Consider the following 362,562-nt stretch of genomic DNA (forward strand, 5'->3'; position numbering starts at 1 on the left):
AGGCGGCCGCCGCGGCGCCGCCGCCCGCCGCGCCCGCGCGCGACGAACAGGCCTGGCCGCGCGCCTCCGGCATCCTGCCTTTCCAGATGGGGCTGCCGGCGCTGGACGCGTTCCCGCGCAAGCTCTGGGCGCGGCTCGGGGCCCGGCAGTTGCGCGGCCTGCAGGCGCCAGAGCTTGCCTATCCGCCCAGCGGTGGCCTGCCGGCCCTGCGCAGCGCGACGGCCGCTTATCTGCAAGTGGCGCGCGGCATCCATTGCCAGCCTTCGCAGGTGTTCATCACCTCCGGCTACAACCACACCCTGCGCCTGATTCTGCAGGCCCTGTTCGAGCCGGGCGACCGCGTCTGGATGGAAGACCCGGGTTATCCGCCCACGCGGCTGCTGCTGGAACAGGCGCGTTTGCAGGCGGTGCCCGTGCCCGTGGACCACGACGGCCTCGTCGTCGGCGCGGGCATCGAACGGGCGCCGCGGGCCCGTGGCGCGGTGGTGACGCCGGCCCACCAAAGCCCCTTGTGCATGTCGCTCTCGCTGCCGCGGCGGCAGGCGCTGCTGGATTGGGCCGAACGCAGCGGCGCCTGGATCGTGGAAGACGATTACGACGGCGAATACCGCTACGTCAGCCGGCCCTTGCCGGCCTTGAAGAGCCTGGACACGCAGGGGCGGGTGCTTTACGCGGGCACGTTCAGCAAGGTGCTGTTTCCCGGCTTGCGCCTGGCCTATCTGGTGGTGCCCGAAGCGCAGGCCGCCCGCTTCGAGCAGTTCTGCTGGCTGGCCGGCGGCGCGCCGGCGCTGACCCAGGCGATCCTGGGCGCCTTCATGGCGGAAGGACACTTCGGCCGCCACATCCAGCGCATGCGCCGGCTTTACGGAGAACGGCGCGACTCGGCCGCGGCGGGGCTGGCCGCCGCGCTCGGGACGCGCATGCGGATAGAGCCGCAGCCGGGCGGCATGCACCTGGTGGCGCGGATGGAAGGAAACCAGGCCGACCGGCCGCTGGCGCGGCGGATGCTGGAGCAGGGGCTGTACGCGGAAGCGCTGTCGCGCTGGTTCGCGGCGCCGGACGGGCAGTCCGGGCTGCTGCTCAGCTTCACCAACATCGCGTCCGAAGCGCAGGCGCGGGAACTGGGCCTGCGCATCCGGGCATTGATGTAGCGGCGGCCGGGGCGCGGCCTATTGCAGGCCGGCCTTGTCCAGGCCGTACGCCGCGTCGGCCGAGCCCGGCACGGTCCTGAAGGTCACGCCCAGGCGGTTCCAGCCGTTGATGCAGACGATCAGCCAGGTGAGGTCGGAGATCTCCGTCTCGGAAAAATGTTCCCGCGCCGCGCTGTAGGCCTCGTCGGACACGCCATGGGCGGGCAGGGCGGTCACGATTTCAGTCCACGCCAGGGCGGCCCGTTCGCGCGGCGAGAACAGTGTGGACTCGCGCCAGACGGCGACGTGGTGCAGCCGCAGTTCGCGTTCGCCCGCGATCCTGGCCTGCTTGACGTGCATGTCCACGCAAAAGCCGCAGCCATTGATCTGCGAAGCGCGGAGGTCGACCAGATGGCCGAACTCCCGGGCCATCGGGGATTTCTTGAGCGCGGTGCTGAAGTCCAGGTACTTCCTGGACAATTCCGCCGAGATGTCGAAGTAATTCAATCGTTGGGTCATGTTCCTGCCTGTCTGTGTTGCCGAGAGGAATCTCGAGCCGCCAGGATGCGGCGGATTGGCCTAGCCCGGAAGTGCCATGAATGGTGTTTCCGGCTGGGCCATGTTCGATGCCCCGGCGGTTGAATCCACGGCGCCGCCCGGCTATAAGCTTGAAGCGGGGGCCGATACTTGCGCCCCGCCTGTCGACGAAGCCCAGTCCCATGCCGCTGCCTCCTCCCCATGACGAACATGTCGCCAGCCAATCCGCGGCGTCCGCCCGCGTGCAAGCCGGGCCGGGGTCCTGTCTGGAAGTGTTCCTGGCCTTCCTGCGCCTGGGGCTGACGTCCTTCGGCGGGCCGGTGGCGCACCTGGCCTACTTCCGCGCCGAATTCGTGGACCGGCGGCGCTGGCTGGACGATTACGCGTATTCCGACCTGGTGGCGCTGTGCCAGTTCCTGCCCGGACCAGCCAGCAGCCAGGTCGGCATGGCCATCGGCCTGAAGCGCGCGGGCTGGACGGGCATGCTGGCCGCGTGGGCGGCGTTCACGCTGCCCACCGCCATCGCGCTCGCGCTCTTCGCGCTGGGGCTCGGGCATTTCGGCTGGCTGTCCGGATCCGCCGCCATCCATGGCCTGAAGATCGCCGCGGTGGCCATCGTCGCGCAGGCGGTCTGGGGCATGGGCCGCTCGCTCTGCCCCGACCGGCCGCGCGCCGGGCTGGCGGTGGCTTGCGCGCTCATCACCGTGGCGCTGCCGACCGCGCTGGGGCAACTGGCCGCCATCCTGCTGGGCGCCGTCGTCGGCGCCGCCGCGCTCAAGGTGCCGGCGCGCCCCTCGCTGGCCTCCGAGGCGACGGGCGTATCCCGCCGCGCGGGCTACGCGGCCCTGGCGCTGTTCGTGCTGCTGCTGGCCGCGTTGCCGGCCTGGGCCGCGATCAGCGATGAGCCGCTGGCGGCGCAACTGGCCGGCTTCTACCGGGCGGGCGCCCTGGTATTCGGCGGCGGCCACGTGGTGCTGCCCCTGCTGGAATCCGCGTCGGTCGCCGGCGGCATGGTGTCCAACGCCGATTTCCTGGCGGGCTACGGCGCGGCGCAGGCCATGCCCGGTCCGCTGTTCGCCTTCGCCGCCTTCCTGGGCGCGATGTCGTCCGGCCCGCTGTCGGGCTGGGCCGGCGGGCTGGCGCTCTTGATCGCCATCTTCCTGCCGGGCGCGCTCCTGGTAGCGGCCGCGCTGCCGTTCTGGGACAGCCTGCGGCTGCGGCCCGGCGTGCGCAACATGATCGCGGGCGTGAACGCCAGCGTGGTGGGCATCCTGCTGTCGGCCCTGTACGACCCGGTCTGGATCGGCGGCATCCTGGGCCGCGCCGACTTCGCGCTGGCCCTGCTGCTGTTCGCGCTGCTGGTCTATGCCCGGTGGTCGCCCGTCTGGGTGGTGCTGGCGGCCGCGGCGGGCGGATGGGCGCTGGGCTGGCTGGGCTAGGCCGGCCCGGGCCTCAGGCCTGCCAGCGCGGCTGGCGCTTCTGCAGGAAGGCGTCGATGCCTTCGCGGGCGTCCGCCTCCATCATGTTGCGGGCCATCACGTCGCCGGCGTAGTCGTACGCGTCGGCCAGCGCCATTTGCCGCTGCTTGTAGAACATGCGCTTGCCGTAGCGGATGGCGGCCGGGCTCTTCGCCAGGATGTCGCCGGCCAGCGCCCGCACGCGCCCGTCGAGTTCGGCGTCCGGCACGGCGTCGTTGATCAGGCCCCAGTCCCTGGCCTGGGCCGCGTCGATGAACCGCGCCGTCACCAGCATTTCGAATGCGCGCTTGGCCGACACGTTGCGGCTCAGGGCCACCGCGGGCGTCGAGCAGAACAGCCCCACGTTGATGCCCGACACCGCGAAGCTCGCCGTGTCGGCCGCGATTGCAAGGTCGCAACTGGCCACCAGTTGGCAGCCCGCCGCGGTGGCGATGCCGCGCACCTTGGCGATGACGGGCACGGGCAGCGCCTGCAGGCCCTGCATGACGCTGCCGCATTTCCTGAACAGTTCGCGGTAGTAGTCCAGCGAAGGCTGGCTGCGCATTTCGCGCAGATCGTGGCCGGCGCAGAACGCGCGGCCCGTGGATTCCAGCACGACGCAGCGCACATCGCCGTCGCGGGCCAGGGCGTCTATCTCCGCCTGCAGGGCGGCCAGCATGGCCTCGGAAAGCGCGTTGAATTGGCCGGGCCGGTTCAGGCGCAGCGTCACCACGCCGCCCTCGGCCGCGCGCGCCAGGATCGGCTGTTCCGCCGTGTCGTCGATGCTCATGTCGCCTCCAGGTTGGGGTATCCCTGGATACTACGGCCTGTTCCCGCCAAAAGGAACCAGCCTTCGCGACATGCCCGCGGACAGGCACAGCAGCGGCGCCACGACGGCCGCGCCGACCAGGGCCATCGCCGCCTGCGGCGGCATGCCGCTGTCGAGCAGCGCCGTGGCGATGAGCGCCGATCCGCTCATCTGGAACAGCCCGTACACCGCGGCGGCGGTGCCGGCGCGTTCGGCGAAGGGCTCCAGCGCCAGGCTCAGGCCGGAACCCAGCGCCAGCGAAAAGCCCACGGTCAGCACGGCCACCGGCAGCATGAAGACCCAGGCGGACAGGGGCATCCACAGCCACGCCGCGAGGTGCATGGCGGAAGCCAGCAGCAGGGCGGCCATGCCCACGCGCACCATGGTGTGCCGGCCGTAGCGGGCGATGAAGGCGGGCGCGAGGAAGAAGGCGCCGATGTTGATGGCCGCGTTGCCGCCGAACCAGGCGGAGAATCCCAGTTCGGAATAACCCAGTTGCTGCACCAGCACCACCGGCGCCGCGGCCACGAACACCAGGATCATCGCCATGCCGGCCATGCCGAAGGCGGCGAAATACAGAAAGCGTCCGCTTGCGACGATGGGCGCGTAGCGGCGCGGGCTGTACAGCGCGCCCCCCGGCCGGGCGGCCGTCGCGCGGGTTTCTTCGAAGCGGACCGCGAGCAGGGCGGCCAGGGCCAGCGCGAACAGCACCATGAAGACGAAGGCGCTGCGCCAGCCCGCGTGCACCGCCAGCGCGCCGCCCACCATCGGCGCCAGCGCGGGCACGGTGCACAGCGCGCCGTTCAGATAGCTGTAGACGCGCGCGCCCACGGCCGGGCTGAAGCAGTCGCGCACCGCGGCGAAGGCCACCAGCGAAGCCGAGCAGGCGCCGATACCCTGGATCACGCGCGCGGCATAGAAGACCTCCAGCGACCCGGCGGCCGCCCCGAGCGCCGAGCCCAGCAGGTAGGCCAGCGCGCCGCCCAGCGCGACGGGCCGCCGGCCATAGCGGTCGGCCAGCGGCCCGATCAGCATCTGCCCCACGCCCACCGCGAAGATGAACAGTGTGATGCTGGTTTGCAGCGCGGTGACGGGCCGGCCGAAATCCTCGGCCATGGCGGGCAGCGACGGAAGATAGATGTCTATGCCCATCGGCGTGAGCGTGACCAGCCCCATCAGGAGGCCGATCAGCCAGCGTTGGCCCCGGGGAGATAATGCAGACTTCATGGCAGGCTCGGGGTTCATCGCGAACCCGGGAAAACCCGATATTATCCACGAACGGAGGTAGAATCTTCCGCATGAACGCGCCCGCCCTCCGACCCCGCATCGTCATCCTATATTGCACCCAGTGCCAGTGGTTGCTGCGCGCCGCCTGGATGGCCCAGGAGCTGCTGTCCACCTTTTCCACCGATCTGGGCGAAGTGGTGCTGCAACCGGGCACCGGGGGCATCTTCCAGATCACCTACAACGGCGATCTGATCTGGGACCGCAAGAGCGACGGCGGTTTTCCCGAAGCCAAGGTGCTGAAGCAGCGCGTGCGCGACCGGCTCGATCCGGGCCGGCCGCTGGGCCATATCGACGGCCACCCGGCCGGCCCCGCGCTCACGCCCGGCGCCTGATCACGCGGCCGGCTCCGACCCCAGCGCCTCGCGCTCCCTGCGCTGCCGGAACGCCGATGCCGCCAGCAAGGCGATCAGCCCGGCGCACGCCACCACGAAACCCAGGCTGATGGGCCGCGACACGAAGATCGACAGGTCGCCGCGCGACAGCAGCAGGGCGCGGCGGAAGTTCTCTTCGACCATGGGCCCGAGCACGAATCCCAGCAGCAACGGCGCCGGCTCGAAGCGCAGGCGGATCAGCGCATAGCCGGCCGCGCCGAACACCGTCACCATCGCCACGTCGAACAGGTTGTTGTTCGTGCTGTAGACCCCCACGCAGACGAAGAACAGCGCGGCGGGGAACAGGTAGCGGAACGGCACGGTCAGCAGGCGCACCCACATGCCGATCAGCGGCAGGTTCAAGAGCAGCAGCAGCACGTTGCCCACCCAGAAGCTGGCGATCAGCCCCCAGAACATATCCGCGTGCTCCACCATCATCTGCGGCCCCGGCTGGATGCCGTGGATGATCAGCGCGCCCAGCATCAGGGCCATCACCGGATCGCCTGGAATGCCCAGGCTCATGGTCGGGATGAAGCTGGTCTGCGTCGAGGCGCTGGTGGCCGCCTCCGGACCGGCGATGCCTTCGATGGCGCCGCGCCCGAATCGGCGCGGGTCGCGCGCCACTTTCTTTTCGGTGGCGTACGAAATGAAAGAGGCGATGGTCGGCCCGGTGCCGGGCAGGATGCCGAACGCGGCGCCGATCGCCGTGCCACGCACGAGCGCGCCCCGCGACTGCCGGATGTCGCCCGCTTCCGGCCGCATCGACTTCATGCTGATCTTCGCGGCGGTGACCTTGCCGCCGCCGCCGATGCGGTTGATGTTCTTCAGGAAGTCCGCCACGCCGAACAGGCCCATGGCCAGCGCCACGATCTGCAGTCCGTCGGACAGCTCCAGGATGCCGAAATGGAAGCGCATCGTTCCCGTGTTGACGTCGGTGCCGACCACCCCCAGCAGCAGGCCCACCACCACCATGGCCACGCCCTTGATCGCCGAACCCTTGGCCAGCGTCGCGCCCGCCAGCAGGCCCAGCATCATCATCGAGAAGTATTCGGCGGGGCCGAACTTGAAGGCCACGTCCACCAGCAGCGGCGAGAACAGGATCATGGCCAGAATGCCCACCGACGCCCCGCAGAACGACGAGAACATCAACATGAACAGCGCCGAGCCCGCCTTGCCGTTGCGCGCCAGCGGATTGCCGTCCAGGCACGCCACCGCGTGCGACGCGGTGCCGGGCAGGTTCAGCATGATCGAGGTGATGCCGCCGCCGTACTGCGAGCCGTAGTAGATGCCGGACAGCATCACCAGCGCCGCCGTGGGCGTCATGGTGTAGGTGAGCGGCAGCAGGATGGAGATCGCCGCCAGCACGCCCATGCCGGGCAGCACGCCGATCAGGTTGCCCATGAACACGCCGAAGACGGCCCACATGAGATTGTCCAGCGCGAAGGCGACGGAAAACCCGTGCATCAGATTGTTGAGTATGTCCATCGCTCAGCCCCAGCGGAACAGGGGAAACTGCAATTGCAGCGCCCACGAAAAAACGGCCACGCCCAGCACCGTCACGCCCGCCGCGAGCAGGGCCGCGCTGCGCAGCGTGTGCTGGCGGTCGCCCAGCGCCGAGATGAACACCAGCGCGAAGGTGGCGGGCACCAGGCCGCCGTACTTGCCGGCCACGATGAAGGTCAGCAGGCCGCCGATAATGCAGCCCCAGCCGCGCCATTCCGGCGGCGGCAGGTCTTCGGCATCGTCCTCGGCGGCGGGCGCCGCGGCCATCCGGGCGATGATCAGGCCCAGCATCACCAGCAGCGCGCCCAGGATCGCGGGGAACATCCCCGGTCCCATGCGCGCCAGGGTGCCCAGGCTGTACGTGGCCGCCTGCGCGATGGCGCCCAGGCCCAGCACGATCATCGTGCCCGCGGCCCACGCCTCGCGCCGCAGGGCGCTGCGTTTGGATTGCATTGTCTCGTCCTCCCCTTGTTGTGCCTTCGTCTGACATATGTCTGAACAAAAACTGACTGTGTAATGAATGGGGGAGTCTAGAAATCCAAACTTCCGTTCAGCTTTCAGACAGTTCGGGAAGCGCCTGGAACTACCTTGTTTCCGCGAAAAATGGGGGAAATCCCTAGGAACATGCCGGGGTCCGGCGCGCGCCGGGCGGGCGGTTTCGGGCCTTCGACGGCGCGACGCCGGCGGGAACGACGGGCAGGCGAGGGCGGCCAAATGGCCGGGCAGGCATCATCCGCTGGCTATTTCATTCAAAATCGTGCTAAAATACGACAATTAGCAGCAAAAACAATAATTATGCTGCCACACAGCAGCCGGGCCGGGAGGTCCGGCCGCGTCTTTGCCAGCGTGGCCTGCGTGGTTGTTCCCCCGCGTCCAGCAATGGATCCGCATCCACGGCACGCTCGAATCCGCGTATCGCGCTTGTGCGGGGGAAGCCATGCGCCCTGAATAGGAGAACGCTCATGTCTCATCAACTGGTCGGCAAGAAATGGCGCTTCGAGATTCCTCCCCTGGACTGGAAGGCGCCCGAGGCCAAGAAAGACACTGACATCAATGCCGTTCCCGCGGATGCCGAATCCACCGAGGACACCGAAGCCCTGCGTTCCTCCGCGTAAGGCCTGACTCCGCCGCGCCCCGCCGCGGCGCTTGCGCTCGAACGCCCCGGACGGCGCGCCGTCCGGGGCGATCTTCTCTTTCCCGCGCTTTTTCCATCCGCAGTTTCCGCCCGGGCCCCGCGCCCGGCGGCGGCATGCGCCTGGGCGCCGGGCGCCGCCCGGCATCGCCCTCCCTGACAGCGAGTATCTGGAATGCCTGAAAGCACATCGAGCCATCAACCGGTTAGGCCTTTCATCTATGCCACGACCACGTCGCGGTCCCTGATGTTCTCGCGCGGCGAGATCCAGAGCCGCATGTGGACCAAGGACCCCTATGCGCTGAACCTGGAGTACACGCGCATCATGATGGGGTTCCTGCTGCTGAACCCCGAACCTCGCCGGATCGCCATGATCGGGCTGGGAGGCGGCTCCCTCGCGAAGTTCTGCCATCGCTACCTGCCGTCGGCCCGGATCGACGTCTTCGAGATCAATCCGCACGTCATCGCCTTGCGCGATTCGTTCCTGGTGCCCGAGGACGACGCGCGCTTCGCCGTGCTGCAAGGCGACGGCGCCGAACTCATCCACCGATACCGCGACGAGTACGACGCGGTGCTGGTGGACGGCTACGACATCAACGGCATACCGGCGCAGCTCACCAGCGATGCGTTCTACGACGGGTGCTTCCACGCCTTGGCCGCCAACGGGCTGATGGTGGGCAACTTCCATGCGTCGAATTTCAACTACCGGCGCTATCTGGGCCGCATCAGGCAGCGCTTCGCCGGATCCGTCATCGAGGTCAGCGACACCTCGCTGGCCCACAGCATCGTGTTCGCCTGCAAGGGCGACCTGCTCAAGCGCCGCACGGGCCTGCCCGGCCGCAAGCCCGAGGCCATGAGCGCCGACCTGTGGTCGCGCATCGCGCCGGGGCTCTGGCCGCTGCTGGACTGAACCGGCGCGTGCCGGGCGCGCCGCCGCGCTACGGCGCGTGCGTCACCACCCGGTTGCGTCCTTGCTGCTTCGCGGCATAGAGCGCCGCGTCCGCCGCCTGGAACGCCGCGCCCACTTCGGCGCCGGCCGACGGCCATTGCGCCACCCCGGCCGACAGCGTGATGCCCGACGTGCCATGCAGGCTGCGCGTCTCCATGCTTTTGCGCAGCCGCTCGGCCACGTTGGCCGCTTCCTTCGCGCCGGCGCCGGGCAGCAGGATCAGGAATTCCTCGCCGCCGTTGCGACAGAGCACGTCCGACGGGCGCGAACATTCGCGCATGAGCTGCGCCAATCCGCGGATCACTTCGTCGCCCACCGTGTGGCCGTAAGTGTCGTTGACCCGCTTGAAGTGGTCGATGTCCAGCGCGATCACGCCGAATGGCGCGCGCGCGGCCTGCAGCCGTTCCACCGCCGCCTGCAGGCCGCGCCGGTTGTGCAGGCCGGTCAGCGGATCGGTGATGCTGGCCTGGTTCAGTTTGCCGATTTCATCCTGCAGGCTCGTGAAGCTGCGGATCACGGCGCGCTTCAGGCGCTGGGCTTCGAAGTACCAGGCCTTCACGGACTGGACCCGCTGCATCGCGATGGCCACCTCCTCGTGCTCGACGTTGGTGGCCAGTTGCGACAGCGGCTGCGAGATCTTGCGCGCGCACCACCAGATGGCCAGCAGGAAGGCGATGGCGAACGGCGCCGCATAGCCGATCAACGCCCAGATCAGTTTGTCCAGCGGCTCCAGCGTCGCCTGGGCGGGCCGCTGCGCGATCACGCCCCAGCCGCTCAAGGGGACGCCCGCGTAGCCGGCCAGCATGTCCACGCCCCGCGTATTGACCAGGCGCTGCGCGCCGGCCTGGCCGCGCACTACCGCCGCCACCGCCGGGTTGGCGGTGATGCTCTCCCCGACGCGGGCGGTGTCCTCGTGATAGATCAGCCGGCCCTCGTTGTCGACCACATACAGATAGGAGCCGTCCTGGTAATGGTGCTTGCCCAGCAGCGTATGCAAGGCGCCTTCCTGGCTCAGGTAGATGGTGCCCGCGACATAGCCCAGGTAGCGGCCGTCATCCGAACGGATAGGGTGCGAGACGTTGATCAGTTGTTTGCCGGTCAGGGAAACATAGAGCTTGCTGACCAGCGGCTTGCGCGCCTGCAGCGCCGCGAGGCTGCCGGCGCTGTCGACACGGGTGCCCACGAATCCGCGCAAGCTGTTCGAGGCGGCGAGGAGAATGCCGTCGGCCCGCACGATGGCGACGGTGTTGAAGCTGTCGGACTGTTCCTGCAGGCGCGAAGCTTCGGCGGCCAGCAGTTCGGGAACGTCGAGGCGGACCGACAGGTGGCGGGCGCTGTATTCCAACTGCCGCAGGGCCGACTTGAGAAAGGCGCCCGCGCTCTCCGCCAGCTTGGCGGCATAGACGCGGTTGGATTCCAGCGTGTTCGAGATGAGCTGTTCGCGCTGCACGCGATAGCTGGCGTAGAGCGTATTCGCGGTGGCGACGAGGGCGCTGAATATGGTGAGCGCAAGCACAAGCCCGCGCAGGTGGATTCGCATGGAGAGAGACCGGTCGGGCAGGGATGCTGGCCGCGATTTTACCGTGGACCGGAATCCGGTTCGTCCAGCAGCCGGGCCGCCGGGGAGAGGGCCGCCGATCCCGCGCGGAAGTAGCCCATGACGGTGGCCACGCTGGCGTGCCCGGTCAAGGCCATGGTGTCGCCCAGCGGCACGTTCTGGCGGCCCGCTTCGGTCACGAAGCCGGAACGCAGGCTGTGCGCCGAAAAATCGCCTTCCAGGCCGGCCAGCCGGCAGCGCTCCTGCACGATGTCGCGCAGGGCCGCGGCGGCCAGCGGTTCGCCCACCACGTCCCCGCGGCGCACACGGCGAAACAGCGGGCCTTGCGTAATCCCGCTGGCGCGCAGCCAGGCGTCCAGTGCCTGCGCCGCCATGCCGACGATGGGCTTCTGGTCGTTCGCGCGGTTTGCGCCGGCCTGGTTGGTCTTGGAATGCGCCAGCGAATACAGGAAACCGTCGGCGGTGCGCGCGGTGTTCTCGACCGTGGCGCGCACCACTTCGGAACGCCGCCTGCCGCCGCTGGCCCAGGCGAACAGCAGCAGGGCGCGGTCGCGCACGCCGCGCAGGGAATCGTCGCAGGTGGCCAGCAGGGCCTGCAGCGGTTCGCGCGTCAGGGCGACCTTCTTGGCGGGGGCCGCGCCGCGGCGGGCGTAGGCGCGGCGTGTTTTGGCCAGCAGTTCGCGCACCCGGGCGTCGCGGCAGGGATTGGGGTGCCCGCGCAATTCATGAGCCTTGGACAGCACGGACAGGCGCTGCAACAGCGTATTCAGGCTGGGCGCGCCCAGTTTGCCCTTGGCCTTCAGGCGGACCAGTTCGCGGTCCAGCGCCGGCGGCAGTTCCCATTGCAGCCCTTGCCCGGTCGACCGCTGCGCGTGGTCGACCACGAACTGGACGACCGCGGTTGGCGGAAGGGGCAGGGCGAAGGGCTGGCCGTAGCGCAGTTCGAACCAGGCCGTCCAGTAGCGGATCGCGGCGCGGTAGCTGGCGGCGGTATTGGCCGAACTGCCTTCGCGCATCAGGTCGCGCACGGCGGCATCGGCCTGGGCGTCCAGCGCGCGCGGGTCCAGGACGGGCAGCGGGGCTTGCAGGGTCAGGGTCATCGGATTCCGGCGTCAGGGATTCGGGCGTTACAGCGCGGGCGCGCCGGAGACTTTCCGGCCAATCCTGCATATTATAAATATACATACATATACTGTATGATATCTAACATAGATATAGAATTACTCCCGATAAGGTTCCATTATCGTGGGTAATTATCCGGAACGTGCCAAAAATTTGACGGAGTCCGCCCATGGCCACGGGAATCACCGAAACAGACGTGTGGAGCGCCGCCGACGCCTTGCTGCTGGAAGGCGCCCGCCCCACGATCGAGCGCGTGCGCCAGAAGATCGGCCGCGGCTCCCCGAATACCGTCAGCCCCTATCTGGAAACCTGGTTCCGGTCGCTGGGCGCGCGCATCAAGGATCCCGGCGCGTTCGCCGCGTCGCCGGCCATTCCGGACCCCATCGCCCGGGCCGCGGCCCATTTCTGGGAAGCGGCCCTGTCCGAAGCCCGGGCGGAGCAGGCCCGGACGTACCGCGAACGCTGGGAAGAACTGGCGCGGGAAGGCGAGAGGCTGGCGGCCGACGCGGAACAACTGCAACGGCGCGAAGCCGGGCTCGCGCAGCGCGAACGGGACCTTCAGGAAACGCTCAAGGTGGCCGCCTCGCAATTGGCGGCCGCCGAAGACCGCCTGCAAGCGGCCGAACTGCAATTGCGGCAGCGCGACGCGCAGCTTGAACAACATGGGGTGCAGCTCGCGGATGCCCGCGCCGCCGCGCAGGCCTTGCTGGCGGACGCGGAAAAAGCGCGCGGCCGGCAGGCGCAGGCCCTGGAGGCGCTGGAGGCCCGCCATGCGGCCCATGAACGCCGCTGGCTGAACGAACTGGACGGCGAGCGCGGCGCCGTCAAGCGCCTGCAGGCCCGCCTGGACGAAGCGCAGGCCGCCGGCCAGCAGCAACTGGCCCAGGCCCGCAAGGCCCTGGCCGAAGAACAGGAACTGCGGCGCCAGGCGGAGCAGGGCGCGCAAGCATTGCGCGCCGAGGCCCAGGAAAACCGGATACGCCACGAATCCGACTTGGCCGCCGCCCAGGGCGGCGCGGCGGCCGCCCGGGAACGCGAACACGCCCTGGAAACAAGGTTGGCCGCCGCCGAAGCCCGGGCGGCCGATTTCCTCGAGCAACTGAAATCGAAGGACGGACAACTGGGCGAAATGGCCCGGCACCTGATGGCGCTGGCCGCGGGCGACGCGGCCAAGGGCGCGCAGGCGGATACCGCCCAGCCCTGACGCCCGCAAGGCTGGGATCATCGTGGCGTGCGCGCCAGGGCGCCGAGATCGCGGCCCCGGGCGGGCCGCGCTAATGCCCCGGATGGACGCCCTGGAAGGGTTCGTTGTTGGGCTCGCCGAAGTTCGAGGAATGGTAGTTGGCCGGATCCGCGGACGTGGCGCCGCCCGAGTGAGGCGAACTGGAACCGTAGGAACCGGCCCCGGAGCAGCCGGCCAGCAAAAGGGCCAGCAACACGCTGGCGGTGGTCAGAGTCCTCATGGCGAATCTCCTGGAGATGCCTGCCGGAAACGGGGCAGGGAACCCATCCCCGGCAAGTGGCGTGCCCGGCGCCGGGGCGCGCGGCCTTCCGTCCCCAAGGGAAATCTTCAGTACCAAGAACGATTCTTGGTATCATTCCCATCGAAATTCGCCTGGCCCTGCGCGCATGTCCAATCCCCTGCAAATCCTTTGTGAAGACCACTATGACTGGCTCTGCCAATGGTGGCGGCGGCGTCTCGACCATGGCGACGAGGCGGCGGATCTGGCGCACGACACCATTCTGCGCATATTGCGCAAGCCCGATGAGGTCTCCGGACTGAGGCAGCCGCGCGCTTATCTGACGACCATCGCGCGGGGGCTGCTCAATGACCATTGGCGCCGCCGCTCGCTCGAGCGCGCGTGGCTCGAAGCGGTCGCCGCGCTGCCTTTCGAAGTGGACGCCTCGCCCGAGAGCCTGCTGGCGGTGCAACAGGCGCTCCAGCAACTGGACCGCCTGCTGTCGGGCCTGGCGCCGCAGGCGCGCGAGGTATTCGTGCTGTCGCAACTGGAAGGCCTGTCCTACGCGCAGATTGCCGCCAGGACCGGGCTGAGCGACCGCACCGTGAAGCGCTACATGGCCCAGGGCTTCGAAATCTGCCTGACCTTGATGGAGCAATGACCGGCCGTGGCTACCCAGGGATCCGCGCCGCTCGACACCGCCGTCATCCGCGAGGCCGCGCGCTGGCTGGTGCGGCTGCATTCCGGCGAGGCAGGGCCCGAAGACCATGCCGCCTTCGAGCGCTGGCGCCGCACTAGCCCCGAGCGCGAGCTTGCATGGCAGCGCGCGCAGCGCCTGAGCCAGCAGTTCGGCGCCGTTCCGCCCACGCTGGGCGTGCCCTTGCTCACCCGCCAGAGGCGGGTCAACCGGCGCGCCGCGATCCGGACGCTGGCCCTGCTTGGCGTCGCGCTGCCCGCCGCGTGGCTGGGCTACCGCCAGGTGGCGCGGCCGGGCGGGGCCGAAGACTACCGCACGGCGGTGGGGGAAAACCGCGATCTGGTGCTGGCCGATGGCAGCCAGGTGCTCCTCAATACGGACACCGGCGTCGATGTCGTCTATTCAGAGGCCTCCCGGCTGCTGTACCTGCGCGGCGGCGAAATCTACGTCCGGACGGCGGCCGACCGCCAGGGCAGGGCCAGGCCTTTCCTCATCGAAACGCCGCAGGGCCGGCTGCGGGCGCTGGGCACCCGGTTCGTGGTACGCCAATGGAATGACGGCGAAGCGATGACCTCGCTGTCCGTCCTGGAACACAGCGTCGAGGTCAGCCTGCGTGCCGGCGGCGCGCCGCGCCTCGTCAACGCCGGGGAGTCCCTGCGTTTTACCGCCAGCGCGTTCCAGTCCCGCCGGCCCGCCAGCCAGGACGCTCCCGGCTGGACCCGCGGCGTCATCGAGGCCAGCAACCAGCGCCTGGACGCCTTCCTGGACGATCTGTCGCGCTACCGGCCGGGCGTGATCCGCTGCGACCCCGCGGTGGCCGGCTTGCGCGTATCGGGCGTGTTCCGCCTGGACGATACCGATGCCGTGCTGGCCATCGTGGCCGAGACGCTGGGCGTGCGCGTGGTGTCGCGGACCCGCTATTGGGTCACGGTGACCGCCCGGGCGTCCTGAACCGCCGGGCGGGCAGCCAGCCATGGGCGGCAAGTTGCATTTGCTTTCAATTAAACCTGTCCTTGCCTGTCCCTTTTGCCCGGGTCCATCCGGCATACCGCGCATCGATGATCCGAAAGGGATGTGTAACGTGGGACCGCAATATCAACTCCGACTGCGCGGCGCCGCCGCCGCGCCGCGCCTGCTGGCCCTGACCCTGGCGCTGGCCGCCGCCTTCGCCGCCGCGCCGCCCGTGCTGGCGCAGACCGCCCAACAGGCTGCCGCGCGCGCCTATCGCATTCCGGCGGGGCCGCTGGAACCGGCGCTGGCCGACTTTGCCAAGGCCGCCGGCATTACCGTGTCGTTCCGGCCCGAGGACGCGGCGGGGCTCAGCACCCAGGGGCTGCAAGGCAGCTACGAGGCGGGCGCCGGACTGGATCGGCTGCTGAGCGGCACCGGCCTGACGGCCGTGCCGCAGCCCGGGCAGGGCTACGTGCTGCGCGGCGCCGCGGCGGCGCGCCCGGCCACCGCCGCCGGGTCCGGCACCCTGGAGGCGATCCAGGTCAGCGGCGACTGGCTGGGCACGGGCCTGGAGAACAGCGTGCAGACTTTCGGCGGCGCGCGCACGCTGCTGCGGCGGGAAGACATCGCCAACAGCGGCGCGACCAGCATCGCCGACGTGCTGCGCCGCGTTCCCGGTGTGCAGATCAGCGGCAGCACCAGCGCCACCGGCAGCTCGGTCGGCCTGCACGTGGGCATCCGCGGCCTGAATCCGCGCAATTCCTTCCGCACCACGATGCTGCTCGACGGCATTCCGATGGCCATGGCGCCTTACGGCCAGCCCAATCTGGTGATGTCCCCGACCAGCCTGGGCAACATCGAATCGATCGACGTGGTGCGCGGCGGCGGCGCGGTGCGCTACGGCCCGCAGAACGTCGGGGGCGTGATCAATTTCAAGACGCGCCCGATCCCGAACACCGGCGATCTGACGGCCGACGCCTCGGCCCGCTACAACGTCTTCAGCCAGGGCGGCACCAACACGCAGTACACGGCCTTCCTGGGCACGCAGTTCGAAAACAGCCTGGGCGTGGCCCTGATGTACTCGGGCATGAACGGCGAGCAGTGGCGCGACGGCAGCCACGACCGCTACAACGACGTGGCGCTGAAATGGCGCTACGAACTCACGCCGACCTCCGAAATCTACGGCAAGTTCTCTCATTACGACGTCAAATCCATGACGCCCGGCGGCCTGTCGGTGGCCCAGTACCAGGACGACCCGTTCCAGAACACCCATCCCACCGACTACTGGAAAGGGCAGCGCGACCAGGTCGACGTCGGCTATCTGAACTCGATTTCGGATACGCAGGAGTTCGAGGCGCGCGTCTACCACTACGACAGCTCCCGCAAAAGCTCGCTCATCAACACCGCCACCGGACGCAACGATTACCAGCCGCGCAACAACCAGGTCCTGGGCATCGAGCCGCGCTACACGCAGCGCGTCGAGTGGGGGCCGACCACGCACGACGTGACCGTGGGCTACCGCTACATCCACGAGACCGGGCAGGACAAGCGCTACTCCGAATCGCTTCTGACCGGCCTGCGGACCGGCGCCGCCCAGACCTTCGACAACGAGACCGAGGCGCACTCCATCTATCTGGACGACCGCATCGCCTACGGCAACTGGCGCGTGACGCCGGGCATACGCTATGAACGCATACGCAGCGACCGCCAGCCCAACGGCACGGCCGACGACTCCGCGTTCCACGTGCGCAACAGCCGGGGCCTGCCGTCGCTGAACATCGCCTACCTGGTCAACGACGCGCTGACGCTCTACACCAACTACAGCACCTCGTTCGGCGCCGTGCAGTACACCCAGTTGAACTCTATGTCGGCGTCCAATCCGCTGAGTCCGGAAGTGGCCAAGACCCTGGAGGCCGGCGTGCGCTATTCGGGCGAGCAGGTGCATACCGAATTCACCGCGTTCAACCTGAAGTTCGACAACCAGATCCTGTCCGTCCCGGGCACCAATCCGGCGGTCTTCCGGAACCTGGGCGCGACCACCCACAACGGCGTCGAATTCGCGATCGACTACGACTTCGACAAGTCCGGCCCGCTGGCCGGCCTGAACGTCTACGCCAACTACACCTACGTGCGCGCCATCCAGAAATCCGGCGAATTCGAGGGCAACGACGTGCCGTTCTACTCGCGCCAGACCGGCACGCTGGGCGGGCGCTACACCCTGCGCAACTGGGCCTTCAATCTGTACACCACGGCGCAAAGCGGCCAGTATTCCGACACGGCCAATACCGAGCGCGAGTCCGCCGACGCCGGCAATGGCCGCGTGCCGGGCTTCAGCGTCTGGAACGCCCAGCTCAGCTACCGGCTGCCCGAGTGGAAGGGCAGCGAACTGGCCCTGGGCGTCAACAACCTGTTCGACCGCCGCTACTACACCCGCAACGTCGACACCAACGGCGGACGGATGGTCGGCGCGCCGCGCATGATCTACGTGCAGGCCCGCCTGGCGTACTGACCGGACGATCATGCCGCGCCGTCTGTGGTTGTTCTGCCATCGCTGGATCGCGCTGGGCCTGGGCGGGATCCTGATCCTGTCCGGCCTGACCGGCGCGCTGCTGGCGGTCGCGCGGCCCCTGGACCAATGGCTGCACCCGGCGTACTTCGTGGCGCGCCACGCGCCGGCGCAGGGCGCCGCGCCGCTGGAATCGCTGCGCAGCCGCCTGGCCGCGGAGTTCGGGGCGGACGCCGCGATCACCTTCCGGCCGCCGCGAAAGGCGGGCGAGACCCTGCAGGCGAGGGTGCGCGGCGCCTGGAGCGGCATCGTCTTCCTGGATCCGGCGACGGGCGAGGAACAGGGCCGCCGCGGCGACGACGAAGGTTTCGTCGCCGCGCTCTTCAGCCTGCACAGCGCCCTGATGCTCGACAAGGCCGGCAAGGCGGTGCTGGCCTGGGCGGCGCTGGCGTATGCCGGCTTGTGCGTGTCGGGCCTGGTCGTCTGGTGGCCCCGCAAGTGGCCGCCTTCGCTGCGCATGGCGTTCGGCAAAGGCGCCTTGCGCGCGCTGTTCGACGTGCACCGCAATGGGGGCGCCGTCCTCGCGCTGGCGCTTGCCGTCAGCATCGCCACCGGCGCCTACCTGGCGTGGCGTCCGATCGGCGACTGGATCACCTACGCGCTGGGCCATACGCGCGTGGTCGCGCCGGCGCTGCCGCCGGGCGGCGGGCCGATCCGGCCGCTGGACGAACTCGCGGCCGCGGCGCTGGCGGCGCAGCCCGGCGCCACGATCGGGTACTTGCTCTATACCCCGCGCACCGACCGTCCGATGGCCGTGCGCCTGCGCGTGCCCGGCGATCCGCATCCCAACGGACGCACCACCGTCTGGCTGGACCCCCGCAGCGCCGCCGTGATCGCCGTCCATCGCTGGGACGAGCTCGACCCCGGCGCCAGGGTGAACTCCGTCCTCTATCCGCTGCACACGGGCGAATTGGGCGGCGCCGTGGGCGAGGCGATCGTTGCGCTGCTGGGGCTGGCGCTGGGCGCGCTGGGCATCAGCGGGATATGGCTGTGGTGGCGCAGGCGGCCGGTCCGGCGGATCGCCGATCGCGGCGCCGGCCGGCGGGCGCGCTGAATCCAGCGCCGGCGCTCGAGGCGCTGGCGTTCGGAACCCGATTTCGGATAAATTCGTCGGGAACGCATGGGCGCGCATCGCCCCGGGCTGCCATGCGCCACCATCCAGGGCGGAAAGCCCTGTCAGGAGCAGTGGGTGAATCCACGCCAATCAGCCGATATTGCCCGCATTCTGCTCATCATCGTCATCCTTGCGGGGCTGATGATAGGCAGTCTCTACATCCTGCGGCCGTTCCTGCCCGGCCTGATCTGGGCAAGCACCATCGTCGTCGCCACCTGGCCGGTGCTGCTGGCGATACAGCGCCGTTGCGGCGGACGCCGCTGGATCGCCACCATCGCCATGCTGTTCCTCCTGCTGTTCGTCATCGTGCTGCCTCTGTACCAGGCCATCGCCACGCTGGCGCTGCACAGCGGGGCGATCATGGACACCATCAAAAGCCTGCCCGACTACACGCTGCTGGCGCCGCCCGGCTGGATCCGCAGCATCCCGCTGGTGGGTCCGCGGATCGCAACCGAATGGCAGACGCTGTCGGACGCCGGGGCGGGCGGGCTGCTGGCGCGGCTGGAACCCTATATCACCGGCGCCGCGCGCTGGCTGCTGGGCCATGCCGCCATCGTCGGCGTGTTCGTCATGCACATGCTGATCACCGTCATCATCGCCGGCATCCTCTACTTCAAGGGAGACGTGGCCGCCGACTTCGTGCTGCGCTTCTTCAACCGGCTGGCCGGGCAGCGCGGCATGTCCGCGGTCCGGCTGGCGGGGATGGCGATCCGCGCCGTGGCGCTGGGCATCGTGGTCACGGCGGTCGTGCAGTCCGCGCTGGGCGGCATCGGCCTGTGGATCGCCGGCGTGCCGGCGGCCGGCATCCTGACCGCGCTGATGGTCATGCTGTGCCTGGCGCAACTGGGCCCGCTCCTGCCCATGCTGGGCGGCGTGGCCTGGCTGTTCCAGAACGACATGAAACTGGCGGCCGCGGTGCTGCTGGTCTGGGCGCTGGTGGTCGGGACCCTGGACAACCTGCTGCGGCCGATGCTGATCAAGCGCGGCGTGAACCTGTCGCTGCTGCTGATCCTGGCAGGCGTGCTGGGCGGCATGTTCGCCTTCGGCATCGTGGGGCTCTTCATCGGCCCGGTGATCCTGGCCGTGACCCAGACGCTGCTCAAGGCCTGGATCGACGAGGCGCCCGCGCCGGTTCCCGTGGAAGCGGAGACGCCGGACCAAGGCCCATGAATTATGATGCGTTACTTTCAGGCAACACCCCCCGGCAACACCCCATGACGCTGCACCCGTTCGTTTGCGCTCTTTCCTATCCACACCGGCCCGCGGGGCCCTCGCCCAAGGCGGCGCGGCGATGAGCGAAAGCGTGCGCCTGGCCAAGCGCGTGGCCGCGGACCTGTCCTGCTCGCGGGGCGACGCCGAACGCTATATAGAGGGCGGCTGGATCGCCGTGGACGGCGCAAAGGTGGAAGAGCCCGGATACCGGGTCGCGCCGGGCCAGGCCGTCAGCCTCCTGCCGGGCGCGCGCCTGGAAGAGGCGCGCCCCGTCACCATTCTGGTGCACAAGCCCGCCGGCTTGTACGCCAATGACGAACCGGGTTCCGCCCGCGACCTGATCGTGCCCGGGAACCTGATGCCAGGCGACAGGTCCGGCCAGCGCTACCTGAAGCGCATGTTCAACGGCCTGCGGCTGGCGACTCCCCTGGAGCGCGCCGCCAGCGGGCTGCTGGTCTATACGCAGGAATATCCCGTGGCCCGCAAGCTGGTGGAAGAGGGCCGCCACGTCGAACAGGAATACGTCGCCCAGGTCTCGGGCCGCCTGGAAGAGGGCGATCTGGCGCGCCTGCAGCGCGGCCTGGCCTACGAGGGCCGCGCCGCCGTTCCCATGAAGGTCAGTTGGCAGAACGAAACCCATCTGCGCTTCGCCTTGAAGACGCCGGCGCCGGGATTCATCGAATACGTGTGCGAGACCGCCGGCCTGCGCTTGCAGGCGCTGCGGCGCATCCGCATCGGGCGCCTGCCCATGGCGGGCCTGGCGGCGGGGCAATGGCGCTACCGCCTGCCCTACGAACGGTTCTGAGAGGCGGGAATGACGATGTCGGACTCGCGCGGTGGCCTGGACCGGAACCTGGACGGCGGACGCAGGGGCTTCCTCATCGGCGCGGGCCTGCTGGGGCTGTCCTCCGCCGTGCTGGGCGGATGCGCCAGCCGCGCGCCGGTTGCCCCGCGGCAGCCGGCGGCGCCGGTCCGGCCCGCGCCCCCGGTTTCCCACGCCGGCGCCGCCGCGTCGGCGGTGCCCGCGCTGAAGCCGGGCGCCCGCGTCGCCATCGTGGCGCCGGCATCCGCCGCGCCGGACGCCAGCGATCTCGCCGCCGAATGGCTGGAAGCGCGCGGTTTCGCGGCGCAGGTCATGCCCGCCTCGCGCGCGCGGCTGGACGCCCCCTACGATTACCTGGCGGGCACCGACGCCGAACGGCTCGACGACCTGCACGCGGCCTTCGCCTCGCCGGACATCGGTGCGGTGTGGTGCCTGCAAGGCGGTTTCGGCTCGTGGCGCCTGCTGGACAGGCTCGACTTCAGCCTGTTGCGCCGCCACCCCAAGCCCTTCATCGGCTACAGCGACATCACCGCGCTGCACCTGGCCATGCAGCGGCACGCCGGCTTCGTCACCTTCCACGGCCCAATGCTGGCGCAGGACCTGCTGGCCGGCAAACGCGAGCCCACCGAATCGCACTTGCTGGCCATGGTCGGCGGCCAAGTGGGGCAGGGGGCGTGGATCGACCCGCCGCCGGACGCCAGCGCCACCGAACTCGTGCCGGGAACCGCGACCGGGCGGCTGATCGGCGGCAACCTGGCGCTGATCGCCGCGCTGATCGGCTCACCCAACGAAATCGACACCCGCGACGCCATCCTCTTCATCGAAGACGTCAACGAAGCGCTGCCCCGGGTCGACCGGCTGCTGAGCCAACTGGCCGCCGCGGGCAAATTCGACGGCCTGAAGGGCGTGCTGGTCGGCAACTTCACGCGCATCCTTGGCGTGCAAATGGATGACGCGCAGGCCCAGGGCATGCTGTACCCGCTGATCCTGGACCAATTCCGGGCGCGCGGGATCCCGGTGCTGGCCGGCTGGCCCAGCGGCCACGGCAATCCGAACCTGACCCTGCCGCTGGGCGCCCGCGTCACCCTGGATACGGGGCGCGGCGCACTGCGCCTGGAACAGGCGGTGACGGTGTAAGGCAAAATCCCTAAAATGCTCCATTAATGGCGCAAAATATATGGATGTGACTCATTAATGAGTCATGCCTAGAACAGCCCTTGACTCATTTATCGTGCAATTTCTGCTGTAAAGCACTATTATTGAGTCATGAAAAAGAAGCTCGAACCCAGTTTCGACGCCGCTGAAGCGCTCGCGCGGATCGGCGCCAACATCCGCACCGCCCGGCTGCGCCGCGCCGAGACGGAGTCCACGCTGGCCAGCCGCATGGGCGTGTCCCGCGCCACCATCGCCCGCCTGGAACGCGGCGACGGCGGCGTGTCGCTGACGCTCGCCCTGGAAGCCTTGCTCCAGTACGGGTTCGCGGACCAGGTCTTCGCGCTGGGCGACCCCGACCAGGACGGCGTCGGCAAGCGGCTCGACGCGGTGCGCCGGCCCAGCCGCGGCAGCGCCGGCGCGCTGCATTCGCATCGCGCCGATCCTTCCCGGCTATAGCCGCCGGCCCCGGACATGGCGCCCACCAGAAAGCGCAAATCGGTCGAGAGCGAACTGTTCGTCTACATCGACATCCGCGGCGAGGCGGTGCTGGCCGGCGTCCTGACGCTGGACGACTCGGACGAGAACCATTTTTTCGCTGAATTCACCTACGTGCAGTCCTACGCGGACGATCCGCGCGCCTTCGCGCTGGATCCGCTGAACCTGCCGCTGGTCGACGCCAGGACCACCTTCCGCACCGAGAGCCGCTACGAAACGCTGGGCGCGATCTTCGATGCGGCGCCCGACGCCTGGGGGCGCAACGTCATGCGCGTCGACAACGCCGGCGCCCGCATCACCGAAGACGAAGTCCTTCTCAAGGGCAGGGGCATGGGCGTGGGCGCGCTGTTCTTCAGCGCGCGGCAGCTCACGCCGAACATGCGCAAGACCTACCGCCTGCCCGAAATCGGCCAGTTGGAGTCGCTGGCCGACCTGCTGACCGACATCGACCAGGGCGTCAAGCCCAAGGGCCTGTACCGCGACATCCTGGGCAGTTCCTGGGACATCGGCGGAGCGCGCCCCAAGACCATCGTGCGCGACGACCAGGGCGAAATGTGGATCGCCAAGTTTCCGCGCAAGGGCGATTCCTATGACCGCCAGCGAGTCGAATACGCCAACCTGCAAATGGCCAAGGCCATCGGCCTGACCGTGCCGGACATCCGCCTGGCCGAAACGCACCTGGGGGCGGTCCTGCTGACGCACCGCTTCGACCGCGAACGGCTGCCCGCGGGGCAGGGCGCGGAGCCCGTCGTCGCGCGGCGCCATTTCCTGAGCGGGGCCGCGCTCATCAGCCCGTCCGTGCAGATCGGCAAGCGCGAACTGGACGGGCCGCGCGGCAAGGCCACGTATTCCTACGCCCGGCTGGCCGACGTCGCCCGCCGCGTGTCGTCGAACCCGGTGCAGGACCTGAAGGAACTGTACGCGCGCATGATCCTGAACGTCGCCGTCCACAATACCGACGACCACCTGAAGAACGTCGGCTTCCTGAAGGACGAGCGCGCGCATAGCTACCGGCTGTCTCCCTTGTTCGACGTGGTGACGCAGGAAGGCTCCGCCAGGCACTACCTGCATATCGGCGCGGCCGGCCGGGAAAGCTCGTTCCAGAACTGCCTGAGCGAGTACCGGCGCTTCGGCCTACGCTCCGAAGCCGCGGCCAGGGAAATACTCGAACACGTGCGCGCGGTGGTGGCGGAACGCCGGCGGTTCTACGACATGGCCGGCATGACGGCCGAAGAAATCGCCCACGTGGAAGCCTCGCTGATGGCGTGGCGCCACCACTAAAGCGCCCGCCAGCCCGCTACGCGCGCTTGGCCGACCAGTTGCCCTGGCCGGCGGCCTGGCCGCTCATCGTCCTGCCGTTTACGTGCCCCTGGTAGCGCACGCCGTTCACCGTGAACGCGATTTCGGTGCCGTTCAGCCGCGCGTCCGAGATCGGGACCGAACCCAGCCTGCCCGACAGTTTCTGGTAATGCTGGTCCAGTTGCAGCGTCTGCCCGCCCACGTCCCATTTGCCCTGCACTTTGGCGGGGACGATCCAGAGCAGCGCGGTGCAATAGGTGCTGCAATCCTGCGTGACGGTTTCCTCGGCGTCCGGCTCCCAGTCTCCCATGCGGAACGTGTTCGAGACCACGCGCGTGCCGGGCGCCAGCTCCAGCAGCCTGGGCCGCAGTTTTTCGTTGATCGTCGACAGCAGGAACATGGTGATGACGTCCGCCTTCGACAGGTCGGTGGCGAACAGGTCCGCCGTCACGAACGTGGCGCGGTCGCCGACGCCCGCGCGTTCCGCATTGCGGCGCGACAGTTCGACCAGGTCCGGGTTGTATTCAATGCCCTGGGCCCGCAGGCCGCGCTGCGCGGCCGTGATGACGGTGCGGCCGTCGCCCGAGCCCAGGTCCATCAGCCTGTCCTTGGGCGTGACCTTGGCCATGTCCAGCATTTTGTCCACCAGGGTCTGCGGGGTGGGCACCCAGATGACGTCCTTGCCGTCCTGGCCCACGTCGGGCACATATTCCTTCTTCTGTTCGGCGGTCTGCGCCGCCTTCGGCGCGGGCTGGGCGCTGGCGCCGAAGGCGCAGGCCAGGGCCAGCGCCATCGCCGAGGCCAGCATCGCCTGGCGGAACCGAAGCGCGCCTGTCCGGGCGCGGGCCGATGGGGAGGGGATCGCGATCTGCATGATGTAGGCTCCTTGCGTAGGGGGACTCGGAAGGCCGGCCGCCCGGAGACGCCGCGGCTACCGCCGCGCCGGGTCCGGCTTGAGCAGGCGCAGCATGGGCAGGCCCGCCGCCAGGACGGCCAGCCCGATCAGGGCGCCGGCTCCCGCGTAGACGGCGCTGGAATACACCAGGCCGGCGCACGCCAGCGCCAGCAGCGCGGGGGGAAGCGGGTAGAGGGGAACGCGGAAGGGCCGCGGGCGGTCGGGATCCAGGCGCCTCAGCCGCCACACCGATCCCGCGACCAGCAGCATGAATATCCAGAACACCGGCGCCGTATAGGCCACCATGGTCTGCACGCTGTTCTGGCTGAACGCGCCCAGCGCGACCAGGGCCAGGGTGATCGCGCCCTGGGCCAGCAGCGCGACGGCCGGCGTGTCGTTGCGCGCGCTCCAGGCCGCCAGCGGGCGCAGACGCGGAACGTCCCGGCCCAGCGCGCAATACACGCGGGCGCCGGTGATGATGGTTCCGTTGATGGTGCTGAGCGCCGTGGCGCAGATCGTCAAACTGAGCAGGGCGGCGGCGTAGGGGCCGGCCGCCAGTTGCATGACGTCCGCGCCCAGCGCGGGCGTATCGCGCAGCCCTTGCAGGCCGAAGATCTGGAGCAGCGCCAGGTTGATCAAGACATAGGCGCCCGTGACGATCGCGGTGCCGATCAGCAGCACCCGGCTCATGTTGCGCGCCGGCTCCCGCAATTCGCCGCTCAGGTAGGCCGCCTCGTTCCAGCCGCCGTAGGTCAGCAGCACGAACACCATGCCCATCCCCATCAGGCCGGCCGGATTGCCCGTCAGCGGCGTGGGCTCGCCGCCTCGCAGCGGGCTGCTTCCCGTGGCGGACAGGCTGGCGATCAGCACCGCCGCCAGCGCGGCCAGCGTCAGCATGGTGAACGTCCATTGCAGGCGCTTCGAATAGCGGGTGCCGGCCACGTTCAGCGCGGTCAGCGCCGCCACGGAGATCGCGGCGTGCAGGGCGGGGCCGTGCGTGCCCAACGGCGCCAGGCGCTGCGCATAATCGCCGTAGATAAAAGCGACCACCGCAATCGCGCCCGTCTGGATCACGGTGCAGCGCGCCCAGGCGAACATCAATCCCACGCGCTGGCCCCAGGCGCGCGTCAGATACAGGTATTCGCCGCCGGCGCCGGGATAGGCCGAGCCCAGTTCCCCGTAGCACAGCGCGCCGATCAGCATCACGAAGCCGCCCGCGCACCACAGCGCGATGTACGCCGCCTCGGATCCGGCGTGCTGCGCCACCAGGGGCGGAAAGCCGAAAATGCCGATGCCGATCACCACCCCGACCAGCACCATCGTCGCATCCATCACCGACAGGCCAGCCGGCGCCCGCCCCATCGCCGCGTCCGATGCGCCGTTCATCGTCCCGGGCTCCGCGCGCGCCGGGAAGCGCCGCCGGCCGGATGAGGCGCCCGCCGCGCCAGGAGCAAACGGATGGAACTCGCGGACGAACGCGCAGGAAACGGTGTCATCGGGGCTCCCGAGTAGGCGGCGGGGACGGGCGAGGGCGCCGCTCGGCCACGGCGCCTGACGCTCTCCTGAACATTTAAGCGACCGGCGCGACTCGGGAAAAGTTTCTTCGGGTTTTCCCGAAAAAATGCAGGAAGCCCCTGGCCCGGGTAAAGCTTCCTGCGTGAAACGACATTAAAAATACTCTATAACTTATTGATTTTAATAATTTTATTATCAATCTTAAAGTAAATTATTTAAAGTAATTTCTCAAAATAAAATCGGCCAAACAATTGGCTTATCGCAGGTGCCGGGCCACGCACGCCTCCCAGTCCGCGGGCAGGGAAATATCCCGAGGCGCGGCGCAAGCCGGTTTGCAGAGGTAGATGGCGCAGGCTACATAGCTGACGCTGGACAGCGCGAGGGTGATCATCGGCCGCGCCAAGGGCTGCGGGAATCCCCCCAGGAACCGCAGGGCGAAGTCCGGCTGCCCGGCGAGTCCCGCGGCCACCGAGTCGCGCAGCAGCCGCAATGTCACGCCATACAGCCAGGACGAGAATTTCGCACGGCCAAGCTCGCGATAGCTTTGCGCATGCCGCCCGAAGGCCTGCGCGAAGCCGGGATCGATGCGTTGCACGTGCGCTTCCAGCAGCCGTTCCAGTTCGCTGGAGTGCCGGTACACCAGATCGCGCAGCGGCACGTCGGTATCCGCTTGCGGCGTTGCGGATGAGGCGGGCGGGGCGGCACAATGGTTCGTCGGCGTCAGCATTTCCCGTCAGATTGCAGAATCTTCATCACCGGGGATTAGATCGTGCGGACGGGTACTTGTGAATCACTGAAACTGGGTATTTGCCTGCCGGGCCGGCGCCGGGCGCGGGGAAGGGAGCCCACCTCAACTCAGGAGCATCGACATGAAGCGTTTCCTACGCATGCATTTGGCGGGCCTGGCGCTGTCCGGGCTGGCGGCCGCGCCGATGGCGGCCATGGCGCATCACGGCTGGTCGTGGGCCGAGTCCGAGCAGATGACCTTGCAGGGCACGGTGCAGCAGGTCCAGATCGCGCCGCCTCATCCCTGGCTGGACGTCCGGACCGATGACGGGGTCTGGCGCGTCGAGCTGGGCAATCCCAACCAGACGAAAGAAGCGGGGTTCGTCGAAGGCTCCGCCAAGCCCGGCGATACGGTCACCGCCATCGGCAACCGGGACCGGGACTCGGCCAACAAGCACATGAAGGCCGTGCAGATCAAGGTGGGCGGCAAGACCTACGATATCTATCCCAGCCGCATCCAGAAGCCCTGAACCGCGGACCGCGACGATGCCCGACCTGCTGCGGCTCGCCCTGGAACAGCTCGAAGCCATGCCGCCCTCGATCTGGCTGCGGCGGTCGGGCACGCTGTACCTGCTGGTGAACGCCGCGCACATCGGGTCCATCGGCCTGCTGATCGGATCCATCGTGCCCCTGGACCTGCGCCTGCTGGGCCTGCTCAGGCCCGGCCCCCTGGCCGTGCTCGCGCCCGTGCTGGCGCGCACCGCCGCGGCCGGCCTGGCGCTGGCGGTGCTGACCGGCGCAATGCTGTTTGGCGTCCGCCCGCTGGAATACCTCCAGAACCCCGCGTTTCTCGTCAAGATGGGCCTGCTGGGCGCGGGCGCGCTCAACGCCTGGGCCGTGCGCCGCGGCCGGGCCTGGGCCCGGGTGCTGGACCAGGGCAGGGCCAGCGGCGCCATGCGCGCGCAGGCCGGCGCATCGCTGCTGCTGTGGCTGGGCTGCCTGGTGGCGGGGCGCTGGATCGGGTTCTTGTAAGGCCGGGACAGGCGGGGCGCCTCAAGCGGCGTCTTCGAGCGCCGCCTCGACCAGCGGCTTGGCCCAATCTGGCGTCCCCAGCGCATCCTGCAGCGAGGCGGGGAAAAGCACGCCGCAGTCCCGCAGATGAAGCACCAGCCGGGGCTCCGGTATCGCTTCGCCCAGCGCCGCTTCCAGGCTGTTGTCGTAGACGCGCAATTCGGCCAGGCGCGGCATCAGCGCCAGCAGGTTGCGCGCCGACGTCAGGCAGCGCTGGCGTATGCGGGGTTCGGGGATGTCATGGCCGCCTTGCGCAACGCGCTGGCGCACCCGGGCGATATGCTGCTCGGCGTCGCGCAATCCGCAGAACCAGATCAGGATGTCGTGGGAGGCCGATGCCGCAAGCAGCCGTTTCGTGATCGTATCGCCGCCCAAGGTGGTTTCGAACGCAAAAGACCTGCCTTTGTCTATCGCTTCGTCCAGGCGGCGCACCCCTTCGCCCCAGGCGGCGGCGTTTGCGTCCTCTTGTTGGTAGCCGAATTCCTGGACCAGCGCCCGCGCGAACGAATCCGGATTGAACCAGGTCGCGCCCTGCTGGGAGAGCAGGTAACCGCCGACCGAACTCTTGCCGGCGCCGTTGACGCCGGCCAGCACATAAATGACCGGCCGGGCCATCAGAACGTGGAACCCGCCTTGACCCGGCCGCCAAGCTGGCCAGGAGAGCGCATCGCCGAGCGCAGCGCGTCGCCCGCGGCGTCCTCGGCAAGCACGGCCAGCCGTTCATCGAAGCGGCGGCGCAATTCCACGAGAGGATCCGGCGATGCGTTCCTGGCCGCCTGCGCCGCTTCGACCAGGCGCGTGTATTCCGCCGTGGAAAGAATTACGGCCTCGGGCTGGTTGTGATTCGTGATGAGCAATTTGCCCTCGGCGGCAAGCGCGCGCATCATGCCGCGCCATCCGTCCTTTTTGACGGACGAAGCCGCCGCGACCGGTAGGGAAGCCAAGGGATAGGCGATATGGGCAGTCATGGCGATGCTCCAGGAAACAGTCGGGCCATTTTACCCAAATTTCCCACTTTGGCCAATTTCAGGGAATCAACTCGCCTCGGCCCGCGCGCGCTGCACGGCCGGCCGCGAGCCGACGCGCGCCAGATAGGCCGTCAGCTTGGGAAACTGCGCCATGTCGACGCCGTCGCCCTCCAGCCAGCTACCGACGGTGTACAGATAGCTGTCGGCCACGCTGTAGCGGTCGCCGGCCACCCACGGGCCGGCGATCTGCGATTCAAGGTAGGCGGCGCAGGCGGTCATGGCCTGCGGCACCTTCGCGCGCATGGCCTCGTGCGCGGCCGGGTCGTCCGCCCAGCGCGCGCCGCGCCGCTTGTGCGCATGCGCCACGTGGGCGGTGGAAGCCAGGTAGCTCGTCAGTTCCTGCATGCGGGCGAACGCAAAGGGGTCGTCCAGGGGCGCCAGGCCGGCCTCCGGGAAACGCTGCGCCACGAACGCGAGCAGCGCCGGGGTCTCGGTCAGCACGCCAAGCTCGGTCGCCAGCGCCGGCACGCGGCCCTTGGGATTGATGCGCAGGTATTCGGCGCTTTGCTGCTGCCCGGCGCTGAAGTCCAGCTTGACGAGGTCGAATTCGGCGCCTGCTTCGTGCAGCGCGATATGGGTGGCAAGCGCGCAGGTACCAGGGGCGGAGTAAAAGGTCCAACGGGACATCGGCATCCTCTTTCGGCATGGGGGTAGGGCAGCCATTATCCCCCGCCCTCGACGCGCCGGGCAATGAGCGCCGCGGCGATCCCGCGGCCGCGCAAGGCTATGATTGGGCCCTCGTTACTCAGCCCCGTCCCCCCGACATGCCGCGACAGCGCGTAAGAGACTTCCTGGAGCAGCGGCAGGTTGCCGTCTATTTTGGCGCGGTGGCGGCCGCGGCGGTCCTGGCCTGGCGCGTCCCGGCATCGGCGGCGCTGGCACCCGCCATCGACCCGCTGCTCGGCTTCATGCTGTTCGTGACCTTCCTGCAAGTGCCGCTGACCGAGCTTCGCCGGGCCATGGCCAACCTCCGGTTCCTGGCCGCGCTGCTGGTCTCGAACTTCATCGCCGTTCCGCTGCTGGTCGCATGCCTGCTGCCCTGGCTGCCCGGCGCGCCGCTGGCCAGGGCAGGCGTGCTGCTCGTGCTGCTGACGCCGTGCATCGACTACGTGGTGACGTTCGCACACCTTGGCCGGGCCGATGCGCGCCCGCTGCTCGCCGCGACCCCGATCCTGCTGGCCGCGCAGATGCTCCTGCTGCCTGTGTATCTGGGCGTCTTCCTCGGCGAGGAGGCCGCCGGCCTGGTCCACTGGGGCCCCTTCCTCCACGCGTTCATATGGCTCATCGCGGTGCCGTTGGCACTGGCGGCCATAGTCCAGGCCGCCGCCGCCCGAAGCAGGGCCATGGACACGGCGGCAAGCCTGCTCGGCCTCTTGCCCGTGCCCGCGACCGCGCTCGTGCTGTTCGTCGTCGTCGCGGCCGTCGGCCCCCGGCTTGGCCCGGCGTTCGAGGAGGTCAGGGCGGTCGCTCCGGTCTACCTCGCATTCGCGGTGCTTGCGCCGGCCATCGGCTGGGGAATCGGCCGCCTCTGGCGCCTGCCGGCGGACCAGGCAAGGGCCGTGGCGTTCAGCACGGCCACGCGGAACTCCCTGGTCGTCCTTCCGCTCGGCCTGGCGATCCCGGGCGCCGTGCCGCTGCTGCCGGCCGTCATCGTCGCGCAGACCCTGGTGGAACTGCTGAGCGAACTGATATACATACGCGTGCTGCCGAAGCTTGGCGGGCCGCGGCGGGCGGCGAATACGCGCGAATAGACAAGGCCGGAACCGCCCGCCGGGTTTATCCGGAAACCGGCCCGGTCCGGCGCTTGCGCGCGGTCAGCAGGAACCCGAGCAATCCAACCACCGGACCAGGAACGAGAATCCACACGGCGTCCAGGCCGACGCGCTCGAGCAATGCGGCCGTCAAGGCGATCGACACCACGGTGATCGCAAAGCCGATGGAGTTCTGGATGGCCAGGGCCGAGCCGACCAGATCCGGTGGGCAACTGCGGGCGGACAGGGCGGAGAACTGCGGCGAATCGGCAACCACCGCGGCCCCCCAGACCAGCATCAGCGCCAAGGTCGCGGCGGGGGGCAGTACCTGCCAGAACAGGGCGAAAATGCCGCCCGCCAGGCCGGAAATGAATAAGGCTCCCAGGGCCACCGCCGCGCTGTCGTAGCGCCGGGTCAGCATGCCGCCGGCTACGCACCCCAGCGCTCCGGCGGCAATGATGGCAAAGGAGATCCCCGGGACGCCCAAAGCCGGAAAAAGCACCGAGAGCCCGGTACGCGCCACCAGGACCGGCACCACGGTCCAGAATGCGTAAAGCTCCCACATATGGCCGAAGTAGCCCCAGGCGGCCGCGCGGAAGCCTCTGACCTTGAAGGCCGCCAGGACGCCCGATCCCGCGGCGGACGGCCGCTTCCCGTAATCGCGGCGCCTATCGCGTCCGGGCAGGAAAGGGCCGTCGCCAAGCGTATAGATGAGGATGCTGCCGATTACCGCGAGCGCGGAAGACGCAAGCACAATGGATTGCCAGGGCAGGTCGGCGCCCAGCTCGCGCAGAAGATGCGGCAGGGCGGTGCCGAGGGTGAGCATGGCGACCAGATGGGCGAGCGCCACGCCGGTCCGGCTTGGCTCCCAGCTTACGATCAGCTTCATGCCCAGCGGGTAAATGCCCGCCAGGGAAAGGCCGACAAAGAAACGGTATACCAGGGCCTCCGGCAACCCCTGGGCGATGAGCGCGAAACCAGCATTGAAAAGAGCGCCGACGACGGCGCTCAGCGCGAAGATCCGGCTGGCCGCATATCGGTCGGCCAGGCCGAAGAGCGCCATGATCAGGGTTCCGGTAATGAATCCGGCCTGAACGGCGCTTGTCAGCCAGCCGATGTCGGCCGCGGTGACATTCCACGCTTTTGCGAGATCCGCCGCCGCGCTATTCGCGCTGAACCATAGGGACGTCCCCAAAAGCTGGGCGATGGCGATGATGGTAGAAGGCCGCAACCAGCGGTCCGGCTCGCGGCGCGGTGCTCCTTGCGCCCGGGTGCCGGCATTGCCATTGTCGATATCGGTCATGCGGCGCCCGCCGGTTCTTTGTTGGCATCGTTCGGCGGAAGGTCGGTTTCGAATCGACGCAGCGCGCCCAGCATTCCCTCGCACGCATCCGCAACCTCCTGGCCTTTGTGCTTGAGGTGATCGGAGAAGAAGTTCTCGTGGTCGGAATGCGAGTGAAAGTGATGAGGGGTAAGAGACATCGAGAATACAGGAACATTCGTGTCGAGCTGAACCCGCATCAAGCCATCGACTACCGCTTGCGCCACGAATTCGTGGCGGTAAATGCCGCCATCGACGACCAGCGCGGCTCCGACGATAGCATCGTACCGGCCGGAAAGCGCCGCCCGCTTGGCCATAAGCGGAATCTCGAAAGCGCCGGGGACGTCGTAGGTGTCGATTCTGTTCAGCGGCCATCCATAGTGCGACATCCGCTCGTAGAAGGCCAGCCTCGCATGCGCCAGCAAGTCGGAATGCCAGCTCGACTGGATATAGGCGATGCGTCTTATCTGTGTCTTATTCCGCATAAGCGTAAATCCGCGGCGCCGCTCGTATCGATCGGCGCCGCGTTCCCAAGAGTCAAGAAGTTAGGAGGAAGCGTTGGCAGGCACGCGGCCAGCGGTGGAGAAGCCTCGCGTCATGGCGCTCACGGCGATCAGCACGATCAGGTTGAACACCAGCGCAACGATGCCGACGTTCATGTCCTTCAGCGCCGCCGGAAGAAAGGGAAACATGCTGGCGACCGTCTGCTTGGTCAGGGACACGTAGGCGACCGTCGAAACGCCGACAGTGATTCCGGCGAATGCCGCCGGCTTGGTGACGGGATTGGACGGCAACAGGCTGGCCAGGAAGACCGGGAAAAGCTGCGTGACGAATGCGTAGGCCATGAGCAGAAGCGCGACAATCGTGTCTCCTCCTCCCAGCGTGAACCAGACCGCGACCGCCATGATGACGGGCGCAAGGCATTTCGCGACCCGGGCGATGTGGGCGTCTTCCACGCCGGGACGCATCGGCCGGTAGACGTTGTTGGCAAGAAGCGTCGCCGACGTCATCAGGATCATGGAGCCCGGAACCAGCGCGGTCAGGATGCCCGCCGCGCCAATGACGCCGACAAACCAGGGGTCGAACGTCTGCAGGGCGATCTTGAACAGCGCCAGATCGATATCGCCGCCTTTCAGGCCTGGCACCTGGAGCACGGCGGAGAAGCCGACGAACAGGATGAACAGCAGCATCAATTGGTAGATCGGCAGGATGAATGCGTTCTTGCGCAGCACGCCTTCACCCTTGGCGGTGTACACGGCCATGAACATATGAGGCCACATGTAGAAGCCGAGCGTGGACAGGACGACAGTCGAAACCATCCACGTGGGGCTCTGGCCCACGTCCCGGAGGGCGAGGAAACCCGGCTTGGCCGTTTCGATTGCGGCGAACATGTTTTCAATACCGCCATAGTAGTGATATGGCAGGTACAGCCCCATGAAAACGGCCACCAGCATGACCAGCGCATCTTTGATGACCGACGTCCAGGCCGAGCCGTGGACGCCCGAGAGCGCCACATATAAGGCAACGACGATTGCGCCGATGATCACGCCCTGTTGCGACGAAATCGCCGAATAGGACGAGATGCTTACGATGATGCCCAGGCCCTTGAGCTGAAGGACCAGGTAGGGGATGAGCGCGATGAAGCCGACAACGGCGACCAGGACGCCAATGGCGTTGCTCTTGTATTTTGCGGCGAAGAAGTCCGGCTGGGAGAGCAGCCGGCGTTCCTTCGCATACCTCCAGACGGCGGGAAGGATGAAATAGGAAAGCACGAACGGCAGGCTTCCATACCCCAGGAGGTAGTACGCCCCCGCGCCAGTGCCGTAGGCGAATCCGCTGCCGCCCAGAAACACGAACGTCGTATAGATTTCGCCGGCCATCAGCAGGAAGACGATCGCGGCGCCGAACCCCCGGCCGCCGACCGTCCACTGTTCCAGGCTCATGTCCTTGCCCCGCCTTGCCCGTATCCCCAGGTACAGGGCAACCCCGACAGCCAATGCAATAAAGATCAGTGCGCTGTTCATTTTGTGTGATCGTCCTTGTCGGTGGAATCCGCTGCTTGGTCGGAGTAGTAGATGATCGCCATCACAATCGAAGTCAGAACGAGGGATAGCGTGAGCCAGGAAAGCAGGAACGGCATTCCCAGCAGGAACGGGGTAACGCGATTCAGGAAGAACGGCCCTACAAGGACCATAAGAACTGGCGCAAACGCCAATGTGTGGACGGCTCGCATGGATAGAACTCCAAGTTTTCCCTTGTGATTGGACGCGCGCCGGCCTCAAGGCGATACCTATCGCCTCGACAGTCCCTGCGCGCGGTTGTTACGGTGAACGTGGCCGACGCTCACCGCTTATCGACGATGGGGGGCCTAGCCCCAATCCATCAAATGCGAGATGCTCTTGACCTGCGTATAGCACTCAAGGCCTTCTATTCCGCCTTCCCGGCCGTAGCCGCTCTCTTTGACTCCGCCGAACGGCGTCTCGGACACGGCAGACACGAGGTGGTTGATCGCCAGGTTTCCAACTTCCAGCCCGTCGCTCAACTTGTAGGCGTTGGCGGCCGACCTGGTGAACGCGTAGCCCGCCAATCCGTAGGGCAGGGCGTTGGCGCGCTCGATCGCCTCGTCGACGCTGTCCACGCGCGTGATCAGACACAGGGGGCCGAAAGGCTCTTCGTTCATGGCCCGGGCGTCGTCCGGCACATCGCTGAGCACGGTGAAAGGGTAGACGTGGCCCGGGCCGGGCGAAGGATCGCCGCCGCATACGACATGGGCGCCACGCTCCACCGCGTCCCGCACCAGGCCCTGAATGGCGTCGAATCGGCGCTGGTTCACTACCGGACCGATGTCGCTGGCGGGATCCAGGGCATGGCCCGCCTTGATGGCGGACGAGTGGCGGCGCATGGCGTCGACGAAAAGCTGATAAACGTCAGCATGGACGAAGAATCGGGTTGGAGCGACGCATACCTGCCCGGCGTTGTTCAACTTCCCCTTGACGCAGGCCAGAGCCGCTTTGTCGGGGTCCGCGTCTTCGCAGATCACCACCGGGGCATGCCCGCCCAGTTCCAGGATCGCCGGCTTCATATATTGCGCGGCCAGGCCCGCCAGGTGCTTGCCCACGGGAGTCGAACCGGTAAAAGTAATTCCCCGGACGGCGGGACTGGCGATCAGATGCGCCGAGATCATCGCCGGATCGCCGAAGACGACATTCAGCACCCCAGCGGGCAAGCCGGCATCCATGAAGGCCTTTGCCAGAAGCACCGCGCCCGCGGGCGTCTCCTCCGCGGCCTTGAGAATGATGGAGCATCCCGCCGCCAGCGCGCCGCCCACCTTTCTGGCGGGAGAGCTCATGGGGAAGTTCCACGGCGTGAAGGCCGCAATGACGCCGAGCGGCTCGCGAACCACCGTATGCCGCATGCCCGGCTCGGCCGGGACGACGCGGCCATAGAGCCGCTTCCCCTCGTTTGCGTCCCAGGTCATCAGATCGCAACCGCGCAGCACCTCCGCGTTGGCCTGGGCCAGCGTCTTCCCTTGTTCGAGGGATATGGCGTGGGCGATCTCCGGCGCGCGCTCGCGCAGCAGCGCTATGGCGCCGAGCATGATTTGGGCGCGTGCCGCGGGAGCCGTTTTCCTCCAGATTTCGAAGCCTCGCGCGGCAGCCTGGACGGCATCGTCCAGGTCTTGCGCGCCTGCCTTCGGAACCCAGCCTATGACTGTGCCGTCCGAAGGGTTTGTGATCGGATCCCCGGGAACCCGGCGCCACGCGCCGGCAATGAGCATTTGAATCTCTGGGTAGGAGTGCATTCTGATATCCGAATTGGACCGTGGCGACGCTTCCGCGCACCATCGGTCAGTCACGTTGGGGTTGTCCGGAAAAGACCGCGGTGTCAGGCCGACGCTATGCGGGGACAGTCTGCGCGGCCGGCGGCAGGCGGTGGAAATCCCGTCCGAAATACATCAATCCCTCTCGGCCGGCCATATTGAGGATGGCCTTGATTTCGCAATAAAAGACGGTGTGCGTGCCGACTTCGTTGGTCGACATTACCTGGCAGTCGAGCGCGGCCACTCCGCCCACCAGGGCGGGCGCTCCGGTCTCCAGGCGTTCCCAGGTGGCGCTCGCGAAACGCGATTCCATGGAAACGCTCTTGGATGCGAACTGCATGGCGATATGGCTTTGGTCGCCGGCCAGTACATTCACGCAAAGGTTGCCGTTTTCGCGGATCACGGAATTATTCTTGCTCGCGCGGTTGATGCACACGAGGAGCGTGGGCGGATCGTCCGTCACGGAGCAGACGGCCGAGACGGTGCAGCCCGCCAGGCCGGCCTTGCCTTCGCTCGTAATCACGCTGACTGCCGCGCCCAGCCCGGCCATGGCGTCTCGATAGGTCGATTTGTCGATCATGGCGTCGCTATTCGCCCTGGTTGCGGTAGCTCGCCGCCGGATGAGACGCCGGAAGGCGCGCCTGGCCAAAAAGCTTTTCCCGGTAGCAGCCTTCTTGATAGCCGGTCTTGTAGACGCTGCGTTCCTGCAGCCGGGGAATCAATAGCTGGATGACGTCGTCGAAGCACTCGGGCACCACGGTGCGCGACAGGTTGAATCCGTCGACGTCGGCCTCTTCGCTCCAACTGATCAACTGCGAGGCGATCTGGTCCGCCGACCCGATCCAGGGCGTCTGCCTGCTGCCCAGGACCATCTGCTCCAAGAGCTTGCGACGGGTCCATTGAGGGCCGCTGGCGCGTGTCATGGCTTCGACGTTCGAGACAATGGCCTGGCTCTTGCCCGTATCGATGGGTTCGTCGATGTCGTACTTCGCGAAATCGATCCCCAGCGAGGCCGCCGCGTGAGCGAGCGCGCCTTCGGTGCTGACATACTTGCGATACTCTTCGAACTTCTCCTGCGCCTCGGCCTCGGTCCGCCCGATGATCAGGGTGGCTCCCATGAACACCTTCACATCATCCGCGCGCCGGCCGAGCTGGACGGCCTGTGCCCGGATATCGCGCACGATTTCCTTGACGCCTTCCTTCTTTTGGCCGTTCACGAATACACATTCGGCATGGGTCGCCGCGAACTTGCGGCCGCGGGTGGACGAACCCGCCTGGTAGAGCACAGGCGTCCGTTGAGGGGAGGGCGCGGACAAATGCATGGCATCGACCTTGTACTGAGGCCCGGAATGGTGGATCACCCGGACCTTGGCCGGGTCCGCGTAGATCCCCCGAGTCCGGTCGGCCAGCACCGCCCCGTCGTCCCAACTGCCTTCCCACAGCTTGTACACCAGCGACATATATTCGTCGGCGAGGTCATAGCGGTCATCGTGGGCAATCTGGCCGTCGATGCCGATCGCGCGCGCGGCGCTATCGAGATAGCCGGTCACGATGTTCCAGCCCACCCGGCCCCCCGTCAGGTGGTCCAGCGTGGACATGCGGCGGGCGAAAAGAAACGGCTGTTCGTAGGTCAGGTTCGACGTGACGCCGAACCCCAAGTGCTTCGTCACCGCCGCCATGGCGGGGATGAGCAGCGTGGGATCGTTGACCGGCACCTGGGCCGCGCTGCGCAGCGCGGCATCGGCGTTGCCGCCGAAGACGTCGTAGACACCCACCACGTCGGCGAAGAAAATGCCGTCGAAGAGCCCGGCCTCCAGTCTTTTCGCGTACTCTACCCAGTATTGAAGCTCCCCGTGGCGTATCGACTGGTCGCGCGGGTGGGTCCACAAGCCTTGTTGGATGTGGCCCACGCAGTTCATATCGAAGGCATTGAAGCGAATTTCACGTGACATATCTGATTTCCAAAGCTGCGCTAAGTGACTGAGGCCCGCGATACCGGGCTCGCCTATCTGGCATAGGTGTTAATTATAGTGGACGTTTGATTACTATCAAAGACACTGATGCTAGGTATAAACCCGCGCCAGCGATTTGTGCTAGGCAGGGCGAGCGGCAGATGGATTCGAGTCCCGCCGATACAATCGCAGGTTGGAATCGAAATTTTTAGACATGAATAATGAATAGCCCGCTTCCCGATCCTTCCATTGCCATTGCCAGCCGGCTGCGCATAGAGCGCGAAGCCAGGGGATGGTCTCTGGGAGACCTGGCCGAGAAGTCAGGCGTGTCCAAGGCGATGATCAGCAAGATCGAGCGGTGCGAGGCCAGCCCCACCGCGACGATCCTGGGCCGGCTTTCCGGGGCTTTCGGACTGCAACTGTCCATGCTGCTGGCCCTGGCCGAACGCACGGGAGAACGCCTCAGCAGGGCGCAGACCCAATCCGTCTGGGTAGATCCCGAAACGGGTTACGAGCGCAGGGTGATCTCGCCCCGTAACGGGACGATGCTTGAGTTGGTCCAGGTGACCCTGCCGGCGGGCGTGCGGGTGGAGTACCCCGCCAGCGCGTTTGCCTTCCAGCACCAGCAGATCTGGGTCCTGGACGGCACCCTGACGTTCGAGGAAGGAGAGGCCACGCACGTCCTCGCGCAGGGCGACTGCCTGCAACTGGGGCTGCCAACGGCTTGTGCGTTCCACAATAAAGAAGACACGGCCTGTGTCTATGTCGTTGCGCTCATCCGCCGCTAGATGGCCGCCTGCTCGTAGAAGGCCGGGGAAGTATCCCCCGGCCTGGTGCCGACTGCCGATACGTTACTTCGCCGAAATATTCGCCGCTTTTATGATCCGCGCGAAGCTGTCCACATCGCCCCGGTAGAACTTCTCGAATTCCGCCTGGTTCCGGTATTCGACGCGCGACCCTGTGCTTTCAAGCATCTGGATCAACTTGGCATCGGCCATGACACGCCCGATCGAATCGGAGAGTTTCTTGACGATGGGCGCGGGCGTGCCGGCGGGCGCAAACACGGCAATCCACGAGCTCATCACAAAGTCGGGATGCCCCAGTTCGGCAAGCGTCGGCAAGTCCGGAAACGCCGACAGCCTTTTCGATCCGGTCACGAACAGGGCCTTGACTTGCCCGGCCTTCACCGCCTGGTCCACCGACGGCATGGCCACGAAGGACGCCGGCACCGATCCGCCCAGCGTATCGGCGAACGCCATCGAGTCGCCGCGGTAGGGCACTACCTGCATATCGATGCCCAGCTCCTGCTTCAGGCGCTCTCCGGCAACGTGCGTAATCGAACCGTGGCCCGAAACCCCATAGCTGTAGCTGCCTTTCTGGGATTTGACCAGTTGTACAAAACTGGCCAGGTCGTGAGCGGGCGATTTGTTGTTCACGATCATGACCAGATCGTTCGCGACTATCTGCGCGACGGGCACGAAATCGGTCAACGGGTCATAGGGCAGCTTTTGAAAGTTCTGCGGAATGGCCATGGCGCCAGACGTAGCCACCATCAGCGTATAGCCATCGGGCGGTTGCGACTTCAACGCCGTGGCCGCCAGCACGCCCGAGGCGCCCTGGCGGTTTTCAACGATAAACGACTGGCCCAATTGTTTCTGCAGGCCTTCGGCCAACAGGCGCGCCTGCAGATCGGTGGCGCCGCCGGGCGAATAGCCGACCAACACGCGCACGGATCGGGTGGGGTAGGGGTCGTCCGCACAGGCGGCGGTGAACGTACAGGCGCCAATCAACGCGATCAGCAAGCGGGTTATCAGTTTTTTCATGTGTGTCTCCTGCGTCCCTCTGGTTTCGGTCGGTGCTGCGTCATACCTCGAACAGGCCTAGTCCGGCGCGCGGCCAATCGATTTCGACCAGCCGTCCGGCGTACGACTGCGTGACATAGGCTTTGCGCATTTCCTTGCCGCCAAAGCAAAGATTGGTGATGTGGGTGTCGCCGTCCACCTTGGTGAATTCGGCCGAGCCATCCGGCCGTACCGCGGTGATTCCGCCGCGGTCCAGGGTTCCGATGGCGACCGAGCCGTCGGCTTCGACCGCCAGCGAATCGAAGCGTTGATACTGGCTGCTGGCGTACATCAGGCGGCTGCCGTGGGGGGAGTCGGGGCCCGCCTCGGTGGGATGCTTCATTTGGCCAGGCGCCGCCAGGTCCCACGCCCATAGCCGCGCGGTTTCGGTTTCCGCGACATACAGCGTATTTCCGTCCGGCGACAAACCGATGCCATTGGGTTTATGGATGGGAAACACCTTTTCTTCGATGTAGGAGCCGTCCAGCTTTGCATAGCAGATGCTGCCGCGATCCCAATCGCGGTGCCGCGTCTTGCCCGGATCGGTGAACCAGATCCCCCCGTGGCTGTCGATCACCAGGTCGTTGGGGCCGCGGATATTGCGCCCGTCGACCTTGTCGTACAGGACTTCGACTTTGCCGGTCTCGATATTCACCCGTTCGATTCGGCCCGTACGGTAGTCCTCGGGCGTTCCGCTGGTTACCCATCGGCCGTCGGCGCGCTGCCTGAACGCAAAGCCCCCATTGTTGGCGACATAGCAATGGCCGTCCGGCCCCATGGCGGCGCCGTTCGGACCGCCGCCCAGTTCCGCCACGACATGCTTGCGGCCGTCCGGGAAAATCCGGGTAAGTGTCTTACGGCGAATTTCTACGACGAGCAGGCTGCCGTCGCCCACCCAAACCGGGCCTTCCGGAAACCAAAGATCTTCTGCAATCACACGCATGCTTTTTCCTCTGTTAGAAACTGCCAGCTTCGCCAATAGCAGCGGTCAGTCCGCGGCCGCCGTGGGCAAGGGCAGCGCGCGCAGCATCTCCGCCCGCCGGGTCGCCTCGCTCAACATGAACGCCCATTCATTTCCTCCGGTCAGGAAACGGACCCCCAACGCCAACATGGACTGCATGACTTCGGGGTTGTTTCCCAAGCCGCCGCATCCCACGAATTTTCCGGTGCCGGCACATGCTTCCACGACCTGCGACAGGCTGTCGGTGATGCGGGGATGGGAGAACTGTCCGGGAATGCCCAGCGCATCGCACAGGTCCGATGTTCCAACGTGGATGATGTCGACGCCGGGAACCTGGGCGATTTCGCGGGCTTTCGCGATGGCGTTGGGCGACTCCAGCATCACGATCACCGTCGTCGCGTCATCCAGCATTTGCCGCGCAACGGCTGCCGGAAGCTTTCTATACCCAAGCTGCGGCCAGTTGCTGGCGACGGAGCGTTCTCCGCGAGGCGCAAATCGCGCCGCCTTGGCGATTTTCTCGGCTTCCCGCGCCGACTCGACGTGCGGCGCCACGATACCCAGCGCGCCCGCATCCAGGATGCGGTTGATGTAATGCGCATCATGGGTGGGCACGCGCACCAGCGGAGTGACGCCCACCCGCTGGGCCAACAGGCAGATCTGCGCCGCGGCCGATTCCGGAATCACGGAATGTTCCAGGTCGATGTTTATCGCGTCGTAGCCCGCCGTGGCGGCGGCGATGGCGATGTCGGCGGTCTGCACCTGCTTCACGATCATCGACAGGCCCAGCTTTCCAGCGCGCAGCGTGTCCATCAAGGGGTTGGAAAGCGTCAGCGACGCGTCGGACGAAATAGCTGCCGTCATATCGGTCTCCGGGTTCCCGCGTTGATCACGTCCTGCTGGGCAATAGGCTGGCCCGCCATGAAACACTTCAGGTTGCGCAGCACGTGCGCGGCAACAGGCACCACGTTGTCGAACACGCCGCCGCCGGCGTGCGGCGTGACGATGACTTGATCCAGCTTCAACAGCGGGCTGTCCAGATCCGGAGGCTCCGGGTCGAATGCGTCCAGTCCGGCGCCCAGCAGGTGGCCGCGTGCCAACGCATCGGCCAAGGCGGCCTCGTCCACCAGTTCGCCGCGGGCCGTGTTTATCAACACCGAGCCCTTCTTCATGCGGCCGATGCTGGCGCGGCCGATCAGATGGCGCGTTTCGTTGGTATAGGGCGCATGCAGGCTGACGATGTCGCTACTGGCCAGAAGTTCATGAAATTCGACCCTGCGGGCGCCCAGCGATTGCTCGATTTCCGGTGGAGCAGGGGACTGGTCGCAGTACAGGATCCGCTGCGGCTCGAACCCGGACAGCCGGCGCGCGACTTTTCGCCCTATGTTCCCGAAACCCACCAAGCCCACGGTTTTCCCGTGGATCTGAAAGCAGCTTTCCCGCATTTCGGACTTGGGCCATTTCCCTGCGCGCATTTCCCGGTTCACGTAGTAAATCCGGCGATACACCGCCAACATCAAGGCGATGGCCAATTCCGATACCGGACCGGCATTGGAACCCGCCGTAATGACGACAGGGATACCTAGCCGTTTCGCTGCCGCGACATCGATGCGGTCCACCCCTATGCCCCATTTGTGGACCGCTTTGACGCGCGTGGCCGCTTCCAGCATTTCCGCCGTAAGCTGCGCCCAGCCGGGGACCAGGAAGTCCGCGGACCGGCACAGGTCGAGTTGATGGGCTGGGTCGTAGTTCATTGCGAACTGCACGACGAACGGCGGCTCGAAGACGGACGCGATCGCCCGCTGCACCGCGGGCGCCAGCACGTCCATGAACACTATCGAGTAACTGGATTTTCCGGTCATTGGACACCTGGCAATTCGATGGTCATCATCAAGCTGGACAGCGATTTCCCGTGCGCGTCCTGGGCCAGCGAGCGCGTCACGCCGCCGCCCAGCGCCCCGTGGATCACAAAGTTCAGGGCTTTCAGGCGGGGAAGCTCATAACGGATGACCGGCCCGGTGGCAAAGTGCGAAAACGCCTGCTGGACCACCGCCTCGGTCAAGTGTTCACGCAGGATCGCCCAGCCGTCATCGTCGTAGGCAATGACCGAGATATTGGACGTATTGCCCTTGTCGCCAGCCCGGCCGTGCGCCAGATCATTTACGCATGTCATGAACGGAACTCCTCGATGGTGACCCGCGGATCGACCTGGGTACGCGGGATCAGTACCGACTGCACCGCCAATACCTCTTTCACCAGGGGGTCGGAGCCGCCCGCGCCGCCGGCGGGTCCGTTCACATGGAGCGCGCGGGTCTCGAAGCCGACGGCCTCTGCCGATTTCCGGTCGGCCGTGCGCGCCGCGATACGCAATCGGACTTCGTAAGGGTCCGCGTCCAGCGCGCGTTTGGAGTGCAGGCTATTGATGCCGATCAGATCCACGCGCAACTCGCTATACCGGTGGCCCGTGTCAGCCAGGCGCTGCCTGATGACGCTGGCCGCGAGTTCCGCCCTGGCTACCGCGTCAATCCCCGCATAGGAAATCTGGCCTTCGCCAATGAAGCCATCGGTATATCCGACCGTTACTTTGTAGGTGTCCGTGCGGGGCCGCGCCCGGGCGCCCGTGATATGCACCCGGTTCGGTCCGGCCTGCCGCATTTCCAGTTCGGTAATGTCCAGCACGCAGTCCGGCGTTATATACGCCACCGGATCGTGCAATTCATAGATCAACTGCTCTTTACACGTGGCCAGATCGACCCGTCCGCCGGCGTGCTCCATTTTGCTGACGATGAAGTCCCCGTCCGGCTGCATATCGACAAAGGGGAATCCCAGCCTGGCCAAGTCGGGCACATCCTTGCGGCCCGGGCTGGCAAAGCATCCGCCGCTGACCTGTGCGCAGCACTCAAGCAGATGCCCGGCCGCCGTTCCCGCCGCCATGCGCGCCCAATCATCGTAGGCCCAGCCGTAATGGTGCATGGCGGCCGCCAAATAAAGCGACGGGTCCGCGACGCGTCCGGTCACCACCAGTTGGGCGCCCGTGCGCAACGCGCGGACGATGACGTCCGCGCCCAGGTAGGCATTGGCGGACACCATGCGCGGCAACAGTTCTTCCAGCGGACTTCCCGACTCCATCAGGCGAAGTCCCGGCTGATCGCGCAGAAGGTCGGTGATATCGTCGCCCAGCACCGCGGCCGAATGCAAAGGCCCCACGCCTTCCCTCTGTGCAAATTCATGCACCAGCTCGGTGGCCGCGATGGGATTGGCGGCCCCCATATTCGTAATTATCTTCACCCCGTTTTTCAGCGCGGCCGGCAGCACCTGGCTCATGCGGTCCATCAGCCTGGGGGTGTAGCCCAGCTTGGGGTTCTTCAGCCTCGACAGGTTCTCGCGGGCCACGGTACGCTCGGCCAGGCACTCGAATGCCAGGTAATCGAGCCCGCCGCGTTCGGCGAGATCGACGGCCGGCGCAATCCGGTCGTCGGCAAAACTGGCCCCGGCGCCGATGCGCAATGGGCGTGATGGCGTCTGGCTCATTGCCACCCCTTCAAGGCATCGCCCTTGAGCATCAGCCGATAAAGGTAGCGATATTCCGCGGGATCGAAATCGGCATTGGCCTGGTGCATCACACTGCGGTTATCCCACAGCACGAAATCGCCTGCTTGCCACCGATGCCGATATTCATAGCGCGGTTGCGTGGCGCGTTCATACAGATAATTTATCAGTGCGTAGCCTTCCTCCTCGGACATGCCTTCTATGCCCTCCATGCGCCCCGTATTCAAATACAGCGCGGGACGATGGTTCGTCGGGTGCTGGATCACCAAGGGCTGGCTGGAGGAGGCCGTCGCCGCGCGTTGTTCCGGCGTCAGTTCCGCCATCTTGCGGGGACTGCGGCTGCTTTCGTAGACATGGGTGGAACGCAGCCCGGCTATCCGCGCCTTCAAGTCCTCGGGCAAATCGTCGTACGCCGCGCGCACGTCCACGAACTGCGTATCGCCGCCGTAAGAGGGCAGTTCGATCGCATGCAGCATGGTGCCGATCGGCGGCTCCAGGAAGTTCGAATGATCGGTGTGATAGTTTTCGCCGCGCACGTGCACCTTGCCGTCCACGACAGGCAGATCGCGGCTGGAGATAGTGCCTATCAGCGGATATTCGGGCAGCGAAAACTTGCTGAGCTGCTGGGGCAGGATTTCCCCAAAAATCCCGGCGGCGCGCAGGAACGCGGGCGGGTCCAACTGCTGGTCGCGGACCACCAGCACGGCGTGCTCGCTCCACAGCGCCCGCAAGGTTTCGATCACCGAATCCGGCAAATCGCCGCCCAGATGGACGCCTCGCACTTCGACCCCCAGGCCATGGCCGGTCAAGGGGCGCGACATCAGATGATCTTCTTTCAGCGTTTCCATTCCATTCCTCCCTAGTGGTGAAGCCTGGAAAGAAGTATGAGCTTGCAGAACATTTGCTGATAATGATTGTTATTGGGTACTCTATTCATTCTATGAATGGGTTTGAGAGGCCCGTCTGTGAACCTGCGCCATATCGAAGTCTTTTACGCGATCATGCAGTCCGGGTCCGTGACGGCGGCCGCCCACCTGTTGAACGTGACCCAGCCCTCGGTCAGCAACGTGCTTCGCCATGCGGAGCAACAGCTAGGCCTGAAGCTCTTCGAACGGATAGGAGGGCGCCTGCAGCCCACGCCCGAAGCCTACGATCTGTTTCCCGACGTGCAGGAGATCTTTGGCCGCATCGGGACGCTGAACCGGATGGTCGAGGAAATGCAGGGCGGCAGGACCGGCCGCCTGGCCGTCGCCGCGGCGCCCACTTTGGTGAACGCGTATATACCCAAGGCCATTTCCAAGCTGAAGACGTTCGGGTCCCAGGTCACCATACAGTCGCTGCCGACGACACTGGTGACCGAACGCGTTGCCCGGCGGGAAGTCGATATCGGCTTTGTCTACGGGCCTGTCCTGGATCCAGGGGTCTTGATGGAGGCACTGTCGGAATCCAAACTGGTGTGTGCCGTGCACCGCCAGTCGCCGTTGGCCAGGCACAAGATCCTGGAGCCCAAGCATCTGGAAACGACCACCGTAATATCGACAGGGCCCACCACGCGCATCGGCGCGGGAATCCGTGAAGCGTGCGAAGCGGGCGGGTTTCCTGTCCCGCGAGTGGCTGTCGAAGTCAATTCTTCGCTTGCGGCATGCCTGATGGCGGCGGAAGGCGTGGGCGTAGGGCTGGTGGACCTGGCAACGGTGAACCAATATGCGCTGCCCGGTGTGGTGCTGCGCCCGTTCCGGCCGCAGGTGGCGTTGCAGCTTTGTTTGATCTTTCCGAAGGACCGCCCGCAGTCGCGGGCGACTATGCGATTCGCGCAGGCGTTGCGGGAGTTGGTGGCGGGTGCAGATTGAACACAGACATCGAGACACTCTCCCGGCTGCTGCGGCTGAACGTCGATCCCGAGAAAAAAGGTTCTTTTTCGGGGGGACGCTCGTCCATTTCCATTTGCCCACGAAATTTCTTGGACAGAATTAATACATTCAGAAAAACGCCAAACGGTTAAACACAATTCATAGCTGGGGAGCGTCACTCCTGTTCACACCAAAAGCCAAAAGGTACAAAGAACTTTCCTTGTGTTTTCGCTTTTCGGATAGCGCGGTCCCGAATTCGGAATTATTTTTGATCTAGCGCAATATAGCGGCGTTTCTATTTTTGCGAGGCGCCTTGTTCTCAGCTTGACTCGCGTCACGGAGAGAGCTCGTGAAACATCAGCTTAAGATCGGATTGACCGTAGCGGCTATTTTCGCGGCAACAGGGGCGATTGGCGCATATGTGGCGGGGTCTGGCGCCGCTCCTGACGTTCCCACCGTCAAACTAGGCGATGGCAAAAGCGGGCCCGCCGGCATGGCCTGGATCCCAGGAACCGAATTCCTGATGGGCAACGACCATCAGATGTCGCAGCCCAATGAGCGGCCTGCGCACAAGGTGCGGGTCAGCGGATTCTGGATGGACGTGCATGACGTGACCAATGCGGAATTCCGCCGCTTCGTCGACGCCACCGGATACGTCACCACCGCGGAAAAGAAACCGCGCTGGGAAGATCTGCAGCCCCAGTTGCCACCGGGCACGCTTCCTCCCGACGATAGCGCGTTGGTGCCCGGCGCCATGGTGTTCGTCGGAACGGAGACCGAGGTTTCCCTGCGCGACTATTCGCGCTGGTGGCGTTTCGTGCCGGGCGCCAACTGGCGGCATCCGCAAGGGCCGGCCAGCAATATCGCCGGCAAGGACGATCATCCCGTGGTGCAGGTGTCGTTCGAGGATGCCCAGGCGTATGCGAAATGGGCCGGCAAACGGCTGCCCACCGAGGCCGAATGGGAATTCGCCGCGCGCGGCGGCCTGGAACAGGCTACCTATAGCTGGGGCAACGAACTCCTGCCGCAGGGCAAGCCCATGGCCAATATCTGGGACGTCCAGCAGCAGCAACCGTTTCCGGTCGTCAAGGACGAAAAGGTGCAGGTCGGCACGACGCCGGTAGGCAGCTTCGCGTCCAACGGCTACGGCCTCTATGACATGGCGGGGAACGTCTGGCAATGGACCGCCGACTGGTACCGCGCGGACGCTTTCCGGACCCAGGCCCAATTCCGCCAACCCCCGGCGGATCCCGCCGGCCCGGCCGACAGTTTCGATCCAGACGATGGCAATGTGCCTGTCTCGGCGCCCAAACGCGTGACGCGCGGCGGCTCCTTTCTGTGCAGCGACACTTATTGCATCAGTTACCGCGCCAGCGCTCGGCGCGGCACCGATCCGCTCAATCCCATGTCGCATCTCGGTTTCCGGACCGTCATGACGCCAGAACAATGGAAGCTGGCCAAGGCACGGCAGGGCAGCATCGCCAGTCGTTGAGTATCCGCTCTTCATGAGCAGCTTATCGATGGGGGAAGAGGCATGGCGAACCGGGATGGCATTCTGGCGCTTGAATTGGCGGTGTCCCGATTGGTGCTCGGCCAGGAGCAGGTGATCCGGAAGATCATCGTAGCGCTGCTGGCAGATGGGCACGTGTTGCTGGAAAGCCTGCCCGGCCTGGCCAAGACGCGTTCCGTCAAGGCATTGGCCGCGCACCTGGCGGCCGAGATGCGCCGTATCCAGTTCACGCCGGATTTGCTGCCCTCGGACATCACGGGCGCCGACGTATTGCAGCAGGATGCCGAAGGACGCCACCAGGTCGCATTCCAGCCGGGTCCGCTGTTCGGCAATCTCATCCTGGCGGACGAAGTGAACCGGGCGCCGGCGAAGGTCCAGTCGGCCCTGCTGGAAGCGATGGAAGAGCGCCAGATAACCGTGGGCGGCACGACCCGGCCCATGCCCCCGCTGTTCATGGTGTTGGCCACGCAGAATCCGATCGAGCAGGAGGGCACCTATCCCTTGCCGGAAGCGCAGATGGACCGCTTCCTGATGAAGATCTGCTTCGATTATCCGGAAGCCGGCGACGAGGTGGCGATGCTGGCGCTGTTGCGCCAGGCGCCCGAGAGGCAGGAGGCTGCCATGCGCCTGTCGCAGGATGACCTGTTCGCATGCCGGGCCGAGGTCGCGGCGGTTCACGTCGCGCCGGCGGTCGACCGGTACATCGTCGACCTGGTGAACGCCACCCGCGGCCCGGGCGACGCCGAGCTGGCGCGCTGGATACAGGTGGGCGCCAGTCCGCGCGGCGCCATTGCGCTGGACCGGGCGGCGCGCGCGCATGCCTGGCTGTCGGGCGCCGATTTCAGCTCGCCGGACGACGTGCGCGAAGTCGCCCACGCCGTGCTGCGCCACCGCCTGCACCTGTCTTACGACGCCGTGGGCGACGGGGTGACGCCCGACGCGGTGATCGACCGCCTGCTGGACACGGTCGCGGTGCCGGCATAGGGCTGCCCCATGCAATCGCATCCCGTCCATCCGTCGCTTGCCGAGCTCACTGCGCTGGAAAACGCCGTGGCGGGGCTGTCGTTTCATGCGCGGCAACCGCTGGGCAGCGTGTTGGCGGGACTGCATGCTTCGCGGCTCAGGGGCCGCGGGCTGGACTTCGCCGAGCTGCGGCGCTATGTGGCCGGCGACGATTTGCGGCAGTTGGATCTGCGGGCGTCGCTGCGCTACGGAAAACCCTATGTGCGCGCCTACACGGAAGAGCGCGACCGCCCGACGCTGGTGCTGGCGGACCAGCGCATGCACATGTATTTCGGGTCGGTCCGGGCTTTCAAGTGCGCGGTCGCCGCAAGGCTGGCCGCGGCCGCCGCCTGGATGGCTTACCGCGCCGGGGACCGGGTCGGCGGCCTAGTATTCGACGACGACGGCCAGCGCAGCTTCAAGCCGCTGCGAAGCCGCGACCGGGTGCGGGCCTTTCTTGTGGAGCTTGTCCGGGCCAACCAGGCCCTGTCTGCGCAGTGTCCGGACCGGCCGAGGCCGGACGGCTTGAACGCGGCGCTGCGCGCCGCCCTGGCGCAAGCGCCTCACGATTGCCTGGTATGCGTCGTCAGCGATTTTTCGGGCGCCGACGACGACACGCTGCGCAGCCTGCGCTTACTGGCCGCGCACAACGACGTCATTGCGGTGCTGGTGTTCGATCCCATGGCGCAGAACATCCCCAGCCGGGGACGCCTGGTGGCGACGCAGGGCGAACTGCATCTGGAGATCGCCGTGGGACGGCGGCGCGAACGCCAGCCGCTGGCCGATTTCTTCAGCGGCCGGCTGCGCGAGGTGGCCGAACTGCTGCGCCGCAGCCGCGTGCCGTTGCTGAGCATAGACACGGCGCAGGACGAGCTGGCGCAACTGCGCCGGGAACTGGGCCGGCAGGCATCGGGAGGACGGCCATGAGCGCCGAACTGCCGGGCCTGGACCAGTTGCGGGAACTGCCGTTGCCCGAGCCGGTTTCCTACTGGCCGCAGACCTGGGCATGGGCCGTGCTCGGGCTGCTGTCGATGGCAACGGCGGTTTGGCTGGCCGCACGCGCCTGGCGCCGGTGGCGCGGGAACCGCTACCGCCGCGAAGCGCTGTCCGAATTGCAGCGGATCGAGGCCGATGCCGCGGCCGACCCCCTGGCAGCGCGGGACCTGCCCGCATTGCTCAAACGCACCGCGCTGGCGGCGCAACCCTCCGGCGCGGCCGCGCCGCTGGCGGGCGAGGCCTGGACGGCCTGGCTGGCCCGTTGCGGACCGCCGTTGCCCGAGGATGGCGCCCGGCTGCTGGCGACGCTGGCCTATGCCCCGGACGCGGCGGTGCGCGCGCTGGACCCGGCGGATCTGCATGGTCTGCTCGCCGCCAGCCGTCACTGGATGGAGCGGCACCATGTGGCGGCTTGAATACCCCTGGCTGCTGGCCGCGGCGCCGTTGGCCTGGGCCGCCTATCGGTGGCTGCCTCCCTATGTGCAGGCGCGCAGCGCGTTGCGCATGCCGTTTTTCGGCACCATGGCCAAGCTGACGGGCAAGTCGCCATCGCTTCCCGGCGTGCAGGCCAGCCGCGGGCAATTGTGGCTGAATGGGGCGGTGTGGCTGCTGTTGCTGCTGGCGCTGGCCCGGCCGCAGTGGGTCGAACCGCCGCTGACCCATACCGAACCGGTGCGCGACATCCTGCTGGCGGTGGACATCTCGCAGTCCATGGACAGCACCGATTTCCGCGATGCCCAGGGCCGGCCCGCGACACGCTGGCAAGCGGTCAAGGCAGTGGTGGCGGACTTCATCGCCAAGCGCGGCGACGACCGGCTGGGACTGATCGTGTTCGGCACCGGCGCGTATCCGCAGGCTCCGCTGACCCGGGATCACGCGACGCTGAACCTGCTGCTGGACCAGACCGCGGTAGGCATGGCCGGACCGAATACCGCCATCGGGGACGCCATAGGGCTGGGCATCCGCATGCTGGACGCGGCCAAAGAGCATGACAAGGTGATGATCCTGCTGACGGACGGAAACGATACCGGCAGCGCGGTACCGCCGGCGCGGGCGGCCCGGCTCGCGTCCGAGCACCGCATCGTCGTGCACACGATCGGCATCGGCGATCCCCGGGCCGGCGGCGAAGAGCGCGTGGATTTTGGCGCGCTGCAATCCATTGCAAGCGCCACCGGCGGGCGATTCTTCCGCGCCGGCGACCTGGCCGCGCTGCAAGCGGTCTACAGCACCCTGGACCGCCTGACGCCGCAGGAAGTGAAGACCTTCAGGCACCAGCCCAAGCGCGAGTATTTCTGGGTTCCGCTGGCCGCGGCCCTGGCCTTGCTGGGATTCTGGCACGCCGTGGCGGCGCTGCGGGCGCGGCTCGGAACGGGAGAGGGCAGGGAGGGCGCATCGTGGACCTGAGCGCTTTCCACTTCCTGCGGCCATGGTGCCTGTTGGGCGTTGCGCTGGCCATCGCCTTGTGGGTGGCCGGACGCGCGCAGCGCGGCGCGGCGGGCCGGGACAGCGGCATCGCCCCCGAACTGCTGCCTTATCTGACCCTGCATACGGCGGGCTCGCGCGGCCCCCGGCCGCTGGACCTGGCGGCGCTGCTGCTTGCGCTGGGCTCGGTGGCCGCGGCGGGGCCTGCCTGGCAGCGGGACGAGCCCGATTTCCTGGACAACGTGGCGCCGCTGGTCGTTGCCGTGGACCTGTCGCGCACGATGGAAGCCACCGATGTGCCGCCGTCGCGCCTGGAAGCGGCCAAACGCACGGTGCGCGATCTGGCCGCGCGCCGCGCCGGCGCGAAGACGGGCCTGATCGTCTACGCGGGCGGCAGCCATCTCGTGCTGCCGCCCACCGATGACCAGGATCTGCTGGATCTATTCGTCCAGGCCCTGTCCACGGACCTCATCGACCGCGACGGCCGCGACGTGGCCGGCGCCATCGATCTGGCCGCGCAGGTGCTGGCGGCCGAACGCACCGGCGGCACGCTGCTGCTCATGACCGACGGCGCGCCCGCGCCGGACCCTGTGCGCGAGCGGGCCCAGGCCGCGCGCAATCTGCAGATTCTCATCATGGCGGTGGGTGGCGGCGAGGCGCAGGGAGGCATGGACGTACCGGCCCTGCGCGAACTCGCGCGGGCGGCGGATGCGCCCCTGGGAAGCCTGACCGCCGCCCCCGACGACCTGGATTGGATCACCCTGCACGCGCAACAGCACTTCGAGTCCGTGCAGGACGCCGCGGCCGGGCCGCCGCGTTGGAAGGACGCGGGCTACTGGCTGTGCTGGCCCCTGGCCTTGCTGGCGCTGCTTGCGCTGCGGCGCGGTTGGCGGGTGACGTGGCAGGCGTGCCTGGTGGCGGGCGTGTTCGCCTTCGCAGCCCCGCAGGAGGTCCGCGCCGGCCGCCTGGCGGACGCCTTTCTCACACCCGACCAGCAAGGACGGCTGGCTTTCGAGCGCGGCGACTTCAGCGCGGCGGCCGGCCATTTTCACGATCCGTACTGGAAGGGCCGGGCCGCTTACGCGGCCGGCGACTACGCCGCCGCGTTGGCGGCCTTTTCCAGGCTGGCCAGCCCCGAGGCGTATTTCTACATCGGCAATACGCAAGTCCGGCAGCATCGCTACGACGCGGCGCTCGCGGCCTACGACCGGGCCCTGGCCCTCAAGCCAGGATGGCAGCCGGCGGTCGTGAACCGCGGAATCGTGACGCGCCTGCTGGCGGCGATGAGCCAGGAACAGCAGGTCGATCAGTCCGAACCGCCGGACCGGACCGTCGCCGACAAGACCGCCCAGGCCGGCCAGCTTGCGCAGGTGCAAGTGCAGCAGGCGGCGTCGGAGGACATCTGGCTGCGCAATCTGAGCCTGTCGCCCGCCCGCTTTCTGCGCGGCAAGTTCGCGGTGCAGGATGCAGGGGAGCGGCCATGATGCGCCTGGTCCGCCGCTGGAGCCTGTTGCTGGCCATGGCGCTGGCCGTTCCGCTGCAGGCGCAGGAGGCGCCCGTACTGCGCGTGACCGCCAAGGCGGCGGCGCAGGGGCAGACCGGCGCCACGGTCCAGTTGCAACTGGAAGTGATGACGTCCACCTGGTTCACGCAACCGCCCCGGCTGCCCAAGCTGGACCTGCCCGGCGTACTGGTGACTCCGCCTTCGGGCGAAGCCGAGCTGGTGCGCGCCAACCAGGACGGCCAGGCCTTGAGCGGCCTGCGCTACACCTATCTGCTGAGCGCGCAGTCGGCCGGCACGATCCAGATCCCGGCCTTGAGCGTGACCGCGCAGTTGGGTCCGGGCGGCGCGCCGGTCACGGCCGAAAGCGCGCCCTTGTCCATCGTGTTCGGCGGCGATGCCCAGCCGGGGAAGGTCGTGGGCGCACTGACCGTGACGCAGGCGTTCGCGCTGGCGCCCGACCCGATGGTGCAGGGCGGCCGCGTCACGCGCAGCGTCACCCAGCGGGCCGATGGGGTGCAGGCGATGCTCCTGCCGCCGGCCCCGCTTGCGGACGTGCCGCATTTCAAGCGCTATCCGCGCGAACCCGAGGTCGTCACGCTGACGGATGGGCGCGGCGGCTTCGTGGGCGGGCAGCGGATAGACCGGGCCGACTACGTCGCGCAGGAAGCCGGCAGTTTCGCGCTGCCGCCCCTCACCCTGAACTGGGCCGACGAGCACAGCGGCGCGCCGCAGAGCAAGACACTGCCCGGTCGCCAGATCGAAGTCGCCGCCGCGCCGCAGGCGGCGCCGCCGTTCTCGCTGGCCGACGACCTCGCCCGGCTGCGCCATGGCCTGCGCTGGGCCTTGCCGGCATGGGCCATGCCGGCGCTCATCGGCTTGGCCGCGGCGGGACTGGCGCTGTGGCTGGGATGGACGTGGTGGAGACGGCTGGCACGCGCCCTGATTGCCGCGGCCGGGGCTGGCCGGACACGCTGGCGGACCAGCGAAACCCGCTATTGGCTCGCCTGGCGCCGCGAAGCGCGCGGTACGCAGCCGGTGCTGAGCGATTGCTATCGATGGATACGGCGCAGCAGCGGGGCGGTGGCCTTGCGCGCGGCGCTGGCGCCCATGGCAGAAGGGGACCGCCAGCTTGCGGAAAACACACTGCGGCAAGTCTACGGCGCGGGCGGAGGACATGCGGATTGGCGGGCTCGGCTGGCGGCCCGCAGCCGCGCGTGGCGCAAAGCCTGGCGTAGGCGCCGGCCGGCCCGCGCCGCCTTGCCGGCCGGGCTGAATCCTGTGGACCAAGGGCGCAATGCGCGCATGGGGAGAAGCTGATGCGGCGTTTCAATGAACTCGAACCGATGCGGCGCTGGCTCGCATGGATGTGGCTGTGCGCATTGTGCCTGCTGGCGGGCTGCGCGGCGCCGCAATCCCAGACGCGCGCCGATCTGCCGTCCTGGGCGGACGGGCCATCGCGCAGCGCCATCGTCGATTTCGTGGATTCGGTGACGCGGCCGGGAAGCCCGGATTTCGTGGCGCCGGATGCCCGCATCGCGGTTTTTGACAACGACGGCACGCTCTGGAGCGAGCAGCCCATGTATTTCGAGCTGCTGTTCGCGCTGGACGAGGTCCGCGCCCAGGCGCCGTCCCATCCCGAATGGAACCGCCAGCAACCGTTCAAGGCCGTGTTGGAAGGAGATCAGGCCGCGCTCGCCAAGTCGGGCGAACGCGGCATGATGGAAATCGTCGCCGCCACCCACACCGGCATGACCGTGGACCAGTTCACGCAGCGCGTCGGCAACTGGCTGCGCGCCGCGCGCCACCCGCGCACCGGCGAGCCCTACACCAGCATGACTTATGCGCCCATGCGGGAGCTGCTGGACTACCTGCGCGCCCGCGGCTTCAAGACCTACATCGTCTCCGGCGGCGAAGTCGAATTCATGCGCCCGTGGACGCAGGCGGCTTACGGCATTCCGCCGGAACAGGTCATCGGCACCGGTTTCACCACCGAGTTCCAGGCCGAGGGCGGCGCATTCCAGCTCATGCGCCAGCCCAAGCTGGAATTCAACGACGACGGTCCGGGCAAGCCGGTGGCGATTCAACGCTATATCGGACGCCGCCCGATCCTGGCGTTCGGGAATTCCGACGGCGACCTGCAAATGCTGCAGTGGACCGCGGCCGGACCCGGCAGGCGCTTCGCCGGCCTGGTGCATCACACCGACGCCAGGCGCGAGTGGGCCTACGACCGGAATTCGAGCTTCGGCCGCCTGGACAAGGCCTTGGACGAGGCGCGCGGCAAGGGATGGACGATCGTCGATATGGAGAAGGAGTGGAAGCGGATCTACGTGTTTGAAAAGCCTTGATTGTTTCTGTCGACCAGGGGCCCTACGCGGGCAAGGAGAGCAGGATGAAAGCAAGACGATGGATAGGAGCGGCGCTGATGGCCGCCAGCGGCTTGGCGCTGATGGGCGGAGCACATGCCCAGAGCGCGCCGGCCAAGGGCCAGGATGCTGGCAAGAAGCCGAACATACTCATCATTTTCGGCGATGATATCGGCCAGGCGAACATCAGTGCTTACACCCGGGGCGTGGTCGGCTACACCACGCCGAATATCGACCGTATCGCCAAGGAAGGGATGATCTTCACGGACTACTACGCCGAGAATAGCTGCACGGCGGGGCGGTCCACCTTCATCACCGGCCAGGTGCCGCGCCGCACCGGCCTCTCCAAGGTCGGCATGCCTGGCGCGCCCGTCGGCCTGCAGGACCGCGATATCACGATCGCGCAGGCGCTGAAGTCCCATGGCTACGTCACGGCGCAGTTCGGCAAGAACCACCTTGGGGACCGCGACGAATACCTGCCGACCAAGCACGGCTTCGACGAGTTCTTCGGCAACCTTTACCACCTGAATGCCGAAGAAGAGCCGGAACGCCCGTACTGGCCCAAGGACTCCAAGGACCCCATCTTCAAAAGCTACCAACCGCGCGGCGTCATCAAAGCCAGCGCCGACGGCAAGATCGAGGACACCGGCGCCTTGACCTCCAAGCGCATGGAAACGATCGACGACGAAACGGTGGGAGCGGCGCTCGACTATCTGGACAAGCACGGCAAGGGCGACAAGCCGTTCTTCCTGTGGATGAACACGACCCGCATGCACGTGTACACCCATATTCGTCCGGAGCACCGGGGCAAGAGCGGCATGCCGGGCAATGAATATGCCGACGGCATGTGGGAGCATGACCAGGACGTGGGCAAGCTGTTGAAGAAGCTGGACGACCTGGGCATAGCCGACAACACCATCGTCGTCTACACGACCGACAACGGCCCCAACCAGTTCAGTTGGCCGGATGCCGCGACGACGCCGTTCCGCAACGAGAAGAATTCAAACTGGGAAGGCGCATATCGCGTGCCGGCGATGGTCCGCTGGCCGGGCCACGTTCCCGCCGGCGAGGTCAAGACCGGCATCGTTTCCGGCCTGGACTGGTTCCCCACGCTGCTCGCCGCGGTGGGCGATACGGACGTCAAGGAGCGTTTGCTGAAGGGATGGACGCCGAACGGCGCAGGCAAGAGCTATAAGGTCCATCTCGACGGCTACAACCAGCTCGACTACCTGACGGGCAAGAGTCCGGACAGCGCGCGGAACGACTTCTATTACTTCAACGACGACGGCCTGCTGGTGGCGATGCGGTACCAGAACTGGAAGGCCGTGTTCTGCGAACAACAGGCGCCCGGCGGTTTCGCTGTCTGGAAAGATCCGTTCGTGTGCTTGCGCGTGCCGAAGCTGTACAACCTGCGGATGGATCCTTACGAGCGTGCGGACGTAGTCTCCAACCAGTATTACGACTGGCTCGTCAAGAACGACTATCTGGTTCTCATGGCGTCGATGAAGGCGGCGGATTTCCTGCAGACGTTCATCGAGTATCCGCCCAGCCAGCGCCCGGCCTCGTTCAGCGTGGACCAGGTCCAGGCCGAGGTGGACCGCGCGATCGAAAAGCAGTTCGAAGAAGCGTCGAAAAAGCAGGGCAAATAGGGAAGGGAGCGGCGGGTGTTACACCCGCCGCCGCGCTTCGCCAACGTTGGAGAGCGGCAACTTATGAGTTCATCGCTGCGGAACATGCCGGCTCAAGCCTCGGCCGGCACGCGGGCGCGGCCCGCCGTCGGCCTGTGGGCCCCGGCGGGCCTGTTGGTTTTTTCCGGCGCGGCCGCATTGATCTTCCAGATTCTATGGATCAAGCAGCTATCGCTGATCGTCGGCGTGGAGGTCCACGCCATCGCCGTCGCCGTCAGCGCGTTCTTCTTCGGCCTCGCCTTGGGCAGCGCCTGGCTGGGACGCCTGGCCGACCGCAGCGCGCGGCCTTTGCGCCTGTACGCGGGCATCGAACTCGGCGTGGCCTTGCTTGCCCTGGGGGTGACCTGGGCGCTGGCGCATGGCGGGCCGCTGTTCGCGCGCGCCGAACAGGCATGGTCCTGGCTTGCCTGGCTGGCGATGCTGGCGGTGGTGGCGATCCCGCCGATATTGATGGGCGGAACCTTGCCGGTATTGTTGCGGGCCTGCGGCGCCGGCCAGGTCGGCCGGGCCGGCGGAGTCCTGTACGCCGCCAATACGGCCGGCGCCATCGCCGGCGCCTTGCTGCCCGCCTTCGTGCTGATCCCGGCTTATGGCGTATTCGGCACGGCTTGCGTGGCGGCGGGCTTGAATCTCGCCGCCGCGGCCGGCGCCTGGGCGCTACAGCGGCAGGCGCCGGCCGCGGCTCGCGAGGCGTCCGCCGACGTCCAAGCCCTGTCGAGCGAGGCCTGGCTGGCCATCGGGCTGTATAGCGCGGCGGGCGCGATCGCGATGGGCTATGAGGTATTGTGGTCGCAGATGGTGGTTCCTTTCATGAGCACGCGGACTTTCGCCTTCTCCGTTGTGCTGGCCGTCTACCTCGCCGGGCTGGCGCTGGGCGCGGCGCTTTATGCGCGCTGGGAACGGCGTTTCCGCGACCCCTGGCGCATCTTCGCGCTGCTGATCGCCGGGGCCGGCGTGGCGGCGCTGCTGGAAGTGGCGCTGCTGGGCCCGTGGCTGATCGACGCCCAGTCGCTGGCCGAGGCCGCGGTCCGGCGCTGGAGCGACAGCGGCCTGGCCGGCATGAGCGCGCGCTTCGCGGTCGTCGCGGCCGTGGTGGTGCTGGTGCCGACCTTGCTGCTCGGCGCGGCGTTCCCGGCCGTGCTGCGCATCGCGGTGCCTCCGGCCAGGCGAGGGCAGGGCGCGGGGCTGGTCCTGGCGGGAAACACACTGGGCGGAATCGCCGGAACCCTGGTCGTGGCCTTCGTGCTGTTGCCGCGCCTCGGTACGGTCCGAAGCCTCGTCCTCCTGGCCGCGGCCGCGTGCGCCATCGGCATCGCGGCGGCCTGGCGCTCCCCAGCGCCGATGGCGCGGGCGGTGTCGGTCGCGCTCCTGGGTTCCGTGCTGATCCTGGGCTGGGCGCTGCCGTCCGATCACCTGGCGCGGCTGCTGCCGGGCGCCAAGGACGGCAAACTGGTGTTCTACGAGGAAAGCCAGGGCGGCACCGTCGCCGTGGTCGAACGCGGCGCAGGGGAGCGGCGCTTCCGGCGGCTCTACATCCAAGGGGTTTCCAACTCTGGCGACGCCATGCCGTCCCTGCGCTATATGCGGCTGCAGGCGCTGCTGCCGCTGATCGTCCACGCCGGCGAACCGCGTTCGGCCCTGGTGATCGGTTACGGAACCGGCATTACGGCGGGCGCCTTGTCGCGATATCCCGGCCTGGACCGCCGTGTGGTGGCGGAACTGCTGCCTGGCGTTCTGCGCGCAGGGGCTTTGTTCCAGGGAAGCTTCGGCGCGGCCGACGATCCGGGCCTGGACCGCCGTTTGCGTGACGGACGGCGCGAATTGCTGGCCAGCCAGGAACGCTATGACCTGATCACCCTGGAACCGCCGCCGCCTTCGGCCGCGGGCGTGGTCAATCTCTATTCCCGCGATTTTTACCAACTGGCGGCCGCGCGCCTGAATCCTCAGGGCGTCGTCGCGCAGTGGCTGCCGCTACCCACGCAGAACCTGGACGACACGCGCGCCTTGGTGGCCAGCTTCATCGCGGTGTTTCCCCACGCCACGCTGTGGACCACCGAATTGCACGAGATGCTGTTGATCGGATCCTTGCAGCCCATGCCCCTGGACGCGGGGCGAATAACCGGGCGCATGGCCCAGCCGCGGTTGCGGCAAGCGCTGGCGGACGTGGGCGTCGGTTCTCCGGCGGCGCTGCTGGCGACGTGGGTGACGGACAGGGAAGGGCTGGCGCGCTTCGCGGGAGACGCGCCGCCCGTGACGGACGACCGGCCCGCCATCGAGTACGCCGCCTGGGTCAGGCCGCGCGAGATCGTGCGCACGCTGCCGGCCCTGTTGGCGCTGCGCGGCGAACCTCCGCTGGGCGCGGACGGCCCGGCCTTGAGCGCGGAAGTCGAAAACGAACGCGGCGCCCTGGACCTCTTCTATCGCAGCGCGCTGGCGGCCTACCGGGGGAACAGGGAAGAGTGGGCCGGGAACGCGGGCGCGTTGGCGCAACTGGCGCAGGCGAATCCCTATCTGCGCTGGTTCATGGCGGGCACCGACTCGAGATGATGCGGACGGCCATGGTCACGCTGCCAAGCGGCCTGTTGGCGCATGGCGCTGCGCACGGCGAGCCGCTCTCGTTCACCGACGACCGATGCCGGACTCGACAGAAGACTCCACACGGCCGGCGTTTCCCATGGACAATGACGATGCCTGGGGTGCCCAAATGAATTACTCCCTTCTTCTTGCGGGATTGGCTGTCGTGTTCTTCGCGCTATTGCTGATTGCCATGCGGATCGGAAAATGGCTGGGGCGCGGCGCCGACGAGAAAGGCGCTCCGGGAACCGCCGTCGTCATGACGGCGGCCCTCTACATCATCATCGACTTCGAGTTCCCGCGGATCGGGACCATACGCATCGACCAGAGCGATGCCTTGCTGGTGTCGCAGCGGCAATCCATGGTCGATCCCGTTGGCCGCGCCAACTAAGGGGTTTCCATGGAAACGCGAATCGTGCGACCGGCGAAGGGGACAGCCGCGCGCCTGGGCGCATGCATGCTGGCCGCGGCCTGCGGCGCGCCGGCGGTGGCGTGGGGCCAGCAGGGCCTGCGGCTGAACAAGGACGACCTGCAGAAACGCGCCAACGGCGTGCTGGCGGTGATGTCGTTTTCCATTGTTCCCGATATCACGACGAGTTCGCTCAACATAGGCAGCGGCGGCGGCTCGACCTCGGGTTCGAACGAGTTCTTCATGACGCAGTTGGGCGGCGGCGACACGATTTCCGACTCCGTCCCGATCTACCTGGAGGGAGTCCTGGCGGCCAGCCGCTACGATCCGACCTTCATCGCCACGCAGGGCGCGGAAGCGCGCCGCATCCCGACCAAATGGAACAGCGTTTCCGCCACAGGAGGCATAGGCTGGGATTTCAAGCTGACCGACGAACTCAAGCTGCGTCCCATCTTCAACTTCGCGCTGGGCAATGTAACGAGCGATCTGCGCGCGGCAAGCTGGTACGTGGGGCAACGCACCGGAAAGGACATCGACTTCCTGGACCGGGGCTCTCTCAATGCATACGGGCTGGGCGGTTCGATCATGCTGGACTATGAGCACTACCGTCCGGGCTACGAAGTGGACGTGGAACTTCGCTATTCCGACATCCGCCTGCAGAGTTTCGACAGCTCGGCCGCGGTCAGCGGCAATGCCGTCGCCCAGTCCGCCAATCTGTGGGCCCGCTATCGCGCACCCACAGGCATCGTCATGCTGCAGCGGCCGCTGCGCTACGTACTGGAACTGACGCACTCCGAATTCCTGGGCGACCAGAAGGGAATCCTCGGCTTCGACCGCCTGACTTCGGTGGGCGCGGGGCTGGAACTGGATTCAAGCGCCTACGACGTGTTCATCACCCGCACCCGACTGGTGGGGCGCTATGTGTTCGGCAACAATGTATCGGGCTTTTCGGTGGGGCTGGCGGTGAGCTTCTGACATCAGGGCCGCGCTCCCGAGCGAGCCAATGTGTCCCTCGGCAATTCGCCGAATGTTCTCCGATAGTATTCGGCGAATCGCGACATATGACGAAAGCCCCATTTCATCGCAATATCGGATATGGTCGCGTCGATACTGCAAGTCAAAAAATCCCGTAGGGCGCCATTCAATCTTGCGTTCATGAACCAGCGTCCCGGCGTCATGCCCACGCTGCGACGGAAGATGATCTCCAGGGAACGCAGGGTATAGCCGCTGCGCCTTGCCACTTCGCTCAGCGCAATATCCGCCGCCTCGCCGGAGAGAACCAAGCGTTCGCATGCGGCAATAAGGCGACGGTGGCGCTCTTCCACGGGCAGATTGTCGGTCCGGAGAAGGGGAGAGGCCGAAAACAGCGCATCGACATAACCCGCGAGCAAGGAGTCGCACACGCTCTCAGCCAGCGCGGGCGTCATGCCGCCGTCGCCCGAAAGGCGCCGGGCGATTCCCATGGCGTCGTTCGTCAAGGTTCCCAGCGCCTGCCGGCCGCCGGAATGCAGGCGCACGGAATAGGCCGCGCGCTTTCTTATTTGCAGGGGCCGTCCCGTCCGCGTGAGGGCCACATTCTGAAGGCGCTCTTCCGGCACGGTGAAATTCACCCAGCGGGAGAGTCCGGTGGCGTGATACAGAAGCTCCACGCCTGGAGGATAGACCTGTATTTCCTCCGCTCCGATGACGGCGGTGTTGTACCGCGTCACCTCGCTTCCTTCGGCCATGAACGCAATACACAGTCCATCCCTGGGCATGCTCCCTTGGGCGATTACGGGAAATTCGTAACGACCCATTTCCAGCCGGACCTCGCCGAGAACAAGCCGCTGGTGTTCCATCCTGGCCAAGTCCGATGAGACCAGGCGGTGCTCGAAAGTACTGCCGTACACCACGTCAAACGCCTGCAGAGGCTCGAGACCCGCATAGACGTGTTGCATATAGGCCGGTTGAATCGGCATGGCAAACACTCCCGAGAGATTTCGCTTTTTGGATAGTGCCCGAATCGGCTTGAGTCTAGTCATTTCCTCAAGAAACGTGTATTCCCCTGGGTGATCATCGGAACGGCGGCTGTCGCCTGGACGGCCGCGTTCCTGGTTTCACCGAATCCGGACGAGGTGCGGTGGGCGGGGCCCGGAGCCGAAGGCATGGCGTTCGGCTCGCGACGCAATGGCCATTGAAGAGCACGCTTTCCAAACTTCTCTTTACGCTTTTATAGGGAGGGAAAGGGATGCCCGATCAAACGCCTTCCGCAGCCCCGGCCTGGGGCAACCCGAGCCACCCATGGACTCCCACGTAAATGCCGACCGCAATGATCAGCAGACTCGATAGGTAGGGGGCCCGTTGGGCGATCGCGCTGAACCACGGAGCGCGCTGGGTAACCTGCCGCACGCTGAGCGCCGCGACTGCCCCGACCGTGACCAACGTGATCGCCAGCCCGATCGAGAAGCACAACACCAGCACGGCTCCCAAAGTGAACTCCTTCAACTGCAAGCACAGGAGCAACACGGTGATGGCCGCAGGGCAGGGGATAAGGCCGCCCGTAAGACCGAACAGGGCGATCTGCCAGTTGGTCACATTCCGGTTCGCGAATCGCCGGCGGATCTCATTGGCGTGCGCCAACTGGTGAGCGTCCTGATAACCTTCACCGGCGACATCCAGTCCATGCAACGCTTCGTGAATGTGGTCGTGCTGGCGGCTATCCGGCTCCAGAAAGGCGACGTCATAGCCGTGGGCGTGGCCGCCGTGGGCCAATGTCAGGCGCACCATGAACTCGTGAGGTTCAGGTATCTCTTCCAAGGACTCGAGGTAGCCATCCTTCTGCACGAACCGGAACGTCTGCTGACGGCCATCGGTTCGTTCGGTGGTCACCGCGACATCCTCCGCCTGCCAGTTACTGCCTCGAAGGCGGGTCAGACGCCAACGGGGAGGTACGCCGTCCTCGAACACTTCAAGGGCGACGCGGCCATGCCCGGTGTCGATTTCGTGCCGCTCCAGGCCGTGGGTGTGCCCGCCGTGCTCATGATCGTCGTGAGAGTGGTCATGCGCCCCGGCATGCTGCTCCTGCCAGGTTCTCCAGAACATCCAGGCCGCGATCAGCACGATGATCACCCCGGAAGCCAACTGGAAGTAGGGCTCCAGCTCCTCTGCCGCCACGCCTCGCCACAGGTACATGCCGCCCAGGCCGATGCCCCACACGATCAGCGTGTGCGAGATGGTCGCGGTGACCCCCAACAACACGGCCTGCAATACCGTCCCTCTGATCGCGACGATGAAGGCCGCCATCATCGTCTTAGAGTGGCCTGGCTCGAGGCCGTGCAGGGCGCCCAGCAGGATGGCGCTAGGAACGAATAGCCAGGCGTGCGAAGCGCCCTGAGCAATCAGCTCGGAAAACGACAGCATGGGGAATAGCCCTTACAGGTACTTGGTGATCTCTTTGAATTCGTCGATGGTGCGCTGCTTATCCGCGTCCAGATCGCCTACGGCGTCTTGCAGGCAATGATCGATGTGGTCCTGGATCAGGACCTTCTTGGCCTGTGAAATCGCCTTCTCGACGGCGTGCAACTGCTGCGCAAGCTCAAGGCAGGAACGGTGGTCTTCCATCATTTGCAGAATGCTGCGCAGGTGGCCTTCCGCCCGCCTGAGACGCTTGGCGACGGCATCGTGATGGTGGTGGGGATCGGGTTTCGTCATGCTCGCATCATATCCCCCTGGGGGGGATATGTGCGGCAGATACCCTGCGAGCGACCTGGAATCTATTGAGTTGCTGAAGGAGGGCGAGAGGCCTGCGCCAGACCGGAAGTTCAGGCCATCGAGATTGGCGAGAGAGATGTTTCAGTAGTGTCGGACCGCACATCAGCATAGACGCGATTGACGCTGCGGTAGTAATGCGGATCAGGCCCAGCACATTGCGCGACGTGCCGCAGGCCTGTGATAAATGGCGATGGAACTCATGCAATACCTCTCCTAGCAAGACTTGGGGGGCTGGGCGCGCAGCAGCATCAGCGCGCCACCGGCGGCCAGACCGATGGCGCCGGACAGCCACAAAGCGTTGGCTCCCCAGGCGTCCAGCGCCAGCCCGAAAAGCAACGGGGCAAGCGCCTGGGCGATCCGCGCGGGCATCATCAGCCACCCCTGGCGCGCGCCATACCCTTGGGCGCCAAACAGCACCAGTGGCAAGGTGCCCTTCGCGATGGTGAGGATGCCGTTGCCAGCCCCATGGAGGATCGCAAATGCGGGGGCCATGACCGGCCCCGCCATCAACAGCAGGGTCACGCCAGCGGGGTGCGCGAATGCGGCCAAGCGTGCCGACAGCAGCGGGTGAACGCGCCGCAGGAACCCGAACTCGAGTACGCGGCCGGCCACTTGCGCTGGACCGATGAGGGCGCCTACCGCGACTGCGGCGGCGAGCGTGGCGCCGGTAGCCTCCAGCATCCGCGGCAAATGCGTGGCCATGGCCGTGCTGATGAACCAGGTCGCGGCGAAGACGAAGGCGAGGAGCGCGGTTGCGTACCCGTGGCGCCCGGCCGTCGGAGCAGGGGAAGGGGAGGAGGCGGCCTTCGTTGGATCCGCGACGGCGGACCTTTCATGTTTTGCCTGGCGGGGCAATTTCGGAAGCCAGGCATTGAGCGGCAAGCCGATCAGCAGATGCAAGCCCGCCCAGCCGAAGCACGCGTTGCGCCATCCGAACTGTGTTTCCATCCAGGCAGACAGTGGCCAGCCGACGGTGCTCGCAAAGCCGGCAATCAGGGTAATGCCCGTGATCGCGCCACGGGCGTGACGTCCATACAGGCGAACCAAGCTGGAAAAGGCCGCTTCATACAGGCCAGCCCCCATCGCCACGCCGATGATGAGCCAGGCGGCGACCATCGTCCACAGCCCCTCGGATAATCCAAGCATGGCCAATCCGAGCGCGAATATCAGGCTGGTGCCGACCAGGACGACACGGCCGCCGCGACGATCGATCGCTTGCCCGGCCCACGGACCGGCCAGGGCCGATACCACCATTGCGCCGGAAAAGGCCGCGTAGACCGTTGGCGTTGGAATGCCCAGGTCACTGGCCATCGGCGCCGCCAACATGGCCGGCAGGTAGTAGGACGAGGCCCAGGCCAGCGTTTGGGCGGTGCCCAGGCTACCGACGACCCGGACGGGTGCTCCTGCTGTCACCGGTTACCCCCGGTTGGCGCCCGCGTCGTACCAATCCTTGGACTGGTTCACGACGCGCACCACCAGCAACATCACCGGGACCTCGATCAGCACGCCCACCACCGTCGCCAAAGCGGCCCCGGACTGGAAACCGAACAGGCTGATCGCGGCCGCGACGGAAAGCTCGAAGAAGTTCGACGCGCCGATCAACGCTGACGGGCAAGCGATATTGTGCTTTTCGCCCACCCGGCGATTGAGCCAGTACGCCAGCCCGGAGTTAAAAAGCACCTGGATCAGGATCGGCACCGCCAGCATGGCGATCACCAGCGGCTGGCCAATGATGGCTTCGCCCTGGAACGCAAACAGCAGCACCAGCGTCAAGAGCAGCGCGGCCATGGAAAACGGTCCGATCCGGGCCAGGGCCGTTTCGAATGCTTCCTGCCCGCGGCGCAGCAGCGCGCGGCGCCAGAGCTGGGCGAGGACGACCGGGATCACGATGTAGAGCCCGACGGACACCAGCAACGTGTCCCACGGCACGGTGATGGCCGACAGGCCCAGCAGCAACCCGACAATGGGCGCGAAGGCAAACACCATGATGGTGTCGTTCAGCGCAACCTGGGACAGCGTGAACACCGGGTCACCGCCGGTCAACCGGCTCCAGACGAAAACCATGGCGGTACAAGGAGCGGCGGCCAGCAGGATCAGGCCCGCGATGTAACTATCCAACTGGTCGGTGGGCAGCCAGGGCGAAAAGACCTGCCGGATGAATAGCCACCCCAGGAAGGCCATGGAGAACGGCTTGACCGCCCAATTGATGAATAGCGTCACGCCTATGCCGCGCCAATGCTGCTTGACCTGACCGAGCGCGCCGAAATCGACCTTGAGCAGCATCGGAATGATCATTACCCAGATCAAAAGACCGACGGGCAGATTGACTTGCGCGACTTCGAGATACCCGATGGTTTGAAATAGGGCGGGCATGAGCTGCCCCAGGGCGACGCCGAGGACGATGCAGAGAAACACCCAGAGCGTCAGGTAACGCTCGAAGACGCTCATCCCACCGCTCGCCTGCGGCACCGGCGACGCCGCCTGTGTACTGGATGACATCGACTTACTCCCGGGTTTTTCCAATACCGCGCAACTCGGTCTGGAGCGACATGGCATCCAGGCGGTCAATGGGCAAAGACAGGAAAAGCTCGAGGCGGCGCTTGAGTACACGCGCGGCGTCCTGAAACGCCTTGCGACGCTCTTCCTCGGTTCCTTCATAGGCTGCGGGGTCGGGAATGCCCCAGTGTGCCGTCATTGGCTGCCCAGGCCAGACAGGGCAAACTTCGCCGGCGGCGTTATCGCAGACGGTAATGATGAAGTCCATTTTTGGAGCCGCCGGTGCGGCGAACTCGTCCCAGCTCTTGCTCCGATAGCCATCGATGGGCAATGAAAAAGCGCTCAGCGTGGCGAGCGCCAGCGGGTGAACCTCGCCGTTGGGGGTACTGCCAGCGGAGAATGCCTGGAAGCGCTCGCCACCCAGTCCTCTGAGCAGACCTTCAGCCAGAATGGAGCGTGCCGAATTGCCCGTACAGAGAAACAGCACGTTAAAAGGGGAGTGCGACATGGGAAGTCCTAGCAGCAGCGAGTGGAGGATTTGGTATTCGGGACACAGCAGTTGTCCTGCACCGTGGAGGACGCAGAAGGCGAACAGCAGGCGCCGGCCGAGCCGGTGGCAAGCGCGTCGTGCGACTCTCCATAGACAGGGATCGTCCCCAACGTATGGAAGTGCTCCCACGCCACGCCTTGCGGATCAGTGATCCAGTATTTCTCGCTGCGGGAGTAGCAGCATGACGTTTCTCCCTGGTCCTCCAGAGACAGGCTGGCTGATTCCGCTCGAGACTTCAGGGCAATCAACGCGTCGGCGTTCTCGGCTTGAATTCCAAAATGGTCGACTCCCGCGGCAGCGCCCCGGGTGGAAATGGCGAAATTCACAGGGGGATCATCCAGCATCCATTTCGCATAGTCGGACTCGACGCGGGCTGGATCCTGTGCAAACAGCCGCGAATAGAAGCCGATGTTCCTGGCCAAATCATCGACGTGTAAATGAACGTGAAAGCGTTTCATGGACAGCTCCTGATCAGCAGGTAGTGCAGGCTCCGGAGTCGGAGGCCTCGCAGGTGGAACCTTGGCAGCAGTGTTCGGTGAGGTAGCCGAGCAGCCCATTCATCTGCGGGAAGTCGGCGCGATAGATCAGATTTCGGCCTTGTTGCTCAATGGTGACCAGGCCAGCGTGCGACAACTCCTTCAGGTGGAAGGACAAGGTATTGCGTGCGACGCCGAGCTGATCGGCCAAGACGCTGGGCGTGAGACCGCCAGGGCCAGCGACCACGAGTGCGCGAAACACGCGAAGTCGTTGGGTGTGTGCCAGGGCACCGAGGGCGAAAACTGCTTGATCTTCATTCATGATTCAATCATACAATGATCATTGAACTATTGAATTGCAAGAATAACGGCTGATCGTCGCGTTGTGGGGGAGCGTTGGAGTCGCAGCGTGGCTTTGGTGCATGCCGCGCCCCTAAATCACGCCTATTTGTCACTTTACATAATACACATTATGCGTATTACGCTCAAAGGAAGCCGAATGGCGGTTCCCTCGGGCGATCTTTCCTGACCGAAGGATGCAGGAAGCTCCGAAGACTCACCCTCGAGGCTCCAGAATTGCACTTGGCGGTCATACCCGCCTCGCCACGCTGAACACCGACGCGGGCGGCAGGTTCAACGGCACGAATCCGACCCGCCGGGCCGACAGCCCGCAAGCCTCCAGCACGCCCGCTGAGATCGGACAACGGACGCCGTACGTGAACAGTTGCATGGAGCCGCCCGCCGACATGGCGTCGAACACGGCGGTCAGCAGCCGATGGTGATGCGCCCCGCTCATGTTCCGTAACGGCAAGCCGCAAATGGCCACGCCGATTCCGTCCATTTCCGGATGGCTGTGCCGGGACAGCTCCTGCGCCGAAACCTGGAGCACGGCAGCCTGGGGGAACTGCATCCGCAGGCTGGAACTCATCGCCTCGTCCTGCTCCACCAGGACGAGACGGGCCGGGTCGACGCCCTTGCGCAGCATTTCGCGCGTGAAGACGCCCGTGCCGCAGCCCAGTTCGAGGACTTTTCCGGCATCGGGCGGAATCGACGCAGTGATGGCCGCGGCCAGCGCCGGGCCGGACGGCGCCACGGCGCCGATGGCCGTGGGATTGGACAGGAGCGCCTTGACGAACTGCCGGCGCTCCTGCAGCCAGCTCATCGGCCGGCCGGATGGTGATTGATGCTGCGTTTCAGTGTTGCATGACGGCGAATAACGCATCGGTGTCTGTACCTCCAGTCGACTGGTTCCTCGCGGAATCCAGCCAGAAACTAGACCTTAGCTGGAGGGGGCTGTTCATCTCGGCAACCGTGCGTAAGCACTTTTTTCGCCAGGCCCCCTCCCTTTCGGCTCGCCCCACCCTGCTTCCTTGCCCTGCTTCTTCGCCTGATCCTCGAACCGACGGCCCCGAAAGGGGCCGTCCAAGGGGCTCGCGCGCCTTGCGGCCGACGCCGCAAGGCAAGCCCGCGCATCACTTCCCGGCAGGCTTCAGCGTCAGCGTGTCGGCCTTCTCGCTATCCACCTTGGCGCGGCTGAACGCCATGGGGAAGTATTCCCCGGTGGCCCAGCCCTTGAGCAGGTCCTGGTAGTGCGGGCTGCGGGGATCGGCGGACTGTCCCGGCACGTTCTGGACGCGCGAGTTGTCCCAGTCGGCCACGTCGATCACCTGGCGGTACGACGCGCCGCTGATCTGGCGGAAGTCGCTCTTGCGGAACGTGCCGCGATGCACCGTGTCGTTGTCGCCGCCGACGGGATAGCGCGGCGTGCCGTAGGCCTTGGCTGTCTCGGCGGGCAGCAGGCCGGCCAGGCTGTGCTCGAACTGGATGTGGTGCAGCTTGCCCCATTGCCACTGCGCCGGATCCGTGCCCAGCTTGGCGCGCAGCTTCTGCATGCCGTCGCCCAGCGCCTCCAGCAGCAGCGCGTCCCTGCCCTGCTCCGGCATCGGGCCGAAGGCAGCATCCGGCGCGGCCAGCTTTTCCAGCGTCTTGCGCGTGGACAGCTCGCCGAAGACGCCGCGGCCGGCGGGGGGGACGTACAGGTCGGACACGCGCTTGACGACCTCGGGCAGCCAGAACTCGTAGACCGTGGCGGCCCGGCTTTCCGTGACCGTCCGGTAGTCCCAGTCCTTCAGCAGGCCCAGCGCCTGGCCCAGCCCCGGGTCGGCCGAGTTCAGGGCCTTGGCGTAGCCCGCCAGGGTGCGCGCCGGAATCGACAGATTGTCGAACTGCAGCGCCTGCGAATTCTGCACCGTCAGGCCCTTGCCGTCCGCGATGACCTCCCGGATGCGCTGGACGCGATAAGGCTCGGCCCAGGTGCGCGCCGACATTTCCTTGTAGGGGAAGTCGGCCGGCAGGTTGTATTCGTTGGCGGTGGCGACGTAGCCTTCGGGCGGGTTGTAGGCCCGCGGCAGCGCGCTGCCGGCCAGGAAACCGCGCCATTCGAAATCGCCGTTGCCGGGCACGGGCAGCATGCCGGACCAGTCCGCGCGCGGACGTATCGGCGCGATGCTGCCGCCGAACCAGCCGATGTTGCCGTCCACGTCGGCGTAGACCATGTTCTCGCTCGGCGTGTAGTGCTTTTCCATGCCCGCGACGAACTCGTTCCAGTCTTGCGCCTGGTTCAGCCGCAGGCTGGCCAGATAGGCGGCCGTGCCGGGGAATTCCAGGTAGGCCGCACGCAGGGCATAGGCCTTGTGCCGCACCGGATCTTCATGGATGACCGGACCGTGGCGGGTGAACTTCAGTTGGCGCACCGCCGCCGCCTGGCCGCGCACCGGGATGGACTCGTCGACCTGGCGCATCTTTTCCCAGCCGCCCCGGTAGCGGTATTCGTTGGGATTGGCGGGATTGGTGTCGTAGACGTACAGGTCCTCCTCGTCGCCGAACGCGAAGATCGTCAGGCCGAAGGCGATGCGGTCGTTGTGCCCCATGGACACGCCGGGCAGCGCCGGCTCTCCGGCGCCGATCACGTTCCAGCCCGGCGCGTTCAGGTGCACCATGTAGCGCAGCGACGGCATGGTGATGGAACGGTGGGGGTCGCCCGCCAGGATGGGCTTGCCGGTGGCCGTATGCTGGCCGCTCATGGTCCAGTTGTTGCTTTCGTAGCGGGCCGCCATGGGATCGAACGCCGGGTCCAGGGACGCCAGCATGCCCGCCGACAGGCTGCGGGCGAGCGTCGCGCGCTGGTCCTCGGCCAGGGGGCTGCGCGGGAAATCGGCCGCGACGAACTTCTGGCCGTTGCGCGCCAGGTTGTAGCTGGCGAGCACGGTATTGTCGAACAGCTTCACGTCCAGGCCCGCCGGCACTTGCAGGGCCAGGGGCGGTTCGAAGGTGCTGAGCCCCTGGACGGCGTTCAAGCCCAGCGCGGCGACCCGCTGCGCCATCCTGACTTCCTCGGTGAGGTTGCGCGTCAGGCCGTAGATGCGGACGAGCGAGGTCTCCGGGCTCCAGTAGCCGGGTTCGGTGCCCGTCAGCTTGAACTCCGGGGGCATCTGGTCGGGATGCGCCTTGACCCAATCGACGTAGGCGTTGATGCCGGCGGCGAACGCGGTCAGGATCGCCTTGCCCTGCGGGTGGTAGCTGGCGAACTCGGCCTGCAGGTCGCCCCGGTAGAGGAACAGGCGCGCGGCGCGGTCCTGTTCGACGAAACGGGGGCCGAACTGCTCGGCCATCTTGCCTTCGCCCTGGCGGCGCCACAAGTCCAACTGCCACAGCCGGTCGCGCGCGGCGCTGAAACCCTGCGCGAAGAACAGGTCGTCCTGGTTCTGCGCATAGATATGCGACACCCCGTGGCGGTCGCGCACGATCTCCACGGGCTGGGACAGCCCCGCCATGTCGATCGTGTCTTTCTTGCTTCCCGGCGCGGCGCAACCCACCAGCAACGCCATCAATCCGCTCGCCAGCAATGCGGCGGCCCTGCGATTGAACGTACGCATGACTCCTCCTCCGATTTATTTGTCTTCTATCGCTGCCGGCCTTGAGGCGCCATGCTGCCGGACGCCGCCGTAAGCAATGTGTACAACTAAATCAGTTGCCCTGCGAATGTTGTTTTATTTGATGAAAGTTGGGAGTGTCTGTAACCCGCCGCCCGAGAGCCGCGAGCGCGGCTCACCCGGCGTTACAAAACTCCCCGATCCGCATTGCCGGCTACGGACGCTGGACGAAGGCCGGAGGCTCGTGCGCGCGCACGCGCGGCGCCGGGCCTGGGTAGCGCTCCACCTGCACCGCGGTCAACTGACCGGAGCAGCCTTGCGCCAGGGACGAGGTTCCCGCGTCGCGCGTCAGCACGTTGGGATTGCCGTGCACGCAAAGCGGATGCTCGGCCTCGGCGTCGTCCGGGTCGTACCAGGCGCCCGTAGGCAGTTGCACCACGCCCGGCCGGATGCCGTCGGTCAGGCGCGCGGCCGCGAGGCAGGCGCCGCGCGCGTTGAAGAGACGCACCACGTCGCCGTCGGCGATGCCGCGGGCGGCGGCGTCCTGCGGATGCAGGGAGCACACTTCCCTGCCCTCCTGCTTCTGCGACACGCTGTGCGCGCCGAAATCGAACTGGCTGTGCAGGCGGCTGGCCGGCTGGTTGGCGACCAGGAACAAGGGGTGCTCCGGCGTGGGCGCGTCTGCCGGCGGCAGCCAAGCCGGATGGCCCGGGCAGTCGGCATAGCCGAAGCCCGCCACCGCCGGCGAACTGATCTGCACCTTGCCGCTGGGCGTGGGCAGAGGTTTGCCTGCTGGATCGTCGCGGAAGGCGCGCAGAATGCCGCCGTCGTCGTCCTGCTGCGGCAGGACCAGCTCGCCCCGCGTCCAGAATTCGTCGAAATCCGGCGCGTCCAGGCCGCGTTCCCGCAGCGCCACGCGGGTCTTCTCGTACAGGTGGCGCAGCCATTCGCGGCTGTTGCGGCCTTCGGTGAAGGCCTCGCGCGTGCCCAGCCGGGCCGACAGGTCGGCAAAGATGTCGTAGTCGTCGCGCGCCAGCCCATTGGGCTCGGCCAGGCGGTGCATGGCCACCATCAGCGGGTCCGTGGGCGCGCCGCCGATGTCCTCGCGCTCCAGCGTCATCGTGCAAGGCAGCACGATGTCGGCGTGGCGGGCCGTGGCGGTCCAGCCGATCTCGTGCACCACGAAGGTGTCCAGGGTGGCGAAGGCGCGCCTCAGGCGCGCCAGGTCCTGATGGTGGTGAAAGGGATTGCCGCCCGCCCAATAGGCCAGGCGGATATGCGGATACGGCATGCGCTTGCCGTTGTAGTCGAAGGGTACGCCCGGGTGCAGCAGCATGTCCGAGATCCGTGCCACCGGAATGAACGCCTTCACGCCGTTCACGCCCTGCGGCAGCGAGGCCACCGGCACGGCGTTGCTGCGCTTGCCGTAGTGCGCCAACGTGCCCAGCGCGTAGGCATAGCCGCCGCCCGGCAGGCCCAGTTGCCCCAGCGCGGCCGCCAGCACCGCCCCCATCCAGACCGGCTGCTCCCCATGTTCGGCGCGCTGCAGCGAATGCGCCACGGTGACCAGCACCCGCTTGCCGGCCAGGCTGCGAGCCGTGCGAGCGATCCATTCGGCGGGCACGCCGCATAGCGGCGCCGCCCACGCCGGCGTCTTGGGCTGGCCGTCCCGGCGGCCCAGCAGATAGTCTTCGAAGGCGTCCCAGCCATCGCAGAATTCGTTCAGGAAGGCCCGGTCGTGCAGACCGTTGGCGACCAGCTCGTGGACCAGCGCCAGCATCATCGCTACGTCGGTCCCGGGCACGGCCTGCACCCATTCGGCCTGGGCGTCGTCCGGAAAGTCCGAGGCCAGCGGGCTGATGTTGATGAAGCGGCAGCCGCGCGCCGCCGCCTGGCGCATCGACTCGCGTTCGATATGCCGACTGATCCCGCCGCTGGCCACGCGCGAGTTTTTCAGCGCCATGCCGCCGAACGCCAGCACGACGTCTGTGTGGTCGACGATCTGCTCCCAGGTCACGTTGCGGCGCGCCACGTCGTCCATACTGCCCAGGATGTGCGGCAGGATCACGGCGGAGGCGCCGGCGCTGTAGCTGTTGACCGAACGCACGTAGCCGCCCAGGGCCGTGTTCAGGAACCGGTGCACCTGGCTTTGCGCATGGTGGAAGCGGCCCGCGCTGGACCAGCCGTAGGACCCGCCGAACACCGCCTCGGGCCCGTGCCGCGTCTTGACCCGCGCCAGCTCGCGCGCCAGCAGGTCCAGCACTTCGTCCCATTCCATGCGCACGTAGCCGTCGCTCCCCCGGCGCGCGTCCGGGCCCGGCCCTCGTTCGAGCCAGCCGCGCCGCACCATGGGCGCGGTGACCCGGACCGGATGGTCCAGCGCATTGGTGAAGTTGTCGATCAGCGGGTTCGGATCCGGATCGCCGGGATGCGGCCGGACGTCCAGCACGCCGTTTTTCCAGGCGGCGGAAAACACGCCCCAATGGGCGCTGTGGGGCTTGCGGCCGGTGTCCGGCCGCGGGGAAAAGGCGGTGTCGCGATTCATATTGCTAGGCGTCGGGACCCGTGGCGACCGGCGCGCCCGGCTGGGCGCTCCATTCGCTCCACGAGCCGGGATACAAGGCCGCGCCGGACAGGCCGGCGATCTCCATGGCGAGCAGATTGTGGCAGGCCGTGACGCCCGAGCCGCACTGGTTGACCACGGCCTCGGGCGCGCGGCCGTCCATCCGTTCGGTGAACGCCTGGCGCAGTTGCTCCGCCGGCAGGAAACGCCCGTCGGCGCCCAGGTTATCGCGGAAGAACCGGTTGCGCGCGCCCGGAATATGGCCGCCCACCTTGTCCAGCGTTTCGTTCTCGCCGCGGTAGCGGTCGGGCGCGCGGGCGTCCAGCACCACGCGGCCGCCAGACGCCAGGACTTCGCGCATTTCCGCGTGCGTCAGCGTGCGCTGGCGGCCGTCGCGCGCCGCAAGATCGCCGGGCGCGCGCAGCGCCAGCGGTTCCGTGGACAGCGGCTGGCCGGCCGCCTTCCACGCGCCGATGCCGCCGTCCAGTACAGCCACGGCATCGTGGCCGATCCAGCGCAGCAGCCACCACAGGCGCGCGGCGTACATGCCCGCGGCGTCGTCGTAGGCGACGATCTGCGTGTTGGCGCTGGCGCCCAGCGCCGCCAGCGCCGCCGCGAATTCCTGGCGGTCCGGCAGCGGATGGCGTCCGTTCATTCCGGTCTTGGCGCCGCTGAGCGTCTCGTCCAGGTGCACGTAGGCCGCGCCGGGAATGCGGCCCGCCTGGTAATGGCGCCGTCCCGCGCCCGGATCGGCCAGGTCGAAACCGCAGTCCAGGACCAGGACGCCGTCACGCCCCGGCCCCGCCAGCGCGCGGGCCAGGTGTTCCGCATCGATCAGGGTGGTGTACATGAGCGCCCTCCCCTCAAGCCTGGCCGGCCGACAGCGCGTCCATCGCGCGCAGCGAATAGACATAGGCCGCGCCCGCGTTCAGCGCGATGGCGGTCGCCAGCGCCTCGCTCAATTCGGCCTCGGTCACGCCGGCCTTGCGGGCGGCGTCGGCATGCGCCGCGATGCAGCCGTCGCAGCGCGTGGTGACGGCCACGGCCAGCGCAATCAGCTCGCGCGTCTTGGCGTCCAGCGTGCCGGTGGCGCCCTGCGCCTGGTTCAGCGCGCGGAACGCGGTCAGCAGTTGCGGGTTGTGCTTGCCCAGTTGCTCGCCGGCCTTGCGGTTGTTGGCGAGCGTCTCGGTCCAGTTCTGCAGCATGAGGAAATCTCCGGAAAAGTCAGGAAAAAGAACGACTTGCTATTGGCCGATCTGCTTCAGCAGGTCGGGCGTGGCGGCTTTGCGGTAGTTGGCGATGTCTTCCACAATGTACTGTCTGAACTGATCCAGCGGCAGGTCGCGCTCCATCGCGGCGTCCTTGCGGATGGTGTTCTGCACGGCCGGATCCTTCAGCGCGCGCGACAGGTTGTCGGACAGCACCTTCAATGCTTCGGGCGGCGTACCGGCCGGCGCGGCCAGCCCATACCACTGGGTCATCGTCATATCGATGCCCAGCTCCTTGAAGGTCGGCACGTCCGGCAGCACGGGGCTGCGCTGGCTGCCGGTCAGGGCCAGCACGCGCAACTGGCCTTGCTGCACCTGCGGCACCAACGGCGAGGCGGTAGCGAAGAACATGTCCACCTGCCCGCCTATCATGTCCGTGATGGCGGGACCGGACCCTTTGTAGGGCACGTGCAGCAGCTTCAGGTGCCCCAGCTCTTTGATGGTTTCCATGCCGATATGGGCCGCCGCCCCGGTGCCGGTCGACGCGAAGGTCATCTCCTTTTGGCGGGACGCGTCGATCACTTCCTGCGCCGTCTTGAAGCGCGACTGGCTCGCCACGAACAGGCCATGCGGCGCTTCCAGGATGAGCCCCACCGGCGCGAAGTCGTCCGGCACCTTGTACGGCAGGGTCTGGGGCTTGAGCGCGGGCGACACCGCCAGGTTGCCGCTCATGGCCAGCAGTACCGTATAGCCGTCGGGCGCGGCCTTGGCGACCAGGCCGGCCGCGATGTTGCCGCCGGCCCCCGGCCGGTTCTCGACGATGACGGTCTGGCCGATGGTCTTGCCCATGGCCGTCGCGATCAGCCGCCCGTACAGGTCGCCCCCGCCCCCGGGCGGAAAACCGACCACCAGCGTGATGGGACGCTCGGGATACGCGGCGCTGGCGGCGCCGCCGGCCAGGGCCGTCATGGACAGCGCCGCGGCCAGGGTGGCGCGCAGGGCGCGACGCCTGCCGCGAGGGTTGGAGGAAGAAATGCGCATGGTGTTTTGTCTCCTGTCGTTTTTCGTATGCCGGCCGTCGCCCTCAGGCGCCCAGCCAGGCGGCTCGCTGCGTTTGCACCACCCGGTCGACCGAGGCGGCGCACTGCCCCAGGTAGCCCGCCGGATCGGTCAGGCGCTGGATCTCGTCTTCGCCCAGCAGGCTGGCCAGGTCCTTGTGCTGCCGCAGCGCCTGGGCGAAATCGAGTTTGTTGGTGATGCCGTGCATGGACGCTTCGTAGATCCATTCGTGCGCGGTCTGCTTGCCCACGCGCTCCGACAGTTCCAGCATCACGTGTTCGGACAGCAGATAGCCGCGCATGCGGTCCAGGTTCAGCGCCATGGCCTCGCCGTCCACCCGCAGCCCGGCCAGCAGGTTCTTCGCCTGGAACAGCATGGCGCCGGCGATCAGGCAGCATTCGGGCAGCGCCTTCCATTCGATCTTCCAGGCGATGCCGTCGCGCTCGCCTTCCTGCACCATGCCTTCCAGCATCAGCGCGGCGCCGGCGCGCAGCGGCCGGCACAGACCCGCCAGGTTCTCGGCCGAAGTCGGGTTGCGCTTGTGCGGCATGGTCGAGGAACCCAGCTTGCCAGCCGAGAACGCCTCTTCCACTTCGGCGAATTCATTGCGCTGCATATTGAAGAGTTCGTTGCCGATCTTGGACAGGGTGGCGCCCAGCATCGCCAGCAGCAGCGCGTATTCCGTGAAGCGGTCGCGCGCGGGCGCCCAACTGATGGACGGCGCGGCCAGTCCGAGCCTGGCGAGCGTGCGGCGCTCCACCTCTTCGGCCTGCTCGCCCAGCGACGCCTGGCTGCCGACGGCGCCCACCACCATGCCCACCAGCACGCGCGGCTCGCACTCCTTCAGCCGCTCGTGATGGCGCGACAGTTCGTCCAGCCACACGGCGCACTTGTGGCCGAAGGTGATGGGCAAGGCCTGCACCCCGTGGGTGCGCCCCGCCATGGGCGTGTCCCGATGCGCCTGGGCCAGCCGCGCCAGCTCCTGCCCCACGGCCGCCATGTCGCGCAGGATCACTGCGTGCACCTCCTTGAGCTGCAGTGCGACGCCGGTGTCGACCACGTCCTGGGTCGTGGCGCCGTAGTGCAGCCATTCGCCGTGGTCTTCGCCGCAGCGCGCCTGCAATTGCTTGAGCGCCGGCACCAGCGAATGCTTGATACGGCGGATCTCCGCCGACATCTGGGCGATGTCGATGTTGCCGGCCTGCGCCTGGGCGCGGATCTCGCGGGCCGCCTCGGCGGGGATGATGCCCAGCTCGGCCTGCGCTTCGGCCAGCGCCGCCTCGAAATCCAGCCACTTCTGGATGCGGTTTTCCTCGGAGAAGATGGCGCGCAGCTCATCGGTGCTCCACAGGTGCTGGAGCGATTGCATATCGAAAACGGAAACGGACATGAGGCGGGATCCTGGGTGGTTAGGAAGGCTGGTGGGCGGGACGCGGCAACAGGCGGCCCGGGTTGAACGTGCCGCGGGGGTCCAGCGCATGCTTGATGCGCTGCATGACTTCCACGGATACGGCGGGTTTGAACTGCAGGAAGGCCTGCTGCTTGAGCCGGCCGATGCCGTGCTCGGCGGAGATCGATCCTCCCAGGCGCGCGGCCACGGCATGCACCACGTCGTGCACCGCGTCCTCGCGCGCCCGGAACGCGGCGTCGTCCATGCCGGCCGGCTTACTCTGGTTGTAATGAAGGTTGCCGTCGCCCACGTGTCCGAAGCACACGATCCGAATGCCGGGCATCAATGCCTCCAGCTCCGCGCCGGCCGCGGCGATGAATTCGGGAACGCGCGACACCGCGACGGAAATGTCGTGCTTGATGGACGGGCCGTCCAGCCGCTGGGCCTCCGGCACGTGCTCGCGCAGCGCCCACAGTTCGTGCGCCTGGCGGCCGGACGCCGCGATCACCGCATCGGTGACAGCGCCGGCCTCCATGGCGGCTTCCAGCACGGCATGCACCGCGGGCTCGGGATCCATCCGCGCCGAGGTTTCCGAGACGTCGAACAGCACCGACCACGGCGTATCCATGGTCAGCGGATTGCGCATGCCGTCGAGCGGATGCGCCAGCACCTGGACCAGCGTCTGGCGGCCGATGAGCTCGAAGGCGGTGACGCGCTCGCCCACGGCGCCGGTCAGGCGGGCCAGCAGGTCCACCGCCGCCTGCGGCGTGGGCACCGCGACCCAGGCGGTCACCACTTTGGCGGGCTGCGCGTACAGTTTGAACGACGCCGCCGTGACGACGCCCAGCGTTCCTTCCGCGCCGATGAATAACTGCTTGAGGTCGTAGCCGGTATTGTCCTTGCGCAGCGTGCCCAACTGGTCCAGCACGCTGCCGTCGGCCAGCACCACCTCCAGGCCCAGCGTCAGGTCGCGCGTATTGCCGTAGCGCAGCACCTGTTCGCCGCCCGCGTTCGTGGACACCACGCCGCCCACCGTGGCGCTGCCCTCGGACGCCAGGGACAAGGCGAACAGCCTGCCCACGCCGGCGGCCGCCTGCTGCGCCGCCAGGACGGTGCAGCCCGCCTCCAGCGTAATGCTGTTGTCCAGCGCGTCCACGCGCCGCACCGCCGCCATGCGGTCCAGGCTGAGCACCAATTCGCGGCCCGAGGCATCGGGCGTGGATCCGCCGACCAGCCCGGTATTGCCGCCCTGCGGCACCACCGCCACGCCATGGCGCGCGCACAGCGCCACCACGCGCGACACCTGCTCCGTGCAGGCAGGACGCGCCACGGCGAGCGCGGCGCCGGGGAAATTGCGGCGCCAGTCCGCCGTGTAGCGGGCGGTGTCCGCTACCCCGGTCAAGACATGGTCCTGGCCGACGATGGCGGCCAGCGCCGCCGGGAATGCATCGATCTGATTGGGCATAATGCTGTGGATCGCGCGGCCGGGCCCTGAACCCATCCTGCGCAATGCTGGCCTCCTGGTGAATGAAGGCGGAAGTCCCTGGTCCGGTAGCCGCTTTTCATTTCATTGATTAAAATATGTTTTATTGATCGAAACTATAAGGAAGCATAGGAAACCGTGTCAAGCGAGAAATCCCCTAAGCCGCCCGCCGGCGTGCTCGAACGCGGCATCTCCATCCTGGAGTGCTTCAGCGAGGACAGCCCGCGCCTGTCGCTGCGCGACCTGGCCGACCGCACCGGGCTGGACAAAGCCACCCTGCTGCGCCTGCTGGGCGTGTTCACCAAGGCGCGCATGATTCATCGCTACGACAGCAGCACCTACGCGCTGGGACCGGCGCTCCTGCACATGGGCATGCTGTATCGCGACACCTTCGACCTCGGTTCGCGCCTGCAGCCGGTGCTGCGCAACGTCATGGAGCAGACCGGCGAAACCGTGGCGGTCTACGTGCGCAGCGGCGACGACCGCATCTGCCTGTACCGCGAGAACACCTCCAAGGAAGTGCGCCACCATGTCGAAGTGGGCAAGCGGATCAGCCTGAAGGACGGCGGTTCGTCGGCGCACGTGCTGCGCGCCTACACCGGCGGTTCGACGCCGCTGGAACGCGACATCCATGAAAAAGGCTATGCCATGACCCGCTCGGAACGGGTGGCGGAGATGGCGTCGGTGGCCGTCCCGGTCTTCGACGGCGACGATACCTTCGTCGGCGCGCTGGTGGTGCTGGGCCTGGCCTCGCGCCACAACGAGGCCGCGCAGCGCAAGGCCGTGGAGATCGCCCGCCACGAACTCGCGCAGCAGGGATTCCGCACCACCCCGCCCGCGGCCTGGACGCCGAAGGCCTGTCCCTGAGGCCGCGGCCCGCCTTCTGCTACGGCCTTGCAGGGCCGAACAGCGCCGGCGGCGGCGCGCAGGCCTCGCCGTCCTGCCCGGTGTCGATGAAGCGTTCGCACCAGGCCACGATGGCCGCGGCCGAAGCGTCGTCCATCATGGGCGCGAAGGCGCGCATGCGCGCCTGCAGCGCGGTCCAGGTGTAGGGGTCTTCCGGATCGCCCCGGCGCAGCTTTCTCAGCGCCTCGAGCTTGCGGCCGTTCTTCAGCGTCAGCGTGACGCGGCTGGGGCGCAGCCGCGGAAATTCCCGTTGGAACTCCTCGCTGGTCCGCACCGTGATACGCCGCGCCATGGCCAGCAGCTCGTCCGCCTGCAGATCGGGCGCCTCCATGTCCTCGATGCCCAGCTTGCCCGACAGCAGCAGGCGCGCAGCCACGTAGCGCAGGCTGAAGCAGGTCTCGGCGGGCTTGGCGGGCCAGTCCACGCCCGCGATCTTGAGCGCGTGCGTGAAGATCTCCACGTCCACCGACTCGATTTCATCCGGCGCCGTGCCGTGGGCGTCCAGCAGGTCGCGGATCGCGTCCAGCGGCGTGAATAGCTGGGCGCAGCAAGGCCAGGCCTTGATGGTGGCGGTATTCAGCCGCTCCGGCGCGTCCAGGCCGCCGTCCAGCGCGTTTAGCGGGCCGTCTCCTCCCAGCAGCCGGTACAGCCCGCGCGCGCCCGTGACGTAGCGGCGCGCCCCGGGCAGGCCCGCGCGCGCCGCATAGGCCGCCGCCATCCCGTTGCGCACGGCAAAGGCCGGGTGCAGCGACTTGGACTCATGCGCGCCGTCGTCCACCAGTTGCCACAGGCCCGCGGCCTGCGTGGCGCCGATGCCCAGCGCGTGGTGCAGTTGCGCGGACGGCAGGCCCAGCGCCACGCCCGCGGCCGCCGCCGCGCCGGTGGCGCCCGCCGTCGCCGTGGCATGGAAGCCGGCCGCATGTCCGGCGCCCAAGGCCTCGCCCACCCGCAAGCACACTTCATAGCCCGCGATGATCCCATCCGCGACCTGGCGTCGGGTCAACGCACCGCCAGCCGCCAGGGCCAGCACCGGCGTGATCGACACCACGCCCGGATGCAGCATGGCGGCGCGATGCGCATCGTCGATCTCGCGGATATGCGCGATGGCGGCATTGGCGAACGCCGCGCCGTTCGCGTTCATTGCCGCATGGCCGAACACCGGCGCCGCCCCGTGGCCGGGGTGGCAGTCTTCGGCCACGCGGCGGTACCGGTCCGCCGCGGCGGCGTGGCCGGCGGACCAGCCCGCCGTGAACCAGTCCAGCAAGGCCTGGGCCAGCCGCTCGCGCGTGCTCGGGACGATGGCCTGCCGGCGCAGGCGGGAAAGGTGGGCGACGAGTCTGGCTTCAGGGGAATCGTTCATGGTCAGTTGTTTCATTTAATAAACTAGATTTTATTTAATGAAACTCTACACCAATCATTCCCGTTGGGTAAATCGCGCCCGCATATCGCTGCGGCGCACGCATTCCTCCCCTTGCGCGAGCCTGTTTTCAAGCCTAAATTTACCGATACCGCTTATCGCTCGCCCTCATGAGCGAACCGCGTGCATGGCGTCAGAAGGTTGTTTTTCTATCTCTGTTCCCTTGAGGAGCGATGCGATGAAAGTGAAACACCTGTTCGGTCCGGCAGCCCTGGTCCTCTCGCTGCTGGTCGCCACTCCCGGCACGGCGGCAACGCCCGAGGGAGCCCCCATCATCACCGGCAAGCAGTGGACGGAGTCCGACGCGAATCTGAAGAAAGCCTACCTCCTGGGCATGGCGAATCTTCTTCAAGTGGAGCAGGCCTACCAACGGCGCCACGCCCCCACCGACGCCCAGACGCTCATCCCGCGCTTTGCCAGGGGACTCCAGGAGCAGACCCTGGACTCCGTGCGCGAAAGCCTGGACAACTGGTATGCGGCGAATCCCGCGAAGCTGGACCGCCCGGTGGTTGAAACCCTCTGGTTCGAAATCGTCGTGCCCGGCACGAAACGCGCGCCCTAGGAGTCCGCCATGAAAATGATCAGATCGATAGTCATCGGCATTGCGATGGTTTCGTTTGCCGGCTGCACGAACATGAGCTCCAAGCAGCAGGGCACCCTGTCGGGCGCGGCCATCGGCGCCGCCGCCGGCGCGGGCATCGCCGCGATCGCGGGCGGCAGCGGATGGACGGGCGCCGCCATCGGCGGCGTCGCGGGCGGCATCGCGGGCAACATCTACGGCGGGCATTGACCCTGCCCGCCGCGGCCGGTCCCGGATCGGCCGCGGCGGGTGGCGGGCCGTGGATCCAGGCGCAGACATTGCCGGAACCCCGGCAATGTCTGGCGCTCTAAGTTATTGTCAGCAAACAGTTATTTGACCGTTGATGGCTGGGCGCCCTCTTCTTCTTGCGATGGCGCGCTCAGCGCGCCGCGTCGGCCAAGGCCTCGACGGTAATACGCAGCGCGACGTCGTCGCTGACGCCGGGCGCGTATGCGTCCACGCCGAAATCGCTGCGCTTGACCACCGTGGACGCATCGAAGCCGATCGCCGGCCGCTGGGCCCTCGGGTGCACGCCAGCCTTGTTCTGCCTGGCCTCCAGCACGACGGGCTTCTCCCGGTCCTTGATGCGCAGTTTGCCGTGGATCAGCAGCAGCCCGTTGCCCTTGTCCTCGACGGAAGTGCTTTCGAAGCCGATGGCGGGATACTTGCCGGCCTCGAAGAACTCCGGCCCCCGCAGCATTTCGTCCAGTTTGGGAATGTGCGAAGTGAAATTCGTCAGCGGCACGTCCAGCTTGACGGACGAGGCGGAAAGGTTGGCGGCGTCGTAGCGGACCACGCCCTGTATGCCTCCGGCATGCGCCGACGGCGTGGAGAAGCCCAGGTGGCTCCACGTCACCACCACTTCCGTGTGTTCCGGGTCGATGCGATAGTCCACGCCCGCGGCGAAGGCCTGTGCGGCGCCGCCGGCCAGCGCGGCCGCCAGCAGCAATCGGTTGATGCAGGTTTTCATGGGGATCCTGAGTGGTTGGAAAGCCGCCCGGGGCCAGGCTCCCGGACGGTGAACCGCGGGACGCGGATCAGCGCTGCGAATCCAGCACTTCGTTATTCTTCACCACTTCCTGGGCTTTGCCATAGCTTTCGATCAACAATTGGTACGACGGGAACACCTTGGTGTAGACCTCGGCCCATTGCAGCGCGTCCTCGCGGTTCCAGGTTTTCTGCAATTCGGACGCCACGGCGGCGGTGTCCATCGGCACCACGCCCGCCTGCACCACGCGCGCCAGCGTGATCTCCTGCGCCATCTTGCTGTAGGTGCCGGAGGCGTCGACCACCGCGAACACCTTGTAGCCCGCGGCGACGGCGCTGATGGCGGGAAACGCCATGCACACGCTGGTGATCGTGCCGGCGATGATGAGCGTCTTGCGGCCCGTGGCCTTGACGGCCTCGACGAACTCGGGATTGTCCCAGGCGTTGATCTCGCCCTTGCGAGCGACGTACCGCGCATGCGGCGCATTGGCATGGATTTCCGGGATCAGCGGGCCGTTAGGACCCTGCGGCACGGAGGCCGTGGTGATGACCGGCAGCTTGGCCAGGGTGGCCATGGAGGCCAGCGCGGCGGCCCGGGCGCGAAGCTCGGGCATGGGCATGTCGCCCACGGTCTGGAACAGGCCGCTCTGGTGGTCGATCAGCAGCATGACGGCGTCGTCGGGATCGATGACGGGACGCTGGCCGTTGAAGTTGGCGGGTGCAGACATGGAGTTCTCCTTTGAGAATCGACGGCGGTGTGCCGAACAGGAAAGCCGGATGGCTGCACGAATAATAAAAATGGAACAAACTTGGCGGTAGACCGATTTTTCGTTATCAGTGTTCTATTTTTGACACTAAAAGCACGCGTAGCGGATTGCCAGCCGGTCTTGATCGTGGAAGACCGGCTGGCCACCCGGAACCGGGCGGTGGCGGCATTGAATAGAACGAAGGCTAGGTCCGGCCGCTGCTGAATCCGCTCTCCCGCTGCTTGACCAGCCGCGTCAGCGTTTCGTTCACCGGCGCCGACAGGCCCGCCTTGCGCGCCTGGACCGGAATGGCGCCATTGATGTAGTCGATCTCGCTGACGCGTCCGTGTTCGTGATCCAGCAGCACCGAAGGCTTGGCGTCGCGGATGCGCTCGCCGAACGCGCGCACGTGCGCGACGGGATCGTCCACCTGTATCGGTATCCCCAGGGCGCGCGCGACGGCCCAGGCTTCGGCCGCGGCCGCCTGGCTGACGGCGCCGACGTCCGGGTCGTCCATCGCCGCGCCGACCGTCATGCCGGTGAGCGCGCACGGCGCGCTGTAGGCGACGTTGCAGATCAGCTTTTCCCATTGCATCGCGGGCAGGTTGTCGACCGCCTGCGCGTTGAAACCGGCATCGCTCCACACCGCGGCGATGTCCGCCAGCCGTTCCGCCGGCATGCCGGCATACGCGCCCATGCGCACCGCCGACATGCCGTTGTGGTGGACGTGGCCCGGCCCGGACAGCGATGCGCCGAAAGCGGCGGCGATGCCGACCGCCAGCCGGTCCGCGCCGATGGCTTGCGCCACGCTGTCGGCGCTGCCCAGGCCGTTCTGTATGGTCAGCACCGACGTGTCCGGCCCCAGCATGGCCCGCGCCTGGGCGGCCGCGCTGCCCGCCTGCGCCGCCTTGACCGCGATGATGATGAGGTCGACCGGCTCGGCGGGCGCCTCCCGATAGGCGCGCACCCGCGCGACGCGGTCTCCGCTGGCGCCTTCGACGCGCAAGCCCCGGGCAGCCATCGCCTCGACGTGTTCCGCCCAGTGGTCGATGGCCAGCACGTCGTGCCCGCCGGCCGCCAGCAGTCCGGCGTATACGGAGCCCATGGCTCCGCAACCCATAATCGCAATCTTCATGATGTCCGCTTCCTCAAGCACCGCCCGTTGCCAGCGCCGCGATGTATGGCGCCAGCTCCTGTTTCTGTTCCAGCCCGAATCCCGGAGCGTCCGTCGGACGCACCTGTCCCGCTCCCAGCGCGCACTGCGGGGGATAGCCGCCGAACGGCTGGAATACGCCCGGATAGGCTTCGCACCCGCCCAGGCCCAGGCCGGCCGCGATATGCAGATTGATCAGGTGGCCGCCGTGCGGATGCAGACTGCCGCGCGAAAATCCCGCCGCCTCCACGGCGGCCAGCATACGCAGGTATTCCGTCAGCCCGTATGCCAGCCCGGCGTCCATCTGCAGGACGTCGGTGGCGGGCCGCAAGCCGCCGAACTGCAGCAGGTTGTTCACGTCCTGCAGCGAGAACAGGTTCTCGCCCGTCGCGATCGGACCGGCATACGACTGGGCTATCCGGCTGTTCAGGGCGTAGTCGAGGGGATCCCCGATCTCTTCATACCAGCGCAGTCCGTAAGGTTCAAGGGCGCGCGCATAGGCAAGCGCGGTCTCCAGGTCGAAGCGCCCGTTGGCGTCGACGGCCAGGTTGGCGCCCTCGCCCGCCACGGCCAGCGCGGCGTCGATGCGCGCCAGGTCCTCGGACAGGGTCGCGCCGCCGATCTTCATCTTGAACTTGACGAACCCCTGGTCGCGATACGCCCGGAACTCGTCCTTCAGGCGGCGCACGGCGTCGCCGCTGTCGTAGTAATAGCCGCCGGCCGCATAGACCTGCGCCGCGCCGTCGCCGGCGGCGCGCCCGACGTGGCGCGCGATGCCGCGGTAGGCGGGTTCGTCCCGGAGTTTGGCGTTCAGGTCCCAGAATGCCAGTTCCAGCGCCCCGACAGCCGCGGCCCGGTCGCCATGGCCGCCGGGCTTTTCATTGCGCATCATCACGGCGCTGGCGCGCCCGGGGTCGAACGCCGTGCCGGCTTCATTCAGCAGCGCGTGCGGCGGCGCCGCCAGCAGGCGGGGAATGAAGCGTTCGCGCAACAGGCCCGGCTGCGCGTAGCGGCCGATGGAATCGAAGGCATAGCCGATGACCGGCCGGCCATTGCGCACGGTGTCGCTCACCAGCGCGACCAGCGACACCGTGTGTTCGGCGAAGTTGACCAGCGAATTCGATAGGTTGCCCTGCAAGGGAATGGCTGTTTCTCGTATGGCGGTGATGCGCATGGATAGACCGTCGGATGGGGGTTATTGGACAGTGATGCCGGCCGCCTTGATGATCTGGGACCAGCGCGCCGTGTCTTGCTTGATGAGTTCCGTGAACGCGGCCCGGCTGTCCACCACCGGCCAGGCGCCCAGTTCGACCATGCGCGCCTTCATGTCTTCCGTCTGCAAGGCGGCCGCCAGCGCGTCGTGGATCTTTTCCAGCACCGGGGCGGGCGTGCCCGCCGGCGCCAGCAGGCCGTACCAGCTTGGGGAATCGAAATCCTTCACGCCGCCTTCGGCGATCGTGGGAACCGCCGGCGCGCCGGGGAACCGCTGGCCCGAGGTCACCGCGATCGCCTTGAGCTTGCCGTTCTTGAGGAACGGATCGGCCACCGCCAGGCCGGTGATCAGCAGCGGAATCTGCCCCGACACCACGTCGGCGATCGCCTGCGCGCCGCTCTTGTAGGGGATATGCGTCATCTTCATCCTGGTCGCGCGGTTCAGCCGTTCGCCGACGAGATGCCCCATGCTGCCCGCGCCGGCGCTGCCGTAATCCAGCCGCGCATCGTTGCCGCGTCCCAGTTCGACCAGTTCGGGCAAGGTATCCGCCTTGACGCCGGGATTGGCGACCAGCACCAGCGGCACCACCGCGATGCGGGAAATCGGCGCGAAATCGCGTTCGGGCTGGAACGGCAACTGCCGGTACAAGGTGGGATTGATGACCAGCGTGGCGTCGGCCGCGAACAATAGCGTGTAGCCGTCGGGCGCGGCCTTGGCCACCGCGTCGCTGCCGATGTTGCCGTTGGCCCCCGGCCGGTTCTCCACGATCACCGTCTGCCCAAGCGCATCGCCGAGCTTCTGCCCCAGCACGCGGCCCAGGATGTCGGTGGTGCCGCCCGCGCCGAACGGCACGATCAGCCTGATGGCCTTCTCCGGGTAGGCCGGCGCCGCGGCCGCCTGCGCCGCGGCCGCGAACACGCCCAGCGCCGCCAGGATGGCGGCCGCTCTACTGCGAACCTGCTTGACGCACTTCATGGAAGTCTCCTCATTCTTTTTTTGGGAATCGACCTTCTGACAATGCACACGTTTGCACCAAGCGAACTATAATTATCCGTAAAACCTGCGTCAATACGTCTTAAGGTACTGGTTTACCCGCGTTTATTGGCAATCCTGAAATTGTCATACGTGTGCACCACGGAGGAGAAATGCCGCTATCTGCCGCAACCGAACCGGCGCCGGCCGCAGGCGCCCCGCAAACCCTGTTCGACAAACTGTGGGATGCGCATCGCGTCGCCGACCTGGCCGACGGCCGCAGTCTGATCCACATCGACCGGCACCTGCTGCACGACCTGTCCAGTCCGCAGGCTTTCGCGTCGCTGCGCGCCCAGGGCCGGGCCGTGCGCGACCCGCGCCGCAATGTCGCGATCGCCGACCACATCGTGTCGACCGCGCCCGGACGGCAGGCGGAACAGGTGCCGGGCAGCGAGGCCATGATCGCCGCGCTGGAGAGCAACGCCGCCCGGTTCGGCATCCGCCACTACGGTGTCGACGATCCCGACCAGGGCATCGTGCACGTCATCGCGCCTGAACTGGGCCTGGTGCTGCCGGGCATGACGGTCGCCTGCGGCGACAGCCATACCTCCACGCTGGGCGCGCTGGGCGCCTGGGCCTGGGGCATCGGCACGTCGGAGGCCGAGCATGTGCTGGCCACCCAGACGCTCGCCATGCTCAGGCCGCGCGCCCTGCGCCTCACCCTGGCCGGCGCCCTGCCCCCGGGCCTGAGCGCCAAGGACCTGACCTTGCACGTACTGCGCCGCATCGGCGTGCGCGGCGCCTCCGCCGGATTCCTCGAACTGGCCGGCGCGCCCGTGGCGGCCCTGTCCATGGAGGAACGCCTGACGCTTTGCAATATGGCGATCGAGGCCGGCGCGCGCGCCGCCGTGATCGCGCCCGACGACGTCACGCTGGCTTACCTGCGCCGGCACGCGCCCGCCGCCTGCGGCGACGCTGCCGCGCAGCAGGCATTCCGCGCCCTGCGCAGCGATCCCCTGGCCCGCTACGAGGCCGAGCTGGAGTTGACTCTGGCGCTGGACTCGCCGCAACTGACGTGGGGCACCAGTCCCGCGCAGGTGGCCGGCGTGCGCGAACGCCTGCCCGACCCCGAGGACGCGGCCAGCGCGGGCGAACGCGCATCGATGCAGCAGGCCTACCGCTACATGGGGCTGACGCCGGGCGCTCCGCTCGCGGACGTGCCGGTGCAATGGGTTTTCATCGGGTCCTGCACCAACGGGCGTCTCTCCGATCTGCAGGCGGCCGCCGCCATCGCGCAGGGCCGCCGCGTCGCGCCCGGCGTGCGCGCGCTGGTGGTGCCCGGATCGCAGCGGGTCAAGCGCGCCGCCGAACGGCTGGGCCTGGACCGCGTCTTCCGCGACGCCGGATTCGAATGGCGCGAACCCGGCTGTTCGATGTGCGTCGGCATGAACGCGGACAAAGTGCCGCCCGGCGAGCGCTGCGTGTCCACCTCGAACCGCAACTTCGAAGGACGCCAGGGTCCGGGCGCGCGCACCCATCTCGCCAGCCCCGCCAGCGCAGCCGCCGCGGCCGTCGCCGGCGCCATCGTCGATCATAGGGATCTGGTCTAATATGAAGCCCTTCATCCAAGCCCACGGCATCATCCTGCCCATGAATCAAGACCACGTGGACACCGACGCGATCGTGCCCCAGCGCTGGCTGGTGACCGTCGAACGCAGCGGCCTGGCCGAGGGTTTCATGGGGGCGTGGCGTTACGACGAACACGGCCGGCCGCGTCCGGACAGCCTCCTGAACCAGCCGGCGTACCGCGGCGCGGCGATCGTGCTGGCGCGTGAAAACTACGGCTGCGGATCCTCGCGCGAACATGCGGTCTGGGCCCACCAGGAATACGGCATCCGCGCCATCGTCGCGGCCAGCTACGGCCCGATCTTCCACGAAAACTGCCTCAAGAACGGACTGCTGCCGGTGACCCTGCCCGCGACGGCCATCGATACGCTGATGGACCAGGCCCTGGCTCTGCCGGGCTGCCGCGCCACCGTCGATCTCGCGGAGCAGCGCGTCACCGGGCCGGACGGCCAGGCCTATGGATTCGAGATCGACGCGGGGCGGCGTCGATTGCTGCTCGACGGCACCGACGATATCGACCTGGCGCTGGAACGCGCCGCCGACATCGACGCCTTCCAGCAGCGCCAGGAACGGACCACGCCATGGCTGGCATAGCGGCGCGCCCCAACGTCACGATCAAGGACATCGCGACCGCGCTGGACCTGTCGCACGCGACGGTCTCGCGCGCGCTCGCCGACCACCCCAAGATCAGCGCCGCGACCAAGGCCAGCGTGCGCGAAGCCGCCAACGCGATGGGGTACGTGCCCAATGGCACCGCCCAGAACATGCGCACCGCGCACAGCCCGGTCATCGGCCTGATCGTCCCGGACATCCAGAACGATTTCTATGCGTCGATCGCCAAGATCGTGGCCGATGCCGCCGTGGCCCGCGGCTTCCAGCTCGCCTTGAGCATCACCGAGGACAACCCCGAGCGCGAACTCAACGACCTGCGCGCGTTCGTCGTGTCGCGGGCGGCGGGCGTCATCATTACCCCCACCGTGGCGCCCAAGCCCGAGACCGTGGCCCTGCTCAAGGGCGTGCACGCCATCCAGCTAGTCCGCCAGCACGCCGCCATGGCGGCTGAAGCGGTGGTGATCGACGAACAGGCCGCCACGCGCGCCGCGGCCGAACACCTCATCCACTACGGCCACCGGCGCATCGCCTATGTCGGCACCACCACCGACCTGAGTTGCGGCGAGGACCGCCTGGCGGGGTTCTACGGGGCGATGCAGCGCGCCGGCCTGGACGCGGGCATGACCGCGGTGGGTCCGCCCCGGGTCGAGTTCGCCCATCGCGCGGTGCATGGCATGATGAGCGGCGCCGAGCCGCCCACCGCGCTGATCGTGGGCAGCTCGCGCCTGACGGTCGGCGCGCTCAAGGCGCTGCGCGGCCTGGGCCTGGCCTGCCCCGCGGACGTTTCGGTCGTGGGCTATGGCGATCCCGATTGGTTCGAACTCGTCGGAGACGGCCTGACGACGGTATCCCCGCCGGTCTATCCCATGGGCGCCTACGCCATCAATCTGCTGCTGGCGCGCATCCACGGCGAGAACGAGCCGCCTCCCGGCGGCGCGGCGCATCCTCCGCCCTCGCGCTTTCCCGCCACCCTGACCATCCGCGGTTCGACGCGGCCGCTCTCCGGCTGAATCTCCAGGTTGCCCGCTCCCGGCTGTTCCGGCTTGATGACTTCGGCGCCGAAGTCGGCCGGGATCGTGCCGCAAAACGGCGCGGCGACGCGCGCGATGCCGGTCCGCCGCAAGCGCGCGGCCGGGCGGCCGATCGGCATACACTGCCCAACCCGGCCCACGCCTTGCGGACATCCCCCCAATGACGTATCTCCTCTGGTCCCTGCCCGCCCTGACCGTCATCGGCGCCATCGCCAGCGGGCGGCTGAACACCACGGCCGCCGCCGTCCTGGGGCTGGCGGCCGCGGTGCCCGTCGCCCTCGGCGCGGCGCCCGCGCCGTTCGGCGGCAGCCAGCTCGGCCTGGCGCTGGCGCGCGGACTCTGGATCGGCGGGACCATCACGCCCTACATCCTGGGCGGACTGCTGTTCTGGCACATGGCCGCGCAGACCCGCTCGCCGGCCGGCAAGGCGGCCGGCCCCAGCGTGGTCGAACTGGCCGATGCGCTCGCGCGGCGCAGGCGGCTGTTCTTCGCCTGTTTCCTGGTCGGACCGTTCGCCGAATCGGCCACCGGCTTCGGCGTCGGCATGCTGGGCACGGTGCTGCTGATCCGGCCGCTCAACCTGCAACCGCGCGAGACCATGGTGTTCGCGCTCCTGAGCCAGACGCTGATTCCCTGGGGCGCCATGGGCAGCGGCACGCTGCTGGCCTCGGCCTACGCGCGCGTGCCGGCGCCGGAGCTCGCGCTCTACGGCATGGTGCCGGTGGTCTTGCTGATGGCGATATGGATGGCGCTGTACTGGCGCACCGCCGCGCGCGCGGGGCTGCGCGCCGCGGCCTCGGAGCACTGGCGCGAGGCGGGCTGGATGGCCGCGAGCCTGGCGGCGCTGGCCGCCGCCACCGCCCTGCTGGGCCCGGAAACCGCGCTGCTGTCGGCCTATGGCCCGCTGATCGTCCTGCGCTTCGTGCTCGACCGCCGCCCGGACCGCCCGCAACTGCTGGCCGCGGCGCGCAGCGCGCTGCCCTACATTCTGATGATCGCCTCGCTGGTCGCGACGCGGCTGGTTCCGGGCCCGAACCGCGGGCTCTCGGCGCTGGCCGCGTTCAGTCCGTTCGCGGACCTGCCCGTCTGGAAGCCGTTCCTGCATGCCGGCAGTTGGCTCATCGCGGGCGCGGTGGCGATGGCGGTCCTGCGCGGCCAGCCCCGGGTCCTCGCCGCGCAGGCGCGCGCCGCCTGGACCACCGGCCGCCACGCGGTGTATTCGGTGTTCCTGTTCGCCATGATGGCCGAAGTGCTCGCGGGCGCGGGCATTTCGCAGGCGTTCGCCGACGGCCTGTTCGCCAGCCTGCGGGACTGGACCGTCCTGATCACGCCGGTGCTGGCCGGCGCGTTCGGCATCCTGGCCAACAGCGGCAACGCGCCGAACAGCCTGTTCATGCCGTCCCAGCTTTCGCTGGCCGTGCAGGCCGGCCTGAGCGTGCCGGCCGCCGCGGCCCTGCTGCACGTCTCCGGCACCTCGCTGGGGATCTTCTCGCCGGTCCGCATGTCGATCGCCGCCGGGCTGGCTCACGGCCGGGGCCAGGAGCGCGGCGTCTACGTCGTGCTGCTGCCTTTCGCGCTGGCCGCGTTCGGCGTGCTGCTGTGCCTGGCGCTGCTCCTGGCGCTCTCGGGCCGCCCGGGCTGACGCCGCCCCGCGGAAGGCGCCGCGCGCTTTCCGCATATGCAAACTCGAAATCCGTCGTTCAAGCCGAAGCCGGGACTGCTTAGCATCAACGGTCTTGGCCCGTCTTCGCCTCGCGGGCCTCCACGACCTGATTCCAGTTGTCCCTTATGACTATCTCTTCTACCCCGGACGCGGCCGTGCGCGTCGCCGTCGACGTCGGCGGCACCTTCACCGACATCGTGCTCGAACGCGAACGGCGCCGCTGGTCGGCCAAGCTGCTCACCACGCCGGACACGCCCGAAACCGCCGTGCTGCAAGGCATCCAGGAACTGCTCGACCAGGCCGGCCTGGGCTGGCCGCAGATCGGCCTGCTGATCCTGGGCACCACGCTGGCCACCAACGCGCTCATCGAGCGCAAGGGCGCCCGCACCGCCCTGCTGACGACGGCGGGTTTCCGCGACCTGGTGGAGATCGGCCTGGAAGACCGGTTCGCGCAGTACGACATTTTCCTGGACAAGCCGGAACCGCTGGTGCCGCGGCCTTGGCGCCATGGCATCACCGAGCGCGTCGACGCCCAGGGCCGCGTGCTGACGCCCCTGGACGAGGCGCAGGTCATCGCGCTGGCGCGCGAATTGACCGAGGCGGGCATCGAGAGCGTGGCGGTCTGCCTGCTGCACAGCTATGCCCACCCGGACCACGAGCGGCGCATCCGCGAACTGCTGCGCGAGCATGCGCCGCAACTGTGGATTTCGCTGTCGTCCGACGTCTGCGCGGAAATCCGCGAATACCCCCGCCTGTCCACGGTCAGCGCCAACGCCTACGTGCAGCCGCAGGTATCGGGCTACCTGCGCCGCTTCAACGACGCCGCGCGCGAACGCGGCTTGCGCGAGGAGCCGTTCCTGATGACCTCGGGCGGCGCCATCGCCACCTTGCAGACCGGCGTCGAAGAGCCGGTGCGCCTGGTGGAGTCCGGCCCCGCCGGCGGCGCCATCCTGGCGCAGCACATCGCGCAGCAGACGGGCGCGGCGCGCGCGCTGTCCTTCGACATGGGCGGCACGACCGCCAAGATCTGCTACATCGACGATTACGAGCCCCAGGTCAGCCGCAGCTTCGAATTCGGACGCGTGCACCGCCATCTGAAGGGTTCGGGCCTGCCCATCCGCATTCCGGTGATCGAGATGGTGGAGATCGGCGCCGGCGGCGGTTCGATCGCGCGCATCAATCAACTCGGATCCATCCAGGTGGGCCCCGACAGCGCGGGCTCCTCGCCCGGCCCCGCCGCCTACGGCAATGGCGGCGAACTGCCCACCGTGACGGACGCGCACGCCCTGCTGGGCACCGTCACGCCCGAACGGTTCGCGGTGGGCAAGGTCGGCCTGCGCCCGGAACTGGCCTGGAACGCGATCCAGACGCACCTGGCCGCGCCCGCCGGACTGGAGGCGCCGCAGGCCGCCCAGGCCATCGTCGAGGTGGTCAGCGAAAACATGGCGAACGCGGCGCGCGTGCACGCCTCGGAACTGGGCAAATCGGCCGACGAACACGTGCTGATCGCCTTCGGCGGGGCCGCGCCCCTGCATGCCGCCGGGCTGGCGCGCAAGCTGGGCATCGCCCGGGTCATCATCCCGGAATCGGCCGGCGTGGGCTCGGCCGTCGGCTTTCTCTGGGCGCCGATCGCCTACCAGGCGGTCCGCAGCTTCCACCAGCGCCTGGCCGGCATCGACCATGCCGCGGTGCAGGCCCTGCTGGACGACTTGACCGCGGGCGTGGACGCCGTGGTGCGCCGCGCCGCGCCCGACGCTGCCCTCAGCCACAAGCGCGTGGTCTTCATGCGCTATAGCGGGCAAGGCCATGAAATCGCCGTGGACCTGCCCGAGGGGCCCTTCGACGCGTCCGCCAGCGCCCGGCTGGGCGAGGCGTTCGCGCAGCGCTACGCCCAGCTCTACGGACGCAATCTGCCCCACGTGGCCGCCGAGGCCGTGAGCTGGTCCGTCGCCGCCCAGGCCGGCGAGCGCCGCGTGCCCGAGGCCGACCGCATCGCCAGCGGCCCCGCCATCGCGGCCCGCCAGGCGGGCACGCGCAGGCTCTACGACTTCGAGCGCGACAACTGGACCGAAGTGCCCTGCTACGAGCGCGCCGCGCTGGACGCCGAACAGAAGCTGACCGGCCCGGCCCTGGTGGTGGAAGACGAGACCACCACTTTCGTGCCCGCCGGCTTCGAGGCCCGCCGCAGCCGCCTCGGTTCGCTGGTGCTGGACGACGTCGGCGCGGCCGCCGCGCGCCAGGCCCTCTCCACCGATAAGGAAATCGCATCATGAGCACGCCCTCCCAACCCGCCGCCCAGGAGCGCATCCGCTACCAACTGGCCTGGAACCGGCTGCTGTCCGTCGTGGAGGAACAGGCCCAGGTGCTGATCCGCTCGGCGTTCGGCACCGCCACGCGCGAAGCCGGCGACCTGTCGGCCGGCGTGTTCCTGCCCGACGGCCGGATGATCGCGCAGGCCGTCACCGGCACGCCGGGCCACGTGAACGCGATGGCCGAATCGGTCAAGCACTTCCTGAAGGTCTTTCCGCCGGAGTCGCTGCGCGATGGCGACGTGCTGCTCACCAACGACCCCTGGAAAGGCACCGGCCACCTCTTCGACATGACCATGGTGTCGCCGGTGTTCCACGACGGCGCGCTGGTCGCGCTCTTCGCCTCGACCCTGCACGTGATCGACATCGGGGGCATCGGCAGCAGCGCCGACGGCCTGGAGATCTATCACGAGGGGCTGTTCCTGCCCATCCTGCGCTTCTTCCACCAGCACGAGGTGGACCCCGGCGTGCTTGCCATCATCCGCGCCAACGTGCGCGAACCGGAACAGGTGGAAGGCGACCTGTACGCGCTGGTCGCCTGCAACGATATCGGCGGCCGCCGCCTGAAGTCGCTGCTGGCCGAGTTCCAGTTGGCCGACCTGGAAGCGCTGGGCGGCTACATCATCGAGCAATCGGCCCGCGCCATGCGCCAGGCCATCGCCGAATGGCCCCAGGGCACCTGGCGCAACACGCTGGTCATCGACGGGTACGACGCCCCCATCACGCTGCAGGCCAGCGTGACGGTCGAGGCCGACCGGATCCGAGTCGACTTCGACGGCAGCTCGCCCAGCGTGGCGCGCGGCATCAATGTGGTGAAGGCCTACACCGACGCCTATACGTCCTTCGGCATCCGCTGCCTGATCGGCGCCGACGTGCCGAACAACGCCGGCTCGCTGTCGCTGGTCGAAGTCTCCGCGCCGGAAGGCTCCATCCTCAACGCGCGCTTTCCCGCCGCGGTGACCGCCCGGCACATCATCGGGCAACTGCTGCCCGATGCCGTGTTCGGCGCCCTGCGCCAGGCGCGGCCGGACCAGGTGCCGGCGGAAGGCGCCTCGTCGCTGTGGAACCTGCATCTGGTGGGCGGCGAACCGCTGGCCGGCGCAACGCCGGCGGAACAGGCCGAACTGCTGGCCGGTCCGCGCTTCAACGCGACCAGTTTCTCCACCGGCGGCACCGGGGCGCGTCCCGGCAAGGACGGGCTGTCGGCCACGTCCTATCCCAGCGGCGTGCGCAACGTTTCGCTCGAAATCCTGGAAAGCGCCAATCCGCTGGTCTTCGAGCGCAAGGAATACCGCCAGGACTCGGGCGGCGCCGGCACGGTGCGCGGCGGCCTGGGACAGACCATCGAGGTGCGCCACGCGCATCCGGACGCGGCCATGATCATCGCCGCCGCCTTCGACCGCGTGCAGCATCCGGCACGCGGCGCCCTGGGCGGCCAGGCCGGCGCGGGCGGGCGACTGACGCTGTCCGGCGGCCGGACGCTGCAATCCAAGGGCCGCCAACTGGTGCCCGCCGGCGAGCGGCTGGTCGTACACACGCCGGGCGGCGGCGGACTGGGCGATCCGGCGGCGCGCGACGCGGCCCGCCTGGAGCGCGACGTGCGCCACGGGCTGGTCAGCGCCGGCCAGGCGCGAGAAGCCTACCGACAGGCGGACGTCCGGCCCTGAGCCCCGCCCCGCACCTGCCCGACCAGCCCCGGGCCGCGCCCGGGAATTCCTCTTTCATCGACATCCGCTGCCCATCATGACATTTCCCCGCCGTTCCTTTCTCCACCTGACCCTGGCCGGCGCGCTGCTGGCGCTTGCGCCCGCCGCCCATGCCGAACCCGTCCGCGGCGGCACCCTGACGCTGCTGCTGCCGTCCGAGCCCACCGCGCTGGTGACCGTGGGCAACGTGGCCACCCCGATCCTGAGCGTCAGCGCCAAGGTGACGGAAGGCCTGCTCAAGTACGACTACGATCTGAAGCCCGAGCCCCAATTGGCCACCGCCTGGCAGATCAGCCCGGACGGCACCGTGTACACCTTCACGCTGCGCCAGGGCGTGAAGTGGCATGACGGCAAGCCCTTCACCGCGGCCGACGTGGCGTACTCGATCGACCTGCTCAAGCGCATCCACCCCCGCGGCCGCAATACCTTCGCGAACGTGACCGCCATCGAGACCCCGGACGACCACACCGTCGTCCTGCGCCTGTCCAAGCCGGCGCCCTACCTGATCCGCGCGTTCGTCGCCACCGAAACGCCCATCGTGCCCAAGCACGTCTACGAGGGCACCGACCCGCTGACCAACCCCGCCACCTCCGCGCCCATCGGCACGGGCCCCTACAAGTTCAAGGAGTGGGTGCGCGGCAGCCATATCGTCTATGAGCGCAATCCGGACTACTGGGACAAGCCCAAGCCCTACATCGACCGCCTGATCGTGCGCATCGTGGCCGATCCGGCCGCCGCCGCCATCGCCTTCGAAACCGGCACCGCCGATCTCGGCTACCGCACGCCCGTGCCGCTGGCCGACCTGGCGCGGCTGAAGACCGTGCCGTCGCTGCGCTTCGAGACCAAGGGCAACAGCTATTCCTACAACGTCACGCGGCTGGAGTTCAACCTGGACGAACCGCACTTCAAGAACGAGAAGGTCCGGCAGGCGGTCGCGCATGCCGTGGACCGCAACGTCATCCTGAAGGTCGTGAACTACGGCGTGGGCCAGGTGGCCTATTCACCCATCGCCCCGGGCCTGAAGACCTACAACGACCCGGCGCCCTCGCCCTATGCCTACGACCTGAAGCGCGCCAACGCGCTGCTGGACGAAGCCGGCTATCCGAAGGGGGCCGACGGCGTGCGTTTCCGCGTGCCGCTGGACTACAACCCGATCGGCGCCGACGGCGCGCGCCTGGCCGACTACCTGCGCACCACGCTGGCCCGCGTCGGCATCGCGGTGGCCGTCCGGTCGCAGGACGCGTCCGCCTTCATCAAGCGCGTCTACACCGACCGCGATTTCGCCTTCACCACCAACGGCGCCAGCAACCTGTTCGATCCCACCGTGGGCGTCCAGCGGCTGTACTGGTCGAAGAACTTCATCAAGGGCGTGCCGTTCTCCAACGGCACGCATTACAGCAATCCCAAGGTGGACGAACTGCTGGAAGGCGCCGCGGTGGAGAACGACCCGGCGCGCCGCGTCGAGCTGTTCAAGGAGTTCCAGCGGATCGTGGCGCGGGAAGTGCCCGACCTCAATCTGTACCAGCCGGAATTCATCACCATCGCGAACCAGCGGGTCCACGACCACTCGCTGACGGCCGACGGGGTGGAGTCCAACCTGGCGGACGTCTACCTGCAATAAGCCGCCAACGGAACCGCCACCATGACATCGCTACGCGCCGCCCAGACGCTCGCGCGCTCCCTGCTGCAGGCGGTCCCCACCGTCATCGGCGTCATCCTGCTCAGCTTTTTCCTGCTGCAGGCCGTGCCGGGCGACGCCGCCGACGTGATCGCCGCCGAGTCGGGTTCCGCCACCGAGGCCAGCATGGCCGCCACGCGCAGCCACTTCGGCCTGGACCAGCCCGTGCTGCGGCAGCTACAGGCCTACGTGGGCAACCTGGCCCGTCTGAACCTGGGCGTTTCGCCGCGCTACAACCTGCCGGTGTCGGACCTGATCTTCAGCCGGCTGGGCAACACGGTCCTGCTGATGCTCAGCGCCCTGGGCTGCGCGCTGGCGGCCGGCATCGCGCTGGGCGCGGTCATGGCCAGCTTCGTGGGCCGCTGGCCCGACCGCGTGCTGTCCCTGGCGGCGCTGCTGCTGTATTCCACGCCCGGCTTCTGGCTGGGCCTGATGGCCATCATCCTGCTGTCGGTGCAACTGGGCTGGCTGCCGCCGGGCGGCGTGTCCACCATCGGCTCCGCCGCCACCGGCCTGGCGCACGCGCTGGACGTGGCGCGCCACCTGGCGCTGCCCACGCTGGCGCTGGCGGGTTTCTACGTCGCCATCTTCGCGCGCCTGACGCGGGCCTCCATGCTCGAAGTCAGCCGCCAGGACTTCGTGCGCACGGCGCGGGCCAAGGGCCTGGCCCCCTGGGCGGTGGCGCGCCGCCACATTCTGCGCAACGCGCTGATCCCGGTCACGACGGTGGCCGGCCTGAACTTCGGCACGCTGCTGGGCGGCGCCGTGGTGGTCGAGACCGTCTTCAGTTGGCCCGGGCTGGGCCGCCTGGCCTACGAGTCCGTGATGGCGCGCGACTACGTGGTGCTGCTGGGCATCCTGGTCCTGTCCTCGCTGCTCGTCATCCTCGCCAACCTGCTCGTGGACCTGCTGCACGCCCTGCTGGACCCCCGCATCCGCGTCCATTGACGCGCCCCTCCTTCCCGACACTCCATGCCCGCGAACTCCTCTTCCCTGCCCGCTCCCGCCGCCGGCCTGGCCCGGCCGCGCCCAGGCGCGCTGCGGCGCCTGCTGGCCAACCCCGGCGCCGTGGCGGGCGCCGTCCTGCTGCTGCTGATCCTGCTGGCCGCGGCCACGGCCCCGTGGGTCTTTCCCCACGATCCGCTGGACATGGTCGGCCCGCCCATCCTGTGGCCGGGCCAGGATCCGGCGTTCCCGCTGGGCACCGACACCATGGGACGCGACATCGCCGCCGGCCTGGCGCATGGCGCCCAGGTGTCGCTGACCGTCGGCGTGACCGCCGCGCTGCTGAGCCTGGCCATCGGCATCGCGGTGGGCGCGGCGGCCGGCTACGCGGGCGGCTGGACGGACGTGGCGCTGATGCGCGTGACCGAACTGCTGCAGACCATTCCCTCGTTCCTGCTGGTGGTCGTCATCGTCGCCATCGGCCGGCCTTCGGTGACGGTGATCGCGCTGTCCATCGGCGTGGCCTCGTGGCCCGTAGTCGCGCGGCTGGTGCGCGCCGAATTCCGCACCCTGCGCGAAGCGGAATTCGTGCAGGCGGCGCGCAGCAACGGGTTCAGCCATTTCCGCATCGCCTTCCTGGAAATCCTGCCCAACGCGCTGCCGCCCGTGATCGTCACGACCTCGGTGCTGGTCGCCAACGCCATCCTCATCGAATCGGCGCTGTCCTTCATGAACATGGGCGACCCCAACGCGGTGTCCTGGGGCAGCATGATCGGCGATGCGCGCGAGATGCTGCGCACCGCCTGGTACCTGGCCGCGCTGCCCGGCCTGTCCATCGTGCTGACCGTGCTGTCGCTCAACCTGCTGGGCGATGCGTTGAACGACGCCTTCAATCCCCGCCTCGCCGGCTAGGCGCCCTGGATCCCGCCGCCGCGGGATTACCCTGATCCCGCGCGCGCCCGCCGGAATCCGTTTTGCTTGTGGACGATACGGACGTATAACGTCATCACTTCCGCGCAAGTCCCGTTGCCGGCGGGACGTTCGCGGCTCCGGCGGCTTCCACCTACAGATCGAGGGCCCACAAGCATGAAGGCGTACTTCCACGACGATCAGAAACTGCATCACCCGCAGACCTATTTCTCCCGGGGCAAGATGCGCACCCCGCAGGAAGTGCCTTCCCGCCTGGACGCGCTGGCGCAGGCCGCCCGCAAGCTGGGTTTCGACGTTCAGCCGCCGCCCGACCAGGGCGCGGGCGCGATTTCGGCGGTCCACTCGCTGGACTACCTGCGCTTCCTGCAAGGCGCGCACGCCGACTGGAAGCAACTGCCCGAGGATTGGGGCGACGAGGTCGTGTCCAACGTGTTCGTGCGCGAACCGAACGCCCTGCGCGGCGTGCTCGCCCAGGCCGCCCGCTACCTCGCCGACGGCAGTTGCCCGGTCGGGGCCCGCACCTGGCAGTCGGCCTATTGGTCGGCGCAATGCGCCATCGCGGGCGCGGACGCGCTGCTGGCGGGCGACCGCCATGCCTACGCCATCTGCCGCCCGCCCGGCCACCACGCCCGCCGCGACGCCGCGGGCGGCTTCTGCTACCTGAACAACGCCGCGATCGCCGCCCAGCGGCTGACCGCGAGGTTTCGGCGAATCGCGATCCTGGATACGGACATGCACCACGGCCAGGGCATCCAGGAGATCTTCTACGAACGCAGCGACGTGCTCTACGTGTCGATCCACGGCGACCCGCGGAACTTCTATCCCGTCGTCGCCGGCTACGAGGACGAGCGCGGCGCGGGCGAAGGCTACGGCTACAACATCAACCTGCCCATGCCGCACGGTTCGCCCGAGTCCGTGTTCTTCGAAAAGCTCGCGCAGGCGCGGCGCGCCATCGAACTCTTCCAGCCGGACGCGCTGGTCCTGGCCCTGGGTTTCGACATCTTCGAAAAGGACCCGCAGGCCAAGGTCGCGGTCAGCGAGACGGGCTTCGAACGGCTGGGCCGGGAAGTCGGCGCCCTGAAGCTGCCCAGCCAGATCGTGCAGGAAGGCGGCTACTACATCGAAGGGCTGGAATCGAACGCCTCCCGCTTCTTCGCCGGGCTGGCCGCCGCCTGAACCGCGCCTGCGCCCGCCAGCCGGCGCTTCATGGCGGGGCGCCGGCCCGCCAGGACCCGCGCCCCTGACAGCCGCCCCGCTCAGGCGGTAGTGGTTTTCCCTAGAAATCGAAAAATTGCGGTCCTGGCCGGTTCACAAGCCAGGATGCCTCCGGTACATTTCGTCCAGTGGCCTGACCACTGGGCCACCAGATACCCAGACACTCTCGGGCAGGACAAGACCCCGCAGACCCATTACCCTCTACATCCCGATCAACCACCCCAACACCACGATGACCGCTCTCCAGGCCGTAGCCTCCACCCGCCTCTATCGCATGATTGCCGACCAGATCGCCACGCGCATCAAGGCGGGCGATTTCCCCGCGGGGGGCAGACTGCCCGCCGAACGCGAACTGGCCGAACAGCTACAGGTCAGCCGCGCGTCGGTGCGCGAGGCGCTGATCGCGCTGGAGATCGAAGGCTACGTGGAAGTGCGGGTCGGCACCGGGGTGTTCGTCAACGCCCTGCGCGAGGACGGCCAGTACCAGGCGCCGCCGCAGGCGCCCGCGCCCGCCGATGACGCCGAGGCCACCGACATCGGCCCCTTCGACCTGCTGGAGACCCGCCTGCTGATCGAACCGGAATGCGCGGCGCTGGCGGCGCAGAAGGCATCGCCGGCGCAGATCGCCGCGATCCGCGCGGCGCACGAAGGCATGTCCCTGACCGAATCGCCCAGCGTGCATGACCGCGCCTTCCACAGCGCGATCGGCGCGGCCTGCGGCAACGCGGCCCTGGCCGCCGCGATTTCCCACATCTGGCACCTGAGCACGCTCAGCCCCGTCTTCCACCGGCTGGAAGAGCATTTCGTGACCACCAAGGTGTGGAGCGAAGCCCAGCAGGAACACGAACGCATCCTCGCGGCCATCGTCGACCGCGATCCGATCCGCGCGCGCCACGCCATGCACGACCACCTGGTCGGCATCCTGGCGCGCCTGCGGGAAGACTTCGGCAACGTTGGGATCCGATGACTCGATGACCCGCTAACCCCCGCCGGGCGCCCTGGCGCCCGCCTCCTCCTACCGACCGTGCATGCACCGCCGGCGCCCTGGCGCCGCCTGCGGCAAGGGGAGCGGCTTGCCCGCCGATACGCAGTTCCGCAGCACCCGCAGTACCCGTAAGTCATATACCTAAAACATATCAAGGTGAAAACATGCAGCCGACCCGTACCGTGAAGCTAGTGAGCGCGGCGCTACTTGCGCTGGGCGCCCATGCCGTCCAGGCCAACAAGGCCGACAACTCCCTCAACATCGCCTTCGACGCGGCTCCGGCCACGCTGGATGCCTACAAAGAGTCCGACCGCCCGGGCCTGGCGCTGGCGCGCATGGTCTTTTCGGGCCTGCTGCAGAAAAACCAGGACACCGGGGAGTTCGGCCCCGCCATCGCCACGGGCTACAAATTCGTGGACGACACCACCATCGAGCTGCCCATCCGCAAGGACGTGAAGTTCCACGACGGCTCGCTGCTGACCATCGACGACGTGCTGTACACGCTGAACCTCGTGTCCTCCGAGGGCTACAAGGCGCGCTTCCAGAACCAGGTCGCGTGGATCGCCCGCGCCGAAAAGGCGTCGGACGACACGGTCCGCATCAAGATGAAGACGCCGTACCCGCTGGCCCTCGAAATGCTGTCGGAGAACCTGCCCATCTATCCGCGCAAGTACTACGAGGCCAATCAGTCCGACATGGGCGCCAAGCCCATCGGCACCGGCCCCTACCGCCTGGTGGAAAGCCAGCCCGGCAGCCGCTACGTGTACGAACGCTACGAGGACTACTTCGGCGCCAAGCCGGCCGTGCAGAAGCTGGTGGTGCGGGTGCTGCCCGACGCCAACACGCAGTACGCCGAACTGCTGTCCGGCGGCCTGGACTGGATCTGGCGCGTGCCGCCCGACGTGGCCAAGCGCATGGAGAAGCAGCCGTCCGTCACGGTCAAGAGCAGCAGCATCATGCGCATCAGCTATATCTCGCTGAATCCGCGCTTCGACGACGGCAAGTCGCCGCTGGCCAAGCAGGAAGTGCGCCAGGCCATCAACCACGCCATCGACCGCGAGGCCATCCGCAAGGCATTGGTGGGCGGCGCGTCCAAGGTGATCGACGCGGCTTGCAATCCGGCGCAGTTCGGCTGCGCGGCCGACGTGCAGTCCTACAAGTTCGACCCCGCTCGCGCCAAACAGTTGCTGGCCCAGGCCGGCTACCCCAACGGCGTCACGCTGGACCTGGTGATCTCCGCGCCGCCTCGCGCCATCCTGGACGCGGCCGCCGCGCAGATGGCGCAGGCCGGCATCAAGCTGAACCTGGTCGAACAGCAGTACGGCACCGCCATGACCAACTGGCGCGAAGGCAAGATCGCCATGCTGTCGTCGAACTGGGGTTCCTACGGCATCGCCGACGCGGCCCTGTCCACCAGCAACTTCTTCCGCGGCGGCCCGGACGACCAGGCCCGCAACCCCGAAGTCATCAAGTACCTGGAGACCGCCGACACCACGGTGGACCGCGAGCTGCGCGCCAGGAACTACGGCGCGGCGCAGAAGATCGTGGCGGAACAGGCCTACTGGGTGCCCCTGTGGAACCACTCGCTGAACGCCGTGCAGGCCAAGGACCTGAACTTCTCGGTCGACGGCGACGAGTTCCCGCGTTTCTACAAGGCCACCTGGAACTGATCCGGATTGCCGGCCGCGCCGGCGCGGTCTTCCTCCCTGGCGCCCGCGCGCCCGGGAGGCGCCCGCCGGCGCTCACCGACAAAGGTTGACCCATGATTGCATTCCTGTTCCGCCGCTTGCTAGTGTCCGCGCTGCTGGTGGTGTTCGTGTCGCTGATCAGCTTTTCGCTGGTGTTCGCCTCGGGCAATCCGGCCGCGCGCCTGGCGGGCGAAGGCAGCGCCGCCGACGCCACCCGCCTGTCGCAATTGCATGGCTTCGACGACCCGATCCTGCTGCAGTACGGCCGCTGGCTGGCCGGCGTCGCGCGCGGCGATTTCGGCGACAGCCTGTACTTCAGCCGCCCCGTGGCCGAATTGCTGGGCCAGCATTTCCCCGCCACCGCCAAGCTGGGCCTGGCCGCCATACTGTTCGCCCTGCTGCTGGCCATTCCGCTGGGCGTGCTGGCCGGCCTGCGCAAAGGCTCGCTGGCGGACCGCGCCACCATGCTGCTGTCGGCCTGCGCCCAGGCCATGCCGCCGTTCTGCCTGGCGTTCCTGCTGATCATCGTCTTCAGCGTCCGCAACCAATGGCTGCCGGCGTCGGGCTTCGACACCTGGAAGCACTACATCATGCCGGTGACCGCGCTGGGCCTGTTCGCCATGCCCGCGATGCTGCGCCTGATGAAATCGGAAATGGAAACGGTGCTGGCCACCGACTACATCCGCACCGCCCGCGCCATGGGCCTGGGCGGCCCCAGCGTGGTGCTCAAGTACGCGCTGCGCAACGCCTTGCGGCCGCTGGTGTCGCTGGCGGCGGCGCAGATGGGCACGCTGCTGGCCGGCTCGGTCGTCATCGAAACCGTGTTCGCCATCAACGGCGCGGGGCTGCTCGCCTGGACCTCGATCCTGCGCGGCGACTTCCCCACCATGCAGGCGCTGATCCTGATCTTCGCCCTCATCTATATCGTCCTGACCCTGGTCGCCGACCTGATCAACGGTTGGCTCGACCCCCGCGTGCGAGTGTCGCCATGACCAGTATCGCCTCTACCCTTCCCGCTCCCGGCCGCGGCGAACGCGCCGCCCGCCTGGGCCGCCGCTTCGGATTGGCCATGCTCGTGCTGCTGGTGCTGGCCGGCCTGATCGGCCCCTACCTGATTCCCCACGATCCGTATACGCAGGATCTGCTGGCCCGGCTCCAGGAGCCCGTGTGGGGCGAGGACGGCAACTGGAACCACATCCTGGGCACCGACCAGCTCGGCCGCGACGTGCTGGCGCGCGCGCTGTACGGCGTGCGCGTGTCGGCGCTGATCGGACTGTCCGTGGCGCTGATGGGCGGGCTGATCGGCACCACGCTGGGCGTGGTCGCCGGCTATTTCGGCGGCCCCGTGGACCGCGCCGTGTCCTTCCTCATCACCGCCCGCCTGGCGCTGCCCATCATCCTGGTGGCGCTGGCCGTGGTGTCGGTGGTGGGCGCCTCGCTCACCGTGGTGGTGCTGGTGCTGGGCCTGCTGCTGTGGGAACGGTACGCGCTGGTGGCCCGGACCATGGCGGCCGGCCTGCGCAACGCCGAATTCGTCACCGCGTCGCGCCTGCAGGGCTGCACTCATCTACAGATCATCTGGAGCGACATCCTGCCCAACCTGGTGGGCAACCTGCTCATCATCGGCACCGTGGACGCCGCCATGGCCATCACGCTGGAGGCCTCGCTGTCGTTCCTGGGCCTGGGCGTCCCGGCGCCGATGCCCTCGCTGGGCCTGATGATCGCCGAGGGCAAGGAGAACATGCTGTTCCAGCCCTCGCTGGTGGTGATCCCCAGCGTCGTGCTGTTCGTCCTGGTGCTGTGCGTGAACCGGGCGGGCGAATCGCTGCGCGCCGTGCAAATGAAAAAAGGGTGATCCGATGAACGCTCCCCTCCTGCGGGTCCAGGACCTGCACATCGACATCCACACGGCCACGCACGTCAAGCACGTGGTGCGCGCGGTGGACTTCAGCCTGGAACGCGGCAAGACGCTGTGCATCGTGGGCGAATCGGGCTGCGGCAAGTCGCTGACCGCCCTGGCGCTGCTGGACCTGCTGCCGGCCGCCGCGCGCCGCCGCGTGGCCGCGCTGGAATTCGCCGGCCAGGACCTGGCGTCGCTGACGCCCGCCGCGCTGGCGCAACTGCGCGGCGCGCGCATCGCCATGATCTTCCAGGATCCCATGACGTCGCTGAACCCGGTGTTCCCGATCGGCACCCAGTTGACCGACGTATTGCGCCGCCACAAGCGCGTCAGCCGCCGCGAGGCCGCCGAGCGCGCCGAATACCTGTTGCGCCGCGTCGGCATCGCCAACCCGCGGGAACGCATGCGGCAATACCCCTTCGAACTGTCGGGCGGCCTGCGCCAGCGCGTGATGATCGCCATGGCGCTGATGTGCGGGCCGGAACTGCTGATCGCCGACGAACCCACCACCGCCCTGGACGTGACCGTCCAGGCCGAACTGCTGGACCTGCTGCGCGACATCCAGGCCGAGTTCGGCCTGGGGATGGTATTCATCTCGCACGACATGGGCCTGGTGGCGCGCATCGCCGACCACGTCATCGTCATGTACGCGGGCGACATCGTCGAGGCGGGCAGCGTGCAGACCGTGCTGGAACGCCCCAGCCACCCCTACACCTCGATGCTGCTCAATTGCATTCCGCAGCCGGGACGCACCGCGCCGCGGGCCGAGCTGCCCACCATCGCCGGGGCCGTGCCCTCGCTGGACGCCGCCATCGTCGGCTGCGCGTTCCGCGAACGCTGCCCCGCGGCCGAACCGCGCTGCGCCCAGCCTTTCACGGCCCGGGTGCAGGGCGGCCACCGCTGCTACTGCGTGAAACCCGGCGCGCTGCGCCATGGAGTGCCGGCATGACGCTACCTTCTTCACTCGGCGCCAGCGTCAGCCTGGATGGCCTGTCGTTCCAGTACGGGCGCGCCGGCCTGTTCCCGCGCCGGCCCGCGCCCCGCATCCTGCACGACATCGACCTGCTGGTGCCGGCCGGCCGCACCGTCGGCCTGGTGGGCGAATCCGGCAGCGGCAAATCCACCATCGCCAAGCTGATGCTGGGCCTGCTGGCCCCCACCCAGGGCCGCGCCCTGCTGGACGGCCAGCCGCTGGCGGCCATGCCCGCCCGCGCCCGGGCCAGGCGCATCCAGATGGTGTTCCAGGATCCCTATTCCTCGCTCAACCCGCGCCGCACCATCAGCGAAATCCTGACCGCGCCGCTGCGGGTCCATGGCGTCGGCGACGCCGCGTCGCGCGCGGCGTCCGTGCGCCGGATGATGGACGCCGTGGGCCTGGTGCCCGCCTTCGCCGCGCGCTATCCGCGCGAACTGTCCGGCGGCCAGCGCCAGCGGGTGGCCATCGCCCGCGCGCTGATGCTGGAACCCCGACTGCTGATCTGCGACGAGCCCACCTCGGCGCTGGACGTCTCCGTGCAGGCGCAGATCCTCAACCTGCTGATGGAACTGCAGCGCGAACGCGGCCTGGGCTACCTCTTCATCAGCCACAACCTGGCCGTGGTGCAGCACATCGCCGACGAGATCGTGGTGCTGCAAGGCGGCCGCGTGGTCGAGCGCGGGCCGGCCGACCAGGTCTATTTCGCCCCGGCCCATCCCTACACGCAACAGCTCATCGGCGCCACGCTGGCGGTGCCCGAACCCCAGGAGATCGCCGCATGAACCGGACCGACGGCCCGCAACTGCTGCTCGTCGGGAACGACCGGAAGGTCGCCTGGGACGACGGCCGGATCCGCTTCCTCGCGCCGGGCAACGACAGCCTGTGCGTCTTCGACGCCGGCCCCAACCCGGCCGCGCCCGAACTGGTGGCCACCCTGCCCCTGCCCAATTCGCTGTTCGGCCCGCCCGTCAACCTGGCGGTCACGCCGGACCAGCGCCTGGGCCTCATTGCCGATTCGATGGCCTGGCCCGAACGCGCCGACGGCGCCGGCTGGCAGCCCGAACCCGGACGCGACCTGTACGTGATCGACCTGGCGGCCCGGCCGCCCGCCATCTCGCAGCGGCTGCGAACCGGCCTGCAGCCCTCGGGGCTGTCGATCAACCGCGCCGGCACGCTGGCGCTGGTGGCCAACAAGGCGGGCCGCTCCGTGACGGTGGTGCGCATCGCCGGCGGCCGCGCCGAGGTCTGCGCGGAAGTGGACGTCGGCACGCCCGTCGTGGCGGTTTCGTTCGCCGCCGACGGCCGCCGAGCGTTCGTGGTCAAGACGGACGCCCACCGCCTGGGCGTGCTGCGCATCGACGAGAGCGGCGGCCTTCCCCGTGTGACGCACGATCCCGCCGAGGACCTGACCACCGGCCTCGTCCCCTTCAACCTCGTCGTCTCGCCCGACGGCGCGCTGGCGCTGGTGGTGGACATGGGCAGCCCGACCGCCTCGGACGGCCACGCCGATTCCGTCAGCGTGGTGGATCTGAACGCAACGCCGCCCCGCGTGATCGACCGCATCATGGTGGAGGACGGCCCCGAGGGCATCGCCATCAGCCCGGACGGCCGTTACGCCGCCGTCGCCATCGTGCAGGGCTCGAACAACCCGTCCAGCGAGTGGTTCCACCACCCGCGCGGACAGATCGTGCTGCTGCGCATAGCCGGCCGGTCCGTGACCCGCGCCGGCGCCATCGAGGTCGGCGCGCTGCCCGAAGGCGTGGCCTTCAGCCCCGACAGCCGCTACCTGTATGTCGGCAATTTCCTGGATGCCGAGATGCAAGTCCTCGCCGTGGGCGACGAGGGCCTGGCCGACACCGGCACCCGCATCGCCCTGCCCGGAGGGCCCGCCTCGATGCGCGCCCAGTCCTACTGACCTTGCCGCCCCACCCTAATCAACCCTTCCCACCCTGCCGCTGGAGTTCCACCATGACCCTCTCTCCCCAAAAGAAACAGACCCTGCTTGCCGCCGCCCTGCTCGCCCTCGCGGGCTTCGCGCCCCTGTCGGCCCACGCCCTCGACATCAAGCTGGGGCACGTGCTGGCCCCCAGCCATAGCTGGAACAAAGCGGCCGAAGGCTTCGCCGCCGAAGTGAAGGAAAAGACCGCCGGCCGCGTCAACTTCGTGTTGTTCCCCAGCGGCCAGCTCGGCAACGAAAAGACCATGCTCGAAGGCCTGCAGATCGGCAGCCAGGGCGCGGCGATCATCGGCTCGGGTTCGCTGCAGCCGATCGAACCGAAGTTCGGCGTGGTGGAGCTGCCCTATACGTGGTCCAGCGCCGGGCAGGCATACAAGGCCTATGACGGCGAACTCGGCGCGGCGCTGGCCAAACTGGCCGACAAGAAGAACCTGGTCATCGTCTCGTGGTGGGAGAACGGATTCCGCCACGTCACGAACAACCGCGGCCCGGTCGCCAAGCCCGCCGACCTGGCCGGCCTGAAGACCCGCGTCACGCCCGACAAGATGCGCCTGGACACCTTCACCGCCCTGGGCGCCAACCCCGCGCCGCTGGCCTTCGGCGAGCTGTATTCCGCCCTGCAGCAGAAGGTGTTCGACGCCCAGGAAAACCCGCTGTCCATCATCTACACCTCGTCCTTCTTCGAAGTGCAGAAGTACCTGTCCCTGACCGGCCACGTCTGGGGCCCGGCCAACCTGATCGTCTCCAAGCCGATCTGGAACCGCCTCTCGGCCGAGGACAAGCAGGTGGTGCAGGCGGCCGCCGACAAGTGGCGCGACGCCCAGCGCAAGATGATCAGCGACGGCGACCAGCAGTTCATCGCCCAGCTCAAGGACAAGGGCATGCAGGTCAACGAAGTCGACAAGGCCGCCTTCGCCGCCGCCGTCGAACCCGTCTGGAAGACCTATTCGGCCGCCTACGGCCCCGAACTGATGGCGCTGGTCCAGAAGTACCGCGAGGCCAAGTAATGCTCAACCGACTGTCCGCGATCCTGTCGGGCATCAGCAAGGCCTTCGCCGCCCTGGCGGTGGCCTTGCTGGCGATCCTGATCTCCTACGTGGTGTTCGCCCGTTTCGTCACCCACACCACGCCGCACTGGGCCGAGGAACTGCCCCGCCTGGTGCTGGTGTGGTCGGCCTTCATCGGCGGCGTCACCTGCAGCTTCGAACGCTCGCACCTGATGGCGGGCCTGCTGCCCTTCATGGTGCGCAGCCCGCGCGTGCTGGCCGCGTTCGAACGCCTCAACCAGGTCCTCATCATCGTCGGCCTGGCTGCGCTGGGCTACGCCGGCTGGCAACTGGCCGACCTGACCATGGACCAGACGCTGCCGGCGCTCGACGTCTCGGCCGGCACGGTCTACCTGGCGCTGCCCTTCGCCTGCGCCATCACCGTGGTGGTGCACCTGGCGCAACTGTTCTCCCCGGCCCCCGCCGCAGCAGCAAAGGATTGACAAAATGTCTACGGGTGCTCTCTTCCTGATGGGCGTGTTCACGGTCACGGTGCTGATCGACATGCCCATCGCTTTCGGCCTGGTGCTGTCCTGCCTGGCCTACCTGGCCGTCTACGATTCCGCGCCCATGATGGTCGCGGCGCAGCAGTACGTGGTGGGGCTGGACAGCTTCACGCTGCTGGCCATTCCGCTCTTCATCCTGGCCGCCCAACTGATGAACGGCGCCGGCCTGACCCAGCGCATCGTGCGGCTGTGCGCGGCCATCGTGGGCGACATCAAGGGCGGCCTGGCCGTCGTCGCCGTGCTGGCCTGCCTGATGTTCGGCGCGCTGTCCGGCTCGGGCGTGGCCGACGTGGTCGCCATCGGCAGCCTGCTGCTGCCCGCCATGGCGCGCAGCGGCTACGACAAGGGGTTCTCCTGCGCGCTGGTCGGCAGCGCCGGCGCCACCTCCACCATCATCCCGCCCAGCATCGTGCTGATCGTGTACGGCACCATCACCGATACGTCGGTGGGCAAGCTGTTCATGGCCGGCATCATCCCCGGGATCCTGCTGGGGCTGTCGCTGATCGGCGTGGCCGTCTGGCAGTCGCGCAAGCACGGCTGGGCCGGCGGGCAGCCCTTCAGTTGGGCCGAGCTGCGCGCCGCCGCCATCGACGCGCTGCCCGCGCTGATGGTGCCGGTGCTGATCATCGGCGGAATCCGCTTCGGCATCTTCACCGCCACCGAGGCCGCCTCCAGCGCCATCGTCTACGCCTTGCTGATCGGCTTCTTCTGGTACCGCACGCTGAGCCTGAAGTCGCTGTGGGACAACCTCAAGTCCACCGGCGAAACCAGCGCGTCCATCCTGCTCATCATCGGCGCGTCGGGCCTGTTCGCCTGGGTGCTGGTGGCCGAACAGGTGCCGCAGGCCCTGTCCGCGCTGCTGGTCGAATGGACCGACAGCCGGATCGCGGTGCTGCTCGTGCTCACGGTGGTGCTGTTGCTGCTGGGCACGTTCATGGAGGCGATCCCGGTCATCATCATCGTCGCCCCCGTGGTCATGCCGGTGCTGGCGCACTACAACATCGATCCGGTGCACTTCGGCATCCTGCTGTCGATCAACATGGCCATCGGCGCCAACACGCCGCCGGTCGGGGTCGACCTGATGGCCGCCTGCAAGATCGGCGGCATCAACATGATGCAGACGCTGCGCCCGCTATCCTGGATGATGCTGGCCATGACCGCCGTCATGCTGCTGCTGACTTTCGTTCCCGAACTGGTGCTGTTCCTGCCGAGGCACGTGCAATGAACCCCGCTGAATCCCCCCTTCGCCCCGCGGCCCTGCGCCGTAGCTGGATGTTCGTGCCCGGCATGGACGCCGCCGCGCAAGCGGCCGCCCTGGCCAGCGGCGCCGACGCCCTGGTCGCCGACCTGGAAGAGTTCACCGCGCCGGCCGACCGGCCGGCCGCCCGCGGCCTGATCGCGGCGCTGTTCGCACGCTGCCGCGCGCAAGGCGTGGTGGCCGCCGTGCGCATCAACAAGCTGGAAGAGGACGGCCTGGCCGACCTGCGCGGCGTCATGGCCGGGGCGCCGGACGCCGTGTTCCTGCCGCATGCCGAAAGCGCCGCGCAGATCGTGGCGCTGGACCAGGCCATCGCCGCGCTGGAGACCGAGCTGGGGCTACCCGCCGGCCGCACCGAGATCGTGCCCACGCTGGAGTCGGCGCTGGGCGTGCACCGCGCCTACGACATCCTGGCCGCCAGCCCGCGCGTGTCGGCCTGCCTGCTGGCGGCCGAGGACCTGACCGCCAGCCTGGGCGCGGAGCGCGGCAAGGACGGCATCGAACTGCATCACCTGCGCGCCCGCTTCCTGGTGGACTGCACGGCCGCCGGGGTGCTGCCCATCGACTGCCCGTTCAACTACCGCGACATGCCGGCGCTGGAAGCCGACCTGCGCTGGGCGCGCCGGCTGGGCCTGAAATCCAAGTGCGCCACCGTCGCCGAACAGGTGCCGATGATCCACGCGGTGTTCACGCCCGCGCCCGATGAAGTCGCCGCGGCCCATGACTGCGTCTCCCGCTACGAGGCGCAGCGCGCCGGCCGCCGCGACGCCGAACGCATCGACCCGCCCACCTACAACACCGCGCGCCGTCTCTTGGCGCGCCACCACCAATTCGAACGTTGGGCCGCCGAGCGCCGCGCGCAGGCCGTCCCGCAACAAGGAGACTCCGAATGACGCCAGCCGCAATCCCCGAACGCAACGGCGGCCAGATCCTGATGCAGCAACTGCGCATCCATGGCGCGCGCCGCGTGTTCATGATTCCCGGCGAAAGCTACCTGCCCTGCATCGACGCGCTCAATGAGCACACTGGCGCCATCGAGCCCATCGTCTGCCGCCAGGAAAGCGGCGCGGCCTACATGGCCGAGGCCTACGGCAAGCTGACCGGCGAGCCCGGCATCTGCTTCGTGACGCGCGGCCCGGGCGCCACCAACGCCAGCATCGGCGTGCACACGGCCTTCCAGGACTCCACGCCGATGATCCTGTTCGTCGGCCAGGTGGGCAACGACTTCATGGAGCGCGAAGCCTTCCAGGAAATCGACTACCGCCGCATGTTCGGCCAGATGGCCAAGTGGGTGGCGCAGATCGACCGGGCCGACCGCATCCCCGAGTACATTTCGCGCGCGTTCGCGGTCGCCACCAGCGGCCGGCCCGGTCCCGTGGTGCTGGCGCTGCCGGAAGACACGCTGTGGGGCCGCGCCAGCGTGGCCGACCTGCCGCGCTACACCCGGGTGCACAGCCATCCGGGCGCCGCCGACCTGGCCCGCATGACCCAATTGCTGGACGCGGCCGAGCGCCCGTTCCTGCTGCTGGGCGGCAACGGCTGGCACCAGGCCGCGATCGACCAGATCGCCGGCTTCGCCGAGCGCTTCGAGCTGCCGGTGGGCACCGCCTGGCGCCGCCTGGAGTGCTTCGACCAGCGCCATCCCAACGCGGCGGGCCACGTGGGCTGGTCCATGACGCCCGCGCTGCGCCAGCGGCTGCTGGACGCCGACCTGGTGCTGGCGGTCGGCACCCGCCTGGGCGAGGCCACCACCGAAGGCTATACCGTCATCGAAAGCCCGCTGCCGCGCCAGAAGCTGGTCCACGTCTACCCCGACGCCGCCGAACTGGGCCGCGTGTTTTCGCCGACCCAGGCCATCGTGGCCGACGCGGCGAGCTTCGCCGCGGCCGCCGCCACGCTGACGCCCGGCCACGCCGCGCCGCGCGGGCAGGCCGTGCGCGCCGCCCACCAGGAACTCGTCGACAGCCTTGCGCCGCTGTCCTCGCCCGGCCCCATGAGCCTGGACGAGGCGGCCGCCTACGTCGACGCCCATGTCCCGGCCGACGCCTGCATCACGGTGGGCGCCGGCAACTACGCGCTGTATCCCCACCGCTACCGCCGCTACACCGGGCCGGGCACCAGCCTGACGCCGACGGTGGGGTCGATGGGCTACGGGCTGCCGGCGGCCATCTCCGCCAAGCTCGAAGACCGCAAGCGCACCGTGGTGTGCTACGCCGGCGACGGCTGCTTCCAGATGAACATGCAGGAACTGGGCGTGGCGCTGCAATACCGCCTGGGCGTGGTCGTGCTGGTGTTCAACAACGGAATCTGGGGCACGATCCGCGCCCACCAGGAACGCGAGTTCCCCGCGCGCGCCATCGCCCTGTCCTTCGAGAACCCGGATTTCACCCAGATCATCCGCGGCTACGGCGGCCATGGCGAGGCCGTGGAGCGCACCGCCGACTTCGGCCCGGCCTTCGAACGGGCTCTGGCCTTCGCCGAGCGCGAAAACCTTCCGGCGCTGCTGGAGATCCGCTATGACGCCGACGGCATCTCGCCCGGCGAAACGCTGACGGGCATCCGTGAGGCGGCGCTGGCCCGCGCCGCGCACTGACCTGCAAGGACTTTCGACATGACGACGACTATTTCTATCGACGGACAGCGGCTGTGGCGGTCGCTGATGGACCTGGCCCGCATCGGCGCCACGCCCAAGGGCGGCAACTGCCGGCTGGCGCTGACCGCGCTGGACGGCCAGGGCCGCGATCTCGTCACCGGCTGGATGCGCGAGGCCGGCATGACGCTGCGCGTGGACCAGGTGGGCAACATCTTCGCGCGCCGCGCCGGCCGCAATGACGATCTGCCGCCCGTCATGACCGGCAGCCATATCGACACCCAGCCCACCGGCGGCAAGTTCGACGGCTGCTACGGCGTGCTGGCGGGCCTGGAGGTCATGCGCACGCTGAACGACCATGGCATCGTGACCGAAGCCCCGCTGGAAGTGGCGATCTGGACCAACGAGGAAGGCTCGCGCTTCCTGCCCGTGATGATGGGCTCGGGCGTGTTCGCCGGCAAGTTCCCGCTGGAAGTGGCGCTGGCCGCGACCGACCACGACGGCAAGTCGGTGGCCGACGAATTGGCCGCCATCGGCTACGCCGGGGCGGACCCGGTGGGCGGCCGTCCGGTGGGCGCGTATTTCGAGGCGCACATCGAACAGGGCCCCATTCTGGAGCACGAGGAGAAGACGGTCGGCGTGGTGACGGGATCGCTGGGCGTGCGCTGGTACGACGCGGTCGTCACCGGCATGGAAATGCACGCCGGCCCGACGCCGATGCCGATCCGCCGCGACGCGCTGTACGCCGCCAGCTTCCTGCTGCAGGCCGTGGTGGACATCGCCAACGATCATCAGCCCCATGGCCGCGGCACCGTCGGAGAAATCCACGCGCACCCCGGATCGCGCAACGTCATTCCCGGGCAGGTGCGCCTGACCGTGGACCTGCGCCACGAGGACGCGGCCACGCTCGCGCGCATGGAGGAGCGCCTGCTGGCCGCCTGCGCCGACATCGCGCAACGCCACAACGTGGAGGTCGACATCAAGCAGGTGCAGTACTTCGCGCCCACGCCCTTCGATCCGGACCTCGTGGGCAAGGTGCGCGACGGCGCCGCCCGCCGGGGCCTGGCCGCCATGGACATCGTCACCGGCGCCGGGCACGACGCCGTCTACATGGCCGGCGTCACGCCCACCGCCATGATCTTCGTCCCGTGCAAGGACGGCATCAGCCACAACGAGATCGAGGACGCCAAGCCCGCCGATCTGGAAGCCGGTTGCAACGTGCTGCTCGACGCCATGGTGGCGCGCGCCAACGACAAGCAGGTATGACCATGACCCAGGACACCGCATACTGGCGCGCCAAGGCCGCCTCCCTCTCGTTCGACGGCCGCGCCTATATCGACGGCGCGTATTGCGGCGCCGCGGACGGCGCCACCTTCGCCGCCACCAGCCCCATCGACGGCCGCAAGCTGGCGGACGTGGCCGCCTGCGGCGCGGCCGACGTGGACCGCGCGGTCCGGGCCGCGCGCCGCGCCTTCGAGGCCGGCGCCTGGAGCGGCCTGGCCCCGCGCCAGCGCAAGGAACGCCTGCTGCGCCTGGCGGCGCTGATCGACCAGCACCGCGAGGAACTCGCCCTGCTCGAAACCCTGGACATGGGCAAGCCGATACGCGACGCCCTCGCCTTCGACGTGCCGGAGACCGCCCGCTGCTATGCGTGGTACGCCGAGGCCATCGACAAGATCTACGACGAGATCGCGCCGACCGGCCCCGACGCGCTGGCCACCATCACCCGCGAACCCCTGGGCGTGGTCGCGGCCGTGGTGCCGTGGAACTATCCGCTGATGATGGCCGCCTGGAAGGTCGCGCCCGCGCTGGCGGCCGGCAACAGCGTCATCCTCAAGCCGGCGGAGCAGGCCTCGCTGTCGGCCATCCGGCTCGCGGCGCTGGCCGAGGAAGCCGGCATCCCCGCCGGCGTCTTCAGCGTGGTGCCCGGCCTGGGCGCGCAGGCCGGCCAGGCGCTGGGCCTGCATCCGGACGTGGACTGCATCGCCTTCACCGGCTCCACCGCCACCGGCAAGCGCTTCATGGAGTACTCGGGCCAGTCGAACCTCAAGCGCGTCTGGCTGGAATGCGGCGGCAAGTCGCCCCACATCGTGTTCGAGGACTGCCCCGACCTGGACCGCGCGGCCCTGGCCGCGGCGCTGGGCATTTTCTCCAACCAGGGCGAGGTCTGCATCGCGGGGTCGCGCCTTTACGTGCAGGACGGCATCTACGACGCTTTCATGGAGAAAGTCGCCGCCCACGCGGCCGCGCTGCAGCCGGGCGATCCGCTGGACCCCGCCACCGCCATGGGCGCCATGGTCGACGAACGGCAGATGCGGGGCGTGCTCGCCCGTATCGAGGCCGGCGCCGCGGAAGGCGCCCGCCTGCGCCTGGGCGGCCGCCAGGCCCTCGGCGCCACCGGCGGCTACTACATCGAGCCGACCATCTTCGATTGCGCGGACCAGGGCAACAGCCTGGTGCGGGAAGAGATCTTCGGCCCCGTGCTGGCGGCCCAGCGCTTCGCCACCGAGGACGACGCCGTCCGGCTGGCCAACGATTCGGTCTACGGCCTGGGCGCGGGCCTCTGGACCGCGAACCTCTCGCGCGCCCACCGCCTCTCGCGCCGCCTGCGCGCCGGCCTGGTGTGGGTCAACTGCTACGCCGACGGCGACATCACCGTGCCTTTCGGCGGGGTCAAGCAGTCCGGTTTCGGCCGCGATAAATCGCTGCATGCGCTGGACAAGTACAGCGACCTGAAGACGACCTGGATCAGCCTGACGGCCTGATTCCTCCGGCGGACGCCCGCGAGGCGTCCGCCCTCTATGCCATTTCGCGCTATCTGCTTGGCCGCCCGCGCCATTGAAGGCGGCCGGCCCTTGTGCGACCGTGGTCTGCGACGGGCTGTCCGACAGAATCCCGTTGCGGGCAGGCGCAGGCGCTCTCCCGCCATCAGAACAATGACTGGAGACAACGATGCGCAATGCGATAACGCGAGGCGGAACGCCGTCCGCCCCCGGGACGGCCGGGCCATCATCATGGCGGCGCGCCGCGCTGGCGGCCCTGCTTGCCGCGGCGGCCTGGACGGCGGCGGGGCCGGCCCGCGCGCAGGCCCCCTATCCCGCCAGGCCGGTCACCATCCTGGTCGGTTTTCCTCCCGGCACCGCGACCGACACCGTCGCCCGGATGCTGGGCGACCGCCTGGCCCAGCGCCTGGGCCAGCAGTTCATCGTCGAGAACAAGCCCGGCGCGGGCGGCTCCATCGCCGCGGGCCTGGGCGCGCGCGCCAGGCCCGACGGCTATACGCTGATGATCGGCGCCTCCGCGCCGCAGGCCATCAACCCGCACGTCTATCCCAACCTCAACTACGATGCGCGCAAGGACTTCGCGCCCATCGGCCTGCTGACCTGGCTGCCCTACCTGTTCGTCGTCGGCCCGGACAACCCCGCCCGCAACCTGAACGAGTTCCTCGCGGCCGTGAAGGCGAAGCCGGACCAATACACCTACGCCACGACCGGCGTGGGCACGACCAGCCACCTGGTGACTTCCGTGCTGCTGTCCAAGGCCGGCGCCCGCATGATCCACGTGCCCTACAAGGGCAGCAGCCAGGCGCAGACCGACATCGTGGGCGGACGGACCTACGCCACGTTCGACACCATGGTGTCGTCGCTGGCGCTGGTGAAGGCCGGCCGGCTGAAGGCGCTGGCCGTCAGCACGCCGGAGCGCGTGGCGAGCCTGCCGGACGTCCCCACCGTCGCCGAACAGGGGTTCCCCGGATTCGACATGGGCGCGTGGCTGGGCCTGATCGCGCCCGCCGGGATCGCGCCCCCGATCCAGGAAAAGCTGGCCGCGGAAGTCAACGCGGTCCTGGCGGACCCGGCCGTGCGCGACAAACTGGCGGACCTGGGCGCGCAGGTCCGCACCACCGCCTCGCCCGCCGAATTCGGCGCGCTGATGAAAACGGAATACGAGTCGTGGGGCAAGGTGGTCCGCGACTTCAAGGTCAAGGCCACCGACTGAACAGGAGAAGACAAGCATGCGCACCGCTTCCGGCATGAGCCCCGAGGAATGGGAAACCCGCGTCCAACTGGCCGCCTGCTACCGGCTGGTCTCGCACTTCGGCATGAGCGACCTGATCTACAACCACATCACGGCCCGCATCCCCGGACCGGACGGCCATCTGCTGATCAACCCCTACGGCATGATGTACGACGAAATCACCGCGTCCAGCCTGGTCAGGATCGACCTGGACGGGCAGGTGCTGAGCAACCCCCAAGGCGAATACGGCATCAACGCCGCCGGCTATGTCATCCACAGCGCCGTGCACGGGGCGCGCCACGACGTGCAGTGCGTCATCCACACGCACACGCGGGCCGGCATGGCGGTGTCGGCGCTGAAATGCGGCCTGCTGCCACTGACCCAGACCGCGATGCGCTTCGCGAAGATTCCGTACCACGACTACGAAAGCGTCGCCATCGACCTGGACGAGCGCGGACGCCTGGTGGCGGACCTGGGCCGGTCCGAAGCGATGATCCTGCGCAACCACGGCCTGCTGGCCGTGGGGCCGAGCATCGCGCAGGCCTTCAACACGCTGTACTGGCTGGAGATGGCGTGCAAGGCGCAAGTGGACGCCCTGGCCGCCAACCGCGAACTCTGCCTGCCGCCGCCGGAAGTGATCGAGAAAACCTGGCACCTGTACCAGCCGGGGACGCGCCGGCCGTTCGGCGAACTGGAATGGCCCGCCATGCTGCGCCTGATGGACAGGAAAGACCCCGGCTACCGGGAATGAACCGGCGCCGGCCCGCCGCGCCCCAGCAGGTCGATGCCCGCCCGCGCGTCCGCGCCCGCGGGCAGGATCGCGGCCAGGCTGGTCTTGACCTCCAGGAAGTACGGAACGGTCGAGGCCAGCCCCCTGGCGACCGCGGCGGTCACCTGGTCGGGACGGGTGACGTGCTCGGTCTGCATGCCGAAGGCGCGCGCGATCATCGTGAAATCCGGGCTGGCAAGATCGGTGCCCACGTAGCGCCCGGGATAGGTGCGCGCCTGGTGCAGCCGGATGGACCCGTAGCAATTGTTGTTGGAAACGATGAACAGGATGGGCAGGCCGCGCTCGGCCGCGGCCATCATCTCGTTGCCGGTCATCATGAAGCCGCCGTCGCCCGCCAGGCACACGACCTTGCTCCGCGGGCGGCGCAATTGCGATGCGATCGCCGCCGGCGTGCCGTAGCCCATCGCGCCGGATTGCGACGCCATCAGCCGCTGTGGGTAGACAAAGGGAAAGTGGCGGTATACCGGCGCGGCGAACGTGCCCGCGTCCAGGCACACCATCACGTCCGCGGGCGCCTGGTCGGCCAGGGACCGCACCACCGACACGAACGGCACGCCGTCGTCCGCCGACGGACTGGGCCAGGCGGCGGCGCGTTCGCGGATGGCCCGCAGCGACGCCGCCCAGTCGCCGCGGGCCGCGCCGTTCCCCGCGGCCGGCAGCTCGCCCAGCGCCTGCGCCGTGGCCATCGGGTCCGCGACGATGCCCACGTCGGCCGTGAAATGCTGGTTCACGACGCCCGCGTCGGCATGGCAGTGCACCAGCGTCTGCGACGGCCTGGGATAGGCGGGGAATGTGTAGCCTTGCGTCGTGATGTCGCCCAGGCGCGTGCCCAGGGCCAGGATCAGGTCGCTGGAATCGAAGGCCTCCACCTGCGCGGCCTGCGTGGCCAGGTCCAGGTCCCCCGCGTACAGCGCGTGCGTGTTCGGGAAAATGTCATGCTGGCGGAACGATACCGCCACCGGTATTCCATGCCGTTCCGCCAGGCGGCGCAGCGCCTCGCGCCCGCCGGGCGCGTTGAAGGCGCCGCCGGCAATGATCAGGGGCCTGCTGGCGGCCGCCAGCAAGGCGCGCATCCGCTCCAGCGCGGCCGGCGCCGGCTGGGCGGGGCTGGCCGGCACCGCGACCCAGTCCGGCCGCGGCGCGGGCGACTGCTGCACGTCCTCCGGCACCACCAGCACCACCGGCCCGGGCGTGCCGGACGTCGCCACCCGCAGGGCCTTCAGCGCCGCCCAGGCCAGGTCCTCGGGCGCGGCCACCTCGTGGACCCACTTGGCGATGGACCCGAACATCTTCTGGTAGTCGATCTCCTGGAAGGCCTCTTTGCGCAGGTCCTTGCGAGGCACCTGCCCGATCAGCAGGATCATCGGCACGCCGTCCTGCTGCGCGGCATGCACGCCGATGGCCGCGTTGGCCGCGCCCGGCCCGCGCGACACCATGACCACGCCCGGCCGCCCCGTCAACCGGCCGTCGGCGCAGGCCATGAAGCTCGCGCCGCCTTCGTGCCGGCAGGTCACCACATCGATCCCCGGGGAATCCCGCAAGGCGTCGAGCACGCCCAGATAGCTTTCGCCGGGCACGAGAAAAACGCGGTCGATGCCGTTGCCGGCGAAGATCCCGAGCAAGGCGTGGGCGGACGTGTTCGTATCGGAAGTAAGCGTCATGAGCGGCTGGGCAAGGAAAGGCGCGGGCGCCGGGGTGGGATTCGTCGAAATTCTAGGGTGGCTGGCGGCAAGCCATGTAGGCATACTGTGCCTATCAGATATACGGAAAACGCACACAAGGAGCATCGGCCCCGCGCCCGCGCGCAGGCCGCCACACCCCGCGATGGACCTGCGCAAGATAGAGAACCTGATCCACGTCGCCGATTCCGGCAGCTTCTCCAAGGCCGCGTCGGTGCTGGGCATCGCCCAATCCGCATTGGGCCGGCAGGTCAGGAAGCTGGAGGAGGAATGCGGCTGCGCCCTGCTCTACCGCAATGGGCGCGGCGTATCGCTGACGCCGGAAGGCGAGAAACTGCTCGACCGCCTGCGCCCCCTGCTGGCGCAGATGACCCGCGTCGTCACTGAATTCCACGACGACCAGAAATCGCCCTCGGGCCAGGTCACGCTGGGGCTGACCCCGACGCTGTGCCATATGGTCGGCATGCCGCTGGTGGCGGAAGTCTGGAAGCGCCACCCGCGCATCCAGTTGAACGTCATCACCGGCTACAGCGGCTACGTGCACGAATGGCTGGCCAATGCCCGCGTGGACATCGCGGTGCTGCACGACGCCCGGCGTTCCCAGCACATCGCGGTCGATCCCCTGGCTGAGCTGGACCTGGCCCTGGTGTCGCCCGCGCAGAACCTGTCGCCCGCGGCGCGGGTCTTGGCCTGCATCGACTTCGAGCAATTGCGCGGCCTGCCCCTGGCGCTGCCGACCCGCAACCACGGGCTGCGCCGCACCCTGGAACACGCCGCGGCGCAGGCGGGCCTGCCGCTGGACGTGGCGTTCGAAATGGACGCGCTGGATCTGATGAAGGAAATCGTGCTGGAAGGAATGGCGCACACGGTGCTGGCCCTGCCGGCGGTGGTGCGCGAACTGGCCTCGGGCCAGCTCGTCGCCCGCCGGATCGTCAACCCGGGCCTGTCCACCCGCCTGATGCTGGCCACCGCCTCCAGCCGGCCGCTGACCCAGGCGGTGAAGATCGTGCAGGGCATCCTGCGCGAATTGCTGGCGGCCATGGCTTCGTCGGCGCCCTACCGGCCGTATATGCGGATGGCGGGTATGCGGGCGGACGAGGGCTGACCGGATGCGCCGATGCGCGCTATTCCTCCGTACCGTAAAGCGCGGGTAGCAGGATCGGCAGGGATTCAAGCGGAAACGCAAACCTGACCGGCGCATGGGACGTGTCGGAAGCGACCAGACCGCACTTCAATGCCGCCGACAACGCGGACCGCCCGGTACGCTCGCCCAGGCCGGTCATCTGAATGAACTCACCGCGGGTGGCCGGACCCGCCGCGAAAAGATGGTAAATGGGCAATGCTGCCTCGACCCGCAGCCGTCCCTTCGCCGTTTCTATCAGAACAAGTGCATTGATTTTTTCCTTCATGGAGTCCAGGGCCAACATGCCTCGCATATAAGCTACCTGGTCTTCGCATACATGTAGAAAGTAATCCACCCATTGGAGCAAGCCCTTCTGCGTAAGATTGCCCCGTCCGTCCAGATCGCCTTGGCGCGGCGAGTCCGCCGCGGCAAGGTACCCGTAGTAATCCCGCACGCCTCTGGCCAGACCTCGGTTGACCGACCATAGGCCTCTCGTAATCGGCAACATGGCGGCGTGGGTCTGCAAACGCGTGGCGCGGCCATTGCCGTCGGCGAATGGGTGCATCCACGCCATGCGGTGATGCGCACAAGCGATGGCAATAAGCCGGGAATCGCTCGTCCGCTGCCGGTCGTAATGCGCAGTGAACGTCTCCATGAAGCGCGGCAGAGACTGCCAGGCAGGCGGATGATGGCGGCCAACGGTAACATCGATTTCCCGCAGCTTTTCTGGCTCCACCACCAATCCGTCCTTGGTCGTCCGATCGGCGGGCGCGAGGCGACCGTAGAGGGCGCGATGAGCGATCTTGATGAACTCCGCATTCAGCGGGGGGACGTTCGCGGCCTGGGCTTCGACCTCTTTTTCCGCCTCGATGTGGGCAACGGCGATGCGTTGCAATTGCGCGATCTCAGGCCTGTCCGAATATTTGTCATGCAGGGCAGCTTCGATGTTCCTGGGAGTTGTACTTTGCCCTTCGATCCTATTGCTGTAGTAGGAATTCATGCTTCGAAGCAGTTCGTGCAGCGCGGCACGCGTGCTTGAATGCGCCAGCCCCCCGAGTTCGGCTGCCTGATCGACGACTGCGGATGCGCGCTCCAGATAGGGCCCAAGCGTATGCTCGGCCGGCAATAGAGGCAGGAATTGCTGTGGCGAGTCGTACATGTTTTCCGATATTTATGCCGTTTATACTTTCATCTATCTTGTTGTTATTTAAACATTAATTAGAAAATAAATTCAATTATATAGATAATTTTTTCCGCTTTTTTTGCCGCTTTATTGGGAAAACCCCGACGCTCACGGCAGCTCACCGGGGCAGCGGCGGCGGCGGCGTCAGCGGCCCGGTGGGCTGCCCCCGCGGCGCCGGCATCGGCGGCAGGCGGGACGGGGCCGGGCTGACCCATCCCGGCTGGCGGCTGGGGCCGCTGGAAGGCGGCGCGGGCGGTCCCGGCGGCCTGCCCGCGGTGGCGCAGCCCGTGCCCAGGCAGGGTTCCGCCGATGCGCCGGGATTGACCAGTCGCGGGCACGACGCGCCGACGCAGCTATCGGGAATGACCCGGGCCGAAGGCGGGGGCCGCGGCACGGCGGGCTCGCCGCCCTGGGCGGCCGCCTGCGCGCAGGCCGCCGCCAGCAATGCCGCCGCCCATGTGCTTTTCATGATTGCATGCTCCGCTTGGGATTGCCGGGATTCCACGCCTGGCCGGGGTCCGGGCGCGGGATGCATCCAGTGTGCGCCCGTCCTTCCCGGCCTGTCCAGGCAGGCGGGGCGGCCCGCCGTCAATCCAGCCGGATGTCGGTGCTTTGCACCACCGAGGCCCAGCGCGCGCGTTCGCTATTGAAGAACTGCGCCAGTTCCGCCGGATTGCGAGTGACGATTTCCGCGCCCTGCTCGTTCAACTGCGCCTTCACGTCGGGCTGGTTGACGATCCGCGCCATCAGTTCCGACAGGCGGTTGGCGACCGGATCGGTCGTGTTGGCCGGTGCCATGACGCCTTGCCAGGTGCCCGATTCGAATCCGGCCACGCCTTGCTCGGAAATCGTCGGGATGTCGGGCACGAGCTGCATGCGTTCCCGCTTGGAGATCGCGACCGGCCGCAGCTTGCCGGCCTTGATGTGGGGCAGCGTGGCCAGCAGCCCGTTCATGATGACCTGGGTCTGCCCGCCGATGGTGTCCGTCACCGCCTGCGAGCCGCCCTTGTACGGCACGTACTCCCATTGGGCGCCCGTGGCCTGCTGCACCGCCACGGCCGCCAGGTGCGGCGCGCTGCCGATGGCGGTGACCGCGAAATTCAGGCGCTGCTTTTTCGACAGCGCGACCAATTCGGGCACGGTCCGCGCGGGCACGTCCGGGTGCACGGCCAGCACGTGCGGCGAGTACGCCAGCATGCCGACCGCGCGGAGGTCCTTGGAGGGGTCGAAGGAAAGCTTGGTATAGACGGACGGGCTGATCGCCAGCGCGCCGACGTCGCACAGCAGCACCGTATGGCCTTCCTGCGCCGCCTGCACCACCAGGCCGGCGCCCAGGTTGCCGTTGGCCCCCGGCTTGTTCTCGACCACCACCGTCTGGTTCAGGGCGTCGCTCAGCCGGGGCGCCAGGAGGCGGGCGATGATGTCCGACGAGCCGCCGGGCGGATAAGGCACGATGATGCGGACCGGCCGCGTGGGCCAGCCGGACGACTGCGCCCGTGCCGGCACCCACGGCGACAGGCAAAGCGCCGCGGCGCCGCCCAGGAACTGTCTCTTGCTCGGGTTCATGGTGTCTCCTTCCGATTTTTTCGAGGGTCGCGAAGCCTGTTTCCACCACCAGGCCAGTTATCGTACAACCAATAAAATAACGCTGAACATAGCTCTCGATAAATTCCGGGTTTCCCCTCGATCATCAACTAGTTCATAGGAAAATTCAGCTTGAAGCACTGAATTCCATGTTGTACGATGACGTATCTCTTTAAGACACAAATGCCCAAGGATGAGCGCAACATGACGACCCCGCAGGAACTCAAGGACATCGTTTCGGAAGGCCTGCTGTCCTTTCCCGTGACGGACTTCGACGGGAACGGCGACTTCAATGCCCGGGCCTATGCGCAGCGCCTGGAATGGCTGGCGCCCTATGGCGCCACCGCCCTCTTCGCCGCCGGCGGCACGGGCGAATTCTTCTCGCTGGCGCCTCAGGAATACGCCGACGTGATCCGCACCGCGGTGCAGACCTGCGCCGGCAAGGTGCCCATCCTGGCCGGCGCGGGCGGCCCCACCCGCAGCGCGATCGCCTACGCGCAGGAGGCCGAGCGCCTGGGCGCCAAGGGCATCCTGCTGCTGCCCCACTACTTGACCGAGGCGTCGCAGCAAGGCATCGCCGCCCACGTCGAACAAGTGTGCAAGTCGGTCGGGATCGGCGTCATCGTCTACAACCGCGCGCAGTCCCGCCTGTCGGCCGACAGCCTGGCCCAGTTGGCCGAGCGCTGCCCCAACCTGGTCGGTTTCAAGGACGGCGTGGGGGACATCGAGGCCATGGTGCGGATCCGCCGCAAGCTGGGCGACCGTTTTTCCTACCTGGGCGGCCTGCCCACGGCCGAGGTCTACGCCGCCGCCTACCGGGCGCTGGGCGTGCCGGTCTATTCGTCCGCCGTCTTCAACTTCGTGCCGCGCACCGCCATGGCGTTCTACCGGGCCGTCGCCGCGGGCGACCACGACACCACCAACCGGCTGCTGGACGATTTCTTCCTGCCCTATCTGGAAATCCGCAACCGCGTTCCGGGCTACGCGGTCAGCATCGTCAAGGCCGGCGCCAAGCTGGTCGGCCGCGACGCCGGCCCGGTGCGCGCGCCGCTGACGGACCTGGACGGCGCGGAGCTGGACATGCTGGACGCCCTCATCAAGAAACTCGGGCCACAGTAAAGCCGCCTGGCCCCGATCGCCCGCCCCCCCCTGCGGGCGCGAAACTGCCCGAGGCGCGGCGAGCCCGCGCGATGCTCCCCCATCGCGCGGGTATGGCCATATACATATTCGACATCGGTATTTTCCAGTCGGGCCCGCGTCTTTTAGGATGCCAGCGTTGTCCGTCCTTCTTCCGCTGGAATTGCCTTGCCTCGCCTGACTCCCCTGGATCCCGCCAAACTGGATCCCGCCACCGCCTCCCTCTTCAACCAACTGCTGCAAGACTACGGCCCCTACGCCAACATGCTGAGCGCCTTCGCGCCCCGGCCGCCGGCGTTGAAGCATTTCTTTTCCTATCTGGTGCAGTCGCGCGAAGACGGCCTGATCTCGCCGCGCCATCTGGAGATCGCGCTGCTGACGGCATCCAAGGCGCATGCGTGCCACTACTGCGTCACGCTGCACACGCCCAAGCTGGCCGCGCAGGGCATTTCGCAGGAGGCCATCGACCGCCTGCTGGAGCCGGAGGTGCCCGGGCTGGACGAAAAGGATCTGGCCGTGCGCGATTACGCCGTGCTGGTCACCCTGACCCCCGCCCAGGTCAGCGACGCGTTCTACCGCAAGCTGCAGTCCTTCTTCAATGAAGAACAGATCGTCGAGCTGACCATTCGCATCGCGCTGTGCAGCTTCTTCAAGCGGTTCAACGAGGCGCTGGAAGTCCCGCACGAAGATGTGGTGGCCCTGGAGCTGGGGCACGGCGCCGCCTGAGGCGCGAGGCAGCCCCGCCATGATCTCCGCCCTTCCCCCCAAGCTGGAAATCCGCAACCTGAACAAGCGGTTCCAGACCGACGCCGGCCCGGTCCAGGTGCTCGACGACATCAGCCTGAACGCCGCCAGCGGCGAATTCGTCAGCATCATCGGACCGTCCGGCTGCGGCAAGTCCACCCTGTTCAATATCCTGACCGGCCTGCTGGAACACGATTCCGGCACGATCTCCCTGGACGGCCGGCCCCTGCCCAACCTGCGCGGCCGCGTCGGCTACATGCTGCAACGCGATCTGCTGATGCCCTGGCGCAGCGTGCTGGACAACGTGCTCGTCGGCCTCGAAATCCGCGGCACGCCGCGGGCCGAATCCGTGGAACTGGCCCGCGACTATCTGCATACCTTCGGCCTGCTGCCGTTCCAGGACAGCTATCCCAAGGCGCTGTCCGGCGGCATGCGCCAGCGCGTCGCGCTGGCCCGCACCCTGCTGCCGGACCCGGACGTGCTGCTGCTGGACGAACCGTTCTCGGCGCTGGACTACCAGACCCGCCTGTTCCTCGAATCCATGCTGGCCGACACCGTCGGCAAACAGGGCAAGACGGTCGTGCTGGTGACCCATGACATCGACGAAGCCATCGCCCTGTCCGAACGCATTTTCGTGCTGAGCGCGCGCCCCGGCCGCCTGAAAAGCGAACACAGGATCGAGCTGGGCACGCGCTCGCCTCTCCAGGCGCGCCACGACAGCCGCTTCCCCGCCTACTTCGACCTGCTCTGCCAGGAACTCGACATCCAGACCGCCCGCAAGGACGGCACCCACGCATGAGCCAGACCTCCGTATCCGCCGCCCCCGGCGCGCCCGCCAGCGGCCAGGCCGCCGCCCGCCCGGCGGGCTGGCGCATCCCCGTGCTGGCCACCCAGTTGCTGATTCTTGCCGTGCTGTTCGGCGCCTGGGAAGCCGGCGTGCGCGCCGGCGCCGTCTCGGGCTTTCTGTTCGGCTCGCCCGCGGGCGTGCTGCAGGCCGCCTGGAAGCTGATCCAGTCCGGCGAATTGTGGGAACACGCCAACTACACCTTGTGGGCGTCCGCCGCCGGCTTCGTGGTCGGTACCCTGCTGGGCACCGCGCCCGGGCTGGCGCTCTGGTATTCGCCCTATGGCGCCAAGGTGGTCGAGCCCTTCCTGGTGGCGATCAACAGCGTGCCCAAGATCGCGTTCGCGCCGCTGGTGATCCTGTGGTTCGGCACCGGCGTGATCTCGAAAGTGGCGCTGTCCATCTCGCTGACCTCCATCGTGGCGCTGCTGGCCGCCTTCCAGGCCGCCAAGGACACGGATCCCGACATCCAGAAGATGCTGGTGTCGCTGGGCGCGAGCAAGCGGCAGATCTTCACCAAGGTCGTGGTGCCCTCCGCCCTGCCCGCCATCATCAGCACCTTCCGCATCAATATCGGCTTCGCGCTGGTGGGCACGGTGGTGGGCGAATTCATTTCCTCCAAGTACGGCCTCGGGCATGTCATTTTCGTGGCCTCGTCGCTGTACGACCTGAACACCGTCTGGGTCGGGATCTTCTCGCTGATGCTGCTGGGCTTCGTCCTGTACGCGGGCGTGGACATCGCCGAGAAGCGCCTGCTGCGCTGGAAAGACCAGACCTACGCCACCCAATTCAAACTGTAAGCCGCGCCGCGCGGCCCCCTACTGCCATGAAAGCCAAGCTACCCCTGCGCCTCGCTACCGCCGCCATCGCCTCTTTGCTGTCCGCGACCGCCATGGCGAACGATAAGGCCGTCGTCTCGGCCGCCTTCAAATCGGTGTTCTACCTGCCCGTGTATTTCGCCGAGGAACACGGCTACTTCAAGGAGGCGGGGCTGGACGTGCGCATCGACGTCGCCTCGTCGTCGACCAATGCGCTGGCCGCCGTCATCTCCAAAAGCGCCGACTTCTCCCTGCACGGCCCCGAATGGACGGCGATCTCGTTCGGCCGCGGCGCGCCCGTGAAAGTGGTCGGCGGCACCTTGAACCGCCTGGGCGTATGGCTGACCTGCAAGCAGGACTTCGCCTTCGACGGCTTCAAGAGCCTGAAGGGCGCCACCATCGCCACCGGCGCCATGCCCACGACCAGTTCGTCCGCCTTCCTGAAACTGGTGAAGAACGCCGGGCTGGATCCCAAGCGCGACCTGAACCTGCTGGAAGTGCCGCTGGGCAATGAAATCGGCCCCCTGAGCTCCGGCCAGGCCGATTGCGCGGTGCTCTACGAGCCGGGCGCCTCGCAGGCGCAGGCCCAGGGCTACAAGGTGGTGTCCGCGTTCTCGCGCGAGATCGGCCCCTATACGTTCTCGGCCATTTCCACGCGCCAGGACATTCCGGCGCCGGTATCGCAGAAGTTCGTGTCCGGCATCGACCGCGCGCTGAAGGCCATCCACAAGGATCCGGAAGCGGCCGTGGCCAGCGGGCTCAAGCTGTTCCCGAACCTGGACCCCGCCGTGGTGCGCGCCTCGGTCCGTCGCCTGATCGACGACGGCGTATTCGCGGATTCGGTCGCCGTGCCGGACCAGGCGCTGAAAGACGCGCTGCAAACGCAGATCGACCTGGGCAACCTGGACCGCATCCCGCAGGACCCGAAGTGGCTGGACCTGGGATACGCCCAGCAGATTTCGGGCAAGGCGTACTAAGGCCTTTCCGGGGACTTCGCGCCGCGCCTTAACGGGATCTTGAGATCGCCCTCAATAGAATCCGCAACGATTCTCATTGAGGCACTCAAGATCCCATCATGGCGCTGCAAAAAACACACGTCCAGGGCCGTTTCGCCCTGAAGACCCTGAGCATGGCGCTGGGCGCCGCGGCCACCGGCCCGGCCCACGCCCAGGTCCGCCCCGCCGACGTCACGCCCTTGCTGGCGCCCGTCACCGTGCAGGCCGACGCCCCGCCCTACAAGGCGGAGCGCGTGCAGTCCGGCAAGTTCACTGAACCCTTGCTGGACACGCCGCAGAGCATCACCGTCGTGCCGCGCGCCGTGCTGGAGGAACAACAGGCCCAGAGCCTGCAGGACGTGCTGCGCAACGTGCCCGGCATCACCTTCAGTTCGGGCGAGGGCAACCTGGGCTGGGGCGACATGTTCACCATCCGCGGCTTCTCGGCCGAGCAGAGCATCACCGTGGACGGCATCCGCGATGCGGGCCTGTCGAGCCGCACGGATATCTTCAACCTGGAACAGGCCGAGGTATTCAAGGGCACCGGCTCCATCGAATCCGGCGTGTCGGCCGTGGGCGGCAGCGTCAACCTCGCCAGCAAGGAAGCGCGCCTGGGTTCCTTCTACAAACTGTCCGGCGGCCTGGGCACGGACCGCTACCGGCGCATCACCGCCGATCTCAACCAGGAACTGACCGACAGCTCGGCGCTGCGCATCAACCTGATGCGGCACCACAACGCCGTGGCCGAGCGCGACGTGACCGAGTTCGACCGGTCCGGCATGGCGGCATCGCTGGCCATGGGCCTGGGCACGCCCACCCGCGTCACCCTGAACTACCTGCACCAGGAGGACGACAATATTCCCGACGGCGGCGTGCCCATCCAGCGCGGCACCGGCGGCCGGCGCATGCCCCACGTGGCGCGCAACGCCTGGTATGGCGATCCCGGGCTCTACACCGAGCAGACCCGCACGGACCAGGCCACGCTGAAGGCCGAGCACGACTTCACGCAGGCCGCGCGCCTGTCCAATATCAGCCGCTGGCAGCAGACCGACCGCATCGGCGTGCTCGCCCCCGCGCGCTTCAACTCTACCGCGCGCACGTCCTACGGCTACGCCGGCACGGGGCCGCTGGTCGACAGCGCCGACGGCATCCCCTCCTACAGCGGCTACGCGCCGATCGGCGACCCCTCGCCCTACGCCCAATTGCGCGGCAATGATTTCGGCACGTCCAAGCGCTACACCATCCTGGCCAACCAGACCAACCTGAACCTGGACTTCCACACGGGCGGCATCAAGCACTCCGTGGCGACGGGGGCGGAGTTCTACAAAGAAACCTATGGCGACCACGCGCGCACCATACGCGCACCGTCGATCAATCCGGTGATCGACCTGCGCGATACCGGCGGCGTCGACATGGGCGGCGTCGACACCCTGAAGGGCGACTCCGGCAACCAGGCCGAGGTCTTCAACGCCGGCCTGTACGCAAGCGACACGCTCACCTTGAGCCCGCAGTGGATGCTGCAAGGCGCCCTGCGCTACGACCGCTACCGCGTCACCCAGACCACGGGCGCGGCCACCCGGCGGGTGACGGACGGCGCCTGGAGCGGCCGCCTCGGCGTGACCTACAAACCCGTGGACAGCGGCAGCATCTACGTCTCCTACAGCCAGGCCGCGCAGCCCTCGGCCCTGGGCGCATCGACCAACAACAACATCTACGGCGCCACCGGGCCGGAAACCTACGAGCCGGCCGTATCCAGGACCTGGGAACTGGGCACGAAGTGGGACCTGGCGGACGGCGACCTGTCGCTCACTGGCGCCGTCTTCCGCACCGAACTGAGCGATTCCTGGGAGTATGGCGACGACGCCACCGACGTGGTGCGCGCCCTGCCCCCCAAGCGCGTGGACGGCATCGAACTGGGTCTGTCGGGCAGCATCGCGCCGCGCTGGTCGGCCTTTGCCGGCGTCAGCGCCCTGAAAAGCCGCATCACGAAGGGCGCCAACCAGGGTGAAGAAGCCAGGAATGTGCCCGACCTGACGTTCAACCTGTGGACCACCTATGCCGCCACCGAAGACCTGTCGCTGAGCTACGGCGCGCAGTATGTGGGCAAGCGCCGCTACACCGACAACAAGTACGTGGGCGGCAAGAACAACAACAGCGCCACGGTGTCGGGTCCGTCCGGCACGCATCCGGTCTGGGTGCGCGACAACGAGAAGGCGCCGTCCTACTGGCTGCATTCGGTGGCCGCGCGCTACCGGGTCGACAAGAACGCGACCCTGGGCGTGAACGTCGACAACCTGTTCAACAAGTTCTACTACAGCCGAGTGGGCGCGTCGCTGGACGGTTTCCAGCTATACGGCGTGCCGGGCGCCGGCCGCACGTTCACCTTCACGGCCGACCTGTCGTTCTAGGCCGCCGCGCCCGCGGGCGCGGCCAGCTCCACCCGGAAGACGCTGCCCTGGCCCGGCAGCGACTGCAAGGACACGCGCCAGCCCTGGTGTTCGCAAATGCGCTGGACCAGCGACAGGCCCAGCCCCAGGTTGCCGGCATCGGGCTGCTCGCCCCGCACGAAGGGGCTGAAAATGGCCTCGTGCCGCTCGGCGGCGATGCCCGGCCCGTTGTCCGCCACCTGCATGAAATCGGGCCCCGCCGTGATGACGACCCGCGCTTGCGGGCCGGCATACTGGAGCGAGTTGCGGATCAGGTTGGACAGCACGGCGCGCAGCAGCGGCGCGGGAAACTGCAGGGCCGGCGCCGCGGCCCGCGCCTCTTCCAGGCTCAGATCCATGCCGCGGCGCTGCGCCACGGCCGCCCAGGCCGCCAGTTGTCCACGCGCCGTGTCCAGGGGGCTTTCGCGCGCGAAGCGCTCGGCCGGATCGCCCCCGCGGGCCAGCATCAGATAGGTGTCCAGGCGTTCGCCCATCTCGGCCGCCGCGGCCTCGACGCGAGCCAGCCTGGCCCGGCCGTCGGCGTCCAGCGCCTGCTCCTCGCGCAGCAGTTCGCATGAACTGGAGATCACCATCAAGGGAGTGCGCAGCTCGTGGCCCACGTCCGCGGTAAAGAGCCGCTCGCGCCGCAAAGCCTGTTCCAGTTGGTTGTAGGTGGCGTCGAACGCCGCCGCCAACTGGCCGATCTCATCGGGCGGATAGTCTTCGGCCAGTCGCGTCTGCGGCGGCTGCGCGCCGCGCGCATTGACCTGCGCCGCCAGCCGCGCGAGCGGCCGCAGCAGCCTGCGCGTGGCCAGGCTGCCCAGGACGAACGCCAGCGCCAGGCTGCCCGCCAGCCCGCTGACCGCGGCCCAGTGCGACGCCTCCTGGCTCTGCTCGTAATCGGTGTAGTCGCGCAGCAGCATGTAGCGCTGGCCGTCCAGGTCGTCGACCATCACGTGCCAGACCCGCCCCTCGCGCTCGATCTTGTGAAAGCCCGGCGACAGCCGCCGCAACCACGCCGGAAACGCATCGCTGCCCGGATCGCCGTGGAAAAAGCGGTTGGGCCGCCCGGGGTCCATGCCCGCCAGGAAATCGCCGCGCACCCGCTCCACCGCCATGCCCATGTCGATGCGCTGCAGATGCGCCTCCAGCTTGCCCACGCTCCAGACCGATAGCCAGGACAGCAGCCCGGCCACCAGCAGCGCCAGCGCCACGTAGGTCAGCACCAGATGGCGCGCCAGCCCGGGCCGCGCCGCCCGCCGGGCCCTAGGCATCGTCCTCGGCCCGCAACTGATAGCCGATGCCATGCACTGTGTGCAGCAGCGGCTTGCCATAGGGCTTGTCCACCACCTGCCGGATCTGGTGGATGTGCGTGCGCAGGCTGTCGCTGTCGGGCGGCGAATCGCGCCACAACGCCTCTTCCAGCCGCTGGCGGTGGACCACGGCGGGGCTGGCGCGCATCAATAGGGTCAGCAATTGCAGCGGCGACGGCGGCAGGCGCAGGGCCTGGCCGGCCCGCGCCAATTCCAGCGTGCCCGTGTCCAGGGTCAGGTCGCCCACGCGCAGCAGGCGCGCCACCCCGGCGCCGCTGGCGCGGTGCAGCAGCGCCTTGGCCCGCGCGGCCAATTCGGCCAGCGCGAAGGGCTTGACCAGGTAATCGTCGGCGCCCGCGTCAAAGCCGGCCAGCCGGTTGTCCAGCGTGTCGCGCGCGGTCACCATGATCACCGGCGTGTCGCAGGCGGCTTCCGCGCGCAGCCGGCGGCACAGCTCGTAGCCGTCCAGGCGCGGCAGCATCAGGTCCAGCACGATCAGGTCGAACTGGCCTTCGGCCGCCATGGCGTAGCCGCGCTGCCCATCCTCGGCGCAATCGACGATGTAGCCGCGCCGCTCCAGGTGGTGCGTGATGTTGGCCAGGATGTCGGGATCGTCTTCGATGACAAGAACGCGCATGGGGCAAGACAGAGAATGGAAATCAGTCTCATATTGTAGGGGCGGCTCAACCTTCCGCTCCCGATTGCGGCCCGGACGCCACACCCCCGAACGTCTTAACGCTTTCTTGAGACGGCTTGGCAGACACTGCGTGTCGATAGGAATGGTTCGCGTTAACCGCAAGCCCGCGGGCAACGGCGAAATCCAGGATTTCCGATGAGTACGATCAATCTCCTCCGCGCGGCGCTCGCCGCCGCCGCCCTGCTTTGCGCCTTGCCGGGCGTCCAGGCGCGCCAGGTCACCGACCTGGCCGGCCGGGTCGTCACGGTGCCCGACCACCCGCGGCGCGTGCTGCTGGGCGAAGGCCGCTACGTCTTCGCGATGGCGCTGCTGGACCGCCAGGATCCCGTGGGCCGCGTGGTCGGCTGGCAGGGCGAACTGAAGCAGCAGGACCCCTATTCCTGGTCCCAGTTGGTCCGGCGCTATCCCAAGGCGGCCGACGTGCCGCTGATCGGCAAGGCCTCGGAGGCCAGCGTCAGCCCCGAGAAGATCGTGTCGCTCCAGCCCGACGTCGCGGTGTTCGGCCTGGGCGGCCATGGCCCGGGACGCGGCAACCCCATGATCCCGGCGTTGCAGGAAGCCGGCATCCCCATCGTGTTCGTCGATTTCCGCCAGCACCCCGTACAGAACACCGTTCCCAGCATGCGCATCCTGGGGCAGGCCCTGGACCGGCAGGCGCAGGCCGAGGCCTATATCTCGTTCTACGAAGAACACCTGGCCCGCGTGCGCAGCATCGTGGAACCGGTGCCGCAATCGCAGCGCCCGCGCGTTTTCGTGGAGATGCTGGCGGGCGTATGGCCGGCCTGCTGCCACACCACCGGCAACGGCAGCTTCGGCGATCTGCTGGAAGCGGCCGGCGGCATCAACGCGGCCGCGCCCGTGCTGCCCGGCGCCATCGGCGACGTCAGCCTGGAGTTCCTGCTGGACGCCAGGCCCGATGTCTACATCGCCACCGGCAGCCGCTCCGAACCCGGCCGGCCCGGCCTGCTCGCCGGCCCCGGCGCCGCGCCCCAGGTGTCGGCCGACAGCCTGTCCACCCTGCTCGCGCGCGACGGTATCCGCGACCTGGATGCCGTCAGGCGGCATCGCGCCTACGGCATCTGGCACGCCTTCTACAACTCGCCCTACAACGTGGCCGCGATCGAGGCGATGGCGCAATGGTTCTATCCGGAACGCGCCGCGGAGCTCGATCCGCAGGCCACGCTGGACGCCTTGTACCGCCAGTTCCTGGACGTGGACAGCGCGGGCGCGTACTGGACCGCGCCGGCCGGCGGGAAGTAGGCCGCCATGCCAGCCATCGCCACGTCCGCCGCCCCCCGCGCGCCCGCCCACCCCGACGATCCCATCGCCGCCTACCGGCGCGCGGTCCGCAAGCGCCTGCTGCTGGGCGCCGCGCTGGCCCTGGCCATCGCCGCCAGCCTCCTGGCCGACATCGGCAGCGGCCCGGCCTCGCTGACGCCCGGCGAACTGCTGGGCACGCTGCTGCATCCCGACGCGGCCAGCCCCGGCGCGCGCGTCATCGTCTGGCAGTTCCGCCTGCCCTACGCGCTGATGGCGCTGCTGGTGGGCGTGGCGCTGGGCCTGGGCGGCGCCGAGATGCAGACCATGCTGGACAACCCGCTGGCCAGCCCCTATACGCTGGGCGTGTCGGCCGCGGCCGCCTTCGGCGCGTCGCTGGCGATCACGCTGGACTGGCACTTGCCCGCGCTGCCGCCGGGCATGGCGGTATCGCTGTCCGCCTTCGCCTGCACGCTGGTATCCGTGCTGGTCCTCGAGCGCGTGGCGCGCTGGCGCGGCGGCTCGACGCTGGGCGTGGTGCTGTTCGGCATCGCGCTGGTGTATTCCTTCCAGGCGCTGGTGATGCTGCTGCAGTTCATGGCCAGCGAGGAGGCCTTGCAGGGCATCGTGTTCTGGACAATGGGCAGCCTGGCCCGCGCCAACTGGACCACCGTGTCCGTCATGGCCGCGGCCGTCGCGCTGGCGCTTCCGTTTTCCTTGCGCGACGCCTGGAAGCTGACCGCCGTGCGCCTGGGCGAAGAGCGCGCCGCCAGCTTCGGCATCGACGTCAAGCGGTTGCGCCTGGTCAGCCTGCTGCGCGTCAGCGCGCTGGCGGCGCTGGCCGTGTCGTTCGTCGGCACCATCGGTTTCGTCGGGCTCGTCGCCCCCCACATCGCCCGCCTGTTGCTGGGCGAAGACCACCGCTACTACCTGCCGGGCAGCGCCCTGGCCGGCGCCCTGATTCTGTCGCTGGCCTCCGTCGCGTCCAAGACCGTGCTGCCCGGGGCGCTGATCCCCGTCGGCATCGTGACCTCGCTGGTCGGCATTCCCTTCTTCCTCACCATCGTCGTGCGCGCCCTCAAACGCGCATGACGCCCGCGCATTCCCCTAAAGGAGATTCCCCGATGCAATCCCGCCTGCCCCTGACGCTGGCCGCCCTGTTGATGGCCGGCGCCGCCCATGCCGCCCCCTGCTCGATCGACGTCGAAGGCCGTCCCGGCAAGCAGTTCGGCCCCGACCGCATCGTCGTGCCGTCCACCTGCAAGGACTTCACCGTGCGCCTGATCCACACGGGCAGGAACAGCAAGGAAAAGGCCGGGCACAACTGGGTGCTGACCCGGACCGAGGACATCGACCAGGTAATGGTCGACGGCATCAAGGCCGGCGCGGAGCACGAGTTCCTGGCCCCCGGCGACGCCCGCATCCTGGCCAGGACGCCCATGCTGGGCGGCGGCGAAACCGCCAGCGTGACCTTCCCGGTCGCGCGCCTGCGCGCCGGCCAGTCCTATACCTATTACTGCTCGTTCCCGGCCCACGCGCAGCACATGCGCGGCACGCTGGCGCTGCAACCCTGACGATGGCCCAACTGGACATACGCGGGCTTGCCGCCGGCTACGGCGCCACGCCGGTGCTGCGGAACCTCAGCGCCGGGCCGCTGGCCGAAGGCGCGGTCACCGCCATGCTCGGCCCCAACGGCAGCGGTAAATCCACTCTGCTCAAAACCCTGGCGGGCCTGAACCCGCCGACGCGCGGCGAACTACTGCTCGACGGCGAGGACCTCGCGCGCGCCACGCCCGCGCGCCGGGCCGAACGCGCCATGTACATGCCGCAGGCCCTGCCCAGGGGCGTGCACATGACGGTCTTCGAATCCGTGCTGGTGGCGGCGCGTTCGGGGCGCCGCGGCGCGGCGGGGAACGACATGCAGCAGGCAGCGCTGTCCGCCATCGCCGACCTGGGCATCGCCGCACTGGCCAGCCGTTATCTGGACGAACTGTCGGGCGGCCAGAAGCAACTGGCCTCGCTGGCCCAGGCGCTGGTGCGCCGCCCGCGCCTGCTGCTGCTGGACGAACCGCTGTCGGCGCTGGACCTGAACTACCAGTTCCACGTCATGGACGTGCTGCGCCGGCAGACGCGCCGGCATCGGCTGATCACGCTGGTGGTGCTGCACGACCTGAATATCGCGCTGCGCCACGCCGACCATGCGCTGCTGCTGCACGGCGGCGCCATCGAGGCCGAGGGCCTGCCCGCCCGCGTGGTGACGCCCGACACCCTGCGCCGCGTCTACGGCGTGCGGGCGCGGGTCGAGCGCTGCCCCCAGGGACAGGCGCAGGTGCACGTGGACGGACTGGCGGGTGCCTGAAGACGGTATATATTCACCGCTCGAGCCACCACTGGAAGTCAGCCGATGACGAGGAGCCGCAACCTGGCGTTCTTTCTCAGCCTGCTTGCCGCGCCCGCGTGCGCGTCCGTCATCTACGACAGCCAGGGCCTGGTGGTCGAGGTTGCCGCCGGCAGCCGCAACGACTGGAACACCGGTCAGCGGCAGGCCACCCGCAGCACTACGATCACCTACCGCGGCGCCACCCTGCTGCTGACGCAGGACTCCGGCCGCGCCGTCCTGCGCCTGCAGCCCGGGACGGCCTTGCCCCGCAAGCCGGGCTGCGCGCCCGGCTGAGCGCTCAGGCCAGGAACTGGCGGTACGCCTCGTTCGCGGTTTCCTCGAAATGCGCGTAGCCGAGCTCGCGCAGGAAGGCGTCCAGCGCCCCGCTGTCGGCCAACGGCGCCTGGATGCCGACCAGCGCCGAACTGAAGTCCGCGCCCTGGTTGCGGTAGTGGAACAGGCTGATATTCCAGTTGGGCGCCATTGCGGTCAGGAATTTCATCAGCGCGCCCGGCCGTTCGGGAAACTCGAAGCGGAACAGGCGCTCGCCGCCCGCCAGCGGAGAACGGCCGCCGACCATGTAGCGGATATGCTGCTTGGACAGCTCGTTGTTGGTCAGGTCCCCGACCGAGAACCCCTGTTCCTGCAAGGCCGCCATGATCTCCGCGGCGTCGCCGCGCCGGGCGATCTGCACGCTGACGAAGATGTGGGCGGTGCGCGCGTCGGCGATGCGGTAGTTGAATTCCGTCACGCTGCGCTGGCCGATCACACCGCAGAAGCGGCGGAAGCTGCCGCGCTCTTCGGGCACCGTCACCGCGAAGACCGCCTCGCGGGCCTCGCCGACCTCCGCGCGGTCCGCCACGAAGCGCAGGCGGTCGAAGTTCATGTTCGCGCCCGAGGTCACCGCCACCATGGGCAACCCTTGCACGCCGTCGCGCTGGACGTACTTCTTCAGTCCGGCCACCGCCAGCGCGCCCGCCGGCTCCAGCACGCTGCGGGTATCCAGGAATACGTCCTTGATCGCCGCGCAGACCGCGTCCGTATCGACCAGGATGATCTCGTCCAGATACTCCCGGCACAGGCGAAAGGTTTCCTCGCCCACCAGCTTGACGGCCGTGCCGTCCGAGAACAGGCCCACTTCGGGCAGATTGACGCGCTCTCCCACCTGCATGGACAGGGACATGGCGCTGGAATCCTCCGTCTGCACGCCGATGACCTTGACGCCCGGGTCCACCGCCTTGATGTAGGTGGCGATCCCCGCCGCCAGCCCGCCGCCGCCGATCGGCACGAACACGGCATGCAGGGGGCCGGCGTGCTGGCGCAGAATCTCCATGCCCACCGTGCCCTGCCCGGCGATCACATAGGGATCGTCGAAGGCGGGGATGAAGGTCAGGTCCTGCGCGCGCGCCAGATTCTGGGCGTGGGCGTAAGCGTCGCTATACGAATCGCCCGCCTGCACCACCGTGACGGTGGGGCCGCCATGCGCCTTCACGGCATCCACCTTGACCTGCGGCGTGGTCTGCGGCACCACGATGATGGCGCGCACGCCCATCCTGGCGGCCGAGATGGCCACGCCCTGCGCGTGGTTGCCGGCCGACGCGGTGATCACGCCCCGGTCCAGCGCCGCCCGCGGCGTATTGCGCATCTTGTTGTAGGCGCCCCGCACCTTGAATGAAAACACCGGCTGGTTGTCTTCGCGCTTGAAGAACACCGGGTTGCCCAGCCTGGCCGACAGGCCGCGGGCGGGATCCAGCTCGGTTTCGCGGGCGATGTCGTAGATCCGGGCGGTCAGGATCTGCCTCAGGTATTCCATCGGCGAGGCCTTGCCGTCCTGGAATGCGGCGGCCTGCGGTTGGGCTTGCGTGGAGTGCGGGGCTTGCGGGGTGTGGTGCATCTGGCTCTCTGCTTCGGTGTGCTTGCCCGGCAGAGGCGGCCACAAAAAACCCGCCTCTTGGGGCGGGTGGCTGTGACAATTGCGGTCGCGCGCTAACCCACCATTCCAGGAATGATGGTAATAATCAGCGAAATGCGGACGGCGCGGAAATGCATGGGGCGTAGCTTCCTCCAAGCGCCGCGCTTTGTCAAACGGCCCGCCTTGCCCGGCCGGAACTGTCCAAAATAATACGTCCCCGTTTATTTTGCCTCGGCATATGCTTATGCCGCGGCCAAATCGGCGGGTTTTGCCGCGCGCCACGCGTAGCACGGTATTACAATGGAAGGTTCGTGGCAGTCGCACTTCCCTACGGGCAGGCCAGCATCCGGCCGGCCAGACAAAAAAGGGCGGGCGCCGGCCATGCTGGGCAGACGGGCGCAGCCAGCGCGCCTGCCCGGACGAACCCACTCTCGACAACATCTACCGGCTTCGCGCCGCATAGCATGTTCGGGTTTGCGCCTAGCGCCTGCCGAACAGATTCAAGGATCATGTCTCTTACTCCGAAGATTATCTATACCCTCACCGACGAAGCGCCGGCGCTCGCAACCCGTTCGCTGCTGCCCATCGTCCAGGCCTTCGCCAAGCCCGCGGGCATCACGGTCGAGACCCGCGACATCTCGCTGGCGGGCCGCATCATCGCCCTGTTCCCGGATTACCTGGAAGACAGCCAGAAGCTGGGCGATGCCCTGACCGAACTCGGCGCCCTGGCCGTCCAGCCGGAAGCCAACATCATCAAGCTGCCCAACATCAGCGCCTCGATGCCCCAGTTGAAGGCCGCCATCAAGGAACTGCAGCAGCAGGGCTACAAGCTGCCCGACTACCCGGACGCCCCCGCCAACGACACCGAGCGCGACGTCAAGGCCCGCTACGACAAGGTCAAGGGCAGCGCCGTGAACCCGGTCCTGCGCGAAGGCAACTCCGACCGCCGCGCCCCGCTGTCCGTCAAGAACTACGCCCGCAAGCACCCGCACAAGATGGGCGCCTGGTCCGCCGACTCCAAGTCGCACGTGGCGCACATGAACGAAGGCGACTTCTACGGCACCGAGAAGTCGGCGCTGATCGCTGAAGCCGGCGACGTGAAGATCGAACTGGTCGCCGCCGACGGCGCCGCCACCGTCCTCAAGGACAAGACCCCGGTCAAGGCCGGCGAGATCATCGACGCCGCCGTCATGTCTGCCGCCAAGCTGAAGTCCTTCCTGCAAGCCCAGGTGGACGACGCTCGCGCCCAGGGCGTGCTGTTCTCGGTGCACCTGAAGGCCACCATGATGAAGGTCTCCGACCCCGTCATCTTCGGCCACGTGGTGTCCGTGTTCTACAAGGACGTGCTGGCCAAGCACGCCGACGCCCTGAAGCAGGCCGGTTTCGACCCCAACAACGGCATCGGCGACCTGTACGCCAAGATCCAGAGCCTGCCCGCCGAACAGCAGGCCGCCATCACCGCCGACATCGACGCCGCCTACAAGACGCTGCCCGCGCTGGCCATGGTCAACTCCGACCGCGGCATCACCAACCTGCACGTGCCCAGCGACGTGATCGTCGACGCCTCCATGCCCGCCATGATCCGCGACTCGGGCAAGATGTGGGACGCCGCCGGCAAACTACAGGACGCCAAGGCCGTCATCCCCGACCGCAGCTACGCCGGCGTCTACCAGGCCGTGATCGAGGACTGCAAGGCCAACGGCGCCTTCAATCCGGTCACCATGGGCAGCGTGCCCAACGTGGGCCTGATGGCCCAGGCCGCCGAGGAATACGGCTCGCACAACAAGACCTTCGTCATCCCGGCCGCCGGCACCGTGCGCGTGACCGACGCCTCGGGCAAGGTGCTGCTGGAGCAGGCCGTCGAGGCCGGCGACCTGTGGCGCATGTGCCAGACCAAGGACGCCGCCGTCCAGGACTGGGTCAAGCTGGCCGTCGCCCGCGCCCGCGCCTCCAAGACACCCGCCGTCTTCTGGCTGGACGAAAACCGCGCCCACGACGCCCAGGTCATCGCCAAGGTCAAGCAATACCTGAACGACCACGACACCAGCGGCCTGGACCTGCGCATCCTCAGCCCGGTCGAAGCCACCAAGTTCTCGCTCAAGCGCATCCGCGCCGGCCAGGACACCATCTCGGTGACCGGCAACGTGCTGCGCGACTACCTGACCGACCTGTTCCCCATCATGGAACTGGGCACCAGCGCCAAGATGCTGTCGATCGTGCCGCTGGTGGCCGGCGGCGGCCTGTTCGAAACCGGCGCGGGTGGCTCGGCCCCCAAGCACGTGCAGCAGTTCCTGGAAGAAGGCTTCCTGCGCTGGGATTCGCTGGGCGAGTTCATGGCGCTGGCCGCCTCGCTGGACCACCTCGGCAAGGCGTATGACAACGCCCGCGCGCAGGTCCTGGCCAAGACGCTGGACCTGGCCACCGCCAAGTTCCTGGACGAAAACAAGTCGCCCGAGCGCAAGGTCGGCGGCCTGGACAACCGCGGCAGCCACTACTACCTGGCCCTGTACTGGGCCCAGGCCCTGGCCGCGCAGACCGACGACCGCGAACTGGCTGCCCAGTTCGCCGCCGCCGCCCGCGCCCTGGCCGACGGCGAAGACGCCATCCTGGCCGAACTGAAGGCCGCGCAAGGCAAGCCCGTGGACATCGGCGGCTACTACCAGCCGGACGAAGCCCGCGCCAGCCAGGCCATGCGCCCCAGCGCCACGCTGAACCAGGCCCTCGCCGCCATCGCGTAAGCGGAGGCGTTGCGATGAAAAACCGGCAGCCTTTCGGGCTGCCGGTTTTTTTTGCTTGCGCGGTTTGGGGGGGGGCATTTTGTAGGATGGGTAAAGCGCGAGATCGTCGACCCAAGAACGCAATTGCCCAGCGCGCGCAACCCATGCGGCCGCAATAGACTGTTTTCCGGCCGATATCGAGCACTGTCTGCCCACGGCCGCATGGGTTGCGCGCGCTGGATACCTGAGTTCTTCCTTAAGAACTCTCGCGCTCCACCCATCCTACGGCATCAACTTGTCCAGGCGCAGGCGGCCGCGGTCGTCGGTGAGGCGGCGCATGGCGCCGTAGGCCGCGCCGATGGCCGCCATGCCGCTCGCGCCGCACAGCAGGAACATCAGCAGGATCTGGTACTTCGCGGCCTCTATCGGGTCCATGCCGGCGATGATCTGGCCGGTCATGATGCCGGGCAAGGTGATGATGCCGGCGGCCGACATCTGGTTGATGCTGGGCACGATGCCGCGCCGCACGGATTCGCGCAGCAGCGACGAGAACGCCTGGCGCGCGGGGGCGCCCAGCGCCAGCCGGGCCTCGATCGCCAGCCTCTCCCGCCGCACCCCGGACAGCATGCCGTCCAGCGCCAGGCTGGCCGCGTTGAGCACGCTGCCCAGCACGATGCCGATCAGCGCAATCGTATAGCGCGGGTCGTACCAGGGATCCGGGCGCAGCGCCGTATTCAGGATGAACAGCACGGTGATCACCGTGGTCGCCGCCACCGCCGTCGCCCCGACCCAGCCGTTGCCGCGGGCGGCCAGCCTGGCCTTGGGGCGCGAGGCCACTTCCCTGGCGGCCAGCGCCATCATCACCGCGACGACCAGCGCGGTCAGCCAGGGCGCCGCGTGCGCGAACACAATGCGCAGGATATGCCCCACCAGCAATAGCTGCACCACCGTGCGGACCGCCGCCCACAGGACCTGCCACTGCATGTTCAGGCGCAGCGCGAAGGAAATCCCCGCGCTCAGCAGCACCAGCAGCGACGCGACGGCCAGGTCCAGCGGCTGCAGCTCGATCACGTCCATAGCGGCTCCAGCCTGCCTTGTTCCATGCGCCAGGACCGGCGCGCCATCCGCCCGGCCTGTTCGGCGCTGTGCGTGACCATCAGGATCGCGGCGCCGCCTTCCAGGTAGCGCCGCAGTTCCGCTTCGACCCGCCCGGTCGCGGCCTGGTCCAGCGCGGCCGTCGGCTCGTCCAGCAGCAGCACGCGCGGATCGAGCGCCAGCGCGCGCACCAGCCCCAGGCGCTGGCGCTCCCCGGTGGACAGTTCGTTCACCAGCGCGTCCAGCTTGTCTTCGGCCAGCCCCAGCCGGCCCATGATGGCGGCCGCCTTGGCGCGGTCCGCGAAATGCGGCGCCACGTGGTCTTCCCACCAGCCCGCCTCGGCCTGGCAGTACATGACCTGGCGGCGCCATTCGAAACCGCGCATGCTGGAACGGCGCCGGCCGGCCAGTTCGGCCTCGCCGTGGCCCGGGTCCAGGTCGGCGACCTGGCGCAGCAACAGCGACTTGCCGGCGCCCGACGGCCCCATGACGGCCGCGCATTCGCCAGCGGCGAGATCCAGGCTGACGGGAGACAGGCGCGCGCTGTACAGCCCGTGCAGGCGGAGCAGCGGCGGGTGTTCGGACGGGGAGACCGGCATTGGCGGGGCGGCCCGGCTCAGAGCATGTGCGCCAGGAATTCCCGGCTGCGCGCCTGCCGCGGCTCGCGGAAGAAGTCGGCCGAAGGCGCTTCCTCGATGACTCTGCCCTCGTCCATGAAGATCACGCGATGCGCGACTTCGCGCGCGAATCCCATTTCGTGGGTGACCACCAGCATGGTCATGCTCTCGTCGGCCAATTGCTTCATGGTGCGCAGGACTTCGCCGGTCAGTTCCGGGTCCAGCGCGGACGTGGGTTCGTCGAACAGCATGATGTCGGGCTCCATCGCCAGCGCGCGGGCGATCGCCACGCGCTGCTTCTGGCCGCCGGACAGGCGCCCCGGATAGTTGTCGCGCTTGTTCAGCAGGCCGACCTTGCGCAGCAGCTCTTCCGCCTTGGGAACGATCTCGGCGCGGGCCATGCCCTTGACGGTGATGGGCGCCTCGATGACGTTCTGCAGCACGGTCATGTGCGGGAACAGGTTGAACGACTGGAACACCATGCCCATCTTGCGGCAGAGGCGGCGCACGTCGGCGTCGCCGGCGTACTGGCTGCGGCCGCCGGGAACCGCGCGGACCATGGCCTCGCCCTCGACCTCGATGCTGCCCTCGTCGATGGTTTCCAGGTGGTTCAGGCAGCGCAGAAAGGTGCTCTTGCCCGACCCGGACGGGCCGATCACCGCCACCACCTCGCCCTGCCCCAGGGTCAGCGACACGCGGTCCAGCACGCGGTGCGGACCGAAGGATTTGACGATGTCGCGCGCCGCGATCATGACGGGACGCCCGGACGGCGGCGGATTACTGGTCATATTTGGCATAGCGCTTTTCCATGTGCTGGAAGAACCAAGTCAGGACCAGCGTCATGAGGAGATAGAAGGCGGCGGCGACCAGGAACGGCGTGGTCGTGAAGTCGCGCTGGACGATGCCGCGCGCCGTGCGCAGGATGTCGTTGAGCGCCAGCACGTAGATGAGCGAAGTGTCCTTGACCAGCGTGATGGTCTCGTTGCTCATGGGCGGCAGCACGCGCTGCACCATCTGCGGCAGCACGATGCGACGCAGGGTCTGCAGGTAGGTCATGCCCAGCACCTTGCTGCCCTCGTACTGGCCGCGGTCCACCGACAGGATGCCGGCGCGGAAGATTTCCGCGAAATAGGCGGCGTAGTTCAGCGCGAAGGCCACCACGGCGGCCGGAAAGTCCGGCAGGCGCACGCCCACCACGGGCACGAACGGCAGCGCGAAATAGATGAACAGCATCTGCAGCATCAGCGGCGTGCCGCGCATGAGCCAGATGTAGCCGTTGACCAGGCGGCTGAGCAGCTTCCATTTGGATATCCGCACCAGCGCCAGCACCAGCCCCAGCGGGACCGCCAGCGCCAGCGTGATGAAAAACAGCGTCAAGGTGACTTTCGCGCCTTGCGCCAATGGCCCCAGGAGGGAGAGTACGTAGTCCATGCAGTGGGTTCGCGCCGCCAGGGCAACAGGGAATCATGAGCAGGCCCGCCTGGCGCGCGGTGGCGCCGCGGCGGGCCGCGAAAAACAGGGCCAGGCGCCCCGGCCTGCCGGCCGAGGGCGTCTCCTGCCGCTTACTTGATGATGTTGGCGCCGAACCACTGGGTGGCGATGCGGCCGGCCGTGCCGTCCTGCTTCATCGAATCCAGCGTCTTGTCCAGCTTGCCCAGCAGTTCGGTGTCGTCCTTGCGCACGCCGACGCCGTAGTCTTCCGTGCCGAAGTTCTCGTCCAGCACGCGGTATTCGCCGGCGCGCTTGCTGATCAGGTAACGGCCCACCACTTCGTCCACGACGATGGCGTCCAGCCGGCCGGCGGCCAGGTCCATCAGGGCCGTGACGTTATCGCCGAACTTCTTGACTTCCTTGATCTGCGCGGCCACCGGGTCCTTGGCGATGGCGTCCGTGGCGCTGCTGCCGTCCTGGGCGCCGATCACCTTGCCGGCCAGATCGGCCTTGAGCTTCACCGGCGAGGCGTTGCCCACGATGATGATCTGGTGGTTGGCCATGTACGGGGCCGTGAAGCTGATGTTCTTCTTGCGCTCTTCGGTGATGGTCAGGCCGTTCCACAGCACGTCCACGCGCTTGCCGTTCAGCTCGGCTTCCTTGGCGCTCCAGTCGATCGGCTTGAATTCGACTTCCAGGCCCAGGCGCTTGCTGGCTTCCTTGGCCATGTCGATGTCGAAACCGACGATCTGGTTGCTTGCATCCCGGAAGCCCATGGGCGGAAAGTTGTCGTCCAGGCCGACGACGACCTTCTTGGCGGCGGCGGGCGCCTGCGCGCCGGCGGTGGGCGCGTTGTCGCCGGGGCCGCAAGCCGTGAGCATCGCGGTTGCGGACACGAGAAGAAGTGCAGTCAGTTTTTTCATCGTTATGGGGGCGCTCGAGGCGCGGAATGAAGAAAGCCGGGAGGCCGGTAAAAGCCGCGAGCCGGTATTTTAGCCTCCTTGGAAAGGGGCACCGCCGCCCGGGCGCCGTGGCGGGCCGTCCCCTCCTCCGGCAACCCGGCGTCCGCATTCTTTCCCCAAGCGGCGGCAATCAGCCCATCGCCTCCAGCATCAGGTCCAGATTCTGCACCGCCGCGCCGGACGCGCCCTTGCCCAGGTTGTCGAACACGGCCGTCAGCAGCACCTGGCCGTGCTGCGCGTTGCCATAGACCGCCAGGCGCAGGTCGTTGGTGCCGTTCAAGGCCTGCGGATCCAGATGCGCGTGCCCGGCCGCGTCTTCGGGCGCAGCCACCTGCACGTGCGCCGCGCCGGCATAGTGGCGGTGCAGGCAATCGTGCAGCCGCCGGGCGTCCACGCCCGCGGGCAGCAGGCGCAGTTGCAGCGGCACCGTCAGCACGATGCCCTGGCGGAATGCGCCGTAGGCGGGCACGAAGACCGGGCGCTGCGTCAGGCCCGCGTGCTTTTCGATTTCCGGCGTGTGCTTGTGCGCCAGGCCCAGTCCATAGATCTGGAACGCCGGCCCTTGCGGCCCGTCCGGCCCTTCGTACGCGTCCACGCTGGCGCGGCCGCCGCCCGAGTAGCCGGACACGGCGTGCACCGTCACCGGGTAATCGGCCGGCACCAGGCCTGCCTGGACCAGCGGCCCCAGGAGGGCGATGGCGCCGGTGGGGTAGCAGCCCGGGTTGCTCACGCGCCGGGCCTGCGCGATCAGCCGGCCCTGCTGCGCGTTCATTTCGGGAAAGCCGTAGACCCAGCCCGCGTCCGTGCGATGCGCCGAACTGGCGTCGATCACGCGGACCGCCGGGTTGACGATGGAGGCCGCCGCCTGGCGCGCGGGCTCGTCGGGCAGGCACAGGATGGCGACGTCGCAGGCGTTGATCGCCTCGGCGCGGCGTTGCGGGTTCTTGCGCTCCGCCTCGGGCAGCGTCAGCAGCCGCAAGTCGGCCCGGCCGTGCAGGCGTTCATGGATTTGCAGGCCGGTGGTGCCTTGGTCGCCGTCGATGAAAACAAGGGGGTGGGTCATGGCGCGGTCTTCCTGGATCAGAGGGGTGCGATGAAAGCAGCCTCTATCTTCGGCCGCGCCGCCACATAGTAAAAGTCGAATATCATGACCGTTCAATTCAGCTTTCCTGAACGATCCAGAGGGAACCCATGCGCGAAATCAGCCTGGACCGGCTCCGCACCCTGGTCGCCATCGCCGACCTGGGCTCGTTCGCCGAGGCCGCCCGCGTCCTGCACCTGGCGCCGCCCACGGTCAGCCTGCACGTGGCGGGCCTGGAGGAACGCATCGGCGCGCCGCTGCTTACCCGCAAGCGCGGCCAGGTCCGGCCGACGGCCATCGGCGAGACGCTGCTGGAACGCGCGCGCCGCCTGCTGGCCGAAGCCGACCAGGCGCTCGACGACGTGCAGCGGCAGGTGCAGGGCCTGGCCGGGCGCGTGCGGCTGGGCGCCTCCACCGGCGCCATCGCCCACCTGCTGCCGCAGGCCCTGGAAACGCTGGGGCGCAATCATCCGGGGATCGACGTGCAGGTCGCCGTGCTGACCTCGCAGGAAACCCTGTTGCGCCTGGCCGACGGATCGCTGGACGTGGGGCTGGTGGCCCTGCCCCAGCCGCCGCTGGAAGGCCTGGTTCTGCGGCCTTGGCGGCGCGACCCGGTCATGGCCTTCCTGCCCGCCGGCTGGCGCGCGCCCGCGCGCGTCGCCCCCGCCTGGCTGGCCGAACGGCCGCTGATCCTGAACGATGCCAGCACCCGGCTGTCGCGCCAGACGGCGGAATGGTTCGCCGCCGCCGGCCTGAACCCGCGCCCGCGCATCCAGTTGAACTACAACGACGCAATCAAGAGCCTGGTGGCCGCGGGCTACGGTGCCACGCTGCTGCCGCACGAAGCCACGGCGCCGCAGCCCGATCCGCGGATCGCCATGCGTCCGCTGCGGCCCGCGCTATGGCGTCCGCTGGGCATCGCGCACCGGGCCGGCCAGGTGGAGCGGGCCACCCGGCACGTGCTGGACGTGCTGTGGGAACTGCGCGCCGACCGGCAGCCGGCGCCGGGCGGCCATCAGCCCTTGGAGGACGGCGCCCGCCGGAAATAGGCGGTGCGCTGGCTTTCTTCGCGCAGCCGGCGGGCGCGCGACCGGAACAGGTCCTTGCGGCCCACGATGCCCACCAGGCGGCCGCTCGCCCGGTCGAGGATGGGCACCCGGCCCGCGCCCGACAGCGCCATGCGGTCCGCGATCTGGCTGGCCAGTTCCTCCGGATAGCCGTAGACCAGTTCGCGCCCTTGCAGAGCCTCGCCCAGGGTCTGTCCGTGCTGGCCGCCGTCCAGCGCCCAGGCCAGGGTATCGGCGCGGGTGACCTCGCCCACCACCTGTCCCTCGCCGTCCAGCACCGGATAGCTGGTGTGGACCGGGTGCGCGGTCGTGAAATGTTCGATGGCCTGTCCCACGGTCCAGGCCTGCGGCAAGGTCTGCACCGGCACGGTCATCACGTCGCGGACCCGCAACAGGTCGAACGGGTCCACGCGGTACTCGCGGCTGATATGGTGGCCGCGCCGGGCGATCTTCTCCGTCAGGATGGAACGCTTGAGCAGCAGGACCGTGACACCATACGCGAACACGCAGGCCGCCAGCACCGGCAGCAGCGCGCCGACGTCGCCCGTCAGCTCCACCGCGAACAGGGTCGCGGTAAGCGGCGCGCGCATGGTGCCGCCCATCATCGCGGCCATGCCCAGCAGCGCCCAGAAGCCGGCGTCGGCCTGCGGCAGCAATGGGGTCGCCAGGGCTCCCAGCGCGCCGCCGAATATCAGCAGCGGCGCAAGCACGCCGCCCGAGGTGCCCGATCCCAGCGCGATCGACCAGATGAGGACCTTGACGACCAGCAGCAGCAACACGGCCTGGAACGCCAGGTCGCCCGCCAGCAGGTGGCGGATATTGTCGTAGCCCACGCCCAGCGCGGCGGGATCGATCAGGCCGCCGATGCCGATCGCCAGGCCGCCGAAAGCGGGCCACCACATCCAGTGCAGGGGCAGTTTTTCGAACAGATCCTCGGCCGCGTAGACCATGGACGTCAGCACGCCCGATCCCAGTCCCGCCAGCACGCCGACCGCGGCGCAGGCCAGCAGGTGCGCCGGCGTGAACGGCAGCGCGCCCGAATATGCGAAGATCGGCCCCGCATCCAGGACGTAGGCGCGCGCCGCCGCCGCCACCAGCGCGGCCATCGCCACCGGCAGGAAGCTGCGCGGCTTCCATTCGAACAGCAGCAGTTCCACCGCCAGCAGCACCGCCGCCAGGGGCGTGGAGAAAATCGCGGTCATGCCCGCGGCGGCGCCGGCCACCAGCAGCGTCTTGCGCTCGCCGTCGTCCAGGTGGATGGTCTGGGCCAGCAGCGAGCCGATCGCGCCGCCCGTCATGATGATGGGGCCTTCCGCGCCGAACGGGCCGCCCGTGCCGATGGATATGGCGGAAGACACCGGTTTCAGGATCGCGACCTTGGGCTGGATGCGGCTCTTGCCGATCAGGATGGCTTCCATGGCTTCCGGAATGCCGTGCCCGCGGATCTTCTCCGACCCGTAGCGGGCCATCAGGCCGATGATGAGGCAGCCGGCGACGGGAATGGCGACGGACGCCAGCCCCAGGTGCCCGGTCGCGATGGGCTGGTCGGCGAAGGAGAACTGGCCGTGATAGGCCAGGTTCGTGCATAGCGCGATCAGGCGCAGCAGGACCCAGGCGGCCACGACGCTGGCCAGGCCCACGGGCACGGCCAGGCCCATGAGCAGGACCACGCGCTTGTCGGTGGTGAAATCGCCCAGGCGCAGCGCGGCCCGGGCGGAAGAGGAAGTGGGAGGCATGTTCGAAAAAAAAGTGAGGAATCCGCAGGAATTTGCGGAACGTCAATATATCGTATAACGACATATATTAGAATCGAACGCGTGAAACAGCCTCCACAGAAGCCTCCTTCCCCTGCCCGCCTCTCCGCCGCGGACTACGAACTGCTGGCCGATTTCCGCTACGCGCTGCGCCGCTTCGCGGTCTTCAGCGAAGGCGCCGCGGCCAGCCTGGACCTGATGCCGCAACAGCACCAGGCCCTGCTGGCCATCAAGGGCTGCCGCCAGGGCGCGCCCGGGCGCCGCGGCCTGTACGTGGGTGAAATCGCCGAACGCCTCCTGATCCGCCCCCACACCGCCGCCGAACTGGTGGGCAGGTTGGCGCGCCTGGACCTGGTCAGCCGCGAAGCCGATCCCGCGGACGGGCGGCGCGTGGAGGTGGTGCTGACCGCGAAGGCCGAGCGCATGCTGGAAGACCTCTCGGCCTCGCACCTGGAAGAATTGCGCGCCATGCGCCCGCTGCTGACGCGCCTCCTGGCGCGGATCGGCGAGGAGCCCGGCGGATCCTGACCGTGGTTTTGCGGCATAAGCTTATGCTGCACCGCAACGGTTCACATGATAAATTATCGCCCCGCGACATAATTTCAGCTCGCGAGGAGATCGTTTTGGATGTAGCAATCAAGCGCTGGCTGGGTTCGTTCGCGCCAGCGCCGGTGGGCGTCAACGGGCGCGAAAAGCTGTATGGCGCGCTGGGCGCGCTGCTCGGGCTGTTCTGTACCGAATGGGTGGGCCGGCACGCGCTGGGCGATGCGAGCCCCTGGTTCATCGCCCCGATGGGCGCCTCGGCCGTGCTGCTGTTCGCCGCCCCCGCCAGCCCCCTGGCCCAGCCCTGGTCGCTCATGGCCGGCAACATCGTCTCCGCCCTGATCGGCGTCTTCTGCGCCCAGTTCATCCCGCTGCCCGGCGTGGCCGCGGCCGCCGCGGTCGCGCTCGCCATCGGCGCCATGTTCTCGCTGCGCTGCCTGCACCCGCCCAGCGGCGCGGTGGCGCTGACCGCCGTGCTGGGCGGACCGCCCGTCGCCAGCCTGGGCTACGGTTTCGCCCTGTGGCCGGTGGCCCTGAATTCCCTGATCCTGCTGTGCATCGCCGTGGTCTTCAACGGCGCGCTCAAGCGCAATTACCCTCGCCGCCACGCCGACACCGCCGCCGGCCACAGCACCCGCGACCCGGCCCCCAGCGCCCGGCTGGGCTTCAGCCTGGGCGACCTGGACGAGGCCCTGAACCAGCGCGGCGAACTGCTGGACATCAGCAAGGAAGACCTGGAGGAGATCGTGCTGGCGGCCGAACTGCGGGCCAGCGTGCGCCGCTTCGGCGACGTGCGCTGCGCGGACGTCATGTCGCGCGACGTGGTCTCCGTCCGCGCCCAGGATCCCCTGGACTACGCGGTGCGCCTGTTCGACAAACACCGCCTGCAGGCCCTGCCGGTGATGGATTCGGCGGGACGCTACGCCGGCATGATCGCCCAGGGCGACGTGCTGGCGCGCCGCAACCGCCTGGCCACGGTGGCCACGGACGCCACGGGCGTGCCGGACCTGCTGGTGGCCGACTGCATGCGCAGCGAGGTGCCCTTCGCCACGCCCGGGCTGCCCGTCATCGAACTGGCGCGCCCCATGTCCGACAGCCTGCATTGCGTGCCGGTGCTGGACGAATCGCGCGACCTGGTGGGGCTGGTGACGCAATCGGACCTGGTGGCCGCGCTGTACCAGATGGCGGTGTCGGCCAGTTCGCAGGCGGACGGCCCGGAACCCCGGAAGCTGGCCGCCTGACCCCCTGCCCTCCGTAGCCTTACGGATTCCTGCCGGCGCCGGCCGCAAGGCATAATTTCAGGCGTGAATCCCCTATCGCGCCCAGGCGCCCTTCTTTGCTGGCTGGTCCTGTTCTGTCTCGGCGCCGTCTGGATCGGCCGGCAGGAATACCTGGACCAGCACGAACGCTTCCTGCAGAACACCAGCGTGGCGCAGCGCATGCTCAGCCAGAAGACGGTGCAGCACGAAGCCGTGCTGGCCACGCTGGCGGCCTTGTCCCATCCCCCCTCGCCCGAACGCCTGTTCCCCAGCCTGCGGCCGGCCATGCCGCAGCTACTGGGCCTGGGCCACCTGCCGGGCGGCGCCTGGAGCGGCAGCGTGGCGGAGCCGCCGGGCCTGCCGGCCGCCATCGAACGCGCCCGCCAACTGGACCGCCCCGTGGTCCTGCCCGTCGACGACGCGCGCTACTGGCTGGTGGCGCCCTCGGGCTGGAGCCTGCTGCTGGACGCCCGGCAACTGGTCCCCGCGGCCGATTTCCCCCCGGGGCTCGCCAACCTGACGCTGTCCGTCGGGACCACCCCCTTGCGCCTGCTGGACAAGCAGTCCGGCACCGCCGCGCCGGGCTGGAGCCTCGCCTTGCAGAAGCCGCTGGGCGCGGCCAGCCAGCCGTTCCCGATGCGCAGCGAACTCAGGCTGACGCCCGGCGCCTGGCCCTGGGCGGCGTGGCTGGCCTGGGCGCTGGCCAGCGCCTTGCTGGTGGCCGGCGCGGCGGCCTGGCAGCGTTCGCTTGCGCAAGCCCGCCGGCAGCAGGAACAACTGCGGCTGGGCGCCATGGCACGGCTGGGCACCCTGGGCGAAATGGCGGCCGGCATCGCCCATGAACTCAACCAGCCTTTGACGGCGATCCTGGCCCAGACCCGCGCCGCCGAGCGGCTGCTGGACGACGAAGACGAACGCCCGGCCGTGCGCCACGCGCTCCTGGCCAGCGCCGAACAGGCCAAGCGCGCCGCCGACATCATCAACCGCATGCGGGCGCTGGCGCAGCCCAGTCCGCCCGCGCGGCGCGAAGCCCTGGACCCGGACGCGCTGGTGGCGTCCCTGCGCTTCCTGCGCGAACCCGAACTCGCCAGGCAGGGCATCCGGCTGGGCTGGCACAACGCCAGCCCGGGCGCCCGCCCGCGGGGCGACCGGGTGGCGCTGGAACAGATCCTGCACAACCTGGTGCAGAACGCCGCCGACGCGCTGGCCGGCGCCGCGGCGCCCCGCCAGATTTCGATCGAGGGCCGGGCCGACGGCGCGGACTACCTGTTCAGCGTCAGCGACACCGGCCCGGGCATCCCGGCGGAAGCGCTCCCGCGCCTGTTCGCGCCGTTCTACACCACCCGGCCCCAAGGCATGGGCCTGGGGCTGGCGCTGTGCGACACGCTGGCCGGCTCCATGGACGGCCGCATGTCGGCGCGCAACCTCAGCCCCTCGGGCGCCTGCTTCACGGTCAGCCTGCCCCTGTCGGGCGGCCCGCAAGCCGCCGCGGAAATCTCCCATGCTTGATGAACACTCCCCGCTGGTCTACCTGGTCGACGACGACGACGCCGTGCGCGACGGCCTCGCGCTGCTGTTGCGCAGCGTGGGCCTGCGCAGCGCGGGCTTCGGCGATCCGCTGGCGTTCCTGGCGCAATTGACGCCGCGGGCCATCGGCTGCGTGGTGCTGGACATCCGCATGCCCGGCATCAGCGGGCTGGACGTGCTGGGCCGGCTGGCGGAGCAGTCCGACCTGCCGGTGGTCATGCTGACCGGCCACGCCAACGTGGACCTGTGCCGCCGCGCCTTCAAGGGCGGCGCCATGGAGTTCCTGCAAAAGCCGGTGGACGACGACGTGTTCCTGGACGCGGTGCAGGCCGCCGTGCGCACCCACATCGCCAGCCGCGAAAAGCTCGCGGTGACGCAAGCGGCTTCGGCGCGGCTGGACAAGCTGTCCGGGCGCGAGCGCGAGGTGCTGGAGCGGATCGTGCAGGGGCTGAGCAACAAGGAGATCGCGCGCGAATTCGACCTGTCGCCCCGCACGGTCGAGACCTACCGGGCCAACGTCTTCGCCAAGCTCGAAGCGGAAACGCTGGCCGGCCTGATCCGGGAGTACGCCGGGCTGCTGGGCTAGCGCCCTTTCCTTCAGGACAGTTTCAGCAGGTGCGCGGCCAGGATGTTGCGCTGGATTTCGTTGCTGCCGCCGTAGATGGTCGCGGGGCGCGCGTGCAGGAATTGCACCGCCGAATGCAGGCCCAGGCCGTCGCCGACCGATTCCCGCGCGTTCAGCGCCCCCTGCTCGCCCGCCGTTTCGCGCAGCGCGTCGACGATGCGCTGCCAGGTTTCGGAACTGCGGATCTTCAACAGCGACACCTCCGCCCCCAGTTGCCTGCCGTTGCGCAGGGCATCCAGGTAGCGCACGTACAGCGCCTCCAGGTCCGCGACCTCGGCGGCCAGCCCGCGGTAGACGTGCAGGAACACCGGTTCTTCGGCCAATCCGCGGCTGGCTCCCACCTGGCGCAGCATGTGCAGGGCCGACTTCGCGAAGCGCGGGTGGCCGATCATGATGCGCTCCGATCCCAGCACCGATTTGGCCATGGTCCAGCCCTGGTTCAGCTCGCCCACGAGGTTTTCCCTGGGCACGCGGACGTTGTCGAGGAAAACGCTGCAGAAATCCTTCGCTCCCGTCAGGTTGACGATCGGGTTGACGGCGATGCCCGGCGTCTTCATGTCCACCAGCAGGAAACTGATGCCCTGCTGCTTCTTCGCCGCCGGGTCCGTCCTGGCCAGCAGGAACATCATGTCCGCCTCGTGCGCCAGCGACGTCCAGATCTTCTGGCCGTTGACGACGAATTCGTCGCCCTCCAGCACGGCGGAAGTGCGCAGGGAAGCCAGGTCGGAACCGGCTTCGGGCTCCGAGTATCCCTGGCACCAGTAAGTCTCGCCCGAGAGGATGCGCGGCAGGTATTTCCGCTGCTGCTCAGGCGTGCCATAACGCTGCAACAGCGGCCCCAGCATGGTCAGTCCCATGTTCTGGAACGTGTTGATGCCGAAGGTCTCGTAGACGTCGTGCAGTTGCACTTCTTCGTAGGGCGTAAGGCCCATGCCGCCGAACTCGCGGGGCCAGGCGGGCGCCACCCAGCCCTTGGCGTTCAGCTTCTGGTGCCACGCGTGCGTTTCGCGCCAGGACATGCGCCTGGCCGGGTAGCGGTATTCCCGCGGCAGGTTCTCATCGACCCAGGCCCGGATTTCCTCCAGCCAGCCGGGCAGCGCGGTGTGCGCGCCTTCGTCGCCGCCGCGCGCCGCCAGCGCGGCCGCGCGGTCGCGGTTGAAGCGCGCGTCGCCCAGCCAGGCCGCCAAGGCCATGGCGCGCTTCAGGTAGACGCCGACGTCGCATTCTTCCGTATAGGCGATGCCGCCGTGCAACTGCACGCAGGCGGTGATCACCTCGATCGCGCCGGCCGATGCGCTGGCCTTCGCGCGGCTGGCGGCGATGCGCCGGCGTACAGGGTCGGCGGTCTGGTCGAACACGCGCGCCGCCGCCTGCACGGCCGATCGCGTCGCCTCCACCTGCCCGGCCAGGTCCGCCGCCCGATGCTGCAGCGCCTGGAAGCCCGAGATGGCGCGGCCGAACTGCTTGCGCGTCCGCATATAGTCCAGCGTCAGGTGCAGCACCTCGGCCATGGCGCCCAGCAACTCCGCGCTCAGCGCAAGGCGCCCTTCGTCCAGCACCTCCTCCAGCGCCGCCGCGCCCTGTTCGGGCGGGATCACGGTATCGGCGGCCTCCGCCCGCACGTCCGCGAAGGCCAGTTCCGCGCACACGATTCCGTCGATCCGCTCCACCTCGGCGATCGTCAGGCCCGGCGCGTCCCGCCGGATCCGGTAAATGCCCAGCCCGCGCTCGCATCGCGCGGCGACGAGGAACAGTTCGGCGTCCGCCATCGGCACGAAATGCAGCGCCCCGCGCAGCACGACGCCGTCGCCCTGCCGCCGCGCCGTCACGCCTCGCGGTTCCGCGGCGCCCGCGCCGCGCGCCGGCGGCTGCCAGGCCACGGCGCAGCAACGTTCGCCCAGGACCAGCCGGCGCAGTTCTTCGACCGCGTGCGCCGGACTGGGGCTGCGCCCCAGCAATCCCGCCGCCAGCACCGCCGTCTGCAGCAACGGTTCCGGCGCGGCGGCTGCGCCGATCTCTTCGTGCAGCAGCACCCCGGCCTCGAAGCTCAGGGCGCAGCCCTGCGCGGCGGCGTCGGCGCGCCAGCCGGTCCAGCCCATCTCGATCATCTGCCGCCAGACGGGAGGACGATGGGACGGGAGCCGCCCCAGGCGCGCCCGGATGCTCTTGATGTCGGACGAAGCGAAGAACGCTCGCGCGCTCTCGCCCACCAGCAGGGCTTCTTCGCTGAAAGCGTCGATGTGGGGAGTCAGGTGATTCATGGAACGGCTATGCGAGTTGGTTGAGCTTCACGATGCTGTCGCCGAAAGGCGCATCCCGGTTCGCCAGGGCCGTCTTCAGGCCCGATTCGGCGATGTCCGACATGAAGGCAAGCTGCCTGGGACCGTGCGACGAATGGGCGCGGGAGTCGATCTCCGCCGCCAGGCGCGCCAGGGTCGCCGCCCCGCCCAGCTCCAGCGACAGGTTCACGCCGCGCTTGATCGCCGAGAGCACGCCCAGGTCGTTCAGGCTGATGCGGCGGGCCAGCTCGGCCACTTGCGCGTCGAGCTCGCCGGCCGGATACGCGTCCAGCACCAGGCCCACCTTCGCCGCGTCCGCGCCCGTGATGCAATCGCCCGTCAGCAGCAGGCGCTTGGCCCATTGCGGTCCGGCCAGGTAGGACCACATCATGTTGGGCGGGGTGCCCAGGGAACGGATGGCGGGAAACCCGATCCTGGCGTCTTCGGCCGCCAGCACGATGTCGCAGTACAGGGCCAGGTCGGATCCGCCCGCCAGGCAATTCCCATGGACCTTGGCGATCACCGGTTTGTGGATGTCGACGATGGTGCGCAGCAGTTCCTGGCCGCGCTCCAGGCGCCATGCGTCGCTGTCGATGTCGCCGCGCAGGCCGTCGCGATAGACCGATTGCCCGTCCACCGCCGTCTTCGCGGTGTTGGCGTAGGTGGTCGCCACGTCGTAGCCGCTGCAGAAATCCTTGCCCGCGCCTTCGATCACGATGACGGACACGTCGGTCCTGTCGTCCGACTCCAGCAGGGCCTGGCGCAGCTCTGCCAGCAATTCCTTCGACAGCGCGTTGCGCTTCTCCGGACGGTTCAAGGTAATGGTCGCGACCCGGTCGGCGATCCGGTAGTCCAGGAAGCGGGTGGTTTCAATCCAGCGGTACATGGCGGCTCCTTTTGATCTGAACAGGCCCTGGGCTCGCGCTCAAAGCTTGATGTCCTGCTCGCGGATGATCTTCTCGAATCCGGCGCGGTCCTCCGCGATGAACTGGTCGATCTCCGCCTGCGTCTTGTTCTTGAACACGACCAGGCCCTGGTCGGTCAGCGTCCGGGTCAGATCGGGGTCCAGCGCGGCCTTGTCGATGGCCCCCTTCAGGGCCTCCTGCACGTCCGCCGGCGTGCCCGCCCTGACGGCGAAGCCGTACCAGACCGACCCCCTGAACCCCGGCGAGGTCTCCGCCGCCGTCGGGATATCCGGCATGACCTCCAGCCGCTGCGAAGACGTCACGGCCAGCGCCCTGACCTTGCCCGCGCGCAGGGACGGCAGCGATCCGCTGAAGGCGTCGATGCCCACCTGGACCTCGCCGCCCATCACCGCCATCAGCGCCGGCGCGCCGCCCGAGTACGCGATCGGCTCCATGCCGAAATCCAGCGCCTTCTTCAGCTTTTCGACGGTGAGCGACAGCGGTCCGGTCGCGCTGGCCGAGGAATAGTTCAGCTTGCCAGGATGCTGCTGGCCGTACTGCTGCAGTTCGCGCAGCGTCTTGAACGGCATGTTGTTGTTGGCCAGCACCACCAGCGGCGCTTCCACGTTGATGCTGATGGTCTTCAGGTCCCGCTCGGCGTCATAGGGCAGCTTCTGGTAGATCAGCGGGTTGAGCACCACGTTGGTGTTGGTCACCATCAGCAGCTTGTAGCCGTCGGCCTTGTCCTTGACCACCAGGTCGGTGCCGATGACCGTGTTGCCACCCGGCTTGTTGACCACCACCACGGGCGTGCTCAGCGTCTCCGAGATGGATTTGGCGAAACGGCGCGCCATCTGGTCGGCGGCGCCGCCGCCGGCATACGGCACGATCAGTTGTATGGGCTGCTCCGGATAGGCGGCGTTCGCTGGGGCGGCCAGCGGCCCCAGCGGCAGCAAGGCCGCCAGGATGATTTTGCGCAAGGTCATGAGTTTGTCTCCTGTAGGGAATCGCGGGTGGATCCCGCGTCTTGTTTTTTGACGATCAGCGCATCGACGGCCACGACGCGCCCGGCCCCGCAGATTACGGGGTTGATGTCCAGCTCGGCCAGATCGGCCTGGTGGTCGGCGATGAACTGTGAAATGCGGCTGATGAGGTCGGCCAGGGCGTCGAGGTCGACGGCCGCGCCGCCCCGGTAGCCGTCGAACAGGGCGGCGCCCTTGAGCGACCGGACCATGTTCCCGGCCTGCTCGCGCGAGACCGGCGCCGGCGCGATGGCCGAATCCTTGATGATCTCGACCAGCACGCCGCCGTGGCCGACGACGATGAAGGGCCCGAACTCGGGGTCTATGCGCGCGCCGACGATCAGTTCCACGCCGGCGCCGACCATTTCCTGCACCAGCAGGCCGTTGATTCGCGGCGGCGGCGAGATGCTGGCGGCGTTGGCCAGGATGCCGTCGTAGGCCTGCCGCAGGGCGGCCTCGTCCTGGATGTCCAGGCGCACGACGCCGGCCTCGGTCTTGTGCAGCACGTCCGGCGATTCCAGCTTGAGCGCCAGCGGAAACCCGATGGCGCGCGCGCTGTCCAGGGCGGCCGTCCAGCCGTCCACCCGCGCTTCCCGGTTGATCGGCACGCCGTACTGCGCCAGCAGCGCCTTGGCTTCCCTCTCGGTCAGCACCGGCAGGCCTTCGCCGTTCCGCAATGCCTGCCTTACCCGCGCAACGGCGGCCGGATCCGCCCCGGCCTCCGCCGCTCCGGGGGCGCGGCGCAACTGCGCGCGCCGCTGCCATTGGGCCAGCGCGTAGAAACAGCGGTCCATCGAATGGAACACGGCGACGTGCGGCTCGCGCTCGAACTCGCGCGAGCCCGGCCCGTTCTGCCACGCGCTCAGCCACACCGCGCACACGGGCTTGCCGTGGCTCGCCTGGATGTCGCTGTAGAGCTTCAGGCGGGGCGTGAACGCCTCGCCCGCGACCGTCTGGGCCACGACCAGCGCGCCGTAGGCCGGGTCCCTGGCCATGGCCTGCAGGCAGGCTTCCAGGGATTGCGGATTGTTCACGACCTCGGCAGTCACGTCGCAGGGGTTGCTGGCCGAGCCGAAATCGGGAATGTTGGCCTTCAGGACCGCCCGCGTGCCGGGCGCGGGCGCGGGCAACGGCACGCCATGGCATTCCGCCTTGTCGACCGCCATGATGCCGGCCCCGCCCGAGGCGGCCACGATGGCCGCGCCGGACGCCAGCGGCTCGGGCGCCTTGGCAAAGAAGGCGGCCACTTCCAGCAGCGTCTCGAAATGATCCACGAACACCACGCCGTGGCGGCCCAGCGCGGCGCGGTACAGCGCGTCCGAGCCCGCCAGCGCCCCGGTATGCGACAGCGCCGCGCGCGCGCCCTGCTCGCCGGTGGCCAGTTTGCACAGAATCAGGGGTTTGTTGCGGCGGAAAGCCAGCTCCGCGGCCCTGGCCAGGCGGCCCGGATGCGCCATGCCTTCGAACACGCAGGCGATCGCGCGGCATTTTTCATCGCCGGAAAGGTACTCGATCATGTCCGCCACATCGACGTCCGCGCCATTGCCGAAGGTCAGGATGTGGCTGAACGAGACGCCGCGCTCCACCGCCTGGGACAGCGACAGCGCCAGGGCGCCCGACTGGCTGATCAGCCCGATGGAATGGCCGTTGGCCTCGCACGCGAGCGGGAATTGCTGGAAGGACTGCACCGCCCCGCTGCCGTAGTTCACCAGCCCCATGCAGTTGGGGCCGAGGATCCGCAGGCCCGTGGCGCGCGCGATCGCCGCCAGCCGCGCCTGGCTTTCGATGTCGGCCTGGCGGCCGGTTTCGGCGTAGCCCGACGCGTAGATCACCACGCCGCCCACGCCCAGCGCCGCGCACTCGGCCACCGCCGCCTCGACCAAGTGGTTCGGCAAGGCGACGATGACCGCGTCCGGCACGCCGGGCAGCGCGGACAGCGAGGGATGGCACGGACGGCCGCCGATCTCCGGATACTTGGCGTTGACCAGGTACAGCTCGCCGGCGTACCCCTGAAGATTGTCGACGGTCCTGGCGGCGAACGATCCCGCGCGGGGGGTCGCGCCCAGCAGCGCAATGCGTTTGGGGTTGAACACGCGGCCGAGGTTGGCGGCCTTGATCTGATCGAGTCTGGGCTGAGTCATTGCCGGGTGCTGCGCGCTCTTCATTGGGGAGCCCAGATTCTAGGAAGCGCACCTAAATATTTCTAATATAAAATTTATCTTCATTTATTTATGAAATGAATCGTGGACATCCGACACCTGCGCCACTTCCTCGCCCTGGCCGAGACCCTGCATTTCGGGCGGGCCGCGGAATTGCTGCACATCACGCAGCCGCCGCTGTCCATCTCCATCCGCAACCTCGAGGACGAACTGGGCGCACCGCTGTTCGCCCGCCACACCCGCAAGATCGAGCTGACCGAGCTGGGGAAAGCGCTGCTGGGCCCGGCCAGGCGCGCCGTCCAGGCGCTGGAGGAAGTCACCCATATCTCGCAGGCGGTCGCCATGGGCGAAACCGGCACGCTGACCGTCAGTTTTCCCAACGGCGCGGCGCATCGCCTGCTGCCGCGCGTGCTGCCGCGTTTCTGCGAACGCTATCCGCGCGTCGAAGTCCGGCTGCAGGAAGCCACGTCGGCCGAATCCATCAGCCTGCTCGACAGCCGGACCGTCGACGTCGGCATCGTCTACCACCCCCTGTCCAGCGAACGTCCCTACGTCCGCATCCCCTCGGAAGACGACGACCTGGTCGCGGTGCTCCCGCCCGGCCACGTCCTGGCCAGGAAAAGGACACTCAAACTGGAAGACCTGAAGGACCATGCCTTCATCGCGTTCACCCAGACCCGCACCCCCACGCTGCAGGCCGTCGTCGCCCTGGCCTGCCAGCGCGCCGGTTTCTCACCCCGGGTCATGCACCACGCGCAGCGCGTCGAGACCATCATCAGCCTGGTGCGCAGCGGCGCCGGGATCTCTCTGGTGCCGCGCGTGTGCGCCGCCACCTACGCGCACGTGATCGCCCTGCGGCCCATCTCGAACCACCAGGAAAGCCTGAAGATCGGGCTGGCCGTCATGATCCAGCCCGACGCGGGCAACAGCATCGTGTCCAATTTCCTGCACCTGCTGGATCTGGATACAGAGGCCTGAGCGGCCCCGCCTCCGTAGCCCTACGGAGCCCGCAGCGTAGCCGACCGAATACCGCCCGCCGGCCGCCGTCCTTAACCTGTCTGTTCCCGTTACCGATCCCATCAAGGACACAGACATGCCGACCAGATTCCTCCTTTCCGCCATCCTCTTCGCCTGCGCCGGCGCCGCCAACGCGGCCGTGCTGACCGAAAGCAATCTGTCCATGGCCGATGCGCAGAAGCTGGCCGCGGCCACGGTCGCCGCCTGCCAGGCCAAGGGCTACAACGTCAGCGCCGCGGTCGTGGACCGCGCCGGCCTGCTCAAGGCCTTCGCCCGTGCCGACAACGCCGGGCCGCACACCATCGAAGCCAGTCGCGCCAAGGCGTTCACCGCCGTGTCGGCCAAGACGCCCACGCTGGCCATGATGGAAAACGCCCAGAAGAACCCGGGCGCGGCCAACCTCACCGACATCCCCGGCTTCCTGCTGCTGGGCGGCGGCGTGCCGATCAAGGCGGGCGCCGGCGTGATCGGCGCCATCGGCGTGGCCGGCGCGCCGGGCGGCAACCTGGACGCCCAGTGCGCCGACGCCGTGCTGGAAGAGAACGCCGCGCTGTTCAAGTAGTAAGGCGCGGCGCGGCGGCCGGCGCGCGCACCACGCGCAGGCCCGCCCAGATTCCCGCGAGGCAGGCCGCGCCGAACACCCAGCCCGACAGCGCGCCCGCCATCACCCCCGACAGCAGCGTGCCCACGGTGCAGCCCAGCGCCGTCATGCCGCCCCAGCCCATCAGCACCCCGCCCGCGAAATTGCGGGCGATGTCCTTGCGCGAGGGCAGCCTGGGCCGGAACGCACCCGCGGCCAGGGCCGCCGCCCATGCGCCCGCCACCAGCGCCAGCACAAATGCGCCGTTGTTCGACAGCAGCACGCGCTTGACCGCGGTGGCGCATCCGGCATACGTATCCAGCCCTTCGAGCCGGCCCGGCAGCCAGCCGGCGGCGGAAGCCGCGGTGCGCGCCAGGCTGCCCAGTTCGGCGGTCACGCCCAGCGGCGCGATGCGCAGATAGGCGATGACGCCGATGCCGCCCACCAGGATCGCCCCGACAGCCGGCGGCCACCGATCGCGCAGCACCGCCTGCCACGGCGAGGCGGCGGCGCTGCCGCTGGCGGGCTGCGCGCCGCCGCGCCGGACCACCGCCCAAGTCAGCGCGAGCAGCGCCGCGCATTGCAGCAGCGCCGTCATGCCGTAGCCCAGCGTTTGCGGCAGCCACACCACCGGCGCCTCCTGGATCGAAGCCAGATAGAGCGTATTCCACGTGGCGAACCCCAGCACGAAGCCCGCGCCCGCGCCCAACAGCGCGAACGGAGACGCCAGCGCGCCCTCGCCCAGCCGGTAGAAGTGCGCGCTGATGCAGGAGCCCGATATCCGCATCCCCACGCCGAAGACGAACGCGCCCGCGACCAGCGCCAGGCTCACGGGCCCGATATGCGCGCCGGGCGGCAGGCGCTGCGGCGTCGGCACCGGCAGGAACGCGCCGAACACGGCGAGGTAGCCCAGCGTGCCCACGCCCAGCGCCAGCAGCACGGCCAGCATGCCGGCCGTCTCCCTGCGGTCGATGAAGTCGCGCGCGATGCAGTAGAAACAGAAGCGCGAACGCTGCAGCACGATGCCGAACGCCGCGCCCAGCAATACGGACAGCGACAGCTCGCGTCCGCCCTCGGGCAGCGGCGCCAGCAGCCACGCCGCAATGAAAACGGCCGCCAGCACCGCGGCGGCCGGGACATAGCGCGGGGCGCCCACTCAGGTCTTGCCCCACACGGTGCCGGAAGGATTGCTGATCGGCGACCCGACGCTGTTGCCGTATTCGGTCCACGACCCGTCATAGTTGCGCACGTCGTAGCCCAGCAGCTTGCGCAGCGCAAACCACGAATGGCTGGAACGCTCGCCGATGCGGCAATAGGTGATGATGGGCTTGCTGCCGTCCACCCCGGCGGCCTGGTAGATGGCCTTTAGCTCGTCGGCCGACTTGAACGTGCCGTCTTCCGCCACCAGCTTGCTCCACGTCACGTTGACGGCGCCCGGCACATGGCCCGCGCGCACGGCCAGTTCCGGCACGCCGTTGGGCGCGAAGATCTTGCCGTTGTATTCATCGGCCGAGCGGATATCCACCAGCACGCCCTGCCTGTCCTTGCGGGCCACGGCCAGCACGTCCTGCAAGTGCGCGCGCAGGGCGGCGTTGGCCGGCTTGACCTGCGCGTTGCCGGCCGGCTGGATCCTCGCGCTGTTGGACAGCGGCCGTCCTTCCGCCTCCCACTTCTTGCGCCCGCCGTCCAGGATCTTCACGTTCTCGATGCCGTAGATATCGAAGATCCACGCGCCCCAGGCGGCAAACCAGTTGTTGTTGTCGCCGTACAGAATGGTGGTCGTGTCGGCGTTGATGCCCGCGCGCGCCAGCACCGCCTGGAATTGCGCGGGCGGCGCGATGTCGCGGCTCACGGTGTCGACCAGGTCGGTGTGCCAGCTCACGTTGGACGCGCCGGGGATATGGCCGCGCTCGAACAGGCCGGGGTTCACGCTGACCTCGACCACTCTCAACCCGGGATCGTTCAGGTTCTTTTCCAGCCATTCGGTGGTGACCAGGTACTTGGCGTGTTGCGCCGCCGCCGGCACGGCGGCGAAGGCGGCCAGCGCGGCGAAAACGCCGGCGATCAGCTTGCTTGGGGACATCGGATTCTCCTGGAGGCGGCGACTGTCGCGCCGTTGAAACAGCAAGATATCGGCAAGCCCGCCGGGCGCGAACGACATTGTTTTCATATCCTGATTACTTATTCAGCAAGTTGTCAGGTCTTGGCGGCCGCCGTTGCCCTGCCCGCCGCATCGGGCTAGGCTTACGGCGCCATGCCCTGTCCCTCGATCCGCCCCTAGCCATGTTCCTGTCGCCGCCCTCTCCGCTGCTGCACGGTTTGCTGCGCGCCGTCGTCCGCCGCTACGGCGTGCCGGCGGCGCCGTGTGCCCGGGCCGGCCATCCGGCCTCGTCGGTCGCCGCCGCCCTGGAACAGGCGCGCGTGGCGCTGGCCGCCGGCGAACCGCCGCCCGCCGCGACAAAACAGGCCTTCATCGAAGCGCTGGCGCAGATGATCCAGGAGGCGATGCGCGCGGACTACGGCGACCCGGCGCTACAGGCGCTGGTGCTGCGCCACGGCGCCGCCCAGGTACGCGAGTACGCCTCGCTGTCGGCCGCCGCCGACCAGCACGTCCGCCAGGTCCTCGCGGCGGTCAACGCGGTCGCGCATCCGGCCAAGCGGCAGCGCATGCCGCCGGGCGCATGGCGCGACGATTTGGCGCAACTGCACGCCCTGGCGGCCGCCGCTTCCTGGTCCGCGCTGGCCGGCGTTGCGCGGCAACGCCGCGCGGCGGCGGAAGCCGCCGGCGAGCCCTCCATCGCCTCGGCCCTGGCCCGGCTGCTCGACGGCCCCGCCCTGGAACATTTGCAACGGCTGCAAGCGCTGGAGATGGATCCGCTGGTGCGGCAGTACCAGTCGCTGTGCGACCGGCAAGGCCCTCGTCCGGGCAGCGCCGCCGCCGTGGCGCAGGGCCTGGCCGCGCAGCGGCGCGGCGCGGAGGTGGAAGCGCTGGCCGCGCAAGCGCTGCGGACGTTTGCCGAGCGGCTCAACCAGGCCGCGCCGGCGGGCGGATCCTACCGCGTCGCGACGTCGATGCGCGTGCCGTCCTCGATTCCCGCCAGCGCGGACCGGGCCAAGAGCGAATGGGACGTCGTGCTGGTGCGCGAGGCCAGGTCCGCCGACGGCGCGGCCGCCTGGGACGTCTGCCTGCTGGTCGAGGCCAAGGCGTCCGTCGACGCCGCCACCACCGACCTTCCGCGCCTGCTGCGCGGCCTGCGCCTGCTGGCGCACGCCGAGCCGGGCGCCGTGTACGCCTTCAAGACCGATCAGGGCATGCTGCCGGTGCGCGGCGATTCGCTGCGCGCGCTGCCCGCGGACGGCCCCGCCGTGGCCGACGCGGTGCTTTACTGCTGCGATGCGCCCGCCGAACCCGCCCCGCGCCTGCTCAACGCCGCCGGAAGAATGCAGTTGCTGTCCGCCCCGGCCAGCCTGGAATACGCCTGGCGGCGGGCCGAGGGACAGCCGACCGATACCGGGAGCCTGGAGCCGGTCTGGCGCCAGGTAGTGAGCGCGCCGGAATGGGCGCCGGTGCTCAACCAGTATTCGACCCTGCGCCAGGTGCGCGGGCTGATGGCGCACACGGACGACCTGCGGCATGCGGTGCAGACCGCGGCGCCGCGGCGTCCCGCTTGATATCCGCCGCGGGCGCGCGCCCGCGAGCCGGCTCAGGCGGCATTGCCGGCAATCCCATCGAGCGCCCGCAGCTCGTCTTCGGGCAGGCGCAGCCCGCCGGCGGCCAGGTTCTCGCGCAGATGCGCCACCGAGGACGTGCCGGGTATGACCAGGATGTTGGGCGAGCGCTGAAGCAGCCAGGCGATCGCGACCTGCATGGGCGTGGCGCCGACGCGCTGCGCGACCTCGGTCAGCGTGGCCGATTGCAGCGGGCTGAAACCGCCCAGCGGAAAGTACGGCACGTAGGCGATTCCGTCGCGCGCCAGCGCGTCGATCAGCGCGTCGTCGTGGCGGTGCGCCAGGTTGTACTGGTTCTGCACGCACACGATATCGCACAGGCGCCGGCCTTCCTCGACCTGCGCCGGGGTGACGTTGCTCAGGCCGATATGGCGCACCAGGCCGCGCTGCTGCAGCTTGACGAGCGCGGACAGCGGTTGGGCGATGGATCCCTCCTGCGGCCCATGCACGCCGAGCATGACGCGCAGGTTCACGACATCCAGCGCGTCCAGGCCCAGATTGCGCAGATTGTCCAGGACGGCGCTCTCCAGTTCGGCATCGCTGTCCGCCCGGATCCACGAGGCGTCTTCGCCCCGCCGCGCGCCGACCTTGGTCACCAGCGTGAGGTCATCGGGATACGGCGAAAGCGCCTCCCGGATGAGCTGGTTGGTGATGTGCGGGCCGTAGAAGTCGCTGGTGTCGATATGGTCGACGCCGCTGGCCACCGCCTCGCGCAGGACGGCCAGCGCGCCATCGCGGTCTCGCGGCGGTCCGAACACGCCCGGACCGGCAAGCTGCATCGCGCCATAGCCCAGGCGTTTCACGCGCTTGGCGCCAAGCGCGCAGGTGTCTTCGTTCTGGATCGGCGGCATGTGCAATCTCCTGGATGAGAAAGACAGCTTATCGCGTTCGGCGGATTTGGATAAGCTGGCCAGGCCCCGATCCCGCAGAAAACCCGAGGCATCCGCGGCCTGGCGCCGCAAAGGCCTATCCCGCCGCGATCAGCCGGATGTCCGCGCTGCCGTCGCGTTCCAGTTGCTCGACCAGGCCCAGCTCCCAATCCAGATAGTCGCGGAATCCCCGGTCGCGCGCCGACAGGTCGTCGAACAGGTACGGACTGATGCTCTGGTCGTCGTCGCCGGTCAGCACGCCGGCCGCGCCGGTGCCGGCGGCCAGGCCCTGCGCCTTCCAGGCGCGGGTGCCGCCCAGCAGGTATCGCACCGGCCGCTTGGCGCGCCACGCCAGTTCGGCCGCCACAATGCTGGCCAGCACGCCATCGGAGGAAGTGAGCACGATGCCGCGCCGGTCGTCCTGCGGCAGGAATTCTTCCAGCCGGTCCGGGGCCGCGAAGCGCGCGCCGGCCACGTGGCCGCGCTCGTATTCCACGCGCGATTCCACATCGAACACGAGCGCCTCGTCCGCCTCGAGCGCGGCGCGCAGCGCTTGCGCGCGCACGGCCGGCGCGTCCGGCCGGTGACGCAGCACGCGGCGCGGCTCCGGGCCGCGCTGCACCGGCGCCAGCGCCGGCGGCCGGTAAAGGTAGACCTCGACCGCGCCCAATTGCGCCAGCCAGGCGCCGGTCGTCAGCGCGCGCACGCCGTCCCAGTCGGCCAGCACCACGCGCGCGCGGCGCGTCGCCAGGTATTCGTCGGTGGCCTGCACCAGTTGGCCGCCGGGCGCCCAGCGCCAGCCTTCCAGGTGGCCGGTCTCGTATTCCTCGCGGGTGCGCACGTCGAATTTGTAGAGCGTGCGCGTGTCCTGCTCGGCCTCGAACGCCCGCAGCGTCGCGGTATCGATGTGGCCGATGCCGGCGCGGCGCGCCACGTTGCCGGCCTGTTCGCGGGCCGCGGCCTGGGCGGCTTCGCCGGGCTCCGGCAACGCGGCATGGCGGCTGTATGCGAGTTCGCGGCCCGACAGCAGCCACTCCATCGTGCCGTTGCGCAGCGACGCCACGCGGTTCGGTATCCCCGCGTCGATCAGCGTCTGCGCGCCGACGATGCTGCGCGTGCGGCCCGCGCAATTGACGACCACGAAAGTCTTGGGGTCCGGCGCCAGTTCGCGGATGCGGTAGACCAGCTCGGCCCCCGGCAGGCTATGCGAAAAAGGCAGCGTGAAATTGTGGAATTCCTCGGGCGTGCGGCTGTCGACCACGACGATATCGTCGCCGCGCGCCACGCGCTCGTGCAGTTCGTCCACGTCGATCCAGGGGGTGTGCTTCTCGTGTTCGATGATTTCACCGAAGGCTTTGCTGGGCACGTTGGTGCCCGAGAACAGCTCCAGGCCCTCGCGTTCCCAGCCGTCGTTGCCGCCGGCCAGCACCGACACGTCCGTCCAGCCCAGCCGGGTCAGCTTGGCGGCGGCGTGGTGGGCCTGGCTTTCATCGTCATCGACCAGCACGATGCGCGTGCCGCGCCGCGGCACCAGATGGTCCGCCAACAGCTCCAGCCGCCACAGCGGCGCGGACGCGGCATGCAGCAGATGGCGGCGCGCATAGCGGCCCGCTTCGCGCACGTCCAGCACCGCGATCTCCGCGTCGCCGCGCAATTCGTCCTGCAATTCCCGCGCCGACACGCGCGCATGGTAGATCGCGGCGGGCGGCGAAAAGGTCCGGTAGGAACCGCCCTGCGCGCTTTCGAACACTACGCGGCCGTGCAGGCGGTCCAGCGCCAGTCCGTAGAAATGCAGGTGCGCGCCCGGCTCGTCGCCGACCAGTTCGATGGTGTGCACGTCGCCCGGCCCCAGCACGATGGAATCGCCGGGACCGACATCCACGCGCCGCACGTGGGCCAGCGTGTCGCGCAGCGGATCGGCGCTCTTGGCGCGCGCATAGACCTCGTTGCGCTCGTTGCCGCGCACCCCCGCGATGATGGCCCAGGTCGTATGGTCGTGCGGCGGCTGGGCCTTGCCGGGTTCGCCCAGCGACAGGTACAACGCATAGCCGCCGTCGATATCCTCGGCCAGCCGGTAGATCGAGGCCGGACGGCCGGGAACGACGGTGAACGCCTCCGGCGGAAACAGCTCGCGCCGCCGCCCCAGGTCTTCGAGCAGCGCCGCCACCTTGGACAGTTGCTCGGGCGTCGCGCGCGCCGCGTCGGGCGCCAGTTGACGGACCTGGGCGATAAAGGCGCGCACGGCTTGCGCGCGTTCGGTGTGCTTGCTGATGGCCGGCGCGGCCGCTTGGGCAGAGGTGCTCATAAGGGGGTCTGGACTTCCGGATGGACAAGCAGCCCAGGCTACCTGCCCGGCCAGGGCCGGACAACGTAGAAATGCGTCTATGGATATGCGCCGGGCGCTGCGTTCAGGCCTCGCCCTTGAGTTCGCGTTCGACGAGTTCGCGCGTCAGCGTCGGCACGAACAGCTCGATGAAATGAAACGCATAGCCGCGCAGCCACGCGCCGCGACGTATCGCCAGCCGCGTCAGGTTGATCTCGAACAGGTGGCGGGCGTCGATGGCGCGCAGGCGCGTGTCGCGCTCGGCGTCCCAGGCCACCGCGGCCACGATGCCCACGCCCAGCTCCAGTTCCACATAGGTCTTGATCACGTCCGCGTCCATCGCGGTCATGACGATGTCGGGCGTGATGCCGGCGCGCGCGAAGGCCTCGTCGATGTGCGCCCTTCCGGTGTAGCCGCGGCCGTAGGTAATGATGGGATAGCGCGACAACTGCGACAGGGTGACGCCGTCCTGCTGCCGCTCCAGCGCATGGCCGCGGGGCACGATGATGCTGTGGCTCCAGCGGTAGCACGGCAGGTTGACGAGCCCCGGATAGTCGGCCACGGCTTCCGTCGCCACGCCGATGTCGGCCTCTCCTTCAAGCAGCATCTCCGACACCTGCTTGGGCGACCCCTGGTGCAGGTGCAGCACGACGTCGGGATAGCGCTGGCGGAACTCCTTGATGACGGGCGGCAAGGCGTAGCGCGCCTGCGAGTGCGTGGCCGCGATCGACAGCACGCCTGTGCGGCTGTCCGCGTACTCCGCGCCCGCGTGGCGGATATTGTCGGCGCATTGCAGAATCTGCTCGACCAGCGGCAGGATCAGTTCGCCGGGCGGAGTCAGGCCGATCAGCCGCTTGCCCGAACGCACGAAAATATCCACGCCGACCTCTTCCTCGAGTTCGCGGATCTGGCGGCTGACGCCGGGCTGCGACGTGTGCAGGCTTTCGGAGACGTCGGTCAGGTTGAAATCCTGGCGCACGGCCTCGCGGACGGACCGCAGTTGCTGGAAATTCATCGCGCCTCAGCCCAGGAAGGCCAACTGGTTGCCGGACGGGTCTTTCACGTACATCACCCGGGGCGAGGCCTCGGGCAGCGAACAGACGGGATGGTGCCCGGCCCGCGTCAGGCGCGCCAGGATATCGTCGTAGGCGCGAGTCTTGATCGCCAGGTAGTCGGGCCTGACGGCCCGGCTGACCTCGTCCACGGGCGAGAGCGACAACGTCGCCTCGCCCAGCGCGAAGCGCAGGCGCTGGCCGTCGCCGCAGGCGACCTCGTCCAGGCCGATGACGCGGTGATAGAACTCGCGCACGGCGTCCAGCCGCTGCGCAAGGAAGGGAAGCTGTACCGATTCGATCGAAAGAGAAGACATGCCCTGCCGCCAACATGGAACAAGGCAAATTCTAGTGCCCGAAGGCACCGCCGGACAAAGAGGATGAAGTTGCTTCTACATAGCCGGAAGCCCTAAAGAAACGCGCTTATTTGCATATGCCTCAGGCGCTGCGGCGCAAGGCGTCGCGGGTTGCGCCGAAGGCGCGCTCAAGGTCCTCGATCAGGTCCAGCGGGCTTTCCAGGCCGATGTGCAGGCGCGCCACCGATTGCCGCTCCAGGCCGCTTTCCCGCCAGTTGCCGTGCTCGGCCAGCCGCTCGGGCGCCGCCTCCAGCGCCAGGCTTTCGTAGCCGCCCCAGGACGCGCCGATGGCGAAGTAGCGCAGCGCGTCGATGAAGCGGGCCGCGGCGGCCGGGTCGGTGTCCCTGAACGCGAACGACACCAGGCCGCTCGCGCCGCTGAAGTCCCGCCGCCACAGCGCGTGGCCGGGGTCCTGTTCCAGCGCCGGGTAGTACACGCGCGCCACGTCCGCCTGCCCCGCCAGGTAGCGGGCCACGGCCAGCGCGTTCTCGTGGTGGCGCGCCAGCCGCACGTCCAGCGTGCGCAGTCCGCGCAAGGTCAGGTAGGCGTCGTCCGCCCCGACCGCCAGGCCCAGCGCGTCGAACGTCGCGCCGATCTGCCTGGCGAGATCCGGGCCGTCCACCGTCACGACGCCCATCATCACGTCCGAATGGCCCGCCAGGTACTTGGTCGCGGCCTGGATGGAAATGTGCGCGCCCAGCGCCAGCGGCTGATAGTAGAGGCCGCCGCTCCAGGTGTTGTCGGCCGCCACCAGCACGCCATGGCGCCTCGCCACGGCGGCCAGCGCCGGCAGGTCCAGCACTTCGTACAGGAGCGAACCGGGCGACTCCAGGTACAGCAGCCGCGTGTTCGGGCGGATCAGGGGCTCCAGTTCGTCGCGCGCGGCCGAGAAATACTCCACTTCTATCCCATAGCGCTGCAGCAGCGCGCGGTCGACCTTGCGCACGGGCGAATAGACGCCGTCCGACACCAGCGCATGGTCGCCCGGCGCCAGCGTCGCCAGCAGCACCAGCACGATGGCCGACAGCCCGGAGGGCGCCAGCACGCTGCGGTAACCGCCTTCCAGCGACGCCACCGCCTCTTCCAGCGCCTGGTGCGTATCCAGGCCGTGGCGGCCATAGGTGGCCACGCGCTCGCCGGCCGCGCGCTGCCGGCCCAGGGCGGCTTGCGTGGCGGTATCGGCAAAGCGCACGGTGCTGGTGCGCACGACGGGCACGTTCACCGGACCGGCCCCCTGCTTCAGTTCGGGCGATCCGGCGTGCACCAGCCGGGTCTGGACGCGGGCTTGAGTGAGGCTCATGCGCGCACCTCCTGGCCCGGCTTCATCTGCGTGGCGTTGTAGTTCACGATCTCGCCCGTGGCGAGGTCGATGCCGATCCGGCCGGACAGCGTTTCCAGCGGCTGGCCGTAAAGATGGAAATGCAGCGTCGGCGTGTCGCCCGTGACGTGGATGCTGTGGATGTCATCCGACAGGAAAGAAACCGACTGCCCCGGCTGCACCACGACCTCGCGCAGTTGTTCCAGCGTGGCGCGGCCGGCCCGGGACCCGTCGTCGCTGCGGCGGTACACGCGGTTCAGTTCCTGCCCCGACAGCGCCACGATGCAGGCCCAGGTCGTGTGGTTGTGCGGCAAGGTGGTCTTGCCGGGGTTGATAGAGTTCAGGTACAGCGCGGGCGCGTCCGCGGCGTCGTCCGGATTCAGCCGGTAGCGCGTGGACGCGCCCACGCCCTGCCCCGCGGCCGGCGGCGGAAAGTCCGACACGGGAAACAGCTCGCGCCGCTGCGCCAGCCGCTCCAGCCGGGTCGTGACGGCGGCCAGGTGCTCGCGCGTCACGGCGCCGGCGGCCGGCAGCAGGGCCTGGATATCGGACAGGGCCGCCTGCACCTGCAGTCGGCGTTCGGCGGCGATCGGGGATTCTAGGGTCATGGACGGCTCCAGTAGCGGTCACACTGCGAGACGCAGCGGGTCGAAGGTCAAATAGGTTTCGATGGGATCGGGCGCGGCCTTGCGCGCCGCCGAAGCGCCGGACGAACGCTGCAAGAAGGCGCGCGTGCGCTCGCTCGCGGGCGCTCCGAACAGGCGCGCGGGCGGGCCGGACTCGACGATGCGCCCCGCCTCCGTGAAATACACGGTGTCGCTCACTTCTTCGGCGAAGCGCATTTCGTGCGTGACCAGCATGCAGGTCAGGCCGTCCTGCACCAGGTCGCGGATCACGGTCAGGACTTCCCCGACCATCTCGGGATCCAGCGCGGAGGTCACTTCGTCGAACAGGATCAGTTCGGGCCGCAGCGCCAGCGCGCGCGCGATCGCCACGCGCTGCTGCTGCCCTCCCGACAGCTCGCCCGGGTAGGCGCTTTCCTTGTGTTCCATGCGCACCTTGGCCAGCAGTTCGCGCGCCCGGGCCTCGGCCTGCGCGCGCGGCTCGCCGCCCACCTTGACCGGCGAGATCACCAGGTTCTGCAGCACGCTCAGGTGCGGAAACAGGTTGTATTGCTGGAAGACGAAGCCCACCCGCCGGCGCAGGCCGATCAGTTCGGCTTCCGTCTTCAGGCGGTCGACGCGCACGCCGCCGACCTCGATCGCGCCGCGCTGCGGACGCAGCAGGCCGGTGATGCAGCGCAGGATGGTCGACTTGCCCGACCCGGAGGGGCCGATGATCGACACCGCCTGGCCCTGCTTGACCTCGACGTCGATGCCCTTGAGCACTTCGGTCTCGCCGAAGGCCAGGTGCACGTCGCTCAGGCTGACCAGCGGCGCGGGCTCCGCCTCGAAATCAATGATGCTCATGGCGTCGTTCCAGATACCGCGTCCAACGCGCGATGGGATAGCAATAGGCGAAGAAAAGCGCCAATAGCGTGAAATAGACCAGGATGGTGAAGTCGGTGCGGGCCACGGTGTTGCTGGCCACGGTAGCCGTGTCGACCAGATCGTGCACTCCCACCAGCGAGGCCAGCGACGTGCTCATCGTGATGCTGGCGTACAGGTTCATCCACGAGGGCAGCATCCGGCGCACGCATTGCGGCAACACGATCATGCGGAAGATCTGGGCGCGGCGGAACGCCAGCGACTGGGCGGCTTCCCACTGCGCGCTGGGGATCGACTGGATCGCCCCGCGGAAGATCTCCGCCACGTTGGCGCTGGCCGGCAGGCCCAGGCCGATCACGACCTTGATCCAGTCCGGAAACGGCACGCTCCAGCGCCCGACGCCCAGTTCGAACGGGAACACGTAGGTCGTGAAATACACCAGCACCAGGATCGGCGCATTGCGGAACAGCAGCACGTAGGCCCGCGTCAGGCGCCGCAGCAGCCATGACGGCGACAGCGACAACGCGCCCACCGCCAGGCCGGCGATCGTCCCCAGCGCCATGGCCAACACGCTGATCTGGATGTTGACCCCCAGCCCGCGCAGCAGCGCGGGCGACCACTGCCACAGCGCCCGCACGGCGGCCGGCGCGGTGCCGGTGGCCGCCCAGGCGAGGCCCAGCGCCGCCAGCGCCAGCAGGAGGATCACCCACGGATCGCGCAGCAGCGCCAGGGTCCGCGCCCGCGGCGCCGCGCCGCCGTCCCTGTTCCAGGCCAGATCATTGGCCATAGCCGGGCATCCTCAATCGTTCTTCCAGCCAGCGCCCGCCCGCGCCGACCAGCCACGTCAGCAGGCCGAAGTACAGCAGGATCAGGAGCAGCAGCTCCAGCACATTGTCCCGGTACGACCAGATCATGATGGATTCGTAGGTCACGTCGCCCACGGCGATCGCCGAGGCGATCGCGGTCATCTTCACCAGGTCCACCAGGTTGTTGACCAGCGCCGGCAGCGCGAAGCGCAGCGCCAGCGGCAACTGCACCTGGACCAGGATCTGGCCGCGCGAAAACGCCAGCGACCGCGCCGCCTCCATCGTCACCCCCGGCACGGCCTGGATGCCGGCGCGCAGGGCCTCGGCATGGAACACGCCCTTGTGCAGCGCCACCACGATCACTACCCAGGCGAACGGCGTGACGGGATTGCCGCCGCCCAGCTTCTGCGTGATCAGCATGTTCAGGACCAGGAAGGCGCAGTACAACTGCACCAGCGTGGGCGTATTGCGGGTGACTTCCACGAAGGCCTGCAGCGGCCGCGCCAGCCAGGCCCGGCCGCTGGTCAGGCCGGCGGCGATCAGGACGCCGAACAGCAGGCTCGCCGGAATGGTCCAGGCGCACAACTGCAAGGTCACCAGCAGGCCATGGCCGAACGCGGCCAGCTCGCCGGGATCCAGCACGAAACTGTAGTTCAGGCCCAGGGGCTTGAAGAAAGCCACCCAGGCCCGCAACGCGGACTCGATCATGCCGCCGCCTCCCGCGCTCAACTGCCCTGCTTGTATTTCGCGTGCAGCTCTTCCAGCAGCGGCTGCGGCGGTTCGATGCCCAGGCGCTTCTCGGTGGCGATCAGCCAGCCGCTGCGATGCCAGTCCTGCACCACCTTGTCCACGGCGGCGATCGTGTCGGCCTCGCCCTTGCGGGTCCAGACGACGGAATTGGCGGGCAGCACTTCGGTGGCGATGGGCGCGTGGTAGTCCGCCCATTCGGGGTTGCTGCGCAGCAAGGGATGGATCAGGGTGGAATCGTGCACCGCCGCCACGCATTGCCCGCCGCGCAGCGCCAGCAGCGAATCCGACGAACTCTTGTAGCCCTTGACCTGCGCGCCGTAGTCGGCCGACAGCGGGCGCGCGAAGCTGCTGCCCTGCGACACGCACACCGGCTTGCCGCGCAGGTCTTCCCACTTGGCGATGCCGCTGGTCTTCAGCGTGGCGGCGGCCCCGCCGACCCGGAAGAACGGCGTGGGCGCGTACCCCAGGATCTCGGCGCGCTCCGGATTCAGCTCCATGGAGGCGATCAGCAGATCCACCTTGCCCGATATCAGGAACTGCGTGCGCGTCGCGGTCTGCACCTGCACCAGTTCGGCCTTCACGCCCAGGCCCTTGGCGAGTTCGCGCGCCAGTTCCGGGTTCCAGCCCACCAGTTGCTGCGTGGCGGGATCGAGCGAACCGAATACGCCGCCGTTGGCCAGCACGCCGATGGTGATCGTGCCGCGTTCCTTGACCTTGTCCAGGGTCGCGTCGGCGTGCGCCGCGCCGGCCGCGAGGGCCAGCGCCAGGAACAATGCGGTCCGGGCCGCGCCCGGTGTCTTGCGGATAGCCATATCGTTGTGTCGTGTGCAGTGAACGGACCTCCATGCTGCGTGCAGCCGGACGCCAAGGCAAAGAAGCGTTTCAGATATCAATATGAGTCCGGCGGCGCGGCTATTTCAGTTGCACGTCCGCCGAGACGATCACGCGCCGGTAGGTGGCGATGTCGTCGCGCACCGTCTGGTCCACGGCCTCGGGCGTGCTGGCGGCGATGGTGAAGCCCAGGTTCTCCAGCAGCGTGGACGTGTCCGGTTCGCGCAGCACCGCCACCACGTCGCGGTGGATGCGGTCCACGATGGCGCGCGGCGTGGAAGCCGGCACGGAAAAGCCCTGCCAGCTTTCGACCGTATAGTCCGCCAGCCCGGCTTCCTGGACGGTGGGCACGTCGGGCAGCGCCTTGGAGCGGTACGGCGTGGTGACGGCCAGCGCCACCAGCTTGCCGCTGCGCACGTTCTCGGTGGCCGCGGCCAGGGTGATCAGCATGGCGTCCACGTGGCCGCCCAGCACGTCCAGCGTGGCGGGCCCGCCGCCGGGATAAGGGATCTGGTTGGTCTTGGCGCCGATGCGCTCGTTCAGCAGTTCCACCGCCAGGTGCTGCAGGCTGCCGGCGCCGCCCGGCAAGGCCAACGAGATCTCGCCCGGCCGGCGCCGCACCAGTTCCACGAACTCCTGGAAGGTCCGCACGCCCAGGCCGGGGCGCACCACCAGCAACTGCGGGTTGACGACGGCCTTGGTCACGCCCCGCAGATCCCGCAGGGGATCGTAGGAAAGCTTGCCCGGCTGCAGGGCGTTGAGCGACAGCGCGTCGCCGGCCAGCAGCAAGGTATAGCCGTCGCCGCGCGCATGGGCCACGGCGGCGTTGCCGATGGCGCTGCTGCCCCCGGGCTGGTTCTCGACCACCACGCTCTGGTTCCACTTCTCGCCCAGCTTCTGCGCGACGGTGCGCGCCAGCTTGTCGGCGCTGCCGCCGGCCGACACCGGCACGATGATCTTGACCGGCCGGTTCGGGTAGCGGTTGGCGTCTTCGCCGGGCACGGGCGCCGAACCGGCGAAATTGCCGAGCAGGCCCACGCCCAGCACCACGGCGGCCAGCAGCCCCAGCCCTCCGCGGACAATGGATTTGCGCTCGATGCTCATGCGGCCGCTCCGGTGTCGATGCCGAAGGCGCTGAACGGCTTGCCCAGCACCGCATTGGAATGGCGGCCGTCGATGCCCGCCGGCACGTCGCCCTCCAGCGTGATGCGGTACAGCACCCGCTCCACGTCCAGGTAGGCGAAATCCCCCGGCCCCTGGTGCGCCGTGGCGCGGTTGTCCCAGAAAGCGATGCTGCCGGGCTGCCAGCGGAAACGCACCGTGTACTCCGGCCGCGTGATTTCGTCGAAGAACAGGTTCAGCAGGTGGCGGCTTTCCTCTTCGCTCACGTCCTTGATGCGCCGCGTGAAGCCCGGGTTGACGAACAGCACGCGTTCGCCCGTGTCGGGCAGCACCCGCACCACGGGGTGCTCGGACACCAGCGGGCTGGCCTGCACCCGCTGCGCGTACAGGCTCTGGTTGTCCAGGTCGCCGTTGTAGCCGCCGAACTGGTGCCGCGCCCACAGCCCGTCGGCCAGCGCGCGCACCGCGGGCGACAGGTGCCGGTACGCAACCTCGAGATTGGTGAACACAGTATCCCCGCCATATTCGGGCACTTGCCTGCCCGCGCGCAGGATGGAAGCCGCGGGCGGATTGACCACGCCCGTCACGTCGGTGTGCCAGCGCTCGCCGCGCCGGCCGACGGTGGACTTGGAGGAAATCGTGCGGATCTGCGGATAGCCTTCGGGCGGGTTGGCGTCGTAGGGATGCGCCGACGTCGGCCGCCCGAAATGCTGCGCGAAGGCCAGGTGCTGCGCATGGTCGATGTGCTGGTCGCGGAAGAACACGACCTTCCAGCGCCGCAGCGCAGCCTTGATCTGGTCGATCTCGTCCTGCGCCAATGGCTGCCTGAGGTCCACGCCGTGGATCTCGGCGCCGGTGAAGACGGAAAGCGGCCGGATATCCAGCCGCGTGCGTTCGAGTGTGGTCATGTGCCTGCCCCTATGGATATCGGTGAAAACAGGATAGGGGCGCGCAACATGCCCAACAAATACCGATACGCAATGTGAAAATGCCCGGCGATGCGCGCGATCGGGCCGCAAACCGGGCATGAGCAAAGAACCTCGCTATAATTGAGAACCATTGTCAATCGTATTTGGTACACCCTCACCGCGGGCCCGCCCCGCCGCGTCTTTCATGAATGTGCCTGCCGGCGATATCGCCACCCTCTACCAAGCCGAAGTCAGGCGCCTGCGCGCGTTCGTGCGCCGCATCGTCGGCAATCACGGCGCGGCCGAGGACGTGGTGCAGCAAGCCTTCGTGAACCTGTTGCGCAGGGGCGGCGACGGCGCCCAGGTGAACGCGGGCTACATCAAGCAGGCCGCGCACAACCTGGCGCTGAACCATCTGCGCGACGCCCGGCGCCGCGCGGACGTCGAACTGGCGGGGCTGGAGGTCGAACACATCGCCGACTCCCGGCCCACGCCCGAGACGATCGTGATGTACCGGCGCGAACTGCAACGGTTGCTCGAAGCGATCGCGGCCCTGCCCGAACGCCGCCGCCAGGCCTTCGTGCTCAAGCGCATCGAAGGCTTGTCCTATGACGAAATCGCCGAACGCATGGGCACCAGCCGCAACACCGTGATCTCGCAAGTCGTGGCCGCCATGGCACAGTTGGACGCCTTGCTGGATTCGCCGCCCGCCGCCGCCTGAGCCCATGTCCCATCCCGCCCAAGACCCGGTCTATCTCGCCGCGCTGGAATGGCTGGCGCGGCTGAACGACGAGGATGCCGCCGAGCAGGACCGCCGCGCGTTCGCGCGCTGGCTGGACGAAGACCCGGCCCATCCCGCCGCCTATGCGCGCGCGCAGGCGCTGTGGAACCGTTTCGAATTGGTGCGTCCCGCCGCCCGGCGCATGCAGCGCCGCCGCGCGGTGCTGGGCGCGCTGGCCGCGCTGGCGGCCGTGCCCGCCCTCTACGTCCTGTCGCGCCAGCACTTCCTGGCGGACTATCGCAGCGGCGTGGGCGAACGCCGCCGCATCGTGCTTGCCGACGGCAGCGCCGTCGAGCTGGGCAGCGACTCGGCGCTGTCGGTCAGTTTCGACGCCGGACGCCGCCACGTGACCCTGCATCGCGGCCAGGCCTATTTCCAGGTGGCGGCCGACGCCGCCCGCCGGTTTTCCGTGCAGGCGGGCGACGGCGTCACCACGGCGCTGGGCACCCAGTTCGACGTCAAGCTGCTGGACGGCATCGTCACCGTCTCCGTGACCGAACATGCCGTGGCCGTGCGGCCGCGCCCCGGCGCCGCGGCCGTCACCGTCGCCGCCGGCTGGCAGATGCAATACGGCGAATCCGGCGGCGCGGCGCCCGTCCGGTTCGACCAGGCCGCCACGCTGGCCTGGCGGCAGGACCGGCTGGTGTTCAACGACGTTCCGCTGGCGACCGTCCTGGCCGAACTGCAACGCTATCAGCGCGGCCCGATCTTCCTGATGGACGCGGGCGTGGGCGCCCTGCCCGTCACGGCGGCGTTCCATGTCTCGGATCCGCAGGAAGCCTTGCGCGGCCTGGCGGAGACCTTTCCCATCCGCCTGCGCGTCGTGGCCGGATACGCCACGCTGGTCTACGCCCGTTAGCTACGCCCGCCAGTCGACAAGTTACTTTTAGTTACCATCTTTCCGCCCCGTTCGATCATTGGTTCCGCGCCGCCGGGTGTTTGACAGAGAGAGGACGCGCCAGGCGCCCTCGCGACACCGAACCACGAACAAGGGCAACCGCACATGCCGGCCGCACACCAACCCTATCCTCTTCGCCATTCCGGCGCGCGCGCGCGCTTCGGCCGCCACCGCCCCAGCCTGCTGGCCGCGGCGCTCCTCGCCGTTACCGCATGGGGCGGCGCCCCGTCCGCCGCGCACGCCCAGGCCGCCGCCGCCAGCGCGGCCGCGGCGCGGCAGAGTTTCGATATTCCGAGCCAGCCGCTGGCCAGCGCCCTGCTTTCCTACACCGAGGCGACCGGCGTGCAGCTTGTGATGAGCGGCGACATCGCGCGCGGCAAGACCGCGCCCGCCCTGCGCGGCAGCTACACCCGCGACGAAGCCGTGGCGCGCCTGCTGGCGGGCTCCGGACTGGGCTACCGCCGCAGCGGCAACACGCTGATCGTGTCGCCGCTGCCCGCGGAGGCCTCCGGCGCCGCCACGCTGGACCCCATCAAGGTCCAGGGCGCGTTCGAAACCGCCGGCTACGTGGCCGAGGCGTCCGCCGCCGGCACCAAGACCGACGCCCTCCTGCTGGAAACGCCGCAATCCATTTCGGTGGTCACGCGCCGGCAGATGGACGACCAGGCCGCGCAGAACGTGCGGCAGGCCTTGCGCTATACCCCCGGGCTCACGGCGGAGTATCGCGGCGCGGGCGGTTCGCGCTACGACACCGTGATCTATCGCGGCTTCGGCGGCGGCATCAACTACGACTATTCGTACCAGGATGGCATGCGCCTGCTGGGCGCCAACTACGCCATCCCGCAGATCGACACCTACAACCTGGAACGCATCGAAGTGCTGCGCGGCCCCTCTTCGGTGCTGTACGGCCAGGGCACGCCCGGCGGCCTGGTCAACCTGGTCAGCAAGAAGCCGACGGCGGCGCCCCTGCACGAGATCGAGCTGCAGGCAGGGAGCCACGGCTTCGGCCAGGTCGGCTTCGACTTCGGCGGCCCCGTGGACGAGGCCGGCAAGGTGCTCTACCGCCTGACCGGCGTGGCCCACACGGGCAAGACGCAGATCGACTACCAGAAGGACGAGCGCGTGGCGATCGCGCCCGCCGTCACCTTCCGGCCCAATGCCGATACCTCGCTAACGATACTGGCGCAGTACCAGCACGATCCCTATGGCGGCTACTACGGCTTCCTGCCCGCCGTCGGCACGGTCGAGGACCTGCCCGGCGGCGGCCGCATCGGCCGCAGCTTCTTCGACGGCTCGCCCCGGTTCGACGAATTCAAGCGCACCCAGACCGCCGTCGGCTACCTGCTGGACCACCGGATCGACGACGTCTGGTCGGTGCAGTCCAACTTCCGCTATATGCAGACGGACGTGGACTACAAAAGCGTCTACACCACCGGCCTGAACGCCGCCGACCCGGCCAATCCGCTGCTGATGCGCCGCGCCATCGTCAACTACGCGAACATGGACGCCATCACGGCGGACAACCATGCGCAGGCCAAGTTCAACACGGGCGCGGTCGCGCACACGGCGCTCTTCGGCATCGACTACCAGCGCCTGAGCTACCGCGAAGAACAGGGCATGGGCGCCGCGCCGTCGCTGTCGATCAACCAGCCCGACTACTCGGCGCCGATCGACACGCCCGCCATCACGTCGCGCAGCAAGCAGACCCTGGACCAGATCGGCCTGTATGCGCAGGACCAATTGAAGATCGGCCAATGGACGGTGCTGGGCGGCATCCGCCAGGACTGGGCCGGCAACGACCGGCGCGAGCGCATCGGCGGCACGTCCACCGACCAGTCCGACCGCGCCTTCACGTGGCGCCTGGGCACGGTCTATGAATTCGAGAACGGCGTGGCGCCCTACCTGAGCTATTCGCGCTCGTTCCAGCCGGTCGCCGACGCCGACGCCGACGGCAATCCGTTCAAGCCGACCAAAGGCGAACAGTACGAAGCCGGCGTGAAATACCAGCCGCCCGGCCAGGACGCGTTCATCACGGCGGCGGTCTACCAGTTGACGCAGACCAACGTGCTGACCACGGATCCGGCCAACACCAACTACAGCATCCAGACGGGCGAAGTCCGTTCGCGCGGCCTGGAGCTCGAAGGCAAGGCCACGCTCACGCGCAACCTCGACCTGCTGGCGTCCTATACCTACATGGACAACGTCAACACCCGCAGCACCACCGCGCAGGACAAGCATCCGACGTACGTGCCGCGCCACACCGCCAACGCCTGGGCCAACTACACGTTCCGCGCCGGCGCGCTGGCCGGGCTCAGCCTGGGCGGCGGCGTGCGCTACGTGGGCGGCAGCTACGCCAACGCGGACAACACGATGAAGGTGTCGTCGTTCACCATCGTCGACGCCGCGCTGCGCTATGACCTGGGCCAGAGCATCCCGTCGCTCAAGGGGCTGACCGCCGCCATCAACGCCAGCAACCTGTTCGACCGGGAATACGTGTCCGCCTGCGCCACGGCGACCAAGTGCTTCTACGGCGCCGGCCGCACCGTGATCGGCACCCTGACCTACCGCTGGTAGCGCAACCCGTCCACCGTCCCCGCATGAACGACGATTCCACCGCGCGACTGCGCGCCTGGCGATGGATCCACACCTGGTCCAGCCTGGCGTGCACCCTCTTCCTGTTGATGCTGTGCATCACGGGGCTGCCGCTGATCTTCCACGACGAGATCGACGCCTGGCTCGATGCGCCCGCCGGCGCGGCGGTTTCCCGCCAGGACGCCCCCGCGCAGGACGTGGACGCCATGGCGGAACTCGTGCGCGGCCGGTATCCCGGGCGCGCGGTCCGCTTCATCGTCTGGCTGGACGAGCCCGACCAGTACCGCTTCGGCCTTTCGCCCGGCGCCCCCGGACAGAAGCCGTTCGCGCTGGTGGACGCGCGCGGCCCCGAGATCGCCGGCGAGGCCTGGAGCGAAAAGGACTGGCGCCACGGCGGGCCCATGGCCGTGCTGCTGCGCCTGCACACGGACATGCTGATGGGGCTGCCCGGCAGCCTGATCCTCGCCGGCATGGGCGCGCTCTTCCTGGCGTCGCTCGTGTCGGGGGTGGCGCTGTACGGCCGCTACATGCGCAAGATTCCCTTCGGCACCGTGCGCAGGCAGCGCTCGCGGCCGCTGCGCATGCTGGACCTGCACAATCTGGCGGGCATCGTGCTGCTGGCCTGGGCCGCCGTGGTCGGCCTGACCGGCGCCATCAACACGCTGGATTCCTTTGTCTTCGCCGCCTGGCGCGAACACGCGGCCGCCCGCCAATCGGCCGCGCCGCCCCCGGGCCCGCCCGCCGCGCGGCCGCTGCAGGCCGCGGTCGATCTGGCGCGGCGCACGCTGCCCGACCACGACGTCAGCTTTCTTGCGATGCCCGGCTCGCTGTTCTCGTCCGAGAGCGCCTACACCGTGTTCATGCAGGGCCGCACGGCGCTGACCCGGCATCTGCTGCATCCCGTCGTCGTTCGCATCCATGACGGCGCCCTCATCAGCGCCGCCCCTCCGCCCTGGTACATGTGGGCGCTGGAAGGTTCGCGGCCCCTGCATTTCGGCGACTATGCCGGGCTGCCGCTGAAGGTGATCTGGGCCCTGCTGGACCTGGCGATGATCGCCGTGCTGGTCACCGGACTGTACCTGTATCTGCCGAGGCGGCGGCGCCGGCCAGGCCCGGCGGGCAGCCCGCGCCCGGCGCCTTGAGGCCGGGGCCGCCCGGCCCCCCGCGCGCGGACGATTGGTGCCGCGCAGGCAACATGGTGATCCCCTCGCCGCGTCTACCGCGGGATTCCCTCGACGCCTACGATTTGTCCGTTGCCCGAACCCCCGCAACGTACTCTTCGGCCCGCCCCGCGGGCAGCGTCCACCCACCGAGGGAATCATCATGAGCCAACGCGTCAACGCCTTCACGCAATCCCCTGAGCTGTTCAAGAAGTTCGTCGAATTCGGCATGCTTCTGCAGTCGGGCTCCATCGAATCGCCGATCCTGCATCTCGTCGAGATCCGTGCATCCCAGATGAACGGCTGCGGCTTCTGCCTGGACATGCACGTCAAGCAGGCCAAGATCCACGGCGAACGCGAACTGCGCCTGCACCACATCGCCATCTGGCGCGAATCCACGCTGTTTTCGCCGCGCGAGCGCGCCGCCCTGGCCTGGACCGAAGTCCTGACCCAGTTGCCCGCGCAGGGCGTGCCCGACGAGATCTACGAACGCGTGCGCACGCAGTTCTCGGAACAGGAAATCTCGGACCTCAGCTTCGCGGTCATGGCCATCAATGGCTGGAACCGCCTGAACGTGGGCTTTCGCACCGTCCCGGGCTCGGCCGACAAGGCCTACGGCCTGGACAAGGCCAAGCTGGACTAAGGAGACCGCCATGAAAATCCTCGTCATCGGCGGAACCGGCCTGATCGGTTCCAAACTCGTCAAGATCCTGGCCCGGCGCGGCCACGACGCCATTGCCGCGTCGCCGGCCACGGGCGTGAACACCATCACGGGCGAAGGCCTGGCCGAAGCCCTGGACGGCGTGGACGTCGTGGTGGACGTCGCCAATTCGCCCTCTTTCGAGGACCGCGCCGTGCTCGAGTTCTTCGAGACCTCGGGCCGCAACCTGCTGGCGGCCGAAGCCGCGGCCGGCGTGCGCCATCACGTGGCGCTGTCGGTGGTGGGCACGCACCGCCTGGCCGAAAGCGGCTACTTCCGCGGCAAGATCGCTCAGGAGAAGCTGATCGAGGCCGCCGGCATCCCGTACACCATCGTCCACAGCACCCAGTTCTTCGAGTTCCTGGGCGGCATCGTGCAATCCGGCGCGGTGGGCCAAGAAGTGCGCCTGTCGCCCGCCTACGTGCAGCCCATCGCTTCCGACGACGTGGCCCTGGCCATGGCCGACGCCACGCTGGCTCCGCCGGTGAACGGCATCATCGAAATCGCCGGCCCCGAGCGGGTGCGGCTGGCGGCCCTCGTGCAGCGCTATCTGCTCAAGTCCGGCGACGGGCGCAAGGTCATGGCGGACGGGCAGGCGCGCTATTTCGGCGCCCTGCTGGAGGACGACACCCTGGTGCCCGGGCCTGGCCCGCGCCTCGGCGAGACCGGCTTCGAGACATGGTTCAGCCGTTCGAACGCAAGAACGTAAAGACGAACGGGACGAAAATGGCGGCTTCGGCGATCGCCGCCGCCACTTTCCCCGGAGCCGGCCCGACGGGACACTCATGAGCAAACTGCAACCTCCTCCCCTGACCCTGCTGGACAAGTACCGCGGGGAAGAATTCCAGCCCTTGTATACCGCCACCGTGACCGTGCAGGGAGGCGAAGCCGCGCATGGCCGGGCCTCGGGCATCGCGCGCTCCGACGACGGCGCGCTGCAGGTCGACCTGCGGCTGCCGCCCGAACTCGGCGGCCCCGGCGGCGGCAGCAACCCCGAACAGCTCTTCGCGGCCGGCTACGCCGCCTGCTTCCACGGCGCGCTTTGCCTTCTTGCGGCCAAGGCCGGCCTGGCGATTCCCGACGCCACGGTGAAGGCGGCCGTCACGTTCGGGCGCGACCCCGTGGACGGCCTGTACGCCCTGGCCGCGCACATCACGATCCGCCTGCCCGGGCTGGACCGGCCGGTGGCCGAGGAACTGGTGCGCAACACCGAGCGGCTGTGCCCCTATTCCAAGATGGCGCGGCAAGGCATACACAGCGTGGTCGTGCTGACGGTCTAGCGGTTCTTCAGCAACTGGCTGTCCAGGCTCTGCAGGTCCAGCGCGCGGATGCGCGCGGTCATGTAGTCGATGAACACGCGGATGCGCCCCGGCAGGTGCTGGCGGCTCAGATAGCAAAGGTAGTGGCCGCGGTCGTCGGGCGAATATTGCGGCAGGCAGGCCACCAGCGTGCCGGCGCGCAGGTGCTCGCTGATCTGGTAGCCGGCCATCTGCGCGATGCCCTCGCCGTCGAGCACCGCCTGCAGGACCAGGTCGGCATCGTTGAAGGCCAGCATGGCCGGCGGCGCGAACTTGCGCATGTGGCCGCCCACCTTGAACTCCCATTCGTACACGCGCCCCGACGCCAGCCGGAAATTCACGCAGCGGTGCCCGGCCAGGTCCTCGATTTCCCGCGGCAGCGGGTGGGCGGCGGCGTAGGCGGGCGATGCGCACAGCAGCATCTGCATGGGAATGAGCTGCTTGGCGATCACCTGGCTGTCCTCCATCCGGCCGTTGCGGAACGACACGTCGATCCGGTCCTTGGTGAAGTCGGTGGACGCGTCGTCCAGTATGAGTTCCACCGATATGTCCGGATAGGCGTCCCGGAATCCCTTCAGCAGCGGCGCGACGATCTTGCGCCCGAAGCCCACCGTCGAGCACACCCGCAGTTGGCCGGAAGGCGGCCCCTGGCGCAATTCGCGCATATCGTCCAGCGCCTGCACGATGCGTTCGACGCCCGGGAAGCAATTCTCATAGAAGCGTTCGCCCTCGCGCGTCAGCGACGTGCTGCGGGTGGTGCGCACGAAGAGCCGGATGCCCAGTTGGTCTTCCAGTTTCTGCACGCTGCGGCTGACGGCGGAACGGCCGATGCCCAGGCGATCGCCGGCCTTGGCGAAATTGCCTTCGGACGCGACGGCGATAAAGGCCACGACGCCGGCATAGCTCGTGGCGAAGCTGTCCGCCAGCGAATCGGCGCCCGTTCCCGGGGCGGCAAGAGGGTCGGCGGCAGTGTCGGCGGGGGATTTTTTGGTGTCCATATCCCTAAGACGCGCCAGCCGTCCGTTTTGTGACGCCGAGCGGGAAGTAGGATGGGTGGAGCGCGAGAGTTCTTAAGAAAGAACTCAAGTATCGAGCGCGCGAAACCCATGCTGCCGCAATCGATTGGACTGACGTCGGTAGATATCCCACCCGGCGTGCTTGCCCGGGTGTCTGACACCCGAGGAGACAAGGCTTCGGCTTGCACCGGCGTTTCAGGGGTGTCAGACACCTGCACCGTCACCCGAATCCTCCCCGGGTGTCTGACACCCGACGAGACAAGGCTTCGGCTTGCACCGGCGTTTCAGGGGTGTCAGACACCTGCATCGTCACCCAAATCCTCCCCGGGTGTCTGACACCCGAGGAGACAAAGCTTCGGCTTGCACCGACGTTTCAGGGGTGTCAGACACCTGCATCGTCACCCAAATCCTCCCCAGGTGTCTGACACCCGAGGAGACAACGCTTCAGCTTGCACCGGCGTTTCAGGGGTGTCAGACACCTGCACCGTCACCCGAATCCTCCCCGGGTGTCTGACACCCGAGGAGACAAGGCTTCGGCTTGCACCGGCGTTTCACGGGTGTCAGACACCTGCATTGTTTTCCGGCCGATGCCGGGCATTGTCTGCCCACGGCCGCATGGGTTTCGCGCGCTGGATACTTGAGTTCTTTCTTAAGAACTCTCGCGCTGCACCCATCCTACTGCGCTGGTAGCACCGCCGGAGCGCCCTGCTTCTTGATCAGCAGGACCAGGAACCTGGCCGGTTCGGTCTGGCTGGCGTTGCGTCCGACGGTATGGACGTCGTTCGGGCCTTCGTAGAAAGTCTGGCCGGGGTTGAGCGTCACTTCCTTGCCGCCCCGCAGTTGCATCACGATACTGCCTTGCAGGACGTAGATGAAACTGTCCGCATCATGCCGGTGGACCGGATCGGCCGCGCCCGGCGGGTAGTCCACCGTGATCATGAGCACGTCCTTCCCGGCGATGTCGGGCAGGTCCCGGGTCATCAGTTCGGTCACGATGGGGTCGGCCGGCTTGCCGGCATGCGCCGCCGCGTGCGGCGGCGCGGCAAACGCCAGCGGGCCCGCCAGCGCGCCGGCGGCGGCGAAGGGCAGCCCCTTTCCTATGATCTTCAACATGGCCTTTTCCTCGATGGTGAGTGGAAACAGGCCCATGGTAGGAAACCCGGCGGCGCCCCGGTAGATGCCCGCGCGGGATCACGATGTTGTCCGCGCAGCACCAATGCGCGGCCGCGGCTCAGCCTTCGAACCTGGCCGCCACGCGCGCCAGCTTGTCCGGGTTGCGCTGCACCAGCACGCGGACGATGCGTTCGCCGTCGGTTTCGTAGGATTGCACCGATTCCAGCTTGCCCTCGATGAAGCGCAGCAGCGTCCACTGCCCGTTCACCAGCGCCACCTCCACCCGCAGATCGTCCCCATACCGCCTCTTGCCCGCATAGAACAGTTGCGCCAGCCGCTTGCCGCCCACCAGGCTGGCGAAGCTGGGCACCTTGCCGCCGCCATCGCCGATCAGTTCGGCGTTGTCGTTGAGCAAGGCATGCAGGCCATGGAAGTCGCCCCGCCGCATCGCGTCGGCGAAGCCCTCCATCAGGCGATGGTGCGTTTCGCGCGGCACGGCATGGCGGGGAGTCTCCTGCCGCAACTGCTGCTTGGCGCGCCGCACCAACTGGCGACAGGCGGCCTCGGTCTTGCCGAGGGTGCGCGCGACGTCCTCGTAATCCTCGTCGAACACCTCGCGCATCAGGAACGCGGCGCGGGCCTCGGGCGACAGCCGCTCCAGCATGAACAGGAAGGCCACCGAAACGTCATCGGCGAATTCGCGGATTTCCTCGGGCGTGGCCGGCGCCGGCATCAGCACGGGTTCGGGCAGCCAGATGCCCACGTAGCTCTCCCGCTGCGCCTTGGCCGCGCGCAGGCGGTCGATGGACAGGCGCGTGGCCACCGTCACCAGCCAGGCTTCGGGATTGTCCAGCGCCGCGGGGTCCGCTTCGTGCCAGCGCAGCCACGTGTCCTGCACCACGTCTTCGGCCTCCGCGACGGCGCCCAGCATCCGGTAGGCGATCGCGTGCAGGCGCGCGCGATGGCGGTTGAACAGGCTGGTGGAGTCGGTCATGGGCGAACGCCCGCGCCAGGGCATGAAATGATCGGAGACGCGCGTTATTTTGCGGTCTCCCCCCGAAAACGGCAAGCGCCCCGGCCGGCCCGCGGCGATCGCGCCGCACACGGACACGGGGACGAGCGCCAGGCCGGTGGCCGCCCCCTCCCGCCGGTCATTCCACCGTCGCGCCCGACCGCTTCACGACTTCCGCCCAACGCGGGATTTCAGTCGCCATCAGGTCGCGCAGTTGATCCGGCGTGCTGCCGACCAGTTCCATTCCCATGGTCTTGCCCAGCTTCTCCTGCACGTCCGGCTCTTTCAGGATCAGCGCGATCTCCTGGGCCAGCCTGTCCAGGATGGGCTTGGGCGTGCCCTTGGGCGCGTACACCGCCTGCCAGGACGCCATCTGGAAACCCGGCACGCCGGCCTCCTGCATGGTCGGCACGTCGGGCGCCAGCGCGATGCGGTCCTTGGTGGTGACGGCCAGCAGTTTGAGCTTGCCCGTCTGCAGCAGCGGCAGCGCCGCCGTCATCTGGTCGAACATGAAGGTCACCGCGCCCGAGGACACGTCCACCATCGCGGGCGGCGTGCCCTTGTACGGCACGTGCGTGAGCGGCACGCCGATCATGCCGGAAAAGAGTTCGCCGGCCAGGTGCGTCGAGGTGCCGGCGCCCGAGGACGCGAAGGTGCGCTTGCTCGGGTCGCGCTTGAGCAGCGCGATGAGGTCTGCCACCGAATTCACGCCCAGGTTCGGGTCCACCAGCAGCACGTTGGGCAGGTAGGCGATCAGCGATACCGGCTCGAAGTCCTTGACCGGGTCGTACTTCAGGTTCTTGTACAGGCTGGCGTTGATGGCGTGCGTGCTGATAGTGCCGCCGAACAGCGTATAGCCGTCGGGCGGCGCCTTGGCGACATAGGTGGCGCCGATGCCGCCGGCCGCGCCGGGCTTGTTCTCCACGACCACGTTCTGGTGCAGGCGGTCGCCCAGCTTCTGGGCCAGCACCCGGCCCACCACGTCGGTCGAACCGCCGACGGTGAACGGCACCACATAGGAAATCGGTTTCTGCGTGGGCCAGTCGGCCGCGCGGGCGGGCAATGCCAGCATGCCCAGCATGGCGCCGGCCAGCAGCGCGGCCAGCGCGCCGCGTCGTTGCGTATTCATGATTGTCTCCTGCCTCTGGTTATCGGTCTGGGATGCCGGCGGCGCCGGCGGCAAGGCTCAGCGGCCCTGTTCTTTGCGCCATGCGGCGAATTTGTCCTTGGTGCCCGGATCGGTGGGCGGGTACAGGCCGAGGATGGACGCGCCCTGCCGCACCTGGTCGGTCACGAAATCCTCGAAGGCGGTCATTTCCACGGCCTCGGCCGCGATCTCGTCGGCCAGGTGCGCCGGGATCACCACTACGCCCTCGCGGTCGCCCACCACGATGTCCCCCGGGAACACGGCCACGTCGCCGCAACCGATGGGCGTATTGATGTCCAGCGCCTGGTGCAGGGTCAGGTTGGTCGGCGCCGACGGGCGCTGGTGGTAGGCGGCGAAGCCCAGCTCGGCGATCTCGGGCGAATCGCGAAAGCCCCCGTCCGTCACCACGCCGGCCGCGCCGCGCTTCATGAGGCGCGTCACCAGGATGGAGCCGGCCGACGCCGCCCGCGCGTCCTTGCGACTGTCCATGACCAGCACCGCGCCTTCCGGGCAGGTCTCGACCGCGACGCGCTGCGGATGCGAGCGGTCTTCGAATACCTTGATGGTGTTCAGGTCCTCGCGCGCGGGGATGTACCGCAGGGTGAAGGCCGGGCCCACCATGTTGGGCAGCGAGGCGTTCAGCGGACGCACGTCCTGGATGAACTGGTTGCGCAGGCCGCGCTTGAACAAGGCGGTGCACAGGGTGGCGGTGCTGACGCCGGCCAGCCTGGCGCGGGTTTCGGGATGCATTGGGGACACGATGGCTCCGGAGTGTGGGGGTTCAGAAAATCTCGGGTTCGGGCACGGGCGCGCCGAATCCGGTTTCCAGGAAGTCGAAATCGCAGCCGTCGTTGGCCTGGAGGATGTGCCGGGAATACATCCAGCCGTAGCCGCGCTCGTAGCGCCTGGGCGGCGGCGTCCAGGCGGCGCGCCGGGCCGCCAGTTCTTCGTCGCTGACATTCAGGTGGATGCTGCGGGCCGGCACGTCCACGGTGATCAGGTCGCCTGTCTTGACCAGCGCCAGCGGGCCGCCGATATAGGCCTCGGGCGCGGCGTGCAGGATGCAGGCGCCGTAGCTGGTGCCGCTCATGCGGGCGTCCGACAGGCGCAGCATGTCGCGCACGCCCTGCTTCACCAATTTGGTGGGAATGGGCAGCATGCCCCATTCGGGCATGCCCGGGCCGCCCTGCGGACCGGCGTTGCGCAGGATCATGATGTGGTCGGCGGTGACGTCCAGGTTCTCGTCGTCGACCGCCGCCTTCATGCTGGGATAGTCGTCGAACACCAGCGCGGGCCCGGTGTGCCGCAGGTATTGCGGCGCGCAGGCGCTGGGCTTGATGACGCAGCCGTCCGGCGCGATATTGCCGCGCAGCACGGCCAGCGCGCCTTCCTCGTAGATGGCGTTCTCCAGCGTGCGGATCACGTCGTCGTTGTAGACCTCGGCGCCGGCGATGTTCTCGCCCAGCGTCCTGCCGGTGACCGTCATGGCGGACGGATCCAGGTGGCCATGCAGGCGCGACATCAGCGCCGGCAGTCCGCCCGCATAGTAGAAGTCTTCCATCAGGTAGGTATCGCCGCTGGGCCGGATGTTGGCGATCACGGGCACCTTGCGGCTGGCGGCGTCGAAGTCGTCCAGGCCCACGGCGCAGCCCGCGCGCCGCGACATGGCGACCAGGTGCACGATGGCGTTGGTGGAGCACCCCATGGCCATGGCCACGTTGATGGCGTTCTTGAAGGACGCGAGGCTCAGGATGCGCTGCGGCGTCAGGTCTTCCCAGACCATCTCCACCGCGCGCCGCCCGCACTCGGCCGACATGCGCATGTGGTTGACGTCCGCCGCGGGGATCGAGGACGCGCCCGGCAGGGTCATGCCGATGGTCTCGGCGATGGCGGTCATGGTGCTGGCCGTGCCCATGGTCATGCAGGTGCCGTAGCTGCGCGCGATGCCGCCCTCCACTTCGGTCCATTGTTCCTGCGTGATCTTGCCGGCGCGCCGCTCGTCCCAGAGCTTCCAGGCGTCCGAGCCGGAACCCAGGATCCGGCCTTTCCAGTTGCCGCGCAGCATGGGGCCGGCGGGCACGTAGATACAGGGCAGCCCGGCGCTGATCGCGCCCATGATGAGTCCGGGCGTGGTCTTGTCGCAGCCGCCCATCAGGACCGCGCCGTCCACCGGGTGGCTGCGCAGCAGCTCCTCGGTCTCCATGGCGAGGAAATTGCGGTACAGCATGGTGGTCGGCTTGACGAAAGATTCCGACACCGAAATGGCGGGCAGCTCCACCGGGAAGCCGCCCGCCTGGAACACGCCGCGCTTGACGTCCTCCACTCGCTGCTTGAAATGGCTGTGGCAGGGATTCAGGTCGGACCAGGTATTGACGATGGCGATGATGGGCCGGCCCGCCCAATCGTCGGGGCCATAGCCCATTTGCATCATGCGGGAACGGTGGCCGAAGGAGCGCAGGTCGTCCTTGGCCATCCAGGCGGCGCTGCGCAGGCTTTCGTAGGAACGTTTCATAGGGGCAAGGCGGAAAACGGAATGGCGACGAAGCCATTTAAACACTAATATATTAGTGCGTCAGCTAGGTGAAAACCCGCTACACTTGGGCTTCCCCGTTTCCGTGACCCTGCCCTTCGCGCCCCCGATGCCCAGCCCAAAGCTCCGATTGGACCGCTCGCGCCACGCGGCGCCGCAGGTGTTCGAACACCTGCGCGAACAGATCGTCTCCCTGGAACTCGCCCCCGGCGCGCCGCTGTCGCGCGTGACGCTGGCCGACGCCTACGGCCTGAGCCAGACCCCCATCCGGGATGCCCTGATGCGGTTGGCGGAAGAAGCCCTGGTCGAGATCTATCCCCAGCACACGACCGTGGTCAGCCGCATCGACATCGCGGCGGCCCGCGAGGCGCATTTCCTGCGCCGTTCGCTCGAACTGGAAATCGTGCGGATGCTGGCGCAGCGGCCCGACCCGACGCTGTTCCAGCGGCTGCAGGCCAGCATCGACCTGCAACGCGCCAGCCACGCCGGCGGCCAGTACCAGCAGTTCATCGATGCCGACCAGGCATTCCACCGCGACATGCACGACGCCGCCGGCGTGACCCGCCTTTGGGAACTGGAACAGCGCTACAGCGGCCACCTGGACCGCCTGCGCCGGCTGCACCTGCCGGAAGCCGGCAAGGCCGAGCGCATCCTGGACGATCACCAGCGCCTGCTGGACGCCATCGTCGCCCAGGATGCCGCGCGGGCACAGCAAGTGCTGCGCGAACATCTTTCGGGCACGCTCAGCCAGGTGGCCGAGATCTGCAAGCGGTATCCTGAGTACGTACAGGCCGCGTAGGCCAAAAAGAGGCGCTCAAACGCGCCGCCCGCCGGTATGATCGAGGACACCCCGCGGCGGCGGGAGGGCCCGCCGGGCCATGGCCCGCCGCTTACCGAACGGAACGTTCCCCATGATCGCAAGGCATGCAAGATCCCGACTCGCCCTCGCCGCGCTGGTCGCGGCCGCATGGGGCTCCGCCGCCCCGGCCGCCCAGCCCGGCGCGTGCGAGACCATCACGGTGCGCGAGGGCGATCCGGTGCCGGCCAACGCCTGCGCGGTGAACGTGGTGCCGCGGGACCCGGGCCCGGCGGGCATGCTGTTCGGCGGCCCGGAATGGGTGCCGCTGGATCCCCAGGCCATGCCGGGCGTGTTCTATGACAGCGCCTCGATCAAGCCCCTGTCCGAACGCCCCGCCGTGGTGGCCGTGACCGTGGCCTGGTTCTATGCCCAGCCCCGGATCTCCGAGGCCAACGGGCAGTCCTACCGTTCCGTGACCCAGCCGGTCACGATGAACTGCTCGGCGAATACCTATACCGTTTACCGCACCCTGCACTACGCCGGGGAAAACGCCACCGGCTCGATCGTGGAATCCCCGCCCACGGCCGGCATCCACGACGCGCCGATCGCGCACGATCCCGTGCAGCGCAAACTGCGCGGCCTGGTCTGCCCCGCGGGCGGCAAAAGCACGCGCAAGTAAGGCCGGCCTACCCCCGCCAATAGCGGTACAGCGCGCGCGCCCCGGCATCCAGCAGGAAGCCCAGCACGCCTATCATCAGCACCATCGCCATCAGCTCCGAATACGCGAGGCGGTCGCGCGTATCCAGGATGAAATAACCCATGCCCGCCGACACGCCCAGCATCTCGCAGGGCACCAGCACGATCCACAGGATCCCGATCGCCAGGCGCACGCCCGTCAGGATATGGCCCAGCACCCCCGGCAGGATGACGCTGCGCAGCGTCTCCCAGCGGGTCGCGGCCACGCTTTGGGCCAACAGTAGCCAGCGCGGGTCCAGTTGCTGCACGCCCGCCGCCGTGTTCAGCACGATGGGCCAGACGGCCGCGAAGGCCAGCAGGAAGTAGACCGGGTCGTCGCCCACGCCAAAGACCATCACGGCTATCGGCATCCACGACAAAGGCGAAATCATCCGCAGGAACTGCATGGCCGGCGAGACCGCGGCCTCGAGCCGCCGGTAGCTGCCGATGGCCAGCCCCAGCGGCACGCCGATGGCCAGCGCGAAGCCCAGGCCCACGGCGACGCGCCGCAGGCTGACCAGGATGTGCGCGGGCAGGTCGGACCCCGTCAGCAGTTCGCCCAGGCTGACGAAGGTGGCGCCCGGGGAAAACCGCCGCGCCATGCCGCCCGCGGGCGACAGGACGTCCGTGCCCAGCCACCACAGCGCCAGCAGCGCGGCCAAGCCGCCGGCGCCCAGCGCGCAGCGCGCGGCCAGGCCCTGGCCGCCGCGCTTGCGGCCCTCCGCCGGGTCTTGCGCGGCGACCAATCCGGCCGGCGTACCGGCGGCGGACTCCCGGGCCGTCACGCCTGCACCAGCTCGGTCCGGGTGTACTGGTCGGGAAAGCCGAAACGGCTCAGGCCGCCCGCCGATTCGATGGCGCGCCTGACGTAGCGGTCGTCGACCAGTTCAGAGGCGGCGCGGGCCGGATCCAGGCCCGCCAGAAAGCCGCGGTCCGCCTCGATCAGCGTATCGCGCAGGCGGCGCACCAGTTCCTCGGTGTAGCTCGGGAAGGGATACGGCTGGAAGTCGATGCGGCGTTCGTCCCAGTCCGCATGCCGGATGGCACCGCTGGCCAGATATTGCTCGCGATCCGCGGGCGGCGGCGCCAGCACCTTGGACAGCGCGGGCAAGGCGTGCGGCGTGTAGCGGTTGATGCCTTCCTTGGACAGCAGCCGCGCCGTCTCGGCCCGGTTCTCGCGTATCCACAACTGGGCCTGCACGATGGCGTCCACCACCTTCTGCGACCATTGCGGACGCTGTTCCAGGTCGCGCTCGTGCATGAACACCACGCAGCAGGCGTGGTTGCGCCAGACATCGCCCGTGAAGCGCAGCACCTTGCCCACGCCCAGGGTCTCGGCCACCGCGTTGAACGGCTCGGCCACGATGTAGCCGGCGATGCGGTTCTGCGCCAGCGCGGGCGGCATGTCGGCCGGCGCCATGACGACCAGGTTCACCTCGCCCGCGCCCACCGTGCCGTCCTTGCGGGACACGGGCGCCAGGCCGTTTTCTCGCAGCAGGTATTGCAGCACGACGTTGTGGATGGAATACCAGAACGGAATCGCGACCGTCTTGCCGCCCAGGTCCTTGACGCTATTGATGGCCGGCGCCACGGTCAGGCCCGAGCCGCCCACGTGGTTCCAGGCCACCACCTTGGCCGGCACCTGACTGCCGAACCGCGCCCACACCGTCATGGGCGACAGCAGGTGCACCACGTTCACCTGCCCGGAGATGAAGGCTTCTATCACCTGCGCCCAACTGCGCAGCAGCGTGGGTTTTTCCGCCTTGACCCCGGCCTTCTCGAACAGGCCGTTGTTGTGCGCCACCAGCAGCGGCGCGGCATCGGTGATGGGCAGGTAGCCGATGCGCACCGGCGCGTCGGGTTCGCTCTGCGCGCGGGCGTTGAACGCCGACAGCAGGGAGGCGGCGCCGCCGGCCGTCAGCAGGGCCGAGAGTTTCAACCAGTCGCGACGCGACATGTGTTCAAGGCACATCGAAGAACTCCTTGTAGGGACTGCCCGCGGCGCGGGCCCCCGGGTCAGGCAAGCGCGGCTTCGCCGCGGACGGCCCGCAGCGCGGTGCGCAGGCGGGTAAGGATTTCCAGGCGCAGCGCGCCCATTTCCGGCAACAGGTCGGCGCGGGGCTGCGGCAGGTCCACCCGCCACACGCCCAGGATGCGGCCGGGCGCGCCGCCCAGCAGCACGATGCGGTCGGCCAGCACCAGCGCTTCGTCGATATCGTGCGTGATCAATACGGCGGCGGTATCGAAATCGGCCACCACCTTGCGCAGCAGCGCCTGCATCTCGCCGCGCGTCACCTCGTCCAGCGCGCCGAAAGGTTCGTCCAGCAGCAGCACGGAAGGCTGGCGCGCCAGGCAGCGGGCCAGGGCCGCGCGCTGCGCCATGCCGCCCGACAATTGCGCGGGACGCAGTTGCCGGGCGTGCGACAGGCCGACCTCGTCGATGGCCTGGTCCACCCGCGCGCGGCGCTGCGCCTCCGTCAGCGCCGGCTGGTGCTTGAAATCCAGGCCGAAAGCCACATTGCGTTCCAGCGACAGCCAGGGCAGCAGGCTCGGATCCTGGAAGGCCACGGCCACGCGGGGATGCACGCCCGTCAGCGGCGCGCCTTCCATCAGCAGGGTGCCGGCGCTGGCGGACTGCAAGCCGGCCAGCACGCGCAGCAGGCTGGACTTGCCGGCGCCGCTTGCGCCCAGCACGGCCACCACCTCGCCACGCGCCAGGTCCAGGTCCACGCCCTGGAACACCGCGCCGGCCGCCCCCGGGTAGCTGAGCGCCAGGCCCCGGGCCCGCAGCACCGGTTGCGGGGCCGTCGTCATGCGGCGGCCCCGGCCGCGAGCCTGGCCTTCCTTTTGGCCAGCTCGGTCTTCAACTGCACCAGGCTGGGCGTGACGATGGGCAGGAAGGCCGCCTCGCGCCAGCGCCGGGCAAAGCCCGCGCCGGCCGGCCGCAGGTAGGCCGCGCCGCCGCTGGCCTGCAATTCCAGTTGCACCGCCTGGTTGGCGGCGTCGGCCAAGGCGATGCGGATCTCGAACAGGGCCCAGGGTTCGGCCACGAAGCGCCCGTTGCGCACCCCCTCGATCAGGCTGTCGGACAGCGCGCCGACCTGCGCCCGCAAGGCTTCCAGTGGCGCGCCCAGGATCCCGCGCGACGCCTGGCCCTGCCCCGCCTGCGCCGCGGCCAGCAAGGCGCGGCGCGCCAGGCCGATGGACAGGCCGCATTGCAGGCCCGCGAAGGCCGGCCGTGCTTGCGGCAGGTACTCGCGGGCATCGGGATGGATCAGCCATTCCGGGCCGATGCGCACGCCGCGCACGTCCAGGGCCGCGGTGTTGCTCGACTGCAGCGCCAGCAAGGACAGGTCCGGGCTGCGCACCAGCCCGGCGATGTCGTGCGGCAGCGCGACCACGGCCGGCGTGCCGTCGGGCGCCGTGACCGCGGCGGCGACCAGGAAGCCCTGCACCCGCAGGTTCGTCACCCAGGGCATGCGGCCGTCCAGCACCCACTGGCCGTCCTCCGCTTCCCGCGCGCCGATCTGCAGGGACTCGATCCCGCTCAGGAACTTCATGGCGTTCGACAGCGCGGTCGCGCCCGCCTGTTCGCCGCCGAGCAAGGGCGCCAGCCAGGCATCGGCCAGCGCGGTATTCGGGCTGCGCAGCAGGTATTCGATGAAGACGCGCTGGCCCCAGGCCACGAACGCGCTGGCGACCGACAGTTCCGCCACCTGCGACACCGCTTCGATGGCGTCGCCGATGTCGGTGCCGGGCAGGCCGCCCCGCGCTTCGGGCACGCCCTGGCGGAACACGCCCGCCGCGGCCAGCCGGGGCAATACCGTGGCGGCGTCCAGCCTGCCGTCGTCCAGCGCGTCGGCGTGCTGCTCCAGCCACGCGCGCAGGTCTTGCGGCAGCAGGCCGCGCCCGGCTTCGACGCTTGCGGATTGCGGCGTCATTGCGCGCCGCTCCAGGCGTAGTCGCTCAATTGCTCGTTCAGCGGCGTCTGCGCCAGGTTGTTGCCGAAATTGCAGATGGTGGCCAGCCCCACGCCCACGATGACTTCGAGCGCGTTGCCGTCCGTGTAGCCCGCGCCGCGCAGGGCCTGGAGGGCCTCGTCGCTGACACGGCCGCGCGTCTGGATCACGGCTTCGGTGAAGGCGGCCAGGGCCTGCAGGCGTTCGTCCGGCAGCGCGCCTTGGGCGCGCAGCGCGTCCACCACTTCGGGCGACAGCCTGGCCTTGTTGCGCGCCAGCGCGGTGTGGCCCGCCACGCAGAAGGTGCAGCCGTGGCGCGTGCCGGCCACCAGTTGCACCACCTCGCGCTCCTGCAGGGTCAGCCCGGCGCGCGCGTTGATCTGCGACAGGGTCTGGTAGGCCTCCAGCGCCACCGGCGCGTTGGCCAGCACCCCCAGCAGGTTGGACAGGTACCCCGCGCCCTGCTCGGCGGCGGCCAGCGCCGCGCGCGTGGGTTCGGGAGCGCTTTGCGCGGTATGGACGGGCAAACGGGCCATGTGAGTCTCCTGACGGCTATCGTTGAAAGCCTCATTGTGCTTGCGCCGGGCCGCAAGCGACAATGCATGAAGATCGCAACTTGATGCTAGATCTTATCGACTTTCAGCTATGCGCTTATAACCAGATGCGTTCCGAAACCCTACCCTTGAACTGCTCCGGTCCATGGACCGTATCAGCCGCCGACCAGGCCGCGGTCGACGCCCTGCTGCTGTCCAGCCTGGAGGTGCAATCCAGCTTGTATCACCTTGGGCAGTATTGCGGCAATTGGTCGGCCAGCACCAGCGGGCGCGCGCGGTCCAGCTTCCATCTGATCCTGCACGGCGGCTGCCTGGTCGACGTGGGCGAAGGGCGCGAAACCCTGACGCTGGCCGCGGGCGACGGCATCTTCTTCCTGCGCGACATTCCCCATGCACTGACGCCGCTGGACCCGCCCGCCGCCGAAGGCGCGCAAGGCGCGCCGATGCAGCCTCTCCTGCCGCGCCAGGCCGACAGCACCGGCCTGGCCTGCGGCTTCTTCCAGTTCCGGCCCGGGCTCGCCGACCTGCTGGCCGACACGCTGCCCGATTACCTGGTGCTGCGCGCCAGCGACGAACGCTTCCGCACGGCGCGCGGCGTGTTCGAACTGATCCTGGGCGAGACCGCCCGCGATCCGGGCGCGTCCTCCGTCGTGCTGGAACGGCTGACCGACCTGCTTATCTTTTTCATGCTGCGCCATCTGGCCATCCACGACCGCCAGGCCTACGGCCTGTTCGTGCTGGCCCGCGATCCGGCCATGGCCGGCCTGCTGCAGGCCATCCTGGCCGAACCGGCCAGGCCCTGGAGCATGCAGGACATGGCCGACCGGGTGCACATGTCGAAGGCCACCTTTCATCGCCGCTTCACGCTGCACGGCGGGACCACGCCCGCGCAATTGCTGCAATTGCTGCGCATGCGCGTGGCGCGGCGCCACCTGAGCCAGGGCATGGGCATCCAGGACGCCGCCGAGCGCGTCGGCTACCGATCGCAGGCGGCGTTCAGCCGCGTGTTCCAGCGCACGGAAGGGGTGGCGCCTTCCGCGCTGCGCAGGCACCGCCCCGCCCTCGCGGGCGGCGGGTAGTCCTCGGGCTAGACCTGGGCCAGCGCCTGGTCCAGGTCGGCCAGCAGGTCGTCGATGTGCTCGATGCCGATGGACAGGCGCACCGTTTCCTCGCGCACGCCCGCCTTTTGCAGCTCTTCGGGATTGAGCTGGCGGTGGGTGGTGGACGCGGGGTGCGTGGCCAGCGACTTGGCATCGCCGATGTTGACCAGGCGGGTGAAGAGCTGCAGCGCGTCCTGGAAGCGCGCGCCAGCCTCGCGGCCGCCCTTCACGCCGAACGTGAACAGGCCCGGCGCCTTGCCGCCCAGGTACTTCTGCGCCAGCGCGTGGTCCGGATGGTCCGGCAGGCCTGCATAGTTGACCCACTCCACCTTCGGGTGTTCGCGCAGGTAGTTGGCGACCTTCACCGCGTTCTCGACGATGCGGTCCACGCGCAGCGCCAGGGTTTCGATGCCTTGCAGGATCTGGAACGAGTTGAACGGCGAGATGGCGGCGCCGGTATTGCGCAGCGGTACCACGCGGGCGCGGCCGATGTAGGCGGCCGGGCCGAAGGCCTCGGTGTAGACCACGCCGTGGTAGCTGACGTCCGGTTCGTTCAGGCGCTTGAAGCGGGCCTTGTGCTCGGCCCAGGGGAACTTGCCCGAGTCGATGATGGCGCCGCCCAGGCTGGTGCCGTGGCCGCCCAGGTACTTGGTCAGCGATTGCACCACGATGTCGGCGCCGTGCTCGATGGGGCGCAGCAGGTACGGCGACGGCACGGTGTTGTCGACGATCAGCGGCAGGCCGTGGCGGTGCGCCAGTTCGGCCAGGGCGGCGATGTCGGTGATGTTGCCCAGCGGGTTGCCGACGGATTCGGCGAAGATGGCCTTGGTGCGCTCGTCGATCTGCGCTTCGAAGGCGGCCAGGTCGGAGGGCTGGGCGAAGCGCGTGGCGATGCCGTACTGCGGCAGCGTGTGCGCGAACAGGTTGTAGGTGCCGCCGTACAGCGTGCTGGAGGACACGATGTTGTCGCCGGCCTCGGCGATGGTCAGGATGGCGTAGGTCACCGCGGCCTGGCCCGAGGCCAGCGCCAGCGCGGCGATGCCGCCTTCCAGGGCCGCGACGCGCTGCTCCAGCACGTCGGTGGTGGGGTTCATGATGCGGGTATAGATGTTGCCCGGCACCTTCAGGTCGAACAGGTCCGCGCCATGCTGCGTGTCGTCGAACGCATAGGCGACGGTCTGGTAGATCGGCACGGCCACGGCGCGCGTGGTGGGATCGGGACGGTAGCCGCCGTGCACGGCAATGGTTTCAAGCCGCCAGGGCTGCTTCGGGTCGGTCATGTGTCTCTCCAGGAGATGCGTTATCAAAAATTCCGGTCAGGCCGCGAACGCGCGCGCCGCGCGCAGGATGCGGTCGATATCGGCATGGTTGTTATAGGCGCCGACGGACAGGCGCACGTAACCATACTCCACAATGCTGGCCACCACGCCCTCCCGGGCCAGGTGGGCGAGCGCGAGCGCGGGGTCCGCCACCTTCAGCGCCGTCGTCGTGCTGCGCGACGCCGCGCCGGGCGGCGACACCACCTGCGCGCCGAGCGCGCGCAATCCCTCGCCCAGCGCCTGCGACAGCTCCAGCACCCAGGGTTCGATGCGTTCCGGGCCGGCCTCTTCGATCAGGTCCAGCGCGCCCGCCCAACCGGCGATGCCGGGATAATTCAGGTTGCCCGTCTCCAGCCGGCGCGCGTCGCCCGCGTCCGACACGCCAACCTGCCATTGCGGCCCGGACTTGTCCAGGGTGGTCACGCCCGACGGCCCCACGTACAGCGGGTCCAGCGCGTCCAGCAGCCCGGGCGACACGTGCAGCAGGCCCACGCCCAGCGGACCCAGCATGCCTTTGTGCGCGCCGCAGGCGAAGGCGTCCACGCGCCATTCGTCGACCCGGGCGCGCAGCAGGCCCGCGCCCTGGATGCCGTCGACGACCAGCCAGATGCCGCGCTCCGCGCAGCGGCGCCCGAGTTCCGCGATGTCGGTGCGGAAACCCGTGCCGTACTGCACCCAGGACACCGCGATCAGGCGCGTGCGGGCGTCCACGAGGCGCCAGAGGTCGTCCACTTCGTAGCGGTGCGCGTCGGCGCGCGCCACGCGAACCTCCACGCCGCGGCGGCGCAGGTTCAGCCAGGGCAAGGCATTGGTCGGATGTTCCTGGTCGTCCACGATCAGGTTGTCGCCTTCCCGCCAGGCCAGGCCCTGGGCAACCGTGTTGAGCCCTTCGGTGGTGTTCTTGGTGAAGGCGAGCCGGCGCGCGTCTCCGCCGATCAGCCGGGCCAGCCGCAGGCGCAGCGCGTCGGCGTCGCGCAGCCATTGCGGCTTGTCGCTGCGGGCGTGCGTAATGCCGTCGAAGAAATCCGCCACCGCCCCGGCCACCCTGGGCGACAGCGGGCTGGTGTAGGCGATGTTGGCGTAGGCCTTGTCGCGCGTGATGGGAAACCACTGCCTGAATTCATCCTGCCAGCTCATGCGCAACCTTCGACCTCGTTCATCGGACTGTATGGGGATGACGGCATTCTAGGTATATGACGGAAATCTGGATAAGGCTTAGTTCTTATATTGATATGACAATATAGTCGCTCGGAAAAGCGGGCCCGGCCCCTAGAATTCATGCCTTTCTTGCATACGAAAAATACGGGAACGGCATGCGTTTGACTCATCTACTCAAGGCCGCGGGCGCGGCCGCTGCGCTGGCCGCCGCCAGCGTCTCCCATGCGGGCACGGTGGACACGATCAAGAAGCGGGGCGAGCTGGTCTGCGGCGTCAGCCAGGGATCGGCGGGCCTGTCCATCGCCGACAAACAGGGCCGCTGGACCGGCCTGGACGCGGACCTGTGCCGCGCGCTGGCCGCCGCCGTGCTGGGCGACCCCGCCAAGACGCGCTTCGTTCCTCTCAGTTCGCAGCAGCGCTTCCCCGCGCTGCAATCCGGCGAGGTCGACGTGCTCAACCGCAACACCACGATCACGTCCGGCCGCGACGCGGGCCTGGGCATCGTGTCCGCGGGCATCGTGTTCTACGACGGCCAGGGCTTCCTGGTGCCGCGCAAGCTGGGCGTGAAGAGCGCCACCGAGCTGGACGGCGCGCAGGTCTGCGTGCAGCCCGGCACGGTCAACGAACAGAACCTGGTCGATTACTTCAAGAAGCACAAGCTCAACTACCGCCCGGTCGTCATCGAGAACCTGGTGGAACTGGAGCAGGCCTTCTACGCCGGTCGCTGCGACGTCTACCTGTCCGACGCGTCCACCCTGGCGGCCAGCCGCGCCGCGCGCGCGAGCCAGCCCGACGACTTCGTCATCCTGCCCGAGCGGATCAACAAGTCGCCGCTGGGCCCCTTCGTGCGGCAGGACGATCCCAACTGGACCGCCATCGTGCGCTGGACGGTGAACGCGCTGGTCGCCGCCGAAGAACTGGGCGTCACCGCCGCGAACGCCGACAGCCAGGCGCAGAGCACCGACGCCCAGGTGCGCCGCCTGCTGGGCGTGGATCCCGGCATCGGCAAGAGCTTCGGCCTGGACGAAGGCTGGGCCCGCAACGCCATCAAGGCGGTGGGCAACTACGGCGAAATCTGGGAGCGCAATCTGGGCGCCGCCACGCCGTTGAAACTGGAGCGCGGCCTGAACGCACAATGGAACCAGGGCGGCCTGCTGTATTCGCCGCCGTTCCAGTGACATGACGGCGGCGGCAGTCCCCTTCCCGGCGCCCGGCCCCTGGCGGCGCTGGCTGTCCACGGCGGCCTGGTGCCTGGCGCTGGGCGGCATGGCCGCCGTCCTGCTGCTGCACATCGAGTCCGTGCAGACGGCGCGCGGTATCCAGGGCGGATTCGGCTTCCTGTTCCAGCCCGCGGGCTTTCGCATTTCGGAAAGCCTGCTCGGCGTCACGCCCGACGATCCCTATTGGATGTCGATCGCCGCCGGCCTCGTCAACACCCTGACGGTGGCGCTGGCGGCGATTCCGCTGGCGACCGCGCTGGGACTGGGCCTGGGTCTGCTGGGCCTGTCGTCCCATCCGCTGGCCGCGCGCTGCGCGGCCCTCGTCATCGCGCCGCTGCGCAACACGCCTGTGCTGTTGCAGCTATTCGTCTGGTACGGCCTGCTGCTGCGCCTGCCGGACTTGCGGCAGGCCTGGTCGCCGCTGCCTTCCGTACTGCTCTCGAACCGCGGGCTGGCCCTGCCGGCCGTGCACGGCTGGCTGCCTTACGCGGCCGCGGCCCTGGCGGCGCTGGCGCTGGGCTGGCGCGCCCGGCGCCGCTGGGGCAACGCCGCGTGGTACGGCGCGCTGGCCGCGGCCCTCGCGGCCTGGGCCCTGCTGCCCGCCATGCAGGTGGACCTGCCCGCCCGGCGCGGCCTGGGACTCCAGGGCGGCTGGCAGCCCAGCATCGAATTCGCGGCCTTGACGATAGGCCTCGTGGTCTTCCACGCGGCCTACATCGCCGACATCGTGCGCGCCTCCGTGCGCGCCGTGCCGGTCGGCCTGGTCGAGGCCGGCCAGGCCCTGGGGCTGACGCCCCGCCGCGTGCTGCGGCTGGTGATCGCGCCCTACGCCGCCCGGGTCGCGCTGCCGCCCTACGCCAACCAGTGCCTGGCCCTGGTGAAGAACAGCACGCTGGCGATCGCCATCGGCTACCAGGAACTGATGGCCGTCATCAACACCGTCATCACGCAAACCGGGCTGGCGCTGGAGGGCATCGCGCTGGCGGTGGCGGTCTACCTGGCATTGGCGCTGGGCCTGGGCGGCGGCCTGTCCGCCTGGAACGCCCGCCACACTCGCCACGGCCCGGGCGACACGCACGGCGCGCGCCTGGGCGACCGCCCCTTGTCCGCGGCCGCCCCGGACGCGCGGCCATGGCGCCGGAGACTAGTCTCGGCCGTGCTCGCCATCGCGCTGGCCGCGGCGGGATGGGCCTTGCTGGACTGGGCCGTGCTGCGCGCGGTCTGGCTGGGCGATCCGGCCGCCTGCGCGGATGCCGCGGGCGCCTGCTGGGCCGCCGTAGGAGAGAATCTGCCGCTGCTGCTGTTCGGCACCATGGCCGAGGCGGACCGCGCGCCGGCGCTGGCCGCCTGCGCGGCGTTGCTGGCGGGCGTCGCCTTGACGCTGGGCGCCGGCCGCCTGCCCGCCCGCGCCCGCGCGGCGCTGCTGGTCGCCCTGCTCGCCGCCGTGGCCTGCGCGCTGTCGGGCTGGCCCTGGGGCGGCGCGGCGATCGGCCCGCAACGCTGGGGCGGGCTGCTGGTCACGCTGATACTGGCCATCGCCGCGCTGGGCGCCGCGGTGCCGCTCGCCTTCGCGCTGGCCTTGCTGCGGCGCTCCGGCAGCCGCGCCGGATCGCTGGCCGCGGCCGGACTGATCGAAGCCGCGCGCGGCGTGCCGCTGGTGACCCAGTTGCTGTTCGCGTCCTTCGTGCTGCCCATGCTGCTGGGTGGCGGCGTGTCGAAATTCAGCATGGCGCTGGCCGCGCTGACGCTGCACACTGCCTGCCTGCTCGCCGAGGTGCTGCGCGGCGCGCTGCAAGCCATCCCGCCCGGGCAGATGATGGCGGCGCGCGCGCTGGGCATGGGGCCGGCCGCGGCCCATGCCTACGTCATCTGGCCGCAGGCCCGCCGCATCGCCGCGCCGGCGGCGCTGGGCGTGTTCGTGGGCGCGGTCAAGGATACTTCCCTGGTCAGCATCATCGGCGTGTTCGACGTGCTGGGCGCGGCCAAGGCGGTCGTCGCCGGCACCGCCTGGCGGCCCTACCACGTGGAGGTCTACCTGGCGGTGGCCCTGCTGTACTTCGCGGCCAGCCTCGTCCTGTCGCGGGCCGCGCGCAGGATGGAACGGGTGGGCGCGTAGCGGCCGGGTCCGCTAGCGCCCTGCCCCGCCCAGCCTTTGCAGCCAGGCCGGCCGGGGCGATGCGTCCAGCCAGTTCTTGACGATCAGCCCCAGCTCCGTGTCGCCCGCGATGCGCAGGCGGCGCTGGAAGAACAAGGTATCGGCATCGGTTTCCGCGCGCATCAGCGCCAGGAAATCGGCCAGCTTCGCGCCCAGCTCCAGTTCCGCCGGCGCGCCGTCCCAGACCGTGCGGAACGCGCCTTGCTTCACCGCGAAGCAGTTGCGCAGTCCCAGGTCCTCGACGGTGATGGCGAAGCTGCGGCCTTCCAGTTCGGCCGGCGGCGACAGCCACTTCAGCCGGCGCGCCAGCTCCAGCCCAGCGACGAAGTGCAGCGACACCAGCGGCGTCGGCAGGCGCCGGCCGATCCGGGCAAAAACGGCGGGCATTGCGATGGACATGCTCATACGGCTTCCTCCAGCAGATCGATGCCGGGCCGTCCATGGAAGTAGCCGTTGCAGCGGTCGATGCCCGCGGGCGGCTCCACCGCGGCCGGCTTGCCGCCGCGGCGCGCCGTGTCCAGCGCGGCGATCGCTTCCAGCGTGCCGGCCGATTGCGGACTGACGCGCAGCACCTCCACGCCCAGCGACGCCAGCTCGGGCGCCCGCGCCAGCAAGTCCAGACAGGCGGCCGACTGCACCTGGATGCCGTTGATCGCCAGGAAGTCGCGCGATTCGCGGGTGCGCATGTCCAGGCCGTCGGGATGTTCGATGCAGCGGAATCCGCACTCGTCCTTCTTCAGGCGGAAGTGCCGCGCCGTGAAGCAGCGCGCCGAGAACGCCAGCGCCATGCGGCCCCAGACCATGACTTCGGCCTCCAGGCCCGCCGGCCGCTCCTCCAGCAGGCGCGCCAGCGTCTTGCCGTCCATTTCCAGCGGCGCGACGAAGCGCGTGGCGCCGCGTTGGGCCAGCCATTCCAGGGTGCCGCCGTGGTAGGCGTTCATGTGCGGGCCGGCCACGAAGGGACGGCCGGCCAGATGGCGCATCGCGCCCACTTCGCCGGCCTCGACCAGGAAGTCGTCCTGCTCGCACAGCTTTTTCAGGGCGCTGGCCTCCGCGCCGGTCTCGATCAGCGTGCGGCCGGACAGCACCACCGTCTTGCCGGCGGCGCGCAGGTCGCGCGCCAGCGCCATCCAGTCGTCGGCGCGCAGTTCGTGGCGGCGGCTGCACACGGTCTCGCCCACGTAGAGGATGTCGGCGGGGCTGTCGGCCAGTCCCGCGTAGAAATCCAGCGTGTCGCGGCGCGGCCAGTAGTACAGCAGGGGTCCGACAGAAATCCGGAATGCGTTGGGCTTCATTTCCATGGACGTTCGAATGCCCCCTGGGTGACTTGGGAACCCTCGGCATGGCGCGCCAGCATGGCGTTCCATTCGGGGCGCGGGGAAAAGCGGGCCGCGTCGGCGTGCACGCTGTCGAGCGCGGCGCGCAGCGTGGACACCACCTGCGTCACGTAGGCCGGGCTGCGCTGCCGCCCTTCGATCTTGATGGCGGACACTCCCATTTCCGCCAGGCGCGGCAGCAGGCCGACGGCGTTCAGGCTGGTGGGTTCCTCCAGCGCGTGGTCGGCCTGCCCGTCCACGTCGAAGCGGCCCTTGCACAGGGTTGGATACGCGGCGGGCTCGCCGGGCTCGTAGCGGTCGATGAGGATACCGTTCAGGCGCGCATCCATGCGGCCGTCGGTCTCTTCCCAGCGCACCGCGTGCGCGGGCGAACAGACGCCTTTGTTGTTGGGGGAATCGCCGGTGGCGTAGGACGACAGCAGGCAGCGCCCCTCGGCCATGACGCACAGGCTGCCGAAGCCGAACACTTCGACCTCGACGCTGACGTTGGCGCAGATGCGCGCGATCTCGGCCAGCGTCAGGACGCGCGGCAGGACCACGCGGCGGATGCCGAACTGCTCCTTCATCAGTTCGATGGCGTCGGTATGGGTGGCGGAGCCCTGCACCGACAGGTGCAGGCGCAGATCGGGATAACGGTCGCTGGCGTAGGCCAGCAGGCCCGCGTCCGCCATGATGACCGCGTCGGCGCCCAGGCCGTAGGCGGCATCCACGGCGGCGCGCCACTCCTGGGCCCGGCCCGCCTGCACGAAAGTGTTGATGGCGAACAGCACCTGGCGCTTGCGGCTGTGCGCCAGTTCGACGCCCGCGCGGATGTCGGCTTCGGTGAAATTGAGCCCGGCGAAATTGCGGGCGTTGGTGGCGTTCTTGAGGCCGAGATAGACCGTGTCGGCGCCCGCCTCGACCGCCGCCTTCAGCGCAGCCAGGCTGCCGGCGGGGGCCACGAGCTCCATGGGAGAGGTTCGATTTTCCATGACGGCCAGTCTAGGGGGTGGCCGTCACGGCCACCTTGTCGCAGATCAAGATCGCCCGGGTGTCGGAGGTCGTAGTCGATGCGGGGGGGGGGGGGTGTGGTGTCTCTGGGCCAGGTGTCTGACACCCGTACGAGATGCGCTCTCGTGTGGAAGCACGCCTCCCCGGGTGTCAGACACCAATGAGCTGGTTGGTGTCTGACACCCGGAGGCACCGTCGCGATTTCAACATCTTCTCGTACGGGTGTCAGACACCTGGCCTAGGCACCTGGCCCGTGCGGATGCCTGACACCGGGCCGTTCCGTCACTCCTCCGTGTACAGCCCGTGCTCCACCGCATACACCGCGACCTGCACGCGGCTGGTCAGGTTCAGTTTTTTCAGCACGTTCTGCACGTGGATCTTGACCGTGCTTTCGCTGACGTCGAGTTCCCGCGCGATGACCTTGTTGCTGGCGCCGCGCGCCAGCCATTGCACGATCTGCCGCTCGCGCGCGGTCAGGCGGTTGCGGTCGGAGTTGCCCGACGCCTGCGCGACCTGGCCGGCCTGGCCGCGGAATTGCTCCACGAGCTTGGCCGTCATGCTGTCCGCGATCACCGGTTCGCCGCCGGCCGCGCGGCGGATGGCGGCGGTCAGCGCGTCGGCGTCGATGTTCTTCACCAGGTAGCCCCGGGCTCCGTCGCGCAGCGCCTGGCCCAGCTCGTCCGCCTCTTCGGAGACCGTCAGGATGATGACGGCGCAGGACGGCAGGTCCTGCGTCAGCAGTTGCAGCGTTTCCAGGCCGGAGAGCCCGGGCAGGTTGAGGTCCAGCAAGACCACGTCGGGCTTGAGTTCCTTGGCGCGTTTCAGCCCCTCGACCCCGTCGCCCGCCTCGGCCACGACCTCGAAGTCGGGCTGGCGCTGCAGCAGCAGGCGCACGCCGGAGCGGAACAGGGTGTGGTCGTCGACGAGGAGAATACGGATGGGCATGGTGTGGGCTATGTCAGGCGGCCTGGCGCTCGCTGCCGGGCAGGGTCAGCGAAACGCGCGTGCCGGCGCCGGGCTGCGATTCGAGTTTTATCATGGCGCGCATCCGGGCGGCCCGCTCGCGCATGATGTGCAGCCCCACATGGGATTCGCCGCGCTCCGCCACCTCGCCGGGGTCGTAGCCCTGGCCGTTGTCGGCCACCAGCAGGCTGAAATCGCGGCCGTTGTCGACCGCCACCTCGACGTGGCTCGCCTCGGAGTGCTTGCGCACGTTCGACAAGGCTTCCTGCAGGATGAACAGTACCTGCAACTGCTGTTCCGGCGGCAGCGGCGCCCCCTGCCCCTGGTTGAACCGCAATTCGGTCTCGATGCCCGTCTGGCGGCGGAAACGGTCCACGGTGTCTTCGATCGCGGCCTGCAGGTCCCCCTGCGCCAGCTTGCTGCGGAAATTGGTCAGCAGTTCCCGCACGTCCTGGTAGCTTTCGTCCACGCCCGCGCGCAGCAGCGGCAGGATCTCTTCGATTTCCTCGGCGTCGCCCCGCTTGACCGCCGCGTCCAGCATCTGCAATTGCAGGTTCAGGAAATTCAGGCCCTGCGCCAGGCTGTCGTGCAGCCCCTGGGCCACCAGCCCGCGCTCCTGCACCACGGCCAATTGCCGCGCCTGGGCGCCCAGGCGCCGGTTGTCCAGCGCCACGCCCAGGTGCCGCCCCAGCGTTTCCAGCAACTGGGACTCGGCGGCCGTCAGGCGGCGCTGCTGGCGGAAATGCAGGGAATACGAACCCAGCACCTCGTCGCGTGTGACGATGCGGAACACGGCCACGCTGGCGAAGCCCTCGCGCTGGCAGTTCAGGTCCATGGCCGGCGGCGACCGGCGGAAGTCCTGGATGACGATGACGCCGTCCTGCCGCGTGGCGACGCCGCAATAGCAATCCTCCACCTTCATGCAGTGCTCGGATTCCACCAGTTCGTCGGACAGGCCCACCGACACCATCAGGTTCAGCTTTTCGTTGGTCGGGTCCAGCGCGCGGATGCTGCCGCCCTCGGCGTCGAATTGCAGCATCACGCGGCGCAGGAAACCGTCGCACAAGGCCTCGATCTCGTTGGGCTGGTTCAGGAAGGCCGCCATGTCGTACAGCGCGCCGATGTCCCGGTTCTGCGCGGCGAGCTGGGCGGTCTTTTCCTCCACCCGCCGCTCCAGCCCGGTGTACAGGTCCTGCAGTTCATCCGCCATGCGGTTGTAGCCGCGGGCCAGCACGCCGAATTCGTCCTGGCTCTCGACCGGCAGGCGCGTGCTGAATTCCCTTGCGGCCATGCGCTGCAGGCCGTCTCGCAGCCGCAGCACCGGATAAATGATCCATAGGTACAGCAGGTAGATCATCGCCAGCGTCCCGGCGCTGGCGATGGCGGCCAGCACGCCCTGGGACAGGCGCAGCGACGTGGTCTTGCCCGCGTTGTCCTGCTCGATCATGCGGACCAGGGTGTCCGCCCGGGAAACGAACTCCGGCAGCGTCTCCAGGTAGGTCGCGGCGTCCGGCTGCCCGAGGGCGCGGATGGCGGCCGGCTTCATGATGTCGTTCCAGTATGCCGCCACGTCGTGCCACTGGACCCGGATGGCCTCGTCGTTGGGAATGAAGAGCGGGCGCGCCGGATTGCCGCGCGCCAGGCGCGCGATCGTGTCCTCCATGGCCTGGATCTGCTCCTGGGTGCGGAACTCGCGGCCGGCCTGCGGCCGCATGAGTTCGACCGCGACCCGGTTGGCGCGCATGCGCAGGCTGCCGGTATCGTTGATCGCGGCGCCCGCGCCTTCCAGTTGCCAGGACAGCCACAGGGTCCAACTGACCATGGCCAGCACCACGATCAGCGCGACCAGCGAGCTGGCGATGATGCGCGTGGAAAGGCGGTGCCGGGGAGAAGGCAGGCCCTCGGACTCGGCGAAGGAATGGGTGGACTTCATGAAGGTGGCTGCTGTCTGCGCGCGCGGGGCGGATCGGCTACCAGTGTAGTCTCCTCTCGCCGCCCGCCTCCACTTCCCTGCGGCGCCGGCGCTCAATCCAGGCCCAGGGCGCGGCAAATGAACGCCGCGACGCGGTCGGGGTCGTTCAGCGGCAGGCAAGGCACGCCGGCCTCCAGCGGCGCGTCGGTCGCCACCGCCAGGAAACCGGCGTCCTCCGCGTGCAGCGGCGGCTTGCCCGCGGCGGGCCGGTACACCTCGATGCGGGGGATGGCCGCCTGCTTGAATCCTTCCACCAGCACCAGGTCGGCCGGCGCCAGGCGGGCCAGTTGCTCGGCCAGCGTGGGTTCGGGCGCGTCCCGCAGTTCATGGACGATGGCGTAGCGGAACGGCGACGCCACCATCACCTCCTGCGCGCCGGCCAGGCGGAAGCGCGCGCTGTCCTTGCCGGGCGGCTCCATCTGGAAATCGTGGTGGCTGTGCTTGATGACGTTGACCCGCAGGCCGCGCGCGACCAGCAAGGGCAGCATCGCTTCGATGAGGGTGGTCTTGCCGCTGCCGGAACGGCCGGCGATACCGAAAACTGGGGTCATGCAAGCTCCGAGAACGAGGGGCATACGATCGGCAGGAACGCGTCCGCACGCGCCGAGTATGCCAGCAAAGCGCCCGCCACCAGGTCGAAATACCAGCCGTGCAGCGTCAGCGCTCCCGTCTGGACCGCGCGCCTGACGAAAGGCAGGTCTTCCAGGTTGCGCAGCGAGATCAGGATGGACGCCTGTTCGCAGGCGCGCCGGCGCTCCGCGGCCGAGGCCGCGGGCATCTGTTGCAGCACCCGCCTGCGCGCCGGCTCGGCGATGTCCATCCAGCGTTTCAGGTAGTCGGTCTCGCCGTTGTCCTCGGCGCAGCCCAGGCCCCGGTCCATCAGCGTCCGGATGCCGCCGCAGTGCGCATGGCCCAGCACGATGACGCGGCTGACCTGCAATTGTTCCACCGCGAACTGGATCGCGGCCAGCACGCCCTGCAGGCCCCGGTCCGTGTTGGCCGGCGGCACCAGGTTGGCGACGTTGCGCACGGTGAAGATGTCGCCCGGGTCGCAGCCCAGCAGCATGGCCGGGTCCACCCGGGAATCGCAGCATCCGATCAGCAAGGTGCTGGGATGCTGGCCCTCGCGCAGGTTGCGGTAGAGGGAAGGCGCATTTTCGTAGTATTGCTGCTGGAAGCGCTGGAAACCGTCGACCAGGCGTTCGATGTCGCGCATCTCAGCCTCCCGTCTGCGCCATGAAGCGCACGATGCGTTCCGGGCGGCTGGTGAATTCGTGGCGCTCCGGCTTGGCGGCGATGCCAGCCAGGATGGCCCGGGTCAGTTCGGCGTCGCTGGCGCCGCCGCGCAGCAGCCGGCCCAGCGGCACCTGGTCTTCCTGCCCCAGGCACAGGTACAGCGTGCCGTCCACGCCCAGCCGGACGCGGTTGCAACTGGCGCAGAAATGCCGCGACATCGGCGTGATCACGCCCAGCACCGGCGCGCCGCGGCCGGTCGTCCAGTAGCGCGCGGGGCCGGCCCCGGCACCCGCCAGCGCGGGCATGAACCCCGCCTCGGCGGCCAGGCGCGCGCCCATCGCGTTCAGGTCGGTATGGGAAAAGCCCCGGCCGCACTCGCCCATGGGCATGGGCTCGATCAGGCGCAGCACGAAGCCCTGCGCCACCGCGTAGTCCAGCAGCCGCCGCACCTCCGCCTCGGGCGTGGCCGCGTGCACCACACTGTTGAGCTTGATGGGCGCGAAGCCCGCGCGCCGCGCGGCGGCCAGTCCGGCCAGCACCGACTCCAGGCAGTCCCGGCCGGTGATCCGGCTGAAAGCGGCCGCGTCCAGCGTGTCCAGGCTGACGTTCAGGCGGTCCACGCCGGCCGCGCGCAGGGACTGCGCGTGGCGGGCGAGCTGGGTGCCGTTGGTGGAGACCGACAGGTCCGCCAACCCGGGCATGGCGGCGATCGCGCCCGCCAGCCCGGCGATGCCGCGGCGCAATAGCGGCTCTCCGCCGGTCAGGCGGACCTTGCTGACGCCCAACGCCACGAACAGGCCGACGAGCCGCAGCATTTCCTCGTGGTCCAGCCAGTTCGACGGCGTTTCGAAGCCCTTGAAATCCTTGGGCAGGCAATAGCTGCAACGCAGATCGCAGCGGTCGGTGACCGAGACGCGCAGATAGTCGATGCGGCGTCCGTGGCCATCCTTGAGGGGTCCGGCAGGCGGCGTTTCCATCATGCGGCGCTTCCGCTGAAGACACGTTCCGGCTCGCCCTCCTCCAGGTCGATGCCCTGGATGTCGGCGCGGCCGATCAACAGCTTGACGTACTGCCGCCAGGCGATGTCGCGGCTCATGGCCGACAGCGCCGAGGCGATCTGCCCGGCCACGTGCTCGTATGGCAGCAGCCGCCCTTCGATGCGGTGCGTCACGCGCACGATGTGCAGGCCATGGCGGGTCTGCAGCAGTTGCGGCAGCAGGCCGCCGGCGGGCAGCGCGAACACCGCTCGCTCGAATTCCGGCACCGTGTCGCCGCGGCCCAGTTGGCCCAGGCTGCCGTCCACGGCGGCGGACGGGCAGTTGGACTGCTCGCGCGCCACGGCCGCGAAGCGCGACGGGTCTTCCAGCAGTTCGGCCAGCACCGCATTGGCGTGCGCCCGCAGCATGTCCAGGTTCACGCTGGGCGTGACCTGGAACAGGATGTGGTCGGCCTCGACCAGTTCGCCCACCATGAAGCGCTCGGGGTGCATCTGGTAGAAGCGGCGGCAGGCGGCCTCGTCGGCTTCGGGCGCGGTGGCCTCGCGGGCCAGCAGGCCGCCGATGGCGCCCTCCTCGTCCGCGGCGTCCAGCCCCTGCCGGGCGGCTTCGTCCAGCAGCACGCGGCGCAGCACCAGCGCCGTGACCGCCTCGCGCATGGGATTGCCGGCCTGCGCATGCAGCGGCAGCTCGCGTTCCAGGTCCGCGTCGCTCAGTTCGACGCCATTGACGATGACAGGCATGTTCGGCTCCTCGTGGCGGGTTTCAGCGCGGGCGGACCAGTTGCCAGGCGCGGCCCAGGTAGCCCACCGAGGCAAAGCCGCTCCAGACGTGGACCAGGCGGGTGAACGGGAAGATCACGAACAGCGTCAGGCCCATGAACAGGTGCGCCTTGAACAGGAGCGGCACGCCGTCGATATGGCTGGCGGCGTCGCCCTGGAACGTGACGATGTGCTGCGCCCAGGTCATCAGGCGCACCATCATTTCACCGTCCATGTGGCCGGCCGACAGCACGATGGTGGACAGGCCCAGCAGCAGCGTGACCAGGATCCACAGCAACAGCAGCTTGTCGCCGGGCCGCGTGGTGGCGCGGATGCGCGGGTCGCTCAGGCGGCGGTGGATCAGGATCAGCAGGCCGATCAGGCACATGCCGCCCATGACGCCGCCGGCGGCCATGGCCACGGTCTGCTTCAGCGTATGCGATACGCCCAGCGTGTCCCAGACCACCACCGGCGTCAGCAGGCCGGCCAGGTGGCCGAAGAACAGGCCCAGGATGCCGACGTGGAACAGGATGTTGCCCAGCCGCAACTGGCCGCGGTGCAGCAACTGCGAGCTGTCCGACTTCCAGGTGTATTGCTCCCGTTCGAAACGGACCAGGCTGCCCAGCAGGAAGACCGTCAGCGCGATGTAGGGATAGATGCCGAAGAAAAACTGATTCAGGGAGTTCATGTTGCGTCGTCCTGAAGATTAATGGGCCGCGCGGGGATAGAAGCGCACGGTTTGCGCGCCATCGCCCGAGAACGGCCGCAAGAGCGGTTCCACCCCGTCGGGACTGGAGCCGTACCGCTCCATCGCTTCGTCCATGTCGCGCACGGGCGCCTCGGTCTGTTCGCGCGGAACCACCCGCGACTGCGCGCGCAGCACCCCGAAGATGCAGGCGTAGGGGCTTTCGCTCCTGGCCAGGCGCGAACCGATGGCCGCCAGCACGTGGATGGCTTCGTCCAGCAGTTCCTGGGCCTTGCCGGGTTCGATGACGCCCAGGAACTCCAGGAACAGCGGCACGTGGTCGGGCAATTCGGACACGACCGGCTCGAACCCGTGCTCGCGGTAGGTGTCCAGCAGGTCCACCATGGCCTGGCCGCGGTCGCGGCTTTCGCCATGCACGTGCTCGAACAGGTGCAGCGAGTGCGAGCGGTTCCGGTCGAACGTGGCCACGTAGTTCTCCTGCAACGGAATCAGGTCGTGGGTGGCCAGGTACTCCATCAGGGGCTGTAGCGCTTCCTCGGCATCCGGATAGGCGGCCAGCGCGGCTTCCACCTCGCCCAGCGCGTCCAGCAGTTCGGCTTCGGGATAGCACAGCAAGGCGGAAAGCAGGCGGTACGGACTCATGGTTTTCTCCTTTCCTAGACCGAAGCGGCCTTCTTGCGGGATTTCGGCATCTCGATGAAGATCTCGCTGCCCTGGGGCTTGCGTCCGAACAGCGTGCCTTCCGACACCCCGCCGGAGCAGCCGTTGCCGAAGGTGAAGCCGCAGCTTCCCTTCTCGTTGAAGCTGTCCTCGACCACTTCCTTGTGGCTGCTGGGCACGACGAAGCGGTCCTCGTAGTCGGCGATGGCCATGATCTTGTACATGTCCTGCACCGTCGCCTCGGACAGCCCGACCTTGTCCAGCAGCGCCGTGTCGCGTTCGCCGTGCACCGATTCGGAACGCTTGTAGGCGCGCATGGCCAGCATCCGCTCCAGCGCCTGCACCACCGGGGCTTCCTTGCCCGCGGTCAGCAGGTTGGCCAGGTAGCGCACGGGGATGCGCAGGCTGGACACGTCCGGGATCATGGCGCTCTTGCCCACGGTGCGCTGCGGCATCTGGCCCGATTCGGCGGCCGACTGGATGGGCGACAGCGGCGGGATGTACCAGACCATGGGCAAGGTGCGGTATTCCGGGTGCAGCGGGAAGGCGACGCGCCATTGCACCGCCATCTTGTAGACCGGCGATTTACGGGCGGCTTCCAGCCAGGATTCGGGGATGCCCTGTTCGCGCGCGGCGGCGATCACCTCGGGCGAATTCGGATCCAGGAACAGGTCGAGCTGCGACTGGTACAGGTCCTGTTCATTGGCGGTGGACGCCGCGTGCTCGATCTGGTCGGCGTCGTACAGCATCACGCCAAGGTAGCGGATGCGGCCCACGCAGGTTTCCGAGCAGACGGTCGGCTGGCCGGCCTCGATGCGCGGATAGCAGAAGGTGCACTTCTCGGCCTTGCCGCTGTTCCAGTTGTAGTAGATCTTCTTGTACGGGCAGCCCGAGATGCACATGCGCCAGCCGCGGCACTTGTCCTGGTCGACCAGCACGATGCCGTCGTCCTCGCGCTTGTAGATCGAGCCCGACGGGCAACTGGCGACACAGGCCGGGTTCAGGCAGTGTTCGCACAGGCGCGGCAGGTACATCATGAAGGTGTTCTCGAAGGTCGAGTACATCTCCTTCTGCACGCCCTCGAACAGCGCGTCGCGGCTGCGCGAGCCGAATTCGCCGCCCAGGTCGTCTTCCCAGTTCGGGCCCCAATGGATCTTGTCCATTTTCTTGCCCGTCAGCACCGACACCGGCCGCGCCGTCGGCGGGGTCTGCGACAGCGGCGCGTTCTTGAGATGCTCGTAGTCGAAGGTGAACGGCTCGTAGTAGTCGTCGATCTGCGGCAGGTTCGGGTTGGCGAACAGGTTGGCCAGGATGCGCAGCTTGCCGCCCTGGGCCGGTTCCAGCTTGCCGGCGGCGGTGCGCTTCCAGCCGCCCTTCCACTTTTCCTGGTTTTCCCATTCCTTCGGATAGCCGATGCCGGGCTTGGTCTCCACGTTGTTGAACCAGGCGTATTCGACGCCGTCGCGGCTGGTCCAGACGTTCTTGCAGGTGACCGAGCAAGTGTGGCAGCCGATGCACTTGTCCAGGTTCAGCACCATGCCGATTTGGGCGCGTATCCTCATGATTGCTTCTCTTCTTGTTGCGGTTCTTCGACGAGCGGGCCTTCCAGCCAGTCCACCTTCTTCATCTTGCGCAGCACCACGAACTCGTCGCGGTTGGAGCCCACCGTGCCGTAGTAGTTGAAACCGTAGGCCTGCTGCGCATAGCCGCCGATCATGTGCGTGGGCTTGAGCACAGTGCGCGTCACCGAGTTGTGGATGCCGCCGCGCTTGCCGCTGGTTTCCGCGCCGGGCACGTTCACGATCTTTTCCTGCGCGTGGTACATCAGGCACATGCCCACCGGCACGCGCTGGCTGACCACCACCCGGGCGGTGAGCGTGCCGTTCACGTTGAACACTTCGACCCAGTCGTTGTCGACCAGCCCGGCCTGTTTGGCTTCGGCCTCCGACACCCAGACGTGGGGGCCGCCGCGGCTCAGGGTCAGCATGCGCAGGTTGTCCGAATACGTGCTGTGGATGCCCCACTTCTGGTGCGGCGTGATCCAGTTCAGGACCAGCTCTTTCTCGCCGTTCGGGTAGCGGCCCAGCATGGGCGCCACCGTCTTGGTGTCGATGGCCGGCTTGTACACGCAGAAGCCTTCGCCGAAATCCAGCATCCAGCGATGGTCCTGGTAGAACTGCTGGCGGCCGGTCAGCGTGCGCCATGGGATCAGCTCATGCACGTTGGTGTAGCCGGCGTTGTAGCTGACCTCCTCGCTTTCCAGGCCCGACCAGGTCGGCGCGGAAATGATCTTGCGCGGCTGCGCCTGGATGTCGCGGAAGCGGATCTTGTCGTGTTCGCGGCCCACGGCGAGGTGGGTATGGTCGCGGCCGGTGATCTTGCCCAGCGCCTCCCAGGCCTTGACGGACACGTGGCCGTTGGTCTCGGGCGCGAAGGTCAGGATCATTTCGGCCGCGTCGATCGCGGTGTCCAGGCGCGGACGGCCCTGGCTCACGCCCGGCTCGGCCACGCTCTCGTTGATGCCGGCCAGCTCGTGCACCTCGTGCTCGGTGTTCCAGTTGATGCCCTTGCCGCCGTTGCCCAGCTTGTCCAGCAAGGGGCCGACCGAGGTGAACTTGCGGTAGATGTCGTTGTAGTCGCGTTCGACCACGATCATGTTCGGCGCGGTCTTGCCCGGCACCAGGTCGCATTCGCCCAGTTTCCAGTCGCGCGGCTCGAACGCCTGGCCCAGTTCTCCCGGGGTGTCGTGCATCAGCGGCGCCAGCACCAGGTCGCGGCGCTTGCCCAGGTAGGGGCCGCCGATCTCGCTGAAACGCTTGGCCAGCAGCTTGTAGATCTCCCAGTCGGTCTTGCTTTCCCACAACGGCTGCACCGCTTCGCTCAGCGGGTGGATGAACGGATGCATGTCCGAGGTGTTGAGGTCGTCCTTCTCGTACCAGGTGGCCGTGGGCAGCACGATGTCGCCGTACAGGCAGGTCGTGCTCATGCGGAAGTCCAGCACCGTCAGCAGGTCGAGCTTGCCTTCGGCGGCGTCTTCCTCGAACGTGACTTCCGTCGGCTTGATCGCGGCCGCCTCGTCGCCGAACACGGCGTTCTGCGTGCCCAGCAGGTACTTCAGGAAGTATTCGTGGCCCTTGCCGCTGGAACCCAGGATATTGGAGCGCCACACGAACATGTTGCGCGGGAAGTTGGCCGGATCGTCCGGGTTCTCGCAAGCCATCTGCAATTCGCCCGACTTCAGCTTGTCGACGGCGTGGGCGACCGGATCCTTGCCGGCGGCGTCGGCCTCGGCGACCAGGTCCAGCGGATTGGTGCGCAGTTGCGGCGCGGACGGCAGCCAGCCCATGCGCTCGGCGCGGGCGTTCAGGTCGATCATGCTGAGGTCGCCGTACTTGCCGCGGTCGGCGGTGGGGCCCAGCACTTCCTGCACGTTCAGCTTTTCATGGCGCCACTGGCTGGTGTGGGCGTAGAAGAACGAGGTGCCGTTCATCTGCCGCGGCGGGCGCGCCCAGTCGGCGGCGAAGGCCAGCGGGGCCCAGCCGAACTGCGGGCGCAGCTTTTCCTGGCCCACGTAGTGGGCCCAGCCGCCGCCGCTCTTGCCCACGCAGCCGCACATCATCAGCATATTGATGATGCCGCGGTAGATCATGTCCATGTGGTACCAGTGGTTCAGGCCGGCGCCGACGATGACCATGGACTTGCCTTCGGTATCGTGGGCGTTCTGCGCGAACTCGCGCGCCACCTGGATCACCTGCGCGCGCGGCACGCCGGTGTGCTTTTCCTGCCAGGCGGGCGTATAGGGCACGTCCTCGTCATAGGAACTGGCGACATTGCCTCCGCCCAGGCCGCGGTCCAGGCCGTAGTTGGCCATTTGCAGGTCGTACACCGTGGCCACCAGGGCCTCGCTGCCGTCGGCCAGGCGCAAGCGGCGGGCCGGCACGTTGCGCACCTGGAGTTCGCCGTGCTCGCTGCCGAAGTACGGAAAGCCCACGCCGACCACGGCGTCGGACTTGCCCAGCAGCGTCAGCATGGGCTCGATCTCGCGGCCGCTGCCGCCGTCGCGGGATTCCAGGTTCCAGCGGCCCACCTTCTCGCCGCCGTTGACCGCGCCTTCGCCCCAGCGGAAGCCGATGCTGCCGTTGGGCGCCACCAGGTCGCCGCTCCCCGCGTCCAGCACCAGCGTCTTCCAGTCGGGGTTGTTCTGTTCGCCCAGGGCGCCGTCCAGGTGCGAGGCACGCAGGAAATGGTCGGGCGCGTAGAAGCCGTCGCGCTCTTTCAGCAGCACCAGCATGGGCATGTCGGTGTAGTGGCGCACGTACTGGCGGAAATAGGTCGACGCGCCCGACAGGTGGAATTCCTTCAGGATCACATGGCCCATGGCCATGGCCAGCGCGGCGTCGGTGCCCTGCTTGGGCGCCAGCCAGATGTCGCCGAACTTGACCATTTCGCCGAAGTCGCTGGACACGGCCACGGTCTTGGTGCCCTTGTAGCGGACTTCGGTATAGAAGTGCGCGTCGGGCGTGCGGGTCTGGGGCACGTTGGAGCCCCACACCATGAGGTAGGTCGAGTTGTACCAGTCGGCCGATTCCGGCACGTCGGTCTGTTCGCCCCAGACCTGCGGGCTGGCCGGCGGCAGGTCGCAATACCAGTCGTAGAAGCTCAGGCAGGCGCCGCCCAGCAGGCTCAGGTAGCGGGCCCCGGCGGCGTAGCTGACCATGGACATGGCCGGAATCGGGGAAAAGCCGATCAGGCGGTCGGGCCCGAACTTCTTGATCGTGAACGCGTTGGCGGCGGCGATGATTTCGGTCGCCGTATCCCAGTCGGCGCGCACGAAGCCGCCCAGGCCGCGCACGGCCTTGTAGCGCTTGGCGCGCACCGGATCCTGGCTGATCCATTCCCAGGCGGCGATGGGGTCCATCGTCTTGCGGGCCTCGCGCCACATTTCGATCAGGCGTCCGCGGATCATCGGGTACTTCACGCGCTGCGCCGAATACACGTACCAGCTATACGAGGCGCCCCGCGGACAGCCCCGCGGTTCGTGGTTGGGCAGGTCGGGCCGCGTGCGCGGATAGTCCGTCTGCTGCGTTTCCCAGGTGATCAGGCCGTTCTTGACGTACACCTTCCAGGAACACGAGCCCGTGCAGTTCACGCCATGGGTCGAACGCACGATCTTGTCGTGCTGCCAGCGGGCGCGGTAGGCGTTTTCCCACTTGCGGTCCTCGTTGACCGTCTCGCCGTGGCCGTCCGCGAAGGTGGACTTCACCCTCGACATAAACTTCAAGCGGTCCAGGAAATGACTCATTCTCTATTCTCCAAGAGCGCCGGCCCCGCCGGCGCGTACTGCGATCGTTGCTGTTGAAACCACTTTAGGCGCGGCGCGCTTCTAGGACTATTCCCCGGTGGCATAGGCCGGGCGCGGCAGAATGACTAGTCACCCGCGCCATCCCGGTATCCCTGGTGTCTGACACCCGTGGGAGATCGTCTTCAGCCTGAGCGGGCGTTTCGGGGGTGTCAGACACCTGGCCCGCCGATATCCCAGGTGTCTGACACCCGCGGGAGACCGCCTTCAGCCTGAGCGGGCGTTTCAGGGGTGTCAGACACCTGGCCCGCCGATATCCCCGGTGTCTGACACCCGTGGGAGATCGTCTTCAGCCTGGGCGGGCGTTTCAGGGGTGTCAGACACCTGGCCCGCCCATATCCCCGGTGTCTGACACCCGCGGGAGACCGTCTTCAGCCTGAGCGGGCGCTTCGGGGGTGTCAGACACCTGACCCGTACCTAGACCTGGCCATCTCAGCACGGCACCGGCGCGTTGCGGCGCCCGTAGTACCACCAGGTGATCACCAGGCAGGTGGCGTAGAAGCCGATGAAGCAATACAGCGCGGCCTGCACGCTGCCCGTCATCTCCAGCGAGGTGCCGAAGCTGCGCGGGATGAAGAAGCCGCCGTAGGCGCCGATGGCGCCGGAGAACCCCAGCACGGCCGCCGATTCCTTGGCGGCGTCCGCCAGGGCCTGCTTCTGCGCGGCGGCGTCCTTGCCCTGGGCGGCCTGCGTGCGTTCGCGCAGGAAGATCACCGGGATCATCCGGAACGTGGAGCCGTTGCCCAGGCCGGTCAGCGCGAACAGCACGATGAACATGATCAGGAAGCCGTTGAAATCTCCCGCGCGTCCGCCGGTCGGCAGGAAGGCCATCACGCCCAGCACGGCCGCGATCATGCCGGCGAACGTGAACAGCGTGACCCGCGCGCCGCCCAGCTTGTCCGACACCCAGCCGCCCACGGGACGCGTCAGCGAACCGACCAGCGGCCCCAGGAACGCGTAGGCCATGGGATCGACCTGCGGAAACAGCGTCTTGGTCAGCATGGCGAAGCCCGCCGAAAAGCCGATGAAGGAGCCGAACGTGCCCACGTACAGCCAGCACATCAGCCAGTTGTGCTTGCGCTTGAAAATGACCGCCTGGTCGGCGAAGGAAGCGCGGGCGTCGGCGATGTCGTTCATGCCGAACCAGGCGGCGATGGAGGCCAGCGCTATCGGGATCACCCAGATGAAGCCGGCGTTCTGCAGCCACAGGTTCTGCTGCGCGCCGTTCACGGTCACCGTCTGCGGAGCGCCGCCGACGGCGCCGAAGACCCCGATCGAAATCACGACGGGCACCACGAACTGCACCAGCGACACCCCCAGGTTGCCGATGCCGGCGTTCAGCCCGGTCGCCAGGCCCTTCTTCTCCTTCGGGAAGAAGAAGCTGATGTTGGCCATGCTGGAACTGAAGTTGCCGCCGCCCAGGCCGCAAAGCAACGCCAGGATCAGCAGGGTGGGAAACGTCGTGGTCGGATCGCGCAGGGCGAAGCCCATGCCCACCGCCGGGATCAGCAGCGAGGCCGTGGAGATGGCCGTCCACTTGCGTCCGCCGAAGACCGGCACCAGGAAGGAATAGAAGATGCGCAAGGTGGCGCCCGACAGCGCGGGCAGCGCCGTCAGCCAGAACATCTGGTTCTTGGACAGCATGAAGCCGGCGCGGTCCAGGTTGACCACCACCACGCTCCACAGCATCCAGATGCTGAACGCCAGCATCAGCGCCGGGATGGAGATCCAGAGATTGCGGTTGGCGACGCGCGCGCCGGTCTGTTTCCAGAAGCCGGGATTATCCGGCTCCCATCGCGCAAGGACTTGAGTGGACATAGGATTCTCTCAGGATGTTGGAGGGGATCAGGCGGCTTGCTGCCGGGCGATGGCCGCGCTTTCCGGCCGGAAACTGAAGTGCATGAAAATGAGGGAGACGCAGACGGTGCCGTACAGCAGCATGAAGGCGCTGGAGCGGATGCCCGTGAGGTCCAGCAGCACGCCGAACAGGATCGGCAGCACGAAACCGCCCAGGCCGCCGGCCAGGCCGACGATGCCGGACACCGCGCCGATGTTTTCGCCGAACTCGTCCGAGATGAACTTGAAGACCGAGGCCTTGCCGATGGCCATCGCGATGCCCACGATGAACAGCAGGACGGTGAAGCTGACCGGACCCAGGGCGATGTCGAAGCTGCGCGGGCCGCCGGCCGTCAGCACGGTGAAGTGCGTCTGCGGATAGCTGAGGATGAAGAACGCCACCCAGCACACCCACATCACCCACCAGGTCGTCTTGTAGGCGCCGTAGCGGTCCGAAATCCATCCGCCCATGGCACGCAGCACCCCGCCGGGCAGCGAGAAGCACGCCGCCAGCAGCGCCGCCAGCTTCATGTCGAAGCCGTATTCGCCGATGTAGTACTTGGTCATCCACAGCGCCAGCGCCACATAGCCGCCGAACACCACCGAGTAGTACTGGCAATAGCGCCAGACCCGCGGATCCTTCAGCATGGCCATCTGCGCCGACAGGCCGGCGCCAGTCGTCACGCGGTGCGCGGGATCGGACGCCGAGAACAGCCAGAACAGGACGGCCGTGACCAGCAGCGCCACCGCATAGACCTGCGGCACGATGACCCAGGCCCCGCCCGCGGCCGCGATCAGCGCCGGCGCGACGAACTTGGTGATGGCCGAGCCCGAGTTGCCGGCGCCGAACACGCCCATGGCCAGGCCCTGCTTCTTGCGCGGGAACCAGCGCGCCACGTAGGGCGTGCCGACCGAGAACGAGCCGCCGGTCAGCCCCACGAACAGCGCCAGCACCAGGAACTGCCAGTACTGCGTGGCGTACGACAGCAGCCAGATCGGCACGACCGCCAGCAGCATCAGGACGAAGAACACGGGACGGCCGCCGTAGCGGTCCGTCCAGATGCCCAGCGGCACCCGCACCAGCGAACCGCTCAGCACGGGCATGGCGGCCAACAGGCCGAACTGGGTTTCAGACAGGCCCAACTGCGTCTTGATGGGTATGCCCAGCACGGCGAAGATCATCCACACCGCGAAACAGATGGTGAAGGCGAATGTGCTGGATATCAGGACCCGCATCGGCGCGCCGGCCGAGGAATGACTTGCTGCCATGGTTACTCTCGCTTTGCTGACGAAGACATCTCACTTGCGGCTAGCGTAGGGACAGGACGCCGCGAGAACCATTCGCCGGCCGGGCAGAAGCCCGCGCCGTTATGACTAGTCACCCCGGTGTTGCGGGCTGGCTTGCGCTGGATCAAATCGCGGCGCTGGCGGGCGGCCGTCCGGCGTATTAATATGTATTTCAAATACACCTTTAAATCCGCAGGACCCCATGAGCACGCTGCTGTCTATCGAAGAACCCGCCCAGCCCCCGCGCCGCGCGCGCCCCCAATGGAGCGCCTTCACCGAAATGGGTTTCCGCCCGCTGTACCTGGCCGGCTGTTTCTGGGCGCTGGCGTCCGTGCTGCTATGGGTGCACGCCCCGTCCCTGCTGACGGGCGTGCTGGGCGGCATGCCCTGGCATGCGCATGAAATGCTGTGGGGGTTCGTCGCCACCATCGCGGTGGGCTTCCTGCTGACGGCGGGCGCCAACTGGACCGGCAAGAACCCCTTGCGCGGCAACGCCCTGGCCGCGCTGTGCGGGGTGTGGATCGTGGCGCGCGCGGGCTATCTGGTCCCGGGGCGGCCCGCTTTCGTCGTCGCCGCCGCGGCCGACCTGCTGTTCTTCCTGTGGGCCGCCGCCGCGCTGGGCCGCGCCGTCGCCGTCACGCGCAACCGGCGCAACTACGGCGTTCCCCTGCTGCTGCTGGCGCTGGGCGCCACCAATGCGCTCTATCTCTGGGCCACGGTGCAAGGCGACTACTTCGCGCTGATGCGCTACTTCAACGCCGGCCTGCTCAGCATGGCCGTGCTGACGCTGCTGATCGCCCGCCGCATCCTCCCATTCTTCGCCAAGCGCGCCGTGGCCGGGCTGGACATTCCGCCGCACACGCGCAGCGGCCATTGGCAATTGGGCACCGGGGTCGTCGCCATCGCCTGCCTGCTGGCCGACCGGCCCCAGGTGGCCGCCGCGGCGCTGGCCGCGACCGGCCTGATCGCGCTGGCGCAATGGATTTCCTGGAAGCCCTGGGCCGCACGCCGCGTGCCGCTGTTGTGGATCCTGTACGCGGGCTACGCCGGCCTGGGCATCGGCCTGCTGGTGGGCGCCGCGCAACTGGCCGGCTATGTGCTGCGGACCGCCTGGCCCGCGCACGTGATCGGCGTGGCCGGATTCTCGGTGCTGATCATCGGCATGGTGACGCGCACGGCCCTGGGCCACCTGGGACGGCCGCTGCAGACCGACCGCAGCATGGTCGCCAGCTACGCGCTGGTGATCCTGGCGGCCCTGCTGCGCCTGGCCGCCTTGCTGCCCACCACGGCCATGCTGGGCCTGCTGCATGCCTCGGCCACCGCCTGGGCGCTGGCCTTCGCCCTGTACCTGTGGCGCTTCTTCCCCATGATGATCCGGCCGCGGGCCGATGCCGCCAAGACCGCCGCGCCGGTGATGCGCGTGATGCCGGCGGCCCGGCGCCCGGCCGCCTGAGCGCGGGCGCCCGGCGCGCTCAGTTGCGCGCTTCGCGCCGGCGCGTCGCCGCCAACTGCCGTTTCATGGCCTTGAGCCAGGCCTTGACCTGCTGCATGTCCACGAACTGCTCCAGTTCGAACTCCAGTTCGCCGATGTACTCGCGCACGTCGGCGATCTCGGCGTCCAGGTCTTCCATCAGGTCGGCGGGATCGATGGACTGCTCGGGGTCGAACCGGTAGCGCGCCTTGAAGCCGCGTTCGGCGGCGGCGATTTCCCGGGCCACGCCCGCCAGCCGCGCCTCCAGGACGCGGTTGTATTCCGCGTAGCGGTCTTCGCCGGCCGCGTCCCGCTTGTCCGCCTCCATGGCCGCCAGGGCCCGGACTTCAGCCAGCAGGGCCGGCGCGGTATCGTCCGCCTCCGCTTGCGGGGCCGGCGGCTCTTCCGCCGGCGCCCCGGCCGCCTCCCGCTCCTCGGCGAAGTCGGCGTCGAAGTCGCCGCCGCCATGCTTGCGGTAAAGCGCCTTCAGGCGGTCCGTGTCGCATTCCGCCGGCGTGCCGTCCAGTTCCAGGGAGCACAGCGTTTCCTCCGCAAGCTGCGCCGCGATCTCGGAGGCGAGCTGGCGCTCGGCCTTGGTCAATTCCTTCTGCTTGCAGGCATGGTCGAAGCAGAAGACCAGCCTGGCCTTCAATTCGACTTCGACTGTCTCCAGCGGCGCCAGCACGTCCGCGTATTGCTTCTGGTAGTCCTGCTCGACCTTTCCCCAGAGAGCCAGCCTGGCGAGTTCGCCGTCCAGCGCCCGCGCCAGCGTTTCGAACCTGCCGCGCTGCGCCGAAGCGCCGGCCGCCGGCGGCGTGGCGGACGTTTTCTCTTGCATGGAAGAAGCCTTGTGTAGCGGCGCGGCCTGCCTGCGCCACCGAATGATGGGAAGCGCATTTTACGCGGTGCGCGCGCCCGCTTGAGCCAATTATTGTTATGTTATAACATCCCTTGTTTTATCGAAGCCCAAGATCGAAACGCGATGCCCCTCTCCTGTCGATTTTCCATTTCGCTCGAAAAGGAGCCTCCCCATGAAAGTCCTCTCTTCGCTTAAGGACGCCAAGACCCGCCACCGCGATTGCCAGGTCGTGCGGCGCCGCGGCCGCATCTACGTCATCTGCAAGTCCAACCCGCGTTTCAAGGCCCGCCAGGGCGGCGCAAAGAACAGGAACGCGTAATGCAGCGCCTGGACGCCGCCGTCGTGGGCGCCGGCGCCGCCGGCATCGGCATGGCGCTGGCGTTGCAGAAGGTGCCGGGACTGAAGTTCGGCGTGCTGGAGGCCGGGCGCGTGGGCGAGTCTTTCCGGCGCTGGCCGGCGCAGGCGCGCTTCATCACGCCGTCCTTTCACAGCAATCCCTTCGGCCTGGCCGACCTGAATGCCGTAAACGAACCCAGTTCGCCCGCGATCCACACCGGCGCCGAGCACCCCAGCGGCCCCCAATATGCCGAATACCTGAGCTTCATCGCCCGGGGGCATGAGCTGCCCGTAGCCACCGATTGCAAGGTCGCGGCGGTCGGGGCGGTGCCGGGAGGCGGCTTCATCCTGGACACGCCCAGGGGCAGGCTGCAAGCCGGGTTCCTGATCTGGGCCACGGGCGAGTTCCAGTTCCCCGACCTGGCGCCCTTCCCCGGCGCGCAATGGTGCCCGCACTACGCGCAGGTGGCCGACTGGACGCGTTTTCAGGCCAGCCGCTACACCGTGATCGGCGGCTACGAGAGCGGCGTGGACGCGGCGGTCAACCTGGCCGGGCTCGGGCGCGAAGTGCGGCTGCTCGCCCGCAAGTCGACCTGGGACCCGCAAGGGTCGCACGACCCGAGCCTGTCGCTCTCGCCCTACAGCCGCCAGCGGCTGTACCAGGCCATCGACACGGGCCGGCTGGAGATCGTGTTCGGCGTGGACGTGATCGGCCTGACCCGCGACGCGGCGGGCGGCTTCCGCATCCACGCGGGCGACGGCCGCTACTGGGACGAGAAAGCCGCCCCGATTCTGGGAACCGGATTTCTCAAGGGCGGCGGCGCGCGCCAGGTCGCCGAACTCTGGGATTGGGACGAGGACGGCCGCGTGGTGCTGTCCGACGCCGACGAGTCGACGATTACACCGGGACTGTTCCTGGCCGGTCCGCAGGTGCGCCAGGAACAGCGCATCTACTGCTTCATCTACAAGTTCCGCCAGCGCTACGCCCTGATCGCCCGCCGCATCGGCCTGTGCCTGGACCGGGACACGACCGCGCTGGAAACCGGCGCGGGCGCCTGGGGGCCGTTCGGCAACAGCGAATGCTGCGAGGGCTGCGAATGCTGACCGCGCTGGGGAACGCCGTCCGCGCGTCCGGGGTTTCCGTGCTGCTGACCGCCAGCATCGCCGCGGGCGCGGCCATCGGCCACCTGCGGCCCGCCGCGGGCGAACTGCTGGGCAGCCAGGTGGACGCCACCCTGCTGGCGCTGGTCACCCTGCTTTTCTTCGGCGTGCGCTTGGACGCCGTCGTGCGCGCCTGGGGCAATCTGCGCTTTCTGGCCCTGACGGCGCTGGCCACCTACGTTTTCGTTCCGGCCATCGGCTACGCCATCGCCTCGGCCATGCTGGCGGCGCACCCCCTGCTCATGGTGGGACTGACGATCTATTTCATGGCGCCCTGCACGGACTGGTTCCTGGGGTTCACCCGGCTGGCGCACGGCAACGTCGCCCTGGGCGCGGCCCTCATCCCGATCAACATGGCCGGGCAGCTCCTGCTCTATCCGGTCTATCTGCGCCTCTTCGCGCACGGACCCGTCGAAGTCCAGGCGGGGATCGTCGGCGATACGCTGTTGCACTGGTTTCTCGGGCCGATGGCCGTGGCCGTCCTGGCCCATTACGGCCTGCGCCGGCTGATGGGCGCCGAACGGTTCGGCCGGCTGCTGCGCCGCGCGGACCGGGCCGTTCCCTGGGCGATCGCGCTGCTGGTCATGGAGATCTTCGCCGCCAACATCGCCGTCATCCTCGAATACCGCGCCGCCTTCGCCTGGATCCTGCCCGCGGTCTTCATTTTCTTCGCGTGCACCTTCCTGCTTGGCGAAGGCATCAGCCGCCTGGGCCGGTTCGCCTATCCGGAACACGCCCTCTTCACGATGAGCATTGCCGCCCGCAACGCGCCCTTGATGCTGGCGGTGACCATGGCGGCGCTGCCCGGCGAACCGCTGATCTACGCGGCGCTGGTCATCGGCATGCTGGTGGAGTTCCCCCATCTGGCCGTGCTGCGGCGGGTGCTGGCCGGGCAGCGGCAACGCGCGAATCAGCGGGCAGCCCAGGCAGCGGGACACCGTCCTGGAAATAACCTTACAGTTTTCTGAGCGGAAAACGGTAATCATTATTATTCATATAGAATCCGAACTGTCCCCAATCCCCAAGCTTGGCAGTCCCGATGTCCCTGCCCCTCCCCGCGGGCCCTGGTTCCCCCCGTAAACGCCTGGTCCTGGCCGCCGCATTGGCGCTGGCCGCCCTCGCCGCCCTGGCGTTCTGGCTGGCCGGCCCCAAGGGTTCCCCCGGCGTCCGCCCGCCCGAATACGGGCAGATCCCCGTGGCCGTCAGCGTGGCCGCCGCGGCGATCGGCCCGCTGCAGCGCGACCTGCACGCGCTGGGCACCGTCACCCCGCTGGCGCAGGTCACCCTGCGCAGCCAGGTCGACGGCGAACTGCTGAAGCTGCATTTCACCGAGGGCCAGGCCGTGGCGCGGGGCCAGTTGCTGGCCGAGATCGACGCGCGCCCGTATGCCGCGGCGCTGGCCTCCGCCGAGGGCGAACTCGCGCGCACGCAGGCGCTGCTGGACAACGCCAAGGCGGACCTGCTGCGCTACCGCAAGCTGGCCCGCCAGGAAGCCGTGGCCGGCCAGCAACTGGACACCGCCGAAGCGCAAGTCCGCGCCTATTCGGCCCAGCGCATGAAGAACGAGGCGCAGGTCGCCGACGCGCGGCGGCTGCTCGGCCATACCCGCATCGTCGCGCCGCAGGACGGCCGCATCGGGCTGCGCCGCGTCGACGCCGGCAACCACGTCCGGGCGGACAACACCGACGGGCTGACCACGCTGGTGCAGACCCGGCCCATCTCGGTGCTGTTCAGCATCTCGGAAACTCGCCTGGACATCCTGCGGCAGGCGCAGGCTCGCGCGGCCGCGCCGCGCGTGCAGGCCTGGGACGCGGACGACCGCCGCCTCCTCGCCGAAGGCACGCTGGAAGCGCTGGACAACCGCATCCAGGCCGCCAGCGGCACCGTCCGGCTGCGCGCCCGCTTCGACAACGCCGACGAATCGCTGTTCCCCAACCAGTTCGTGAACGTCCGGCTGGCGGTGGTGCAGCAGGACGACGTCGTCACCATTCCGACGGCCGCGGTGCAGTACGGGTCCGAAGGCGCTTTCGTCTTCGTGATCGGAGAAGACCGGCGCGCCAGCCGCCGCGTGCTGCGCCTCGGGCCTTCCAACGCCGGGCGCATCGTCGTGGAATCGGGCCTGGCCCCGGCCGAGCGCGTCGTGGTGGAAGGCGTGGACCGCCTGCACGACGGCCGGGACGTGCACATCGTCGACCAGCAGAATCCATGAGCCTGTCACGCCCCTTCATCCTGCGCCCCGTCGCCACGTCCTTCCTGATGATCGCCCTGCTGCTGTCGGGCATCCTGGCCTGGCGCATGCTGCCGGTGGCGGCCCTGCCGCAGGTGGACTACCCCATCATCCAGGTGATCACGCAGTATCCCGGCGCCAGCCCGAACGTGACGGCCCGCGCCGTCACCGCCCCGCTGGAGCGGCGCTTCGGACAGATCCCGGGCCTGAAGCAGATGTCGTCCACCAGCGGCAGCGGCATTTCCGTGATCACGCTTCAGTTCTCGCTGGACGTGTCGCTGGGCGTGGCCGAACAGGAGGTCCAGGCCGCCATCAGCGCCAGCGGCTCGCTGCTGCCCGGCGACCTGCCCACCCCGCCCGTGTACCGCAAGGTCAACCCCGCCGACGTGCCCATCCTGACCCTGGCCGTCACCTCGGAATCCCTGCCCCTGCCCAAGGTCTACGACCTGGTCGACACACGCATGACGCAGCGCCTGTCGCAACTGTCCGGCGTGGGCATGGTGAGCCTGGCCGGCGGCCAGCGGCCCGCCGTGCGCGTGCAGGTCAACCCGATGGCGCTGGCCGCGCGCGGGCTGCGGCTGGCGGACGTGCAGGAAGCCATCGGCAAGGCGAATTCGAACCAGCCCAAGGGCAGCTTCGACGGCCCGGTGCGCTCGGTCATCATGGACGCCAACGACCAGTTGCAAAGCGCCGAGGAATACCGCGAGCTGATCGTGGCCTGGCGCAACGGCGCGCCGGTGCGGCTGGGACAGGTCGCCAGCGTGGAGGACGGCGCCGAGGACCGCTACCTGGCGGCCTGGGTCGACCGGCAACCCGCCGTGCTGGTGAACATCCAGCGCCAGCCGGGCGCCAACGTCATCGCCGTGGCCGACCAGGTCAAGGCGCTGCTGCCGCAACTGACGGCCAGCCTGCCCGCCGCCGTGCAAGTCCGCGTGCTGACCGACCGCACCGAGAGCATCCGCGCGTCCGTGCGGGGCGTGCAGTGGGAACTGGCGTTCGCCGTGGGGCTGGTCGTGCTGGTGACCTTCCTGTTCCTGCGCAACCTGCCCGCCACGCTGATCCCCAGCCTGGCCGTGCCGCTGTCCCTGATCGGCACCTTCGGCTTCATGCACCTGGCGGGCTTCTCCACCAACAACCTCACGCTGATGGCGCTGACCATCGGCGCGGGCTTCGTGGTGGACGACGCGATCGTCATGCTGGAGAACATCGCGCGCTACCGCGAACAGGGGCACAGCCCGATGTCCGCCGCGCTCAAGGGCGCCGGCCAGATCGGCTTCACGCTGGTCTCGCTGACCCTGTCGCTGATCGCCGTGCTGATCCCGCTGCTCTTCATGGAAGACGTGGTGGGCCGGCTGTTCCGCGAATTCGCCGTCACGCTGGCGGTCGCCATCCTCATTTCGCTGGCGGTGTCGCTCACCCTCACCCCCATGATGTGCGCGCGGCTGCTGCCGGCCCACGCCGAAACCCGCCCGGGGCTGCTGGACCGGATCCAGGCGCGCTACGCCGGCTGGCTGGACGCCACCCTGCGCCACCAGCGGCTGACCCTGGCGGCCATGCTGGCCACCGTGGCGCTCACCGGGCTGCTGTACCTGGCCGTGCCCAAGGGCTTCTTCCCGGTGCAGGACGGCGGCACCCTGCAAGGCGTGACCCAGTCGTCCCAGAGCACGTCGTTCGAGGCCATGGCGCGCCGCCAGCAGGCGGTGGCCGACAGCCTGCTGGCCGACCCCGACGTCGCCAGCCTGTCGTCCTTCATCGGCATCGACGGCATGAACACCACGCTGAACACCGGCCGGCTGCTGGTCAACCTGAAGCCCTGGGCCGAGCGCGGCGCGCCGCTGGCGGACATCATGGCCCGGCTGGACGCGCGCGCCCGCGAGGTCCAGGGCATTTCCCTGTTCCTGCAGCCCGTGCAGGAACTGAACATCGAGGACCGGGTCAGCCGCGGCCAGTACCAGTTCAGCCTGACCTCGCCGGACGCCGCGCTGCTGGCGCGCTGGAGCGGCCTGCTGACGCAGCGGCTGGCGCAGGCGCCCGAACTGGCCGATATCTCGTCCGACCTGCAGGGCGACGGCCGCCAGGCCTACCTGGAGGTCTCGCGCGACGCCGCCGCCCGGCTGGGCGTGACCATGGACGACGTGGCCCAGACCCTCTACAACGCCTTCGGCCAGCGCCAGGTCGCCACGCTGTTCACGCAGTCCAACCAGTACCGCGTGGTGCTGGAAGTGGACCGCAAGCTGGCGCTGAGCCCGGACGCGCTGGAGCGCGTCCACCTGCAGAGCGCGGACGGGCACGCCATTCCGCTGTCGGCGCTGGCCACCGTCAGCGAGCGCGCCGTGCCCCTGGCCGTCAACCACCTGTCGCAGTTCCCCGCCGTGAACCTGTCGTTCAACCTGCCGCGCGGCGGTTCGCTGGGCGAGGCCATCGCCGCCATCGAATCGGCGCGGCAGGAAATCGGCATGCCCGAAAGCGTGGAGCTGCGGCTGCAGGGCGCGGCGTCGGCGTTCCAGGCCTCGCTGTCGAATACGCTGTGGCTGATGCTGGCGGCGGTCGTCACCATGTACCTGGTGCTGGGCATGCTGTACGAAAGCGCCATCCATCCCGTCACCATCCTGTCCACGCTGCCCTCGGCCGCCGTCGGCGCGCTGCTCGCGCTGCTGCTCACCGGGCGTCCGCTGGACCTGATCGCCGTCATCGGCATCATCCTGCTGATCGGGCTGGTGAAGAAGAACGGCATCATGATGGTGGACTTCGCGCTGGAGGCCGAGCGCACGCGCGGCCTGGCGCCCCACGACGCGATCCGCGAAGCCGCGCTGCTGCGCCTGCGCCCCATCCTGATGACCACGCTGGCGGCGCTGTTCGGCGCGCTGCCGCTGATGCTGGCCACCGGCTCGGGCGCCGAACTGCGCCAGCCGCTGGGCTGGGTCATGGTGGGCGGGCTGCTGGTCAGCCAGGTCCTGACGCTGTTCACCACGCCCGCGGTCTACCTGTTCTTCCACCGACTGGGCCGGCGCGGCGTCTCCGCGGCCAGGCCGGGGGCTGAAGGCCCGGCGCCATGATCCGGGCCCTGCTGCATCGTCCGGTCGCCTGCATCTTCCTGGCGCTGGCGCTGACCCTGCTGGGCGCGGTGGCCTGGCGGCTGCTGCCGGTGGCGCCCCTGCCGCAGGTCGATTTCCCCACCATCGAAGTGCGGGCCGAACTGCCGGGCGCCAGCCCCGAAAGCATGGCCAGCACCGTGGCCGCGCCGCTGGAGCGCGCGCTGGGCAGCATCGCGGGCGTCAGCGCGATGACCTCCTCCAGCAACCAGGGCGCCACCCGCGTCCAGTTGCAGTTCGACCTGGACCGCGACATCAACGAGGCCGCCCGCGACGTGCAGGCCGCCCTCAACGCGGCCCGCGCGGACCTGCCCTCCGGCATGCCCGACAATCCCAGCTACCGCAAGATCAATCCCTCGCAGGCGCCCATCATGGCGCTGGCGCTCAGTTCCCCGACCCGCCCCGCCGGCCAGCTCTACGACCTGGGCTCGACCGTGCTGGCGCAGAAGATTTCGCAGATCAACGGCGTGGGCGAAGTGACGATGGGCGGCAGTTCGCTGCCCGCCGTGCGCGTGCAGGTCAACCCCAATGCGCTGTCCCACTACGGCGTGGCGCTGGACGACGTCCGCAAGGCGATCTCCAACGCGGCGCCCATGGGGCCGCAAGGCCAGTTGGATTCCGCCGCCCGGCGCTGGGAAGTCGGCACGCCCGAGCAGCCCCGCAGCGCGCGCGAATACGACAGCCTGATCGTGCGCTACCAGGACGGCGCCGTCATCCGCCTGTCGCAAGTGGCGCGGGTGAGCGATTCGGTGGAAAACCGCTACAGCAGCGGTTTCCACAACCGCAACCCGGCGGTCGTCCTGACCATCAGCCGCCAGCCCGGCTCGAACATCATCGAGACCATCCGGGCCATCAACCGGGCCCTGCCCGGCCTGCGCGCGCTGATGCCGGCCGACGTGGACCTGACCGTGGCGCTGGACCGTTCGCCCGGCATCGACGCGACCTTGCGCGAGGCCCACATCACGCTGGGGCTGGCCACCGCGCTGGTGATCCTGGTGGTCTGGGCCTTCCTGGGCAACGCCCGCGCGGCGGCCATCCCCAGCGTGGCGATCCCGGTGTGCCTGATCGCCACCTTCGCCGTCATGTACCTGTGGGGCTTTTCGCTGAACAACCTGTCGCTGATGGCGCTGATCGTCGCGGCCGGCCTGGTCGTGGACGACGCCATCGTCGTGCTGGAGAACATCTCGCGCCACCTCGAACGCGGCCTGTCGCCGCGCGCGGCGGCGCTGCGCGGCGTGCGCGAAGTGGGCTTCACCCTGGTCGCCATGACCGTGGCGCTGAGCGTGGTCTTCGTATCCATCCTGTTCATGGGCGGCCTGGTCGAACGGCTGTTCCGCGAATTCTCCATCACCCTGGTGGCGGCGACGGTCATCTCGCTGGTCGTATCGGTGGCCATCATTCCCAGCCTGTGCGCCCGCTGGCTCAGGCCCGCCGCCCGGCCGTCCCCCGGCGCCGGCGCGCCCGCGTCGCGGACACAGGCGGCCTATGCGCGCATCCACGCCTGGTACGGCCGCAGCCTGGCGCGCGTGCTGGGCCATGCCCGGCTGACCCTGTTGCTGCTGGCCGGCGTGGTGGGGTTGAACGTCTATCTATATGTGCAGGCGCCCAAGGGGTTCCTGCCCGTGCAGGACACCGGCCAGCTCATGGGCTTCGTGCGCGGCGACGACGGCTTCTCGTTCCAGGTCATGCAGCCCAAGATCGACGTCTACCGCCAACTGGTGCTCAAGCACCCCGCCGTGCAGGACGTCATCGGCTACAACGGCGGCGGCCTGGGCATCAGCAATTCGCTCTTCCTGATCCGCCTGAAACCCGCGTCCGAACGCAAGGAATCGTCGACGGAGGTCATCAACTGGCTGCGCGCGAACGCCCCGCCGGTGCCCGGCGGCATGTTCTTCCTGAACGTGGACCAGGACCTGCGCATGCCCGGCGGCTTCGGCAACTCGGGCGACCATGAACTCGCCATCATGGCCAGCGACGTCCCCGCCCTGCGTCAGTGGTCGCGCAAGATATCCAAGGCCATGCAGGAGATCCCCGAACTGCGCGACGTGGACGCCCAGGGCGACGGCGCCACGCAGCAGGTGGTGATCGACATCGACCGCAGCGCCGCCCAGCGGCTGGGCGTGGACATGGGCACCGTCAGCAGCATGCTCAGCAACTCCTTCAGCCAGCGGCAGGTCGCCACCCTGTACGACGCCATGAACCAGTACCGCGTGGTGCTGGAACTGGACCCGCGCTACACCGAGGATCCGGACGTGCTGGAACAGGTGCAGGTCGTGGCCGCGAACGGCGAGCGCGTGCCGCTGACGGCATTCGCCACCTACGAGTACGGGCTGGTCAACGACCGCGTCTACCATGACGGCCTGTTCGCCGCCGTGTGGGTCGGTTTTTCGCTCGCGGACGGCGTATCGCTGGAACAGGGCCTGGCCGCCATCGACGCCGCCATGGCCAAGCTGATGGTGCCGTCCTACATCCAGACCCGCCTGGGCGGCGACGCCCGCAACTTCCAGCAGAGCCTGCAGGACCAGCCCTGGCTGATCCTGGCCGTGCTGGTCGCCATCTACCTGGTGCTGGGCGTGCTGTACGAAAGCCCCCTGCATCCGCTCACGATCCTGTCCACCCTGCCCTCGGCCGGCGTGGGCGCGCTGCTGGCGCTGCGGCTGGCCGGCATGGAATTCACCCTGATCGCGCTGCTCGGGATCTTCCTGCTCGTGGGCATCGTCATGAAGAACGCCATCCTCATGATCGACTTCGCGCTCGGCCTCGAACGGCGCGAAGGGCTCACGCCGGAACAGGCCATCCACCGCGCCGCCATGCTGCGCCTGCGGCCCATCATGATGACCAACCTGGCGGGCCTGCTGGGCGCCCTGCCCCTGGTGCTGGGCATGGGCGAAGGCTCGGAACTGCGGCGGCCGCTAGGCATCGCCATCGTCGGCGGGCTGATGATCAGCCAGTTCCTGACGCTGTACACCACGCCGATCGTGTACCTGGCGCTGGAACGGCTGCGCCTGAGGTGGCGGGCCGCCGCGGTCAGATGAAGAGGCGGCGCGCGCGCCTTGTCAAGGCCGCCGCCTATACCGCTGGCGGGCTGGTCTCCCGTTCGGGATGGCGATGCCTGGCCAGGGCCTCGATGAACATGGGCGCGCTTTTGGCCGGCGCCCCGTCCACCAGCAGCAGGCCGCCGTCGGCCTCGTCCGGCTCGATGCCGGCCGCGGCGAACAACTGCTTGCCCTCGCCCATGCCCATCAGCGTCTTGCCGTGGCGGAAGGCATCGCGCAGGAATTCCAGCGCGCGCCCATCGGCCCGCAAGCGCTCGACGGCCGCCTCGCCGCCCGGCACCACCGCCCCGTCGAACAACGCCGACGGCTGATTGTCCAGGGACCCGTCGGCATCCAGCGCCTGGCCGCCCTCGGCCGCCAGCGGGCCGATGCGCTGGCCCACCAGCCGCACCGTGGCGCCGGCGCCGATGAGGGCGTCGGCCACGGCGGACACGGCCTTCACATCCACGCCCTCGGCCACCAGGATGGCGACCTTGCGCGTGGCGATGCCGCCATCCCCCGGCCTTGCGGTCAGCGACAGCGAGGGAGACACCTCGACCTCCGGCCGGGGCGGATCCTCGATGGCGCGCGGCAAGGGGTCCGGCAATTCCATGCCGAGCCCCTGCGCCACGGCCTGCGCCAGTTCGTCGGACACGTTGCGCAGGGACGCGACCATGCGCCGGCGGATGGCGGGCACCGTCACCTTGCTCAGTTCGAACGCGAAGGCGCTGGCGATGTGGCCGCGCTCCCAGCCGGCCTGGCTGGCGTAGAACAGGGCGGCCTGGTTGTAGTGTTCGGCGAACTTCTCCGGATGCCCGCGCAGCTCATCGCCCGCGGCCGGCTCGGGAAAGGACACGAAGCCCTCCATGCCCGCCTGGAACGGACAGCCGCCCGCCAGCGAGTTGGGCTCGTAGGCCACCCGGCCGCGGTGGATCGCCTGGCGGTGCATGCCGTCGCGCTGGTTGTTCTGCACGGGCGCCAGCGGCGCGTTGATCGGGATTTCGTGGAAATTGGGGCCGCCCAGCCGCGATATCTGCGTATCCACGTAGGAATGGATGCGCCCGGCCAACAGCGGATCGTTGGTGAAGTCCAGGCCCGGCACCACGTGCGCCGCGCAGAAGGCCACCTGCTCCGTCTCGGCGAAGAAGTTGTCGGGGTTGCGGTCCAGCACCAGGCGTCCCACCGGCACCACGGGCACCAGTTCCTCCGGCACGATCTTGGTGGCGTCCAGCACGTCGAAGCTGAACTGGTCCGCCTCTTCCTCGGTGAACACCTGGACGCCCAGCTCCCACTGCGGGCCGTTGCCCGCGTCGATGGCCTCCCAGAGGTCGCGGCGATGGAAGTCCGGATCGGCCCCGGAAACCTTGACCGCCTCGTCCCACACCTGGGAATGCGTCCCCAGCACCGGGTTCCAGTGGAACTTCACCAGCCGGGATTCGCCCTTGGCGTTGACGAAGCGGAAGGTGTGCACGCCGAAGCCCTGCATCATGCGGTAGCTGCGCGGAATGGCCCGGTCGGACATCAGCCACATCAGCATGTGCGTGGATTCCGGCATCAGCGACACGAAGTCCCAGAACGTGTCGTGCGCGGACGCGGCCTGCGGCATGCCATGATGCGGCTCGGGCTTGACCGCGTGCACCAGGTCCGGGAACTTCATCGCGTCCTGGATGAAGAACACTGGCATGTTGTTGCCGACCAGGTCCCAGTTGCCCTCGTCGGTATAGAACTTCACGGCGAAGCCGCGTACGTCGCGCGCGGTGTCCTTCGAACCGCGCTCTCCCGCCACGGTCGAGAACCGCACGAAGACCGGCGTGCGCTTGCCTTTCTCGGCGAACGGCGCCGCGGCGGTCAGGTCGGTCAACGCCCGCTGGCATTCGAAATAGCCGTGGGCCGCGGAGCCGCGCGCGTGCACGATGCGCTCCGGAATGCGCTCGTGGTCGAAATGGGTGACCTTCTCGCGCAGGACGAAATCCTTCAGCAGCGCGGGGCCGCGCAAGCCCGCCTTGAGCGAGTGCTGGTTGTCGCTGACCCGCACGCCCTGGTTGGTGGTCAGCGCCTGGCCGCTGGCGTCCGCGCGCACGCGCTCGAGCCGGCCGCCGGCGGCATTCACGCCCGGCTCGGCCGGGCCGTTCGTCTTCTCCGACGCCGCGCTTTCGGACAGCGAACTCGCCCCGGCGGACGGGTCCGCCGCCGGCACCGTGGCGCCGGTATAGGGACAGCGCGCAGCCTCTTCGCCGTACTCGGCCGCCTTGCCGGCGTTGTGGGGCATGGCCGCCGCCGCGGCGTCCACCGCCGCGGCGCGCTTCGAGGCGGGATGGCGCGCGGCGCGCGCCGGCGCGGAGGCGGGGCCGCTGTCGGTATTCAGGTAGGCGGTCTCCACCGCGGGGCCCGCGCCCGCCTTTCCTGCTGGTTTCTTGCTAGGCATGGCGGGTCTCCTAATTCAGCATCTTGCCGCGCGCCTGCTCGGCGCGGGATGCGCCGATCGCGGACTCGACCTGCTTGACCTCTTCGGGAGGCGGCAGCACGGCGGGAAATCCCAGGGCCTCGATCCACAGCTCGCGCGACCAGCCCATGGTGTGATAAAGGTGGTGCTCCTCGTCGGTGACGACCGCGTCGTAGGCCTGTTTGAGCACCTTGGCCTCGGTGCCGCCCTGCTGGTCGGCGACCGCGCCGATCAGCGCCCAGTTCGCGTGGTCCTTGGTCTCGGCCAGCACCACGCACTCCGTCGCGACCAACTGGGCGGCGTTCGCGTCTCCCGCGCTGATCGCCATCTTCATGGCCTTGACCAGCGCCTCGCCGATATGGCGCACCACCTCCCGGCCCGGCGGCTGGCGCTCGGGGTCCAGCCCCAGTTGCTCGAACACGGTCAGCAGCACGCGGCGGTGCGTGCGGGTTTCTTCCAGGTACTCCAGCCATTCCTTCTTCAGGTCTTCGTTGACCGCGCAGGACACGGCGGTCTCGTAAATGTTCAATCCTCCTATCTCGGTCTCCAGGGCCTGGTACAGCAATTCCTCTATCTGCGAGGCATTTCCGGCTTTGCGTTTCATTGGGCGCTCCTGTGTCGGGTCGTATCTCGATGCCGCGGCCGCGCGTCGGCGGCCTTGCGGTTGAGACGCGTGCCCAGCAAACCCCGTGCCCGCCGGCCCCCCTCGCCCTGGCGACCCTGGCCCCATTTCGCTTAGAATTGGAACCATTCTCAATAAAATCAGACCGTCCGGCTCGCGGCGGCATCACAATAAAGAGGCTCGTCCTGAAACCCGGTTTCCGCCTGTCCATGGCCTGGCTCCACACGTGGGCCGGCCTATGGTTCTCCTGGCTGCTGTTCGCTGTCTTCCTGACGGGCTCGCTGGCCGTTTTCTCCGAACCCATCACCCACTGGATGACGCCCGAGCACCACGAAGCGGAAGCCCTGGCGGCGCGGAAGGAAAGCGTCCCGGTGGACCGGGCGCGGCGCTTCGAACTGGCCGTGGACTACATGACGCGCAACCACGGCGGCGCCGGCATGTGGGAAATCTGGCCCGTCGACCGCTTCCACGACAACGGGCTGACGGCCTACTGGTTCGACAAGAACGGCATGTATGCCGACGCCGACCTGGATCCCGACACCGGCGCCGAACTGGACGACCACCATGAGGCCGCGGGCCGCGCCACCCTGGGCGGCTCGCATTTCGTCGACTTCCACTACACCCTGCACGACGCGAACCTGGGCCTGTGGATCGTCGCCTTCGCCAGCATGGCGATGCTGGTCGCGCTGATTTCCGGCGTGGTGACGCACAAGCGCATCTTCAAGGACTTTTTCACCTTCCGCGCCCGGAAGGGGCAGCGTTCGTGGCTGGACGCGCACAATGCGGTGGCGGTGCTGACCCTGCCGTTCCAGTTCATGATCGCCTACACCGGCATCGTGATCTCCAGCGCCGCGCTCATGCCCGCCCCCATCGCCGCGAACTACGGCGCGGGGCCGGACGCCGCCCGGCGGTACCTGGCCGAAATGGAGGGCGAGGAAACCCTCGTGCGCAGCGGCATCGCGCAGGCGGTGCCGGCCCTGGAACCCATCGTGGCGCATGGCGAACGATTGATCGGGCAGACGGCGCGCGCCATCGTGATCCGCAACCCGGAAGACAGCTCCATGCGCATCGGCGTATATGGCTGGAACGAAGACGCGGACACCTTCCGCAGCATCAGCGCCACCACCGGCATGGCGGAGTTTTCCGCAAGCGGCGAACTGCTGCGCCTGCGGCCGCCGGGCGGCGTGCTGGGCGGCGCGCCCTCGCTGGCGCGCCAGGTGATGGCCGACCTGCACATGGCGAAATTCGGCGGCCTGGCCATCAAGTGGCTGTATTTCGTCTGCGGCCTGGCCGGCGCCGCCATGATGGGCACCGGGGCGGTGCTGTTCATGGTCAAGCGCCGCGCCAGGCACGGCGACGAATTCGGCGGCGCCACGGCGCGGGTCTACCGCCTGATCGAAGGGCTGAACGTGGCCGCGCTGGCCGGGCTGGCCATCGCCTGCATCGGCTATTTCTGGGCCAACCGCCTGCTGCCCGCCGCGCTGGAAAACCGCGCGGCCTGGGAACTGCGCGGCTTCTTCCTGATCTGGGCGCTGACCCTGGTCCATGCCTGGCTGTGCAGTCCCCGCCGCGCCTGGATCGCGCAACTGGGCCTGTTGTCGGCGCTGTGCCTGCTGCTGCCGCTGCTGTCCTTCGCCACCCTGGGCGACCATCCCTATGCGCAGATCGCGCGCGGCGACTGGGAAAGCGCCGGCGTCGAACTGGGCGCCCTGGCTTTCGGCGTACTATCGGGCTGGGCGGCCCTCCATGTGTGGAAGCGGCCCGCATCGGCGCCCTCGCGGCGCAAATCCCGCGCGAACGAAGAGGCAGCGGCATGAACACCAACGATCTATACGCCGTTTCCATGGCCTTGCTGCTGACTTATTCCGGCATGGCCTGCCTGAGCCTGGCCATGCCGCGCCACTACGACCAGGTCTGGGGACGCGACCCGTCCGCCGGCCACACCCGGGCGTTGCGCGGAGCCGGCGTGCTGTTGCTGGCGCTGGCCCTGCTGCCCTGCGTCGGCCTGTGGGGCAATACGGTGGGCATGGTGGCCTGGCTGGGCTGGCTGTCGGCGGGCGCCCTGCTGTGGGTCGGGATGCTGTCCTGGGCGCCCCGCCCGGCGGCGCGCACCGCGGCGCTGGCCGTGGCGATATCGCTGGCCGGGGTCGGCATCGGGTTCTAGGGCCCCCGGTCGCGCAAACAAGGGCCCGATTGCGCGTTTGACGCGCATCAAGCCAGGCCGATATCCCGCGCTCGCGATGCGCCGCGCTCACCATATGTGGTGGTAGAGTTTTCATACCCTACTACATATGGTATCAGTCATGCATATCCAGCACATTCTCAAGCGCGACGGGCGGGTCGTGGCATTCGACCGCGACAAGATCGTCCAGGCCATCGCGGCGGCGGGCCAGAGCACCGGGGAACTGGACCTGGCTGGCGCGCAGGCGCTGACCGACGCCGTCATCGCCGCCCTGGCCGACAACCCGTGCCCCGGTGTGGAAACCATCCAGAACCGCGTCGAGGAAGCCCTGGTCCAGGCGGGCCACTGGCGCACCGCGCGCGCCTACATCGTCTACCGCGAACAGCACGCCCGCCTGCGCTCGCTGCGCCACACGCTGGTGGACGTGGAAAGCGCCATGGAGGAATACCTGGAGCAGCGCGACTGGCGCGTCAACGCCAACGCCAACCAGGGCTACAGCCTGGGCGGCCTGATCCTGAACGTGGCCGGCAAGGTCACCGCCAACTACTGGCTGTCCAACGTCTTCGCGCCCGAGGCCGGGCAGGCCCACCGCGAAGGCGACATCCACATCCACGACCTGGACATGCTCAGCGGCTATTGCGCGGGCTGGTCGCTGCGCCAGTTGCTGACCGAGGGGTTCAACGGCATCCCCGGCAAGGTCGAGGCCACGCCGCCGCGGCACATGTCGGCCGCCATCGGCCAGATCGTCAACTTCCTGGGCACGCTGCAGAACGAATGGGCCGGCGCGCAGGCCTTCAGTTCCTTCGATACCTACATGGCGCCCTTCATCCGCCGCGACGCCATGACGTACGGCGACGTGAAGCAGGCGATGCAGGAACTCATCTACAACCTGAACGTGCCCAGCCGCTGGGGCACGCAGACGCCCTTCACCAACCTGACCTTCGACTGGACCTGCCCGGCCGACCTGCGCGAACAGATCCCCTACGTGGGCGGCGAGGAAATGCCGTTCGCCTACGGCGACCTGCAAGCCGAAATGGACATGATCAACCGCGCCTACATCGAAGTCATGATGGCCGGCGACGCGAAGGGCCGCGTGTTCACCTTCCCCATTCCCACCTACAACATCACGCCCGACTTCGACTGGGACCATCCCAATACCGAACGCCTGTTCGAGATGACGGCGCGCTACGGACTGCCGTACTTCCAGAACTTCCTGAATTCGGACCTGGAGCCGCACATGGTGCGTTCCATGTGCTGCCGCCTGCAACTGGACCTGCGCGAATTGCTCAAGCGCGGCAACGGCCTGTTCGGATCGGCCGAGCAGACCGGGTCGGTGGGCGTGGTGACCGTGAACTGCGCGCGCCTGGGCTACACCTGCCGGGGCGACGAAGCCCGGCTGATGGCGCGCCTGGACCACCTGCTGGAACTGGGCCGCGACGTGCTGGAGACCAAGCGCAAGGTGGTGCAGCGCTACATCGACCAGGGACTCTATCCCTACACCCGCCGCTACCTGGGCACGCTGCGCAATCACTTCAGCACCCTGGGCGTGAACGGCATCAACGAAATGATCCGCAACTTCACGGACGACGCCGAAGACCTCACCACCGCGGCCGGCCACGCGATGGCGCTGCGGCTGCTGGACCGCGTGCGCGAGCGCATGACCGAATTCCAGGAACAGACGGGCCACCTGTACAACCTCGAAGCCACCCCCGCCGAAGGCACCACCTACCGCTTCGCCCGCGAAGACAGGAAGCGCTATCCCGGCATCCTGCAGGCCGGCAGCGAATCGCAGCCTTACTACACCAATTCCAGCCAGCTTCCGGTGGGCCACACCGACGATCCGTTCCATGCGCTGGAACTGCAGGAAGCGCTGCAAAGCAAGTACACCGGCGGCACCGTGCTGCACCTGTACATGAACGAAGCGGTCTCGTCCGCCGGCGCGTGCAAGCAACTGGTGCGCCGCGCGCTGTCGAACTTCCGGCTGCCCTACATCACGATCACGCCCACGTTCTCCATCTGCCCCAACCACGGCTATCTGACAGGGCACCACGAGTTCTGCCCCAAATGCGATGCCGAGCTGCTCGCCAAACAATCGGCATGCTGCGCCCCGGCCTAGGGCCCGCCGCTCCCGGCAGGCCCCGGACCGATCCGCCGGGCATCCGCCCGGCACCCTCTCAAAAGGAACCTCTATGCAAACCTTGACCGCCCCTGTAGTCACCGCCGCTTCCACCCCGAAGCTGGACGACAGCCAGCGCGTGCGCTGCGAGATCTGGACCCGCGTAATGGGCTACCACCGTCCGGTCGCGTCCTTCAACACCGGCAAGCAAGGCGAATTCAATGAACGCCGCTTCTTCGTCGAACGCCGCGCCTGAGGGGGCGCGATCCGGCCCGGCCTGCGGGCCGGGCGCCAGTCCGGCCACGCGCCGGCTGGCCGCCAGGCCGGCCTACCCGGCCCCGCCGCAGCCCGTCATCCAGCCCCTGCCGCGGCACGCCCAGGCGGTGGGCGGGCTGGTGCCCTTTTCCACCGTGGACTGGCCGGGCCAACTGGCCGCCGTCGTCTTCATCTCGGGCTGCCCCTGGCGCTGCCACTACTGCCACAACACCGAACTGCAGACCCGCGCCGCGCGCTATGACTGGCGTGAAATGCGCGCCTTCCTGGAAACCCGCAAGGGCCTGCTCGACGCCGTCGTGTTCTCGGGCGGCGAACCGCTGAGCGAGCCGCGCCTGCCGCAGATGATCCGCGACGTCCGGCGCATGGGCTACCGGGTCGGCCTGCACACCGCCGGCATCTATCCGCTGAGACTGGCCGACGTGCTGCGCCATCTGGACTGGGTCGGCCTGGACATCAAGGCCGATTCCCAGGGCTACGACGACATCACCGGCCGCCGCGATTCCGAGCGCCCCGCCCTGGCCTGCCTGAGCCAGTTGCTGTCGGCCGGCCGGGACTTCGAATGCCGCATCACTTGGCATCCCGACTGGCTCAACGAAACCCGGCTGCTGGCCCTGGCCCGGGAACTCGCCCGCCGCGGCGTGCGCCGCTTCGCCGTGCAGGGCGCGCGCCGTTCGCCCGACGCGCCGCCCTTGCGCAACCTGAGCTTGCAGGCGGAGGCCCTGATGAAGCAATGGTTCGAGGGATTCGACTACCGCTGAGCCAGGCGCTGCTTCAGCGTCGCATGGAACCGGGGCGATCCGATGGCGCCGACATTGCACCGGGACCAGGGCGACACCGCCGTCGGGTCCACGTTGAACACGCGCCCCGGCGCCATGATGACCTTCTCCGGCATCAGTTCGGCGGCCAGGGCAAGGGAATCGTCCACGCCCGGAAACGCCGACCACAGATAAAGGGAACTGGTCGGGCGGGCGAATACTTCGGCGCCCAGCGAATCGAGCACCTGCAAGGCGTTGCCGGTGGCGGCTTCCAGCCGCTGGCGCAGCCTGACCAGATGGCGCTCGTAATGGCCTTCCCGCAGCATCACGTCGACCATGCGCTCGCAGTACTCGGAACTGCTGACGTGCACCAGCGCCTTGAGGTCGGCCAGGTCGCTGGCCAGCGCCGCGTTGCACGCGATGAACCCCACGCGCAGCGCCGCCGAAAATGACTTGGAGAAGCTGCCGATATAAATAGTGCGTTCGAGCTGGTCCAGCGACGACAGGCGCACCGCCGAGGTGGGCTTGAAGTCGGCCAGCGGGTCGTTCTCGACCACCGTCAGGTTGTAGCGGTCCGCCAGTTGCAGGACCTTGTAGGCCTTGGCCGGCGAAATGTCGGAGCCGGTGGGATTGTGCGCCAGCGATTGCGTGAAGAACAGGCGCGGCTTTTCGCGTTGCAGCAGCGCTTCGAGCGCGGCGGTGTCGGGGCCGTCGGACAGGCGCGGCACGCCCAGCATGCGCGCCCCGGCCAGCTTCAGCTTGCCGAACAAGGGGTAATAGCCCGGGTTGTCGACCAGCACGGCCGCGCCCGGCGGCACGAAATAGCGGATCGCCAGGTCCATGGCCTCGTTGGCGCCGTGCGTCAGCACCAGTTGCGGCGGCGCCGCATTGATCCCGACGTCGCCCAGCTTGCGCACCAGGCTTTCGCGCAGCGGCGCATAGCCGAAGCGGCTGCCATAGCGGAACAGGGCCCCCAGGCCGGTGCGCACCACCTTCTGGTGATAGCGGTCCATGCGCATGTCGGCCAGCCACTCCACGGGCGGAAAGCCGTCGCCCACGGAGACCGCGTCGGGCTGGGTCTTGAGCTGCTCGCGCATCAGCCACACGATATCCATGGCGCGGCTCAACTGGCCGGGCTCCTCGTCGGCGGCCTTGCGCGCCCGGCCCGTCTCCAGCACGAAGAAGCCGGATCCCCGGCGCGGTTCCACCAGGCCCCGCGCGACCAGCATTTCGAACGCCACCACCACCGTGTTCTTCGCGTAGCGGTGCAACTGCGCCAGTTCGCGCAGGGACGGCAGCTTGTCGCCCGCGCGGTAGACACCGTCGGCGATCTGCTGGCCGATCAGCCTGGCCAGGCTTTCGGCTATCGGGGCGGCGCGTTGCGGCCTGCCCGGAAGGCTTGCTTCGTCCATGCTGGGATTCCCGCTGGGTATCGTCGAAATTGGTGCAGTGCAATGGTACTGTTTGCCCAAACTGTACCTCTCAATGCCGGTACAGTTTACCTAGAATCAGGCCACTTGATTCTGATATGGAGACACGCCATCGTGGCCGATTCACGCCTGCCCAATTTCCGCGCCCTGACCCCCGCCGAACGCCTGTCCGCCATCGCGGACGCCGCCGGGCTCACGCCCGAGGAACGCCAGTCGCTGGCCCATCCCGGCGCGCTCGGCCTGGCCCGCGCCGACGGCATGATCGAGAACGTCATCGGGTCGTTCGAATTGCCGCTGGGCGTGGCCGGCAACTTCCAGGTGAACGGCCGCGACGTGCTGGTGCCGATGGCGGTCGAGGAACCGTCCGTGGTCGCCGCGGCGTCCTATATGGCCAAGCTCGCGCGCGAATGCGGCGGCTTCGAAACGTCCAGCACCGCGCCGCTGATGCGCGCGCAGGTGCAGGTGCTGGGGCTGGCCGATCCGCACGGCGCGCGGCTGGCCCTGCTGCGCGAGCGCGAGCGCATTCTTGCGCTGGCCAACAGCCGCGACAAGGTGCTGATCGAACTGGGCGGCGGCTGCCGCGACATCGAAGTCCACGTCTTCCCCGACACGCCGCGCGGCCCCATGATCGTGCTGCACCTGATCGTGGACGTGCGCGACGCGATGGGCGCCAACACCGTCAACACCATGGCCGAGGCCGTGGCGCCGCTGGTCGAGGAGATTGCGGGCGGATCGGTGCGCCTGCGCATCCTGTCCAACCTGGCCGACCTGCGCCTGGCGCGCGCCCGGGTGCGCCTGACGCCGCAGGCGCTGGACACCAAGGAGCGCAGCGGCGCCGACATCATCGAAGGCGTGCTGGACGCCTATACCTTCGCCGCCATCGACCCCTACCGCGCCGCGACCCACAACAAGGGCATCATGAACGGCATCGACCCCGTCATCGTCGCCACGGGCAACGACTGGCGCGCGGTGGAAGCCGGCGCCCACGCCTATGCCTGCCGCGGGGGCCGCTACACCTCGCTCACCCATTGGGAAAAAGACAACTCGGGCGCGCTGGTGGGCTCCATCGAAATGCCCATGCCCGTGGGCCTGGTGGGCGGCGCCACCAAGACCCATCCGCTGGCCCGCCTGGCGCTGAAGATCATGGACGTGCGTTCCGCGCAGGAACTGGGCGAAGTGGCCGTGGCCGTGGGCCTGGCCCAGAACCTGGGCGCGCTGCGCGCGCTGGCCACCGAAGGCATCCAGCGCGGCCACATGGCGCTGCACGCCCGCAACATCGCGCTGGTGGCGGGCGCGGCGGGCGCGGAAATCGACACGATCGCCCGGCGCATGGCGGCGGAGCGGGACGTCCGCACCGACCGCGCGCTGGCCTTGCTGGAGGAGCTGCGCACCCCCCGATAGACCTGGCCGCCCCGGCCCCACAAGAACAGAGGCGGCGCCCGGATTCCCCCGGCGCCGCCCGACCACAGAGGAGAGAGACATGAATCCGAATACCCCGGCGCCTTCCACGCGCCTGGCGGAAGTCTGGAGCGACACGGTGGACCTGCGCCACCTCGCCTGGGCCATCGGCATCGGCATCGCCATCAGCGTGGCGGGCTTTTTCGCCGCCAGCCGCTGGCTGCGCGGCATCGTGGCGTCCGCCGAGCTGGCCCATGCCTACGCCATGCTGGCCGGCCTGGCGGGCTGCGTGCTGGCGGGCGTCGTCTGCGCCCGCCTGTTCCCGCCCAAGCGCGAAGTCATCGAGCACGGCTCCACGCAGGATCCCGCCTGGCGCGCCGAAGTGCTGGCCGAACTGGCCGAGCAGCCCGGCGGCCTGGGCACGCTTGCCGATCTGCCGGAACCGGTGGTGCGCGAACTGAAGGAACTGGACCTGTACGACCTGTTCGCCGAGCCCGCCGCCCAGCCGTCCCCGCCGTCCGCCCGCGCCCCGGCGCCCCAGGGTTCAGGCAAGGAGGCGCTGGCATGAGCGATCCCATCCTTCTCGAACAGATCATGGTGGCGGCCGCGATGGGCCTGCTGGGCGCGGTGGTGTTCGCGGCCATCGGCCTGGTGTCCGGCACCGACGAAACCACCACGCTCGCGCCGCTGACCCTGCTGGTAGTCCTGCTGGGCGTGCCGCCCGCGGGCGTCTTCACCTTTTTCCTGGCCGGCGCGGTCGCCAAGCACATGACGCACGCCGTGCCCACGGCCTTGCTGGGCATCCCCGGCGACACCCTGGCCACGCCGCTCCTGCAGGACGCGAACATGCTGCGCAAACTGGGCGTGCCGCACATCGCGCTGCGCAAGATGGTGTCGGGCGCCATCGTCGCCGCCTTCGTGGCGGTGCCGCTGGCGGTGCTGTTCGCCGTGCTGCTGGCGCCGTTCGGCGCGGCCATCACGAAGTCCGCACCCTGGATCTTCCTGGCCGCGGCGGTGCTGATCGCCTACTTCTCGGCCGGACGCTGGGCCGCGGTGGCGCTGCTGGTGCCGTTCGTCGTGGTCATCGTCGCGCTGCAAAGCCTGACCGCCAAGTACGGAGTGAAACTGAGCATCAGCTACTTCCTGGGCATCGCCATCGGACCGCTGATCGCGGACCTGTTCACAGTGGTTTCGCCGCAGGGTCGCTCGCGGATGATGCGCGACAAGGTGCGCACGTTCTCGCTGGCGCCCGACGTCAAGGGCTGGTCCGGGTATTTTCCCAATCCCCTGAAGGTCATGGACCGCACGCAGACGCGCTGGACGCTGGCCACCGCGGCGATCTCCAGCGCCACCTTCGTGTTCAGCCCGGTGGCCATGACCGTGGTGCTGGGCGAACTGGTCGGTTCGCGCATCAAGCATGCCTACCACCGCCTGACGACCGTGCTGAGCGCGCGCAACGGCGTCACCGAGGCCACCTACATCGCCGAGGCGCTGATTCCCCTGATCGCCTTCGGCCTGCCGCTGAGCCCCGTGGCCGCCGGCCCCGCCGCGCCGCTGTTCAATGCGCCGCCGCGGTTCACCGTGGACGCCGCCAGCGGCCAGACGCACAATCTGCACAACCTGCTCAGCCACTGGGAGTTCCTGGGCTACGGCATGCTGGCGGTGCTGCTGGCCGCGGTGGTGTCCTACCCGTTCGCCATGAACTTCGCGCGCCGCGCCGCGCTGTTCGTGTCGCGCAAGGTCAGCCATGAAGCCATCATCGCCACCTTCGTCGGCCTGATCATCGTGATCAGCGTCTGGGAAGGCCAGTTCCTGGGCCTGCTCGTGATCCTGACCATGGGCCTGTTTGGCGGGCTGCTGTCGCGCCTGTTCGGCTTCAATACCGGCGTCCAGTTCATGGGCTACTACACCGCCGTGCTCTCCGTGCCGGCGATCGTCAAGCTGCTGGGGTAAGCGGCTCAGGCCGGCAGCGGCGCTTCGAGGATCGCCCCGGTCGCGGATTCCGTCATCACGACGGAGCCGCCGCCGGGGCGAATCGCTACGTTGGTCACGGTGCTTCCGCCTATGGGGCTTTTCAGAAAATGCGTGACCTCGCCCCCCGCATTCAGCACGAAGACGCCCCCCAGGCTGGCGTGGGCCACCAGCAGCCGGCCGTCCGGCGTCGTGGCCAGGCCGTCCGGCCCGCTGGTGCCGAAGAAGGTCCGGAACGCCCCCATCTTGCTCACCGAACCGTCCGGCATCAGCGGCGCCCGCCAGACCTGGTTGGCCCGGGTGACCGCCACGAACAGCACTTTTTCCTCCGCGTCCAGCGCGATGCCGTTGGGGCTGGGCGCGTTCGCGAGCAGCAGGTCCAGGCGGCCGCCGTCGGCATCGTAACGGTAGACCCGCCCCTGCGGATCGTGCAGGCCGGTCTGTCCCTGGTCCGTGAAATAGAGGCGGTCCGCGCGGTCGAAAACCAGGTCGTTCACGCCTTTGAAGGCCTCGCTGTTGCGGTGCGCCAGCACGGTTTCCACCCGGCCGCTGCCTACGTCGCAGCGCAGGATGCCCAGGCGGTAGTCGGCCACCCACAGGCTGCCGTCGCGATGCAGGGCCAGGCCGTTGGGCCAGCCGCCGGTCTCGGCGACCGTATGCCAGTCGCGCATGCCGTCGACCCGCAAGATGCGCCCGTGCGGAATGTCCGTGACGTACAAGGCGCCCGAGGCATCGAACACCGGCCCTTCCAGGAAGCAATCGACAACCTGCCCCGCCTTGTTGGCGTCGGCCCAGGCGCTGCGCTGCCTGCGCCGCAGGCTCTCCGGCAGCGTGGCGATGACGCGCGCCTGAACGACGACCGGCGGCGTGAAGTCCAGATTCCACATGCTCGTCCCCTACTCCGGCTTGATGCCGACGCGTTCGCCCACGTCCGCCCACAGCACGATCTGCTCCCGGACATAGCCGCCGAATTCCCCGACGGTCATGGACCGGTGCCGGGCGCCCTGGCGCGCCATGTTCTCCCGCATCGCCGGGTCGCCCATCACCTGAGACACCAGGCGGTTCATCTTGTCGACGATGGCCGGCGGCGTGCCCTTGGGCGCGGCCAGCCCGAACCAGTTCAGCACCTGATAGGACGGAAGACCCGCCTGGGCGAACGTCGGCACGTCGGGCAGCGTCGCCAGGCGGGCGTCGCCGCTGACGGCAAGCGCCCGCACGCGGCCGCCCTGCACCGGCGGGATGGCGGTGGGCGCGGCCGTGATCAGCACGTCGATCTGGCCGGCCATCACGTCCGCCAACGCCGCGCCCGCCCCGCGGTACGGAATGTGCGTCAGCGAGATGCCCGCCGCGCTCTTGAACATTTCGGCCGCCAGGTGCGTCGAGCTGGCCTGGCCGCCCGAACCGTAGTTGAGCCTGCCGGGATGGGCCCGCGCATACGCGACAAGCTGCTCCATCGTGGTGAAAGGCGACTTTTCCGGCACCAGCAGCACCAGCGGTGTTTCGATGATCTCGCCGACGTGGATCAGGTCGTTCCGGTAGTCCCACGGCAGCTTTGCGAACTGCAGCGGCAGCATCGCATACGTGGTGTCGGTCACCAGAAAGGTGCTGCCGTCGGGCGCCGAACGCACCACTTCCTGCGTGGCGATCGTGCCGGACGCGCCGGTCTTGTTGTCGACGATGAATGTCTTGCCGGTCGCCTCGGACAGCTTCTGCGCGACCTGGCGCGCGGCGTAGTCCGTTGTTCCTCCCGGTGAATACGGCACCACCAGCCGCACGGGTTTGTCGGGCCAGTCGGCCACGCCACCGGCGGCCTGAGCCGGCAGGCAGGCCATGCCGATCGCGGCGGCGGCCAGGATGCGCGGCAAGGCGCCGCCGCAATTGAAAAACGATGTCATGAGAATGTCTCCTTCCGATTCCGGCCGGCCGCTTTAGGCAGCGGTCTGAATATTGGCCTCGCTGATGAGGCGGGCCCACTTTTTCTGTTCCTGCAGGATGTATTGCTGCGCCGACTCGGGCGCGCCGCCCATCGCGGTGCTGCCTTCGGCGGTGAACAGCGCCACCGTGGCAGGATCGGCCAGGACTTTCTCGACGACGCCATTGACCGCCAGGATCACGTCGCGGGGCGTTCCGGCGGGCGCCACCAGCGCCTTCCAATCCAGCGCCTCGAAGCCGTCGAAGCCGGACTCGGCCACGGTGGGGACATCGGGCAGGATGGGCAACCGCGCCCTTGCCGTGACGGCCAAGGGGCGCAGCACTTTGCCCTTCAGCATTTCCTGGGCGGCCTGCGGCGTGGCGAACATATAGTCGGTGTTTTCGCCCAACAGGTCATTCAACGCCGGCGCGGCGCCGCGGTACGGCACGTTCAGCACTTGGAACTTCGCCTGGTACGCCAGCAGTTCGCCCGCCAGGTGGCCCACGGTGCCCGACCCGGCCAGCGCCTGCTTGATGGAGCCGGGAGCCGCGCGGGCATCGCGGATCAGGTCCGCCAAGGTGTTCCAGCGGGCGTTGGCCTTCACCACCAGCACCACCGGCAGCGACGCGATCAGGGCGACCGCGGCAAAATCCTTGCCGGCATCGAAAGGCATCTTCGGCATCAAGGCGGGGTTGATCGCCAGATTGGAGGTCTGCCCCAGACCCAGCATGAGGCCGTCGGGCCTGGCCTTGGCGACATAGTCCAGGCCGATGTTGCCGCCTGCGCCCGGGCGGTTCTCGACCACGACGGACCAGCCGGCCTCGCCGGTGATCTTGGCCGCGATGGCGCGAGCCACGGAATCCGTGCCTCCGCCCGGCGTGTAGGGAACGATCAAGCGGATGGGACGGCTGTCGGGATAGCTTCCTGCGGTCTGCGCCCGCAGCGGCAACGCAGCCGCGCATAGGGCGGCGCCCAGGAACGAGCGGCGAGATAGAGCGATCATGAGGGTTTGTCTCCTTGTGTAATGTGCCTTGCCTTCAAGGCCGCGATTTCATCGTCGCGATAGCCGACGGCGCGCAGCAGCTCGTCGGTGTGTGCGCCCACGGCCGGCGGCTGCAGGCGGATGGGCGGCTGGACGCCGTCCAGTGTCAGCGGGGCCAATGGCACGCGCGTTTCCCGGCCATCCGGCAGCGTGACGGGCGCCAGCCCGCCCGTGGCCTTCAGGTGCGGATCGTCGAAGAGCTGTTCAGGGCGGGTGATGGGCGCGAACGGCAGGCCTTCTTGTTCGAAGCGCGCCGCCAACTCCGACGCGCGGTAGCCGGCCAGATGCGAACGCAGTTGCGGCATCAGCCAGTCGCGGGCCTGCACGCGGTCGTTATTGGTCTTCAGGCGCGGGTCCGTCAGCCACTCCGCCAGTCCGAACGCGCGGCAGAAAATGTCCCATTGCTTGTCGCTGACGACAGCCAGGAACACTTGTTCGCCGTCCTTCACGGTAAACACGTCGTACACGGCCCAGGCGGAAATGCGGCCGGGCATCGGCGCCGGCGCATTCCCCGTCATGGCGTGCTGCATCATGTGCTGGCCCACCAGGAAAACGTTGTTCTCGAACAATGAGGCCTGCACTTCCATGCCCTCGCCCGTATGTTCGCGCTGGGCCAGCGCCGCCATCGCGCCCAGCGCGCCGAACATGCCGCCCATGATGTCGTTGACGCTGGCGCCGGCGCGCAGCGGATCGCCGGCGCGGCCCGTCATGTAGGCCAGCCCGCCCATCATCTGCACGACTTCGTCCAGTGCGGTCCGGTTGTCGTACGGGCCCGGCAGGAATCCCTTGTGGCTGACATAGATCAGGCGGGGGTTGCGCGCCTTCAGCGCGCCGTACCCCAGGCCCAGCTTCTCCATCACGCCGGACTTGAAGTTCTCGCTGACCACGTCCGCCGAGTCGATCAGGCGCCGCGCGGCCTCGATACCCTCGGGCTGCTTCAGGTCCAGCGCGATGCTCTTCTTGTTGCGGTTGAACATGGGGAAGAAACCCGCGCCGGACCCCAGCAGCCTGCGCGTGGAATCGCCGCCTATCGGTTCGACTTTGATGACTTCGGCGCCCAGGTCCGCCAGCAGCATGCCGCAGGTAGGCCCCATCACCATGTGGGTGAATTCGACGACGCGGATGCCTTCGTACGGAAGGCGGAAAGGGAAACGGCTGGGCATGTGAAGCACCTTCAGGAACAAATGGCTCGACGCAGTGGAAGCGCGGCTCGGGCGGAACGCCGCCCTTGCCGCGTCGGCAAGCGGGCTAGCAAGTCGGCACGAAGCCCTTGGGCAGGCCGGCGTCCGGCGTCATGCCGTACAGCGGCTCGCCCGGCAGGCCTGCGGCCAGCGGCGCGCGCGCGGCGATGATTTTTTCGATCGAGATCCCCGTGCGCACACCCATCGCCTCGAACATGAACACCAGGTCTTCGGTGACCACGTTCCCCGAAGCGCCCGGCGCATAGGGGCAGCCGCCCAGGCCGCCCAGCGAACTGTCGAAGGTGCGCACGCCCTCGTCCCAGGCCGCCAGGCAATTGGCCAGGCCCAGCCCCCGCGTGTTGTGCATGTGGGCGGCGCCGGCCCTGGGCCCGAGTTCGCTGCGCAGGCGCCGGAACAACCGACGCACCTGGGCAGGGTTGGCATAGCCCACGGTGTCGGACAGGCCGGACTCGTCCGCGCCCGCTTCCACGCACATCGCGGCCAGGCGGATGACCTCGTCTTCGGGCACCCGGCCCTGCAAGGTGCAGCCGAAGGCCGTCGAAATGCCGGCCTCGAGCTTGACGCCAGGCGCCAGGCCATCGCGCAACTGCGCGATGGCGCGGACCTCTTCCACCATTTGCTCCGGCGTCTTGCGCACATTGGCCAGCGAATGGGCGCGGCTGGCGGAAACCGGCAAAGTCAGTTTGTGGACCCCGGCGCGCAGCGCGGCTTCGGCACCCCGCAGATTCGGAACCAGCGCCATCACGGTCACCCCCGGATGGCGGACCGCATGGGCGACCACCTCCGCCGCGTCGGCCATCTGCGGCAGCAGCCGGGCCGGCACGAACGAGGCCACTTCGATTTCGCGCACGCCCGCGGCGACCAGCGCATCGATCCACGCGAACTTGCCGGCGGTCGGCATGGTGGCCTTCACCGATTGCAGCCCGTCGCGCGGCCCGACTTCACTGATCAGGACGTCCGCCTGGATAGGGTCGTCATGCGCCATGGTTCTGTCTCCTGCTTGATTTCTTAAAATTCTATCTAATAGAACAATGTTCTTTCTAATAGAATTAAAATCGAACAGGAATGGGCTGTCAAGCAGGTTTTCCAGCAGGTCTATGCCTACAATGGCCGCCAATCGTTCTAAAGGATGGAATATGCAGACCGATCTGCGCCGTGCCGCCGGAGTTGGCCATGCCTCGTAAAGCCGTCACCAAGTCCGTTGCCGATGCCGATGCCGCCGAAGGCGGCGTAGCCGCGGTCGACCGGGCGATGAGCCTGATGGCGGTGTTCACCCCTGCCGACCGCACGCTGTCGCTGGGAGAACTGGCCGAACGCACGCGCCTGTATAAGAGCACCGTGCTGCGCCTGCTGGCGTCCCTGGAACACGCGCAATGGATCCGCCGGCTGGACGACGGGCGCTATGCGCTGGGCGCCGAAGTGGCCCGCCTGCACAGCATTTATTCGGCGTCGTTTTCGCTGGAACAAGTGGTCATGCCGGTCCTGCGGGACCTGGTGGCCGCCACTGGCGAAAGCGCGGCCTATCACGTGCGCCAGGGCGATGCCCGCCTGTGCCTGTACCGCGTGGACTCTCCGCATCCGGTGCGCGACCACATCCGCGCCGGCGACCTGCTGCCGCTGGACCGCGGCAGCGGCGGACGGGTGCTGATGGCGTTCGACGACATCCTGGGCCACGCGCCCGGTCCGGATCAGGCGCTGTACGCCCGGATCCGCCAGGACGGCTATTTCGCCGCAACGGGCGACCGGCTGAGCGAAGTGGCGGGCATCTCCGCGCCGGTCTTCCTCTTGTCCGGCGGCATCGCGGCCGCGGTAACGCTGACCGCGCCGGCCCATCGTTACAACCCGGACCACCTGGCTCCCGTGCTGCAGGCCGCGCGCAGGCTGACGGGCCGCGTCGGCTGACCGCCCGCCCCATTGCCTGCCCACTTGATCCAGCGCAAGGCGATACGCGGTCCCTTGCTCTAGCCTCTGTCCACTTGACCAGAGGAAAGACTTGACATGACGTGGTTCAAATCACTCACCCTCGCCGGACGCGAATTGCTGCCCATTATCCAGGGCGGCATGGGCGTCGGCGTATCCGCCCACCGTCTGGCCGGCGCCGTCGCCAGCCAGAACGCCGTGGGCACCATTGCCAGCGTCGATTTGCGCCATCACCATCCCGACCTGCTAGAAAAGACCGAGCGGTGCCATGACCGCGACCTGATAGACAGCGCCAACCTGGAAGCGCTGCACCGCGAAGTGCGCGCCGCCCTGGAGACGGCCCAGGGCCGCGGCCTGGTCGCCGTGAACGTCATGAAAGCCGTGCGCGACCATCCCGCCCTGGTGCGCCAGGCGTGCGAAAGCGGCGCCCAAGCCATCGTGATGGGCGCCGGCCTGCCGCTGGACCTGCCCGAAATGACCGCCGACTTCCCCAAAGTGGCGCTGGTTCCCATCCTGTCCGAAGCGCGCGGCGTGGCCGCGGTGCTTAAAAAATGGATGAAGAAGGGCCGGCTGGCCGACGCCGTCGTGATCGAGCACCCCGGCCATGCCGGCGGCCACCTGGGCGCCGCGCGCCTGGACGACCTCCACGACGAACGCTTCGACTTCAAGCGCGTGCTGGCCGATTGCCACAAGCTGTTCGCGGAACTGCAACTGGGCAAGGACACCCCCCGGCTCATCGTGGCCGGCGGCGTGGGCAGCCATGAACAAGTGCGCCACTGGCTGGGCCACGGCGCCGACGGCGTGCAGGTGGGCACCGCCTTCGCCGTCACCATCGAAGGCGACGCGCACGAAAACTTCAAGCGCGTGCTGATCGACGCCGACCCCGACCAACTGGCCGAATTCACCAGCGTGGCCGGCCTGCCCGCCCGCGCCGTGCCGACGCCCTGGCTGACGCGCTACCTGCGCCAGGAAAAAACGCTACAGGCCAATGCGCGCTGCGATGCGCGGCGCTGCAGCCAGCGCATGGACTGCCTGACGCAATGCGGGCTGCGCGACGGCATCTCGCGTTTCGGCCAATTCTGCATCGACCTGAAGCTCGCGGCCGCCATGCGCGGCGAAGTCAGCCGCGGCCTGTTCTTCCGCGGCGCGTCCAAGCTGCCGTTCGGCAACGCCATGCGCTCGGTGCGCGAACTGCTGGATTACCTGCTCCACGGCGAGATGCCCGCCGCGGCCTGACCCCGCACGAAGCGCCGGAGACGGGGCTGGACCGAAAATATTAGACGACGTACAATTTTGCTCATCGTCTAATATTTGCCGCCATGTCCCGTCCCGATCTTCCGATGCCCGCGGCCCCCGATGCCGGACGCCGCGAACGCAAGCGCCAGCAGACGCTGGACCATCTTGCCCAGACTGCCTATCGCCTCTTCGAAACGCTGGGCTACGACGCCGTCACGATGGAGCAGATCGCCGCCCAGGCGGACGTCTCCAAGGGCACGCTCTATAACCACTTTCCGGTCAAGGAAGCGTTGCTGGCGCATCGTTTCCATGGCGAACTCGCCGCCACCCTGGCGGCGCTCGGGCCCGCGCTGCGGAAACTGCCGTCGTTCGCGCAGCGCCTGACGCGCATCCTGCACGCCTCGGCGCACTGGTCGGAATCCCACCGTGCCTATCTGGGCCCCTATCTGCGCTACCGCCTGGCCACGCTGCAGCCCGGCGAAGACGGCGGCGGCCGCTATCCGCGCAGCGGCCTGCTGGACCTGTTCACGTCGCTGGTCGCCGATGCGCAAGCGGCGGGCCAGTTGCGCGCGGACCTGCCCGCGGCGCTGCTGGCCCACCAATTGCAGTTCCTGTACCTGGGCGCGATGCTGCGCTGGCTGGATCGGTCCGGCGCCGCGCTCAGGACCGAATTCGACGCCGCGATCAGCCTGTTCCTGCGCGGCGCCGCCGCCGCAGACGCGGCATGACGGCCCTGGTGCTGGACTGGGCGGCCGCGGCGCTGGCCGGCCCCGAAGCCGCGGGCGGCAAGGGCTGGCAGTTGGCCCGCATGGCGGGGCTGGGCGTGCCGGTGCCGGACGGCGTCGTGCTGTCGGCGCGGGCCAGCCTGGGCCGGCAGCCCGGCCAGGAAGTGCCGCCAGCGGTGGCGCAAGCCCTGCTGGAGGCGCTGCGCGAGCGCGGCTGGCTGGCGCGCCCGCTGGCCCTGCGTTCCTCCGCGCCGCAGGAGGATTCCGCGGCGGCCTCGTTCGCGGGCATCCACCTTTCCTGCCTGAACGTGCTGGGCGCGCAAGCCGCGGTGGATGCGGTCAGGCGGATCTGGGATTCGCAATGGACGCCGCAGGCCCGGGCCTACCGGCAGCGGCTGGGCCTGGACGCCGCCGGCGCCGGCATGGCGGTGGTCGTGATGCCGCTGATCGACGCCGTCTCGTCCGGCATCGCCTTCACCGTCGATCCCGTCTCCGGCCGCCACGACGACATGCTGATCCATGCCAATTGGGGCCTGGGCGAATCGCTGGTCGGCGGCCAGGCGGACGGCGACGAATACCGGCTGCGCGAAGACTACCTGCGCCAGGCCTGGCCGCTGGCGCAGCGGCGCGTGGGCGCCAAGCGCCAGGCCAGCCTGCCCGCCGCCGCCGGCCAGGGCACCAGCCTGGCCGGCACGCCCCCCGAACGCGCCGCGCAGGCCGTGCTGACGGACGCCCAGGCCGAAAAGCTGGGAGACATCGCGCGCGACGCGGCCCGCGCGCTGGATTACGCGGGCGGCGGCCACGATCTCGAATGGGCGTGGGACGGGCGGCAGTTCTGGATCCTGCAGGCTCGGCCCATCACCGCGACGGCGCGCCATACCTATCCGGCGCTGCGGTCGCAGCCCTCGTACTGGTCGCGCGGCAACACGCGCGAGGTCCTGCCGCAGGCCATGTCGGCGCTGGAATGGGACACCGGGCGGGTCATGGCCCAGCGCATGCTGACCCGCGGCTTCGAACTCAGCGGCTATGCGACGCTGCCGGGCGCTCGGCTGGCGGCGCTGTTCCAGGGCCGCGTGTACCTGGACGCCTCGGTCATCCAATGGGTCGGCTACGACGCGCTGGGCGTGCCGCCGCCGGCCATGAACGCGCTATTGGGCGGCCCCCAGCCCGCCATCGCGGTGCCGCCGGCCACGCCCGCGCAGCGCTTGCGGCACGGCCTGCGCATCCTGCGCTACCTCCGCCGCGCCGCCCCCTTGCGCCGGCGGGCCGCCGCCGACCTGCCGCGGCTGCTGGCGCGCGCGCAAGCCTGGCTGGAAGAACCCCTGCCCGATTCGGGCGCGGGGCTGGGCGCCCGCTTGCGCGAACAGTTCCTGACCGTCCTGGCCGCGGACGACCTGTTCTTCCTGCAGGGCTCGGGCGGCGGCGCGCTGTCCAAGCTGCTGGAGCTGGTCGAAAAGGCCTGCCCGGGCGAAGGCCACGCGCTAACGGCCGCGCTGATGGCGGGAGGCGAACCCAGCGTGACCGCCGAACAAGGCTATGCGCTGATGGCCCTGGCCGGGCTCGCCGCCACCGACGCCGAAGCGCAAGCCTGGCTGCGCGACCCGCGCCGCGACAGCGCCGCCTGGAACACGGCGCTGCCCGACGGCAGCCCGTTCAAGCGGGCGTTCGCGGACTTCCTGGCCCGCTACGGCCACCGCGCCGTCTACGAAACCTATCTGCGCAACCCGCGCTGGCGCGAGGCGCCCGCCTACCTGCTGGACAGCGTGCTGAACCTGATCGGCGCCGACTCCGCCACGCTGCGCGCCAGGCAGGAATCCGCCGCGCGCGGGGCCTGGCGGCGCGTGCGCGCCGCGCTGCCGTTCTGGCTACGCCCGCTGGCCGCCAGGCTGCTGGCCGCGTCCCGCCTCGAAGGCAGGCAGCGCGAAGCCGCCCGCAGCGTGCTGGTGGCCTACCTGGCCGCGGCGCGCCGCAGCGCGCTGGCCCTGGGCGAACGCTACGCCGGCCCGGAAGGATTGGGCGCTGCCGACGACGTCTTCCACCTGACCGCCGCGGAACTCTTCGCCCTGGCCGAAGGCCGGCTCGCTCCCGCGGCCGCCGCCCGCCGCGCGGCCCTGCGCCGCGCGCAGTTAGATGCATGGGCGGCGACGCCGGACCGGGACGTGATCGTCGAACATGCCCAGGACGACGGGCCCGCGCCGGCGGCCGCGCGCGCGGCGCGCATGGCCGGGGAAGACGCGCCCGGCACCTGGCGCGGCACGCCCGCGGCGGGCGGCCGGGCGCAAGGCGCCGCCTTCGTCGCCCGCACGCCGGACGAAGGCCTCGCCATGCCGGCCGGCGGCATTCTCGTGGCGCCTTCCACGGACCCGGCCTGGACGCCCCTGTTCCTGCGCGCCGGCGCCCTGGTGATGGAGGCCGGCGGCTACCTGTCCCACGGCGCCATCGTGGCGCGGGAGTTCGGCATTCCCGCCGTCGTCAATGTGCAGGGCATCCTGGAACACGTCGCCACCGGCGACATGCTGGACGTGGACGCCTCCCGCGGCACGGTCCGCCGCCAGCCGCCCGCCGGATAGGCGGGCGGGCGCCCCTAGGCCTGGCGGGCGGCCGCCAGGCCGAACTGGAACACCGCGCCCGATCCGGCCCGCTCCACCAGCCGGATCTCGCTGTGATGCAGTTGCAAAATGCGCTGCACGATCACCAGCCCCAGCCCGCCGCTCTCGCCCGGCCCCCGGTTCAGCGCGCTGGCCCGGGTGAACAGGCCGGCGCGCAGCGCCTCGGGAATGCCGGCGCCCGAATCGCTGACCTGCACCTGCACCCGATCCTGCGCGATGCCCAGCCGCAGCTCGATGCTTCCGCCTGGCGGGCTGTGGCGGATGGCGTTGTCCAGCAGGTTCGTCAGCACGCGCTCGATCAGCCCCAGGTCCGCGCGCACCGGCGGCAGTTCCCGCGGAATGTCGGTCGTCAGCCGCTGCTGGCGCGCCTCGGCCGCCAGCTCGAACTTCTGGATCACGTCCTGCACCAGTTCGGGCAGCGAAAAGGTCTCGGGCTCCAGCCGCACCAGCCCGGATTCCAGGCGCGCCAGCTCGAACAGTTCCTGCGCCAGGCGGCCCACCTTGCGGCTTTGCGCCAGCGCGATGTCCAGGTAGCGGCGGCGCTCGGCGGGGTCGAGCGTCGCGTCCTTCAGCCGCAGGGTTTCCAGATAGCCGTGCAGCGAAGTCAGCGGCGTGCGCAGATCGTGCGAAATATTGGCGACCAGGTCGCGCCGCTGCTGGTCCTGCCGCGTCAGTTCGCGCCACTGGTCGGAGATCCGCCCGCCCATCTGCACGAAGCTGCGCCGCAGCACCGCGATCTCGTCGCCGCGGTCGTCCAGCGCATCGCCCGGACGCTCCAGCGCGGCCAGGGCGATGCCATCGTCGCCGCCGAAGGCGCGCACCGCGCGGGTCAGGCCGCGCAAGGGGCGCGTGATCAGCGCGAATGCCGCCAGGCCCGCCGCCAGCCCCAGCAGCGCCACCAGCGCGATCGACCACAAAGTCGTGCGCAGCACCGAACTGCGCGACACCGCCATCGCCAGCGCATCGTGCGCCTGGCCCTGCAGCACCACGTAGACATAGCCCTTTTCCTGTCCGCCCACGCGCACCGGCGCGGCGCTGAATACCTTCTGCCCATCCCTGCTGCGCGGATCGTCGCCGGCGATGGGCAGCATCCCGCCGGCCAGCAGGCGCTTCACCGGGGCCAGGTCCACGCGGTCGCGCTTGATCTGGCCGTCGGGCGCGGCGTCGCCCACGATGCGGCCGTCGTTGGACAACAGGTACACCTCCACGGCGGGATTCACCGCCATCAGCATGTCGAACAGCGAGCGCACCGCCTGCGGCCGCCAGCCATCGGCGTCCATCAGTTCATTGGCGCCGGCGATGTGCTGCGCCAGGCCGCTGGACAGGCGCTGCACCACCTCCTGCTCGTAGCGGGAATTGGCGGCGATCTGCAGCCAGGCCGACGCCCCGCAGCATGCCAGCAGAAGCAGCGCGAACACGGCCGAAAGGCGTTGGGTCAGGGTAAACCGTTTCATGGCGCGCCTCCCGCGGCAGCCGGCGCCGCGGCGAATTTGTAGCCCCTGCCCCAGACGGTCAGGATGCGCCGCGGATTGGACGAGTCCGCCTCGATCTTGGCGCGCAGCCGGTTGATATGGGTATTGACGGTGTGTTCGTAGCCTTCGTGCCGGTAGCCCCACACCTGGTTCAGCAGGTCCAGCCGGGAGAACACCTTGTCCGGGTGGCGCGCGAAGAAGTGCAGCAGGTCGAACTCGCGGGGCGTCAGTTCCAGCCGGCGGCCGTCGACCTCGGCCGTCCGCGCGACCGGATCGATGGACAGGCCATGCAGGACCAGGCTGCCGGCGTCCAGGCGCGCGTTGCGCTCCAGGGCTTCGCTGCGTCGCAGCAGCGCCCGCACCCGCGCCACCAGTTCCAGCATCGAGAACGGCTTGGCCAGGTAATCGTCCGCGCCCAGTTCCAGGCCCAGGATGCGATGCACTTCGCTGGAACGCGCGCTGGTGATGATGATGGGGGTGTAGCGCGCCATGGCGCGGGCCCGCTTGCAGATCTCCAGGCCGTCGATGCCCGGCAGCATCAGGTCCAGCACCAGGGCGTCCCAATTGCCTTCCTCCAGCAGGCGCATGCCCACATTGCCGTCGGCGGCATGCTCGACCGCATAGCCCTCGTCCCGCAGATGCAGGCGCAGCAATTCCGCGATGTGGGCGTCGTCTTCGACTATCAATACGCGCCGGGGCGTGTCCATGGGCAGGAAACTCTAAAGAGGGCCGATACGCCTATTGTCGCCAATCCGGGCGGCCGAGTTATCACATTTAATTTAAGTTTGCGTGAGGACTTCGGTATCGGCGCGGGAGAAGAATGGCGCCAACGACAACGAGCACCGGAGTCCCGCCATGTTGGCCACCCCCGCAAGCCGCGACGCGCCGCCCGTCCCGCCGGCGGACGCCCCCATCCACCCGGGCTGGCTGCGCGCCCTGCATTGGCTCAATGCCCTGGCCGTGGTCGTCATGGCCATGAGCGGCTGGCGCATCTATAACGCCTCGCCCTTGTTCGACTTCGTCTTTCCCAATGAGATCACGCTGGGCGGCTGGCTGGGCGGGGCCCTGCAATGGCACTTCGCCGGCATGTGGCTGCTGTTTTTCAACGGCATCCTGTATTTGGCGATGAACCTCGCCACCGGCCGCCTGTGGCGCAAGTTCTTCCCCCTGAGCGCCCGCGGCCTGGCCGCCGACCTGGGCGCGGCGCTGCGCGGCAGGCTGTCGCACGCCGATCCGCGCCGCTACAACCAGGCGCAGCGCGCGGCCTACCTGTTCGTCATGGTCGATATCGCCGTGCTGGTGCTATCCGGATTGGTGCTGTGGAAGTCGGTGCAGTTCGATCTGCTGCGCGAACTGATGGGCGGATACGAGGCTGCGCGCCGGGTGCATTTCATCGCCATGGCCTTGCTGACGGCATTCGTGGCGGTCCATCTGGTGATGGCGGCCCTGGTGCCCCGCAGCCTGATCGCCATGATCCGCGGCAAATAAGGAGCCACTCGTGAGCAAGTACAAGCGCCCCCCTCTTCCCGGCCTGGACGGCCCGGCCATCCTCAAGGAAGCCGGAAAGATCCTGGAAAAACGGGTCGAACAGCCCTCGCGCCGCGCGTTCCTGCGCAGCAGCCTGACCCTCGGCGGGCTGGCCATGCTGTCGGGCTGCTCGTTATCGGACGATGAAAACGTGGAACAGGCGCTGGCCGCCGTCTCGCGCTTCAACGACCGGGTGCAGGGCTGGATCTTCGACCCCGCCAAACTGGCGCCGACCTATCCCGAATCCATGATCGCGCGGCCGTTCCCGTTCAACGCCTACTACGGCATCGACGAGGTGCGCCGCGTGGACGAGGAATCGTTCCGGCTGGAAGTGACCGGGCTGGTCGCCGATAAGCGCCGCTGGCGGCTCGACGAACTGCGCGCCATGGCGCAGATCGAGCAGGTGACGCGCCATATCTGCGTGGAAGGCTGGAGCGCCATCGGCAAATGGGGCGGCGTGCCGTTTTCGAGCTTCCTCAAGCGCGTGGGCGCGGACCTGGGCGCCAAGTACGTGGGCTTCAAGTGCGCCGACGACTACTACACCAGCATCGACATGCCCACGGCGCTGCACCCCCAGACCATCCTGGCGCTGACCTGGGACGGCCAGGCGCTGCCTCCGGAGTACGGCTTCCCCATGAAGCTGCGCATGCCTACCAAGCTTGGCTACAAGAACCCCAAGCACATACAGGCGATTTTCGTCACCAACACCTACCCGGGCGGTTACTGGGAGGACCAGGGCTACAACTGGTTCGGCGGAAGCTAGGTGCAATCACTCTTCCTGAAAGGAACACATCATGAAAACACTCACTGCCGCTACCCTGTCCCTATGCCTGGCTTTCGGCGCCGCGGCCGTCCACGCCGCCGACACCATGGGCAAGGACGCCATGGGCAAAAGCTCCATGTCCAAGGAGGGAATGGCGAAGGACGGCATGTCGAAAGGCGGGATGTCCAAGGACGCCATGCCGAAGAACAGCATGTCCAAAGACGCGATGGGCAAGGCTCCCACGCCCAAGGACGGCATGTCCAGGGACGCCATGGGCAAAGCCCCGATGTCCAAGGACGGCGCGAAGCAATGACCCTCCCACGCCCCTTCCTGTTCCGGAGCATTCCATGACACTCGACCGCAGGCATTTCCTGGGCCTGGGCGGCGCGGCGGCCATCGCCGCCGGCCTGGCCCCGGTCCTGGCCGCGCGCGGCGGCCCGGCGGCCGCCGCCCCGTCCTTCCCCTACACGCTGAGCGACGCGCAGTGGCGCGAACGGCTGAGCCCCGAACAATACGGCGTGCTGCGCCGCGAAGGGACCGAACGCCCCTATTCCAGCCCGCTCAACGACGAACACCGCAACGGCACCTATGCCTGCGCCGGCTGCGCCCGCCAGTTGTTCTCGTCGTCCGCCAAGTTCGACAGCGGCACCGGCTGGCCCAGCTTCTGGCAGCCCCTGGCCGGCGCCGTGGGCGAAACCAGCGACCGCAGCTTCGGCATGACCCGCGTCGCCGTGCACTGCGCCAACTGCGGCGGCCACCTGGGCCACGTCTTCGATGACGGCCCGCGGCCGACCGGGCTACGCTATTGCATGAACGGCGTGGCGATGACGTTCACTCCCCAGGGCTGACGCCGGCCCCCAACCCTCACAGGAACCGACGCCATGTCCCCGACCCTCCTGCCCCGCCGGCTTTGCGCCATGCTCGCCGCCGCCTGCTCCCTGCTGGGCGCCGCCGCGGCCTCCGCCGCCGAATCCGCCTTCATCATTCCCCCTCCCGCCCTGGATCAGCCGGCCGGCGGCGCCGCGCCCCAGAAGGCGGTCCTGGCCGGCGGCTGCTTCTGGGGCGTGCAGGCCGTGTTCCAGCACGTCAAAGGCGTGGCCGGCGCCGTCTCCGGCTATGCCGGCGGCGAAGCCGGCACCGCCAACTACGACGCCGTCAGCAGCGGCCGCAGCGGCCATGCCGAAGCGGTCGAAATCACCTACGACCCCGGCCAGGTCAGCTACGGCCAACTGCTGCAAATCTATTTCTCGGTGGCGCACGACCCCACCCAGCTCAACCGCCAGGGTCCGGACACGGGCCCCCAATACCGGTCCGCGGTCTTTCCCGCCGACGACGGCCAGCGCAAAGTGGCCGAGGCCTACATCGCCCAATTGAACAAGAGCGGCGCCTACCCCAAGGCGCTGGCCACCACCGTGGAACCGCTGCGGGCCTTCTACCCCGCCGAGGACTACCACCAGGACTACCTGGTGCGCCATCCCTACAGCATGTACATCATGGTGAACGACGTGCCCAAGGTCGAAAACCTGGCCAAGACCTTTCCCGGCCGCTACCGGGACAAGCCGGCGCTGGTGAAACCGTAGACCGCGGCCCGTCAGCGGCGCGCGCGAACCAGCCCGGCCGCCCCGCCCTCGAATCGCCTCAAGGCGGGACAGCCTCCCTCGGGGGGCAGCAAGCACGTGCAGCGTTGGGGGCCCGTCCGGGGGCCCACCATTCAGTGTCCCGTCGAATCCCCCTGGCGGCTGGCCTCGAACAGGAACCACGTGCGGCGTTCGGTTTCGTCGATCCAGTTCTCGATCAAACTGGAACTCGCGATGTCGCGATGCTCGTCGGTGATGTTGTGCGCCTCGCGCAGCGCCGCCGCCAGGACCTTGTTGTCTTCGCGCAGCTCGGCCAGCATGTCCAGCGGCTGCACGTAATCGGCGTCGTTGTCCGATATGCGCTGCGAACGCGCGATGTGCCCGATCGAGCGCAGCGTCATGCCGCCGATCTTGCGGATGCGCTCCGCGATGGGGTCCGTCATGGCGAACAACTGGTCGCCCTGCTCGTCCAGCAGCAGGTGATAGTCGCGGAAGTGCGGCCCGCTGACGTGCCAATGGAAGTTCTTGGTCTTCAGATACAGCGCGAACACGTCGGCCAGTATCTGGTTCAGCGCGGCGGAAATGTCGCGGGTGGCCGTCGCCGCCAGGTCGGTCGGCGTCGCCAGCGGACGCTTGCGCCGCTCTTTCAATGTCTTGGTGGTCTTCTCATCCAGTTTCTTGGCCATGACTAGCAACTCCTAGGAATGATCCGGAAAACGCACGCTCGGAAAACGCACTCGCGACGCGAGGTGCTTCGCGTTGCGATCCCCAAGGGTAAATCCGCTTGCCCGCTTTGCCAATGGTCCGAATCAAGACATCCGCAAGCTGAAATCCGGTTCGGCTAGGAGTATGCTACGCCGCGTCCAATCAGCCAGATTCCATCATCGCTATGCGCGGCAATCCCGACGCCAGACAAGGCGCCATCGCATTGCACGGGTTTTACTTCCTGTATTACGGCCTGCAAGGCGTCAGCATTCCCTTCCTGCCCTTGTGGTTCGCCAGCCGCGGCCTGGACCCCGCCCTCATCGGGCTGATCGTCGCCACGTCCTTCCTGCCCAAGATCCTGTCCACGCCGGTCGTGGCGCACGTGGCCGACCAGACCGGCCGCGCGCACGCCCTGATCGCCTCGGCCCTGGCCGCCTCGCTGGCGCTGTTCCTCTGCTATCCGTTCAGCGCGGCGCCCGCCTGGCTGCTCGCGGTCACCCTGCTGCTGAACGCCGTGTTCCCGGCGGTCCTGCCCCTGATGGACCGCATGGCCATCGCCAGCGGCCGCGGGCGCAGTTCCTACACCATCATGCGCGCCTGCGGGTCGCTGGGCTTCGCGGCGGTCACCGTGGCGGGCGGCTACCTGATCAAGACCTTCGACGCCGATTGGGTGATCTGGCTGTCCGTCCTGCTGATCGTCGCCTGCCTGGCCTGCGTCCGGCTGCTGCCCCGGGCCGCCCGCCCCGCGGCGGGGGAAGCGCCCGCGGAACGCGTACGCCTGCCCATGCGCGAAGTGCTGCGCGACCGCCCCCTGCTGCTGTGCATCGCCGGGGCATCGCTGGTCCAGGCCAGCAACGGCTTCCTCTACTCCTACTCCACGCTCTACTGGACCGGCGCCGGCCTGTCCACGGCCCTGATTTCCCTGCTCTGGGTGGTCGGCGTGGCCAGCGAAGTGCTGTTCTTCTTCCTGGCGCCCAAGGTCCTGGCGCGCACCGGCGCCCAGTGGCTCATCCTGGCATCCGCCGCCATGACCGCCCTGCGCTGGGCCGGCCTGGCCGCCACCACCGACCCCGCGCTCATGGGCACGCTGCAACTGCTGCAATGCTTCACCCTGGCCGGCAACAACGCCGCCATCATGTGGTACATCGCCCGCCACGTGCCCGCCGCCTGCAAAACCTCGGCCATCGCGCTTTACGCCCTGCTGTCGGGCGGCGTATTCATGTTCGGCAGCATCCAGTTGGGCGGCGCGCTGTACCGCAGCTATGCGCCCGGCGGCTTCCTGGTCATGACGCTGTGCGCGCTTTGCGCGATCCCGCTGATCGTGTATTCGGACAAGCTGCGGCGCACGGTCGGGACGGTATCCGGCGGCGGTGTCTGACACCCCCGGGACGCCCGCGCATGCCTGAAGCCCGTCTCCCCCGGGTGTCAGACACCAGAAAAATGGCAAGCCGCCCGGCTCGCCCCAAAAAGCAGAAGGCCTCGCTTGCGCGAGGCCCTTGCGTCAGCAGCAGCCGATGCGTTTTCTTCCGCCGTAGCGCGCGTCCTGGCGCTCGCGGAAGAATTCCTCGTAGCTCATCGGCTCCTGGTCGGGATGGGTGCGCCGCACGTGCTCGACATACGTCTCGTAGTCCGGCACGCCCACCATCAACCGGAGCGTCTGCCCCAGGTAGCGGCCGGCCGCGCCGGCCGCGGAACTCATATTACTGAACAACATGCGAGGCCTCCTGGGGGCGGTCAGTCCGCGCCGGCCGCGGCCGCTGCCGGCAGCGTTTCGTACGGCGTTTCGCGGGCCGTGGGCTTGTGCTCGTTGCGCGCGCGCTGCACCGAACGCAACCCGAACACCACGATGCTCACCACGACGAAGATGAAGATCCCGCACAGGCCGGCGTTGATGTAGTCGTTCAATACCACGCGCGACATTTCGGCCAGCGACTTGGCCGGAGCCAGGACCTTGCCGTCGGCGATCGCCGCGTTGTACTTGTCGGCGTGCGCCAGGAAGCTCACGCGGGGATCGGCATGGAACAGCTTCTGCCAGCCGGCCGTCAGCGTGCACGCCAGCAGCCACAGCGTCGGCAACACCGTCACCCAGGCGTAGCGGTCGCGCTTCATCTTGAACAGCACCACGGTGCCGAGCGTCAGCGCAATGGCGGCCAGCATCTGGTTGGCGATGCCGAACAGCGGCCACAGCGTATTGATGCCGCCCAGCGGATCCACCACGCCCTGGTACAGGAAGTAGCCCCAGGCCGCCACGCACAGCGCGGTGGCGATCAGGTTGGCGGGCAGCGAGTCCGTGCGCTTGAGCGACGGGGCAAAGGTGCCCAGCAGGTCTTGCAGCATGAAGCGGCCGGCGCGCGTGCCCGCGTCCACCGCCGTCAGGATGAACAGGGCTTCGAACAGGATGGCGAAGTGATACCAGAAGGCCATCATGCCCGGGCCGCCGATGGCCTGGTGCAGGATGTGCGCCATGCCGACGGCCAGCGTGGGCGCGCCGCCCGCGCGGGAGATGATGGTGCTTTCGCCCACGTCCTTGGCGGTCTGGACCAGGTCGGCCGGCGTCACCACGAAGCCCCAGCTCGACACCACCTGGGCCACCTGGTCGGGCGTCGTGCCGATCACGGCGGCCGGGCTGTTCATGGCGTAGTAGATGCCCGGCTCGATCACGCAAGCCGCCACCAGGGCCATGATGGCCACGAACGATTCCATCAGCATGCCGCCGTAGCCGATGTAGCGGGCCTGGGTTTCGTTCTCGATCAGCTTGGGCGTGGTGCCCGAGGAGATCAGGGCGTGGAAGCCCGACACCGCGCCGCAGGCGATGGTGATGAACAGGAAGGGGAACAGGTTGCCGGACCACACCGGGCCGGTGCCGTCGACGAACTGCGTCAGCGCGGGCATCTTCAGTTCGGGCGCCACCACCACGATGCCGATGGCCAGGCCCACGATGGTGCCGATCTTCAGGAAGGTCGACAGGTAGTCGCGCGGCGCCAGCAGCAGCCACACCGGCAGCACCGAGGCGATGAAGCCGTAGATGATCAGGATCCAGGTCAGGCCCTTGCCGTCGAAGTCGAACATGGGGCCGATCACCGGATGCGCGGCCACGTCCTGGCCGAAGGTGATGGCGGCCATCAGGCCCACGAAGCCGATGATGGACACTTCGCCGATCTTGCCCGGGCGGATGTAGCGCAGGTACACGCCCATGAACAGCGCGATGGGGATGGTGGCGGCCACCGTGAAGGTGCCCCAGGGCGAATGCGTCAGCGCCTTGACCACGATCAGCGCCAGCACGGCCAGGATGATGACCATGATCATGAACGCGCCGAACAGCGCGATCACGCCCGGGATCTTGCCCAGTTCGGACTTGACCAGGTCGCCCAGCGAACGGCCGTCGCGGCGGGTCGAGATGAAGAGGATCGTGAAGTCCTGCACGGCGCCAGCGAATACCACGCCGGCCAGGATCCACAGCATGCCGGGCAGATAGCCCATCTGCGCGGCCAGCACCGGGCCCACCAGGGGGCCGGCGCCGGCGATGGCGGCGAAGTGGTGGCCGAACAGCACGTGCTTGTTGGTGGGCACGTAGTCCAGGCCGTCGTTGTACTTCCAGGCCGGCGTCATGCGCGTGGGGTCCAACTGGAAGACCTTGTTGGCGATGAAGCGGCTGTAGTACCGATAGGCGATCAAGTAAACGCATACGGCGGCGATCACCACCCATAGCGCGTTGATGGTCTCCCCTCTGGCCAGCGCCACGGTGCCCAGCGCGAACGCGCCCAGTACCGCAACCGCCAGCCAGACCAGGTGCTGACCCAGTCCCTTACTGCTGGTTTGCATAAGTGCTCCTCTTGCCTCCCGCCATGCTTTTGGCGTGCGCCATCTTGCTGACGTGAAACGCTTTTATCGTCCCGCGGAAGGCAGACTCATTGTTGTGGGGTGGTGGGCGCGCGCGCCCACGCTGCGTCCTGTCGACGCGGACGCTAGTATTTCGTTTTGCCCCGGTGGCAACAAGCGCGAAACTACGCAAGCGGGCTACGTGTTACTACGCAATGCGCCGCAACATAAATTTCCGGAAACCGTAAAATCCGCGGTACATTCCCGCACCGGTCTCCTCGGGGATCCGCGAAATGATGCATCGCAACAAGCGCGCCCGCGCCGATACAAATCCCCTATGAAGCTGCGCCTGAAAATCCTGTTGCTGGCGGCGGTGCCCCTGCTGGTGGCGCTGGCCGCCATCACCGTGGCCGTCTATATGCAGGGCCTGCAACTGGCCCAGCGCGAAAAGCAGGTCGTGGAAAACGCCTGGCTGGCCAGCAAGGAAGGCGAACTGCGCCATTACGTCAGCCTCGCCTACAGCGCCATCGCGCCGCTGCAGGCCTCGGCCGACGACGACGCCACGCGCCAGCGCGCGCTGGACCTGCTGGCGCAGATGGAATTCGGGCACGACGGCTACTTTTTCGTCTATGACCTGCAAGGCAGGAATCTGATGCATCCCCGCCAGCCGGAGCTGGTGGGCCAGCAGCTCTGGGAGCTGCGCGACACCGAGGGCCAGCCCGTCATCCAGAACCTGCTGACGGCCGCCCGGCGCGGCGGCCAGCAAGGCGAGGCGGTGCACTACCTGTGGGAAAAGCCGTCCACCCACCAGACCGAGGAAAAGCTGGGCTACGTGGTGGTGCTGGAACGCTGGGGCTGGATGCTGGGCACCGGCATCTACCTGGACGACGTGGAGCAGGCGCTGGAACGCATCGACGCCGCCGCGCAGTCCAATATCCGCAACATGTTCGCCTGGGTCGCCGGCATCGCCGTCGTGTCCATCCTGGGCGTGGCCGCCTGCGGCCTGGCCCTGAACATCAGCGACCACCGCCAGTCCGACGCCAAGCTGCGCCTGATGGCCCGGCAACTGGTGCGCTCGCAGGAGGACGAACGCGCCCGCCTGTCGCGCGAATTGCACGACGGCATCAGCCAGGTGCTGGTTTCCAGCAAACTGTCCCTGGAGGCCGCCCGCGAACGGCTGCGGCAGTCCCTGCCCGCCGACCCGCGGGCGCTGGCCCATATCGACACCCCGCTGGGCGGCGCGCTGGACCGGCTCAACACCGCCGTGGGCGAGGTCCGGCGCATTTCGCACAACCTGCGCCCCACCCTGCTGGACGACCTGGGCCTGCCCGCGGCGCTGGAGCACCTGGGCCGGGAGTTCGCCATACCCAGCGCGGACGGCGCCCCGCCGCTGGCCGTGCGCCTGCACACCACCGGGCAGCCGGTGAAGCTGCCCGAGGCCTACGCCACCGCGCTGTTCCGCGTCACGCAGGAGGCCCTGACCAACGTCATCCGCCATGCCGGCGCCACCCGCGCCGACATGACCCTGGCCTACTCCGCGCGCGACCTCCGCCTGACCATCGCCGACGACGGCCGCGGCTTCGACTACGACGAGGTGCAGCAGGATCCCCGGCGCGGCATCGGCCTGCGCAACATGCGCGAACGCATGAACGCGCTATCGGGTAACCTGACCTTCCACTCCACCGCCCAAGGCACGATCCTGCAGGCTTGGTTGCCCCTGCCCGCAGCCGCGCCGCCCGCGAGCCAAGCATGACCGACAAGCCCGACGCCATCCGACTCCTGCTGATCGACGACCACCCGCTGGTGCGGGACGGCTTGCGCCTGCGCCTGGAGACCGTGCCCCAGTTGCGGGTGGTGGGCGAAGCCGGCAACGCCGCCGGCGCCCAGGCCTTCCTGGCCGGCTGCCTGGCCGAGGACCCGGCGGGCGGCACCCTGCCCCACCTGGCGCTGATGGACCTGAACATGCCCGGCGTGGGCGGGCTGGAGCTGACCGCCCTGCTGCACGAACGCTATCCACAGATCGCCGTGCTGGTGCTGTCCATGCACGACAACCCGGAATACATGGTCCAGGCCGTCAAGGCGGGCGCCCGCGGCTACCTGCTGAAGGACGAGCCGGCGCAGGAAATCGTCACCGCCATCGACGCCGTCATGGCCGGCCGCAGCTATTTCAGCGCGGCCGCGGCCTTGCGGCTGTCGCAGGCCAGCGCCCCGGCCACGCTGCTGACGCAGCGCGAGCGTGACGTGCTGCGCCATATCGCCAGCGGCCACGCCAACAAGCAGATCGCGCACACGCTGGGCCTGTCGGTGCGCACGGTCGAGACCCACCGCCTCAACATCAAGCGCAAGCTGGGCATAGATGGGCAGGCGGAACTGATTAAATACGCGGTGGAGAACCGCGGGGTCTGAAAGGGAAAGGCCCCCACGCCGCGCACGCTTCGCGCGCTTGCTGCCCCCCGAGGGGCTGTCCCACCTTGGGGCGGCCCGGCGGTGGGACGCCGTCCACGCCGCCCGCCTTGCCGCCTGCGGTAGACTTGGGTCACAACGCGACAGCAAATCACCGCCCCGAGCGCGCAGCCCCCAGGAGTCCCCGATGTCATTGGAAAAGCACTACACCGCCATTCTCGAACAATTGGGGGAGGATCCGTCCCGCGAAGGGCTGGCCGACACGCCGGCCCGCGCCGCCAAGGCCATGCGGCACCTGTGCCGCGGTTATGGGCAGAACCTGGACGAAATCGTCAACGGGGCGCTCTTCACCTCGGACACCCGTGAAATCGTCCTAGTTAAGAACATCGAGCTGTACTCGCTGTGCGAGCACCACATGCTGCCGTTCATCGGCAAGGCGCACGTGGCCTACCTGCCCAACGGCAAGGTGCTGGGCCTGTCCAAGGTGGCCCGCATCGTCGAAATGTACGCGCGCCGCCTGCAGATCCAGGAGAACCTCAGCCGCCAGGTGGCCGAGGCCGTCCAGTCCGTCACCGGCGCCGCCGGCGTGGCCGTCGTCATCGAGGCGCAGCACATGTGCATGATGATGCGCGGCGTCGAAAAGCAGAATTCGTCCATGGTCACCTCGGTCATGCTGGGCGAATTCCACGACAACCCCTCGACCCGGGCTGAATTCCTGAGCCTCATCCGCTAGCAGGATCCGGGTTCATCTTTCGATCTAGGCCGCGTGGCGTGTCGCTGAAAGGCGCTGGCGTTGCATGATGGGTGTCAGACATCCTTGCATGGTGGGTGTCAGACACCCTTGCCACACCCGCGCATACCGACATCCGTCTCGCCGGGGTGTCTGACACCTGGCAGAGATGGTGCGCAGCGTGGGGGTCCACACTTGGCTCCTACTGATCCGGGCATCTGGACCTAGCGTTCTCGGCGCATACGGGCAAACTGATCACCAGCATGCCGGTCGCGCCGGAGCGCGGCCGTTCCCTCCCGGAGATCACCATGAACGCGATATACCGCCTCATCCGCCGCTGCACCCTGGCCGGCCTGGCCGCCGCGCTGCTGGCCGCTCCCGCCTACGCCCAGACCAAGCTGGTGGTCGGCTACCAGCTCATCGTGGGGCCGTTCCTGTCCGCGATCGCGGACGGCAGTTTCGACGCCGCCCTGAAGGAAGCCGGCTACCAGGTGGACTGGCGCCAGTTCACCTCGGGTGGCGACATTTCCACCGCGCTGGCCTCGGGCAACGTGCCGGTCGGCGTGCTGGGTTCCACCGGCATCACGGCCGCGGCCACGCGCGGCGTGGACATGGAGCTGTTCTGGATCCTGGACAACATCGGCAAGTCGGAAGCGCTGGTGGCGCGCAACGGCTCCGGCATCAACGGAACGGCGGACTTGAAGGGCAAGCGCGTCGCCACCCCGTTCGTGTCCACGTCCCACTTCCACCTGCTGGTGGGGCTGGAGCAGGTCTGGAAGATCAATCCGCGCGACGTGCGCATCCTGAACATGCAGCCGCCGCAGATCGTCGCCGCCTGGCAGCGCGGCGACATCGACGCCGCCTACGTCTGGCCGCCCGCGCTGACCGAAATCGCCAAGACGGGCAAGATCATCGCCGACTCCGAACAGATCGGCGCGGCCAGCGTGCCCACCTTCGACGGCATCGTGGCCGACCGCGCCTGGGCCGCCAAGAATCCGAAGTTCATGGCCGCGTTCACCGGGGTGCTGGCCAAGTCCTACGCCGACTACCGGGCCAACGGCGCCAAGTGGACGGCCGATTCTCCGCAGGTCAAGGGCATGGTCAAGCTGATCGGCGGCAAGCCCGAGGACATGGTCGAGGCGCTGAAGCTCCTGGTCTTCCCGACCGCCCAGGAACAGGCGTCCAATGAATGGCTGGGCGGCGGCAAGGAATCGGGCGCGGCGCGGGCGTTCACGGCCAGCGCCAACTTCCTCAAGGACCAGAAGCAGATCGACCGCGCGCTGGGCGACTACAGCCCGCACGTCACGGACAAGTACGCCAAGGCGGCGGCGAAGTAAGCGGCGCCCCGGCCCGGCGGCCGTCCCGCGCCGCCGGGCCGGCCGCCGCCCCATCCAGGGGAGCCGGCATGACCATGCAGCATTCCACAAGCACCGCGCAGCGCCTGTGCGCGGAGAAAGTCAGCGTCACCTATCCCGGCATGCACGACAGCGGCCCGGTGATCGCCTTGCAGAACGTCAACCTGACCATCCAGCCCGGCGAATTCGTCGTCGCGCTGGGCGCCTCCGGCTGCGGCAAGACCACCCTGCTCAGCCTGCTGGCCGGGTTCCTGTCCCCCACCGAAGGCGAGATCACGCTCGGCGGCAAGCCCATCGTCGGCCCGGGCGCCGACCGCGGCGTGGTGTTCCAGAAGCATGCCCTGCTGCCCTGGCTGAACGTGCTGGAGAACACCGAATTCGGCCTGATGCTGCAAGGCGTGGACAAGGAGACCCGCCGCGCCCGCGCGCGCCGCAACCTGGAACTGGTGGGACTGCAGGACTTCCACCGCCACATGATCTACCAGTTGTCGGGCGGCATGCAGCAGCGCGTGGGCATCGCGCGCGCCCTGACCTGCGACCCCGCCATGCTGCTGATGGACGAGCCCATGGCGGCGCTGGACGCGCTGACCCGCGAGACTATCCAGGAGTTGCTGCTGGACATCTGGCGGCAGACCGACAAGATGTTCTTCTTCATCACGCACAGCGTGGAAGAAGCGCTGTTCCTGGGATCGCGGCTGATCGTCATGTCGCCCCGCCCGGGCCGGATCACGCACACCTTCACGCCAGACTTCAACCGGCGCTACCTGGAGACCCGCGATGGCCGCAGCATCAAATCCAGTCCCGACTTCATCGACATGCGCGAACAAGTCCTCGGCATCATCTATGGCGACGAACGCGCCTCCGCCTCCCCCCAGGGCGTCCATGTCTAGGAACCGATCCGGGCACAAGCCCGCGGTGCCGGGCACGGTGTACGGCGCGCCGGGCGCGGGCTACAGCGGGCACATCAGCCTCCTCACCAGCCTGGCGCTGATCGCGCTGTGGTTCCTCGTGACCGGCGCCGGCTGGGTGCGGCCGCTGTTCCTGCCATCCCCCTTCGCCGTCTACGACAAATTCGTCTTCGCGATGACGGAGGGCGTGGCAAACTCCACCCTGACCGAGCACGCGCTGGCCAGCCTGTCCCGCGTCTTCGGGGCCTTCTTCCTGGCCTGCCTGACCGCCATACCGGTGGGCATCCTGATGGGCGTGAACCGCTACGCGCGGGGCATCTTCGATCCGCCCATCGAGTTCTACCGCCCGCTGCCGCCGCTGGCCTACCTGCCGCTGATCATCATCTGGTTCGGCATCGGCGAATTCCCCAAGATCCTGCTGATCTACCTGGCGATCTTCGCGCCCATGGCGATCGCCGCGCGCGCCGGCGTGCGCTCGGTGTCCATCGAGCAGATCCACGCCGCCTACGCCATGGGCGGTTCGCGCAGGCAGATCGTCTGGCACGTCATCCTGAAGGCCGCCATGCCGGAGATCTTCACCGGCATGCGCATCGGCATCGGCGTGGGATGGACCACGCTGGTCGCGGCGGAAATGGTGGCCGCCGACCGGGGCCTGGGCTTCATGGTGCTCAATGCCGCCCAGTTCCTGGCCAGCGACACCGTGATCATGGGCATCATCGTGATCGGCGTGTTCGCCTTCGCGTTCGACCTGCTGGTCCGCTACGTGGAAAAGTTCGCGATTCCCTGGAAGGGACGGGTCTGACCGCCCGGGCAATCCCTCATTCCTTCCCCCATCCGGCTCCTCTATCCTGAGTGGCGGACCCCGGACGGAGGCGGCGCGCCGCGCGCCGTTTCCGCCCGCGCGGCCTTCACAAGGGGAGCCTTCATGTCCAGCCAGGCCTCGATGCTCAAGCCTGTGTTGTGGGAGCGCCTGTTCGAACGGGAAAGCGCGCCCAATCTCAGCCTGCAGGGCTGCGTGCGCCAGATGCTGGTGTCCGCCATCCTGAGCGGCCACCTGCCGCCCGGCACGCCGGTGCCGTCCAGCCGCCATCTTGCCGACCAGCTTCGCATCGCCCGCAACACAGTCGTCTTCGCGTACCAGCAACTGGTCAGCGAGGGCTACCTGGTGTCGCGGGAACGCAGCGGCCATTTCGTCAGCGACACGGTCATGCAGGGGCATTCGGGCCCGGCGGCCGACGCCGCCCATCCGGCCGACGGCGGCGCGCCCGCCGTGCGCTGGGAAGAACGGCTGCGCTTCCGGCCGTCCCGGCAACGCAACATCACCAAGCCGCGCGACTGGCAGAAACAGCCCTATCCCTTCGTCTACGCGCAGTTCGACCAGGACCTGTTCCCCACCGCCGAATGGCGCGAATGCTGCATCAAGGCGCTGTCCGTGCTGGACATCCGCAGTTGGGCGCCCGACCTCATCACCCACGACGATCCCGCGCTGATCGAACAGATCCGCACCCAGGTGCTGCCGCGCCGCGGCGTGTGGGCCGACGCCGAGGAAATCGTCATCACCGTGGGCGCGCAGCACGCGCTCTACCTGCTGGCCGACCTGCTGGTCAACGACGACACGGTGGTCGGCATGGAAGACCCGGGCTACCCGGACGCCCGCAACATCTTCGCCAGCCATACCCGCAACCTGCTGCCGATGCCGGTCGACGAACAGGGCCTGTGCACCGGCACCCACCTGCTGGGCTGCGACTATCTTTTCGTCACCCCCGGGCACCAGTGCCCCACCACCGTCACCCTCTCGATGGAACGCCGCCAGGGCCTGCTGGCGCTGGCCCGCCAGGCCGACAGCATGATCATCGAGGACGATTTCGAAAGCGAAAGCCGCTGGGGCGAAGGCGCCATCCCCGCGCTCAAGAGCCTGGACCGCGACGGCCGCGTGATCTACGTGGGCAGCCTGGCCAAGTCGTTCGCGCCGGGGCTGCGCATCGGCTACATCGTGGCGCCGCGCGAACTGACCGGCGAACTGCGCGCGCTGCGCCGCCTGATGCTGCGCCATCCGTCCGCCTATATCCAGCGCGCGTTCTCGCTCTTCATTTCGCTGGGCCACCACCACGCGCTGCTGCGCAGGCAGTCGCAGGCCTACCAGAAGCGCGGCAACGAACTGTCCCGCGCGCTGGCGCAGCACCTGCCCGACTTCAAGGCCATCCCCATCACGGGGTCGTCCTCGTGCTGGCTGCAAGGCCCGCCCTGGCTCGACGCGGCCGAACTGTCCGAGGCGGCCCTGGCCGAAGGCGTGGTCGTCGAACCCGGCGACGTGTTCTTCATGAACGGCGCCCACGCGCCCCGCAATTTCCTGCGGGTGGGCTTTACCTCGATCCGCCCGGAACACATCGAACCGGGCGTCGCCAGGCTGGCCAAGGTCGTCGCCCGCTACCGCGCCCGCGCCGAAGGGAAGCGGGCCGCGGAGGGCCCGGACCTCAACGCCCTAGAGCAATTCGTCTCGTAGGTAGTACCAGCGGTACAGCAGCCCCTGGCCCAGCCGGCGGAACGGCGCGAACGGATGCCCGGGCAAGGGCGAATCGTAGATGGGCAGGTTCCAGGCCACGCCGTCCTTGCCCATCATCCGCTGCGCCAGCCGCCTGCCCGCGTGGGCCGAGAACGCCACGCCGTTGCCGCCGTAGCCGAACGCGTAAAACACCGGCTGCGCCGGATCGGGCTGGGTCACGCGCGGCATCATGTCGTGGCTGACGTCCACCCAGCCCCACCAGGAATACGCCACTTCCACGCCCTTCAGGGCGGGGAACTTGCGCGCCAGCCCGTCGCGCAGCAGCGCCAGATGGCGGGGATGCTCCGCGTCGGCGCCCCGCAGGGCGCTGCGGCTGCCGATCTGCATGCTGCCGTCGGGCAGCAGCCGGTAATAGAAGCGCAGGGTTCGCGTATCGGTGATGAACACCGTGCTCTTCAAGCCGGCCGCCTCGCGCTCCGCCGGAGACAGCACGCGCGTCACCAGCGAATTCGACAGCACCGGCATGATGCGGTTGTCCAGCAGGCGGTTGACGCCCTGCGCGGTATAGCCGCCGGTGGCGAACGCGACGCGGCGCGCGCGCACCACGCCCCCCGGCGTTTCGAGCAGCACCTTGCCGTTTTCCATGCGCCAGCGCAGCACCGGACTGCCGGGATGCACGCGCACCCCCAGCTCGCGCGCCTGCCTCAGATAGCCATAGGCCAGCTTCAGCGGATGCACGCCCACGCCGTCGGGCTCGTGCATCGCGCCCACGGCCTCGCGGTCGTCCACGTAGCGCTCGCGCAGCGCTTCCCGGCTGAGCATCTTCGTGTCGTAGCCGAAGACCTCGCGCATGACGCGCGCCTCGTTCTCCAGGAACGCCATCTTCTTCCGGCGGTGCGCCGTATACAGGTGCCCGCCCGGCTGCGCGTCGCAATCCACCTGCGCGACCAGGCTCTTCCAGTACTCGAAGCCTTCGCGGATCTCCGCGTCCAGGCGCTTGGCGGTGTCCAGCCCCCAGCGCGCGATCCACTGCGAACGGTACAGCCGCCCCGACGCGTTCTGCCCCTGCCCGCCGTTGCGGCTGGTGCAGCCCCAGACCACGCGATTGGCCTCCAGCACCACCGCCTTCACGCCGAAGTCCCGCGCCAGGGTCAGGGCCGCGGACAGGCCGGTGAAGCCGGAGCCGACGATCACCACGTCGGCGTCGATGTCGCCATCGACCGGGCCGTCGTCCTCGGGCGGCGCGCCGGCGGTCGCGACCCAGTAGGTGGGCGCGTAGTCCTGCCCGCGGCCGGGCGGCGACACCAGCGGATCGTAGGCCGGGTTGTACGCGCTGATTGCTGCCCCGCCCGAACGGGCCGGGCCTTCAGGTTGGAAGGACATTTGGGTATCCATGCTGCGGTTCCGGTTGCTGAATGCGAAACGCCGGCCTCAGGACCGCGCCGGCAGGGCTGGCCGCTGCTTGCGGAATGCGTTCTTGACGCGGATCTTGCCGTCCTGGAACGTGAAGACGTCGACCATGTCGGCTTCGACCCTGGACCCGTCCGCCGCGGTGCCGGTGAAGGTGGATTCGGACACGCCCCGGTCTCCGGCGACCCAGTGCCGCCCGTTGCGCCATTGCGCGTCGGGAAAGGCGGCCCATGCCGCGGCGAAGGCCACGCGCACCGCGTCGCGCCCCGCGTGCCGCGTGCCCCATTGTTCGGGTCCGCCCACGGTTTCGAATACGCAATCGTCGCTCATGAAGGACATCAGGGCGTCGATATCGTGGCGGTTCCAGGCCGCCGCGAATTCGGCCAGCATGTCCGCGGTGACGGTCTTGTGCATTGCGTACCTCCGGTAGAAACCGGCGCGGATTGCGCCAGCGTTCACGATCCAAGGTAAGTGAGCCGCAAGGCAGGGTCTAGAACCAGAAAAGGGAAATCGCTTGCACCAGAACGGACGCCGGCGTCAGGCCGCCGCGGGCGCGAGCCACGCCGCCACCGCGTCCGGATCGACGGCGCCGCGCAGGCCGATCAGCACCAGCGCCGGCTCCGCCAGGCCGGCCGGCGGCGTGGCCCGCGTGTCGTAGCGCACCCGCCGTCCCGCCAGTTGCACCAGCACCAGGCCGTGCCGGTCCGTGCGCACCCAGCCCTTGGCGCGCAGCAGCGGCCGCGGCAACTGCCTCAGCCTCTCGGCCAGCCTGTCGGCGTCGAGCATGGCCGGCGCCCGCCACAGCCAGCTCTCGAACGGATGGCCCGGATCCCCGGCAGGCGGGCCGGCCCCGTGCGCGGGATGGCCGCAATCCTCCATGCCGCAACCGTGATGCGCGGGATGCCCCGCGGGTTCTCCGAGCAGATAGCGCAGGTCCACGCGCCCTTCCCTCGCCTCGATGACGGGCGCGCCGCCCGTCGCTTCGTCCAGCCAGGCCCGCAACGGCGCGCGCTCCCGCGGCGGCGCCAGGTCGGTCTTGTTCAGCACCAGCAAGTCGGCGGCCTTCAGTTGGCGCCCTATGGTGTCGGCCAGCAGCGGATCCGCGGCCAGCGCGCGCACGTTCGCGGCATCGGCCACGACCACCACGCCCTCCAGTTGCAGCATCGGATCGGACATGCCGACCTGCGCGATGCGGGCCGGATCGGAAACGCCGCTGGCCTCGATCACGATCCATTCGGGCAGGGGGTCCAGCGCCAGCACGCGCGCCAGCGCGTCGTCCAGCCCCCCTGCCATCGAGCAGCAGACGCAGCCGTTGGCCAGCCGGATCACTTCGTCGGCGCGCTGCGCGATCAGGCCCGCGTCGATATCGACCGGCCCGAAGTCGTTCACCAGCACCGCCGCTCGGCGGCGGCTGGCGGCCAGCACGTGGTTGAGCAGGGTCGTCTTGCCCGCGCCCAGGAAGCCGCCCACCACCGTCAGCGCGATGCGCGCGGGCGCCGCGCCTTGCGCCGCCATGTCAGCCCTCCCGCAAGGCCAGGGGCCTTCCGCCGATGACCGTGCCCGCCACCGGCACGTCCTTCAATCCTTCCGCCGGGACGGCCAGGGGATCGTCCTCCAGCACGCAGAAGTCCGCGTACTTGCCCACTTCGATCGAACCCACCAGGTGGTCCAGGTGCAGGGTGTAGGCCGCGCCCAGCGTGACGGCGTGCAGCGCGGCGTCCACGCCGATCCGCTCCGATTCTCCCAGCACCCGCCCCGAGGAGGTCCGCCGGTTCGCCGCGCACCACGCGGTGAACAGCGGCCCCAGCGGCGTGATCGGCGCGTCCGAGTGGATCGAGAACGGCACCCCCGCGCGCGCGGCCGTGGCGCAGGCGTCCATGCGGTTGGCGCGGTCCGGCCCCATGGTCAGCGCATAGTGCGCATCGCCCCAGTAGAAGATATGGTTGGCGAAGAGATTGGCGCACATGCCCAGGCTGGCCATGCGCCGGAACTGGGCCGCGTCGGCCATCTGGCAATGCTGCAATGTGTGGCGGTGGTCGCGCCGCGGGCTGCGGCGCAGGGCCCGGTCCACGGCCTCGATCGCCAACTGCGTGGCTTCGTCGCCGTTGGTGTGGATGTGCAGTTGCACGCCCGCGTCGTGGTACGCCTGGACCAGCGTGTCCAGCTCCGACGGCGCGATGACCCAGATGCCGTTGGGCGCGCCGTTGTAGTAGCCCGGCCAGCGCACCCTGGCCGTAAAACCCTGGATCGACCCGTCCACCACCAGCTTGACCATCCCGAAATGCAGCTTGCCGTGGTTCAGCCGCCGCGCCTCCTCCACCTTCGCCAGGCAGCGCGCCGGATCGCCGGCATACGTCAGGGCCGACGCGGCCGGCACGATGCGCACGGGGTAGTCCGGTTCGGCGGTGACGCGGGCCAGCGTCGCCAGCCCCTCGTCGCCCAGTTCGTTGACCAGGTCCGTGGCGGTGGTGACGCCCGCCCATTGCGCGACCTTGCCGAACATGCGCAGCCCGTCTTCCGACACGCCGACCGTGCGGAACGGGCTGCCGATCAGGCGCATGACCGGGAACATGGCCGCGAATTCGCAGAGTTCGCCGCTGGGCTCGCCGTTCTCCATCCGGGTCACGCCTTCGATATCGGTATCGCGGTCGATGCCCGCCCGCGCCAGCATCGGCGTATTGACGTTCATCAGGTGCATGCTGGCGTGCATGACCACGACCGGCCGCCGCGGGGACACCGCGTCCAGGTCCCGGACGTCCATCCGCCGCCCCTCGAAGAAGATCGGATCGAAGCCCCAGCCGATCAGCGTCGCGTCCGGCGCCAGGGCGCTTTCGGCCTCGCGCAGCCGGGCGGCGACAGCCTCGAGACTTTTCAGCCCCTCCCAGAGCCGGCCGTCGGGCCCGCGCCGGTCGTAGAAGCCGACATAGACGAACTTCCACATGCCGCCTTCGGGCAAATGGCAATGCCCTTCCACCAGGCCCGGCATCAGCACCTTGTCCGCATAGCGGTCGTCGAGCTCGGCGGGGCCCCAGCCGGCCAGCGATTCCTTGCTGCCCACTCCCAGGATGCGGCCGTCGCGCACGGCGACGTGCGTGGCCCGCGGCTGGGCCGGATTCATGGTCAGGATGCTGCGCGCGGCATAGATGGTCGTGGCAGGCTGGGTCATCTGGCTCTCCTCGGAGTCTCTTGGGTTCAACCCCGCAGCGGCGACTCCAGGACGCCTGCGCGGAATTCGACGAAATGGCAGGCCACGCGGTGGCCCGGCACGACTTCGCGCAACGCCGGCTCGCGCGCCGCGCACAGTTCCTGCGCGGCCGGACAGCGGCCGGCGAAGCGACAGCCCGGCGGCGGATCCACCGGGCTGGGCGGGTCGCCCGACAACCGCACCCGCCTGGCCGCGAGTTCGCGCCCGCCCTTGACCGTCGGCACCGCCGACATCAGCGCGACGCTATAGGGGTGCAGCGGACGCGAGAAGAAAGCCTCCCGCGAGGTCTGCTCGATGATCTTGCCCAGGTACATCACGGCGATGTCATCGCAGATGTGCTCGACCACCGCCATGTCGTGGGAAATGAACAGAAAGGACTGCCCCTGCTCGCGCTGGATCCGGCGCAGCAGGTTCAGGATCTGCGCCCGGATGGCGATGTCCAGCGCCGATACCGGTTCATCGCAGACGATCAGGTCGGGCGCGCTGGCCAGCGCCCGGGCCACGTTCAGGCGCTGCCGCTGCCCTCCGGAAAACTGGTGCGGAAACAGTTGGCGCTGCTCTGGACGCAGCCCGACCAGTTCGAACATCCGGGCCACGCGCGCCTCGCGCCCGCCAGGCGGATCGATGCCCATCAGGTCCAGCGGCGAACGCACGATGTCGCCGGCGCGCTGGCGCGGATTCAAGGACGAATACGGATCCTGGAACACCAGTTGCAGGCGCCGCCGCATGCGGCGCAGGTCCGCGCCGCGCAGTGCGGTCAGGTCGGTTCCGTCGAAGTGGATGGAGCCCGCGGTCGGGTCGGCCAGGCGCAGCACGGAAAGCGCCGTGGTGGTCTTGCCCGAACCGGACTCGCCCACGATCGCCAGGGTGCGTCCGCGCTCCAGGTCGAACGACACGCCGTCCACGGCCTTGACGACGACCGGCTTGCCGTCGCGTCCGCGGCCGCCGATGGGGAAATGCACGGCCAGGTCCCGCACCGACAGCAAGGCGGGGGCATGCGGCTGCGTCATGGCGCCGTCTCCGGGTAGAGCCAACAGGCCACTTCCTGCGCGCCGCCCACGCGGGTCAGCGGCGGGAAGGCGTCGCGGCAGCGGGGCATCGCCTGGCCGCAGCGCTCCAGGAACGGACAGCCCGCGCCGCGCTCCCAGACCGACGGCACCACGCCGGGAATCTCCGGCAGGTCCGGACGGATATCGCTGGGCTCGCGGTCCAGTTCGGGCAGGCAGGCGATCAGCCCGCGGGTATAGGGATGGCGCGGATGCGCCAGGATTTCACGGACGCCGCCCTGCTCCACCACCCGCCCTCCGTACATGACCACGACGCGGTCCGCCATTTCCGACACCGCGCCCATGTCGTGCGTGATCAGCAGCACCGCGGTGCCGCGCCGCGCCTGCTGTTCGCGCAGCAGGTCGAAGATCTGCGCCTGCACCGTCACGTCCAGCGCCGTGGTGGGCTCGTCGGCGATCAGCACGTCGGGGTCGCAGGCCAGCGCGATGGCGATCATCACCCGCTGGCGCATGCCGCCCGACATCTGGTGCGGATAGTCGTCCACGCGCCGCTCCGGCAAGGGGATCCCGACGGACTTCAGCATGTCGATGGCGCGTTCGCGCGCCTGGGCCTTGCCCAGCCCCTGGTGCAGCCGCAGCGGTTCCGCGATCTGGTCGCCCACCGTGTACACCGGGTTCAGCGCGGTCATGGGCTCCTGGAAGATCATGGAGATCTTGTTGCCTCGCACCCGGCGCATGGCCTCCTCGTCGTGGCCGGCCAGGTTGTCGCCGCGCAGGCGCACGCTGCCGGCGCCGATCCGGCCCAGCGGCGGAATCAGCCGCATGATGGCCAGCGCCGTCATGCTCTTGCCGCAGCCGGACTCGCCCACCAGGCAGAGCGTTTCGCCCGGACGCAGTTCGAAGCTGACCGCGCTCAGCACCTCGGCCACGCGCCCCCGCGCCCGGAACTCCAGGCTCAGGCTGTCCACCTCGAGCACGGGCGGCTGTTCCACCGCGTTCATGAGCGCCCCCGCGAGTTGGGATTCAGCGCGTCGTTCAGGCCGTCGCCGATCAGGCTGACCGCCAGCACCGTCAGGAAAATGGCCGCTCCCGGCAGGGTCACGGCCCACCAGGCGGTCAGGATGTAGGGCCGGTTGCTGCCTATCATGAGCCCCCAGCTCATGATGTTCGGGTCGCCCAGCCCCAGGAACGACAGGCCGGCCTCGAACAGGATCGCCATGCCGATGGCCAGCGTGGCGGACACGATCAGCGGCGCCAGCGCGTTGAGCAGGATCACCCGCCAGATGATCCGCGCGTCGCCCGCGCCGATCACCCGCTCCGCCAGCACGTATTCCCGCCGCTTCAGCCGCAGGAACTCGCCGCGCGCCAGCCGCGCCGTGCCCGTCCAACTGACCACGCCGATCGCGACCGCGATGGTCGCGAGCGACGGCGAGAACAGCGTCACCAGCACCATGGCGAACAGCAAGGTGGGCAGCACCTGGAAGAACTCGGTGATGCGCATCAGGGTTTCGTCGACCCAGCCGCCGTAATAGCCCGCCAGCGCCCCGACGGTCAGGCCGATGGCCATGGACAGCACGGCCGCCACCACGCCCACCAGCAAGGTGGCGCGGCCGCCGTACACCATGCCGGTCAGCACGTCGCGTCCCAGGTAGTCGGTGCCCAGCAGCGCGTCCGCGCCCGGCGGGCTCATCGGCGCCCCGGCGATTTCGAAGGGGTCCGCCTCCATCGCCATGGGTCCGAAGATCGTGACCGCAAGAATGGCCGCCAGCAGCAGCACGCCGGCCACCGCCGAGGGATTGCGCGCGAACACCCGCAGGGCTTCGTAGGATTGCCGCGCCGGCGGCCGCGTTGCCGCGCCCGCGGGAGCGGCGATGGGAACGGCGGGAGGAACCTGGCTCATGTCGTCTTGATCCTGGGATCGATCAGGCGGTAGGCCAGATCGGTAAGCTGGTTCATCACCACCACGAGCAGCGATGCGAACAGCAGAATCCCCAGCAGCGTGGGGTAGTCGCGCCTGAGCACGGAATCGAACGCCAGGCGTCCCAGCCCGGGCCAGTTGAAGACCGTCTCCACCAGGATGGCGCCCGCCAGCACATTGCCGAACTGGAGGCCCAGCATGGTCACCACCGGCAGCACGCCGTTGCGCAGCGCGTGCTTGTACAGCACCGACCGTTCCGGCAGGCCCTTGGCCCGCGCGGTCCGGATGTAGTCGGCCGACAGGGCCTCCATGACGCTGGCGCGCGCCAGCCGGCTGTACTGCGCCAGGTACACGAAGGCCAGCGTGAAGGCCGGCAGCACCAGGTGGTGCAGCACGTCCAGCACGCCCGCCCACCCGTCCTGCGGCCCGCCGGCGGAACGCATGTCGGACACCGGGAACACCGGCAGGACCGACGCGAACAGGAGGATGAGGATGATCCCGGTCCAGAACACCGGCGCGGAATAGCCCACGACCGACAGCAGCGTGATGCCCTGCGACAGCGGCCCGTTGGGCTTGCGCGCGGCCAGCGTGCCCAGCAGCGTGCCGGCCACGAACGCGCCCAGCACCGAGGTCACCACCAGCAGCAGCGTGGCGGGCACGCGCTCCCAGATCAACTGGGCCACGGGCACGTTGAAGAAGTAGGAATAGCCCAGGTCGCCGCGCAGCACCTGCGACAGGTACAGGCCCAGTTGCACCGCGAAAGGCTTGTCCAGCCCGTACTGCGCGCGCAGTTGCGCCCGGAGTTCCTCGCTGATGCCGCCCATCGATCCGGCGATCGTCTCGACCGGATCCCCGGGCGAGATATGGATCAACAGGAAGTTCAGCGTCACCACGGCCAGCAGCAGCACCAGCGCGTAGGCGAGGCGGCGCAGGAGATAGCGCGTCATGGCGGCCCCCCCTATTGCAGGTAGGTATCGTCCATGGGCGACATGACGCCCCAGATCCCGTCGGGCAAGGCGTGCACTTTCTTGGACGCGAGCGTGTGGTACGGGATGACGGTCAGGAAATCGATAGGCAGGTCTTCGGTGACGATGCGCTGGAATTCGCCGTACAGCGCCCGGCGCTTGTCCACGTCGGTCTCGGTGCCCGCCTGCTCCAGCAGGGCGTCGACCTTCGGGTTGGCGTAGGACTGCGTATTGGTCCAGATGATGTCGCGGATGTTGCTGGACAGATAGGTCCGGTGCACGCCGATGACCGGATCGCCCCAGTTGAAGACGATATCGGTGGTCATGTCGAAATCGTGGCTGGCGATGCGCTTGGCCCAGGTCGGGAAGTCCGGCGACGCGCGCACCTGCACGGCGATGCCCACCTTCTTCAACTGGCTGCGCAGGTACTCCGCCACGTTCTTGCCCTGCACGTCGGAGCCCGGCATGTAATCCACGGTGAGCGCCAGGCGCTCGCCCTTGCCGTCCTTCTTGAAGCCCGCCTCTTCCAGCAGTTGCTCGGACTTCTTCAGGTCCAGCGGATACTTCACGACGTCCTGCGTGGCGAACGGACTCGTGCCGATGATGGGGCCGTCGGCGGGCTTGGCGAAGCCCGCGTTGAGCGCCTTGGTGATGAAGCCCTTGTCGACCGCGTAGGCGATGGCCTGGCGCACCCGCAGGTCGTTCAGCGGCTTGCGCGCCGTGTTGAAGGCCAGCCAGCTCAGCGCGCCGATGCCTTCATAGCCCTTGCTGGTCATGGTGAGGGCCGCGTTGTCCTTGGCACGCCGCAGGATGGTCGGCTCGGTCATGAACGGCAAGGCGGCGATGTCCCCGCGCTCCAGCCCGATCAGCAGATTGGTGGCGTCCGGGTTGATCTTCACGACGATCCGGTCCAGATAGGGCTTGCCCGGCAGGAAGAATTTGTCGAATTTCTCCAGCACGATTTCCTGGCCCGGCTTGAATTCCTTGAACTTGAACGGCCCGGAGCCGATCACGTTGGCCGAATTGCGCGGATGCGTCTTGAGGTCCTGGCCGTCGTCGTAGATGTGCTTGGGCAGCACCGGCATCAGGGCCGGCGACAGCGCCAGCAGGATCGCCGGGTGCGGCTTGCTCATGCGAAGCACGGCCGTGTAGGGATCCGGCGTATCGACGGCCTCGACGGGCGCGAACATGGTCTGGAACGGATGGTTGTTCTTGACCGCCATGACCGAGAACGCCACGTCGGCCGAGGTCACCGGCTTACCGTCGTGGAACAGGGCGTCCTTGCGCAGGTGCAGCGTCAACGACTTGCCGTCCGGCGCAAGCTCCCAGGATTGCGCCAGGTAGGGCTGCGGCTTCCAGTCGGCGTCGTAGCGCAGCGGGCTGGCGAACAGTTGCGCGCTGGGCAGCGCGGTCGCGGTGCCAGACTGCACCGCGCCGTTCAGGTGCCGCGGCACCTGCGTCGAACCGATAACCAGCGTGCCGCCCGGCTTGGGAGCGTCCGCCGCCACGGCCGCGCCGGCCATGGCCAACGCGGCCAGCATCGTGGTCAAGCATTTTCTTGCGCTGCGCATGTTCTACCCCTTGGCGTTCTGTGTCTTGAACCATTCAACGGATGGCCTTGGAAGTAGCGTAGCGAGCCAACGGGTCAGGGCTTAGTACCAAACCGCCGGACTTTTTGGAGCCAGGCGCCATCTCGGACCCGCGGCGGTCAGGCGGCGAGCGCGCGCGCATAGAGCGCGGCCACCGCGCAACTGTTCACGCGGGCCAGCATGGAATCGGAGCGGCTGGTCAGCAGCACCGGCACGCGCGTGCCCAGCACCAGCCCGGCCGTGCCCGCGCCGGCCAGCCAGGTCAGTTCCTTGTAGAGCATGTTGCCGGCCTCGATGTCCGGCACCAGCAGGATGTCGGCGTCGCCCGCCACGCGCGAAACGATGCCCTTCTGGTCCGCCGCCACGCGCGAGATGGCGTTGTCGAACGCCAGCGGGCCGTCGATATCTCCGCCGCGGATCTGCTGGCGGTCGGCCATCTTCGACAGGGCCGCGGCGTCCAGCGTCGCCGGCATCGACGGATTGACCGACTCGGTGGCGCACAGCACCGCGAGCTTGGGCCGCTCCACGCCCAGCGCGCGCGCCAGGTCGATGGCGTTCTGCGCGATGTCCGCCTTTTCCTGCAAGGTGGGCGCGATGTTCACCGCCGCGTCGGTCAGGATGAAGAGCTTCGGATACGCCGCCACCGCCATCACGAACGCGTGGCTGATGCGCCTGTCGGTGCGCAGCCCGGCGTCGCGCGCCACCACGGCCGACATGAAGTGATCGGTGTGCAGGCTGCCCTTCATCAGCATGCGCACCGCGCCGTCGCGCGCCAGGGCGGCGGCCGCGCAGGCCGCCAGCTTCTCGTCGTCCGGCGTATCGACCACTTCCAGCTCGTCTTCGGCCAGGCCCGCCTCCGCCATCAGGGCATACAGCCGGCGCGCCGGCCCCACCAGCACCGGCTCGATATAGCCGGCGTCGCGCGCCTGGACGGCGGCGCCCAGGCTCGTGGGGCACAGCGGATAGGCCACCGCCGTGCGCAGGCGTCCGGCCGACAGCGCGGCGCTGCGCAGCGGCTCGAACAATCGATCGCTTTCCATGTGTTGCTCCTGCCGCGGACGAGCCGCAAGGACTGGCGGGGGAATCCCGGCGCGGACGGCGCCGCGCCGGGCCTGTCGCGGTCAGCCCCTGACGGGATCGATCGGCAGCGGCACCTCGCCCGGACTGAACGGCTGGTTCACGTAGGGCTTGTACTTGTCCAGGAAGCGCACCGGCTGCTTGAGGGCGTCGCGCCGGAACGGGTCGCCCAGTTCCTGGCTCACCATCATCTCCAGCACGGTGGTCTTGCCCTCGGACTGCGCCCGGCAGGCGGCCTGCAGCGCCGCGCCCACCTGGTCGGCATGCTCCACGCGGATGCCTTCCGCGCCCATGGCCCGCGCCAGTTCGGAGAAGTTCGGATTCTTCAGGTTGCTGCCGACGAAGCGGCGCCCGTAGAAGTCCACCTGGTTCTTCTTCTCGGCGCCCCATTGGCCGTTGTGGAACACCACGGCCGTCACCGGGATCTGTTCGCGCACGCAGGTCAGCAGTTCCTGGAAGCTCATGCACCAGGCGCCGTCGCCCACATAGGCCACCGCCGGCCGGTCGGGCCGGCCCAGCTTGGCGCCGATCAGCGCCGGCAGCGCATAGCCGCAGTTGCCGAAGCTCATCGCGGCCAGCATCGAATTCGGCTCGTCGAAGCGCAGATAGCTGTTGGACACCGAGCAGATGTTGCCAATGTCGGTGGACACCATCACGTGCTTGGGCATGGCGCGCTCGAGTTCGCGCAGCATGCGGCGCGGATGCATGCGGCCGCCGCCGTGCTCGATGATGTCCAGGCTCCAGTCGTCGCGCTCGTGCGACCAACTGTCCAGTTCCTTTTCCCACTCGGCCTTTTGCGCCGCGATCTGTTCGCCGCGCGCCGCCTTGGTACGCGCGCTGGCCACCTCGCGCCCCTTCAGCTTGGCGGCGAGCGCGGCGGCCGCGGGCTTGGCGTCGCCGCAGATGCCCACCGAAACCGGGCGCACCAGGCCCAGCATACGGTGGTCGGCGTCGACCTGGATGATGCGCGCGCCCTGCGGCCAATAGTCCAGCCCGTGTTGCGGCAAGGTGCCGAAAGGCCCCAGCCGCGTGCCCAGCGCCAGCACCACGTCGGCCTGCGACAGCAGCTTCATGCCGGCCTTGGCGCCCTGGTAGCCCAGCGGGCCGCACCACAGCGGATGGCTGGCCGGGAAGGCGTCGTTGTGCAGGTAGCTCGTCACCACGGGCGCGCCCAGCAGTTCGGCCAGCGCCACGCATTCGGCCTGCCCATCGGAAAACAGCACGCCGCCGCCCGCGACGATGACGGGGAACTTGGCCTGCGCCAGCAGCGCCGCCGCCGCCTCCAGGTCCTCTTCGGCGCCCGGGCCGCGGCGGACGCGGCGCGGCTCGGGAATGGCCACGTCGATCTCGCCGTAGAAGTAATCGCGCGGGATGTTCAGTTGCGTCGGCCCGCGTTCGGCCAGCGCATTGTCGAAGGCCTTGGCCGTGAATTCGGCCATGCGGTCGGGCCGGTTCACGTGCGCCTGGTACTTGGTGATGCGCGAAAAGATCGGCAACTGCTCGGTTTCCTGAAAACCGCCCAGGCCCATGCCCGAGGTGCCGGTCTCCGGCGTGATCGCCACCACGGGGCTGTGCGCCCAGTAGGCGGCGGCCACGCCGGTGACGAAGTTGGTGATGCCCGGGCCGTTCTGCGCGATGCACACGCCGTGGCGGCCGGTCACGCGCGAATAGCCGTCGGCCATGTGCGCGGCGCCTTGCTCGTGCACCGTCGGCACGAAGCGGATGCCCGCGGCCGGGAACAGGTCCAGCGCGTCCATGAAGGCCGAGCCGACGATGCCGAATACGTCCTTGACGCCCTGGGCGACCAGCGTTTCGACAAACGCTTCGCTGGGGGTCATGTGTTGCTTGCTGCTCATGGTCTCTCTCCTGGCAGGCCGGCGCGTGTCGGATTGCATATTGGCCGGCGTGATCCGATACTGCAGCAGAACGTCCGCCGATCCCACCCCATGGCGTTTCATTTTCTGCAAAATCCGTGCGAGGATAGGGATCACACCGCCGAATCTTCAATTATTGAAAGATGAAAGACGAATCCTCCGCGGCGCTGCGCGCGCTGGCCCTGCTGGAACAGGTCGCCCGGGCCGGGCATCCGGTATCGCTGGCGGCGCTCACCGAGGCCACGGGCCTGCCCAAGCCGTCCGTCCTGCGCATCCTGTCGCGCCTGGTCGACGCCGGCATGCTGCTGCGCGAACCCGCCGGCAAAAGCTACGTCAGCGGCCCCCGGCTGAGCGCGCTGGCCCGCGACACCCTGCTCAATTCGCCGCTGCGGGGCGAACGCCACCGGATCCTGGACAGCCTGGTCGACGAAATCGGCGAAACCTGCAACTGCACCATGCTGGACGGCGACGAGGTCATCTACCTGGACCGCGTCGAAACCGCCTGGCCGCTGCGGGTCAACCTGCAATCGGGCTCGCGCGTGCCGCTGCACTGCTCGGCCAGCGGCAAGCTGTTCCTGGCGCATATGCGGCGGGAAGCGCGCGAACGCCTGCTGGCCGCCGCGCCGCTGCCGCGCTACACGCCCAATACGCTTTGCGACGTGGCCACGCTGGAGCGCGAATTGCGCGCCATCAAGAAAGAAGGCGCCAGCTTCGACCGCGAGGAATTCCTGCTCGGCATCGTCTGCATGGCGGTGCCCATCCTGCACGGCACGCGCGCCATTGCCGCCGTGGCGTTGCACGCGCCGGTGGCCCGGCTGTCGATCGACGGCGCGCGCGCCTGGCTGCCGCGCATGCAGGAGGCCGCCCGCAAGCTGGCCGGCACCTACGAGCCGCAGGCATAGCCAGCGGCGGCTCGTGTCCGCCGCGGGCTACGCCTGCCCAGGCGGTACACTCTGGGACGCACCGGACATTCCGTCCCCGCCGCGCGCCCCGCCCGGCGAAAAGCGCCTTTTTCCCCTTATTGTGACCAACAGCTCCTTCACCTCCCTGCCCCTCTTGCCCGCCCTGCTCGGCAATCTGCAAAGCCTGGGCTTCGAGCAAATGACGCCCATCCAGGCGCAAAGCCTGCCCTTGATCCTGGAAGGCCGCGACCTCATCGCGCAAGCCAAGACCGGCAGCGGCAAGACCGCGGCGTTCGGCCTGGGGGTGCTGCAGAAGCTGGACCCCGCCCGCCTCGCGCCCCAGGCGCTGGTGCTGTGCCCCACGCGCGAACTGGCCGACCAAGTCGCGCAGGAATTGCGCCGGCTGGCCCGGCAGATCGCCAACATCAAGATCCTGACCCTGTGCGGCGGCGCCGCCGCGCGTCCCCAGGCCGAATCGCTGGCCCGCGGCACGCACCTGGTCGTGGGCACGCCCGGCCGGATCCAGGACCACCTGGCGCGCGGCAGCCTGGACCTGTCCGGCCTGAACACCCTGGTGCTGGACGAGGCCGACCGCATGGTCGACATGGGCTTCTACGACGACATCGTCGCCATCGCCTCGCATTGCCCGGCCAAGCGCCAGACCCTGCTGTTCTCGGCCACCTACCCCGACAACATCCGCAAGCTCGCCGCGCGCTTTCTGCGCAACCCCGCCGAGGTCAAGGCGGAATCCCAGCACGACGCCAGCCGCATCGAACAAATCTTCTACGAAATCGACGACCGCGACAGGCTGGACGCGGTGGCGCGCCTGCTGGCGCATTTCCGGCCGGCCTCCACGCTGGCGTTCTGCAACACCAAGGTGCGCAGCCACGACCTGGTCGAACGCCTGCAGGCCGAAGGCATCAGCGCCCAGGCGCTCAATGGCGACCTGGAACAGCGCGAGCGCGATGAAATCCTGATCCAGTTCGCCAACCAGAGCTGCGCCGTGCTGGTCGCCACCGACGTGGCGGCCCGCGGCCTGGACATCCAGAACCTGGGCGCCGTCATCAACGTGGACGTGACGAAGGACACCGAAGTCCACGTGCACCGCATCGGCCGCAGCGGCCGCGGCGAACAGAAAGGCCTGGCGCTCAGCCTGTGCTCGCCCGACGAAATGCGCTGGGCGAACCTGATCGAGCAATACCAGGGCGCGCCGCTGGTCTGGGCCGACATCAAGTCGCTGCGGCCCAAGGCGGACCGCCCGCTGCGCGCGCCGATGATCACCCTGTGCATCCAGGGCGGCAAAAAGGACAAGCTGCGCCCCGGCGACCTGCTGGGCGCCCTGACGGGCGACGGCGGCCTGGCGTTCGAACAGGTCGGCAAGATCAATATCTCCGAGTTCGTCTCCTACGTCGCGCTGGATCGCCAGATCGCCAAGCAGGCCTTCTCGCGCCTGTCCAACAGCAATATCAAGGGCCGCCGCTTCCGCATGCGCTTCCTGGAGGAGTTCTGAGCGCCTCCCGGCACCCGTAAGCATTTGTTGAAAAAGCGTCGCGGCGCCACGACAAATGCTTGATGGTTTTGCTCGGGTTTTGCCATAATGGCCCAGCCCGTCCCCGGTTCGCGCCCTCGCCTTGCGAGATGCCCCGGGGCGCGGAACCAAAGGCTCGCAACGCGCTCCAACGGCCGCTGTCCCGTTCAACCATTAGAAGAGAACCCACCATGATCAAGTCCGATGACACCGGCAAACTGATCCTGCGCCTGACCCTCGGCATCCTGATACTCCTGCACGGCCTGTTCAAACTGACCGGCGGCGGCGTCGGCGGCATCGGCGGCATGCTGTCCTCGCATGGTTTGCCCGGCTTCCTGGCCTATGGCGCCTACGTCGGCGAAATCCTCGCCCCCATCCTGATCATCGTCGGCATCTACACTCGCCTGGGCGGCCTGCTGATCGCCATCAACATGGTCGTCGCCATCCTGCTGGCCCACACCGGCCAGCTCGGCAGCCTGACCAACAACGGCGGCTGGGCGCTGGAACTGCAAGGCATGTTCCTGTTCACCGGCCTGGCCATCGCCTTCATGGGCGCCGGCCGTTTCAGCCTCGCGGGCAACGGCGGCCGCTGGAACTGAAGCCCGCCGCGCACGGCAAGCACCAGGGGTCGCTCAGGCGGCCCCTGTTTTTTTGCCAAGCGCCGATGGTGGGCAGCGTGAGGGCAACAAGCGCGCGCAGCGCGTGCGTTGGAGAGTGAGACTGTTTTGCGGCTCGTCGCAAAAATAGCCGCGCCGCCGCCGGGCCGCCCCAAGGCGGCGCAGCCCTCTCGGGGGGCAGCAAGCACGCAAAGCGTGCGCGGCGTGGGGGCTCCATCCTGATACGAACGACATTGACAGTCACGCGTGCGCAAACATCCGTCACCCGAAAGCTGTTTCGGAACGATTACAGACCAGAACTCCTCGCACAGGCCTATGGCCTAATCCTTACGAGCGCAACCAGGGCGCAAGCCGCGCCTGGCGCTTGGCAGGAGTTGCCAGATGAAAAAGAGTCTGTTGCTGATGCTGGCGGTGTCCAGCGCCTTGACCGGATGCGTCGTGGTGCCGGCCCGGCCGGCGTACTATCGCCCGGCTCCGGTCTATTACACGCCGCATTATTACTATCCGGCCTACCCCGCCCCACATTACTACTATCGTGGCTACTGATCCGCGCGCCCGTTGCGCAAAGGAAAAACCATGACCTCCCGCTACCGGATCTTCCGTTCACGGCCCATCGCCGCCGCCATCCTGCTGGCCGCCTGCGCCAGCGCCGCGGCGCAGACCTACGAACCGCCGCCCGCGCCCCCGGCTCCGGCCTATGACGGCGGCGACCCGGCGGACGCCAATCTGGCCCTGGTGGACCGCAGTCCCGAACCTCCGCCGCCCCTGCCGGTCTACGTCCAGCCGCCGGCGCCCTCGGACGGCTACCTCTGGGTGCCGGGCTATTGGAGCCGCAACCGCTACGGTTTCTTCTGGGTGCCTGGCGCCTGGGTGCTCGCGCCCTACGCCGGCGCGCTCTGGACCCCGGGCTACTGGGGTTTCGTGAACGGCCTGTACCTCTGGAACGCCGGCTATTGGGGCCCCCACGTGGGCTTCTATGGAGGCATCAACTACGGCTTCGGCTACACCGGCCTGGGCTATGCGGGCGGTTACTGGAAACGCGACCGCTTCTACTACAACCGGGCCGTCACGAACGTGAACATCACGCACGTCACCAACGTCTACAACCGCAACGTGGTGGTCAACAACGTCGACAACCGCCGTGTCAGCTACCACGGCGGTCCGTCCGGCATCCAGCGCCGGGCCGATCCTCGCGAACTGGCCGCGCGCAACGAACGCCATGCCCCGCCCACCCAGGCGCAGCGCGGCTACGTCCGCGACGCCGGCAACAACCGCGCCCAGTTCTACGACCAGAACAAGGGGCGTCCGCCCCAGGCCTCCGTGGATCACCGGCCCGAAGGCCGGCGCCCCGGCAGCGATGAGCGGCCAGGAAACGGGCCGGACAACGGACGCGGCGGCCGGGACCACGCCCAAGGAGGCGGCCCCCGGGACGGATCGCCAGCCCAGCCCGGCCGCCCCCAATCGCCGCAGGTCCAGCAACAGGACCGTCAGCGGCAGCAGCGCGACCAGCAGGTTCAGCAGAACCGCCAGCAACAGCAGCGCGACCAGGTCCAGCAGCAGGCTCGCCAGCAACAGCAACGCGACCAGGCTCAACAGCAGGCCCGCCAGCAACAGCAACGCGATCAGGCTCAACAGCAGGTCCGCCAGCAGCAGCAACGCGACCAGGCCCAGCAGCAGGTCCGCCAACAGCAGCAACGCGACCAGGCCCAGCAGCAGGCCCGCCAGCAGCAACAACGCGACCAGGCCCAGCAGCAAGCCCGCCAGCAACAACAACGCGACCAGGCTCAGCAGCAGGCCCGCCAGCCGCAGCAACGCGACCAGGCCCAGCAGCAGGCCCGCCAGCAGCAGCAGCAACGCGACCAGGCCCAACAGCAAGCCCGCCAGCAGCAGCAACGCGACCAGCAGGCTCAGCAGCAGGCCCGCCAGCGGCAACAGCGCGACCAGGCGCGCGGAGACGGCAATGGCAATGGCACTGGCCGGGGCCCGTCCGGACGCGACTGACGCCGCCGGGGCGTCGAACCGCCCTGGACCCCCGCCATCCGCCCGGCTACAGTAGGAAGAACGCCGCCGCGCGGCCCAAGAGACTGAAGGAGATTGCCATGAAGCGCACTGCCACCTGGTTATTGCTGTGCGGCCTGCTGGCCGGCGCGTCCGCCCACGCCGCGCTCAAGGTGGGCGCCCCCGCGCCGGACTTCAGCGCCCAGGCTTCGCTGGGCGGCACCGTTTTCACGTTCAAGCTGGACGAAGCGCTCAAGCAAGGCCCCGTCGTCCTGTATTTCTTCCCGGCGGCCTTCACGCAAGGCTGCACGATCGAAGCCCACAACTTCGCCGAAGCCACCGACGAATACAAGTCCCTGGGCGCCACCGTCATCGGCGTGTCGACGGACAATATCGAAACCCTGAACAAGTTCTCGGTCAGCGAATGCCGCAGCAAGTTCGCGGTGGCCGCCGATGGCGACGGCAAGATCATGAAAGCCTACGATGCGGTCCACGACAAGCGGCCGGAGTACGCGCAGCGCATCTCCTACGTCATCTCGCCGCAGGGCAAGATCCTCTATGAATTCACGGACATGAGCCCCGAGTCCCACGTCGCCAACACCATGCGCGCCTTGCGCGCATGGAAGGCGGCGCAATAGCGCGGACGATGCCCGCCTAGTTGAACGGCCAGACCGTGGGGTGGGTGCCCGGCGGGCTGGACGGACGGGTCCACCGGGCGGGCGTGGCCGAAAACTGCGCGGCGTGCCGCAGCGCGACCAGTTCGCCGAAGCCCGAGGGCCCGGTCTCCAGCAGGCCTTCGAAGCCGGGCATCGGACAGGCCAGCCCGCCTTCCACGCGGCCCAGGCCGCGCAGCCAGTGCGCGGTCTGCGCCAGCGATACCCGCACATGCCAGCTACCGCCTTCCGTCGCCTGGCGCGCCAGCGCCGCCTGCGCGCCGAAGGCCATCAGGTAGCCGGAGGCATGGTCCAGGATCTGCATGGGCAGCGGCTTGGGCGCTTCCTGGCCCGCCGCCTGCGCTTCGGCATGGTTGAAGCCGGTGGCCGTCTGCACCAGCGAATCGAAACCGCGCCGGTTGGCCCAGGGCCCCGCATTGCCGTAGGCGGACAGGGAAACGTAGACGATGCCCGGACGGATGCGCGCGGCATCCTGGGGGCCGAACCCCAGCGCGGCCAGGCCGCCGGGCCGGTAACCCTGCACGAACACGTGCGCGCTGCGCAGCAGGTTGCCCAGGGCGATGCGGCCGTCGGCCGTATCCAGGTCCGCCAGGACCGAGAGCTTGCCCCGGCTGGTGTCGATGATGTTGTCGATATTGGGCAATTGCGGGGAATTGACCAGCATCACGTCGGCGCCGTAGGCGGCCAGCGCCCGGCCGCAAACCGGCCCCGCGATGATGCGGGTGAGGTCGAGCACGCGGATGTCCCTGAGCGGGCGGGCGTCGTGCCCGTACTTGGGCAAGGGCCGCGGGTCGGCTTCGCCGATGCGTTCGATCGTCAGCAGGGGCTGCGCGGCCACCGCCTGGCCCTGGGGGTGGCGGTCCCATTCGTCGAAGCTGCGCATGGCGGCCACCGCCAGGCCGGCGTCGGCGGCCACCTGCTCGAAATCCAGCGCATTCCAGCGGCCCAGCGCGCTTTCCACCGCCGCTCGCGTCGCGCCGTCGCCCGGGGGACAGCCCAGCAGCGCCAGCGCGCCATCGCGATGATGCGCGAAATTGGCATGGATGCGGACCCAGTTGCCGTCGCCGCAACGGTACAGGCCGGTGATGGGATCCCAGGGATTCGGCGCGACCCCGTTGATCTTGAAATAGCTGCGGCATTCCTGCGCCGCGTGCAGCATGTCGACGCTGACCTGCTGCCTCGCGCCGCCGCGCAGGTGCCAGATTTCGGCGGCGGCCAGGGCGGCCGCGGCCATGCTGGCCTGCGCCGCCGCGCCAACCGCGAAAGACGAGGGAAGAACCGGATCGGCGCCTGTCAGCACGACGTGGCTCAGGGACTCGTCCGGCAGATCGACCGAGCGCCAGAGCTTCTGCAACACGTCGAGCGATGTCTTGCCGGCGGGCGCGCGACCCCTCAGAAAGGACGGGCGGAGGTCCATCAGATTTCCCATAGCGTTCATGTCTCTAGTCGTTTTACCTTGGATTACATGGCGGGGCCCGGGCGGCGTCAATACGTACGAAGCGCCAGCGTGTTTCATGGTTTGACGGCCGCGCGGCCCCGCCGCGCCCGGCTGGACACATCTACTCGTAGCTTTTACATCGTCTTCCAAGCCCCCGGGGGGCCGGCGTCCCCGCCTCCCCGCAATATAGAATGCCAGCCTCGCCCGCAAGCATCGGCCGCGAACCGCCCGCCCTGGAACGCCATGAATACCCTGCTCTGGCTGCGCACCGACCTGCGCGCGCACGACAATCCCGCCCTGGCGGCCGCCGCCGGAGGCGGCGCCGCGACCGCGCTGTTCCTGGCCGCGCCGGGCCAGTGGCGCCGGCATGGCGACGCGCCGGCCAAGGTGGATTTCTGGCTGCGCAACCTGCGCGAACTTTCGCGCGAACTCGGCCGGCTGGGCATACCGCTCAAGCTGCTGACGGTGCGGGACTGGAGCGAGGCGCCCGACGCGCTGGCCGGTTTCTGCCGGGCCCACGCCATCGGCCACGTCCATGCCAACGCCGAATGGGCCGTCAATGAACGCCGCCGCGATGCGGCGGTGGCCAGCGGCCTGCGGGCCATGGGCGTGGACTGGACCTTGCACCACGGCGCCTCGCTGTTGCGGCCAGGCACGGTGCTGACGGGCAAAGGCGATTGCTACCGCGTCTTCACCCCCTATGCGCGCGCCTGCCGCGAACGGCTGCGCACGGCGCCGCCGCGAGCCTTGCCCGCCCCGCGCCCGCAGGCCCCGCCCGCCTGGCGGGCCGATCCCCTGCCCGCCGCCTTCGAAGGTTTCAACGCCCCGGACGACGCCGTCCGCGCCCTGTGGCCCGCGGGCGAGGCCGCCGCCGGCGAGCGGCTGGCGGCCTTCGCCGACGGCGTCATCGACGCGTACCGCGAACAGCGCGACTTCCCGTCGCTGCCCGCCACCAGTTGCCTGTCGCCCTATCTGGCGGCGGGCGTGCTGTCGCCCGGCCAGGCCCTGCGCGCGGCGCTGGCGGCCAACCACGGCGAATTGGACAGCGGCAAGGCCGGGGCCGCCGCGTGGATCGGCGAACTGCTGTGGCGCGAGTTCTACCAGCACCTGCTGGCCGCCCATCCCGCCCTGTCCATGCGCCAGCCCATGAAACCCGAGACCGCCGCCGTGCCCTGGCGCCAGGCGCCCGAGGACCTGCGCGCCTGGCAGCAAGGCCGGACCGGCATTCCCATCGTCGACGCCGCCATGCGCCAGTTGCTGGCGCTGGGCTGGATGCACAACCGCCTGCGCATGGTGGCCGCCATGTTCCTGTCGAAGAACCTGCTCATCGATTGGCGCGAGGGCGAAGCCTGGTTCATGTCGCACCTGGTGGATGGAGACCTGGCCTCCAACAATGGCGGCTGGCAGTGGAGCGCGTCCACCGGCGCCGACGCGGTGCCTTACTTCCGCGTCTTCAATCCGCTGTCGCAATCGCGCCGGTTCGATCCCGACGGCGCGTTCCTGCGCGAATGGCTGCCGGAACTGGCGCACCTGGACGCGCGCGCCATCCACGACCCCAGCCCCATGGAGCGCGCCACTGCCGGCTACCCCCTGCCCATCGTGGATCTGGCGCAAAGCCGGTTGCGCGCGCTGGAGGCGTTCGGCGGGCTCCCGCGCCCGCCCGCCGGCAACGCATGACGCGCCTCAAGCGCCGGCGGCCTTGTCCAGCCGCTTGAGAAACACCTGCAATTCCTTCACCACCTGCTGGTCGCCGCGGTCGTGCGCGGCCTTCAGGCCGGCCTCCCAGGCGGCTCGCGCGCCCGTTTTGTCGCCCCGTCCCAGGCAGGCCTTGCCCAGCCACTTCCAGGCGACGGAATAGGCGGGATCGAACGCCAGCGACGCGCGCAGGTGTTCCTCGGCCTCGCGGAAACAATCCTGTTCCGCGTAGGCCTTCCCCAAGGAAAATCGCAACAGCATGTTGTCCGTTCCCTTGGCCAGCATCGCTTCCAGGCGCTCGATCATCCCTTCCATTGCCGCCCTCCTTCAGGCGCTTGCGTGTCCCTGCCTGCCTCATGATAGGACGGCCGCGGCCCGGCCCCGCCAATGGCCCCGCGCCGCGCCCGGGCATAGGCGAAAACCGGATGCGATCCGTTTCCTTGCGTTTCAAGACGCGCCCGGCGGGGAATCCCCCGGCGATTATCCTGTCTCACCTCGAATTGCCCCAAGGAAGGTCTCCGCCGCATGCCGCTGTCGTGTCTCCGCCTTCGCCTCGCCGTCCCCCCGCTGTTGCTGTTCCTGTCCGCCGGCACCCTGGCGCAGCCGGACGCCGGCGCCAAGGCGCGCGACGCCGCGCTGGTCGACCGCGTGACCTGGGGCGCCACGCCTTCCGAGCTTGCCCGCATCCGGCAGATGGGCGCCGAACGCTATCTGCGGGCGCAATTGCATCCCTCCGCGCAGGACGCGCTGCCGGCCGAAGTGCAGCAGCGGATCGATGCGCTGTCGATCTCGCGCGTATCCGATGAAGCGGCGCGGGCCACGCAGCTCGGCATGCGGCAAAAGGCGGAAAAACTGCCCCCGGACCAAAAGCTGAAGGCCATGCGCGAAGCGCGCCAGTTCTCGATCCGGCGGGCCTCGGAAGTCAGCGACCGGGCCCTGTGGCGCGCGCTCTATTCGGCCAACCAGTTGCAGGACCAGATGGCCTGGTTCTGGATGAACCACTTCAACGTGGACCTGGGCAAGGGGGACGCGGGCGTTTTCCTGTCGCAGTACGAAGACCGTGCCATCCGTCCGCACGCGCTGGGCAAGTTCCGCGACCTGCTGTCCGCCACGATGCGCGCCCCGGCGATGCTGATCTACCTGGACAACACCCGCAACGCCGCCGGCCGCATCAATGAAAACTACGCGCGCGAACTGATGGAACTGCACACGCTGGGCGTCGATGGCGGCTATTCGCAGGCCGACGTCCAGGAGCTGGCCCGCATCCTCACGGGGCTGGGCGTCGGCCAGCAGGCCGAACCGCCGAAGGTCAGGCCCGAATGGCGCGCGAAGGTCGTGCAGGAGGGGCTGTTCCTCTTCAATCCGGCGCGCCACGATTTCGGCGAAAAGCAGTTCCTGGGCCACCGCATCGCGGGAACCGGCATGCCGGAGGTCGACGAGGCCGCCCGCATCCTGGCGAGCAATCCGGCGACGGCCCGGCACATCAGCCGGAAATTGGCCGTGTACTTCACGGGCGACTCGCCCCCGACCGCGCTCGTCGAGAAAATGAGCAAGACGTTCCTGGCGACGGACGGCGACATCGCCGCCACGCTCGGGACGCTGTTCGATTCGCCGGAGTTCTCGGCGTCCCTGCAAAAGGGGGTGTTCAAGGATCCGGTGCATTACGTCTATTCCTCGCTGCGGCTTGCCTATGACGGCATGCCGCCCATCCGGAATCCCAAGCCGGGCATCGGCATGCTGAAGCAGCTCGGCCAGCCCCTGAACCAGCGCCTCACGCCGGACGGCTATCCCATGAGCCAGTCCGACTGGGCCGGATCCGGGCAGATGACGGCGCGCTTCGAGGTCGCCAGCGTCATCGCCGGCGCCCCCCAGCGGTTCTACAAGGAGGACGGCGACAGCGGCCCGGTCGAGCTGCCGCGGCTGCCCGGCCTGCTGAAGGCCAACGCCGGCAATGGCCTGTTCGCGGGGCTGTCGCCCGCCACGCGGGAGGCGATCGAGCAAGCCAAATCGACCCGGAACGCCAACATCTACCTGCTGGCCTCGCCGGAATTCATGCGCCGTTAGGGCCTGTTGACAGCAAAGGAGCCTTGCACGGGCCCCAGGAGAACACCATGGATCGCCGCCGCCTGCTACAACTGATGGCCGCCGCCCCGCTGGCATGGGCAAGCAGCCGCCTCTACGCCGCCCCCGCGGCCTCCGGCAACCGCCTGCTGGTGGTCTTCATGCGCGGCGCCTATGACGCCGCCAGCCTGCTCGTGCCGGCCTCCAGCGACTTCTATTACGAATCCCGGCCCAACATCGCCATCGCGCGTCCGGGCAGCGGGCCGGGCGCCGCCCTGCCCCTGGACGACGGCTGGGCCCTGCATCCGGCGCTGGCGGAAAGCCTGCTGCCCTTCTACGAGCGCCGCCAGCTTGCGTTCGTGCCCTTCGCCGGCACCGAGGACACCAGCCGCAGCCATTTCGAAACCCAGAACGGCATCGAACTGGGGCGCGGCGCCGCCCCCGGCGGCGACTACCGCTCGGGCTTCCTCAACCGCCTCGCGGCGGACCTGGGCGCCCGGGACGCGCAGGCGGCCGCGTTCACCTCTGACGTGCCGCAGATATTCCGGGGCGGCACGCGCGTGCCCAACATCGACCTGATCGGCGCCGGCCGCAAGTCGCGCCTGAGCCCCGACGACAACCGCGCCATCGAATCCATGTACCAGGACACCGATCTGCACGCCTCGGTCGCGGAAGGGCAGCGCATCCTGGGCGCGGCGCGCGAGGAAATCGAGGCCGAGATGCAGGCGGCCAGCGGCAATGCCGTCTCCGCCGACAAGCTGGAACAGGAAGTGCGCCGCATCGCCCGCTTCATGATCGACCGCTACAACCTGGGCTTCGTCGACGTCGGCGGCTGGGACACGCACGTCGGCCAGGGCGCCGCCAGCGGCGTGCTGTCGAACCGGCTGGGCCAACTGGGCCGCGCGCTGGCGGCCTATGCCGACGCCATGGGGCCGGCATGGGGCCAGACCACCGTGGTGGTCATCAGCGAGTTCGGCCGCACCTTCCGCGAAAACGGCAACAAGGGCACGGACCACGGCCATGGCACCGTGTACTGGGTCATAGGCGGCAACGTGCGGGGCGGACGCATCGCGGGCCGCCAGGTGGCGGTCAAGCGCGATACGCTGTTCCAGGACCGCGACTATCCCGTGCTCAACGAATACCGCTCGGTGTTCGCCGGCCTGTTCGCGCGGCTGTACGGGCTGGACGGAACGCGCCTGGCCCGCGTGTTTCCCGGCGTGTCGCCGGTGGATTTGAAGCTGGTGTAGCCTGGGCGCACAAAAATAAGGGTATACCCTTAATTCCAACAGGGCCTTTCCGACGCGCCGCCACCGCGTTGCCCTAGAATTCCGCCCTTGCCTTTCATGCGCCGGCGCGCCGCTTCCCGCCGCCCGGCCCGCCCCTGCCTTCCATGCCCCTGCACCTCATTGCGCTGGCCGCCGCCGCTTTCGGCATCGGCACCAGCGAGTTCGTCATCATGGGCCTGCTGCCCAACGTCGCCGAAGACCTCCACGTCGGGATCGACATCGCGGGCCTGCTGATCACCGGCTACGCCATGGGCGTCGTCATCGGCGCCCCCATCATGGCCATCGTCACCGCGAAGCTGCCGCGCAAGGCCGCGCTGATCGGCCTGGCCAGCACCTTCGTGCTGGGCAACCTGCTCTGCGCCCTGGCGCCCAGCTACGGGCTGCTGATGGCGGCGCGGGTGTTCACCGCGTTCTGCCACGGCGCGTTCTTCGGCCTGGGCGCGGTGGTGGCCGCGGACCTCGTGCCGCGCAACCAGCGCGCCAGCGCCATCGCGCTGATGTTCACCGGGCTGACCCTCGCCAACGTGCTGGGCGTGCCCCTGGGCACCGCGCTGGGCCAGGTGGCGGGATGGCGGTCCACGTTCTGGGTGGTCAGCGGCATCGGCCTGGCCGCCGTGGCCGCGCTGGCGGCCTGGCTGCCGTCCCGCATCCCGATGCAGCCCGGCAACATTCTGCGCGAGTTCAAGGTGCTGCGCGACGCGCGAGTGGTGTGGCCGCTGGCCGCCAGCGTGCTGGCGTCGGCCGCGCTGTTCTGCGTGCTGACCTACATCGCGCCGCTGCTGCGCGAAGTGACCGGCGTGTCCGAACGCGGCGTCACCGGCGTGCTGCTGCTCTTCGGCGTGGCGCTGACCGTCGGCAGCACCTTGGGCGGCAAGCTGGGGGACCGCAATCTGGAAACCTCGCTGCGCCGCATCTTCGTCGGCCTGCTGCTGGTCTTCCTGGCGCTGAGCCAGGCCATCCACTCGCTCGCGCCCATGCTGCTCACGACCTTCGTCTGGGGCGTGCTGGGCTTTGCCGTGGTGCCGCTGCTGCAGACGCTGATCGTGGACCAGGCGGCCGAGGCGCCCAACCTCGCGTCCACCCTGAACCAGGGCGCGTTCAACCTGGGCAACGCCGGCGGCGCCTGGCTGGGCAGCCTGGCGCTGGGCCGGGGCCTGCCGCTGACGGACCTGCCCTGGATGTCGGCCGGCATCACTCTCGCCGTGCTGTTGCTGACGCTGTGGGGAACACGCTACTACGGCCGCCACGCCGGGGCTACACTCGCGGAACAAGCCGGCGCGCTGACGCCCTCGCGTTCTGACGCCTGACCGGCAGGAGCCCGCATGAGCACGATCTACGATTTCTCCGCCCGCGGCATCGACGGCGCGGAACAATCCCTGGACACCTATCGCGGCCGCGTGCTGCTGGTGGTGAACGTGGCGTCCAAGTGCGGCTTCACGCCCCAGTACTCGGGCCTGGAAACGCTGTACCGCTCGTACCGCGACGACGGGCTGGCCGTGCTGGGTTTTCCCTGCGACCAGTTCGGCCACCAGGAACCCGGCGACGAAGCCGAGATCCGCGATTTCTGCAGTATGCAGTACGACATCACGTTCCCGCTGTACGCCAAGATCGAGGTCAACGGCAGCGGCGCCCACCCGCTGTACCGCTGGCTCAAGGGAGAAAAGCCCGGCGTGTTCGGCACCGAGGGCATCAAATGGAACTTCACCAAGTTCCTGGTCGGCCGCGACGGCCGGGTGATCAAGCGCTACGCGCCCACCGACACGCCCGCGAGCCTCAAGGAAGACATCGAAAAGGCGCTGTCGGCGCCCGTCTGAACCGGACGGGCGCTACCGCAGCGGTGGCAGGCGGCGGCGCACGGTGTGCGCCTTCACGATCGCCGTGTTCGTCTCGGCGAATTCCGTCACCCGCTCCAGGATGCCGTCCAGGTGCGAGATCGAGCGCAGCACCACCCGGGCGATGAAGCAGTCGTCGCCCGTCACCTTGTCGCATTCCACGAATTCCGGGATCTCCTGGATCAGCCCCTCGACGTGGCGCAGTTGCCCGGGCAGGGGCCGGATGCGCACGATGGCCTCGAGCGTGTATCCCAGCGCCACCGGATCCACGTTGAGGGTATAGGCCCGGATCACCCCCGACTCCTCCAGCCGCCTCAGGCGGTCCGCCACGCTGGGCGCGGACATCCCCACCTGGCGCGCGAGGTCGGCCGTCGTGGTGCGCGCATTGGCCGAAAGCGTCTCGACCAGGCGGCGGTCGATACCGTCCAAAACCGGGTTTTCATTTTTTAGGTCGTTTTGCATAAATTCCACCTAAACAAAGGTTTCATCATCTATTGACCGCATCAACATCATATAACCAGCTTTATCCGCCTGGGATAATTTCTCCATCGAATTTCGAGGCCGCGACGCCTCCCGGAGAATCCTCATGAATCCCTCATCAGAACGCCTCGGCCTGGCGCAAATGGCCGCCGCGATGACCCTGTCCGGCACACTGGGCGTCTTCGTGCTGGAATCCGGCCAAAGTGCCTGGAACGTCGTCTTCTTCCGCTGCGTCTTCGGCGCCTTGTCCCTGTTCCTGTACTGCTGGGCCCGCGGCCTGCTCAGGCCGGGGCTGTTCACCGCCAGGACACTGGCGCTGGCGCTGGCCGCGGGCGCCGCGCTGGTGCTGAACTGGGTCCTGCTGTTTTCCGCCTACCGGCTGGCCTCCATCTCGCTGGCCACCGCCGTCTACAACGTACAGCCTTTCTTCCTCATCGGCCTGGGCGTCCTGTTCCTGGGCGAACGCCCGACGCGGGGCAAGCTGGCCTGGTCCGTCATCGCCTTCGCCGGCCTGATGCTGGTGCTGCGCCTGTTCCATGCCGGCGGCGCGGGCGGCGGCGCCTATCTGTCCGGGCTGCTGCTGGGCCTGGGCGCGGCGGCGCTCTACGGCGTGACCGCCATCATCGTCAAGCGGCTCAAGGGCATCCCGCCCCAGGTGCTCGCGCTCGTGCAGGTCACCCTGGGCGCGGCCATGCTCCTGCCCATGGCGGACTTCGGCGCCCTGCCCGCCGCGCCCCTGCAATGGGGCTGCCTGGTGGCCCTGGGACTGGTCCATACCTGCCTGATGTACATCCTGATGTATTCGGCCATCCAGAAGCTGCCCACGACCTCCACCGCCGCGCTCAGCTTCATCTATCCCGCAGTCGCCATCATGCTGGATTTCGTGGTCTACGGGCACCGCATGGACGCCTCGCAGATCGCCGGCGTGGCCATGATCTTCCTGGCGGCCGCCGGCGTCAGCCTGAACTGGACCTGGAGGCTGCCGGGCCGCGCCCGCCCCGGCCCCGCCTGAAACCGCCGGGCCGGGTGCGGACCAAACCCGTACCCGGTCCCCGGTTATTCAGGCTGACGCCGGCGCCGGCCCGCTATCATGGCCGTTCCGTCCGCCGGCCATCGCCGGCGCCATGACCAGGACACCCCCATGATCGATCTCTATTACTGGACCACCCCCAACGGCCACAAGATCACGCTGTTCCTCGAAGAAACCGGCCTACCCTACAAGATCCACCCGGTGAACATCGGACGCGGCGACCAGTTCAAACCCGAATTCCTTGCCATCGCGCCGAACAACCGCATCCCCGCCATCGTGGACCAGGCGCCCGCCGACGGCGGCGCGCCGGTCCCGCTGTTCGAATCCGGCGCCATCCTGCTCTATCTCGCCGAGAAGACCGGCCGCTTCCTGCCCTCGGACTTGCGGGGCCGCGCGGAAGTCTCCCAGTGGCTCTTCTGGCAGATGGGCGGCCTGGGCCCCATGGCCGGCCAGAACCACCATTTCTCGGGCTACGCGCCCGAGCGCATCCCCTACGCCATCGACCGCTACGTCAAGGAAACCAACCGCCTGTACGGCGTGCTGAACAAGCGCCTGGCGGATCGCGAATTCGTGGCCGGCGACTACTCGATCGCGGACATGGCGGCCTATCCCTGGATCGTGCCGCATGCCAAGCAGGGCCAGGACCTGAACGACTTCCCGCACCTGAAGCGCTGGTTCGACGCGATCGCCGCCCGGCCCGCCACCCAGCGCGCCTACGCGCTGGCCGACACCGTCAACACGGCCCCGTCCGTCAGCGACGAGGCCTCGCGCCGCATCCTGTTCGGCCAGACCGCCCAGACCGTCTCCCGCTGAAGGAACCGCCATGCCCGACCCGCAACTGGTGTTCCGCCGCGCGCGCCTCGGAGACCTGCCCGGCATCGTCGCGCTGTTGGCCGACGACGAACTGGGCGCGACGCGCGAAAATCCCTCCCTGCCTCTCGATCCGCGCTACACCGCCGCCTTCGCCGCCATCGCGCAGGATTCCAACCAATACCTGGCGGTGGTCGAACAGGATTCGCGCCTGGTCGGCTGTTTGCAGTTATCGTTCATACCCGGCCTGTCGCGGCTGGGCCAGTGGCGCGGACAGATCGAGAGCGTGCGCATCGCCTCGTCGTCGCGCGGCGCCGGCCTGGGACGCGCCATGTTCGAATGGGCGATCGAGCAATGCCGCATCCAGGGTTGCGGCCTGGTGCAGTTGACCACGGACCGCGCCCGTCCCGACGCGCGCCGGTTCTATGAAAGCCTGGGCTTCAAGGCCAGCCACGACGGCATGAAGCTCAGCCTGTAGTCCTTTTACCGATTCTGATTCAGCAAGGAGCGCCCATGCATGGCGAATACAAAGTCCCCGGCGGCAAACTGGTCGTCGCGGATCTGGAAGTGCGCGACGGCCGCCTGGCCGATGTGCGCATCAGCGGCGACTTCTTTCTCGAGCCCCCCGAAGCGCTCGAAGCCATCAACCGCGGCCTGAACGGCATGCCCGCCGATTCCGGCGAACTGGAACTGGCCGTGGCCGTGCAATCGGCCCTGCCCACCGGCGCCGAGATGTTCGGCTTCTCGGCGGAGGCCGTCGCCGTGGTGCTGCGGAGGGCGCTGGCATGACGCGCACCGACTGGAACGACTACGACTGGGAACTGATCCACGAAGGCCCGCAGCCGCCCGCGCTGCACATGGCGCTGGACGCCATCATCACCGACGAGGTCGGCGCCGGCCAGCGCGCGCCCACCCTGCGCATCTGGGAATGGTCCGCGCCGGCCGTGGTGATCGGCCGCTTCCAGTCCCTGAAGAACGAAGTCGATCCCGACGGCGCGCGCCGCCACGGCATCGAGGTCGTGCGCCGCGTCAGCGGCGGCGGCGCCATGTTCATCGAACCCGGCAACTCCATCACCTATTCGCTCAGCGTTCCCCAGGCGCTGGTGCACGGCATGAGCTTCCAGGAATCCTATGCGTTCCTGGACGCCTGGGTGCTGACGGCCCTGCAAGGGCTGGGGATCAAGGCCTGGTACCAGCCCCTGAACGACATCGCCTCGGACATCGGCAAGATCGGCGGCGCGGCGCAGGCCCGCCGCTCGGGCGCGGTGCTGCACCACGTGACGATGTCCTACGACATCGACGCCGATAAAATGGTGGAAGTGCTGCGCATCGGCCGCGAGAAGCTGTCCGACAAAGGCACCACCAGCGCGAAGAAACGCGTCGATCCCTTGCGCACCCAGACGGGGCTGGCGCGGGAAGCCATCATCGACCGCATGGTGGAAACTTTTGCCGGGCTGCATCGTCTTACCTCCGGACAGGTGGGCAGCGGCACGCTCGCGCAGGCGCAGGCGCAGGCCGCCGACAAGTTCTCCACGCCCGAGTGGACGGGCGTCGTCCCCTGACCTGCCATGCCCTGATTCTCTGGAGGTAGTTCAATGCGTCGCACGTTCAGGCCGCAAGGCGCGATTGGCGGTCTCATCCTGGGCGCTGCCGCGCTGGCGCTTGCCGGCTGCAGCAGCGCGCCGCCGGCGGACATCACCCTGGCCCCGCAATCCTCGCCCGCGGCCTCCACGCCCGAGAAGGTGGGCGACCTGTCCACCGAACGCATCAAGTGGGCATCGAACAAGCCCGGCTGCGAGGGCGATTGCCCCCGCATCGAAATCGACAGCGTGGCGTTCCCGGACATCCCCAAGCTGACGGCCCTGGTGGACCACGTGCTGGCCTACATGACCGGCACCGACGCCAACCGCCGCGGCCCCTACGACACGCTGTCCGAATACACGCAGTACTTCTGGTCCACCGCCCGCCCGCGCGACGCCACGTACTTCAAGGCGGGCGTGAAGGACACGGTGGGCGACGTCGTGTCCATCGAACTGCATACCGAACAGTTCCTGACCGGCGCCGCGCATGGCATTCCGGCCACCCAGTACCTGAACTGGGAGCGCAGCCGCGGCCGCGTCATGAGCCTGGACGAAGCCCTGATCCCGGGCCGGCGCGCGCAATACGTCGCCGCCCTTCAGCACGCGCACGCCAAGTGGCTGGAGCAGAACCCGGACGCCCGCCGCGACCCGGCGGCCTACGGCAAAATGTGGCCGTTCCAGGAAAGCGACAACTTCGCGCTGACGCGCGAAGGCATCGTGGTCAAGTACGACGCCTATTCCATCGCGCCGTACTCCCATGGCGAACCGGAACTGAGCATTTCCTACGCGGACCTGCGCGGGATACTCAAGCCGGAACTGCTGCCCCAGCCTTGAACCTGCCGCCGCCAATGACAATCGCCCCATAAGGGGCGATTGTCATTTTGCCTGCCCTTCCCGGCGGCGCGTCGGGAAACGCGCCGCCGCGTCGGATATCAGGGATACAGGCCGCGCACCTGGCGCGCTTGCAGGATCCGCGTGCAAGCGACGATGAACGCCGCCGTGCGCAGCGTGACCTTGTGCTCGCGGGCCACCTGCGACACCGCCGCGTAGGCTTCGCGCATGAGGCGTTCCAGGCGCTGGTTGATCTCGTCCTCGCTCCAGAAGAAGCTGGAGAAGTCCTGCACCCATTCGAAGTAGCTGACCGTCACGCCGCCGGCGTTGGCCAGCACGTCCGGCACCACGTAGACGCCGTGTTCGGCCAGGATGTCGTCCGCTTCCGGCGTCGTCGGACCGTTGGCGCCTTCCACCACGATCTTCGTGCGCACCTTGGCCGCGTTTTCCGCGGTGATCTGGCTTTCCAGGGCGGCGGGGATCAGGAATTCGGTTTCCAGGGTCCAGAACTCGTTCTTGTCCATGGCCTGGCCGCCGGAGAAGCCGCCCACGCCGCCGTGCTGCGACACGTACGACAGCAGCTTGTGCACGTCCAGGCCTTCGGCGTTGTGCACGGTGCCGGTGTGGTCCTGCGCGGCGATGACCTTGGCGCCGGCTTCGTGGAACAGGCGGGCGGCGGTGCCGCCCACGTTGCCGAAGCCCTGCACGACCACGCGCGCCTTCGACACGTCGATGTTCAGGTCGCGGGCGGCCTCGCAGCCCACGACGAACACGCCGCGGCCCGTGGCTTCGACCCGGCCCAGGCTGCCGCCCAGCGCTATCGGCTTGCCGGTGACCACGCCGGTGGCGGTGGCGCCTTCGTTCATGGAGTACGTGTCCATCATCCAGGCCATGGTCTGGGCGTTGGTGTTCACGTCGGGAGCGGGGATGTCCTTCGCGGGACCGATGATGACGCCGATCTCCGAGGTGTAGCGGCGCGTCATGCGCTCGAGCTCGGATTGCGACAGCTTGCGCGGATCGACGCGGACGCCGCCCTTGGCGCCGCCGTAGGGCAGGTTCACCGCGGCGTTCTTGATCGACATCCAGGCCGCCAGCGCCATCACTTCGGACAGCGTGACGTCCTGGTGGAAACGCACCCCGCCCTTGCCGGGGCCGCGCGAGGTGTTGTGCTGGACGCGGTAGCCCTCGAAGTGCGCGATGCTGCCGTTGTCGAGTTCGATCGGCACGTCGACGATCAGCGAACGCTTCGGACGCTTCAGGGTTTCGACCCACCGCGCCAGAGAACCGAGATACGGGGTCACCCGATCGACTTGTTGCAGGTAATTACCCCAGGGGCCGAGGTCATCGGCGTTCAGATACGACGGCAAGGCATGGGTGGGAGTTTGAGACATGAGCATGCTCTCCTGACTAAGTTGCGCCATTTTATCCGCGAAAAATATCGCGTCCCCAATTTAAAAGAAAAATATTTAAATGGGGACATATAAATGTTGCGGACACTGAACGGGTCGCAAGCCCGGCCCTACAGTTGGTCCTATCCTAAGCCGCCGGCCCGCACGCGTCCAGCCCATTGCCCGAATGCGCCCCCCCTCTCTGCCCCAAGAAAAAATGCCTCCTGGCAAGTTGCTTTTGGTGCCAGACTGGAGAAACAGGCGGGCCGTGGTGGCAGAATCAGGAGGCGTATATCAGGAAGCGATGCTCGCCCTGACACAGCCGGGCGGCCAAAACGCTGTTCTCCTGCGCGCATTGCGCCACCAGCCCACCCAACCCGTCCAGCGAGTCGATACGATGCGTCTGCGCCAGATGCTGAAAGCGCCGGATCTCGGCCGACGTGCAGGCCCGGTGCGCATCCCGCAGCAAGCCATTGGCCTGCAACAGCCGCAGGCTCTCCGGGTGTATCAGCGCCAGCAGGCTTTCCGCCTTGCCAATCTTCTCCCGCAAGTGCTGCAAGGCGTCCGCCTCGGTCAGCACGCCGTACCGCTTCCATGCCGGTTCGTGATGGAATAAGCGGTTGCGGACGTCCCGCAGCGTGGCAACCAGATCATGCGCATGGGCCTGCATCGCGCCGGCCTGATGCACCGGCCAAGGCCCGCGAAACACACGGGACAGATGCTTGGGCCAGATCAGCCCACGCCCCATGAACTCCGCGTCCAGCAAGAACTCCCAAGTCGAGAATTCCGTCTTGGCGATGACACCATGATGGTGAGGCGCCACGTTGCCGCGCGCCCCATGGCGACGGCGCTGCTCGGCGGCATAATTCCGGGTAGCCTTGGCGAAGTTGTCGCGCACGGCCTGCACCGGACGCGGCGCATCCACGCCGGACGCGAAGGAGCGATAACGCAGCTTGCCGCCCGCCCACCAGAACCGCCCCAGGCCGGCGACAAGCGCTTGGTCGATGGCATTGCGCAAGGTAATCTCCACCGCCCCCATCAGCGGGTACAGTGCGCCGCAGACGTGCGCGTTCCAAAGGTATACGCCCATCAGCTCCACGTCGTTGGCCGGGTGGAATACGCTTTGATAGCTATTGATGCGCTCATTGCTGATGAGGGCATCGATCAGCACCGGACGGTATTGCAATGTATGGGGCATGTTGCCGAACCTGGAAAGCTGGGGGCAGCCGCCGAGGTTGACGGCGGCCGGCGGGAAAACCTACACTCCCCTCAAGGTTGGTGATGGCTTCCAATGGGCGCAAGCCTACGACCCATCATGTAAGACCTGATTCCCACCCCGGCCCAGAGCCGGGGCTTTTGTTTTCAAGCCCGGAAAACTTCACGCCAAGGCTGTTTCCTTTCGGACCTCCAGCCGGGCTGCCCCACAGGGGCGTTTTTATCGTGAGACGGCCCTGCGATGAAAAAAGGCGGCTTCCCGGCAGGAAGCCGCCCCTCATCCGCCCTGCCGGCCCGCCGGTCAGTTTGCGATCAGTTGCCAGGCCAGGCGCGCGGCGGCGCGGGCGCCGTGGCCGTCCACGTCGAAACCGGGGTTGTACTCCGCCATGTCGGCCAGGCGCAGCTTGCCGCTGGCCTTGACCCGCAGGACGATTTCCTCGATCACCGCCAGCGGCACCCCGTAAGGCGCCGGCGCCGACACCCCGGGCATGACCGCCGCGGGCAGCACGTCCAGGTCTATCGTCAGATAGACGTGGGCCGCGCCTTCCAGCAAGGCGTCCACGTCGGCCAGGCGGGCCTCCAGGTGGCGCTCCTGCATGTCACGGTCTTCCGCCCAGAAGGCCCCGATCTCGGCGGCGCGGGCGTACAGCGCGGGCGTATTGGCCAGCCGCGACACGCCCAGGCAGGCGTATTGCAGGGGCTGGCCGCGTTCCCCGCAGTCGCGAGCGATCTGGTCGAACGGCGTGCCCGAGCTGCCGGGCCGCCCGGTGCGCAGGTCGAAATGGGCATCCAGGTTCAGTACCAGCACGCGGCCCGCGTCCCCACGCGCCCGCAGCCAGCGGGCCAGGCCCTGGAAGCTGCCCCAGGCGATCTCGTGGCCGCCGCCCAGCACCACCGGACGGGCGCCCTGCTCCATCAGTTCGGCCACGCGCAGGCCCAGGCGTTCCTGGGCCTCTTCGAGCCGGTCGCCCTCGCACGCCACGTCGCCCGCGTCCAGCAGGCGGACCAGGCCGTGCGCGGGCAGGCCCGCCAGGAATTTCCGGATCCCCGCGGGACCGCCGGCGGCGCCGACGCGGCCCTGGTTGCGGGCCACCCCGGCGTCGCAGGCAAAGCCCAGCAGCACCGCCTCGCCCGCCCGGACCTGGCCGGCGGCCGGCTCGACGATGTGCGCCAGGCGGCGCGTGTCGCCCTGCTCCGCGCTGTCGTCGCGGGCCTTCCAGAGGCTCTTGTCCAATTGCGCCGCAGTCATGCCGCCCCTCCCGGCGACGCGTTCAGCACCGCCTGGAGGAATTCGCGGGTGCGCGGCTCGCGCGGCTGGCTGAAGATCACCTCTGGCGAGCCGGACTCCAGGATCACCCCGCCGTCCATCACGGCGACCACGTCGGCCACGTCGCGGGCGAAGCCCATTTCGTGCGTCACCACCATCATGGTCATGCCCTCGCGGGCCAGCAGCTTCATGACCTGCAGCACTTCGCCCACCAGCTCCGGATCCAGCGCCGAGGTCGGCTCGTCGAACAGCATGACCTTGGGCTGCATGGCCAGGGCGCGGGCGATGGCCACGCGCTGCTTCTGGCCGCCGGACAGGCTGGCCGGCATGGCCGACATCTTCTGCGCCAGGCCGACCTTCTTCAGCAGGTCCTCCGCCAGCGCGTCGGCTTCCTCGCGGCCCATGCCGCGCAGCTTGCGCGGACCGACCGTCACGTTCTCCAGCACCGACAGGTGCGGGAACAGGTTGAAGCCCTGGAACACCATGCCCACCTGCATGCGCAGGTGGTTCAACTCCGCCTCGGGCAGCAGCTTGCCGTGGTCCAGCAGGGTCTGGCCGCAGATGTCCACGGTGCCGGCCTGCGCCACTTCCAGCCCGTTGCAGCAGCGCAGCAAGGTGCTCTTGCCCGAACCGCTGGGCCCGATCACCACCACCACCTGCGACGGCAGCACGTCGAAATCGATCCCGCGCAGGACGGCGTGGTCGCCGTAGGATTTGCGCAGGCCGCGGATGCGGATCATTTCTTGCGGGCCCGCGGCCCGGTTCGTCGCGGCGTTCATTGCACCATCCCTCCCGCGCGCAGGCGATGTTCCACCTTGCGCAACACCACCATGGTGACCGTGGTCAGGACCAGATAGATCAGCGCCACCACCAGATACGTTTCCAGCGAGCGATACGACACGCTGATGATTTTCTGCCCTTCGTGCATCAGGTCATGGATGGTCAAGAGCGACACCAGGGCCGAGTTCTTGATCAACGCGATGAACTCGTTGCCCAGCGGCGGGATCATGCGCACGACGGCCTGCGGCAGCACGATGATGCGCATGGCCTGGCCGGAGGACATGCCCAGCGAGCGGGCCGCCTCCGTCTGGCCGCGGTCCACCGACTGGATCGCGCCGCGCACGATTTCCGACACGTAGGCGCCCGAATACATGCCCAGGCCCAGCACGCCGCAGGCGAACGCCGGCAGCGTCACCCCGAAATGCGGCAGCCCGAAGAACCAGATGAACAACTGCACCAGCAAGGGCGTGCCGCGGAACAGCAGCAGGTAAAGGCTGCACAGGTTGTAGATGACGTAGCGCCGCGGGTTGAGCCGACCCACGCCCACCAGCAGGCCGATGACGCATGCCAGCAGCAAGGCCCCCGCGGTCACCTCGACGGTGACCGCGGCGCCGTTCATCAGCGCGCCGAAGTCGGCGAAGACAGGAGAGAAATCCAGGTTCATTTCGCGGGCGCCTCGAACCACTTGTTCACGATGGCCTGGTAGCTGCCGTCGGCCTTCAGCTTCTGCAGCGCGGCGTTCAGGTCGCGGGTCAGTTCGGGCTTGTTCTTCGGCACGGCGATACCGTAGTCCTCGGTGGTGATCTGCTCGCCCAGCACGGTCAGGTCAGACGTGCTTTGCGCGAACAGCTTGGCCGCCGGCTTGCCCGTCACGGCGGCTTCGGCGCGGCCGATCTGGACCAGGTTGAACATCTCCTGGTTCTTCTCGACTTCCACGCGCTGCACCGACGGATAGTGTTCCTTCAGGTAGTTGACGGACTTCGTGCCGACCTGCACCGACACCTTGCGGCCGTCCAGGTCCTTCAGCGTCTTGACCGGGCCGTCCTTCTTCGTCATGACGACCAGGCCGCCCGCGTAGTAGGGATCGGTGAAGTCCACGACCTTGGCGCGCTCGGGCGTGATGTAGATGGCGGACACCGCGATGTCGGCGCGGCCGGCCTGCAGGGCGGGAATCAGGCCCTTGAAGTCGATGTCGATCCATTCGACCTTCTTGCCCATCGCGCCGGCCAGGGCCTCGACCAGTTCGATGTCGAAGCCCGTGCGCTTGCCGTCCTTGACGAACTCCATCGGCGGGAACGTGGCATCGGTGACGGCGCGGATGGTTTCCTGGGCATGCGCGGAACCGGCGCTCCAGGCCAGGCCCAGCGTGAGGGCGGCGGTCAGCAGTGTGCGGCGAGTGGTCATGGTGGGTCCTATGGAAAGTGATTACGGCGGTGGTTACAGCGATCGGTTGGGTGCGGGTACAGCGTGGAAATCAGGGAACGGCGTGAACGGCCGCGGCTCGCGGCGTCAATGGACCTGCAATTTCGAGGTGATGCGCCGGGCGGCCGCCACGGTCATCTCGATCAAGGCGTCGGGCCGCTGCGCGGCCCGCGTGGACGGGGCCATCAGGGTGATCGACGCCACGGCCTGGTGGGCGCGCTGGAAGATCGGCACGCTCACCCCCCAGACGCCGGCGTCGACCTCGCTGTCCGTCACCGCGTAGCCCTGCTCGCGGATGGCGTCCAGTTCCTTGCCCAGCCTGGCGGCGTCCACCCCCGCCTCGGCCGCCAGATAGGCCAGCGCGGCCTGCAGGCGAGCCAGCGGCATGAAGGCCAGCAGCGATTTGGCGGAAGCGCCGCGCGCCAGCGGCAGGCCGCGCCCTTTCGTGAAGGAACAGCGCAGCGGATGCTGGCTTTCGACCATGTCCAGGCACACGGCCTGGTCCTTGACCGCGACCAGCAGGCCGATGGTTTCGCCGGACGCGACGGCCAGCGCCGCCATGTCGGGCTGCGCCTCGTGGATCAGGAAGGAGGACTGGTCGAAGCCCCAGGCCAGTTGCACGCACAGCGGCCCGGGCCCGTACTCGCCGTCATGCTCGGCCACGAATCCCCAGCGCTTGAGGAGCGCCACCTGCCGGTACAGGGTGCTCTGCGCCAGGCCGGTCTCTTCGGCCAGCGCGGCGATGCTGAGCGGACCGTCGTGCCGGGCCAGGGTGGCCAGCACATAAAGCACGCGATCCGCGCCCGCCCCGACTGATTGATCCGCTTTCAACATTTGGCTCCAAGCTAATGGAGCGCAGATTATCAATTTATGGTGTTATTCCAGATTTCTATTCCCGAATACTGAGAATAATTCGGGAAAACCCCGAAAACGGGACGAAAAAAAGCGCCCGAAGGCGCTGAGGAATCCGTGCGGCGGCGAGGTGCGCGGCGTCCGGTACGGCCGCCGCGCACCCGCCTTCAGCGCGCGGGCTCGTCGTAATTATTCAGTTTCACGCCCGACACGCCCTTGACGGCGGTAGACGGCGCCGGCGCTTCGGCCTTGGCGGGCGCCGGGGCTTGCGCCGCGGCCGGGGCCGCAGCCGGAGCCGGAGCCGCCGCGGCGGGCGCCGCGCCCGCCGGACCGCCGGCGCGGCGCTTGCGGCGCGCTTCGTCCTGCTGCGCGATCAGCGTGTCCAGTTGCGCCGCCAGCGCCGTCGACTTGCCCGTGCGCGCCCAATCCGCGGCGGTCTGGCCCTTGGTGTCGCGCGTGCCCACGTCCGCGCCCGACTTCAGCAGCAGCTCCACCATGGGCTGGCGGCCCGACAGCGCCGCCATCATCAGGGGAGTCTCGCCGTTGGGCGCGGGCGCGTTGGGCATGGCGTGCTGCGCCAGCAGCAGGCGCGCCATCTCCAGTTGCCCCTTCGAGGCGGCGTAGTGCAGCGGCGTCCATCCCAGGCGGTTGACCTGTGCGCCGCGCGCGATCAGTTTCTTCGCCCTTTCGGTCTGCCCGGCGATCGCCAGATACATCAGCGGCGTTTCGCCGGCGGGATTCGCCGCGTTCACGTCGGTGCGCTTGTCGGCGGCGATCACGTCGAACACCTTCCAGGCGCCGTCGACGACCGCGCGCATCAGCGCCGGCTGGCCATTCTTGTAGCGCACGTTGGGATCCGCCCCCTGCTTGAGCAAGTCGCGGATATCGTCCGGATAGTCATTGGCGACGTAGACCCACCAATCCGCCGGATTGGCGGCCTGCGCCGCCGGCGCGGCCAATCCAACCGCCAGCGCCAGCAGCGCTCCCCGGCAGCACGACAACACGGCCCTGTGGGCGGAGGCGACGCTGATAGCCATGGATATCCTAGAATTGACTTTAAATAAATTAGATTCGATTACTTCTTTATCTTATTGAAAAGACGGAAGAAATTATCGGTGGATGCCCGCGCTACGTCCGCCACGGGAATACCCCGGAGGTCCGCGATCTTTTCCGCCACGTGGATCACCTTGGACGGGTCGTTCAGCTTGCCCCGGTACGGCACGGGCGCCAGATACGGCGAATCGGTTTCGATCAGCAGCCGGTCCAGGGGCACTTTGGCGGCCACTTCATGCACGAGCTGCGCGTTCTTGAACGTGACGATGCCCGACAGCGAAATATAGAAGTTCTGGTCCAGCGCGGCCTGGGCGACCTCCCAGCTCTCGGTGAAACAGTGCATCACGCCGCCGGCCTCGGCCGCCTTTTCTTCGCGCAGCATGCGCACGGTGTCCTCGGCGGACGCGCGCGTATGCACGATCAGCGGCAGGCCCGTGTCGCGGGCGGCGCGGATATGGCGGCGGAAACGCTCGCGCTGCCAGTCCAGCGGTTCCGACAGGCGGTAGTAATCCAGCCCGGTCTCGCCGATGGCCACGACCTTCGGATGCTCCGACAGGCGCGCCAGCTCTTGTTCCGAGGGATCCGGCGTGTCTTCGTAGTCGGGGTGCACGCCGACCGAGGCCCACAGATTCGCCTGCGGTTCGACGAGGGACATCAGCGACGGCCATTCCGGCATGTTGACGCTGACGACCAGCGCGTGCGTCACCTGGTTGGCGGCCATCCGCTCAAGAATGGCCGGCAGATCGGCGGCAAGCTCGGGGAAATTCAAGTGGCAGTGAGAATCGACGTACATGGTGAATCTGGGTGAAAGTGCCGCGGCGCCCCGCCCGCTCGCGGGCAAAGCGTCGTCGGATCAAAGGCTTACGCCTGGCAGGATAGCACCACGCGTTGCAGGGCGGCGTGGGCAAACAGCTTGGCGTTGAGGGGATGGGTGGCCAGCGCGCGCTGCCGCGTGAGCCAGCGCGCGGACTCGGCCACCCGGGCCGGATTCATGCGCGCGGCGACTTGCGCGACGCCGCCGGCCAGCGCCGGAAAATAGCGCGCGGGCGCGCCCGCGCCGGCCAGCATCAGGTCCGTATACAGCCGCTGCAAGGCATCGATCCATTCGCTGGCCGCCACCTTTTCCAGGGCTTCCGCCAGCGTGCCCACGTCGGGCGCCTGCCCGTTCGCGAGCGGCCCGACCAATTGCGCCAGCCAGGGCGGGCAGGCGGCCTCGCCCGACTGCGCCAGGCGCAGCGCCGCCAGCGGCGCCCCGCCGGCGGCCGCCAGCCACTCGCGCGCGGGCTCGACGTTCTGCTCCCGCAGCCACCGCAGCGCGGTTTCCGGATCGGGCGCCGGCAGCGGCAGGCGCCGGCAACGCGACACCAGCGTCGGCAGCAGGCGGTCGGGCGCGTCCGCCACCAGCAGGAAGACGGTGTGGGGCGGCGGCTCTTCCAGCACCTTGAGCAAGGCGTTGGACGACACCACGTTCAGGGCGTGGGCCGGGTACAGCAGCGCCACGCGCCAGCCGCCGCGGTGCGTGGCGGTGTTGAACCAGGACTCCAGCGAACGGATCTGGTCGATGCGTATTTCCTTGGACGGCGCGCGCTTGGCGGCGCCGGCGGCCGGCTCGGCGTCCTCCGCCGGTTCGGCCGCGTCCGCCCCTTCCAGCACGGCCACGGCTTCGGGCCGGATACGGCGCAGATCGGGGTGGTTGCCGCTGGCGAACCAGCCGCAAGCGGCGCAGCGCCCGCAGGCCAGGCCGTTTTCAGGCGTTTCGCACAGCAGGCTGGCGGCGGCGGCGACCGCGAAATCCAGCTTGCCGATGCCGGCCAGGCCGTGCACCAGCCAGGCGTGCGCGAACCGGTCGCGGTTGCCCAGCCAGGCCCGCGCTGTCTCCATCTGCCAGGGAAGGAATTGCGGTGCGCTTACTGGATTACCTTCATGCTGCGCACTCCGGTCTTCGCCCTTGGGGCGGCCCGGCGCGCTCATGCGCCCTGCTCCAGGAGGTCGCGCAGCCCCGCTTCGAGCGCGGCGCGGACCTCGGCGATGGACCGCGTGGAATCGACGATGCGGATGCGATCCGGATTGGCGGCGGCGCGCGCATGATAGGCCGCGCGGGTGCGTTCGAAGAAAGCCGCGCCCTCGCGCTCGAACCGGTCGGGTTGGCGCGCATCGGCCAGCCGCGCCCGCGCCACTTCCAGCGGCACGTCGAAAAGCCAGGTGCGGTCGGGCTGGCCCGCCCGCATCCAGTCCTCCAGCACGGCGATGCGTTCGGCGCCCAGGCCGCGACCCCCGCCCTGGTAGGCGTAGGTGGCGTCCGTGTAGCGGTCGCACACGACCCAGGCCCCGCGCGCCAGCGCCGGCTCGATCACTAGCCGCGCGTGTTCGCAGCGGGCGGCGAACATCAGCAGGGTCTCGGTATCCAGCCCCATCGGGTCGGCCAGCACCAGGGCGCGCAGCTTTTCGCCCAGCGGCGTGCCGCCGGGCTCGCGGGTGGACACCACGTCCAGGCCCTGCGCGCGCAGGAAATCGGCGATCCAGACGGTATGCGTGCTCTTGCCCGCGCCGTCCACGCCCTCCAGCGTAATGAAACGTCCACGCGAGGTCATTGGTCTTGTCCTTGTGCTTGTACTTGCGGTGCGCCCTGGTCGCCGGCCGGCCCCGGACCCGCGGGCGGGGCGGGAGCCGGGCTCGGGGCGGGATTCCGGCCCGGCGGCGCGGCCGGATTCTGTCCCTGCCCCAGGATGTAGCGGGACACGTTGCGGTTGTGCTCGGACAGGTTGACCGAGAATTCGCTGGTGCCGTTGCCCCGCGACACGAAGAAGAGGAACTTGTGCTGCTCGGGCTGCACCGCCGCCAGCAGCGCCGCCCGGCCGGCCGCCGCGATGGGCGTGGGAGGCAGGCCCGGCCGCGTATAGGTGTTCCAGGGAGTGTCCGTCTGCAGGTCGCGCTTGCGGATCCGCCCCTGGTAGGCGTCGCCCATGCCGTAGATCACGGTCGGATCGGTCTGCAGCAGCATCCCGACCTTCAGGCGGTTGGTGAACACGCCGGACACGCGGCGGCGGTCGGGGCCGTGGCCGGTCTCCTTTTCGATGATGGAGGCCAGCACCAGGGCTTCATAGGGGGTGCTCACCGGGATGTCCGGCTGGCGCTGGGCCCAGGTGTCGCGCAGGATGCGCTGGCCTTCCTGGTAGGCGCGGCGCAGCAGGTCGAAATCGGTGCTGCCCGGCGTGAAGATGTAGGTATCCGGGAAGAACAGCCCTTCCGGGTGCTGGATATCGGACCCCAGGCGCTCCATAAGCGCCTCGTCCGTGGTGTCGCCCAGCGTCTGCTTGACGTCGGGATTGGCGCGCAGCGCCTGGCGGATCTGCCGGTAGGTCCAGCCTTCCAGGAAGGTGATCTGCCGCTGTGTCATGTCGCCGCGGGCCAGCCGCTCCAGCAGCCGCCAGGGCGTATCGCCGTTGATCGCCTGGTAGCCGCCGGCCTTCATCTGCTTGTCCAGTTCGGACAGGCGCGCCATCCAGACGAAACCGGGTTCCCACATCGGCACGCCGGCCTCGTTCAGCGCGCGCGCGACCGTGCGCGGGCTGCTGCCCGGATCCACCACGAAATCGATCTTGTCGGCCGACAACTGCATGGGGCTGTGCATCCAGTGCCAGGCGGCGCCCACCGCCGCGGCGGCGGCCAGCACGATGAGCAGGAAAGACCACAAGACGTAAAAACGGAGTCGCTTCTTCATAAGTATTCGAAGTTTAATTGATCGCGCGGGCCTGCCGCGCCGAAAGAGGGGCCGGAGCGCGCCGCGCGCCCCTTTGCACGGCGGGGGCATGGCCCTGCCGGGCGGGGAACGCGGCTATCATTTGCTCTTTGATGACGCGATAACGCCGCCGCCATGCATGCTTTCCATTCTTCGATTCCCGCGCGCGCCGAAGGTTGCGCGCAATGCGCGCCGCTGGAGGATTTCCTGGTCTTCTCCGCGTCCGGCGCGGACGCCCTGGCCTTCCTGCACGGCCAGTTGACGCAGGACGTCACCGGCCTGCCCGCCGACGCCGCCCGGCTGGCGGGCTACTGCACCGCCAAGGGCCGCCTGCTGGCCACCCTGGTGATGTGGCGCGCGGCCCCCTCCGACGCGGACGACGCGCCCCAACTCTACGGCCTGGTCCGCCAGGATCTCGCCCAGGCCCTGATCAAGCGCCTGTCGATGTTCGTGCTGCGCGCCAAGGCCAAGCTGGCGGCCACGCCGCTGCATGTGGCGGGCGTGCTGGCCACGGCCGAACAGGCCGACGCCCTGGAAGCGGCGGCCGGCCCGCTTCCGCGCGCGCCCTGGCAGCGCGCCGACCTGCCCTCGGGCACCTGGATCGCGGCCCCTTCCGCCGATGCGCGCCTGCGCTGGTGGTGGATCGCCTCGGACGCGCAACTGGAACAGGCGGCCGCGCTGTCGGGTGCGCTCGGGCTCGCGCCCGCCGCGCAATGGCATGCCGCCGACCTGGCCGCGGGCATCCCCTGGATCGCCGCGGCCACCCAGGACGTTTTCATTCCGCAGACGGTCAACCTGGACCTGATCCAGGGCGTCAGCTTCACCAAGGGCTGTTATCCCGGCCAGGAAGTCGTGGCGCGCAGCCACTACCGCGGCACGGTCAAGCGGCGCATGGCCTACGGCACCATTGCCGACGCGGCCGCGCAAGGCGCCGCGCTGGCCGGGGTGGACGTGTACGACGCCGCCCGGCCCGGCGAACCCACCGGCCGCATCGTGGACGCCGCCAGCGAGCCGGGCGTGGTGTCGGTGCTGTTCGAAACCGCCCTGGCCGCGCTGCCGGAAGGCGACCTGCGGCTGGGCGCCGCCGACGGCCCGCGCATTTCCGCCGCCCCGCTGCCCTATTCCATCGCGCCGTAGGGCCGGACAGGCCCTAGATCGCCACGCCGAACAGCGCGCCCACCGCGGCGGTCGCCCCCATCGCCAAGGCGCCCAGGACCGTCACGCGCAGCGCGGCCGGCCCCTTGGGCGCCCCCCCGGCCCTCGCGGCCAGGGCCCCCAGGCCGGCCAGACAGGCCACGGACGCGCCGATGACCCAGCCGATCAGTTGCGGCAGGGGCGCCAGGGTAGCCATCAGCAGCGGCAGCGCCGCGCCCGCGGCGAACGACGCGGCCGACGCCACCGCCGCCTGCACCGGCCGCGCGCGGTTGTGGATGGAAATGCCCAGTTCGTCGCGGGCATGCGCGTCGAGCGCATCGTGGCTGGTCAACTGGTGCGCAACCTGCGCCGCCAGGTCGCGGGTCAGCCCGCGCTGCACATAGATATCGATGAGTTCGGCCAGTTCTTCGCTGGAGTTGCGCTTGAGCGAGCGCTGTTCCAGGCGCAGGTCCGCGGCCTCGGTGTCCGCCTGAGACCGCACCGAGACGTATTCGCCCGCCGCCATCGACAGCGCCCCGGCCACCAGCCCGGCCACCCCCGAGGTAAGAATGGCCTCGTGCGTGGCCTGCGCGGCCGCGACGCCGGTGATCAGGCTGGCCGTGGACACGATGCCGTCATTCGCGCCCAGCACTGCTGCGCGCAGCCAGTTGCTGCGAAAAATCCGATGATGTTCTCTAGGAGGCATTGCCAGCTACCCATGCAACGCGCGACAGGCCGCGCGGCGGGGCCCGCCCCCATGGACGGGTCCGCCGCGCGCGGAGTTCAGCGCGGCGTCACGCGCACCGCGGTAAGCAAGCCTATCACGCAAAGCGTGGCCTGCTCGCCCTCGTACGCATGCACTTCGACCTGGCAGATCGACAGGCGCTTGCCAGGCTTGACCACGCGGCCGCTGGCGACGTAGCGGTCGCCCTTGGCGGGCGCCAGGAAGTTCATCTTGAACTCCGAGGTCAGCACGTCCTCGCCCGGCTCGAACAGCGTGTACGCGGCATAGCCGCCGGCGCTGTCCGCGATCGTGGTGGAAATGCCCGCATGCAGGAAACCGTTCTGCTGGCAGAGGTCGGCCCGGTACGGCAGGACGATGTCCACCCGGCCCGGCTCCACCACGTCCAGCCCCGCCCCCAGCAGGACCATGATGCTTTGCTGGCCGAAGCTGGCCCTGACCCGCGATGCCGGATCCGCCGATGCCTGGGGTTGCGCCATGTCAGTCCTGCTCGCGCTTGACCAGGTTGACGATACTGGAGAAGTCCAGCTTGCCCGATCCGCCCGCGCTGTGCAGGGAATAGAGATTGCGCGCCAGTTCGCCCAGCGGGATCGAGGCCCGCGCCGACAGGGCCGCCTCAGCCGCCAGGCCCAGGTCCTTCAGCATCAGGTCCACGCCGAAGCCGCCCGCGTAGCCCTTGGACGCCGGGGCATGGTCCATCACGCCGGGCCAGGGGTTGTAGAGTTCGGTCGCCCAGTTGCGGCCCGAGCTCTTGGCGATGATGTCCGACAGCACCTTGGGATCCAGCCCGTTGGCCACGCCCAGGGCCAGCGCTTCGGAGGTGCCGGCCATCAGGATGCCGAGCAGCATGTTGTTGCAGATCTTGGCCACCTGGCCCGCGCCCGCCGGGCCGGCGTGGAAGATGTTCTTGCCCATTTTCTCCAGGACCGGACGGGCGCGCTCCAGCGCCGCGGCCTGGCCGCCGACGATGAACGTCAGCGTGCCGGCGACCGCTCCGCCCGTGCCGCCCGACACCGGCGCGTCGATCATGGCGATGCCGCGGACCTCGGCGGCCAGGGCCACCTTGCGCGCCGAATCCGGCGCGATGGTGCTGCATTCGATGACCAGCGCGGAGGACGGAATCTTGCCCAGCAGGTCCTCGTCCAGGTACAGCCCCTCCACGTGCTTGCTGGCCGGGAGCATCGAGATCACCACCTCGGCGCCCTTGACTGCCTCGGCGGCGGACGCGGCCGCCTTGGCGCCGGCGTCGGTCAGCCCTTTCACGGCCGCCGGCACCAGGTCGAAGACCGTCAGGCTATGGCCGGCCTTGACCAGGTTCAATGCCATGGGCGCGCCCATGTTGCCCAATCCGATAAACGCGATGCTGCTCATGATGTCTTGTCTCCTGTTGCCATTGCTGTAGGTATGGAATCATCGTGTACTGCGTAATGGGCGCCGGCCGCCGCCGCGGGGCTACCGCCCTTCCTTGCCCAGGTCTTCGAGCGGATGGGGCTCGCCTTCGGGCCACGGTTCCTCGAAGAACTTCTGCACCCAGGCGTCGGTCGCCATGTCCATGACCGCGGGATTCCAGCGCGGCTTCTTGTCCTTGTCGATCAGCAGCGCGCGGATGCCTTCGGCGAAATCGCCATGCGCGGTACATGCCAGGGCCGCGATGTACTCGGCCCGGAACACGTCGTCGAGCGAACGCAGGCGCATGCGCTGCTGCAGCGCGAACGACAGGCGCACCGAACCTGGCGAGCCCGCCAGCATCGTCGCCGCCGCGCGCGCCAGCCAGGGGTCCTCGTGGTCTTTCAGGGCGGCCAGTTCTTCATGGATGTCGTCCAGCCGGTTGCCGCTGCACAGGCTATTGATCAGGAACGAGTGCTGGCGCAGCGGGCCCGGATCGAGCGGCGTCTGCGGCTCCAGCGCCGCCAGGGCGCGGCGCAGCAGGCCGTCGTTGATCGAGCGCGGGGGAATGGTGCCTTCGGCCGCGCCCTGTGGCTGGCCGGCCCAGGGCTGTTCTTCGAGCGAGGCCAGCAGCCTGGGCCAGTCCGCGTGATTCAGGCGGAAATCCGCCAGGCCGGCGAAGAACGCGTCGGACGTGTTCATCGGCGCGCCCGTCAGCGCCAGGAACAGTCCGGTCCGGCCCGGCATGCGGTTGAGCAGCCAACTGCCGCCCACGTCCGGGAACAGGCCGATCGTGACTTCCGGCATCGCCAGGCGGGACGTCTCGCTGACCACCCGGTGGCTGGCCCCCATCATCAGGCCGATACCGCCGCCCATGACGATGCCGTGGCCCCAGCACAGCACGGGCTTGGGATAGGTGTGGATGCGGTAGTCCAGCCGGTACTCGTGCTCGAAGAAGCGCCGCGCGTAGGCGTTGCTCCAGCCGGACCCGCCGGCGTTCTCGCGCATGCTGCGGTACAGCCCGTGCAGGTCGCCGCCGGCGCAGAACGCCTTTTCGCCGGCGCCCTGCAGGACCACCAGGACCACGCCGGGATCGCTCGCCCAGGCATCCAGCCGGGCGGCCAGCAGGTCCACCATTTCCAGCGACAGGCCGTTCAGGGTCTGCGGCGAATTCAGCGTCGCGATCCCGAAGCGCATTCCATTGGCAGCGGTTTTTTCTTCGAACAGCACCGGTGCATTCATCTTATGTCGGCTCCTTTTTCCAACAATTGGCGGGAAATGATCACTCGCATGATCTCGTTGGTTCCCTCCAGAATCTGATGAACGCGAGTATCGCGCACCAAGCGCTCCAAGGGATAGTCCCGCAAGTAGCCATAGCCGCCATGGATCTGCTGCGCATCCAGGCAAATCTGGAAACCCATGTCGGTGGCGAAGCGCTTGGCCATGGCGCAGTAGGTCGCCGCGTCGGGCGCGCCCCCATCCAGCTTGCACGCCGCCAGGCGCACCATCTGGCGGGCCGCCACCAGGTGGGTGGCCATGTCGGCCAGCTTGAATTGCAGCGCCTGGAACTCGGCCAGGCGCCGGTTGAACTGCCTGCGCTCGTCCATGTAGCGCCGGGCGGCGTCCAGCGCGCCTTGCGCCGCGCCGACCGAGCAGGTGCCGATGTTGATGCGGCCGCCGTCCAGGCCCTTCATCGCGATCTTGAAGCCTTCGCCTTCCTGGCCCAGCATGTTGGCGGCCGGCACCCGGACGTTCTCGAACACGATGGGCCGCGTGGACTGGCTGTTCCAGCCCATCTTCTCTTCCTTGCGCCCGTAGGAGATGCCCTCGCTGTCGGCGGGGATGGCGAACGCGCTGATGCCGCTGGGGCCCTCGCCCCCGGTGCGCGCCATGACCACCAGCAGGTCGGTGTCGCCGCCGCCCGAGATGAACGCCTTGGCGCCGTTGACGATGTAGTCGTCGCCCTGGCGCTGCGCCCGCGTGGACAGGGAGGCGGCGTCGGAACCCGCGCCCGGCTCGGTCAGGCAGTACGAGGCCAGCTTCTGGCCGCTGGCCAGCAATGGCCCCCAGGCCTCGCGCAGCCCGGGCTGCCCCCACTTGCCCACCATCCAGGTGGCCATGTTGTGGATCGTCAGGAACGCCGTGGTGGACGGATCGACCGCCGCCATTTCCTCGAACACCAGGGTGGCGTCCAGCCGCGGCAGCCCCAGGCCGCCGATGTCTTCGCTGGCGTAGATGGCGCAAAAGCCCATCTCGCCCGCCCGGGCGAAGGCCTCGCGCGGGAAGATGCCCTCGGCGTCCCAGTGCGCGGCGTGCGGGGCCAGTTCGCCCTCCGCGTAGTCGCGCGCGGCCTGCGCGAAAGCGCGCTGTTCGTCGGTCAGTTCCAAGTCCACAGCCTGTCTCCTGTTGTAGTCGGTATTGTCTGTCGGCGCCGCCGCCGTCTCATGAACGTCGGCCTGTCGATTTTGACATGACGTTGACGTAAACGTAAGTGCGTACCGACGTTTATGTTACGCCGGAAGCGCCGGCGTGATTTGTCCTACTCGCGACAATGTGTCCCCGGGTCTTCCCGGGGCGGACCTACAGCAGGCCGGCCGGACGGACGCGCCCGTTCCTGGCCGTCCTGGCGCGGCGGTGCTCCGCGCGGCGGCGGCGCGATTCCTTGGGGTCGAAACTCAGGCCGCGGTAGATTTCCACGCGGTCCCCGTCGGCCAGCCGCGCCTGCGGCTCGGCGGCGCGCCCGAAAATGCCCACGCCGCGCTCCCAGGGCTGCACGACCGGAAAGGCGTCGGCGAAGCCGCTGGCGGCCAGCGCGTCCGCCACGGTGGCGCCCTCGGGCAGGCTCAGTTCCCGCATCCAGACGTGGCCCGGCAAGGCGTAGCACACGCTGACGCGCACTTGCCCCGCCGGAGACGGCTCATTCGCCATACTTGGCCTGCGCGCGCTTGGTGAAAGAGTCGATGAAGCTGGTGGCGATGCGGTTGAACACCGGACCGACCACCATCTCGAGCGCCCGGTTGGAGAACGCGTATTCCATGGTGAACAGCACCTTGCAGGCGTCCTCGGCCAGCGCCTGGAATTCCCAGTGCCCGACCAGGCTGGAGAACGGGCCGTCCACCAGTTCCAGGTCGATCCGGTCGGGATAGGCATGGGTGTTGCGCGTGGTGAAGCGCTGCTTCATCCCCGCGAAACTGATCAGAATCGAAGCCTGCATGCCGTGCTCGTTCCGGCTCTGCACCTCGGCGCCGCCGCACCATGGCATGAACTCGGGGTACTTCTCCACGTCGGCGACCAGGTCGAACATCTGGGCGGCGCTATAGGGCACCAGGACGGATCGTTGTACTTTGTGCATCGGCTATCGCAAATGGCTAGAATGGCAGGATTTTACCAATAGGCACAGGCGGGCATGCCCCACCCCCGAAGCGCTGCGCGCTTCCCCCTCAAGGGGGCGCCGCTGGCGGACTGGCAAGGCCGGATCCGCGCGGCCCCATGTGTGGGTCCATGCTGGCGGCCACGCGGCATTTACTCAGAAGCCCGTCCGAAAATCAACCGCTGGCAGGCTCCGACGACACGTACAGAACAGGCTTTATGAGCATTATCGACAACCGCAAGGCCACGCACGACTATTTCATCGAAGACCGCTACGAGGCCGGCCTGGTGCTGCAAGGCTGGGAAGTCAAGGCGATCCGCGACGGCCGCGTGCAACTCAAGGAAAGCTACGTCATCGTGCGCGACGGCGAACTCTACCTGCTGGGCATGCACGTCAGCCCGCTGCCCACGGCATCCACGCACATCCACCCCGACGCCATGCGCACGCGCAAGCTGCTGCTCAAGGCCGAGGAAATCAGCAAGCTCATCGGCAAGGTCGAGCAGCGCGGCTATACGCTGGTCCCGCTCAACCTGCACTACAAGAACGGGCGCATCAAGCTGGACTTCGCGCTGGGCCGCGGCAAGAAGCTGTTCGACAAGCGCGATACCGCGCGCGAAAAGGACTGGCAGCGCGAGAAAGAGCGCATGATGAAGCACGACACCCGCGCCCCGCGCCGGAGCAAGGAAGACTGATTCACGCCGCCGCGGGCAGCGGCTGGCGCTCCAGGTCGGCGCCTGGCCCCACGATGCGGTTGCGCCCCGCCTCCTTCGCCGCATAGAGCTTGCGGTCGGCCCGCTCGAAGAACGCCTGCAGGCTCTCGCCGGGTATCCAGTCCGCCACTCCCGCGCTGAACGTGTAGGAAACGGTGCTGCCGCCGTGCGCGCACGGCGTGCGCCGCACCGAATCCAGCAGGCGTCCCGCCACCTCCAATACCGCATCGCTGCGCATATCGGGAAACAGCACGGCGAATTCCTCCCCGCCCACGCGGCCCACGTGGTCGCCCGTGCGCAGCGTGGCGGTGGCCAGCAGGCCGAAATGCCGCAGCACGGCGTCGCCCGCCGCATGGCCGTGAGTATCGTTGAGGCGCTTGAAGTGGTCGATGTCCAGCAGCAGCATCGCCAGCGGCCTGCGCGTGCGCAGCGCCTGCGCGCAATAGCGCTCGGCCTGCAGCCACCACGCCTTGCGCGACATCAGGCCGGTCAGGAAATCGGTGTTCGCCTCGTGTTCGCGGTCCGCCAGCATCCGGTCGTGGATGATCATGATGGTGCCCAGGGTCAGACAGGGCATGGTCAGCACGCCCAGCGTCATGAACGCGATGTTCCAGGCAGTGGGCAGCAGCAGCGCCTGCGGCTGCGCGATGTCCAGCAGATAGACCACGGCCCGCCCGGCGCACACCGCGGCGGACACGAGCGCCACCACGCGGACGAAATGGTAGCTGTAGCGCGAACGGTTCATCGGCATGCCATGGCCCACGGTCACGGCGACGGCCAGCATGAAGCCGGCCATCAGCACCGACATCGCCACCATGCGGGCTCCCACCCGCGGATCGATGTAGGTGTAGGCCGCCAGCACCAGCAGCGTCGCGCCGGAGGCCAGCGCCATCAGATGCTTCGGGACGGGCCGGCCGACCAGCCTGCACAGGCCCGCATAGTACGCGCACAGCGCCAGGGCGACGGCCGTATTGGCCAGGATCACCGACAGGAACAAGGGCGCGTCGGAGGCCTGGAAGGCAAAGGCGCCGAACGCCACCAGCGTCAGCAGATTGGCGCGTATCGCCTCTTTGATGCCGGCCATGCCGCTGCGGGCCAGGGACCCGAGCACGCACAGCGCAAGCACTCCCGCCAGCGCTGCTACCAAAAGCAAGTTAACGGGAGCGATCATCGTCGGTGCGCCGGCCGGCGCGGTTGTCAGCTATTCCGGGTGGACTTCACGATGGTCATGGCGGAGGCGATCATGCCGCCCACGTCAGACAGGTTCGCCGGCAGGATCAGCGTATTGCCTTCCTTGGCCACGTTGCCGAACGCCTCGACGTAGCGCTCGGCCACCTTGAGGTTCACGGCTTCCATGCCGCCCGGCTGGCGCACCGCGTCGGCGACCTGCGTGATGGCCTTGGCGGTGGCCTCGGCGATCGCCAGCACCGCCGCGGCCTCGCCCTGGGCCTGGTTGATCTGCGCCTGCTTCTCGCCTTCCGAACGGGCGATCGCGGCTTCGCGTTCGCCCGTGGCGATATTGATCTGTTCCTGGCGGCGGCCTTCGGATGCCGCGATCAAGGCCCGCTTTTCCCGTTCGGCGGTGATCTGCGCCTGCATCGAACGCAGGATTTCATTGGGCGGCGTCAAGTCCTTGATCTCGTAGCGCAGGACCTTCACGCCCCAGTTCAGCGCGGCCTCGTCCAGGGACGAGACGATGTTGCTGTTGATGGAGTCGCGCTCTTCGAAGGTGCGGTCCAGTTCCATCTTGCCGATGACGGAACGCAGCGTCGTCTGGGCGAGCTGCGTGATGGCGGAGATGTAGTTGGACGAACCGTAGGAGGCGCGCATGGGGTCCGTCACCTGGAAGTACAGGACGCCGTCCACCTGCAGTTGCGTGTTGTCGCGCGTGATGCAGACCTGGCTGGGCACGTCCAGCGGGATTTCTTTCAGCGAATGCTTGTACGAAACGCGCTCGATGAACGGAATCACGAAGCCCGCGCCCGGCGAGAGGACCCGGTCGAACTTGCCCAGGCGCTCGACCACCCAGGCGTGCTGCTGGGGCACGATGGCGATCGCCTTGATGACGATCAGTATCGCCAGCGCGACGATGACGAGCAGGACGATGGTGGAAGTGTCGATCATGATTCGGAGCCTCTCCTTCTGGTAAGTACGTTCGCAGCGCCCGCCAGGACGGCAAGGGCGGCTGCTGCCGGCCGCGCCCGCGGCGGGCCGGTTCTGCTCATGCCGAGCCGGGCGTGCCCTTGGGAGTCAGCACCAGGATCGAACCGCGCATTTCGGTAATCGTCTGTTCGCCGGCCAGCGGCGCCTGCCCCTGGGCCAGTTCGGCTTGCCAGTGCGCGCCCCTGTACCAGACGCGCGCGGTGCCGCTGTCGGACCAGGCCTCTACCGAGACCGTCTGGCCGATGTCCAGGTTGACGTCGGCGTTGCTGGCCGAATCGACCTCGCGCTTCTTCAGGACGCGGGTCTTGCGCAGCACCAGCAGGCCCAGCAGCAGCACCACGCCGCAGGCCACCAGTTCCCATTCGAGGCCGGCGCCGAACCATGCGGCCACGCCCCCCGCCGCCAGTCCCAGGGCCACCAGCAGCAAATAGAACGTACCCGTCGCCAATTCGCCGATCAAGGCCAGCGCGGCCAGTCCCAGCCATATCCACATAGTCTTTGTTCGCCCGTAAGGATGAGTTCCTGTGCCGGATTGTACGTATTTCCGGGACGGAACGGTAAGGGCGGCGTGCCTCAAGGACAATAGCGCTGGATTATGATGTGCGCTGGCGGTGGAGATCCATCAGGACCCGGCGCCCGCCCCTCTTACGCAAAGCCCCCAATGACCGCTGCAATTCCTTCCGCCCTTCCCGTCCTGATCCTGCATACCGGCGACCCGGACGACACGCTCAAAAGCCTGTTCGGCGGCTATGCCGACCAACTCGCCCAGGCCGCCGGCCTGACGCCCGACGCCATGGAAATCGTGGCCGTGCACGAAGGCCGTCGGCCGCGCTCTCCGGCCAGCTATCGCGCCGCGCTGATCACGGGGTCGCCCGCCATGGTGACCGACAAAGAGCCCTGGAGCGAGGACACCGCCGCCTGGCTGCGCGAAGCCGCCGCGGCGGAACTGCCCATGTTCGGCGTCTGCTACGGCCACCAGTTGCTGGCGCATGCGCTGGGCGGCAAGGTGGGCTACAACCCGGCCGGCCGCGAGGTCGGCACGCAAACGGTGGAATTGCTGCCCCCCGCCGCCGGCGACAGGCTGCTGGCCGGCCTCCCGCCCACCTTCCCGGCCCAGATGCTGCACGCGCAGACCGTGCTGCAACCGCCGCCGGGCTCGGCCGTGCTGGCGCGGTCGGACCTGGACGAGCACCAGATGATCCGCGTCGGCCGCAACGTGTTCTCCACCCAGTTCCACCCTGAATTCGGTCCCGATTTCATCCGCGCCCACCTCGAGCGTTTCGGCCGCCGCTACGCCGCCGAGAACCTGGACGTGCCGGGCCTGTCCGCCAATGTGCGCGCCACCCCCGTGGCGGGCGGCCTGCTGCGCCGCTTCCTGGATGCCTACGCTTCCGCCTAGCGCCGCTTCCAGCCCGGCCCGCGCAACAACCGGAGTGCGGCCGACGGCGGGCCTTGAGACGATACGGTCAAGCGCGCAAGTCCGCGCAACCGCCAGGAGTCCCTTATGAGCCACGCCGCCGCCTCTTTGAGCAAACAGCACGCCGCCGCCGTCGAGCGCGCCTGCCGCGCACTGGAGTCCGAGCAGCCGCCCGACCTCGCCACACTGGCCGAACAGGCGGGCATGAGCCGCTTCCACTTCCACCGCGTATTCAAGGCGGCCACGGGCATCACCCCCAAGGCCTATGCCACCGCCCTGCGCGCCAACCGCGCGCGGCAGCGCCTCGGGCAGAGCGCCAGCGTCACCGACGCCATGTACGACGCCGGCTTCAATTCCAGCGGCCGCTTCTACGAAGCCGCGCCCGCCATCCTGGGCATGACGCCCACCGCCTTCCGCAAGAACGGCGCGGGCGTGGACATCCGCTTCGCCGTCGCCCAATGCTCCCTGGGCGCCCTGCTGGTGGCCGCCAGCAGCACGGGCATCTGCGAGATCGCCTTGCACGAAGACCCGGAGCAGCTCGTCCGCGACCTGCAGGACCGCTTCAAGGCCGCGCGCCTGATCGGCGCCGACGCGCAGTTCGAAAGCTGGGTGGCGGCCGTCGTGGGCTTCGTCGAAGACCCCAAGCGCGGCCTGGACCTGCCCCTGGACGTGCGCGGCACGGCCTTCCAGCGCCGGGTCTGGGAAGCGCTGCGCGAGATTCCCGTGGGCGCGACGGCCACCTACACCGACATCGCCGAACGCATCGGCTCGCCCCAGGCCGTGCGCGCCGTGGCCCGCGCCTGCGCCACCAACAACATCGCCCTGGCCATCCCCTGCCACCGCGTGGTGCGCACCGACGGCTCGCTGGCCGGCTACCGGTGGGGAATAGACCGCAAGCGGGAATTGATTGCGCGGGAGGCGTTGGCGGCGTAGGGGGGGGTGTTTGCGTGGGGGTGTCTGACACCCGGCAAGACCTGCCTCAGCCGAGACGGCGTCTCGTACGGGTGTCAGACACCTGGTTCACGCGCGGGAGGGACACTCAGTGTCTGACACCCATACGCACCTAGTTCACGCGGCCAGTGTCTGACACCCGTACGCACCTAGTTCACGCGGCCAGTGTCTGACACCCGTACGCGATGCTCGTCCGCCCAAGCAGGACCTCCCCGGGTGTCAGACACCTAGTTCACGCGGCCAGTATCTGACACCCGCGGCCAGTATCTGACACCCATACGAGACGCTAGTCCGATCAAGCAAGGCCTCCCCGGGTGTCAGACACCCCCGCAAAAAAAGCTCATTGAGCAAAAAAAACCCCGCGCCCTCCCGGACGCGGGGTTTTCAAATCGGAAACCCGATCAGTTCTTGGCCAAACGCTGCCACGTATCGACAACGGTGTCCGGGTTGAGCGACATCGACAGGATGCCCTCGTCCTTCAGCCACTGCGCGAAGTCGGGGTGGTCGCTGGGGCCCTGGCCGCAGATGCCCACGTACTTGTTGGCGGCCAGGCAAGCCTTGATCGCGCGGCGCAGCATGAACTTCACGGCCTCGTCGCGTTCGTCGAAATCGGCCGCCAGCAGTTCCATGCCGGAATCGCGGTCCAGGCCCAGCGTCAGTTGGGTCATGTCGTTCGAACCGATCGAGAAGCCGTCGAAGTACTGCAGGAACTCGTCGGCCAGGATGGCGTTGGACGGCACTTCGCACATCATGATGAGCTTCAGGCCGTTTTCGCCGCGGGCCAGGCCGTGCTTGGCCAGCAGGTTCACCACCTTCTCCGCCTGTCCCAGGGTGCGCACGAAAGGCACCATGATCTCGACGTTGGTCAGGCCCATTTCATCGCGCACCTTCTTCAGCGCTTCGCATTCCATGCGGAAGCACTCGGCGAAGTCCTCGGCGATGTAGCGCGACGCGCCGCGGAAGCCCAGCATGGGGTTCTCTTCCTCGGGCTCGTAGCGCGAACCGCCGACCAGCTTGCGGTACTCGTTGGACTTGAAGTCCGACATGCGCACGATGACGGGCTTCGGATAGAAGGCGGCGGCGATGGTGGCCACGCCTTCGGCCATCTTCTCGACGAAGAACGCGCGCGGGCTGGCGTGCCCGCGGGCCGCCGATTCCACGGCCTTCTTCAGTTCGCCGTCGACGTTCGGGTAGTCCAGCACCGCCTTCGGGTGGATGCCGATGTTGTTGTTGATGATGAATTCCAGGCGCGCCAGTCCGACGCCGCCGTTGGGGATCTGGGCGAAGTCGAACGCCAGTTGCGGATTGCCCACGTTCATCATGATCTTCAGATCGATGGCGGGCATTTCGCCGCGGCGCACTTCCTCGACTTCGGTCTCGATCAGGCCGTCATAGATGCGGCCTTCGTCGCCTTCGGCGCAGGACACGGTCACGGCCTGGCCTTCCTTCAGCACGTCGGTCGCGTTGCCGCAGCCCACCACCGCCGGAATACCCAGCTCGCGCGCGATGATGGCCGCGTGGCAGGTGCGGCCGCCGCGGTTCGTCACGATCGCGGAAGCGCGCTTCATCACGGGCTCCCAGTTGGGGTCCGTCATGTCGGTGACCAGCACGTCGCCCGGCTGGACCTTGTCCATGTCGGAAATGTCGCCGACCACGCGCACCGGGCCCGAGCCGATCTTCTGGCCGATCGCGCGGCCGGTGATCAGGACCTGGCCGGTGGCCTTCAGGCGGTAGCGCTGCTGGACGTCGGAGGCGCCCTGCTGCGACTTCACCGTTTCCGGACGCGCCTGCAGGATGTAGATCTTGCCGTCCACGCCGTCGCGGCCCCATTCGATGTCCATCGGGCGCTGGTAGTGCTTTTCGATGATGACGGCGTAGCGGGCCAGTTCATTGACCTCGTCGTCGGTCAGCGAGTAGCGGTTGCGCTCGGACACGGGCACGTCCACCGTGCGCACGGCGCGGCCTTCGGGACGCTCGGGGTCGAATTCCATCTTGATCAGCTTGGAACCGATGCGGCGGCCCACGATCGGGAAATGGCCCTGGGCCAGCGTCGGCTTGAAGACGTAGAACTCGTCGGGGTTCACCGCGCCCTGCACCACGGTTTCGCCCAGGCCGTAGGACGAGGTGATGAACACCACGTCCTGGAAGCCCGATTCGGTGTCGATGGTGAACATGACGCCGGCGCTGCCCTTGTCGGAACGCACCATGCGCTGGATGCCGGCCGACAAGGCGACGTCGGCGTGGGCGTAGCCCTTGTGCACGCGGTAGGAAATGGCGCGGTCGTTGTACAGCGACGCGAACACGTGGCGGATCTTGTCGAGCACGTCGTCGATGCCGACGACGTTCAGGAAGGTTTCCTGCTGGCCGGCGAACGAGGCGTCGGGCAGGTCTTCGGCCGTGGCGGACGAACGCACGGCGAACGAGCCCTTGCCGTCGGCGTCGAGCTTGGCGAAGGCGTCGCGGATCTGCTTTTCGAATTCGGCCGAGAACGGCGCTTCGACGATCCATTGGCGGATCTGCGCGCCGGCATTGGCCAGCTCGCGGACGTCTTCGGGGTTCAGCGTGCTCAAGCGCTCAGCGATGCGCTTGTCCAGGCCCGAGGCCTGCAGGAAGTCGCGGAAGGCATCCGCGGTCGTGGCGAAGCCGCCCGGCACGCGGACACCCGCGCCAGACAGTTGGCTGATCATTTCGCCTAGTGATGCGTTCTTGCCTCCTACCGAGTCCACGTCCGTCATGCGGAGCTGCTCGAACAAAACAACATACGACATTGAAGTCACCTTTTACAATGGAATGAAAGCGAGTTTGGTCAATGCATAGAAAGCCGGGTTTTCACCCTGCCCCTACGCGCTGACCAAACTGGCCTTGGACCGCCCTTGGGGTGACTTATAGGGGCCTGATTGTACTCGGTGGAGTACGTCCGGCCATCCGCCTGGTTGGAATTTTTTACACATGACATCTACCCCGATCGCACGCACGGTATACATCGTTTCCGACAGTACCGGCATCACCGCAGAAACCTTCAGCCAGTCAGTGCTTTCGCAGTTCGAGGGAGTCGATTTCAAGCCGGTGCGGCTGCCCTTCGTCGACACCCTGGAGAAAGCCGCGGAAGTCGCCATGCGGATCGACCGCAGCGCCCAGGAAGCGGGCGTTCCTCCCATCGTTTTCAGCACCCTGGTCAATCCCGACATGCTGGCCCGTGTTCGACAGGCGAACGGCATATTCCTGGACCTCTTCGGCACCTTCGTGAGCCACATCGAGCAGGCGCTGGGGCTGAAGTCCAGCCATTCCATCGGCCGCTCGCACATGCAGGCCAATTCGGAAAAGTACCGCAACCGGATCGACGCGATCAATTTCAGCCTGGCGCACGACGACGGCCAGTTCGTGAACCAGCTCGACCAGGCGGACGTGATCCTGGTGGGCGTCTCCCGCTGCGGCAAAACCCCCACCAGCCTGTACCTGGCCATGCAATACGCCATCAAGGCGGCCAATTTCCCCCTCACGCCCGACGATTTCGAGCGCGGCACTCTGCCCTCGACCATCGCTCCGCACCGCGGCAAGCTCTTCGGCCTGTCGATCCAGCCCGAGCGCCTGGCCGAGGTCCGCAATGAACGCCGGCCCAACAGCCGCTACGCCAAGCTGGAGCAATGCCGCTACGAAGTGGCCGAGGCCGAGCGCATGATGCGCCGCGAGGGCATTTCCTGGCTGTCCAGCACCACCAAATCCATCGAAGAGATCGCGACCACGGTGCTGCAGGAAGTCGGGCTGGACCGGGGCTGAAAGCCGCAAGGGCGCGCCGACGGCGCGCCCTTGCGGCTCTGTTTCAGGGGCTCAGCTTCACGCGTTCGCGAGATCCCGCCCCCCAGTACCTGAGCGGCTCCATTTCCTGCCTCGCGGCCGCCTCGGACTCCTCGAGCCGCATTTCCTGCCGGCCCACGCTGGACGAATTGCCGCTCACACCCTCGATGCTCACGCGCACATACCGCGTCTGGCCCGGAGCCAGCGTGAACGACAGCGCTTCGCCATCGCGCAGGGTATCGACTTCATAATTGCCCGCCGGACGGTTCACATAGAAAAAACTGCCCGGCTTGGACCGGCCGACCTTCACGCCGTTTACACGCAGATAGGGCTGATTGGACACCACGCCAGCAGGTGCCGGCGGCTGGTAGAAGTAGATGCGTCCCGCGTCCGGCGCCATGACCGGGACGGAGTTCGCGACGTCCTTGTACCGGGGGCCGCCGCAGCCGGACAGCAACACCGCCACGCCCAGCGCGGCCATCCCCGATTTGATCCAGTTTTTCATGCCTCGTCCTCGTTCAAACTGCGCGCGCCTTGCGCAAACGAGGCAGTATAAGCAGGGAACGGGCCCTTCAATCCGTAGAAAAACGGCTAAACCGGACCGTATCGGCCGGACACCGGGGCCGCGGTCACCGCCGCTGCGAAAACGGCAGCGGGACGGGCTTGGGCAGCGGCTGGAACAGGCTGCCTGCGGGCAGATAGAAGCCCAGCAGCCTGCCCGAGGACGCGACCAGATAGGCCTCGGCGCCCCCTCCCTTGCCCAGCCTCAGCGGCTCGTCCAAGGGGCGGTAGACGTCGCCCTGCACCAGGGCGCCGATCCGGCGCCACCGCGAGCCCTCCGGCAGCGTGTAGGCCGCTCCGTCCGAGAACGCCACCGCCACGTCGCGGGACAACTGCGAAATGCCCGCGGCGTCGCCCGCCACCACCGGCACGTACATGGCCCGGACCGGCGAATCGGACGCGCAGGCGCCCAGCGCCGCGGCAACGCAGGCCATCGCGGCCAGGGTCAGCGCCGGCCTCACGCCGCGCCCGCCCTCGCCTGGCGCCGCTGCTCGAACAGGCAGATCGCGGCGGCCGCGCCCACGTTCAGGGACTCGACCGCGCCGGCATTGTGCGGAATCCGCAGTTTCAACCCCGCCGCCGCCAGCAGGTCGGGCGCCACGCCCTGGCCCTCGTGCCCGAAGACCCAGGCGCAGCGTGGCGGCAAGCGTCCTTCGTACAGGTCCTGCGCGCCGTCGAGGGCGGTCGCCACCAGGGGCACCCGCAAGCGCGGCAACAGGGCTGCGAGATCGACGTGTTCATGGATCGCCAGCGCGAAATGGGCGCCCTGCCCGCTGCGCAGCACCTTGGGCGACCAGGCCGCGGCCGTGCCGGTCGCGAGGAAGACCCGCTTCACGCCGGCGGCCGCGCAGGTGCGCAACAGGGTGCCGACATTGCCCGGGTCCTGGATGCGGTCGAACAGGACGCAGTTCTCGTCCACCGCGCCGGGCAGGTCCGCCGCCGGCGGCGTGACCAGGAAAGCCACGCCCTGCCCGCTTTCCACGCTGGCCAGGGAATGCATCAGCCGCGCGTCCAGCGCCAGGCAGTCCCTGTCGGGCACGGCGGCGGCCAGCGCGGCGATATCGGGCTGCGACAGGCGCTCCACGTCGAATACCGCCTGATCGGGCGCGCCATACTGCTGCAGCCAGGCCTGGCACAGGTGCACGCCGTCCAGCAGCACCGGCGCGCCGCGCTTGCCCGCCGTGCCGGCCAGCCTGGCCAGCGCCTTGACCGCGGGGTTGTCGCGGGAACTGATGTGTTTCATGGCGTCAGGCTGAAAGCCTTGATGGGCGCGAAGCTGCGGCGGTGCTCGGCGCAAGGGCCGTGTTCGCGCAGCATTTGCAGATGCAGCGCCGTGCCGTAGCCCTTGTGCTGGTCGAACGCGTATTGGGGGTACAGGCCATGCAGCCGCAGCAGATCGGCGTCGCGGGCGGTCTTGGCCAGGATGGAGGCCGCGGAAATGGCGGGCACCAGCGCATCGCCCTTGATGACCGTTTGCACGGTGCAGCCGAGCTTGGGCGCCTGGTTGCCGTCCACGAGCGCCAGTTGCGGCAGGACGGACAGGCCCTGCACCGCCCTCTGCATGGCCAGCATCGTGGCGCGCAGGATGTTCAGGCTGTCGATCTCGGCGACGCTGGCGCTGGCGACGAACCAGGCCAGCGAGCGCTCCTGGATCTCCAGCGCCAGGGCTTCGCGCGTGGCCGCCTTCAGCACCTTGGAGTCCGCCAGCCCGTCGATGGGGCGGGCGGGATCCAGGATGACGGCCGCCGCGTAGACCGCGCCGGCAAGCGGGCCGCGGCCGGCCTCGTCGACGCCGGCCGTCACCATGGCGGGCTGCTCGGGCGCGGTGAACAGGTCAGGCTGCTCCACCGGCCACCTCCAGGATCGCCTGCGCGGCCAGCGCCGGCGTATCGCGCAACAGTTCCTGGTGCAAGGCGGTGAAGCGGGCCTCGACCCGCGCCGTCAGCGCCTCGTCGGTCAGCGCGGCCCAGGTCGCCTCGGCCAGTTTTTCGGGCGTGGCGTCGTCCTGCAGCAGTTCGGGCACGGCGAAATCGCGCAGCAGCACGTTCGGCAGGCCGACCCACGGCAGGTAGGGACGCTGCTGGCCGGACTTCCAGGCCATGATGCGGCGCATCCAGGGCGACAGCACGTAGGAGATCACCATGGGCCGCTTGTACAGCGCCGTCTCGAGCGTGGCGGTGCCGCTGGCCACCAGCACCGCCGTGGCCGCTTCCATGACGGACCACGCCACCGGCGACTGGCGGTCGCCGCCCTCGCCGTGCAGGTCCTGCGCGGTCACGCAGCGCAGCCCCGGCACCGGATACCGGGCCAGGATGTCCTGGAATTCGGCGCGCCGCTGGTCGTTGACCATGGGCACCACGCACTGGAGGGCCGGGTCCTTTTTCTGCAACAACTGCGCGGCCTGGAGAAAGCGCGGTGCCAGCAGGCGAATCTCGGACGAACGGCTACCGGGCAGGATCGCCAGCACGCGCGCGTCCTGGTCTATGCCCAGCCGCGCGCGCGCCGCGGCGCGGTCCGGCTGCATCGGCACCGCCCCGGCCAGCGGGTGGCCCACGTAGGTGACCGGAATGCCTTCCTTGCGGTAGATCTCTTCCTCGAACGGGAACAGCACCAGCATGTGCGACACGGCTTCGCGGATCTTGTTGATGCGTTCGTAGCGCCAGGCCCAGATCGACGGCCCGACGAAGTGCACGGTGGGCGTGCCGGCCTGCCGCAGCTTGTGTTCCAGGCGCAGGTTGAAATCCGGCGCGTCGATGCCGACGAAGACCGCGGGCGGCTCGGCCAGCCAGCGGCGCTTCACGTCGCCATAGGTGCCCAGCAAGCTGGGCAGCCGCTTGAGCGCATCGACGTAGCCGAACACGGTCAAGGCATGCATGGGATGCCAGGCGTCGAAGTCGCGGGCCTGCATCTGCGGCCCGCCGATGCCTTCGCAGCGGATGCCGGCGTCGCGCGCTTGCAGACCGGCAATGATACGACCGGCCAGCAAGTCGCCCGAAGGCTCGCCAGCCACCATGCCGATCCGCGTATTCATGGCCGGATGATGCCGCGGCTGGCGACGTCCAGGAAATCGAGCAGGGTCTGCAGATGGCGGGCGACCGCCGGTTCCTCTTGCTGGCGGGCGCGCATTTCGGCCCGCGCCGCGTCCAGGGGCAGCCCGCGGCGATAGATGATCTTGTAGGCGTCGCGCAGCGCCGAAATCTCGGCGGCGGTGAATCCACGGCGCTTCAGGCCTTCGACGTTGATGCCCACCGGACGGCAGGGGTTGCCGGCGGCCAGCACGAACGGCGGCGTGTCCTGCATCAGCGAGCTGTTGCCGCCCGTCATGCTGTGGGCGCCGATGCGCGCGAACTGGTGCACCCCGGTCAGGCCGCCCACGATGGCCCAGTCGCCCACGTGGACGTGGCCGCCCAGTTGCACGGAATTGGCCAGGATAGTGTTGCTGCCGACGTGGCAGTCGTGCGCCACGTGCACGTACGCCATGATCCAGTTGTCGTCGCCCAGCGTGGTGGCCCCGCCGTCCTGCACGGTGCCCGTGTTCAGCGTCACGAATTCACGCACGGTGTTGCGGTCGCCGATCTCGAGGCGGGTCGGTTCACCCTTGTACTTCTTGTCCTGCGGCATGCCGCCGATCGAGCAGTACCGGTAGAAGCGGTTGTCGCGCCCGATGGTCGTCACCCCGTCCACCATGCAGTATGGGCCGATCTCGGTGCCCGCGCCGATGGTCACGCCGGGACCGATCGTCGCATAGGGCCCGACAACCACGGTCGGGTCGATTCTTGCCGCCGGATCGACGACAGCGGTGGGGTGAATGTTCCCTGCCATTTACTCTTCCAGACTGCGAATCGCGCACATCAGCTTGGCCGAGGCGACTTCCTGGCCGTCCACCGTCGCGCGCGCATTGTATTTACAGATGCTGCGACTCAAACGCTCGGCCTCCGCCTCGATGCGCAACTGGTCGCCCGGCACCACGGGGCGGCGGAAACGCGCGCCGTCGATGCCGACCAGGTAGTACGCCGTCTTGGAGCCTTCGCACTTCAGTCCGCCGTCCTCGTCGGTGAACGAGAACAGGGCCGCGGCCTGGGCCATGGCTTCCACGATGAGCACGCCAGGCATCACCGGGTGATGCGGGAAGTGGCCATTGAAAAACGGTTCATTGATCGAGACGTTCTTGATGGCCACGATGGACTTGCCGGGCACCATTTCGACGACGCGGTCAATCAGCAGCATCGGGTAACGATGCGGCAACCTCTCCATGATCCCCTTGATGTCGAGTTCCATTTTTCTATGCTTTCCTGCAAAGTGAAATAATTTCGCGGCGCGGACGCGCCGGGGCGGCAACCGCGCCCTACTCTTTTTCCAGCGTCCGCACGCGGCGGCGCAATTGCGCCAACTGCTGTATGACGGCGGCGTTGCGCTGCCAATCTCCATGCTCCGCATACGGGAACACGCCCGTATAGCGGCCAGGCTTCGAAATATTGGACGTCACCGCCGTGCCGCCCGAAATGTGCACGTCGTCGCCCAGCGTCAGGTGCCCCGACAGCATCGCCGCCCCGCCGATGGTGCAGCGTTCGCCGATGGTGGTCGACCCCGCCACGCCGACGCAGGCGGCCATCGCGGTATGCGCGCCGATGCGGCAGTTGTGGCCCACCATGATCTGGTTGTCCAGCTTCACGCCGTCGGACACGAGGGTGTCTTCGAGCGCGCCGCGGTCGATCGTGGTGTTCGCGCCGATTTCGACGTCGTCGCCGATGGTGACGCCGCCCAGTTGGGGAATCTTGCCCCAGGCGCCCTTGCCCAGCGAAGGATCCGGCGCGAAGCCGAATCCGTCCGCGCCCAGCACGGCGCCGCTGTGGATGATCGCCCGGGCGCCGACGGTGACGCCTTCGTACAGGGTGACGTGGGCGTGCAGGCGGCTACCCGGGCCCACGGACGAACCCGCGCCGATGACGCAGCCCGGCCCGAGCACCGTGTCCCGGCCGATGCGGGCGCCGGATTCCACGACGCAATGCGGGCCGATGCGCACGCCGGCCTCGATCGTGGCGTCGTCGGCCACCACCGCGGACGGATGCGCGCACGCGGGCAGTTCGGGCCGCCTCGCGGCGTCGAACCACTGCGCCACGCGGGCGTAAAGCAGGTAGGGATGTTTGCAGACGACCAGCGCGAACGGCGGCCGGGGGCTGTCTTCGGCCTCCAGGGCCTCGGCCACGTCGTTCGAGACGATGACCGCCGCCGCCCTGGTGGCGCCGAGCTGGCTCTGGTAGCGCGGATTGGCCAGGAAGGAGATTTCCTGGGGGCCCGCCGATGACAGGGTTCCGATGCCGCAGACCCGCAAGGGGTCTGCGCCCGGCGCCGCGCTGATGCGCCAGTCCAATCCCTGGGTATTGGCGGCGCTCAACAGTGCTTCAAGCGTCGGCGCGCGGACAAGATCCAGTAAAACCGGCATGGCTGACAGATACTGCTTACTTGCCCAGGCTCTGGATCACCTTGTCGGTGATGTCGATGCGCGGGTTGACCGTCACGGCGTCCTGGATGATCAGGTCGTAGCTTTCCTGCTCGGCGATGCGCTTGATGGCCTCGTTGGCCTTCGTCACGATGCCCGAGAATTCTTCGTTGCGGCGGCGGTTGAAGTCTTCCTGGAACTCGCGGCGCTTGCGCTGCAGGTCGGTATCCAGGTTGGACAGCTCGCGCTGGCGCTTGACGCGGTCGGATTCCGACAGGACGGGCGCGTCCTTGTCGAACTTCTCGGCCTGCGAGCGCAGGTTGTTGTTCAGGCGCTGGAGTTCATCGTCGCGCTTCTTGAATTCGGCTTCGATCTTGCTTTGGGCGGCCTTGGCCGGGCCCGACTCGCGCAGGATCCGCTCGGTGTTCACGAAACCGATCTTGGTGCCTTGTGCCTGGGCGGGAATCGCCGCAGCCGAACCGAGAATGAGCGCACCCACCAGGGCAATGGTACCGCCCAGCTTGCCGCGGCGCTTGGCACCCAGCGAATTCGATGTTTTAAGTGCGGAATCAGACATCATGAAAATCTCACCTTCCAGTAAGGCAAAGCCAAAGTGTGTATTGTGCCACTAAACAGCAAAGGAGCCGGCCCGCCGGTCTCCTCCCTTGTTTTCAAGCGTAACGGCGCTTAGAAACCAGTCCCGATCTGGAACTGGAAGCTCTGCTTGTCGTCGCCCGCCTTCGAATTCAGCGGACGGGCGTAGGACAACTGCAACGGCCCCATCGGCGACTGCCACGACAGGCCGATACCGGCCGAGAAGCGCCAGCCGCAAGGATCTTCCACCTCGCTGCCCGGCTTGCCGCCCGTGCAAGACAGGCCGCTGCCGGAAGCCACCTGGCCGGCGTCCGAGAAAACGAACCAGCGCAGCGTGCGGTCCTTAGACGCGCCCGGGAACGGCAGGTACAACTGGGCGTTCGCCACGATGCGGCGCGTGCCGCCCAGGTAGTCGCCCGTCTTCGTGTCGCGCGGACCCAGCGACGAGCCTTCGTAGCCGCGCACGGTGCCGATACCGCCCGCGTAGACGTTCTTGATGACCGGATAGTCCTTGCCGCCGTAGCTCTGGCCCCAGTCCATCATGCCGTTCAGGGCCAGCGTGTAGGAGCCGCCCAGGGGCACGAAGTACTGCTGCTGGGCAGTCAGCATCGTGTACTTCAGGTCGATGGTCGACAAGTCGGCCTTCAGGCGGGTGTACGAACCCTTGGTAGGCGCCAGCGCGCTGTCGCGCGTGTCCTTGGACCAGCCGGCGCTGAAGATGACCGAGTTGGTCGAATCGCCGTAGTCATCGACGAATTTCTCGTACGCGGCCGGCGAGTTGTTGTACAGCTCGATCTGGTTGCGTTCGAAGTTGGCGCCCAGGAAGATCCGGTCGTATTCCGAAATCGGCACGCCGAAGTTCATGCCCAGGCCCATGGCCTTGACGCGGTAATCGCCGTCGTTGTTGTTCCAGGGCTCGGTCACGCGGTAGTACGCCGACGAAGTGCGGCTGATGCCGTCCTTGGTCCAGTACGGATCGGTGTGCGACAGCACGATCGCGCGGTTGGTCTTGCTGGTGTTCAGTTGCAGGGTCAGGTTGGTGCCGCTGCCGAAGACGTTGTCTTCGCTGATGCCCGCCGACAGGATGGCCTTTTCCGACGAGCCGTAGCCCACGCCCAGGTTGATCATGCCGGTGGGCTTTTCCTTGACGTCGACGTTCACGTCGACCTGGTCGGGAGAGCCCGGGACCGGATCGGTCTTGACGTTGACGTCGCTGAAGTAGCCCAGGCGGTCGACGCGGTCGCGCGAGGTCTTGATGTCCTTGGCGTCGTACCAGGCAGCTTCCTGCTGGCGCATTTCACGGCGCACCACTTCGTCGCGGGTGCGGGTATTGCCGCCAATCTGGATGCGGCGCACGTACACGCGGCGGCTCGGATCGACGTAGAACGTCAGGTCGGCCTCGTGCTTGGCGCGGTCCAGTTGCGGGTTGGGGTTGACGTTGGCGAACGCGTAGCCCAGCTCGCCCAGGTAGTCGGTGATGGCCTTGGCCGAATCGTTGGCCTTGGCGGCCGAGAAGGTCTCGTCCGGCTTGACCTGCAGCAGCTCGTTGATTTCCTTGTCCAGGCCCAGCAGGTTGCCCGCCAGCTTCACGCTGCGCACCTTGTAGGGCTCGCCCTCGTGCACGGTGATCGTGATGCGGATGTCCTTGCGGTCCGGCGAAATCGTGACCTGCGGCGGTTCGACCGAGAACTCGAGATAGCCCTGGTCCAGGTAGAACGAACGCAGGCGCTCCAGGTCACCCTCGAGCTTTTCGCGCGAATACTTGTCCGTGTCGGTGTACCAGGTCAGCCAGCCCGGCGTGGTCAACTGGAACACGTCCATCAGGTCGCCTTCGGAAAAGGCCTTGTTGCCGACGAAACGGATTTCCTCGATGCGGGCGACCGAGCCTTCGAACACGTCGAAGCTCACGCCCACGCGGTTGCGGGGCAGCGGCGTCACCGTGGACGTCACTTCGACGCCGTACTTGCCCTTGGACAGGTACTGCTGCTTCAGTTCGTATTCGGCGCGCTCGAGCATGGAGCGGTCGAAAATGCGGCCTTCGGCGAAACCCACCTGCCCCAGCGAGGTGGTGATGGCCTTGGAGTCGAACTCGCGCATGCCGTTGAAGTTCACCGAGGCGATCGTCGGACGTTCCTGCACGACCACCACGACGACATTGTTGTCGGTCTGGATCTGCACGTCGGAGAAAAAGCCCGTGCCGTACAGGCGGCGGATGGCTTCGGTGGCTTCTTCTTCAGTGAACTGTTCGCCGACCTTGACGGGCAGATACCCGAAGACCGTGCCGGCGTCGGTTCGTTGAATACCCTCTACGCGGATATCCCGCACGACAAAAGGGTCGAAGGCGTGGGCGATGGCCGGTACCAGCAGTGCGGCGATCAAACCCGGCAGTACACCCTTTTTGTGATGAAACATCCGGCGAAAAGACATCCTTGAGTATCCTCGGTCGTGCAAATGGCGGGGGATTTTATGCTAAATCGCGCTTAAGTGAACAAACGCGTGAAATCATTGAACAGCGCAAGCCCCATCAGGCCTGCCAACAAACCTATTCCGGCGCGCTGTCCGATATCGATCCACCTGGCTGGCGGCGGGCTGCCCCGCACAATTTCGACGAGATAGTACAGCAGATGGCCGCCATCCAGCATAGGAATCGGGAGCAAATTTAGAACGCCGAGACTGATGCTGATCAAGGCGATATACGCGATGTACGCAACAATTCCGATTCTGGCGGTCTGTCCGGCGTAGTCGGCGATGGTCACGGGGCCGCTGACGTTGCGCCAGGATACGTCGCCCGTCACCATGCGGCCCATCATGCGCAGCGAAAACCAGGCGGTATCCCAGGTGCGGACGGCGCCGCGCCACAGGCTTTCGAACACGCCGTAGCGCACCGTCACCATGGAGACGTCGCCGCCCAGTTGCACGCCCAGGCGGCCGATCTCCTGGCCGTTGACCATTTCGGCCCGCGGCGTGACGTTCAGGGAAACCGGGGCGGCGTCGCGCAGCAGGGTCAGCGCCAGCGTCTTGCCGGCGCTGTCCTGGATCTGCTGGACCAGGGCGCCGGTGTCGGGCGTGGGGTCGCCATTCACCGCCACGATCAGGTCGCCCGCGCGCAGGCCGGCCGCCTGCCCTTCCCCGCCGTCGTTGACCACCCGCACGACCGGCTTGGGCTGCGCCAGCCGGATGCCGGCCGCCGCCAGCGGGTCTCCGCCAGCGGGATCCATCGTATTGGAGGGAAGCACCAATTCGCGCTGCTGCACCGCGCCGCCGGCGGTCCGGACCTCGATCCGCGCGTTTCCGCCCGTGGACATCACGTCCATCAGGCGCCAGCGGGCGTCGGACCACGACGCGATTTCCTCGCCGTCGATGGCCAGGATGCGGTCGCCCGGCGACAGGCCGGCGTGCGCGGCGGGCGTGTCGGCTGCGGGCTGGGCGATGACGGCCACCGGTTCCTGGGTGCCGGCCATGTTCAGCCCGGCATAGAGGAAGACCGCGAGGATCAGGTTGAAAATCGGGCCGGCCGCGACGATGGCGATGCGCTGGCCTACCGGCTTGCTGTTGAAGGCCCCCGCCGCTTCCTGGGCGCTGGCGCCGGCTGGCGGGTCGTCCTGCATTTTGACGTAGCCGCCCAGGGGCAGCGCGGAGACCGCCCATTCCGTGCCGTGCCTGTCGGTGCGGCGCAGAACGACCTTGCCGAATCCGACCGAAAAACGCAGGACCCTCACGCCGCACAGGCGAGCCACCCAATAGTGCCCCAGTTCATGGAAGATGATCAGGGTGCCAAGCGCAACCGCAAAGGCCAGCAGGGTGAAAAGCATTGGATTCGGAAGATCTAGGGAATCGGTCGCGGGCAGCCGCGGCAATGGCCGCCGTCAGGCTAGGCCCAGGTTGCCAGCGTATACGCGCGCGGCGGCGTCAAGCGCAAGTATGTCGTCAAGACTGTTGAGCGTAACAGATGCTTGCCGCGCCTGCCACTCCAGGGAGGCCTCGATCACCCTCGGAATCCAGGTATAAGGCAGCCGGCCGGCCAGGAACGCTTCGACGGCGACCTCATTGGCGGCGTTCAGGGCCACGCAGGCCCCCTGCCCGGCCCTCAAGGCCGCGAAGGACAGGGCCAGGCACGGGAAACGGGCCAGGTCGGGCTTTTCGAAGTCCAGCCGCCCCACGCGCGTCAGGTCCAGCGGGCCCACGCCGCTTTCCAGGCGTTCCGGGAAACCCAGGCCGTAGGCGATCGGCGTGCGCATGTCGGGCTGCCCAAGCTGCGCCAGCACGGATCCGTCGTCGTACTCCACCATGGAGTGCACCACGCTTTGAGGATGCACCACGACCTCGATGCGGTCGGCCGGCATCGCGAACAGCCAGTGCGCCTCGATCACTTCCAGGCCCTTGTTGAGCATGGTGGCGGAATCCACCGAAATCTTGCGGCCCATGCTCCAGTTGGGATGGGCGCAGGCCTGGGCCGGCGTGACGTCGTGCAGGTCTTCCAGGTCCCGGCTCCGGAACGGGCCGCCGGAAGCCGTCAACAGCAGGCGCCGCACTCCCGGCGCGGAGGCGTCCGGGGCCACGGCTCGGACGCCCTTGGGCAGACATTGGAAAATCGCGTTGTGTTCGCTGTCGATAGGCAGCAGTTCGGCGCCGTTGTCGCGGATAGCCCGCATGAAGAGCGAGCCGGCGGCGACCAACGCCTCTTTGTTGGCCAGCAGCACGCGCTTGCCGCTGCGCGCGGCCGCCAGGGCGGCGGGCAGCCCCGCCGCGCCGACGATGGCGGCCATGACCGAGTCGCATTGCGGGTCGGCCGCGGTATCGGCCAGCGCCTGCGCACCCACCCGGATCTCGGGCATGGGCCGCGAGCCGTTCCAGGCGGCGGCGAACTTGCGGCGGGCGGCGGCGTCGGGCACCACCACCACGGCCGCGCGGCTGGCCAAGGCCTGCTCGGCCAGGCGCTCCATCCGGCTGTATGCGGACAAGGCATAAACCGCCAACCGCTCGGGGTGGCGGGCAATCACATCCAGCGTGCTTTCACCGACCGAACCGGTCGATCCCAGCACCACGACGCGTTGAAAAGCCGTCAAAACAACACTCCAGACAAAAGTAGCGCGAACGGCGCGACGGGAAGGATCGCGTCGATGCGGTCATACACGCCGCCATGGCCGGGCAGCAGCGTGCTGGAATCCTTGCGGCCCGCGCGGCGCTTGAGCAGCGATTCGAACAGGTCGCCCACGATGGACACCACCCCCAGCAGCGCGGCGATCGGCAGCGCCAGCCAGAACGTCCAGCGTTCCACCAGGGCATGGCCGAACGTGCCGCCCCACAGGCTGGACAGGCCGATCCAGACCACCGCGCCCAGCACGCCGGCGATGGCGCCTTCGATCGTCTTGCCCGGGCTGACCCGCGGCGCCAGTTTACGCCTGCCGAACGCCCGGCCCGCAAAATACGCCGCGATGTCGGCCACCCAGACGAGCGCCAGCAACGACACCACGAAGCCGGCCCCATGCGCCACGAACATCTGCGCCAGCACGGCCCAGGCGGTGAAGGCCGCGGGAATGGAAAACAGGGACCAGCCCAGGCTGGCCGGGGGTGCGTCGGAACGGCCGCGCACGACCGCCGCCACGCCGAAGAACAGCCAGACGGCGGCCACGGCGGGCACCAGGTAGCGCAGCACCCAGGCCGGATCGGCCACCCCGCCGCGATCGCCCGCCAGCCAGGCGGAAGCCAGGGCCAGCATGCCGGCGAACAGCAGCGCGGCGACACCGACGGAAATCAGGGGGGAAGGCGGTTGCGGCAGCGTCAGGCGCAGCCACTCCCAATTGGCGCAAGCGGCCGCCAGGGCCAGCAAGGCGACGAACCACCAGGGATTCGCGCTGATCATCGCGGCGGCCAGGACGGCCAACAGGATGACGGCGGTAACGATACGCTGGCCCAACATGTGACGGTCTCCTCGTGTACGGCTCTGGAAAGACGCGCTTGTCGCCGTCTGGTTTACTTGCTTACTGCGCGCCGTCTTCGCCGAGCTGCGCGCTGGTGCGGCCGAAACGGCGTTCGCGCGTGCGGTACCAGTCGAAAGCGGCCTGGAGTTCCGCGGCGCCGAAATCCGGCCAGAAGCGGTCCGTGAAGTAGAACTCCGCGTAGGCCATCTGCCAGATCAGGAAATTGGAAATGCGTTGTTCGCCGCCCGTGCGGATGAACAGGTCGGGCTCCGGCGCCCAGGCCATGGAAAGGTGCCGGGACAGGCGCTCTTCGTCCACCCGTTGCGGCTGCGCCGCCAGCCCGGGCTCGGCCGCCAGCATGGCGCGGGTGGCCTGCAGGATGTCCCAGCGGCCGCCGTAGTTGGCCGCGACAGTCAGGTGCAGGCGGTCGTTGTGGGCGGTGCGCTCCTGGGCGGCGAAGATGAGCTCCTGCAAGCGGGGCTCGAACGCGCTCAGGTCGCCGATGACGTGCAGCCGCACGCCCTGCTCTTCCAGCTTGCCGACTTCGCGCTCCAGGGCCTGCACGAACAGGCGCATCAGAAGCGACACTTCCTCGGCGGGGCGGCGCCAGTTCTCCGAGCTGAAGGCGAAAAGCGTCAGGTAGCGCACGCCGGCGCGGCCGCAGGCCTCGACCACGCGCCGCACCGCCTGCACGCCCTTGGCGTGCCCCGCCGTGCGAGGCAGCAGCCGCCGCGTCGCCCACCGGCCGTTGCCATCCATGATGATGGCCACGTGCTCGGGAATGTCGCGGGTATCGGGAACCGCCTGGGTCGAACTGGTTGCCATGGGTCTGGTGCTGCGCGCGGAGAGCCGGCGAAAAACGGAAATACGGGGAAAAACCTGCGCCGTCGTTCCATCGCTACGTAGAAATACTGCGAAACAATGGACAGGACGGCGCGCAGGCAAGAAATCCTGGGCCCGGGCGCGGCCATTGGCGGTCGCGCCCGGGGCGTGCAGGAATTATACGGTCATGATTTCCGCTTCTTTCTGAGCCACCATCTTGTCGATGTCGGCCACGCTGCGGTCGGTCAGCTTCTGGACTTCGTCCTGCGAACGGCGTTCGTCGTCCTCGGAGATTTCCTTGTCCTTGACCAGTTTCTTCAGCGCTTCGTTGGCTTCGCGGCGCAGGTTGCGCACGGCCACCTTGGCGTCTTCGCCTTCGCTGCGGACCACTTTGGTCAAGTCGCGGCGGCGCTCTTCGGTCAGGGCGGGCATCGGCACGCGGATGGTGTCGCCCATCGAGATGGGGTTCAGGCCCAGGTCCGATTCACGGATGGCCTTTTCGATCGGGCCGGCCATTTGCTTCTCGTAAGGCTGCACGCTGATGGTACGGGCATCCACGAGGTTCACGTTGCCGACCTGGCTGATCGGCACGGGCGAACCGTAGTACTCGACCTGCACGTGGTCCAGGATGCCGGTGTGGGCGCGGCCCGTGCGGATCTTGGCCAGGTTGGTCTTGAGCGTGTCAAGCGACTTGGCCATCCTGGCTTCGGCGGATTTGCGGATTTCTGCGGCGCTCATGGAATTTCCTTTTCTTTAAACGTGTACCAAGGTGCCTTCGTCTTCGCCGCTGACCACCCGCTTGAGGGCACCGGACTTATTGATCGAAAACACTTTGATCGGCAGTTTCTGGTCACGGCACAGCGCGAACGCGGTGGCGTCCATGACTTCCAGACGGCGCACGATCGCTTCGTCGAAGCTGATGCGCGCGTAACGCGTGGCGGTGGGATCCTTGTTGGGATCCGCGCTGTAGATGCCGTCCACCTTGGTGGCCTTCAACACGATCTCCGCGCCGATCTCGGCGCCGCGCAGGGCGGCGGCGGTGTCGGTGGTGAAGAAGGGGTTGCCGGTGCCCGCCGCGAAGATGACGACCTTGCCCTCTTCGAGGTAGCGCAGGGCCTTCGGGCGGATGTAGGGCTCGACGACCTGATCGATGTTCAGGGCCGATTGTACGCGGGTGTCGATACCCTTGTGCTTGAGCGCGTCCTGCAGGGCAAGCGCGTTCATGATGGTGGCCATCATGCCCATGTAGTCGGCGGTCGCGCGGTCCATGCCCTGCGCGCCCGGGGCGACGCCACGGAAGATGTTGCCACCGCCGATGACGATGGCCAGTTCCACGCCGGTGGCGGCGACTTCGGCGATCTCATCGGTCATGCGGACGATGGTGGAGCGATTGATGCCGAATGCATCTTCGCCCATCAGCGCCTCGCCGGAAAGTTTGAGAAGAACCCGTTTGTATGATCTGCTGCTCATAGGTGATATCCCGAAGAACAATCCGACGAAAGTGTAAGACAAGAAATAGGCCGGCCTGATTTTAGTCAGTGCCGGCCTCTAAGCAAACTACCGATCAGGCGCGGCCGGCGGCGGCGGCGGCAACCTCGGCGGCGAAATCGCTGGTCTTCTTCTCGATACCTTCGCCGACGACGAACAGCACGAACTTGCTGATCGAAGCGCCCTTTTCCTTGAGCATCTGCTCGACGGTGTGCTTGTCGCTCTTGACGAACGGCTGCGACAGCAGGGTGACTTCCTTCAGGAACTTCGCGACCGAACCTTCGACCATCTTGGCGACGATTTCAGCGGGCTTGCCCGATTCGGCGGCCTTCTGTTCGGCGACCGAACGCTCGGCGGCGATGTCGGCCGGGTTCACGCCATCGGCGTTCAGGGCCTTCGGCTTGGTCGCGGCGATGTGCATCGCCAGGTCCTTGCCCACTTCTTCCGAGCCGGTGTACTCGACCAGCACGCCGATCTTGCCGCCGTGCACGTAGCTGGCCAGCGCGTTCGGGGTCTCGATGCGCTCGAAGCGGCGGATCGAGATGTTTTCGCCGATCTTGCCGATCAGGGCGGTGCGGGTGGTTTCGATCGTGCCTTCGCCGAAGGGCAGCGCCGACAGGGCGGCCACGTCGGCCGGGTTCTGCGTGGCGACCAGTTCGGCCAGCTTGTTCACGAAGCCGACGAAGTCGTCGTTCTTGGCGACGAAGTCGGTTTCGCAGTTGACTTCGATGACGGCGCCCTGCTTGGCGTCGGCGGAGATGAACAGGCCGATCAGGCCTTCAGCGGTCACGCGGGCGGCGGCCTTGCTGGCCTTGTTGCCCAGCTTGACGCGCAGGATTTCCTCGGCGCGGGCCAGATCGCCCTCGGCTTCCGTCAAGGCCTTCTTGCACTCCATCATGGGGGCGTCGGTCTTTTCGCGCAGTTCCTTGACCAGGGCAGCGGTAATTTCAGCCATGTTTGCTCCAATTTTGCTAGAGACTTGCCCCGGCGGGCCGGGACAGTGGTGTGATTCGATGGGACATCCGCGATTCGCGGATCGGGAAGATGGGAGCCCACCTTCGCTGTGCCGGCGAGGCGGGAGCAGGCCGGAATCCCGGACCGCTCCCAGACGCTAACCGCCGGACATGACAACTGGCTTAGGCCTGGTTGTCCTGCACTTCGACGAACTCTTCCTGGCCTTCGCCCAGTTCTTCGACCAGGCCGTTCAGGTTCTGTTCGCGGCCTTCCAGCACGGCGTCGGCGATGCCCTTGGCGTACAGCGCGATGGCCTTGGCCGAGTCGTCGTTGCCGGGGATGACGTAGTCGATGCCGTCGGGCGAGTGGTTGGTGTCAACCACGGCCACGACCGGGATGCCCAGCGTCTTGGCTTCGGCGATGGCGATCTTGTGGTAGCCGACGTCGATCACGAACATGGCGTCGGGCAGGCCGTTCATGTCCTTGATGCCGCCGATCGACTTGTTCAGCTTGTCCAGTTCGCGCTGGAACAGCAGGCCTTCCTTCTTGATCATGCGCTCGGCGCCGCCTTCGGCGACCACGGCTTCCATGTCCTTCAGGCGCTTGACCGAGGTCTTGACCGTCTTGAAGTTGGTCAGCATGCCGCCGAGCCAGCGGGCGTCGACGAAGGGCATGCCGCAACGGGCGGCTTCGGCGGCGACCAGTTCGCGCGCGGCGCGCTTGGTGCCGACGAACAGGATGTTGCCACCGCGAGCAGCCAACTGCTTCACGAACTTGGTGGCTTCCTGGTACTTATCAACCGTCTTTTCGAGGTTGATGATGTGAATCTTGTTGCGATGGCCGAAGATATACGGGGCCATCTTGGGGTTCCAGTAACGGGTCTGGTGACCGAAGTGGACACCCGCTTCCAGCATTTCGCGCATCAAAGACATAACTTTCTCCAAGGGTTGGTTTCTTGCGCCGCACCTGCATCAGCCTCTGGCTGACACCCTGGGTGGTGTTGCGCGCGATTTCCCGCAACATGCGGGATGACAAAATTTTAACCGGGCCGGCCGATCACTGCCGCAATAACTCCGGCGTTCCAGGCAAGTTCGCCCTGGACGCCCCTTACTACGCTGCCGCGATAAACCCAGACGGCCGCCACGACGAGAACCTTGCGCCGCATGCTGCATCGCGTCTCCCGACCCGCCAGGAATTTCCTGGAAGTTTCTTCGAGACGCACCCGGACCTGTTTTGTTGGCGGCGAAATCCAGCTCTGGAAAATCCAGCTCTTCGCGTTCGGGCACGGGACCGAAATCCCACTCCACTCGACCGCGCATCGGACCATCGGGGCATTTCTTAAGAAAACACGAGTGTTTTCAAGAACTTAATCCGACGTCCATACCGAGCGCAGATCCTGAACCTGCATCGCCGCTCTAAAACATGACCAGGCTTGCAAGCACGCCGCGCCCCGGTTCGTGCCAGCCATGGAACCGCCGCCGCCCGCGCCTCCCGGCCCGCATCCGCTGCGCGCTTCCCGCCCCCGGCACCCGCGGCCTGCCCGATTTCGCTCCACAACCTTCGCTTGCGGTGAAACTTCGGGGCCTGCCGCCGATCCCAATGACTGGATCCGCACAACTGGAATACCTGCCGGGCTTGCAACAGACTGGCGCCAACGCCACCTGCCAGCACCCGCCGGGATCGGCTCTTGCCGTTACCCAGTAGTTGTACTGCCTGTATTGCCTACCACTACTACTATGCATCCCTAAAAATTTAGGGAAGCCTATAATTCTACTATCCTTTCAAGCAGACATTCAAGCGACTTTAGTCAAGCTACTCCATGGGCACCATTACCAATCAAGCCGACCTGGCCAAGATGCGCGCGGCCTGCCAGGACGCCGCCAAGATCCTCGATTTCATCACCCCCCACGTCAAGCCGGGCGTCACCACCGGCGAGCTGGACCGCCTGTGCCTGGAATACCTCACCGACGAGCTGCGCGTGAAATCCGCCACGGTGGGCTACGCGCCCCCCGGCTACCCGCCCTTCCCCGGCGCCATCTGTACCTCGGTGAACCATCAGGTCTGCCACGGCATCCCCGGCGACAAGGTGCTGAAAAACGGGGACTCATTGAACATCGACGTCACCATCATCAAGGACGGCTGGTTCGGCGACACCAGCCGCATGTACGCCGTGGGCGAACAATCCATCCTGTCGCGCCGCCTCAGCGAAATCACCTTCGAGTGCATGTGGAAAGGCATCCAGCAGGTGAAGAACGGCGCCACGCTCGGCGACGTGGGCAACGCGATCCAGAAGCACGCCGAGGCCAACGGCTTCTCCGTGGTGCGCGAATTCTGCGGCCACGGCATCGGCCAGCGCTTCCATGAAGACCCGCAGGTGCTGCACTACGGCAAGCCGGGCACGGGCGTGCCGCTGACGACGGGCATGCTGTTCACCATCGAACCGATGATCAATGCCGGCCGCCGCGAGATCCGCCAGTTGTCCGACGGCTGGACGGTCGTCACCCGGGACCACAGCCTGTCCGCCCAATGGGAGCATGCTGTCTGCGTGACCGAGACCGGTTGCGAAGTCCTGACCCTGTCGCCCGGCATGCCCCAGCCGCCGGCCTTCATCGCCGAACCCATCGTCATCCCCGCCGTCTGAAGCCCCGCCGCCCGCCGCCATGACCGCCGACACCCTCAGCGCCCTGCGCGAACGCATCCAGCAATCCCGGCGGACGGCAGTGGCCCAGTTCCGCGGGCACGAACGTCCGGACACCCTGCTGTCCGAACTGCGCCGCATCGTGGACGCCGCGCTGCGCGACCTGGTCAAGCACTGCCCGCTGCCGGCCGGCGCCACGCTGGCGGCCGTGGGCGGCTACGGGCGCGGCGAACTCTACCCCCATTCGGACGTCGACCTGCTCATCCTGCTGCCGCACGCCCCCACGCTCGAGGACGAGGCGGCCATCGAGCGGCTGGTGGCCTCGCTGTGGGACCTGGGCCTGGAACCCGGCCACAGCGTGCGCACCATCGAGGACTGCGAACGCGAGGCCGACGCCGACATCACGGTGGAAACGGCCCTGCTGGAATCCCGCTGGCTGGCCGGCAGCCGCGCGCTGATGAAGAAGTTCGAGGCCGCGACCAAGTCCCGCCTGGACCCGCGCGCCTTCTTCCGCGCCAAGCGCGTCGAAATGCAGCAGCGCCACGCCCGCTACCACGACACGCCCTACGCGCTGGAGCCGAACTGCAAGGAATCCCCCGGCGGCCTGCGCGACCTGCAGGTCATCCTGTGGATGGCGAGGGCGGCCGGCTTCGGCGATAGCTGGCGCTCGGTGGCGCAGGCCGGCCTGCTGACCTCGTCCGAGGCGCGCGACCTGCGCAAGGCGGAACAGGCGTTCAAGCGGCTGCGCATCGAACTGCACCTGCTGGCCAATCGCCGCGAGGACCGCGTGCTGTTCGACCTGCAGCCCGCGCTGGCCGAGGTCTACGGCATCCACGCCACCGCCACGCGCCGCGGCAGCGAACTGCTGATGCAGCGCTACTACTGGGCCGCGCGGCTGGTGACGCAGTTGAACGGGATCCTGGTGCAGAACATCGAGGAGCGGCTGTTTCCGCGTCCCGACAGCGATGCCCGCGACATCGACGACGATTTCCGCAACCTGCGCGACCGCTTGGACATCATTCGCGACGACGGCTTCGAACGCAATCCCACGTTGCTGCTGCGCGCCTTCCTGGTGATGCAGCAGCACCCGGAACTGACCGGCATGTCGGCCCGCACCCTGCGCGCCATCTGGCATTCGCGGCACCGCATCGACGCGCAGTTCCGCCGCAACCCGGTCAATCGCAAGCTGTTCCTGCAGATCCTGCAGCAGCCGCGCGGCATCGTGCACGAGCTGCGGCGCATGACCATGCTGAACATCCTGCCGCGCTACCTGCCGGTCTTCCGCCGCATCGTGGGCCAGATGCAGCACGACCTGTTCCACGCGTATACCGTGGACCAGCACACGCTGGCGGTCGTGCGCAACCTGCGCCGCTTCACCATGCCCGAGCACGCCCAGGAATATCCGCTGGCCAGCCAGTTGATCGCCGGGCTGGACCGGCACTGGCTGCTGTACGTGGCGGCGCTGTTCCACGACATCGCCAAGGGCCGCGGCGGCGACCACTCCGAACTCGGCGCGCGCGAAGTCCGCAAGTTCGCCCAGGATCACGGCATGGAGCCCGAGGACACGGCGCTGGTCGAGTTCCTGGTCCGCCAGCATCTGCTGATGTCGGCCGTGGCGCAGAAGCGCGACCTGTCCGACCCGGCCGTGGTGCAGGACTTCGCGGCCACCGTGAAGGACGAGCGCCACCTGACCGCCCTCTACCTGCTGACGGTGGCCGATATCCGCGGCACCAGCCCCAAGGTCTGGAACGCCTGGAAGGGCAAGCTGCTCGAAGACCTGTACAAGCTGACCCTGGCCGCCCTGGGCGGCGCGCACGCCGACGCGCACACCGTGCTGACGGAGCGCAAGGAGGAAGCCGCCCGCCTGACCCGGCTGGCGGGGCTGCGCGACGACGCCCGCGAAGCCTTCTGGAACCAGTTGGACGTGGCGTACTTCCTGCGCCACGACGCCTCGGACATCGCCTGGCACACGCGCCACCTGTACCACCAGGTCGAGCCGGCGCAGGCGGTGGTCAAGGCCCGCCCCACCGAACACGGCGAAGGCCTGCAGATCATGGTGTACACCCGCGACGCGCCCGACCTGTTCGTGGCCATCTGCGGCTATTTCGACGCCAAGTCCCTGTCCATCCAGGACGCCCGCATCCACACCACGCGCCACGGCTGGGCGCTGGACAGCTTCATCGTGCTGCTGCCGGAAGGCGCCAGCGACCTGCGCGCCCAGGCCACCCTGGTCGAACACGAACTGGCCGAACGGCTGAAGGATCCGCAGGCCGCGGCCCAGCCGCAGCACTCCCGCGGCGGCTATTACGGCCGCGGCCGCCAGTCCCGCGTCTCGCGGGTGTTCCCGGTCATGCCGCAGGCGGAACTGCAGCCCGACGAGCGCAGCACGTCCTGGCGCCTGTCCGTGACGGCCACCGACCGGCCCGGCCTGCTGCACGCCCTGGCGCGCGTCTTCGCCCGCCACGAAGTGAACCTGGTCATGGCCAAGATCATGACGCTGGGCGACCGGGTCGAAGACGTGTTCATCGTGGACGGCTCCGCGCTGGCCCGGCCGCGCAGCCAGATGCAGTTCGAACGCGACGTCCTGGACGCGCTGGCGGGCGAGGAAGCCGGGCAGCAGGCCGCCTGAACGCGGCGGGCTTTCCCGCCGTCGCCAGCGCCGCGCGGACGGCATACAATCCCGGTTTTCGGCCACGCGGCGTCCGTTCCTATGCAGCTCAATGACTATCTGCGCGTTTTCGGGAGCAGTTTTTTCTTTGCGCTGGCGACCCTGCTGCCTTTCCTGAATCCGCCCGCGATCGCGCCGATCTTCCTGTCGCTGACCGAAGGGGCGTCGTCCTCGACGCGGGTGGTGCTGGCCCAGCGGGTCGCCGTCAACGTCTGCCTGATGCTGATCGTGGCCATGGTCGCCGGCAACGTGCTGCTGAGCTTCTTCGGCATTTCGCTGTCCATCGTGCGGGTCGGCGGCGGCATGCTGGTGATCGCCAGCGCCTGGCGGCTGGTGAATTCGCCCGACGCCGACACCGAGCGCGTGGCGCGCATGGCGGAATCGTTCACCCCTGAAATGGCCAAGGCCCGCGCCTTCTATCCGCTGACCTTCCCCATCAGTTGCGGCCCGGGCTCGATCGCCGCCGCCATCACCGTCGGGGTGTCGCTGCGCGACCAGAACCACGTGCTGAGCCTGGTGCGCCTGGGCGGATCCATCCCCGGCATCATCGTCGTCTCCGTCACGCTCTACATCTGCCTGCGCTTCGCCGCGCAGATGCTGCACCGGCTGGGCGATAATGGCACCGCCGTGTTCATGCGCCTGTCGGCCTTCATCATGTTGTGCCTGGGCGTGCAGATCTTCTGGGAAGGCTCGCGCGAACTGTTGCTGGGCGTCCTGCAGCAAGTGATGCAACCAATTCCGGTTCCCACGGCCTAAGCAGTTCGCGCCAAAAGGGCGCCTCGCGCGAGGCCCCCGCGTCGCCGGACGCCCGGCCCCTCACAACCCTTACCGCAGAACAATGACTTCACGTTCCGAACGCCTGCTCCGCCTGATCGCCCTTTTCTGCTTCGGCGCCGTCGGCGTCGCCCTGGTTTCCCAGCACGTCTTCGACATGCCTCCCTGCGCCTGGTGCGTCATGCAACGCCTGATCTACCTGGTGATCGGCGTGGTCGCGCTGGTGGGCGGGTTTGGCGGGGGCCGCGCCCTGACCCGCGCCTGCGGCGTCCTGGCCGCCCTGCTCGCCGCTTGCGGCGTGGCCGCCGCCTGGTACCAGTACAGCGTGGCGGCCAAGATGCTGTCCTGCGACCAGACCTTCGCCGACCGCTTCATGACGGGCATCGGGCTGGACGGCGGCGTGCCGTGGCTGTTCGGCATCTACGCCACCTGCATGGACGCCATGGTGTCCGTCCTGGGCGTCGAGTACGCGCTCTGGAGCCTGGCGCTCTTCGTCATCCTGTTCTTCATGGCGCTGCCCGTCGTCTTCAGGCGCGGCCGCGCGCTGTAAGCGCGGTGCGGACCCCGGCGGAAGCGCCGCAAGCGGCCGCGCTGCGCGCGCTGGTCCTGGCCCATGCGCCGCTGATGCGCTGGCTGCGCGCCGCGCGCGACCACGGGCCGGCCGGCGGCTGTATCGCGGCAGGCGCGATCCGGTCGCTGGTCTGGAATCATCTGCATGGCTACCCGGCGGGCAGCCATCCGTCCGCCGACGTCGATTTCGTCTACTACGATCCCTCGGACCTTACCCCCGGCCACGAGGCAAGCGTCGCCCGCCGCCTGCGCGAGGCCGCCCCCGACGCCCCCTGGGAAATAGTGAACCAGGCGCGGGTGCACTTGTGGCGCCGGAACCGCCACGGAGACGCGCCGCCCCCGGCCGCGTCGCTCGCCGCCGGCATCGCGTCCTGGCCCGAAACGGCCACCTGCGTGGGCGTGGGGCTGACGCCCGACGACCGGGTGCGCATCGTCGCCCCGCATGGGCTGGACGACCTGTTCGCGCTTGTTCTGCGGCCCAGCCCCGGCGCCGACCTCCACGCCTATGCGCAGCGGCTTGCCGCGAAGCGTCATCCCGAAACCTGGCCGCGCCTGACCGTCATCGCTCCTGCCCTACCCTGACCGTGCCCGCCCTGAAATACCTGACCGGATACCCGGAACCCCTGCTGCTCCAGACCCGCAAGCTGCTCGACCAGGGCAAGCTGGGCGCGGCCTTGCTGTCGCGCTATCCGGCGGGCGCGCATGGCGTGCGCACGGACCGCGCGCTCTACCAGTACGTGACGGACCTGAAGAACACCTACATGCGCAACGGCGACCAGATCAACAAGGTCGCCTTCGACAGCAAGATCCACGTGATCCAGCACGCGCTCGGCCAGCACACCTACGTCTCGCGCGTGCAGGGCGGCAAGCTCAAGGCCAAGCACGAGATCCGCGTGGCGACCCTGTTCAAGACCGTGCCGGCGGAATTCCTGAAGATGATCGCCGTCCATGAGCTGGCCCATCTCAAGGAAAAGGACCACAACCGGGCCTTCTACAACCTGTGCCTGCACATGGAGCCGCAGTACCACCAGTACGAATTCGACCTGCGCCTGTACCTGACGCACCTGGAAGCCACGCGGGAAGCTTTGTGGAATCAAGGCTGAATTCCGCGCTTTTCTGAATGGAAACTGAACAAAAAATCGTCTTTTCTTCCGAGAAACAAGCCCGCTAGGGTTAACGATAGCGAAAACGGAAGATCCCGGCCAAAGATCGAAAGCCGACTGACAGAAGCCGTCACTAGACTCCCTCAGGCGTTTGTAAGGGAGCGGCGGACTTGCCTCTCCCGGAACGCCACCACAACGAGGAGAAGACAAATGTTCAACGACGGCGGCAGCCTGCGCGGCGGTGGGATCCGCGCATGCATGAGCAACCAGAATTTCGTCAGGGGCGTGTTCATCATGGCGTTCGCGCTGCTTTTCGGCATCGCATCGCTGCGATATCCGATCGGCAGTTTCTCCAGGGGCGGCCCGGGGCTTTTCCCCCTGATGGCAAGCGCCGCATTATTCGTGATCGGCGCGATCGCCACGGCATATTCGTTTTTCGTCGAACCGGAACCGATGAGCCACAGCGTGAAGAACATCGCCATCATCATGCTGAGCCTGGTGGGATGCGCGGCGATATCCGGCATCGTCAATATGATCGCGGGCATTGTTTTTCTGGTGTTCTGCTCGTCGCTGGCGGCCACCTCATATTCCACGCTGAGGAACGTGAAGATATCGGCCGGGCTGATCGCCGTGGCGTTCGGGTTCAAGAACCTGCTCGGCCTCAGCCTCCCCTTGCTTTGAACGGAGCATGCGATGGAAATTCTGAATAACCTCGCGCTCGGTTTCGAGCACGCGCTGACCTGGCAGAACCTTCTTTATTGCGCGGCCGGATGCGTGATCGGCACGCTCGTAGGGCTGCTGCCCGGACTCGGGCCCTTGTCCACCATCAGCCTGCTGCTTCCCCTGACCTATTCCATTCCCACCAGCAGCGCGCTGATCATGCTGGCGGGGATTTACTACGGCGCGCAATACGGCGACAGCGTCAGCGCGATCACGATGAAAATCCCGCACGCGAGCAGTATCGTCGCGTGCATAGACGGCTATCAGATGAACCTGAACGGCAAGACCGGGCTGGCATTGTTCACCGCCGGCGTCTCCAGCTTCATCGGCGGGACGGTGGCCATCGTGGTCTTGTCGACCATGACGCCGATACTCGGCGAAGCCGCCTTCCTGTTCGGACCGGCCGACTACACCGCGCTGATGCTGATGGGATTCTTCTGCGTCAGCTTCGTGAGCAGCGGCAATATGCTGACGGGCCTGGCGATGGCCATCGTCGGCGTGCTGCTGGCGTCGATCGGCACGGACGTGAACAGCGGCATGGCGCGCTTCACGTTGGACTACGCCTTCCTGCAGGACGGCATCGGTTTGATCAGCATTGCGCTGGGGTGCTTCGGCATTGCCGAAATCGTGAAGAATCTCGACAACCGCAACGTGCTGACGCCCTTCAACGGCAAGATCAAGCTCATGCCCACCTGGGCCGAGTTCAAGCGGATCATTCCGAGCGCCTTGCGGGGCAGCGTGATCGGCTCGGCATTGGGCATCCTGCCCGGCGGCGGCCCGACCATCGCCCAGTTCGCGGCCTATGCCGCGGACAAGCGGTTCAGCAAGCACAAGCATGAAATGGGCAACGGCGCGATCGAAGGCGTTGCCGGACAAGCCGCCGCCGACGAGGCCGCCGCCCGCACCAGCTTCATTCCCCTCATGGCCATCGGCATACCCGAGAACGCGGTCATGGCCCTGATGCTGGCGGCATTCATCATCAAGGGCGTGCAGCCCGGCCCCAACATGATCGGCACCCACCCGGACCTGTTCTGGGGCCTGGTCGCCAGCATGTGGATCGGGAACTGCTTCCTGCTGCTTCTGAACGTGCCGCTGGTGCGCTACTGGCTCACGGTGTTCAAGATCCCGTACACCGTGCTGTTTCCGTCGATTCTGTTCTTCTGCATCATCGGAACGTTCAGCATCAACAACAGCCTGCACGACATCTACATCACCGCGACGTTCGGCCTGATGGGCTATGCCTTCCTGCGGCTCGGCATGGGCGCGGCGCCGCTGATGCTCGGCTTCATCCTGGGCCCGATGCTGGAAGAGAATTTCCGCCGCGCCATGCTGTTGAGCAGAGGTTCGTTCGACGTGTTCGTCTCCCGGCCGATCAGCGCCACGCTGCTGGGCGTGATCGCGCTGGCGGTTGCCTGGAAACTGGCTGCGTTCGTCCGGTCCTTGCGGCAGCCCAGGGCGGTCGGCGCCGCCTCGTCGTCCTGACGCGGGCTGGGCCTGGGACGCCCGCCAATGGAAAAACCCCTCGCGATCGGTACTGCCCGCCAGCGCTTGGCTGACTCGCAGTACCTCTCGGAGGGGTTTCCTGCCGCGCGAGGCGTGCTATCGATCAGGCGTCGTTGGCGGCGTAGCCCATATTGAACTGCAGGCCGCTGGCGGTTCCTTCTTCGCCGGCTTCGCCGCGGGACTGGCCCAGGCGGGCCAGGTACTCGGCCGTGATGTCGCCCGTGACGTACTCGCCGTCGAAGCAGGATGCTTCGAAGCGCGACAGTCTCGGGTTGAGGTCCCGGACCGATTGCTGCATGTCGTGCAGATCCTGGTAGACCAGGTTGTCGGCGCCGATCGCGTGGGCGATTTCTTCATCGCTGCGGCCGGTGGCGATCAGTTCGCTCTGCGTGGGCATGTCGATGCCGTAGACGTTGGGAAAACGGACCGGAGGCGCGGCGGAGGCGAAATACACCTTGTTGGCGCCGGCGGCGCGGGCCATGTCCACGATCTCGCGGCTGGTGGTGCCGCGCACGATGGAGTCGTCGACCAGCAGCACGTTCTTGCCCTTGAACTCCATGCCGATGGCGTTGAGCTTCTGGCGCACGGACTTGCGGCGCACCGCCTGGCCCGGCATGATGAACGTGCGGCCCACGTAGCGGTTCTTGATCAGGCCTTCGCGGTAGTCCAGGTTCAGGCGGGCGGCCAGTTGCATGGCGGCCGGACGCGAAGAGTCCGGAATCGGCATGACCACGTCGATGTCGCCCAGGCGCATGGTGCGCGCCACCTTGTCGGCCAGGTATTCGCCCATGCGCAGGCGCGCGTCGTAGACCGACACGCCGTCGATCAGCGAATCCGGGCGCGCGAAGTACACGTACTCGAAAATGCAGGGCACCAATTGGGGATTGTCGGCGCACTGGCGGCTGACGAAGCGGCCGTCCAGGTCGACGAACACCGCTTCGCCCGGCTCGACGTCGCGCACGAAGGCGAAGCCGCTGCCTTCCAGCGCCACCGATTCCGAGGCGACCATCCATTCCACGCCCTCTTCGGTTTCCTGGCGGCCGATGCACAGCGGACGGATACCGTTGGGGTCGCGGAAGGCCAGCAGGCCGTAGCCCGAGATCTGGGCCACGACGGCATAGGCGCCGCGCACGCGCTTGTGCACCGCCGACACGGCGCGGAATATCGCGTCGTCATCCAGCGAGACGCCGTTGGCCGCCGATTGCAGTTCGTGCGCCAGCACGTTCAGCAGCACTTCCGAATCGGAATTGGTGTTGATGTGGCGGCGGTCGACGCGGTACAGGGATTCGCGCAGTTCGCGCCAGTTGGTCAGGTTGCCGTTGTGGGCGAACATGATGCCGAACGGCGCATTCACGTAGAACGGCTGGGCCTCTTCCTCGCTGGCGCTGGAGCCCGCGGTGGGATAGCGGACCTGGCCGATGCCAGACGTACCCGGCAACGCGCGCATGTTGCGCGTACGGAAGACGTCGCGCACCAGGCCATGAGCCTTGTACATATTGAATTGGTTGCCTTGCGACGTCGCGATGCCCGCGGCGTCCTGCCCGCGATGCTGCAACAGCAGCAAGCTGTCATAGAGTAGCTGGTTGACCGGCCCGCGCCCGATGACCCCTACGATTCCACACATGGTGAGATTTCCTGGTTGATTTGAAGCAGATCAATACGGCAGCCACGTCGCCAGGGATGGCGGCAGCCACGTCTTGATATGTTTGATGGCCTCGATGGCCGAATGCGAAAACATGGCGTCCTTCCACCACGGCTCTTCCGGCAGCGGCGTGTAGCCCGCGGCGGCGACCAGCGCCAGCACGATCAGCAGGCCCCGGGCCAGGCCGAACATGCCGCCCAGGCCGTGGTCGGCCGGGCTCAGGCCGGTACTGCGGATCAAGGCGGCAAGCGTCATGTTGACCAACCCCACGCCAAGCAGCACGATGATGAATACCGCCGCGTATGAGACTCCCATGCGCAACAGCGTCGTTTCAATATAGGGCTCCAGCCAGGCGTAGACCGTGGGGCCCCACCATATCGCGGCCACGAAAGCCAGCAGATAGGCGACCAGCGACAGCACCTCTTTGAGCAGGCCGCGCACCAGGCCCAGCACACCCGAGACCGCCAGGATGGCCAGCACGACGAAATCGAAGCCGGTCACTATTGCGCGGCGATGAAACCATTGTCATAGCCCAAGGTGCGTAAACGCGCCTGGGCCGCCTGCGCCGCCTCGCGCGAGGGGAACGGCCCCACCCGCAGACGGTACTGCTGCTTGCCACCGATCGTGGCCTGTTCGACGAATGCGTTCGTCACGCCGGCCTGGTGCAGCTTGCTGCGGCGCGACTGGGCGTCTTCCGAGGTCGTGTAGGCGGCGATCTGGAGCACGAAATTGCCCTTGGCGGCCGGCTTGGGCGCGGGAGCGGGCGCGGCGGGCGCCGCGCGCCCTTCCAGCAGCGCCAGGGCGCGCGCGCCGTCGTCGGAACGCGTGTCCGGCTTGGGCGGCGTCGCCGGCTTGGCTTCGGGCTTGGGCGCCGCCGGTTTGG

The 362,562-nt window shown here is 68.3% G+C and carries 338 protein-coding genes and 2 pseudogenes; 156 read left to right on the forward strand and 184 right to left on the reverse strand.

The annotated features are described in order from the left end of the window. The coding region (locus AVE30378_RS00005; RefSeq protein WP_165360035.1) for an aminotransferase-like domain-containing protein at positions 1-1,151 on the forward strand (1,151 nt) is incomplete at its 5' end. Positions 1,152-1,169: 18 nt separating this feature from the next. Here AVE30378_RS00005 and AVE30378_RS00010 read toward each other — a convergent pair. After that, positions 1,170-1,649, reverse strand: coding sequence for a carboxymuconolactone decarboxylase family protein (locus AVE30378_RS00010; protein WP_129238723.1), 480 nt, complete (start codon positions 1,647-1,649; stop codon positions 1,170-1,172). A gap of 200 nt (positions 1,650-1,849) precedes the next feature. Between AVE30378_RS00010 and chrA the strand changes: the two genes are divergently transcribed. Further along, a complete protein-coding gene (gene chrA / locus AVE30378_RS00015; RefSeq protein WP_129238724.1) occupies positions 1,850-3,106 on the forward strand; it encodes a chromate efflux transporter in 1,257 nt (418 codons plus the stop codon). Between the two features lie 13 nt (positions 3,107-3,119). On the opposite strand, the gene AVE30378_RS00020 is transcribed toward chrA, so the two are convergent. Beyond that, the gene (locus AVE30378_RS00020; protein WP_129238725.1) at positions 3,120-3,914 is read right to left on the reverse strand and encodes an enoyl-CoA hydratase; all 795 of its coding nucleotides are present in this window, start codon (positions 3,912-3,914) and stop codon (positions 3,120-3,122) included. 30 nt (positions 3,915-3,944) lie between these two features. Beyond that, positions 3,945-5,159, reverse strand: a complete 1,215-nt coding sequence (locus AVE30378_RS00025; protein WP_129238726.1) for a multidrug effflux MFS transporter — start codon at positions 5,157-5,159, stop codon at positions 3,945-3,947. 71 nt (positions 5,160-5,230) lie between these two features. On the opposite strand from AVE30378_RS00025, the gene AVE30378_RS00030 reads away from it, so the two are divergent. Then, positions 5,231-5,551, forward strand: coding sequence for an Rdx family protein (locus AVE30378_RS00030; RefSeq protein WP_129238727.1), 321 nt, complete (start codon positions 5,231-5,233; stop codon positions 5,549-5,551). Here the strand turns inward: AVE30378_RS00030 and AVE30378_RS00035 are convergent, their stop codons facing one another. Next, positions 5,552-7,075 (reverse strand): tripartite tricarboxylate transporter permease, encoded by a 1,524-nt coding sequence (locus tag AVE30378_RS00035; protein WP_129238728.1) that lies wholly within the window; start codon positions 7,073-7,075, stop codon positions 5,552-5,554. It abuts the gene before it with no gap. Between the two features lie 3 nt (positions 7,076-7,078). Beyond that, positions 7,079-7,546, reverse strand: coding sequence for a tripartite tricarboxylate transporter TctB family protein (locus tag AVE30378_RS00040; protein ID WP_129238729.1), 468 nt, complete (start codon positions 7,544-7,546; stop codon positions 7,079-7,081). A gap of 509 nt (positions 7,547-8,055) precedes the next feature. On the opposite strand from AVE30378_RS00040, the gene AVE30378_RS32510 reads away from it, so the two are divergent. Beyond that, positions 8,056-8,208, forward strand: coding sequence for a hypothetical protein (locus AVE30378_RS32510; protein WP_165360036.1), 153 nt, complete (start codon positions 8,056-8,058; stop codon positions 8,206-8,208). Between the two features lie 192 nt (positions 8,209-8,400). Further along, entirely contained in the window at positions 8,401-9,135 is a 735-nt protein-coding gene (locus AVE30378_RS00045; protein ID WP_129238730.1) for a spermine/spermidine synthase domain-containing protein, read from the forward strand. Between the two features lie 28 nt (positions 9,136-9,163). Here the strand turns inward: AVE30378_RS00045 and AVE30378_RS00050 are convergent, their stop codons facing one another. Further along, positions 9,164-10,714 carry a sensor domain-containing diguanylate cyclase gene (locus AVE30378_RS00050; RefSeq protein WP_129238731.1) on the reverse strand — a complete coding sequence of 517 codons (1,551 nt, stop codon included), beginning with the start codon at positions 10,712-10,714 and terminating at the stop codon, positions 9,164-9,166. A 38-nt stretch (positions 10,715-10,752) separates the two neighbouring features. Then, positions 10,753-11,832 (reverse strand): site-specific integrase, encoded by a 1,080-nt coding sequence (locus AVE30378_RS00055; protein WP_129238732.1) that lies wholly within the window; start codon positions 11,830-11,832, stop codon positions 10,753-10,755. A gap of 191 nt (positions 11,833-12,023) precedes the next feature. Here AVE30378_RS00055 and AVE30378_RS00060 point away from each other — a divergent pair, with 191 nt between their 5' ends. Next, on the forward strand, positions 12,024-13,058 hold the full coding sequence (locus AVE30378_RS00060; protein ID WP_129238733.1) for a DNA-binding protein: 1,035 nt from the start codon (positions 12,024-12,026) through the stop codon (positions 13,056-13,058). 70 nt (positions 13,059-13,128) lie between these two features. Here AVE30378_RS00060 and AVE30378_RS00065 read toward each other — a convergent pair whose 3' ends face one another. After that, a complete protein-coding gene (locus AVE30378_RS00065; protein ID WP_129238734.1) occupies positions 13,129-13,317 on the reverse strand; it encodes a hypothetical protein in 189 nt (62 codons plus the stop codon). A gap of 166 nt (positions 13,318-13,483) precedes the next feature. On the opposite strand from AVE30378_RS00065, the gene AVE30378_RS00070 reads away from it, so the two are divergent. The 9 genes from AVE30378_RS00070 (at position 13,484) to AVE30378_RS00110 (ending at position 23,608) form a co-directional block, all read left to right on the forward strand. Continuing rightward, positions 13,484-13,975: a sigma-70 family RNA polymerase sigma factor gene (locus AVE30378_RS00070; RefSeq protein WP_129238735.1), complete on the forward strand. Its 492-nt coding sequence runs from the start codon at positions 13,484-13,486 to the stop codon at positions 13,973-13,975. A 6-nt stretch (positions 13,976-13,981) separates the two neighbouring features. Then, positions 13,982-14,962 carry a FecR domain-containing protein gene (locus AVE30378_RS00075; RefSeq protein WP_129238736.1) on the forward strand — a complete coding sequence of 327 codons (981 nt, stop codon included), beginning with the start codon at positions 13,982-13,984 and terminating at the stop codon, positions 14,960-14,962. A gap of 130 nt (positions 14,963-15,092) precedes the next feature. Further along, the gene (locus AVE30378_RS00080; RefSeq protein ID WP_244234931.1) at positions 15,093-17,471 is read left to right on the forward strand and encodes a TonB-dependent siderophore receptor; all 2,379 of its coding nucleotides are present in this window, start codon (positions 15,093-15,095) and stop codon (positions 17,469-17,471) included. A 10-nt stretch (positions 17,472-17,481) separates the two neighbouring features. Beyond that, positions 17,482-18,582 carry a PepSY-associated TM helix domain-containing protein gene (locus AVE30378_RS00085; RefSeq protein WP_129238738.1) on the forward strand — a complete coding sequence of 367 codons (1,101 nt, stop codon included), beginning with the start codon at positions 17,482-17,484 and terminating at the stop codon, positions 18,580-18,582. Positions 18,583-18,717: 135 nt separating this feature from the next. Then, complete coding sequence (ydiK, locus tag AVE30378_RS00090; RefSeq protein ID WP_244234932.1) at positions 18,718-19,812, forward strand: AI-2E family transporter YdiK; 1,095 nt, start codon at positions 18,718-18,720, stop codon at positions 19,810-19,812. Positions 19,813-19,933: 121 nt separating this feature from the next. Beyond that, a complete protein-coding gene (locus tag AVE30378_RS00095; protein ID WP_129238740.1) occupies positions 19,934-20,659 on the forward strand; it encodes an RNA pseudouridine synthase in 726 nt (241 codons plus the stop codon). A gap of 213 nt (positions 20,660-20,872) precedes the next feature. Beyond that, positions 20,873-21,814 carry a S66 peptidase family protein gene (locus AVE30378_RS00100; RefSeq protein WP_129239034.1) on the forward strand — a complete coding sequence of 314 codons (942 nt, stop codon included), beginning with the start codon at positions 20,873-20,875 and terminating at the stop codon, positions 21,812-21,814. Positions 21,815-21,943: 129 nt separating this feature from the next. Further along, positions 21,944-22,288, forward strand: a complete 345-nt coding sequence (locus tag AVE30378_RS00105) for a helix-turn-helix transcriptional regulator (protein ID WP_129238741.1) — start codon at positions 21,944-21,946, stop codon at positions 22,286-22,288. A gap of 15 nt (positions 22,289-22,303) precedes the next feature. Next, positions 22,304-23,608, forward strand: a complete 1,305-nt coding sequence (locus AVE30378_RS00110; RefSeq protein WP_129238742.1) for a type II toxin-antitoxin system HipA family toxin — start codon at positions 22,304-22,306, stop codon at positions 23,606-23,608. 16 nt (positions 23,609-23,624) lie between these two features. Here the strand turns inward: AVE30378_RS00110 and AVE30378_RS00115 are convergent, their stop codons facing one another. From AVE30378_RS00115 to AVE30378_RS00125, 3 genes are all read right to left on the reverse strand, one after another. Then, on the reverse strand, positions 23,625-24,500 hold the full coding sequence (locus tag AVE30378_RS00115; RefSeq protein WP_129238743.1) for an SAM-dependent methyltransferase: 876 nt from the start codon (positions 24,498-24,500) through the stop codon (positions 23,625-23,627). Between the two features lie 57 nt (positions 24,501-24,557). Beyond that, positions 24,558-25,907, reverse strand: a complete 1,350-nt coding sequence (locus AVE30378_RS00120) for an APC family permease (RefSeq protein ID WP_129238744.1) — start codon at positions 25,905-25,907, stop codon at positions 24,558-24,560. A 385-nt stretch (positions 25,908-26,292) separates the two neighbouring features. Beyond that, on the reverse strand, positions 26,293-26,694 hold the full coding sequence (locus AVE30378_RS00125; RefSeq protein ID WP_129238745.1) for a hypothetical protein: 402 nt from the start codon (positions 26,692-26,694) through the stop codon (positions 26,293-26,295). Between the two features lie 211 nt (positions 26,695-26,905). Between AVE30378_RS00125 and AVE30378_RS00130 the strand changes: the two genes are divergently transcribed. After that, positions 26,906-27,292, forward strand: a complete 387-nt coding sequence (locus AVE30378_RS00130; RefSeq protein ID WP_208742328.1) for a DUF6152 family protein — start codon at positions 26,906-26,908, stop codon at positions 27,290-27,292. Between the two features lie 16 nt (positions 27,293-27,308). Continuing rightward, entirely contained in the window at positions 27,309-27,794 is a 486-nt protein-coding gene (locus AVE30378_RS00135; RefSeq protein ID WP_129238746.1) for a DUF6644 family protein, read from the forward strand. Positions 27,795-27,815: 21 nt separating this feature from the next. On the opposite strand, the gene AVE30378_RS00140 is transcribed toward AVE30378_RS00135, so the two are convergent. The 3 genes from AVE30378_RS00140 to AVE30378_RS00150 form a co-directional block, all read right to left on the reverse strand. Beyond that, entirely contained in the window at positions 27,816-28,448 is a 633-nt protein-coding gene (locus AVE30378_RS00140; RefSeq protein ID WP_129238747.1) for an ATPase, read from the reverse strand. Beyond that, a complete protein-coding gene (locus AVE30378_RS00145; protein WP_129238748.1) occupies positions 28,448-28,801 on the reverse strand; it encodes a type II toxin-antitoxin system prevent-host-death family antitoxin in 354 nt (117 codons plus the stop codon). The genes AVE30378_RS00140 and AVE30378_RS00145 overlap by 1 nt, the downstream gene beginning before the upstream one ends. A 66-nt stretch (positions 28,802-28,867) precedes the next feature. Beyond that, on the reverse strand, positions 28,868-29,488 hold the full coding sequence (locus tag AVE30378_RS00150) for a glutathione S-transferase family protein (protein ID WP_129238749.1): 621 nt from the start codon (positions 29,486-29,488) through the stop codon (positions 28,868-28,870). A 137-nt stretch (positions 29,489-29,625) separates the two neighbouring features. Here AVE30378_RS00150 and AVE30378_RS00155 point away from each other — a divergent pair, with 137 nt between their 5' ends. Beyond that, the gene (locus AVE30378_RS00155) at positions 29,626-30,612 is read left to right on the forward strand and encodes an arsenic resistance protein (protein WP_129238750.1); all 987 of its coding nucleotides are present in this window, start codon (positions 29,626-29,628) and stop codon (positions 30,610-30,612) included. A 25-nt stretch (positions 30,613-30,637) separates the two neighbouring features. Here AVE30378_RS00155 and AVE30378_RS00160 read toward each other — a convergent pair whose 3' ends face one another. The 7 genes from AVE30378_RS00160 to AVE30378_RS00190 form a co-directional block, all read right to left on the reverse strand. Further along, positions 30,638-31,915: an MFS transporter gene (locus AVE30378_RS00160; RefSeq protein ID WP_129238751.1), complete on the reverse strand. Its 1,278-nt coding sequence runs from the start codon at positions 31,913-31,915 to the stop codon at positions 30,638-30,640. Then, positions 31,912-32,418, reverse strand: a complete 507-nt coding sequence (locus AVE30378_RS00165; protein ID WP_129238752.1) for a 6,7-dimethyl-8-ribityllumazine synthase — start codon at positions 32,416-32,418, stop codon at positions 31,912-31,914. The genes AVE30378_RS00160 and AVE30378_RS00165 overlap by 4 nt, the downstream gene beginning before the upstream one ends. 60 nt (positions 32,419-32,478) lie before the next feature. After that, positions 32,479-33,957, reverse strand: coding sequence for a sodium:solute symporter family protein (locus AVE30378_RS00170; RefSeq protein WP_129238753.1), 1,479 nt, complete (start codon positions 33,955-33,957; stop codon positions 32,479-32,481). Then, positions 33,954-34,166 carry a DUF3311 domain-containing protein gene (locus tag AVE30378_RS00175; RefSeq protein WP_129238754.1) on the reverse strand — a complete coding sequence of 71 codons (213 nt, stop codon included), beginning with the start codon at positions 34,164-34,166 and terminating at the stop codon, positions 33,954-33,956. Before AVE30378_RS00175 ends, AVE30378_RS00170 begins: the two co-directional genes overlap by 4 nt. 135 nt (positions 34,167-34,301) lie before the next feature. Next, positions 34,302-35,735, reverse strand: coding sequence for an NAD-dependent succinate-semialdehyde dehydrogenase (locus AVE30378_RS00180; protein WP_129238755.1), 1,434 nt, complete (start codon positions 35,733-35,735; stop codon positions 34,302-34,304). A gap of 94 nt (positions 35,736-35,829) precedes the next feature. Further along, complete coding sequence (locus AVE30378_RS00185; protein WP_129238756.1) at positions 35,830-36,333, reverse strand: flavin reductase; 504 nt, start codon at positions 36,331-36,333, stop codon at positions 35,830-35,832. 7 nt (positions 36,334-36,340) lie between these two features. Beyond that, on the reverse strand, positions 36,341-37,705 hold the full coding sequence (locus AVE30378_RS00190; RefSeq protein ID WP_129238757.1) for an LLM class flavin-dependent oxidoreductase: 1,365 nt from the start codon (positions 37,703-37,705) through the stop codon (positions 36,341-36,343). A gap of 221 nt (positions 37,706-37,926) precedes the next feature. On the opposite strand from AVE30378_RS00190, the gene AVE30378_RS00195 reads away from it, so the two are divergent. Then, positions 37,927-38,493, forward strand: a complete 567-nt coding sequence (locus AVE30378_RS00195; protein ID WP_129238758.1) for a helix-turn-helix domain-containing protein — start codon at positions 37,927-37,929, stop codon at positions 38,491-38,493. A 63-nt stretch (positions 38,494-38,556) separates the two neighbouring features. On the opposite strand, the gene AVE30378_RS00200 is transcribed toward AVE30378_RS00195, so the two are convergent. From AVE30378_RS00200 to AVE30378_RS00230, 7 genes are all read right to left on the reverse strand, one after another. After that, positions 38,557-39,507, reverse strand: a complete 951-nt coding sequence (locus AVE30378_RS00200; protein WP_244234933.1) for a Bug family tripartite tricarboxylate transporter substrate binding protein — start codon at positions 39,505-39,507, stop codon at positions 38,557-38,559. Between the two features lie 61 nt (positions 39,508-39,568). Then, positions 39,569-40,489, reverse strand: coding sequence for an SMP-30/gluconolactonase/LRE family protein (locus AVE30378_RS00205; protein WP_129238760.1), 921 nt, complete (start codon positions 40,487-40,489; stop codon positions 39,569-39,571). A 45-nt stretch (positions 40,490-40,534) separates the two neighbouring features. Next, positions 40,535-41,368: an HpcH/HpaI aldolase family protein gene (locus AVE30378_RS00210; RefSeq protein ID WP_129238761.1), complete on the reverse strand. Its 834-nt coding sequence runs from the start codon at positions 41,366-41,368 to the stop codon at positions 40,535-40,537. Further along, positions 41,365-42,366 (reverse strand): 2-hydroxyacid dehydrogenase, encoded by a 1,002-nt coding sequence (locus AVE30378_RS00215; RefSeq protein WP_129238762.1) that lies wholly within the window; start codon positions 42,364-42,366, stop codon positions 41,365-41,367. Before AVE30378_RS00215 ends, AVE30378_RS00210 begins: the two co-directional genes overlap by 4 nt. After that, positions 42,363-42,677 (reverse strand): AtuA-related protein, encoded by a 315-nt coding sequence (locus AVE30378_RS00220; protein ID WP_129238763.1) that lies wholly within the window; start codon positions 42,675-42,677, stop codon positions 42,363-42,365. The genes AVE30378_RS00215 and AVE30378_RS00220 overlap by 4 nt, the downstream gene beginning before the upstream one ends. Next, entirely contained in the window at positions 42,674-44,035 is a 1,362-nt protein-coding gene (locus AVE30378_RS00225) for an acyclic terpene utilization AtuA family protein (protein WP_129238764.1), read from the reverse strand. Before AVE30378_RS00225 ends, AVE30378_RS00220 begins: the two co-directional genes overlap by 4 nt. Beyond that, positions 44,032-44,901: a TauD/TfdA dioxygenase family protein gene (locus tag AVE30378_RS00230; protein ID WP_129238765.1), complete on the reverse strand. Its 870-nt coding sequence runs from the start codon at positions 44,899-44,901 to the stop codon at positions 44,032-44,034. The genes AVE30378_RS00225 and AVE30378_RS00230 overlap by 4 nt, the downstream gene beginning before the upstream one ends. Positions 44,902-45,018: 117 nt before the next feature. On the opposite strand from AVE30378_RS00230, the gene AVE30378_RS00235 reads away from it, so the two are divergent. The 13 genes and pseudogenes from AVE30378_RS00235 to AVE30378_RS00295 all read left to right on the forward strand — a co-directional run bounded on the left by AVE30378_RS00235 (position 45,019) and on the right by AVE30378_RS00295 (position 60,346). After that, the gene (locus AVE30378_RS00235; RefSeq protein WP_129238766.1) at positions 45,019-45,903 is read left to right on the forward strand and encodes a LysR family transcriptional regulator; all 885 of its coding nucleotides are present in this window, start codon (positions 45,019-45,021) and stop codon (positions 45,901-45,903) included. A 349-nt stretch (positions 45,904-46,252) separates the two neighbouring features. Then, positions 46,253-47,395: a formylglycine-generating enzyme family protein gene (locus AVE30378_RS00240; RefSeq protein WP_129238767.1), complete on the forward strand. Its 1,143-nt coding sequence runs from the start codon at positions 46,253-46,255 to the stop codon at positions 47,393-47,395. Positions 47,396-47,437: 42 nt separating this feature from the next. Beyond that, positions 47,438-48,397, forward strand: a complete 960-nt coding sequence (locus AVE30378_RS00245) for an AAA family ATPase (RefSeq protein ID WP_129238768.1) — start codon at positions 47,438-47,440, stop codon at positions 48,395-48,397. 9 nt (positions 48,398-48,406) lie between these two features. Then, on the forward strand, positions 48,407-49,342 hold the full coding sequence (locus tag AVE30378_RS00250) for a DUF58 domain-containing protein (RefSeq protein WP_129238769.1): 936 nt from the start codon (positions 48,407-48,409) through the stop codon (positions 49,340-49,342). Beyond that, the gene (locus AVE30378_RS00255; RefSeq protein ID WP_129238770.1) at positions 49,339-49,827 is read left to right on the forward strand and encodes a DUF4381 domain-containing protein; all 489 of its coding nucleotides are present in this window, start codon (positions 49,339-49,341) and stop codon (positions 49,825-49,827) included. Before AVE30378_RS00250 ends, AVE30378_RS00255 begins: the two co-directional genes overlap by 4 nt. Beyond that, positions 49,814-50,815, forward strand: a complete 1,002-nt coding sequence (locus tag AVE30378_RS00260) for a vWA domain-containing protein (RefSeq protein ID WP_129238771.1) — start codon at positions 49,814-49,816, stop codon at positions 50,813-50,815. Before AVE30378_RS00255 ends, AVE30378_RS00260 begins: the two co-directional genes overlap by 14 nt. After that, entirely contained in the window at positions 50,806-52,317 is a 1,512-nt protein-coding gene (locus AVE30378_RS00265) for a VWA domain-containing protein (protein ID WP_129238772.1), read from the forward strand. The genes AVE30378_RS00260 and AVE30378_RS00265 overlap by 10 nt, the downstream gene beginning before the upstream one ends. Further along, complete coding sequence (locus tag AVE30378_RS00270) at positions 52,314-53,654, forward strand: BatD family protein (protein ID WP_244234934.1); 1,341 nt, start codon at positions 52,314-52,316, stop codon at positions 53,652-53,654. The genes AVE30378_RS00265 and AVE30378_RS00270 overlap by 4 nt, the downstream gene beginning before the upstream one ends. After that, positions 53,654-54,682 (forward strand): HAD family hydrolase, encoded by a 1,029-nt coding sequence (locus AVE30378_RS00275; protein WP_129238773.1) that lies wholly within the window; start codon positions 53,654-53,656, stop codon positions 54,680-54,682. The genes AVE30378_RS00270 and AVE30378_RS00275 overlap by 1 nt, the downstream gene beginning before the upstream one ends. Positions 54,683-54,726: 44 nt before the next feature. Next, positions 54,727-56,349 (forward strand): arylsulfatase, encoded by a 1,623-nt coding sequence (locus AVE30378_RS00280; RefSeq protein WP_129238774.1) that lies wholly within the window; start codon positions 54,727-54,729, stop codon positions 56,347-56,349. A 63-nt stretch (positions 56,350-56,412) separates the two neighbouring features. Then, positions 56,413-58,935: a fused MFS/spermidine synthase gene (locus AVE30378_RS00285; RefSeq protein ID WP_129238775.1), complete on the forward strand. Its 2,523-nt coding sequence runs from the start codon at positions 56,413-56,415 to the stop codon at positions 58,933-58,935. Positions 58,936-59,212: 277 nt separating this feature from the next. Further along, positions 59,213-59,353, forward strand: a pseudogene (locus AVE30378_RS33200) (bestrophin-like domain); the annotation flags it as partial. Positions 59,354-59,419: 66 nt separating this feature from the next. After that, positions 59,420-60,346: a hypothetical protein gene (locus AVE30378_RS00295; protein WP_165360040.1), complete on the forward strand. Its 927-nt coding sequence runs from the start codon at positions 59,420-59,422 to the stop codon at positions 60,344-60,346. A gap of 2 nt (positions 60,347-60,348) precedes the next feature. Here the strand turns inward: AVE30378_RS00295 and AVE30378_RS00300 are convergent, their stop codons facing one another. The 16 genes from AVE30378_RS00300 to AVE30378_RS00375 all read right to left on the reverse strand — a co-directional run bounded on the left by AVE30378_RS00300 (position 60,349) and on the right by AVE30378_RS00375 (position 78,260). Further along, complete coding sequence (locus AVE30378_RS00300) at positions 60,349-61,329, reverse strand: AraC family transcriptional regulator (RefSeq protein ID WP_129238777.1); 981 nt, start codon at positions 61,327-61,329, stop codon at positions 60,349-60,351. A gap of 277 nt (positions 61,330-61,606) precedes the next feature. Then, positions 61,607-62,770 carry a nickel/cobalt efflux transporter gene (locus AVE30378_RS00305; RefSeq protein WP_129238778.1) on the reverse strand — a complete coding sequence of 388 codons (1,164 nt, stop codon included), beginning with the start codon at positions 62,768-62,770 and terminating at the stop codon, positions 61,607-61,609. Between the two features lie 12 nt (positions 62,771-62,782). Continuing rightward, entirely contained in the window at positions 62,783-63,061 is a 279-nt protein-coding gene (locus AVE30378_RS00310) for a metal-sensing transcriptional repressor (protein ID WP_129238779.1), read from the reverse strand. A gap of 273 nt (positions 63,062-63,334) precedes the next feature. Further along, complete coding sequence (locus AVE30378_RS00315; RefSeq protein WP_244234942.1) at positions 63,335-64,447, reverse strand: MFS transporter; 1,113 nt, start codon at positions 64,445-64,447, stop codon at positions 63,335-63,337. Positions 64,448-64,537: 90 nt separating this feature from the next. Then, the gene (gene arsB / locus AVE30378_RS00320; RefSeq protein ID WP_129238781.1) at positions 64,538-65,620 is read right to left on the reverse strand and encodes an ACR3 family arsenite efflux transporter; all 1,083 of its coding nucleotides are present in this window, start codon (positions 65,618-65,620) and stop codon (positions 64,538-64,540) included. Positions 65,621-65,624: 4 nt separating this feature from the next. After that, positions 65,625-66,125 carry an arsenate reductase ArsC gene (locus tag AVE30378_RS00325; RefSeq protein ID WP_129238782.1) on the reverse strand — a complete coding sequence of 167 codons (501 nt, stop codon included), beginning with the start codon at positions 66,123-66,125 and terminating at the stop codon, positions 65,625-65,627. A gap of 8 nt (positions 66,126-66,133) precedes the next feature. Next, positions 66,134-66,625 carry an ArsI/CadI family heavy metal resistance metalloenzyme gene (locus AVE30378_RS00330; RefSeq protein ID WP_129238783.1) on the reverse strand — a complete coding sequence of 164 codons (492 nt, stop codon included), beginning with the start codon at positions 66,623-66,625 and terminating at the stop codon, positions 66,134-66,136. A 13-nt stretch (positions 66,626-66,638) separates the two neighbouring features. After that, complete coding sequence (locus AVE30378_RS00335; protein ID WP_129238784.1) at positions 66,639-66,965, reverse strand: ArsR/SmtB family transcription factor; 327 nt, start codon at positions 66,963-66,965, stop codon at positions 66,639-66,641. A gap of 267 nt (positions 66,966-67,232) precedes the next feature. Continuing rightward, positions 67,233-67,805: a class I SAM-dependent methyltransferase gene (locus AVE30378_RS00340; protein WP_244234935.1), complete on the reverse strand. Its 573-nt coding sequence runs from the start codon at positions 67,803-67,805 to the stop codon at positions 67,233-67,235. Between the two features lie 310 nt (positions 67,806-68,115). Then, the gene (locus AVE30378_RS00345) at positions 68,116-70,530 is read right to left on the reverse strand and encodes a penicillin acylase family protein (protein ID WP_244234943.1); all 2,415 of its coding nucleotides are present in this window, start codon (positions 70,528-70,530) and stop codon (positions 68,116-68,118) included. Between the two features lie 259 nt (positions 70,531-70,789). Then, positions 70,790-73,120, reverse strand: coding sequence for a molybdopterin guanine dinucleotide-containing S/N-oxide reductase (locus tag AVE30378_RS00350; protein ID WP_129238787.1), 2,331 nt, complete (start codon positions 73,118-73,120; stop codon positions 70,790-70,792). Positions 73,121-73,124: 4 nt separating this feature from the next. After that, entirely contained in the window at positions 73,125-73,988 is an 864-nt protein-coding gene (locus AVE30378_RS00355; protein ID WP_129238788.1) for a sulfurtransferase, read from the reverse strand. A 13-nt stretch (positions 73,989-74,001) separates the two neighbouring features. Beyond that, positions 74,002-74,343 (reverse strand): carboxymuconolactone decarboxylase family protein, encoded by a 342-nt coding sequence (locus AVE30378_RS00360; RefSeq protein WP_062681878.1) that lies wholly within the window; start codon positions 74,341-74,343, stop codon positions 74,002-74,004. 39 nt (positions 74,344-74,382) lie between these two features. After that, positions 74,383-75,387 (reverse strand): Bug family tripartite tricarboxylate transporter substrate binding protein, encoded by a 1,005-nt coding sequence (locus AVE30378_RS00365; protein WP_129238789.1) that lies wholly within the window; start codon positions 75,385-75,387, stop codon positions 74,383-74,385. Positions 75,388-75,430: 43 nt separating this feature from the next. Continuing rightward, entirely contained in the window at positions 75,431-76,795 is a 1,365-nt protein-coding gene (gene purB, locus AVE30378_RS00370) for an adenylosuccinate lyase (protein ID WP_129238790.1), read from the reverse strand. A gap of 19 nt (positions 76,796-76,814) precedes the next feature. Then, positions 76,815-78,260, reverse strand: coding sequence for an FAD-binding oxidoreductase (locus AVE30378_RS00375; protein ID WP_129238791.1), 1,446 nt, complete (start codon positions 78,258-78,260; stop codon positions 76,815-76,817). 156 nt (positions 78,261-78,416) lie between these two features. Between AVE30378_RS00375 and AVE30378_RS00380 the strand changes: the two genes are divergently transcribed. Beyond that, on the forward strand, positions 78,417-79,145 hold the full coding sequence (locus AVE30378_RS00380) for an IclR family transcriptional regulator (RefSeq protein ID WP_244234936.1): 729 nt from the start codon (positions 78,417-78,419) through the stop codon (positions 79,143-79,145). Positions 79,146-79,164: 19 nt separating this feature from the next. Here the strand turns inward: AVE30378_RS00380 and AVE30378_RS00385 are convergent, their stop codons facing one another. After that, entirely contained in the window at positions 79,165-80,544 is a 1,380-nt protein-coding gene (locus tag AVE30378_RS00385; RefSeq protein WP_129238792.1) for an MmgE/PrpD family protein, read from the reverse strand. A 235-nt stretch (positions 80,545-80,779) separates the two neighbouring features. Between AVE30378_RS00385 and AVE30378_RS00390 the strand changes: the two genes are divergently transcribed. Beyond that, complete coding sequence (locus AVE30378_RS00390; protein ID WP_129238793.1) at positions 80,780-81,163, forward strand: hypothetical protein; 384 nt, start codon at positions 80,780-80,782, stop codon at positions 81,161-81,163. Between the two features lie 9 nt (positions 81,164-81,172). Then, positions 81,173-81,391: a hypothetical protein gene (locus AVE30378_RS00395; RefSeq protein ID WP_129238794.1), complete on the forward strand. Its 219-nt coding sequence runs from the start codon at positions 81,173-81,175 to the stop codon at positions 81,389-81,391. Between the two features lie 169 nt (positions 81,392-81,560). Here the strand turns inward: AVE30378_RS00395 and AVE30378_RS00400 are convergent, their stop codons facing one another. The 5 genes from AVE30378_RS00400 to AVE30378_RS00420 form a co-directional block, all read right to left on the reverse strand. Next, the gene (locus AVE30378_RS00400) at positions 81,561-82,151 is read right to left on the reverse strand and encodes a YceI family protein (protein ID WP_129238795.1); all 591 of its coding nucleotides are present in this window, start codon (positions 82,149-82,151) and stop codon (positions 81,561-81,563) included. 67 nt (positions 82,152-82,218) lie between these two features. Beyond that, positions 82,219-82,896: an isochorismatase family protein gene (locus AVE30378_RS00405; RefSeq protein ID WP_129238796.1), complete on the reverse strand. Its 678-nt coding sequence runs from the start codon at positions 82,894-82,896 to the stop codon at positions 82,219-82,221. 223 nt (positions 82,897-83,119) lie between these two features. After that, positions 83,120-84,049, reverse strand: coding sequence for a ketopantoate reductase family protein (locus AVE30378_RS00410; RefSeq protein ID WP_129238797.1), 930 nt, complete (start codon positions 84,047-84,049; stop codon positions 83,120-83,122). 13 nt (positions 84,050-84,062) lie between these two features. Beyond that, complete coding sequence (locus AVE30378_RS00415) at positions 84,063-85,241, reverse strand: mandelate racemase/muconate lactonizing enzyme family protein (RefSeq protein WP_129238798.1); 1,179 nt, start codon at positions 85,239-85,241, stop codon at positions 84,063-84,065. A gap of 21 nt (positions 85,242-85,262) precedes the next feature. Next, entirely contained in the window at positions 85,263-86,255 is a 993-nt protein-coding gene (locus tag AVE30378_RS00420; RefSeq protein WP_129238799.1) for a Bug family tripartite tricarboxylate transporter substrate binding protein, read from the reverse strand. Positions 86,256-86,425: 170 nt separating this feature from the next. Here AVE30378_RS00420 and leuC point away from each other — a divergent pair, with 170 nt between their 5' ends. From leuC to AVE30378_RS00435, 3 genes are read left to right on the forward strand one after another with little or no spacing between them, the layout of a single operon-like run. Continuing rightward, the gene (gene leuC, locus AVE30378_RS00425) at positions 86,426-87,862 is read left to right on the forward strand and encodes a 3-isopropylmalate dehydratase large subunit (protein ID WP_129238800.1); all 1,437 of its coding nucleotides are present in this window, start codon (positions 86,426-86,428) and stop codon (positions 87,860-87,862) included. 1 nt (position 87,863) lies between these two features. Then, positions 87,864-88,472, forward strand: a complete 609-nt coding sequence (leuD, locus tag AVE30378_RS00430) for a 3-isopropylmalate dehydratase small subunit (RefSeq protein ID WP_129238801.1) — start codon at positions 87,864-87,866, stop codon at positions 88,470-88,472. Beyond that, positions 88,460-89,500 (forward strand): LacI family DNA-binding transcriptional regulator, encoded by a 1,041-nt coding sequence (locus AVE30378_RS00435; RefSeq protein ID WP_129238802.1) that lies wholly within the window; start codon positions 88,460-88,462, stop codon positions 89,498-89,500. Before leuD ends, AVE30378_RS00435 begins: the two co-directional genes overlap by 13 nt. Positions 89,501-89,508: 8 nt before the next feature. Here AVE30378_RS00435 and AVE30378_RS33075 read toward each other — a convergent pair. Then, positions 89,509-89,589 (reverse strand): annotated as a pseudogene (locus AVE30378_RS33075) (CoA transferase); the annotation flags it as partial. A gap of 92 nt (positions 89,590-89,681) precedes the next feature. On the opposite strand from AVE30378_RS33075, the gene AVE30378_RS00445 reads away from it, so the two are divergent. The 23 genes from AVE30378_RS00445 to AVE30378_RS00555 all read left to right on the forward strand — a co-directional run bounded on the left by AVE30378_RS00445 (position 89,682) and on the right by AVE30378_RS00555 (position 117,638). Continuing rightward, a complete protein-coding gene (locus tag AVE30378_RS00445; RefSeq protein ID WP_129238803.1) occupies positions 89,682-91,163 on the forward strand; it encodes a hypothetical protein in 1,482 nt (493 codons plus the stop codon). 146 nt (positions 91,164-91,309) lie between these two features. After that, positions 91,310-93,457: a hydantoinase/oxoprolinase family protein gene (locus tag AVE30378_RS00450; protein ID WP_129238804.1), complete on the forward strand. Its 2,148-nt coding sequence runs from the start codon at positions 91,310-91,312 to the stop codon at positions 93,455-93,457. Next, a complete protein-coding gene (locus tag AVE30378_RS00455; RefSeq protein WP_129238805.1) occupies positions 93,454-95,160 on the forward strand; it encodes a hydantoinase B/oxoprolinase family protein in 1,707 nt (568 codons plus the stop codon). The genes AVE30378_RS00450 and AVE30378_RS00455 overlap by 4 nt, the downstream gene beginning before the upstream one ends. A 76-nt stretch (positions 95,161-95,236) precedes the next feature. Then, positions 95,237-96,820 (forward strand): ABC transporter substrate-binding protein, encoded by a 1,584-nt coding sequence (locus AVE30378_RS00460; RefSeq protein WP_129238806.1) that lies wholly within the window; start codon positions 95,237-95,239, stop codon positions 96,818-96,820. A gap of 21 nt (positions 96,821-96,841) precedes the next feature. After that, positions 96,842-97,825: an ABC transporter permease gene (locus tag AVE30378_RS00465; RefSeq protein WP_129238807.1), complete on the forward strand. Its 984-nt coding sequence runs from the start codon at positions 96,842-96,844 to the stop codon at positions 97,823-97,825. Between the two features lie 24 nt (positions 97,826-97,849). Next, positions 97,850-98,734, forward strand: a complete 885-nt coding sequence (locus AVE30378_RS00470; protein WP_129238808.1) for an ABC transporter permease — start codon at positions 97,850-97,852, stop codon at positions 98,732-98,734. Between the two features lie 174 nt (positions 98,735-98,908). Next, positions 98,909-99,928: a histone deacetylase family protein gene (locus AVE30378_RS00475; RefSeq protein WP_129238809.1), complete on the forward strand. Its 1,020-nt coding sequence runs from the start codon at positions 98,909-98,911 to the stop codon at positions 99,926-99,928. Positions 99,929-100,199: 271 nt separating this feature from the next. After that, positions 100,200-100,934, forward strand: coding sequence for a FadR/GntR family transcriptional regulator (locus tag AVE30378_RS00480; RefSeq protein ID WP_129238810.1), 735 nt, complete (start codon positions 100,200-100,202; stop codon positions 100,932-100,934). Between the two features lie 182 nt (positions 100,935-101,116). Further along, positions 101,117-102,622: an ABC transporter substrate-binding protein gene (locus AVE30378_RS00485; protein ID WP_129238811.1), complete on the forward strand. Its 1,506-nt coding sequence runs from the start codon at positions 101,117-101,119 to the stop codon at positions 102,620-102,622. A 92-nt stretch (positions 102,623-102,714) separates the two neighbouring features. Beyond that, on the forward strand, positions 102,715-103,632 hold the full coding sequence (locus AVE30378_RS00490) for an ABC transporter permease (RefSeq protein WP_129238812.1): 918 nt from the start codon (positions 102,715-102,717) through the stop codon (positions 103,630-103,632). Continuing rightward, the gene (locus AVE30378_RS00495; RefSeq protein WP_129238813.1) at positions 103,629-104,495 is read left to right on the forward strand and encodes an ABC transporter permease; all 867 of its coding nucleotides are present in this window, start codon (positions 103,629-103,631) and stop codon (positions 104,493-104,495) included. The genes AVE30378_RS00490 and AVE30378_RS00495 overlap by 4 nt, the downstream gene beginning before the upstream one ends. Before the next feature lie 4 nt (positions 104,496-104,499). Further along, complete coding sequence (locus tag AVE30378_RS00500) at positions 104,500-105,489, forward strand: ABC transporter ATP-binding protein (protein ID WP_129238814.1); 990 nt, start codon at positions 104,500-104,502, stop codon at positions 105,487-105,489. After that, positions 105,486-106,298: an ATP-binding cassette domain-containing protein gene (locus AVE30378_RS00505; protein ID WP_129238815.1), complete on the forward strand. Its 813-nt coding sequence runs from the start codon at positions 105,486-105,488 to the stop codon at positions 106,296-106,298. Before AVE30378_RS00500 ends, AVE30378_RS00505 begins: the two co-directional genes overlap by 4 nt. After that, entirely contained in the window at positions 106,295-107,431 is a 1,137-nt protein-coding gene (locus AVE30378_RS00510) for a YncE family protein (protein ID WP_129238816.1), read from the forward strand. Before AVE30378_RS00505 ends, AVE30378_RS00510 begins: the two co-directional genes overlap by 4 nt. Before the next feature lie 53 nt (positions 107,432-107,484). Next, entirely contained in the window at positions 107,485-108,480 is a 996-nt protein-coding gene (locus AVE30378_RS00515) for a TRAP transporter substrate-binding protein (protein ID WP_129238817.1), read from the forward strand. Further along, on the forward strand, positions 108,480-108,962 hold the full coding sequence (locus tag AVE30378_RS00520) for a TRAP transporter small permease (RefSeq protein WP_129238818.1): 483 nt from the start codon (positions 108,480-108,482) through the stop codon (positions 108,960-108,962). Before AVE30378_RS00515 ends, AVE30378_RS00520 begins: the two co-directional genes overlap by 1 nt. Before the next feature lie 4 nt (positions 108,963-108,966). Beyond that, positions 108,967-110,250, forward strand: coding sequence for a TRAP transporter large permease (locus AVE30378_RS00525; RefSeq protein WP_129238819.1), 1,284 nt, complete (start codon positions 108,967-108,969; stop codon positions 110,248-110,250). Next, on the forward strand, positions 110,247-111,176 hold the full coding sequence (locus AVE30378_RS00530; protein ID WP_129238820.1) for an HpcH/HpaI aldolase/citrate lyase family protein: 930 nt from the start codon (positions 110,247-110,249) through the stop codon (positions 111,174-111,176). The genes AVE30378_RS00525 and AVE30378_RS00530 overlap by 4 nt, the downstream gene beginning before the upstream one ends. Beyond that, the gene (locus AVE30378_RS00535) at positions 111,173-112,876 is read left to right on the forward strand and encodes a thiamine pyrophosphate-binding protein (protein ID WP_129238821.1); all 1,704 of its coding nucleotides are present in this window, start codon (positions 111,173-111,175) and stop codon (positions 112,874-112,876) included. Before AVE30378_RS00530 ends, AVE30378_RS00535 begins: the two co-directional genes overlap by 4 nt. An 18-nt stretch (positions 112,877-112,894) precedes the next feature. After that, positions 112,895-114,139 (forward strand): Zn-dependent hydrolase, encoded by a 1,245-nt coding sequence (locus AVE30378_RS00540; protein WP_129238822.1) that lies wholly within the window; start codon positions 112,895-112,897, stop codon positions 114,137-114,139. A 2-nt stretch (positions 114,140-114,141) separates the two neighbouring features. After that, entirely contained in the window at positions 114,142-115,638 is a 1,497-nt protein-coding gene (locus tag AVE30378_RS00545) for an aldehyde dehydrogenase (RefSeq protein ID WP_425265767.1), read from the forward strand. A 187-nt stretch (positions 115,639-115,825) separates the two neighbouring features. Continuing rightward, the gene (locus AVE30378_RS00550; protein ID WP_129238824.1) at positions 115,826-116,869 is read left to right on the forward strand and encodes a Bug family tripartite tricarboxylate transporter substrate binding protein; all 1,044 of its coding nucleotides are present in this window, start codon (positions 115,826-115,828) and stop codon (positions 116,867-116,869) included. 16 nt (positions 116,870-116,885) lie between these two features. Next, positions 116,886-117,638, forward strand: a complete 753-nt coding sequence (locus AVE30378_RS00555) for a class II aldolase/adducin family protein (RefSeq protein ID WP_129238825.1) — start codon at positions 116,886-116,888, stop codon at positions 117,636-117,638. Here the strand turns inward: AVE30378_RS00555 and AVE30378_RS00560 are convergent. Beyond that, positions 117,626-119,338, reverse strand: a complete 1,713-nt coding sequence (locus tag AVE30378_RS00560; RefSeq protein WP_129238826.1) for a thiamine pyrophosphate-dependent enzyme — start codon at positions 119,336-119,338, stop codon at positions 117,626-117,628. The two genes, AVE30378_RS00555 and AVE30378_RS00560, sit on opposite strands and share 13 nt — an antisense overlap. A 163-nt stretch (positions 119,339-119,501) precedes the next feature. On the opposite strand from AVE30378_RS00560, the gene AVE30378_RS00565 reads away from it, so the two are divergent. After that, the gene (locus AVE30378_RS00565; protein WP_129238827.1) at positions 119,502-120,461 is read left to right on the forward strand and encodes a LysR family transcriptional regulator; all 960 of its coding nucleotides are present in this window, start codon (positions 119,502-119,504) and stop codon (positions 120,459-120,461) included. A gap of 19 nt (positions 120,462-120,480) precedes the next feature. Here the strand turns inward: AVE30378_RS00565 and AVE30378_RS00570 are convergent, their stop codons facing one another. From AVE30378_RS00570 to AVE30378_RS00580, 3 genes are all read right to left on the reverse strand, one after another. Further along, positions 120,481-121,638 (reverse strand): Fic family protein, encoded by a 1,158-nt coding sequence (locus AVE30378_RS00570; RefSeq protein WP_129238828.1) that lies wholly within the window; start codon positions 121,636-121,638, stop codon positions 120,481-120,483. A 142-nt stretch (positions 121,639-121,780) separates the two neighbouring features. Further along, on the reverse strand, positions 121,781-122,131 hold the full coding sequence (locus AVE30378_RS00575) for a hypothetical protein (protein ID WP_129238829.1): 351 nt from the start codon (positions 122,129-122,131) through the stop codon (positions 121,781-121,783). 119 nt (positions 122,132-122,250) lie between these two features. Beyond that, entirely contained in the window at positions 122,251-123,228 is a 978-nt protein-coding gene (locus tag AVE30378_RS00580) for a Bug family tripartite tricarboxylate transporter substrate binding protein (protein WP_129238830.1), read from the reverse strand. A gap of 222 nt (positions 123,229-123,450) precedes the next feature. Here AVE30378_RS00580 and kdgD point away from each other — a divergent pair, with 222 nt between their 5' ends. The 6 genes from kdgD (at position 123,451) to AVE30378_RS00610 (ending at position 130,192) form a co-directional block, all read left to right on the forward strand. After that, entirely contained in the window at positions 123,451-124,365 is a 915-nt protein-coding gene (kdgD, locus tag AVE30378_RS00585) for a 5-dehydro-4-deoxyglucarate dehydratase (protein ID WP_129238831.1), read from the forward strand. Between the two features lie 186 nt (positions 124,366-124,551). Then, a complete protein-coding gene (locus AVE30378_RS00590) occupies positions 124,552-125,109 on the forward strand; it encodes a carboxymuconolactone decarboxylase family protein (protein WP_129238832.1) in 558 nt (185 codons plus the stop codon). A 19-nt stretch (positions 125,110-125,128) separates the two neighbouring features. After that, on the forward strand, positions 125,129-125,926 hold the full coding sequence (locus AVE30378_RS00595) for an ABC transporter ATP-binding protein (RefSeq protein WP_129238833.1): 798 nt from the start codon (positions 125,129-125,131) through the stop codon (positions 125,924-125,926). After that, the gene (locus AVE30378_RS00600; RefSeq protein ID WP_129238834.1) at positions 125,923-126,771 is read left to right on the forward strand and encodes an ABC transporter permease; all 849 of its coding nucleotides are present in this window, start codon (positions 125,923-125,925) and stop codon (positions 126,769-126,771) included. The genes AVE30378_RS00595 and AVE30378_RS00600 overlap by 4 nt, the downstream gene beginning before the upstream one ends. 26 nt (positions 126,772-126,797) lie before the next feature. Continuing rightward, positions 126,798-127,766: an ABC transporter substrate-binding protein gene (locus AVE30378_RS00605; protein ID WP_129238835.1), complete on the forward strand. Its 969-nt coding sequence runs from the start codon at positions 126,798-126,800 to the stop codon at positions 127,764-127,766. A gap of 98 nt (positions 127,767-127,864) precedes the next feature. Next, positions 127,865-130,192, forward strand: a complete 2,328-nt coding sequence (locus tag AVE30378_RS00610; RefSeq protein WP_129238836.1) for a TonB-dependent receptor — start codon at positions 127,865-127,867, stop codon at positions 130,190-130,192. On the opposite strand, the gene AVE30378_RS00615 is transcribed toward AVE30378_RS00610, so the two are convergent. Next, positions 130,189-131,484, reverse strand: coding sequence for a sensor histidine kinase (locus AVE30378_RS00615; RefSeq protein WP_129238837.1), 1,296 nt, complete (start codon positions 131,482-131,484; stop codon positions 130,189-130,191). The genes AVE30378_RS00610 and AVE30378_RS00615 overlap by 4 nt on opposite strands. Further along, the gene (locus tag AVE30378_RS00620) at positions 131,477-132,160 is read right to left on the reverse strand and encodes a response regulator transcription factor (protein ID WP_129238838.1); all 684 of its coding nucleotides are present in this window, start codon (positions 132,158-132,160) and stop codon (positions 131,477-131,479) included. The genes AVE30378_RS00615 and AVE30378_RS00620 overlap by 8 nt, the downstream gene beginning before the upstream one ends. Positions 132,161-132,355: 195 nt before the next feature. Here AVE30378_RS00620 and AVE30378_RS00625 point away from each other — a divergent pair, with 195 nt between their 5' ends. From AVE30378_RS00625 to AVE30378_RS00645, 5 genes are read left to right on the forward strand one after another with little or no spacing between them, the layout of a single operon-like run. Continuing rightward, positions 132,356-133,480, forward strand: coding sequence for an ABC transporter substrate-binding protein (locus tag AVE30378_RS00625; protein WP_129238839.1), 1,125 nt, complete (start codon positions 132,356-132,358; stop codon positions 133,478-133,480). A gap of 6 nt (positions 133,481-133,486) precedes the next feature. Beyond that, complete coding sequence (locus AVE30378_RS00630) at positions 133,487-134,569, forward strand: FecCD family ABC transporter permease (protein ID WP_129238840.1); 1,083 nt, start codon at positions 133,487-133,489, stop codon at positions 134,567-134,569. A 32-nt stretch (positions 134,570-134,601) separates the two neighbouring features. Continuing rightward, the gene (gene azu, locus AVE30378_RS00635) at positions 134,602-135,051 is read left to right on the forward strand and encodes an azurin (protein ID WP_129238841.1); all 450 of its coding nucleotides are present in this window, start codon (positions 134,602-134,604) and stop codon (positions 135,049-135,051) included. 2 nt (positions 135,052-135,053) lie between these two features. Further along, positions 135,054-135,836 carry an ABC transporter ATP-binding protein gene (locus AVE30378_RS00640; RefSeq protein ID WP_129238842.1) on the forward strand — a complete coding sequence of 261 codons (783 nt, stop codon included), beginning with the start codon at positions 135,054-135,056 and terminating at the stop codon, positions 135,834-135,836. 45 nt (positions 135,837-135,881) lie between these two features. Further along, complete coding sequence (locus tag AVE30378_RS00645; RefSeq protein WP_129238843.1) at positions 135,882-136,151, forward strand: hypothetical protein; 270 nt, start codon at positions 135,882-135,884, stop codon at positions 136,149-136,151. A gap of 4 nt (positions 136,152-136,155) precedes the next feature. On the opposite strand, the gene ilvA is transcribed toward AVE30378_RS00645, so the two are convergent. Beyond that, positions 136,156-137,751, reverse strand: coding sequence for a threonine ammonia-lyase, biosynthetic (gene ilvA / locus AVE30378_RS00650; protein WP_129238844.1), 1,596 nt, complete (start codon positions 137,749-137,751; stop codon positions 136,156-136,158). Between the two features lie 527 nt (positions 137,752-138,278). Between ilvA and AVE30378_RS00655 the strand changes: the two genes are divergently transcribed. Further along, entirely contained in the window at positions 138,279-140,507 is a 2,229-nt protein-coding gene (locus AVE30378_RS00655; protein ID WP_129238845.1) for an NADP-dependent isocitrate dehydrogenase, read from the forward strand. A 261-nt stretch (positions 140,508-140,768) separates the two neighbouring features. On the opposite strand, the gene AVE30378_RS00660 is transcribed toward AVE30378_RS00655, so the two are convergent. The 6 genes from AVE30378_RS00660 to argC all read right to left on the reverse strand — a co-directional run bounded on the left by AVE30378_RS00660 (position 140,769) and on the right by argC (position 145,654). Next, positions 140,769-141,563, reverse strand: a complete 795-nt coding sequence (locus AVE30378_RS00660) for an ABC transporter permease (protein ID WP_129238846.1) — start codon at positions 141,561-141,563, stop codon at positions 140,769-140,771. Then, on the reverse strand, positions 141,554-142,180 hold the full coding sequence (locus tag AVE30378_RS00665; protein ID WP_129238847.1) for an ABC transporter ATP-binding protein: 627 nt from the start codon (positions 142,178-142,180) through the stop codon (positions 141,554-141,556). Before AVE30378_RS00665 ends, AVE30378_RS00660 begins: the two co-directional genes overlap by 10 nt. A 17-nt stretch (positions 142,181-142,197) precedes the next feature. Next, entirely contained in the window at positions 142,198-142,950 is a 753-nt protein-coding gene (locus AVE30378_RS00670; RefSeq protein ID WP_129239039.1) for an amino acid ABC transporter ATP-binding protein, read from the reverse strand. A 25-nt stretch (positions 142,951-142,975) separates the two neighbouring features. After that, complete coding sequence (locus tag AVE30378_RS00675; protein WP_129238848.1) at positions 142,976-143,629, reverse strand: amino acid ABC transporter permease; 654 nt, start codon at positions 143,627-143,629, stop codon at positions 142,976-142,978. 131 nt (positions 143,630-143,760) lie between these two features. Continuing rightward, positions 143,761-144,552 carry an amino acid ABC transporter substrate-binding protein gene (locus AVE30378_RS00680; RefSeq protein ID WP_129238849.1) on the reverse strand — a complete coding sequence of 264 codons (792 nt, stop codon included), beginning with the start codon at positions 144,550-144,552 and terminating at the stop codon, positions 143,761-143,763. 169 nt (positions 144,553-144,721) lie between these two features. Beyond that, on the reverse strand, positions 144,722-145,654 hold the full coding sequence (gene argC, locus AVE30378_RS00685; RefSeq protein ID WP_129238850.1) for an N-acetyl-gamma-glutamyl-phosphate reductase: 933 nt from the start codon (positions 145,652-145,654) through the stop codon (positions 144,722-144,724). Positions 145,655-145,782: 128 nt separating this feature from the next. On the opposite strand from argC, the gene AVE30378_RS00690 reads away from it, so the two are divergent. After that, a complete protein-coding gene (locus tag AVE30378_RS00690; RefSeq protein WP_129238851.1) occupies positions 145,783-146,721 on the forward strand; it encodes a LysR family transcriptional regulator in 939 nt (312 codons plus the stop codon). Here the strand turns inward: AVE30378_RS00690 and AVE30378_RS00695 are convergent. Continuing rightward, a complete protein-coding gene (locus AVE30378_RS00695; protein WP_129238852.1) occupies positions 146,688-148,475 on the reverse strand; it encodes a chloride channel protein in 1,788 nt (595 codons plus the stop codon). The genes AVE30378_RS00690 and AVE30378_RS00695 overlap by 34 nt on opposite strands. A gap of 81 nt (positions 148,476-148,556) precedes the next feature. Between AVE30378_RS00695 and AVE30378_RS00700 the strand changes: the two genes are divergently transcribed. From AVE30378_RS00700 to AVE30378_RS00715, 4 genes are all read left to right on the forward strand, one after another. After that, the gene (locus AVE30378_RS00700; RefSeq protein ID WP_129238853.1) at positions 148,557-149,021 is read left to right on the forward strand and encodes a MarR family winged helix-turn-helix transcriptional regulator; all 465 of its coding nucleotides are present in this window, start codon (positions 148,557-148,559) and stop codon (positions 149,019-149,021) included. Between the two features lie 95 nt (positions 149,022-149,116). Then, positions 149,117-150,277 carry an HPP family protein gene (locus AVE30378_RS00705; protein WP_244234937.1) on the forward strand — a complete coding sequence of 387 codons (1,161 nt, stop codon included), beginning with the start codon at positions 149,117-149,119 and terminating at the stop codon, positions 150,275-150,277. 63 nt (positions 150,278-150,340) lie between these two features. Next, entirely contained in the window at positions 150,341-151,804 is a 1,464-nt protein-coding gene (locus AVE30378_RS00710; protein ID WP_129238855.1) for a sensor histidine kinase, read from the forward strand. After that, positions 151,797-152,408 carry a response regulator transcription factor gene (locus AVE30378_RS00715; RefSeq protein WP_129238856.1) on the forward strand — a complete coding sequence of 204 codons (612 nt, stop codon included), beginning with the start codon at positions 151,797-151,799 and terminating at the stop codon, positions 152,406-152,408. The genes AVE30378_RS00710 and AVE30378_RS00715 overlap by 8 nt, the downstream gene beginning before the upstream one ends. Before the next feature lie 11 nt (positions 152,409-152,419). Here AVE30378_RS00715 and AVE30378_RS00720 read toward each other — a convergent pair whose 3' ends face one another. From AVE30378_RS00720 to AVE30378_RS00735, 4 genes are read right to left on the reverse strand one after another with little or no spacing between them, the layout of a single operon-like run. Beyond that, on the reverse strand, positions 152,420-154,708 hold the full coding sequence (locus AVE30378_RS00720) for an acyl-CoA dehydrogenase family protein (RefSeq protein ID WP_129238857.1): 2,289 nt from the start codon (positions 154,706-154,708) through the stop codon (positions 152,420-152,422). Between the two features lie 7 nt (positions 154,709-154,715). Continuing rightward, positions 154,716-155,612: a crotonase/enoyl-CoA hydratase family protein gene (locus tag AVE30378_RS00725; protein WP_129238858.1), complete on the reverse strand. Its 897-nt coding sequence runs from the start codon at positions 155,610-155,612 to the stop codon at positions 154,716-154,718. 39 nt (positions 155,613-155,651) lie between these two features. Beyond that, positions 155,652-156,617 carry a Bug family tripartite tricarboxylate transporter substrate binding protein gene (locus AVE30378_RS00730; RefSeq protein ID WP_129238859.1) on the reverse strand — a complete coding sequence of 322 codons (966 nt, stop codon included), beginning with the start codon at positions 156,615-156,617 and terminating at the stop codon, positions 155,652-155,654. After that, positions 156,614-158,794: an acetate--CoA ligase family protein gene (locus AVE30378_RS00735; protein WP_165360037.1), complete on the reverse strand. Its 2,181-nt coding sequence runs from the start codon at positions 158,792-158,794 to the stop codon at positions 156,614-156,616. Before AVE30378_RS00735 ends, AVE30378_RS00730 begins: the two co-directional genes overlap by 4 nt. Positions 158,795-158,896: 102 nt before the next feature. On the opposite strand from AVE30378_RS00735, the gene AVE30378_RS00740 reads away from it, so the two are divergent. Both AVE30378_RS00740 and AVE30378_RS00745 read left to right on the forward strand, forming a co-directional pair. Continuing rightward, positions 158,897-159,790 (forward strand): LysR family transcriptional regulator, encoded by an 894-nt coding sequence (locus AVE30378_RS00740; RefSeq protein WP_129238861.1) that lies wholly within the window; start codon positions 158,897-158,899, stop codon positions 159,788-159,790. Positions 159,791-159,905: 115 nt separating this feature from the next. Then, the gene (locus AVE30378_RS00745) at positions 159,906-160,391 is read left to right on the forward strand and encodes a GlcG/HbpS family heme-binding protein (protein WP_129238862.1); all 486 of its coding nucleotides are present in this window, start codon (positions 159,906-159,908) and stop codon (positions 160,389-160,391) included. On the opposite strand, the gene AVE30378_RS00750 is transcribed toward AVE30378_RS00745, so the two are convergent. Continuing rightward, positions 160,384-161,565: a YeeE/YedE family protein gene (locus tag AVE30378_RS00750; RefSeq protein ID WP_129238863.1), complete on the reverse strand. Its 1,182-nt coding sequence runs from the start codon at positions 161,563-161,565 to the stop codon at positions 160,384-160,386. The two genes, AVE30378_RS00745 and AVE30378_RS00750, sit on opposite strands and share 8 nt — an antisense overlap. Beyond that, a complete protein-coding gene (locus AVE30378_RS00755) occupies positions 161,566-162,492 on the reverse strand; it encodes a sulfurtransferase (RefSeq protein ID WP_129238864.1) in 927 nt (308 codons plus the stop codon). Between the two features lie 200 nt (positions 162,493-162,692). Here AVE30378_RS00755 and AVE30378_RS00760 point away from each other — a divergent pair, with 200 nt between their 5' ends. Further along, positions 162,693-164,081, forward strand: coding sequence for a 3-deoxy-D-arabino-heptulosonate 7-phosphate synthase (locus AVE30378_RS00760; RefSeq protein WP_129238865.1), 1,389 nt, complete (start codon positions 162,693-162,695; stop codon positions 164,079-164,081). Between the two features lie 32 nt (positions 164,082-164,113). Here the strand turns inward: AVE30378_RS00760 and AVE30378_RS00765 are convergent, their stop codons facing one another. From AVE30378_RS00765 to AVE30378_RS00820, 12 genes are all read right to left on the reverse strand, one after another. Beyond that, positions 164,114-164,989 (reverse strand): aldo/keto reductase family oxidoreductase, encoded by an 876-nt coding sequence (locus AVE30378_RS00765; protein WP_129238866.1) that lies wholly within the window; start codon positions 164,987-164,989, stop codon positions 164,114-164,116. A 115-nt stretch (positions 164,990-165,104) separates the two neighbouring features. Further along, the gene (locus tag AVE30378_RS00770) at positions 165,105-167,312 is read right to left on the reverse strand and encodes a rhodanese-like domain-containing protein (protein WP_129238867.1); all 2,208 of its coding nucleotides are present in this window, start codon (positions 167,310-167,312) and stop codon (positions 165,105-165,107) included. A gap of 103 nt (positions 167,313-167,415) precedes the next feature. Beyond that, entirely contained in the window at positions 167,416-168,345 is a 930-nt protein-coding gene (locus AVE30378_RS00775) for a CysB family HTH-type transcriptional regulator (RefSeq protein WP_129238868.1), read from the reverse strand. 6 nt (positions 168,346-168,351) lie between these two features. Further along, positions 168,352-168,699: a VOC family protein gene (locus AVE30378_RS00780; RefSeq protein ID WP_129238869.1), complete on the reverse strand. Its 348-nt coding sequence runs from the start codon at positions 168,697-168,699 to the stop codon at positions 168,352-168,354. A 121-nt stretch (positions 168,700-168,820) separates the two neighbouring features. Next, the gene (metC, locus tag AVE30378_RS00785) at positions 168,821-170,038 is read right to left on the reverse strand and encodes a cystathionine beta-lyase (RefSeq protein ID WP_129238870.1); all 1,218 of its coding nucleotides are present in this window, start codon (positions 170,036-170,038) and stop codon (positions 168,821-168,823) included. Then, complete coding sequence (locus tag AVE30378_RS00790; protein WP_129238871.1) at positions 170,035-170,664, reverse strand: cysteine dioxygenase family protein; 630 nt, start codon at positions 170,662-170,664, stop codon at positions 170,035-170,037. Before AVE30378_RS00790 ends, metC begins: the two co-directional genes overlap by 4 nt. Positions 170,665-170,682: 18 nt before the next feature. Continuing rightward, positions 170,683-171,525, reverse strand: coding sequence for an amino acid ABC transporter ATP-binding protein (locus AVE30378_RS00795; protein WP_129238872.1), 843 nt, complete (start codon positions 171,523-171,525; stop codon positions 170,683-170,685). Next, positions 171,512-172,330: an amino acid ABC transporter permease gene (locus AVE30378_RS00800; protein WP_129238873.1), complete on the reverse strand. Its 819-nt coding sequence runs from the start codon at positions 172,328-172,330 to the stop codon at positions 171,512-171,514. Before AVE30378_RS00800 ends, AVE30378_RS00795 begins: the two co-directional genes overlap by 14 nt. Further along, on the reverse strand, positions 172,320-173,057 hold the full coding sequence (locus AVE30378_RS00805; RefSeq protein ID WP_129238874.1) for an amino acid ABC transporter permease: 738 nt from the start codon (positions 173,055-173,057) through the stop codon (positions 172,320-172,322). Before AVE30378_RS00805 ends, AVE30378_RS00800 begins: the two co-directional genes overlap by 11 nt. A 17-nt stretch (positions 173,058-173,074) precedes the next feature. Further along, positions 173,075-173,911: a transporter substrate-binding domain-containing protein gene (locus AVE30378_RS00810; RefSeq protein ID WP_129238875.1), complete on the reverse strand. Its 837-nt coding sequence runs from the start codon at positions 173,909-173,911 to the stop codon at positions 173,075-173,077. Positions 173,912-174,011: 100 nt separating this feature from the next. Continuing rightward, positions 174,012-175,034, reverse strand: coding sequence for a Bug family tripartite tricarboxylate transporter substrate binding protein (locus AVE30378_RS00815; protein WP_129238876.1), 1,023 nt, complete (start codon positions 175,032-175,034; stop codon positions 174,012-174,014). Continuing rightward, the gene (locus AVE30378_RS00820) at positions 175,031-175,960 is read right to left on the reverse strand and encodes a TauD/TfdA dioxygenase family protein (RefSeq protein ID WP_129238877.1); all 930 of its coding nucleotides are present in this window, start codon (positions 175,958-175,960) and stop codon (positions 175,031-175,033) included. Before AVE30378_RS00820 ends, AVE30378_RS00815 begins: the two co-directional genes overlap by 4 nt. A 205-nt stretch (positions 175,961-176,165) precedes the next feature. Between AVE30378_RS00820 and AVE30378_RS00825 the strand changes: the two genes are divergently transcribed. The 7 genes from AVE30378_RS00825 (at position 176,166) to AVE30378_RS00855 (ending at position 183,371) form a co-directional block, all read left to right on the forward strand. Then, a complete protein-coding gene (locus AVE30378_RS00825) occupies positions 176,166-176,681 on the forward strand; it encodes an RNA polymerase sigma factor (protein WP_129238878.1) in 516 nt (171 codons plus the stop codon). Positions 176,682-176,685: 4 nt separating this feature from the next. Beyond that, positions 176,686-177,600 (forward strand): FecR family protein, encoded by a 915-nt coding sequence (locus AVE30378_RS00830; protein ID WP_129238879.1) that lies wholly within the window; start codon positions 176,686-176,688, stop codon positions 177,598-177,600. A gap of 144 nt (positions 177,601-177,744) precedes the next feature. Further along, the gene (locus AVE30378_RS00835; RefSeq protein ID WP_129238880.1) at positions 177,745-180,213 is read left to right on the forward strand and encodes a TonB-dependent siderophore receptor; all 2,469 of its coding nucleotides are present in this window, start codon (positions 177,745-177,747) and stop codon (positions 180,211-180,213) included. Between the two features lie 23 nt (positions 180,214-180,236). Further along, on the forward strand, positions 180,237-181,373 hold the full coding sequence (locus tag AVE30378_RS00840; protein WP_129238881.1) for a PepSY-associated TM helix domain-containing protein: 1,137 nt from the start codon (positions 180,237-180,239) through the stop codon (positions 181,371-181,373). A 181-nt stretch (positions 181,374-181,554) separates the two neighbouring features. Continuing rightward, positions 181,555-182,034 carry a carboxymuconolactone decarboxylase family protein gene (locus tag AVE30378_RS00845; protein WP_129238882.1) on the forward strand — a complete coding sequence of 160 codons (480 nt, stop codon included), beginning with the start codon at positions 181,555-181,557 and terminating at the stop codon, positions 182,032-182,034. A gap of 10 nt (positions 182,035-182,044) precedes the next feature. Beyond that, positions 182,045-182,800, forward strand: coding sequence for an SDR family oxidoreductase (locus AVE30378_RS00850; RefSeq protein WP_129238883.1), 756 nt, complete (start codon positions 182,045-182,047; stop codon positions 182,798-182,800). Positions 182,801-182,876: 76 nt separating this feature from the next. Further along, on the forward strand, positions 182,877-183,371 hold the full coding sequence (locus AVE30378_RS00855; RefSeq protein WP_129238884.1) for an Ohr family peroxiredoxin: 495 nt from the start codon (positions 182,877-182,879) through the stop codon (positions 183,369-183,371). Here the strand turns inward: AVE30378_RS00855 and AVE30378_RS00860 are convergent. The 7 genes from AVE30378_RS00860 to araD form a co-directional block, all read right to left on the reverse strand. Continuing rightward, on the reverse strand, positions 183,368-184,387 hold the full coding sequence (locus AVE30378_RS00860; protein WP_129238885.1) for a LysR family transcriptional regulator: 1,020 nt from the start codon (positions 184,385-184,387) through the stop codon (positions 183,368-183,370). The genes AVE30378_RS00855 and AVE30378_RS00860 overlap by 4 nt on opposite strands. Before the next feature lie 693 nt (positions 184,388-185,080). Further along, positions 185,081-185,386 carry a cupin domain-containing protein gene (locus tag AVE30378_RS00865; RefSeq protein ID WP_425265770.1) on the reverse strand — a complete coding sequence of 102 codons (306 nt, stop codon included), beginning with the start codon at positions 185,384-185,386 and terminating at the stop codon, positions 185,081-185,083. Next, positions 185,292-185,600 (reverse strand): hypothetical protein, encoded by a 309-nt coding sequence (locus AVE30378_RS33080; protein WP_425265768.1) that lies wholly within the window; start codon positions 185,598-185,600, stop codon positions 185,292-185,294. Before AVE30378_RS33080 ends, AVE30378_RS00865 begins: the two co-directional genes overlap by 95 nt. Before the next feature lie 36 nt (positions 185,601-185,636). Further along, complete coding sequence (locus AVE30378_RS00870; protein ID WP_129238887.1) at positions 185,637-186,512, reverse strand: RNA polymerase sigma-70 factor; 876 nt, start codon at positions 186,510-186,512, stop codon at positions 185,637-185,639. A gap of 157 nt (positions 186,513-186,669) precedes the next feature. Further along, positions 186,670-187,659 (reverse strand): Bug family tripartite tricarboxylate transporter substrate binding protein, encoded by a 990-nt coding sequence (locus tag AVE30378_RS00875; protein ID WP_129238888.1) that lies wholly within the window; start codon positions 187,657-187,659, stop codon positions 186,670-186,672. 57 nt (positions 187,660-187,716) lie between these two features. Further along, positions 187,717-188,427, reverse strand: a complete 711-nt coding sequence (locus tag AVE30378_RS00880; RefSeq protein WP_129239040.1) for a ribonuclease activity regulator RraA — start codon at positions 188,425-188,427, stop codon at positions 187,717-187,719. A 31-nt stretch (positions 188,428-188,458) separates the two neighbouring features. Then, positions 188,459-190,189 (reverse strand): L-arabinonate dehydratase, encoded by a 1,731-nt coding sequence (gene araD / locus AVE30378_RS00885; protein WP_129238889.1) that lies wholly within the window; start codon positions 190,187-190,189, stop codon positions 188,459-188,461. Between the two features lie 127 nt (positions 190,190-190,316). Between araD and AVE30378_RS00890 the strand changes: the two genes are divergently transcribed. Both AVE30378_RS00890 and AVE30378_RS00895 read left to right on the forward strand, forming a co-directional pair. Then, the gene (locus AVE30378_RS00890; RefSeq protein WP_129238890.1) at positions 190,317-191,006 is read left to right on the forward strand and encodes a GntR family transcriptional regulator; all 690 of its coding nucleotides are present in this window, start codon (positions 190,317-190,319) and stop codon (positions 191,004-191,006) included. A 112-nt stretch (positions 191,007-191,118) separates the two neighbouring features. Next, positions 191,119-191,685, forward strand: a complete 567-nt coding sequence (locus AVE30378_RS00895; protein WP_129238891.1) for a surface-adhesin E family protein — start codon at positions 191,119-191,121, stop codon at positions 191,683-191,685. A gap of 7 nt (positions 191,686-191,692) precedes the next feature. Here the strand turns inward: AVE30378_RS00895 and AVE30378_RS00900 are convergent, their stop codons facing one another. From AVE30378_RS00900 to AVE30378_RS00920, 5 genes are read right to left on the reverse strand one after another with little or no spacing between them, the layout of a single operon-like run. Next, positions 191,693-192,526: an ABC transporter permease gene (locus tag AVE30378_RS00900; RefSeq protein WP_425265769.1), complete on the reverse strand. Its 834-nt coding sequence runs from the start codon at positions 192,524-192,526 to the stop codon at positions 191,693-191,695. Beyond that, positions 192,523-193,713 (reverse strand): ABC transporter substrate-binding protein, encoded by a 1,191-nt coding sequence (locus tag AVE30378_RS00905; RefSeq protein WP_129238892.1) that lies wholly within the window; start codon positions 193,711-193,713, stop codon positions 192,523-192,525. The genes AVE30378_RS00900 and AVE30378_RS00905 overlap by 4 nt, the downstream gene beginning before the upstream one ends. A gap of 44 nt (positions 193,714-193,757) precedes the next feature. Beyond that, a complete protein-coding gene (locus AVE30378_RS00910) occupies positions 193,758-194,555 on the reverse strand; it encodes an ABC transporter ATP-binding protein (RefSeq protein ID WP_129238893.1) in 798 nt (265 codons plus the stop codon). Next, on the reverse strand, positions 194,552-195,682 hold the full coding sequence (locus AVE30378_RS00915) for an acyl-CoA dehydrogenase family protein (RefSeq protein WP_208742329.1): 1,131 nt from the start codon (positions 195,680-195,682) through the stop codon (positions 194,552-194,554). Before AVE30378_RS00915 ends, AVE30378_RS00910 begins: the two co-directional genes overlap by 4 nt. Beyond that, positions 195,679-196,236 (reverse strand): carboxymuconolactone decarboxylase family protein, encoded by a 558-nt coding sequence (locus AVE30378_RS00920; RefSeq protein ID WP_129238894.1) that lies wholly within the window; start codon positions 196,234-196,236, stop codon positions 195,679-195,681. The genes AVE30378_RS00915 and AVE30378_RS00920 overlap by 4 nt, the downstream gene beginning before the upstream one ends. 83 nt (positions 196,237-196,319) lie before the next feature. Between AVE30378_RS00920 and AVE30378_RS00925 the strand changes: the two genes are divergently transcribed. Continuing rightward, positions 196,320-197,333, forward strand: a complete 1,014-nt coding sequence (locus AVE30378_RS00925) for an AraC family transcriptional regulator (RefSeq protein ID WP_244234945.1) — start codon at positions 196,320-196,322, stop codon at positions 197,331-197,333. An 8-nt stretch (positions 197,334-197,341) separates the two neighbouring features. Here AVE30378_RS00925 and AVE30378_RS00930 read toward each other — a convergent pair whose 3' ends face one another. Together AVE30378_RS00930 and AVE30378_RS00935 are read right to left on the reverse strand one after the other, a co-directional pair. Beyond that, positions 197,342-198,634, reverse strand: coding sequence for an O-acetylhomoserine aminocarboxypropyltransferase/cysteine synthase family protein (locus AVE30378_RS00930; protein WP_129238895.1), 1,293 nt, complete (start codon positions 198,632-198,634; stop codon positions 197,342-197,344). Positions 198,635-198,670: 36 nt separating this feature from the next. Continuing rightward, positions 198,671-199,810 carry an aminotransferase class V-fold PLP-dependent enzyme gene (locus AVE30378_RS00935; protein WP_129238896.1) on the reverse strand — a complete coding sequence of 380 codons (1,140 nt, stop codon included), beginning with the start codon at positions 199,808-199,810 and terminating at the stop codon, positions 198,671-198,673. A 176-nt stretch (positions 199,811-199,986) separates the two neighbouring features. Between AVE30378_RS00935 and AVE30378_RS00940 the strand changes: the two genes are divergently transcribed. Together AVE30378_RS00940 and AVE30378_RS00945 are read left to right on the forward strand one after the other, a co-directional pair. Beyond that, a complete protein-coding gene (locus tag AVE30378_RS00940; protein WP_129238897.1) occupies positions 199,987-201,009 on the forward strand; it encodes an amino acid ABC transporter substrate-binding protein in 1,023 nt (340 codons plus the stop codon). Position 201,010: 1 nt separating this feature from the next. Further along, positions 201,011-203,167 (forward strand): ABC transporter permease subunit, encoded by a 2,157-nt coding sequence (locus AVE30378_RS00945; RefSeq protein ID WP_129238898.1) that lies wholly within the window; start codon positions 201,011-201,013, stop codon positions 203,165-203,167. A 12-nt stretch (positions 203,168-203,179) separates the two neighbouring features. On the opposite strand, the gene ubiT is transcribed toward AVE30378_RS00945, so the two are convergent. The 15 genes from ubiT to AVE30378_RS01020 form a co-directional block, all read right to left on the reverse strand. Further along, entirely contained in the window at positions 203,180-203,605 is a 426-nt protein-coding gene (ubiT, locus tag AVE30378_RS00950; protein WP_425265771.1) for a ubiquinone anaerobic biosynthesis accessory factor UbiT, read from the reverse strand. 2 nt (positions 203,606-203,607) lie between these two features. Next, positions 203,608-204,501 (reverse strand): U32 family peptidase, encoded by an 894-nt coding sequence (locus AVE30378_RS00955; RefSeq protein ID WP_129239044.1) that lies wholly within the window; start codon positions 204,499-204,501, stop codon positions 203,608-203,610. Then, on the reverse strand, positions 204,498-205,514 hold the full coding sequence (ubiU, locus tag AVE30378_RS00960; RefSeq protein ID WP_129238900.1) for a ubiquinone anaerobic biosynthesis protein UbiU: 1,017 nt from the start codon (positions 205,512-205,514) through the stop codon (positions 204,498-204,500). The genes AVE30378_RS00955 and ubiU overlap by 4 nt, the downstream gene beginning before the upstream one ends. A gap of 301 nt (positions 205,515-205,815) precedes the next feature. After that, positions 205,816-206,478, reverse strand: coding sequence for a response regulator (locus AVE30378_RS00965; RefSeq protein WP_129238901.1), 663 nt, complete (start codon positions 206,476-206,478; stop codon positions 205,816-205,818). 13 nt (positions 206,479-206,491) lie between these two features. Next, complete coding sequence (locus AVE30378_RS00970) at positions 206,492-208,429, reverse strand: type IV pili methyl-accepting chemotaxis transducer N-terminal domain-containing protein (protein ID WP_129238902.1); 1,938 nt, start codon at positions 208,427-208,429, stop codon at positions 206,492-206,494. Between the two features lie 92 nt (positions 208,430-208,521). Beyond that, positions 208,522-209,019, reverse strand: a complete 498-nt coding sequence (gene mobB / locus AVE30378_RS00975; protein WP_129238903.1) for a molybdopterin-guanine dinucleotide biosynthesis protein B — start codon at positions 209,017-209,019, stop codon at positions 208,522-208,524. Continuing rightward, entirely contained in the window at positions 209,016-209,684 is a 669-nt protein-coding gene (locus AVE30378_RS00980) for a carbonic anhydrase (RefSeq protein ID WP_129238904.1), read from the reverse strand. The genes mobB and AVE30378_RS00980 overlap by 4 nt, the downstream gene beginning before the upstream one ends. A 1-nt stretch (position 209,685) precedes the next feature. Next, a complete protein-coding gene (gene moaA / locus AVE30378_RS00985; protein WP_129238905.1) occupies positions 209,686-210,684 on the reverse strand; it encodes a GTP 3',8-cyclase MoaA in 999 nt (332 codons plus the stop codon). Continuing rightward, positions 210,681-211,442, reverse strand: a complete 762-nt coding sequence (locus AVE30378_RS00990; RefSeq protein ID WP_129238906.1) for a peptidylprolyl isomerase — start codon at positions 211,440-211,442, stop codon at positions 210,681-210,683. The genes moaA and AVE30378_RS00990 overlap by 4 nt, the downstream gene beginning before the upstream one ends. Before the next feature lie 22 nt (positions 211,443-211,464). Further along, positions 211,465-212,148 (reverse strand): respiratory nitrate reductase subunit gamma, encoded by a 684-nt coding sequence (gene narI / locus AVE30378_RS00995; RefSeq protein WP_129238907.1) that lies wholly within the window; start codon positions 212,146-212,148, stop codon positions 211,465-211,467. Positions 212,149-212,166: 18 nt separating this feature from the next. After that, on the reverse strand, positions 212,167-212,808 hold the full coding sequence (narJ, locus tag AVE30378_RS01000) for a nitrate reductase molybdenum cofactor assembly chaperone (RefSeq protein WP_129238908.1): 642 nt from the start codon (positions 212,806-212,808) through the stop codon (positions 212,167-212,169). Positions 212,809-212,822: 14 nt separating this feature from the next. Then, positions 212,823-214,388 (reverse strand): nitrate reductase subunit beta, encoded by a 1,566-nt coding sequence (narH, locus tag AVE30378_RS01005; protein ID WP_129238909.1) that lies wholly within the window; start codon positions 214,386-214,388, stop codon positions 212,823-212,825. After that, the gene (locus tag AVE30378_RS01010) at positions 214,385-218,128 is read right to left on the reverse strand and encodes a nitrate reductase subunit alpha (RefSeq protein ID WP_129238910.1); all 3,744 of its coding nucleotides are present in this window, start codon (positions 218,126-218,128) and stop codon (positions 214,385-214,387) included. The genes narH and AVE30378_RS01010 overlap by 4 nt, the downstream gene beginning before the upstream one ends. A gap of 489 nt (positions 218,129-218,617) precedes the next feature. Continuing rightward, positions 218,618-220,003, reverse strand: a complete 1,386-nt coding sequence (locus AVE30378_RS01015; protein ID WP_129238911.1) for a NarK family nitrate/nitrite MFS transporter — start codon at positions 220,001-220,003, stop codon at positions 218,618-218,620. Positions 220,004-220,030: 27 nt separating this feature from the next. Continuing rightward, positions 220,031-221,290, reverse strand: coding sequence for an MFS transporter (locus AVE30378_RS01020; protein ID WP_244234938.1), 1,260 nt, complete (start codon positions 221,288-221,290; stop codon positions 220,031-220,033). A gap of 220 nt (positions 221,291-221,510) precedes the next feature. Here AVE30378_RS01020 and AVE30378_RS01025 point away from each other — a divergent pair, with 220 nt between their 5' ends. Beyond that, entirely contained in the window at positions 221,511-222,761 is a 1,251-nt protein-coding gene (locus AVE30378_RS01025) for an NnrS family protein (RefSeq protein ID WP_129238912.1), read from the forward strand. A gap of 19 nt (positions 222,762-222,780) precedes the next feature. On the opposite strand, the gene AVE30378_RS01030 is transcribed toward AVE30378_RS01025, so the two are convergent. Continuing rightward, positions 222,781-223,617, reverse strand: a complete 837-nt coding sequence (locus tag AVE30378_RS01030) for a hypothetical protein (protein WP_129238913.1) — start codon at positions 223,615-223,617, stop codon at positions 222,781-222,783. A 193-nt stretch (positions 223,618-223,810) separates the two neighbouring features. Here AVE30378_RS01030 and ykgO point away from each other — a divergent pair, with 193 nt between their 5' ends. The 6 genes from ykgO to AVE30378_RS01060 all read left to right on the forward strand — a co-directional run bounded on the left by ykgO (position 223,811) and on the right by AVE30378_RS01060 (position 233,489). Continuing rightward, positions 223,811-223,957: a type B 50S ribosomal protein L36 gene (gene ykgO / locus AVE30378_RS01035; protein ID WP_043548342.1), complete on the forward strand. Its 147-nt coding sequence runs from the start codon at positions 223,811-223,813 to the stop codon at positions 223,955-223,957. Continuing rightward, a complete protein-coding gene (locus tag AVE30378_RS01040; RefSeq protein ID WP_129238914.1) occupies positions 223,957-225,078 on the forward strand; it encodes an NAD(P)/FAD-dependent oxidoreductase in 1,122 nt (373 codons plus the stop codon). The genes ykgO and AVE30378_RS01040 overlap by 1 nt, the downstream gene beginning before the upstream one ends. After that, the gene (locus AVE30378_RS01045; protein ID WP_129238915.1) at positions 225,072-226,103 is read left to right on the forward strand and encodes an arsenic resistance protein; all 1,032 of its coding nucleotides are present in this window, start codon (positions 225,072-225,074) and stop codon (positions 226,101-226,103) included. The genes AVE30378_RS01040 and AVE30378_RS01045 overlap by 7 nt, the downstream gene beginning before the upstream one ends. A 71-nt stretch (positions 226,104-226,174) precedes the next feature. Beyond that, on the forward strand, positions 226,175-227,344 hold the full coding sequence (locus AVE30378_RS01050; RefSeq protein ID WP_129238916.1) for an efflux RND transporter periplasmic adaptor subunit: 1,170 nt from the start codon (positions 226,175-226,177) through the stop codon (positions 227,342-227,344). Next, on the forward strand, positions 227,341-230,418 hold the full coding sequence (locus AVE30378_RS01055; protein ID WP_129238917.1) for a multidrug efflux RND transporter permease subunit: 3,078 nt from the start codon (positions 227,341-227,343) through the stop codon (positions 230,416-230,418). Before AVE30378_RS01050 ends, AVE30378_RS01055 begins: the two co-directional genes overlap by 4 nt. After that, a complete protein-coding gene (locus AVE30378_RS01060; RefSeq protein ID WP_129238918.1) occupies positions 230,415-233,489 on the forward strand; it encodes an efflux RND transporter permease subunit in 3,075 nt (1,024 codons plus the stop codon). Before AVE30378_RS01055 ends, AVE30378_RS01060 begins: the two co-directional genes overlap by 4 nt. Positions 233,490-233,523: 34 nt before the next feature. Here the strand turns inward: AVE30378_RS01060 and AVE30378_RS01065 are convergent, their stop codons facing one another. Together AVE30378_RS01065 and AVE30378_RS01070 are read right to left on the reverse strand one after the other, a co-directional pair. Further along, complete coding sequence (locus tag AVE30378_RS01065) at positions 233,524-235,914, reverse strand: catalase (RefSeq protein ID WP_129238919.1); 2,391 nt, start codon at positions 235,912-235,914, stop codon at positions 233,524-233,526. Positions 235,915-235,924: 10 nt separating this feature from the next. Next, the gene (locus AVE30378_RS01070; protein ID WP_129238920.1) at positions 235,925-236,536 is read right to left on the reverse strand and encodes a hypothetical protein; all 612 of its coding nucleotides are present in this window, start codon (positions 236,534-236,536) and stop codon (positions 235,925-235,927) included. A 227-nt stretch (positions 236,537-236,763) separates the two neighbouring features. On the opposite strand from AVE30378_RS01070, the gene AVE30378_RS01075 reads away from it, so the two are divergent. From AVE30378_RS01075 to AVE30378_RS01095, 5 genes are all read left to right on the forward strand, one after another. Beyond that, a complete protein-coding gene (locus AVE30378_RS01075; RefSeq protein WP_129238921.1) occupies positions 236,764-238,371 on the forward strand; it encodes a PepSY-associated TM helix domain-containing protein in 1,608 nt (535 codons plus the stop codon). Then, positions 238,368-238,718 (forward strand): DUF3325 domain-containing protein, encoded by a 351-nt coding sequence (locus AVE30378_RS01080; protein ID WP_129238922.1) that lies wholly within the window; start codon positions 238,368-238,370, stop codon positions 238,716-238,718. Before AVE30378_RS01075 ends, AVE30378_RS01080 begins: the two co-directional genes overlap by 4 nt. A 139-nt stretch (positions 238,719-238,857) precedes the next feature. Then, positions 238,858-240,852: a ribonucleoside triphosphate reductase gene (locus AVE30378_RS01085; RefSeq protein ID WP_129238923.1), complete on the forward strand. Its 1,995-nt coding sequence runs from the start codon at positions 238,858-238,860 to the stop codon at positions 240,850-240,852. A gap of 73 nt (positions 240,853-240,925) precedes the next feature. Further along, entirely contained in the window at positions 240,926-241,108 is a 183-nt protein-coding gene (nrdD, locus tag AVE30378_RS01090) for an anaerobic ribonucleoside-triphosphate reductase (protein WP_129238924.1), read from the forward strand. Continuing rightward, on the forward strand, positions 241,074-241,886 hold the full coding sequence (locus AVE30378_RS01095) for an anaerobic ribonucleoside-triphosphate reductase activating protein (protein ID WP_129238925.1): 813 nt from the start codon (positions 241,074-241,076) through the stop codon (positions 241,884-241,886). Before nrdD ends, AVE30378_RS01095 begins: the two co-directional genes overlap by 35 nt. Here AVE30378_RS01095 and AVE30378_RS01100 read toward each other — a convergent pair. Next, positions 241,877-243,295 carry an aminotransferase-like domain-containing protein gene (locus tag AVE30378_RS01100; protein ID WP_129238926.1) on the reverse strand — a complete coding sequence of 473 codons (1,419 nt, stop codon included), beginning with the start codon at positions 243,293-243,295 and terminating at the stop codon, positions 241,877-241,879. The genes AVE30378_RS01095 and AVE30378_RS01100 overlap by 10 nt on opposite strands. A gap of 129 nt (positions 243,296-243,424) precedes the next feature. On the opposite strand from AVE30378_RS01100, the gene AVE30378_RS01105 reads away from it, so the two are divergent. From AVE30378_RS01105 to AVE30378_RS01115, 3 genes are all read left to right on the forward strand, one after another. Then, positions 243,425-244,714 (forward strand): hydroxymethylglutaryl-CoA reductase, degradative, encoded by a 1,290-nt coding sequence (locus tag AVE30378_RS01105; RefSeq protein WP_129239046.1) that lies wholly within the window; start codon positions 243,425-243,427, stop codon positions 244,712-244,714. A gap of 79 nt (positions 244,715-244,793) precedes the next feature. Then, a complete protein-coding gene (locus tag AVE30378_RS01110) occupies positions 244,794-245,279 on the forward strand; it encodes a hypothetical protein (protein ID WP_129238927.1) in 486 nt (161 codons plus the stop codon). After that, entirely contained in the window at positions 245,276-246,664 is a 1,389-nt protein-coding gene (locus AVE30378_RS01115; protein WP_129238928.1) for a tripartite tricarboxylate transporter permease, read from the forward strand. The genes AVE30378_RS01110 and AVE30378_RS01115 overlap by 4 nt, the downstream gene beginning before the upstream one ends. A gap of 5 nt (positions 246,665-246,669) precedes the next feature. Here the strand turns inward: AVE30378_RS01115 and AVE30378_RS01120 are convergent, their stop codons facing one another. The 5 genes from AVE30378_RS01120 to AVE30378_RS01140 all read right to left on the reverse strand — a co-directional run bounded on the left by AVE30378_RS01120 (position 246,670) and on the right by AVE30378_RS01140 (position 251,823). Further along, on the reverse strand, positions 246,670-247,569 hold the full coding sequence (locus AVE30378_RS01120) for an SMP-30/gluconolactonase/LRE family protein (RefSeq protein WP_129238929.1): 900 nt from the start codon (positions 247,567-247,569) through the stop codon (positions 246,670-246,672). Between the two features lie 9 nt (positions 247,570-247,578). Continuing rightward, on the reverse strand, positions 247,579-248,577 hold the full coding sequence (locus AVE30378_RS01125; RefSeq protein WP_129238930.1) for a Bug family tripartite tricarboxylate transporter substrate binding protein: 999 nt from the start codon (positions 248,575-248,577) through the stop codon (positions 247,579-247,581). A gap of 33 nt (positions 248,578-248,610) precedes the next feature. Then, on the reverse strand, positions 248,611-249,597 hold the full coding sequence (locus tag AVE30378_RS01130) for a Bug family tripartite tricarboxylate transporter substrate binding protein (protein ID WP_129238931.1): 987 nt from the start codon (positions 249,595-249,597) through the stop codon (positions 248,611-248,613). Then, positions 249,594-250,799, reverse strand: a complete 1,206-nt coding sequence (locus AVE30378_RS01135) for a CaiB/BaiF CoA transferase family protein (protein ID WP_129238932.1) — start codon at positions 250,797-250,799, stop codon at positions 249,594-249,596. Before AVE30378_RS01135 ends, AVE30378_RS01130 begins: the two co-directional genes overlap by 4 nt. An 85-nt stretch (positions 250,800-250,884) precedes the next feature. Beyond that, positions 250,885-251,823: a hydroxymethylglutaryl-CoA lyase gene (locus tag AVE30378_RS01140; RefSeq protein ID WP_129238933.1), complete on the reverse strand. Its 939-nt coding sequence runs from the start codon at positions 251,821-251,823 to the stop codon at positions 250,885-250,887. Positions 251,824-252,011: 188 nt separating this feature from the next. Here AVE30378_RS01140 and AVE30378_RS01145 point away from each other — a divergent pair, with 188 nt between their 5' ends. From AVE30378_RS01145 to AVE30378_RS01160, 4 genes are all read left to right on the forward strand, one after another. Continuing rightward, the gene (locus AVE30378_RS01145) at positions 252,012-252,740 is read left to right on the forward strand and encodes an IclR family transcriptional regulator (protein ID WP_129238934.1); all 729 of its coding nucleotides are present in this window, start codon (positions 252,012-252,014) and stop codon (positions 252,738-252,740) included. Positions 252,741-252,836: 96 nt separating this feature from the next. Next, positions 252,837-253,994 (forward strand): NAD(P)H-dependent flavin oxidoreductase, encoded by a 1,158-nt coding sequence (locus AVE30378_RS01150; protein ID WP_129238935.1) that lies wholly within the window; start codon positions 252,837-252,839, stop codon positions 253,992-253,994. An 83-nt stretch (positions 253,995-254,077) separates the two neighbouring features. Then, positions 254,078-254,722 carry a TetR/AcrR family transcriptional regulator gene (locus AVE30378_RS01155; RefSeq protein WP_244234939.1) on the forward strand — a complete coding sequence of 215 codons (645 nt, stop codon included), beginning with the start codon at positions 254,078-254,080 and terminating at the stop codon, positions 254,720-254,722. Continuing rightward, positions 254,719-257,289 carry a PEP/pyruvate-binding domain-containing protein gene (locus AVE30378_RS01160; RefSeq protein WP_129238937.1) on the forward strand — a complete coding sequence of 857 codons (2,571 nt, stop codon included), beginning with the start codon at positions 254,719-254,721 and terminating at the stop codon, positions 257,287-257,289. The genes AVE30378_RS01155 and AVE30378_RS01160 overlap by 4 nt, the downstream gene beginning before the upstream one ends. 14 nt (positions 257,290-257,303) lie before the next feature. Here the strand turns inward: AVE30378_RS01160 and AVE30378_RS01165 are convergent, their stop codons facing one another. Next, positions 257,304-258,782, reverse strand: a complete 1,479-nt coding sequence (locus tag AVE30378_RS01165) for a sensor histidine kinase (protein WP_129238938.1) — start codon at positions 258,780-258,782, stop codon at positions 257,304-257,306. Continuing rightward, complete coding sequence (locus tag AVE30378_RS01170; protein WP_129238939.1) at positions 258,779-259,507, reverse strand: response regulator transcription factor; 729 nt, start codon at positions 259,505-259,507, stop codon at positions 258,779-258,781. Before AVE30378_RS01170 ends, AVE30378_RS01165 begins: the two co-directional genes overlap by 4 nt. Positions 259,508-259,655: 148 nt before the next feature. On the opposite strand from AVE30378_RS01170, the gene AVE30378_RS01175 reads away from it, so the two are divergent. From AVE30378_RS01175 to msrA, 5 genes are read left to right on the forward strand one after another with little or no spacing between them, the layout of a single operon-like run. Beyond that, positions 259,656-260,288 carry a cytochrome b/b6 domain-containing protein gene (locus AVE30378_RS01175; RefSeq protein WP_129238940.1) on the forward strand — a complete coding sequence of 211 codons (633 nt, stop codon included), beginning with the start codon at positions 259,656-259,658 and terminating at the stop codon, positions 260,286-260,288. Positions 260,289-260,298: 10 nt separating this feature from the next. Beyond that, the gene (locus AVE30378_RS01180) at positions 260,299-261,090 is read left to right on the forward strand and encodes a molybdopterin-dependent oxidoreductase (RefSeq protein WP_129238941.1); all 792 of its coding nucleotides are present in this window, start codon (positions 260,299-260,301) and stop codon (positions 261,088-261,090) included. A gap of 31 nt (positions 261,091-261,121) precedes the next feature. After that, entirely contained in the window at positions 261,122-261,403 is a 282-nt protein-coding gene (locus tag AVE30378_RS01185) for a pentapeptide MXKDX repeat protein (RefSeq protein WP_129238942.1), read from the forward strand. A 34-nt stretch (positions 261,404-261,437) separates the two neighbouring features. Further along, positions 261,438-261,938 (forward strand): peptide-methionine (R)-S-oxide reductase MsrB, encoded by a 501-nt coding sequence (msrB, locus tag AVE30378_RS01190; RefSeq protein ID WP_129238943.1) that lies wholly within the window; start codon positions 261,438-261,440, stop codon positions 261,936-261,938. Between the two features lie 33 nt (positions 261,939-261,971). After that, positions 261,972-262,670 (forward strand): peptide-methionine (S)-S-oxide reductase MsrA, encoded by a 699-nt coding sequence (gene msrA / locus AVE30378_RS01195; protein WP_129238944.1) that lies wholly within the window; start codon positions 261,972-261,974, stop codon positions 262,668-262,670. Positions 262,671-262,801: 131 nt separating this feature from the next. Here msrA and AVE30378_RS01200 read toward each other — a convergent pair whose 3' ends face one another. After that, the gene (locus tag AVE30378_RS01200) at positions 262,802-263,353 is read right to left on the reverse strand and encodes a Dps family protein (protein ID WP_129238945.1); all 552 of its coding nucleotides are present in this window, start codon (positions 263,351-263,353) and stop codon (positions 262,802-262,804) included. A gap of 203 nt (positions 263,354-263,556) precedes the next feature. Here AVE30378_RS01200 and AVE30378_RS01205 point away from each other — a divergent pair, with 203 nt between their 5' ends. After that, on the forward strand, positions 263,557-264,750 hold the full coding sequence (locus tag AVE30378_RS01205) for an MFS transporter (RefSeq protein WP_129238946.1): 1,194 nt from the start codon (positions 263,557-263,559) through the stop codon (positions 264,748-264,750). 123 nt (positions 264,751-264,873) lie between these two features. Here AVE30378_RS01205 and AVE30378_RS01210 read toward each other — a convergent pair whose 3' ends face one another. Together AVE30378_RS01210 and AVE30378_RS01215 are read right to left on the reverse strand one after the other, a co-directional pair. Further along, complete coding sequence (locus AVE30378_RS01210; RefSeq protein ID WP_129238947.1) at positions 264,874-265,086, reverse strand: YbdD/YjiX family protein; 213 nt, start codon at positions 265,084-265,086, stop codon at positions 264,874-264,876. Positions 265,087-265,106: 20 nt separating this feature from the next. Next, complete coding sequence (locus AVE30378_RS01215; protein ID WP_129238948.1) at positions 265,107-267,194, reverse strand: carbon starvation CstA family protein; 2,088 nt, start codon at positions 267,192-267,194, stop codon at positions 265,107-265,109. A 334-nt stretch (positions 267,195-267,528) separates the two neighbouring features. Here AVE30378_RS01215 and AVE30378_RS01220 point away from each other — a divergent pair, with 334 nt between their 5' ends. From AVE30378_RS01220 to pdxR, 7 genes are all read left to right on the forward strand, one after another. Then, positions 267,529-268,944, forward strand: coding sequence for a cache domain-containing protein (locus AVE30378_RS01220; protein WP_129238949.1), 1,416 nt, complete (start codon positions 267,529-267,531; stop codon positions 268,942-268,944). Further along, positions 268,941-269,597 carry a response regulator gene (locus tag AVE30378_RS01225; RefSeq protein WP_129238950.1) on the forward strand — a complete coding sequence of 219 codons (657 nt, stop codon included), beginning with the start codon at positions 268,941-268,943 and terminating at the stop codon, positions 269,595-269,597. The genes AVE30378_RS01220 and AVE30378_RS01225 overlap by 4 nt, the downstream gene beginning before the upstream one ends. A 184-nt stretch (positions 269,598-269,781) precedes the next feature. Continuing rightward, positions 269,782-270,327 (forward strand): GTP cyclohydrolase I FolE, encoded by a 546-nt coding sequence (folE, locus tag AVE30378_RS01230; protein ID WP_042793382.1) that lies wholly within the window; start codon positions 269,782-269,784, stop codon positions 270,325-270,327. A gap of 305 nt (positions 270,328-270,632) precedes the next feature. Then, positions 270,633-271,661 (forward strand): taurine ABC transporter substrate-binding protein, encoded by a 1,029-nt coding sequence (tauA, locus tag AVE30378_RS01235; protein WP_129238951.1) that lies wholly within the window; start codon positions 270,633-270,635, stop codon positions 271,659-271,661. Positions 271,662-271,729: 68 nt separating this feature from the next. Continuing rightward, positions 271,730-272,569, forward strand: coding sequence for a taurine ABC transporter ATP-binding protein (locus AVE30378_RS01240; protein WP_129238952.1), 840 nt, complete (start codon positions 271,730-271,732; stop codon positions 272,567-272,569). Beyond that, positions 272,562-273,389, forward strand: a complete 828-nt coding sequence (locus tag AVE30378_RS01245) for an ABC transporter permease subunit (protein ID WP_129238953.1) — start codon at positions 272,562-272,564, stop codon at positions 273,387-273,389. Before AVE30378_RS01240 ends, AVE30378_RS01245 begins: the two co-directional genes overlap by 8 nt. A 123-nt stretch (positions 273,390-273,512) precedes the next feature. After that, on the forward strand, positions 273,513-275,090 hold the full coding sequence (gene pdxR / locus AVE30378_RS01250) for a MocR-like pyridoxine biosynthesis transcription factor PdxR (RefSeq protein WP_129238954.1): 1,578 nt from the start codon (positions 273,513-273,515) through the stop codon (positions 275,088-275,090). Here pdxR and AVE30378_RS01255 read toward each other — a convergent pair. The 11 genes from AVE30378_RS01255 to xsc form a co-directional block, all read right to left on the reverse strand. Next, positions 275,070-276,473 (reverse strand): NAD(P)/FAD-dependent oxidoreductase, encoded by a 1,404-nt coding sequence (locus AVE30378_RS01255; RefSeq protein ID WP_422393602.1) that lies wholly within the window; start codon positions 276,471-276,473, stop codon positions 275,070-275,072. The two genes, pdxR and AVE30378_RS01255, sit on opposite strands and share 21 nt — an antisense overlap. Before the next feature lie 48 nt (positions 276,474-276,521). Then, positions 276,522-276,914 (reverse strand): nuclear transport factor 2 family protein, encoded by a 393-nt coding sequence (locus AVE30378_RS01260; RefSeq protein WP_129238956.1) that lies wholly within the window; start codon positions 276,912-276,914, stop codon positions 276,522-276,524. 123 nt (positions 276,915-277,037) lie between these two features. Further along, a complete protein-coding gene (locus tag AVE30378_RS01265) occupies positions 277,038-278,015 on the reverse strand; it encodes a CobW family GTP-binding protein (protein ID WP_129238957.1) in 978 nt (325 codons plus the stop codon). Between the two features lies 1 nt (position 278,016). Further along, positions 278,017-279,666 (reverse strand): amidohydrolase, encoded by a 1,650-nt coding sequence (locus AVE30378_RS01270; RefSeq protein ID WP_129238958.1) that lies wholly within the window; start codon positions 279,664-279,666, stop codon positions 278,017-278,019. Positions 279,667-279,692: 26 nt separating this feature from the next. Continuing rightward, entirely contained in the window at positions 279,693-280,715 is a 1,023-nt protein-coding gene (locus AVE30378_RS01275; RefSeq protein ID WP_129238959.1) for an ABC transporter ATP-binding protein, read from the reverse strand. Continuing rightward, positions 280,712-281,713, reverse strand: a complete 1,002-nt coding sequence (locus AVE30378_RS01280) for an ABC transporter ATP-binding protein (RefSeq protein WP_129238960.1) — start codon at positions 281,711-281,713, stop codon at positions 280,712-280,714. The genes AVE30378_RS01275 and AVE30378_RS01280 overlap by 4 nt, the downstream gene beginning before the upstream one ends. Next, positions 281,710-282,612 carry an ABC transporter permease gene (locus AVE30378_RS01285; RefSeq protein WP_129238961.1) on the reverse strand — a complete coding sequence of 301 codons (903 nt, stop codon included), beginning with the start codon at positions 282,610-282,612 and terminating at the stop codon, positions 281,710-281,712. Before AVE30378_RS01285 ends, AVE30378_RS01280 begins: the two co-directional genes overlap by 4 nt. Further along, entirely contained in the window at positions 282,609-283,577 is a 969-nt protein-coding gene (locus AVE30378_RS01290; RefSeq protein WP_129238962.1) for an ABC transporter permease, read from the reverse strand. Before AVE30378_RS01290 ends, AVE30378_RS01285 begins: the two co-directional genes overlap by 4 nt. 11 nt (positions 283,578-283,588) lie before the next feature. After that, positions 283,589-285,166: an ABC transporter substrate-binding protein gene (locus AVE30378_RS01295; protein WP_129238963.1), complete on the reverse strand. Its 1,578-nt coding sequence runs from the start codon at positions 285,164-285,166 to the stop codon at positions 283,589-283,591. A 137-nt stretch (positions 285,167-285,303) separates the two neighbouring features. Continuing rightward, entirely contained in the window at positions 285,304-286,224 is a 921-nt protein-coding gene (locus AVE30378_RS01300) for a bifunctional enoyl-CoA hydratase/phosphate acetyltransferase (protein WP_129238964.1), read from the reverse strand. An 81-nt stretch (positions 286,225-286,305) separates the two neighbouring features. Next, on the reverse strand, positions 286,306-288,117 hold the full coding sequence (gene xsc, locus AVE30378_RS01305; RefSeq protein ID WP_129238965.1) for a sulfoacetaldehyde acetyltransferase: 1,812 nt from the start codon (positions 288,115-288,117) through the stop codon (positions 286,306-286,308). A gap of 161 nt (positions 288,118-288,278) precedes the next feature. Here xsc and AVE30378_RS01310 point away from each other — a divergent pair, with 161 nt between their 5' ends. The 6 genes from AVE30378_RS01310 (at position 288,279) to AVE30378_RS01330 (ending at position 293,818) form a co-directional block, all read left to right on the forward strand. Next, positions 288,279-289,037: an IclR family transcriptional regulator gene (locus AVE30378_RS01310; RefSeq protein ID WP_129238966.1), complete on the forward strand. Its 759-nt coding sequence runs from the start codon at positions 288,279-288,281 to the stop codon at positions 289,035-289,037. A gap of 121 nt (positions 289,038-289,158) precedes the next feature. After that, positions 289,159-290,547, forward strand: a complete 1,389-nt coding sequence (gene dbpA, locus AVE30378_RS01315) for an ATP-dependent RNA helicase DbpA (RefSeq protein ID WP_129238967.1) — start codon at positions 289,159-289,161, stop codon at positions 290,545-290,547. 209 nt (positions 290,548-290,756) lie between these two features. Further along, positions 290,757-291,164 (forward strand): DoxX family protein, encoded by a 408-nt coding sequence (locus AVE30378_RS01320; protein ID WP_129238968.1) that lies wholly within the window; start codon positions 290,757-290,759, stop codon positions 291,162-291,164. Positions 291,165-291,563: 399 nt separating this feature from the next. Continuing rightward, positions 291,564-291,728, forward strand: a complete 165-nt coding sequence (locus AVE30378_RS32515; RefSeq protein WP_165360038.1) for a hypothetical protein — start codon at positions 291,564-291,566, stop codon at positions 291,726-291,728. Positions 291,729-291,758: 30 nt separating this feature from the next. Beyond that, positions 291,759-293,183 carry a BcpO-related WXXGXW repeat protein gene (locus AVE30378_RS01325; protein WP_129238969.1) on the forward strand — a complete coding sequence of 475 codons (1,425 nt, stop codon included), beginning with the start codon at positions 291,759-291,761 and terminating at the stop codon, positions 293,181-293,183. 98 nt (positions 293,184-293,281) lie between these two features. Further along, positions 293,282-293,818 (forward strand): peroxiredoxin, encoded by a 537-nt coding sequence (locus AVE30378_RS01330; RefSeq protein ID WP_129238970.1) that lies wholly within the window; start codon positions 293,282-293,284, stop codon positions 293,816-293,818. A gap of 16 nt (positions 293,819-293,834) precedes the next feature. On the opposite strand, the gene AVE30378_RS01335 is transcribed toward AVE30378_RS01330, so the two are convergent. Next, the gene (locus AVE30378_RS01335) at positions 293,835-295,283 is read right to left on the reverse strand and encodes a CoA transferase (RefSeq protein ID WP_129239047.1); all 1,449 of its coding nucleotides are present in this window, start codon (positions 295,281-295,283) and stop codon (positions 293,835-293,837) included. A 252-nt stretch (positions 295,284-295,535) separates the two neighbouring features. Here AVE30378_RS01335 and phrB point away from each other — a divergent pair, with 252 nt between their 5' ends. Beyond that, complete coding sequence (gene phrB / locus AVE30378_RS01340; protein ID WP_129238971.1) at positions 295,536-296,969, forward strand: deoxyribodipyrimidine photo-lyase; 1,434 nt, start codon at positions 295,536-295,538, stop codon at positions 296,967-296,969. 6 nt (positions 296,970-296,975) lie between these two features. On the opposite strand, the gene AVE30378_RS01345 is transcribed toward phrB, so the two are convergent. Further along, on the reverse strand, positions 296,976-297,302 hold the full coding sequence (locus tag AVE30378_RS01345) for a hypothetical protein (protein ID WP_129238972.1): 327 nt from the start codon (positions 297,300-297,302) through the stop codon (positions 296,976-296,978). Positions 297,303-297,512: 210 nt separating this feature from the next. Between AVE30378_RS01345 and AVE30378_RS01350 the strand changes: the two genes are divergently transcribed. The 4 genes from AVE30378_RS01350 (at position 297,513) to AVE30378_RS01365 (ending at position 302,148) form a co-directional block, all read left to right on the forward strand. Continuing rightward, positions 297,513-299,051, forward strand: a complete 1,539-nt coding sequence (locus tag AVE30378_RS01350; protein ID WP_129238973.1) for a DUF1800 domain-containing protein — start codon at positions 297,513-297,515, stop codon at positions 299,049-299,051. A 47-nt stretch (positions 299,052-299,098) separates the two neighbouring features. Continuing rightward, positions 299,099-300,295, forward strand: coding sequence for a DUF1501 domain-containing protein (locus AVE30378_RS01355; RefSeq protein WP_129238974.1), 1,197 nt, complete (start codon positions 299,099-299,101; stop codon positions 300,293-300,295). A gap of 143 nt (positions 300,296-300,438) precedes the next feature. Then, a complete protein-coding gene (locus AVE30378_RS01360; protein WP_129238975.1) occupies positions 300,439-301,641 on the forward strand; it encodes an MFS transporter in 1,203 nt (400 codons plus the stop codon). 15 nt (positions 301,642-301,656) lie between these two features. After that, complete coding sequence (locus AVE30378_RS01365) at positions 301,657-302,148, forward strand: glutathione peroxidase (RefSeq protein ID WP_129238976.1); 492 nt, start codon at positions 301,657-301,659, stop codon at positions 302,146-302,148. Between the two features lie 12 nt (positions 302,149-302,160). Here the strand turns inward: AVE30378_RS01365 and AVE30378_RS01370 are convergent, their stop codons facing one another. Further along, entirely contained in the window at positions 302,161-302,628 is a 468-nt protein-coding gene (locus AVE30378_RS01370) for an Lrp/AsnC family transcriptional regulator (protein WP_129238977.1), read from the reverse strand. Between the two features lie 124 nt (positions 302,629-302,752). On the opposite strand from AVE30378_RS01370, the gene AVE30378_RS01375 reads away from it, so the two are divergent. From AVE30378_RS01375 to AVE30378_RS01400, 6 genes are all read left to right on the forward strand, one after another. Further along, the gene (locus AVE30378_RS01375; protein WP_129238978.1) at positions 302,753-303,658 is read left to right on the forward strand and encodes a DMT family transporter; all 906 of its coding nucleotides are present in this window, start codon (positions 302,753-302,755) and stop codon (positions 303,656-303,658) included. A 129-nt stretch (positions 303,659-303,787) separates the two neighbouring features. After that, on the forward strand, positions 303,788-304,489 hold the full coding sequence (locus AVE30378_RS01380) for a glutathione binding-like protein (protein WP_129238979.1): 702 nt from the start codon (positions 303,788-303,790) through the stop codon (positions 304,487-304,489). Between the two features lie 10 nt (positions 304,490-304,499). Next, positions 304,500-304,964 (forward strand): GNAT family N-acetyltransferase, encoded by a 465-nt coding sequence (locus AVE30378_RS01385; RefSeq protein WP_129238980.1) that lies wholly within the window; start codon positions 304,500-304,502, stop codon positions 304,962-304,964. Positions 304,965-304,999: 35 nt separating this feature from the next. Continuing rightward, positions 305,000-305,275, forward strand: coding sequence for a lipoate-protein ligase small subunit (gene lplB / locus AVE30378_RS01390; RefSeq protein WP_129238981.1), 276 nt, complete (start codon positions 305,000-305,002; stop codon positions 305,273-305,275). Further along, positions 305,272-306,048, forward strand: coding sequence for a lipoate--protein ligase family protein (locus tag AVE30378_RS01395; RefSeq protein WP_129238982.1), 777 nt, complete (start codon positions 305,272-305,274; stop codon positions 306,046-306,048). The genes lplB and AVE30378_RS01395 overlap by 4 nt, the downstream gene beginning before the upstream one ends. A 33-nt stretch (positions 306,049-306,081) precedes the next feature. Continuing rightward, on the forward strand, positions 306,082-306,900 hold the full coding sequence (locus tag AVE30378_RS01400; protein ID WP_129238983.1) for an RsiV family protein: 819 nt from the start codon (positions 306,082-306,084) through the stop codon (positions 306,898-306,900). 98 nt (positions 306,901-306,998) lie between these two features. Here AVE30378_RS01400 and AVE30378_RS01405 read toward each other — a convergent pair whose 3' ends face one another. From AVE30378_RS01405 to mltG, 12 genes are all read right to left on the reverse strand, one after another. After that, positions 306,999-308,288, reverse strand: a complete 1,290-nt coding sequence (locus tag AVE30378_RS01405) for a Glu/Leu/Phe/Val family dehydrogenase (protein ID WP_129238984.1) — start codon at positions 308,286-308,288, stop codon at positions 306,999-307,001. A gap of 277 nt (positions 308,289-308,565) precedes the next feature. After that, a complete protein-coding gene (locus tag AVE30378_RS01410) occupies positions 308,566-309,483 on the reverse strand; it encodes a CAAX protease (RefSeq protein ID WP_129238985.1) in 918 nt (305 codons plus the stop codon). A 318-nt stretch (positions 309,484-309,801) separates the two neighbouring features. Further along, on the reverse strand, positions 309,802-310,749 hold the full coding sequence (gene hutG / locus AVE30378_RS01415) for a formimidoylglutamase (protein ID WP_129238986.1): 948 nt from the start codon (positions 310,747-310,749) through the stop codon (positions 309,802-309,804). Further along, entirely contained in the window at positions 310,746-311,507 is a 762-nt protein-coding gene (locus AVE30378_RS01420) for an amino acid ABC transporter ATP-binding protein (protein ID WP_165360046.1), read from the reverse strand. Before AVE30378_RS01420 ends, hutG begins: the two co-directional genes overlap by 4 nt. A 35-nt stretch (positions 311,508-311,542) precedes the next feature. Then, on the reverse strand, positions 311,543-312,211 hold the full coding sequence (locus AVE30378_RS01425; protein ID WP_129238988.1) for an amino acid ABC transporter permease: 669 nt from the start codon (positions 312,209-312,211) through the stop codon (positions 311,543-311,545). Then, on the reverse strand, positions 312,208-312,951 hold the full coding sequence (locus AVE30378_RS01430) for a transporter substrate-binding domain-containing protein (RefSeq protein WP_129238989.1): 744 nt from the start codon (positions 312,949-312,951) through the stop codon (positions 312,208-312,210). Before AVE30378_RS01430 ends, AVE30378_RS01425 begins: the two co-directional genes overlap by 4 nt. Positions 312,952-313,056: 105 nt before the next feature. Continuing rightward, positions 313,057-313,803, reverse strand: a complete 747-nt coding sequence (locus AVE30378_RS01435; RefSeq protein ID WP_129238990.1) for an IclR family transcriptional regulator — start codon at positions 313,801-313,803, stop codon at positions 313,057-313,059. A gap of 185 nt (positions 313,804-313,988) precedes the next feature. Continuing rightward, the gene (locus AVE30378_RS01440; RefSeq protein ID WP_129238991.1) at positions 313,989-314,858 is read right to left on the reverse strand and encodes an ankyrin repeat domain-containing protein; all 870 of its coding nucleotides are present in this window, start codon (positions 314,856-314,858) and stop codon (positions 313,989-313,991) included. 38 nt (positions 314,859-314,896) lie between these two features. Beyond that, positions 314,897-315,667 (reverse strand): TatD family hydrolase, encoded by a 771-nt coding sequence (locus tag AVE30378_RS01445; RefSeq protein WP_129238992.1) that lies wholly within the window; start codon positions 315,665-315,667, stop codon positions 314,897-314,899. Positions 315,668-315,735: 68 nt separating this feature from the next. Continuing rightward, entirely contained in the window at positions 315,736-316,755 is a 1,020-nt protein-coding gene (gene holB, locus AVE30378_RS01450) for a DNA polymerase III subunit delta' (protein ID WP_244234940.1), read from the reverse strand. 86 nt (positions 316,756-316,841) lie between these two features. Beyond that, positions 316,842-317,465 carry a dTMP kinase gene (gene tmk, locus AVE30378_RS01455; RefSeq protein ID WP_129238994.1) on the reverse strand — a complete coding sequence of 208 codons (624 nt, stop codon included), beginning with the start codon at positions 317,463-317,465 and terminating at the stop codon, positions 316,842-316,844. Continuing rightward, positions 317,462-318,595 carry an endolytic transglycosylase MltG gene (mltG, locus tag AVE30378_RS01460; RefSeq protein ID WP_129238995.1) on the reverse strand — a complete coding sequence of 378 codons (1,134 nt, stop codon included), beginning with the start codon at positions 318,593-318,595 and terminating at the stop codon, positions 317,462-317,464. Before mltG ends, tmk begins: the two co-directional genes overlap by 4 nt. 153 nt (positions 318,596-318,748) lie before the next feature. Here mltG and ygfZ point away from each other — a divergent pair, with 153 nt between their 5' ends. Beyond that, positions 318,749-319,750, forward strand: coding sequence for a CAF17-like 4Fe-4S cluster assembly/insertion protein YgfZ (ygfZ, locus tag AVE30378_RS01465; protein WP_129238996.1), 1,002 nt, complete (start codon positions 318,749-318,751; stop codon positions 319,748-319,750). A 13-nt stretch (positions 319,751-319,763) separates the two neighbouring features. Here the strand turns inward: ygfZ and AVE30378_RS01470 are convergent, their stop codons facing one another. The 7 genes from AVE30378_RS01470 to AVE30378_RS01500 form a co-directional block, all read right to left on the reverse strand. Next, positions 319,764-320,453 carry a VIT1/CCC1 transporter family protein gene (locus AVE30378_RS01470; protein WP_129238997.1) on the reverse strand — a complete coding sequence of 230 codons (690 nt, stop codon included), beginning with the start codon at positions 320,451-320,453 and terminating at the stop codon, positions 319,764-319,766. 77 nt (positions 320,454-320,530) lie between these two features. Then, positions 320,531-320,968, reverse strand: coding sequence for a PaaI family thioesterase (locus AVE30378_RS01475; protein ID WP_129238998.1), 438 nt, complete (start codon positions 320,966-320,968; stop codon positions 320,531-320,533). A gap of 1 nt (position 320,969) precedes the next feature. Next, the gene (mmsB, locus tag AVE30378_RS01480; protein ID WP_129238999.1) at positions 320,970-321,860 is read right to left on the reverse strand and encodes a 3-hydroxyisobutyrate dehydrogenase; all 891 of its coding nucleotides are present in this window, start codon (positions 321,858-321,860) and stop codon (positions 320,970-320,972) included. Positions 321,861-321,941: 81 nt separating this feature from the next. Next, positions 321,942-323,117: an enoyl-CoA hydratase/isomerase family protein gene (locus AVE30378_RS01485; RefSeq protein WP_129239000.1), complete on the reverse strand. Its 1,176-nt coding sequence runs from the start codon at positions 323,115-323,117 to the stop codon at positions 321,942-321,944. Further along, complete coding sequence (locus AVE30378_RS01490; RefSeq protein WP_129239001.1) at positions 323,114-324,268, reverse strand: acyl-CoA dehydrogenase family protein; 1,155 nt, start codon at positions 324,266-324,268, stop codon at positions 323,114-323,116. Before AVE30378_RS01490 ends, AVE30378_RS01485 begins: the two co-directional genes overlap by 4 nt. A gap of 187 nt (positions 324,269-324,455) precedes the next feature. Further along, entirely contained in the window at positions 324,456-324,803 is a 348-nt protein-coding gene (locus AVE30378_RS01495; RefSeq protein WP_129239002.1) for an RnfH family protein, read from the reverse strand. Further along, positions 324,793-325,227: a type II toxin-antitoxin system RatA family toxin gene (locus AVE30378_RS01500; protein ID WP_129239003.1), complete on the reverse strand. Its 435-nt coding sequence runs from the start codon at positions 325,225-325,227 to the stop codon at positions 324,793-324,795. The genes AVE30378_RS01495 and AVE30378_RS01500 overlap by 11 nt, the downstream gene beginning before the upstream one ends. A 236-nt stretch (positions 325,228-325,463) precedes the next feature. Between AVE30378_RS01500 and smpB the strand changes: the two genes are divergently transcribed. Further along, complete coding sequence (smpB, locus tag AVE30378_RS01505; protein WP_129239004.1) at positions 325,464-325,937, forward strand: SsrA-binding protein SmpB; 474 nt, start codon at positions 325,464-325,466, stop codon at positions 325,935-325,937. Position 325,938: 1 nt separating this feature from the next. Here smpB and AVE30378_RS01510 read toward each other — a convergent pair whose 3' ends face one another. From AVE30378_RS01510 to AVE30378_RS01520, 3 genes are all read right to left on the reverse strand, one after another. Continuing rightward, on the reverse strand, positions 325,939-327,126 hold the full coding sequence (locus AVE30378_RS01510) for a GGDEF domain-containing protein (protein ID WP_129239005.1): 1,188 nt from the start codon (positions 327,124-327,126) through the stop codon (positions 325,939-325,941). A gap of 26 nt (positions 327,127-327,152) precedes the next feature. Next, a complete protein-coding gene (locus tag AVE30378_RS01515) occupies positions 327,153-328,079 on the reverse strand; it encodes an SPFH domain-containing protein (RefSeq protein ID WP_129239006.1) in 927 nt (308 codons plus the stop codon). Positions 328,080-328,176: 97 nt separating this feature from the next. Further along, on the reverse strand, positions 328,177-328,611 hold the full coding sequence (locus AVE30378_RS01520) for an NfeD family protein (RefSeq protein ID WP_129239007.1): 435 nt from the start codon (positions 328,609-328,611) through the stop codon (positions 328,177-328,179). Positions 328,612-328,779: 168 nt separating this feature from the next. Here AVE30378_RS01520 and AVE30378_RS01525 point away from each other — a divergent pair, with 168 nt between their 5' ends. Both AVE30378_RS01525 and AVE30378_RS01530 read left to right on the forward strand, forming a co-directional pair. Continuing rightward, on the forward strand, positions 328,780-329,517 hold the full coding sequence (locus AVE30378_RS01525; RefSeq protein ID WP_129239008.1) for a glutamine amidotransferase: 738 nt from the start codon (positions 328,780-328,782) through the stop codon (positions 329,515-329,517). A 105-nt stretch (positions 329,518-329,622) separates the two neighbouring features. Beyond that, positions 329,623-330,468: a bifunctional transcriptional activator/DNA repair enzyme AdaA gene (locus AVE30378_RS01530; RefSeq protein ID WP_129239009.1), complete on the forward strand. Its 846-nt coding sequence runs from the start codon at positions 329,623-329,625 to the stop codon at positions 330,466-330,468. A gap of 419 nt (positions 330,469-330,887) precedes the next feature. On the opposite strand, the gene ppsA is transcribed toward AVE30378_RS01530, so the two are convergent. Then, entirely contained in the window at positions 330,888-333,254 is a 2,367-nt protein-coding gene (gene ppsA, locus AVE30378_RS01535) for a phosphoenolpyruvate synthase (RefSeq protein WP_129239010.1), read from the reverse strand. Between the two features lie 181 nt (positions 333,255-333,435). Between ppsA and ppsR the strand changes: the two genes are divergently transcribed. Next, positions 333,436-334,263, forward strand: coding sequence for a posphoenolpyruvate synthetase regulatory kinase/phosphorylase PpsR (gene ppsR / locus AVE30378_RS01540; RefSeq protein WP_129239011.1), 828 nt, complete (start codon positions 333,436-333,438; stop codon positions 334,261-334,263). Positions 334,264-334,306: 43 nt separating this feature from the next. On the opposite strand, the gene AVE30378_RS01545 is transcribed toward ppsR, so the two are convergent. From AVE30378_RS01545 to rpsB, 18 genes are all read right to left on the reverse strand, one after another. Further along, entirely contained in the window at positions 334,307-334,786 is a 480-nt protein-coding gene (locus tag AVE30378_RS01545) for a DUF2846 domain-containing protein (protein WP_129239012.1), read from the reverse strand. A 124-nt stretch (positions 334,787-334,910) separates the two neighbouring features. After that, positions 334,911-335,303: a hypothetical protein gene (locus tag AVE30378_RS01550; RefSeq protein WP_244234941.1), complete on the reverse strand. Its 393-nt coding sequence runs from the start codon at positions 335,301-335,303 to the stop codon at positions 334,911-334,913. After that, positions 335,300-336,085, reverse strand: a complete 786-nt coding sequence (locus AVE30378_RS01555; protein ID WP_129239013.1) for a TrmH family RNA methyltransferase — start codon at positions 336,083-336,085, stop codon at positions 335,300-335,302. The genes AVE30378_RS01550 and AVE30378_RS01555 overlap by 4 nt, the downstream gene beginning before the upstream one ends. Further along, a complete protein-coding gene (gene rnhB / locus AVE30378_RS01560; RefSeq protein WP_129239014.1) occupies positions 336,082-336,690 on the reverse strand; it encodes a ribonuclease HII in 609 nt (202 codons plus the stop codon). Before rnhB ends, AVE30378_RS01555 begins: the two co-directional genes overlap by 4 nt. Continuing rightward, on the reverse strand, positions 336,677-337,873 hold the full coding sequence (lpxB, locus tag AVE30378_RS01565) for a lipid-A-disaccharide synthase (protein ID WP_129239015.1): 1,197 nt from the start codon (positions 337,871-337,873) through the stop codon (positions 336,677-336,679). Before lpxB ends, rnhB begins: the two co-directional genes overlap by 14 nt. Then, positions 337,870-338,664, reverse strand: a complete 795-nt coding sequence (lpxA, locus tag AVE30378_RS01570) for an acyl-ACP--UDP-N-acetylglucosamine O-acyltransferase (RefSeq protein WP_129239016.1) — start codon at positions 338,662-338,664, stop codon at positions 337,870-337,872. Before lpxA ends, lpxB begins: the two co-directional genes overlap by 4 nt. Next, entirely contained in the window at positions 338,665-339,120 is a 456-nt protein-coding gene (gene fabZ / locus AVE30378_RS01575) for a 3-hydroxyacyl-ACP dehydratase FabZ (protein ID WP_129239017.1), read from the reverse strand. Positions 339,121-339,187: 67 nt separating this feature from the next. Beyond that, the gene (gene lpxD / locus AVE30378_RS01580; protein ID WP_129239018.1) at positions 339,188-340,285 is read right to left on the reverse strand and encodes a UDP-3-O-(3-hydroxymyristoyl)glucosamine N-acyltransferase; all 1,098 of its coding nucleotides are present in this window, start codon (positions 340,283-340,285) and stop codon (positions 339,188-339,190) included. 16 nt (positions 340,286-340,301) lie between these two features. Continuing rightward, the gene (locus tag AVE30378_RS01585) at positions 340,302-340,862 is read right to left on the reverse strand and encodes an OmpH/Skp family outer membrane protein (protein ID WP_129239019.1); all 561 of its coding nucleotides are present in this window, start codon (positions 340,860-340,862) and stop codon (positions 340,302-340,304) included. A 107-nt stretch (positions 340,863-340,969) separates the two neighbouring features. Beyond that, the gene (gene bamA / locus AVE30378_RS01590) at positions 340,970-343,303 is read right to left on the reverse strand and encodes an outer membrane protein assembly factor BamA (RefSeq protein ID WP_129239020.1); all 2,334 of its coding nucleotides are present in this window, start codon (positions 343,301-343,303) and stop codon (positions 340,970-340,972) included. Between the two features lie 53 nt (positions 343,304-343,356). Next, a complete protein-coding gene (gene rseP, locus AVE30378_RS01595) occupies positions 343,357-344,688 on the reverse strand; it encodes an RIP metalloprotease RseP (protein ID WP_129239021.1) in 1,332 nt (443 codons plus the stop codon). 54 nt (positions 344,689-344,742) lie between these two features. After that, positions 344,743-345,942 (reverse strand): 1-deoxy-D-xylulose-5-phosphate reductoisomerase, encoded by a 1,200-nt coding sequence (locus tag AVE30378_RS01600; protein ID WP_129239022.1) that lies wholly within the window; start codon positions 345,940-345,942, stop codon positions 344,743-344,745. Further along, entirely contained in the window at positions 345,939-346,796 is an 858-nt protein-coding gene (locus tag AVE30378_RS01605; protein ID WP_129239023.1) for a phosphatidate cytidylyltransferase, read from the reverse strand. The genes AVE30378_RS01600 and AVE30378_RS01605 overlap by 4 nt, the downstream gene beginning before the upstream one ends. 61 nt (positions 346,797-346,857) lie before the next feature. Then, positions 346,858-347,622 (reverse strand): polyprenyl diphosphate synthase, encoded by a 765-nt coding sequence (gene uppS, locus AVE30378_RS01610; protein WP_129239024.1) that lies wholly within the window; start codon positions 347,620-347,622, stop codon positions 346,858-346,860. A 174-nt stretch (positions 347,623-347,796) separates the two neighbouring features. Beyond that, the gene (gene frr, locus AVE30378_RS01615; RefSeq protein ID WP_129239025.1) at positions 347,797-348,357 is read right to left on the reverse strand and encodes a ribosome recycling factor; all 561 of its coding nucleotides are present in this window, start codon (positions 348,355-348,357) and stop codon (positions 347,797-347,799) included. A gap of 15 nt (positions 348,358-348,372) precedes the next feature. Then, on the reverse strand, positions 348,373-349,089 hold the full coding sequence (gene pyrH, locus AVE30378_RS01620) for a UMP kinase (RefSeq protein WP_043542852.1): 717 nt from the start codon (positions 349,087-349,089) through the stop codon (positions 348,373-348,375). 94 nt (positions 349,090-349,183) lie between these two features. Beyond that, entirely contained in the window at positions 349,184-350,062 is an 879-nt protein-coding gene (gene tsf / locus AVE30378_RS01625) for a translation elongation factor Ts (RefSeq protein WP_129239026.1), read from the reverse strand. Positions 350,063-350,243: 181 nt separating this feature from the next. After that, positions 350,244-350,993, reverse strand: coding sequence for a 30S ribosomal protein S2 (gene rpsB / locus AVE30378_RS01630; RefSeq protein WP_062684737.1), 750 nt, complete (start codon positions 350,991-350,993; stop codon positions 350,244-350,246). 887 nt (positions 350,994-351,880) lie between these two features. Here rpsB and map point away from each other — a divergent pair. The 8 genes from map to AVE30378_RS01670 all read left to right on the forward strand — a co-directional run bounded on the left by map (position 351,881) and on the right by AVE30378_RS01670 (position 360,016). Then, positions 351,881-352,702, forward strand: a complete 822-nt coding sequence (map, locus tag AVE30378_RS01635) for a type I methionyl aminopeptidase (RefSeq protein WP_129239027.1) — start codon at positions 351,881-351,883, stop codon at positions 352,700-352,702. Positions 352,703-352,721: 19 nt separating this feature from the next. Continuing rightward, positions 352,722-355,328, forward strand: coding sequence for a [protein-PII] uridylyltransferase (locus tag AVE30378_RS01640; protein ID WP_129239028.1), 2,607 nt, complete (start codon positions 352,722-352,724; stop codon positions 355,326-355,328). 81 nt (positions 355,329-355,409) lie between these two features. Beyond that, positions 355,410-356,123: a MarC family protein gene (locus tag AVE30378_RS01645; RefSeq protein WP_129239029.1), complete on the forward strand. Its 714-nt coding sequence runs from the start codon at positions 355,410-355,412 to the stop codon at positions 356,121-356,123. Positions 356,124-356,205: 82 nt separating this feature from the next. Then, the gene (locus AVE30378_RS01650; protein WP_129239030.1) at positions 356,206-356,691 is read left to right on the forward strand and encodes a disulfide bond formation protein B; all 486 of its coding nucleotides are present in this window, start codon (positions 356,206-356,208) and stop codon (positions 356,689-356,691) included. Between the two features lie 5 nt (positions 356,692-356,696). Beyond that, complete coding sequence (locus AVE30378_RS01655; protein WP_208742330.1) at positions 356,697-357,293, forward strand: nucleotidyltransferase family protein; 597 nt, start codon at positions 356,697-356,699, stop codon at positions 357,291-357,293. 2 nt (positions 357,294-357,295) lie between these two features. Next, entirely contained in the window at positions 357,296-357,814 is a 519-nt protein-coding gene (locus AVE30378_RS01660) for a YgjP-like metallopeptidase domain-containing protein (protein ID WP_129239031.1), read from the forward strand. Between the two features lie 258 nt (positions 357,815-358,072). Beyond that, positions 358,073-358,495, forward strand: coding sequence for a tripartite tricarboxylate transporter TctB family protein (locus tag AVE30378_RS01665; RefSeq protein WP_129239050.1), 423 nt, complete (start codon positions 358,073-358,075; stop codon positions 358,493-358,495). 12 nt (positions 358,496-358,507) lie between these two features. Next, complete coding sequence (locus tag AVE30378_RS01670; RefSeq protein WP_129239032.1) at positions 358,508-360,016, forward strand: tripartite tricarboxylate transporter permease; 1,509 nt, start codon at positions 358,508-358,510, stop codon at positions 360,014-360,016. Between the two features lie 124 nt (positions 360,017-360,140). On the opposite strand, the gene purF is transcribed toward AVE30378_RS01670, so the two are convergent. The 3 genes from purF to AVE30378_RS01685 form a co-directional block, all read right to left on the reverse strand. Next, complete coding sequence (gene purF / locus AVE30378_RS01675) at positions 360,141-361,661, reverse strand: amidophosphoribosyltransferase (protein WP_129239033.1); 1,521 nt, start codon at positions 361,659-361,661, stop codon at positions 360,141-360,143. A 30-nt stretch (positions 361,662-361,691) separates the two neighbouring features. Beyond that, positions 361,692-362,180: a CvpA family protein gene (locus AVE30378_RS01680; protein ID WP_062684746.1), complete on the reverse strand. Its 489-nt coding sequence runs from the start codon at positions 362,178-362,180 to the stop codon at positions 361,692-361,694. Then, positions 362,180-362,562 (reverse strand): SPOR domain-containing protein (locus AVE30378_RS01685; protein ID WP_165360039.1); only part of this gene is annotated, 383 nt, incomplete at its 5' end. The genes AVE30378_RS01685 and AVE30378_RS01680, both read right to left, overlap by 1 nt.

This window comes from Achromobacter veterisilvae (assembly GCF_900496975.1).
GTDB lineage: Bacteria > Pseudomonadota > Gammaproteobacteria > Burkholderiales > Burkholderiaceae_B > Achromobacter > Achromobacter veterisilvae.

Coding starts and splice junctions, on each gene's coding strand:
- map (WP_129239027.1), top strand. CDS start 351,881: ATGGGCACCATTACCAATCAAGCCGACCTGGCCAAGATGCGCGCGGCC.
- AVE30378_RS01245 (WP_129238953.1), top strand. CDS start 272,562: ATGTCTAGGAACCGATCCGGGCACAAGCCCGCGGTGCCGGGCACGGTG.
- AVE30378_RS01155 (WP_244234939.1), top strand. CDS start 254,078: ATGTCCCGTCCCGATCTTCCGATGCCCGCGGCCCCCGATGCCGGACGC.
- AVE30378_RS00330 (WP_129238783.1), bottom strand. CDS start 66,625: ATGAAACGCTTTCACGTTCATTTACACGTCGATGATTTGGCCAGGAAC.
- AVE30378_RS00915 (WP_208742329.1), bottom strand. CDS start 195,682: ATGACGCCGCAATCCGCAAGCGTCGAAGCCGGGCGCGGCCTGCTGCCG.
- AVE30378_RS01395 (WP_129238982.1), top strand. CDS start 305,272: ATGACGCGCACCGACTGGAACGACTACGACTGGGAACTGATCCACGAA.
- AVE30378_RS00690 (WP_129238851.1), top strand. CDS start 145,783: ATGCGCGAAATCAGCCTGGACCGGCTCCGCACCCTGGTCGCCATCGCC.
- chrA (WP_129238724.1), top strand. CDS start 1,850: ATGCCGCTGCCTCCTCCCCATGACGAACATGTCGCCAGCCAATCCGCG.
- leuC (WP_129238800.1), top strand. CDS start 86,426: ATGCCGCTATCTGCCGCAACCGAACCGGCGCCGGCCGCAGGCGCCCCG.
- AVE30378_RS00630 (WP_129238840.1), top strand. CDS start 133,487: ATGCCAGCCATCGCCACGTCCGCCGCCCCCCGCGCGCCCGCCCACCCC.
- holB (WP_244234940.1), bottom strand. CDS start 316,755: ATGGAGACAGCGCGGGCCTGGCTGGGCAACCGCGACCGGTTCGCGCAC.
- AVE30378_RS00820 (WP_129238877.1), bottom strand. CDS start 175,960: ATGACCACACTCGAACGCACGCGGCTGGATATCCGGCCGCTTTCCGTC.
- AVE30378_RS00095 (WP_129238740.1), top strand. CDS start 19,934: ATGAGCGAAAGCGTGCGCCTGGCCAAGCGCGTGGCCGCGGACCTGTCC.
- AVE30378_RS00895 (WP_129238891.1), top strand. CDS start 191,119: ATGATCGCAAGGCATGCAAGATCCCGACTCGCCCTCGCCGCGCTGGTC.
- AVE30378_RS01285 (WP_129238961.1), bottom strand. CDS start 282,612: ATGAGCCAGGTTCCTCCCGCCGTTCCCATCGCCGCTCCCGCGGGCGCG.
- AVE30378_RS01175 (WP_129238940.1), top strand. CDS start 259,656: ATGTTGGCCACCCCCGCAAGCCGCGACGCGCCGCCCGTCCCGCCGGCG.
- AVE30378_RS01165 (WP_129238938.1), bottom strand. CDS start 258,782: ATGAAACGGTTTACCCTGACCCAACGCCTTTCGGCCGTGTTCGCGCTG.
- ppsR (WP_129239011.1), top strand. CDS start 333,436: ATGACATCTACCCCGATCGCACGCACGGTATACATCGTTTCCGACAGT.
- AVE30378_RS00205 (WP_129238760.1), bottom strand. CDS start 40,489: ATGCGTGTGATTGCAGAAGATCTTTGGTTTCCGGAAGGCCCGGTTTGG.
- AVE30378_RS00315 (WP_244234942.1), bottom strand. CDS start 64,447: ATGTTGGCGGCGCCGATGGCCAGTGACCTGGGCATTCCAACGCCAACG.
- AVE30378_RS00555 (WP_129238825.1), top strand. CDS start 116,886: ATGCGCACCGCTTCCGGCATGAGCCCCGAGGAATGGGAAACCCGCGTC.
- AVE30378_RS00765 (WP_129238866.1), bottom strand. CDS start 164,989: ATGCCGCCGATCCAGAACGAAGACACCTGCGCGCTTGGCGCCAAGCGC.
- AVE30378_RS00410 (WP_129238797.1), bottom strand. CDS start 84,049: ATGAAGATTGCGATTATGGGTTGCGGAGCCATGGGCTCCGTATACGCC.
- AVE30378_RS00415 (WP_129238798.1), bottom strand. CDS start 85,241: ATGCGCATCACCGCCATACGAGAAACAGCCATTCCCTTGCAGGGCAAC.
- AVE30378_RS00390 (WP_129238793.1), top strand. CDS start 80,780: ATGAAAGTGAAACACCTGTTCGGTCCGGCAGCCCTGGTCCTCTCGCTG.
- AVE30378_RS00600 (WP_129238834.1), top strand. CDS start 125,923: ATGAGCCAGACCTCCGTATCCGCCGCCCCCGGCGCGCCCGCCAGCGGC.
- AVE30378_RS00815 (WP_129238876.1), bottom strand. CDS start 175,034: ATGAGCATCGAGCGCAAATCCATTGTCCGCGGAGGGCTGGGGCTGCTG.
- AVE30378_RS00140 (WP_129238747.1), bottom strand. CDS start 28,448: ATGGCCCGGCCGGTCATTTATGTGCTGGCCGGCGTCAACGGCGCCGGC.
- AVE30378_RS00375 (WP_129238791.1), bottom strand. CDS start 78,260: ATGCCCAATCAGATCGATGCATTCCCGGCGGCGCTGGCCGCCATCGTC.
- AVE30378_RS00545 (WP_425265767.1), top strand. CDS start 114,142: ATGACCCAGGACACCGCATACTGGCGCGCCAAGGCCGCCTCCCTCTCG.
- AVE30378_RS00145 (WP_129238748.1), bottom strand. CDS start 28,801: ATGACTGCCCATATCGCCTATCCCTTGGCTTCCCTACCGGTCGCGGCG.
- AVE30378_RS01125 (WP_129238930.1), bottom strand. CDS start 248,577: ATGACATCGTTTTTCAATTGCGGCGGCGCCTTGCCGCGCATCCTGGCC.
- AVE30378_RS01015 (WP_129238911.1), bottom strand. CDS start 220,003: ATGTCCACTCAAGTCCTTGCGCGATGGGAGCCGGATAATCCCGGCTTC.
- rpsB (WP_062684737.1), bottom strand. CDS start 350,993: ATGTCTTTGATGCGCGAAATGCTGGAAGCGGGTGTCCACTTCGGTCAC.
- AVE30378_RS01405 (WP_129238984.1), bottom strand. CDS start 308,288: ATGTCTCAAACTCCCACCCATGCCTTGCCGTCGTATCTGAACGCCGAT.
- tsf (WP_129239026.1), bottom strand. CDS start 350,062: ATGGCTGAAATTACCGCTGCCCTGGTCAAGGAACTGCGCGAAAAGACC.
- AVE30378_RS00520 (WP_129238818.1), top strand. CDS start 108,480: ATGCTCAACCGACTGTCCGCGATCCTGTCGGGCATCAGCAAGGCCTTC.
- AVE30378_RS00405 (WP_129238796.1), bottom strand. CDS start 82,896: ATGTCTGCACCCGCCAACTTCAACGGCCAGCGTCCCGTCATCGATCCC.
- kdgD (WP_129238831.1), top strand. CDS start 123,451: ATGACGACCCCGCAGGAACTCAAGGACATCGTTTCGGAAGGCCTGCTG.
- AVE30378_RS00625 (WP_129238839.1), top strand. CDS start 132,356: ATGAGTACGATCAATCTCCTCCGCGCGGCGCTCGCCGCCGCCGCCCTG.
- msrB (WP_129238943.1), top strand. CDS start 261,438: ATGACACTCGACCGCAGGCATTTCCTGGGCCTGGGCGGCGCGGCGGCC.
- AVE30378_RS00310 (WP_129238779.1), bottom strand. CDS start 63,061: ATGACGAAACCCGATCCCCACCACCATCACGATGCCGTCGCCAAGCGT.
- AVE30378_RS00770 (WP_129238867.1), bottom strand. CDS start 167,312: ATGAGCACCTCTGCCCAAGCGGCCGCGCCGGCCATCAGCAAGCACACC.
- mltG (WP_129238995.1), bottom strand. CDS start 318,595: ATGAAGAAGCGACTCCGTTTTTACGTCTTGTGGTCTTTCCTGCTCATC.
- AVE30378_RS01410 (WP_129238985.1), bottom strand. CDS start 309,483: ATGCCCCATACATTGCAATACCGTCCGGTGCTGATCGATGCCCTCATC.
- AVE30378_RS00675 (WP_129238848.1), bottom strand. CDS start 143,629: ATGGACTACGTACTCTCCCTCCTGGGGCCATTGGCGCAAGGCGCGAAA.
- AVE30378_RS01220 (WP_129238949.1), top strand. CDS start 267,529: ATGAAGCTGCGCCTGAAAATCCTGTTGCTGGCGGCGGTGCCCCTGCTG.
- AVE30378_RS00275 (WP_129238773.1), top strand. CDS start 53,654: ATGCGGCGTTTCAATGAACTCGAACCGATGCGGCGCTGGCTCGCATGG.
- AVE30378_RS00730 (WP_129238859.1), bottom strand. CDS start 156,617: ATGACCTTGCGCAAAATCATCCTGGCGGCCTTGCTGCCGCTGGGGCCG.
- AVE30378_RS00170 (WP_129238753.1), bottom strand. CDS start 33,957: ATGAACAGCGCACTGATCTTTATTGCATTGGCTGTCGGGGTTGCCCTG.
- AVE30378_RS00515 (WP_129238817.1), top strand. CDS start 107,485: ATGACCCTCTCTCCCCAAAAGAAACAGACCCTGCTTGCCGCCGCCCTG.
- AVE30378_RS01545 (WP_129239012.1), bottom strand. CDS start 334,786: ATGAAAAACTGGATCAAATCGGGGATGGCCGCGCTGGGCGTGGCGGTG.
- AVE30378_RS00830 (WP_129238879.1), top strand. CDS start 176,686: ATGTCCCATCCCGCCCAAGACCCGGTCTATCTCGCCGCGCTGGAATGG.
- metC (WP_129238870.1), bottom strand. CDS start 170,038: ATGAGCCTCACTCAAGCCCGCGTCCAGACCCGGCTGGTGCACGCCGGA.
- AVE30378_RS00535 (WP_129238821.1), top strand. CDS start 111,173: ATGACGCCAGCCGCAATCCCCGAACGCAACGGCGGCCAGATCCTGATG.
- AVE30378_RS00860 (WP_129238885.1), bottom strand. CDS start 184,387: ATGGACACCAAAAAATCCCCCGCCGACACTGCCGCCGACCCTCTTGCC.
- AVE30378_RS01295 (WP_129238963.1), bottom strand. CDS start 285,166: ATGCGCAGCGCAAGAAAATGCTTGACCACGATGCTGGCCGCGTTGGCC.
- AVE30378_RS00780 (WP_129238869.1), bottom strand. CDS start 168,699: ATGTCTTCTCTTTCGATCGAATCGGTACAGCTTCCCTTCCTTGCGCAG.
- AVE30378_RS00450 (WP_129238804.1), top strand. CDS start 91,310: ATGACTATCTCTTCTACCCCGGACGCGGCCGTGCGCGTCGCCGTCGAC.
- AVE30378_RS01640 (WP_129239028.1), top strand. CDS start 352,722: ATGACCGCCGACACCCTCAGCGCCCTGCGCGAACGCATCCAGCAATCC.
- AVE30378_RS00110 (WP_129238742.1), top strand. CDS start 22,304: ATGGCGCCCACCAGAAAGCGCAAATCGGTCGAGAGCGAACTGTTCGTC.
- AVE30378_RS01170 (WP_129238939.1), bottom strand. CDS start 259,507: ATGGACACGCCCCGGCGCGTATTGATAGTCGAAGACGACGCCCACATC.
- AVE30378_RS00905 (WP_129238892.1), bottom strand. CDS start 193,713: ATGTGCCTTGAACACATGTCGCGTCGCGACTGGTTGAAACTCTCGGCC.
- AVE30378_RS00295 (WP_165360040.1), top strand. CDS start 59,420: ATGCTGGCCGCGGCCTGCGGCGCGCCGGCGGTGGCGTGGGGCCAGCAG.
- AVE30378_RS00920 (WP_129238894.1), bottom strand. CDS start 196,236: ATGGCCCGTTTGCCCGTCCATACCGCGCAAAGCGCTCCCGAACCCACG.
- AVE30378_RS01050 (WP_129238916.1), top strand. CDS start 226,175: ATGTCCCTGCCCCTCCCCGCGGGCCCTGGTTCCCCCCGTAAACGCCTG.
- AVE30378_RS01420 (WP_165360046.1), bottom strand. CDS start 311,507: ATGATCCGCATCCGCGGCCTGCGCAAATCCTACGGCGACCACGCCGTC.
- bamA (WP_129239020.1), bottom strand. CDS start 343,303: ATGTCTTTTCGCCGGATGTTTCATCACAAAAAGGGTGTACTGCCGGGT.
- AVE30378_RS01475 (WP_129238998.1), bottom strand. CDS start 320,968: ATGGCGCAACCCCAGGCATCGGCGGATCCGGCATCGCGGGTCAGGGCC.
- AVE30378_RS01040 (WP_129238914.1), top strand. CDS start 223,957: ATGCAGCGCCTGGACGCCGCCGTCGTGGGCGCCGGCGCCGCCGGCATC.
- AVE30378_RS01260 (WP_129238956.1), bottom strand. CDS start 276,914: ATGCACAAGACCGTCACCGCGGACATGCTGGCCGAATTCGCGGCGGCC.
- AVE30378_RS00175 (WP_129238754.1), bottom strand. CDS start 34,166: ATGCGAGCCGTCCACACATTGGCGTTTGCGCCAGTTCTTATGGTCCTT.
- narJ (WP_129238908.1), bottom strand. CDS start 212,808: ATGAGTCCGTACCGCCTGCTTTCCGCCTTGCTGTGCTATCCCGAAGCC.
- AVE30378_RS01330 (WP_129238970.1), top strand. CDS start 293,282: ATGAAGCGCACTGCCACCTGGTTATTGCTGTGCGGCCTGCTGGCCGGC.
- AVE30378_RS00835 (WP_129238880.1), top strand. CDS start 177,745: ATGCCGGCCGCACACCAACCCTATCCTCTTCGCCATTCCGGCGCGCGC.
- AVE30378_RS00150 (WP_129238749.1), bottom strand. CDS start 29,488: ATGTCCCGTTGGACCTTTTACTCCGCCCCTGGTACCTGCGCGCTTGCC.
- AVE30378_RS00210 (WP_129238761.1), bottom strand. CDS start 41,368: ATGACGGCAGCTATTTCGTCCGACGCGTCGCTGACGCTTTCCAACCCC.
- frr (WP_129239025.1), bottom strand. CDS start 348,357: ATGAGCGCCGCAGAAATCCGCAAATCCGCCGAAGCCAGGATGGCCAAG.
- AVE30378_RS01020 (WP_244234938.1), bottom strand. CDS start 221,290: ATGGCAGCAAGTCATTCCTCGGCCGGCGCGCCGATGCGGGTCCTGATA.
- AVE30378_RS00745 (WP_129238862.1), top strand. CDS start 159,906: ATGCCGACCAGATTCCTCCTTTCCGCCATCCTCTTCGCCTGCGCCGGC.
- AVE30378_RS00465 (WP_129238807.1), top strand. CDS start 96,842: ATGACATCGCTACGCGCCGCCCAGACGCTCGCGCGCTCCCTGCTGCAG.
- narI (WP_129238907.1), bottom strand. CDS start 212,148: ATGAACTCCCTGAATCAGTTTTTCTTCGGCATCTATCCCTACATCGCG.
- AVE30378_RS00335 (WP_129238784.1), bottom strand. CDS start 66,965: ATGAATGAAGATCAAGCAGTTTTCGCCCTCGGTGCCCTGGCACACACC.
- AVE30378_RS01670 (WP_129239032.1), top strand. CDS start 358,508: ATGGAAATTCTGAATAACCTCGCGCTCGGTTTCGAGCACGCGCTGACC.
- AVE30378_RS01080 (WP_129238922.1), top strand. CDS start 238,368: ATGAACACCAACGATCTATACGCCGTTTCCATGGCCTTGCTGCTGACT.
- moaA (WP_129238905.1), bottom strand. CDS start 210,684: ATGATGGAAACGCCGCCTGCCGGACCCCTCAAGGATGGCCACGGACGC.
- AVE30378_RS01055 (WP_129238917.1), top strand. CDS start 227,341: ATGAGCCTGTCACGCCCCTTCATCCTGCGCCCCGTCGCCACGTCCTTC.
- AVE30378_RS32515 (WP_165360038.1), top strand. CDS start 291,564: ATGAAAAAGAGTCTGTTGCTGATGCTGGCGGTGTCCAGCGCCTTGACC.
- AVE30378_RS00595 (WP_129238833.1), top strand. CDS start 125,129: ATGATCTCCGCCCTTCCCCCCAAGCTGGAAATCCGCAACCTGAACAAG.
- AVE30378_RS01385 (WP_129238980.1), top strand. CDS start 304,500: ATGCCCGACCCGCAACTGGTGTTCCGCCGCGCGCGCCTCGGAGACCTG.
- mmsB (WP_129238999.1), bottom strand. CDS start 321,860: ATGAGCAGCATCGCGTTTATCGGATTGGGCAACATGGGCGCGCCCATG.
- AVE30378_RS00475 (WP_129238809.1), top strand. CDS start 98,909: ATGAAGGCGTACTTCCACGACGATCAGAAACTGCATCACCCGCAGACC.
- AVE30378_RS00850 (WP_129238883.1), top strand. CDS start 182,045: ATGAAAATCCTCGTCATCGGCGGAACCGGCCTGATCGGTTCCAAACTC.
- AVE30378_RS00105 (WP_129238741.1), top strand. CDS start 21,944: ATGAAAAAGAAGCTCGAACCCAGTTTCGACGCCGCTGAAGCGCTCGCG.
- AVE30378_RS00395 (WP_129238794.1), top strand. CDS start 81,173: ATGAAAATGATCAGATCGATAGTCATCGGCATTGCGATGGTTTCGTTT.
- AVE30378_RS00435 (WP_129238802.1), top strand. CDS start 88,460: ATGGCTGGCATAGCGGCGCGCCCCAACGTCACGATCAAGGACATCGCG.
- AVE30378_RS00970 (WP_129238902.1), bottom strand. CDS start 208,429: ATGAAGTCCACCCATTCCTTCGCCGAGTCCGAGGGCCTGCCTTCTCCC.
- AVE30378_RS00755 (WP_129238864.1), bottom strand. CDS start 162,492: ATGTCCCCAAGCAAGCTGATCGCCGGCGTTTTCGCCGCGCTGGCCGCC.
- AVE30378_RS00665 (WP_129238847.1), bottom strand. CDS start 142,180: ATGCCGGTCTCCCCGTCCGAACACCCGCCGCTGCTCCGCCTGCACGGG.
- AVE30378_RS00495 (WP_129238813.1), top strand. CDS start 103,629: ATGACCAGTATCGCCTCTACCCTTCCCGCTCCCGGCCGCGGCGAACGC.
- AVE30378_RS00855 (WP_129238884.1), top strand. CDS start 182,877: ATGAGCAAACTGCAACCTCCTCCCCTGACCCTGCTGGACAAGTACCGC.
- AVE30378_RS01045 (WP_129238915.1), top strand. CDS start 225,072: ATGCTGACCGCGCTGGGGAACGCCGTCCGCGCGTCCGGGGTTTCCGTG.
- AVE30378_RS01265 (WP_129238957.1), bottom strand. CDS start 278,015: ATGGCGGCGCAAGGCGCGGCGCCCGCGCGCATCGCGCTGACGGTGGTG.
- AVE30378_RS00135 (WP_129238746.1), top strand. CDS start 27,309: ATGCCCGACCTGCTGCGGCTCGCCCTGGAACAGCTCGAAGCCATGCCG.
- AVE30378_RS00670 (WP_129239039.1), bottom strand. CDS start 142,950: ATGATCGCGGCGCGCGACATCGTCAAATCCTTCGGTCCGCACCGCGTG.
- AVE30378_RS00185 (WP_129238756.1), bottom strand. CDS start 36,333: ATGATCGACAAATCGACCTATCGAGACGCCATGGCCGGGCTGGGCGCG.
- AVE30378_RS01085 (WP_129238923.1), top strand. CDS start 238,858: ATGCATATCCAGCACATTCTCAAGCGCGACGGGCGGGTCGTGGCATTC.
- ykgO (WP_043548342.1), top strand. CDS start 223,811: ATGAAAGTCCTCTCTTCGCTTAAGGACGCCAAGACCCGCCACCGCGAT.
- AVE30378_RS01520 (WP_129239007.1), bottom strand. CDS start 328,611: ATGTGGATATGGCTGGGACTGGCCGCGCTGGCCTTGATCGGCGAATTG.
- AVE30378_RS01500 (WP_129239003.1), bottom strand. CDS start 325,227: ATGCACAAAGTACAACGATCCGTCCTGGTGCCCTATAGCGCCGCCCAG.
- AVE30378_RS01110 (WP_129238927.1), top strand. CDS start 244,794: ATGAATCCGAATACCCCGGCGCCTTCCACGCGCCTGGCGGAAGTCTGG.
- AVE30378_RS00880 (WP_129239040.1), bottom strand. CDS start 188,427: ATGCATCCCGAAACCCGCGCCAGGCTGGCCGGCGTCAGCACCGCCACC.
- AVE30378_RS00180 (WP_129238755.1), bottom strand. CDS start 35,735: ATGCACTCCTACCCAGAGATTCAAATGCTCATTGCCGGCGCGTGGCGC.
- AVE30378_RS00085 (WP_129238738.1), top strand. CDS start 17,482: ATGCCGCGCCGTCTGTGGTTGTTCTGCCATCGCTGGATCGCGCTGGGC.
- AVE30378_RS01225 (WP_129238950.1), top strand. CDS start 268,941: ATGACCGACAAGCCCGACGCCATCCGACTCCTGCTGATCGACGACCAC.
- AVE30378_RS01345 (WP_129238972.1), bottom strand. CDS start 297,302: ATGGAAGGGATGATCGAGCGCCTGGAAGCGATGCTGGCCAAGGGAACG.
- ppsA (WP_129239010.1), bottom strand. CDS start 333,254: ATGTCGTATGTTGTTTTGTTCGAGCAGCTCCGCATGACGGACGTGGAC.
- AVE30378_RS00400 (WP_129238795.1), bottom strand. CDS start 82,151: ATGAAAACCTGCATCAACCGATTGCTGCTGGCGGCCGCGCTGGCCGGC.
- AVE30378_RS01300 (WP_129238964.1), bottom strand. CDS start 286,224: ATGGAAAGCGATCGATTGTTCGAGCCGCTGCGCAGCGCCGCGCTGTCG.
- AVE30378_RS01240 (WP_129238952.1), top strand. CDS start 271,730: ATGACCATGCAGCATTCCACAAGCACCGCGCAGCGCCTGTGCGCGGAG.
- AVE30378_RS00285 (WP_129238775.1), top strand. CDS start 56,413: ATGAGTTCATCGCTGCGGAACATGCCGGCTCAAGCCTCGGCCGGCACG.
- fabZ (WP_129239017.1), bottom strand. CDS start 339,120: ATGGAACTCGACATCAAGGGGATCATGGAGAGGTTGCCGCATCGTTAC.
- AVE30378_RS00055 (WP_129238732.1), bottom strand. CDS start 11,832: ATGACCCTGACCCTGCAAGCCCCGCTGCCCGTCCTGGACCCGCGCGCG.
- AVE30378_RS01375 (WP_129238978.1), top strand. CDS start 302,753: ATGAATCCCTCATCAGAACGCCTCGGCCTGGCGCAAATGGCCGCCGCG.
- AVE30378_RS00795 (WP_129238872.1), bottom strand. CDS start 171,525: ATGAGCATCATTGATTTCGAGGCGGAGCCCGCGCCGCTGGTCAGCCTG.
- uppS (WP_129239024.1), bottom strand. CDS start 347,622: ATGGCAACCAGTTCGACCCAGGCGGTTCCCGATACCCGCGACATTCCC.
- AVE30378_RS00870 (WP_129238887.1), bottom strand. CDS start 186,512: ATGACCGACTCCACCAGCCTGTTCAACCGCCATCGCGCGCGCCTGCAC.
- AVE30378_RS01470 (WP_129238997.1), bottom strand. CDS start 320,453: ATGCCTCCTAGAGAACATCATCGGATTTTTCGCAGCAACTGGCTGCGC.
- AVE30378_RS00875 (WP_129238888.1), bottom strand. CDS start 187,659: ATGAATACGCAACGACGCGGCGCGCTGGCCGCGCTGCTGGCCGGCGCC.
- AVE30378_RS01215 (WP_129238948.1), bottom strand. CDS start 267,194: ATGCAAACCAGCAGTAAGGGACTGGGTCAGCACCTGGTCTGGCTGGCG.
- AVE30378_RS00790 (WP_129238871.1), bottom strand. CDS start 170,664: ATGACCCTAGAATCCCCGATCGCCGCCGAACGCCGACTGCAGGTGCAG.
- AVE30378_RS01065 (WP_129238919.1), bottom strand. CDS start 235,914: ATGCCTAGCAAGAAACCAGCAGGAAAGGCGGGCGCGGGCCCCGCGGTG.
- AVE30378_RS00020 (WP_129238725.1), bottom strand. CDS start 3,914: ATGAGCATCGACGACACGGCGGAACAGCCGATCCTGGCGCGCGCGGCC.
- AVE30378_RS01380 (WP_129238979.1), top strand. CDS start 303,788: ATGATCGATCTCTATTACTGGACCACCCCCAACGGCCACAAGATCACG.
- AVE30378_RS00485 (WP_129238811.1), top strand. CDS start 101,117: ATGCAGCCGACCCGTACCGTGAAGCTAGTGAGCGCGGCGCTACTTGCG.
- AVE30378_RS00645 (WP_129238843.1), top strand. CDS start 135,882: ATGACGAGGAGCCGCAACCTGGCGTTCTTTCTCAGCCTGCTTGCCGCG.
- AVE30378_RS01495 (WP_129239002.1), bottom strand. CDS start 324,803: ATGGCGAATGAGCCGTCTCCGGCGGGGCAAGTGCGCGTCAGCGTGTGC.
- AVE30378_RS00845 (WP_129238882.1), top strand. CDS start 181,555: ATGAGCCAACGCGTCAACGCCTTCACGCAATCCCCTGAGCTGTTCAAG.
- AVE30378_RS00065 (WP_129238734.1), bottom strand. CDS start 13,317: ATGAGGACTCTGACCACCGCCAGCGTGTTGCTGGCCCTTTTGCTGGCC.
- AVE30378_RS00955 (WP_129239044.1), bottom strand. CDS start 204,501: ATGAAGCCCAACGCATTCCGGATTTCTGTCGGACCCCTGCTGTACTAC.
- hutG (WP_129238986.1), bottom strand. CDS start 310,749: ATGACTGCGGCGCAATTGGACAAGAGCCTCTGGAAGGCCCGCGACGAC.
- AVE30378_RS00800 (WP_129238873.1), bottom strand. CDS start 172,330: ATGGCCAATGATCTGGCCTGGAACAGGGACGGCGGCGCGGCGCCGCGG.
- AVE30378_RS00160 (WP_129238751.1), bottom strand. CDS start 31,915: ATGACCGATATCGACAATGGCAATGCCGGCACCCGGGCGCAAGGAGCA.
- AVE30378_RS00720 (WP_129238857.1), bottom strand. CDS start 154,708: ATGAATCACCTGACTCCCCACATCGACGCTTTCAGCGAAGAAGCCCTG.
- AVE30378_RS00530 (WP_129238820.1), top strand. CDS start 110,247: ATGAACCCCGCTGAATCCCCCCTTCGCCCCGCGGCCCTGCGCCGTAGC.
- AVE30378_RS00945 (WP_129238898.1), top strand. CDS start 201,011: ATGACGGCGGCGGCAGTCCCCTTCCCGGCGCCCGGCCCCTGGCGGCGC.
- argC (WP_129238850.1), bottom strand. CDS start 145,654: ATGACCCACCCCCTTGTTTTCATCGACGGCGACCAAGGCACCACCGGC.
- AVE30378_RS00605 (WP_129238835.1), top strand. CDS start 126,798: ATGAAAGCCAAGCTACCCCTGCGCCTCGCTACCGCCGCCATCGCCTCT.
- AVE30378_RS00255 (WP_129238770.1), top strand. CDS start 49,339: ATGAGCGCCGAACTGCCGGGCCTGGACCAGTTGCGGGAACTGCCGTTG.
- AVE30378_RS01160 (WP_129238937.1), top strand. CDS start 254,719: ATGACGGCCCTGGTGCTGGACTGGGCGGCCGCGGCGCTGGCCGGCCCC.
- AVE30378_RS00070 (WP_129238735.1), top strand. CDS start 13,484: ATGTCCAATCCCCTGCAAATCCTTTGTGAAGACCACTATGACTGGCTC.
- AVE30378_RS00480 (WP_129238810.1), top strand. CDS start 100,200: ATGACCGCTCTCCAGGCCGTAGCCTCCACCCGCCTCTATCGCATGATT.
- pyrH (WP_043542852.1), bottom strand. CDS start 349,089: ATGAGCAGCAGATCATACAAACGGGTTCTTCTCAAACTTTCCGGCGAG.
- AVE30378_RS00490 (WP_129238812.1), top strand. CDS start 102,715: ATGATTGCATTCCTGTTCCGCCGCTTGCTAGTGTCCGCGCTGCTGGTG.
- AVE30378_RS00345 (WP_244234943.1), bottom strand. CDS start 70,530: ATGGCGTTGCTGGTGGGTTGCGCCGCGCCGGGAAGCAAGAAAGACACG.
- AVE30378_RS01010 (WP_129238910.1), bottom strand. CDS start 218,128: ATGAGTCATTTCCTGGACCGCTTGAAGTTTATGTCGAGGGTGAAGTCC.
- ubiT (WP_425265771.1), bottom strand. CDS start 203,605: ATGTCCATCGCAATGCCCGCCGTTTTTGCCCGGATCGGCCGGCGCCTG.
- phrB (WP_129238971.1), top strand. CDS start 295,536: ATGAATACCCTGCTCTGGCTGCGCACCGACCTGCGCGCGCACGACAAT.
- AVE30378_RS01120 (WP_129238929.1), bottom strand. CDS start 247,569: ATGTGGAATCTGGACTTCACGCCGCCGGTCGTCGTTCAGGCGCGCGTC.
- AVE30378_RS01275 (WP_129238959.1), bottom strand. CDS start 280,715: ATGACGCAGCCGCATGCCCCCGCCTTGCTGTCGGTGCGGGACCTGGCC.
- AVE30378_RS01100 (WP_129238926.1), bottom strand. CDS start 243,295: ATGGACGAAGCAAGCCTTCCGGGCAGGCCGCAACGCGCCGCCCCGATA.
- AVE30378_RS01430 (WP_129238989.1), bottom strand. CDS start 312,951: ATGACCACTCGCCGCACACTGCTGACCGCCGCCCTCACGCTGGGCCTG.
- AVE30378_RS00825 (WP_129238878.1), top strand. CDS start 176,166: ATGAATGTGCCTGCCGGCGATATCGCCACCCTCTACCAAGCCGAAGTC.
- araD (WP_129238889.1), bottom strand. CDS start 190,189: ATGAAACGTTCCTACGAAAGCCTGCGCAGCGCCGCCTGGATGGCCAAG.
- AVE30378_RS00130 (WP_208742328.1), top strand. CDS start 26,906: ATGAAGCGTTTCCTACGCATGCATTTGGCGGGCCTGGCGCTGTCCGGG.
- AVE30378_RS00640 (WP_129238842.1), top strand. CDS start 135,054: ATGGCCCAACTGGACATACGCGGGCTTGCCGCCGGCTACGGCGCCACG.
- AVE30378_RS00420 (WP_129238799.1), bottom strand. CDS start 86,255: ATGAAGTGCGTCAAGCAGGTTCGCAGTAGAGCGGCCGCCATCCTGGCG.
- AVE30378_RS00810 (WP_129238875.1), bottom strand. CDS start 173,911: ATGGCTATCCGCAAGACACCGGGCGCGGCCCGGACCGCATTGTTCCTG.
- AVE30378_RS00550 (WP_129238824.1), top strand. CDS start 115,826: ATGCGCAATGCGATAACGCGAGGCGGAACGCCGTCCGCCCCCGGGACG.
- AVE30378_RS00115 (WP_129238743.1), bottom strand. CDS start 24,500: ATGCAGATCGCGATCCCCTCCCCATCGGCCCGCGCCCGGACAGGCGCG.
- smpB (WP_129239004.1), top strand. CDS start 325,464: ATGAGCATTATCGACAACCGCAAGGCCACGCACGACTATTTCATCGAA.
- ygfZ (WP_129238996.1), top strand. CDS start 318,749: ATGCATGCTTTCCATTCTTCGATTCCCGCGCGCGCCGAAGGTTGCGCG.
- AVE30378_RS00155 (WP_129238750.1), top strand. CDS start 29,626: ATGCCGCGACAGCGCGTAAGAGACTTCCTGGAGCAGCGGCAGGTTGCC.
- AVE30378_RS01200 (WP_129238945.1), bottom strand. CDS start 263,353: ATGGCCAAGAAACTGGATGAGAAGACCACCAAGACATTGAAAGAGCGG.
- AVE30378_RS00840 (WP_129238881.1), top strand. CDS start 180,237: ATGAACGACGATTCCACCGCGCGACTGCGCGCCTGGCGATGGATCCAC.
- AVE30378_RS00280 (WP_129238774.1), top strand. CDS start 54,727: ATGAAAGCAAGACGATGGATAGGAGCGGCGCTGATGGCCGCCAGCGGC.
- AVE30378_RS00195 (WP_129238758.1), top strand. CDS start 37,927: ATGAATAGCCCGCTTCCCGATCCTTCCATTGCCATTGCCAGCCGGCTG.
- AVE30378_RS01435 (WP_129238990.1), bottom strand. CDS start 313,803: ATGTTGAAAGCGGATCAATCAGTCGGGGCGGGCGCGGATCGCGTGCTT.
- AVE30378_RS00735 (WP_165360037.1), bottom strand. CDS start 158,794: ATGACTCAGCCCAGACTCGATCAGATCAAGGCCGCCAACCTCGGCCGC.
- AVE30378_RS01510 (WP_129239005.1), bottom strand. CDS start 327,126: ATGATCGCTCCCGTTAACTTGCTTTTGGTAGCAGCGCTGGCGGGAGTG.
- AVE30378_RS01130 (WP_129238931.1), bottom strand. CDS start 249,597: ATGATCGCTCTATCTCGCCGCTCGTTCCTGGGCGCCGCCCTATGCGCG.
- ilvA (WP_129238844.1), bottom strand. CDS start 137,751: ATGCACCACACCCCGCAAGCCCCGCACTCCACGCAAGCCCAACCGCAG.
- AVE30378_RS00120 (WP_129238744.1), bottom strand. CDS start 25,907: ATGAACGGCGCATCGGACGCGGCGATGGGGCGGGCGCCGGCTGGCCTG.
- AVE30378_RS00965 (WP_129238901.1), bottom strand. CDS start 206,478: ATGCCCATCCGTATTCTCCTCGTCGACGACCACACCCTGTTCCGCTCC.
- AVE30378_RS00725 (WP_129238858.1), bottom strand. CDS start 155,612: ATGTACCGCTGGATTGAAACCACCCGCTTCCTGGACTACCGGATCGCC.
- AVE30378_RS01310 (WP_129238966.1), top strand. CDS start 288,279: ATGAAAGACGAATCCTCCGCGGCGCTGCGCGCGCTGGCCCTGCTGGAA.
- AVE30378_RS01605 (WP_129239023.1), bottom strand. CDS start 346,796: ATGTTGGGCCAGCGTATCGTTACCGCCGTCATCCTGTTGGCCGTCCTG.
- leuD (WP_129238801.1), top strand. CDS start 87,864: ATGAAGCCCTTCATCCAAGCCCACGGCATCATCCTGCCCATGAATCAA.
- folE (WP_042793382.1), top strand. CDS start 269,782: ATGTCATTGGAAAAGCACTACACCGCCATTCTCGAACAATTGGGGGAG.
- AVE30378_RS00250 (WP_129238769.1), top strand. CDS start 48,407: ATGCAATCGCATCCCGTCCATCCGTCGCTTGCCGAGCTCACTGCGCTG.
- AVE30378_RS00610 (WP_129238836.1), top strand. CDS start 127,865: ATGGCGCTGCAAAAAACACACGTCCAGGGCCGTTTCGCCCTGAAGACC.
- AVE30378_RS00050 (WP_129238731.1), bottom strand. CDS start 10,714: ATGCGAATCCACCTGCGCGGGCTTGTGCTTGCGCTCACCATATTCAGC.
- tmk (WP_129238994.1), bottom strand. CDS start 317,465: ATGACCTCGCGTGGACGTTTCATTACGCTGGAGGGCGTGGACGGCGCG.
- AVE30378_RS00930 (WP_129238895.1), bottom strand. CDS start 198,634: ATGACCGACCCGAAGCAGCCCTGGCGGCTTGAAACCATTGCCGTGCAC.
- AVE30378_RS00695 (WP_129238852.1), bottom strand. CDS start 148,475: ATGCCTCCCACTTCCTCTTCCGCCCGGGCCGCGCTGCGCCTGGGCGAT.
- purB (WP_129238790.1), bottom strand. CDS start 76,795: ATGTCCGTTTCCGTTTTCGATATGCAATCGCTCCAGCACCTGTGGAGC.
- AVE30378_RS00510 (WP_129238816.1), top strand. CDS start 106,295: ATGAACCGGACCGACGGCCCGCAACTGCTGCTCGTCGGGAACGACCGG.
- AVE30378_RS00500 (WP_129238814.1), top strand. CDS start 104,500: ATGAACGCTCCCCTCCTGCGGGTCCAGGACCTGCACATCGACATCCAC.
- AVE30378_RS00260 (WP_129238771.1), top strand. CDS start 49,814: ATGTGGCGGCTTGAATACCCCTGGCTGCTGGCCGCGGCGCCGTTGGCC.
- AVE30378_RS01650 (WP_129239030.1), top strand. CDS start 356,206: ATGACTTCACGTTCCGAACGCCTGCTCCGCCTGATCGCCCTTTTCTGC.
- AVE30378_RS01515 (WP_129239006.1), bottom strand. CDS start 328,079: ATGATCGACACTTCCACCATCGTCCTGCTCGTCATCGTCGCGCTGGCG.
- AVE30378_RS01370 (WP_129238977.1), bottom strand. CDS start 302,628: ATGCAAAACGACCTAAAAAATGAAAACCCGGTTTTGGACGGTATCGAC.
- AVE30378_RS00455 (WP_129238805.1), top strand. CDS start 93,454: ATGAGCACGCCCTCCCAACCCGCCGCCCAGGAGCGCATCCGCTACCAA.
- AVE30378_RS32510 (WP_165360036.1), top strand. CDS start 8,056: ATGTCTCATCAACTGGTCGGCAAGAAATGGCGCTTCGAGATTCCTCCC.
- AVE30378_RS00385 (WP_129238792.1), bottom strand. CDS start 80,544: ATGAACGATTCCCCTGAAGCCAGACTCGTCGCCCACCTTTCCCGCCTG.
- AVE30378_RS01365 (WP_129238976.1), top strand. CDS start 301,657: ATGAGCACGATCTACGATTTCTCCGCCCGCGGCATCGACGGCGCGGAA.
- AVE30378_RS01555 (WP_129239013.1), bottom strand. CDS start 336,085: ATGAAACACATCAGTTCCCGCGACAACCCCGCGGTCAAGGCGCTGGCC.
- AVE30378_RS01325 (WP_129238969.1), top strand. CDS start 291,759: ATGACCTCCCGCTACCGGATCTTCCGTTCACGGCCCATCGCCGCCGCC.
- AVE30378_RS00365 (WP_129238789.1), bottom strand. CDS start 75,387: ATGCGCATTTCTTCCTCCAACCCTCGCGGCAGGCGTCGCGCCCTGCGC.
- AVE30378_RS00525 (WP_129238819.1), top strand. CDS start 108,967: ATGTCTACGGGTGCTCTCTTCCTGATGGGCGTGTTCACGGTCACGGTG.
- AVE30378_RS01140 (WP_129238933.1), bottom strand. CDS start 251,823: ATGGCGCATGACGACCCTATCCAGGCGGACGTCCTGATCAGTGAAGTC.
- AVE30378_RS00940 (WP_129238897.1), top strand. CDS start 199,987: ATGCGTTTGACTCATCTACTCAAGGCCGCGGGCGCGGCCGCTGCGCTG.
- AVE30378_RS01280 (WP_129238960.1), bottom strand. CDS start 281,713: ATGAACGCGGTGGAACAGCCGCCCGTGCTCGAGGTGGACAGCCTGAGC.
- AVE30378_RS01355 (WP_129238974.1), top strand. CDS start 299,099: ATGGATCGCCGCCGCCTGCTACAACTGATGGCCGCCGCCCCGCTGGCA.
- AVE30378_RS01205 (WP_129238946.1), top strand. CDS start 263,557: ATGCGCGGCAATCCCGACGCCAGACAAGGCGCCATCGCATTGCACGGG.
- lplB (WP_129238981.1), top strand. CDS start 305,000: ATGCATGGCGAATACAAAGTCCCCGGCGGCAAACTGGTCGTCGCGGAT.
- tauA (WP_129238951.1), top strand. CDS start 270,633: ATGAACGCGATATACCGCCTCATCCGCCGCTGCACCCTGGCCGGCCTG.
- AVE30378_RS01485 (WP_129239000.1), bottom strand. CDS start 323,117: ATGAATGCACCGGTGCTGTTCGAAGAAAAAACCGCTGCCAATGGAATG.
- AVE30378_RS01075 (WP_129238921.1), top strand. CDS start 236,764: ATGGCCTGGCTCCACACGTGGGCCGGCCTATGGTTCTCCTGGCTGCTG.
- AVE30378_RS00270 (WP_244234934.1), top strand. CDS start 52,314: ATGATGCGCCTGGTCCGCCGCTGGAGCCTGTTGCTGGCCATGGCGCTG.
- AVE30378_RS01070 (WP_129238920.1), bottom strand. CDS start 236,536: ATGAAACGCAAAGCCGGAAATGCCTCGCAGATAGAGGAATTGCTGTAC.
- AVE30378_RS00935 (WP_129238896.1), bottom strand. CDS start 199,810: ATGAGCTGGCAGGATGAATTCAGGCAGTGGTTTCCCATCACGCGCGAC.
- AVE30378_RS00010 (WP_129238723.1), bottom strand. CDS start 1,649: ATGACCCAACGATTGAATTACTTCGACATCTCGGCGGAATTGTCCAGG.
- rseP (WP_129239021.1), bottom strand. CDS start 344,688: ATGCTTTTCACCCTGCTGGCCTTTGCGGTTGCGCTTGGCACCCTGATC.
- purF (WP_129239033.1), bottom strand. CDS start 361,661: ATGTGTGGAATCGTAGGGGTCATCGGGCGCGGGCCGGTCAACCAGCTA.
- AVE30378_RS01150 (WP_129238935.1), top strand. CDS start 252,837: ATGACGTGGTTCAAATCACTCACCCTCGCCGGACGCGAATTGCTGCCC.
- AVE30378_RS00775 (WP_129238868.1), bottom strand. CDS start 168,345: ATGAATTTCCAGCAACTGCGGTCCGTCCGCGAGGCCGTGCGCCAGGAT.
- AVE30378_RS00355 (WP_129238788.1), bottom strand. CDS start 73,988: ATGTACACCACCCTGATCGATGCGGAACACCTGGCCCGCGCGCTGGCG.
- lpxA (WP_129239016.1), bottom strand. CDS start 338,664: ATGGCAGGGAACATTCACCCCACCGCTGTCGTCGATCCGGCGGCAAGA.
- AVE30378_RS00760 (WP_129238865.1), top strand. CDS start 162,693: ATGTTCCTGTCGCCGCCCTCTCCGCTGCTGCACGGTTTGCTGCGCGCC.
- AVE30378_RS00035 (WP_129238728.1), bottom strand. CDS start 7,075: ATGGACATACTCAACAATCTGATGCACGGGTTTTCCGTCGCCTTCGCG.
- arsB (WP_129238781.1), bottom strand. CDS start 65,620: ATGTCATCCAGTACACAGGCGGCGTCGCCGGTGCCGCAGGCGAGCGGT.
- AVE30378_RS00990 (WP_129238906.1), bottom strand. CDS start 211,442: ATGCCTGTCATCGTCAATGGCGTCGAACTGAGCGACGCGGACCTGGAA.
- AVE30378_RS01400 (WP_129238983.1), top strand. CDS start 306,082: ATGCGTCGCACGTTCAGGCCGCAAGGCGCGATTGGCGGTCTCATCCTG.
- AVE30378_RS00045 (WP_129238730.1), top strand. CDS start 8,401: ATGCCTGAAAGCACATCGAGCCATCAACCGGTTAGGCCTTTCATCTAT.
- AVE30378_RS00025 (WP_129238726.1), bottom strand. CDS start 5,159: ATGAAGTCTGCATTATCTCCCCGGGGCCAACGCTGGCTGATCGGCCTC.
- AVE30378_RS00505 (WP_129238815.1), top strand. CDS start 105,486: ATGACGCTACCTTCTTCACTCGGCGCCAGCGTCAGCCTGGATGGCCTG.
- AVE30378_RS00805 (WP_129238874.1), bottom strand. CDS start 173,057: ATGATCGAGTCCGCGTTGCGGGCCTGGGTGGCTTTCTTCAAGCCCCTG.
- AVE30378_RS01665 (WP_129239050.1), top strand. CDS start 358,073: ATGAGCAACCAGAATTTCGTCAGGGGCGTGTTCATCATGGCGTTCGCG.
- AVE30378_RS00660 (WP_129238846.1), bottom strand. CDS start 141,563: ATGGACGTGATCGAGCTGCAGCCGCTGGACCTGGCCGTCGCGTCGCTG.
- AVE30378_RS00305 (WP_129238778.1), bottom strand. CDS start 62,770: ATGCTGTCGTTTTCCGAGCTGATTGCTCAGGGCGCTTCGCACGCCTGG.
- AVE30378_RS00470 (WP_129238808.1), top strand. CDS start 97,850: ATGCCCGCGAACTCCTCTTCCCTGCCCGCTCCCGCCGCCGGCCTGGCC.
- AVE30378_RS00980 (WP_129238904.1), bottom strand. CDS start 209,684: ATGCGCGACATCGAACGCCTGGTCGACGGTTTCCAGCGCTTCCAGCAG.
- AVE30378_RS00245 (WP_129238768.1), top strand. CDS start 47,438: ATGGCGAACCGGGATGGCATTCTGGCGCTTGAATTGGCGGTGTCCCGA.
- AVE30378_RS01320 (WP_129238968.1), top strand. CDS start 290,757: ATGATCAAGTCCGATGACACCGGCAAACTGATCCTGCGCCTGACCCTC.
- AVE30378_RS00910 (WP_129238893.1), bottom strand. CDS start 194,555: ATGACGACGGCCCCGCAACCGGTGCTGCGGGCCCGGGGCCTGGCGCTC.
- AVE30378_RS01255 (WP_422393602.1), bottom strand. CDS start 276,473: ATGTCCTTCCAACCTGAAGGCCCGGCCCGTTCGGGCGGGGCAGCAATC.
- AVE30378_RS00325 (WP_129238782.1), bottom strand. CDS start 66,125: ATGTCGCACTCCCCTTTTAACGTGCTGTTTCTCTGTACGGGCAATTCG.
- AVE30378_RS01290 (WP_129238962.1), bottom strand. CDS start 283,577: ATGACGCGCTATCTCCTGCGCCGCCTCGCCTACGCGCTGGTGCTGCTG.
- AVE30378_RS00060 (WP_129238733.1), top strand. CDS start 12,024: ATGGCCACGGGAATCACCGAAACAGACGTGTGGAGCGCCGCCGACGCC.
- mobB (WP_129238903.1), bottom strand. CDS start 209,019: ATGACCCCAGTTTTCGGTATCGCCGGCCGTTCCGGCAGCGGCAAGACC.
- nrdD (WP_129238924.1), top strand. CDS start 240,926: ATGCAAACCTTGACCGCCCCTGTAGTCACCGCCGCTTCCACCCCGAAG.
- AVE30378_RS00350 (WP_129238787.1), bottom strand. CDS start 73,120: ATGAATCGCGACACCGCCTTTTCCCCGCGGCCGGACACCGGCCGCAAG.
- AVE30378_RS01115 (WP_129238928.1), top strand. CDS start 245,276: ATGAGCGATCCCATCCTTCTCGAACAGATCATGGTGGCGGCCGCGATG.
- AVE30378_RS00680 (WP_129238849.1), bottom strand. CDS start 144,552: ATGAAAAAACTGACTGCACTTCTTCTCGTGTCCGCAACCGCGATGCTC.
- lpxB (WP_129239015.1), bottom strand. CDS start 337,873: ATGAATACGCGGATCGGCATGGTGGCTGGCGAGCCTTCGGGCGACTTG.
- AVE30378_RS01135 (WP_129238932.1), bottom strand. CDS start 250,799: ATGCCCAGCCGTTTCCCTTTCCGCCTTCCGTACGAAGGCATCCGCGTC.
- AVE30378_RS01030 (WP_129238913.1), bottom strand. CDS start 223,617: ATGCAAGAGAAAACGTCCGCCACGCCGCCGGCGGCCGGCGCTTCGGCG.
- AVE30378_RS00230 (WP_129238765.1), bottom strand. CDS start 44,901: ATGGAAACGCTGAAAGAAGATCATCTGATGTCGCGCCCCTTGACCGGC.
- AVE30378_RS00445 (WP_129238803.1), top strand. CDS start 89,682: ATGACGTATCTCCTCTGGTCCCTGCCCGCCCTGACCGTCATCGGCGCC.
- AVE30378_RS00215 (WP_129238762.1), bottom strand. CDS start 42,366: ATGACCGGAAAATCCAGTTACTCGATAGTGTTCATGGACGTGCTGGCG.
- AVE30378_RS00575 (WP_129238829.1), bottom strand. CDS start 122,131: ATGAAAAGCACATGGGCGGCGGCATTGCTGGCGGCGGCCTGCGCGCAG.
- AVE30378_RS00865 (WP_425265770.1), bottom strand. CDS start 185,386: ATGACCCGGGACCTGCCCGACATCGCCGGGAAGGACGTGCTCATGATC.
- msrA (WP_129238944.1), top strand. CDS start 261,972: ATGTCCCCGACCCTCCTGCCCCGCCGGCTTTGCGCCATGCTCGCCGCC.
- AVE30378_RS00715 (WP_129238856.1), top strand. CDS start 151,797: ATGCTTGATGAACACTCCCCGCTGGTCTACCTGGTCGACGACGACGAC.
- AVE30378_RS00220 (WP_129238763.1), bottom strand. CDS start 42,677: ATGACATGCGTAAATGATCTGGCGCACGGCCGGGCTGGCGACAAGGGC.
- AVE30378_RS01335 (WP_129239047.1), bottom strand. CDS start 295,283: ATGGGAAATCTGATGGACCTCCGCCCGTCCTTTCTGAGGGGTCGCGCG.
- AVE30378_RS01060 (WP_129238918.1), top strand. CDS start 230,415: ATGATCCGGGCCCTGCTGCATCGTCCGGTCGCCTGCATCTTCCTGGCG.
- AVE30378_RS01025 (WP_129238912.1), top strand. CDS start 221,511: ATGAGCACGCTGCTGTCTATCGAAGAACCCGCCCAGCCCCCGCGCCGC.
- ubiU (WP_129238900.1), bottom strand. CDS start 205,514: ATGGAAAATCGAACCTCTCCCATGGAGCTCGTGGCCCCCGCCGGCAGC.
- AVE30378_RS00360 (WP_062681878.1), bottom strand. CDS start 74,343: ATGCTGCAGAACTGGACCGAGACGCTCGCCAACAACCGCAAGGCCGGC.
- AVE30378_RS01530 (WP_129239009.1), top strand. CDS start 329,623: ATGAGCCACGCCGCCGCCTCTTTGAGCAAACAGCACGCCGCCGCCGTC.
- AVE30378_RS01645 (WP_129239029.1), top strand. CDS start 355,410: ATGCAGCTCAATGACTATCTGCGCGTTTTCGGGAGCAGTTTTTTCTTT.
- lpxD (WP_129239018.1), bottom strand. CDS start 340,285: ATGCCGGTTTTACTGGATCTTGTCCGCGCGCCGACGCTTGAAGCACTG.
- pdxR (WP_129238954.1), top strand. CDS start 273,513: ATGTCCAGCCAGGCCTCGATGCTCAAGCCTGTGTTGTGGGAGCGCCTG.
- azu (WP_129238841.1), top strand. CDS start 134,602: ATGCAATCCCGCCTGCCCCTGACGCTGGCCGCCCTGTTGATGGCCGGC.
- AVE30378_RS00925 (WP_244234945.1), top strand. CDS start 196,320: ATGCTAGATCTTATCGACTTTCAGCTATGCGCTTATAACCAGATGCGT.
- AVE30378_RS01185 (WP_129238942.1), top strand. CDS start 261,122: ATGAAAACACTCACTGCCGCTACCCTGTCCCTATGCCTGGCTTTCGGC.
- AVE30378_RS01210 (WP_129238947.1), bottom strand. CDS start 265,086: ATGTTGTTCAGTAATATGAGTTCCGCGGCCGGCGCGGCCGGCCGCTAC.
- AVE30378_RS00560 (WP_129238826.1), bottom strand. CDS start 119,338: ATGACGCTTACTTCCGATACGAACACGTCCGCCCACGCCTTGCTCGGG.
- AVE30378_RS01360 (WP_129238975.1), top strand. CDS start 300,439: ATGCCCCTGCACCTCATTGCGCTGGCCGCCGCCGCTTTCGGCATCGGC.
- AVE30378_RS00540 (WP_129238822.1), top strand. CDS start 112,895: ATGACGACGACTATTTCTATCGACGGACAGCGGCTGTGGCGGTCGCTG.
- AVE30378_RS00340 (WP_244234935.1), bottom strand. CDS start 67,805: ATGAGCTGGCTGCAGGAGCGCCGGCAGTTCGTCAAGGCGCTCCTGTCC.
- AVE30378_RS01445 (WP_129238992.1), bottom strand. CDS start 315,667: ATGTACGTCGATTCTCACTGCCACTTGAATTTCCCCGAGCTTGCCGCC.
- AVE30378_RS01270 (WP_129238958.1), bottom strand. CDS start 279,666: ATGACCCAGCCTGCCACGACCATCTATGCCGCGCGCAGCATCCTGACC.
- AVE30378_RS00615 (WP_129238837.1), bottom strand. CDS start 131,484: ATGCCTAGGGCCCGGCGGGCGGCGCGGCCCGGGCTGGCGCGCCATCTG.
- AVE30378_RS00300 (WP_129238777.1), bottom strand. CDS start 61,329: ATGCCGATTCAACCGGCCTATATGCAACACGTCTATGCGGGTCTCGAG.
- AVE30378_RS00030 (WP_129238727.1), top strand. CDS start 5,231: ATGAACGCGCCCGCCCTCCGACCCCGCATCGTCATCCTATATTGCACC.
- AVE30378_RS00620 (WP_129238838.1), bottom strand. CDS start 132,160: ATGCGCGTTCTTGTCATCGAAGACGATCCCGACATCCTGGCCAACATC.
- AVE30378_RS00040 (WP_129238729.1), bottom strand. CDS start 7,546: ATGCAATCCAAACGCAGCGCCCTGCGGCGCGAGGCGTGGGCCGCGGGC.
- AVE30378_RS01425 (WP_129238988.1), bottom strand. CDS start 312,211: ATGAACCTGGATTTCTCTCCTGTCTTCGCCGACTTCGGCGCGCTGATG.
- AVE30378_RS00225 (WP_129238764.1), bottom strand. CDS start 44,035: ATGAGCCAGACGCCATCACGCCCATTGCGCATCGGCGCCGGGGCCAGT.
- AVE30378_RS00655 (WP_129238845.1), top strand. CDS start 138,279: ATGTCTCTTACTCCGAAGATTATCTATACCCTCACCGACGAAGCGCCG.
- AVE30378_RS01095 (WP_129238925.1), top strand. CDS start 241,074: ATGAACGCCGCTTCTTCGTCGAACGCCGCGCCTGAGGGGGCGCGATCC.
- AVE30378_RS00890 (WP_129238890.1), top strand. CDS start 190,317: ATGCCCAGCCCAAAGCTCCGATTGGACCGCTCGCGCCACGCGGCGCCG.
- AVE30378_RS00580 (WP_129238830.1), bottom strand. CDS start 123,228: ATGAACCCGAGCAAGAGACAGTTCCTGGGCGGCGCCGCGGCGCTTTGC.
- AVE30378_RS01440 (WP_129238991.1), bottom strand. CDS start 314,858: ATGGCTATCAGCGTCGCCTCCGCCCACAGGGCCGTGTTGTCGTGCTGC.
- AVE30378_RS01145 (WP_129238934.1), top strand. CDS start 252,012: ATGCCTCGTAAAGCCGTCACCAAGTCCGTTGCCGATGCCGATGCCGCC.
- AVE30378_RS01350 (WP_129238973.1), top strand. CDS start 297,513: ATGCCGCTGTCGTGTCTCCGCCTTCGCCTCGCCGTCCCCCCGCTGTTG.
- xsc (WP_129238965.1), bottom strand. CDS start 288,117: ATGAGCAGCAAGCAACACATGACCCCCAGCGAAGCGTTTGTCGAAACG.
- narH (WP_129238909.1), bottom strand. CDS start 214,388: ATGAGGATACGCGCCCAAATCGGCATGGTGCTGAACCTGGACAAGTGC.
- AVE30378_RS00165 (WP_129238752.1), bottom strand. CDS start 32,418: ATGCGGAATAAGACACAGATAAGACGCATCGCCTATATCCAGTCGAGC.
- AVE30378_RS00565 (WP_129238827.1), top strand. CDS start 119,502: ATGGACCTGCGCAAGATAGAGAACCTGATCCACGTCGCCGATTCCGGC.
- AVE30378_RS01585 (WP_129239019.1), bottom strand. CDS start 340,862: ATGATGTCTGATTCCGCACTTAAAACATCGAATTCGCTGGGTGCCAAG.
- AVE30378_RS00460 (WP_129238806.1), top strand. CDS start 95,237: ATGACATTTCCCCGCCGTTCCTTTCTCCACCTGACCCTGGCCGGCGCG.
- AVE30378_RS00190 (WP_129238757.1), bottom strand. CDS start 37,705: ATGTCACGTGAAATTCGCTTCAATGCCTTCGATATGAACTGCGTGGGC.
- AVE30378_RS00570 (WP_129238828.1), bottom strand. CDS start 121,638: ATGTACGACTCGCCACAGCAATTCCTGCCTCTATTGCCGGCCGAGCAT.
- AVE30378_RS01525 (WP_129239008.1), top strand. CDS start 328,780: ATGACCGCTGCAATTCCTTCCGCCCTTCCCGTCCTGATCCTGCATACC.